General features: G+C 35.2%; 406 protein-coding genes, 8 tRNA genes, 2 rRNA genes, 2 pseudogenes and 1 riboswitch (2 of these 419 only partly in view). Of the genes and pseudogenes, 221 read left to right on the top strand and 197 right to left on the bottom strand.

Features of this window, described 5'->3' with window-relative positions:
* The 6 genes from ACJJVN_RS12070 to ACJJVN_RS12045 form a co-directional block, all read right to left on the bottom strand.
* Window positions 1–2,281 carry the 5' portion of a T9SS type A sorting domain-containing protein gene (locus ACJJVN_RS12070; protein WP_405378338.1) on the bottom strand. 1,070 nt of this gene lie to the left of the window's left edge, so the window shows 2,281 of its 3,351 coding nt (coding positions 1–2,281); its start codon is at window positions 2,279–2,281; its stop codon lies off the left edge, out of view.
* 163 nt (window positions 2,282–2,444) lie between these two features.
* Window positions 2,445–3,278, bottom strand: coding sequence for a hypothetical protein (locus ACJJVN_RS12065; protein WP_405378336.1), 834 nt, complete (start codon window positions 3,276–3,278; stop codon window positions 2,445–2,447).
* A 20-nt stretch (window positions 3,279–3,298) separates the two neighbouring features.
* Window positions 3,299–4,114, bottom strand: a complete 816-nt coding sequence (locus tag ACJJVN_RS12060) for a hypothetical protein (RefSeq protein WP_405378334.1) — start codon at window positions 4,112–4,114, stop codon at window positions 3,299–3,301.
* A 4-nt stretch (window positions 4,115–4,118) separates the two neighbouring features.
* Complete coding sequence (locus tag ACJJVN_RS12055) at window positions 4,119–4,943, bottom strand: hypothetical protein (protein ID WP_405378332.1); 825 nt, start codon at window positions 4,941–4,943, stop codon at window positions 4,119–4,121.
* A 229-nt stretch (window positions 4,944–5,172) separates the two neighbouring features.
* Complete coding sequence (locus ACJJVN_RS12050; RefSeq protein ID WP_405378330.1) at window positions 5,173–8,052, bottom strand: alpha/beta hydrolase family protein; 2,880 nt, start codon at window positions 8,050–8,052, stop codon at window positions 5,173–5,175.
* A gap of 37 nt (window positions 8,053–8,089) precedes the next feature.
* Window positions 8,090–8,581, bottom strand: coding sequence for a nuclear transport factor 2 family protein (locus ACJJVN_RS12045; protein WP_405378328.1), 492 nt, complete (start codon window positions 8,579–8,581; stop codon window positions 8,090–8,092).
* Window positions 8,582–8,857: 276 nt separating this feature from the next.
* On the opposite strand from ACJJVN_RS12045, the gene ACJJVN_RS12040 reads away from it, so the two are divergent.
* Window positions 8,858–9,421: a DNA-3-methyladenine glycosylase I gene (locus ACJJVN_RS12040; RefSeq protein WP_405378327.1), complete on the top strand. Its 564-nt coding sequence runs from the start codon at window positions 8,858–8,860 to the stop codon at window positions 9,419–9,421.
* A 94-nt stretch (window positions 9,422–9,515) separates the two neighbouring features.
* On the opposite strand, the gene aat is transcribed toward ACJJVN_RS12040, so the two are convergent.
* The 7 genes from aat to ACJJVN_RS12005 form a co-directional block, all read right to left on the bottom strand.
* Window positions 9,516–10,163, bottom strand: a complete 648-nt coding sequence (gene aat, locus ACJJVN_RS12035) for a leucyl/phenylalanyl-tRNA--protein transferase (protein WP_405378326.1) — start codon at window positions 10,161–10,163, stop codon at window positions 9,516–9,518.
* A 186-nt stretch (window positions 10,164–10,349) separates the two neighbouring features.
* A complete protein-coding gene (locus tag ACJJVN_RS12030) occupies window positions 10,350–10,799 on the bottom strand; it encodes a GNAT family N-acetyltransferase (protein WP_405378325.1) in 450 nt (149 codons plus the stop codon).
* A gap of 5 nt (window positions 10,800–10,804) precedes the next feature.
* Window positions 10,805–11,368 carry a hypothetical protein gene (locus ACJJVN_RS12025; RefSeq protein WP_405378323.1) on the bottom strand — a complete coding sequence of 188 codons (564 nt, stop codon included), beginning with the start codon at window positions 11,366–11,368 and terminating at the stop codon, window positions 10,805–10,807.
* Between the two features lie 83 nt (window positions 11,369–11,451).
* Window positions 11,452–11,826 (bottom strand): DUF3127 domain-containing protein, encoded by a 375-nt coding sequence (locus ACJJVN_RS12020; RefSeq protein ID WP_104514104.1) that lies wholly within the window; start codon window positions 11,824–11,826, stop codon window positions 11,452–11,454.
* Window positions 11,827–11,833: 7 nt separating this feature from the next.
* Window positions 11,834–12,685 (bottom strand): flavin reductase family protein, encoded by an 852-nt coding sequence (locus ACJJVN_RS12015; RefSeq protein WP_405378321.1) that lies wholly within the window; start codon window positions 12,683–12,685, stop codon window positions 11,834–11,836.
* 145 nt (window positions 12,686–12,830) lie between these two features.
* Window positions 12,831–13,745 carry a hypothetical protein gene (locus tag ACJJVN_RS12010; RefSeq protein ID WP_405378319.1) on the bottom strand — a complete coding sequence of 305 codons (915 nt, stop codon included), beginning with the start codon at window positions 13,743–13,745 and terminating at the stop codon, window positions 12,831–12,833.
* Window positions 13,746–13,837: 92 nt separating this feature from the next.
* Window positions 13,838–14,257, bottom strand: a complete 420-nt coding sequence (locus ACJJVN_RS12005; protein ID WP_405378317.1) for a hypothetical protein — start codon at window positions 14,255–14,257, stop codon at window positions 13,838–13,840.
* A gap of 115 nt (window positions 14,258–14,372) precedes the next feature.
* Between ACJJVN_RS12005 and ACJJVN_RS12000 the strand changes: the two genes are divergently transcribed.
* The 4 genes from ACJJVN_RS12000 to pbpC all read left to right on the top strand — a co-directional run bounded on the left by ACJJVN_RS12000 (window position 14,373) and on the right by pbpC (window position 21,215).
* The gene (locus tag ACJJVN_RS12000) at window positions 14,373–16,775 is read left to right on the top strand and encodes a M28 family peptidase (protein ID WP_405378315.1); all 2,403 of its coding nucleotides are present in this window, start codon (window positions 14,373–14,375) and stop codon (window positions 16,773–16,775) included.
* A 55-nt stretch (window positions 16,776–16,830) separates the two neighbouring features.
* Window positions 16,831–17,442, top strand: coding sequence for a hypothetical protein (locus ACJJVN_RS11995; RefSeq protein ID WP_405378313.1), 612 nt, complete (start codon window positions 16,831–16,833; stop codon window positions 17,440–17,442).
* Window positions 17,443–17,463: 21 nt separating this feature from the next.
* Window positions 17,464–18,234 (top strand): NAD(P)H-binding protein, encoded by a 771-nt coding sequence (locus tag ACJJVN_RS11990; RefSeq protein WP_405378311.1) that lies wholly within the window; start codon window positions 17,464–17,466, stop codon window positions 18,232–18,234.
* 617 nt (window positions 18,235–18,851) lie between these two features.
* Entirely contained in the window at window positions 18,852–21,215 is a 2,364-nt protein-coding gene (pbpC, locus tag ACJJVN_RS11985) for a penicillin-binding protein 1C (RefSeq protein WP_405378310.1), read from the top strand.
* Between the two features lie 18 nt (window positions 21,216–21,233).
* Here the strand turns inward: pbpC and ACJJVN_RS11980 are convergent, their stop codons facing one another.
* Window positions 21,234–21,698 carry a CYTH domain-containing protein gene (locus tag ACJJVN_RS11980; protein WP_405378308.1) on the bottom strand — a complete coding sequence of 155 codons (465 nt, stop codon included), beginning with the start codon at window positions 21,696–21,698 and terminating at the stop codon, window positions 21,234–21,236.
* Between the two features lie 414 nt (window positions 21,699–22,112).
* Window positions 22,113–22,778 (bottom strand): NAD-dependent epimerase/dehydratase family protein, encoded by a 666-nt coding sequence (locus tag ACJJVN_RS11975; RefSeq protein WP_405378306.1) that lies wholly within the window; start codon window positions 22,776–22,778, stop codon window positions 22,113–22,115.
* Between the two features lie 55 nt (window positions 22,779–22,833).
* Here ACJJVN_RS11975 and dinB (ACJJVN_RS11970) point away from each other — a divergent pair, with 55 nt between their 5' ends.
* Both dinB (ACJJVN_RS11970) and ACJJVN_RS11965 read left to right on the top strand, forming a co-directional pair.
* Window positions 22,834–23,937 carry a DNA polymerase IV gene (dinB, locus tag ACJJVN_RS11970; protein WP_405378304.1) on the top strand — a complete coding sequence of 368 codons (1,104 nt, stop codon included), beginning with the start codon at window positions 22,834–22,836 and terminating at the stop codon, window positions 23,935–23,937.
* A gap of 56 nt (window positions 23,938–23,993) precedes the next feature.
* Entirely contained in the window at window positions 23,994–24,497 is a 504-nt protein-coding gene (locus tag ACJJVN_RS11965; RefSeq protein WP_104514095.1) for a PAS domain-containing protein, read from the top strand.
* A gap of 63 nt (window positions 24,498–24,560) precedes the next feature.
* Here the strand turns inward: ACJJVN_RS11965 and pyk are convergent, their stop codons facing one another.
* From pyk to ACJJVN_RS11940, 5 genes are all read right to left on the bottom strand, one after another.
* The gene (gene pyk / locus ACJJVN_RS11960) at window positions 24,561–25,991 is read right to left on the bottom strand and encodes a pyruvate kinase (protein ID WP_104514094.1); all 1,431 of its coding nucleotides are present in this window, start codon (window positions 25,989–25,991) and stop codon (window positions 24,561–24,563) included.
* Window positions 25,991–26,479 (bottom strand): IPExxxVDY family protein, encoded by a 489-nt coding sequence (locus tag ACJJVN_RS11955; RefSeq protein ID WP_104514093.1) that lies wholly within the window; start codon window positions 26,477–26,479, stop codon window positions 25,991–25,993. The genes pyk and ACJJVN_RS11955 overlap by 1 nt, the downstream gene beginning before the upstream one ends.
* Before the next feature lie 183 nt (window positions 26,480–26,662).
* Window positions 26,663–27,397 (bottom strand): ribonuclease III, encoded by a 735-nt coding sequence (rnc, locus tag ACJJVN_RS11950; RefSeq protein WP_104514092.1) that lies wholly within the window; start codon window positions 27,395–27,397, stop codon window positions 26,663–26,665.
* Between the two features lie 18 nt (window positions 27,398–27,415).
* Window positions 27,416–28,663 carry a beta-ketoacyl-ACP synthase II gene (gene fabF, locus ACJJVN_RS11945; protein WP_104514091.1) on the bottom strand — a complete coding sequence of 416 codons (1,248 nt, stop codon included), beginning with the start codon at window positions 28,661–28,663 and terminating at the stop codon, window positions 27,416–27,418.
* A gap of 10 nt (window positions 28,664–28,673) precedes the next feature.
* Complete coding sequence (locus ACJJVN_RS11940; RefSeq protein ID WP_015361896.1) at window positions 28,674–28,910, bottom strand: acyl carrier protein; 237 nt, start codon at window positions 28,908–28,910, stop codon at window positions 28,674–28,676.
* Window positions 28,911–29,064: 154 nt separating this feature from the next.
* On the opposite strand from ACJJVN_RS11940, the gene ACJJVN_RS11935 reads away from it, so the two are divergent.
* Both ACJJVN_RS11935 and rnhA read left to right on the top strand, forming a co-directional pair.
* Window positions 29,065–29,628, top strand: a complete 564-nt coding sequence (locus tag ACJJVN_RS11935) for a phosphoribosylglycinamide formyltransferase (RefSeq protein ID WP_405378302.1) — start codon at window positions 29,065–29,067, stop codon at window positions 29,626–29,628.
* Complete coding sequence (rnhA, locus tag ACJJVN_RS11930; RefSeq protein ID WP_405378300.1) at window positions 29,628–30,095, top strand: ribonuclease HI; 468 nt, start codon at window positions 29,628–29,630, stop codon at window positions 30,093–30,095. The genes ACJJVN_RS11935 and rnhA overlap by 1 nt, the downstream gene beginning before the upstream one ends.
* 3 nt (window positions 30,096–30,098) lie before the next feature.
* Here the strand turns inward: rnhA and ACJJVN_RS11925 are convergent, their stop codons facing one another.
* Together ACJJVN_RS11925 and ACJJVN_RS11920 are read right to left on the bottom strand one after the other, a co-directional pair.
* On the bottom strand, window positions 30,099–30,725 hold the full coding sequence (locus tag ACJJVN_RS11925; protein ID WP_405378299.1) for a hypothetical protein: 627 nt from the start codon (window positions 30,723–30,725) through the stop codon (window positions 30,099–30,101).
* Between the two features lie 134 nt (window positions 30,726–30,859).
* Window positions 30,860–31,071, bottom strand: a pseudogene (locus tag ACJJVN_RS11920) (IS1595 family transposase); the annotation flags it as partial.
* A gap of 288 nt (window positions 31,072–31,359) precedes the next feature.
* On the opposite strand from ACJJVN_RS11920, the gene ACJJVN_RS11915 reads away from it, so the two are divergent.
* The 5 genes from ACJJVN_RS11915 to murI all read left to right on the top strand — a co-directional run bounded on the left by ACJJVN_RS11915 (window position 31,360) and on the right by murI (window position 35,352).
* The gene (locus ACJJVN_RS11915) at window positions 31,360–31,890 is read left to right on the top strand and encodes a hypothetical protein (protein WP_405378297.1); all 531 of its coding nucleotides are present in this window, start codon (window positions 31,360–31,362) and stop codon (window positions 31,888–31,890) included.
* 127 nt (window positions 31,891–32,017) lie between these two features.
* The gene (locus tag ACJJVN_RS11910; RefSeq protein ID WP_104514086.1) at window positions 32,018–32,248 is read left to right on the top strand and encodes a FeoA family protein; all 231 of its coding nucleotides are present in this window, start codon (window positions 32,018–32,020) and stop codon (window positions 32,246–32,248) included.
* Window positions 32,241–34,361 (top strand): ferrous iron transport protein B, encoded by a 2,121-nt coding sequence (gene feoB / locus ACJJVN_RS11905; protein ID WP_405378295.1) that lies wholly within the window; start codon window positions 32,241–32,243, stop codon window positions 34,359–34,361. The genes ACJJVN_RS11910 and feoB overlap by 8 nt, the downstream gene beginning before the upstream one ends.
* Complete coding sequence (locus ACJJVN_RS11900; protein ID WP_405378293.1) at window positions 34,361–34,492, top strand: FeoB-associated Cys-rich membrane protein; 132 nt, start codon at window positions 34,361–34,363, stop codon at window positions 34,490–34,492. The genes feoB and ACJJVN_RS11900 overlap by 1 nt, the downstream gene beginning before the upstream one ends.
* A gap of 74 nt (window positions 34,493–34,566) precedes the next feature.
* Complete coding sequence (murI, locus tag ACJJVN_RS11895) at window positions 34,567–35,352, top strand: glutamate racemase (protein WP_405378291.1); 786 nt, start codon at window positions 34,567–34,569, stop codon at window positions 35,350–35,352.
* Here murI and ACJJVN_RS11890 read toward each other — a convergent pair.
* Genes ACJJVN_RS11890 through ACJJVN_RS11880 form a run of 3 tightly spaced genes read right to left on the bottom strand, consistent with a single transcriptional unit; the run spans window position 35,349 to window position 38,904 of the window.
* Window positions 35,349–36,083, bottom strand: a complete 735-nt coding sequence (locus tag ACJJVN_RS11890) for a LytR/AlgR family response regulator transcription factor (RefSeq protein ID WP_405378289.1) — start codon at window positions 36,081–36,083, stop codon at window positions 35,349–35,351. The genes murI and ACJJVN_RS11890 overlap by 4 nt on opposite strands.
* 10 nt (window positions 36,084–36,093) lie before the next feature.
* Complete coding sequence (locus ACJJVN_RS11885; RefSeq protein WP_405378287.1) at window positions 36,094–36,525, bottom strand: hypothetical protein; 432 nt, start codon at window positions 36,523–36,525, stop codon at window positions 36,094–36,096.
* A gap of 21 nt (window positions 36,526–36,546) precedes the next feature.
* A complete protein-coding gene (locus ACJJVN_RS11880) occupies window positions 36,547–38,904 on the bottom strand; it encodes a histidine kinase (RefSeq protein ID WP_405378285.1) in 2,358 nt (785 codons plus the stop codon).
* 200 nt (window positions 38,905–39,104) lie between these two features.
* On the opposite strand from ACJJVN_RS11880, the gene ACJJVN_RS11875 reads away from it, so the two are divergent.
* From ACJJVN_RS11875 to ACJJVN_RS11850, 6 genes are all read left to right on the top strand, one after another.
* A complete protein-coding gene (locus ACJJVN_RS11875; RefSeq protein ID WP_405378283.1) occupies window positions 39,105–40,136 on the top strand; it encodes a hypothetical protein in 1,032 nt (343 codons plus the stop codon).
* A 119-nt stretch (window positions 40,137–40,255) separates the two neighbouring features.
* Window positions 40,256–42,874, top strand: coding sequence for a DNA mismatch repair protein MutS (mutS, locus tag ACJJVN_RS11870; RefSeq protein WP_405378281.1), 2,619 nt, complete (start codon window positions 40,256–40,258; stop codon window positions 42,872–42,874).
* 81 nt (window positions 42,875–42,955) lie between these two features.
* Window positions 42,956–43,027: transfer RNA gene (locus tag ACJJVN_RS11865), tRNA-Gly, on the top strand.
* A gap of 56 nt (window positions 43,028–43,083) precedes the next feature.
* Window positions 43,084–43,169 (top strand) — tRNA-Leu (locus ACJJVN_RS11860).
* A 394-nt stretch (window positions 43,170–43,563) separates the two neighbouring features.
* Window positions 43,564–44,019, top strand: coding sequence for a hypothetical protein (locus tag ACJJVN_RS11855; protein ID WP_405370257.1), 456 nt, complete (start codon window positions 43,564–43,566; stop codon window positions 44,017–44,019).
* 188 nt (window positions 44,020–44,207) lie between these two features.
* On the top strand, window positions 44,208–45,041 hold the full coding sequence (locus ACJJVN_RS11850) for a universal stress protein (protein ID WP_104514077.1): 834 nt from the start codon (window positions 44,208–44,210) through the stop codon (window positions 45,039–45,041).
* A 38-nt stretch (window positions 45,042–45,079) separates the two neighbouring features.
* On the opposite strand, the gene ACJJVN_RS11845 is transcribed toward ACJJVN_RS11850, so the two are convergent.
* The gene (locus tag ACJJVN_RS11845; protein WP_405378279.1) at window positions 45,080–45,781 is read right to left on the bottom strand and encodes a Crp/Fnr family transcriptional regulator; all 702 of its coding nucleotides are present in this window, start codon (window positions 45,779–45,781) and stop codon (window positions 45,080–45,082) included.
* Between the two features lie 165 nt (window positions 45,782–45,946).
* On the opposite strand from ACJJVN_RS11845, the gene ACJJVN_RS11840 reads away from it, so the two are divergent.
* The 12 genes from ACJJVN_RS11840 to ACJJVN_RS11785 all read left to right on the top strand — a co-directional run bounded on the left by ACJJVN_RS11840 (window position 45,947) and on the right by ACJJVN_RS11785 (window position 55,542).
* A complete protein-coding gene (locus tag ACJJVN_RS11840) occupies window positions 45,947–48,349 on the top strand; it encodes a heavy metal translocating P-type ATPase (protein WP_405378277.1) in 2,403 nt (800 codons plus the stop codon).
* Window position 48,350: 1 nt separating this feature from the next.
* Window positions 48,351–48,590, top strand: a complete 240-nt coding sequence (locus ACJJVN_RS11835; protein WP_104514074.1) for a hypothetical protein — start codon at window positions 48,351–48,353, stop codon at window positions 48,588–48,590.
* Window positions 48,591–48,679: 89 nt separating this feature from the next.
* Window positions 48,680–48,889 (top strand): cbb3-type cytochrome oxidase assembly protein CcoS, encoded by a 210-nt coding sequence (gene ccoS, locus ACJJVN_RS11830; RefSeq protein WP_104514073.1) that lies wholly within the window; start codon window positions 48,680–48,682, stop codon window positions 48,887–48,889.
* 2 nt (window positions 48,890–48,891) lie between these two features.
* Window positions 48,892–51,093: a cytochrome-c oxidase, cbb3-type subunit I gene (gene ccoN, locus ACJJVN_RS11825; RefSeq protein ID WP_405378275.1), complete on the top strand. Its 2,202-nt coding sequence runs from the start codon at window positions 48,892–48,894 to the stop codon at window positions 51,091–51,093.
* 3 nt (window positions 51,094–51,096) lie between these two features.
* A complete protein-coding gene (locus ACJJVN_RS11820; RefSeq protein ID WP_104514071.1) occupies window positions 51,097–51,291 on the top strand; it encodes a CcoQ/FixQ family Cbb3-type cytochrome c oxidase assembly chaperone in 195 nt (64 codons plus the stop codon).
* Window positions 51,291–52,244: a cbb3-type cytochrome c oxidase N-terminal domain-containing protein gene (locus ACJJVN_RS11815; protein ID WP_405370266.1), complete on the top strand. Its 954-nt coding sequence runs from the start codon at window positions 51,291–51,293 to the stop codon at window positions 52,242–52,244. The genes ACJJVN_RS11820 and ACJJVN_RS11815 overlap by 1 nt, the downstream gene beginning before the upstream one ends.
* A 10-nt stretch (window positions 52,245–52,254) precedes the next feature.
* Window positions 52,255–52,578, top strand: a complete 324-nt coding sequence (locus tag ACJJVN_RS11810; protein WP_348114264.1) for a hypothetical protein — start codon at window positions 52,255–52,257, stop codon at window positions 52,576–52,578.
* Between the two features lie 16 nt (window positions 52,579–52,594).
* The gene (ccoG, locus tag ACJJVN_RS11805; RefSeq protein ID WP_405378273.1) at window positions 52,595–54,016 is read left to right on the top strand and encodes a cytochrome c oxidase accessory protein CcoG; all 1,422 of its coding nucleotides are present in this window, start codon (window positions 52,595–52,597) and stop codon (window positions 54,014–54,016) included.
* Between the two features lie 35 nt (window positions 54,017–54,051).
* On the top strand, window positions 54,052–54,192 hold the full coding sequence (locus ACJJVN_RS11800; RefSeq protein WP_405378271.1) for a hypothetical protein: 141 nt from the start codon (window positions 54,052–54,054) through the stop codon (window positions 54,190–54,192).
* A 32-nt stretch (window positions 54,193–54,224) separates the two neighbouring features.
* On the top strand, window positions 54,225–54,671 hold the full coding sequence (locus ACJJVN_RS11795; RefSeq protein ID WP_405378269.1) for a FixH family protein: 447 nt from the start codon (window positions 54,225–54,227) through the stop codon (window positions 54,669–54,671).
* 2 nt (window positions 54,672–54,673) lie between these two features.
* The gene (locus tag ACJJVN_RS11790) at window positions 54,674–55,381 is read left to right on the top strand and encodes a sulfite exporter TauE/SafE family protein (protein WP_104514066.1); all 708 of its coding nucleotides are present in this window, start codon (window positions 54,674–54,676) and stop codon (window positions 55,379–55,381) included.
* 17 nt (window positions 55,382–55,398) lie between these two features.
* Window positions 55,399–55,542, top strand: a complete 144-nt coding sequence (locus ACJJVN_RS11785; protein ID WP_405378268.1) for a hypothetical protein — start codon at window positions 55,399–55,401, stop codon at window positions 55,540–55,542.
* A gap of 82 nt (window positions 55,543–55,624) precedes the next feature.
* On the opposite strand, the gene hemN is transcribed toward ACJJVN_RS11785, so the two are convergent.
* The 7 genes from hemN to ACJJVN_RS11750 form a co-directional block, all read right to left on the bottom strand.
* Window positions 55,625–56,986, bottom strand: coding sequence for an oxygen-independent coproporphyrinogen III oxidase (gene hemN, locus ACJJVN_RS11780; protein ID WP_405378266.1), 1,362 nt, complete (start codon window positions 56,984–56,986; stop codon window positions 55,625–55,627).
* A 91-nt stretch (window positions 56,987–57,077) separates the two neighbouring features.
* Window positions 57,078–58,775 carry an ABC transporter ATP-binding protein gene (locus ACJJVN_RS11775; protein WP_405378264.1) on the bottom strand — a complete coding sequence of 566 codons (1,698 nt, stop codon included), beginning with the start codon at window positions 58,773–58,775 and terminating at the stop codon, window positions 57,078–57,080.
* Window positions 58,753–59,463 (bottom strand): 3'-5' exonuclease, encoded by a 711-nt coding sequence (locus ACJJVN_RS11770; RefSeq protein WP_104514063.1) that lies wholly within the window; start codon window positions 59,461–59,463, stop codon window positions 58,753–58,755. Before ACJJVN_RS11770 ends, ACJJVN_RS11775 begins: the two co-directional genes overlap by 23 nt.
* Before the next feature lie 3 nt (window positions 59,464–59,466).
* Complete coding sequence (locus ACJJVN_RS11765) at window positions 59,467–61,812, bottom strand: transglycosylase domain-containing protein (protein WP_405378262.1); 2,346 nt, start codon at window positions 61,810–61,812, stop codon at window positions 59,467–59,469.
* On the bottom strand, window positions 61,799–62,293 hold the full coding sequence (locus tag ACJJVN_RS11760; RefSeq protein WP_104514061.1) for a gliding motility lipoprotein GldH: 495 nt from the start codon (window positions 62,291–62,293) through the stop codon (window positions 61,799–61,801). The genes ACJJVN_RS11765 and ACJJVN_RS11760 overlap by 14 nt, the downstream gene beginning before the upstream one ends.
* The gene (locus tag ACJJVN_RS11755; protein WP_405378260.1) at window positions 62,293–63,723 is read right to left on the bottom strand and encodes a stage 0 sporulation family protein; all 1,431 of its coding nucleotides are present in this window, start codon (window positions 63,721–63,723) and stop codon (window positions 62,293–62,295) included. Before ACJJVN_RS11755 ends, ACJJVN_RS11760 begins: the two co-directional genes overlap by 1 nt.
* A gap of 543 nt (window positions 63,724–64,266) precedes the next feature.
* Entirely contained in the window at window positions 64,267–65,388 is a 1,122-nt protein-coding gene (locus ACJJVN_RS11750; protein ID WP_405378258.1) for a hypothetical protein, read from the bottom strand.
* Window positions 65,389–65,654: 266 nt separating this feature from the next.
* Between ACJJVN_RS11750 and ACJJVN_RS11745 the strand changes: the two genes are divergently transcribed.
* Window positions 65,655–66,185: a hypothetical protein gene (locus ACJJVN_RS11745; protein WP_405378256.1), complete on the top strand. Its 531-nt coding sequence runs from the start codon at window positions 65,655–65,657 to the stop codon at window positions 66,183–66,185.
* On the opposite strand, the gene ACJJVN_RS11740 is transcribed toward ACJJVN_RS11745, so the two are convergent.
* From ACJJVN_RS11740 to ACJJVN_RS11645, 20 genes are all read right to left on the bottom strand, one after another.
* Window positions 66,186–66,605, bottom strand: a complete 420-nt coding sequence (locus tag ACJJVN_RS11740; RefSeq protein ID WP_405378254.1) for a GIY-YIG nuclease family protein — start codon at window positions 66,603–66,605, stop codon at window positions 66,186–66,188. It abuts the gene before it with no gap.
* A 57-nt stretch (window positions 66,606–66,662) separates the two neighbouring features.
* The gene (locus tag ACJJVN_RS11735; protein ID WP_405378252.1) at window positions 66,663–67,853 is read right to left on the bottom strand and encodes a hypothetical protein; all 1,191 of its coding nucleotides are present in this window, start codon (window positions 67,851–67,853) and stop codon (window positions 66,663–66,665) included.
* Window positions 67,854–67,862: 9 nt separating this feature from the next.
* Window positions 67,863–68,102, bottom strand: coding sequence for a hypothetical protein (locus ACJJVN_RS11730; protein WP_405378250.1), 240 nt, complete (start codon window positions 68,100–68,102; stop codon window positions 67,863–67,865).
* A gap of 104 nt (window positions 68,103–68,206) precedes the next feature.
* Window positions 68,207–69,487 (bottom strand): Shedu anti-phage system protein SduA domain-containing protein, encoded by a 1,281-nt coding sequence (locus ACJJVN_RS11725; protein WP_405378248.1) that lies wholly within the window; start codon window positions 69,485–69,487, stop codon window positions 68,207–68,209.
* A gap of 3 nt (window positions 69,488–69,490) precedes the next feature.
* Complete coding sequence (locus tag ACJJVN_RS11720) at window positions 69,491–72,172, bottom strand: DEAD/DEAH box helicase (protein WP_405378246.1); 2,682 nt, start codon at window positions 72,170–72,172, stop codon at window positions 69,491–69,493.
* A gap of 2 nt (window positions 72,173–72,174) precedes the next feature.
* The gene (locus ACJJVN_RS11715; protein WP_405378244.1) at window positions 72,175–72,471 is read right to left on the bottom strand and encodes a hypothetical protein; all 297 of its coding nucleotides are present in this window, start codon (window positions 72,469–72,471) and stop codon (window positions 72,175–72,177) included.
* Between the two features lie 2 nt (window positions 72,472–72,473).
* Window positions 72,474–74,021: a site-specific DNA-methyltransferase gene (locus tag ACJJVN_RS11710; RefSeq protein WP_405378242.1), complete on the bottom strand. Its 1,548-nt coding sequence runs from the start codon at window positions 74,019–74,021 to the stop codon at window positions 72,474–72,476.
* Between the two features lie 322 nt (window positions 74,022–74,343).
* Window positions 74,344–74,649 carry a hypothetical protein gene (locus ACJJVN_RS11705; RefSeq protein WP_405378240.1) on the bottom strand — a complete coding sequence of 102 codons (306 nt, stop codon included), beginning with the start codon at window positions 74,647–74,649 and terminating at the stop codon, window positions 74,344–74,346.
* A gap of 551 nt (window positions 74,650–75,200) precedes the next feature.
* A complete protein-coding gene (locus ACJJVN_RS11700) occupies window positions 75,201–75,416 on the bottom strand; it encodes a hypothetical protein (RefSeq protein WP_405378238.1) in 216 nt (71 codons plus the stop codon).
* Window positions 75,394–76,170 carry a VapE domain-containing protein gene (locus ACJJVN_RS11695; protein ID WP_405378236.1) on the bottom strand — a complete coding sequence of 259 codons (777 nt, stop codon included), beginning with the start codon at window positions 76,168–76,170 and terminating at the stop codon, window positions 75,394–75,396. Before ACJJVN_RS11695 ends, ACJJVN_RS11700 begins: the two co-directional genes overlap by 23 nt.
* Before the next feature lie 93 nt (window positions 76,171–76,263).
* Complete coding sequence (locus ACJJVN_RS11690) at window positions 76,264–76,533, bottom strand: hypothetical protein (protein ID WP_405378234.1); 270 nt, start codon at window positions 76,531–76,533, stop codon at window positions 76,264–76,266.
* Window positions 76,534–77,098: 565 nt separating this feature from the next.
* Complete coding sequence (locus tag ACJJVN_RS11685) at window positions 77,099–77,344, bottom strand: hypothetical protein (RefSeq protein ID WP_405378233.1); 246 nt, start codon at window positions 77,342–77,344, stop codon at window positions 77,099–77,101.
* A 24-nt stretch (window positions 77,345–77,368) separates the two neighbouring features.
* Window positions 77,369–78,346 (bottom strand): DUF3871 family protein, encoded by a 978-nt coding sequence (locus ACJJVN_RS11680; protein ID WP_405378231.1) that lies wholly within the window; start codon window positions 78,344–78,346, stop codon window positions 77,369–77,371.
* A complete protein-coding gene (locus ACJJVN_RS11675; RefSeq protein WP_405378229.1) occupies window positions 78,343–79,218 on the bottom strand; it encodes an AAA family ATPase in 876 nt (291 codons plus the stop codon). The genes ACJJVN_RS11680 and ACJJVN_RS11675 overlap by 4 nt, the downstream gene beginning before the upstream one ends.
* A 72-nt stretch (window positions 79,219–79,290) precedes the next feature.
* Complete coding sequence (locus tag ACJJVN_RS11670; protein WP_405378227.1) at window positions 79,291–79,635, bottom strand: hypothetical protein; 345 nt, start codon at window positions 79,633–79,635, stop codon at window positions 79,291–79,293.
* A 102-nt stretch (window positions 79,636–79,737) separates the two neighbouring features.
* Window positions 79,738–80,610 (bottom strand): hypothetical protein, encoded by an 873-nt coding sequence (locus ACJJVN_RS11665; RefSeq protein WP_405378226.1) that lies wholly within the window; start codon window positions 80,608–80,610, stop codon window positions 79,738–79,740.
* A gap of 53 nt (window positions 80,611–80,663) precedes the next feature.
* Window positions 80,664–81,854, bottom strand: coding sequence for a tyrosine-type recombinase/integrase (locus ACJJVN_RS11660; RefSeq protein WP_405378224.1), 1,191 nt, complete (start codon window positions 81,852–81,854; stop codon window positions 80,664–80,666).
* 182 nt (window positions 81,855–82,036) lie between these two features.
* A tRNA-Asn gene (locus ACJJVN_RS11655) sits at window positions 82,037–82,110 on the bottom strand.
* Window positions 82,111–82,218: 108 nt separating this feature from the next.
* Complete coding sequence (rseP, locus tag ACJJVN_RS11650; protein WP_405370283.1) at window positions 82,219–83,559, bottom strand: RIP metalloprotease RseP; 1,341 nt, start codon at window positions 83,557–83,559, stop codon at window positions 82,219–82,221.
* A 102-nt stretch (window positions 83,560–83,661) separates the two neighbouring features.
* Window positions 83,662–85,608 (bottom strand): M1 family aminopeptidase, encoded by a 1,947-nt coding sequence (locus ACJJVN_RS11645; RefSeq protein ID WP_405378222.1) that lies wholly within the window; start codon window positions 85,606–85,608, stop codon window positions 83,662–83,664.
* An 84-nt stretch (window positions 85,609–85,692) separates the two neighbouring features.
* On the opposite strand from ACJJVN_RS11645, the gene ACJJVN_RS11640 reads away from it, so the two are divergent.
* Entirely contained in the window at window positions 85,693–86,376 is a 684-nt protein-coding gene (locus tag ACJJVN_RS11640; RefSeq protein ID WP_405378220.1) for an SCO family protein, read from the top strand.
* 109 nt (window positions 86,377–86,485) lie between these two features.
* Window positions 86,486–87,418 carry a DUF3078 domain-containing protein gene (locus ACJJVN_RS11635; protein ID WP_104514057.1) on the top strand — a complete coding sequence of 311 codons (933 nt, stop codon included), beginning with the start codon at window positions 86,486–86,488 and terminating at the stop codon, window positions 87,416–87,418.
* A gap of 78 nt (window positions 87,419–87,496) precedes the next feature.
* On the opposite strand, the gene ACJJVN_RS11630 is transcribed toward ACJJVN_RS11635, so the two are convergent.
* Window positions 87,497–89,908 (bottom strand): outer membrane beta-barrel protein, encoded by a 2,412-nt coding sequence (locus tag ACJJVN_RS11630; RefSeq protein WP_405378218.1) that lies wholly within the window; start codon window positions 89,906–89,908, stop codon window positions 87,497–87,499.
* 91 nt (window positions 89,909–89,999) lie between these two features.
* On the opposite strand from ACJJVN_RS11630, the gene lepA reads away from it, so the two are divergent.
* Window positions 90,000–91,799 (top strand): translation elongation factor 4, encoded by a 1,800-nt coding sequence (gene lepA, locus ACJJVN_RS11625; RefSeq protein ID WP_405378216.1) that lies wholly within the window; start codon window positions 90,000–90,002, stop codon window positions 91,797–91,799.
* A gap of 98 nt (window positions 91,800–91,897) precedes the next feature.
* Here lepA and ACJJVN_RS11620 read toward each other — a convergent pair whose 3' ends face one another.
* The gene (locus ACJJVN_RS11620) at window positions 91,898–93,754 is read right to left on the bottom strand and encodes a cation:proton antiporter (RefSeq protein ID WP_405378214.1); all 1,857 of its coding nucleotides are present in this window, start codon (window positions 93,752–93,754) and stop codon (window positions 91,898–91,900) included.
* Window positions 93,755–93,876: 122 nt separating this feature from the next.
* Between ACJJVN_RS11620 and ACJJVN_RS11615 the strand changes: the two genes are divergently transcribed.
* The 5 genes from ACJJVN_RS11615 to ACJJVN_RS11595 all read left to right on the top strand — a co-directional run bounded on the left by ACJJVN_RS11615 (window position 93,877) and on the right by ACJJVN_RS11595 (window position 100,029).
* Complete coding sequence (locus ACJJVN_RS11615; protein WP_104514053.1) at window positions 93,877–94,725, top strand: universal stress protein; 849 nt, start codon at window positions 93,877–93,879, stop codon at window positions 94,723–94,725.
* Complete coding sequence (locus tag ACJJVN_RS11610; RefSeq protein ID WP_405370293.1) at window positions 94,722–96,938, top strand: SulP family inorganic anion transporter; 2,217 nt, start codon at window positions 94,722–94,724, stop codon at window positions 96,936–96,938. The genes ACJJVN_RS11615 and ACJJVN_RS11610 overlap by 4 nt, the downstream gene beginning before the upstream one ends.
* 63 nt (window positions 96,939–97,001) lie before the next feature.
* Window positions 97,002–97,856: an MBL fold metallo-hydrolase gene (locus ACJJVN_RS11605; protein WP_405378212.1), complete on the top strand. Its 855-nt coding sequence runs from the start codon at window positions 97,002–97,004 to the stop codon at window positions 97,854–97,856.
* Window positions 97,857–97,883: 27 nt separating this feature from the next.
* Window positions 97,884–99,509 carry a S8 family peptidase gene (locus ACJJVN_RS11600; protein ID WP_405370296.1) on the top strand — a complete coding sequence of 542 codons (1,626 nt, stop codon included), beginning with the start codon at window positions 97,884–97,886 and terminating at the stop codon, window positions 99,507–99,509.
* Between the two features lie 355 nt (window positions 99,510–99,864).
* On the top strand, window positions 99,865–100,029 hold the full coding sequence (locus tag ACJJVN_RS11595) for a hypothetical protein (protein WP_405378210.1): 165 nt from the start codon (window positions 99,865–99,867) through the stop codon (window positions 100,027–100,029).
* Here the strand turns inward: ACJJVN_RS11595 and ACJJVN_RS11590 are convergent.
* A complete protein-coding gene (locus ACJJVN_RS11590) occupies window positions 100,026–100,610 on the bottom strand; it encodes a riboflavin synthase (protein ID WP_405378208.1) in 585 nt (194 codons plus the stop codon). The genes ACJJVN_RS11595 and ACJJVN_RS11590 overlap by 4 nt on opposite strands.
* 59 nt (window positions 100,611–100,669) lie before the next feature.
* On the opposite strand from ACJJVN_RS11590, the gene pdxA reads away from it, so the two are divergent.
* The 7 genes from pdxA to ACJJVN_RS11555 all read left to right on the top strand — a co-directional run bounded on the left by pdxA (window position 100,670) and on the right by ACJJVN_RS11555 (window position 109,172).
* Window positions 100,670–101,719, top strand: coding sequence for a 4-hydroxythreonine-4-phosphate dehydrogenase PdxA (gene pdxA / locus ACJJVN_RS11585; RefSeq protein WP_104514047.1), 1,050 nt, complete (start codon window positions 100,670–100,672; stop codon window positions 101,717–101,719).
* Between the two features lie 62 nt (window positions 101,720–101,781).
* Window positions 101,782–102,324 (top strand): YceD family protein, encoded by a 543-nt coding sequence (locus ACJJVN_RS11580; RefSeq protein WP_405370304.1) that lies wholly within the window; start codon window positions 101,782–101,784, stop codon window positions 102,322–102,324.
* 2 nt (window positions 102,325–102,326) lie between these two features.
* Window positions 102,327–102,524: a 50S ribosomal protein L32 gene (rpmF, locus tag ACJJVN_RS11575; RefSeq protein ID WP_041495498.1), complete on the top strand. Its 198-nt coding sequence runs from the start codon at window positions 102,327–102,329 to the stop codon at window positions 102,522–102,524.
* A 150-nt stretch (window positions 102,525–102,674) separates the two neighbouring features.
* Entirely contained in the window at window positions 102,675–103,670 is a 996-nt protein-coding gene (locus ACJJVN_RS11570) for a beta-ketoacyl-ACP synthase III (protein ID WP_104514046.1), read from the top strand.
* Window positions 103,671–103,691: 21 nt separating this feature from the next.
* Complete coding sequence (gene accB, locus ACJJVN_RS11565) at window positions 103,692–104,186, top strand: acetyl-CoA carboxylase biotin carboxyl carrier protein (protein WP_405378206.1); 495 nt, start codon at window positions 103,692–103,694, stop codon at window positions 104,184–104,186.
* A 93-nt stretch (window positions 104,187–104,279) separates the two neighbouring features.
* A complete protein-coding gene (gene accC / locus ACJJVN_RS11560) occupies window positions 104,280–105,626 on the top strand; it encodes an acetyl-CoA carboxylase biotin carboxylase subunit (protein WP_104514044.1) in 1,347 nt (448 codons plus the stop codon).
* A 135-nt stretch (window positions 105,627–105,761) separates the two neighbouring features.
* Window positions 105,762–109,172 (top strand): hypothetical protein, encoded by a 3,411-nt coding sequence (locus ACJJVN_RS11555; RefSeq protein WP_405378204.1) that lies wholly within the window; start codon window positions 105,762–105,764, stop codon window positions 109,170–109,172.
* Here ACJJVN_RS11555 and ACJJVN_RS11550 read toward each other — a convergent pair.
* From ACJJVN_RS11550 to panC, 6 genes are all read right to left on the bottom strand, one after another.
* Window positions 109,169–109,708: a TlpA family protein disulfide reductase gene (locus tag ACJJVN_RS11550; RefSeq protein ID WP_405378202.1), complete on the bottom strand. Its 540-nt coding sequence runs from the start codon at window positions 109,706–109,708 to the stop codon at window positions 109,169–109,171. The two genes, ACJJVN_RS11555 and ACJJVN_RS11550, sit on opposite strands and share 4 nt — an antisense overlap.
* A 41-nt stretch (window positions 109,709–109,749) precedes the next feature.
* Window positions 109,750–111,120, bottom strand: a complete 1,371-nt coding sequence (radA, locus tag ACJJVN_RS11545) for a DNA repair protein RadA (RefSeq protein ID WP_104514041.1) — start codon at window positions 111,118–111,120, stop codon at window positions 109,750–109,752.
* On the bottom strand, window positions 111,121–112,296 hold the full coding sequence (locus tag ACJJVN_RS11540) for an alpha/beta hydrolase (protein ID WP_104514040.1): 1,176 nt from the start codon (window positions 112,294–112,296) through the stop codon (window positions 111,121–111,123).
* Window positions 112,297–112,326: 30 nt separating this feature from the next.
* Window positions 112,327–113,310 carry a YbhN family protein gene (locus tag ACJJVN_RS11535; RefSeq protein ID WP_405378200.1) on the bottom strand — a complete coding sequence of 328 codons (984 nt, stop codon included), beginning with the start codon at window positions 113,308–113,310 and terminating at the stop codon, window positions 112,327–112,329.
* A gap of 3 nt (window positions 113,311–113,313) precedes the next feature.
* Entirely contained in the window at window positions 113,314–113,664 is a 351-nt protein-coding gene (gene panD, locus ACJJVN_RS11530) for an aspartate 1-decarboxylase (RefSeq protein ID WP_104514038.1), read from the bottom strand.
* A gap of 62 nt (window positions 113,665–113,726) precedes the next feature.
* Window positions 113,727–114,584, bottom strand: coding sequence for a pantoate--beta-alanine ligase (panC, locus tag ACJJVN_RS11525; protein ID WP_405378198.1), 858 nt, complete (start codon window positions 114,582–114,584; stop codon window positions 113,727–113,729).
* 109 nt (window positions 114,585–114,693) lie between these two features.
* Between panC and ACJJVN_RS11520 the strand changes: the two genes are divergently transcribed.
* From ACJJVN_RS11520 to ACJJVN_RS11500, 5 genes are all read left to right on the top strand, one after another.
* Window positions 114,694–115,524 (top strand): glycogen/starch synthase, encoded by an 831-nt coding sequence (locus ACJJVN_RS11520; protein WP_104514037.1) that lies wholly within the window; start codon window positions 114,694–114,696, stop codon window positions 115,522–115,524.
* Between the two features lie 4 nt (window positions 115,525–115,528).
* Window positions 115,529–117,160 carry a DUF4270 domain-containing protein gene (locus ACJJVN_RS11515; RefSeq protein ID WP_405378196.1) on the top strand — a complete coding sequence of 544 codons (1,632 nt, stop codon included), beginning with the start codon at window positions 115,529–115,531 and terminating at the stop codon, window positions 117,158–117,160.
* Window positions 117,161–117,170: 10 nt separating this feature from the next.
* Entirely contained in the window at window positions 117,171–119,018 is a 1,848-nt protein-coding gene (gene glmS / locus ACJJVN_RS11510; protein ID WP_405378194.1) for a glutamine--fructose-6-phosphate transaminase (isomerizing), read from the top strand.
* A 268-nt stretch (window positions 119,019–119,286) separates the two neighbouring features.
* The gene (gene atpD / locus ACJJVN_RS11505; RefSeq protein ID WP_104514033.1) at window positions 119,287–120,798 is read left to right on the top strand and encodes a F0F1 ATP synthase subunit beta; all 1,512 of its coding nucleotides are present in this window, start codon (window positions 119,287–119,289) and stop codon (window positions 120,796–120,798) included.
* Window positions 120,799–120,870: 72 nt separating this feature from the next.
* Window positions 120,871–121,146: a F0F1 ATP synthase subunit epsilon gene (locus ACJJVN_RS11500; RefSeq protein WP_104514032.1), complete on the top strand. Its 276-nt coding sequence runs from the start codon at window positions 120,871–120,873 to the stop codon at window positions 121,144–121,146.
* A gap of 322 nt (window positions 121,147–121,468) precedes the next feature.
* On the opposite strand, the gene ACJJVN_RS11495 is transcribed toward ACJJVN_RS11500, so the two are convergent.
* From ACJJVN_RS11495 to ACJJVN_RS11480, 4 genes are all read right to left on the bottom strand, one after another.
* Window positions 121,469–121,894: an ankyrin repeat domain-containing protein gene (locus ACJJVN_RS11495; protein ID WP_405378192.1), complete on the bottom strand. Its 426-nt coding sequence runs from the start codon at window positions 121,892–121,894 to the stop codon at window positions 121,469–121,471.
* 133 nt (window positions 121,895–122,027) lie between these two features.
* Window positions 122,028–122,237 (bottom strand): helix-turn-helix domain-containing protein, encoded by a 210-nt coding sequence (locus tag ACJJVN_RS11490; protein ID WP_405378190.1) that lies wholly within the window; start codon window positions 122,235–122,237, stop codon window positions 122,028–122,030.
* 3 nt (window positions 122,238–122,240) lie between these two features.
* Window positions 122,241–122,741: a hypothetical protein gene (locus ACJJVN_RS11485; RefSeq protein ID WP_405378188.1), complete on the bottom strand. Its 501-nt coding sequence runs from the start codon at window positions 122,739–122,741 to the stop codon at window positions 122,241–122,243.
* 2 nt (window positions 122,742–122,743) lie between these two features.
* Window positions 122,744–123,283, bottom strand: coding sequence for a DUF2975 domain-containing protein (locus ACJJVN_RS11480; protein WP_405378186.1), 540 nt, complete (start codon window positions 123,281–123,283; stop codon window positions 122,744–122,746).
* A 319-nt stretch (window positions 123,284–123,602) separates the two neighbouring features.
* Between ACJJVN_RS11480 and ACJJVN_RS11475 the strand changes: the two genes are divergently transcribed.
* The 7 genes from ACJJVN_RS11475 (at window position 123,603) to ACJJVN_RS11445 (ending at window position 130,361) form a co-directional block, all read left to right on the top strand.
* On the top strand, window positions 123,603–124,724 hold the full coding sequence (locus ACJJVN_RS11475) for an aminotransferase class I/II-fold pyridoxal phosphate-dependent enzyme (RefSeq protein WP_405378184.1): 1,122 nt from the start codon (window positions 123,603–123,605) through the stop codon (window positions 124,722–124,724).
* Complete coding sequence (locus tag ACJJVN_RS11470; protein ID WP_104514027.1) at window positions 124,721–125,134, top strand: DUF2007 domain-containing protein; 414 nt, start codon at window positions 124,721–124,723, stop codon at window positions 125,132–125,134. The genes ACJJVN_RS11475 and ACJJVN_RS11470 overlap by 4 nt, the downstream gene beginning before the upstream one ends.
* A complete protein-coding gene (gene bioD / locus ACJJVN_RS11465) occupies window positions 125,127–125,744 on the top strand; it encodes a dethiobiotin synthase (RefSeq protein WP_405378182.1) in 618 nt (205 codons plus the stop codon). The genes ACJJVN_RS11470 and bioD overlap by 8 nt, the downstream gene beginning before the upstream one ends.
* Window positions 125,741–127,018, top strand: coding sequence for an adenosylmethionine--8-amino-7-oxononanoate transaminase (bioA, locus tag ACJJVN_RS11460; RefSeq protein WP_405378180.1), 1,278 nt, complete (start codon window positions 125,741–125,743; stop codon window positions 127,016–127,018). Before bioD ends, bioA begins: the two co-directional genes overlap by 4 nt.
* 93 nt (window positions 127,019–127,111) lie before the next feature.
* The gene (locus ACJJVN_RS11455) at window positions 127,112–128,233 is read left to right on the top strand and encodes a beta-ketoacyl synthase N-terminal-like domain-containing protein (protein ID WP_405378178.1); all 1,122 of its coding nucleotides are present in this window, start codon (window positions 127,112–127,114) and stop codon (window positions 128,231–128,233) included.
* A 116-nt stretch (window positions 128,234–128,349) separates the two neighbouring features.
* Window positions 128,350–129,438, top strand: a complete 1,089-nt coding sequence (gene bioB, locus ACJJVN_RS11450) for a biotin synthase BioB (protein ID WP_104514023.1) — start codon at window positions 128,350–128,352, stop codon at window positions 129,436–129,438.
* A 50-nt stretch (window positions 129,439–129,488) separates the two neighbouring features.
* Window positions 129,489–130,361: a cupin-like domain-containing protein gene (locus ACJJVN_RS11445; RefSeq protein WP_405378176.1), complete on the top strand. Its 873-nt coding sequence runs from the start codon at window positions 129,489–129,491 to the stop codon at window positions 130,359–130,361.
* Here ACJJVN_RS11445 and ACJJVN_RS11440 read toward each other — a convergent pair.
* Genes ACJJVN_RS11440 through ACJJVN_RS11415 form a run of 6 tightly spaced genes read right to left on the bottom strand, consistent with a single transcriptional unit; the run spans window position 130,351 to window position 135,202 of the window.
* Window positions 130,351–130,824 (bottom strand): regulatory protein RecX, encoded by a 474-nt coding sequence (locus ACJJVN_RS11440; RefSeq protein ID WP_405378174.1) that lies wholly within the window; start codon window positions 130,822–130,824, stop codon window positions 130,351–130,353. The two genes, ACJJVN_RS11445 and ACJJVN_RS11440, sit on opposite strands and share 11 nt — an antisense overlap.
* Window positions 130,825–130,830: 6 nt before the next feature.
* The gene (locus tag ACJJVN_RS11435) at window positions 130,831–131,253 is read right to left on the bottom strand and encodes a hypothetical protein (protein ID WP_405378172.1); all 423 of its coding nucleotides are present in this window, start codon (window positions 131,251–131,253) and stop codon (window positions 130,831–130,833) included.
* Between the two features lie 55 nt (window positions 131,254–131,308).
* On the bottom strand, window positions 131,309–133,027 hold the full coding sequence (locus tag ACJJVN_RS11430; RefSeq protein WP_405378170.1) for a hypothetical protein: 1,719 nt from the start codon (window positions 133,025–133,027) through the stop codon (window positions 131,309–131,311).
* Between the two features lie 9 nt (window positions 133,028–133,036).
* Entirely contained in the window at window positions 133,037–134,011 is a 975-nt protein-coding gene (gene hemB / locus ACJJVN_RS11425; protein ID WP_104514020.1) for a porphobilinogen synthase, read from the bottom strand.
* A gap of 2 nt (window positions 134,012–134,013) precedes the next feature.
* The gene (locus tag ACJJVN_RS11420) at window positions 134,014–134,400 is read right to left on the bottom strand and encodes a hypothetical protein (protein ID WP_405378168.1); all 387 of its coding nucleotides are present in this window, start codon (window positions 134,398–134,400) and stop codon (window positions 134,014–134,016) included.
* Window positions 134,401–134,449: 49 nt separating this feature from the next.
* Window positions 134,450–135,202, bottom strand: coding sequence for an SDR family NAD(P)-dependent oxidoreductase (locus tag ACJJVN_RS11415; protein WP_104514018.1), 753 nt, complete (start codon window positions 135,200–135,202; stop codon window positions 134,450–134,452).
* Between the two features lie 244 nt (window positions 135,203–135,446).
* On the opposite strand from ACJJVN_RS11415, the gene ACJJVN_RS11410 reads away from it, so the two are divergent.
* The 18 genes from ACJJVN_RS11410 to ACJJVN_RS11325 all read left to right on the top strand — a co-directional run bounded on the left by ACJJVN_RS11410 (window position 135,447) and on the right by ACJJVN_RS11325 (window position 154,792).
* A complete protein-coding gene (locus ACJJVN_RS11410; protein ID WP_104514706.1) occupies window positions 135,447–136,451 on the top strand; it encodes a MoxR family ATPase in 1,005 nt (334 codons plus the stop codon).
* Between the two features lie 113 nt (window positions 136,452–136,564).
* Window positions 136,565–137,428, top strand: coding sequence for a DUF58 domain-containing protein (locus ACJJVN_RS11405; RefSeq protein WP_104514017.1), 864 nt, complete (start codon window positions 136,565–136,567; stop codon window positions 137,426–137,428).
* Window positions 137,425–139,074 (top strand): hypothetical protein, encoded by a 1,650-nt coding sequence (locus ACJJVN_RS11400; protein WP_405378166.1) that lies wholly within the window; start codon window positions 137,425–137,427, stop codon window positions 139,072–139,074. Before ACJJVN_RS11405 ends, ACJJVN_RS11400 begins: the two co-directional genes overlap by 4 nt.
* Window positions 139,071–140,084, top strand: a complete 1,014-nt coding sequence (locus ACJJVN_RS11395; RefSeq protein ID WP_405378164.1) for a vWA domain-containing protein — start codon at window positions 139,071–139,073, stop codon at window positions 140,082–140,084. The genes ACJJVN_RS11400 and ACJJVN_RS11395 overlap by 4 nt, the downstream gene beginning before the upstream one ends.
* A gap of 119 nt (window positions 140,085–140,203) precedes the next feature.
* Window positions 140,204–141,235, top strand: coding sequence for a VWA domain-containing protein (locus ACJJVN_RS11390; protein WP_405370348.1), 1,032 nt, complete (start codon window positions 140,204–140,206; stop codon window positions 141,233–141,235).
* A complete protein-coding gene (locus ACJJVN_RS11385) occupies window positions 141,228–142,076 on the top strand; it encodes a tetratricopeptide repeat protein (protein WP_405378162.1) in 849 nt (282 codons plus the stop codon). Before ACJJVN_RS11390 ends, ACJJVN_RS11385 begins: the two co-directional genes overlap by 8 nt.
* Complete coding sequence (locus tag ACJJVN_RS11380; protein ID WP_405378160.1) at window positions 142,076–143,842, top strand: BatD family protein; 1,767 nt, start codon at window positions 142,076–142,078, stop codon at window positions 143,840–143,842. The genes ACJJVN_RS11385 and ACJJVN_RS11380 overlap by 1 nt, the downstream gene beginning before the upstream one ends.
* A gap of 1 nt (window position 143,843) precedes the next feature.
* A complete protein-coding gene (locus ACJJVN_RS11375) occupies window positions 143,844–144,602 on the top strand; it encodes a tetratricopeptide repeat protein (RefSeq protein WP_405378158.1) in 759 nt (252 codons plus the stop codon).
* A 112-nt stretch (window positions 144,603–144,714) separates the two neighbouring features.
* Complete coding sequence (locus ACJJVN_RS11370) at window positions 144,715–146,562, top strand: SulP family inorganic anion transporter (RefSeq protein ID WP_405378156.1); 1,848 nt, start codon at window positions 144,715–144,717, stop codon at window positions 146,560–146,562.
* Window positions 146,563–146,781: 219 nt separating this feature from the next.
* Window positions 146,782–147,777, top strand: a complete 996-nt coding sequence (locus ACJJVN_RS11365) for an NAD(P)H-dependent glycerol-3-phosphate dehydrogenase (RefSeq protein WP_104514009.1) — start codon at window positions 146,782–146,784, stop codon at window positions 147,775–147,777.
* Between the two features lie 14 nt (window positions 147,778–147,791).
* Window positions 147,792–149,348 carry an aldehyde dehydrogenase family protein gene (locus ACJJVN_RS11360; protein WP_104514008.1) on the top strand — a complete coding sequence of 519 codons (1,557 nt, stop codon included), beginning with the start codon at window positions 147,792–147,794 and terminating at the stop codon, window positions 149,346–149,348.
* 335 nt (window positions 149,349–149,683) lie between these two features.
* Entirely contained in the window at window positions 149,684–151,516 is a 1,833-nt protein-coding gene (locus ACJJVN_RS11355) for a hypothetical protein (protein ID WP_405378154.1), read from the top strand.
* A gap of 46 nt (window positions 151,517–151,562) precedes the next feature.
* The gene (locus ACJJVN_RS11350; protein ID WP_405378152.1) at window positions 151,563–152,066 is read left to right on the top strand and encodes a hypothetical protein; all 504 of its coding nucleotides are present in this window, start codon (window positions 151,563–151,565) and stop codon (window positions 152,064–152,066) included.
* A gap of 316 nt (window positions 152,067–152,382) precedes the next feature.
* Window positions 152,383–152,943, top strand: coding sequence for a hypothetical protein (locus ACJJVN_RS11345; protein ID WP_405378150.1), 561 nt, complete (start codon window positions 152,383–152,385; stop codon window positions 152,941–152,943).
* A 30-nt stretch (window positions 152,944–152,973) separates the two neighbouring features.
* Window positions 152,974–153,186: a hypothetical protein gene (locus tag ACJJVN_RS11340; protein ID WP_405378148.1), complete on the top strand. Its 213-nt coding sequence runs from the start codon at window positions 152,974–152,976 to the stop codon at window positions 153,184–153,186.
* Window positions 153,186–153,725, top strand: coding sequence for a hypothetical protein (locus ACJJVN_RS11335; protein ID WP_405378146.1), 540 nt, complete (start codon window positions 153,186–153,188; stop codon window positions 153,723–153,725). The genes ACJJVN_RS11340 and ACJJVN_RS11335 overlap by 1 nt, the downstream gene beginning before the upstream one ends.
* Before the next feature lie 57 nt (window positions 153,726–153,782).
* Window positions 153,783–154,103 (top strand): hypothetical protein, encoded by a 321-nt coding sequence (locus ACJJVN_RS11330; protein WP_405378144.1) that lies wholly within the window; start codon window positions 153,783–153,785, stop codon window positions 154,101–154,103.
* A 2-nt stretch (window positions 154,104–154,105) separates the two neighbouring features.
* A complete protein-coding gene (locus tag ACJJVN_RS11325; RefSeq protein ID WP_405378142.1) occupies window positions 154,106–154,792 on the top strand; it encodes a hypothetical protein in 687 nt (228 codons plus the stop codon).
* A 247-nt stretch (window positions 154,793–155,039) separates the two neighbouring features.
* Here the strand turns inward: ACJJVN_RS11325 and folK are convergent, their stop codons facing one another.
* The gene (gene folK, locus ACJJVN_RS11320) at window positions 155,040–156,140 is read right to left on the bottom strand and encodes a 2-amino-4-hydroxy-6-hydroxymethyldihydropteridine diphosphokinase (RefSeq protein WP_405379252.1); all 1,101 of its coding nucleotides are present in this window, start codon (window positions 156,138–156,140) and stop codon (window positions 155,040–155,042) included.
* Window positions 156,141–156,234: 94 nt separating this feature from the next.
* Here folK and ACJJVN_RS11315 point away from each other — a divergent pair, with 94 nt between their 5' ends.
* Together ACJJVN_RS11315 and ACJJVN_RS11310 are read left to right on the top strand one after the other, a co-directional pair.
* Window positions 156,235–156,933 (top strand): queuosine precursor transporter, encoded by a 699-nt coding sequence (locus tag ACJJVN_RS11315; RefSeq protein WP_405378140.1) that lies wholly within the window; start codon window positions 156,235–156,237, stop codon window positions 156,931–156,933.
* Between the two features lie 9 nt (window positions 156,934–156,942).
* A complete protein-coding gene (locus ACJJVN_RS11310) occupies window positions 156,943–159,678 on the top strand; it encodes an AsmA-like C-terminal region-containing protein (RefSeq protein ID WP_405378139.1) in 2,736 nt (911 codons plus the stop codon).
* 73 nt (window positions 159,679–159,751) lie between these two features.
* Here the strand turns inward: ACJJVN_RS11310 and ACJJVN_RS11305 are convergent, their stop codons facing one another.
* From ACJJVN_RS11305 to ACJJVN_RS11280, 6 genes are all read right to left on the bottom strand, one after another.
* Window positions 159,752–160,555: a TIGR03915 family putative DNA repair protein gene (locus ACJJVN_RS11305; RefSeq protein ID WP_405370366.1), complete on the bottom strand. Its 804-nt coding sequence runs from the start codon at window positions 160,553–160,555 to the stop codon at window positions 159,752–159,754.
* Window positions 160,552–161,814: a putative DNA modification/repair radical SAM protein gene (locus ACJJVN_RS11300; RefSeq protein ID WP_405371251.1), complete on the bottom strand. Its 1,263-nt coding sequence runs from the start codon at window positions 161,812–161,814 to the stop codon at window positions 160,552–160,554. Before ACJJVN_RS11300 ends, ACJJVN_RS11305 begins: the two co-directional genes overlap by 4 nt.
* 122 nt (window positions 161,815–161,936) lie before the next feature.
* Complete coding sequence (locus tag ACJJVN_RS11295; RefSeq protein WP_405378138.1) at window positions 161,937–165,059, bottom strand: DNA polymerase III subunit alpha; 3,123 nt, start codon at window positions 165,057–165,059, stop codon at window positions 161,937–161,939.
* A 28-nt stretch (window positions 165,060–165,087) separates the two neighbouring features.
* Entirely contained in the window at window positions 165,088–166,305 is a 1,218-nt protein-coding gene (gene dinB, locus ACJJVN_RS11290; protein WP_405378137.1) for a DNA polymerase IV, read from the bottom strand.
* A gap of 138 nt (window positions 166,306–166,443) precedes the next feature.
* Complete coding sequence (locus ACJJVN_RS11285; protein WP_405378136.1) at window positions 166,444–166,728, bottom strand: hypothetical protein; 285 nt, start codon at window positions 166,726–166,728, stop codon at window positions 166,444–166,446.
* Window positions 166,729–166,741: 13 nt separating this feature from the next.
* Complete coding sequence (locus tag ACJJVN_RS11280; protein ID WP_104513997.1) at window positions 166,742–167,569, bottom strand: SOS response-associated peptidase; 828 nt, start codon at window positions 167,567–167,569, stop codon at window positions 166,742–166,744.
* A 131-nt stretch (window positions 167,570–167,700) separates the two neighbouring features.
* Here ACJJVN_RS11280 and ACJJVN_RS11275 point away from each other — a divergent pair, with 131 nt between their 5' ends.
* From ACJJVN_RS11275 to ACJJVN_RS11265, 3 genes are read left to right on the top strand one after another with little or no spacing between them, the layout of a single operon-like run.
* On the top strand, window positions 167,701–168,471 hold the full coding sequence (locus ACJJVN_RS11275) for a helix-turn-helix transcriptional regulator (protein ID WP_104513996.1): 771 nt from the start codon (window positions 167,701–167,703) through the stop codon (window positions 168,469–168,471).
* A 58-nt stretch (window positions 168,472–168,529) separates the two neighbouring features.
* Window positions 168,530–169,192, top strand: coding sequence for a DUF2461 domain-containing protein (locus ACJJVN_RS11270; protein WP_405378135.1), 663 nt, complete (start codon window positions 168,530–168,532; stop codon window positions 169,190–169,192).
* On the top strand, window positions 169,192–169,665 hold the full coding sequence (locus tag ACJJVN_RS11265) for a hypothetical protein (RefSeq protein WP_405378134.1): 474 nt from the start codon (window positions 169,192–169,194) through the stop codon (window positions 169,663–169,665). The genes ACJJVN_RS11270 and ACJJVN_RS11265 overlap by 1 nt, the downstream gene beginning before the upstream one ends.
* Before the next feature lie 9 nt (window positions 169,666–169,674).
* On the opposite strand, the gene ACJJVN_RS11260 is transcribed toward ACJJVN_RS11265, so the two are convergent.
* Window positions 169,675–170,652, bottom strand: coding sequence for a carboxypeptidase-like regulatory domain-containing protein (locus ACJJVN_RS11260; protein ID WP_405378133.1), 978 nt, complete (start codon window positions 170,650–170,652; stop codon window positions 169,675–169,677).
* A complete protein-coding gene (locus tag ACJJVN_RS11255; RefSeq protein ID WP_405378132.1) occupies window positions 170,630–171,895 on the bottom strand; it encodes a 3-deoxy-D-manno-octulosonic acid transferase in 1,266 nt (421 codons plus the stop codon). The genes ACJJVN_RS11260 and ACJJVN_RS11255 overlap by 23 nt, the downstream gene beginning before the upstream one ends.
* 243 nt (window positions 171,896–172,138) lie before the next feature.
* Between ACJJVN_RS11255 and ACJJVN_RS11250 the strand changes: the two genes are divergently transcribed.
* Together ACJJVN_RS11250 and ACJJVN_RS11245 are read left to right on the top strand one after the other, a co-directional pair.
* Window positions 172,139–173,272: a DegT/DnrJ/EryC1/StrS family aminotransferase gene (locus ACJJVN_RS11250; RefSeq protein ID WP_405378131.1), complete on the top strand. Its 1,134-nt coding sequence runs from the start codon at window positions 172,139–172,141 to the stop codon at window positions 173,270–173,272.
* 417 nt (window positions 173,273–173,689) lie between these two features.
* The gene (locus ACJJVN_RS11245; RefSeq protein ID WP_405378130.1) at window positions 173,690–174,103 is read left to right on the top strand and encodes an endonuclease domain-containing protein; all 414 of its coding nucleotides are present in this window, start codon (window positions 173,690–173,692) and stop codon (window positions 174,101–174,103) included.
* Between the two features lie 220 nt (window positions 174,104–174,323).
* On the opposite strand, the gene ACJJVN_RS11240 is transcribed toward ACJJVN_RS11245, so the two are convergent.
* From ACJJVN_RS11240 to ACJJVN_RS11225, 4 genes are all read right to left on the bottom strand, one after another.
* Window positions 174,324–175,664 carry an ABC1 kinase family protein gene (locus ACJJVN_RS11240; RefSeq protein WP_405378129.1) on the bottom strand — a complete coding sequence of 447 codons (1,341 nt, stop codon included), beginning with the start codon at window positions 175,662–175,664 and terminating at the stop codon, window positions 174,324–174,326.
* A 186-nt stretch (window positions 175,665–175,850) separates the two neighbouring features.
* On the bottom strand, window positions 175,851–176,534 hold the full coding sequence (locus ACJJVN_RS11235) for a TetR family transcriptional regulator C-terminal domain-containing protein (protein WP_104513986.1): 684 nt from the start codon (window positions 176,532–176,534) through the stop codon (window positions 175,851–175,853).
* Between the two features lie 175 nt (window positions 176,535–176,709).
* Window positions 176,710–177,285, bottom strand: a complete 576-nt coding sequence (locus tag ACJJVN_RS11230; RefSeq protein WP_405378128.1) for a hypothetical protein — start codon at window positions 177,283–177,285, stop codon at window positions 176,710–176,712.
* A 127-nt stretch (window positions 177,286–177,412) separates the two neighbouring features.
* Complete coding sequence (locus tag ACJJVN_RS11225) at window positions 177,413–177,769, bottom strand: toxin-antitoxin system YwqK family antitoxin (RefSeq protein WP_104513984.1); 357 nt, start codon at window positions 177,767–177,769, stop codon at window positions 177,413–177,415.
* A 234-nt stretch (window positions 177,770–178,003) separates the two neighbouring features.
* Between ACJJVN_RS11225 and aspS the strand changes: the two genes are divergently transcribed.
* Together aspS and ACJJVN_RS11215 are read left to right on the top strand one after the other, a co-directional pair.
* Complete coding sequence (aspS, locus tag ACJJVN_RS11220) at window positions 178,004–179,752, top strand: aspartate--tRNA ligase (RefSeq protein WP_405370382.1); 1,749 nt, start codon at window positions 178,004–178,006, stop codon at window positions 179,750–179,752.
* 59 nt (window positions 179,753–179,811) lie between these two features.
* On the top strand, window positions 179,812–180,075 hold the full coding sequence (locus ACJJVN_RS11215; protein WP_104513982.1) for a hypothetical protein: 264 nt from the start codon (window positions 179,812–179,814) through the stop codon (window positions 180,073–180,075).
* Here the strand turns inward: ACJJVN_RS11215 and ACJJVN_RS11210 are convergent.
* Window positions 180,072–180,791 carry a hypothetical protein gene (locus ACJJVN_RS11210; RefSeq protein ID WP_405378127.1) on the bottom strand — a complete coding sequence of 240 codons (720 nt, stop codon included), beginning with the start codon at window positions 180,789–180,791 and terminating at the stop codon, window positions 180,072–180,074. The genes ACJJVN_RS11215 and ACJJVN_RS11210 overlap by 4 nt on opposite strands.
* 112 nt (window positions 180,792–180,903) lie before the next feature.
* Here ACJJVN_RS11210 and hemH point away from each other — a divergent pair, with 112 nt between their 5' ends.
* The 5 genes from hemH to ACJJVN_RS11185 all read left to right on the top strand — a co-directional run bounded on the left by hemH (window position 180,904) and on the right by ACJJVN_RS11185 (window position 185,977).
* The gene (gene hemH / locus ACJJVN_RS11205) at window positions 180,904–181,935 is read left to right on the top strand and encodes a ferrochelatase (protein ID WP_104513980.1); all 1,032 of its coding nucleotides are present in this window, start codon (window positions 180,904–180,906) and stop codon (window positions 181,933–181,935) included.
* Window positions 181,936–182,037: 102 nt separating this feature from the next.
* Window positions 182,038–183,399, top strand: a complete 1,362-nt coding sequence (locus tag ACJJVN_RS11200; protein WP_405378126.1) for an MATE family efflux transporter — start codon at window positions 182,038–182,040, stop codon at window positions 183,397–183,399.
* A gap of 101 nt (window positions 183,400–183,500) precedes the next feature.
* Window positions 183,501–184,823, top strand: coding sequence for a hypothetical protein (locus tag ACJJVN_RS11195; protein ID WP_405378125.1), 1,323 nt, complete (start codon window positions 183,501–183,503; stop codon window positions 184,821–184,823).
* 113 nt (window positions 184,824–184,936) lie between these two features.
* The gene (locus ACJJVN_RS11190; RefSeq protein ID WP_405378124.1) at window positions 184,937–185,413 is read left to right on the top strand and encodes an acyl-CoA thioesterase; all 477 of its coding nucleotides are present in this window, start codon (window positions 184,937–184,939) and stop codon (window positions 185,411–185,413) included.
* A 129-nt stretch (window positions 185,414–185,542) separates the two neighbouring features.
* Window positions 185,543–185,977: a hypothetical protein gene (locus ACJJVN_RS11185; RefSeq protein ID WP_405370394.1), complete on the top strand. Its 435-nt coding sequence runs from the start codon at window positions 185,543–185,545 to the stop codon at window positions 185,975–185,977.
* Here ACJJVN_RS11185 and ACJJVN_RS11180 read toward each other — a convergent pair whose 3' ends face one another.
* Both ACJJVN_RS11180 and ACJJVN_RS11175 read right to left on the bottom strand, forming a co-directional pair.
* Window positions 185,978–186,865 (bottom strand): DMT family transporter, encoded by an 888-nt coding sequence (locus ACJJVN_RS11180; protein ID WP_405378123.1) that lies wholly within the window; start codon window positions 186,863–186,865, stop codon window positions 185,978–185,980.
* Window positions 186,866–187,219: an arsenate reductase family protein gene (locus ACJJVN_RS11175; protein WP_405370398.1), complete on the bottom strand. Its 354-nt coding sequence runs from the start codon at window positions 187,217–187,219 to the stop codon at window positions 186,866–186,868.
* A gap of 121 nt (window positions 187,220–187,340) precedes the next feature.
* On the opposite strand from ACJJVN_RS11175, the gene ACJJVN_RS11170 reads away from it, so the two are divergent.
* The 8 genes from ACJJVN_RS11170 (at window position 187,341) to ACJJVN_RS11135 (ending at window position 193,666) form a co-directional block, all read left to right on the top strand.
* On the top strand, window positions 187,341–187,805 hold the full coding sequence (locus ACJJVN_RS11170) for a DinB family protein (RefSeq protein ID WP_405370400.1): 465 nt from the start codon (window positions 187,341–187,343) through the stop codon (window positions 187,803–187,805).
* A 66-nt stretch (window positions 187,806–187,871) separates the two neighbouring features.
* Complete coding sequence (locus tag ACJJVN_RS11165) at window positions 187,872–189,017, top strand: trans-sulfuration enzyme family protein (protein WP_405378122.1); 1,146 nt, start codon at window positions 187,872–187,874, stop codon at window positions 189,015–189,017.
* Between the two features lie 189 nt (window positions 189,018–189,206).
* Window positions 189,207–189,644, top strand: coding sequence for an ATP-dependent zinc protease (locus tag ACJJVN_RS11160; protein WP_405370402.1), 438 nt, complete (start codon window positions 189,207–189,209; stop codon window positions 189,642–189,644).
* Complete coding sequence (gene rimK / locus ACJJVN_RS11155) at window positions 189,634–190,512, top strand: 30S ribosomal protein S6--L-glutamate ligase (RefSeq protein ID WP_405370403.1); 879 nt, start codon at window positions 189,634–189,636, stop codon at window positions 190,510–190,512. The genes ACJJVN_RS11160 and rimK overlap by 11 nt, the downstream gene beginning before the upstream one ends.
* Entirely contained in the window at window positions 190,505–191,464 is a 960-nt protein-coding gene (locus ACJJVN_RS11150; RefSeq protein ID WP_170034459.1) for a succinylglutamate desuccinylase/aspartoacylase family protein, read from the top strand. The genes rimK and ACJJVN_RS11150 overlap by 8 nt, the downstream gene beginning before the upstream one ends.
* On the top strand, window positions 191,454–192,038 hold the full coding sequence (locus tag ACJJVN_RS11145) for a 5-formyltetrahydrofolate cyclo-ligase (RefSeq protein WP_405378121.1): 585 nt from the start codon (window positions 191,454–191,456) through the stop codon (window positions 192,036–192,038). The genes ACJJVN_RS11150 and ACJJVN_RS11145 overlap by 11 nt, the downstream gene beginning before the upstream one ends.
* Window positions 192,039–192,157: 119 nt before the next feature.
* Window positions 192,158–193,258 carry an ATP-binding protein gene (locus ACJJVN_RS11140; RefSeq protein WP_104513969.1) on the top strand — a complete coding sequence of 367 codons (1,101 nt, stop codon included), beginning with the start codon at window positions 192,158–192,160 and terminating at the stop codon, window positions 193,256–193,258.
* Window positions 193,259–193,270: 12 nt separating this feature from the next.
* Window positions 193,271–193,666, top strand: a complete 396-nt coding sequence (locus ACJJVN_RS11135) for a response regulator (RefSeq protein WP_262497500.1) — start codon at window positions 193,271–193,273, stop codon at window positions 193,664–193,666.
* Here the strand turns inward: ACJJVN_RS11135 and ACJJVN_RS11130 are convergent, their stop codons facing one another.
* From ACJJVN_RS11130 to ACJJVN_RS11110, 5 genes are all read right to left on the bottom strand, one after another.
* Window positions 193,667–194,299, bottom strand: coding sequence for a lipoprotein signal peptidase (locus tag ACJJVN_RS11130; protein WP_104513968.1), 633 nt, complete (start codon window positions 194,297–194,299; stop codon window positions 193,667–193,669).
* A 27-nt stretch (window positions 194,300–194,326) separates the two neighbouring features.
* Entirely contained in the window at window positions 194,327–195,004 is a 678-nt protein-coding gene (locus ACJJVN_RS11125; protein ID WP_405378120.1) for a hypothetical protein, read from the bottom strand.
* 47 nt (window positions 195,005–195,051) lie between these two features.
* Window positions 195,052–195,438: a TraR/DksA family transcriptional regulator gene (locus ACJJVN_RS11120; RefSeq protein ID WP_405370410.1), complete on the bottom strand. Its 387-nt coding sequence runs from the start codon at window positions 195,436–195,438 to the stop codon at window positions 195,052–195,054.
* Between the two features lie 3 nt (window positions 195,439–195,441).
* A complete protein-coding gene (gene ileS / locus ACJJVN_RS11115) occupies window positions 195,442–198,849 on the bottom strand; it encodes an isoleucine--tRNA ligase (protein ID WP_405378119.1) in 3,408 nt (1,135 codons plus the stop codon).
* A 135-nt stretch (window positions 198,850–198,984) separates the two neighbouring features.
* Entirely contained in the window at window positions 198,985–199,779 is a 795-nt protein-coding gene (locus ACJJVN_RS11110; protein ID WP_104513964.1) for a DUF2797 domain-containing protein, read from the bottom strand.
* 67 nt (window positions 199,780–199,846) lie between these two features.
* On the opposite strand from ACJJVN_RS11110, the gene ACJJVN_RS11105 reads away from it, so the two are divergent.
* The 3 genes from ACJJVN_RS11105 (at window position 199,847) to ACJJVN_RS11095 (ending at window position 204,351) form a co-directional block, all read left to right on the top strand.
* On the top strand, window positions 199,847–201,376 hold the full coding sequence (locus tag ACJJVN_RS11105) for a GH3 auxin-responsive promoter family protein (protein ID WP_405378118.1): 1,530 nt from the start codon (window positions 199,847–199,849) through the stop codon (window positions 201,374–201,376).
* 86 nt (window positions 201,377–201,462) lie between these two features.
* Window positions 201,463–202,383, top strand: a complete 921-nt coding sequence (locus tag ACJJVN_RS11100) for a PfkB family carbohydrate kinase (protein ID WP_104513962.1) — start codon at window positions 201,463–201,465, stop codon at window positions 202,381–202,383.
* Window positions 202,384–202,452: 69 nt separating this feature from the next.
* Window positions 202,453–204,351: an amidophosphoribosyltransferase gene (locus tag ACJJVN_RS11095; RefSeq protein WP_405370415.1), complete on the top strand. Its 1,899-nt coding sequence runs from the start codon at window positions 202,453–202,455 to the stop codon at window positions 204,349–204,351.
* Window positions 204,352–204,428: 77 nt separating this feature from the next.
* Here the strand turns inward: ACJJVN_RS11095 and ACJJVN_RS11090 are convergent, their stop codons facing one another.
* Window positions 204,429–205,037: a superoxide dismutase gene (locus ACJJVN_RS11090; RefSeq protein ID WP_405378117.1), complete on the bottom strand. Its 609-nt coding sequence runs from the start codon at window positions 205,035–205,037 to the stop codon at window positions 204,429–204,431.
* 191 nt (window positions 205,038–205,228) lie between these two features.
* Here ACJJVN_RS11090 and ACJJVN_RS11085 point away from each other — a divergent pair, with 191 nt between their 5' ends.
* The 4 genes from ACJJVN_RS11085 (at window position 205,229) to ACJJVN_RS11070 (ending at window position 211,490) form a co-directional block, all read left to right on the top strand.
* Window positions 205,229–208,378, top strand: coding sequence for a UvrD-helicase domain-containing protein (locus ACJJVN_RS11085; RefSeq protein ID WP_405378116.1), 3,150 nt, complete (start codon window positions 205,229–205,231; stop codon window positions 208,376–208,378).
* 46 nt (window positions 208,379–208,424) lie between these two features.
* A complete protein-coding gene (gene kbl / locus ACJJVN_RS11080) occupies window positions 208,425–209,618 on the top strand; it encodes a glycine C-acetyltransferase (protein ID WP_405378115.1) in 1,194 nt (397 codons plus the stop codon).
* 115 nt (window positions 209,619–209,733) lie between these two features.
* Window positions 209,734–211,104, top strand: a complete 1,371-nt coding sequence (locus ACJJVN_RS11075; protein WP_405378114.1) for an OmpA family protein — start codon at window positions 209,734–209,736, stop codon at window positions 211,102–211,104.
* A 221-nt stretch (window positions 211,105–211,325) separates the two neighbouring features.
* The gene (locus ACJJVN_RS11070; RefSeq protein ID WP_405378113.1) at window positions 211,326–211,490 is read left to right on the top strand and encodes a hypothetical protein; all 165 of its coding nucleotides are present in this window, start codon (window positions 211,326–211,328) and stop codon (window positions 211,488–211,490) included.
* Between the two features lie 334 nt (window positions 211,491–211,824).
* Here ACJJVN_RS11070 and ACJJVN_RS11065 read toward each other — a convergent pair whose 3' ends face one another.
* Window positions 211,825–213,285 carry a DUF5689 domain-containing protein gene (locus ACJJVN_RS11065; protein WP_405370423.1) on the bottom strand — a complete coding sequence of 487 codons (1,461 nt, stop codon included), beginning with the start codon at window positions 213,283–213,285 and terminating at the stop codon, window positions 211,825–211,827.
* 9 nt (window positions 213,286–213,294) lie between these two features.
* Window positions 213,295–216,138, bottom strand: a complete 2,844-nt coding sequence (locus ACJJVN_RS11060; protein ID WP_104513955.1) for a TonB-dependent receptor — start codon at window positions 216,136–216,138, stop codon at window positions 213,295–213,297.
* A gap of 135 nt (window positions 216,139–216,273) precedes the next feature.
* On the opposite strand from ACJJVN_RS11060, the gene ACJJVN_RS11055 reads away from it, so the two are divergent.
* Window positions 216,274–217,365: an endonuclease/exonuclease/phosphatase family protein gene (locus ACJJVN_RS11055; RefSeq protein ID WP_405378112.1), complete on the top strand. Its 1,092-nt coding sequence runs from the start codon at window positions 216,274–216,276 to the stop codon at window positions 217,363–217,365.
* 66 nt (window positions 217,366–217,431) lie between these two features.
* Here ACJJVN_RS11055 and ACJJVN_RS11050 read toward each other — a convergent pair whose 3' ends face one another.
* On the bottom strand, window positions 217,432–217,794 hold the full coding sequence (locus tag ACJJVN_RS11050; protein ID WP_405378111.1) for a YraN family protein: 363 nt from the start codon (window positions 217,792–217,794) through the stop codon (window positions 217,432–217,434).
* A 2-nt stretch (window positions 217,795–217,796) separates the two neighbouring features.
* Window positions 217,797–218,699 carry an LD-carboxypeptidase gene (locus tag ACJJVN_RS11045; protein ID WP_405378110.1) on the bottom strand — a complete coding sequence of 301 codons (903 nt, stop codon included), beginning with the start codon at window positions 218,697–218,699 and terminating at the stop codon, window positions 217,797–217,799.
* 165 nt (window positions 218,700–218,864) lie between these two features.
* On the opposite strand from ACJJVN_RS11045, the gene metG reads away from it, so the two are divergent.
* Complete coding sequence (gene metG, locus ACJJVN_RS11040; protein ID WP_104513951.1) at window positions 218,865–220,937, top strand: methionine--tRNA ligase; 2,073 nt, start codon at window positions 218,865–218,867, stop codon at window positions 220,935–220,937.
* A gap of 75 nt (window positions 220,938–221,012) precedes the next feature.
* Here metG and ACJJVN_RS11035 read toward each other — a convergent pair whose 3' ends face one another.
* A complete protein-coding gene (locus ACJJVN_RS11035) occupies window positions 221,013–221,708 on the bottom strand; it encodes a hypothetical protein (RefSeq protein ID WP_405378109.1) in 696 nt (231 codons plus the stop codon).
* Between the two features lie 185 nt (window positions 221,709–221,893).
* Here ACJJVN_RS11035 and ACJJVN_RS11030 point away from each other — a divergent pair, with 185 nt between their 5' ends.
* Both ACJJVN_RS11030 and ACJJVN_RS11025 read left to right on the top strand, forming a co-directional pair.
* Complete coding sequence (locus ACJJVN_RS11030; RefSeq protein ID WP_405378108.1) at window positions 221,894–223,330, top strand: hypothetical protein; 1,437 nt, start codon at window positions 221,894–221,896, stop codon at window positions 223,328–223,330.
* Between the two features lie 311 nt (window positions 223,331–223,641).
* A complete protein-coding gene (locus tag ACJJVN_RS11025; RefSeq protein WP_405378107.1) occupies window positions 223,642–225,831 on the top strand; it encodes a TonB-dependent receptor in 2,190 nt (729 codons plus the stop codon).
* Between the two features lie 91 nt (window positions 225,832–225,922).
* Here the strand turns inward: ACJJVN_RS11025 and ACJJVN_RS11020 are convergent, their stop codons facing one another.
* Window positions 225,923–226,357: a hypothetical protein gene (locus ACJJVN_RS11020; RefSeq protein ID WP_104513947.1), complete on the bottom strand. Its 435-nt coding sequence runs from the start codon at window positions 226,355–226,357 to the stop codon at window positions 225,923–225,925.
* A 188-nt stretch (window positions 226,358–226,545) separates the two neighbouring features.
* On the opposite strand from ACJJVN_RS11020, the gene greA reads away from it, so the two are divergent.
* Both greA and ACJJVN_RS11010 read left to right on the top strand, forming a co-directional pair.
* Window positions 226,546–227,022, top strand: a complete 477-nt coding sequence (gene greA / locus ACJJVN_RS11015) for a transcription elongation factor GreA (RefSeq protein ID WP_104513946.1) — start codon at window positions 226,546–226,548, stop codon at window positions 227,020–227,022.
* Entirely contained in the window at window positions 227,022–227,417 is a 396-nt protein-coding gene (locus tag ACJJVN_RS11010; RefSeq protein WP_211289269.1) for an HIT family protein, read from the top strand. The genes greA and ACJJVN_RS11010 overlap by 1 nt, the downstream gene beginning before the upstream one ends.
* A 404-nt stretch (window positions 227,418–227,821) precedes the next feature.
* Here ACJJVN_RS11010 and ACJJVN_RS11005 read toward each other — a convergent pair whose 3' ends face one another.
* Window positions 227,822–228,271 carry a nucleoside deaminase gene (locus ACJJVN_RS11005; RefSeq protein ID WP_104513944.1) on the bottom strand — a complete coding sequence of 150 codons (450 nt, stop codon included), beginning with the start codon at window positions 228,269–228,271 and terminating at the stop codon, window positions 227,822–227,824.
* Between the two features lie 111 nt (window positions 228,272–228,382).
* On the opposite strand from ACJJVN_RS11005, the gene ACJJVN_RS11000 reads away from it, so the two are divergent.
* From ACJJVN_RS11000 to ACJJVN_RS10990, 3 genes are all read left to right on the top strand, one after another.
* Entirely contained in the window at window positions 228,383–229,231 is an 849-nt protein-coding gene (locus tag ACJJVN_RS11000) for a hypothetical protein (protein WP_405378106.1), read from the top strand.
* Between the two features lie 45 nt (window positions 229,232–229,276).
* Window positions 229,277–229,801, top strand: coding sequence for an energy transducer TonB (locus tag ACJJVN_RS10995; protein WP_405378105.1), 525 nt, complete (start codon window positions 229,277–229,279; stop codon window positions 229,799–229,801).
* Window positions 229,802–229,929: 128 nt separating this feature from the next.
* A complete protein-coding gene (locus tag ACJJVN_RS10990; RefSeq protein ID WP_405378104.1) occupies window positions 229,930–231,693 on the top strand; it encodes a 1-deoxy-D-xylulose-5-phosphate synthase in 1,764 nt (587 codons plus the stop codon).
* On the opposite strand, the gene ACJJVN_RS10985 is transcribed toward ACJJVN_RS10990, so the two are convergent.
* Window positions 231,694–234,510 (bottom strand): T9SS type A sorting domain-containing protein, encoded by a 2,817-nt coding sequence (locus tag ACJJVN_RS10985; RefSeq protein WP_405378103.1) that lies wholly within the window; start codon window positions 234,508–234,510, stop codon window positions 231,694–231,696. It lies immediately after the preceding gene.
* A gap of 49 nt (window positions 234,511–234,559) precedes the next feature.
* Window positions 234,560–235,891 (bottom strand): dGTP triphosphohydrolase, encoded by a 1,332-nt coding sequence (gene dgt, locus ACJJVN_RS10980; RefSeq protein WP_405378102.1) that lies wholly within the window; start codon window positions 235,889–235,891, stop codon window positions 234,560–234,562.
* Between the two features lie 173 nt (window positions 235,892–236,064).
* Here dgt and ACJJVN_RS10975 point away from each other — a divergent pair, with 173 nt between their 5' ends.
* The 3 genes from ACJJVN_RS10975 to ACJJVN_RS10965 all read left to right on the top strand — a co-directional run bounded on the left by ACJJVN_RS10975 (window position 236,065) and on the right by ACJJVN_RS10965 (window position 242,688).
* A complete protein-coding gene (locus ACJJVN_RS10975; protein ID WP_405370443.1) occupies window positions 236,065–237,339 on the top strand; it encodes a hypothetical protein in 1,275 nt (424 codons plus the stop codon).
* 86 nt (window positions 237,340–237,425) lie between these two features.
* Window positions 237,426–240,242 (top strand): TonB-dependent receptor domain-containing protein, encoded by a 2,817-nt coding sequence (locus ACJJVN_RS10970; RefSeq protein ID WP_405378101.1) that lies wholly within the window; start codon window positions 237,426–237,428, stop codon window positions 240,240–240,242.
* 184 nt (window positions 240,243–240,426) lie between these two features.
* Complete coding sequence (locus tag ACJJVN_RS10965; RefSeq protein ID WP_405378100.1) at window positions 240,427–242,688, top strand: inorganic phosphate transporter; 2,262 nt, start codon at window positions 240,427–240,429, stop codon at window positions 242,686–242,688.
* Window positions 242,689–243,040: 352 nt separating this feature from the next.
* Here ACJJVN_RS10965 and ACJJVN_RS10960 read toward each other — a convergent pair whose 3' ends face one another.
* From ACJJVN_RS10960 to ACJJVN_RS10945, 4 genes are read right to left on the bottom strand one after another with little or no spacing between them, the layout of a single operon-like run.
* The gene (locus tag ACJJVN_RS10960) at window positions 243,041–246,580 is read right to left on the bottom strand and encodes an efflux RND transporter permease subunit (protein ID WP_405378099.1); all 3,540 of its coding nucleotides are present in this window, start codon (window positions 246,578–246,580) and stop codon (window positions 243,041–243,043) included.
* Window positions 246,581–246,583: 3 nt separating this feature from the next.
* Window positions 246,584–247,759, bottom strand: a complete 1,176-nt coding sequence (locus ACJJVN_RS10955) for an efflux RND transporter periplasmic adaptor subunit (RefSeq protein ID WP_405378098.1) — start codon at window positions 247,757–247,759, stop codon at window positions 246,584–246,586.
* Between the two features lie 22 nt (window positions 247,760–247,781).
* Window positions 247,782–249,155 (bottom strand): TolC family protein, encoded by a 1,374-nt coding sequence (locus tag ACJJVN_RS10950; RefSeq protein WP_104513936.1) that lies wholly within the window; start codon window positions 249,153–249,155, stop codon window positions 247,782–247,784.
* Window positions 249,156–249,773 (bottom strand): TetR/AcrR family transcriptional regulator, encoded by a 618-nt coding sequence (locus tag ACJJVN_RS10945; protein ID WP_405370455.1) that lies wholly within the window; start codon window positions 249,771–249,773, stop codon window positions 249,156–249,158.
* Window positions 249,774–249,907: 134 nt separating this feature from the next.
* Between ACJJVN_RS10945 and ACJJVN_RS10940 the strand changes: the two genes are divergently transcribed.
* On the top strand, window positions 249,908–250,891 hold the full coding sequence (locus ACJJVN_RS10940; protein WP_405379250.1) for a polyprenyl synthetase family protein: 984 nt from the start codon (window positions 249,908–249,910) through the stop codon (window positions 250,889–250,891).
* A gap of 85 nt (window positions 250,892–250,976) precedes the next feature.
* On the opposite strand, the gene ACJJVN_RS10935 is transcribed toward ACJJVN_RS10940, so the two are convergent.
* The 4 genes from ACJJVN_RS10935 to ACJJVN_RS10920 form a co-directional block, all read right to left on the bottom strand.
* Entirely contained in the window at window positions 250,977–252,587 is a 1,611-nt protein-coding gene (locus ACJJVN_RS10935) for an ATP-dependent DNA ligase (RefSeq protein WP_405378097.1), read from the bottom strand.
* Window positions 252,584–253,681, bottom strand: coding sequence for a ligase-associated DNA damage response exonuclease (locus ACJJVN_RS10930; protein ID WP_405378096.1), 1,098 nt, complete (start codon window positions 253,679–253,681; stop codon window positions 252,584–252,586). The genes ACJJVN_RS10935 and ACJJVN_RS10930 overlap by 4 nt, the downstream gene beginning before the upstream one ends.
* A gap of 56 nt (window positions 253,682–253,737) precedes the next feature.
* On the bottom strand, window positions 253,738–254,247 hold the full coding sequence (locus tag ACJJVN_RS10925) for a hypothetical protein (RefSeq protein ID WP_405378095.1): 510 nt from the start codon (window positions 254,245–254,247) through the stop codon (window positions 253,738–253,740).
* 100 nt (window positions 254,248–254,347) lie between these two features.
* Window positions 254,348–255,040 carry a hypothetical protein gene (locus ACJJVN_RS10920; protein ID WP_405378094.1) on the bottom strand — a complete coding sequence of 231 codons (693 nt, stop codon included), beginning with the start codon at window positions 255,038–255,040 and terminating at the stop codon, window positions 254,348–254,350.
* A gap of 253 nt (window positions 255,041–255,293) precedes the next feature.
* Between ACJJVN_RS10920 and ACJJVN_RS10915 the strand changes: the two genes are divergently transcribed.
* The gene (locus ACJJVN_RS10915) at window positions 255,294–256,232 is read left to right on the top strand and encodes an NAD-dependent epimerase/dehydratase family protein (RefSeq protein WP_405370461.1); all 939 of its coding nucleotides are present in this window, start codon (window positions 255,294–255,296) and stop codon (window positions 256,230–256,232) included.
* A 53-nt stretch (window positions 256,233–256,285) separates the two neighbouring features.
* On the top strand, window positions 256,286–256,711 hold the full coding sequence (locus ACJJVN_RS10910; RefSeq protein ID WP_104513929.1) for a hypothetical protein: 426 nt from the start codon (window positions 256,286–256,288) through the stop codon (window positions 256,709–256,711).
* A gap of 10 nt (window positions 256,712–256,721) precedes the next feature.
* Here ACJJVN_RS10910 and ACJJVN_RS10905 read toward each other — a convergent pair whose 3' ends face one another.
* The 5 genes from ACJJVN_RS10905 to fbp are packed head-to-tail and all read right to left on the bottom strand — an operon-like array spanning window position 256,722 to window position 260,943.
* Window positions 256,722–258,224: a response regulator gene (locus tag ACJJVN_RS10905; protein WP_405378093.1), complete on the bottom strand. Its 1,503-nt coding sequence runs from the start codon at window positions 258,222–258,224 to the stop codon at window positions 256,722–256,724.
* Window positions 258,221–258,703, bottom strand: a complete 483-nt coding sequence (locus ACJJVN_RS10900; protein ID WP_405370463.1) for a Rab family GTPase — start codon at window positions 258,701–258,703, stop codon at window positions 258,221–258,223. Before ACJJVN_RS10900 ends, ACJJVN_RS10905 begins: the two co-directional genes overlap by 4 nt.
* 5 nt (window positions 258,704–258,708) lie before the next feature.
* Window positions 258,709–259,539, bottom strand: coding sequence for a cell envelope biogenesis protein OmpA (locus ACJJVN_RS10895; RefSeq protein WP_405370465.1), 831 nt, complete (start codon window positions 259,537–259,539; stop codon window positions 258,709–258,711).
* Window positions 259,540–259,545: 6 nt separating this feature from the next.
* Window positions 259,546–259,899, bottom strand: coding sequence for a fructose 1,6-bisphosphatase (locus ACJJVN_RS10890; RefSeq protein ID WP_405370467.1), 354 nt, complete (start codon window positions 259,897–259,899; stop codon window positions 259,546–259,548).
* 33 nt (window positions 259,900–259,932) lie between these two features.
* A complete protein-coding gene (gene fbp, locus ACJJVN_RS10885; protein WP_405370468.1) occupies window positions 259,933–260,943 on the bottom strand; it encodes a class 1 fructose-bisphosphatase in 1,011 nt (336 codons plus the stop codon).
* A 115-nt stretch (window positions 260,944–261,058) separates the two neighbouring features.
* On the opposite strand from fbp, the gene ACJJVN_RS10880 reads away from it, so the two are divergent.
* From ACJJVN_RS10880 to ACJJVN_RS10865, 4 genes are read left to right on the top strand one after another with little or no spacing between them, the layout of a single operon-like run.
* On the top strand, window positions 261,059–261,532 hold the full coding sequence (locus ACJJVN_RS10880) for a GNAT family N-acetyltransferase (RefSeq protein WP_405378092.1): 474 nt from the start codon (window positions 261,059–261,061) through the stop codon (window positions 261,530–261,532).
* Entirely contained in the window at window positions 261,533–262,819 is a 1,287-nt protein-coding gene (locus tag ACJJVN_RS10875) for an aspartate kinase (protein ID WP_405378091.1), read from the top strand.
* Between the two features lie 49 nt (window positions 262,820–262,868).
* On the top strand, window positions 262,869–264,704 hold the full coding sequence (locus ACJJVN_RS10870) for a GNAT family N-acyltransferase (protein ID WP_405378090.1): 1,836 nt from the start codon (window positions 262,869–262,871) through the stop codon (window positions 264,702–264,704).
* Window positions 264,705–264,717: 13 nt separating this feature from the next.
* A complete protein-coding gene (locus ACJJVN_RS10865) occupies window positions 264,718–265,749 on the top strand; it encodes a carboxypeptidase-like regulatory domain-containing protein (RefSeq protein ID WP_405378089.1) in 1,032 nt (343 codons plus the stop codon).
* Window position 265,750: 1 nt separating this feature from the next.
* On the opposite strand, the gene ACJJVN_RS10860 is transcribed toward ACJJVN_RS10865, so the two are convergent.
* From ACJJVN_RS10860 to ACJJVN_RS10790, 15 genes are all read right to left on the bottom strand, one after another.
* The gene (locus ACJJVN_RS10860) at window positions 265,751–266,185 is read right to left on the bottom strand and encodes a low molecular weight phosphatase family protein (RefSeq protein ID WP_104513919.1); all 435 of its coding nucleotides are present in this window, start codon (window positions 266,183–266,185) and stop codon (window positions 265,751–265,753) included.
* A 126-nt stretch (window positions 266,186–266,311) separates the two neighbouring features.
* A complete protein-coding gene (locus ACJJVN_RS10855; RefSeq protein ID WP_405370477.1) occupies window positions 266,312–266,722 on the bottom strand; it encodes a TM2 domain-containing protein in 411 nt (136 codons plus the stop codon).
* 36 nt (window positions 266,723–266,758) lie between these two features.
* Entirely contained in the window at window positions 266,759–267,154 is a 396-nt protein-coding gene (locus ACJJVN_RS10850; RefSeq protein ID WP_405378088.1) for a VOC family protein, read from the bottom strand.
* The gene (locus ACJJVN_RS10845; protein ID WP_405378087.1) at window positions 267,151–268,095 is read right to left on the bottom strand and encodes a 2-hydroxyacid dehydrogenase; all 945 of its coding nucleotides are present in this window, start codon (window positions 268,093–268,095) and stop codon (window positions 267,151–267,153) included. The genes ACJJVN_RS10850 and ACJJVN_RS10845 overlap by 4 nt, the downstream gene beginning before the upstream one ends.
* A gap of 68 nt (window positions 268,096–268,163) precedes the next feature.
* A complete protein-coding gene (locus ACJJVN_RS10840; RefSeq protein ID WP_405370482.1) occupies window positions 268,164–268,640 on the bottom strand; it encodes a hypothetical protein in 477 nt (158 codons plus the stop codon).
* 107 nt (window positions 268,641–268,747) lie between these two features.
* Window positions 268,748–270,097 (bottom strand): magnesium transporter, encoded by a 1,350-nt coding sequence (gene mgtE / locus ACJJVN_RS10835; protein ID WP_104513914.1) that lies wholly within the window; start codon window positions 270,095–270,097, stop codon window positions 268,748–268,750.
* A 72-nt stretch (window positions 270,098–270,169) separates the two neighbouring features.
* Window positions 270,170–271,009 (bottom strand): 16S rRNA (adenine(1518)-N(6)/adenine(1519)-N(6))-dimethyltransferase RsmA, encoded by an 840-nt coding sequence (gene rsmA / locus ACJJVN_RS10830; protein WP_104513913.1) that lies wholly within the window; start codon window positions 271,007–271,009, stop codon window positions 270,170–270,172.
* Window positions 271,010–271,055: 46 nt separating this feature from the next.
* Window positions 271,056–271,379, bottom strand: a complete 324-nt coding sequence (locus ACJJVN_RS10825) for a DUF4286 family protein (RefSeq protein WP_104513912.1) — start codon at window positions 271,377–271,379, stop codon at window positions 271,056–271,058.
* A gap of 19 nt (window positions 271,380–271,398) precedes the next feature.
* Entirely contained in the window at window positions 271,399–273,189 is a 1,791-nt protein-coding gene (locus ACJJVN_RS10820; protein ID WP_405378086.1) for a tetratricopeptide repeat protein, read from the bottom strand.
* 12 nt (window positions 273,190–273,201) lie between these two features.
* Window positions 273,202–274,473, bottom strand: coding sequence for a serine--tRNA ligase (gene serS / locus ACJJVN_RS10815; RefSeq protein WP_104513911.1), 1,272 nt, complete (start codon window positions 274,471–274,473; stop codon window positions 273,202–273,204).
* A 67-nt stretch (window positions 274,474–274,540) separates the two neighbouring features.
* Window positions 274,541–275,881 carry an HTTM domain-containing protein gene (locus ACJJVN_RS10810; protein ID WP_405378085.1) on the bottom strand — a complete coding sequence of 447 codons (1,341 nt, stop codon included), beginning with the start codon at window positions 275,879–275,881 and terminating at the stop codon, window positions 274,541–274,543.
* On the bottom strand, window positions 275,862–276,797 hold the full coding sequence (locus ACJJVN_RS10805) for a bifunctional riboflavin kinase/FAD synthetase (protein WP_405378084.1): 936 nt from the start codon (window positions 276,795–276,797) through the stop codon (window positions 275,862–275,864). The genes ACJJVN_RS10810 and ACJJVN_RS10805 overlap by 20 nt, the downstream gene beginning before the upstream one ends.
* A gap of 146 nt (window positions 276,798–276,943) precedes the next feature.
* Window positions 276,944–277,582 carry an aminoacyl-tRNA hydrolase gene (pth, locus tag ACJJVN_RS10800; protein WP_405378083.1) on the bottom strand — a complete coding sequence of 213 codons (639 nt, stop codon included), beginning with the start codon at window positions 277,580–277,582 and terminating at the stop codon, window positions 276,944–276,946.
* Between the two features lie 63 nt (window positions 277,583–277,645).
* The gene (locus ACJJVN_RS10795; protein ID WP_405370493.1) at window positions 277,646–278,275 is read right to left on the bottom strand and encodes a 50S ribosomal protein L25/general stress protein Ctc; all 630 of its coding nucleotides are present in this window, start codon (window positions 278,273–278,275) and stop codon (window positions 277,646–277,648) included.
* Window positions 278,276–278,299: 24 nt separating this feature from the next.
* Window positions 278,300–279,241 carry a ribose-phosphate pyrophosphokinase gene (locus ACJJVN_RS10790; RefSeq protein ID WP_104513906.1) on the bottom strand — a complete coding sequence of 314 codons (942 nt, stop codon included), beginning with the start codon at window positions 279,239–279,241 and terminating at the stop codon, window positions 278,300–278,302.
* Window positions 279,242–279,374: 133 nt separating this feature from the next.
* Between ACJJVN_RS10790 and ACJJVN_RS10785 the strand changes: the two genes are divergently transcribed.
* From ACJJVN_RS10785 to ACJJVN_RS10760, 6 genes are all read left to right on the top strand, one after another.
* Window positions 279,375–279,456: transfer RNA gene (locus ACJJVN_RS10785), tRNA-Leu, on the top strand.
* 275 nt (window positions 279,457–279,731) lie between these two features.
* Window positions 279,732–280,475, top strand: a complete 744-nt coding sequence (locus ACJJVN_RS10780) for a MotA/TolQ/ExbB proton channel family protein (protein ID WP_104513905.1) — start codon at window positions 279,732–279,734, stop codon at window positions 280,473–280,475.
* A gap of 22 nt (window positions 280,476–280,497) precedes the next feature.
* The gene (locus ACJJVN_RS10775; RefSeq protein WP_146080351.1) at window positions 280,498–280,971 is read left to right on the top strand and encodes a hypothetical protein; all 474 of its coding nucleotides are present in this window, start codon (window positions 280,498–280,500) and stop codon (window positions 280,969–280,971) included.
* 3 nt (window positions 280,972–280,974) lie between these two features.
* Complete coding sequence (locus ACJJVN_RS10770; RefSeq protein WP_405378082.1) at window positions 280,975–281,604, top strand: ExbD/TolR family protein; 630 nt, start codon at window positions 280,975–280,977, stop codon at window positions 281,602–281,604.
* Window positions 281,605–281,606: 2 nt separating this feature from the next.
* The gene (locus tag ACJJVN_RS10765; RefSeq protein WP_104513902.1) at window positions 281,607–282,092 is read left to right on the top strand and encodes a biopolymer transporter ExbD; all 486 of its coding nucleotides are present in this window, start codon (window positions 281,607–281,609) and stop codon (window positions 282,090–282,092) included.
* Window positions 282,093–282,180: 88 nt separating this feature from the next.
* The gene (locus tag ACJJVN_RS10760; RefSeq protein WP_405378081.1) at window positions 282,181–282,891 is read left to right on the top strand and encodes a porin family protein; all 711 of its coding nucleotides are present in this window, start codon (window positions 282,181–282,183) and stop codon (window positions 282,889–282,891) included.
* A 16-nt stretch (window positions 282,892–282,907) separates the two neighbouring features.
* On the opposite strand, the gene ACJJVN_RS10755 is transcribed toward ACJJVN_RS10760, so the two are convergent.
* From ACJJVN_RS10755 to pyrH, 7 genes are all read right to left on the bottom strand, one after another.
* The gene (locus ACJJVN_RS10755) at window positions 282,908–283,516 is read right to left on the bottom strand and encodes a hypothetical protein (protein WP_405378080.1); all 609 of its coding nucleotides are present in this window, start codon (window positions 283,514–283,516) and stop codon (window positions 282,908–282,910) included.
* A gap of 6 nt (window positions 283,517–283,522) precedes the next feature.
* On the bottom strand, window positions 283,523–284,980 hold the full coding sequence (gene rpoN, locus ACJJVN_RS10750; RefSeq protein ID WP_104513899.1) for an RNA polymerase factor sigma-54: 1,458 nt from the start codon (window positions 284,978–284,980) through the stop codon (window positions 283,523–283,525).
* Window positions 284,981–285,145: 165 nt separating this feature from the next.
* Window positions 285,146–286,594, bottom strand: coding sequence for an asparagine--tRNA ligase (gene asnS / locus ACJJVN_RS10745; protein WP_104513898.1), 1,449 nt, complete (start codon window positions 286,592–286,594; stop codon window positions 285,146–285,148).
* A 124-nt stretch (window positions 286,595–286,718) separates the two neighbouring features.
* Complete coding sequence (locus ACJJVN_RS10740) at window positions 286,719–289,109, bottom strand: RND family transporter (protein WP_405378079.1); 2,391 nt, start codon at window positions 289,107–289,109, stop codon at window positions 286,719–286,721.
* Between the two features lie 82 nt (window positions 289,110–289,191).
* The gene (locus ACJJVN_RS10735) at window positions 289,192–291,381 is read right to left on the bottom strand and encodes a DUF5686 family protein (protein ID WP_405370505.1); all 2,190 of its coding nucleotides are present in this window, start codon (window positions 291,379–291,381) and stop codon (window positions 289,192–289,194) included.
* Between the two features lie 131 nt (window positions 291,382–291,512).
* Window positions 291,513–292,067, bottom strand: a complete 555-nt coding sequence (gene frr, locus ACJJVN_RS10730; RefSeq protein ID WP_104513895.1) for a ribosome recycling factor — start codon at window positions 292,065–292,067, stop codon at window positions 291,513–291,515.
* A gap of 43 nt (window positions 292,068–292,110) precedes the next feature.
* The gene (pyrH, locus tag ACJJVN_RS10725) at window positions 292,111–292,818 is read right to left on the bottom strand and encodes a UMP kinase (protein WP_104513894.1); all 708 of its coding nucleotides are present in this window, start codon (window positions 292,816–292,818) and stop codon (window positions 292,111–292,113) included.
* A 242-nt stretch (window positions 292,819–293,060) separates the two neighbouring features.
* On the opposite strand from pyrH, the gene ACJJVN_RS10720 reads away from it, so the two are divergent.
* From ACJJVN_RS10720 to ACJJVN_RS10705, 4 genes are all read left to right on the top strand, one after another.
* Window positions 293,061–293,624 carry a DUF3109 family protein gene (locus ACJJVN_RS10720; protein ID WP_405378078.1) on the top strand — a complete coding sequence of 188 codons (564 nt, stop codon included), beginning with the start codon at window positions 293,061–293,063 and terminating at the stop codon, window positions 293,622–293,624.
* 354 nt (window positions 293,625–293,978) lie between these two features.
* On the top strand, window positions 293,979–294,971 hold the full coding sequence (locus ACJJVN_RS10715) for a ribonucleotide-diphosphate reductase subunit beta (protein ID WP_104513892.1): 993 nt from the start codon (window positions 293,979–293,981) through the stop codon (window positions 294,969–294,971).
* A gap of 148 nt (window positions 294,972–295,119) precedes the next feature.
* Window positions 295,120–297,726, top strand: a complete 2,607-nt coding sequence (locus ACJJVN_RS10710; protein WP_405378077.1) for a ribonucleoside-diphosphate reductase subunit alpha — start codon at window positions 295,120–295,122, stop codon at window positions 297,724–297,726.
* Between the two features lie 285 nt (window positions 297,727–298,011).
* Entirely contained in the window at window positions 298,012–298,458 is a 447-nt protein-coding gene (locus tag ACJJVN_RS10705; protein WP_405378076.1) for a PA2169 family four-helix-bundle protein, read from the top strand.
* Between the two features lie 125 nt (window positions 298,459–298,583).
* Here the strand turns inward: ACJJVN_RS10705 and ACJJVN_RS10700 are convergent, their stop codons facing one another.
* Window positions 298,584–299,501: a hypothetical protein gene (locus tag ACJJVN_RS10700; RefSeq protein WP_405378075.1), complete on the bottom strand. Its 918-nt coding sequence runs from the start codon at window positions 299,499–299,501 to the stop codon at window positions 298,584–298,586.
* Window positions 299,502–299,908: 407 nt separating this feature from the next.
* Here ACJJVN_RS10700 and dnaE point away from each other — a divergent pair, with 407 nt between their 5' ends.
* From dnaE to ACJJVN_RS10680, 4 genes are all read left to right on the top strand, one after another.
* On the top strand, window positions 299,909–304,258 hold the full coding sequence (dnaE, locus tag ACJJVN_RS10695) for a DNA polymerase III subunit alpha (protein ID WP_104513888.1): 4,350 nt from the start codon (window positions 299,909–299,911) through the stop codon (window positions 304,256–304,258).
* A gap of 141 nt (window positions 304,259–304,399) precedes the next feature.
* Window positions 304,400–304,720: a thioredoxin gene (gene trxA / locus ACJJVN_RS10690; protein WP_104513887.1), complete on the top strand. Its 321-nt coding sequence runs from the start codon at window positions 304,400–304,402 to the stop codon at window positions 304,718–304,720.
* A 179-nt stretch (window positions 304,721–304,899) separates the two neighbouring features.
* Entirely contained in the window at window positions 304,900–305,898 is a 999-nt protein-coding gene (locus ACJJVN_RS10685; RefSeq protein WP_405378074.1) for an NADP-dependent oxidoreductase, read from the top strand.
* Window positions 305,899–306,022: 124 nt separating this feature from the next.
* Window positions 306,023–306,952, top strand: a complete 930-nt coding sequence (locus ACJJVN_RS10680; protein WP_405378073.1) for a DUF58 domain-containing protein — start codon at window positions 306,023–306,025, stop codon at window positions 306,950–306,952.
* A gap of 63 nt (window positions 306,953–307,015) precedes the next feature.
* Here ACJJVN_RS10680 and ACJJVN_RS10675 read toward each other — a convergent pair whose 3' ends face one another.
* The 5 genes from ACJJVN_RS10675 to ACJJVN_RS10655 form a co-directional block, all read right to left on the bottom strand.
* Entirely contained in the window at window positions 307,016–307,246 is a 231-nt protein-coding gene (locus tag ACJJVN_RS10675; protein WP_405378072.1) for a hypothetical protein, read from the bottom strand.
* Between the two features lie 268 nt (window positions 307,247–307,514).
* Window positions 307,515–310,247 carry an alpha-amylase family glycosyl hydrolase gene (locus ACJJVN_RS10670; protein ID WP_405378071.1) on the bottom strand — a complete coding sequence of 911 codons (2,733 nt, stop codon included), beginning with the start codon at window positions 310,245–310,247 and terminating at the stop codon, window positions 307,515–307,517.
* Between the two features lie 61 nt (window positions 310,248–310,308).
* Entirely contained in the window at window positions 310,309–311,445 is a 1,137-nt protein-coding gene (locus tag ACJJVN_RS10665) for a SusE domain-containing protein (RefSeq protein ID WP_405370523.1), read from the bottom strand.
* A gap of 19 nt (window positions 311,446–311,464) precedes the next feature.
* Entirely contained in the window at window positions 311,465–313,063 is a 1,599-nt protein-coding gene (locus tag ACJJVN_RS10660) for a RagB/SusD family nutrient uptake outer membrane protein (protein WP_405378070.1), read from the bottom strand.
* Window positions 313,064–313,074: 11 nt separating this feature from the next.
* Window positions 313,075–315,957 carry a SusC/RagA family TonB-linked outer membrane protein gene (locus ACJJVN_RS10655; RefSeq protein ID WP_405378069.1) on the bottom strand — a complete coding sequence of 961 codons (2,883 nt, stop codon included), beginning with the start codon at window positions 315,955–315,957 and terminating at the stop codon, window positions 313,075–313,077.
* Window positions 315,958–316,147: 190 nt separating this feature from the next.
* Here ACJJVN_RS10655 and ACJJVN_RS10650 point away from each other — a divergent pair, with 190 nt between their 5' ends.
* The 15 genes from ACJJVN_RS10650 to ACJJVN_RS10580 all read left to right on the top strand — a co-directional run bounded on the left by ACJJVN_RS10650 (window position 316,148) and on the right by ACJJVN_RS10580 (window position 336,207).
* Window positions 316,148–317,167, top strand: coding sequence for a LacI family DNA-binding transcriptional regulator (locus ACJJVN_RS10650; protein WP_405370529.1), 1,020 nt, complete (start codon window positions 316,148–316,150; stop codon window positions 317,165–317,167).
* Window positions 317,168–317,291: 124 nt separating this feature from the next.
* Window positions 317,292–318,677, top strand: coding sequence for an MFS transporter (locus ACJJVN_RS10645; RefSeq protein WP_405378068.1), 1,386 nt, complete (start codon window positions 317,292–317,294; stop codon window positions 318,675–318,677).
* On the top strand, window positions 318,670–319,332 hold the full coding sequence (pgmB, locus tag ACJJVN_RS10640) for a beta-phosphoglucomutase (RefSeq protein WP_405378067.1): 663 nt from the start codon (window positions 318,670–318,672) through the stop codon (window positions 319,330–319,332). The genes ACJJVN_RS10645 and pgmB overlap by 8 nt, the downstream gene beginning before the upstream one ends.
* Window positions 319,329–321,632 (top strand): glycoside hydrolase family 65 protein, encoded by a 2,304-nt coding sequence (locus ACJJVN_RS10635; RefSeq protein WP_405378066.1) that lies wholly within the window; start codon window positions 319,329–319,331, stop codon window positions 321,630–321,632. The genes pgmB and ACJJVN_RS10635 overlap by 4 nt, the downstream gene beginning before the upstream one ends.
* Before the next feature lie 289 nt (window positions 321,633–321,921).
* Complete coding sequence (locus ACJJVN_RS10630) at window positions 321,922–324,321, top strand: alpha-amylase family glycosyl hydrolase (RefSeq protein ID WP_405378065.1); 2,400 nt, start codon at window positions 321,922–321,924, stop codon at window positions 324,319–324,321.
* A gap of 72 nt (window positions 324,322–324,393) precedes the next feature.
* Entirely contained in the window at window positions 324,394–325,821 is a 1,428-nt protein-coding gene (locus ACJJVN_RS10625; RefSeq protein ID WP_405378064.1) for an alpha-amylase family glycosyl hydrolase, read from the top strand.
* A gap of 346 nt (window positions 325,822–326,167) precedes the next feature.
* A complete protein-coding gene (locus ACJJVN_RS10620; protein ID WP_405378063.1) occupies window positions 326,168–326,878 on the top strand; it encodes a DUF2064 domain-containing protein in 711 nt (236 codons plus the stop codon).
* Between the two features lie 74 nt (window positions 326,879–326,952).
* Complete coding sequence (locus ACJJVN_RS10615) at window positions 326,953–329,934, top strand: TonB-dependent receptor domain-containing protein (RefSeq protein ID WP_405378062.1); 2,982 nt, start codon at window positions 326,953–326,955, stop codon at window positions 329,932–329,934.
* A gap of 69 nt (window positions 329,935–330,003) precedes the next feature.
* The gene (locus tag ACJJVN_RS10610) at window positions 330,004–331,224 is read left to right on the top strand and encodes an ABC transporter substrate-binding protein (protein ID WP_405378061.1); all 1,221 of its coding nucleotides are present in this window, start codon (window positions 330,004–330,006) and stop codon (window positions 331,222–331,224) included.
* 126 nt (window positions 331,225–331,350) lie between these two features.
* Window positions 331,351–332,211, top strand: a complete 861-nt coding sequence (locus ACJJVN_RS10605; protein ID WP_405378060.1) for an ABC transporter permease subunit — start codon at window positions 331,351–331,353, stop codon at window positions 332,209–332,211.
* Window positions 332,211–332,978 carry an ABC transporter permease gene (locus tag ACJJVN_RS10600; RefSeq protein WP_104513877.1) on the top strand — a complete coding sequence of 256 codons (768 nt, stop codon included), beginning with the start codon at window positions 332,211–332,213 and terminating at the stop codon, window positions 332,976–332,978. The genes ACJJVN_RS10605 and ACJJVN_RS10600 overlap by 1 nt, the downstream gene beginning before the upstream one ends.
* A 5-nt stretch (window positions 332,979–332,983) precedes the next feature.
* Window positions 332,984–333,709 (top strand): ABC transporter ATP-binding protein, encoded by a 726-nt coding sequence (locus tag ACJJVN_RS10595; protein ID WP_405370546.1) that lies wholly within the window; start codon window positions 332,984–332,986, stop codon window positions 333,707–333,709.
* A gap of 114 nt (window positions 333,710–333,823) precedes the next feature.
* Window positions 333,824–334,780, top strand: a complete 957-nt coding sequence (locus ACJJVN_RS10590; protein WP_405378059.1) for a radical SAM protein — start codon at window positions 333,824–333,826, stop codon at window positions 334,778–334,780.
* 162 nt (window positions 334,781–334,942) lie between these two features.
* Window positions 334,943–335,113: a hypothetical protein gene (locus ACJJVN_RS10585; protein WP_170034452.1), complete on the top strand. Its 171-nt coding sequence runs from the start codon at window positions 334,943–334,945 to the stop codon at window positions 335,111–335,113.
* 65 nt (window positions 335,114–335,178) lie between these two features.
* Window positions 335,179–336,207, top strand: coding sequence for an App1 family protein (locus ACJJVN_RS10580; RefSeq protein WP_405370550.1), 1,029 nt, complete (start codon window positions 335,179–335,181; stop codon window positions 336,205–336,207).
* Between the two features lie 120 nt (window positions 336,208–336,327).
* Here ACJJVN_RS10580 and ACJJVN_RS10575 read toward each other — a convergent pair whose 3' ends face one another.
* From ACJJVN_RS10575 to ACJJVN_RS10565, 3 genes are all read right to left on the bottom strand, one after another.
* Window positions 336,328–337,428, bottom strand: a complete 1,101-nt coding sequence (locus tag ACJJVN_RS10575; protein WP_405378058.1) for a DUF4407 domain-containing protein — start codon at window positions 337,426–337,428, stop codon at window positions 336,328–336,330.
* A gap of 92 nt (window positions 337,429–337,520) precedes the next feature.
* Window positions 337,521–339,578, bottom strand: coding sequence for a M56 family metallopeptidase (locus ACJJVN_RS10570; RefSeq protein ID WP_405378057.1), 2,058 nt, complete (start codon window positions 339,576–339,578; stop codon window positions 337,521–337,523).
* A 2-nt stretch (window positions 339,579–339,580) separates the two neighbouring features.
* Complete coding sequence (locus ACJJVN_RS10565) at window positions 339,581–339,946, bottom strand: BlaI/MecI/CopY family transcriptional regulator (protein WP_104513872.1); 366 nt, start codon at window positions 339,944–339,946, stop codon at window positions 339,581–339,583.
* A gap of 428 nt (window positions 339,947–340,374) precedes the next feature.
* On the opposite strand from ACJJVN_RS10565, the gene ACJJVN_RS10560 reads away from it, so the two are divergent.
* Window positions 340,375–341,847 carry a cell wall anchor protein gene (locus ACJJVN_RS10560; protein ID WP_405378056.1) on the top strand — a complete coding sequence of 491 codons (1,473 nt, stop codon included), beginning with the start codon at window positions 340,375–340,377 and terminating at the stop codon, window positions 341,845–341,847.
* A gap of 88 nt (window positions 341,848–341,935) precedes the next feature.
* Here the strand turns inward: ACJJVN_RS10560 and ACJJVN_RS10555 are convergent, their stop codons facing one another.
* Complete coding sequence (locus tag ACJJVN_RS10555; protein WP_405378055.1) at window positions 341,936–343,321, bottom strand: dipeptidase; 1,386 nt, start codon at window positions 343,319–343,321, stop codon at window positions 341,936–341,938.
* A 110-nt stretch (window positions 343,322–343,431) separates the two neighbouring features.
* Between ACJJVN_RS10555 and ACJJVN_RS10550 the strand changes: the two genes are divergently transcribed.
* Window positions 343,432–343,513: transfer RNA gene (locus ACJJVN_RS10550), tRNA-Leu, on the top strand.
* 185 nt (window positions 343,514–343,698) lie between these two features.
* Here ACJJVN_RS10550 and ACJJVN_RS10545 read toward each other — a convergent pair.
* From ACJJVN_RS10545 to ACJJVN_RS10535, 3 genes are all read right to left on the bottom strand, one after another.
* Window positions 343,699–344,127: a hypothetical protein gene (locus ACJJVN_RS10545; RefSeq protein ID WP_405370559.1), complete on the bottom strand. Its 429-nt coding sequence runs from the start codon at window positions 344,125–344,127 to the stop codon at window positions 343,699–343,701.
* Window positions 344,128–344,263: 136 nt separating this feature from the next.
* A complete protein-coding gene (locus tag ACJJVN_RS10540) occupies window positions 344,264–345,346 on the bottom strand; it encodes a heparan-alpha-glucosaminide N-acetyltransferase domain-containing protein (RefSeq protein ID WP_405378054.1) in 1,083 nt (360 codons plus the stop codon).
* 230 nt (window positions 345,347–345,576) lie between these two features.
* Window positions 345,577–345,650: transfer RNA gene (locus ACJJVN_RS10535), tRNA-Asp, on the bottom strand.
* A 281-nt stretch (window positions 345,651–345,931) separates the two neighbouring features.
* On the opposite strand from ACJJVN_RS10535, the gene ACJJVN_RS10530 reads away from it, so the two are divergent.
* Entirely contained in the window at window positions 345,932–346,735 is an 804-nt protein-coding gene (locus ACJJVN_RS10530) for a Cof-type HAD-IIB family hydrolase (RefSeq protein ID WP_104513867.1), read from the top strand.
* A gap of 54 nt (window positions 346,736–346,789) precedes the next feature.
* On the opposite strand, the gene ACJJVN_RS10525 is transcribed toward ACJJVN_RS10530, so the two are convergent.
* On the bottom strand, window positions 346,790–347,296 hold the full coding sequence (locus tag ACJJVN_RS10525) for a dihydrolipoamide dehydrogenase (protein ID WP_405378053.1): 507 nt from the start codon (window positions 347,294–347,296) through the stop codon (window positions 346,790–346,792).
* A gap of 51 nt (window positions 347,297–347,347) precedes the next feature.
* On the opposite strand from ACJJVN_RS10525, the gene ACJJVN_RS10520 reads away from it, so the two are divergent.
* Window positions 347,348–348,472 (top strand): tetratricopeptide repeat protein, encoded by a 1,125-nt coding sequence (locus tag ACJJVN_RS10520; protein ID WP_405378052.1) that lies wholly within the window; start codon window positions 347,348–347,350, stop codon window positions 348,470–348,472.
* Between the two features lie 20 nt (window positions 348,473–348,492).
* Window positions 348,493–348,981, top strand: a complete 489-nt coding sequence (locus tag ACJJVN_RS10515) for a hypothetical protein (protein WP_405378051.1) — start codon at window positions 348,493–348,495, stop codon at window positions 348,979–348,981.
* Here ACJJVN_RS10515 and ACJJVN_RS10510 read toward each other — a convergent pair.
* Window positions 348,953–350,095 carry a glycosyltransferase gene (locus ACJJVN_RS10510; RefSeq protein ID WP_405378050.1) on the bottom strand — a complete coding sequence of 381 codons (1,143 nt, stop codon included), beginning with the start codon at window positions 350,093–350,095 and terminating at the stop codon, window positions 348,953–348,955. The two genes, ACJJVN_RS10515 and ACJJVN_RS10510, sit on opposite strands and share 29 nt — an antisense overlap.
* Window positions 350,092–351,006 carry a lysylphosphatidylglycerol synthase domain-containing protein gene (locus ACJJVN_RS10505; protein ID WP_405378049.1) on the bottom strand — a complete coding sequence of 305 codons (915 nt, stop codon included), beginning with the start codon at window positions 351,004–351,006 and terminating at the stop codon, window positions 350,092–350,094. Before ACJJVN_RS10505 ends, ACJJVN_RS10510 begins: the two co-directional genes overlap by 4 nt.
* Before the next feature lie 18 nt (window positions 351,007–351,024).
* Between ACJJVN_RS10505 and ruvC the strand changes: the two genes are divergently transcribed.
* Window positions 351,025–351,579 (top strand): crossover junction endodeoxyribonuclease RuvC, encoded by a 555-nt coding sequence (gene ruvC, locus ACJJVN_RS10500; RefSeq protein ID WP_405370572.1) that lies wholly within the window; start codon window positions 351,025–351,027, stop codon window positions 351,577–351,579.
* A gap of 3 nt (window positions 351,580–351,582) precedes the next feature.
* The gene (locus ACJJVN_RS10495) at window positions 351,583–352,095 is read left to right on the top strand and encodes a rhodanese-like domain-containing protein (protein ID WP_405378048.1); all 513 of its coding nucleotides are present in this window, start codon (window positions 351,583–351,585) and stop codon (window positions 352,093–352,095) included.
* 3 nt (window positions 352,096–352,098) lie between these two features.
* Here ACJJVN_RS10495 and ACJJVN_RS10490 read toward each other — a convergent pair whose 3' ends face one another.
* The 5 genes from ACJJVN_RS10490 to rplM all read right to left on the bottom strand — a co-directional run bounded on the left by ACJJVN_RS10490 (window position 352,099) and on the right by rplM (window position 355,984).
* The gene (locus ACJJVN_RS10490; protein ID WP_405378047.1) at window positions 352,099–353,004 is read right to left on the bottom strand and encodes a hypothetical protein; all 906 of its coding nucleotides are present in this window, start codon (window positions 353,002–353,004) and stop codon (window positions 352,099–352,101) included.
* Between the two features lie 147 nt (window positions 353,005–353,151).
* A complete protein-coding gene (tsf, locus tag ACJJVN_RS10485) occupies window positions 353,152–354,117 on the bottom strand; it encodes a translation elongation factor Ts (protein WP_405370578.1) in 966 nt (321 codons plus the stop codon).
* A 38-nt stretch (window positions 354,118–354,155) separates the two neighbouring features.
* Complete coding sequence (rpsB, locus tag ACJJVN_RS10480; RefSeq protein ID WP_104513859.1) at window positions 354,156–354,956, bottom strand: 30S ribosomal protein S2; 801 nt, start codon at window positions 354,954–354,956, stop codon at window positions 354,156–354,158.
* A 184-nt stretch (window positions 354,957–355,140) separates the two neighbouring features.
* A complete protein-coding gene (gene rpsI / locus ACJJVN_RS10475; protein WP_104513858.1) occupies window positions 355,141–355,527 on the bottom strand; it encodes a 30S ribosomal protein S9 in 387 nt (128 codons plus the stop codon).
* 1 nt (window position 355,528) lies between these two features.
* On the bottom strand, window positions 355,529–355,984 hold the full coding sequence (rplM, locus tag ACJJVN_RS10470) for a 50S ribosomal protein L13 (protein ID WP_104513857.1): 456 nt from the start codon (window positions 355,982–355,984) through the stop codon (window positions 355,529–355,531).
* Between the two features lie 302 nt (window positions 355,985–356,286).
* On the opposite strand from rplM, the gene ACJJVN_RS10465 reads away from it, so the two are divergent.
* Window positions 356,287–356,799: a hypothetical protein gene (locus tag ACJJVN_RS10465; protein ID WP_104513856.1), complete on the top strand. Its 513-nt coding sequence runs from the start codon at window positions 356,287–356,289 to the stop codon at window positions 356,797–356,799.
* A gap of 83 nt (window positions 356,800–356,882) precedes the next feature.
* On the opposite strand, the gene ACJJVN_RS10460 is transcribed toward ACJJVN_RS10465, so the two are convergent.
* The 11 genes from ACJJVN_RS10460 to ACJJVN_RS10410 all read right to left on the bottom strand — a co-directional run bounded on the left by ACJJVN_RS10460 (window position 356,883) and on the right by ACJJVN_RS10410 (window position 366,283).
* Window positions 356,883–357,164 (bottom strand): DUF427 domain-containing protein, encoded by a 282-nt coding sequence (locus ACJJVN_RS10460; protein ID WP_104513855.1) that lies wholly within the window; start codon window positions 357,162–357,164, stop codon window positions 356,883–356,885.
* A 1-nt stretch (window position 357,165) separates the two neighbouring features.
* Complete coding sequence (locus tag ACJJVN_RS10455; protein WP_405378046.1) at window positions 357,166–358,128, bottom strand: L-histidine N(alpha)-methyltransferase; 963 nt, start codon at window positions 358,126–358,128, stop codon at window positions 357,166–357,168.
* Window positions 358,125–359,291: an ergothioneine biosynthesis protein EgtB gene (gene egtB / locus ACJJVN_RS10450; RefSeq protein ID WP_405371257.1), complete on the bottom strand. Its 1,167-nt coding sequence runs from the start codon at window positions 359,289–359,291 to the stop codon at window positions 358,125–358,127. Before egtB ends, ACJJVN_RS10455 begins: the two co-directional genes overlap by 4 nt.
* 126 nt (window positions 359,292–359,417) lie before the next feature.
* Window positions 359,418–359,711 (bottom strand): hypothetical protein, encoded by a 294-nt coding sequence (locus ACJJVN_RS10445; RefSeq protein WP_104513852.1) that lies wholly within the window; start codon window positions 359,709–359,711, stop codon window positions 359,418–359,420.
* A gap of 177 nt (window positions 359,712–359,888) precedes the next feature.
* Entirely contained in the window at window positions 359,889–360,548 is a 660-nt protein-coding gene (locus tag ACJJVN_RS10440; protein WP_405378045.1) for a hypothetical protein, read from the bottom strand.
* Between the two features lie 9 nt (window positions 360,549–360,557).
* Window positions 360,558–361,382 carry a thymidylate synthase gene (locus tag ACJJVN_RS10435; protein WP_405378044.1) on the bottom strand — a complete coding sequence of 275 codons (825 nt, stop codon included), beginning with the start codon at window positions 361,380–361,382 and terminating at the stop codon, window positions 360,558–360,560.
* Between the two features lie 108 nt (window positions 361,383–361,490).
* Complete coding sequence (locus ACJJVN_RS10430) at window positions 361,491–361,892, bottom strand: thymidylate synthase (protein ID WP_405378043.1); 402 nt, start codon at window positions 361,890–361,892, stop codon at window positions 361,491–361,493.
* Window positions 361,893–361,973: 81 nt separating this feature from the next.
* Window positions 361,974–363,701: a NupC/NupG family nucleoside CNT transporter gene (locus ACJJVN_RS10425; protein ID WP_405378042.1), complete on the bottom strand. Its 1,728-nt coding sequence runs from the start codon at window positions 363,699–363,701 to the stop codon at window positions 361,974–361,976.
* Between the two features lie 13 nt (window positions 363,702–363,714).
* Window positions 363,715–364,326, bottom strand: coding sequence for a bifunctional nuclease family protein (locus ACJJVN_RS10420; RefSeq protein WP_104513847.1), 612 nt, complete (start codon window positions 364,324–364,326; stop codon window positions 363,715–363,717).
* A 104-nt stretch (window positions 364,327–364,430) separates the two neighbouring features.
* Complete coding sequence (locus ACJJVN_RS10415; RefSeq protein ID WP_405378041.1) at window positions 364,431–365,399, bottom strand: electron transfer flavoprotein subunit alpha/FixB family protein; 969 nt, start codon at window positions 365,397–365,399, stop codon at window positions 364,431–364,433.
* 137 nt (window positions 365,400–365,536) lie between these two features.
* Window positions 365,537–366,283, bottom strand: coding sequence for an electron transfer flavoprotein subunit beta/FixA family protein (locus ACJJVN_RS10410; RefSeq protein ID WP_104513845.1), 747 nt, complete (start codon window positions 366,281–366,283; stop codon window positions 365,537–365,539).
* A 293-nt stretch (window positions 366,284–366,576) separates the two neighbouring features.
* Here ACJJVN_RS10410 and ACJJVN_RS10405 point away from each other — a divergent pair, with 293 nt between their 5' ends.
* Together ACJJVN_RS10405 and ACJJVN_RS10400 are read left to right on the top strand one after the other, a co-directional pair.
* Window positions 366,577–367,557, top strand: coding sequence for a pyruvate dehydrogenase complex E1 component subunit beta (locus ACJJVN_RS10405; protein ID WP_104513844.1), 981 nt, complete (start codon window positions 366,577–366,579; stop codon window positions 367,555–367,557).
* Between the two features lie 137 nt (window positions 367,558–367,694).
* On the top strand, window positions 367,695–370,223 hold the full coding sequence (locus ACJJVN_RS10400) for a DUF5686 family protein (protein WP_405370590.1): 2,529 nt from the start codon (window positions 367,695–367,697) through the stop codon (window positions 370,221–370,223).
* Between the two features lie 214 nt (window positions 370,224–370,437).
* Here ACJJVN_RS10400 and metK read toward each other — a convergent pair whose 3' ends face one another.
* Window positions 370,438–371,694: a methionine adenosyltransferase gene (gene metK / locus ACJJVN_RS10395; RefSeq protein ID WP_405370594.1), complete on the bottom strand. Its 1,257-nt coding sequence runs from the start codon at window positions 371,692–371,694 to the stop codon at window positions 370,438–370,440.
* 541 nt (window positions 371,695–372,235) lie between these two features.
* Between metK and ilvD the strand changes: the two genes are divergently transcribed.
* From ilvD to argH, 14 genes are all read left to right on the top strand, one after another.
* A complete protein-coding gene (gene ilvD / locus ACJJVN_RS10390; RefSeq protein ID WP_405378040.1) occupies window positions 372,236–373,912 on the top strand; it encodes a dihydroxy-acid dehydratase in 1,677 nt (558 codons plus the stop codon).
* Between the two features lie 68 nt (window positions 373,913–373,980).
* The gene (gene ilvB / locus ACJJVN_RS10385; RefSeq protein WP_104513839.1) at window positions 373,981–375,714 is read left to right on the top strand and encodes a biosynthetic-type acetolactate synthase large subunit; all 1,734 of its coding nucleotides are present in this window, start codon (window positions 373,981–373,983) and stop codon (window positions 375,712–375,714) included.
* 211 nt (window positions 375,715–375,925) lie between these two features.
* A complete protein-coding gene (ilvN, locus tag ACJJVN_RS10380; RefSeq protein WP_104513838.1) occupies window positions 375,926–376,456 on the top strand; it encodes an acetolactate synthase small subunit in 531 nt (176 codons plus the stop codon).
* A 10-nt stretch (window positions 376,457–376,466) separates the two neighbouring features.
* Window positions 376,467–377,936 carry a ketol-acid reductoisomerase gene (gene ilvC / locus ACJJVN_RS10375; RefSeq protein WP_405378039.1) on the top strand — a complete coding sequence of 490 codons (1,470 nt, stop codon included), beginning with the start codon at window positions 376,467–376,469 and terminating at the stop codon, window positions 377,934–377,936.
* Between the two features lie 174 nt (window positions 377,937–378,110).
* Entirely contained in the window at window positions 378,111–379,370 is a 1,260-nt protein-coding gene (ilvA, locus tag ACJJVN_RS10370) for a threonine ammonia-lyase IlvA (protein ID WP_405378038.1), read from the top strand.
* 473 nt (window positions 379,371–379,843) lie between these two features.
* A complete protein-coding gene (locus ACJJVN_RS10365) occupies window positions 379,844–380,467 on the top strand; it encodes a GNAT family N-acetyltransferase (protein ID WP_036580426.1) in 624 nt (207 codons plus the stop codon).
* Window positions 380,457–381,653 (top strand): argininosuccinate synthase, encoded by a 1,197-nt coding sequence (locus ACJJVN_RS10360; RefSeq protein ID WP_405378037.1) that lies wholly within the window; start codon window positions 380,457–380,459, stop codon window positions 381,651–381,653. Before ACJJVN_RS10365 ends, ACJJVN_RS10360 begins: the two co-directional genes overlap by 11 nt.
* Window positions 381,650–382,627, top strand: a complete 978-nt coding sequence (argC, locus tag ACJJVN_RS10355; RefSeq protein ID WP_405378036.1) for an N-acetyl-gamma-glutamyl-phosphate reductase — start codon at window positions 381,650–381,652, stop codon at window positions 382,625–382,627. Before ACJJVN_RS10360 ends, argC begins: the two co-directional genes overlap by 4 nt.
* A 10-nt stretch (window positions 382,628–382,637) precedes the next feature.
* Window positions 382,638–383,438, top strand: a complete 801-nt coding sequence (gene proC, locus ACJJVN_RS10350; RefSeq protein ID WP_042247998.1) for a pyrroline-5-carboxylate reductase — start codon at window positions 382,638–382,640, stop codon at window positions 383,436–383,438.
* Complete coding sequence (locus ACJJVN_RS10345) at window positions 383,435–384,559, top strand: aminotransferase class III-fold pyridoxal phosphate-dependent enzyme (RefSeq protein ID WP_348021503.1); 1,125 nt, start codon at window positions 383,435–383,437, stop codon at window positions 384,557–384,559. The genes proC and ACJJVN_RS10345 overlap by 4 nt, the downstream gene beginning before the upstream one ends.
* Window positions 384,556–385,494, top strand: a complete 939-nt coding sequence (locus ACJJVN_RS10340; RefSeq protein WP_405378035.1) for an acetylornithine carbamoyltransferase — start codon at window positions 384,556–384,558, stop codon at window positions 385,492–385,494. Before ACJJVN_RS10345 ends, ACJJVN_RS10340 begins: the two co-directional genes overlap by 4 nt.
* On the top strand, window positions 385,494–386,270 hold the full coding sequence (argB, locus tag ACJJVN_RS10335) for an acetylglutamate kinase (protein WP_405378034.1): 777 nt from the start codon (window positions 385,494–385,496) through the stop codon (window positions 386,268–386,270). Before ACJJVN_RS10340 ends, argB begins: the two co-directional genes overlap by 1 nt.
* Window positions 386,270–387,334: a M20 family metallo-hydrolase gene (locus ACJJVN_RS10330; protein ID WP_405378033.1), complete on the top strand. Its 1,065-nt coding sequence runs from the start codon at window positions 386,270–386,272 to the stop codon at window positions 387,332–387,334. The genes argB and ACJJVN_RS10330 overlap by 1 nt, the downstream gene beginning before the upstream one ends.
* Before the next feature lie 10 nt (window positions 387,335–387,344).
* On the top strand, window positions 387,345–388,619 hold the full coding sequence (gene argH / locus ACJJVN_RS10325; protein ID WP_405378032.1) for an argininosuccinate lyase: 1,275 nt from the start codon (window positions 387,345–387,347) through the stop codon (window positions 388,617–388,619).
* Between the two features lie 50 nt (window positions 388,620–388,669).
* Here the strand turns inward: argH and ACJJVN_RS10320 are convergent, their stop codons facing one another.
* The gene (locus ACJJVN_RS10320) at window positions 388,670–389,728 is read right to left on the bottom strand and encodes an isocitrate/isopropylmalate family dehydrogenase (protein ID WP_405378031.1); all 1,059 of its coding nucleotides are present in this window, start codon (window positions 389,726–389,728) and stop codon (window positions 388,670–388,672) included.
* 225 nt (window positions 389,729–389,953) lie between these two features.
* Between ACJJVN_RS10320 and ACJJVN_RS10315 the strand changes: the two genes are divergently transcribed.
* The 6 genes and pseudogenes from ACJJVN_RS10315 to ACJJVN_RS10290 form a co-directional block, all read left to right on the top strand.
* Complete coding sequence (locus ACJJVN_RS10315) at window positions 389,954–391,501, top strand: hypothetical protein (RefSeq protein WP_405378030.1); 1,548 nt, start codon at window positions 389,954–389,956, stop codon at window positions 391,499–391,501.
* Window positions 391,502–391,601: 100 nt separating this feature from the next.
* A riboswitch (SAM riboswitch) is annotated at window positions 391,602–391,722 on the top strand.
* A 126-nt stretch (window positions 391,723–391,848) separates the two neighbouring features.
* The gene (locus tag ACJJVN_RS10310; protein ID WP_405379248.1) at window positions 391,849–393,141 is read left to right on the top strand and encodes an O-acetylhomoserine aminocarboxypropyltransferase/cysteine synthase family protein; all 1,293 of its coding nucleotides are present in this window, start codon (window positions 391,849–391,851) and stop codon (window positions 393,139–393,141) included.
* Window positions 393,142–394,152 carry an alpha/beta fold hydrolase gene (locus ACJJVN_RS10305; RefSeq protein WP_405378029.1) on the top strand — a complete coding sequence of 337 codons (1,011 nt, stop codon included), beginning with the start codon at window positions 393,142–393,144 and terminating at the stop codon, window positions 394,150–394,152.
* A gap of 21 nt (window positions 394,153–394,173) precedes the next feature.
* Window positions 394,174–395,259 carry an aspartate kinase gene (locus ACJJVN_RS10300; protein ID WP_405378028.1) on the top strand — a complete coding sequence of 362 codons (1,086 nt, stop codon included), beginning with the start codon at window positions 394,174–394,176 and terminating at the stop codon, window positions 395,257–395,259.
* A gap of 87 nt (window positions 395,260–395,346) precedes the next feature.
* Window positions 395,347–398,094, top strand: coding sequence for a T9SS type B sorting domain-containing protein (locus ACJJVN_RS10295; RefSeq protein ID WP_405378027.1), 2,748 nt, complete (start codon window positions 395,347–395,349; stop codon window positions 398,092–398,094).
* A 50-nt stretch (window positions 398,095–398,144) separates the two neighbouring features.
* Window positions 398,145–398,294 (top strand): annotated as a pseudogene (locus ACJJVN_RS10290) (hypothetical protein); the annotation flags it as partial.
* Window positions 398,295–398,354: 60 nt separating this feature from the next.
* Here the strand turns inward: ACJJVN_RS10290 and ACJJVN_RS10285 are convergent.
* A complete protein-coding gene (locus ACJJVN_RS10285) occupies window positions 398,355–399,560 on the bottom strand; it encodes an ATP-binding protein (protein ID WP_405370622.1) in 1,206 nt (401 codons plus the stop codon).
* A gap of 781 nt (window positions 399,561–400,341) precedes the next feature.
* On the opposite strand from ACJJVN_RS10285, the gene ACJJVN_RS10280 reads away from it, so the two are divergent.
* The 7 genes from ACJJVN_RS10280 (at window position 400,342) to ACJJVN_RS10250 (ending at window position 405,718) form a co-directional block, all read left to right on the top strand.
* Window positions 400,342–400,749, top strand: coding sequence for an RrF2 family transcriptional regulator (locus ACJJVN_RS10280; RefSeq protein WP_405379246.1), 408 nt, complete (start codon window positions 400,342–400,344; stop codon window positions 400,747–400,749).
* Between the two features lie 412 nt (window positions 400,750–401,161).
* Window positions 401,162–401,449 (top strand): DUF2061 domain-containing protein, encoded by a 288-nt coding sequence (locus ACJJVN_RS10275; protein WP_405378026.1) that lies wholly within the window; start codon window positions 401,162–401,164, stop codon window positions 401,447–401,449.
* Complete coding sequence (locus tag ACJJVN_RS10270) at window positions 401,412–402,038, top strand: phosphoadenosine phosphosulfate reductase family protein (protein ID WP_405378025.1); 627 nt, start codon at window positions 401,412–401,414, stop codon at window positions 402,036–402,038. Before ACJJVN_RS10275 ends, ACJJVN_RS10270 begins: the two co-directional genes overlap by 38 nt.
* Window positions 401,989–402,933 carry a sulfate adenylyltransferase subunit CysD gene (gene cysD, locus ACJJVN_RS10265; RefSeq protein WP_405378024.1) on the top strand — a complete coding sequence of 315 codons (945 nt, stop codon included), beginning with the start codon at window positions 401,989–401,991 and terminating at the stop codon, window positions 402,931–402,933. The genes ACJJVN_RS10270 and cysD overlap by 50 nt, the downstream gene beginning before the upstream one ends.
* A gap of 11 nt (window positions 402,934–402,944) precedes the next feature.
* Complete coding sequence (locus tag ACJJVN_RS10260) at window positions 402,945–404,180, top strand: sulfate adenylyltransferase subunit 1 (protein WP_405370627.1); 1,236 nt, start codon at window positions 402,945–402,947, stop codon at window positions 404,178–404,180.
* 146 nt (window positions 404,181–404,326) lie between these two features.
* On the top strand, window positions 404,327–405,394 hold the full coding sequence (locus tag ACJJVN_RS10255; protein WP_405379244.1) for an NAD(P)/FAD-dependent oxidoreductase: 1,068 nt from the start codon (window positions 404,327–404,329) through the stop codon (window positions 405,392–405,394).
* The gene (locus tag ACJJVN_RS10250; RefSeq protein ID WP_104513817.1) at window positions 405,395–405,718 is read left to right on the top strand and encodes a 2Fe-2S iron-sulfur cluster-binding protein; all 324 of its coding nucleotides are present in this window, start codon (window positions 405,395–405,397) and stop codon (window positions 405,716–405,718) included.
* Window positions 405,719–405,816: 98 nt separating this feature from the next.
* On the opposite strand, the gene ACJJVN_RS10245 is transcribed toward ACJJVN_RS10250, so the two are convergent.
* The 3 genes from ACJJVN_RS10245 to ACJJVN_RS10235 all read right to left on the bottom strand — a co-directional run bounded on the left by ACJJVN_RS10245 (window position 405,817) and on the right by ACJJVN_RS10235 (window position 408,005).
* Window positions 405,817–406,422 carry a DUF2911 domain-containing protein gene (locus tag ACJJVN_RS10245; RefSeq protein ID WP_405370629.1) on the bottom strand — a complete coding sequence of 202 codons (606 nt, stop codon included), beginning with the start codon at window positions 406,420–406,422 and terminating at the stop codon, window positions 405,817–405,819.
* Between the two features lie 80 nt (window positions 406,423–406,502).
* A complete protein-coding gene (locus ACJJVN_RS10240; protein ID WP_405378023.1) occupies window positions 406,503–407,309 on the bottom strand; it encodes a tRNA pseudouridine(38-40) synthase TruA in 807 nt (268 codons plus the stop codon).
* 42 nt (window positions 407,310–407,351) lie between these two features.
* Entirely contained in the window at window positions 407,352–408,005 is a 654-nt protein-coding gene (locus tag ACJJVN_RS10235) for an HD domain-containing protein (protein ID WP_405370633.1), read from the bottom strand.
* Window positions 408,006–408,142: 137 nt separating this feature from the next.
* On the opposite strand from ACJJVN_RS10235, the gene ACJJVN_RS10230 reads away from it, so the two are divergent.
* Genes ACJJVN_RS10230 through ACJJVN_RS10210 form a run of 5 tightly spaced genes read left to right on the top strand, consistent with a single transcriptional unit; the run spans window position 408,143 to window position 411,748 of the window.
* Window positions 408,143–408,649, top strand: coding sequence for a GbsR/MarR family transcriptional regulator (locus tag ACJJVN_RS10230; protein ID WP_405378022.1), 507 nt, complete (start codon window positions 408,143–408,145; stop codon window positions 408,647–408,649).
* A gap of 56 nt (window positions 408,650–408,705) precedes the next feature.
* Window positions 408,706–409,080, top strand: coding sequence for a hypothetical protein (locus tag ACJJVN_RS10225; RefSeq protein WP_104513809.1), 375 nt, complete (start codon window positions 408,706–408,708; stop codon window positions 409,078–409,080).
* 46 nt (window positions 409,081–409,126) lie between these two features.
* On the top strand, window positions 409,127–410,005 hold the full coding sequence (locus tag ACJJVN_RS10220) for an SAM-dependent methyltransferase (protein ID WP_405378021.1): 879 nt from the start codon (window positions 409,127–409,129) through the stop codon (window positions 410,003–410,005).
* 25 nt (window positions 410,006–410,030) lie between these two features.
* Window positions 410,031–410,858, top strand: a complete 828-nt coding sequence (locus ACJJVN_RS10215) for a hypothetical protein (RefSeq protein WP_405378020.1) — start codon at window positions 410,031–410,033, stop codon at window positions 410,856–410,858.
* The gene (locus ACJJVN_RS10210) at window positions 410,855–411,748 is read left to right on the top strand and encodes a TIGR01777 family oxidoreductase (protein WP_405378019.1); all 894 of its coding nucleotides are present in this window, start codon (window positions 410,855–410,857) and stop codon (window positions 411,746–411,748) included. Before ACJJVN_RS10215 ends, ACJJVN_RS10210 begins: the two co-directional genes overlap by 4 nt.
* On the opposite strand, the gene ACJJVN_RS10205 is transcribed toward ACJJVN_RS10210, so the two are convergent.
* The 3 genes from ACJJVN_RS10205 to ACJJVN_RS10195 are packed head-to-tail and all read right to left on the bottom strand — an operon-like array spanning window position 411,737 to window position 414,824.
* Window positions 411,737–412,123 carry an RDD family protein gene (locus tag ACJJVN_RS10205; RefSeq protein ID WP_405378018.1) on the bottom strand — a complete coding sequence of 129 codons (387 nt, stop codon included), beginning with the start codon at window positions 412,121–412,123 and terminating at the stop codon, window positions 411,737–411,739. The two genes, ACJJVN_RS10210 and ACJJVN_RS10205, sit on opposite strands and share 12 nt — an antisense overlap.
* Window position 412,124: 1 nt before the next feature.
* Window positions 412,125–413,792, bottom strand: coding sequence for a M1 family metallopeptidase (locus ACJJVN_RS10200; protein WP_405378017.1), 1,668 nt, complete (start codon window positions 413,790–413,792; stop codon window positions 412,125–412,127).
* Window positions 413,793–413,819: 27 nt separating this feature from the next.
* Entirely contained in the window at window positions 413,820–414,824 is a 1,005-nt protein-coding gene (locus tag ACJJVN_RS10195; protein WP_104513804.1) for a glycoside hydrolase family 113, read from the bottom strand.
* Between the two features lie 376 nt (window positions 414,825–415,200).
* On the opposite strand from ACJJVN_RS10195, the gene ACJJVN_RS10190 reads away from it, so the two are divergent.
* Together ACJJVN_RS10190 and ACJJVN_RS10185 are read left to right on the top strand one after the other, a co-directional pair.
* Complete coding sequence (locus tag ACJJVN_RS10190; RefSeq protein ID WP_405378016.1) at window positions 415,201–416,541, top strand: NAD(P)/FAD-dependent oxidoreductase; 1,341 nt, start codon at window positions 415,201–415,203, stop codon at window positions 416,539–416,541.
* A gap of 30 nt (window positions 416,542–416,571) precedes the next feature.
* Entirely contained in the window at window positions 416,572–418,200 is a 1,629-nt protein-coding gene (locus ACJJVN_RS10185) for a 4Fe-4S binding protein (RefSeq protein WP_405370650.1), read from the top strand.
* Window positions 418,201–418,357: 157 nt separating this feature from the next.
* On the opposite strand, the gene ACJJVN_RS10180 is transcribed toward ACJJVN_RS10185, so the two are convergent.
* From ACJJVN_RS10180 to ACJJVN_RS10165, 4 genes are all read right to left on the bottom strand, one after another.
* A complete protein-coding gene (locus ACJJVN_RS10180; RefSeq protein WP_405378015.1) occupies window positions 418,358–419,320 on the bottom strand; it encodes a YpdA family putative bacillithiol disulfide reductase in 963 nt (320 codons plus the stop codon).
* 210 nt (window positions 419,321–419,530) lie between these two features.
* Entirely contained in the window at window positions 419,531–420,394 is an 864-nt protein-coding gene (accD, locus tag ACJJVN_RS10175; protein WP_104513800.1) for an acetyl-CoA carboxylase, carboxyltransferase subunit beta, read from the bottom strand.
* Between the two features lie 115 nt (window positions 420,395–420,509).
* Complete coding sequence (gene fbaA, locus ACJJVN_RS10170; protein WP_104513799.1) at window positions 420,510–421,577, bottom strand: class II fructose-bisphosphate aldolase; 1,068 nt, start codon at window positions 421,575–421,577, stop codon at window positions 420,510–420,512.
* A gap of 56 nt (window positions 421,578–421,633) precedes the next feature.
* On the bottom strand, window positions 421,634–424,186 hold the full coding sequence (locus ACJJVN_RS10165; protein ID WP_405378014.1) for a BamA/TamA family outer membrane protein: 2,553 nt from the start codon (window positions 424,184–424,186) through the stop codon (window positions 421,634–421,636).
* Window positions 424,187–424,214: 28 nt separating this feature from the next.
* Between ACJJVN_RS10165 and ACJJVN_RS10160 the strand changes: the two genes are divergently transcribed.
* Entirely contained in the window at window positions 424,215–424,943 is a 729-nt protein-coding gene (locus tag ACJJVN_RS10160; RefSeq protein WP_405378013.1) for a TrmH family RNA methyltransferase, read from the top strand.
* On the opposite strand, the gene ACJJVN_RS10155 is transcribed toward ACJJVN_RS10160, so the two are convergent.
* Complete coding sequence (locus tag ACJJVN_RS10155) at window positions 424,930–425,631, bottom strand: porin family protein (protein WP_104513796.1); 702 nt, start codon at window positions 425,629–425,631, stop codon at window positions 424,930–424,932. The two genes, ACJJVN_RS10160 and ACJJVN_RS10155, sit on opposite strands and share 14 nt — an antisense overlap.
* A gap of 1 nt (window position 425,632) precedes the next feature.
* The gene (gene ubiE, locus ACJJVN_RS10150; RefSeq protein WP_104513795.1) at window positions 425,633–426,367 is read right to left on the bottom strand and encodes a bifunctional demethylmenaquinone methyltransferase/2-methoxy-6-polyprenyl-1,4-benzoquinol methylase UbiE; all 735 of its coding nucleotides are present in this window, start codon (window positions 426,365–426,367) and stop codon (window positions 425,633–425,635) included.
* A gap of 161 nt (window positions 426,368–426,528) precedes the next feature.
* Between ubiE and trkA the strand changes: the two genes are divergently transcribed.
* From trkA to ACJJVN_RS10125, 5 genes are all read left to right on the top strand, one after another.
* Window positions 426,529–427,878, top strand: coding sequence for a Trk system potassium transporter TrkA (gene trkA, locus ACJJVN_RS10145; RefSeq protein ID WP_104513794.1), 1,350 nt, complete (start codon window positions 426,529–426,531; stop codon window positions 427,876–427,878).
* On the top strand, window positions 427,878–429,383 hold the full coding sequence (locus ACJJVN_RS10140; protein WP_405378012.1) for a TrkH family potassium uptake protein: 1,506 nt from the start codon (window positions 427,878–427,880) through the stop codon (window positions 429,381–429,383). Before trkA ends, ACJJVN_RS10140 begins: the two co-directional genes overlap by 1 nt.
* Window positions 429,383–430,555 carry an RHS repeat-associated core domain-containing protein gene (locus ACJJVN_RS10135; RefSeq protein ID WP_405378011.1) on the top strand — a complete coding sequence of 391 codons (1,173 nt, stop codon included), beginning with the start codon at window positions 429,383–429,385 and terminating at the stop codon, window positions 430,553–430,555. Before ACJJVN_RS10140 ends, ACJJVN_RS10135 begins: the two co-directional genes overlap by 1 nt.
* Window positions 430,555–431,487 carry a hypothetical protein gene (locus ACJJVN_RS10130; protein WP_405378010.1) on the top strand — a complete coding sequence of 311 codons (933 nt, stop codon included), beginning with the start codon at window positions 430,555–430,557 and terminating at the stop codon, window positions 431,485–431,487. The genes ACJJVN_RS10135 and ACJJVN_RS10130 overlap by 1 nt, the downstream gene beginning before the upstream one ends.
* An 80-nt stretch (window positions 431,488–431,567) precedes the next feature.
* On the top strand, window positions 431,568–431,852 hold the full coding sequence (locus tag ACJJVN_RS10125; RefSeq protein WP_405379242.1) for an IS3 family transposase: 285 nt from the start codon (window positions 431,568–431,570) through the stop codon (window positions 431,850–431,852).
* Between the two features lie 297 nt (window positions 431,853–432,149).
* Here the strand turns inward: ACJJVN_RS10125 and ACJJVN_RS10120 are convergent, their stop codons facing one another.
* Together ACJJVN_RS10120 and ACJJVN_RS10115 are read right to left on the bottom strand one after the other, a co-directional pair.
* On the bottom strand, window positions 432,150–432,593 hold the full coding sequence (locus ACJJVN_RS10120) for a hypothetical protein (protein ID WP_104516802.1): 444 nt from the start codon (window positions 432,591–432,593) through the stop codon (window positions 432,150–432,152).
* A 225-nt stretch (window positions 432,594–432,818) separates the two neighbouring features.
* Window positions 432,819–434,006, bottom strand: a complete 1,188-nt coding sequence (locus ACJJVN_RS10115) for a pyridoxal phosphate-dependent aminotransferase (protein WP_405378009.1) — start codon at window positions 434,004–434,006, stop codon at window positions 432,819–432,821.
* 96 nt (window positions 434,007–434,102) lie between these two features.
* Here ACJJVN_RS10115 and rsmG point away from each other — a divergent pair, with 96 nt between their 5' ends.
* Window positions 434,103–434,747 carry a 16S rRNA (guanine(527)-N(7))-methyltransferase RsmG gene (gene rsmG / locus ACJJVN_RS10110; protein ID WP_104513791.1) on the top strand — a complete coding sequence of 215 codons (645 nt, stop codon included), beginning with the start codon at window positions 434,103–434,105 and terminating at the stop codon, window positions 434,745–434,747.
* An 82-nt stretch (window positions 434,748–434,829) separates the two neighbouring features.
* Here the strand turns inward: rsmG and pruA are convergent, their stop codons facing one another.
* The 4 genes from pruA to ACJJVN_RS10090 all read right to left on the bottom strand — a co-directional run bounded on the left by pruA (window position 434,830) and on the right by ACJJVN_RS10090 (window position 439,560).
* Window positions 434,830–436,458, bottom strand: coding sequence for an L-glutamate gamma-semialdehyde dehydrogenase (gene pruA, locus ACJJVN_RS10105; protein ID WP_405378008.1), 1,629 nt, complete (start codon window positions 436,456–436,458; stop codon window positions 434,830–434,832).
* A gap of 142 nt (window positions 436,459–436,600) precedes the next feature.
* On the bottom strand, window positions 436,601–436,987 hold the full coding sequence (gene apaG, locus ACJJVN_RS10100; RefSeq protein WP_405370657.1) for a Co2+/Mg2+ efflux protein ApaG: 387 nt from the start codon (window positions 436,985–436,987) through the stop codon (window positions 436,601–436,603).
* Between the two features lie 3 nt (window positions 436,988–436,990).
* The gene (locus ACJJVN_RS10095) at window positions 436,991–438,184 is read right to left on the bottom strand and encodes a DUF3667 domain-containing protein (RefSeq protein ID WP_405378007.1); all 1,194 of its coding nucleotides are present in this window, start codon (window positions 438,182–438,184) and stop codon (window positions 436,991–436,993) included.
* 56 nt (window positions 438,185–438,240) lie between these two features.
* Window positions 438,241–439,560 (bottom strand): hypothetical protein, encoded by a 1,320-nt coding sequence (locus ACJJVN_RS10090; RefSeq protein WP_405378006.1) that lies wholly within the window; start codon window positions 439,558–439,560, stop codon window positions 438,241–438,243.
* Window positions 439,561–440,335: 775 nt separating this feature from the next.
* On the opposite strand from ACJJVN_RS10090, the gene ACJJVN_RS10085 reads away from it, so the two are divergent.
* Both ACJJVN_RS10085 and ACJJVN_RS10080 read left to right on the top strand, forming a co-directional pair.
* Window positions 440,336–440,782, top strand: a complete 447-nt coding sequence (locus tag ACJJVN_RS10085) for a hypothetical protein (RefSeq protein WP_405378005.1) — start codon at window positions 440,336–440,338, stop codon at window positions 440,780–440,782.
* Between the two features lie 60 nt (window positions 440,783–440,842).
* A complete protein-coding gene (locus ACJJVN_RS10080) occupies window positions 440,843–441,751 on the top strand; it encodes a hypothetical protein (protein ID WP_405378004.1) in 909 nt (302 codons plus the stop codon).
* On the opposite strand, the gene ACJJVN_RS10075 is transcribed toward ACJJVN_RS10080, so the two are convergent.
* Window positions 441,748–443,007: a DUF5103 domain-containing protein gene (locus ACJJVN_RS10075; RefSeq protein ID WP_405370660.1), complete on the bottom strand. Its 1,260-nt coding sequence runs from the start codon at window positions 443,005–443,007 to the stop codon at window positions 441,748–441,750. The genes ACJJVN_RS10080 and ACJJVN_RS10075 overlap by 4 nt on opposite strands.
* A 184-nt stretch (window positions 443,008–443,191) precedes the next feature.
* Between ACJJVN_RS10075 and ACJJVN_RS10070 the strand changes: the two genes are divergently transcribed.
* The 6 genes from ACJJVN_RS10070 to nqrF are packed head-to-tail and all read left to right on the top strand — an operon-like array spanning window position 443,192 to window position 449,136.
* Window positions 443,192–444,535: a Na(+)-translocating NADH-quinone reductase subunit A gene (locus tag ACJJVN_RS10070; protein ID WP_405378003.1), complete on the top strand. Its 1,344-nt coding sequence runs from the start codon at window positions 443,192–443,194 to the stop codon at window positions 444,533–444,535.
* 3 nt (window positions 444,536–444,538) lie between these two features.
* A complete protein-coding gene (locus ACJJVN_RS10065; protein WP_405378002.1) occupies window positions 444,539–445,714 on the top strand; it encodes an NADH:ubiquinone reductase (Na(+)-transporting) subunit B in 1,176 nt (391 codons plus the stop codon).
* 2 nt (window positions 445,715–445,716) lie between these two features.
* Entirely contained in the window at window positions 445,717–446,442 is a 726-nt protein-coding gene (locus ACJJVN_RS10060; RefSeq protein ID WP_405378001.1) for a Na(+)-translocating NADH-quinone reductase subunit C, read from the top strand.
* 45 nt (window positions 446,443–446,487) lie between these two features.
* Window positions 446,488–447,189 (top strand): NADH:ubiquinone reductase (Na(+)-transporting) subunit D, encoded by a 702-nt coding sequence (locus ACJJVN_RS10055; RefSeq protein WP_104513781.1) that lies wholly within the window; start codon window positions 446,488–446,490, stop codon window positions 447,187–447,189.
* A gap of 18 nt (window positions 447,190–447,207) precedes the next feature.
* Entirely contained in the window at window positions 447,208–447,822 is a 615-nt protein-coding gene (gene nqrE, locus ACJJVN_RS10050; RefSeq protein WP_104513780.1) for an NADH:ubiquinone reductase (Na(+)-transporting) subunit E, read from the top strand.
* Window positions 447,823–447,849: 27 nt separating this feature from the next.
* Entirely contained in the window at window positions 447,850–449,136 is a 1,287-nt protein-coding gene (nqrF, locus tag ACJJVN_RS10045) for an NADH:ubiquinone reductase (Na(+)-transporting) subunit F (RefSeq protein WP_405370664.1), read from the top strand.
* A gap of 141 nt (window positions 449,137–449,277) precedes the next feature.
* Here the strand turns inward: nqrF and ACJJVN_RS10040 are convergent, their stop codons facing one another.
* The 4 genes from ACJJVN_RS10040 to ACJJVN_RS10025 all read right to left on the bottom strand — a co-directional run bounded on the left by ACJJVN_RS10040 (window position 449,278) and on the right by ACJJVN_RS10025 (window position 453,486).
* Window positions 449,278–449,682: a RidA family protein gene (locus tag ACJJVN_RS10040; protein WP_405378000.1), complete on the bottom strand. Its 405-nt coding sequence runs from the start codon at window positions 449,680–449,682 to the stop codon at window positions 449,278–449,280.
* A gap of 75 nt (window positions 449,683–449,757) precedes the next feature.
* A complete protein-coding gene (locus tag ACJJVN_RS10035; protein ID WP_405377999.1) occupies window positions 449,758–451,152 on the bottom strand; it encodes an FAD-dependent oxidoreductase in 1,395 nt (464 codons plus the stop codon).
* Between the two features lie 370 nt (window positions 451,153–451,522).
* A complete protein-coding gene (gene kynU, locus ACJJVN_RS10030; RefSeq protein ID WP_405377998.1) occupies window positions 451,523–452,785 on the bottom strand; it encodes a kynureninase in 1,263 nt (420 codons plus the stop codon).
* Complete coding sequence (locus ACJJVN_RS10025; RefSeq protein WP_405377997.1) at window positions 452,785–453,486, bottom strand: selenophosphate synthetase; 702 nt, start codon at window positions 453,484–453,486, stop codon at window positions 452,785–452,787. The genes kynU and ACJJVN_RS10025 overlap by 1 nt, the downstream gene beginning before the upstream one ends.
* Before the next feature lie 106 nt (window positions 453,487–453,592).
* Between ACJJVN_RS10025 and ACJJVN_RS10020 the strand changes: the two genes are divergently transcribed.
* Window positions 453,593–454,885, top strand: coding sequence for a multidrug effflux MFS transporter (locus ACJJVN_RS10020; RefSeq protein WP_405370673.1), 1,293 nt, complete (start codon window positions 453,593–453,595; stop codon window positions 454,883–454,885).
* Between the two features lie 136 nt (window positions 454,886–455,021).
* Here ACJJVN_RS10020 and ACJJVN_RS10015 read toward each other — a convergent pair whose 3' ends face one another.
* Entirely contained in the window at window positions 455,022–455,918 is an 897-nt protein-coding gene (locus tag ACJJVN_RS10015) for a hypothetical protein (protein WP_405370674.1), read from the bottom strand.
* A gap of 123 nt (window positions 455,919–456,041) precedes the next feature.
* On the opposite strand from ACJJVN_RS10015, the gene ACJJVN_RS10010 reads away from it, so the two are divergent.
* The 6 genes from ACJJVN_RS10010 to ACJJVN_RS09985 form a co-directional block, all read left to right on the top strand.
* Window positions 456,042–456,737: a response regulator transcription factor gene (locus tag ACJJVN_RS10010; protein WP_104513771.1), complete on the top strand. Its 696-nt coding sequence runs from the start codon at window positions 456,042–456,044 to the stop codon at window positions 456,735–456,737.
* Window positions 456,738–456,739: 2 nt separating this feature from the next.
* The gene (locus tag ACJJVN_RS10005) at window positions 456,740–458,230 is read left to right on the top strand and encodes a sensor histidine kinase (protein ID WP_405377996.1); all 1,491 of its coding nucleotides are present in this window, start codon (window positions 456,740–456,742) and stop codon (window positions 458,228–458,230) included.
* A 555-nt stretch (window positions 458,231–458,785) separates the two neighbouring features.
* Window positions 458,786–460,311, top strand: a 16S ribosomal RNA gene (locus ACJJVN_RS10000).
* 117 nt (window positions 460,312–460,428) lie between these two features.
* Window positions 460,429–460,502, top strand: a tRNA-Ile gene (locus ACJJVN_RS09995).
* Window positions 460,503–460,614: 112 nt separating this feature from the next.
* Window positions 460,615–460,688, top strand: a tRNA-Ala gene (locus ACJJVN_RS09990).
* Between the two features lie 135 nt (window positions 460,689–460,823).
* Window positions 460,824–461,373: ribosomal RNA gene (locus ACJJVN_RS09985) — 23S ribosomal RNA — on the top strand; it runs 2,269 nt beyond the window's last position.
* Together the 16S and 23S rRNA genes with 2 tRNA genes alongside form the textbook arrangement of a ribosomal RNA operon.

The raw sequence follows: 461,373 nt of genomic DNA, 5'->3' as shown, positions 1-461,373 counted from the left end.
GGTCATCTATACCACAAGAAATATCACCTCCATTATTTTGTATTTCTACTAATTGTATGTCAGAATTAGGTGCAGCCTGCTGTACTGAAGACTGCCAGATACCTCTACCATAGGTTGCTGCGGTAAGCGTGTTATCGTTTGTATTGATCTCTAGATCTCTTATGTTTACATTAGGTAAGTTATTTGAATAAATCTCCCATGTGCCTAATGACTCATCATATTTATAAACACCTACTGTGGTCCCTACATATAAAGGCTCATCTATACTAGAGCCTTGATGTGCAAGAGTATTTTTACCTAGGTTGGGTAGATTACCAGTAATATCTATGAAAGTACGACCTTGATTATTACTTTTAAAAACACCACCGTTAGAAAAACTAGTGGCTGCATAAACAATAGAACTGTCGTTTGCATTTACCTCAATAGCAGTAATATTATTGTTAAAACTAGAGACTAAGGTAAAAGTAGCACCTGCAGTGGTACTCAAATATAGATTTTGATCTATACCTACAAAAATGTTATTATCATTATTAGGATCTATCTCTAATACATCAATATTGCTGCCGAATGATGGAGAAACTGCAGTAAAAGCTCCACCTGATACTTTATATAAACTAGAATAGCCAGCATAAATAGTTCCTCTACTATCTGTTTTTAAAGGAGTAATCCAGTTGCCTTGTTCAGGTCCATTTACACTAGTTGTTAAGCTTGCACCACCGTTAGTAGATATGTATAAACCACCACCACGTTGTGTGAACCCATATCGTATTTGAGGATTATTAGGATCTATACCTGCCTCCATACCGTCTGCCCCATAGTAGTTAGTCCACGCATTTGCACTTCTAGTAAAACCACCATTATCTTGTAATCCACCAGCGATGTCAGCACTAGACTGGTTGCCTACTGCGACTCTATAAAACTGTCCTATTTGAGCACCAGACGTTAAATCACTAAAACTACCACCATCATTTGTGCTTCTATAAATACCTCCATCAGATAGTACAAATAGCTCATTGTTAAACTGTCTTATTTGGTGTATGTCTGCATGCGTATAACTTGCTTGAGCGCTATTATTCCAGCTATTTACTTTAAAAAAAGAAGAACCTCCTGAGGTAGATTTCCATACGTTAAGACATCCCGTGTAAATAGTTTCTGCATTAGTAGGAGAAACTTCTAATGCTAGATCGTACCATCCTTGATTGTTTTCTAGAATATCTATATTACTAGTATCTCTTTTAGTAAATGAGCTACCGCTATTACCAGATCTGTAGACACCTACTAGGTCTGCATTATTATCAATTATAAGTAGGTATACATAATTAGGATTTGCCTGTGTTACACCTATAACAGATCTACCTTGATTAAATGGAAGTCCAGAGGTTATTTGTGTCCAGGTATCACCACCGTTGATAGATTTATGAAATGAACTTGTTGTAGAAAGGTAAATGGTATCTGGACTACCAGGTTTAAGTTTAATATCCTTTACATTTTCATTTAAGGTTCTAGTAAAATTTGCTCCAGCATCTGTAGATTTATAGAATCCATTACTAGAAGAGACGTAAATAGTATTACTGTTAGTAGGGTCTATATAAACCTCACTTATATTACCACCTCTGGTAAATACTAAATCCGTTGGATTAAAAGTAGCGCCTGCATCTGTAGATTTAAGAAGTCCTATACTTTCTGTATCACCGCCGTCGTCATCTCCGGTTCCTACATAAACTATATTAGAATTGTTAGGATCTATGGCAATTGCGCTAGCGCCTATTTCAGTTAAAAAGTCTGTAATAGGATTCCAAGTAGCCCCAGCATCTACAGATTTCCAGGCACCACCACCAGGTGAACCGAGATAATAAACGTCTGGATTATTAGGATCTACAGCAACGGTATTTACACGACCCTGACCAGGTGACCACGACCCAGCTTCTGTATATGTAAATGGACCAGCAGGAACCCAATTTGAATTATCTACCAGACTATTTTTAAGTATATTCTTGTTTATCTCGTTCTGTAAATCTATGGGTGATTGTAGTGTCCCATCTGCTTTTACAAAAGCTTCAGATTTATTTAACCAACGCATGAAGGGTTTATAACCACTACCTTTTGCATCTTTATCATGTACGGACCAGTAAGCGTCTCCTGCAGCTTTTATTTCTTGATAGGTAGGTTGTGATCCATTTTTACGCAACATTAAATCTTGCATCCATGGAGCATCTGTTCCTAATTGAGCAGCAGTAAATGAACCGATTGTAAGTACTAATAAGGCAATGAAATATTTCATATAGGTATAATTGGGGATAATGCAATATAATGCCTGAATGTCACGAATTCATAACCTATCAGGTCAAAACCCTTGAATTATAAAGTTTTATAGCCTTTTATGGTCATTATAGTCAACAAAACATGTTTTTTATCGATCTTATTAATAGAAGCTGAGTATTATATTAGTACTGTTGTACAAGGTTAATTGTGAGTTTAGTACGAGAAGCATTGTCGGTTAGTCCTGGATTACGAGCATAAAGTGATGTGTCTAGGCCAAAATAAGTAAAACCACCTACTGCTGGATTTACATTAGACCAATCCCATAACCTACCTATAACATTAAAATTATAATTCTGGCCTGCAATAAGCTCTACATCTTTATGAAATACAGCCTGTCTAGATAAAGCAAAGAAGTTTATAGATCCATTACCTCCAGTAGCTGTATCGTCTACAAATTTTGAAAACGTAGGAATCAGCTTTTCAGCAATAGTTGCACCGTCTATATCTAATCGTATAGAAGCAGTTGCAACATTCTCATCAAATTGATTTGTATTTCGTACTTGGGCAGCGCCAAAATAGGAAGTAACAGAAACTCTATAGATTCCAGATGATGGAACAGTTATATTCTGGTCTAACCCATTAATTGGTATGTCTCCTAACGTATTTACTACATTTTGTGAGGTTTGAGTAAACTGTCTGCTCCATCCTTGTGTAAATATGCGAGTCCATTTAGCACCATCCCAATAATAAAGTCCTGGAGTTACTGATGTATCATTACCGTTTATTGTTACGGTACTGGTATTATATATCATGAGCCCTACAGCAGGATTTGCTATAGTAACTTGGTCTATTGTAGAAGTTAAATTAATACGTGGAATTAATACTCCTTTGTCATTGCTTTCCACCTGAAAAATAGCTCCTGCATCTAACGTGGACGTAGCTATGCCTACTTGCGCCTTAGATATAAATGAGACTAAAATGATAAAAGCACAAGAGTATATATAATTTGATTTCATAATTTAGATTTTTAAGGTGATTACTTTTGTTCTACTAGAGATATGGTTAGTTCTCCATACTGACCTTCAGTAATTCCATTTGAACCTTCATAATTACTCGTGTCTTTTCCAAAATAACTCACATTTGTATTGTGACATAACCACTGACTGCCAGCTACTAAGAATTGATAACTAGTATTTGCTTCTAGATCAATATTATGAATTAAAGTAAATTGATTACCTAGATTATTAAATTCACCAGGTCTTTGAGGAATAAATTTAGATTCTGACATAGAATATGCCATTTCCAAAAAAGTACGGCTATTATCGTCTTCTACTTGGTAGAGTCTAAAATCTCCTTGACACGCTGCGTCAGAATTATTTATAGGATCACCTGCTGTATAATAACATGTAACACTGATTTGATAAGTTCCCTTAAATGGTACTGTAAATCTTCCAGTATCGAGACCAGGAACAGGTAGTGCTTGTGAACTTACTAACCCCATAAGCTCTGCTGTTTGTTTAAATTCTAGAGTAAATCCATTGTTAAAAATACGTTTCCATCTAATACCATTAAAATAATAATAACCTGGTGAGACACTGTTTGAACTAGGTGTGTTAGATGTTGCAGTATTAAAAACAAAAAGTCCCGCTGCAGGATTAGTTATTGGGGTGACAACATTATCTGAGGCGATTAATGCTACTCTGGGTATAAGAATACCTTTATCTGTTGACGTAACTTCTAAGACTGCACTTGGATCTATACTAGTAGTATTCACTCCTACCTGAGCATTTAAGTAGGTGCTATTTATAAGAATTGTGATAAGACAGGAGGTAATAAGTAGTAGTTTATTCATAACTTTAAAATTGTTCTATTAAGGTGATTATTAGAGAGCCTCTGAATGCGTCATTCTGTTGATTGGACCTTGTAAACCCATCAGAATCTCTGCCAAAATAACCTGTTGTAGACGTGTTGTGAGCATTCCATTCCCTACCTTTTGCAGTGAATCGATAACTATCAGAAGTGTTTGCTTCAAAATTAAATGTGTACGAGACTTGCTGCCCTAAAGTGTCAAAACGAGTATTGTTTCCTAAATCAAGTGATACAGCAGATACAAAACGTTCCTTAACTATTGTAGGTGTTCCATTTACCTCCATTTCTAATGCAAGTGAGCCTATGGAAACGCCATCTCCATTACCAGTTTGTGGACCTGCAGAATAATATCCATTACCTGAAATCTTATAAATGCCTGCATAAGGAAATGTAATAGTTCCTGTATCTAGACCTGGTAATGCAATAAAAGTGTTTGGATTATTTTCGGTAAGAACCTCGGCAGTTTGTTTAAATTCTAGACGGTAGCCCTCGTCGTGTAATCGAGCCCATTTTGTACCTTCATAGTAATAAAAACCTGGTGATACCCTGCCTAGACTAGCGCCGGTAGTAGCAGTATTGTATATTAATAAGCCAGTTGCGGGCTTAGTTTCACCTACTTTGAGAGTAATAGTAGTAAGATCTTGAGGGCCAGTGAGAGAAATCCTAGGAATAAGGACACCTTTATTTAAAGAGGTAATATCTAGTATAGAACTTTCGTCTGGGGTATTTGTATTGATACCCACTTGAGCATGGAGTGTGGAAATAGAAGCATAGGAAAGAAACAGAAATAATATAAAATAGATACGCTGCATAAAGTTATGTTTTAGATTCATGTCTATGACATGATCTTGTTTTTCTTCATGACAAGTAGTTTCTTATTAGGTTAATAATATAAACCACCTTAATCATGGCAATTCAAATTGCTGTTAGCGCAATGTAATTACCATGTATCACGATTTCATAACCAAACATTCAAAACACATGACATAAGTATCACGTACACTGATTGTTCAAATGCAATATTTATTTTTAATTGATCTATTAATACCCAGTCTGCTTACCTTTTTTATCTCTAGAAAGGCCTTCTTGCATCCATGTAGGTTGTACCGCGCCTTTAAGATAATGATCAAAGAACTGCATCATTCTTACCGAGAGATCCCTCTTGTTTTTCATCTTACGTAGATTGTGAGCCTCGTTATTATAAACTAGTAACCATGACGGTTTTCCTAACCTGCGCATACCCATAAACATTTCTATACCTTGATAATACGGCACGGCACCGTCTGCATCATTATGCATCATTAATAAAGGTGTTTCTATTTTAGGGATATGAAATAATGGAGAGTTTTCAATATAGAGGTCTAATCCGTCCCAGAGATTTTTTCCTATTCTAGTTTGTGTTTTTTCATATTGAAATGCTCTACTTAAACCGCTTCCCCATCGTATACCTCCATAAGCACTGGTCATATTTGAAACAGGTGCGCCAGCCATAGCAGCAGCATATTTATTAGTTCTAGTAACTAGATATGCGGTTTGATAACCACCCCAACTTTGCCCTTGTAGCGCCATTTTGTTAGAATCTACATAGCCTAATCTCTCCACAGCTTCAGTTCCAGAAACTATACAGTTATAAGCACTTTGTCCTGGGTGTCCATCTTTGTAAACTATGTCTGGCACAAAAACGATGTAATCATTACTCGTTAGATAAGAAAAATTAACGGTGCTTGCACTAGGTAATGGAGATTTATAATCGTGTAATCTTTCAGAATATTTCTCGTAGAAATAAACGATCATAGGATATTTCTTCTTTGGGTCAAAATCTTCTGGCTTATAGATCAAACCTTCTAATGGCACGCCATCATATGCATTCCACTTAAATAATTCTACAGTTCCCCATTTAAAATCATCCTGTTGCGGATTTATATCTGTGAGTGTTTTTTTAACTTGAGTGTTTACGTATTCCACATCTGGATAATCTGTAAAATTACCAGATCTTACTAATAAAGTGTTTGAGTTTTCCGCTTTCGCGAAAGCGGTAACATTACGATCACTTACCTCATAAAGAGGCTCGATACCATTTGCACCTAGTGTCATTATAGAATTTGCTTTTGTGCGATGATCAAATGATGCGAGTAATAATTTGTTATTAAAATAGGTAACAAGATCGCGATGTTCTGGATCTAAATTTTCTGTTCGGTAAGTAATTTTATTTTGACGACCTGTTTTAGTTAGGTTTTCAGGTGGTAAAACACCATTTACATCGAGTCTCCAGATGTCGTATTTATCATAAACCAGCGCAAAACCGTCCTTATCAAAACCTCCAAAGCCATGAGCATTTGCTAGTGCAGGATGGTCGTCATCTTCGTCTGCAAAGCTTACTTCTAAGAATTTGGTTAGATTTTTACCTATTTGTGTTTCTAGATTCATCATGTGCCAGTCCTGGGTATCAAAATTGAAATAAATCACATGCGTGTTTTCTGGATTTCTAATAGGGTAACTACCAGAATTATTGATGATAAATTTTTTGCTACGTGTTTTTAAATTTTCTACGAGGTAGTCAGATCTCCATGGATATTCCCACGATCTAGCTACATCATATTTGTCGTTATTAGCATAAATAATATAAGTGCCATCTAGGTCGTTATCCCAGTCTGTATCACCCATTTCATAATCATTAAGAAATTTTACTGTACCGTTTTCTGTGTCCCATACCACCGTTGCAGATTTATTTTCTAAACTAGAAAAACGTGTTTTTTGCTCTGGTTGTGTCATGCGGTCTTTATAGTTCCATACATCTACCTGTGCTATCTCGTCGTCCATCAATGTGGTGTCAATGGTATATGCTATTTTAGGTTGAACATAAAATAAAAGACGTTTTCCACTTTCTGAGAATATGGCTTTTCTCTTTTCAGTTAATTTCCAGCCTTTTTTAATGTTATCGTCACCATAACCTAACTGTCTGGTATACGATTTAAAGTCTTTATGATAATATAATTCAAATTTTAGTGAGTCTGTAGAGGCGCTATCTAGTGCAACTTTATAAGCCAGTTGCTTTCCATATTTATCTATAGCGAGATCTTTATATCTCCATGCATTTTCTATAAGTGCCGTAGATGTTCTAGTAGAGAGATCATAGTAATAAACTCCATGATCTTTTTTCTTTTTGCCTTGTTCTCTAGAATAGATAAAACCAGTTCCTTCTTGTGGCATTTCATATTCTTTAAAACTATCGATACTATCTTTTGCTTTAGAAAATGGCTGGTATACGATTAGATAATCTTCTTTAGTGAAGTCTGCTTTTTTCTCTTCAGGCTCTTCTTTCTTGAGTTCCTTAAACTTTTTTGATAGCTCTTCTTGTTCCTTTTTTAAGCGGCGTTTTTTCTGCCTTTTAGTTTCTTTTAAAGGTGTTTTTTCTTCTTTTACAGCTGCTGTATCCTTTTTCTTTTCTGGTTTAAGATCTTTAAATTTCTCTAAGATTAAAAAGTCATTACGTTTATCACTTGCCTCAAAACTTTTTACCCTTTGTATAGAGTCTACTATAGTTCCTGTAGCAACCTCATAAACCATAAAAGTGTTTTTTGACTGCTCATTTTTATCAACCTCTTTTTTCTTTTCTTTTCTCAGTTTTTGGTATTCTGGTTTTTGAAGGAAATAAATATATTTCTCATCGGCACTTATTTGTGGATCTATACCGTTAAAAAAAGTATGCTTTGTATTTTTTGCGATGTTGTGTATTTCTAGATAACCATCGCCAGCACCTGTTGCAGTAACTACACTTATAGCAACTAGGTTACCGTCAGGCGAGATTTCAGTTTTAGAAGCGCGTTTCCACAGGTCGTAATCGGCATGAGTAAGGACCTTTTTTTGAGCTATTGCTGTAATAGAAATAAGAAAGGCTAGTAGTAGGAGTAGGTTTTTCATAATATGAGACTAGTGATAGTAAAGAAGAGTAAGTGTTTTATTGAGCGCGCAGTTTTTTCATATGCTCTGCATCCCATTCTTTTTTCATTGCTGTAAGAGAAGATACATTTTCATTAGGCACAGCGATGGAAAGCACGTAGTGAGCAATTTTCCAGTTGCCATCTTCCATTTTCATAACACCGCTACCACGGCATATTCCCATTTGAGTATCTAGTAATTCGTCAAAATAAACGACACCGTTCTCTGAATAAACATGGCGTTCTAATGCTGTAAAGGACCAGGCTTTTCCTTTGTCAAAATAAGGTTTTGAAAACGCCTTGAATTCTGCGATTTGCCAGTTTTCAGTAGCGTCAGTCCCTATAAAAACGCCATCTGTTGTCATTAGGTCAAAATATTTTTTAAAATCGGCTTGTGCTGCAGCCTCATGCCAGGCATCTATAGATGGTTCTACATCATTAGGATTAATGGCTTTTTGAGTTGCACAACTAGAGATTAAAATAACGGATAGAAGTAATAGAAACTGTTTCATAGGTAGTAAAGATAAAGATAGAATCGTTATTCTTAATGCGAACTGTCTAGAATCCCTAAATTTGAATAAATAATATGATGGATCTTCAAAAAGCGTTCTTGTTAGGCTCATTAATCAGTATACTGTCGTTCTATTTTATACTCGGTATTTGCTTTTTAATATTTAAATTCTTGCTGAAAATGAACAATGCAAAGTCATTACTGTTCACACTAATTGTGGGACCTTTATTGTATTTTGGATCTCAACTATTCTTTCAATTATCTCAACTTAATTAAAATGGAAAAACACAAATGTGGCTGGTGCCTGGGCGATGATCTTTATGAATCTTATCATGATAAGGAATGGGGTAAACCAGTCTATGACGACCAGACGCTATTTGAATTCTTGATTCTAGAAACCATGCAGGCAGGTTTAAGTTGGATAACGATTCTTAAAAAGCGAGATAATTATTTTGATGCCCTAGATCAATTTGATATAGAAAAAATAGCTGCTTATGACCAGGCAAAACAGGATGAGTTACTTCAAAATGCTGGAATTATACGAAATAAACTAAAGGTGAAATCTATTATTAATAACGCGCAGCTGTTTATAGAAATCCAAAAAGAGTACGGTAGTTTTTCTAAATACATTTGGGCCTATGTAGATGGTAAACCTATTAAAAATACGATACAAAATTATAAAGAAGCACCTGCTAACACACCGCTGTCAGACCAAATTTCTAAAGATCTCAAAAAACGTGGTTTCAAATTTGTGGGTTCTACCATAATGTACGCATTCATGCAGGCGACTGGTATGGTAAACGATCACGAGATAAATTGTTTCAGGTATGATGAGGTGTAGATACCAATTGGTTTTTATGGTTCTCGCTTTCGCGAAAGCGGAATTTACACAAACATATAATCTATTAAAAATGAAGTGATAATATAGTGAGTAATTACCTCAAATAACTCAAAAACACTTCTCGATCCATCTCTATGCCACCTAGACTATCTAAATGATCGTTATAAACTTGAGCATCAATAAGCTTGTAATTAAGAGTTTGTAGCTTTTCTACGAGATACATGAAAGCAATTTTACTAGCATCGGTAGCTAGTGCAAACATACTCTCGCCACAAAAAACACCTTTTTCTGGCAAGTCCATACCATAGAGTCCGCCCACGAGCTGGTTGTCTTTAAAAACTTCTATGCTTTTTGCATGTCCTAGTTCATGAAGATTTTGATAAGCCTGTAGCATGTCATCGTTAATCCACGTGCCATCTTGGTCATTGCGTTTTACTTTACCACAATGTTGCATGACTTCTTTAAAACATGTGTTTTCTCTTATCTCATAGCCTCGGTTGCGCTTGCTCTGTCGCATAGATTTAGTAATGCGCATAGGTGTGTCAGAGGTCAGATCAAATACCATTCTAGGATCAGGACTCCACCAGCAAATAGGTTCTCCATCATTGTACCATGGAAAAAACCCAGAATGGTAAGCAAGTAGCAATCGTTCTATACTTAAATCACCACCTATAGCAGCAAGTCCATGATCTGGAGCATCACTAGGATCAGGAAAAATTAAAGAATCGTCAAGTAAATGCAAGATAAATAGTAGTTTAAGTTTGGAAAAGCCCTCAAAATTAACAATATTTGAATGGTCTTCAAATTTAAATTTATTTTCATCATTGCTTTTTTTTGAGTTTGTTTGAAGACTAACCTATTAAATTAGGAAATCCCGATCTTGAGAAAGTCGGGATTTTATATTTTTATTGCTTTATGGATCAGCAGGCTATAGGATTTTCTCAAAACACAAACTATTCTCAACATTCAAATACTGTCCATAGCAAGGAATCTGTTGGTAACCGTTTTTCTTATAAAGAGCAATTGCTTCCTGTTGCCTTGTTCCTGTCTCTAGAATACATTTTTTATAACCTAATTCTTTTGTCCATTTTTCCAGTTCTTTTAAAACTTGAGAGGCAATGCCGTTACCGCGACTTTGAGCAGTGGTAAACATCCTTTTTACTTCCATAGTTTGCTCGTCATATTTTCTAATAGCACCACAACCTACAGCCGTATCATCTAGATATGCAATTAGTACATGTTGTAAACCTTTGGTACTGTTGAATTGGTTGTAGAAATCATGCTCATCACCATCAGTTATTGCCAGAAAAGCATCGAGTTGTTTTACTAAAGATTGGAAATCTTTATTTTCTGAAGTGGTGCGTTTGAGGTGGAGCATTTTGTTTAATCTTCAATTATTTTATGAGCTTGATAATAATTAGAAGAATATAAATCATCAAATTTTATTTCACTTAGTCTAATAGTATGAGTTTGATAAATAGCTAAACTATTATTAAGTATTTCAACGTTGATACAATCTTTTCCTAATGATATATCATGACTTGACATAAAGTTTAAATTATCTATAAATTTAATTTCTTTAGAATTTTTAACTATTGTAATAGAGTTATTACATATCAGAACAACAAAGCTGTCAACCTGAATAGCCTTTTGAAACAAACCTTTAAATGCCAAAACTGGTGATTCCACATTTCTATCTATGAGATATGCAGTTTCATTTGTTATTACAATAACCTCTTTGTAATTTGATAATTCAGAAATGAAACTGATCGATTCTTTATCATTGCTAATTTCAAAATTAGCAACCCAAGTGTTACCATTATCTTTAGTGAACTCTACCACTAAACCTTCTGAGAGATTTCTTTTTGGAATAGGAATATACATTTTACCATAAGCTGGTAAATGACTTAGTATTTCAAAAGATGGATTTTTACTCAGGCTTTCCATGGCACAAATTTAGCAGATTTATCAAACAAAAAAAGCAGCAAGTAAACCTGCTGCTTTTTTAAGTATTCTAATATGGTAATTACCTAGAATGGTAAATCATCATGATCTTCATTCTTTGAGTTTTGAACTGGCTCATACTCATCAAATGGTGGTACTTCTGGTGCTCCAGCTGGTGCTTGCGCTCCTACTTTTTCAATTCTCCATCCTGCGATAGAGTTAAAGTACTTAGTCTCTCCTTGTGGAGACTGCCACTCACGACCTCTTAAATTGATACCTACTTTTACTGGTTCACCTACATTAAATGCGTCTAATAAGTTTGTTTTATCCTGTACAAACTCGATCATCAAGTGTTGTGGGTATTGCTCTTCAGTAGTTACTACTAATTCACGTTTCTGGAAACCATTTGCACCGAATGTCTTAGTTTCTCCTATTATTTTAATTTTTCCTTGTACTTCCATGTTCTCTCTATTGTAATAAATATTTCCACGCTGTAAGAATTTCTCCTTTAGCGATAAGCTCTTTTGCTTTGTTATGTTTTTCTGTTGTAGAAAGGTTGAATAGTTGTTCTGCTTTTGCAAAAGCTACCACCTCTTCCTGCTCTGGTATCAATTCAATATTTCCTAGTTTCCCTAGATCGTTTCCTGTTAGAATATCACTATTCCTAGCATGATCAGGTAATGCGTCAACACCTACACCTAATTTAGATAACGGTTTTGCCACCTCAAACATGGCGTCCTTAGAACGGCAGTACCAGTTACCACCCATTCTTGCAACCGTATCGATTTTAAAAGGGTCTATCTTATTATCTCCATCTAGAACCTTGTCATTTACATGCACCATAACCACCTCACATATGATAAGGTTACCAGCGCCACCTTCCTGACCTAGCTCTACGATTTCTTTTACTTTACACTCAAATTGTACCGGACTTTCTGCCACGCGTGGTGGAGCTACCAGATCACTTTTTACCTCAGTAAGACCAGATTTTTCAAACTCATTTACACCTTCAGCATACTCAGTGCTAGATAATGACATTTGTTGTACGATGTCATAATTTACAATGTTAATCACCACCTCGCCAGTAGCTTTTGCATTAAGTAATGTATGTTTTACCGTATTGTTTCTCACACGTCTCGCAGGAGAAAATATCATCACCGGCGGATTTGCACTAAACACATTAAAAAACGAATAGGGTGATAAATTTACCTTTCCATTTTCATCCACAGTACTTGCAAATGCAATAGGTCGTGGTTGTACAGCTCCCAGCATAATGCCATGAAGTTGAGACGTTTCTATATCTTTAGGGTTAAGTTTCAAGTCTTGATTTTGATAAGATACAAAGGTATGATTTTTAATGAGAAGTTGAGAATCGTAAGGACGGAAAACACACGGCGATTATTACGGACTTTATAGATTATTTAAAAGGGACTAATCATTCAATAATCCATTAATTATGTAAATTCTAAAGATTTTTAGAGATTAACGTAGTGTTTTTAAAATAGTAGATGGCATCTTCCATAACATAATATGCAGGTGTCCTAATTATTTCTAAATCATCGTCAGCAGTATTGTAGAGATAAACGGTATCACTATTTTGAAGAATAATATAATTACCATGAACTTCTTTCAAGTTAAAATATTTTTTAGGGAGATGCACCTTTTTTTCTAGTTCACCAGTATTTGAAGAAATAAAAGTCAGATCATTGTTAGAAACAAATACCATTTTATTTTCAAACGGCAAAATTGTTTTAAAATTAGAATAGATTTCATAAGGCTGTTCCCAAAGTATATTTCCATTAAGATCTAAAGAAACTATTTTTGAAATCATCGGTGACCTGCCAGTCACAAATACTATTGAATTTTCATCAATGAATGAAATGGAGCTTACAATTGAATGATCAGAATCATCAATAGGATACGTCCATTCTTTTTGATCTTTATAAGAGTACTTAGAAAGACCTTGTTCACCATTAAACTTTCCTCCTAGAATGTAAAAACCATTCCCATAAAGAATGGGATCTTCACTGATTAAAGTTACTGGATTAGTATCTATATGTTTTAATACTTCTCCGTTTTTTAAAGAAACTTCTAAAACCCCATTTTGGGAGTCAATAACTATATTATTGTCATGATTTTTCAGTGTTGAAACGCCATTGACTCGATTGTCATTAATCTCAATTACTTGCCTACCAGTATTTTTATTTAAACATATAGTATTTGAAAGTGCTGTGAAACATACTTTTTCATCGATTAATAATCGATCTGTGACTATGGAACCTGAGTGTTCATAATTCCAAATGGTTTCTCCACTATCAATGTATTCCTTAGTAATGTCACCATCTAAGTTTGAATAGATAATAACGTTATTTTCAATCAATATGATTTCATCAATTATAGGATCTTGTTGAATACAACCAATTAATATGAAAGAGAATAATTAGATTAAAATGTTTTTAAAATTCATTTGTTTTATTTTTCAATATTAAAATCAACAGAACCTGCATCTAATTCTTTCATCTTTTCTTTAAACTCTAATTTTGTCAAGGGACCGATTGTTAATGTATCTACCCAATGTTCATCCATTTCTTCAAATAAAGGGATGACATAATATTTAAACTTGCCTTTTTCCTCAGAAGCTTCCCAACTATTTATAGCTCTTACCGCAATTACTTTTTCATTAAATCCTAATCTATCTATACCAGAATCTAATACTCCTAAATAACTACCACTTTGCAGCTCGTAACATAAAGAAATATTGTTACTAGTATCAACACCAATTAGATAGTATCCGTGAGTAATTTCTTTTTTGTACACTAAGTCTTGACACGACAGAAAAGAAAGAATGAAAAGTAAAAAAAGAAGTCTATTCTTTTGAAGTAATTTGAACATTTACAGTTTTTAATAAAAGACAAAGATAAACTTTGGTAAGTATCTTCACTTTCAACTTCAATTTCGATTTCAACTACATTTTCCTTAACTTTCCATTTCCCAAAAAACATAAAACATGAGAGCCAAGTCTCACCTTACCTCTGCTGCATCATTTGTTGTCATTATTTTAATGATTTGGTATGCTTTTCACAGTCAGACACCATCTGCGCAGGTAGAAGAAAATTTACCAGCGACTGAATGGTCTACGGCTAGAGCACTAGAACATGTAAAAGCGATTTCTTTAAAACCACATTATGTAGGGAGCAATGGACACAATGAAGTAAGAGATTACATAAAAGATGAGTTTACAAAACTGGGTCTTAATGTTACTACTCAAAAAGGTTATGATATCGATGACAAAGGAAATATGTCGCAACCAGAAAATATCATTGCGCGTATAAAAGGTTCTCAACCAGATAACAAAGCATTGGTTTTACTAACTCATTATGATAGTGATCCACATTCCAGTAAAGGAGCTAGTGATGCCGGTAGTGGAGTAGCCACTATTCTAGAAGGTGTCCGAGCTTTTCTTGCACAAAATAAGCAACCTAAAAACGATATCATTATTTGTATCACAGATGGTGAAGAACTAGGACTTAATGGAGCAAGTCTTTTTGTAAATCAACATCCATGGGCAAAAGATGTAGGTTTTGTACTCAACTTTGAAGCACGCGGTAGTGGTGGGCCTAGTTATATGCTGGTAGAAACTAATGGTGGTAACCGCAAGATCATAGAAGAATTCATGGCTGCAGGTACTGACTATCCGGTAGCTAACTCGCTTGCATACAGCATCTATCAAATGATACCTAACGATACCGATCTTACCATTTTTAGAGAAGACAGAGATATTAATGGTTTAAACTTTGCTTTTATAGGAGATCATTTTGATTACCATACAGAGCTAGATACTTATGAAAGACTAGACCGCAATACACTCGCACATCAGGGTTCTTATTTAATGCCTTTATTATCTCATTTCAGTAACCTAGACATGACAGACCGTGTTATGGTGGATAAAGGAGAAGATCTCGTTTACTTTCCATTGCCATTAATTAAAATGGTCACGTTTCCATTCAGCTGGCTAGCTGCTTTAATAATAAGTAGTGGTATTCTATTGTTACTTTTAATAGTACATGGAATACGTAAAAGACGCATTACTTTAAAACATCTTTTTGGTGGTTTTGTGCCATTTTTGGGTAGTTTAATCATTGGTTATTTATTAAGTAATTACGGATGGGTCGCAGTTAAAACAAACGAGTTTTATGTAGATATGAATCCAGTGTTTCCCTATAACGGTTATTGGATGATTGCCACAGCCGCATTTGCAGCAGTTACTGTTTCATTTTTCTTATACCATAAATTTTACCATCGCGATCGCATCGCTAGTTTAAGTGTCGCGCCACTGGTATTGCTATGGATTATCTCGCTAGCTATTGCATTTCCTGTAGGCGATGGCGGTCTTATCCCTAATATCTATTTAGGTGGTGCAGGTTTCTTTCTAGTACCATTACTCGCAGGATTAGTCATGTTATGGCTCAATATTCACCAAAAACGACCTAGCTATATCTTGTTGTTAATCTTAGCCGTTCCAGCTATTTTTGTCTTCGCACCGTTTATCAAAGCTTTTCCAGTCGCTCTAGGAATGAGTATTCTTTTCGTTGCAGCTGTTTTAAGTGCGCTTTTATTTGGTTTATTGATTCCTATTTTAGGACATTATCGCAAGAAAGGTTTGCTTGCTTTTGGCTCATTGATAGCTACCGTAGTTTGTTTATGTTTCGCTTTCGCGAAAGCGGAATTCTCACAAACACAGCCCAAACCTACCAGCTTAGTTTATGTTCACAATCAAGACAATAATACAGCACAATGGGCAACATACGATAAAGTACTTTCTGACTGGACTAAAGAAAAACTGGGTACAGAACCGCAACGCGCAAAAGAATTAAATGCAAACTCCATAGATTCTAAATATGGGACAGGATTCTCCTATGCTGCAAAAACGGATTATAAAAACTTGCCAAAAATAGAACTAGAAATCACGGCAGACTCTACCGTAAATAATTTACGTACGGTTAAGTTTAAAGTAACGAGTGAAAGTGTTGTACACAGATATGAGGCCTTTGCAGACGCTAAATATTCTTTTGAAAAAGCCACCGTGAATGGTTTAGAGATTAGAAAAAGTGGTGATGATCAACGACCATTCAGCAATCGATGGGGAAATAGATTCTTAAGTTATTATGTAACCGATAATGCAGCACTAGAAATGGAGCTCACTTTTGATGCTAGTACTGAGCCAGAAATTATTGTTTATGCTGCGTCTTTTGATTTATTAGAACAAGAACAATTTAATGTAAGCCAGCGACCGCTAGATCAAATGTCTATGCCGTTTGTTCTTAACGATGCTGTTCTTAGAAAAAGAACCATCACGTTAACAGTACCTAAATCTAAAGTAATTCCTATACCATCAGAAAATGCAGGGTGAAATCGTTGGGATTTTAAACTTCATGTTTTTAAGATTTTCAAATTAAATAGAAAGTATGATGAAGAAACACCTTAAATTTTTATTTTTAATACCATTTCTATTTGCAGTAGTTTGTGAATCTGATGATTTTATATGCGAAATTGTAAAAACAGAACAGTATATTTTAAATGTTGAAAATATAAATGAAACCTACTCGCAAACAGATATAATATGGATAAACTCTCAAATAGGCTCAATTCTTATTGATTCTTGCACAGAATCAAATAGCCCTGAATTAATTACGGATATAGAAATATTTCAAGATGGTTTTTTTATTCTAAGACTTGGCGATTTTGCCAATCTTAATGCTCAAGTAGTTGATGACGCGACCATAATTTATGATATAGGATCAGTATTTAATTCTGATTCTTGTAATGATGTTCAATTTGTTCCAGAACTCACAGCCGACAACCAATTTTATCGATATAGAATAGGAATTAATATTACTGTACCTGGAGATTATTGCATTGTTAATGCTAGAGATAGTTTTTTCAATAGACAAAATGAAAATAACGATCAGATTTTCGCTCCATACGATATTTTGAATAATGAGATAAGATTTCAAGACTGCGGTAATACATTTGTCCGAAATAACATATTAGCTCATTACTTTTTTAGAGTTAACTAATTTTTTATTTAAGGAATTAATTTGAAACAAAAAACAATAGGAATTCTAGGTTGTGGCTGGTTAGGTTATGACCTTGCTTTAAAACTAAAAAGCCAAAAGTATAATGTAAGAGGAACTTCCAGAAACTCTGAAAAGCTTAAAAAACTTACAGAAAAAGGAATTGAATCATTTCATGTAGACCTACAAGAAAATAAAATCTATGGAGATATTCAAGGATTCTTAGAAGGTTTAGATATTTTAGTAATTGATATACCACCAGGATTGCGCAAGAATCCAGAAAGTGATTTTGCTTACAGAATCAAGATGTTTTTAAGATTTGTACAAGTGTATGAAATAGGTAAAGTCATTTTTATATCGGCCACATCAGTCTTTGAAGATCGGGAAGATATACCTAGTTATGATGAGAATTCTCTACCTAATGCAACTGATAACAATGGTATAAAAATCACAGCTGCAGAACAGGTCGTTCAAGAAATGATAGATAAATCTGTCATTATAAGACCATGCGGTTTAATAGGGGAAGATCGCCATCCTATCAAGTATCTCGCAGGTAGAAAAGAGGTTAGAAATCCTGAGGCGCCAGTAAATCTAGTCACTAGAGATCATGTAAATTCTTTAATTTTTAAAGTGATTACAGGAGAACTCAATGTTTCTGTAATTCATGCGGTTAGTGAACCACATGAAAGTCGTGAAGAATATTATCAAAAGGTAGCTAAGGATTTTGGGTTAGAAAGTCCTGGTTTTGAATTGAATAGTAGGAGTTTAGGTAAGAAGATTGTTTCTGGTTTATAATTTTCCCTTGAGGGAAATGTCCGCAGGAAAAAGGGTGTTTGCGATATGGAAAATTTTTTATAAATCATATTTTACAGAAAACACCAGCACGGCTCAACCTTTCCTTGAAATTAAGGAAAGAAGTTTTAGTTGTGTTCATTTTAAAAGATTTGACATGCCAACTATTTGTGTTGGCATTGTTTAAACCTGCTCTCTACGTTTGTATTAACCTTACTCTTTCATAAGGGTAGAATTAATTCCACCCTTATGGTACATCAAGCAAATATTTTCACGTTCTTTAATCTTAAAAAACACTGCTGTTATGTGAACGGCATTGGAAAGTCTGTCGTAAAAAATGAAAAGAATGTAGCGTTAAAAAGAAAAATTGTTGATGTCTATACAAGGTTGACACTTTTTAAATATTCTTTTAAATTTCACAAGAATTTATAATTTCGAAAGAGTTTTATTTTTCTTTAGCGCAATGAATGAAATTTTTAGACAGGTGTTCCACAGCCTAGATCTTTTTGGTTACTTTTTGGAGCAATGCGAAAAAGTAACAGAAACTAGAAGTTGTCAATAAAGACAATTATTATTGCAATCAGCTGTTTTAAACAAACAAAACATCCTTAGAAATCACATTGAAAAAACACCTCTATAAACATAAAATCAAACTTAGTATACTGACGGTATTACTGGTTTGGTATGCATTGTGTTTACCAGATAAATTATTTGATGTTCCTTATTCTACGGTAATAGAAAGTAAAGACAGCAGGTTGCTAGACGCACACATCGCTAGAGATGAGCAGTGGCGATTTCCTGCGGTAGATAGCGTTCCTTATCGGTATAAACAAAGTCTTTTACAATATGAAGATGCGCACTTTTATGACCATCCAGGATTTAATCCAGTTTCTATAGCAAAAGCGATGGTCGATAACATATCGGCAGGTAAAGTAGTCCGAGGTGGTAGTACCATAACCCAACAAGTAATACGATTATCGCGTAAACAAGAACGCAAATATTATGAGAAGTTTATCGAGCTTATCTGGGCAACTCGATTAGAATTGCGCCTTTCTAAAGAGGAGATTATAGAACTCTATGCATCTCATGCGCCTTATGGAGGTAATGTAATCGGTCTAGATATGGCTGCGTGGCGTTATTTTGGAAGAAAACCACACGAACTCAGTTGGGCAGAAAGTGCTACACTGGCAGTTTTACCCAACGCGCCAGGATTAGTCTACCCTGGTAAAAGAGAGAGCTTGCTCAAAGAAAAACGTGATCTGGTATTGCTCAAATTAAAAGAAGAAGAAATTATCTCAGAAACGGATTATGAACTCGCTATTTCAGAAAATGTACCTGTTCACGATTTTAGAGTACCACAACTTGCACCACATTTATTACAACGAGCTAATAAAGAATATGGAACTCAAAAATTGCGCACCAGCATAGATTATGAGATGCAAGAAACGGTAAATCGCATTGTAAAGAATCATCATAATATTTTAAAGCAAAATGGCGTGAATAACCTCGCTATGCTGGTTCTAGATGTAGAAACACAAACCGTAGCGGCCTATGTAGGTAATGCGCCTACCACTCGAGAACACAGTAAAGATGTAGATATTATAACCGCGCCTCGATCTACCGGTAGTGTATTAAAACCTTTTTTATATGCAGCCATGCTCGATGACGGCGAGTTGTTGCCACACAGTCTTGTAAAAGATACCCCTACTATTATCGATGGGTTTTCTACAGAGAATTATGATAAGAGATATACTGGTGCTATACCAGCTTCTCGTGCATTATCACGTTCTTTAAATGTACCTGCTGTACTTATGCTGCGAGAACATACAGTGCCTAGGTTTTATAGTAAACTGCAGCAATTAAAATTATCTCATATGAATCGTGGCGCCGGGACTTATGGGTTAAGCCTTATTATAGGCGGTGGCGAGAGCAGTCTTTGGGACATGAGTCGTGCCTATTTGGGTATGGCCAAAACTCTAGAACTCTTTACAGAAAACAGTAGCCAGTACGATCCTGAGATTATGAATCGATTGAGTTATTTAGATGGTAATTCCGCTTTCGCGAAAGCGGAACAAAAATCAACATCAGAGCAAATAAACTGGTCCTTAGAGCCATCTATCTATGGTGCAGGAAGCATTTACCACACTTTTGAAGCCATGAAAAAGGTAAATAGACCGCAAGGTGAAGAGATCTGGCACTTTTTTAATCCAGATAGAGAGATCGCATGGAAAACAGGAACGAGTTTTGGTAATCGTGATGCCTGGGCGATAGGTGTAACGCCCAAATATGTGATAGGTGTCTGGACAGGTAATGCAGACGGAGAAGGACGTGCCCAAATGACCGGAATAGACAGTGCTGCACCAGTGCTATTTGACTTATTCAATAGATTACCACAACAAGAATGGTTTGCGCCGCCTTATGATGACATGATAGAGGTGCAAACTTGTGAGCAATCTGGTTATCTAGCAACGCCGTTATGTGAGTCGATCAATCAGTACATTCCGGCTGTAGGAGAGAAGTTTGAATCATGTCCATATCACAAAACAGTACATCTAGACGCAACGAGAACCTATCAAGTAAATGCAGATTGTGAACCTGCATCACAAATTGTAACGCAACCTTGGTTCTCATTGCCGCCGGTTATGTCTTATTATTATGCTAGGTCTAACCCTAGCTATAGAACATTGCCAGATTACCGAGAGGATTGTATTCCTGCTAGTAAAGATGTTATGCGTTTCATAATGCCTAAGCATAATACTACAATTACACTAACTAAAAACGTAGATGGCAATTTAAATAGTGCCATTTTTGAAATTGCTCATAAAAAGAATGATGTTGAGGTATTCTGGTACATGGATAATGAGTTTTTAGGAGCTACTAAAAACTTTCATGAAATAGCTATAGAAGGAAAGAAAGGCAAGCGATTAATTACCGCAGTAGATGAAGATGGTAATGATACCAAGATTTATGTGGTGTTTGAATAGCCACATAATTATTCAAATCTACCACTCACAAAAAGGCTTCTCACTTATATAAGAATTATAATAACGTTTATCTCCAGTCACTTCTTTATCGATCCATTCTGGTTTTGAAAAGGATTCTGTTTCAGATTGTAGTTCGATTTCGGCTAGAGTGAGTCCGTTATTTTCTCCGTGAAAGATATCTATTTCCCAAGTATGAGTTTCTATAGGAATTTCATATCTAGTTTTATCAATCACGCCTGGCAAACAAAGAAGTAATAATTGTTGTGCTTCTTCTAGATCTATTTCTTTTTCCCATTCATATCGAGATAGACCACTATCGTTAGATTTCCCTTTTATAGTTAGAAAGGCTTTTTCTCCTTTTATTCTTACACGCACGGTACGTTCTTTATCTGTAGTAAGATAGCCTTGAGTAATGCGTTTTCCAGTTTTTTCTTTTAGAAAATCGGTGTTTTTAAGTAGGAATTTGCGTTCTATTTCGGTCATGATAGCAATATATGATTTGTAAGGATAGTTATCCCAGGAAATTTGGTTATTGATATTTTTAATAATGATAAATGGCTTATTTCAAATTTATCTGGGATTTGTTGATTTTAACGTAAAACAATTTTGATGTATTTCTAGAACTTTTTCAAATCCTTTGCGTTTACAGCAAAGTTGCTCATTTTTTTTCCTTTGATATAATGTTAAGGCTAGATCGCGAATAAAAATAGTTTTTAGTCAAATTCTAGCCTTGTTCAACCTTTCCGACCAAAGCTCGCTATCGCTTACTTTGCCCACCTTTCCTTTTCTAAGGAAAGGAGTTTTTAAATTTTCAAATATCCAGGCCAAGATGACTATCGACTAAAGTTTTAATCTTGCGAAAAACTAATATTGCTCACTGCCTACTTAAAACTGTGACTAAAAACTGCGACTGACTACTGTTTTAAGTTCATCACTCTCTATTCTTACTTTATCATAACCATTTATGGAAACATAAATCATGGAGCTGGCAATCGTTTCTGGTTCTATAGTACGGTATTTTTTAAGAAAACCGAAGAGTAATGGATCAATGAGTTTTTGGATTTTTTTCATAGCACTTTCAAATAGTCTTTTTTCATCTCGTTTACCGCCTATTAATGCAGGTTGTACAAAATAAGATTCTTGAAAACCCAGAGCTTCTATATCTCTTTCCATGTCACCTTTTCCACGATTATAGATAAACTTACTATCTGGACTTGCACCTAGTGCAGATATTGCTACGACTTTAGAAACACCATTTTTTAAAGCCACTTGTGCTACTTGTAGTGGTAAATCATGCTCTATACGGTAGTATTCTTCTTTATCTGGTGTTTTTGATTGCGTGGTGCCTGTGCATATAAATAGATGATCTCCTTTTAATTGCTCTTGATAAGTTTGGGGATCAAATAAATCTGCTATATGATTTTCATGTTTTGGGTGGTTGTTGGTAATTTGCTTTCGCGAAAGCGTAATTATTCTATCATACTTCTCATCTTCTAAAAGCAGAGATACTAATGCAGTTCCGGTTAATCCTGTTGCTCCTATAATAATGCCTGTGTATCCCATGGTGAAGTATGTTAATGTTTAAGGTTATGTATTTTAAAGGTAGTAATTTTGATGCATGCACGAACTGGCAGATAGAAAAATTATTCATGTAGATATGGATGCGTTTTATGCATCTGTAGAGCAACATGATAATCCAGAATTGCGAGGTAAACCTATAGCTGTAGGTGGTGGTAGTGATCGCGGTGTTGTGGCCGCAGCTAGTTATGAAGCGCGTAAATATGGTGTACGCAGTGCTATGCCTAGTGTTACTGCAAAAAGATTGTGCCCAGATCTTATTTTTGTAAAGCATAGATTTGATAGATACCGAGAGGTTTCTACACAAATACGAGAGATTTTTCATGATTATACAGATCTAGTGGAGCCTCTATCTCTTGATGAAGCTTATCTAGATGTAACTGAGAATAAATACAACTTCCCGAGTGCTACTATTATCGCATACGAGATAAGAAGGCGTATTTATGAAGTTACAGGTATTACTGCTAGTGCAGGGATTTCCGTGAATAAATTTATTGCCAAAATAGCCAGCGATTACAACAAACCTAACGGACAGAAAACCATCGTTCCAGAAGAGATTATTCCTTTTCTAGAAGAGCTAGACATTCGTAAGTTTTACGGAATAGGAAAAGTGACGGCAGAGAAGATGTACCAGCATGGAATTTTTACAGGTAATGATCTTAAAAGAAAGTCTCTAGAGTTTCTTGTAGAACATTTTGGTAAAAGTGGTGGTCACTACTATAAAATAGTACGCGGTATACATAAAAGTCCAGTAAAGGCAAACAGAATAAGAAAGTCTCTAGGTGCCGAGCGTACTTTTTCTGAAAACATATCTAGTGAGGTTTTTATGAAAGAACGCCTCGTTCAAATAGCAGAGGAAATAGAAAAACGTATCGCAAAGTCTGATGTTGCCGGAAAAACGATTACTCTTAAAATTAAATACCGCGATTTTAAAACTCAAACTCGTAGTAAAACGATGCCTTACTATATAAGAGATAAAGAAACTATTTTAAGTACGGCAGTTGATCTATTAGAACAAGAAAGTTTTAGAGAGAGCGTTAGATTATTAGGTATTACACTTAGTAACCTCAATACCTCAAAGATAGAAGAAGAGGATGAAGATGAGAACGATATTGTTGAAGTACAATTGGGTTTTGGCTTTTAAAAGATAAACACTATATTGGGAGAAATTAAGATCTTAATTTATAGCTTTGTGACTTTATGAAACTTCAAAGTTCTCAATTTACCGTTTTACATAATGAGTTAAAAAGTACTCCATTACTATCGTGGAGTATTATTAAGAGATTATTGTGGGATCTAGATATAGATGTACTCGAGGCTCTAGATAAAATAGGTGTGGAGCACAACTGGCACTTTAAATATTTTATAGATAGATTCAGTCATTTTAAAGATTATACTATTGTTTTAGTAGATACTCAATCTATTATAAAAGTAGCTTCTAAGAATATATTTGAACTTACAGGATATCAGTCTAAAGAATTAATTAATATTTCTTGTAGATCTCTTTATGGTAAAGACACTAGTGAAGATGTGATTTTCTTAATGGGTGTTGCTGTTGCTGAAGGTATTCCTTATCAAATAAGAATGATTAATTATAGAAAGGATAATACTCCTTATATGTCTGATAAATATGCTTTTCCGATTTATAATGGAGAAGATGAAGTTTCACATTATATAGTATTTCAACAAGAGTACGACGTGTAATTTAATATATTAAAAAAGCCTCATCTAACAGATGAGGCTTTTTATGTAACTATATACTCAGTTTTATTCTACTTCTGATACTCTTAAGGTATTCACCATTCCTTTATCTGTGACAGGCATTGCAGCAAGATTAATTAAGAAATCTCCTTTTTCTACATAGCCATTTTCTTTTGCAAATTTATTTACGTCTTCGATAGTCTCGTCTGTGCTAACAAAACGGTCATAGAAAAATGCTTTAACACCCCAAAGTAGACTTAACTGAGTAAGTATGCGATGGTTGCTAGTAAAGGTAAGTATGTGTGCATCTGGTCTCCAGGCGCTTATCTGGAATGCTGTGTAACCAGAGTTAGTCATGGTAGTAATGGCTTTTGCGTCTATTTCATCGGCCATTTTTGCAGCGTGATAACATACCGATTTAGTAATATATCTTTTAGTCTTAATATGTGGTGCGCTATATGGAACAGATATTAATTCACTGTCTTCAACAGCTCTACATATACTCGCCATTTTTTCAATCACTTGAACAGGATACTGACCTACAGATGTCTCTCCAGATAGCATTACAGCATCTGCTCCATCCATTACAGAGTTTGCAACATCATTCACCTCTGCTCTAGTAGGAGTAAGGCTAGTAATCATCGTTTCCATCATTTGTGTTGCGATAATTACAGGAATACGAGCTTTCTTAGCTTTAAGAACTAGTGTTTTTTGTATCAATGGTACTTCGTGTGCAGGAATTTCTACACCTAGATCACCACGAGCCACCATTAAACCGTCACAGTAAGCGACGATTTTATCAATGTTTTCAACTGCTTCTGGCTTTTCTATTTTTGCAATTATAGGAATCTTCTCCTCTGAGTGCTCACTTATTAATTCTTGCAATTCCATTAAATCACGGCTGTGACGTACAAATGAAAGAGCCATCCAGTCTACTTGTAGTTCACAAGCAAAAATAGCATCTACTACATCCTTTTCTGTTAGAGCAGGAAGAGATATGTCAGTTTGAGGTAAATTAACACCTTTCTTAGATCTTAATGGACCACCTTGAATAACCTTAGTAACAACGTCTTTTACACCATCTGTAGAGATTACTTCAAACATGAGTTTACCGTCATCTAGTAATATGCGTTCTCCTGCTTTTACATCTCTAGGAAAGTGCTCGTAGTTCATATAAACACGCTCTGCAGTACCTTTAAAGGGCTCTCCGGTAGAAATTGTTATTTGATCACCTGGATGAACAACTACTTCTTCTTTCATAACACCTACGCGCAATTTAGGGCCTTGTAGGTCACCTAAAATACCGGTAGCAAATCCATGCTCTTCATTAATATCGCGTATCATTTGCACGCGTTCTCTTACATCTTCATGGTCTGCATGTGAAAAGTTAATTCTAAACACATTTACACCAGCGATCATCATATCTAGTAATACTTGCTTTGAAGCAGTAGCAGGTCCTAGAGTTGCGACGATTTTAGTTTTTTTGTTTTTTGGCATTATTCAAATATTAAATAATCTTGTTGTTTTATTTTAAAAGTATCTACAGGATAGACACTAATAACTTGAGGTATTTCCCCAAGAGTATTTATTAGTTTTTTGAGCGGGAAAAAGTCTTCTTCTTTCTCAATTTTAAGTAAAAAGTCTACCGTCCCATATTCTTTGATCAGTACAGTTTTAACTTGCGTTGCATCTGTTTGATCAAATAAGCTTAACGATACCGATTCTTCATTTGAAATTCCCCAATATTTATTAGGTATCAAATAGAACGGTGCATTCTGTTCTTTGTCAAAATGTTTATACACCGGATAATTTGCGGTATAAGCTGGTTCTATAATATCTTGATCTACCGCAGTTCTTGCAAAATTAATTTGTAAAAACTTATTAAGTAAATAAGCCATTCTATAAGGCTCTATGGTAGAATGTATAGCAATTAATATGAAAGGCTCTTCTTCTAATTCCCAATCTGTTAATTTGTGAACCGCCATATATTTGATATTATTAACCTTGCTAATTTAAGAAGACCATATGCAATTTTACCGCCTATTCACTTTAATTAAACGTAAATAATTACGAAAACGATAGTAGTTATGGTGTTATTTTAAGTATTTGATATTATTCCGCTTTCGCGAAAGCGAGAAGTGCAATTAAGATATGCTCAGATAGAGTCTCTAGAATTTATCTTGTAACGCAAAGAATGCTCTCTTACTTGCTTTTTCTTCCGCTTTTTTCTTAGATGTAGCTCTTGCCTTTGCAATTACACGATTATCTATAGAAAGCTTAACTGAGAAATGTCTTACATCACTAGCACCGGTGTCTTCATAGGTGTCGTAGTCAAATTTCTTCTTATGCTTTTGACACCATTCTATAAATAAACTTTTATAAGAAATAACTTTACCGTCTAGCTTCTCAATATCTACGTAAGGTTCTATAACCTTTTTGAAAATAAATTCTTTACAAACTACATAACCGCGATCTAGATAAACCGCACCTACGAGTGCTTCAAATAAATTACCGTGAATATTTGCGCCAAAGTTGCGAGTAGGAACTTGTGTTTGTGCATGATCTATTAGATTAAAATCTCTACCCAATTCATTTAAATGTTCTCTACTTACGATTTTAGAACGCATTTTTGTGAGATAACCTTCGTCACCGCTAGGTACTTCATTGTAAATATATTCTGCTATGACCGCACCTAGAATAGCGTCTCCTAAAAATTCTAGACGTTCATAACTTTGCGCAAAACCTTTGTCTGTCTTTAATCCCATTGATTTATGGGTAAAAGCAGTTTCGTATAAAGAAATGTCATGGGCCTTGAGGCCTGTCATTTTCTTAATCGCACTAAATAATTTCTCGTTAGTATGAGCTTTACTTCGAGATTTAAATATTTTGCGTATTCTATTCATACGGATTAAAAGATCGGTTTAGATCTTTCTAAAGGCAATACAACAGTTATGTCCACCGAAACCGAAAGTGTTACTCAATGCAACGTTTACCTCTCTTTTTTCAGGTTTGTTCAATACCAGTCGTAATGATGGATCTATATTTTCATCTACAGTGGTATGATTTATCGTCGGTGGGATAATTCCCTCGTTGATAGCCATTACACTTGCAATTGATTCTATAGCACCAGCAGCACCTAGAAGGTGGCCTGTCATAGACTTAGTAGAATTGATACTTATGTTAGGAGCGTGATCACCAAATACGGCTTTTATGGCCTTTAACTCTGCAACGTCACCTAGAGGTGTAGATGTTCCATGAGTGTTAATGTGATCTACGTCTTCAGGATTAATACCTGCATTTTGTAGCGTGTTTTTCATTACAGCTATTACGCCGCGTCCTTCTGGATCTGGAGCTGTAATGTGATATGCGTCACTAGAGAAACCACCACCTATAACCTCAGCATAGATTTTTGCTCCACGAGCTTTTGCATATTCATAGTCTTCTAGAACTAGAGCGCCAGCGCCTTCCCCTAATACAAAACCATCTCTGGTCGCATCAAATGGACGACTTGCAGTCTCAGGGCTTTCATTGCGAGTTGATAATGCATGCATGGCGTTAAAACCGCCCATACCTGCTTGTGCAACTGCAGCTTCAGAGCCACCAGTTACTATAACGTCACAATGTCCTAGTCTAATATAATTAACAGCGTCGAGCATAGCATTTGCACTCGATGCGCATGCAGATACTGTAGTATAGTTAGGTCCCATAAAGCCATATTTTATAGAAATATGAGCGGGAGCTATATCTGCAATCATTTTTGGTATAAAGAAAGGATTAAATCGTGGCGTACCGTTACCGGCAGCAAATGACTTAACTTCTTCCTGAAATGTTTCTAGACCACCTATTCCAGCACCCCAGATAACACCGACTCTATACTTATCTATAGAGTCGATATCTAATCCAGAGTCGGCTATCGCTTCATCGCCTGCTACCAGTGCATACTGTGCAAATCGATCCATACGCCTAGCTTCCTTGCGGTCTATGAAATCAGTCACCGTAAAGTTCTTGATTTCACAAGCGAATTTTGTCTTGAAATGTTCTGTATCAAAGTATGTGATAGGAGCACAACCGCTCTTACCAGCTTTTAACGCCTCCCAATATTCTTCTAGGTTATTCCCTATAGGAGTAAGGGCACCCATTCCTGTAATGACAACTCGCTTTAATTCCATGTAATATAAATTACGCTTTTGCTTCTTCTATGTATGAAACAGCTTGACCTACTGTAGCTATGTTTTCAGCTTGGTCATCTGGGATCTGGATATCAAATTCTTTTTCGAATTCCATGATCAACTCAACTGTATCTAGTGAGTCTGCGCCTAAGTCGTTTGTGAAGCTTGCTTCTGTTACAACTTCGTTTTCGTCAACACCTAATTTGTCTACGATAATCGCTTTTACTCTTGATGCAATGTCTGACATAATAATCTAATTTTAATTTTAAATGAATCGCAAAAATAACAAACTTTGGGTTAATACCATGTTTTAGTCATTTGAGTTAACTTGCAATTTCATTTATTTTAATAATAATAACTAACTCATCACTGGCTTTGCAACAAGCCTGCCAAATAAATTTATGAAAAAAATAATAATCCTTGCTAGTGGTAATGGTACTAATGCTCAGTCTATTATGGATCATTTTAAAGAGGTGGATTCTGTTCAGGTTTCTTTAGTTTTGTCTAATAAACCTCAAGCATTTGTCTTAGAAAGAGCGAGTAAATTTGGTGTTCCTGCGATGAGTTTTAATAGATCTGCTTTCGCGAAAGCGGGAACAGTAGAAACTCTTTTAAAGGCAGAAATGCCTGATTTACTAGTGTTAGCAGGCTTTTTGTGGAAAATCCCAGAAAGTCTCGTAAAATTATTTCCAAATAAAATTATTAACATTCACCCTGCTTTATTACCTAATTACGGCGGTAAAGGCATGTATGGCATGAATGTACACCGTGCAATTATTGAAAATAAAGAGCAAGAAAGTGGGATAACCATCCATTATGTGAATGAAAATTATGACGAAGGCGCCATAATAAAGCAAGCAACTTGTTGTATTTCTCAAAACGATACTGCCGATGATCTTGCAGCAAAAATTCATAAGTTAGAACAAGAACACTTTGCTAAGACTATAGAAGAATTACTTAAATAATGGATCAGGTACATATATATACAGATGGATCTTCTCGTGGTAATCCAGGACCAGGAGGTTATGGAATAGTGATGATAGCCGTAGGAAAGAATTTTAAAAAAGAATTTTCTCAAGGATATCGCAAGACCACTAACAATCGTATGGAATTACTGGCGGTTATAGAAGCACTAGAAAAGATAAAGCCAGATCATAAAGTAACTATCACTGTTTTTACAGACAGTCGTTATGTAAGTGATGCTATCAATAAAAACTGGATGGCAGGCTGGATAAAACGCAAATGGAAAAATGTGAAGAATCCAGACCTATGGAAACGTTTCTTAAAAGTCTACAATCGTACACAACCTAAAATGCAATGGGTAAAAGGGCATAATGACCACCCTATTAATGAACGTTGTGATGCGCTGGCGGTAAATGCAGCCCTTAATAAAAGTGATCACCTTATTGATGAAGAATTTGAGAAGTTATAATTATTAGTTTGCTCGCCATTTTATCCATACGGTTACAACTGGATTGTTTATGGAGTCTGTTCCTGTATTAGATGTTCTTGCAGTAATATGATTACCGATAACGAAGTCTAGATTAATAGTTGTATCTATATACTTTCCAGCGAGGAGATTAAAGTTTATTTCACCACCTGCAACTGTATTGTCTTCTTCTCTAATTCTTATATTAAAGGGAGTTGATAGATTGTTAGTTGTTGTGTTACTACTAACATTAGAATTTGTAGTTATGGCTACTACAGTACCATTATAAGGCATTAATAAACCTGAGTTTACAGAAGTAGCATTACCTGCTAGTCTTAAGTTTTGGGTACCTGTAACATCTCCAGATCTTGAAAAAATTAACGGTATAGCATCTGTAGATAACCATTTGGCTCGAGTAGCATCATACATGTATAATTGATCCCCTATGACTGCTATCTGGCCTGTTGCTGTGCCTGTAGGAGTTGACTGTGGTTCAATATTTAGAGCAGGTAAATTTAGTGCCGATGTGTTAATGTCTAATTCAGCAGTTGGTGTAGTAGTATTTATACCTACCTGACTGTAAATAAATTGATTTGAAAATATCAAGATTAGGAATAGAATTAATTTTTTCATAATAATACTGTTTTCTTCTAACAAATTCAATTTACTATTTTTTTTATAAGTATATGATATAAAATGAAATAAGTTAATATTATAGTAGAATTCGGTAGCTAGTTACGTATTAATTTAGTTAGCTAAATTATATCTTAATTAACCATTTTATTAGCAAGGTTATTAAATACAGTTGACTTAGTTTGTGATCTGTTGATTTTTTTTTTAAATTCATTAAAATATCTATTTAGATTATGTTCACTCACCCATGAATATATAATTCTTATCCATGATTTAATCTGATTAATCTTGTATGTAAAGCTTTGAAATTTAACTCTCTATTACTCTTTATTTGAGTGATGTCGTAAACCTATTGAATATGGGATAGGTATAGAATCTATTAAAGAAGAGAAGTTTAAAGAAGAAATTGAATCTTACTATGAGCGGTCTAAGGCACTTTTATTAAATCGTTGTTGATTCTTCCATGCTTTTCAAAAAATATAAGCTCTTTTACTGTTCTTACGCTATCAATTTTTAAAGGTTGTCAACAGTTTAATGATTAATTCGGCACTGATGGTTAGGCGGTTAATTAGGTTTTCTACTAATAAATTTGGTGATTTACTTTATGGTGTAATTAACTTAAAACTATAAGATTATGAAAAAAATGAAAACTGTTCTCTTTTATCTCTTACTTTTAATTTCAGCATTATCGATAGCTCAAAGCGATACGAGATTTCATGGAGGAATAGGTCTAAGTAGTGACGTATCTTCTTATTATGCGGCAGATTATAGTAATTATTTATTGAAAAAAGAATCTAAATTCAATGTAGGTGCGCAATTAGGTGGTTATTATTATAATTTTAATAACGATAATCTTAGCAAGGATAGTAAGCTTTACGGTTCTTTGGCATTTAGCCTTATATATCAAATCACAGAAAAATTTACTTTACAAATAGATTCTGGTACAAAAATCCCATTAGGAAAACCAGATGTGGCATTTTTAAACAGCATGAATAATGAAATTCCTGATTCTGAGATTGGAGTCCATACATTTTCCATGCCCTTGCTTACTTATAATTTGAATGACGACTTTGGAGTGTTTTTAGGATATCACTTTGTTTTCGAAGATCGATTAGATATGAATACACTAGCATTGGGATTGCGATTTTCTCTATCCGGTAATTAGATTTTTAAAAATTCCGCTTTCGCGAAAGCGATATGAAAGCAACCTTCCCACATCTTTAACAACTTAAATTTTAACAAACCACTGCGTTAGCTTATTTTTGCTTATTCAAATTTATTCTAAATAAGAGTTGGGTATTACTATCGCACATTTAAAAAGAGGAGAGACGGCTATAATCAAACAGTTTGATGAAATAGACGTGCCGTTAAAATTATTAGAAATGGGATGCCTGCCAGGTAATCGTGTTACTATGATGCAGTCTGCACCTTTTAAAGACCCTATATATCTAGATATTAATGGTACTCATCTTGCGATAAGAAGAGAAACAGCGCTTAAAATTAGTGTAGAAATTCATGGGTAAGTCAATTAATGTATCGTTAATAGGTAATCCCAATACTGGGAAAACTTCGCTTTTTAATAGACTTACTGGTCTTAATCAACAGGTAGGAAACTATCCTGGTATAACGGTAGAAAAGAAAGAAGGTATATGTAAACTAGATCGTGGTCTTAAAGCACATATTCTAGATCTTCCAGGAACGTATAGCCTTAATACCACATCTTTAGACGAGAGTATAGTTATAGAAACTTTACTTAATAAAAATTCTAAAGATTTTCCAGATGTCGCCGTAGTGGTGTCTGATATTGAAAACCTAAAACGTAATTTACTAGTCTTTACACAAATTAAAGATTTAGAAATCCCTACCATACTAGTCATTAACATGGCAGACCGTATGAAGCGTAAGGCGATTTCTCTAGATATCGAGCTCATGGAAGAAGAGCTTAATACTAAAGTGGTTCTAGTTAGTGCTCGTAAAAACGAAGGGATAAAAGATCTTAAAGATGCGATAGCAAATTATAAACAACTCACCTCTCAACCTTGCGTAAACGCATCTGTAATAGATGTGCCTTATTTTAATACACTTAAAAAAACATATCCTAACCAGCAGGTTTATAAACTGTGGTTAGTCATTACACAGGATGTCAACTTTGGTAAACTAGACCGTAATAGAGAACTAGACGACCTGAAACAACATAAATTTGATATTAAGTCCGAGGCAGATCTCAAGAAGATGCAACACAAAGAAACCGTGGTGCGTTATCAATTTATTAATGGTTTACTTAAAAAGGTACTTTCCGTTGACGCTGCAAATGCTAAGGATATAAGAACAAGATTAGATCGCATTCTATTACATAAAGTGTGGGGTTACTTAATCTTCTTTGTGATTCTATTTGTCATCTTTCAGGCCATTTATGACTGGAGTACTTATCCTATGGACTGGATAGATGCAGCATTTGCTAGTATGAGCACTTGGGTTAATAACTTGCTTCCAGCAGGACCACTCACAGATTTACTGTCAGAAGGTATCATACCAGGTCTAGGTGGGATAGTCATATTTATACCGCAAATAGCCTTTTTATTTCTCTTTATAGCCATTCTAGAAGAAAGCGGTTATATGAGTCGTGTGGTCTTTCTTATGGATCATATCATGAAACGATTTGGTCTTAGTGGTAAAAGTGTGGTGCCGTTAGTCTCTGGAGTAGCTTGTGCGATACCAGCAGTAATGGCAACTAGAAACATAGAAGACTGGAAAGAGCGTTTAATAACTATACTGGTAGTGCCGTTTACAACCTGCTCTGCTAGATTACCAGTTTATTTAATTATCATATCTCTAGTAATTCCAGATCAACGTATACTGGGTGGCGCTTTTAATATGCAGGGACTCACACTTATGTTGCTGTATTTATTAGGTTTTGCTGCTTCTATATTTTCTGCATGGGTATTAAATAAAATACTGCCTATTAAGCGCAAAACATTTTTTGTTATGGAGATGCCCGCTTATAAGCTACCTATGTTTAAAAACGTAGCTATAACGGTAATTGAAAAAACGAAAAGCTTTGTAGTAGGAGCAGGTAAGATAATCATGGCTATATCTGTTGTGCTATGGATTCTTGCTAGTTATGGTTTAGGAGAACAATTTAATAATGCAGAGGCTATTGTAAAAGAGCAATATGCAGGACAGGACTTAAGTGATCAAGAAATGGATCAAAAGATCGCCTCTCATGAATTAGAGTACAGTTTTATAGGTTACATAGGTAAAGGAATAGAGCCAGCCGTAAGACCTCTAGGGTATGACTGGAAGATAGGAATAGCCATAGTAAGCTCGTTTGCAGCACGTGAAGTTTTTGTAGGTACACTAGCTACTATTTATAGTGTAGAAAGCGATGGAGAAGAAGAGCAAACGATTAAAAACCGCATGGCTGCAGAGACTAATCCTATTCTAGGTGGGCCTTTATTTAACTTTGCCAGTGGTATTTCTTTATTGCTATTTTATGCGTTTGCCATGCAATGTATGAGCACGCTTGCTATAGTAAAACGAGAAACCAATAGCTGGAAATGGCCAGCAATTCAATTTTTCTTCATGACCGCTGCGGCATATTTTGCAGCTTTAGGAGCTTATCAATTTCTCAAGTAATGGAAATATTTCAAACTATATCTGTATTTGTAATAGCTGTTGTTGCTATTCTCTGGTTATTTAGAAAATCTATTTTCCCTAAAAAATTCAACTCATCTGGTTGTGGTGATGGTGATTGTGGCTGCCATTAGATTTTGACGGTTCCGCTTTCGCGAAAGCGAGACTAAAATCAATTATCTAGACTAGAATTTTTTATTTTTACCATATGAATGATCGCCCGATAGGTTTTTTTGATTCTGGAGTAGGCGGCACGAGTGTGTGGAAAGAGGTAATAGAGTTATTGCCACATGAGAATACCATATACCTTGCCGACTCTAAATATGCACCCTATGGACGCAAGTCAAAGCAACAAATCATTGAGCTTTGTATTAAAAACACAGAATATCTATTAAGTCAAAATTGCAAGCTTATAGCTATACCATGCAATACAGCTACTACTAATGCTATATCTTATTTAAGAGCAAATTACGACGTGCCTTTTATAGGTATAGAGCCAGCTATAAAGCCTGCTGCACTTAAAAGTGATACTAAGAAAATAGGAATTCTAGCGACTAGAGGAACACTTTCCAGTGAGTTGTTTAATAAAACTCAAAAAGAATTTACCCAAGATGTAAATACCATAGAGATAGTTGGGACTGGTATTGTAGAACTCATAGAAGCTGGTAAGACAGATAGTGAAGAGATGCATGACCTTCTTATAAGTATTACAGAGCCTTTTATGATCTCAGGTATCGATTATCTAGTCCTAGGCTGTAGTCACTATCCATATATAAAAGAAATGCTGCAAGAGCTGCTTCCTGCTCGTGTGCGTATTATAGACTCCGGTGCGGCGGTAGCAAGACAGACTTTAAATATATTAAAGTCTCAAAACTTAATTAATCTGAATACAACGCCTGGTAAACACTTACTTTACTCTAATTTAAAGACAGATGTGCTAGATGCGTTAACTCAAGAAATAGCAAATCGCAAGGTTCAATCACTGGACTTTTAAGAGAAGTACTCAAATAAAGCTAGTTTTTTACTGGGACTTACAGGTAGTTCTTTATCGCCTAACATCACACTACCACCTTTACCTTTTTTATAAGCTGTTACATGAGATACATTAATCAAGTGCGATTTATGAATGCGTGCAAAACCTTTGTCAGATAACATGTCGTCAAAATGTTTCAAGGTCTTAGAGACTAGTTTCTTGTCGTTTTCTAAGAAGATATGAGTATAATTATCATCTGCAGTGCAATAGATAATATCCTTTATAGGCAATACCTCAAAACCTTCTTGGGTAGGGATAGTAATTTTATCAGTAAGCTGTGAGCTGTTTTCTTCTTTGATACTCAAATCTACATTGACTTCATTTTCACGTTCTTTAATAGCGCTTACTATTTCAGTCGCTTTTATCAATTCATCTATATCAATAGGTTTAGTCAGGTAATAAGCCGCCTGTTGATTAAGCGCATCTTTTGCATACTGATCATAAGCGGTTACAAAAACCGTCTCAAAAGTACGGTTAGGTAATTTATCAAGAAGATCAAACGCAGTTCCATAAGGCATTTCTACATCTAGAAAAACTAAGTCTACCTCTGTTTTTTCAAGTAAAGTAAATGCCTCTTCTACATTAGTGGCCTCATTAAGAACCTCTACTTGCGGACAATATTTTGAAATGTAATTTTTTAAAATGTCTCTAGAGATTTTCTCGTCTTCTACTATTATGGCGGTTAGTTTCATAGGTTTTAGTTTACTTAGATGATTCAATTCTAGCTCTTAAAAAATCAAGATATTTTGGGTCGTCTTCAGAAAAAAGTTCTTCTCCTTCTAGAGCATAAGCACGTATTAATTCGTCGGCCGCCTGGTCTAAGAATTCCATTTCAAATAAGCATTGTCCTAATCTCAAGTGTAAAAAGGGATTTCCTATAGCATCGGGACAGTACATAGCATTGCTCAAATTATCTATTCCTGCCTCGTAATCTTTTCCGAGAAAGTTAGCGTCTCCTATGGCTGCCAAAACCCAGGTAGTAGCTTTCCATTCATTTTTAGGTTCAGGAATTAAATTAAAAGCATTCCAGTATTCTGTAAGTGCTTCATCATATTTCCCTTCCTCGGCTAGCGTATCTCCAGATTGGGATAAGCTTTTGATCTCTTCATGTATTTTGTCTTCCATCTCTTTCATGATCTTTTTTTGAACTGGTGCTTAATTTTTAAAATTCACAACAACGGTAGTCCCAACATCTGGACTCAATCCAGCATCGCTTACTTTTATATCAATCTCACAATCATGTAATTCATTCAATAAAGCGACACGGTTATTGATATTACCCAATCCTTTAGAATCGCGCTTCTTTTGATGTTCGGTTTTAATAGCCTTAGATTGTTCTCTACCTATTCCATTATCGGTTATGGTGACTTTGATTCCTTTTTCTGCTTTCGCGAAAGCAACATTTAAAAAGCCTTTTTCTTTTTTATAACGCAATCCATGCCACACGGCATTTTCAATTATAGGTTGCAACAACATAGGAGGCACTTGCAAATGAGCTTCTTTTATAGCGGGATCTATGGTAAGTTTAAAATCAAATTTATCTTTAAAGCGCTCGTGTTCCAGTTTCAAGTACAACCCTAAAAGGTCGATTTCTTTTTCTAGCGGTATAAAATCTAACTCGCTATTTTCTAAAACACTACGCATCAGTTTTGAGAAATCTGCTAGGTATTTGTTTGCAGCACGCTCGTCATTTTGAGTAATGTAGTTGTTCACAGAGTTCAGTGCATTGAATATAAAATGCGGATTCATCTGACTGCGCAACGACTTTAAGGCTAGCAAGTGGTTGTTAATTTTTTGCTGCTTGTTATTGCGGTACATAAAATAAGCCAGGGTAAGTAATAGCAGGCTTAGAGCCACTAGAGAATAAATAATCCAGCGCTGTCGCTGGTTCATCTCTTGAGTCAGTTCTCGCTCTGTGTTGATCAATGCTATTTTATTCTCAGTTAGCTCGCGATCTTTTTCTAAGGTTAGGATTCTATTCTGTTTTGAAACCAGCTCTTTTGCTTTTCTAGCCGTTTCTTCCAGTTCGTTTTCCTTTTCTAAATAAAGCGCATCTACGGTGTTAATGTATAGTTCATTATAAGAGAGAGCTTTTTTAGTATTCCCAGCTTTTTTATTCAATTCATAAAGACTTTTTGCCGCGTCTTTCTTGATAGCAAGGTCATTATTAACAGTTGCTTCTTCTAGACTAGCTTCAAAAAATGAGATGGCTTCACTAATTTTATTTTGAGATTTTAAAGCCTCAGCTATTTTAAGTTGTTCTTTTTGCTTGGTCAGTCCTAAATTAGTGTTTTCTGTCACAGGAGCAATTGAGGTAGTTTCTACTGGACTATCCATGACTATTTCTTCCATGTCATATTCGCTAGAAACACTTTCTGATTCGGCCATTAATTTAGGGCTGTTTAAAAAACCTTCTTTATTGTCAGTTGCAACACTTTCTGGTTTTCCTTTTACCCTTTTTTTGTTAGCGGCTATTTCGTCTAGAAGTTGTATGTTGTTTTTACGCAGTGCTATTTCTTTGTCAAATTGTGCATTGCTATTGTAGAAATCTGCAGTTTGAGATTGTGTGACCACATTTGCCTTGGGGCTCTCTTTTTTAGATTCTTTAATAGCTGTGTTGTAATAAGACTCTGCGTCGTCTACCTGACCTATCTCATTTAAAAGAGCTGCTATTTTTGAGTTGATAGTGGTAACTTGACTCTTTAAATCACTGGTTTGAGCAATATCTAATGCTATTTTATAGTATTCAATCGCTTTTTTATTATTGTTAGTTTTAGCATAAGTATCTCCTAGACCATTAACTCTAGAGAGTTGATCTTTAATGGAAAGTGGAATAGATTTGACTGCTTTGTTGTTTGAAAAATAAGGTGTGCTGTATGCAGTAATAGCTTCTTGATAATTACCATTTAATCGCAGCGCGTCTGCTTTTTTAATTGTGATTTTAAACGATTTCTCTAGTGCTTCAGCTTGGGTATAATTATCTATAGCAAGATCGTACTGTTTATTAAACGTATAAAGATCACCTAGCTTTTCATAGGCAGCACTTTCTTGTGTTGTAGATAATGATTTAGGGTTGTTAGACAGTGCTGCGATAAGGAAATCGGCAGTTTTTTGAGCGTCTTTCTTTAAATAAAATTGTGCACTATCCATGGCGATTTTGTAAGAAATGGACCTTAGTTTTTGAGTGTCTTGTTCAGGATTTTGAACGCGTATTTCTATATCTTCATCAGATCTAATGCGGTAATAAACAGTTTCAAAATCAAGACCTCTTATCACTATTTCTTCTCCCATATTTGCAGGTAGTTTAAAATAGCCCATTCCATTTGTAGTGGCATAGCGGCCCATTTTACCTTCTACATTTGCTCCAGAAATAGGCGTTCCGTCTTCATTAAGAACACGTCCTTCTAGAGTCATCGTGGTTTCTAGAGTCCTGGATGTTTTAAACCCAGTGTTTTGTGCCATCAGTGTTTGAAGGCTCAATAACACAATTAGTAAAGTAAATAGCTGTCTCATTATGGTGTAAACTTAGTCATTAAAAAATATATGCACCTCGTTAAAATGTTCGTTTTGGGCAGTATAGATGGTGTTTTTACCGCTTTCGCGAAAGATGACTCACCAACTATCTATTTTCCCTCATTCAAACTGCGGTTTCCCTCATTCTAACTATATAAAGGTTTTTTATACCGATAGATTTGAATCAAAATCAAGTCAAAATGAAAAAGATCTTCACTACAGTTTTAATGCTTACTGCTTTAATAATCAGTGCTCAGCATATGGGTAATTTTCAAAATCAGGCAGAAGACCTGTCCATATCAAGAGCAAACATTGCGACCAGTATGGGAAATGGTGCTGTTTATAGAAAAGCATATGCAGAAGCACACACACCATTGCGACCTACTAACGTGTTGAGTATTAATCTAAGATCGCTATATAATGTTGATGCAACAGATTATACGGCTGTGTTTAACATAATACAGGTAGGTAAAACTGCCGAGGAGACGACGCAACTTATGAATGATAAAATTGAGTTGATTAAGAAAGAACTGACGCAAAAAGGTTTTCAAGGAGAGTTTGCACTTGATATGATTTCCTTTGTACCGCAATATGAAATAGAAGTGACTAAAAAACTATTTTCTAAAACCTACACAGAAGTTCCTGTAGGTTTTGAACTCCAGCAAAATTTATTAATCAGCTATAGAAAAGACACTGATTTTCAAAAAATTCTCACTGCCTGTGGTAAAGCTGAGGTTTATAACCTGGTTAAGGTGGATTATTACGTAAAGAATCTAGAGGCAGTTTATGAAGATTTACAAAATAAACTACTTGTTGAGGTGGCTAAGAAGAAAGTATATTATGAGAAATTAGGTTTTGAAATGAAGAATTACAACGTCATGATGGCCGATAAAAAATACTACCATACACCTAAGGATTTTTATAAAAGCTACCTCGCTGCCGAAAATGTAAGTATGGAGTCCTTAAAGAATCAAAAGAGCGTGACTAAGGTGAGAAAACCTACTTCTTATTACTATGATCCTATACCGTATAATGGGTATGATATTGTTGTAAATGCTGCAATTACAAAACCAGTAATACAATTAGGTATGGATTTAAGTCTACAATACACTCTCAAACCTGTTGAAAAGAAACCAGATCCGAAACCTGCTCCTGTTAAAACACCGCATCCTAAGGTATATGTGGTAAGTCCTAATGGACCTATAGATATCAAACAATTACCTAATAATTAAATTATTTCTACTAAAGAACTTTTGTTAGAGTATAATGTACTGTTGAAAAAAGTTCTTTGGTTTGGGATTGATGACAGTGGCTAAATCGTACTTTTGACAATCATAAAAAAGTATCAAATTTGGCCACTAAATCAAAGAAGGTAACACCTTTAATGCAGCAGTATAATAAGATCAAGACTAAATATCCTGATGCCTTATTGTTATTTAGAGTTGGAGATTTTTATGAAACCTTCGGTGAAGATGCTATCAAAACAGCACGCATTGTTAACATCGTACTCACTAGCCGTAATAATGGTGGCGACCAGATAGAGTTAGCTGGTTTTCCACATCACTCGTTAAATACTTATTTGCCTAAACTGGTAAAAGCAGGTGAACGTGTTGCTATTTGTGATCAACTAGAAGACCCTAAACAGACTAAAAGTATTGTAAAACGTGGGGTTACAGAGTTAATAACACCTGGAGTATCACTTAATGATGAGGTTCTTAGCTCAAAAACAAATAACTTTCTCGCGGCTCTTTCGGTAAATAAGAACTTATATGGAGTAGCCTTTCTAGATATTTCTACAGGAGAATTTCTTGTGTCTCAAGGCTCTAAAGAAGAAGTGGATAAGTTATTGCAAAATTTTAACCCTAGCGAGCTTTTAGTCACTCGTAATGATAAAAAAGAACTAGCAATAGAGTTTCCATATGATTTACCATTCTTCCACTTAGACGATTGGGTTTTTCAAATAGATTTTGCAAAAGAATCTTTGCTTAAACATTTTAAGGTAAATTCTTTGAAAGGTTTTGGGGTAGAGAAATTAGATCAAGCATTAATATCTGCTGGGTCTATACTGCATTATCTAGAAGAGACACAACATGATAAACTAGACCATGTATCAAATATCTCTCGTATAGAAGACGATAATTTTGTGTGGATGGATCGCTTTACAGTACGTAATCTAGAACTTTATACACCACTCAGTCAGGGTGCAGTTACTTTAATAGATGTCATAGACCAGACTACAACTGCAATGGGTGGTCGCATGCTCAAAAGATGGATGGCATTTCCATTAAAAGATGCTTCTCAAATTAAGAAACGTCATGAGGTCGTAGAGTTTTTTACTAAATCACAAGAGCAACAAGAAGAGATTAAATCATATCTAAAACGCATGAGCGATTTAGAACGATTGATTTCTAAAGTAGCTGTAGGTAAGATTTGTCCTAGAGAGGTAGTGCAACTCAAAAACAGTTTAGAAGCTATAATACCAGTAAAAGAAAAGGCGCTTAGCTCAAATAATAAAGCTCTTAATATCATAGGAGAGAGTTTAAACCCTTGTGTACATTTAATAGATTTATTTAAGCAAGCTATTGATGAGCAGGCTCCTGTAAATATTTTAAAAGGTAATACGATTGCTCAAGGTTATCATGCAGAGTTAGATGAGTTGCGTGGTCTTGCAACTTCAGGAAAGGATTACCTTGATAATATGCTAGCCAGACATGCTGAAGAAACTGGAATTACTAGCCTAAAAATTTCTAGCAATAATGTTTTTGGTTATTATATAGAAGTAAGAAATACACATAAAGATAAAGTACCAGAAGAATGGACTAGAAAACAGACACTGGTAAATGCAGAGCGCTACATTACAGAAGAACTTAAAGAATATGAGGGTAAAATATTAGGTGCAGAAGAACGCATTAATGCATTACAGCAAGAGCTTTTTGATAAAGTAGTAAGAGAGATACTTCCTTCTATAAAAACTATTCAAACTAACTCTCAATTAATAGGGCAACTAGACTGTCTTATTTCCTTTGCATCTCATGCGGTTAAATCAAATTATGTGCGTCCAGAATTACTGGATAACGATGACTTGATTATAAAAAATGGTCGTCATCCTGTTATAGAAAAAATGCTCCCTGCAGACCAGCCATACATTCCTAATGATGTACAGCTAGATAGAGATAGCCAGCAAATAATAATGATTACAGGACCTAACATGAGTGGTAAAAGTGCCATTCTAAGACAGACGGCATTAATTGTGCTGTTAGCTCAAATAGGTAGCTTTGTTCCTGCCGAAGAGGTGAAGATGGGAATCGTTGACAAGATATTTACAAGAGTAGGCGCGAGTGATAATATATCTCAAGGAGAGTCTACTTTCATGACAGAGATGAATGAGAGTGCAAGTATCCTGAATAACATAAGTGAGAAGAGTCTTGTGTTGCTCGATGAGATAGGTCGTGGGACAAGTACATATGACGGTATATCTATAGCATGGGCTATTACAGAGTATTTACACGAGCATCCTTCTAGTCCTAAAACGCTTTTTGCAACACATTATCACGAGCTTAACGAGATGACCTCGCAATTTGAGCGTATTAAAAACTTTAATGTAGAAGTAAAAGAGCTTAAGGATAAAGTGCTATTCATGCGCAAACTAGTCGCTGGAGGTAGTCATCACAGTTTTGGTATCCATGTTGCAAAAATGGCAGGAATGCCCCAACAAGTGATTTCTAAGGCTAACAAGATCCTTAAAAGACTAGAAAAAACGCGCAAACAAGAAGACTCTAAAGAGGCAATGAAGGATTTACATGAAGAAGAAATGCAATTAAGCTTCTTTAATCTAGACGATCCTCTACTAGAAAATATCAAACAAGAAATCCTTCAAGTGGACATAAACACCTTAACACCAGTAGAAGCACTCATGAAATTGAATGAGATAAAACGCATGCTTGTAAAAAAAGAGAAAGTAAATCAATAATTTTTCGTTTTTTTCTTTGTAGAATAAAGAAAGTTGTTAAATTTGCAACCGCTTTGAAAAGCAACTGAGTTTTTCAATTTTGCGAAAGTAGCTCAGGGGTAGAGCATCACCTTGCCAAGGTGGAGGTCGCGAGTTCAAATCTCGTCTTTCGCTCTAAAATTTGTTCTTAAATAGATTTTAAATACCAATGATGTGTCGCTGACACAATCGCTCGAGTGGTGGAATTGGTAGACACGTTGGACTTAAAATCCAATGGGTAGTAATGCCCGTACGGGTTCAAGTCCCGTCTCGAGTACTTGTAAGCCTCGTAATCAAAAGATTACGAGGCTTTTTTTGTCTTTTAATGACATGTTTCTTATCTTTTCGATTTACTTAAATACTTCTTTTATCTGTTTATAGTAAGCCTCACTTTTATGTTGATTTAGTAAGGCGAGTATTTTTGTAATATTCATTTCACTGATTGATACCGGTGGGTAGTTATCGCATTTTAATACTATATTTAAATTTATTAGTTGCTTTAGCTGGTAGCTAGCATCTATTAGTAGTTTAAAGATAAAATCATTAATAGGTTTATCACTTTGTTGCTACTCGTTAGAGATGAGTACTAGAGCTAGTTGAGAATATTTCCTATTGTTGGGTTAATTTTGCAAATGCGATGTCAGTACAGATGTATTAAATGTCAAACATAGATGAAAATTAAAATTTTAATAGTTCTGTTTTTTCTGAATCTTTGTTTTTCGGCTTGTAATGAAATTGAAGAGTCTAATTTAAATTACAAAATCAATACTTTTTTATCAAATACCGATGATGAAACACTAACTAATGGATATAAATTTAAAATCTATAATGAAGGGGTAGGTAAAGACATTTCTAAACCTATTCCTAATGATACGATCCTTATATTGAAAAACGAATTTTCCAAGAAAATAATATCCTCTAAAATAAACAGAGGGAAGGTTCTTCTATTGGATAGTACTAAGATTTGTGAGTTGTCCTATAAGCATGATCAAAAAGGGGAGGTGATGAGGTCTTTTCTTTTCATTTCACAATGCGATAGAAACAAAGGTTTATCATTAGAAATAAAAAATTGGGTACCACAATATTATGAGCAGTGCTTTAAATGTATTGAAGTGTCTATTAATTAATAATTAAAGTTATTCCCCTGCCAGCAAAAGTGTCCTCGCTCGTTATCCGTTCAACAAGGGCGAAGGGTTGTAATTGAGTAAAGTGAAATTAAAAATCTGCACCTTTTTTTAAACACTGATAAAAGTCACCGTTTGCAAATGGTCTACTGGATTACTTTTGACATATCAAATTTTTAAAAAGTATTCTTATGAAAACCATCCTTATTCCTGTAGATTTCTCTAGTACATCAAATAAAGCTCTTGAAGTAGGAGTAACTATTGCAAAACGTATCAAAGCAAAAATTGTTCTTACCCACATGGCAGGCGTAGAAAATGGTTTAAATAAAGAGCCTAACACTGCAGAGGAGGTTGTTTTCTATAGCAGACTGATAGGTAAAAAATTTGAAGAATTTTTAGACCGTCCATTTCTAGAAAATGTAGAATATGATACGGTTTTAAAACAGCATCTTGATTTTGGTAGTATGAATGACTTTGCCAAAGAGATAGACGCATCGCTTATCGTTATGGGAAGTAACGGTGCAAAGGGCATGACAGAGATCTTAAAAGGTAGTAATGCAGAGAAGGTAGTACGATCTTCAGAAGTGCCGGTTCTAGTGGTTAAGGATAATGATATCAATTTTGCTCCAGAGCGTATTTTGTACGCTAGCGATTTTCATCTAGAAACCGTAGGTGCATACCATAGAATTATAGAAGCAGCTACTATGCTTAACGCGCGTATTGACTTCTTATATATCAATTTACCAGGTAAAAACTTTAAGAGCACATCTCAAATGGACGAGACTTTACTTAATTTCTTTAGTGAGGTAAAACACCCTGATCCTGTTGCGGCTATTAAAACAGTAAACCGATATGCAGACCACACGGTAGAAAAAGGTGTTATGAATTATGCATCATTATCTGCTGCAGACGTGATTGCTATCCCTACACATGGTAGGACTGGACTTTCTCATTTCTTTCAAGGAAGTATAAGTGAAGATATTGCAAATCACTCTGTGGTGCCTGTTCTTACGGTAAAGATGTAAGTAGATTACGCTTTCGCGAAAGCGAAACACACAAAAAACTACAAGCCTTCTACTAACCTGTAGAGGGCTTTTTTATCTTCTAATTTTATACGTTTACCGTCGGTGCTTATCCAACCTTCTTTCTTAAATATGGTGAGAGTTCTTATACAAGCCTCCTTTGCAGTACCTACTACATTTGCGATATCTTCTCTAGTAAGAGTCATGATTATGTAACCGTCAGCATCTGCGCCAAAGTTTTTATCTAGATACATCAAGGTCTCTGCAACACGTTGTTTTACTGTCTTTTGTGCCATGTTTACAATCACATTATCTGCAAATTTGAGATCATTTGCCATGTGGATTAATATAGCCTTAGTAAAATTAGGATTAGAATCTAAACTGTCTGTAAGGTGTTTTTTAGGAATGTAACACACTTCCATATCGTTTAAAGCCACAGCGCTTAGGTTGGTCTTTTCTTCAGTTATGACAGAGCGTTGACCTAGTACCTCACCTTTAGTTGCTATTTTCACTATGGTATCTTTTCCATTATCACTTAACTTAGATAATTTAGAAACACCATTGCGCACACAATAAACACCGTCTAGACGTTCTCCTTCTTCAAAGATAGTAGCCCCCTTTTTAATAGATTTTGAGGTTTTACTATCAGAAATACGTTTAAGCTCTTCTTTATTAAGAGCTTTTAATGAGTTTAACTGTCTTACTATACAGTTTTCACAACGACCTTCTACGTGGCTATTCATAAGTTTGATAAAGTCTTAAAGGTACATAGGTTAAACGGTAGGACAAAGTAAATAGGTTTTTAATCTTATAATTAAGTTAAAAATGGCAGGTGACAAAAGTCATCGTTTTAAAGCGAGAAGTATGAGCAAATTTGCACTAGGTATAATGAGCAAATTTAATAAACTATGGAATCATGTTTCCATTGCGGTGATGACTGTACAACTACGGTTATCGAGCACCAGAACAAGCATTTTTGCTGTCATGGGTGTAAAACCGTTTTTGATATTCTTAATGATAATGATCTCTCGTATTATTACGAGTTAGAGCAATCTCCTGGGACAACACCATCTAGGTTTGAAGGTAAGTTTGATTTCTTAGAGAACGATGTAATTGCAAAAAAGCTACTAGAATTTGACGAGCAAGATGTACAGGTAGTCACTTTTGTTATTCCTTCTATACACTGTAGTTCTTGTATATGGGTTTTAGAAAACCTAAATAAATTGCATCCAGATGTAACTACCTCTCAGGTTAATTTTCCTAAGAAAAGTGTGCGTATTACCTATAATTCTGCTCAATTAAATTTACATCAACTGGTTTTACTGTTGTGTAAAATAGGATATGAGCCTTATATATCTCTAGATGACGCAACAAAGAAAACCTCTACTACAGATCGCAGTCTTATTTATAAGTTAGGTATTGCAGGTTTTGCTTTTGGTAATATTATGTTTTTATCTTTTCCAGAGTACTTTGAGGTGTCAGAGTTTTGGTTAGAGCGTTATAAATATATATTTAGGTGGTTAATGTTTGTGTTTGCGTTACCAGTGGTATTCTATTCTGGTAGTGATTACCTAGTGTCTGCTTATAAAAGTGTGCGTTCTAGAATGCTTAATATAGATGTACCTATTGCGATAGGTATTCTTGTGTTGTTTCTACGTTCTACGGTAGAGATAGTAATGGATTGGGGTACTGGCTTTTTAGACAGTATGGCTGGTCTGGTTTTTTTCTTATTATTAGGTAAGTTTTTTCAGCAAAAAACCTATTCATTTTTATCTTTTGAAAGAGATTATAAATCATATTTCCCGATAGCGGTAACACGATTAAACAAAGCAGATTCTAACAAGGAAGAACAAGCACAGGTTTATGATCTAGTAGCTGGCGACAGGATCGTGATAAGAAACGGAGAACTCATACCAGTAGATGGTATTCTTATTAAAGGTAACGCACTTATAGATTATAGCTTTGTAACTGGCGAGGCAGAGCCTGTTAGTAAAAACTCTGGAGATAAACTATATGCAGGTGGTAGACAACAGGCTGGCGTTATAGAACTGGATGTTTTAAAATCTGTAGAGCAAAGTTATTTAACGCAATTATGGTCTAACGAGATTTTTAATAAAAGCGCCGAGAGTCTTTTTCAAAGTATTACAGACCAGATAAGTAAACGTTTTACCATCAGTATTTTGAGTATAGCGGTACTGGCAACTATGTTCTGGTTGTGGTACCAGCCTTCTCTTGCGCTTAATGTATTTACCGCGGTTCTTATAGTAGCCTGTCCATGTGCCATAGCTCTTGCAGCACCTTTTACTCTAGGTAATTTACTTAGGATTTTTGGTAAGCATAAATTCTATTTAAAAAACAGCAGCATTATAGAACAGCTGGCTTCTATAGATACTGTAGTTTTTGATAAAACAGGTACGCTTACTACCAGTCATAAAAGTGTTATTACTTATGAGGGTATCGCATTAACAGTAGATGAGCAGTCTTTGCTTACCTCTACATTGAGAGCGTCTAACCATCCATTGAGCCGTTCACTTTATGGTATGTTACAAGAAAACAACATCTGCTCACTAGACGATTTTAGTGAAGAGGTAGGTAAAGGAATTACTGGTGTGCTCAATAATAATCGTGTAAAAGTGGGTTCTTATGCATTTGTGTCAGATGGTAGTTCCGCTTTCGCGAAAGCGGATTTAAATCAAACCACGGTGCACATAAGTGCAAATAAAGTGTATAAAGGTTGTTATGTGTTCTATAACGAATACCGTGACGGCATGAAGCATGTGTTTGACACACTTTCTGTGGATTGTGATCTAGCAGTTTTATCTGGAGATAATGAAGGAGAGAAAGAGCATTTAGAAAATATACTGCCTAAGAATACCGCATTAGTGTTTAATCAGAAACCAGGCGATAAACTTAATTACATCAAAGAATTACAGAGTCATGGTAAGAAAGTCCTTATGATAGGCGATGGGCTAAATGATGCTGGTGCACTTGCTCAAAGTAATGTAGGACTGGTCATTTCAGAAAATGTAAATGTTTTTTCACCTGCTTGTGACGGTATAATCGATGCTACACGTTTTAAAGATATTACCACATTTATAGATCTATCTCGTAAAGGGAAAAAGGTCATACAGTATGCCTTTATATTCTCGCTTATTTACAATCTAGTAGGCCTAGGGTTTGCCATTTCTGGACATCTAGCTCCTGTAGTTGCTGCTATTTTAATGCCGCTTAGTTCTATAAGTATAGTTGTATTTACTACTATTTACACCTATTTCTTAGGGAGAAAACTTAACCACAAAACAACAATTTAAGATGAAAAAGGAAGCTCTTCAACTCGATTTAGAATTAAACACTCTCAAGAATTTATACATGCAGAGTAATTGTACTGCGTGTGCAGTGATGCAACAGTATTTTAAAAGAGAATACCATAATGCACAAGCACAATTAAAGTCACTAGAGCAACAGTCTTTTACAAAGGAAGATGTGAAAGGTATCTCTATCAATACATTACAACAGTCTACAGCCCTGTTAGGATTATACATAATGGTGTGATTTTTCACACACAATTAAATTCAAAAGCTGACATATGTCATCGTTTGTAAAAGGTTACCACGGTAATTTTACCACTTTATTAAACAACTATGAATATCATTTATATGCTTCTCGCAATAAGCGTTTGTGTCGCAGTTATCTTCTTTGTAGCCTTTATTCTATCGGTTAAAAAGGGGCAGTATGACGACACATACACACCGTCTGTGCGCATGCTTTTTGACGATGAGCTTATTAAGGAAAAGGGCACGGACAGCGCAAAATCAAATCAACCTATTTTATTGAAAGATCAACTCAAGTAACTATGGAATTACAAAAGTTTTATTACGATAACAAAATCGTACGCAATTTTATCATTGCTACAATGTTCTGGGGCGTTGTAGGAATGAGTGTAGGGCTGCTACTAGCCTTTATGTTTTTATTTCCTAACCTGACAGATGGTATCTCGTGGTTAAGTTTTGGTCGTTTACGTCCTTTACACACTAATGCGGTCATATTTGCATTTGTAGGAAATGCCATTTTTGCTGGAGTTTATTATTCCAGTCAGCGTCTTCTTAAGGCAAGAATGTGGAAAGACTGGTTGAGTAAGTTAAACTTTTGGGGTTGGCAGGCTATCATAGTAGGTGCTGCGATAACACTACCTCTAGGTTATACAACTTCAAAAGAATATGCTGAGTTAGAATGGCCATTTGATATAGCTATCGCTATTATTTGGGTTGCTTTTGGTGCTAACCTTATAGGTACTATTCTTAAAAGAAGACAGCGACATTTATATGTTGCGATATGGTTCTATCTAGGGACATTTGTTACCGTAGCAGTTTTACATATAGTTAATAGTATGGAAGTACCTGTAGGAGCTCTTAAGAGTTATTCTATGTATGCTGGTGTGCAAGATGCGCTGGTGCAATGGTGGTACGGACATAACGCGGTTGCCTTTTTTCTAACCACACCTTTCTTAGGTTTGATGTATTACTTTGTACCTAAAGCAGCAAATAGACCGGTGTATTCTTATAGATTATCTATAGTTCACTTCTGGTCATTGATCTTTATCTATATATGGGCAGGACCGCACCATTTACTATACTCTGCATTACCAGACTGGGCACAAAACCTAGGTGTTGCTTTTTCAATTATGTTGCTTGCTCCATCTTGGGGTGGTATGATTAACGGATTGTTAACCCTACGTGGTGCATGGGATAAAGTACGTACAGATCCTGTTTTAAAATTTATGGTAGTAGCCATTACAGGATATGGTATGGCCACCTTTGAGGGACCTATGTTATCTCTTAAAAATGTAAATGCTATTGCTCACTTTAGTGACTGGGTTATCGCTCACGTGCATGTAGGAGCACTAGCGTGGAATGGTTTCTTAACCTTTGGTATGGTTTACTGGATGGTACCTAGATTATTTAAGACAAAGTTATGGTCTACAAAACTAGCCAATGCGCATTTCTGGATAGGAACATTAGGAATCATATTATACGCATTACCTATGTATGTGGCTGGTTTTCAACAAGCGTTAATGTGGAAAGAATTTAATCCAGATGGTAGATTAACCTATTCTTTCTTAGAAACACTTATAGAAATTATCCCTATGTACTGGATGCGTGCTATAGGAGGAACTATGTTTATTATAGGTGCTTTAACAGGTGTTTGCAACCTTATTATGACAGCTAGAGCTGGTTCTCAAGTAACTGATGAGCTTGCCGAAGCAGCAGCTCTTGAAAAAGTAACTAAGAACCGTACTAATAAAGAAGGATACCATACTTGGTTAGAAAGAAGACCAGTTAAATTAACCTTGTTTGCTACAGTAGCTATTCTTATAGGTGGTATGGTGCAAATTATTCCATCCTTAATGGTAGACGATTATATACCAGTAATCTCAAGTGTAAAACCATATACACCTCTAGAACTAGAAGGTCGTGATATATACATAAGAGAAGGTTGTGTAGGGTGTCACTCTCAAATGGTGCGTCCATTTAGAAGTGAAGTAGAGCGATATGGAGAATATGCTAAGGCAGGAGAATTTGTTTACGACCATCCATTTTTATGGGGTAGTAAACGTACCGGTCCAGATTTATTACGTGTAGGTGGTAAGTACAGTGATAACTGGCACTTAAATCACTTTTACGATCCGCAGAGTACGTCAGAGGGTTCTATAATGCCATCTTATAAATGGCTTATTCAAAATGAGCTGGATAAAAGTTCTACAGAAATTAAGATGGAAGCTATGGTGTCCTTAGGTGTGCCATATACTCAAGAAGAAATAGACCGCGCACAAGAATGGATGCTAGAACAAGGTATAGAGATAGAAAAAAATCTTTATAGCGATCCTGATTTTGCAAAAACCTATGAGGCAGATAAGAAGTATGCTCTAGATAATGGAGAAGAGTTTATAGAAATGCGCAACCGTGAATTGATCGCAATTATCGCATACCTACAACGCTTAGGAACAGATATTAAAGTTACAACTGCAGATGGTACTGCACTAAACATAAATCAATAAGTTATGTTGAAATTTATAAAAGGAAACCTAGAAAACATTGATGGAGTAGAGATCTATCCATTGATATCATTACTTATATTTTTCTTCTTTTTCATGGGATTATTCTGGTGGGTATTTACCGCAAAGAAATCACATATTGTAGAGGTAAGTAATATCCCGCTTAATGATGATACTATTAACCCTAATCAATTAAAATAATGAGAAATACAGCATCATATTTACGTGTATTAGGAGTAGCTATTTTGGGGTACTTATTCCTTGATTGGATAGGGACCACAGGAGAAGAATCTATATTTATAGAGCAACCATTATTATGGGCTATTCTAGGTGTTATTATACTGTTTTATATAGCAGGAGAAGCTTGTGTGACGACTTTACAAAGTATTTTATACCATAGTCTTAAACCAGAAGCTCAAGAAAAGTACGATGAGAATGCCGCTGTCGCAAAGGCAAATCAATTTAAATGGATTAAGGATAAATACAAAGCATCATTAGGAAGTAGAGATATAGAAGATGAGCACGAGATTATTCTAGACCATAACTATGATGGTATTCAAGAATTAGATAACAATTTACCGCCATGGTGGGTTTATGGATTCTATGCATCTATCATATTTGCAGTTATTTATCTGGTAAGATTTGAAGTCTTTAATGACTATAATCAAGAAGAAGAATATGAAACAGCTGTCGCTGCTGCAAAAATAGAAATAGAAGAATGGAAAAAAACCGCAAAAGATCTAGTAGATGTAAATACGGTTGTATTGCTTACCGATGCTGCAGACCTTAAAGCAGGTGAAGCCATTTTTGGAGAGAACTGTATCGCCTGTCACAAGATAGATGGTGGTGGTGGTATCGGTCCTAATCTTACCGATAAACACTGGATTCTAGGTGGCGGTATTAAAAATGTATTTAATACCATATCTGAAGGTGGTAGATCTGGAAAAGGAATGGTTTCTTGGAAAAAAGATTTAAAACCAGCACAAATGGCTCAAGTAGCAAGTTATGTCATCAATTTTCAAGGTACAACTCCTGCAGACCCTAAAGAGCCAGAAGGTGATTTATGGATAGACCCTAATGCGCCTGTAGAAACCCAACCAGAGGTAGAAGAGATCGTTCAGGACTCTATTATAGTAGTAGATATTAATAATTAAAAACAGTAAGATGCTTATTCTTAATGAAATGTCTGAAGCGCTAGCATCGAGTAAAGAACCTCTCATAAAACAGATTTATGAGAAAGCAGGAAAGAAACTGCTAGCGATAGGATTGCGTCGTGGAGTAGAATTACCAGAACATATTGCACAAGTAAAAGCAAAATTAATGGTAGTACAAGGAGAGATAGATTTTAATACGGCAACACACAGTTATCGTTTAGAACGTTTTGACTCTTTTGATATCCCTAAGGATATAAAACATTCTGTAGTAGGCGTTTTTGACGCTGTTTTTTTACTGCTACTAGGCGACTCAAAAGAGTTGACTGTTTTTTAAAAATAAATAAATCATCATGGCAGATCAAGGTCAAGAAAATTTTAGAGATACCATAGGCACGCTTAATGAAGAAGGTAAGCGTGCATGGGTATTCCCTAAAAAGCCCTCAGGTAAATGGTATGAGTATCGCAAGTATGTGAGTTATGCTTTATTACTTATTTTGTTCTCTGCGCCATTCATAAAAATCAATGGCAACCAGTTCATGATGTTCAATATTTTAGAACGTCGTTTTAATATATTCGGTTTTCCGTTTTGGCCTCAGGACTTTTACTTATTTGTAATCATGATGATTATAGGGGTAGTCTTTGTTATCTTTTTTACAGTAGCCTTTGGGCGTTTATTTTGTGGCTGGATATGTCCACAAACCATTTTTATGGAAATGATTTTCAGACGTATCGAGTACTGGATAGATGGAGATAGAGGTAAGCAAATACGTCTTGCAAAAATGCCATGGAATGCTGAAAAAATCAGAAAAAGAGTTCTCAAATGGAGCATCTTTTTTATTATCTCGTTCTTAATTGCAAACATATTCTTAGCTTACTTAATCGGTAGTGATGAGCTTATTAGATACATTACAGACGGGCCGTCGCAACATGGAAGTACGCTCATTTCTTTAATGATTTTTACAGGAGTATTCTACTTCATTTTTGCCTGGTTTAGAGAGCAAGTATGTATTATAGTATGTCCTTATGGACGTTTACAAGGTGCTCTTCTTGATAATAAATCTATAATAGTTGCCTACGACCATAAACGTGGTGAGAAAGAAGAAGGTAGAGCAAAGTTTAAAAAGAAAGAAGATCGTCCAGCATCAGGAAAAGGTGACTGTATAGACTGTTCTGCATGTGTACATGTCTGTCCTACAGGAATAGATATACGTAATGGTACACAACTAGAATGTGTAAATTGTACAGCCTGTATAGATGCGTGTGACCACATGATGGAAGCTGTATATCTACCTAAGGGTCTTATACGTTACACTAGTGAAGACAACATTGAAAAGGGTGAGAAATTTAAACTGACTCCTAGGCTTAAAGGATATATAGTTGTTTTAGGAATTCTTACTGCCGTTTTAATAGGAATGCTATTTCTGCGTAATGATGTAGAGGCAAGTATTTTAAGATTACCAGGTCAGTTATATGAACATAAAGCAGATAATATTATTAGTAATGTCTATACCTATAAACTGGTAAATAAAACGGTAGAACCTATTGATAGTATCACCTTCCGTTTAAAATCTCACAAAGGAACAATTAAGCTGGTTTCTAACACGAGTGTAACTGTGCCAGAGGCAGGACTAACGCAAGGAACTCTTTTTATAGAAATTAATGCTAGTGCTATAAAGACTGATAAGGAGCGACTAGAAATAGAAATTATGAGTGGTGATCAAGTAATAGAAACTACTACTACAGCCTTTTTAGGACCACGTAGTTATAATTAATACCGCTTTCGCGAAAGCGTAACAAACATCTAACTATGAGTGCAGAAAAAAAGAATTGCTGTCAGGGTTGTAAAAAAGGGCAACCAGGTTTAAATCAAAGTTGCCAGGCAAAATTAATGATGGAAAAACTGGCCAATAAACCTATTGCTACAGAAAAGAAAGCAGTAGTTAAATAATTAATAGCCGCCGACTAAATCGGATTAAGGAGATGAAATGGAATTGGGGAACAGGAATAGTAGTAGGTATGTCTTGCTTTATAGGCTTTATACTATACTTTGTAATCACCATGATTACAGACCAGCGATATAGTCATGACCTAGTAACAGAAGAATACTATGAGAAAGAAATGTACTATCAAAATGAGATAGATGCAGAGACAAATGCAAATAACCTCTCTGAGAAAATAGTAAGTAAAAGAACTGAAAACGGATGGATGATTACTTTTCCATCGCAGTTAAACGTAGAGAAAATTAAAGGTAAAATGTTCCTTTATAGACCGTCTAATCAAGTATTAGATTTTGAGACTGAACTTTCACTATCTGATCATAATTTGCTCATACCTGACAATAAAATGATAGGCGGTCGCTGGAATATTACTATAGACTGGACGTATGATGGGCAGTCTTACATGTATAAAGAAGAAATACTTTATTAAGAATGTTGTGGTCTGCACTCATATTTGGTTTACTGGGTAGTTTTCACTGTGTGGGAATGTGCGGTCCTATTGCATTTTTATTGCCATTAGATCGCAAGAGTAAGAGTAAACGCTTTTTCCAGTTATTGGGTTATCATGGAGGTAGGTTGTTTACCTATGGCTTTTTAGGTTTTGTATTTGGTTTTTTAGGTAAAAGCATGCACCTTTTTGGTATACAACAGCAGCTATCTATCATTATAGGTGTCGCGATGATTATAGTGGTTTTGATACCTACTAAGATATTTAATAAATACAACTTTTCTAGACCTATATATGCTCTAGTAGGAAGGGTGAAAAGTGCGATGGGAAAAGAACTTAAAAAGAAAGATCCAGGTACTTTTTTCACTATGGGTTTTCTTAATGGTTTATTGCCTTGTGGTTTAGTCTATATGGCAGTTTTCGGTTCTTTAGCTTCTGGTAGTGCTGGATATGGCGCTTTATACATGGTTCTTTTTGGGCTAGGGACAGTGCCTTTAATGACTACCGCGATATACCTAGGTAATTTTTTAAAGGGACAGGCAAAACAAAAGGTATTAAAACTGATACCTGTTTTTGTAATAATAATAGGATTACTATTTATAGTAAGAGGTCTGGGATTAGGTATTAAATACATATCACCATCAGAATCTGTTGCTATGGAAACGATATCGGCAAACCAGAGTTGTCATTAACTAATAAATTAAATTATATGAAAGCAATTTTTTTACCTCTTGTAAATTGGGGAATGGGTACTATTATAATAGGCGTGTTTGCCGTGGTTTGTGTAGCGCTAGTTCTAGTAGTTTATAGTCTAGCAAACGGTGATAAAAAAAGTAAGGATACAGAGAACTAGTTTTCTCAAATTAGTACGTTCTAAATAACAAAAAAGGAAAGCCGCAGGCTTTCCTTTTTTTAGTTAAAACTTAAATGTCAATCTATACCGTCATAGAAAATAATTGAGTGTCTGGTTTTTTACGTTGCAATCTCATGTCAAAAGGTAAACAAACATTACGCACATAGGCTCTTCCTTTTTCGGTAATTTGAATCTTATGAGCATGAGTAATTACTAGACCATCTTTCTCTAGTTCTAATAGTTTTACAAGTACGTCAGGTAGTTCTTTAAAGAACATAGTATCATCTTGCCATGAGGTCTCAAATTTGCACATAAGATTAAGAATATGCTTTCTTATGATAAGATCTTCCTTATTTAAAATATGACCTCTAAATACTGGTAGCGTTCCTTCTTCTACAAGTGTCTGGTATTCTTCAATGTTTTTTACATTTTGAGCAAAACTGTACCAGCTATCACTAATAGAAGACACGCCTAGACCTATCATTAATTGTGTTTTACTATCACTGTATCCCATGAAGTTTCTGTGTATGGTACCAGTTTCTTGTGCAGTATATAAGCTATCTGTAGGTAATGCAAAATGATCCATTCCTATCTCTATATAGCCAGCGCTAGTAAGCATTTTTTTACCTAACTCGTACTGTTTGCGTTTTTGTACGGCTGTAGGCAAGTCAGAGTCTTTAAAACCTCTCTGCCCGTTTCCTTTTATCCAGGGCACGTGTGCATAACTATAATAAGCAATACGGTCAGGACGCAATTCTATAGTATTATTAATAGTGTGAATAACATGATCTATAGTCTGAAATGGTAAACCATAAATAATATCGTGTCCTACAGATTTAAAACCTGCATCTCTAGCCATTACCGTAGCTTTCTCCACATTTTCAAAAGGCTGTATCCGATTAATTGCTTTTTGTACAGTAGGGTTGTAATCTTGCACGCCGTAGCAAACCCTGGTAAAGTCATTTTGAGCTAGTGTTTCCAGATGTTTCTTAGTCGTGTTGTTAGGATGTCCTTCAAAACTGAATTCGCATTCTTGAGCTTTTACAGCTACTGAAAATATTCCCTTTATCAATTGATCTAAATGCTCTGGTGAGAAGAATGTAGGTGTACCACCACCTAAATGTATTTGTTTTATAACTGGTTGTTCTTCAAAGAGATTTATATAAAGATCAAGTTCTTTTAAAACAGATTTTATATAAGGTATCTCAACGCTATGGTTTTTTGTAATGCGTTTATTGCATCCACAAAATGTACACATGTTCTCGCAAAAAGGTAAATGAATATAAAGACTTATACCTTCTGTGCTATTACTTTCTTTAAAACTCTTTACTAGAGTTTGTTTCCATAAATCTATAGAGAAGTTGCTAGCGTCCCAATATGGAACTGTAGGATAGCTTGTATATCTAGGTCCTGCAACATTGTATTTTGAAGTTAAACTACACATAATCTCAATTTTGAGTCAAAAGTATAATTACTCCTCTTGCACAACGATGACTTTTGTCAGCTTATAAGGCATGATTTCTCAAAAAGGGTATTTATTGTGGTATTGCCGCAATCAATTTTTTAGTATAATCACTTTGCGGATTTTCATAAAGAGCATCTGCCTCGTTTCTTTCTTCTATTTTACCTTTGTTCATTACAATAACCTGATCGCAAAAGTATTTAACTACAGCAAGGTCATGGGAAATGAATAAATAAGAGAATCCAAAATCTTCTTTAAACTCATTTAAAAGATTTAAAACCTGTGCTTGTACAGAAATGTCGAGAGCACTTACACTTTCATCACATACGATTAACTTAGGTTCTAAGGCTACTGTTCTTGCTATACCTATGCGCTGTCTCTGGCCACCACTAAATTCATGTGGATACCTGTTGTAATGCTCTTCGGTTAACCCTACTCGTTTTAATAAAGTAAGTACCTTTTCTTTTCTATGAGCATGATTATCTCCTATACCATGCCATTTCATAGGCTCAATAATAGCTTGCCCTACAGTAAGTCGTGGATTTAATGAAGCAAAAGGATCTTGAAAGATAATCTGAATCTCTTTTCTCAACTCGCGCATTGCTTTGCCTGTAAGATGTGTAATGTCTCTATTGCGATAGATAATTTTACCGCTGGTCACATCTTTCAAACGTAAAATCAGGTTGCCTAGAGTGCTTTTTCCACAACCACTTTCTCCTACTAGTCCTAGACTCTCACCAGGATATAGATTAAGACTGACACCATCTACTGCTCTAAAATAGGTTTGCTTTTTAAAAAGCTTTTTCTTGAGTGGGTAATCTTTTACTATGTCAACTAGCTGTAATAAAGGGTCTTGGTTATAAATATTTTTATGTGTAGCCACTCGTTGCGATGGAGTGATCAAATCTCCGTCTACCGTATGTTGCATAAAATCATTTATGGTCGGTAGTTTTTTAACGCGCTCTGTAGTACTAGGTCTGGATGCGATAAGTGCCTTGGTATATGTTTCTTTAGGAGTTTCAAAAATAGTTTTACTTGTTCCTTGCTCTACTATTTTACCTTGATACATAACCAGTATCCTGTCTGCAATAGCACGTACTAATGATAGATCGTGTGATATAAAGAGAATACTCATCCCGTATTCTTGTTGCAATTCTTTGAGTAATAAAATAATCTCTTTTTGCACGGTTACATCTAGTGCAGTAGTAGGCTCGTCTGCAATTAACAATGCAGGCTTGCACGCAAGTGCCATAGCAATCATAACGCGTTGCATCTGTCCACCACTTATTTCATGTGGGTATTTTGAAAACGTTATTTCTGGAGTAGGTAGTTTTACCTTTTTAAAAAGCTCTAAAACTTCTTTTCTAGCACTCGATGTATCAATTTTTTGATGTTGTTGTAGTATCTCTATGACTTGCTGTCCACAGGTTATAGTAGGATTAAGAGAACTCATAGGTTCTTGAAAGATCATGCTTATCTCGCTTCCGCGAAAGCGAGACCATTCTCCATCATTTAATAGTAATAAATCCTTGCCCAACAAAGAAAGTTCTTGAGCAGTTATTTGTGCTGTGGCATTAGGTAGTAAACCCATAAGTGCCTTGCTAGTGACAGATTTACCACTGCCAGATTCTCCAACTACGGCAAGTATCTCGTTTTTAAATATGTCAAAATTGATATCATGTAGCACCTTAACGTTCTCTTTTCCATTTGAAAAGCTAACGTTAAGATCCTTTATGGATGCTACGGTATTATTTTGAGATGATTTGCTCATCTGTAAGTATAGATTCTTTACGCAATTTGAGAACTATTTGCGCTACTGCAACTACATCCTTCTCACAATAGTTTGCTATGCGTTGCACGTCATTTTCTAAATAGAATACATCCCGTACTTGTGATCCATCTATGTCATCCTTAGGCGATGGAATACCTAGAATGCGCGTTAATAATTTTAAACTAGTGTAGTGTTTATAATCGCCAAATTTCCATAACTCCATGGTGTCTATGTGTGGCACTTCCCAGGGCTTTTTACCGAATAGGTTCAGCTTTTCTGGAATCTCAACACCTGTAATAATCATTCTTCTTGCAATGTAAGGGAAATCAAATTCCTTACCATTGTGCGCACACAGCAGATTGTTTCTACTAGAAAAATGTTCTTTTAAAAGACTGGAGAATTCTTCTAACAGTTCTTTTTCTTCACCGACAAAACTGCGAGTCCTAAATTGTTTTTTATCTCGGTTAACAAAATAACCTACAGATATGCATACTATTTTACCAAATTCGGCCCAAATACCAGCGCGATCATAAAACTCTGCCGGAGAGAATTCTTCTTTGCGCTGGTATTTAGTTTTATCAGCATATAGATGTTGGTCTATAGGATCTAATAAATCAAAACTCTCCTGTTGAGGTACGGTCTCAATATCTAGAAATAAAATATTTTCTAATGAAAGTTTTGCTATCATAATTTACATGTCAAATTCCCTAGAGTCGTCATCTTCACTACCACCTAAAGGAGAGCTGTTCTGAGTCTTTTCATACTCATCACAATCGGTCTCAATAGAGAGGTCTTCTGGTTTTTTGAAAGGCGCTTTAGAAACATCAATGGTCTCGTCTGCATAAAGGCGTTTCATATAACTACCCCATATAGGTAATGCCATGGTAGCACCCTGACCGTATTTAGTAGATTTAAAGTGAATAGATTTACCATCTCCACCTACCCAAACACCAGTTACTAGGTTAGGAACCATTCCCATAAACCATCCATCAGAATTGTTTTGAGTCGTTCCTGTTTTACCAGCAATGTCGTTTTTAAAATCATATGGATAATCTGTGATCACCTCTTTATAGAAACTGTTTTTAGTTGCCCAGCTACCTCTTAATTTTGCCCCACTACCTATTCTAGTTACACCTTCCATAAGATTTACCGTAACATAGGCGGTCTCCGGATTCATTACATCTTTACTCTCTGGCATGTATTGATAAAGAATTGTACCGTTCTTGTCTTCTATGCTCGTTACTAGAACTGGTTTATTATAAATTCCACCATTTGCATAAACACCATAAGCACCTACCATTTCATACAGGTTTACATCTGCAGTACCTAATGCTAGAGAAGGGACAACGTCCATACCGTCTGTATTTATACCTAGTTGTGCTGCGCGATCTAGTACAGCCTGTGGGCCTACTTCATCCATAAGTCTAGCAGAGATTGTATTCTTTGATTTTGCTAGTGCTTCTTTTAACGTCATCATGTTACCATAATCACCGTTAGAATCCTTAGGTGTCCAGTCTTTTGTATTACCATGTTTACCTGCAGGTATGGTGTACTCTCCATCAGATAATGTTTTACATGGACTATAATGTAAAAGATCAATTGCCGTAGAATATAAGAATGGTTTAAAAGTAGAACCAGCCTGGTGTGTACCTTGCTCTACGTTATCATATTTAAAATGTTTGTGATTAATACCACCTACCCACGCTTTTACATGACCTGTTTGTGGTTCTAATGACATAAGACCTGTATGTAAAAACTTCTTGTAGTAACGTATGGAATCCATAGGAGTCATTACAGTATCACGCTCGCGGCCTTTTGCTTTCCAGTCAAAGATGGTCATGTCTGTCTTTTCATTGAAGCTTTTGATAATGTCTTTTTCGGCAATACCTTTTTTCTTCATTTCTCTCCATCTTTCCGACCTTTTCATAGCAGACTGTAATCTGATTTCTATTTGGTTATCTGTAAGATCTGTAAAAGGTGCTGTCTTGTTACGTGTCTGTTGATGGTCAAACTCTGTCTGTAAACGCTCCATGTGTGCATAAACAGCTTCTTCGGCCATTTTTTGCATGCGGTGATCTATGGTCACGTTAATCTTTAATCCGTCGTTGTAGAGGTTAAAAGGCTTGTCAGTTTCTGGATTAATGTTATCCTTTGCCCAGGTTTTTAACCAGTCACGTAAATGTTCACGGAAATAAGTTCCCATACCATCATTATGTCCTTCTGGATTGTAGTCTAAAACGATAGGTAAGGCTGTAAGACTATCTTTTACCTCTTCTGTCATTTTACCATTACGTACCATCTGGAAAAACACCTGATTACGACGGTTAAAAGATTTTTCTTTTGAGATTTCTCTATGCGGATTAAACTGTCTAGGATTTTTAAGCATAGCTACTAAAACCGCACTTTCTGAAACAGTAAGTGAATCAGGTTCTTTACCAAAGTAGATATTAGACGCACTACGTATACCTATAGCTTGCTTTAAGAAATCAAACTCATTAAGGTATTGAGTAATAATTTCTTCTTTAGTATATTGTTTCTCAAGTCTAGAGGTGATTATCCACTCGCGTAATTTTTGGATCAATCGTTCTAGCTTGTTGCTACTAGCTTGTTCTGTAAAATAGAGTTTTGCCAGTTGTTGTGTTATAGTACTTGCACCACCTTTACTACCTAAAAATGCGGCAGCTCTAGCAGTTCCATAACCGTCTATACCACTGTGATCCCAGAAACGCTCGTCTTCTGTTGAGACTAGTGCGTCTATAAGGTTTTGAGGTAAATCGTCAAATTTTACAGGTTTACGGTTATCGTTATAAAAACTACCTAATGTTTTACCATCTACAGTTACTATCTCGGTAGCTAGTTCTGTTTGTGGGTTTTCTAGGGCTGTGTGATCTGGTAAATCACCGAATACTTCCCATGCTGCTAGTAAGAACATAAGGACTACAAGCCCTATTCCTACTGCATAAATTTTCCAGAAAAGAGAAATGTTCTTTTTCTTGTCTGTTTTTTCTTGGGCTATTTGTGCTTTAGTTGCTGCCATCTTGCACTTGTTTTTCTATACTATATCCTACTTCAAGAATCCCTTTTAATTGGGTGTCTCCTTTTACTTCTCCTGTTTTTCTCATTGCGTGTTTAAGTGCTAGTTGGTATGTTCCGCTTTCGCGAAAGCGTACTCCTTCACGTAACCATAATTTATTTTCATAGATGTCATTTGATCCTGTGCCTAAAAAACTACCATCTGGTGCCGCCATTTCATACTGTAATGTATCTGTAACGATTTTTCCATGAGGAAATTTTATCTGTGAGATCAACCAGAGGTTATTATACTCATATTCATGCGTGTTGCGCAGGTTCAAATATAGATTATAGACCGTAGTTGTGTCTTGCGGTGTAATGTTAAAAGTTGCTGTATCATTAATGTCCCATCCAGAAGGTGGTAGACTTTCATAATTTGCATCTACTAACAAGTCGTCACAAGAGACTATCGTTAATGTTATTAAAAGGCATATTAATACTCTCACTAATCTTCTTTTTTAGGCGGTTTACTATCGTTGTTTTTGTTACGATTACGGCTTTTATTACGGTTATTTCTAGGCTTATTAGGCTTTGTTTCACCTGTGGCATTGTTACTTGCCGGTTTTGGTTTATTAGTGTTTCTATTTGCGCTAGCAGGTTTTTTAGTGTTAGGCTTGTTGTTGTTGTTGTTAGTTTTAGCCTTAGGTGTTCGGTTGTTTTGTTTAGGTCTAGGTTTACGAGCAGGCTGTCCTTCTTTAGGTGAAGCAGCAGTTGCTGTCGTTGTTTTATTTTGAGGCTTTGCAGGTCTACGTTTCTTGTTGCGTTTGTTGCGAGATTTTGATTTTGACTTAGGTTGATCAAAACGTGTTAAACTATCCTGACCTACTACGTTTTCAAAACTAACCTCTTCCTCTACTATTAATTCGCTCGCATATTCTTCAATGCTAGCAACTGTTTCTTTAGCCTTGTTTTTTGATACTATTTCATGAACTTGCTCTGTAGTAAGAGTGTGCCAGCTCATCCAGTCACCTTCATAACAATACCACATTAGGCCTTTAAATATGTCTACTTTTTGACATACGGCGGTTCCTTTTTCGGTATAAAGTTTTTGATTTTGTTTAGGAAACGTACTTAGTGCGTCCATGTAAGAATCCAGCTCGTAATTAAGACAGCATTTTAATTTTCCACACTGTCCCGCTAGTTTCTGTGGGTTTAATGATAAGTTTTGATAACGAGCAGCACCTGTAGTTACAGATCTAAAATCTGTTAACCATGTACTACAACACAATTCACGACCACACGATCCTATACCGCCTAAACGAGCAGCTTCCTGACGCAGCCCTATCTGACGCATTTCTATTCTAGTCTTGAATTCTGAAGCGTATTCTCTAATTAATTCTCTGAAATCTACGCGATCATCGGCAGTGTAGTAGAAGGTTGCTTTAGAACCATCACCTTGAAATTCTATGTCAGAGATCTTCATTTTAAGTTGAAGACGTATCGCTATCTGTCTAGCACGCACTTTCATAGGTTCTTCTTTCTCGCGAGCAGTCACCCATTTTTCAACATCTTTTTCATTTGCGATGCGGTAAACTTTTGGAATTTCTCCATTTATTTTAATGCGTTTGCGTTTCATTTGTACACGCACTAACTCACCAGTTATGGTTACTATTCCTATATCGTGACCACTTTGAGTCTCGGTAGCAACTATGTCGCCTATTTTAAGTTGAAGACCTTCTGAATTATGAAAGAATTCTTTTCTGCTATTTTTAAAACGTACTTCCACATATGGGAAAGCTTTTTGACCATCGGGCAGCTCCATGTTTGCTAGCCAGTCAAAAACCGTTAATTTATTACATCCACTTGTACCACAGGTTCCATGATTTTTACATCCACCAGGCGTACCACCACCAGTTCCACAACTATTACAGCTCATTCTTGTATTCTCTATATATTGAAATTGAAACGATTAACTCGCACAATTGATTTCTTTACTCGAATCGTAAATATAACAATTAAAAGTGTGGGATATTGTTAGTAGTCGGGCGTAAAATCTAGAAGAAGAAGGAGAGAAGATTACTACAGGTGTTAAAATGAAAAATCCCAACCATTGCTGATTGGGATTTTTGCTCCTCCTCTTGGGCTCGAACCAAGGACAGGGGTTTGCCGTATTCAGTAGGTTTCTCTTTATTTAAGTAAATAGGGTATCCGTATTGTGTCTTTTTTTAGTTTTATTTCTGAACCTCAAGATAATCATTTTAAACTTTTTTCGTACTAGTTATCCAGTTTTTTTAAACCTAAGTATATAATAGTAATCCCTATAACTAATAGTGAAACAAACATTATAGAGTTTGTGCTTGCAAAAGCAAATGACGCTACTAAAATTATTAATCCAAATATAATAGTTGAATTGTGTGATTTGTTTGCCATGATATCTACTGTAAAAATATTAAATCAATGAGTTTATTTGATTAAATCTTCAATTTGAAAATATTTGTGCTTTTACCTTAGATGATAGCTCATCTAAAATGTAGATAATATCTTCTAATGAGATTTCCATATCATTCTTTTTTGAAACTAAAGCAATCTTTGTAATAGTCGTATGCTGATCAATAATTGATATGATTTTAGAGTTTTCATCTATTTTTCCATCTAATATATTATATCCAGTCTTGTTTTCAATCTCCTCCATTAAAGCAGAATACAAAGCTCGTATAATTTCATTTTTAATATCAAAATCTCCTTCCTTTATTTCTTCTTTAGATGTTTCTTTTTTTTTTTTGCGTCCTTCAAAAAAGTTGGTAAACTCTTGAAAGCTATTACTTGGGATATTCCCTAAATTACTAATAATACCATTTTGATGAACTTCACGAATGGTATAACCATCCGATATAAAGTTTTGTAATACTACATAAATTGATGTTGGCTTATTCAGTTTTACTTGAATGATAAAGTTATTAGGTATACCTATAATCATATCACTCTCTGGTAACTTTAAAAAATCATTTGTAAGAACTTCCAAATAATGATCTTCTTTATTTATTGGAATTCGATTAACTGATAATTCAAATTTGAATGTTTTATATGCTTGATCAGGGTAATTGTCAAAATTAATATCCACGCTGTCATGGCTAGCGTAACCCACAAACAACTTATACAAAATAGAATTTTCTGGGGAAGTTGTATTATTAAGTTTATTTCTAAACATATGAGATTTAAAAGTATCTCCGAGAATTATATTGATCAAACGAGGATCATAACAGAATTGATAGAACAACTTAATTATTTTCTCATAATCTACAGGTTCAATAAAGCCTCGTAATTGCCGTTCATTAGGTTTGCCCTGTGAAGCCTCTGTAGGATAATAGATTTTTAATACTTCTTCACCCATCTGATCAATCTCATGTTTAGTAAGTTGAATTTGATCCATTCGTGTATAAAGAGTATTTTTAAATTTATCAACACAAAAATTTGTAATTTTTTTCAATTGAAACTTCTGTTCAATACTATTTGTAATACTAGTTTGTTTTACTTCCTCTTGACCGTGTAAAATAATACTGTTCAATTCTTTTTTTAGATCTTTAATTAGATTTGCTTTCATTTTTGCTTTCAGTTCTCTTTAGTGATAATAAAATTATTATAATCTGTAATTCTCTAATTTTGAAATTTTCAGCTTAACAAAGAGAAATAAATTTCACTTCAATTGTTTACGGATTTCCGCAATTAGAGTGATTTTAGTTTGAATCTTGCTAGCACCTAAATTTTTGATTTATACAAATAGAAGTAATATAATTGCAGTCTATTTGCAATTCTCAATTAGATATGCCAGTAAACCTCAATGCTTTAATTAGATATAAAACTATAGACTTGTGTTTAAGAAACACTGCTGTACTAGTTGATGTTGACTATTTGATTAAGCAATGCTCGAAGGCTTTATATGATGCTACAGGAAACAAAAGCGGTGTATCTGAAAGAACTATCAGAAATGATATTAGGATTCTAAGAAGTGATATTTTAGGCTTTAATGCTCCAATAATTGTTAAAGATGGAGTTTATATCTATTCTGATAACGAGTATTCCATTTTTGAAACTTCTATCTCTGAAATGGAGTTGCTGATTGAAGTACAGGAGCTGCTTGTAGAGGAGTTTCATAATATATCTAATAAGAACTTGCCTATTCTACTAAAGAAGCTAAGTGGTATTACTAAACAGAATGTTTCACCAGCGTTACTACCTAAACCACGATCTACGTTTGAGAAAAGAGTTGGTGGATATGATAATTATTCTTTCAATCTAGATCAACATTTGAGAGTTCAAAATGTAAAACACTCATTTTGGAGAAAATCAAAAGCTCTAGAATTACAATGGGAGTTTATATTAGATATTATAGGCTCTTAATTATTCTTTTCTTCTCTTTTGAATATTCCAAGATGGTCTATAATGATTAATCAATTCTTCTTCAAGGGTGTTTCTAAAAGACTCTGGATTAACCTTTAAGAATTTGATTTTTATTTCATTCCCTTTAACTATCTCAGCTTTAACGTTAGCTAACTTAGAACCTGTTTTAGGATGCTTCTTAAAAATATGATTTCTAATTCTAGTCTTAAATATATAGCCTTTGGATTTCCCTATATAAACGAGTTTAGTTTCTCTTGTATTCTTATCAAACAAATACATGAAATAAACAATACCAATTCCTTTATAATTGGTAAGAGAAGTATCATTAGTACTTACTGTGTTGGAAATATCATCTGCAAATGTAATAGCTTCATCAATAGTTGTGGTAAATGCTATATTTATAACGTTGGTACGGGACATGTTAAAGCTAATATTTTGTTTGAGACATCAAAATTTATAATAATACCTAGTTGTTGTTTAAAACAAATGTCTAAAGACAAAGAAATAATTCAGAAAGCCCCATATTAGTAAGACTAAAAGCTTCCATTTAATGGTGTCCCACCTAAAATCAAAAGATATTTTTTCAGATGAATTCTCAGAAGGCATTACGATTGAAAGTATCTGATTAATCAATAATATAACTAAAAGTTTACCCCAAAAACCTGTTTGATTCAAGTACTCTTTTAAAAACGTGTCGTCTAAATCTATTAATCCGTGAAAGAAATGAGCTAGAACAATACCTGATATTATTATTATGTAGAGATTTATTAAATACGATAACCTCTTTTGATGTTTAATTTCTTTTTCTTTCTTTTTTTCAATTTTCTTTAGTGAAGGGACGTACGTGAGATTTAGGTTGACTATGTTTTTTGCATTTAAAACAAATATGTCACCAGGAACTTTTATGCGGTTCCTAGATTTGTTAAGGACATCACTTTTATTCTCTAATTTGTTATTAGAATCACCGGCACTAAACTTCTCTTTCTTTTTGTATCTGTGTGTGTCTATTAAGTAAACTTTATCTAACTGTGTTATATCGTCACTTTTTAAATCATAATCAACCACATAACCAGTGTATAATTCCTTTTTATCATTTTGCTCACTAACAGAAACTAAAATATCTGCATAAGTCATCAGTATATCTTGTTCTTCACCTTTATTATTTTTGAAAGAAACCTTATGAGCCTCTTCGAATTTTTTCATATTAAGAACTTCGCCACTAAAAATATAATACCACTGATTCTTGAATCTAAATAGTTTATAGTTTTTATCCCAATTTCTATTTCTAATTAATCGACTAGATGACCATCCAGAAACTGAAGCAAGAATAAAAACGAATAAAGAATAATAAATAAACCTTACAATATCATTATTAATAAAATCTTGCGTAACTACTTTAGCTTCAATCGTCCCATCAGAAGTAATATCTTGAAATATTAAAAAAATATTAAAGAAATCTGTCTTGAATCCAAATAGAAGAAAGTAAATTACAAAAGATAGTAATTGAATTATTATTCCAGGAACTATACTGAAAAATATGGAATGTAAGACTGGATCTTTAGTGTTGAATTGTTTAGAGAATTCTCCAAAGAAAAAAAACCTACGATAAAGAATTCCTGGAATAATTATAGATATAAAAAAGGCTATAAACCCTAAGGTCAGATTCATGTTTGTTTTCTATAAGATAGATTCTAAATCTCCTCTATTCCACTCGCCAGTGTCATGATAATCATCTACAGCTTGTCTCAGTTGTTTAGCTTTTTCAGGATCTTGAATGGCCTTTAAAGCATCATCAGAGATAACGTTAGTCTCTGTAGCATCGTCTATTGATTTTAAGGCGTGAAAAATTAGAGTGATTAGAGTAACCAGTCCTAATACTCCCATAATAGTATCTAAATTACTTTTTGTATTTTCCATTTCTTTAATATGGGTTGATTTAGCGAAAGTATTTGTTTTATTAACGATAAAAAAGTGTTTTAATTTTTATTTCACTTATATAAAAGACAAATTTTATGCCTCAATTAACTCAATGAAGAATAATTTTGGTTGCCCAAATAATTACTAATAAATTCTGAAGAAGGTATATCAAACCAATTCATAGATAAATTTTCCTGATTTATAATATGAAATGCTCTTTCAAACAGTTCATCATAAGTTATTATATCAACTTTCTTACTATCTCTTCTAAAACGCTCAAATGAATCAGTTTTTAAATTATTATCTCTGGTATTTGTATGTGGAAACTCCTTGTTTCTAGAGCCAATTATTAATAAACATTTTGGATCTAGGGTTCTTATCAATTCTCTATCCAATGCGCTACCATCTTTCATTTCAATCCTTTTTTTTCTGTTCTTTTGGAGATCGTCATTTTGTCCTAAAGTCTGGCTATATGCTTCAATGAAATCAATAGAAAAATCCCATGTATTGGCTCTCGATTTATTGCTTTTATTTTCTTTAAAAATCGGAGTGCTTTCAGTTTTCAATTCTATAATAGTTGTAAAATAAGAAGTTCCAAGCAAATCTGTTTTAGAACTTCCAGCGCCTTTTGAATTTTCTTCTCCTAGCTTATGTTCACTATGTAAGTCATATATAAATCTTAGTTCAGTATTTAAACCTAGAATCCATTTATTCTCTTTCAAAAAATGATGCCATATTACTTCACTACCACGCTCTTTAATATCAAATTTTTTACGATATCTATCATGGGCTAATCCATCCTCTGATTCCTCATTTTTAAGTAGTAAATAGAATCCATAAAGATCCTTTTTTCTTTGATTGAAAATTATAGATTTTAGATGTCCTTCATTAAGCTCTTCATTTGAGACTAATTCTAGAAGCGCTGATAATTTATCTGTTGCAACACTTTTGGTATAATAATCTTTTAAACTTTCTCCTGTTATGGCTTGATATCTATTTGAAAAATCTCCAGTATCAATGAGCTCATTAAATTTCTGAAAAAATGATATAAGGGTCCAAAATGAACTTAATTCTTCTGACTCTTTAAATGGCACAATAATGGAACTTCCTCTACTTACTGCACTTTCACCTTCAATATTTTCTTTTCTAAACTCAATACTTAGGACATATTTCTTTTTGGAAGTTGATTTACGGATGAATGTCTTGCAGACTGTCCTTACCTTTTTCTTCTTTGCTACAATAAACGTATCATACATTTGCCCCTTGTTATCTTCTATGTAACAATGATTCTTAGCATTATTCTCTGATATAGTTAATTCCTCAATATTTCTATCGGTCATATCAAATTCTATATATAAATTTGATGGTGTTAATGATCTAGCCATAATCTACAAATTCTTAACCACCTCAATTATACTCCTAGCTGTATAGCAATCTTCAACCTCTTTGGTCTGGAATACCATGAAGTAGCTGAATTGATCTCCAGCTGCTTTATCCCATGCTTTACCTAGTCGGTTCTTGTCACGGCTATCATCATTATCTCTATCATCTCCTTTGGTTTCTATGAGGATCACATTATTCGTTTTCGTGTAAACGATAAAATCAGGATAGTGATTAGAGCTAAATCCATTTAAGTAGAATCCTTTTCCTTTATCTAGATTACGGTGCCAAAACAGAATATTATCTAGAGCTGCAATATCTGTAATCATATCTTGCTCATAGTTGTTCATGTGTCCTTCTCTCTCGTACAAAGACTTTGCAATGGACGTACTTGTTCTGATAGGTGTTATTTGCTCAGGTAAGCTAAATTGAGTTTTAGTGAAAATGCTTTTAGTAGCAAGTCCATGCTTAAACTGTTCTCTGGAATAGGTACTGGTCAATGATTTGATATGATTTTTAATACTTCTAACGTAATTAAAATCATTTGTAATGATATCTTGAATCTGTTGTTTTTCTAAAGAACTGAATATTCTAGAAACATAGGATTGTAGATCTTGCTCTGGAATAGGATACATATCTCCTAGTTTAGAAACTACATGATAGGTAACATCTTTAATTTGTGATTCTTTAGGTTTTGCCAGTATGTTTTCTAGTAAAATACTCTTAGTCCTAGAACGCATTTTAGCCACTTCTACGGCCTTCTTTTCTTCATTAAAGTCTATCGTCCTAATATCTGCTGCTATGTCTTCAAACTTCACGTTTGCGTCTTGTGCAGATAGATTAAAGCCTGATAACAACCGTTCTTTTTGTAATAGCACTTCAAAACTAGCTGCTTCTTCAAATAGCACATTTTGTACCTCAGCATCGTGCTCTTGTTTCAAATAGAATTGTGGTAGTTGAAGAGCTAACCATTGATCTCTATATTTATCTATGATTTTATAGGTAGTTGGCTTTTTTCCCATTACTTGTGTCATTAATACTGTATTATCATCTACAGGTGTATTTTCTACAATAGTATCAAACGCTTTGCTCTCCTCTATAGCTCTATCAGTTATGTTAGTTACAGTACTAGGTTGATGTGCGCTTATATCTTCTAGAGAAACTTCATCTTCTGGATTAAAGTCTATATCCTGTACAGAAAACTCATCATCACTTACTGGCTCATTATCTTTTGGTTTTTCTCCACCAAATAAATCTTTTTGTAATACTTCGTTATCAGTTAACTCTTCTTCTGGAGCTTCCTCTGCATAGTAATCATCACGTGAGAAACCAGACTCTTGTAGTCCTTCAACTATGTTCTCTAGTGTTTCATTGAATTTACTAGAAGCTGTAAGTACAAATGATAGGTTTAATAATGGATTTTGATGCTTTGTAACGTAGGGCTGTCTTAGAACCCTACCTAAAATTTGTTCTACCTCAACTGGACTAGATTTATCTGCTAGAGAAGCTAGTATATAGGCATTAGGACAATCCCAGCCTTCTTTTAAGGCATTAACAGTAATAATATACCTAACAGGACAGTTCTTAGAACTAAGGTCTTCTCCTTTAAGCTCATCAATCCCACTTACTTTTATGCGTATTTGCTCCTCTGGTATCTTGAGTTTTACTAGATTATCTTTAATCTTTTGAAAGGTGGTATTGTTCTTCCCTTTAATATTACTCTGTGCTTGAAATAAGATAATAGGTCTTATGTACTTGCCAGTAATTTGCTCTTCTTCCTGTGCATGTAGTTCTAGCTTGCGTTGTAAATGTAGTGCACTGCTTATTACTTCTTCTTTACGGTTATGGTTATATACTACCACTGGTAGTTTTACCATATTTTCTTTTTTAAGCTCTATAGCATTTACAAAGCTTATAATATTACTGTTAGACTTAGGTGTTGCAGTAAGGTCTAAGACTAGAGAAGGATTAAGGTTGTTCAACATTTCTACACTTAAATCACTTTCTGCATTATGACTTTCATCTACTATGACTACTGGATTCAGACTGCGTATAACGTTAATTAGAGCGGTTTCATCAGTTTCCGGTAGCACGAGGTTTTTATCTATTACGCTTTCGCGAAAGCTTTCATAGGCTCCATTTTCTTGATATACTTTTCTATCATCTTTCTTACGGCTATTGATCCTAAGACTGCTAAAGTTAAATACAAAAATATTAAGCTGTTCTGTTACCGAAGAAGGATTAAAGTTAGCTCCTTGCAGTAAACTATCTTTATCATATACCTCAACTCTACCATTAAACAAAGTATTGAGTTTATCACGATAGGGATGCGATGGATTAGATAGGTTATTATAGGTTTGCTGTAATAGATTAGACCAAGGTACTAACCAGATTACCGCTTTTGGATTACCTTGATTAAAGTGCTTATTGATACTGTGCAATGCATTACAGGCTATAAATGTTTTACCACCAGCCGTAGGTACTTTAATAGCAATATGTGTGGCACCAGGAATATTATCTTTATAAGGTCTCATTCCTGTAAATGAGCCATCTATTTGAGGAGTATAAGGACCTACTTTATCTTCCCAATAGCTATTAAAAGCTGCACTAGATTGCTCCCTCTCTTTAACGTACTCTAGAAATGATTCTAGATCTTTGATTACTTTATGTTGGTATGGTTTTAATTCCAATTTTATTTAGTTTTTTTTATTATGGAATAGGAAAGTGTTGAAAAAATAATGAAAATTAAAATTATTAAAAACTCATCATAATTTATTTTCATTGCAAATCCTTTAGGATAAGTACCACCCATTTGATGATAGCCTAATCTATATATCTCTGTATATTCACCATTTTTAGTTTGATAAAACATTGTTTGACAAGTTATAATGATTGATATAAAGGAAGCTAAACTTCCATAAAATATACTTTTAACAACTTTAGCTTTCTCGTTATCCGCATGGAAAAGCCATTTTTTTAATTTATTCATAATTAAAATCTTGAAATATCTCTGGGTATCTTTTTAAAAATAATATGGTACTTGTCCATGATGTCTTTATCTAGCAAACAATTATCTGCATAGATGATATAACTGCTAGCTTTGGTTTTAATTTGTCTTAAAAAATCCATGTCTAGCGTGGTTACAGAGTTCTTAGTATAATAGAAATAATAAGCTACATCTTCCTTAGTGCCTAGTAAAAACTCTTCGTAAGTAGCTTTATAAGGCGTTTTAGTTTCTGAATACCATACATATTCCAAAATTTTAGTTAGCTCAACATCTTCATTTAGTAAGTTGTCATTATTAAATAAGGGTTTACCTAATTCATAGTAACTGAAATCACCACCTGTTCCTTCTACTGCTTTCTTATCCTTACCATAACCATCTATGACTCGTTTTACACGTTCTGCTGTGATGTCTTGTGCATAATCTTCCATCTCTACAAGAATGAATTTACGATTACCGCCATCTTCTTTATTTAGGTTTAAGACCGCATGAGCAGTTGTTCCTGAGCCAGCAAAGGAGTCTAGAATGATGGAGTTTTTAGATGTAGAGAATGAAAGGATATTTCTTATAAGAGTATAAGGTTTAGGGAAATCAAAAACTCTTTTATTAAACAAATTTGTAATATTTACTGATGCTTGTTGATTTGAACCAACTTCTATACCCCAATTATCGTTTGGTATTTGTCCCTTAGAGTCGTGTAAATATAATTTACCATAAGGAGTTTCCATTTTACCAGATGCCCAATATAACTTATTCTCTTTTTCTAATATTCTAAACTCATTTTCTTTGACCATCCATGGTCCTTTTAAGATATTTCCATTTGGAGTTTTTACATCAAAGTGATTTCTTCCTCGAGTTTTATGAAATAAAATATTTCTTCTAAAATAACCGATACCATCTTGATATCTATATTCCTTTTTTGCCTTTTCGGACAATTCTACTTTACCAAAGTCTAAATCCTTTTTATTTTTTGAAAAACATATGATGTATTCTTTAACATTAGCAATTTGACCTATGTTAGCTTGATTATCTGTTTTTCTCCAACATATAGTTGTAATAAAATTATTACCTCCAAAAATTTCATCTAGTAAAATTTTAAGCAAAGCCTGTTCATTATCATCAATACTAATAAAAATAGCTCCGTTATTAGCCAAAAGTTTGTGCAAAAGCTTAATTCTTGGATACATCATGCATAACCACTTGTCATGACGTGATAAATCCTCTCCTTCTTTACCCACGACATCTCCTAACCATTTTTTTAAGCGTGGATGGCTTACGTTATCATTATAAACCCAGCCTTCATTACCTGTATTGTACGGTGGATCTATATAAATACAATCTATTTTGCCCTCATACTCTGGTAATAGACTTTTAAGAGCTTCTAGGTTATCTCCATGAATGATTTTATTATCACTGCTACCAGTACTGGATTCTTTTCCATCAGTATAGGTGTATTGTTTCTCTAATATTTTATAAGGTACATCTTGATGATGGTTCACTACCTTTTCTTTTCCTATCCAGTTGAGTGTGGGCATGAATTGATTTAGTTTTGATTGATACTTCAGGGGAGAGTTTAAAAGTACTTATTGTAAAGATATATTCCTACTATAAGAGGTTTATTCCATATATAAATTCAATATAGGTAGGTAGGGTAGGTAAAATGTTGGATTTCTTTTAATTTAACTGACCTTATATTATTTTTTCATATAGTCAAAACCCTTGTCATTACTGTAAGCTATTATTTTTTAATATAAATGATAACTAGAAATTTACTTTATATTATTTTTTGATATAGTCTATATCTTTTTCTAATATACCTAGAAATGGGATGTAGGGTAGGTAGAATTTATAAATTAATTAAACTCCTAGTTGATTACCTTCATAGAAAATAGATTCCACAGTCATATTAATTTTATATGGATCACTTATTTGATATTTAGCATTTACCTCTTCATTCCATCTATTGAAAAGTAATAACGCCATGAATGTTAGTTTTTGCTTTCCAGCAAAACTGTATTTTAAAGAATTCATAATGTATTCAAATAAATCTTTTGCACTAGGTTGTGCTCTTTGATCAGCCGAACTTTTCATCAGATGGTTGAATCTTTTTGCAGTTTCTATTTCTTTTCTATAATACTCTATAAACTCTGCTGCTTTTTTCATTGTATAATTGGTTTGGTTAGTTTGATAAAAATAAAAAAGCTCTATTACAGTATGCAATAGAGCTCCTAAAATTTATATTATAGATATTTTCATACATATCCTTGAGTAGATTTTCTTTCTCCTCTACATACACGAGCAATACAGGTCTTGCTAGTTCCGGTTGCTTTACTAGCATCTGCAACTGACTTAAAAGTGTTAATGACTGCACCTTGTTCATCAAGTTGTATAACCTCTTTTCTACGCTTGTCAGATGCGAGAGGTAAAAGATCACTCTTATTATAACTTCATAGATAACCAGCATACAAATTATTAACTCCTAATGCTGCTCTTGATATGTCTTGCTTACTTGCATAACATGCACTAGCTGCACTATTTAAACCTTCAAATTCTCCAACTAATTCTCTAGTAGCAACAGAATATTGATAAACTGTTTTTTTAAATCCACCACCTTCATCTGCATTATAGCCATTTTCTTTAGAGTCATAATATTTAATTCAGTATTTCTCCTTGTCCGCTAACTCATTAATTGTTTCTGCATCATCTATAATTTTTCATATAAAAGCACCAGAGCCAAAGACTCTGAGTGCTTTATAAAGTTTACCATCTTGACCTCTAGAGGCTCTCTCTAGATGATCTTGTTTCCTTTCTTTTAAAGATTTTGTAGTTGCTCCAATGTATCTTTTGCTGTCAATAGTATTACTAACACAATAAATTAGTTTGTCAAAACTACCTACCTTACCTACCTTATTTTCTAAAACAGAACACATACTTTTTAATTCCACCATTTACTTTAGTAGTTTTATGCTTTAGAGAACTCATAGCTTTACCTAGTTGATTTGGATGTATTAAAGGGCAATTTTCTACTCTATCCTTTAATTGCTCTATAATCTCCGTACTAGACATAACCATTGGTTTTATCTTTTTATCACTTTGTTCGACTTTAATGATATGATCATTCAACAAATTCTCTAATGGACTGAATTTCCTGAAATTATTATTCTGCTTTTCAATCTTCACAATATCCTCAGTGTCAAAAAAGTATTTAAAACCAGATTTATACAGGTGTATGGCTTGAGCATAAAATTGATCAAGATTTTCATATACAGTACAATCTATGTCTACCTCAGTTTCGTTGACTAAAAACCTTCTGTTGCCTGAGCTGTCTGTTAATATATCTGTATGATTTGAACTAGCTGCAAATGATGCAATTCTAGAGTAATCGTTAGTGTATTTACCATAAACTCTTCTTTCAGATATTTTCGTTTTAGTAATTAGTTCTTTAAAGTCCTCGATGTTTTTATGGTTCAAACTTGCTAATTCATCCATATTTACAAGTAGGCGTTCCGCTAACAAAAGAGTTGAATCTTTTGAGCTTGGATTAATTTTACCAGAATATAAATAATCCCTCATTTTTGTAGGCATCAAATTTTCAATCCAAGTAGTTTTTCCACAACCTTGAGGACCTGTAATTATAAACACCTGCTGATTAGTAATTCTTTCGTTCAATCCACATGCTACCATACCAACTATTCATTTTTTAAAGCTCCATTGTAAAAACTCTTGATTATTAGACCTTATTTTATTCGCCATTAATTCAATATGATCAACCTCATCTCATGCAGGAAGTTGATTAAAATAGTCCTCCATCGGATTATATTTTTTCACAAAATCAGACCCAAACAATGAGTGAAGCTCGGCCATTGAAATATTTAGTTTTGCCATTCTTAATTTTCTTCGAATTGAATAAAAATCATAATCTCCCATCATTTTAAACTGTTTTCTTGTCATGCTTTTTTCTTTGAACTCTACACGCTCTTTTATGACATTCCTTTGAAAGTCATAGTGTTGATTTAGGAATTTTTCTATTTTTTTAAATTGTTCCATCTATTTATTTTTAAAAGCCTTTAGGCTATTTTCATTAAAGAAGTTATCTCCTCTAATATGTTCAGTAATTAAGTGAGGTTTAAGTCTTAAAATTCTTTCCGTCACATTATGTATAGTTTTAATCATTTTGCTATATAAGAATAGTTGTGCCAGTGCATATAAACGCATGGAATATTATCACAACCATTTTTACAAAAATGATTAACTAGAAATACGGCTCAAACAGATCAATATCTGATTTAGAACGGTATTTACTCCGATAAAATAAAAGGAAATATTCAAAACTGCTCAATGACAGTCCTATTTGAATAAAATTATCAAGTAAGGTTGAAAAACCAAAACTCGCTTAAAATACTAAATAAGAAATAGCAATAATTGTGCCTTTTTTAAAAACATGACAAAACTAGATTCAAAATTTTATAGTATCTAGATATTGCCTTCAAATTAATCATGAAGACAATATCAGAATACTACTCTAGCTAGTCGTTTTCAGGGGTTTTATTGATAAGGCAGAAACCGGCTCAAAAGTTTGCATCAAAATACAGCATAACTGCCATTAACCGAATTATATAATATCAAAATGGAAATAATGATAAGCTAATCCAGATATTATATAAACCGTAATTAGATCTTTGGTAACTTTAACTGAAGATACTGTTAAGATTTGTCCAACCGAGTACAAGCCAATTGCTTGAATAACCTGTACTCTGAATGGACAATTAAGCTCTGCTAACCTGCTAGTAATATTTACTATAAGCATAGTGTTAGGAGAGCTATACTTTAATACTTTAGCTATCTCTTCATCTGTCATAATTGCAGTGAACGCTATGTATTATTAATTAAGGTACCAGCTATTAGCACCTGTTTCTATGCTTTTACCCAGGTGTTTTATCAATTCAAAACAGTTAGCATTACGCTGAAAATTACGATCTATGTAAGAAGACTTGTTTGCTCCTGTCATAAGATTGTATAAAGACCACAAGGAAATATTTCCATTTTGCTCTCTTTTAAAATTCTCATCCTCATGATAATCCTTTACAATTACAGAAGCTTGGCTTTCTGAAAGAGTACAGTTGATGATCTCTGGAAATCTGGATTTATCTTGAAAAGGGAGCATTCTAAGTTTTCCTACCAGAAGTGAAAATTGTTTTTCTGTTAAGCTAAAATTTGTGAGTTGTTCCATTTCTTGTAATTGTTTTTCTGCATTAAAGTTTTGAATAAGTTCTAGAGTTTTGTTTCCAAGTTCATCAAGACTAGAGACTTTTATAGAGTCTAATAAACCGTCTGTACTTATACATAAATTAGTACATACCCAATTCTTAAATCCAATAAACAGCTTGAATTTCTCCATTGATTTAGTGCTGTACAGATTTTCTTGATTATAAGCTCTTACACCACCTATGCTTAAGGAAATTTTATTACCTCCTATAATTTGATAGATTTCTGGAACATCAATTGAGAAAGCACATCTTTCATAATATCTAGTCTTTTCATGATCCATTAAATCCTTTACGGATTTACCTATTGCACTAGGAACTCTACCTTTAATCACATGACTAACTCTTATAGAAGGACTATTGATTTTATGATCTCCTAAAGATTCCTTCATTCTATTATATACTTCATCAATAAATTGGAAGTGACTAATTGTGATTTCATTGTCTTTTGTAAACACTGGCACAATGCAATCATCCCTAAGATGTTCTAGCGTAACTATCTCCGTATTAGCTACGATAAAATCATTGCCTATTGAGGTAGTGTTATCAACCACCATTTCAAGCGGTCTTTCGTTATATTCTATTACTTGGTTCATTTTACTATTTGATTAGGATTAATAACATGGTTTTCAGAATTGGGATTCTTATTTTCATTGAGTATATCTGCTTTTCTTTCACTCAAAATTGGTATGATCTCACTATGGTGATTTTTATAGTTATCATATATAGTTTTAAGATCCGCTTCTGATTCACAGGAATAAATCTCTTCCTTGATTTCATCTAAAGATTTTCCAGTATTGCACCATTCTCTAAGCTTCTTTCCAGTAGCAGAATTGATTATAAACTCTGGTTTATCCATGAATAAACCTGTTCTATCTTTCGATACGCTCACAAGGTGTTTGTCATTTATTAATTCGAAATTCACTGTTAGTTCATATTCAAAACCCTCTCTAGTAATTTCCTTAGTTCCATGTTTGTTAACTTTAGTTCTTCCGTTAGAGCCTACGTCTAAGGAATAATCAATTTTGCGTCTAACAGTAGTAATTACGTGAGCTGTTGAGTTTAAAATCTTATCTATAAATTTTTGATGTCTTGGAGAAACCTTTGACCAATCTTGAAACCTTCCACCTAGTTTTTCATGGATGCTTAGACAACCACCAGCACCTTGCCATTCATGAGTTATAGAGTCAATTATTATCACCTCAATATTTGCCTTTTCACAAGCCTGAATAGCTTCGACATATCTTTCTGGAGAATACGGATCATTAAGAGTGAGGACATTATATGCTCCTAAATGAGAATATAAACTAGCACTATTATTTTCAGTATCTATTACTGCAATTTTATTCCAGTCGTCTGTTATTCCATAAGCTAGTAATAAAGCTGACATTGTTTTACCAAAACCAGATGGTCCTGATAATCCTAAACGTAATTTTACTTGATGCCTTTCGGCTTTCATTAATTTCATACTTTTAAGTTTTAAGCAAAAAAAAAGAGCCTTTCATATGAAAGACTCTAATTTAAATTATGTTATGGTTATTTAGTATATCACTTGCTCTGTAGCAACCTGTTCATTGACTATTGTGCCGCTTTCATCTACATATTGATAACTATGACTTAGGGTAATAATCTCTCCTGTAGATGGTACTGTATACTCATAAGGTTCTGCTGAAACCTTTTTAACACTACCATCAATTTGTTGTCCTATTAATGATTTACACATGTTCTCATCAAACGTACTAGACACTGTAGCAGTTTTTGCAGTGAAATAAGTTTTACCAGTAGTTTTACTCTTTTCAACTTGTAATCCTCCTTGGACTATCAATAAGTTGAATGATTCTCCGTTTTCTTTCTCAATCGTTTTGTAATCTGTAATCGTTACCATAGTTTTAATTATTTAAGATTATTGGTAGGGACTATTCCCAATTCTTAAAAAGCATGGGGGTGATTTGTATGTTACTAAACGCTGATAAATTTTGAAAAAAAATTATAAAATTTTTGAGAACAAAACCTTAGACATTGTTTTAGTTTTTTGATTTTCCTTACCATTTAATGTCTCTTTATGAATTGAATACATATCTACTATCAATGATGGTAAAGTATTAGAATCAGAATTACGATGATAACTTGCTTCAATTCTTAGGCATTGATAAGTATTGAGTCCAAAAAGTTTATTATAGTTAGAATTAAAGCCTATAAAATCAGAGCCTAAATTCATTAGGGAAAATAAATTAAGTGAGGATTCATTTTTCTTGTCATTAAAACCTATTGCCATGTCCTCCAAGGTCTCATATGACTCTTCGTATAGTCTTAGAATATTCTCACGATTTATTATTTCCTTTGATTTTTTATACAGTAATAAAGCCTTGGTTGAATTTAAAATTATTAGAAAATATTCCTGATAATCATTAAAGTCTATAAATCTATAAACCCCCAAGAACTTTTCTAAATCATAATTATATAGTTCGTGTGACATGTTGCCAAGTAGCGTGAAACCAAAGCCATCAGTCTTTCTAACAGGCCTTACTGTTGTACGATATGTTTTACCAGATTCAAAGGCTTCAATAGCATCTTCTTTCTGATCTTCAGACTCCCACTCATCCTCTTTCTTAAGACCAGCCATGTACTTAAGGTTACTTTCATGAATTTGTAACAATAAGTTTTTCTCACCAATCTTAGGGATGTTAACCTTAACAGTTGCAAGGCGATAAGCCTTTTCAACACCAGATTTGTTGGTGAAAAATTGATCTTTAGATCCTAAAGAACCAATAAGCATACCTGCACCAGTAAACTGGATGGTTTTCTCTTCGTCAGCCAGGTTTATACTTGTTTTTTTCTTTAATGGAGGTAGTTGTATCATTGAGGTGTTTTAATAGTTGGTAGGGCACTAAATAATCTTAATCTATTTTAAAGTTAATAAAATTTAGCCATTTGTTCACTTATCTGTTTTTTTAGAATTCTTCCATAACTCTGTTCAGTTACTGTAATACTTGAATGGCCTAATAACTTTTGTACTATTTCCATTGGTACATTGTTGTAAAGTAAAACAGTTGAAGCAAATGTTTTTCTAGCAGTGTGATGGGTTAATCTTTTATCAATATCTAGGATAGCAGCAATTTCCTTTAAGTAGCTATTAAACCTTTGATTGGATAATTTAGGTAACTCGTTATTATTGTAAAATTCTAGTTCATTCAATATAAAATTGGCTTTAGGTAGAAGGGGTATAGCTACTTCTTTATTGGTTTTCATCCTTTTAATATTAATCCAATCCTTACCATCAAAACCCTTTTGAATATGTGATCTGTTTAGAGCTGACATTTCTGCATAAGCTAACCCTGAATAACAGCAGAATACAAATAGTTTTTTTACTAGTTCTAGCCTTTTTTGTTTGAGGACTCTATTTTCAAACACCTCTAACTCTTCTTTAGTTAAGAAAATTACTTGACTTGAAACTGTTTTTGTTTTATAACTCGCAAAAGGATCAAGTTTCAGAACACCTTCGTTTACTGCTATCTTAAAAGGCTTTCTGAAACGTTGTATAGTCTTATTGATAGTTATCTGCTTTTGATTTTTTGTTGTTTTAAGCCAGTACTCAAACTCTTCAAGAAATGAAATGTCTAGCTTGTCTATAGAGGTGTTGTTTATAGTCTTAGTTTTTACAAATTCAGATACGTGGTCATTAATGTATTTGAACTTGTTCCAAGTTGATAGTTTGATATCTTTATCAATAAGCTTTTTAAGCCTGTTTAAATAGTTATCGTAAAACTTGGACACACATATAGACTTTTCTTTGTCTACTCCTTTATATCTATTGTAAATAGCTCTGACGTCAATGTCTCGTGATTGTAATTGTAGTTCTAATTCAATTTTCAATAATTTAGAGCTTATCAATTGAAGCATTCCATTTTTAGTTATGTGGTCAATATCAGTATCAATAACTTCTTGATCATCTTTAGACCAGTTGTTTGGATCTACAAATATTCCAGTTGAGAATTTTATCGAAGATGTGTTAAAAGATATTTTGCAACGTATAGGGCAATAACCTTTTTTGTTTTGTTTGCTTAGTACAGCAAAAAATCTGATGTATAGTTTTGTATGTTTCATGTTTATTTATTTGATTATTAATAAATTAAAACAATACGGAAGGGTAGACCAAAATAATTTTAAGGGTATCCTTATTCTGTACCTAAAAAGGTTGTAAATAAGATGTTCTTAATAACGGAAAAACGTAAATGGTTGATTTTAAGGTATAAAAAAAGCCGCTCATTACTGAACGGCTATTTTTGCTCCTCCTCTTGGGCTCGAACCAAGGACCCTCTGATTAACAGTCAGATGCTCTAACCAACTGAGCTAAGGAGGACTGTGATATACACAAACTCAAGCTATTTGCTTAAGCGATGGCAAATTTAGTATGTTTTTTATATTTGACAAACTTTTAAACTAAAAAATTTGATATTTTTTAAAACTTTTATCCAAACAGTGCCTTAAAGAGGTCATTTCCATTTGCATAGAGCATTAAAGAAAGTAAAATAACGATACCTATAATTTGCGCTTTTTCTAAAAACTTGTCTCCAGGCTTGCGTCCAGTGATAATTTCATACAGTAAAAACATCACGTGACCACCGTCTAAAGCTGGAATAGGTAGTATGTTCATGATAGCGAGAATAAAAGATATAAACGCTGTCGTGCCCCAAAAAGCCGACCAATCAAATGTGTCCGGATATAATTTTGCAATAGTTCCAAAACCACCTAGCTGGCTCGCTCCTTTTTTAGTGAAAACATATTTAAACTGCACAACGTAATCGTGCATGGTCATGTAACCTTTTGAAATACCAGCAGAAATACTTTCACTGAATGAATACTTCTTTCTTGTTACAGATGCATAGTCCTTGTCTGTAGAAGGTTTAGTGAATCCTAGAATTTTAGGTTCTTCAACAGTTTTGGTAAAAAAGATAAAGCTCTTAACTTCTTTAGTTGTGAAGACTACTTCTTTGTCATAAGTTTTACCTTCATATTCCCATACTACATGAAAAGGTTCATGATTCTTTACTTTGTGGTTTATTGCATAGGTATAATCTGTGTTATAATTGATAGGGAATCCTGCAACAGATTTAATAGTTGCTCCAGTTTTTATACCTATACTATCTGCTTTTGTGCCTGCAGCAACTTCACCTACTTTAAATGGGTATCTCGCTTCTAAAGAACTAGGGACTCCTGCTTGGAACATCCTGCTACCTATATCTTCAGGAATAGTAACATCTACTTTTTTACCATCTCTTATTACAGTAACGGTAGAGATGTCTCTAAAAATAAGCATATGGTTAAATGATGGAGCATATTCTATAGTGTCATTGTCTGCAAGAAGTACTTTATCACCTTGTTTAAAACCTATATCTTCTAGTGTTTCTGGAAAACCAAAACCGTATTTATAATCTTCACCTTGTGCTTCATTTGTACCGTTAAAAGCTATTAAACAGATGTAGATCACAAAACCTACCACCACATTTACAAATACACCACCTAACATGATTATTAATCGTTGCCATGCTGGCTTAGATCTAAATTCCCACTCTTTAGGCTCCTGAGCCATTTGCTCCTTGTCCATGCTCTCATCTATCATTCCTGATATTTTCACATAACCACCTAGAGGTAACCAGCCTATCCCATAAACAGTTTCTCCTATTTTCTTTTTAAATAGAGAATATTTGATGTCAAAGAATAGGTAAAATTTTTCTACTCGTGTTTTAAATAGTCTAGCAGGTATAAAGTGTCCCAACTCGTGTAAAACGATAAGAAGGGAAAGACTCATTAAAAAGTTTATAATAAGAACAACCGTAGGGTGCATATAATTTTAATTTTAGACCAGCAAAAATAGGTCATTCATAACAGTCCACATAATGCAGTTATAGATTTAGCGTACAAGTAGTTTCTCTATGGTTGTACCTCTTTCTGTAGTTAGATTTAGAAAATAAATCCCACTGGTTTGTGGCGCTTTAAAAGTTAAAGAAGGGTTGTTAAGTAATTGATTTTTATAATCTATAATCATTCTTCCATGTAAATCATAGATTTTAAGGGCTGTAAAATCATCTTGCATGCCTGTAATTTGAAAGGTGGAAGAAGTTGGGTTGGGGTAGAGTTGGTATTCCGCTTTCGCGAAAGCGGTATCTAAACCTAGTGTAGCAGTATTGTTCTTACTTATGGTATCAACATCTGGATCTATTTCTATAGAACTAACCACAAATGGTACGCGTATTCTCTTATTTTGAGTCAGACTATTGACCAGAATGGTGTCCCATTGTACTTCTCCGGCGGCACCTATTATTTTAATAGGCAACTGCATTTCAAATAGACTTACGGAAGGATGAGTAGGTGTTTGAATGTAATTTATAGAGATACCATTCGGTATATCTATCCAGTTTATGTTGTGCTGTGGGTAGCCCTCGCCATAAATCCAATCGTTGAAAAATTCGTCTAGATTTTGTCCACTAGTTGTTTCTGCTATTGATTTAAATTGTGGGGTTTTGGCATAGTTGTAAGCGAGTTGCGAGTCGTTAAGATAATTTTGGAGTGTTTGTTCAAAATCAGCATCACCTAATTTTTTGCGTAGCATGTGTAAAACCATACCGCCTTTATTATAAGATAAGTTACCATTAAAAACACGGCCTACACTTAAGGTATCTGTCGCTGGTACATAAACACTGCCGTCCAAGTCTGTAGTTGCTCTATTGTTTGCATTAACGCGCCATGATTTAAACGCGTCGTTACCATCTAGATGCTCTACCGTCATTCCTGTAGAGTAAGTGGCAAAACTTTCATTGAGCCATATGTCTTGCCAGCTGCCACAGGTTACTTTATTACCAAACCACTGGTGGGCTAGTTCGTGAGCGATTAAACCGCGACTAAAGTTACCCATAAAACTAATAGTCGTATGCTCCATACCACCACCCCAACCGAATTGTGCATGCCCATATTTTTCATCTCTAAAAGGGTAAGGACCAAAGGTGTTTTCAAAAAAGTTCATAATAGGAACCGTCACTGCGGTGCTCGATTGTGCGCTAGTTAGATTTTCTGGATACACATAGTTATCTATAGGAAAAGCCGTTGCACCGCTGCCTACCATCTCCGTATATTTAGAATAATTTGTTACTGCGATAGCTATTAAATAGGCAGGTATAGGGTGATTGTGTTGCCATTTAAAAGTTTTACCTGTAGGCGTTATACTTTCTGAAGTCATAAGACCATTAGAAATACCAGTGTTGCCGGTCGGTACATTTAAAATTACATCTGTCTGGTCTATTTTATCATTAAGATCTTGCTTACATGGCCACCATGCTTTTGCTCCATAAGGCTCAGAAAGTGTCCAGATAATTCCAGAGTTATTATGTGTGGTCTGTGCAAAACTACCAAAACCACTAGCTATAGGATTACCACTGTAGGTAACACTCAGACTGTCTAATACACTATTGTTTTGAATAGCAGGAAGATCAATTACCAGTTCATCATTTCCATTATTCACAAAATTAAGCGCAGTACCTCGTTGAGTTACCTGACTTACAACCATATTAGACGCTAGATCAAAAACGACTTGATTTATGTCGCCTACTGCAGTAAAATGTGATGTTACTGTACCAGATATGATAGCCACATCTGGATCTACGTCTAGTTCTAGTCGTACATATTTAAGATCGTAATTTGCGGTAAGTCCATTTACTACCCTATTTCCTGAGTTAAATAATGTAGATTTTAAAAGACAAGCATCTACGCCTTCTTGAGATGTAGTGATTTGTGCTTGTGACTGTTCCGCTTTCGCGAAAGCGAGAACTAAAACGATCAAATACATTATTTTAAAATTCTTCATCAAGTTGGAATTTCTAGTAAGGAAAGTTGTTAAACAGTCATCAATAGGATTATTAGGTTGTAATTTTGTAAAAAAGTATCACAAATGCTTCAATTTCTTAGTAAAAATAAATGGCGCATCTTATTTATGGTCATTTTATGTGGTGGGATAATGGCTTCTTTTCAATATGCCTTAACACCAGATAAGACCTTGCCTATATTACAGCCAGATAAATTTGATCCTACTCTGGTAGATGATTCTATGCTTTTTGTAAAGAAGTATCACAAGATAGCTCCTTTTCAATTAGTGAATCAGAATGGTGATACCATTACAGATAAGGATTATGATAATAAAATTTATGTAGCAGATTTTTTCTTTACTACCTGTCCTACTATTTGTCCTGTGATGACTAAGAACATGACGCTAGTACAAGAAGAATTTAAGAACGATCCTGATGTGATGATTCTTTCTCACAGTGTAACTCCAGAAATAGACAGTGTAGAGGTTCTTAAAAAGTATGCTGTTAAAAAAGGAGTGATGGATTCTAAATGGAATCTCGTTACTGGTGATCGCAAGCAAATTTATGATCTAGCACGTAAATCCTACCTCGCTGCAAAGGAGAATAAATACGGTGGTGACTATGCGCTTATCCATACAGAAAACTTTCTTCTAGTAGATAAAGAAGGTAGATTAAGAGGTCGCTCTTATGACGGTACGAGTGAAGAAGATGTATTAAAACTTATTGAGGACATCTATATTTTAAAAAGTACGTATGTTAAAGGTCGTTAATTATCTTTAAAAAGTGCGTTTAATCGTATTTTTAGTTTTCCTACAAAGATGTTTTAAGTGATTAGGTTAGGGTATTGCTATTTTTGCAGTAATTATAACAATAGTTACTATGAAAAAAATATTATTATCTCTAGTGCTTTTATTTACAGTGAGCACTGCAATTGCCCAAACTGAGGCCGAATTAAAGGCGTTGAAAAAGGTAAAACAAGATTCAATTGCTCAAATTCAATCTAGAGTAAATGCTATTCAAGGAAAAATAGATGCTCTTCCAGGATGGAAAAAAGGTGCTTTTGGTACTTTGGGTGTTAACCTATCTAGTTTTGATAACTGGTACTCTCAAGGTAGTGCAAACGTATCTGCTGGAAATATAGGTCTTACTGCAAATGCATTTGCAAACTTAAAGCAACCTAAATACTTCTGGAGAAATTCATTAAACATCAACCTAGGTTGGGTAAAATTTGACGATAAAGATGATCCTACTGATGATGATAGTTTCCAAGAGGCAACAGATGTTTTTAATATCTCTTCTCTTTATGGTTATAAATTAACTGAGAAAATTGCTGTATCAACACTAGCTGAATACCGTACTACTATCTTAAGTAACTTTAATGACCCAGGTTACCTAGACGTAGGTGTAGGTGCAACATGGACTCCTACAGATAATCTTGTAGTAGTAGTGCACCCATTAAACTACAACTTCGTATTTGCTAAGAATGACGCAGTTTTTGAATCTTCTCTAGGTGCAAAAGTAGTTGCAGATTATACTCGTAGTATTGGTAAAGTAAGTTTTAAATCTAATTTATCTGCTTTCTATAGCTATGAAGACAGCGACCTTTCTAATTATACTTGGATCAACTCATTCGGTTACACATTATGGAAAAACATAGGTGTAGGTTTTGAATTTGGTTTAAGAGGTAATAAGCAAGAAGCTTTAAACTTTGCTAACGATAACCTAGCGGTAGGTGCTACTCCATTAGATTTTGATACAGTAGATAACAAGTTACAGTCTTACTACTTAGTAGGTCTTAACTACAAGTTCTAAAACAATATATTTCTTTTACTTAAAAAGGCTTTCCAGAAATGGAAAGCCTTTTTTATTTTGAACAAGATTTATAGTTATTTATAAACCTACTTCTTTTTTAGTTGTACGATTCTGTTCTTCTGGAGTCGTTATTTCATTATTTTCTAGTCTAAAGTTACCAAAGTTATAAGTGAAGCCCACGCTTATGGTTCTAGTTTCTGGTAGTGCTAGGTAATAATTGTCTTGGTTTAAATAACGTGTAGTAAGTCTTTGATTTTGGGTTTTAAAGATGTCGTTAACTGCAAGAGTTAATTGCGCTCTTCTATTCCATAAACTTTTATTAAAGCTGATGCTAGTGGGGAATGAGCCACCCCATTCATAGGTACCGAATAGAAGACTGGAGATATAAGACGCTTCTATGTCCATGGATAAAGTTCTATTATCTGCTAGATTGATTCTATTAAAAGAACTTAAATATAAACCTGTGGTAGACGTTTTCACATCCACATTTCCAGATTGTACTGCTCTAGTTTCATTTTCCATATAGAACAAGCTACTGCTTAGTCCTGTATACCAGCTGTCATTTATGTATCTATAGGTTGCTGCATCTATACTATACTGCAATTCATAATTTAGATTTATACTTTGCGAGTTTAACTGGTTATTACTGTTATTTTGAAAAGGCACCTCACTTAGTACATCTTTTGTATAGAGGAAATAAGCATCTACAAACCACGTGTTTTTATGATTCCAGCTTATCGTGTATTTGTTATTAAAAGCTGGTTGTAGATTTGGGTTTCCTGTACTAAAGTTAAAGTCATTTATAAAAGAACTAAAAGGATTTAAGTCTGCATATCTAGGTCTGTCTATGGTTCTTTTATAACTTAGGGTATAGGAGTTATTCTCATTTGCCTGATTAGTTATGGCTAGATTAGGGAAAAACTCTAGATATTCTTGTGTGTTAACCTGTCCTAGAGATTGAGAGTCGCCTTCTACGTCTGTCTGTTCTGCACGCAATCCAGCTGCGAGAGACCATTTTTCCCAATTACGCTCTATTTGTGCATATGCTGCATAAATGCTCTCGTCATATAAAAACAAATCTGAGAAGGCTGGGTTAAGTGTGCTGCCACTATCAGTGTCAAAAAAGTTCTGTGAACTTGTAGATGTTACATTAGAAAATTTAAGTCCAGTATTTAACTGGTAGTTACCTATACTCGTGTTGTAATCTAATTTTGCGGTGTAGATATCTATTTCTTGAAAAGCATCTGTTAAAAAACTATTAGTACCTGTAGTAGTCTGGCTAGTATCAAAGAAAGTCGAAGTAAGGTTTTGTACCTGATCACTATCGGTAAAGATGTAATTACCTTCTAGGTTTAATGTTGCACCTTTATCATTAAGAACATGTTGCCATTGTGCATTTACAAAACCGTTAGTTCTGTTTTTCTCAAAATCAGAATCGGTATTAAAGCCAGAAAAAGTAGTGGCGCCTTCTTGTAAGATAAAAGTTTCATTTTGATAACTGGCATCATTATTTTCATTACTGCTGTAATTACCAGAAAAGCTCAATGAATTTTTTTCATTTACTGTTATGTCTACGATCGTATTAAAATTATGAGAGGCACTGCGTTCTATTTTTTCTAACTCAGTAAAACGTCTTTCAGACCTACTTCCATCAGGATTAAAGAAACCTATTTGTGAGTCGTCAAATTTAAAATCCTTCCTAGGGTTGTAGTTGTAGTTAGCATAAACATTTAACCAGTTATTCTTATAGAAGTGAGAGGTTCCTATCTGGTATTTAGTAAAAGTACCTTGAGTCCATTTTCCACTTACGTTTCCTTTATAGCCTAGAGAGATACCTTTTGAGGTGTTGATATTAATGACGGCAACACCTTCTGCATCATAACTAGCAGGCGGATTTGTGATAACCTCTACACTCTTGATGTTATCAGCACTATAACCACGTAATAATGCATCTAGCTCTTCATTAGTTAAATACACACGCTTGTTGTTAATATAAATTACAGCAGGAGAGTTTTGAACCATGTAAGTTCCTTCCATCTCAAATATACCAGGTGTCTTTTTTAAAAGGTTTTGAGTATTACCAACGCTTAAAATGGTGTTCTCAACATTAAAAACCAGTCGGTCTGCTTTTTTATCGATGGTAGGTTTTGCAGCTGTTAATACTACTGCGTCTAGCTGTGCTGTGTCTTCTTCTAAGATAAATTCTCCTAACGATTCATTAGTTGTAATGTTTAGCTTTCGCGAAAGCGGTACATATCCAACTGAAGAAAACTGAAATGTATAAGTGCCTTGTTCAAAATTATTAAATTTAAAAACTCCTTTTTCATTTGCCGAGGTGGCTTTATGAAAAACACTATCAGGCATTTTAAATGTAACTACAGTTGCATAAGGTATTCCTGTTTTATTTGTACTGTTTACAGTACCTGTAAGATTAGTTTGTGCAGTCGTACTAAGTACTATAAGAAAGGTGAGAAAAGGTAGGTATTTCATTTTGAGCGGTTAATGGTTAGCTAAAATACCAAAGATCAAGAAAACTTAAGGACATCTTTTAGATTATATTTGCACCCTATTGTAAAGGACTATGAAGAATATACGTAATTTTTGTATCATCGCACATATTGATCACGGTAAAAGTACACTGGCAGACAGGCTTTTAGATGCTACACAAACAGTTACTAAGAGAGAATCTCAGGCGCAACTGTTAGATAATATGGATCTAGAGCGTGAGCGTGGGATAACTATTAAATCACATGCTATACAAATGGATTATACGGCGCCAGACGGTGAGCAGTACATCCTTAACCTAATAGACACGCCTGGTCACGTAGACTTTTCTTATGAAGTGTCTCGTTCTATCGCTGCCTGTGAAGGAGCGTTGTTAATAGTAGATGCAGCACAAAGTATACAAGCACAAACTATTTCTAATCTTTATCTAGCACTAGAAAATGATTTAGAAATTATACCTGTTTTAAATAAAGTAGATCTTCCTAGTGCAAATCCAGAAGAGGTTACAGATGATATCGTAGATCTTTTAGGTTGTGATCCTAGTGAGGTGATACCGGCTAGTGCAAAAACAGGATTAGGTATTCAAGATATTTTAGATGCTATTATAGAAAGAGTCCCTGCACCTGTTGGAGATCCTGATGAGCCATTACAGGCACTTGTTTTTGACTCACAGTACAATCAGTTCCGTGGGGTGGAGACTATTTTTAGAGTTATAAACGGTTCTATTAAAAAAGGGCAACATATTAAATTTGTAGCCACTGGCGAGAGTTATTATGCAGATGAAATAGGAACCTTGAAACTAAATCAAGTTCCTAAAAAAGAAATAAAAGCTGGTGATGTTGGGTATCTAATTACAGGTATTAAAGAAGCCAAAGAAGTAAAAGTAGGTGACACGATCACAGATCATGCTAAACCTACTACAAACCCTATAGGCGGTTTTGAAGATGTAAAGCCTATGGTATTTGCAGGTATTTACCCTGTTGATACGGAGGATTATGAAGACTTGCGTTCTAGTATGGAAAAACTACAACTGAATGATGCTTCATTAGTATTTCAGGCAGAGAGTAGTGCTGCATTAGGTTTTGGTTTCCGTTGTGGGTTCTTAGGAATGTTACACTTAGAGATTATTCAAGAACGTCTAGAACGCGAGTTCGACATGACGGTAATTACTACAGTGCCTAACGTTTCTTACCACGCATATACTCATAAGAATCCAGACGAGATTCTTATTGTAAACAATCCTTCTGACTTACCAGAGCCTTCTAGTCTTAATAGAGTAGAAGAGCCTTATATAAAAGCAACTATTATTACAAAATCTGATTTTGTAGGTAATGTAATGTCACTTTGTATTGAAAAACGTGGTGTGGTAACTAATCAAACTTACCTTACTACAGAGCGTGTAGAAATGACTTTTGACATGCCACTAGCAGAGATTGTTTTTGATTTCTATGACAGACTTAAGACTGTTTCTAAGGGTTATGCATCATTTGATTATGTTCCTTTAGGAATGCGTGAATCTAAATTAGTACGTGTAGATATTTTATTAAATGCACAGACAGTAGATGCCTTAAGTGCCTTAATTCACTTTGATAATGCATATACCATAGGTAAGAAAATGGTAGAAAAATTACGTGAGTTAATACCACGTCAACAATTTGATATTCCTGTACAAGCAGCTATCGGTGCAAAAATCATTGCTCGTGAAACGATTAAAGCATTGCGTAAAGATGTAACTGCAAAATGTTATGGTGGTGATATCTCTCGTAAACGTAAGCTTCTTGAAAAGCAAAAGAAAGGTAAGAAACGTATGCGTCAGGTAGGAAATGTAGAGATACCACAGCAAGCGTTTATGGCTGTTCTTAAATTAAATGATTAACTAGTAAGATTTTAGTCCTGCTTTATAAAAGTGGGCACAAATAAAAAAACCTCATCAGTTATGATGAGGGTTTTTGCTTTATGTAAGAAGAAGAGAAATTAATTTTGCTCTTCTTCCATAGTTACTTCTCCAGAGGCTTGCTCTACTATCTCTTTACCTATATAAGCAAGAATACTGCCTTCTTCTATTTCCATTTTACCTGACATTGATGGTACGATGTCTATGGCGTTATCGTGACGTATAAATAGAGGTACGATGTCTTCGTCAGTTTTTGTAATCTCTATAAGACCTTCAAAATGTTCCTGAGACTTAATTGTAATCTCATGAATTTTACCGTGGTGACGTGTAACCTCCATCATGTTTACATAGTCATCTGTAGCAGAAAATAAGCCAGTGACTGGGTTCTTATTAGGATTGTTAATCTCGTTAGAATGTACCAGTCTATACGCTCCATTTTCTCCAAAACGTTTTTCAAATCGCTCGATAGCATAATCGTTAATTTGAGAATTGCCAGTCAGTGCTAGTAAAAAGCCTATATTGTTAAATTCAATATCGTCTGATATGGAATCAGAGTAAATGTCTGCTGTAACAGCATCCAGTCCGCTTTCTTTGGCGATGCGTATATTGTTTGCATTGGTGTCTACTAATACGACACTGCGGCCGTGTTCCTTAAGGTATTTTGCAATGACTCTAGAGAATTTAGAGGCACCTACTATCATGATACCATTAGATTGTTTAAGGAAAACGCCTACTATTTTTGCAAACATTCTAGCTGTAGTAGCATTAAGTAATACGGTTCCTAACACGATCATGAATACTAGAGGAGTAATGTATTCTGCACCAGGTATTCCTTGAGAGACTAGCTTAGAACCAAAAAGTGATGCGATACCTGCGGCAACGATACCACGAGGTCCTACCCAAGAAATAAATAATTTTTCATTTAATTTAAGTCCACTATTTATTGAGCTAGCAAAAACCCCTAGTGGTCGTATGATAAATGCCATGATTGCAAATAATACGAGAGTTTCCCATCTGTAGATAAGATAAAGATCTTCCATATTTATGTTTGCAGCCAGTAATATAAATAGGATAGAGATTAATAGAACACTTAGAGACTCTTTAAAATAAAGAAGTTCTTTAATGTTAGGTAAGTTAATGTTTCCTAAAACCATTCCCATTACCACTACAGATAATAATCCAGATTCATGAGCAAAACTGTCGCTCAATACAAAGACTCCTAAAACGGCTGCCAGTGTAAAAACATTCAATAAATAATGTGGTATAAGTTTTTTCTTAATAGAAAAAGCAAGAGCATGGGCAAAAGAAAAACCAAAAGAAAAACCGAACAATACGATTTTACCAAATTCTTCTAAAGCCACTAGTGTAAACTCTCCGCCTGCACCAGCACTTATGAATTCAAATACCAATACGGCAAATAATGCACCTATAGGGTCAATAAGAATACCTTCCCATTTAAGGATGGAACTCACATCTTTTTTTAAAGGTATGTTACGTAATATAGGTGTGATAACCGTAGGTCCTGTAACGATTATCAATGCAGAGAATAGCAAAGAAATCTTCCATGTAAGACCAAATATATAATGTGCAGCAACTCCACCACCTACAAATGTAATGATAACAGCAACTGATATTAATTTACCGATAACAGGTCCGGTGTTAAGAATTTCATCTCTCTTTAAAGTTAATCCGCCCTCAAAAAGAATGATACTTATAGCCAGTGACACAAAGTAAAATAAACTGTCACCAGGGAATAGGCCATTTTCCCCATTCCACATAGGTTCGATAATTTTTGAAGCGTCTGCAGTGTAAAGCGACGCTATAGGCCCTACGAGTAGACCTATGATGATTAACGGTAATATAGCAGGGATTTTTAATCTCCATGCCATCCACTGTGCAAGTATTCCAAGTATAATAATTCCTGCTAGTTCTAGCATATTTTTAAATTTTCAGGAAAATTACAACCTTTTTTATCAGTTTTATAGCGGTTACGCTTTCGCGAAAGCGAAATAAGTAATAATTAAGCCTATATTTATGTTTTTTTAACAAATAATAGGCATTGAGTTACACCTCATTTAAAAATATAGCGATAGGAATCGCTTTTTCCCCTACACTAGAAGCAAACGTAAGCGAGGCTGCAAGATTAAGTTGCATGTTCGGTGCAAAGCTGTCTTTAATTCATGTGGGGCAGAGAAGTGATGAAAAAATAAGAACTATAGATCAATACATAGGTAATTGTGGACAGTCACAATTATCTTATGAAATTATCTTTAACGAGGGCGACCCTGTAGAGGTTATTTTAGAAACCGTTAAGGAACATAAAATAGATTTGTTACTTCTGGGAGCATTAAAGCAAGAAAAATTTGTCAAGTTTTATTTAGGCTCTATTGCACGTAAACTTACTAGAAAAGCGACATGTTCTGTTTTAATGATGACTAATCCTAGTGTGATAAGAAAACCATGCAAACACATGGTGGTAAATGGTCTCAAGGATGCGCACACAGAGCATACCATAGAAACTGCTTTTTATGTTGCACATAGTTTAGGAAGCAATCAACTGACCATTGTGGAAGAGATAGAACAAGAAAAGGTTTCTATAAAAATTGACGACGATCAAAGTTTACGTAAAGCAAACTTGCTGAAAGAGAAACTTAAACGACAAGAAGAATTACGTGTTCAAGGTATATTGAACCATATACCTAGCGAAGAAAAGAAAGATATTCAGGTAAGTACGCAACCTATCTTTGGACAGCGTGGTTATTCTATAGGTCATTATGCTCAAATAGTAAGAGCAGATTTACTGGTCATGAATGCGCCTAAAAAGTCTAGTTTTTTAGATCGGTTTTTCCCGCATGATCTAGAGCATATTTTAAATGAACTGCCTACTGATGTACTTATAGTAAGATGACGAAGAAGAAAACAGACATCAAAGGGTTTTTTAAAGCATTACCCAAAAATATTTTTAGTGGTTTTGTGGTTAGTCTTATCGCGCTACCATTAGGGCTAGGTCTGGCTATGGCTAGTGAGGCACCACCTATTGCTGGTGTTATTGCTGCTGTGGTAGGTGGAGTTTTAGTCTCTATTCTAGGTGGTAGTAATGTCACTATCTCTGGTCCTGGTAATGGGCTAGTGGGTGTCATATTAGTCGCGGTTGCGACATTAGGTTTAAATGGTACCTATGCTGCTATTATATGTTCTGGCGTGTTGTTAACCATACTGGGCTTTTTAAGAATGGGAAAACTAGCAGACTTTTTTCCATCTAGTGCTATTCAGGGAATGCTGGCTGCAATAGGACTTATTATTTTAGGGAAGCAATTTCATATCATGATGGGTAATGAGATGAAGTTACCAGGTAGTATAGATTACCTACTTGCTATACCGTCTACTATAATAGGAGTCTTTTCTTATAACCATTCAGGCTTTACTTATGCCGCGATATCTGGGGTTATAGCACTTGCTATTATGGTGTTTTATCCTAAAATTAGAAATAAATACTTTCACTTAGTCCCAGCGCCTATGTGGATAGTTTTGATATCTATAGGAGTTAGTTACTTCTATGAATTAGTATTACAACAGCCGCATCCAGTAGATCCTAGATACATGATCTCAAATATTCCTACAGGCAGCCAGATTGTGTCTGACATACCTACTCCTAATTTTAATCTTGTTAACTCCATAGGTTTCTGGGGTAGTGTTCTTGCGATTACATTAATAGCTAGTATAGAGTCTTTGTTAAGTATTAAGGCAGTAGACCAGTTAGATCCAGAAAAAAGAAGGTCTAACGTAAATAGAGATCTTAAAGCACTGGGTCTTGCAACTATAGGTAGTGGTTTTTTAGGAGGTCTCAATGTCGTTACTGTAATAGCAAGAAGTTCTGTAAATGTGAATAATGGTGGTAGCAATCGATCTTCTAACTTTGCTCACGCTACTTTTCTAGTTGTTTTTATTCTTTTATTCAGTACGCAATTAACACGCATACCGTTGCCAGCTTTAATGGCCATTCTTGTGTATACAGGTTATAAACTGGCGTCTCCTAGTAACGTAGCAAAGATTTTTAAGATAGGAAAAGAGCAGCTTATAATCTTTTTCACCACATTATTAGTAACACTTTTCATTGGGTTAATTTCAGGAATTCTGGCAGGTGTTTTAATGACCTTTGTTATCCATGTAATTTTAAATAAGGATCTGGAGCTTTTCATAAAAAACTGGCGCAAACCTAATGTGTTGATGTTTAAAGAGAAAAAAGGAGATCAGCATTATTATATTAATGTCAAGCATTTCTGTACTTTTTTAAACTTTTACAGACTTAAAGAAAAATTAAATGCCATTCCAGAGACAGAAGACGTTGTGGTAGATTTATCGTTATGTGAATTTGTCGATCACACAGTAATGGAAAATCTAAGTGCTTATCAAGATGTGTTTCATAAACGAGGTGGGCATCTAGAAATTATAGGGCTAGATTTACATGGCACAGATTCACAACATCCATTTGCATTGCGCAGGCTTATACCAGGTATACCTTTTATTACAGGTAACCTTACTAAAAGACAGACTACTTTAAAAGAAATTGCCCAAGACTATTCATTAGAGTATGAGGTCGATGTAAAGGGAAATACAGAGGTTTTAGATAATTTTAGATACTTCAAGACTAAAAAGATTGAAAAAATATACAATAGACTGTTCAATGAAGACAGTTCATTCTCCTTGTTTGATATTCATTATTCTGAGGGTGAATTTATAGCCAAAGAAGATGTGCGTACTACGATGTTACACATTAAACTAGAGCATGCTATTCCAGAATTTACCCTGGATAGAGAAGGTTTTATGGAGCGTCTATATGCTATTGCAGGATATGAAGATATACCTATTGATAACCATTCTGATTTTACAAAACGCTTTTACCTTATAGGGAAAAATCCTTATCAAGTTCAGGAATATTTTAATGACGATTTAGTGAAGTTCTTTGAATGTAATTCATATTATCATGTAGAATCTGACGGTGTTTCCTTATTAATTTTCAGGACACAACGTACTTCTGGGGTTAAAGAAATAAAGAAATTGATCGACTTTGGGAACCGACTTAGAAAAATCGTGGTTAAAGAAGCGCTAGTCGCTTATTAAAATGCTTATTTATTCTTAAAGACATTGTAAGCATGGTGCTACATTTTGTATTTTGCATGCACTATGAAAATACACTCAATAGAATCTGGTAATTTTAAGTTAGATGGTGGTGCTATGTTCGGTGTGGTGCCTAAAAGTCTATGGACACGCACTAACCCTGCAGACTCTAATAACATGATTGATATGGCGGCACGATGCCTGCTTATTGAGAATGGAGATAGACTTACTTTGGTAGATACTGGAATGGGTAATAAGCAGTCAGAAAAGTTTTTTGGCTATTATTATATGGATCATAAATTTGATCTAGATAGTTCGCTAAAAGAAAAAGGATTCTCTCGCGACGACATTACAGACGTTTTTCTGACGCACTTGCACTTTGACCATTGTGGTGGTGTAATTAAGAAGAGTAGTAAAGGAGATTTTTTTGAGCCCGCTTTCGCGAAAGCGGTATGTCATACTAACTCTAGTCACTGGAATTGGGCAATAGAACCTAACGACCGTGAGAAAGCTAGTTTTTTAACAGAAAACATCAAGCCCATAGAAGAAAACGGACAGCTTAATTTTATTTCTCAAAACAGCAATTATGAGAAACAAAATGAAATGGATTTTGACATCCTTTTTGTAGACGGCCATACAGAAAAGATGATGATTCCGCATATACATCTAGATGGTAAAACATTTGTTTACATGGCAGACTTGCTTCCTACAGTAGGACACATTCCATTACCATATGTAATGGGGTATGACACAAGACCATTATTGACCCTAGGTGAGAAAGAGAAATTTCTGAATGAAGCCGCAACTAAGGGGTATTACCTTATTTTAGAACACGATCCATATAATGAGATTATAACTGTAAAGCATACAGACAAAGGAGTGAGGCTAGATCAAACCTTTACTTTCAAAGACTTATTTTAAAACTAAACAAACAATAATTAATAGAAAATGAAATACTCAATTTTAAAATCTACATTTTTAACTGTTGCAGCAGCTGGTTTACTAGCTAGTTGTGGTAGTGGTGGTGCAATAGTATCTCCAGCTATAGGTAATATAGACAGTACGCCTTTAAAAACACAAGCACTTACTGAAGAACAAGCAAAGAACTGGAAAGACATGGACCTTGTGTCTGATACCATTCCAGGGATGAGTGTGAATAAAGCTTATACAGAAATCCTAAAAGGTAAAAAAGGAGAGACAGTTATTGTAGCTGTTATTGATTCTGGTATTGATGTAGAGCATGAAGATCTAGATGGAGTTATCTGGACTAATAAAGACGAGATCGCTGGTAATGGTAAGGATGACGATAACAACGGTTATATAGATGATGTTCATGGATGGAATTTCTTAGGAGATATCGTTGATGAAAATCTAGAATATGAGAGAATAGTAAGAGATAAAGCTATGCTTCCTGCAGATGTTGTTGCAAAAGCACAGAAAGAATATGATGGTAAAGTAAATGATGCCAAAGAAGAAAAAGCTTTTTATGAGCAGCAAATTGCAGCTATAAAAGGTTTTGATGCAAAATTAATTGCTGCTACTGGTAAAGAAGAATATACTCTTGAAGATGTAAAAGCAATTGCAACTAGTGAAGATCAAGAATTAGAGCAAGCAAAAGCTATTGCAAATAGAGTTTTCCCTCAGTATGAGAGCTTTTCTAAACTTGTAACTTTATTAGAAGGTGAAGTAAGTGGTCTTACCGCGCTTTTAAACGGAGATAAATTAAAAATTAACTACCGTAAAGACATCCTTAATGATGATCAGTACGTATGGGATACACCAGTATATGGTAATAATGAATACTCTGGTCCAGATCCAGAAAAAGCAGATGCTTTTCATGGTACGCATGTGGCAGGTATTATCGCTGCAGAGCGTGATAACGGTTTAGGTGTTAATGGTGTTGCAAATAATGTAGAGATCATGGTACTTAGAGCTGTAAGTATGGGTGATGAGTATGACAAGGATATAGCAAAAGCAATACGTTATGCTGCAGATAATGGAGCGAAAGTTATTAACGGTAGTTTTGGTAAATATCACTCTCCTAATGCACAATGGGTTTGGGATGCTATTAAGTATGCAGAAACTAAGGATGTTCTTTTTGTAAATGCAGCTGGTAATGAAGGTACTGATACTGATTTTACACAAGTATATCCTCAAGATCAAGTAATGGCAGGTGCTGAAATATCTGATAATTTCTTAACAGTAGGAGCTTTAAACTTTGAATACGGTTCTGGTTTATTAGCTGGTTTCTCTAACTATGGAAAAAGTACTGTAGATGTATTTGCACCAGGTGCGGCTATTTATTCTACTGCACCACTTAATGAATATCGTAATGCAAGTGGTACTTCTATGGCGTCTCCGGCAACTGCAGGTGTTGCAGCGGTAATTAGGTCACAATATCCTAAATTAACAGCGTCACAAGTAAAGCATGTTATTATGGACAGTGGTTTAACAACTAGCGCTAGAGTAATAGTAGGTGGTAATCCAGAAGATACTAGACCGTTTGCAGAGACTACGGTTTCTGGTAAAATGGTAAATCTTTATAATGCACTTATACTTGCTTCTAAGATTTAATTAGATTCAAGAAAATAAAAAGCGGATATTCTTAGCATAAGAATATCCGCTTTTTTTATTGAAATTTTAATTTAATCTCTGTAAACTAAAGTCTGCTTTATATACGTTAATTAGTATGTTAATATAATAAGTTATTAACATGAAAACATTTTAATTAATGCTATATGTTAGGTTCAAATGCATAGTTTATATTTATTTTAACGGTATAATTAATAAAAAAACCGATGAAATACATAAATTAAAAAGATAACGTATAGATGACGATTCTTTTTTGTTCTAATTCATTTTAATATTTACATTCGCATTCCCTACAATAATCGACATGATGTTAGTTAAGTTTCACATTTTTATTTTGATGCTTGTTCAGCAAGCACCGCCGCCACCTGAGTTTGAGACAAAAATGGCTCCTACCCCTGTAGGAGATGTCGTACCCTTAGATACTAATTTATGGATATTGCTTACGGTTGCTGTAGTCTTAATTGGATATGTAGCTGTTTGCAAATTTAAAAAGGTAGCTTAAAGATTCATTAATCTTTTTACATATTTACCTATCACATCAAATTCTAGATTTACTTTATCGCCTTGAGATAAGGTTTTAAAACCTGTGTGCTCATAAGTATATGGGATAATAGCTACAGAGAAGCTGTTAGTTTTAGAGTCTACGACCGTAAGGCTTACTCCATTTATACAAATACTCCCTTTTTCAATAGTTACATTATTTAGTTCTTGATTATATTCAAAGCTGAATATCCATGAGCCATCTTTGTTTTCTGCTTGCGTGCAAATAGCTGTTTGATCTACATGACCTTGTACGATATGTCCGTCTAGTCGTGCATTCATCTTCATGGCGCGTTCTATATTAACTATAGCACCTTCTTTTAGATCTCCTATATTTGTCTTGTTAAGGGTTTCTTCTATAGCGGTTACGGTATATTGATCGCCGTCTATGGCTACAACTGTGAGACACACTCCATTATGCGCTACACTTTGATCTATTTTTAACTCGGTGGTTAAATCACAACGCAAGCTGAGGTGTAAATTTGTATTTTCTTTTCTTATCTGCATAACTTTTGCAGCACTCTCTATAATTCCTGTAAACATAACTGATTAAAAAACTTTACTTTTATCCTTTCAAAAATAAGGCTTAAAGCGCGCAATACATGAATAAGGAAGAGAATATCAAAGTAGGAATCACTATCGGTGATCCTAACGGAATAGGTGGAGAGGTTATTTTAAAGGCATTTGAAGATTCTAGAATGCTAGAGATGTTTACGCCAGTCGTTTTTGCTAGTACAAAATTACTATCCTATTACGTTAAAACGTTTAACCTTAAAGTCAAAATTCATGGAATAACTTCCTTGAACGATGTGGTTCCAGGTAAACTTAATGTGTTTAGGTTAATTAAGGAGCCGTTTAAAGTAAACTGGGGTGAGGTAAGTCCTGAAGCTGGTGAAATTGCTGTAAGAAGTCTAGAGGCTGCTACTGCAGCGTTAAAGAATAAAGATATAGATGTGTTGGTGACTGCACCTATAAATAAAGAGTCTATACATTCTGATAAGTTTAAGTTTCCAGGTCATACAGATTATTTGAATCAAGAGTTAGAAGGCGAGAGCTTAATGTTTATGGTCTCAAATGAGTTACGTGTAGGTTTACTTACAGATCATGTGCCGGTAAAAGACGTTCCTGCTAGTATTAATGCTAAGGTTATTAAAACTAAAATAGGTACGATAAAAGAATCTTTGAAAAAAGACTTTGGGATCAGTAGACCTAAAATAGCTGTTTTAGGTATCAATCCACATGTAGGAGATAATGGTGTTATAGGGACAGAAGATCAAGATACTTTAATTCCAGCTTTAGAACAATTAAGAGAAGATGGGAACATAATATTCGGCCCATATGCTGCAGATTCCTTTTTTGGGAATAAAAAATATAAAGAATTTGACGCTATTTTAGCTAGTTATCATGACCAGGGATTAATTCCTTTTAAAACTATTGCCTTCGGTAGTGGAGTGAATTTTACTGCTGGACTCAGTCATGTACGAACAAGTCCTGATCATGGGACAGGCTTTGATATTGCTGGAAAAGGAGAGGCAAATCCTGATTCGTTTATAGCTGCGATTAATTACGCGATAGAAATTTATCGCAAGAGAAAAGAGTACGATATTCTTAATAAGAATCCATTAAAAAAACTTTCTCGCAAACGAAGATAATATTAACACTAGATTTTTAATAACTTTTATTATCTTTGCCCGCTCTTTGAAAGAGTAAGATTATGGAACTCAAAGCTTTTATAATATCCTATGCTGGATTAAAAGAAGGGAAACATCAGTTTCAATTCGAGGTCGATAATACGTTTTTTGAAAATTTTGGATTTGAAGAGTTTAATAGTTCATCAATTATTGTTGATGCACAGCTAGATAAGAAAAACACCATTATGGAACTTTCTTTGGAAGCTACTGGATCAGTTAATGTTAATTGTGATGTGACTAACGAGCCTTTTGATTTAGATATAGATACGTCTATGGATCTAGTCATCAAATTTGGAGAAGCTTTTAATGATGATAATGAAGAATTATTGATCCTACCACATGGAGAATATGAATTCAATATCGCGCAATATGTGTATGAAATGCTTGTGCTTTCTATACCGCATAGAAGAGTTCATCCAGGTGTTGAAGACGGTTCTTTAGAATCAGACGTATTAGATAAACTAGACGAATTGAGAGTTTCAAATCCTGAAGAAGAGAATAACACAAAGATTACAGATCCCAGATGGGACGCATTAAAGAAATTAAAAACGGATAATAACTTATAGCCATGGCGCATCCTAAGAGAAAAATCTCGAAAACGAGAAGAGACAAAAGAAGAACACACTACAAAGCGACTGTTCCTCAAATTGCAACAGATTCAACAACTGGTGAAGCTCACCTATACCATAGAGCACACTGGCATGAAGGTAAATTATATTACCGCGGTAATGTACTTATAGACAAGACTGAGGTAGCTGAGGCTTAATCTCAATTATATATTTCTTAGAAAACCTTGGTTTTCAATATGAGATCATAAAAAATGACACGTTTTTATTAAAAATGTGTCATTTTTTGTGGTTTCTAGAGCTTTTTTAGTAGCTTTCGCAGCTCTAATTAAACCACTAGAATCACCAGTATGAGTAAAGTCAAAGCGGCGATAACAGCAGTAGGAGCCTACGCACCAGAGTATAGGCTTACTAACGCCATCTTAGAAACTATAGTCGATACTAACGACGAATGGATCACTTCTCGTACAGGGATTAAGGAAAGGCGCATTCTTAAAGATAAAGATAAGGGTACTTCTTACCTTGCTATAATGGCAGCAAAAAATCTAATTGATAAAAAGAAATTAGATCCTACTACTATAGATTTAGTAATCGTTGCTACGGTAACACCAGACATGCCAGTGGCATCCACGGCTGCTTACGTTGCTTCAGAAATAGGTGCGGTAAATGCATTCTCATATGATTTAATGGCGGCCTGTTCTGGCTTTCTTTATGGTATGAGTACTGCTAGTAGTTATATTGAATCTGGTAGGTATAAAAAAGTTCTACTTATTGGGGCAGATAAGATGTCCTCTATTATAGATTATGAAGATCGCGCGACTTGTATCATTTTTGGTGATGGAGGTGGCGCGGTTCTCTTTGAGCCTAATACAGAAGGTTATGGTTTTGAAGATGAAATACTACGCAGTGACGGTATAGGGCGTAATTTTTTAAAGATAGAAGCAGGTGGTTCATTAATGCCTGCCTCTCATGAATCTGTAGATAATAAACAACATTACGTTTTTCAAGATGGTAAAAATGTTTTTAAACACGCGGTATCAAATATGGCCGATGTTTCTGAACAAATTGTAAAACGCAATAAATTAACTAATGAAGATATAGACTGGTTAGTACCACACCAGGCAAATAAACGCATTATAGATGCAACAGCAAGAAGGGTAGATCTTCCAGAAGAGAAGGTTATGGTAAATATTCATAAATTTGGAAATACTACCAGTGCTACATTACCTTTATGCTTAAATGATTATGAAACTCAGTTAAAAAAAGGAGATCGACTAGTATTTGCTGCCTTTGGTGGTGGATTTACTTGGGGTTCTGTATATTTAACGTGGGCTTACGATAGTTAAACTTAATAACCACCCTAATTTATGGACATTAAAGAAATACAAAATTTAATCAAATTTGTTGCAAAATCTGGAGCAAGTGAGGTAAAATTAGAAATGGATGATATTAAAATCACCATTAGAACTGGTAGTGAAACTGGTGATGTAACTTACGTTTCTCAAGCTGCTCCTATGCAAATGGCTCCTGCTCAACAAGCAGTACCTATGCAACAAGCTGCTTCTGCAGCGGCACCTGCTGCACCTGCACCAGAGGCTGCTCCTGCTGCTAGTAATGATAAGTATATTACTGTAAAATCTCCTATTATTGGAACTTTTTATAGAAAAGCATCTCCAGATAAGCCTGCATTTGTTGAGGTAGGAGATAGTATTAAAGAAGGTGATACATTATGTATCATTGAGGCAATGAAACTTTTCAACGAGATTGAAAGTGAAGTTTCAGGTACTATTGTAAAAGTGCTTATCGACGATTCTTCTCCGGTAGAATTCGATCAGCCATTATTTTTAGTAGATCCGTCTTAAGTAAAAGAAGGATTTTTATGTCTTAGTGTTGGTATTGCTTCCGCTTTCGCGAAAGCGAACCATATACCGATACCTTAACTAAAAAGAAACATCATGTTTAAAAAAATATTGATTGCAAATCGCGGTGAAATAGCTCTAAGAGTTATACGTACTTGTAAGGAGATGGGAATAAAAACAGTAGCTGTTTATTCTACTGCTGATGCAGAAAGTCTTCACGTGAAATTTGCAGACGAAGCTGTGTGTATAGGACCACCTTCTAGTAGTGAGTCTTACTTAAAAATGTCTAACATTATAAGTGCCGCAGAAATTACAAATGCAGATGCAATCCATCCTGGTTATGGATTTTTATCTGAAAACGCAGACTTTTCTCGCATTTGTGATGAACATCAAATTAAATTCATAGGTGCTAGTGCAGACATGATCTCTAAAATGGGAGATAAAGCAACTGCCAAAGAAACTATGAAAGCCGCAGGTGTACCTTGTGTTCCTGGTTCTGAAGGAATCATGGTAGATTTTGCTGACTGTTTAAAAACAGCTAGAGAAACCGGTTACCCTGTAATGCTTAAAGCTACTGCAGGTGGTGGTGGTAAAGGTATGCGTGCTGTGTGGAAAGAAGAAGATCTTCAAGACGCATGGGATAGTGCTCGTTATGAGTCTAAGGCTGCCTTTGGTAATGATGATATGTATATGGAAAAACTTATTGAAGAGCCGCGCCATATTGAAATACAAATCGTAGGAGATAGTTATGGAAAAGCATGTCACTTAAGTGAGCGTGATTGTTCTGTACAAAGACGTCACCAGAAACTAACTGAAGAGGTGCCTTCTCCTTTCATGACTAAAAAATTACGTAAAGAAATGGGTGAAGCGGCTGTGAAAGCTGCTGAGTACATCGCTTATGAAGGTGCAGGAACTGTTGAATTTCTAGTTGATAAGCACCGCAATTTCTACTTTATGGAGATGAATACTCGTATCCAAGTAGAGCACCCTATTACAGAACAAGTAATAGACTTTGATCTTATTAGAGAGCAAATTCTTGTTGCCGCTGGTGTTAAGATTTCAGGAAAGAATTATGAGCCTGCGTTACATTCTATTGAGTGTAGAATAAATGCAGAAGATCCTTATCACGATTTCCGTCCATCTCCAGGAAAAATTACAACATTACATGCGCCTGGTGGTCATGGTGTAAGATTAGACACTCATGTATATGCTGGATATTCTATCCCACCTAATTATGACTCAATGATTGCAAAGTTGATTACAACTGCAAGAACACGTCAGGAAGCAATTGATAAAATGAAGCGTGCTCTAGATGAGTTTGTTATAGAAGGAATTAAAACTACTATTCCTTTCCATAGACAGCTTATGGATGAGCCGGCTTATGTAGAAGGTAATTATACTACAGCTTTCATGGATACATTTGAAATGAAGCCTAAAGCTTAAGTTAGACTTAAATTATATTATAAAAATCCTATCTAGTGCTACTAGGTGGGATTTTTTTATGGAATTAATCTATCTTATACAGTTCTATTATTAGTTATTTAAAATATTTTTGATCCAGATCTGTTTATTGTAAATATGAAATTCAAGTTCTTTCTTATTCTTTTGTTTTACAGCAGTATTGCTGGTGCACAAGAATATGCAGACTTGATAAAAAAACGCATTGCGGTTAAAGATTCTGTTCTTGTGGATTCTATAAGTATTAGTCCAGCTTATTTTAAAGTTATGGATAAAACTGGCATCGTTATAGATAGTTCTAGATATACCATCGATTATTCTAGGTCTTTACTTTTATTTAAAAATAAACTAGAAATAACGACAGACTCTATAGATGTAGTTTATAATCCATTGCCAGATTTTCTTACTAGAACGTATAGAATTTACGATCCTAAGATTATACTTGATAATGATAGCAAGCAAGAACAGCTTATTACCTTGCAAGAGCCTACTGTTACTAACGCATTTGTACCTTTTAACGGTCTTCAAACTTCTGGTAGTATTACACGTGGTGTGAGAGTAGGTAACAACCAGAATAGTGTTGTAGACTCAGAATTAGATTTAAGGATTACTGGGAAATTAAGTGATAAAGTTTCTTTGCGTGCGTCCATACAAGATGCAAATGTACCGCAAACTCAAAATGGATATTCGCAGCGTCTAGACGAGTTTGATCAAATATTCATTGAATTATATAGTGACGACTGGAGTATAAGAGCTGGAGATGTAGATTTAATTCAAGAAGATTACCAGTTCAACAACTTTACAAAGCGTGTTCAAGGAATTTCTGGGCAAGTACAATTTAATGGAGAAGATTCTAGAGGTTATGCAGGTGCTGCAGGTGCTCTAGTTAGAGGAACATTTAATATAAGCAGGTTTACTGGTCAGGAAGGAAATCAGGGACCCTATAAACTTACAGGTCAAAATGGTGAACTTTTCATACTTGTAGTTTCTGGTAGTGAGCGTGTTTTTGTTAATGGAATTCCGTTAACACGAGGTGAGAATAAGGATTATGTGATTGATTACAATGCAGGAGAGTTGCGCTTTACTCCTACGTTTCCTATTACTAGTGAGATGCGTATTTCTATAGAATATCAATACAGTGAGCGTAATTTTACTAGATTCATAGGCTATGGTAAAGGTGGTTATGAATCTCAAAAGCTTAAAATAGACAGTTATATTTATACAGAAACAGATGCAAAAAATCAGCCTTTACAACAAAATTTAAGCGATGAGCAAGTCGCCATATTAGTACAAGCAGGTGATGATCCTGAACTAGCTATTGCACCTAGCGCTATTCCTGATGATTTTTCTGAAAACCAAATTTTATACCGCAGGGAATTCATTAATGGAGCAGAACGATTTATATTTTCTCAAGACCCTAATGATGCTTTATTTAATGTAAGGTTTAGTTTTTTAGGAATTAATCAAGGTAATTACCGTCTTATCAACGATCAGGCGATTGCAAATATTTATGAATATATCGCTCCTATAAACGGTGTGCCGCAAGGTAGTTATGAGCCCGTGATACAGTTGTTTACTCCAGAGATTCTTACTATAGCTGGTCTTAAAGCAAGTTATGAACCTACCGCTGGGACTCAGATTTTTACTGAATTTGCAGCGAGTAATAAAGATTTAAATAAATTTTCTACCATTGATGATGGTGATAATAAGGGGGTTGCCTTAAAAATAGCGGCACAACAACAATTATTAGGTAAGGATAGCTTACAGTCGTTAAGTGTTCACCTTAATACAGATTATATACAAGAAAACTTCAGAAATGTAGAACGTGTCTATAACATAGAATTTAATCGCGATTGGAATTTAGAAACTGTGCAAGGCAGTCAGTTATTTACCACCTTAGGTCTTAATTATGCACGAGACTCAACTATTTCTGGCTCATATACCTATCAACATTTAGAATTTGATAAGTTCTACAAAGGAAATCGTCATGAATTAGTAGCATCTTATCAAGATAGTTTGTGGTTAGCTCGCTTTCGCGGAAGCGTGCTTAACACTAGCTCTATAGAACAAGAATCTCAGTTTAACCGTATCAATGTAGATGTTCTAAGAAAAATAAAAAAGTACTATGCCGGTACTCGAATAGAAAGTGAAGATAACCAGCAGCGACTAGCTGTGACTAACGAGTTGTCTGGTTTATCTCAAAGATTTGCTGGATATGAGTTTTATGCTGGCCATGGAGATACTACTACAACTTATGTGGAAGTAGGATATAGAAACCGCGTCAATGATAGCCTGCGTGATGACGGTAATCTGTCTAGAGTAAATACTTCTAACGATTATTACGTAAAATCTCAACCTATAAAAAATAAGGTAAGCACTCTATTAGTGTATGCAAATTATAGAAAGTTGAAAAGCGAGCTAGAAGACGTAGACGACGAGGTTTCTTTTAATTCTAGAATTCAATACAAGCGTAAGATATATGGAGGTAAAATACTTTTAAATACCACTTATGAGACGAATAGTGCAAGAATAGCAAGACAAGATTTTACTTATGTGTCAGTAAATCCTGGTCAAGGAACTTTTACATGGATAGATTATAATAACGATGGCATTCAAGATCTCAATGAATTTGAAGTAGCGCAATTTCAGGACCAAGCTAGTTTTGTTAGGATATTGCTGCCTAATCAGGTGTTCTTACCTAGTCATCAAAATAAATTTTCACAAACACTCACTTTAAATCCTATCTCGTGGACCAGTGAAAAAGGTTTTAAAAAGTTTCTTTCTAGATTTTATAATCAGACCAGTTATTTAATAGATCGTATGGTTGCTAGAGAAGGTGAGAATTTTGATCTCAATCCATTTAGTACAAGTGATGATCAGTTAGGGTTAAATTTAAGTTTTAGAAACAGTTTGTTTTTTAATCGTGGTAAGCAAAATTACACCACTAACTATACCTATTTAAGCACGGCAAATGAGAACCTGCAAAGTATAGGTAGTATCGCCAGTGATATAGAGAGTCATCAACTACGATTTTCTCATAAAATAAAAGACACTTGGTTGTTTAGTTTCAATGCTCAAAAAGGGAAGAGCGCTAGTAGTAGTGAGAATTTTTCTAATAGAAATTACGAGATCGACGATGTGTTATTGAATCCTCAACTGTCTTATTTGTTTGATAATAGCAACCGTCTAGAAGTGTTTTACGAATTTCAAAATAAGGATAATCAGGTGAATGATGTAGCTGTATTAAACCAGCAAAATATAGGTTTAGGCTGGGCATTCAATAAGGCTCAAAAATATGCTGTAAATGGCGAAATCAAATATGTGAAAAATGATTTTGAAGGTCAGGCATTCTCACCGGTAGGCTTCCAGATGTTAGAGGGATTACAACCAGGAACTAACTTTACTTGGAATTTCTTATTCCAGAAAAACCTGACTAAATTTCTAGATCTTAATCTAAGTTATAATGGGCGTAGTAGTGAAACTGCACAAACTGTCCATACAGGAAGTGTGCAATTGAAGGCATTTTTCTAAATAGCAAGAAACCCATCAATAGTAGTTTCTAGATCTTTTTCTGCTGGTCTTCTTGCATTGTCATCTACCATGCGGCCATTTTTATCAAACAACATATATCTAGGGATAGAACTCACATTGTTATCTTGAAATAATTTTGCTTTAGGATAGTTGCGGGCCAGAAAACTATTTTCTGTCAGGTTAAATTGTTTTGCAGCTCTTTCCCATTTTCCAGGATCTTGGTCTGTAGAAATAAAGATAAAGGTCACGTCTTTACCTTTGTACTTTTCTTGTAGTTTTTCAGAGTAGGGCATCATCGCTTTGCAAGGCCCGCACCAGCTAGCCCATATATCTAGGTATACTACCTTACCTTTATTTTCTGCTAAGATTTGATCTAGGTTAGTGTAATTATCATCAAAATCTGTAAGATGTACAATGTCATTACTAGATATATCAGCGTCTGCAAATTTTACAGCTTGTTTCTTTTCTGTTTTTTCAGCTTGCTCACCACAGCTTGTTATTAGTATTGCTGCTAGAATTATAAATATATTTTTCATTTTCTTGTTTTTGGCTTTGATGTTCTTGAAACTTGTTGTTTCTAACTAAACAAATATCGAACTAAATCTTCAATTTTTGAAAAGGCTTGTACTTCAGTTCCTGTGTTTTTAAATTCTTGTTTGCTAGGCGCGATAAAAACCTTATCAAAACCTAATTTTGCCACCTCATTCACACGTTGCTCCATGCGGCTTACTGGTCGTATCTCACCACCTAATCCTACCTCTGCACTGAAACAGTGCTGTGAGGATAACTCTAGGTCAAAGTTAGAAGATAAAATAGCAGCTACAACAGCAAGGTCTATCGCAGGATCATCTACAGTGATTCCGCCAGTGATATTTAGAAACACATCTTTCTGACCTAGTTTAAAACCAGCTCTTTTTTCGAGAACGGCTAGAATCATGTTAAGTCTTTTGAGATTGTAACCTGTCGCACTACGTTGTGGTGTTCCATAAACCGCTGTGCTTACTAGCGCTTGCACTTCTATCATAAGTGGTCGCATTCCTTCCATGGTGGCAGCTATCGCAGTACCGCTTAGTGTCGCGCCACGTTGTGAAATTAAAATCTCACTAGGGTTAGTTACTTCTCTTAATCCATGACCTAGCATTTCATAAATACCTATCTCATGCGTACTACCGAAACGGTTTTTAAGCGCTCTTAATATTCTGTACGTGTGATTGCGATCTCCTTCAAATTGTAACACCGTATCTACCATGTGCTCTAAGATCTTAGGACCAGCGATATTACCATCTTTAGTAATGTGGCCGATAAGGAGCACAGGAGTGTTCGTTTCTTTGGCAAATTTAATAAGCTCACTAGTACATTCTCTAATTTGAGAAACACTACCAGGAGAGCTCTCTATATGATCTGTTTGAAGTGTTTGTATAGAGTCTATAATCAAAACATCTGGCTCTACTTCAGTTATTTGTCTGAATATGTTTTGCGTTTTAGTCTCTGTGAGGATATAGCAGTTAACAGCCTCTTCTTTAATGCGATTTGCTCGCATTTTAATTTGTTGAGCACTTTCTTCACCAGACACATAAAGTGTTTTAAAAGGTAAATTAAGGCATACTTGAAGTAGTAAAGTTGATTTACCTATACCAGGTTCACCACCTAAAAGAGTAATGGAACCAGGAACTAGTCCACCACCTAGAACTCTATTAAATTCTGCATTAGTGGTGTCCAGTCTAGGACTTTCGGCAGCATTTATTTCAGATATTAATTGTGGTTTTGGGGCACGCTTTCGCGAAAGCGGAACTTCTCCAACAGCACTTTCCCAAGTTTTTTTCTGTTCCTTTTGAACGACCTCTTCAACTAGTGTATTCCATTCTTTACAAGTGGAACACTGCCCTTGCCATTTAGAATGTTGCGAGCCGCAACTTTGACAAAACCAGGTAGTCTTTACTTTAGCCATTTACTCTTTTTCTTTAATTTGTAGCAGTTCTACTTTATCAAGAACATCTTCTTTGCTTATACCTACTGCAGGTTCTAGTCCATAGGCAGCATTAAAGGCTTTTATCGCTCTAGATGGTCTGCCTATTCCTTCATATCCTAGTCCTTCTATATAACGGCCATAAAGAATATCAGGATATACCTCGTTTGCTAGCACACCTATATCTATAAGTTGATCCCAGTCTTGTTTAGATTCAACATAATCGGCTATGGTGACTAGATCTACCAGGCGCAGTTTCATATCTACTCCATAAACCTCTTTTATTAATCGATATTTTTCTTGAATGCGATCAATGATGCGTACCATTCCTTTTTTCTTCTCATCTCCTTCAAATTTAGCTTCTTCGGCAAGGTCTTGTTCTAGTAGTTGCTCTTCGTCTATAAGCTGGTATTCTTGAAAAATGAAATCTAAACCACGAGGTATTGCATGTGCTGCAACCGAGTATTTATTAGTTCCTTCTATTTTATCATGTTTCAGGTTAAGATTTTTCTTAGTTGCAAATAGTGAATCGGTCTCGGTAGTTATTATCTCACTTAGGGAGTTGTCCTTTTCTGGAGTAGCTACATAGAAATAGTTGTATTCCTGCAATTGGCTAATTTTAGGAATCAGATTTTGTTGAATTATAGGAGAGTACTCTGGGTCAATCTGTATCAATGCATCTATTGCTATTTTTTTTCGCATTAGGTAAAAGCTAGCAAGGTTTGCTGTAATATCTTTGGCAACTATAACGGTAAAAGGTGCAACTCTATATTCATTTACCATGGTTTGTTTTATCTCCATGACAAAATCCATGAATTTAAGAGATTGTTGCTCTGGAAAACCAGAATCCTGATTTATTTCAGTGTCGTCATAACGGCTTTGTCTTTGATTTATTCCCACTACAAAGGACTCTGGCATCTGATCCCAATAAGCAAGGTAGTCTGCAGTTCCTGCTACTGGTTCAAATAAAAAATCTCCATCTAATACTATAATAAGAGGATAAGTCTTTTCTGGATTTTTAGAATAATTACGTGGTTTTAAAATTTTCACATTACGGTCTTCACCCAGTACGTCACTTGGAAAAGATCTATATAATGCTTGAGAGAATGCTAGGTGTCCTATGAATAGGAGGGTTGCGAGGGTTGTAAACTTATTCATCAAGAGAAATTTATGATCGGGAATTTACAATTATTTACTTGAAAGACTACCTCTCAAGGATAACAATAGTAAAGATATTAGACCGTATACGAGAACTAACATAGTTTGAGAAAGCCATAATATCCATCCAAATGATGTTCCTAATGTTTCTGAAATACCAAAAACTAACAACACCTGAGCGATAAAATATGGGTAAGCGCCAAAGCCTCCATTTGTGAATGCTACTGCAAAACTACCAGCTACAAAGGCGCATAAAATGGCGCTTATGGGTATGGTCTCAATACCTGGAATAGCATAAATACTTACATAGAACATAACCAAGTACATGCTCCAAATAAATAAAGTATGGAAGAAATAGAGCCACTTTTTTTTCATGGTCCATATGGTCATAAATCCTTCTTTCATTCCTAGAATAAAGCTTTTTACTTTATTGAATAATTGAAGTTTTCTAGAGATAAAAATGATCGATATGATAATTAATAAAAAGATAGCAATGTAGAGAGTTGCTTTTATTGGGTCCGCTTTCGCGAAAGCGGATTCTAAATGATCTTTAAAGAAACCAATAATGGCATCGCCCGCACTAAGTATGGCAGTAGCTGTTATTATTAAAAGAATGATAAGGTCTAGAACACGCTCTGCTATAATGGTTCCTATCGCTTTGTCCATAGGAATGTGGTCAGACCGGTTGATTATGGCTGCTCTAGAGATCTCGCCACTGCGAGGTATGATAAGGTTCATGGCATACCCTGCGCCTATAGCCATAACATTAGTGATGAATTTAGGTTTTTTGCCGAGAGTTTCTAGCATGTAATTCCATCGCCAGGCTCTTGATAAATGACTTAAAAAGGCAAATGTAACTGCAAGTGCTATCCATGCATAGTTAGCATCTAGAAGATAAGAGTATACTTTTTCTCTTTCTTCATCAGTAAACTGGTTGTAAGAAATGTAAATAAGAAAAAAGCCCAATAATAGTGGTAGGGCGATTTTTAATATTTTAAAAATAAGACTCTTCAATGCTTATGAAAGCGTGTTGTCTTCTTCATTAGGAAAAAGAAGCGTCGGTTTAAATTTCTTTGCTTCTTCCATGCTCATTTGCGCATAGCATATGAGGATCAATACATCTCCTTTAGAAACTTTTCTAGCGGCGGCACCGTTAAGTGTTATTTCTCCACTACCACGAGGTCCTGGAATAGCATAGGTTTCTAGGCGATTACCGTTATTATTATTAACGATTTGTACCTTTTCTCCTTCTACGATGTTTGCACCATCCATTAGGTCTTCATCAATTGTGATGCTACCTATGTAGTTAAGATCTGCTCCGGTTACCTTAACGCGGTGAATTTTTGATTTTACAACTGTAATTAACATGTGGCAAATATACGATTTACTGTAAATTATTTAATCATAGCTTTTAATTTCTTGTTTAAGAGCTAGTTTTGGGGTAATGAGATGTTATCTATTAATCGCACTCCTTCTATACGAGCGACTATAAAACCTCTATAATGGTGTTTTTTGTATTTGCGTGTTACTGGGTGCAGGGTCTCTTCACTAGTGATTGTGAAATACTCAAGTGTAAAGTCAGGTTCTTTTTTAAAAAGATCGTGAATTAGTTGTTGGGTTTTTAAAATGCTGTTTTTCTTAAAATAACTTTGAGCTTTAAGTAACGTGGTATGTATAAAAGCTGCTTTTTCTCTTGTAGTTTTAGATAGTTGCTCATTTCTGGAGCTCATGGCTAGACCATGAGGTTCTCTTTTAATAGGACAACCTATAATATTTAAGTCTAGACCTAGTTTTTCAACTAGTTTTTTAACTATTTGTAATTGTTGGAAATCTTTTTCTCCAAAAAAAGCTTTGTCTGGCGTTACTGCTTTAAATAGAAATTCTAAAATGGTACCTACACCATCAAAATGTCCAGGGCGGTTTGCACCTTCCATCACATTTTCTAATCCGTCGTAAGAATAGCTTTTTGCGGCGGTATTATTTCCATAAACATCTTCAACACTGGGTGCATAAACAGTTAGTTTATTAGGGTCTATATGTTCTTTAATAAATAGAACATCCTTTTCTACAGTACGCGGATATTTATCCAGATCATTTCTATTATCAAATTGAGTGGGATTCACAAAGATGGATACTACCAGGTGATCGCATTCTGAAATAGCTTGTTTCATTAAAGATATATGCCCTTCATGAAGAGCGCCCATAGTTGGGACAAATCCTACAGTTTTTTTACTGTGAATATGATTGTTAAGGTATTCTGTAAGTAGTTTGTGTGAATCAAAAATCATAACATTCTTTAACATGATAGTGCCTACAAACATAAGGTTTACAAAGCAAAGTGCAAGAAATTGCTTATTTTTGCAACTTGCTAAAAGTTAGGCAACAATAAAAAGATCTATGAAGGAAAAAAGAGTTCTATACGTATCGTCAGAAGTTATACCATATTTACCAGAGACAGAAGCCTCATCTATGTCTTATTTTGCCCCTAAAATGGTGAACGATCGTGGTGGTCAAATACGTATTTTTATGCCAAGATTTGGTAATATAAATGAGAGAAGACATCAGTTACACGAGGTAATTCGCCTTAGTGGTATGAATTTGATTATCAATGATCTTGATATGCCTCTCATTATAAAAGTTGCGTCTATTCCTAAAGAACGTATGCAGGTTTACTTCATTGATAATGAAGATTACTTTAAAAGAAAGGCAACTCTTACAGATGAAGATGGTGAGTTGTTTCCAGATAATGATGAGCGTGCGATTTTCTTTGCAAAAGGAGTCATTGAAACGGTAAAAAAATTGAATTGGGCACCAGATATTATTCATGTTCATGGATGGTTAGCTAGTTTGCTTCCGTTGTATTTGAAAAATTATTATGGTAATGATCCATTATTTGAGGAAAGTAAAATAGTTACCTCAATATATAATCAATCCTTTGAAGGTGCGTTAGATGATGAGATGATTGAGAAACTTCAATATGATGCATTAGATGACGAGGCTCTTGAAGAATTTGAAGACCCTACTTATGTTAATTTAATGAAGAGCGCAATTAAGTATAGTGATGCTATTATTAAAGGAAGTGAAGAATTAGATTCTGAAATTGATGAGTATATTGACGGACAAGAAGATAAGCCTGTTTTAAAGTACTACTCGCCAGAAGAATTTGCTGATGCTTATGAAGAGTTCTATCTTGATCAAGTTTTAAACGAAAAACAAGAAGAAGCTTAAGAAAATGAAAAAAATGTTATGTAGTGCTGCGATTGCTGTCGTGGCTATGTTAGGAGTGGTGTCCTGTGATAATGATTTAACTCCTTTGGGAGCAAACTTTTTAGGAGAAGATGCCTCTGATGTGATTCAAGAGGCTGTATTTGATGTGAAGACATACAGTGTGCCAGTTAATCCTGTGCAAACTAATAATTTCACTTCTTTTCCTTTTGGTACTTATAATGATCCGGTTTACGGTGTTACTAATTACGGTATAGTAAGCCAGGTTAATTTATCAAATCCTAATGTTGATTTTAGTGGTAATGCTGTTTTGCAAAACGTTTATTTAGATATTCCTTATTATTCAACAGCAATATCTATTGAAGATGAGGTAACTACTTATGAGCTAGATTCTATTTATGGGAACCAGGCTGTTGATTTAAAGATTTATAGAAATGGGTACTTTTTGAGTAGCTTTAATAGTGAAGATGTTACTCAAGGGGCTGTCTATTATTCAGACCTAGAGCAGACTATTGACTTGAATAAAGGAGAGTTGATTTATAGTAATACGGCTTATCTGCCTTCTTCTGCTGAAGAACTGGTAACTGAGGTTGATGATGAGGGGTTAAGTGAGGTTGTAGAACGGTTGGCTCCTAGACTTAGGGTAGGTTTAACTATTGATCAATGGAAAGAATTATTGTTTCAATTAGATACGGATGGTTCTATTATTGATGCCAGGACAGAATTGTCTTCTGCTAGTAATTTCCAAAATTATTTTAGAGGCCTTTATTTTAAGGTAGAAGGAGCTAATGGTGGAGGAAATATGATTCATTTAGATCTGAATTCTGCTTCAATTACTTATGTGGTAGAGTCAGATACTAGTCTTATCGATGAGAACGATAGTGATGGCGATGGAAATGTTACGGAATTTATAAGAGTGGAGTCGGATTATATAATTAATTTTAATGGTAATAAGGCGGTATTGATTGACCATGATTTCTCATCTGCTATTGATGCAGATATAGCTGCTTCAAACGATCCGGTTAATGGTGCTGAGAATTTATATTTAAAAGGAGGATCTGGTTCTTTAGCAGTTGTAGAATTATTCGGTCAGGCTACTAATGATATAGATGGTGAAGCACCTGCGCTTTCTAGTATTATAGCAAACGATTGGCTTATAAATGAAGCTTCTATTGAGTTTTATGTAAATCAATCTATTGTTGAAGGTGGAGAATCAGAACCTGAGCGTATTTTAATATACGATTATGATGATAATACGGTGCTTGCTGATTTTGTTTTTGGAACATCTACTTTAACTGGTGTAGATGCTAATACAAATCACTTAGGTAGATTAGAAAGAGTTGTTGCAGGTGATTTAGATTCCGACGGGACGTTTTATAAGCTTAGAATTACTCAGCATTTAAATAATATTATTCAAGGTAATGTTGAGAATAATAGATTGGCTATTGTTACTAGTCAAAATGTTTCGCTTTTAGGGAATACAGGTGTTTCAGATGCTCCTGTCAATAATCCAGATCTAGAAGCGATCCCTCTTAGTGCAGCTATTTCTCATGAAGGAACAGTTATTTATGGAAACCTTTCCCCTGAGGTGGATAAAAGACCTGTCTTAAAGGTGTATTATTCAGAAACAACCAACTAAAAAAACAAATATGTGTGGAATCGTAGGTTACATAGGGCACCGTAAGGCATACCCTATAGTATTAAATGGTTTAAAAAGACTTGAGTATAGAGGTTATGATAGCGCAGGAATTGCTATTTACGACGATAAAGAATTAAAGTTTTCTAAGACAAAAGGCAAAGTAGCAGACTTAGAAAAAAAACTTGAAGCAGAAATTTCTACTGATGGTACTATCGCTATAGGTCATACGAGGTGGGCAACTCACGGAGTGCCTAACGATGTGAATTCTCATCCTCATTTTTCAAATAATGGTGATTTAGTTATCATTCATAATGGTATTATTGAAAATTATGAGCCTTTAAAACAAGAGTTAAAAAATAGAGGTTATACTTTTCAGTCAGATACGGATACAGAGGTTTTAGTTAACCTTATTGAAGATGTGCAAAAGAAGGAAAAAGTAAAGTTAGGGAAAGCTGTTCAAATCGCACTGAATCAGACTATTGGTGCTTATGCTATTGCAGTCTTTGATCGCAAAAAACCTAATGAGATAGTTGTAGCCCGTTTAGGGTCTCCACTTGCTATAGGTGTTGGTGATAATGAGTATTTTATTGCTAGTGATGCAAGTCCGTTTTTAGAATTTACTAAAAATGCTATTTACTTAGAAGATGGAGAGATGGCTATTGTGCGCACGCACAAGGACATGAAAATAAGAAAAATCAAAAATGATTCTTTAGTAGATCCTTATATACAAGAGTTACAAATGAATCTTGAGCAAATTGAAAAAGGTGGTTACGATCACTTTATGCTTAAGGAGATTTATGAGCAACCGGATGCAATACGAGATACTTTTAGAGGTCGTATGCTAGCCGATCAGGGTCTTATTAAAATGGCTGGTATAGATGATCATATAGATAAATTTATTAACGCAAAACGTATCTTAGTCGTTGCCTGTGGTACTTCATGGCATGCAGGTCTCGTGGCTGAGTATGTTTTTGAGGAGTTAGCACGAGTACCAGTTGAGGTAGAGTATGCTTCTGAATTTAGATATCGAAATCCAGTAATTGATAAAGACGATGTTCTAATTGCTATATCTCAATCAGGAGAAACAGCAGATACTATGGCGGCTATTAAGCTGGCAAAAGAAAGTGGAGCGTTTGTTTTTGGTGTATGTAACGTTGTAGGTAGTTCTATTTCTCGCGAGAGTCATGCAGGAGCTTATACTCATGCAGGTCCAGAAATAGGTGTAGCTTCTACAAAGGCATTTACTACGCAAATAACTGTGCTTACATTGATAGCGCTACAATTAGCTAAGAAAAAAGGTAAAATTTCTACTAGTGATTTCCATACCTATCTTAAAGAGTTAGAGACTATTCCTGAGAAAGTTGCTGAGGCATTAACAACTAACGATCTTGTAGAAAAAATTGCTGCTATATATAAGGACTCAAAAAACTGTCTTTATTTAGGTCGAGGATTTAATTTCCCTGTAGCGCTAGAAGGAGCTTTAAAACTTAAAGAAATAAGTTATATCCATGCAGAAGGTTATCCAGCTGCAGAGATGAAACATGGTCCTATCGCTCTTATTGATGATCAAATGCCTGTTGTCGTGATTGCGACTAAAAAAGGTCACTATGAAAAAGTAGTTAGTAATATTCAAGAGATCAAGGCGCGTAGCGGTAAGATTATAGGTATTGTTACTAAAGGGGATGTAGATGTGAAAAATCTTGCTGACCATGTAATAGAAGTGCCAGAGACTATTGAGTTTATGACACCTTTATTAACTACTATTCCGTTACAATTGCTTTCTTATCACATAGCTGTTATGTTAGATAAAAACGTAGACCAACCTCGCAACCTTGCAAAAAGTGTTACTGTAGAGTAAGTTGATTATATTTAAAAAGTTCAAAAGCCATTTCTTTAAGGAATGGCTTTTTTTATTCCCGCTTTCGCGAAAGCGGAACACGGCTTATTCCTATTGGTCTTATTTACAGATATGTGGGTTGACAAGTCCCTCTTTAAACGGTTAATATTAAAGAGTCCTAAAAAAATTAAAAAACACCTTATTTTTATAGAGATGAAAGCAGTATCTTTGCGCGACGAAAAACAGCCGTTAAAAGCTGTATCTTTTTAAGTTTTAAAACATTATATAAATGTCTCAAATTACAGGTAGCGTTTCACAAATCATCGGACCGGTGGTAGATGTAACATTCGACAGTGCAGAAGGCGCACTTCCTAAAATTTATGATTCACTAGAAATCGCAAAAGAGGACGGTTCTTTACTGGTACTAGAAGTACAATCTCACATAGGTGAGAGCACAGTAAGAACAATATCTATGGATTCTACAGATGGTCTTAGTCGTGGTACAGCGGTTAAAGCAACTGGTAATCCTATTAAAATGCCAGTAGGTGATGACGTTTACGGTCGTCTATTTAATGTAATCGGTGATGCCATTGACGGTTTAGGAGATCTTCCTAAAACTGGAAAAGATGGACTTTCTATTCACAGAGATGCACCAGCATTTGAAGATCTTTCTACTTCTACTGAGGTGCTTTATACAGGTATCAAAGTAATCGACCTTATTGAACCTTATGCAAAAGGTGGTAAAATTGGACTTTTCGGTGGAGCAGGAGTTGGTAAAACAGTATTGATTCAAGAATTGATTAATAACATTGCAAAAGGTCACGGTGGACTTTCAGTATTTGCTGGAGTTGGTGAGCGTACTCGTGAAGGGAATGACCTTCTACGTGAGATGTTAGAATCAGGGATTATCAAGTACGGTGATGACTTCATGCATTCTATGGAAGAAGGCGGTTGGGATCTACAGAAGGTTGATAAAGCCGGAATGAGAGAATCTAAAGCAACTTTCGTATTTGGACAAATGAATGAGCCACCAGGAGCACGTGCTCGTGTAGCGCTTTCTGGTCTTACGATTGCTGAATATTTCCGTGATGGAGCTGGTGATGGACAAGGAAAAGACGTTCTTTTCTTCGTTGATAACATTTTCCGTTTCACACAAGCAGGTTCTGAGGTGTCGGCACTATTAGGTCGTATGCCATCTGCAGTAGGATATCAACCTACACTAGCAACAGAAATGGGTGCGATGCAGGAAAGAATTACTTCTACTAAAAAAGGATCTATTACATCTGTACAAGCGGTTTACGTACCTGCAGATGATTTAACGGATCCAGCACCAGCAACAACGTTTGCTCACCTTGACGCAACTACTGTATTGTCTCGTAAGATTGCAGAATTAGGTATCTACCCAGCGGTAGATCCTCTAGATTCTACATCTCGTATTCTTGCAGCAGATATTTTAGGTGATGAGCACTATGATTGTGCTACTCGTGTAAAAGAATTATTACAGCGTTATAAAGAGCTTCAGGATATCATCGCCATTCTAGGTATGGAAGAATTATCTGAAGAAGATAAAATGGCTGTAAACCGTGCACGTCGTGTACAACGTTTCTTATCTCAGCCTTTCCACGTTGCAGAGCAGTTTACTGGTCTTAAAGGTGTGTTAGTTGATATTAAAGATACTATCAAAGGATTTAATATGATTATGGATGGAGAGTTAGATCACCTTCCAGAAAGTGCATTCAACCTTAAAGGTACTATCGAAGAGGCTATTGAGGCAGGAGAAAAAATGCTTTCTGAAGCATAATATAAGTATACAGTTACCGTCGTCTTGATCTGATTAAGACGACTGGATACTGTGATATAAAATTATACAAATATGATTTTAGAAATAGTTACACCAGAATTAACACTTTTTAAAGGTGAAGTAGAATCTGTGTCTGTACCTGGTATAAATGGACAGTTCCAGATGTTAGATAATCACGCGCCAGTAGTGTCGTTATTATCAAAAGGTGCTGTAAAGATATTTGGTAATGTAGTGTTAGATAAAGCTAACGCTGCTCTTTTTACTAAAGAAGATGGTACTACTAACTTTGCTATAACTGGTGGGGTTCTAGAAATGAAAGATAATAAAGCGATAGTCCTAGCAGACTAATAACGTTCTTATCATAATATATTAAAGCCTCGATCTATGGATCGAGGCTTTTTTATATAGGACATTTGATTTCTTAAGATTCTTTCTATTGCTTCTTTAAGGAGCTTCTTGTGTGTTTTACTAGAGTGTTCTTAGGATTTTAGGTTTAATCAGTTTAATGGCTCTAGATTACTTCTATCAATTTTCAAACTGTTGCTGATTGTGTTTTTAGAAACCTACGGTAGTTTTAATTTTTAATACAACAAAAAACCTGCAAAGTAGGCTTTGCAGGTTTTATATAAATTCCCTCGATACTAAGAATGAGGTATGTTGTTATAATAAATTACTTTAATAATTTAATGGTAGCTTCATTACCATTTGCCATTGCAAGATCTAATGCAGACTTACCATCTACTTTAATAGATTTATCAGCTCCGGCTTCTAATAGAAGAGATACAGTATTATCGCGACCCATTTTTGCTGCCCACATTAATGGAGTGTTGTCTCCACATGTTTGGTTTACATTTACTTTAGCATCATCTAATAAATAAGAAATAACGTCACCGCTATTCATTTGTACGGCTAATTGTAGTAAAGTCGATTGTCTAGTACCAGCTTGGAAACAATTATCTTTATTAGAGTCGGTTACAAAAACTTTAAGGTCAGTAGGACTGTCGTTTTTAAGGGCAATTGTCATGTCTCTAGTTAAATCTTGAGCGCTTACTGTTCCTGCTAGGATTAGAGCGAGAATAAAAAGAACTTTTTTCATCATTGTTAGGTTTTAAGATATGCTAATATAACACTATCGTTTAAAACCTTTTATCTGTTTATCAATAGATTTTAATTTGTAGCGATCTAGCTTTGAGAGAAAACACAGCTGGTGTGCTAGGTGAGTAGTTCTTTTAGGGTTGTTTTCTGTATTCTAGTATATCTCCAGGCTGGCATTCTAGTGCTTCACAAATAGCTTCCAGGGTAGAAAACCGTACAGCCTTTGCCTTACCAGTTTTGAGTATTGATAAGTTAGCTGTAGTAATACCTACTTTCTCAGCGAGTTCATTGCTTTTCATGCCTTTTTGTGCCAGTACGACGTCTAGATTGATGTTTATAGGCATGAGTTATATGGTTAGGTCGTTTTCTTGTTGTATAAGTGCTCCGGCTCTTAGTGATTTAGTAACGTACCAGAAAATTACGCTTAGAATCAGTAGAAAATAACCACTACAGAATTCAAAAGAAAAAAATATTTTCCCTTCATACGGTATTAATATTCTAGAAATAAAACTCCACATAATTATGGAAAAGCCGGTAAGTTGTAACAGCTGACTACCACGATATAGTTTATGAATACAAGCTTTGCTGTAAAAATCACCTTTCATCATTTCTTTACTCATACCATGAAATTGAAGTAGTGTAAAGCAAGATATAATAAAGATGATTCCGTAGCCTAAAAAGTTTATCCATAAATTATTAATTTCCTTTTCATCAGTAAATTCACCAAAATATTGCCAATTTATAATAAAGGGAAGGGTAACCCAGAAGGGTAAAGTGATATAAAAAAGGATTGTAAACCAGACTCCTCTTATACTACTCTCTAGTTTTTTATTTTGCGATGCTTGCATAATTATATCGTTAATTCATTTTCTTCTTGAATAATGATCGATTCATTCATGATTTTGGAGATGATAATCAAGAATATACCAAAAGCCAAAAGTACAAATGCAGAGTCAAAAGAAATACCAAGGTGAACGCTGTTGGAAGAATCTGAAAGATCCATGTCTTTAACTATAGGCATTGTTACATATTTGTAAATGTAAGTAGGTAATTTTGTAATTAATAAACCGATCACACAAAACAATCCTGCCTTATATAAATGTACTTTAATAAGCTCATCAATAAATCTTTGCGGTGAGATACGGTAAGAAGCTTTTCTCAAATGATAAATCATTCCTAGAAAAAACCAATATCCTATCACAGATAAAGCTAGCACTAAATAAAACGTCCAGTGTATGTTATAAATGTCTTCACCAAAGTTGGTAAATTTCGTTGCTAATCCATCGGTAAAAAGGAAGAGTGTAAATGGCGCAAGAACTGCACTTATCCAACTGAAGAAATATACTAGCGTAAGTATTGCTCTTAAGGTACTGAGCCAAGTTATTTTCATAATAATTATTGTTTTTCAATAACAAACTTATCATATTATTATTGATTAACAATAATAAATTATCGAAAAATGATAATAAAATTCGTTAAACAGCTTAATATGTGATGTTTAATTTATTGAAATGTATTAAGGTAAAGTTTGATCTTTGATTTGTTTTCACAACCATAAAGCCCTTTTGCTTGGTCTATCGGCTGTGCCTAGCTCATCACCTACCTGTTTTGCTTTTTTAACAAGAAATTGTTTTTATTTTGATGTAATGGTAACTTGTATTTTTTGAGAACAACAAATAACCGAATACTAAAACACTTATTTTTGCATCATGCTTCCAGAAAAACTACAGACTCTTTTAGGTATGCGTTACTTCTCAGGGAGTTTACGTAAACTTACTGTAAACGATCATCTTATAGATTTCTCTTCAAATGATTATCTAGGTTTTTCTAAGATACATGTGTCACATAAAGCGCAATCTAATGGCGCTACTGGCAGTAGACTTATTTCTGGACATAGCGATTTACATAACCAGATAGAAGATCAAATTGCACAATTTCATAATGCACCAGCTGCTCTGCTATTTAATTCAGGTTATGATGCAAACATAGGTCTCGTACCTGCACTTACAGATCGAGCAGATTTGATACTTTTCGATCAACTCGTTCATGCTAGTATTAGAGATGGGATACAATTATCGCAGGCAAAATCTCTTAAATACCGTCATAATGATTTAAGACATCTAGAAATTTTGCTATCAAAATTTAGTGAGGCCGAGGGTCGACAGGTGTATGTGATCACAGAATCTGTGTTCTCTATGGATGGCGACATGCCAGATCTTAAGAAATTGATAGATTTAGTTAGCAGGTTTGATAACGCACATTTAATACTAGATGAGGCGCACGCACTAGGTGTTATAGGAAAAAATGGCGCCGGACTTGCACAACATCTCGATCTAGAGAATGATGTTTTTGCACGAGTTATGACCTTTGGTAAAGGTTTGGGATGTCATGGGGCAGCTGTTTTAGGTAGTGAAGATCTTAAAGAGTATTTGATTAATTATGCTCGCAGTTTTATTTATACCACAGCATTGCCAGAGCATTCATTGCAGTGTATTTTAAATGGGTACCTTACTTTGAGTCGTAGTGAAGATGTCATCTCTAGATTAACTAGTAACATTGAGTTGTTTAATAAACTGGTATTGCAAGCTGGATTGAGATTACGCTTTCGCGAAAGCGAGACCGCCATTCAAACTTGTATCATACCTAATAACGAGGTGGTAAAAAAAGCCGCATTTACGCTCCAAGAGAATGGGTATGATGTTAGGGCGATACTGTCACCTACGGTTAATAAGGGTGAAGAACGACTGCGTATATGTATTCATAATTTTAATACAGAAAATGAAATGAGTGGCATGCTACAATTACTTGCCAAAACTCTGAAAAACTTATGAGTAAATTTAAAACCATAGCCGTATTTGCTTATCCAGCAGAGGCTGTTGTAGTAAAAGGTAAGCTAGAGAGTGAGCAGGTAGAGGTTTTCTTAAAAGATGAGTTTACCGTTGCAACAGATCCATTTGCTACAAACGCTATAGGTGGTGTTAAAATGCTGGTGTATAAAGAGGATTTTATAAAAGCGATGGGTATTTTAGAACAATCTAATCCTGATTTATTAAAATATCGTGTAGAATATATAAAATGTCCCAATTGTGGAAAAACAGACGCTAGAGAAATACGAGATATTGAAACGGCACCTACCTTTGCAGATAAAATGAAAGCGGTTGTTTTAAACATCTTTCCTTTTTCTAATTCTTACAATTATCAGTGTAAGAGTTGTTATACAAAATTTGACGTGAATGAGTAAAATATTTATTACCGGTATCGGTACAGATGTTGGAAAAACAGTTGTTGCGGCTATAGTTACAGAATCACTTAATGCAGACTACTGGAAACCGATACAAAGTGGTCTAGAAGAAACTGATAAAGCGACTATCTCTACTTTATTATCAAATACAATAACTACTATACATCCAGAAGCTTATAGATTAGTGACACCTATGAGCCCGCACAAGGCTGCTCAAATAGATGGTGTTACTATCGATCTAGATAAAGTAATACGTCCTGATACTGAAAACACTCTGGTTATAGAAGGTGCGGGCGGTCTATTAGTTCCTTTAAATGATAAGGATACTATTGTGGATCTTATAATGCCAGAGGATAAAGTTATTTTAGTTAGTTCTGGTTATTTAGGTAGTATCAATCACACGTTATTGAGTGCGGCGCTTTTAAAATCAAAAGGACTCAATTGTGTAGGCGTTATATACAATCATGTAGATCTTGATGGTACAATTGAGGTTATTGAAAAAATGACTGGACTTAATACTCTAGGTCATATATCTAGAGAAGAAGAAATAAACGCGTCGGTAGTGGAGAAGTACGCTTTAAAATTTCAAAAAGCTTTAAAAGCATTATGATCAAAAAGGATATTCTAAAAAATGATGCCGATTTCATTTGGCATCCACTAACGCAACATAAAACGGCTAGTGAGCCTCTTGCGATTGCTCATGCAAAGGGTAATTATCTGTATGATTTTGATGGTAAAAAATACTTTGACGGTATTTCTAGCTGGTACACCTGTAGTTATGGGCATACAAATCCTGTTCTTACTGGCGCAATTAAGAAACAAGTAGATCAATTGCATCATGTGGTTTTTGCTGGTATGACTCATGAGCCTGTTGCTACATTGGGTGAGAAACTGATCGGTATCTTGCCAGATAACCAGCAAAAACTGTTCTTCTCTGAGAATGGTTCTACTAGTGTAGAGATAGGTCTTAAAATGGCTTTTCAGTATCACTTCAATAAAGGTGAGAAACGAAATATGGTAGTTGCCTTAGAAAATGGTTTTCATGGAGATACCTTTGGTGCCATGAGTGCTAGTGGTTTATCAGTCTATAATGGGCCATTTGAAGATTTTTTTATAGATGTGGTGCGTATTCCTGCTCCAACAAATGAGAATCTTCCTCAAGTTTTAGAATTAGTACACTCTCTTTTAGAAAAACACGAGATTTCTAGTTTTATTTATGAGCCGCTAGTTCAAGGAGCTGCAGCCATGCAACTTAATGATGCTGCTGCGCTGTCCCAAGTGATTAGAAAATTTCAACAACATGGAGTTATCGCCGTGGCAGACGAGGTGATGACAGGTTTTGGTAAAACAGGGACTTATTTTGCTAGTGATCAAATAGAAGCAAAACCAGATGTTATTTGTTTATCAAAGGCGCTCACCGGTGGTATCATGCCTATGGCAATTACTTCTTGTACACAAAAGGTGTACGATGCCTTTTATGATGATAATCTTGCCAAAGGATTATTCCATGGACATACCTATTCTGGTAATCCACTAGGTTGTGCAGTTGCTGCAGCTGCTATCGATTTATTAATCTCTGAGGGTATTCAAAGAGGTATAAAGAATATAGAAGCATCTAACAGAGTGTTTAAATCAAAAATTGAATCACATCATAATGTTTCCGCAGTTAGAACTAGAGGTGTAATACTTGCTATAGACCTTGCCATAGAAATGGAACGTTATGGAAATAAACGTAACGAGATGTTTCAGTGGTTTTGGAAACGTGGTTTGTTTTTAAGGCCATTAGGTAAAACAGTTTACATTGTGCCACCATTTACTACCACGTCAGCAGAATTGGACTTTATTTATCAATTATTAGAAGAGTTTTTAGATCAGATTAGTTAATCTAACAATCTGTGTTGAAACGGTATAAAAGAACTTATTAATAGATTTTTAATCTAAGTTCTTTTCACGATTTTTGCAGTCGTAAATAAGCTTGTGAAAAACCCTATATATATTAACGATGCAGCCATGGTAGCTGCGGTAGACTCTTTTAAAGATCAACAAGAAACTAGTTTTTTTAATAAAAAAGACAGTGCTTGGGTAGGTCCTATTTCTAGCGAAAAAGAATCTCAGTTAAATGCATTTTTAAAAGAAAATGAATCGTATAAATCCTTGGACCGTAGTGTACAACTGGCGTTATTATCCGCTAGATCTTTGAAAAATGTTCCATCACAAACGGGCATTAATATAGGTTCTAGTCGTGGTGCAACTGGTTTATGGGAAGAGTTTTATTCTCGCTTTCGCGAAAGCGGAACCGTACCAACGGCAACATCTCCATTAACTACACTAGGTAATATATCGAGTTGGGTAGCACAAGATCTAGGTCTTAAAGGAACTGCTTTTTCACATAGTATTACCTGCGCAACGGCATCTCATGCGATACTTAATGCTATTGCATGGCTAGAAAGTGGTATGGCGACTAGCTTTATAGCTGGTGGTAGTGAAGCGCCATTAACACCATTTACAGTGAGTCAAATGCAAGCTTTACGCATATATTCACGAGATACCGATCAGTATCCTTGTAAAGCACTGGATCTAGATAAGACTCAAAACTCCATGATATTAGGAGAAGCTGCTGCTGTGTTTTTACTTTCTAAAGAAGATAATAATAGTATAGCGAAAATCACAGGTTACGGAAGCGCTATAGAAAAACTAGCTAGTGCAACATCTGTAACCGCTAGTGGAGACTGTCTTCAAGAATCAATGAGGCAGGCAACACAGCATATGAATCTAGAAGATGTAGATGCAATTATCACTCATGCACCTGGAACAATAAAAGGAGATAAAGCAGAGTTCGTTGCGATTAAGAGCGTTTTTGGAGATCAATATCCGTGTTTATGTAATAATAAATGGCAATTAGGTCATGCGCTAGGTGCAAGTAGTGCGCTTAATCTAGCTATGGGAATAGAAATGTTGCAATCACAGAGTATGTTTACTGTTCCATTTTTAGCAGATTCATTTGTGAATCCGCGTGGAGATGTTAGAATACCTAAACGTATTTTAATCAACGCGACTGGCTTTGGTGGTAATGCGGTAAGTTTACTGATAGAAAAATAATACTAGAATTAAAAACTAATAATTTGATAATAATAAGTGCTTTCCTTTAACATTAATTCATTGTAGCTATTACTTAAGGAAACCTTATTTTTACCTTTTTAACGTAGAATACGATTATGAGACACGACTGGACTAAAGAAGAAATATTAGAAGTTTATAACAGACCTATTATGAATTTGTTATATGATGCGGCGACTATTCATAGAGAATTTCATAACCCTAATCAGGTACAAGTTTCTACGCTTCTTTCTATTAAAACTGGCGGTTGTCCAGAAGATTGTGGGTACTGTCCACAGGCAGCTCGTTATCATACCGACGTAGAAGGAAATGATTTAATGTCTGTGCAACAAGTAAAAGCACAGGCTTTAAGAGCAAAATCTAGTGGTAGTTCTCGTGTATGTATGGGAGCAGCATGGAGAAATGTAAAAGATGGGCCAGAATTTGACCAAGTGTTAGAAATGGTACGTACTATTAATAAATTAGATATGGAAGTGTGTTGTACTCTAGGTATGATCACTGAAAACCAGGCACACCGTCTAGCTGAGGCTGGATTATATGCTTATAATCACAACCTAGACAGTTCTGAAGAGTATTATAAAGAAGTGATTTCTACTCGTGGCTACCAAGACAGACTAGATACTATAGATAACGTACGTAAAACTAATGTTACCGTATGTAGTGGTGGTATTATAGGTATGGGAGAAAATATAGAAGATCGTGCAGGTATGTTAGTTGCACTAGCTAGTTTAAGCCCACAACCAGAAAGTACACCTATCAACGCACTTGTTGCCGTAGAAGGTACACCACTTGAGGAGCAACAACCTGTTTCTATTTGGGAAATGATACGTATGGTTGCTACTACGCGTATAGTAATGCCACAAACACAGGTAAGACTAAGTGCTGGTAGAACAGACATGTCTAGAGAAGGACAGGCGATGTGTTTCTTTGCAGGAGCTAATTCTATATTTGCAGGTGATAAATTACTTACCACACCTAATCCAGATGTGAATGAAGACATGAAAATGTTTGAATTATTAGGACTAGAGCCTATGAAACCATTTGTAAAAAAGGCACAACCAGAAACGGTAGAAGCTCAATATTCTGAATATAAGGATCAAGGTGAAAAGCCTAAATGGTCTCGTCCAGGTCACAAGATCGAGCGTAATGAGGAGGCTAAACAAGCTGGTAAAGCCGTTAAAGCATAGTTAACTACGTAGACTTTCTTTGTTTCATTACTTAAGTTTGTACGCTATTTATGCAACTCAACCTTAAACAAATACCGCGTGTTTCCACGATAAGTAAAGATGATTTTATAAAAAATTATCTCAAGCCACAGCGTCCTGTAGTTATTGAAAAATTAACTCAAGACTGGCCCGCTTATAAAAAATGGAATCTAGAATATATAACGCAAGTTGCTGGAGATAAAACCGTGCCTCTTTATGATGACCGTCCAGTAAAACATGACGAGGGTTTTAATCAAGCACACGCAGAGATGAAGATGTCTGAATATGTAGATCTTCTTAAAAAGAAACCTACTAATTTCAGAATCTTCCTCTATAATATTATGAGTGAGGTGCCGGCACTTCAGACAGATTTTAAATTCCCTAAATTAGGAATGCGATTGATCAAGGGTTTACCGATGATGTTCTTCGGTGGTACGGACTCTAAGGTTTTTATGCATTTTGATATAGATTTCACTAACATTCTTCACTTCCATTTCCATGGTAAAAAGAGATGTGTAATTTTTCCTCCAGATCAGTCGCCTTATTTATATAGAGTGCCACATTCTTTAATTGCTAGAGAAGATATAGATTTCTCAAATCCAGATTTTGAAAAATGGCCAGCTTTAAAACAGGCACAAGGTTTTGTATGTGAGCTTAATCATGGAGAGATGTTATACATGCCCGAGGGATACTGGCATTACATGCATTACCTAACGCCAGGGTTTTCTATAAGTTTGCGTTCTTATCCTAGAAAGATTAAAAATTTAAGTAAAGCGCTTTATAATTTACTGTTTATGCGTCATTATGATAACTTTATGCGCAAACGTAAAGGACAGGAGTGGATAGATTATAAAAATGAAAAAGCGATAATTAGAACCCACGAAAATCTAAATATCAAGGAATAAGCTCTACAGCTTTTGCATAAACTAGGTGGCTTTCCCAGCCTCTATAGAGCAGGTAATCGGCAAGTTTTTTACGCTTTTTATATTTATCATTTTCGGTAGTTATTTGTTGTAACCGCTTTCGCGAAAGCGTATCCAAAGCAATCTCATAATCGACATCAGCTATCTCTTTGAGTCCTATCTTTATAGTACGTTCATTAAGGCCTTTCATTTTAAGTTCGCGCACTATACGCACTCTTCCCCATTGTTTAATACGGAACTTACCTCGTGCAAAAGCCTCGGCATAACGTGTTTCATTCAAGAATTTGTGATGGATCAAGTGGGGTATGATTTCATCTATTGCTAGTTGAATAATACCCATGCTTTTTAATTTATCCTCCACATCTTTATGACAGCGCTCTTGATAGGCACAGTATCGCTCTATGGAACGAGTCGCTTCTTCTACGGTGTAAGAATCTTTGGGCATTTTTATTTATTCATATAATTCTATTCCAGTTTCTATAAGGTCGGTAGTCTTAAAGTCGAAAACTTGAATTAAAATGTTATTAACTACTTGATTGATTTTATTAATACGGTTTTTCATGATGAACATTTGACAAACAGGTGTTTTGGGAGGATGGATAAGGTTTGCGCAATATTCTCCATACATAGAGGACTTAATTTTAGAAACGTAATCATCATTTTCATTTGAAATAATCTTTACAGCAAACTTTGTCATATCTATAGAGCCTATATCCTCGTAATTAATAAGACTTTGTAGTCTGATTATCTCTATTCGAGGTATGTCATTTTGAAAAACTTGGTACGAAAACTCCAATAAAGGTTCTTTTTCTATTCTCATTAACTTTCTTCCTTCTTTTAAATCTCTTCTGAAAGTTCTTAAATATCTAAACATAATTTCTCTTGTTATTGGGTTATTCTTCTCTAACTATGAGCTGTTGTTTTTTAGTCTAATTTTTTCGTTTCTCACCTTTTACATATTTTCTAGAGTCCTCTGGAACTACATATAAATTAGGGTTAATACTTTTTATTTTCTCAATATTTAATTGAGATGTAATTTCATGATCTACTAGAAGATGAGTAAGTGTTTTACGGTTACCTATTTCTTTTGGAATTGATGGGATATTGTTGTTGTGTACCCATAATGTTTGTAATTTTTCTAGATGTAATACTTCATTAGGAAACTCTTTAAACCTATTAAAAGCGAGGCTTAGAAATGTTAAGTTATCTAATTTAGAAAAACTATCAGGTAAAGTTTTTAAATCATTATCTCCTAGTAAAAGGAAATCAAGCCTATTGAGATATCCTATTCCTTCAGGTAGTTCCTTTATTCTGTTAGAACCTAAATTTAATTCTTTCAGTAACTTTAAGTTTTTAATATTGTTAGGGATAGTTTCAATTTTTGAAGCGTTAGCTTTAATAGAGATCAAATTATAACATAAGCTTACTTCGTCCCTGATACGTTTGATTCCGCTTCCAGATATATCGAGAGCATTTAGTTTTTTTAAGTATTTTATTTCGATAGGCAAATCTTGGAGTTTGCTATTATTACTAACGCTTAGATAGCTTATGTTTTTGAGTTGACCTATTTCTTTGGGCAGTGCTCTTATATTTGAGGCTTCAATGGATAACCCTTTTAAATTTTTAAGTTCTTTTATGGAAGGAGGGAATTCTTTTAAATTAGAATAATTGATTGATAAAAATTCTAATTGTGGTAGTTGTGCTAGTTGTTGGAATAATTTATCAAAATCCTTAATTTTATTTTTAGAGAGAGATAATGCTTTTAACTTTTTAAATTTTGATATTGCGTCTGGGATTTTGTCCACTTGAGAAAAGCTTAAGTTTAAAATTTCAATATCCTTGTTTAAAGATTCCAACTCAATAACATTAGATCTTTTTGTTAAAGCTAGCTGTTTTCCATATAATGGTCTCATTAAGTTATCATACTGCAAGCCAATCTTTGTACGAATTTCTTGATTAAAGGAATCAAAATTATAATTTACAACTATCTCGTTGTAATCATTAATGTCTAGCTTACTATTCATTATCCGTTCTAGAAGTTTTTTGTTTTCTTCTAGTCCGTAATTGGGTAAGAATGCAGTGTCCCAAGCAGCACCTTCCTTGTTGTCAGCAAAATATTTTGGATAAATTTTATAATAATAAAATTGTTTAAATTTCTTTGAAGTGTGGTTATAACTTAGCAACTCCTCGTAGTTAAAGGCTGCTTGAGGGTAGTTTTTATTTAAGAATTGTGCGTTTGCTCGTAATTCAAGAGTGGCAGATGATATTCCATAAATATTTTCTAGTTTGTTTACCTCTTCAATAGCTTTGTGGAATTCGTTATTGTCTAGATAATTTAAATATTTTAATAATCTACCTGCACTGGAGGTTTTAAAACTGGTTAAGTATATGTTTAAATGACTCGTGATCTCTTTACTGTTTTTTATAGGGTCTTGTCTTTTTAAACACAGAGCCTTAGAAAAATGTAAGGCTGTGTCTTCAGGTTTTCTTCTTAATCCTTCGTTAACATACTTAAGTGCATCAACCCAGTCTTCATCATCAAGAGCTGTTTGATATTTTTCTATGAGTTCTGATTCTGAAAGATTCTTATTGCAAGAATTTAAAATAAGAAAACTGGCGCATATTATAAAGCAATTGAATATCCTCATAAATGAATATTATGAAATCAACTTCACTACATCTTTTGCAAAATAACTAGCTATTAAATCTGCTCCAGCTCTTTTAATAGCGATAGTTTGTTCCATCATTACGGCATCATGATTTAACCATCCTTTTTCTGCAGCAGCTTTAAGCATGGAATATTCTCCACTTACTTGATACACGCTTACAGGAACATCTACTTCGTTTTTAATATCTCTAACTATGTCTAGGTAGCATAATCCTGGTTTTACCATAACGATATCTGCTCCTTCATCAATATCCATTAAAGTTTCTTTTATGGCTTCATTACGATTTGCAGGATCCATTTGATAGGTTTTTTTATCTCCAAACCCTGGTGCGCTATCCAGTGCGTCTCTAAAGGGGCCGTAAAAAGCACTAGCATACTTTGCAGAATAACTCATAATTCCAGTATCTGTAAACCCTTCTTCCTCCAGTGCTTCTCTTATGTAAAGAATACGACCGTCCATCATGTCGCTAGGTGCGAGCATATCTGCACCAGCTTGTGCATGAGAAATACTCATTTGTGCAAGTACCTCGCAAGTAGCGTCATTAAGAATTTTGTTATTCTCTACTATTCCATCATGACCAAAACTAGAAAAAGGATCTAGAGCCACATCTGTCATTACATACATTCCTGGTGCAACATCCTTAACGGTTTTAATAGCTCGTTGCATCAGTCCATCTTTATTAATAGCCTCGGTCCCTTTGTTGTCTTTTAAATGGTCTGGTACTTTAACAAAGAGTAAGACGCTTTTTAATCCCATGTCCCATAATAATTGTACTTCTTTCTTTAAAAGATCTAGACTGTATCGGTAATAGTCCGGCATAGAGGCTATTTCTTCCTTGATGCCATTTCCTTCTACTACAAATAATGGTACTATAAAATCATTAGGTGAGATCAACGTTTGTTGTACTAAAGATCTTACTGCTGGGCTAGTTCTTAATCTTCTGTTTCTTCTTAATGGGAACATATCTATAGGTCTAATTTGTTAATTAAATTGAGGTAGTCCACCTCATAGTTAGGAATTTTCAAAGTTACCTTCTTTGCCGTATTTAATACAATTATAGAAGGGGTTTCGTTATTGTTACTGTCGTGTTGTTTAAATTTTTCTTGGATAAGTTGGTTAATCAGTAATGCCTCATCAAAGGAGATTGTTTTTCTTACCACACTATCATTTGCTTTGTAAACTAAAATGTCTTCAATAAAACTCATTGATTCTACCCTTGCATCTGTCAGATGATACTCGATAGTAAAATCTTTGCTTTCAAAAATAGAATTCATGTTTTCGATAGTAGGTTCTACTTCTTGTGTGCATGACGCAAGAAGTATAATGCTCAGTAAGAGGATTAATTTTTTCATGATTTGTTTATTTTATCTTCTTTTAAAAGCTTTGATAAGAAAGGTGTTTCTAGTCTTTCTTCAACACTACGCTACTTGCCTGTGCGGTACACATCACAGTTAAGTCTGCAATGTTAACATGCGGTGGTCGCGTTACGGCAAATAGAATAACCTCTGCAACGTCTTGTGGTTGTAACGCCATGTAACCTTGATACACTTTGTCTGCTCGTTCTGTATCTCCTTTAAATCGCACCTCACTAAAGTTAGTCTGTACCAGTCCTGGATTTACAGCACCTACTCTTATATTATATGGGTTTAAATCCAGTCGCATACCTGTAGTGATAGCATCTACAGCGTGCTTAGAACCGCAATATACGTTACCGTTAGGATAGACCTCTTTACCAGCGGTAGAACCTATGTTGATGATATGTCCGTTTTTACGTTCTCTCATTTTAGGTATAATCGCATGACTTACATAAAGCAATCCTTTTACATTTATATCCATCATAGCGTCCCAATCTTCTAGGTTACCTTTATCTATAGGGTCCAGTCCATGAGCGTTACCTGCATTATTTATTAGGATATTGATCTCATTAAAAGGGAATTCTGTAAGACTGTTAATTTGTTCTTCTACTTTTTCTTTATCACGTACATCAAAGCATAAAGTCTCCACAGGAACGAGTTCAGAAAGCTCTTCTTTTAATTCGGCCAGCTTCTCTTCGTTACGTCCACAAAGTACAAGGGCATAATTGTTATCGGCTAGAGTTTGTGCGGTTGCCAGTCCTATTCCACTAGTTGCGCCAGTAATTAAAGCAGTTTTCATATCAGGTTCTTTGTACAAAAGTAGGGAAAAGGTGTTAGCAAGATGTTTATTTTAACCTCGCTTTCGCGAAAGCGGTAACGTTAACAATCGATAACATAAAAGTATACTTCTGTGAAGTTTATCAATTAGACCTTCTTTAAATTTGGTAGTCACAGAGGTAGGGCTAATTTTAACAGCTTTTAAACAGTTCAAAATTTAATGTTTGGACATTTTTGCAATTAATAAGATTAAAGAAAATACTATTATGGATCAACAAAGCACGCAGGTAGATATTGCGAGTATCAATGAAAAGGTAGCACAAGAAAGCCAGTTCGTAGAATTACTTGTTAATGAAATGAACAAGGTAATTGTAGGTCAACAATACATGATAGAACGATTGCTTATAGGTCTTTTAGGTCGCGGGCACATTCTATTAGAAGGTGTACCTGGACTAGCAAAGACACTTGCTATTACGACACTTTCTAAGGCGGTAAGTGGTTCTTTTTCAAGAATACAGTTTACACCAGATTTATTACCGGCAGATGTTGTGGGGACATTAATCTATAACATGAAGGATGGTGAATTCAACATCAAGAAAGGACCTATTTTTGCAAACTTTGTCCTTGCAGATGAGATAAACCGTGCGCCAGCAAAGGTGCAAAGTGCTCTACTAGAAGCCATGCAAGAGAAGCAGGTTACTATAGGTGATGAGACTTTTAAATTACAGAAACCGTTCTTAGTAATGGCAACTCAAAACCCAGTAGATCAAGAAGGTACTTATCCATTACCAGAAGCGCAAATGGACCGTTTTATGTTAAAAACGGTAATAGATTACCCAACTATTGCAGACGAGCAATACATCATGCGAGCAAATCTAAAAAAAGACTTTACAGAGCCTAACGCTGTAGTGTCTGTAGAGCAAATTTTACGCGCTCAAGATGCGGTAGAAATCGTATATATGGACGAGAAGATCGAGAAGTATATTCTAGATATCATATTTGCGACTCGTTATCCGGAAAAATATAATCTGGCAGACTTGAAGCCGTTGATCTCATTTGGAGCATCACCTCGTGGATCTATTAACCTTGCCAAAGCTGCAAAATGTTATGCATTTATTAAGCGACGTGGTTATGTTGTGCCAGAAGATGTGCGTGCAGTAGTACTAGACGTATTGCGTCACAGAATAGGTATTACTTATGAGGCCGAAGCTGAGAACTACACAACTGAAGATATAGTAAACAAGATCGTAAACACGATCGAGGTACCATAGTTCTATTGAAATAAAATCAATAGGTGTTGATTCTTGAAAAAATAGAGTCGTTCATAATCTATTGATGCTGATAAAAAATCAATTTCAATTAACTGATATAGAGTACACGCTGTATGAATACACAAGAACTTCTTAAAAAAGTACGTAAAATCGAGATCAAGACTCGTCGTTTAAGCGACGCAGTATTTGGTGGCGAGTATCATAGTGCTTTTAAAGGTCGTGGAATGACTTTTAGTGAGGTGCGACAGTACCAGTTCGGTGATGACGTACGTAATATAGACTGGAATGTAACTGCTCGTTATAGTGAGCCATATATAAAGGTATTTGAAGAAGAGCGCGAGCTTACCCTCATGCTGGTTGCAGACATAAGTGGGTCGACACTTTTTGGTACACAAGAGCAAATTAAAAAAGAGATCATTACAGAATTGTGTGCAACACTAGCTTTTAGTGCGATGCAGAATAATGATAAGGTAGGTTTGCTTCTATTTTCTGATCAGGTAGAATTGTTCATTCCGCCTAAGAAAGGGAAATTTCATATTCTTAGAATTATACGAGAATTGCTAGAATTTCAACCTAAAGGTAAGGCTACAGATATAGCAGGAGCTTTAAAGTTTCTAGCTGGTGTGCTTAAGAAAAAAGCCATCGTTTTTGTGATGTCAGATTTTATGAGCACCGATTATAAAAAGACATTACAAATAGCAGGTCGCAAACACGACGTCACAGGAATTAGAGTTTATGATGAGCGTGAGACGGTCATGCCTAAAATGGGTCTAGTCCAGTTTAAAGATCAAGAAACAGGGCAATCACAATTGATTAATACCAGTTCTAAATCTGTACGTAATAAATATGCAGCTTATCATAAAGAGAGCGCTGCCTATTTTAAAGAAGCATTTACTAGATCTGACGCAGGCGCTATAGATCTAGAAACTAGAGAGAATTACACAAAGAAATTATTAGGATACTTCAAAGCACGATGATTAAAAAACTAGTATACATATTATTTTTATTATGCGTTGCCATAACTACAGCCCAGACTCAGGATAAAACTGAGGTGTCTACAACTGTAGATCGGGACCTTATTAAAATAGGTGAAGAAGTAAAACTGGGCATAAGTGTCGATGCAGATCTGGGAGATTTGATCATCTTTCCAGAGCAGCAAACCATGGGCGCACTAGAGGTGTTACAAAGTTATCCTGTAGACAGTCTAAGAATAGCAGATAAAATTAGACTCTTTAAACAGTATGGCGTAACACAATTCGATTCTGGTGATTACTGGGTGCCTAGATTAGAAATTCTTAAAAATGACCGTCGTTTAAAATCAGACTCTATACTTATAAGTGTGCGTGAGGTAGAAGTAGATACTACTAAACAAGGTATGTTCCCTATCAAGGGTTATGTAGATATAGAAGATAAATCTACAGCATCTTATGGATGGATGTGGTGGTTGTTACTTTTAATACCAGTTATTATTGCTGTTGTTTTGCTTACGCGAAAACGAGAAGAAAAAACCTATGAAGAGACGTTACAACCTTATGAGTGGACTAAGTATCGTTTAAAATTACTAGACGAAGGCTCTTACTTAGATAACCGCCAGTGGAAAGAATATTATACAGAGCTTACCTATATTATAAGAAGGTATATAGACTCTAAGGTTTATGGTCATACACTAGAAAGTACAACAGGACAGCTAATAAAAGAATTGAAAATAGCCATGTCAGAAAAAGGCATGCATATTACAGATAAAACGCAATCTCGATTAGAAGAAATTCTTCAAAAAGCCGATTTGGTAAAATTTGCAACCGCTAGTGGTGACGCAATAAGTGCCAAAGAAGATAGACAGCGCACCATGGAAATTATCAATAATATCCATCAAGTATTGCCACCGCCTACTGAAGAAGAGCTGATGCAAGATGCGCGTTATAGACGTAAACAAGAAATAAAAAAACGTACTCGCAATATATTGATAGGTGTCGGTATAGGAATCGTTGCACTTGCTATTGCCATGGGAATATGGAGCTATGTCATAGGTTTTGATAATGTAAAAGATAAAGTGTTCGGTAACGCACAACGCGATCTTACAGAGCAAACCTGGTTAACTAGTGACTACGGTATGCCGCCTGTTCAATTAAACTCGCCAGATATTTTAGTACGTCAGGACACGACTTCATTAGGAGATCAATTTAAATTGATGTCTACATCTATAGATCAGTTTGCAACAGGTGATATATCTGATGACTTTTACGTAGGTGTTATCACTTTCACATTAAAAGGAGACGGTTTTAAAGAAGATGACCAGTTGCCACCTGCCGTAGTACGAGATAACATGACCAAAGTTCTTGATGGACTAGGTGCTACAGATATTCTTATGCTAGAAGATGAGGTAGAGATAAATGGTGTAAAAGGTGTCTCTCTAGATGGTACTTATAAACTAGATGATAAGGATTATGAATACGAGATTCTTATGATGGCAAATAAAATAGGTATAGATCAAATTATCATTAGTAACTTAAAAGATGATGAGGAGAATCGCGATCGTGAGTACGGTAGAATATTGAGAGAAAGAGTTAGAAGTTCAATTACGTTCCCATCCTTTGACGATGGTAAAAAGAAAGAAAAGGAATGATGGACTGGTTTACAAATATCAAATTTGCTTCACCAGAGATGTTTTGGTTGTTGCTGCTTTTACCGCTAGCGATAGGTTTTTACATCTGGACTTTTAGAAGGCAAAATGCACAGGTTAAGGTGTCTACTATTAAAGGTTTTCAACCAGGCAGATCTTTATTAGGTAAATTAAGACCTGTATTGTTTTTATTGCGTTTACTTGCATTAGCCTTAATTATTGTGGCGCTAGCAAGACCACAAACTACAGACGTTACCACAAAGACTAAAACTACAAATGGAATCGATATAGTTCTTGCGGTAGATGTAAGTGCAAGTATGCTGGCTCGAGATTTTGAACCTAATAGATTAGAAGCAACTAAGGAAGTCGCTGCAGATTTTATAAACGGTAGGCCTAGCGATAGGATAGGAGTCGTGGTTTATGCAGGAGAAAGCTACACTAAAACACCTATTACTACAGATAAAACCATATCACTTAAGGCAATTAAGGATATTAAATTTGACGGTGTTCTAGAAAATGGTACAGCAATAGGAATGGGGCTCGCCACAGCAGTGAACCGACTTAAAGAAAGTGAGGCGCTAAGTAAAGTGATTATTTTAATGACCGATGGGGTCAATAATAGCGGTTTTTTAGATCCTAAAATAGCAAGTGAGCTGGCTGTAGAATTTGGTATTAAGGTTTATACTGTAGGGATAGGTACTAATGGTAATGCGCCATCTCCATATGCACAATTACCTAACGGCAGATTTCAATTTAAGATGGCGCCAGTAGAAATCGATGAAGAATTAATGAAACAAATTGCTGCAGATACAGGTGGTAAATACTTTAGGGCAGATAATAATAAGAAACTAAAAGAAATCTATGCCGAAATTGATAAGCTAGAAAAAACAGAAATCGAACAATTTGAATTCTACAATGTAGAAGAAAAATACCGCGACCTAGTTTTACTAGCATTGATGTTAATAGGTGTAGAGATGTTATTGAGATATACCATTTTTAAAACGGCGGCTTAATTGATTGCAACTTTAGGTTGATTTAAAAATAAGCATCCGTTTAATCAATTGAAACTTTAAAATAAAAATGCTGCCACTCATTAAAAAAGAGAATAACGGCGACTAATAAATACGAACAAGTGTATATACTAGAAGAAAAAATATATTTCTGGCTTTTGTGTCTTATCCCAGTATTAGTGGTTCTATTTATAGGACTTTCTTTCTGGAGGTATCGCGCACAAAAAAAATATGCCACAAAAAAGATGCTGGGCCATTTAATCCCAGATAGATCTTGGTTTAAACCTGTATTAAAATTAGTAACTGTGTGTATGGGTATAACCTTTTTAATACTTGCACTAGTAAACCTCAAAGCAGGCGAAAAACTAGAAACAGTAAACCGAGAAGGTGTAGATATAGTTTTTGCAGTAGATGTTTCTAAATCTATGTTGGCCGAGGATATCGCGCCTAGTAGATTAGAAAAATCACAAAGACTCGTTACCGAAATTATTAATAACCTAGCTAGTGACCGTATAGGACTAATAGCCTATGCTGGTAGTGCCGTGCCCCAACTACCTATAACCACAGACTACGGTAGTGCACGATTATTTCTTCAATCTCTCAATACCGATTTAATATCCAGTCAAGGAACAGCAATTAATGAAGCAATTCAACTGGCTGAGAGTTATTATAGCGACCAGACAGAAGCAGCAAAAATATTGGTAATCATAAGTGATGGAGAAGATCATGAAGGTGATAGCGCTTCAGTTGCTGAGGCTGCTGCAGAAAAAGGAATACGCATCATAACCATAGGTGTAGGTACAGAAAAAGGTGGTACCATACCTATTAAAGTTAATGGCGTTGTTAGAGAATTTAAAAAAGACAGAGACGGTAAAACTGTAATTACTAAGTTAAATGCAGAAACCCTTAAAGAAATAGCTAGCGCTGGTAACGGTGCTTATATAGACGGTACGGTTACTGCAACAGTAATAGAAGAATTAAAGGAGCAGCTATCAGGTATAGATAAGGTTGCCTTTGATTCCCAACAATATTCAGATTTTGAATCCCAATTCCAGTGGTTTTTAGGCTTTGGATTGTTCTTCTTATTTTTAGATATATTTTATTTAGAGAAGAAAACAGGATGGCTCAAAAAATTAAACTTGTTCAATGAGTAAGATGATGATGAAACAGATAATAGTAGTTTTAGTGTTTTTGGGTGGTTACGCTTTCGCGAAAGCGCAAGAAAAACCATCTATAGATCCAGTTTATGAAAATGAGATTGCCAAAGCTCAAGCATACGCAAAGGAAGGAAATTTTAACCTAGCCGAAGCAGCCTATAAAAAGGCTAAGGCCGTAAATCCTAAAGCGGCAGATGCTGCTTATAATCTAGGGAATCTTTATTACGATCACACAAAAAAATATAATGCGTCTAATAATTATATAGCTGCTGCCGAGGCTGCTACCACTAAAGAAGAGAAGCATAGAATTTACCACAATCAGGGGAATTTATTACTAGAAAATAAGGAGTATAAAAAAGCAGTTGAGGTTTATAAAAAAGCTTTGAGAAATGACCCTACTGATGAAGAGACACGTTACAATCTTGCGCTAGCCAAAAAAGAGGAAGAGAAGCAAGGCGGCGGCGGTGGCGGTGGCGACGATGAGAATGATAAGAAGGACGACAGCGAGAGTGACGACCAGGATAATAAAGAAGGAGATAAGGATAAAAACTCTGACGGTAAAAACGACGGCAAGGAAAACGAGAAAGAAGGTGACGATAAGAAAGGTGATGGAGAAGGAGATAAGGATAAAGACGGTAAACCTAAAGACGGAAAAGATGGAGACGGTGAGCCTAAAAAACAAGATCAAAAAGCACCACAACGTGTAGAAGGTAAAATGACGCCACAACAAATTAGTCAAATACTGGAGGCGATGAATAATGAGGAGCAAAAAATAAGAGATAAAGTAAATGCTAAGAAGGCTCAAGGGCCAGCTAAGAAATCAGAAAAAGATTGGTAATGAAACATTTGATTTATATACTATTTCTTTTGAGCAGCTATTTGACCTTTAGTCAGGTAGAATTTACTGCAAATGCAAGTCGTACTAGAATTGCGGTTAATGAAAGGTTGCGCATTGAATTTAAAATGAATGTAGATGGTGATAATTTTACACCACCTAATTTTGTTGGATTTCAGGTAGTTGCTGGTCCTAGTCAGGCAGTTTCTCAAAGTTGGGTAAATGGTAAAAGCAGTATGACAAAGTCATATACATATGTTTTAAAACCTACTAAAACAGGTAAGTTAACCATACAACAAAGTGTGATGACTTATAACGGTAATGAGTATAAGACTATACCTCAAGTTATTAATGTTACTGGCGCCGTGGCACAACCTAAAGGTCCAGATGATCAATCTATAAGTGTAGAAGATAGTATACACCTAGTTGCCGAAGTGTCAGATGCTAACCCTTACCTTAATGAAGCTATAAGAGTAGTGTACAAGCTTTATGTTTCTAATGAAACTGGTGTTACTGGATGGAATGAGCTGGACAGTCCTAAGTATAGAGATTTCTGGTCGCAAAATATTGATAACCGTAATAGACAGGTGAAAAATGGAACCTATCAGGGACAGCCTTATAGATACCTAGTATTACGAGAAGCTGTTTTGTATCCTCAAAAAACAGGTAAATTAGAGATAGAGCCATTAACACTAGATGTTCAAGTACAAATACCGACTAGTAGAAGAGACTTTTTTGGTAGACCTTATACAACAACAGTAAGTAGAACGGTAAGCGCAGGTAAAAGAGCTATTACAGTTAAAAACTTACCTGCTATAGGTAGGCCAGCAAGTTTTACAGGAGCAGTAGGAGAGTTTGATTTTAAGGTAGAAACAGATAAAGCACAATTAGACGCAGGAGAAAGTCTTACTGCTACGGTAGGTGTTTCTGGTTCTGGAAATTTAAAATTAATGGAACTGCCTAAGTTGAAAGCACCACAAAGCCTAGAGGTTTATGATCCTGAGCGCATTAATAAGGTGACTACAAATATTTATGGTATGCGCGGTAGTATTAAAGATTCTTATATCGTAGTACCTCAATACGGTGGTAAATATGTTATACCACCAGTGGAGTTTTCTTATTTTGATCCTAAAAAAGAACAGTATATTACTAAGTCTAGTGGCGAGATATTATTAATGGTAGAAGGTGATGCTCCTACCACTGCAAGTAATGATACTGCCGTTGCTAGTGAGAGTGAATCTAAAAATTTGATTAAAAGCAATGTGCCATTTGCATTCATTAAAACAGATACACAATTAATAGATAAGACAAAAAGCTACTTCTTTAATACAACTACCTATTGGGCTATTCTAGGAGGCTTATTATTAATCTTACCTGTCGTGCTATTGTACCGTGGGCAAGTAGAAAAACGCAGTGCAGATGTGGATGGTAATCGCATAAGAACCGCAAATAAGTTGAGCAAGAAATATCTTAGTACGGCAAAGAAAAACTTGGGTAATCACGAGTTATTTTACATTTCACTAGAAAAATCTTTACATAATTATTTGAAATCTAAACTTCATATTCAAACGGCAGACATGTCTAAGGATAAGGTAGATGAGTTGTTAGATCAAAGAAATGCTAGTCCGACGACTAGAAAAGAATTTAGTGAGTTGCTAGCTAGTTGTGAATTTGCTCGTTACACTCCATCGTCTGAGGCTAGTATGAAAGAAGATTATGAAAAAGCTGGTAGAGTATTAAATGATATAGATAAACAATTAAAGAAGTAAGATGAAGAAGATGTTATCCATATTGTTGCTGCTTTTTGTGTTTATAGGTAATTCACAAGAGTCTTTTGAGGCAGCTGCGTTCACAAAAGCAAACGAGGCGTACACAGCAGAAAACTTTGACCTTGCTATTGCTGGTTATGAGCAAATACTTAAAACAGGAAAGCACAGTGCTGAGGTTTATTTTAATCTAGCAAATGCTTATTATAAAATTAATGCTGTAGGACCAGCGGTTTATAACTTTGAAAAAGCACTTCAGTTAGATCCAGAAAATGCAGATATACAGAACAATCTCAATTTTGCTAATCAGATGAAAATTGATGCGGTAGAAGATACTCGAGTGGAAAGTATAGGATCTAACTTAGAAAAATATGTTACCTCTTTAAGTGTAGATGAGTGGGCTTACTTTAGTATTCTACTAGTTTTGTTTACCGTTTTGATGGCGGTATTTTATTTCTATGCACATACAGCAGGTAAAAAAAGACTGTTTTTTATTTTTACGTTTGTAGGTATTCTATTTTCTGCATTAGCTATTTATGCGGCTTTTTATTCTAAAGATCATTTGAACAAAGAACAATATGCCATAGTGTACACGGCAGAGTTTATTACGAGAGAAGAACCTAAAGAAACTGCCAAAGAGAGTTTCATTCTTCATGAAGGTACTAAGGTGGAAGTGCAAGAAGAATTTAATGACTGGGCATTAGTTTCTTTGTCTAATGGTAATAAAGCATGGATGCCTCTCGATAAGATTAAAAAATTATAAAATTTAATCTTTTACTAATCTTTAAACACCTTTTCCTATCTTACATTTATTGCAGTAACTTTAATCTATTGCTTGTAGCAATTTGATATGTATATTTTAATAAAGTAGAGATATGTTTAAACATCTTAAAGGAGATTTATTCGGTGGTTTAACCGCAGGAGTAGTAGCATTACCACTGGCACTTGCATTTGGTGTACAGTCCGGTATGGGAGCAGTTGCAGGCCTGTACGGTGCTATTTTTATTGGTTTTTTTGCATCATTATTCGGTGGTACTAGCACACAAATTTCTGGACCTACCGCACCTATGACTGCTGTTAGTATGGTAGTCATCGCAGGAATAGTACAAGTTTATGAAGGTGAACTAGCAAATGCTTTACCAGCTATTCTAGCAGTATTTATTATGGCCGGTATCATGCAAGTCTCTTTAGGGATTTTAAAACTGGGTAAATACATCAAATACATACCTTATCCAGTAGTTTCTGGATTCATGACAGGAATAGGTGCGATTATTCTTATCACACAAATTTTACCAGCTATAGGTTACTACCCTGCCGAGGATGATCAGTTTATAGAAAAGTACAACCCAATCGCAAGAGAAGTAGTATTACAAAATATAATTAAAGATCAAGTAGACGGTAAACTACTCGTAATAGAAAACCTAGAAGCCACAGTTGAAAAAGCAAAAGAAATCACGCCAGATCAAATTCTCGCAGAATCTAAAACACAGGCCAAAAAAGATAGTAGTGGAGTTCTAGGAACATTGAAAACATTACCTACCGCCATTCAAAAAATCAACTGGTTAGAATTAGGGCTTACCTTGTTAACCATATTTATAATTTTTGGCTTTAAACGTATAACTACTACTATACCTTCTACATTAGTAGCCCTTCTAGGTGTCTCTATCGCAGTATATTTTATAGGTCTAGATGTGCGTAAGATAGGAGAAATACCGACAGATTTACCTATGCCTAATTTTGCTATAATAACAGATTTTAATCTCGGTACCGTCGCTCCATACATTTTCACTGCTCTCACACTAGCTTTTCTAGGCGCTATTGATTCTCTACTTACCAGTGTAGTGGCAGATAATATGACTAAAACCAGACACAACCCTAATAAAGAACTCATAGGTCAGGGAATAGGTAATAGTATAGCGGCTTTCTTTGGTGGTATTCCTGGCGCAGGAGCAACCATACGTACGGTAGTAAACATTAATTCTGGCGGTAAGACTAGACTGTCAGGTATGATAGCCGCTGTGATGTTACTTATTATAGTTGTTGCTCTAGGTGGTTTTGCTGAGAATATTCCTAGCGCTGTACTTGCAGGTATATTAATAACCGTAGGTATAGGTGTTATGGATTATAAGGGTCTTAAAGTATTAAAATCTATTCCTAAAAGTGATATTGTCGTCATGTTTGTTGTCTTGATTCTCACCGTTTTTTGGGACTTAGTTTATGCAGTGGGAATAGGGCTAGTCATAGCTAGTTTAATTTTCATGAAAAAAATGGGAGATTCTAATAACCATAAGTCTGCTATTAAGAAACTGTCTGATGTTGAAAATCTAGATCATGCAGACTATTCTCGCATACCGATTAAACTAAGAGAAGAGATTTTCATTAAAGAACTTTTTGGACCTATGTTTTTTGGATATACTAGTGATTTTCAATCCATGTCTAGAGATGTTCCAAAATATGCTACTCATGCTATTATACGTATGAAAAAAGTACCATTCATAGATCAATCAGGACTTTTTGCTTTTGAAGACGTATTGCAAAATCTTATTCAAAAAGGAATCCAGCCGTTGCTAGTATCCGTGCAAGAGCAGCCTTTATATAGATTAGAAACTATAGATATAATTCCTGATTTAATAGGAAAGGAACATGTTTTTGAAGATTATGAGGACTGTCTCAAATGGATAGTGGAGCATGTAGAAGACACGGTGCCAGCTATAGAAGAGTAGATAGAAATTGTTCTCGCTTTCGCGAAAGCGGAAACGTCATAAATATGAATTGTAAATAATAAGATTAAAGAAATCAAAAGTCACTGTGCAAGTCTTTATTTAATAAGAAGCACAAAGTCTTAGAGATTAATAAATTCTTTGTTATCGCGCTGTTTGCATGCGATATTGATAAATTTATTGCTTTAAAAAAATGGTATCTTTGATCTCCAAATAAATTATATGGATCAGACCAAAAAAATTGCTGTAATAGGTGGTGGTAGCTGGGCGACAGCCATAGTAAAAATGCTTTGCGAAAACCTCGATACCGTTTACTGGTACATGCGTAGTGATTATGCTATCGAGCACATAAAACGCAATGATCACAACCCTAACTATTTAAGCTCTGTAGAGTTTAAGGTAGATCAATTGCATCTTTCTAGCGATATTAATGAAATTATAAGCCTGGCAGACCTTTGCATCTTTGCAGTGCCTAGTGCTTTTGTATATAAAGAATTAGAAAATCTAACGGTATCTCTTAAAGATAAAATCATCTTTAGTGCTATTAAAGGAATTGTTCCAGAAACTGGACTTATAGTAGGAGAACATTTTCATGAGCATTATGATATAGAATTTGAGAACATAGGTGTTCTTACAGGACCATGTCATGCAGAAGAAGTTGCCCTAGAAAGACTTTCTTATTTAACTATCGCATGTGCTGACGAGGTAAAGGCAAAATTTCTTGCTGAGAGAATAGAAAGTGACTACATTAAATGTAAAATAAGCGATGATATTATAGGTACGGAATATGCTGCAATGCTTAAAAATATCTATGCTATCGCAGCAGGAATTGCTCACGGTCTAGGTTATGGAGATAATTTCCAAAGCGTATTGATGAGTAATGCCATACGTGAGATGAAACGTTTTATCAAAAAAGTACATAAGATGAAACGTAATATTAACGATAGTGCCTACCTAGGTGATTTACTTGTGACAGGTTATTCTGGTTTTTCGCGCAATCGCTTATTCGGTAATATGCTAGGTAAAGGATATACAGTTAGAAGTGCACAAATGGAAATGAGCATGGTGGCCGAAGGTTATTACGCCACTAAAAGTGCTTTTAAAATTAATGAAGAAAAAGGAGCTAAAACTCCTATCCTAGATGCCGTTTACAGCATCTTATACGACAATAAAAACCCTAAAAAGGTATTTAAAAAACTGGCTGATAAGCTGGACTAAACCAAAACTATACAATGTCAACACTTGCAAAAGATTTTGGGATGGATGTTGCTCTAGAGCAATTGGGTCTCAAAGAAACAAATCACGGTACGTCTACTGGTAACCATCATTTCGGTAATGGAGCTACTATCACTTCTTCATCTCCTGTAGATGGTGCGGTAATAGGTAAGGTAACTACTACAACTCAAGAAGATTATGAGAAAGTAGTGGCTAGTGCCCAAGCCGCTTTTAAAGACTGGAGAATGAAGCCTGCACCATTACGTGGTGAGATCGTACGTCAGTTCGGTGAAGAATTAAGAAGATTAAAAGAACCTCTAGGTAAACTTGTTTCTTATGAAATGGGTAAATCTTATCAAGAAGGTCTTGGAGAAGTACAAGAAATGATAGACATCTGTGATTTTGCAGTAGGTCTTTCTCGTCAGTTGCACGGTTTAACGATGCATTCTGAGCGTCCAGGACATAGAATGTACGAGCAGTACCATCCACTAGGGATAGTAGGTATTATAAGTGCATTTAACTTTCCAGTGGCAGTTTGGGCATGGAATACAGCTCTTGCATGGATAAGTGGAGATGTTTGTATCTGGAAACCGAGTGAGAAAACACCTCTTTGCGGTGTTGCCTGTCAGAATATAATTGCGACAGTTCTTAAAAATAATAACCTGCCAGAAGGAATCTCTTGTCTAGTAAATGGAGATTACAAAGTAGGAGAAATGATGACTACAGATAAGCGTGTGCCACTTATTAGCGCAACTGGTTCTACTCGCATGGGTAGAATAGTAGCTAGTAAAGTAGGTGAGCGTCTAGGTAAATCATTATTAGAATTAGGTGGTAACAATGCAATAATAGTTACTCCAGATGCAGATGTTAAGATGACTGTTATAGGTGCTGTTTTTGGTGCTGTAGGTACTGCAGGACAGCGTTGTACTTCTACACGTCGTTTAATCATTCATGAATCTATGTATGATAAAGTAAAAGACGCAGTAGTTGCTGCTTATGGACAGCTTAAAATAGGTAATCCACTAGATGAGAATAATCACGTAGGGCCTATTATTGATAAAGATGCTGTTGCTGGTTATAATAACGCTCTAGAGCAAGTTGTAAAACAAGGTGGTAAAATACTAGTAGAAGGTGGTGTGCTTTCTGGTGCTGGTTATGAAAGCGGTTGTTATGTAAAACCTGCTATTGCAGAGGCTACTAACGACATGCAAATCGTACAACACGAGACATTTGCTCCAGTGTTATACTTATTAAAATATTCTGGTGATGTAGAAAACGCACTAGATTTACAAAATGGTGTTGCACAAGGATTATCAAGTGCGATCATGACTAATAATTTAAGAGAAGCAGAACACTTCCTTTCTCAAAGAGGATCTGACTGTGGTATCGCAAACGTAAACATAGGTACTAGTGGTGCTGAGATAGGTGGAGCCTTCGGTGGTGAAAAAGATACCGGTGGTGGACGTGAGTCAGGATCTGACGCATGGAAAGTCTACATGAGAAGACAGACCAACACGATCAATTATACTACAGAATTACCTCTTGCTCAAGGGATTAAATTTGATCTAGATTAAGTAGCAAAGAGATGGATTAGTAATTGTCTTTCCAGAAAATTTGGCGAGATAATAATTAATTTAAAGAGAATGGTTGTTCCAAATTTATCTGGAATCTCTTGATGTTATCGCAATCTATAAATTTTAAAAGTATCATGCTTTTATAAAAACCGCCTTAGAAATAAGGCGGTTTTTACTTTTAGATTGTTAGATAAATTAACATTTTATACCCATTAAGGGGTATTGTTTGTTGATTCTATTTGCTTTAGTTTTGAAATAACTAACCTGTTTTTTTAATATGAACACCAAAACACCAAAACACCAAAACACCAAAATGGACTGAATTTGTCTGTTTTTTGCTATTATCACTAAGTCTGTCATTGATAAGCTGTGAAGAAGACTCTGTTAATGTAGAACAACAGGAAGTAACACAAAAAGCGATTTTTGAAACCGCTCAGCTTAATAAAAGAGATATTATAAACCGTATTGGTCTTCAAGATGCTCTATCTAAGGCAAAAGAACAACTTATACCATCTGTACAATTGAAGTCAGCTGTTTATGATAGTTTGAATAATATCTGGATAGACGAAGATCATATAAGTTATGTGTCTAGTGGAGATTATGAGAGTTATACTTTTGGAATCTTAGATAGTGATACTACAAAGCTTAAAAACTTGTTGTTTTCAAAAAAAACGAACTCAACTTATACTTCGTTTCTAATTACTTATGATCTTAATTATATATCGAAGCAAGATATAAGAATGGGTTCAATACCATTTGATTTTTCAGAATATATAAATTATCAAGAAATAACTACTAGTTTTCAACTTAAGACAGGTATTGTGATAGGTGGTTATGGTGGCTGTGTGTCGTCTGTAACACTACAAGAGGCAAGGAATTGTGGAGGAAATGATCATCATGTGCCCGGCGATTCTTCTTGCCCATTAGCTGACGGTCCTCGTGCTGCAGAAGAAGCTGTCATAATTATCATATATGAACCTTGTTCAAGTTCTGGTGGTGGAGGAAGTATAGGGACACCAGTTACTGGCCCACCAGGTAATGATCCGGTAATAGGTTTTCCAGGAGGTAATCCAGGAGGATCTGGTACTCCAGGTAGTGATCAAAACATACCTATCGTTACTCCTAGCCCAGAAGATGATAATCTTGTAGGAGATTTTGATACCACATGTATAAGTTTATCAAACGGAGATTGTAGAATAGTAACTAATCCTGTACTACCTATTTCTTTAAATGAGGTTTCTGATAATACACAGTCTCTATTTGATTCCTTTAATGATCCCAGCTCAGGTAATTATAATCCAGATGTTTATGAGTTTATTCAAAGCTTTGAACAAAATGAATTAAGGAATGATATTAATAATTATATTAGATCAGAACGTAATTCTTTGGAAGCTCAAGGGTTTGCTGTAGAGGCAACCATTGCAAGTGAAGAAGGTGCTGAGGTGGATTTTGAAAATAAATCGATTTATGATGAAACTGTTCCAGAATGTTTGAAAGATATAATTAATGACTTTAAACCTTCTCAAAATGGATATACGTTAGATTTTACAAATCTTGATCAATCATTGTTAAATGCTTTAAATTTGCCCGGAGATATTTTATCTTTATTTGATAATGAGGAAGGATATGCTGTTAAAATAAATGTCGAGCCAAATCTAGTAAATGATAATGGTAATCCAATAAACGCTCAAACAGGAAGAGCTACTTCAGGAGAAATGTCTATAATTACTTTTAATGCTGACTATCTTAATCGTGCAACCGATCTTGCTATAGCTAGAACGGCAATTCATGAGTTAGTACATGCCTATTTACAGTATGTAATCCAACACGTACCCAATAGTGAATTAGGTGAGTCATTAGATACTTTAATTTTACAATCTAATTTAGGTGTTTTAAATGGTGATCCTCAACATGTTTTAATGGCAGAACAGTTTGTTAATGCCATGGCACTATCTTTAGCAAACTCTGATGGATTTCAACATCCTAGTATTGAATATCAAAAAATGGCTTGGTCTGGTGGGATGAGAGATAGTGAGGCTTACATATTTTTAGATCCAGTTTTTAAATCAGATTCGGAAAGAAGAGATCAAGCTGAAAGCGGTATTGTTGCTGGTTTGAACTCTCCATTTCCAACTTTATCAAAAATAGGAACAAATAATTGTAATTAACATGTTGAAATATATAATATTTATAGTTAGTAGCATCCCGTTTTTAATGATCGCACAAGATTGTTGTCTTTCTAACGTTGAAGCTGATATGGTTAAATCACTAATTAGAACTAATTATCATCTGGAACCGCTTTCGGAAAAGCGTAAACAAAAAAAATATGACATTCCTGTAATGATAGAATTTGTACATGATCAAAATTCTATTTTATTCCAAGAATTTTTACTGCATTTAGAAAAACTGTTGAAAGAAAATTTCATTTTTCAAAATGAATGTTGTTCAATTCTTCAAAAGAGTTGCTGGAAACCAATTTTAATTAGTAACTGTGAATCAAAAGAGTTTAAAATTCATAATAATTTAGAACCCAAAAACCCTGATCAAATTGATATAACGATGAATTATATTTTTCCAAATGGTATCATGTATTATGAGTCTTACGGACTCATATTTAACGGTAACAAGGATTATGGTTCTGTCACGATGTATCGAAATACTGATAATGGCTGGAAATTTGTAACTTCATATCGTAAACCAGTATTAGGAGATGAATAATTTTAATTCTCCGATATCTTCAATAATGTTTTTGATTATTTACAAAGTCTAGATTAGATATGATTTATAGCGATCCTCAACATGTTTTAATGGCAGAACAATTTGTTAATGCCATGGCAATATCATAAGCAAACTCTGATGGATTTCAACATACTAGTACTGATTATCAATGACTAGCTTAGTCTGGTGCTATAAGGGAAAGTGATGCTTATGATCAGATCGACCCAAATGAACAATTTGCAATAGAAACTAGGAATCAAATAGAATCGGTAGATCCAAGAAATACTTTACCAGTATCACCTTTAGGAATTAAATCATGCAATTAACAATGAAGTTTTTTTATCTAATAATATTGTTATTAGCTTGTAACTCATGCAAAACACAGATAACTGCTTACGAGGAAAAAGTTTATGTTCTCTTAAACGATGTGTATGCTAGAAACCCTAAAGCGCCTTACGTAAGCGAAGATGCTTATTTTGATATAAATCACTCTTTGGGTAGTTCAGAATTATTTTTAGAATCAGATTTGTTTATTGAGTTAATGGATGATGCAAACGAGAGATATCATTTTAAAAAAGAACCTTCCCTTTTATTTGATAAAAAGAATTGGAAAAGAGAACAACCTTTGGTTTCAAATAATAAATTTGATCCAGATAAAATAATAATCGGTAATATTCATTTTAAAAACCCTGAAAAAGAAGATGTTAGTCAGCATACTTTTTTTAGCAAAATCAATACTATTTTATTTTATGAAGAATTTGCTATAATAGTTAACAAACTAGGCGACTCTCTATTTTTTGCACGTCTATACGTTTTAAAAGATGGAAAATATAAAGATTCTGGATCTGCCTCTTACCCACCTAGTGCAGATGAGTGATAGATCATTCTAAAACAGTTTGTTAATTCCATGGCATTATCTTTAGCAAATTCTGATGGGTTTCAACATCCACCTATTGAATATCAAAGATTAGCATGGTCTGGTGCGATGTTTGCTAGTGATGCATTTGCTCAATTGGACCCTTTAGAACAGCCTAATATAATATCAAGAAACTTTGTTGAAGAAGGCGAATCTAGGCCTAATGTTGAATTTCCTTTATTGGGAACTAAAACCTGTTTATGATGAAATATATATTTATACTAATTTTATTAGCTAATTTGAATTCGTGTCAAAGTCAGGAAACAAGTGCTTATGAAGATAGAGTCTATCAGTTTTTAAATGAAGTTTATAAGCCAAAAAAAAGTAGTAATACAAGTAAGGTAGGGTACATCGATAATATGAATAATCTTGATAATTCTATAGAAAATATAAGTGAAGACTTATTGAAAACAGTATTATCTAGAGCTAAACAATATTATCGGTTTCATATTCCTGATAGTGTATTAAATTATAAAAACTGGAAGGAGTTAAAAGTACATACGTTAACCAAAAAATTTGATCAAAACAAAATTGTTATACCTAATCTACAATTTATAGATTCAAAAGAAGATCATGACGGTATTATCATGTTTCATATTGAGGGTATTTTATTTTATGGAAATTTTGCATTCATTGCAACCAATCATGGTGGAACCATTCCAATTGGTACACTATTCAAAAAAGAAGGTGAAAAATATGATTTTGTAACAATGACTAGTTATCCACCGTTAGGAGATGAGTGATTGTATCTATTATATATTTAATCAAAATATTATTTTTAAAAGTTACAATATGAATTTATGGCAGATAATTACCTTAACTTATTAAGTACTGCAGTTTACAACTGGGCGATCACCCCAACCACATCTGGTGGTGGTTATGATTCTACGGATACAACTTTAAAACCCCATTTAGACAAATTAGCTTGGGCAGGTTTAAGTCAAGGGGATTTCTTAACTCCTCATAGTAATGTTTCTGGTATAGCGTTAACTCCAGCTTGGCAAGATTTAGTAAATAGAGATCAAGTTAGAGCACAAAATATCCTAAATGTTATGTTAGCAGAATTTGAACCAGCTTCAGTATTTACTAACTTAAATTTAATTAAAGGAAACTTACCATAGTGATGATCATAACAAAAAAATATTTTTATTTAATTACATTTATCTTAATCACGTCGTGTAGCTCTAAGAAATCTTATCAATTCGACGCAAACTCTATTTCAAATCAAATTAGAGAAGATTATGAGTGTTCTCTAGAAAGTAAGAGTTATACTAAATACATGAACTTTGGAGATGATTATTTTTTTTGGATTGATTTGTTCATAGATCAAGTTAACCCTGAATTTAAAAAAAGCTCTACCGCTCCTGAAGATTTATTTGACTTTGAATTCATAAAACATAAAGAGTTTTATGAAATGCAATCACAAAAGTTGAAGAAAAATTCTTATTCAGGTACTATTTGTGGTATTGAAGTTATAGATTACAATAGTGTTTTGTTAAAATATCCATCTATAAAAGAAGACGAGGAAAGGAGAGATAGTATTATCAAAAGTAATGGTGAAATAAGAAGTGACGCGTCTAGCATTAAAAATGTTTACAAATATTATCAAGCTTTGATAAATCAAGGAAAAGTTATGGGTGATAAGATAGAAAGGTTATCATTAGTACCTCAGTATTTGATAAGGTATGATGGCTTGAAGGCATTGAGAGTTACCAGAGATCCTAGAGGTGCGGTGTTACATATTTTCATAAAGCAAAATGAAGAATGGATTCAAGAGAGTGAAACTCCTTTAAAGTTTATTAAGTTCTAAAATTCCTTGAACCGCTCTAGAAATAGGGTGGTTTTTTTTTTCAATATATAATTAATACCTATGACTTTTTTTAGATTTGACATGTCAACTATTTGTGTGGGCATTGTCTAAATCAGTTCTCGATGCTAACTAACCGTAAGAAATCAATTTTAAGTAAATTGATAAAATTTTAAAGCTATTCCGTACCTGCAGCAAAATGACCAACTAGAAAGTGAATGTCTTTAAAGAAACAATCATTTAGTAAACGCTAACTCTCCAGAATCAACTCCAGCACCTTTAAATAATCCTCCTGATTATTTACAAAATCTAGGTCACTTACATCGATCACCTTTACTTTTAACTCTTGCTGCGATCTTATAAAATCGGCATAGCCTTGCTGTATTTGAGAGAGGTAGCTGGCTTCTATATTCTTCTCGTAGTCACGACCGCGTTTTTTAATATTCTCTAGTAATCTATCCTCTGTCTGATAGAGATAGATGTATAAATCTGGCTTAACCAGTTCTTTATACATCATATTAAAAAGGCGTTTATATAAAGAGTATTCTTCTTTTTCTAGTGTTATTTTACTAAAAATAAGTGACTTAATTACATAGTAATCTGCAACGGTAAATTCTTTGAAAAGATCTTGTTGCGCAACATCATCGCTTAATTGCTGGTACCTATCGGCTAGAAAAGACATTTCTAGTGGGAAAGAATAACGCTCTTTATCTTCATAGAAAAGAGGTAAAAAAGGATTGTCTGCAAAACGTTCTAGAACTTGTTTTGCATTAAAATCTTCTGATATTTTATGTGTGAGACTGGTTTTTCCACTACCTATATTTCCCTCGATGGCTATAAAGTTAAGGTCTTGGATAGGATACCGCTTTCGCGAAAGCGGAATTTCAACAACCACCTTATTTTCTAATTGCTCTAGACCATTAGAAATTTCTTTCATGGTTTTACCCAAGACAGGATGTTCCATTTTTGCAGCAATATCTACCAGTGGTTGCATTACAAAATTGCGATCTTGCATTTTACTGTGCGGTATCTGTAAATGTGGAGTGTCAATAACCTGATCGTCATAAAGTGCTATATCTAGATCAATTACTCGATCTTCATAAACATCTCCAGTACGTGGTACACGGCCCATGTCACGCTCTATTTGTTGTAAAACCTCTATGGTCTGTGTGGCCGTTTTATTACTGTGGACCAGTATACAAGTATTTAAAAAATCACCACCAGTAAATCCTGCTGCAGGCACTTCATACACGCTAGCGACTTTAATGATAAGGCCTAATTGCATTTCTATACGGCGTACAGCGTTTATAAGGTGCTGCGCTCTGTTACCTAGATTACTACCTAATGCAATGAATATCTTATGGTTATGATTTGTTGAGATACCGTTAAATTTTGCAGCAAATTAAGGAATAATAGCACACTGTTGAAGTACTTTTACCATAATTATGAAGACACTTACTGGTAAAAAACTACGACTCGCTCATCGCATTTATTTAGTGCTCGGTGCATTATTTATTTGCTCGCTAGTAGTTTCTAATCTTATTTTTCAAAAATTCTTCCATTGGAATCCCATGGGGCTCTATAATTTTGAAATTTCAGTAGGGTTGTTGCCATATCCTATTACGTTTCTGGTAACTGATTTAGTTAGTGAGATTTATGGACGTCGTAAAGCAAATGATCTAGTTCTAGCAGGTATATTTGCATCTGTATTTAGTTTAGGAATAGTTGCTGTAGCAGACGTTGCACCGGCTATAGAAGGTAGCCCTATTCAAGATGCCGTTTTTAATAAAGTATTTGGTGCTACGACTATTGCTGTAATAGCGAGTATGACCGCTTATTTATTTGCTCAATTTGTAGATATACAGATTTATCATTTTTGGAAAAAACTTACTGGTGGTAAGATGCTCTGGTTACGTAATAACTTCAGTACCATATTTTCACAGTTTGTTGACACTTTAAGCGTGTTATTATTGTTATGTTACTACGAGGTATTGTTATGGGAACAATTCTGGCCATTATTAACGGCTGGTTTCTTGTTTAAAATGCTGGTTGCATTAATAGATACACCATTGTTATATGGTGGAGTTTACATTTTCAGACGTTTATTTAAACTGGAAATAGGAGAAGAAATTAAAATTGATTAAAAAGAAATCATGAAGAAGTTATTTAAAATATTAGGAGTCACGTTGCTAGCAGTTATCGTTTTGATCGTTGCAGCACCATTTTTCTTTAAGGATCAAATAGCCCAAATTATTAAAGATAAACTCAATGCATCTATGGATGCACAAATTGATTTTGCCGAGGTAGATTTGAGCCTTTTTAGTGCTTTTCCCGATGCACGATTAAACATAGAAGGTGTTTCCATTATCAATAAAGCTCCATTTGCTGGAGATACTTTATTCTATGGTAGAGAGGTGAAACTAGACTTGCCTATAGGTGATTTATTTAATGACGCTAGTGAGCCTATTCATGTTAATGAATTGATAGTTAATGGTGCAGTGAGTCGTCTTACGGTAGATGAAGAAGGTAATTCCAGTTGGGATATTGCAAAGGAAGACACAGCTGCAGTCACTACTGAGGCTCAAACAACAGAAGAAGGTACTGGATTCTCTTTTGATCTGAAACATTACGAGCTTACAGATACAGAACTAACTTATGAAGATAAGAGCACGCAAATGAAGTTTGCGATGTCTCAAATGAATCATTCTGGTAATGGAGATTTTTCTTTGGGACAGAGTACATTAGATACCTATACAGAAGCACTTGTTTTCTATACCATGGATGGTGTTGATTATTTATCTGGACAGCAGGTAAAACTCGATGCAGAGATTCTTATGGATTTAGAAAATCAAAAGTATTCTTTCCAAGAAAACAAAGCATTTATAAACGATCTAGAATTAAAACTTGATGGTTTTGTAGAGCTAGAAGATGCTTATACTATGGTAGATTTAAGTTTTGACACACCATCTTCTGACTTTAAAAACTTCTTTGCAGTAATTCCTGAAACGTATCGTAAAAATCTAGATGGAATAACAACTACTGGAGATTTTACAGTAAACGGTATTATAAAAGGTGAGGTAGATGATACACGTATTCCTAAAATGGATATTAAGATCAGTTCTAATAATGCTTCTTTTAAATATCCAGATTTACCTAAAACGGTAACTAATATAAATATAGATGCACAGCTTAAAAACGATACAGGTAATGTAGATGATACCTATTTTAATGTGGCGCAAACTTCATTTAATATAGGTAGTGATAGAATAAGTGGTAGCGCGATGATTAAAAATCTAACTACTAATATGAATGTAGATGTTAATGCAAAAGGAAATCTAGATTTTCAAAACCTTGCACAAGCATTTCCTCTTCCAGATGGTATTAAACTAGATGGTAAACTGGCGCTGGATATGGCAGCAAAGTTTGACATGGAAAGCATCGAGAAAGAACGATATGAGCGCATCAGTACAAAGGGTACTGCCGGTCTTACAGAATTTAAGTACGAAGGTGACGCTATGACTAAGCCTCTTATTATTAATAAGGCAAATATAGATATGACCACTTCTAGAATTAAACTAGAAGATTTTGACGCGCAAACTGGTAATACAGATTTAAAAGCTAGTGGTACTATTAATAACCTAGTAGGATTCTTGTTGCAGGATCAAGACCTTAAAGGAACATTTAATGTACGATCTAACACACTCGATGCGTCAGATTTTATGACTACTACAGAGGTGGCGCCAGCACAAAAAGCAACTGAGCAAACACAAACTTCTACATCGTCCACTACTACAGAGGCTATTGAAATACCAGCTTTTCTAGATGCAAATCTAGACTTTCAGGCTAATCGTGTTTTGTATGATGGTCTAGAATTGAAAAATGTAAGCGGTATAGCATTAGTGCGTGATGAGACGCTAACTCTTAACGATGTAAAGACCGATATTTTTGATGGTAATATAGATGTAAATGGTTCGGTAAGTACAAAGGGAGATACACCTGTATTTAATATGGCACTAGATATGAAAGATCTAGATATCGCAAAATCTTTTGAAGGCTTTGATATGTTCAAGTCTTTTGTGCCTATTCTCAAATCATTACAAGGTAAAATCAATACAGATATAACTCTATCTGGATCGTTAGATAATGAGTTGTCACCTATTTTAAGCACACTCGCTGGAGATGCTTTTGCACAGTTATTGACTAAGGATATCAACGCGGCTAATAATCCTTTGTTGGGTAAACTAGACGATAAAATAAGTTTTATTGATTTAGATAAATTTGATATATCTGATATTACTACAAAATTAAATTTTAAAGACGGTGCTGTACAAGTGTCTCCATTTGACTTTAACATTAAGGGTATTAAAGCAACCGCTAGTGGTAAACACAGCCTTACTAACGAGATGGATTACACACTAGCGCTAGATGTACCAGCAAAGTATTTAGGTAAAGAAGGAGCGAGCCTACTTTCTAAATTACAAGCTGAAGATGTAGAAAAGATAAATGTGCCTATTCCGGTTAAGTTTTCTGGATCATTTTTAAGTCCTAAAATTGATTTGAATCTAGACCTTGCAGTTAAAAACTTAACTAATCAGATTATAGAAATTCAAAAGGCAAAACTAAAAGACAAAGGTGAAGATGCGGTTAATAACGCTGTCAACGACATTATAAGTGGTAACAATCCTTTAACCGGTATTAAAGATTTAATAAATGGTAACGGTACTAAGGCTAGCGACTCTACTAAAGTCACTACGCCTAAAGATTCTACCGGAACAACTAAGCCAGTTTCTACTAGTACTGAAGACAAAGTAAAAGAGGCCGCTGGTGGTTTAATTAAGAACTTGTTCGGTAAAAAGAAAACAGAAACAGACACTACTAAGACCAAGTAGATTCTGTACAAATACTTAGATTCCCCAAGAATAGAGTTAATTCTATTCTTAGGGAATCTTCTTTTTAATATAATTATACTTTCTCACTTAAATACTTCCAGTATCTTTTTGGAACATGTTGTAGGTGTAGTTTTAAATTTTTTCTAGACTCTATATTGGTACTCTTAAAATATTGATTCCAGAGATCTTTGTAGTTGTTCTCGCTTTCGCGAAAGCTACCTTTTACAGTCATTTCATCATCTTTTCCAGAGACAGTCGTGTTTAAAATACCACGTTGCCCTCGCGCTTTATTAAAATCAATTTGCACTTCTTGAACGGTTTTAAGATCATAACTAATTCCGTAATTGCGTTTTAGGTCATATATGATCCATTTCTGGTCGGCATAGCGATTTTTAAAATGCTTCATTATAAGGGGTAAAACATTAAAATCTGGTTCTATATTAGCATAATAAGTTTCTTCATCGATAAGGTGAAAACGTACAAAGGCCTCCATGCGGTGCTTTTCACGACCTACCATTTTTGCAGCTTGTGATAGTTTAAGAACAGTCGTGTTTGCATAATCACCACTAGGCGCTTTTTGATCGATAAAAGTCATTTTTAAATACTCATAAATAGTATTTTCTATACCTATAATTTCGCTTAAAAAAGCACAGTACACTTGATGAGAATCACGAGAATTACATAAAGATTTAAACCGATTCCATACACGTTGTGCTTTATCAGGGTCTGTAATTACCAGCTCTGTCCCTTCAAAAAGGTCGTTCTGTGTTCGAGAATCTAGAGCTATAATAGGTAGTTTTATCTTACGATCATAAATCGTAAAAATGGCAGTCATTAAACCATTTAAACTACCATCATATAATAAGGTTGTGGTCATGAGAATAAGTTTAATTGATTACTGAAGTTCTTGTGGTACTTGCTGCTAGAATCTAGCATGATTAGGTTCTTAATCTTTGCACTTGTTAGATCTCTAGATTCAAACTCACGAGAGTCACAGGTCATAAAATACTTAGACCTATTCATAGAAATACCTATCGCTTTTAAATGTTCCCAGTTTAATTTCCTGAAACGTCTAGCACTTAAAATCTTCCCTACAGATCGCATTCCTATACCTGGTACACGCGCCAGCATTCTTTTATCTGCCTTATTAATATCTACAGGAAACTGATCTAGGTTGCGCAATGCCCACGATAATTTAGGGTCTATATCCATATCTAGATTTTGATGTGTGTCGTTTAAAATCTCTTTTACATTAAAACCATAAAAGCGTAGTAGCCAGTCCGTTTGATAAAGTCTGTTCTCTCGCATCATAGGGACTTCGGTACCTATGGCAGGTAGTCTAGAATCATTTGCCACAGGTATATAACCAGAGTAATAGACACGTTTCATCTTGAATTTATCATAGAAAAAATTTGCGCTATACATGATATCTCGATCACTCTCTCCGGTAGCACCTACTATCATTTGTGTGCTCTGACCGGCAGGCGCATAAATAGGAGTGCTTTTAATAAGTTTCTTTTCTGATTTATAGATTTGAATAGAATTTTGAACCGCCTTCATCGGTTTGATAAAATCCTTGTGGTCTTTGTCTGGTGCGAGTAATTTTAATCCAGCCTTAGTTGGGATTTCAATGTTTACAGATAATCTGTCTGCATACAATCCTGCTTCTTGCATTAACTCATCACTAGCTCCAGGAATAGATTTTAAATGTATGTAGCCATTAAAGTTTTCTTCTTCCCTTAGTTTCTTAGCTACACGTATGAGTCTTTCCATAGTGGCATCTGGACTTTTAAAAATACCAGAGCTCAAGAACAATCCTTCTATATAGTTGCGGCGGTAAAAATTAATGGTCAGGTCAACAACTTCTTGTACAGTAAAAGCAGCACGTTTTATATCATTAGACTTTCTGGTCACACAATAAGCGCAATCAAAAATGCATACATTAGTCAGTAAAATTTTAAGTAACGATACACAGCGGCCATCTTCTGTATAAGTATGACATATTCCCATACCGCTAGAATCACCTAATCCTTTGTTCTTATTTTGTCGTTTACTACCACTACTGCTACAGCTTACGTCATATTTTGCAGCATCGGCGAGTATTTCTAGTTTCTCTTTTATTCTCTCGTAGTTCATATTAATTGTCCACGCAGGTGGATGTTTTTTTGTCATTCCGCACTTGAAGTGGAATCTGCTTATAACTTTCTCGATCTTATTTTAACACCATCTTCGACAAGCTCAGATTGACATCTTGTTTGTTATCCAGACTTTCTCGATTTTCTAGACCCACCAGGTTGATGAATCTCCATTTTCTCTTGTGGTAATTCCTGTTTGCGGTAGCCATTGCTATTTCCCATTCTTCGGTCACGTAGACTAGATTGTTTATCTAGTCGTTGTATGGTCTGTGGGTTTTCTTCTGCATATCGTGGATCTTGAATGTAGTCTGCTTTTTGCATATCATGGACTTCGATAGAATAGAAATCAAATTCTTCTACGACCTTACCATATATTTTATAAATACCGCTTCCGCGAAAGGTGATTTTTGCAGCCACTGGCGGAAACATAACTGTATCAAAAAACCTACCGTTACAGTCTAAAAATGTACCAAACTGCATGCGTTTGCCCTTTGCTGTATGAGTCGTTTTAATGTTAACTACATAACCATAAATGAGTATCATTTTGTTATGGTGGCTTTTCATGTCTTCTAGACCATAATTATTTGTAGGTTCTTCTACTAACAAATCAAAATGAGAGCACAAGGGAAAACCCAATAGTTCAATCTGTTCATAAGCTAGTTCTAATCTAGTGGTGTGTAATTGCGGTATGGTAGCTGCTCTATGTTCAGGAACAAATAATTTATTCTGAATATATTTTTGAGGTGATTTATCTAGTTTATAATGCGCCTGCCATAACAACTCATATCGATCCATACCGGTAAATCTAAAAGCATCGATACGTATTAAAATAGATAGCTGCTCTATACTTATGAGAACACGATTTATAAAATCTTCTAGAGAAACAAATAAGCCATCTAAATGACGCGCCTCTATAAGACGTATCATCGTTTTCTTTTCTAGTTCTTTAAGATAGCTGTAACCTAGATAGATACTTTTACCTTTAATAATATTTGCTATGTTGCTATGGTTAATACATGGTGCTTCTATAACCGCACCGCACATTCTGGCTTCATGTACATAAAGTTCTGGACTGTAAAAGCCACCACCATTATTTAATGTTGCTACCATGTATTCTAGCGGGAAATAACGTTTTAAATAAAGGCTTTGATAACTTTCTACAGCGTAGGATGCAGAGTGACCTTTCGCGAAAGCGTATCCAGCAAAACTCTTGATCTGATTCCATATTTCTTTAGTCTGTACAGGATCATGCCCTAGATCAAAACAGTTTTTAAAATACTTATTCTCTACTTTTTGAAACTCTTCTCGTGACCTGTATTTACCGCTCATCCCACGACGCAGTACATCAGCTTCGGCTAGGTCTAGTTTTGCATAATAATGCGCGACTTTAATAACATCTTCTTGATAAACCATTATCCCATAAGTTTCAGGCATGATTCCCTGCATGATAGGATGTGCTTCTTTACGTTTTTCTGGATATCGCGTGCGTAAAATAAACTCACGCATCATACCACTTTGAGCAACACCAGGTCGTATCACAGAACTGGCTGCAACTAGTCCTATATAATCATTAGTTGCTAGTTTGCTCAATAGCATTCTCATAGCAGGAGATTCTATATAAAAACAACCTATACATTTTGCTTGCGAGATCATGTTGTTGATCTCAGGATCTTTCATGAATTTTTTTACGTCGGTATGTACGTTTGCTATTTGCGCACCTGGCTGATTGTACTTTACTATTTCTATCGCGTCACGTATTTTACCTAGACCACGTTGCGCGAGAATATCAAATTTGTGTATTCCAGCATCCTCTGCAATGTGCATGTCAAATTGTACGGTGCGGTAACCCTTAGGCGGTAAACTGGTCGCACTGTAATAATGAACAGGTTTTTCAGTAATTAGAATACCACCGGCATGTATGCTGGTATAGTTAGGCATGCCTTTTATTAAATGACTGTACTTAAGGACCAGCTCATGCATTTGATCTAGACGCTCTGGTTTAAAATTACCTGTAGTAAGCATATCAATATCTGCTCGTGGTAGACCAAAAACTTTACCTAGTTCTCTAATAACCGCTCGGTATTGAAAGGTGTTGTATGTCGCTAGTAAAGAGACATTTTTAAATTCGTCAAAAATAAATTTGGTTATATCTTCTCGATCATCCCAGGAAAAATCAATGTCAAAATCTGGTGGACTCGTTCTATAATCATTGATAAAACGTTCAAAATACAGGTCTAATTCTATAGGGTCTACCTCAGTTATTTGTAGCAAATAAGCAAGAATACTATTAGCTCCACTACCACGTCCTACATAGAAATAACCTTTGCTACGTGCATATTCACAAATACGCCAGTTGATTAAAAAATAAGCGACAAAGCCTTTCTTTTTTACGATTCCTATTTCCTTTTCTATGCGTTCAATTACATCGCTTTTATCTTCTTTATCGCCGTACCTGTTTTCAATTCCGTTATAGGCCAGTTGTTTTAATTTCTTATAGTCAGCTTGTTTACTAGTAGAATAAATATGCTGATTTCCATTAAGTTGTGCATTTTCAAATTCAAAACTAATACGACATTGATCTAATAACAGTGTCGTGTTTTCAATAATAAACGGATAGTCTTCAAATGTCTTTTTGATCTCCTGTATAGGGATCATTTGATTTTCAAAATCACCTTGTTGCGATTCTGGTAGCTGACTCAATAAAATATTTAAATCTATACAACGCAGCAATCTATGTGCATTAAAATCTCTTTTGTTTCTAAAACTAACTGTTTGCATTACGACCAGTTTATCCTTCATTTTTACATATTTGGTAAATGGCAGTTTGCGTAATGCGGCGATGGAGATTCCTATGTATTCGCTTTCGCGAAAGCGAGATCCATTCATTTCTACCACTTTGTTAAAAGGGTAAATAATAAAAGCATTATTAAATGCTGGTGCTAGTTCAGGAAAAGGTGTTTTATTTTCTAGATGTAGAGATAGGAATTCGTTTAATTCTTGAAACCCTTCATTGTTGCGTGCTATACCTACGTATAGTTGTTGGTGATCGTTTCTAAAATCGATCCCTACTATTCCCTCTAGTTTATGTTTTGCACATAACCTGATGAAATTAAGACAAGCACTGGTGTTATTAATATCGGTAAGCACAATTTTTTTCAAGCCGTTTTCTAAGGCAAGTTCAATGAGGTTTTCTTCATTAAATGTGCCGTACCGTAGTGAATAATATGTGTGATTGTTAAGGTACAAATGATGCTTTTTTCAATTAGAATTAATACTACTGTTTGCGATGGGCAAGAACAACTGGCGGTAGTCCATTAAAAGGGTTTAACATTCTGCCTATGGTTTTTGCTTCCATGCCGGCGGCTCTCATGACAGTTCTATCGCCATATTTTTCTCTTATTTTATCTAGAGCCGTATACAAGTTTATTGCAGTTTCATTATCATCAAAGAGGTTGATTTGGTAATGCCCATTTACGATATGTGAAAATCTAATTCCTATTAATCGTATTAAGAGTCTACGGTTGTAAAGCTTTTCAAAGAGTTCTAATATGTGTGGTATAAGTATATGGTCTGCACTGCAATAAGGAATGCGCATTTGTTTTGTATAAGTATTAAAGTCCGAATATTTAATCTTCACATTTATACAACCAGTTAATTTATCACCACGTCTAAGTTGGAAAGCCAAATTTTCTGTCATAGCAATAAGGATAGAATTAAGTTTCTTTATATCTATGGTATCTCTATCAAATGTGCGCTCTGTACTTATAGATTTACGCTCGTTAAAAGCAACAACAGGTCGGTTATCTAGACCTTGTGCACGACGCCATATTATGCTGCCGTTTTTACCCAGTACATTAGTTAACATCTCTTCTGGCATTTCTTGAATAGTGTGTATGCGTTTTACACCTAGATGTCTCAATGTTTGATAAGTTTTATCACCTACTTGTGGTATTTTCTTTACAGATAGTGGTGCCATGAAACCTTTTTCTTCTCCATGATTAATCATTAATTGATTATTAGGTTTTGCCTCGCCGGTTGCTATTTTAGAAACGACTTTATTAGTAGATAGACCAAAGGAGATAGGTAATCCTGTTTCTTTTATTACTTTCTTACGCAATTCTGTAGCTAGTTTATAACATCCATAAAAACGATCCATTCCAGAGAGATCTGCATAGAACTCGTCGATGCTCGATTTTTCAAATAATGGAGTTTCTTGTTTGATAATTTCTGTCACTTCATCAGAGTGTTTTGAGTAAGTACCTGCATTACCTCTTATAACTACTGCTTCTGGACATAGTTGTCTAGCAAGTTTCATAGACATACCACTATGCACTCCATAACCTCTAGTCTCATAACTGCATGCGGCTACCACACCACGATCACTCGTGCCACCTACTAGTAATGGTCGGTTTTCTAGTCGTGAATCCATTTTTCTCTCTACCGAAACGTAAAAAGTATCCAGATCTAAATGCATGATTTGTTTATCGCTCATAAGGTGTTATCCCTTTGTGTTAGGAATAGGTTTTTTGATCGTGCTTATATTTTTTAAAACAAGGGGTCAAAAAACCTCACAAGATTTTTCTTGTGAGGTGTATGTTAATCAGTTTATTATTTATGCGTTGCTACTTAATTAATCGATCATGTTTTTAATAACTAGATCATTTACGGTAGGCTCCATAAAATCCACAAAAGTCTCTTTTTCAATTTCGTTTTTAAAATGAATGCCATTTTGTTGTAGTACTTCATGTAGTGTATGATATACCTTATGGATAAGATCTTCGGTTTCAGCAACTTTATCAGACCAGGTTTTTACTTTATGAACTACTTTCATAGTAGCTTTTTTTCCTGTCTTTCTTGTGATTACGAGTTGTTCTACCCTTTGTGCTAACTCTGTTTTAATAAGTTCAATATTCATGTCGGTAATCATTTTAAAATAAAACAAATTGGTCTCCTTCTACTAGACGTTCTTCTCTTATAACATAATCATCTTCTTCGGCATATTTAAGACGTTCATATAAACAGCGATCGTAATCTTTGAAAAGTTTATCTCCTGTAGGTTTTAATAATTCAAGTCCGTTTGCATCAGGACTTTTTATTTTTGAAGATATAGGATAAGCATTAAATCCTTTAGAATCAAAAGGCTCCATCATTCTAGAAAGCTCTGCAACTGACATATCTGGATTAAGCCATTTTTCTTCATCTTCTCTACTTAATATAACTGGTGCTCTATGGTGTTCTATTCTTTGTGTAATTCTATTTGCAGCACTTGTTAATATAGCTACTGTATGGTGCAATTCTCCTGTTAATGGATGTTGCCATGTATCATATATACCTGCTAGAGCAAATGGGCCTCTGTCGCGATTAGGGTAAACTAGATAAGGTTTGTTAAGTTTCTCTTGTTTAGGTCCTTCTATAAAAGCATCTACTAGAACAAGACAACGTTGTGATTTTACAGCATGTTTAAACATAGGCTTATTAAAAATACCCATCGCTCCTTTATACTGAGGATTATTCTCTGGATTCAAATCGCCTTCACTACGCGCATTAATCATATACGTCTGTTTATGTGCCCATTTAGGAGTATATCCTAAGGTAAACATCTGTATGTGGTTGGGTTGCTCGTTTGTAATTACAGGTATTTTATTACCTGCGCTTATGTTCACATTTTCATTAAGTACAGCACCTTTTATAAAAGCAGCATTAAAACGCTTTTCTAAATCTGCCGCTGGTGTAATTATCGTTGCTCTTCCACACATAATTGTAGTATTTTGGAAATATTCCTAGAATAATTCCTATTAACGATTCAAATATATGGAATAATTCCAATATTATGGAATAATTCCACTGTTAAAATTGGAAATATTCCTAAATACCCTATATTTGTTCTATGGCACAAGAGATTTCAACAGAAGCAAAAAGGTTTAAACAAGTTCGTGAAGACCTAGGAAAGACACAAAGTGAGTTTGCAGACTTGCTAGATGCAGGTAGTACAACAGCAGATATTGAACGTGGTAAAAAGAAAATTACTGGTAAGATAGTGACAGAACTTTTACGACAGTTTAATGTTAATCCTTTGTGGTTATATGGTAACAGTTATAATAAGTACCTAGAAACAAGTACGAGTACAGCGCCCAAAATTATTACTATGGACACTAACGATCGTGAAAACATGATCATGGTACCTATAAAAGCAAGTGCTGGATATGCAAGCAATGTACAAGATACAGACTGGTATAACGATTTGCCTGCCTTTAATATACCCTTGCCACAGTATAGAGAAGGTAGTTATCGTGCCTTTCAAGTAAAAGGAGATAGTATGTTACCTGTTTTACAGCCTCATGAATGGGTCATGGGTAAAGCGGTAGAAAGCGTGCGCATGGCAAATGATAATCGCATTCATGTAATTATTACAGCAGATAGCGTTCTTGTGAAGAAACTACGCAAATCAGAATCTCCAGAAGCGGTAAATTTAATTTCTTTAAATAGGGAATATCCAGTTATCGAGCAACCAGTAGTAGAGATTAAAGAGCTTTGGGAAGTGAATTCTAAGCTCAGCTTTGACCTCGATGTGCATGAAGGAGAAGAGGCTATGATTTCTTTAAAACAAGGTTTGGATAGTTTACGTGAAGAAATACAGAGCATTAAAAAAGGGAAGTAATAGGTTGTTTGTTCCGCTTTCGCGAAAGCGGATATTCTAATTATTTAAGTGACATGATATGGGTTTTGAGCATCTTTATGACTTTCTAGAACGATTGCAAGTCAATAACAATAAAGAGTGGATGGAAGTGAACCGCAAAGAATACCAAACGGTGCGTTTATGGTTTATAGACTGGCTTACAGAAATGCAAGAGCGTCTAGTAGAAATCGATCCAGATTATACTGATACTGATGTAAAAAGATCTATCAACCGCATCAATAATAACTTGATGTTTCAGCCTAACAAACCTATTTATAAAGATCATTTTGGAGCAGGACTGGACCTTTCTTATCATGAAAAACAAAATGATTTTTATCTACAAGTAGGCGTGGAGCAATCTTTTATAGCTGGTGGTTTTTATAAACCAGAAGCCAAAGTGCTCAAATCCATAAGAGAAGCGATAGATTATAACGGAGAAGAATTGATAGCAATAATTGAAAAACCCTCCTTTAAAAGGATCTATGGAAAATTATATGAAGATGGTAATTCTTTAAAATCAGCACCAAAGGGTTTTCCTAAAGATCATGAACATATTGATTTACTACGAAAAAAGACATTTGCAGTAGAATACCCATTAACGAGAAAACAAATTCTATCTTCAAACTTTGAAGAATTATATATAGAGTTGTATAAAGAAATGAAGCCTTTTAGAGCTTATTTGAGTGAAGCGGTTACGGTGTGATGATTACTAGAAGATATTTTTTCTTGATGATGCTTTTACCATTTTTCTATTCCTGTCATAGTTCAAGTGACTTTATAGATATAAATAATTTATGTGGTAAATATGAACTTGCTGTCATTAATAAGTCCCACCATCGACAGTACAAGTCAAAGCTTCACACCAATTCTAGAGTTTCATCAGGATTGAAAATGGAACTATTAAAAGATAGTACCTTTCTATATAGTACATGTGGTTTAAATGCAGAAGGGACATGGCAAGTAAGAGATTCAGTTCTTTTATTGCAACCATTAACCCATCATATAAAATCCAAACCAAAAAATATATCTGAGGAAGATTATATTCATAGTTTCAATGTAAAAGGCTTTCTAAAATTTCAGATAGAAAAAGAGCATCTAATCGGAGCTATTAAAAAGACCGATTCTGTTGGGAAAAGTCTTGTAGTGTTTCAAAAGCAAAATAACATTAATCAATAGTGATTATTATTACTTATCCCTATAAAACACTTTAAACTCAGCGCCCATTCCATAGTCATCATTACCAGATCGTACTAATTTACTGTTTGGGTTGTAAGTAAGGTCAAATAATTGCCAGGTTTTATCATTAAAAAAAATGCGTCGTACCCAAGTGTTTTTACCTTCTATTTCTTTAGTAAAAGGTAAAAGTGGCCTGTAAGTAGTTGATACTTTCTCAAAGCCAGATCTTGTTTTAATCTCTCGGTATTTTTTTGCTTTGATTAATTTACCATCAGGCTTTGTGTAACCTAATACTTGTATAGAAGCAAAAATCCCATTATTAGGAATGTTTATTTTAAGTTCTGTAATGTCCAGTTCGTATGTCTCTTCAGTAGTTTGATTGATTACAAATGTTTTTGAAGGATATAAAGATTTTCTCGATGGACTTCCATCTTCTTGCACGTCATAAAAGCTAACTCTAAACATAGTAGAAAATTTACGTAGTTTCCCTTTCTTACTTCGCTGACTTTCTTCTAGAACTACTGGTAATTTTAACTGAGTAATTTGAGTAGGTTCACCATCGTATCGATCGAATTTTACGGCTATTTCACTTTCTACCGTAGGTAACCAGCAGTCAAAATAATTATCATGTCCTATTTCCTTCTGCTTGCGGTCTTTATGTTTACCAGTGAGTGCTGCGCTTATAATTACGGTCTCCAGCTCGTTTGCTTCTAAAGTTAAAAAAACTTCAGATTTTAAATTGACTACAGCTATACCTAAGTCTGCATAACCGATGCTGGAAAAGAATAAGGAATCTACATCTTTATATAGTTCTTTGGTAAACCTAAAACTACCTTCATCGTCTGCAAATGTTCCTTTACCATTACCAAAACTGATGGTAGCAAAAGCAATCGCCTCTTGAGTAGATCCATCCTTTATAACGATGTCCTGACTTTGTACTAGGTTTAAGTTGAGTATTACGAGACTAATCCAGAATAAGTTTTTCATTGATATTTTTTAAATAAGCGACTATCTCGCGAGTTGCGCCAGTATTGCTATTGATCCAGTGTCCACAAATCATTCCAGTTTTATCTCTAAAATGATCGTCTTCAAATAATTTGGTTGCGATAGATTCAAAATCTGTTGAAGTAGCAACAGAAAATAAACCACCTAGGTCTTCTAGCTTACCAGCTTCAGGAAATTTTTCATAATTCTTACCTATAATTACTGGTACACCATAGGTAGCTGCTTCTAGAATATTATGCAATCCCTTTGTTCCCATGGCTCCACCTACATAAGCAACATCTGCATAGCTGTATGCTTTAGTCAGTAATCCTATGGTGTCTATGATTAGGGTAGATGGATTTTTCAAATCATGAATAACACAACCTTGTAGACTGCTCCATTTGGCTGGATAATAACTCAGTGTTTTTTCCAATTCATTTATGTGAGAAACTCCTACTTCATGCGGCGCGATAATGACTTTATAAGCTCCAGTCTTTTCATTTTCATGGAGCCAGTTTTTCATGATCTCAATATCTTCTGGCCAGGAACTGCCTATAACTATGCATTTTTTATCTCCTACAAATTCTTGTAGTTGCTTTACAGTACTGTCACGTTCTATCAATTGGCTTGCACGGTCAAATCTGGTATCACCACTTACACTTGCATTAGTAAAACCTAGCTTTTCTAGATTTTTAAGAGAAGAATTGTTCTGTAAAAAGAAATAATCAAAACTCTCTAGAGATCTAGTCATCCATTTTCCATACCAGCTATTAAATGACATTTTATCTCTAAAAACGCCACTAACTAATATAGTCGTACAGTCTATTTTTTTAAGCGCATTTAAATAATTAGGCCAGAATTCATACTTAACCATAATCGCAACCGTAGGATTTACCGTTGCCATAAATTTATTCACATTGCTTACCGCATCTATAGGTAGATAACAAACAACATCTGCTAGGTGTGTGTTCTTTTTATTCTCATAGCCGCTAGGTGAGAAAAAAGTAAGAATCACTTGAAATTTATCACGGTTAATATTCTCGAGTACTGGTACCACTTGTTCAAATTCTCCTAAACTCGCTGAGTGTACCCATATTTTAGGTAGAGAAGATTTTACTTTCTGGTCTAGAATATCCCATGTTCTCGCACGTCCTTTAACACCTAATTGGAGTTTTTTATTAAAGGCACCGGCTAGTGGTAGGCACGCTTTCGCGAAAGCGGAAAAAATATCATACAACGTCTTCAAAAATCAGTCTTTTTTCAAATGTAGCACAATAGCAGTTACTAGTTAAATTTACTAGGCTAAAACGTAATGGTTTATAATAAAGTAGTTCGATTTAATAGAATCTCAGTGTGTGCTAATACAAATCATTATCTATCAAAACACTTAGTGTAGTAACGTGAAATTAGGTTTAGGCATTCCTCTCAATATTGCTTATTTTTACATGGACTAGCGTGGTTAAACGCGCTGGCTTAATAAAATTTGCAAATGCGTAAAATACAGATGGTTGACCTTCAAGGTCAGTACGAAGGAATAAAAGATAGAGTGAATAATGGGTTGAAAGAAGTCATCGAGTCGGCGGCTTTTATCAATGGACCAGAAGTTCATGCTTTTCAAAAAGAGCTAGAAGACTATCTAGATGTAAAACATGTAATACCATGTGCAAATGGTACTGATGCTTTACAAATCGCAATGATGGGACTGGGTTTAAAACCTGGGGACGAAGTCATCACTGCCGATTTTACATTTGCAGCTACCGTAGAAGTAATTGCTCTTTTAAACCTAACACCGGTTCTAGTAGATGTAAATCCTTATAACTTTAATATCGATACAGACGCGATAAGAAAAGCTATAACGCCTAAAACTAAAGCAATTGTACCGGTTCACTTATTCGGCCAGACGGCAAATATGGACGAGATCATGGCTATTGCCAAAGAGCACGATCTTTTTGTAATAGAGGATAATGCCCAAGGAATAGGTTCTAATTACATGCATGCAGACGGTTCTAAATCTAAGACAGGAACCATAGGTAATGTAGGTACAACATCTTTTTTTCCATCTAAAAATTTAGGTGCTTATGGAGATGGTGGTGCTATTTTTACAAATGATGATGAGCTGGCTCATATCATAAGAGGTGTTGTAAATCATGGTATGTACGAGCGTTATCACCACGACGTAGTAGGTGTTAACTCTAGACTAGACGCGATGCAAGCGGTAGTTTTAAGAGCAAAATTGCCATTTTTAAATGATTATAATAATGCACGTAGAGATGCAGCGAGAAAATATACAGCAGCATTTGACGGAGAAGAAAAAATAATAACACCTATAGTTTGCGATAACTGTGATTGCCACGTTTTCCATCAATACACGCTGGTTATTAAAAATGCAGACCGTGATGGACTCGTAAAACATTTACAAGCAAATAACATTCCTTGCGGAGTCTATTATCCAATTCCTTTACATAAACAAAAAGCATATGTAGACGATAGATATAAAGAAGAAAACTTTACGGTGACTAATCAGTTAGTAAAGGAATGTATTTCTTTACCTATGCACACAGAGCTGGACGACGAGCAAATTAAATTCATTACAGATCATGTAAAAGAGTTTTTGAACAGATAGATTAAGATCTAATAATTGATAAAAGAACCCCTATGAAAACAAGATGTATTTAGTTTTTATAGGGGTTTTTCTATTTCCCGCTTTCGCGAAAGCGGAACACTTACCGTCTTACGGTTTATAATACCATTGAAGGAATAGACTTAAATAAATCGATAGAGCTTAATTGGTAATGTCTGAAGGTGGTAATATTGTAGTTTAAATGCCGAAACCTTTTCCCTAGCCCTAAAGGGTAGGTTTCTAAATAAAAAGATTAATAAATGATAGTCTTTTAATGAGGGCTGTTTTAAAGTTGACTTTGTAATAAAAGACAGACTAAAAAATTCCACCCTTTAGGCTTGGGGAAAGAAGTTTTGGTTAGTAGAAGAGAAACCTTTTCCCTAACCCTAAAGGGTAGGTTTCTATCCTTAAGTTAAAATAATGAAAATGCAAGAGTTGGATTATCTAAAAATCGAAGGGATGTTTGCAGGAGCAACCGCTGATGTAAGAAGATTTGCGATTCAATTGCGTGCTAATACTACTGAATCTGAAGATAAATTATGGGGATATTTAAAGACTAAACCTAAAAATTTCAAATTCAGAAGACAGCATCCGTTTAATCTTTATGTTTTGGACTTTTATTGTCATAAATTACGACTAGCTATAGAGGTTGATGGAGGTTATCATTTTACTAGACAACAACAAGAAAAAGACCGAGACAGAACCTTAGAAATTTCAAAATATAAAGTAGATATTATCCGATTCACTGATCTTGAAGTAATTCAAGACTTTGAAAAGGTTCAAAATGAAATAGAATCTATAATAAAAGACAGGCTAAAAACTTCCACCCTTTAGGGCTGGGGAAAGAAGTTTTGATGTCGATTCTGGCAATTTTCAAATAGGAATTAAGTTTTGGAATGGAATCTAAAAGGTTACATAAGAAAAAGGATTTAGAAACCTTTTCCCCAGCCCTAAAGGGTGAGATTTCTACTTCTTCGATAATATTAAATGAAAAATGGCTTGAAGCAAAGTTTCAAGCCATTTTTCATTTTTCTTTAGTTACTCTTTCAAAAGATTACAAAGCACTATGATTCTTAAAACCTTTCTCTTCTAGATATTTTACATATTCATGGGTGTTAACAGTGGCTTTTAAATCATGTAAAAGATTATAAAGACCAAAGAACGTACGGTTAATGTATAAGAAGTGCTTGCTACCACGGTTACCATTCATCTTACGCAATTCTTTATCATTGCTATATTTCTCACTTAGAGAAGAAATCTCATCCCAAAATCCAGAATCTGCAAAATTAAATGTCTTTTCTTGAAAAGGCTTTGTGAATAAACTCAACATCTCGTGAAATAACGCGCTGAAATAAACAATTTCTTTCTCGCTATCATCTTTGCGTAGAATCTCTAATTCAAATAATTTTTCTCTAAAAATTTCTGGATTATTAATGCTTGCAGGTACCGCCAGCTCAAAATACGGCTGGTAAAATTCGTCCACGATTTCTTTAATACAACCGAAGTCGATGGCAATCAATTCCTCATCCTTAGAAATTAAGAAATTACCAGGATGTGGGTCTGCATGAACGGCTTTTAGACCGTGCATTTGGAACATGTAAAAGTCCCAAAGTGATTGTCCTAGTTTATTACCAGTTTTTTGTGAGAAGTCTGTTGCAGCAAACTCGCTTAAATGCTGCCCTGTCATCCAGTCCATCGTGATGATGCGTTTACTAGATAATTCTGGATAATAGGTAGGGAATTTAAGATTAGGGATGTGAGAACAGGCTTCTGTAATTTCTATGCTTTGCTTTACCTCAAGTGTGTAATCTGTTTCTTCAGTTAATTTATCTTCTACCTCTGCAAAGTATCTTTTTGAGTCTTCACCTTTTAAATTAAACATCTTAATCGCGATAGGTTTTACCATCGCGAGGTCACTACCTATAGACTCTGCCACACCAGGATATTGAATTTTAACCGCTAGTTCCTTACCGTCTTTAGTAGCTTTGTGTACCTGGCCTATACTTGCTGCGTTCACAGAATCCTTTGAGAAAGTATCATAAATCTCTTCTGGAAAAGCACCTTGATATTTCTTAAATGTTTTTCTAACTAACGGAGCCGAAAGTGGTGGCACGCTGAATTGCGCTAGACTGAACTTCTCTACATAAGCACCTGGTAATAGGCTCTTATCCATAGATAGCATTTGCGCTACCTTGAGTGCACTACCTTTAAGACTCTTTAAACCATCATAAATATCTGTCGCATTATCTTCATCAAGAGAAGAGCGATCCATAGAAGGATTTACTGCTTTTTTTGAATAGTACTTGATGTAATTAGCACCGATTTTTGCGCCAGTCTTTACTAGCTCTGTAGTACGGCCTATTTTACTGGTAGGTATTTTGTCTAGTGTTTTCATAGCAATCTAGTTAGGTAATCCACATCGATAAGCTCAGTGTGACACTTTTGAATGTTATTAATGATAAATTGTTCAGTGACTACGCTTTCGCGAAAGCGGAAATAATAGAAACTTGTTAGAAAGCGTCAAAAGTTTTGAGCTTACGGTATTTTTTAAATGTAAGTTTAGATTTCAACTTAAGTTTATTTACGACATGCGCTCTTTCCAAAGGAATTTACCAAAGTCAAGAACAGCGTCTAGTGGTGTGTTATCAAAAACGTCAAAAATGGTGTTTACGGACTTTTCTATAGCCATATCAGTTTTTTCAAAACCAGCACTGTCGTCATCCATCCAGAATTTAAGTAAGAACAACATTTGTATCCAGGCACCTTCACTATAAATAGTTTCAGATCGTTCTAGTAAAATGTTAGTTTTATTCTCATTGCGTTGCATGATTAAGTCTTTAGAAAAGTTTTTTACGTGCTTGCGCAGGTCTTTTAACTGTTCCATCTTGCTCATCATGTGCGGATTTTCCTTAAGAGTATACAGCACATAACTTCTATTAAGAGTCAGGATTTCAAAAAATGTATAGAAAAAAGTAAGCATCTTTTCTCTATTTGAGAAATGTGCATAGTCTTCATTTTTATGAGAGACATCCATAGTCATGGTAAAGAATGTATTCCAGATATCTTTGCGCAAACTATCTAAACTACCGAAGTGATTATAAAAATCTTGCTCGGCCATGTTGTTATCCTTAGCAAATTTGTAAACCGATTTAGGAGTTTTTTCATGTTCTAGAACATAGTCCATATATGCGGTAAGGATATCGTGCTTAGTGATTTCCTTCTTCTTTGCGGTCTTTTTTGCAGGTGCTTTTTTAGTAGTTGCCATAATCTCAATGATTTGATGTAAAGATACAATCTGTTTAACTTATCACACATAATGTTTAAACAAAAGTATGTTAAGATTTAGTCGTGCGTTTTGTATAAAACTTATACTTTAAAGATAAAAAAATCCCTTTCTAAAATTTTAGAAAGGGATTAAATTTTTTTAAAAGATCACGTTGTTATAGACCGTTTATATTTCTTCTTAATTGTGTGAAATTGAATAGAACGAAAGAAAGCTTAATATCCAGAGCTGCAGCTATACCGTTTCTTCCATTATCATCCCATTGATAGCCTATACCGCCTGCTAGTTCAAAGGTGAAGAAATTTGTTATTCTTCTTTTCATACCTATTTTAGGAAAAATGCTTGTAGCTTTACTTATACGGACATTATCATCGCTGGAATAGGTCATCCAGTCTGGTACACGTTGCAATTCTAGGGCTAAATAGTTACCTGTATTCGTAGTTATGGATTTGCCGTTTTCTTTTCTCTTCTGTCTATTATAATAATATCTAGGTTCTAAGCTTAAAGTATTCGTTGCGATGAATTCAGTTTTGGAACTAAAAAGATTTTTATAGAGCCCAAATTCTTGACCAAATTCTAGATGAATCAATAGTTTATCATTAATCGGTTGCTCAAAAGAAGCCCAACCGCCAATGGCCCCTACTTTAATAGATAGGAGGGTTTCTAACTCGTCACTTTGAGAGTAGGAAATTATAGAAAAAAGCAAGGTAAGGGTGAGAATAGTGTGTTTCATGTTGGTTGATTTGGTTTTTGATTACTATCAAACACCATACCTATTAACTTAAATAATGGATAAGCATAAAAAAATCCCTTTCTAAAATTTTAGAAAGGGATTTTTAAGATTATAAAATAATCTTGAACTATGGTTTGTTAGTAGCAACAGGCTCTTTACTTACCCATGTGTTTACTGAAACGATAGCGTTTTCATTATAATCTACTTCAGTAAGCTGGTCACCTTTCCAGAAAAACCATTTACCTGCTTTTCTATCGTTTTTATATTCTGCCTTAGCAGTCTTTTGACCATCAGCATTATAACTGATCCACTCACCGTGTCTTTTATTATCTAGAAAAGTTCCTGTTTGTGCAACTGTTCCATTTTCATGAAAATAGGTTGCTTTTACTGTTCCATCTTCAGTGTTTTCAAAAGTAGGTTTTACCTCTTGTGCCATTGCAACCACACCAAGCATCATTGCCGCAAAAATCATTAATTTCTTCATCGTTCGTTCTTTTTATTACATCCAAAGTTAACATTAAAAACATATTAAAACAACATTTAAGTAACATTAAGTTTACATTAAACTTTTAAAAACCTGTATTTCAGTTAATTGTGTTAATTAAAAAATACCATTTACCTATGTTGATCTTCTACTTTTAATCAAATCTTTACCTTATGGTTATGTATTTATGTGTGAAATCGGTTTATTTTTGCATGCTTATTAGAAGTTTTAAATATGTATAGATCACACGATTGTGGTAGCCTGCGTGCTAGCGATATAAATAAAGAAGTAACACTTGCCGGTTGGGTTCAAAAAAGCCGTGACAAAGGTTTTATGGTTTGGGTAGATTTGAGAGACCGTTATGGTATTACTCAACTTATCTTTGATGAAGAGCGTACAGAAAAAGCTCTTATTGAAAAAGCTCAAAAACTAGGACGCGAGTTTGTAATCCAAGTTAAAGGAACTGTAATTGAGCGTGAGTCTAAAAACAAAAATATACCTACAGGAGAAATTGAGATCCTAGTAAAAGAACTAGAAATTTTAAGTGCTTCTAAGACACCTCCTTTTACCATAGAAGATAAAACTGATGGTGGAGAAGAGTTGCGTATGAAATATCGTTACCTAGATATACGTCGTAATCCAGTACGTGAGAACTTGATTTTCCGTTCTAAGGTCGCGATGGAAGTGCGTAATTTCTTAGCAAACAAAGAATTTATCGAGGTAGAAACGCCTGTACTTATTAAATCTACACCAGAAGGTGCGCGTGACTTTGTTGTGCCATCGCGCATGAATGAAGGGCAGTTCTATGCATTGCCACAATCGCCACAAACTTTTAAGCAATTGCTTATGGTAGGTGGTATGGATAAATATTTCCAGATTGTAAAATGTTTCCGTGATGAGGACTTGCGTGCAGACCGCCAGCCAGAGTTTACACAAATAGACTGCGAGATGTCATTTGTAGAGCAAGAAGATGTGTTGAATATCTTTGAAGAGATGACACGTCACTTATTAAAGAAAGTGAAAAACGTAGACGTTGCTGAGTTTCCTAGAATGACTTACAACGAGGCAATGGAGAAATATGGTAACGATAAACCAGACATTCGCTTTGGGATGGAGTTTGCTGATTTGAACGCTTTCGCGAAAGCGGGAGAATTTAAAATCTTTAACGAGGCAGAGCTAGTAGTAGGAATAGCAGTACCTGGTGGCGAAAGCATGACACGTAAAGAAATCGATAAATTAATTGATTGGGTGCGACGTCCACAAGTAGGAGCCACTGGAATGGTGTATGCAAAATGCAATCTAGATGGGACTTATAAATCTAGTGTAGATAAATTTTACTCTCAAGAAGATCTTGCAAACTGGGCAAAAGCAACTGGTGCAGAGCCAGGTGATTTAATCTGTGTGATGTCAGGACCTGCAAATAAAACTCGTGCACAATTAAGTGCTTTGAGAATGGAAATGGCAGAGCGTCTAGGATTGCGTGATCCAAATAATTTTGCTCCTCTATGGGTAGTAGATTTTCCACTTCTTGAATGGGATGAAGATACAGAGCGTTACCACGCAATGCACCACCCATTTACTTCTCCTAAACCAGAGGATATAGAGAAATTAAAAACAGATCCAGGTAATGTGCGTGCAAATGCTTATGACCTTGTTATGAATGGAAATGAAATAGGTGGTGGATCGGTAAGAATATTTGATAAAGAATTACAGGCTCTTATGTTCGACCATTTAGGATTTACTCCAGAAGAAGCTCGTGCACAATTCGGTTTCTTAATGGACGCTTTTGAATATGGAGCGCCACCACATGCAGGACTTGCTTTTGGTTTTGATAGATTAGTTTCTATTTTAGGTGGTCAGGAAACTATACGTGACTTTATCGCGTTCCCTAAAAACAACAGTGGTCGCGATGTGATGATAGACGCGCCAAGTGCCATTGATAATGAACAACTGACAGAATTGAATCTGAAGGTAACCGTTTAACCTGGAGTATAAATAAAATGTCAGTCTGAGCCTGTCGAAGACGATGTTATATATAAAATATGAATTTTTTAAAATTTCTTGGAATCCTACTACTATGTGCTTTACTGGCCATAGGAGTAGGGTTTTATTTTTTAGACCATGATCAGGTAGCTCTAGGGCATAAAGTGATAGGTCTATCTACCTTATTTATATTCTTTATTGTGATGCCTCTATTTATATGGACGCGTTATAAAAATAAAGATTTGAGTAAATTCAACTTTAATCAGGATAAAAATGATGAAGATGAAGACTGGGATATAGAAGATAAAAGTAGATTGAATTAAGGCATTATAATAGGTCCTAGAAAACGCAACCATAAAATAAAACCGATAAAACTACCTACTATACCTGATATTATAAAGGTAAACCGGTGTTCAATAGGTATTTTATTGAAAGTTGTATAAGTCAAAACTATAATACCTAACAGGCCAAAAATAGCAGCAGGTAATAACAATGGTATTTTTAAATAATAAGCAATGACGACTTCATCTGATTGTAAAGGGATTTGTTCAGTTAATAGACGTGTTATTACTAAGGATAAAAAAATAAATACTTCTCTAGACCAAAAATATGCTAGATAGACTGCGATCCAGTTTTTAAACTTGAATTTATCGCTATTATTAAAAAAAAGTAATAGAAAACCTATGGTTCCAAATAATATGGTTTGTGAAGGTCCTGCTAGCGTGGAATATAGTCCATGTCTTTGAGCTTTCTTTCTGTAAATTTCTAAAGTTTGTATATCCTCTTCATAAACTTGACCATCACTATCGCTATGTTGTGAGTACCATTTATCCATTTCTGGTTGTTGTTTCCATTCTCCATAATTCACATAACCGTAATGTAAGGTCGGTTTTTTGAAATATCGTTGAGCAACAAGATAATGTCCAGCTTCATGAGATACTGTGCCTAGTGGTGTGAAAAGTACAAATGCCAGTAAAAAATAGATACTACTTTTCCAGTTAAAATTTATAGTAATATAATTTTGTATTTTGAAAGACATGCAGTGAATTTAACAATTATAAAGAACATCAATCTTGGTATCAAATCTTTTAAATAAGATTCTAGTAATTAATTAACCATATTGCCGACTTTTGTGTCAGTATAAGATAACTATGAAAAAAGGCGTATTAATGGTGAATCTGGGATCTCCAGATAGTCCAACACCCAAAGATGTAAAGAAATATCTAGATGAGTTTTTAATGGATGAGCGAGTAATAGACTTGCCTTACATTTTAAGAGCTATTCTGGTTAAAGGAATTATTTTAAATACCAGGCCTAAAAAAAGTGCCGAAGCTTATGGCAAAATATGGTGGGAAGAGGGAAGTCCGTTAATAGTTCTTTCAGAGAGGTTACAAGATAAGATAGATTCTTTTACTAGTGTGCCTATTGCTCTAGCGATGCGTTATGGAGCTATGACCATAGAAGACGGTCTTAAGGAATTAAATGATCAAGGTGTAGATGAGGTTTTGTTACTTCCATTATATCCACAGTTTGCTATGGCAACGACAGAGACTATTCAGGTTCTTGCCGAAGAATTGCGTCAGGAGAAGTTTCCACACATGTCATTTACTCAAATGCCTCCTTTTTATAATCACCCTGATTATATACGTGTGCTTTCAGAATCTATTAAAGAGTCGTTAGAAGGTAAAGATTATGAGCATTTATTATTCTCATATCACGGAGTACCAAAAAGACATATAAGAAAAAGTGATATCACAAAGTCACATTGTAGAATGGATGGTAAATGTTGTTCTACACCATCACCTGCTCATGAATTTTGTTATAGCCATCAATGTAAAGAGGTGACTAGATTAGTAGGTGAATACTTAGGTATGGAAGATGGGACATTTTCTACTAGCTTTCAATCACGTCTAGGTTTTGACCCATGGTTAACACCGTATACAGATCGTACCATTGAAAAAATGGGATTAGGTGGGACTAAAAAAATGGCTATTGCTACACCAGCATTTGTTAGTGACTGTCTAGAAACTCTAGAAGAAATAGCGATGGAAGGAGAAGAAATTTTTCATGAAGTAGGAGGTAAAGAATTTCATGTAATACCATGTCTTAACGATCGTGAAGATTGGGTAAAAGTGTTATCCCGCTGGATAGATGAATGGGCTATGAGCGATGTCACTGCTTAATCATAACTTTCAATAGAATTACAAAAAGGCTTTTCATTAATTTGAAAAGCCTTTTTATCGTTAAATAGGTAAAATAGTTAGAGTAGAGTATTTTTACATCTTATGTCTACAAAGCCAGCCAGTAAATCTCAACTTTTAGGAACAGAGACCATAACCAGTCTGTTAATTAAGCAAGCAGTTCCTGCATCGATAGGTATTCTAGTAATGTCTCTTAATATACTGGTAGATAGTATTTTTGTCGGTAACTGGATAAACTCTGATGCTCTCGCAGCAATAGGTGTTGTATTACCTATCTCTTTTTTTGTAGCAGCATTAGGGATGGCTATAGGTATAGGTGGATCTAGTATCATATCTAGAGCTCTAGGTGCAGACCGTATGGATAAAGCACGACGCACCTTTGGAAATATGTTATCGCTTACTGTGGTCATTACTTTGTTAATGACCGTTTTCGGATTGCTATTTGTAGATTCTTTAGTGCCAGCATTCGGTGGTAGAGGTGCTCTTTTTGAACCAGCTAAAGTCTATTACCAAATCGTTTTTTATGGAATACCTATTCTTGCTTTGTGCATGATGGGTAATAATGTGATACGTGCAGAAGGTGCTCCTAAGCATGCCATGATAGCAATGCTTATACCTTCTGTAGGTAATTTGATACTGGATTATATTTTCATCAATAGATTAAATATGGGAATGGCTGGTGCTGCTTGGGCGACTACCGTTAGTTATTTTTTATGTTTTGCTTATGTATTACAGTTTTTTGTATCAGGAAAAAGTGAGTTGATTTGCACTTTTAAAGATTTACTTCCAGATTGGATAATTCTCAAAGAAGTGGGGAGTTTAGGGTTTGTAACACTTGCTAGGCAAGCAACCTCTAGCTTTATCTTCCTAATTATGAATAATATTTTATTTGAATTAAGTGGTGCAGACGGTGTCGCGGTATTCCGTATTATAGGTAGTATGATGGTGTTTGCTTTATTCCCAGTTATGGGTGTTACACAAGGGTTTTTACCTATTGCAGGATATAATTATGGTGCAAAATTGTGGGATAGAGTGCGTGAGGTTACCTATACTTCTATTAAAATATCTTGTGGATTAGGTGTTCTTATATTTTTAGGGCTCTTCTTTTTTACATATCAAATTGCCGATGTTTTTACAGATAATCCTAAAGTGATAGAGCAAGCATCTTTTGCTATGAAACTGGTATTTCTATCGGTTCCTATTATTTCTATTCAATTAATAGGTTCTGCATATTATCAGGCTATCGGTAAAGCGATTCCTGCTTTATTATTAACACTTTTAAGAATGGCTATTATTCTTATTCCATTGCTATTAATTCTCCCTAATTTATATGGTGAATTTGGAGTATGGATTAGTTTCCCTATAGCAGATTTCCTTTCTACTATAATCACAGCTTGGTATTTATGGCTTGCAATGAAAAGGTTGAAAAGCACTCGAAAAGAGTAAAATAGGTTGTTAATCGGTTATTTTATACCGTTAAATAATATTTTGATGAAATAAAATGTTATTCCATTTATTCTTCTCTTTTTTGCAGCAAAATTTAACAAATGCTCAAGTTAATACTTTGTTTTTTAATGATTTCTACAATTGGCTTTGCTCAAGTAGGATTAAATACAGATTTACCACAAGCTTCTTTAGATGTTGCCTCTACTAATCAAGGGATACTAATTCCTAGAGTAGAATTAGTGGACACTTCTGATGTTGTTACAGTTGTTAATCCAAATGGGACTCCTTTAGTTAAATCTACTATGGTTTATAATACCGCTACTAGAAATGATGTGGTACCTGCTTTTTATTATTGGAATGGCGTTGATAAATGGCTTAGAATATTAGTGGCAGATGATAATGAAGATATATGGAAAGCAAATCCTACTAATAATCGTGTAGAGATTGATAAATTAAGTGATGGAGTTACTGATAGACCCAATAACAATGTGTACATTACAGATGAAAGCCAATTAATTATTGACCAAGTAACGACCAATAATGATAACGGTGGCTCTCGTAAAATCCAGGTTTATAACGGTGATATAGCAAACTACTCTAATATACCTAATGGAGCGGCTTTTGGTTTTTTAGGGCACAAATCACGTGGAGATATTGCTACACCATTAAGTGTACAGCCTGATGATCATGTAACGGCTTATTATTCTTTACCTCACAATGGTACAGGTTATGTGCTGTCTTCATTCTTTATGCAAGGTGTAGATCCATCTTGGGATGGAACAAGTTCTGTAATCCCTGGTGATTTTAGATTTAATACCACAACGGTTAATAACACTATCGCAGGTGAAAAAATGAGGATAACGTCTGAGGGTAAAATAGGTATCAATACTCCTTCACCTACCGAAGCTTTAGAAATCCATGGTAATAACGGAAATGGATGGGATGGCGATGTAGATGTGTATAGCCACGGCAGTAATATTACCTCTTTTCATATAAGAAGTTCCACTGGTACAAGAACAGCCCCTAGAAGTATCGGTTTAAAAACAAATGCCAATATCTTTAATATGGAAGCTCAAGGGTATGACGGTACTAATTATATCACAGCAAGTGCGATAAAATTAGGGGTTACAACAACAACTAATACTGGTGTAAATGATATGCCTGGTAGAATAGTTTTTGCTACGACTACCGACGGTACCAGTACATTGAGTGACAGAATGATTATAGATGACAATGGAAATGTGGGAATAGGAAGACTTACTGGGCTCACAGAGAAGTTAGAAGTAAACGGTACCATTAAAGCTACCAGTATTAACTTTACTGGTATTCCAGATTTTGCTAGTGATGCCGACGCGACTGCAAATGCATCTCTGCAAGTAGGTGATATCTATAGAGTAGGAAATGACCTTAAAATTAAATTATAAGAGTAAGAGATGGTTTTGGTTTCCGCTTTCGCGAAAGCGAAATAATTAAATTTTCTCTAAACCTTTTCTTTACTATGCACGCATATAATATCTTTACTTAAAAATAAGATTTTATGTATACCAAAGGATTTGATGTAAGATGGAGTGACCTAGATGCAAATAGACACATGGCAAACAGTGCCTATCAAAATTTTATGAGTCATACACGTATGGCATTTTTAATCGAGAACGACTTTGGTCATAGAGAGATGGCTCAATATGAAACTGGACCGGTCATTTTTAATGAAAACATATTCTATTTTAAAGAAATACATCAAGGTAAACCTATTACAGTAAGTTGTGAAGTAACTGGCATGAGTGAAGACGGTAGCCTATTCAGTTTTGTACATAATTTTTATGACTATAAAGGTCGTAATGTTGCACGAGGTTTAATGACTGGTGCATGGATGAATTTACGAGAACGTAAAATCACAGCTTTACATCCAGAATTACACGATAAAATCAAAAACTTTCCTAGATCTGCAGATTTTAAAATATTACAAAAATCAGATACTAGATCGCATGGACAGTTTGCTAAAGACCTTAGTTAAGTACTTGACCAACGTTAAATCAGGTTGTTATAAAATACTTTTAAAGCGATAAATAAGTATTACATCTATTAAATAATTCAAAATGTCGGCGCTTTTCCATTAAAATTCAGTTACTTTTATATTTATCCTATGATATCTATAAAAAATACTATATTCTATAGTGAAGTTTTAAAGGAATTAAATTACCATTTTGGTGACTTCTATTTCTTTGAAGGATTTGTAGTGTCAGAAATAAAAGAAGGTGTGAATTTTTCTTGGGATTATGCAAAAATTGTCATCCACGAAGTATCGCAATATTATAATACTAAGGGTAAAGAAATCGTATACTTATCTAACCGTATCCATAACTATAATGTTAAACCAGTGGACTGGCTCAAATATACGATGCACGCCTTTAAGTTAAAGGGATATGGTATAGTGGTTAATTCAAATGTAGGACGTAAAAATGCTTTATTTGAATCGATTTTTATACCCACTCGTTTTAAAACTTTTACCAGTACGCTAGATGGTATACAGTGGGCTGCTCAGATTAATGAGGTAGACGAGGTTAAAAAAAAGAAATAATTATTTTCTCTTTATTCCTGTTAAAAATACACCAGTAAATATCAATAACCCAGCAACAAGTTTTTGCCAGGTAATCACATCTTTATCCAGTCCTACTGCTATAAATGTTGCTAGTAAAGGTTGTAAATAAATAAAAACAGCAACTACGCTGGGCTTTAATGTTCTTATAGCTATAATATTGAGCATATAGGTCCCAAACGTAGCAAAAATCACCACATAACCTATATTCAGTAAAGTCTCCGTGCTAGCGGTTGTGATTTCAAATTCTAATCCCTGAGAGATGCCAAAAGGTGTGATAATTAATACACCAAAAAAATACAACCACTTCATAAGCATGAAGACATCATACTTTGCAGTTAACCTTTTAGCCAGTAAAATATAGATGCCATAAGAAATAGCGTTCACTAGAACCAGTATATTACCTAAAAATGGGTCTTTTGCCTCTGCACTTTCTCCAGTAGAAAGTAACGTTAAAAGAGCTGCGCCAGAAAATCCAATTAGAATACCTACTATACGTAAAGAATGCAGCCGTTCTTTTAAAAAAAGAGCGCTCAATACCAGTACAATTATAGGTGTGCTCACCATTAAAACAGATGCGCTTATGGGAGACGTTAATGACAGGCCCCACATAAAGGTAACCATATTAAAACCTACACCACAAAAAGCTGCTAGAGCAATAAGTGGTAATTCTCGATAAGGTATTTTTTCTTTGGACTTAGTAAATAGGGAAATACCCCAGAATATTACACAAGTAGCTACAACTCTATACCATGCCAGACCGAAAGGTCCTACATGCTCTGGAGTAACTTCTTTTGCAGCTGTAAAGTTATAAGCATAAAATAATGCTACTAAAAAGCCACAAATAATAGCAACCGTTCTTTTACTCATTTAAGATAGAGCCTCTTGCGCAGCAGCAACTACTTTCTTAGAGTTACCTATATAAGCTTGGTTATTATATATAAGAATAGGTCTTTTTATGAACGTATAATGATCCAATAAAAGGTTTTTATAATCCTCTTCTGTCAGGTCTTTTTCATGAAGACCGCGACCTCTATATAATTGCGCTCTTCTATTAAAAAGTGCCTCATAAGAGCCAGCTTGTTCTTTTAAAAATTCAACCTGATCCATAGTTACAGGTTCTTCTTTAGTATTTTGTAAAGCGATGTCATCAGTAAGTTCTAACTCACCTTTAATGCGTTGACAAGTATTACAGCTATCTAGATAAATGAATAGATTTTTCATATAGCAAAATTACGATAGCTTTTTTGATAAGGAATATCTTTAGCCTTAATATTAATTAATATGCTGGTTTCGCTTTCGCGAAAGCGGAATAAAATCAATCATAAATTAAATACAACGTTACATGAATCACTTATTTGAACATAATCTAACCACTAGAAAAATATTTTTAAGCCTTATAGATCAGCTTACCGTGGATGAATTAAATCTGATTCCAGAAGGTTTTAGAAACAATATCATTTGGAATATTGTGCACAGTATCACAGCACAACAAGGTCTGGTTTATGGGCTTTCAGGTCTAGAAAAATCTGTAACCAAAGAATTAGCAGATAAATATGGTAACGGTACCATGCCAGATGGTGAGGTAAGCAAAGAACAGATAGAAGAGTATAAAGTCATGCTATTAGATCTTATAGAAAAAACTAAAACAGACTATGAAAGTGGAGTTTTTAAAGAATTTAAGGAGTACACCACTGGTACTGGCTATAAAATGCGCAATGTAGAAGAGGCGCTAAGTATGAATAATATTCATGAAGGTATACACCTAGGTTATGCTCTTGCTATTAGGAAGGCGATTAAGAACAATTAAATAAATTTTAAAAAGCAAGCCGGTTTTAAAACTAGCTTTTACTTTTATACCGAAGAAAAGAAGGATATGAAATTTAATACCAAAACCATTCACGGCGGTCAGGAGAATATAGATCCAGCCTATAATTCTGTAATGCCACCCATTTATCAAACCACTACTTTTAAACAAAGTACACCACATGGACATAAAGGTTTTGAATACTCACGTAGTGGTAATCCTACTCGTAATGCGTTAGAAAAATCTATGGCTAGTCTAGAGAATGGCGTTTATGGAATTGCTTTCGGTTCTGGTCTTGCCGCTATTGATGCGGTGCTTAAATTATTAAAATCTGGTGATGAGGTAATTTCTACTAGCGATTTATATGGTGGTTCTTACCGATTATTCACACAGATTTTTCAAAATTTCGGTATCAAGTTTCATTTTGTAGGAATGGAGAACGCTGCTGACATTGAGAAGCACATCAATGGTAACACAAAACTTATTTGGGTAGAAACGCCTACTAACCCTATGATGAATATTATAGACATAGAAGCTGTTTCAAGAATATCTAAAAAGCACCAATTAATTCTAGCAGTAGATAACACATTTGCAACACCATATTTACAACAGCCCTTAGATTTAGGTGCAGATATTATTATGCATAGCGCTACTAAATATTTAGGTGGTCATAGTGATGTTGTAATGGGTTCTCTGGTCGTAAATGATGAAGCGCTGGCTAAGAGATTGTACTTTATACAAAATGCAAGTGGTGCTGTTCCTGGTCCACAAGACTGCTTTTTAGTATTGCGAGGTATAAAAACACTTCATGTAAGAATGCAACGTCATTGTGAAAATGGTAAAGCTGTTGCTCATGCATTAAAATCAAATCCTAATGTAGATAAAGTGTACTGGCCAGGTTTTGAAGATCATCCTAATCATGAAATTGCTAAAAAGCAAATGAAGGATTACGGCGGTATGGTTTCTTTTAGTACAAAAGCTGGTACATTAGAAAGTGCAGTTAAGGTTGTGGAGAATTTAAAGGTGTTTACTTTAGGAGAATCATTAGGTGGTGTAGAGTCTCTCGCTGGGCATCCTGCGAGCATGACTCATGCTAGTATACCTAAAGAAGATCGCGAGAAAACAGGTATCGTAGATTCATTGATACGACTAAGCGTGGGAATAGAAGATGTAGATGATTTATTAGAAGATCTTGATCAAGCACTGACTTCATAAAGAATATGTGCTGTGTTAATCGCGCTGTTTTTAGTTGTAATGTATTTGCTTTTTTAATAAATAAAGTTTGATGTTTTCTCGCTTTCGCGAAAGCGGAACACATCTCACAAGGTTTCTTATAATTTATGATATGCACGTATTGTATCGTGCAATAATAATGCATCTTTGTTTTAATAATTAAACGCAAAATTGACAACAAAAAAAATAATCATAGGTCGCACAGATCGAGCAGATTTCCCTAGATTACAGATAGAAGGGATTGACATTAAAATTGATACAGGCGCATATACCAGTAGTATTCACTGCAAGGATATAGAAGAGATAGATGGTGTTTTACACGCCACACTTCTAGATGTGGAGCATGAACAGTATCATGGTAAGCGATTAAGTTTTGAAGAATATAAAATTACTAGTGTGCGCAGTAGTAATGGTAGTGTAGACTTGCGATATGAAGTTCAAGGAAATATCAGACTTTTTGAGAAACTCTATAAAATTTCTTTAACTTTAAGCAATCGTGAAGAAATGAGATATCCAGTTTTAATAGGCCGTAAATTTCTTTCCCCTAGATTTATAGTAGATCCTGAATTACAGGACGTTTCATATTTACAATCACAACATGAAGATTAATATCTTATCTCGTAGTACAAGTCTCTACAGTACCAAAAGACTCATAGAAGAAGCTAGAAAAGCTGGGCATATCGCAAAAGCAATTAATGTGCTCCATTGTGATATAAAACTTGAAAAGCAAAAACCTACGGTTTATTATCATGGAGAACGTCTCGTTACACCAGATGCTATCATACCTCGTGTAGGTGCTAGTATTACCTTTTATGGTACTGCAATCGTAAGACAGTTTGAAATGATGGGCTGTTTTACAACTGTTAGTTCTATGGCACTGGTAAGAAGTAGGGATAAATTGCAAAGCCTGCAATTGCTTTCTAGAAGTGGTGTGGACATGCCTAAGACGGTATTTACCAACTTTGGCGAGCATACTGATGATATTTGTAAACGTGTAGACGGACCGCCTGTAGTTATTAAGGTTCTTGAGGGAACACAAGGTATAGGAGTTAATCTAGCAGAAACAATTGAGGCAGCAGATGCTATTATTGATGCTAATAATGAATTGAAAACTCGTGTCATTATACAGGAGTTTATTAAAGAGGCTGGTGGTGCAGATTTGCGCGCCTTTGTAGTTGGAGACAAGGTAGTAGGTGCGATGAAAAGACAGGCGCAAGAAGGTGAGTTTAGGTCTAACCTACATAGAGGTGGTACCGCAAAGAGTATCACGTTATCTAAGCAAGAAGAAGAGACTGCTATAAATGCAGCAAAATCCTTAGGTCTCGGTGTGTGTGGTGTTGATTTATTACAGAGTAGTCGTGGGCCATTAGTACTAGAAGTGAATAGTTCTCCTGGGCTAGAAGGGATAGAAGCAGCTACAAATAAGAATATAGCAGGTGAGATTATTAAATATATTGAAAAAGGTGTAAATGCTTAAAGAAATTAAGATTTTTGATACGGTTATTGAGCCAGGCAAAAGTTATAAGCTCAATTTTAATATGGCAAAACTTTATACGTCTACTAGTATAGAAGTGCCTGTTATTATTAATCGTAGTAAGAAAGCAGGTCCTGTGGTACTAATTACTGGTGGTATTCACGGTGACGAAATTAACGGTATCGAGACGGTACGCCAGATTATTTCTAAGAATTTAAATAAGCCAGCAATAGGTACTATAATCGCCATACCGGTTTTAAATGTTTTTGGCTTTTTAAATGGTCAGAGAGAATTTCCTGACGGTAGAGATTTAAATAGAGTTTTTCCAGGAACTAAATCAGGTGCGCTAGCCAGTAGGTTTGCCTATCAAATTACTAAAGAGATTTTACCCCTTGTGGATTTAGTAATGGATTTTCACACTGGTGGTGCACAACGTTTTAATGCGCCTCATTTACGAGTGTCCCAGCTAGAAGTGCAGTCATGGGATCTAGCCAAAGTGTTTAATGCGCCGTTTTTGATGCATGGTAGCAATATTAAAAAGACATTTAGAGCGACGTGCTCTGGTCTGGATAAGAAATACCTGCTTTTTGAAGGAGGAATGTCTAGTCATAGTGATAAAAAAGTGGTTTCTACAGCAGTAAATGGCGCAATACGAGTGTTGGATCATTTAAAAATGTTAGACCCAAGTGTTGAAGTTCCAGTGGCAGAAAAGGAGTCTGTAATTATTACTAACTCAAAATGGATAAGAGCAAGATATTCTGGTCTATTGCACCCAAAGGTAGATTGTGGTAAAAGAGTAGAAAAGGATGAGTTTATTGCTGTTATAACAGATCCTTATGGAGAATTAAGATACAAGGTAAAAGCACCTCATGCTGGTTATGTAATTAATGTGAATTATAGTCCGCTAGTATACCAGGGAGATGCGATATTTCATATATCCAAAGATGGAGAGTAAAAAAGAACTTAGAAAGAAGTATGCTCAACTCAGGAAAACACTTACTTCAGATCAAGTAGAAGAGTACAGTTTACAAATAGCAAATCAAGCATTGAAACTTGATATTTGGGAGTGTTCTAATTATCATATTTTTCTCCCTATAAAACGTCATAACGAGGTAAATACAGAGTATTTATTACACATACTCCAGGGAAAGGATAAAAACATCGTTATTTCTAAATCAAATTTTGATGATTTTTCAATGTCTCATTACTTATTAACAGATCAGACCAAGATTATAAATAATGAATATGGTATTCCAGAACCAGATGAAAATGGGATACCTATAAATGAGCAACAACTAGATGTTGTATTCATCCCATTGCTAGCAGTAGACAAATTTGGTAATAGAGTAGGTTACGGAAAAGGGTTTTATGACAGGTTTTTAAGGAAATGTAAGCCAGGTATTTTAAAAATAGGCTTATCTTTCTTTAAACCTTTGGATAATAAAATAGATGTGAATGAAGACGATATTAAGCTGGATTACATTTTAACAGGTCAAAATGCGTTTAAAACAGTTGAAAGTCATATTTAATTGATTAAAGTCACATAAATTAAATACAAAATGTTAACATTTATTTATTATTTTCACAAATGTTACCATTTTAGTCTTTTACTAATTGGTGATTTTATGATAACGTTTCCCCTTAAACGATGAAAATCACTCCCGAAAAAAACTTGCAACAAAAACTGCAAGACAAAGATTACTTTTTAAAAGAAGCAGCTCTTCTTACTGCAACTGGTTCTTATAGTGCAAACCTAGAAACAGGTTGTTGTTTTATAGACGATATGGGTAAAAGAGTGTTGAGTTTACCTAATGATTATAGAGTAGATTTTGAAACTGGTTTAAATTTATTTGTCGATTTTAAATCCATATGGATACATTTTCAAAACTGTGTTAAAGGACGTGAATTTGTAGAAGATCTAGAAATGATCGATCACAATGATCAAAAGATATGGATGCGTGCCACTGGTAAGCCATTATATGATGACGTTTCTGGTAAGGTAGTCGGTATAAGAGGTGTTTTTACTAGTATAGATCGATATGTAAGGCAAGGTAAAGAGCTAGAGGAAACGGCAAAAATAATAGAGGTTCAAAACGAGAGGTTAGTCCATTTTGCTCATATAGTTTCTCATAATTTAAGAGTACATTCTAGCAATCTTGAACTGACTTTAGAGACTTTTAACTCTCCACTGGTAGGTACGGATGAAAAGGTTTTTAAAAGCTACCTCTCAGATATATCTAACAACTTAAGTGAGACACTAGAGCATTTAAATGAAGTAGTAACTATTAATACTCATGAGAAGAGTAAAGAGCCTGTGGATATAGAAAGTGTTTTTAAAAGTGTTTTAGAAGATCATAGGTCATTATTAGAAGAGATTGATGTATCTTTAAAATATGATTTTTCAAATCTTAGTCATATTGATTATGTTCCAACATTTTTGAGCAGTATTTTTTCTAACTTATTATCTAACGCTATTAAGTATCGAGATAGTTCTAAGACATTGAAAATTAATGTAAAAACTAAAGCCAAAAGAAATAATAAATTGCTTACGTTTCAAGATAATGGTATCGGTATAGATCTAGATAGAAATGGAACTAAGATTTTTAATATGTATAAAACGTTCCATGATAATGAAGATGCTCGTGGAATAGGCTTATTTTTAACAAAGAATCAAGTAGAATCGCTGGGTGGTAATATCTCAGTGGTAAGTGAAGTAGGGAAAGGCAGTTTGTTTACTGTAAAATTTTAAGATAGAATAGAATTGGTAAAGAAAGCTTGTATAATAGACGATGATAAACTGTATGTCAGTTTGATCAAAATGCTCATCAAAAAAAATAAACTCGCACAAGAGTTAGTTATTTTTGAGAACGGTAAACTGGCTCTTAAATTTTTTGAAGAACAGTTAGGTAAACAAGATCCAGAGCTGCCAGAAGTAGTCTTGCTAGATCTTAATATGCCTGTTATGGACGGTTGGGAGTTTCTAGATGAGATGGAAACTTATGCAGGTAAATTAAAAGAAGAAGGTTTAAAAATAAATGTAGTTAGTTCTACTATTAACCCTGTAGAAGTAGCTAAGGCAAATAGTCACGATATCGTGAATAGCTTCATTACAAAGCCTATCAACAAGCAGGCTATGATAGAAGCGTTTTCTGTTTAATTAGGCTACACTTTTCTTATCGGTATCGGGAAATGCTTTCTTACTGAAAATTACTAATAAAATCACTCCTACAGTAATGGCGCTATCGGCAACGTTGAAAATCGCGTTAAAGAATTTGAAGTGCTCTCCTCCTACAAATGGCATCCATTGTGGCCAGTCTCCTTCAAATAATGGAAAATATAACATATCTACTACATGACCATATCCTAGACCTGCATAACCACCAGCTTCTGGAAATGCTGTAGCTATTGCGCCGTGATAACTACCAGAGAAGATAACACCATAAAACACAGAGTCTATAATATTACCAAATGCACCTGCAAAAATTAACGAAATACATAAGATTAAGATCTTGTGTCCGTGCTTTTTAATACTGCTCACCAACCAATAACCTATCCCAAAAACCGCAAAAATTCTAAAAATAACTAAGATTAACTTACCATAATCACCAGGTATCTCCATTCCCCAAGCTGCACCTGCGTTTTCATAAAAAAGAAGTTTAAATTTACCCCAATCTACTATGGCTGGACTCGTACTATCCGTTAACGTGTAATTTAATTTTATATAAATTTTACTAGCTTGATCAATTATAATGATCAATAGTATAATGAGTATAGCTTTTGTTAATTTCATTTAATCTTTTTCAGAAGTGCTAAAATACTAATTAAAACGCTTGTTTAACGTGCTTATATTGCCAGATACCGTTTCTAGCCTAGCAAAATACTTGATTTGTACAGGTTTTTTAAATTCATGTACTTTTCCCGATCGTGATGCACTAGTTACATCATAGTTTTTCAGGTTAGCATATATACTGGCATAAACAGATATAAAATGTAAATCACCCTTCAGTTGATCTATTTTACAACTGCCAGATAGTTGATTTATGTATACGCTGTCGTAATTTCCACTTATTTTTAAGTCGGCACTTTGTACGTTAATGACTAGTTTCTTATTCTCAGGTAGTACAATAGTCGCCTTACTGTCTATTACTTTATGCGCACTTAGTTTGTCTCCAGGAAAAGAGAACGTAGGATGAATGGGGTCTGTAATTATTAAAGAGTCATTCCTTATAATACTAGATAGAATTACTGCGTTTTTATATTCTCCATTTACAGATGTAATTAATTTTACATCCTGTGAATTGTTGGTTTTTATCTCCAACTGTATATGTTGTTGTAAATGTATATCTATAGTCTTAAAAGTAGCTAGACTATGGCTGGTCTCATTTCTATTAGAAGAAGTTGTTTGAGCATCCGCTTTCGCGAAAGCGAGAAAAACAACAAGACTCATAAAACATAAAAACCTTTGTAAACTAGAACAAGTATAACTGTGATCCATATTTACAAAGGTTTAAATAAATGCTCGTAATGAGCTGAATAATGCAATTATTGCATGTTTTTTGCCTCGATACTTAATGTAGCATGTGGTACTAATTCAAGACGTTTCTTGTTGATTAGTTTTCCAGTTACTCTACAAACACCATAAGATTTATTCTCGATGCGTATCAATCCGTTTTTAAGATCGCGTATAAATTTTTCTTGACGTATCGCTAGTTGAGAGCTGGTTTCTTTGCTCATTACAGCGCTACCTTCGTCAAATGCTTTAAACTGTGGCGCAGTGTCATCAGTTCCATTATTAGCATCATTCATATATGCACTCTTGATCAACTCATACTGTTCCTGTGCTTCTTTAATTTTTGCATTAAGCAAGTCTTTAAAGTAAGCTAGGTCAGCATCGCTGTATCTTAATTTTTCATCTGCACTTGTTCCCATATCCTATAATTTTATAACCTGTATTGAGGTCACAATGTCGTCAAATTCAACAATCGTACCATTATCTACAGTTTGTATTAATGTTAAATCATCTGCAAGGGTTTCATCTTTAATATACTGTTCATTAGACGCAACCGCTTCGTCAATTTCACTATGTGATTGAATAGCTATTTTAATACGATCTGTTACCTCTAGTCCAGAGTCTTTTCTTATGTTTTGAATACGATTCACCAGTTCACGTGAAATCCCTTCCTTTTTAAGCTCGGGCGATATTGTTACATCTAGTGCAACGGTAATTCCAGATTGATTTGCTACTAGCCATCCTTCTATGTCTGAAGATGTAATCTCTACATCTTCAAGGGTCAAGATAATTGCATTTCCATTTACTTCCACCTCTTTCTGACCAGTTTTTTCTAACAAAGCGATATCTTCTTGTTGAAAACTTTTGATCTTACCGGCTATTTGTCCCATCGCTTTACCAAAACGCGGGCCTAAAGCTTTAAAGTTAGGTTTGATTTCTTTTACTAATATTCCGCTAGCATCGTCTATTAACTCTATCTCTTTTACGTTTACTTCGCTCTTTACAAGATCTGCAATTGCTTCTATTTGTGCTTTGTCTTTTACATCTAGAACCGGTATCATAATACGCTGTAAAGGCTGGCGTACTTTGATGCTTTCCTTTTTACGTAATGATAAAGTAAGACTAGATATCACTTGTGCTTTGTGCATTTTTTCTTCTAAAGCTGCGTCTATTAGAGACTCATCTGCTTTAGGGAATAATGCAAGGTGTACACTTTCACTTGCGTCGTTTTCACAAACACTAGTTAAATCGCGGTATAGTTGATCCATAAAGAATGGAGCAATAGGTGCGCCTAATTGTGCAACCGTTTTAAGACAAGTATAAAGCGTCTGGTAGGCAGCAATTTTATCTTGCTCATAAGTTCCTTTCCAGAAACGTCTTCTACATAAACGTACGTACCAGTTACTTAAATTCTCAGTCACAAAAGTGGTGATAGCTCTAGCAGCCTTTGTAGGTTCATAATCTTCATAGAATGCTGTGGTATCTTTTATCAAAGTATTTAACTCAGATAAAACCCAGCGGTCTATTTCTGGACGTTCTTCTAATGGAATGTTAGCTTCACTATACGTAAACCCATCTACGTTTGCATACAGACTAAAGAAAGAATACGTGTTATAAAGTGTACCGAAAAACTTACGTTGCACTTCTGTGATACCGTCTAAGTCAAATTTAAGGTTGTCCCATGGATTAGCATTACTCACCATGTACCAGCGAGTAGCATCTGCTCCATATTTACCTAAAGTCTCAAAAGGATCTGCTGCGTTACCTAGACGTTTAGACATTTTCTGTCCATTTTTATCTAGTACGAGTCCATTAGAAACTACATTTTTATAAGCCACGTCATCACTTATCATGGTAGCGATAGCGTGTAGTGTGTAGAACCATCCACGAGTTTGATCCACACCTTCGGCAATGAAATCTGCTTTTCTAAGTTGGTTTTCTACTTCTTCTTTATTTTCAAAAGGATAGTGCCATTGAGAATATGGCATAGAACCAGAATCGAACCATACATCAATAAGGTCTGATTCACGTGTTAGTTTCTCTCCATTTTTACCTACTAGATAAATGTCGTCTACCACGTTTTTATGAAGATCTACAAGGTTGTAATTCTCTTCACTCATATCGCCAGTTTTAAAACCAGCAAAAGGATTAGAAGTCATAAATCCAGCTGCTACAGATTTCTCTATCTCTGCTGTAAGTTCTTCTATAGAACCTATAATCATTTCTTCAGTCCCAGTTTCATTTCTCCATATAGGTAATGGGATTCCCCAGAAACGAGAACGAGATAAATTCCAGTCGTTTGCATTTGCTAGCCAGTTACCAAATCTTCCTTCTCCGGTAGATTTAGGTTTCCAGTTGATAGATTTGTTCAGTTCGTGCATGCGGTCTTTAAATTCCGTCACTTTTATGAACCAACTGTCTAGTGGATAGTATAAAACAGGCTTGTCAGTTCTCCAGCAATGTGGATAACTGTGGACATATTTTTCTACTTTAAAAGCACGATTCTGTTCTTTTAAAGCAATCGCGATATCTACATCTACAGAGCGTTCTGGTGCTTCTCCATCTGCAAAATATTCGTTCTTTACATATTTACCACCTACCTCTGGCAGTTCATCTCTAAATTTTCCTTGAAGCGTTACTAGCGGTACTGGATTTTGATTTTCATCTAGAACCAACATCGGTGGAATAGGCGGATTTGCTTGTTTAGAAACCAGCGCATCGTCTGCACCAAATGTAGGTGCTGTGTGCACGATTCCTGTACCGTCCTCAGTAGTTACAAAGTCTCCTGCAATTACTCTGTAAGCATCTTGTGCGTTTTCATATGGTTGTGCATATGGCAACAACTGCTCGTATCTTAAATTTACCAGATCAGTTCCTTTACAAGAACCTAATAACTGATAAGGGGTTTTTTTATCTCCTAATTTGTATTCTAGTTTCGCTTTCGCGAAAGCGTCACCTTCTAAAAGCTCATACTTCTTACCAAACTGGTAGCTCACTAATTTTTCAGCAAGAATCACCTGCATAGGTTCTCCAGTATATTGGTTAAAAGTCTCAGCTAGTACATAATCGATTTTAGGACCAACGGTAAGCGCAGTGTTAGATGGCAGTGTCCATGGAGTAGTAGTCCAAGCAAGGAAAAATACATTTCCATTGTTTTCAAATGGTAATTTTGATGGGTCCTCAACTTTAAACTGTGCCGTAACTGTTGTGTCTGTAACATCTTGATAAGTTCCAGGCTGGTTCAACTCGTGCGAGCTCAGTCCAGTTCCTGCAGCTGGAGAATAGGGTTGTATTGTGTATCCTTTATAAAGTAAATCTTTAGAATAGATTTCTTTTAATAACCACCATACAGATTCCATGTATTTAGATTTATAAGTAATATATGGATCTTCCATATCTACCCAATAACCCATGTCATCAGTAAGCTTGCTCCAGATGTCGGTGTATTTTAATACCGCATCTTTACAGGCTTGATTATATTCTTCTACAGATATTTTAGTGCCTATGTCTTCTTTAGTTATGCCTAGTGCTTTTTCTACACCTAGTTCTACAGGTAGTCCATGAGTATCCCATCCTGCTTTACGGTTAACTTGATACCCTTGTTGGGTCTTAAAACGACAGAATAAATCCTTGATCGTACGTCCCATAACGTGGTGAATACCAGGTAAACCATTTGCAGATGGTGGTCCTTCAAAGAAAATAAAAGGTTCATTTCCTTCACGAGTCGTCATGGACTTGTTAAAAATGTCGTTTTCCTTCCAGAAGTTTTTGATGCGTTCATCTACTTCAGGTAGGTTCAATCCTTTGTATTCGTTGAATTTCTTACTCATTACACTGGTGTTTTAAAGCTGGCAAAAGTACGGAATTTTGCGCATTATTTTTTTGGCTTTTAGAAGCAAGTTATCAGGCTTTTAAAAGCGTGTTTATGTGGCGTTTTTAAAGGGAAACTAGATGAGTTGATTTACTTAATCTACCTTAATTTCTAGCACGAGACCTTCATGACTCCTCAAGTTCATTACTTTACCATCTTCAAAGATTAAGTATTGTCCTTTAATACCTTTCAGTTTTCCTGCGTACTCGTTAGTTTTTGCAAGATTGACACTAGTCACTTTTTCAGGATATTGAAGTACAGGAAAATTGATTTCCCATTCTTTCTCGTTATCGAGAATATATTCTTGGGCTTCTTGTGGTATGTATTGTAGTAAGCTTTCGCGAAAGCGTAACAAATCAACATCTTCTATGCTGTTCGTAAGCATCTTGCGCCAGTTGGTTTTATCGGCTACGTGATCTTTAAGTGCGACTTCTGCAATGCCGGCTAGGTAACGGTTAGGTGTTTCAAGAATGGCAACGGCTTCATGTGCACCTTGATCAATCCATCGCGTAGGAACCTGCGTTTTACGAGTCACACCTACTTTAATATTGCTGCTATTTGCTAGGTAAACTATATGTGGTTTAAGTTGTACTTTTTTCTCGTATTCTAGATCTCTATCTTCTTCGTCTAGGTGAGCGCGACTTAATTCTGGACGCATGATCCAGTCGCCAGCTTGTGGTGATGCGGTAAAACAATCATAACAAAAACCCTGGCGCCATATCTTTTTATCAAGACTACAGTTAAGGCATTCATTACCTACATGCTTTAAAGAAATGTTTTTATCCAGCAGCTGATTCATGTGTACAAAGTTATCTGGGAATACCAGATAGTATTGAACTGTTTCCTTCAGTTCAGTTTGCATTTTTCTTATAGTGCCGGTTAGGATCATTTTAGTAACTTTAAAAATTATCGAAGTATCTTTGAATCTGTAAAAATAAGATGATCTCTAATTAATAATGGCAAACGCACTAGTCAATTCTGTAGTATCGTGGTTTCTTAAGAAGCGCATTCATGATATGGAGCTTTTTATGAAGCATCCACAAGAATTGCAGGATAATATATTGCAAGATCTTATTTATTATGCCCGACATACCGAGGTTGGTAAAAAATATGGTTTTGATACTATTAAATCCTATACAGAGTTTGCAAACCGTGTCCCAATGTCTGGTTATACAGAAATGCAGGATTCTATAACGAGATCGATGAATGGAGAAGGCAATATCTTCTGGCCTAGTGATATTAAATGGTTTGCAAAGAGTAGTGGTACGACTAGTGCGCGTAGTAAATATATTCCTGTAAGCCAGCAATCGTTAGAAGATTGCCATTATGCAGCAACTAAGGATTTGTTGTGCATGTATTTAAATAACAATCCTGAATCTAAAATTTTTAAGGGAAAAGGATTGCGACTAGGTGGTAGCAATACCCTAGATAAAAAGTCGGGAACTGTAGCTGGAGATTTGAGTAGTATATTAATAGATAACATGCCTTTCTGGGCAGACTATAGTTCTACACCAGGTAATGATGTAGCTCTTATGGCAAATTGGGAAACTAAAATGCCTGCGATAGTACAAGAAACAATAAAAGAAGATGTGACCAGTCTTGCAGGAGTACCTTCCTGGATGATGGTGTTGCTTAATAATGTTCTAGAGACTACAGGAAAAGATGATATTCTAGAGGTGTGGCCACAGATGGAGGTCTTCTTTCACGGTGGTGTGAGTTTTGACCCTTATGTAGAGCAGTTTAAAAAATTATTGCCAGCAGGACATATAAAGTATTACGAGACTTATAATGCGAGCGAAGGTTTCTTTGCGATACAGGATACTAACGACAGCAAGGAACTATTGCTTATGTTAGATTATGGAATCTTTTATGAGTTTATTTCCATGAAAACTTATGGAAGGCCGCAAGAAAAGGTGATACCTATTAGTGAGGTAGAGTTAGGTGAGAATTATGCTATCATCATCACGACTAATGCCGGTTTATGGCGTTATAAAATAGGTGATACGGTACGTTTTACTAGTAAAAGCCCTTATCGCATTAAAGTAAGCGGTCGTACTAAACATCATATTAATGTATTCGGTGAAGAGCTTATTATAGAAAATGCCGAAGAAGCGCTTAAGAAAACCATTAAAGAAATTCCGTGTGCTATTAAAGACTATACCGTTGCTCCCATTTTTATGGAAGGTAAAGAAAAAGGTGCGCATGAGTGGATGATAGAATTTGCAACGCAGCCAGATAATGTTTCCGCTTTCGCGAAAGCGTTAGACCACAATCTACAACGAGTAAATAGTGATTATGAGGCAAAACGTGCTAATGATATAACTCTAAAACAGTTGATCATACACAATGCAAAGCCAGATGTCTTTTACAAATGGTTAAAGAAAAAAGATAAATTAGGTGGGCAACATAAGATACCTAGATTAAGTAATTCTAGAGAATACATGGATCAATTGCTGGAGATAGATAGAGGTTCTACGTCTTTATAATTAATCTTTAAAATAACTATACTTAAAATCTATAGCGAGCAAGTTATAACTCAAAACGAAACCGTATTTTTGCAAAAATTTTTTACATGAGCAAATTAGTTGTGGTAGGTACAGTAGCATTTGATGCAATTGAAACTCCGTTTGGTAAAACAGATAAGATTTTAGGTGGTGCAGCTACCTTTATAGGACTTAGTGCATCTCACTTTAATACAGAAGTAGGTCTAGTAAGTGTTGTAGGAGGTGATTTTCCTCAAGAATATTTAGACATGCTTACTAACCGCGGCATGAATGTCGAAGGTGTAGAAGTGGTAAAAGACGGGAAGACTTTTTTCTGGTCAGGAAAATACCATAATGATATGAATACGCGTGATACACTAGCAACAGAGCTTAATGTGTTAGCAGATTTTAATCCAGTTGTACCAGAATCATTTAAAGATGCTGAGGTTGTGATGTTAGGAAACTTACATCCAGCTGTACAATTAGGTGTTATAGAACAAACTCCAGCAGCAAAATTAATCGTACTTGATACGATGAATTTCTGGATGGACAGTGCGCTAGATATGTTGCACGAGGTAATTGCTAAGGTAGATGTAATCACTATTAATGATGAAGAGGCTAGACAACTGTCTGGAGAATACTCTCTAGTTGCTGCAGCAAGAAAGATTCATGCTATGGGTCCTAAGTATGTAGTAATTAAAAAAGGGGAGCATGGAGCTTTATTATTCCATAATGAAGAGATTTTCTTTGCACCAGCATTACCACTAGAAGAAGTGTTTGATCCTACTGGAGCAGGAGATACATTTGCAGGTGGATTTGCAGGATTCCTTGCAGCTAGTGGCGACTATAGTTTTGAAAATATGAAGCGTGCTATTATCTATGGATCTAACTTTGCATCCTTTGCAGTAGAGAAATTTGGTACAGAGCGCATGCAAACTATTACAAATGAAGAGATCAAAACGCGTCTAGAGCAATTTAAGGCGTTAACAAAATTTGAAATAAAAAATTAATAATTCTATCAAAAAGCCTCAAGTAATTCTTGGGGCTTTTTTTATTTTTATATCCTTATAATCCCCATCATGAGCGATCAATTAAAACACGAGTGTGGTATAGCACTTATCCGTCTTCTTAAACCATTAGAATTTTACAAGGAGAAATACGGTACTGCCTTTTATGGTATCAATAAAATGTACCTAATGATGGAAAAACAACATAACCGTGGTCAGGATGGTGCTGGGTTTGCAAGTGTAAAACTAGATTTAGATCCAGGGCAACGTTATATTTCTAGAGTACGTAGTAATGCTGCGCAACCTATTCAAGATATTTTTGCGCAAATCAATGACCGTATTAATACTGGGCTTACTGAAAATCCAGAGATTAAAGATGATGTTGCTGCACAGAAAGAACAGCTTCCATATGTAGGAGAGTTGTTAATGGGGCATGTGCGTTATGGAACTTTTGGAAAAAATAGCATAGAATCGGTACACCCTTTCTTAAGACAAAACAATTGGATGCACCGTAACCTGATTATGGCAGGTAACTTTAATATGACTAACGTGCACAAGCTTTTTAATAAGTTAGTATCATTAGGGCAACATCCTAAAGATATGGCAGACACGGTAACTGTCATGGAAAAAGTAGGTCATTTTCAAGATAGACAGGTAAGTAAGTTATACAAGAAATTTAAAGCTAAAGGGCTCTCTAAAAGAGATGCTAGTCCTAAAATAGCAGAAGAGCTAGACGTTGCAAAGATCTTGCGTAAAAGTGCAAGAGACTGGGATGGTGGTTATGCTATGGGTGGACTTATGGGACATGGAGATGCATTCTTATTACGTGATCCTGCAGGAATACGACCAGCTTATTATTTTCAAAATGATGAGGTAGTAGTAGTAGCGAGTGAGCGACCTGTTATACAGACGGCCTTTAACGCACCGTTTGATGAGGTGAAAGAGCTGGATCCTGGTAAAGCAATTATCATAAAGAAAGACGGTACAGTTACTCTAGACCAGATTACAGCACCATTAGAACGCAAAGCGTGTTCTTTTGAACGTATATACTTTTCTCGTGGTAGTGATGCAGAGATCTACAAAGAGCGTAAAATGTTAGGGAAATTATTGTTCCCTAAGATTATGGAAAGTATCGATAACGATATTGATAACACCGTATTCTCTTACATCCCTAACACTGCCGAAACATCATTCTACGGTATGGTAGAAGAGGGTCATGCGGTTCTTAACCAGCAAAAAAGAGATTTTATTATCGCAGGTAATGGACAGTTAACAGCAGAGCAGGTAGAAGAAACGCTGTCACGTAAGCTGAGAACTGAGAAAATAGCTATTAAAGATGCAAAGCTACGTACCTTCATTACAGAAGATTCTTCTCGTGATGATCTTGTAGCTCACGTTTATGATGTGACTTATGGTGTAGTTAAGCCAGAAGATAATCTAGTAATCATAGATGATTCTATCGTAAGAGGAACGACATTAAAAAAGTCTATCCTTAAAATGATGGATAGATTAAACCCTAAGAAAATAGTAGTAGTATCTAGTGCGCCACAAATACGTTACCCAGATTGCTATGGTATAGATATGGCGAGATTAGAAGGTCTTGTTGCTTTTAGAGCGGCACTAGCTTTACATAAAGATCGTGGTACTTACCATGTTATAGAAGATATCTATAAGAAATGTAAATTACAAACAGAGTTAGAAGATGTAGATGTAGTAAATCACGTAGTAGATTTATATGCACCATTTGAAGACCAGGAGATTTCTGATAAAATAGGAGAGTTGTTATCTGATGAAGATATTAACGCAGAAGTGAAGGTGATTTATCAAACAGTAGAAAATCTTCATAAAGCCTGTCCTAAAAACTTAGGAGACTGGTACTTTACAGGTGACTACCCAACTGCTGGTGGTAACCGTGTTGTGAACCGTGCATATATCAATTTCTTTGAAGGAAATGATGAGCGTGCTTATTAAGAGCTAGATTTTATTAAATAAAAAAATCCCCAAATCAACTAGTTGATTTGGGGATTTTAAATTTTAGCTAGTTAGGATTATTTCCCTTCAGCATATCTTTTAGAAACTTCTTCCCAGTTAATTACATTAAAGAAAGCTTCAACATAATCAGGACGTCTGTTTTGATAGTTTAAGTAATAAGCATGTTCCCATACATCAAGACCTAAAATAGGAGTACCACCACAACCTACACCAGGCATTAATGGGTTATCTTGATTAGGAGTACCGCATACATCTAGTTTTCCACCTTCGTGAACACATAGCCATGCCCATCCAGAACCGAATTGTCCCTTTGCAGCAGCGCTAAATTTGTCTTTGAAAGATTCAAAAGAACCAAAAGAAGCATTGATAGCATCTGCAAGGTCACCAGTAGGAAGACCACCGCCATTAGGTGTCATTACTTCCCAGAATAATCTGTGGTTATAAAAACCACCACCATTATTTCTTACAGCTTTGTTTTCTAGGTCTAAGTTTAAAAGAATGTTCTCGATAGTTTTACCTTCTAGATCAGTTCCTTCTACAGCGTTGTTTAATTTAGTTGTGTATCCTTGGTGGTGCTTACCATGGTGTATTTCCATAGTTTTTGCATCGATATGTGGTTCTAGCGCGTCTGTTGCGTAATTTAATTTTGGTAATTCAAAAGCCATTGTATATAGTTTTTAATTTGTTAATTCTTGAGCTATAAAATTAAGTACTTAAAAGTTACTGTTAAAATAATCTGCGTTATATTATACTTAAAGTGTTCAACCTTAAAATGATGAGTAAAATAGTTAAAAGAATAAAGACTTCTTTAAGATTAATTTCAAATTGATGCTGTTTTCTATGCTTATATTTGACTATGTCCCAATCATCTACTACTTTTTATAGCGCCAGCGCAGGTTCTGGTAAGACCTTTACACTAGCTAAGGATTACCTCACATTGCTGTTTAAAAATCCATATTCAAATGGTTATCGTCGCATACTCGCCGTTACTTTTACAAATAAAGCGGTAGGCGAGATGAAAGAACGTATTCTCGATTACTTGCACAAATTTACTCTAGAAGAACTAGAGGACAGTGTTACCGGTATCGCTAACCATATAATGACAGAGACTGGTCTAGATAATGAGCAGTTTAAAAAGAAAGCACGTGCTATTTTTAATCAATTGCTACACGATTACTCGGCTTTTGATATTGTGACTATAGATTCTTTTAACCATCGTATTTTAAGAACATTTGCAAAGGATATTGACCTGCCAGATAATTTTGAAGTAGAGTTAGATAGCAATAGACTTATTTCAAAAGCCATTCATAACCTTATTGCCCGCGCAGGAAAAGATAAAAAGCTTACACAGCTTCTGGTAGATTTTTCTCTTTTGAAGATAGAAGAAGGTAAAAGTTGGGATGTAGAATACGATCTTTTAGATATTGCAAAATTAATACTTAATGAAAATCATTACCCTTATTTAAAGCAATTAAAAGGTAAAGAGGTAGAAGATTTTTTACGCTTTCGCGAAAGCTTATATAAGAAAATTAACCTCTCTCAAAAAGATTTAACCGAAAAAGCAAAAGCTCTTGTTGCAGTTTCAGAAAGCGCACATATTGCTCCCAAAGATTTTAAAGGTGGTTCTAGAAGCATTTTCAATGTAGTTGTTAAAGTATCTCAAGAAGATTTTACTGTAAAACTAGATGCAGCCTCTATAAGAGATTTAATTGCTGGCGACCTGTATCCTAAAAATAAAGCGCAAGAAATTAAAGATGCTATCGATACTATGGCTGTAGATCTTAGAGTATTTGCAGAGTTGTATAAAGAAAACATGGGGACTGTACTTTTTTATAAAAACATAGCAAGCAGCCTCACACCATTGTCATTACTTAATGAGTTGCTTCATGAGATCGATAAAATTAAGGATACAGAACAAATCGTACCTATTTATGAATTTAACGCACTTCTTGCAGAGCAGATAAAAGACCAGCCAGCACCGTTTATTTATGAAAGACTAGGTGAGCGCTACCGTCATTATTTTATAGACGAGTTTCAAGACACCAGCCGCATGCAGTGGGAAAACCTCTCGCCACTTATAGAAAATGAATTGCAACAAGAACGAGAAAATGAAGAAAGAGGTAGTCTCATGCTCGTGGGAGATGCAAAGCAGTCCATATATAGATTCCGTGGTGGCGATGCAGACCAGTTTTTGAGACTACTCGCTACACCAGACCTTTTTATGTTACCTAAAAAAGACGAGACGCTAGAGTTTAACTGGCGCAGCTTTGATGAGGTAATTAAATTCAATAATGATTTCTTTGACTCTTATGGAGATCATTTAAATAGCGACGTCTATCAGACCTTGTACAAAGAGTATTTAGAACAAAAAACTAGGGCAAAAGAAGGTGGTTACATACAAATTGATTTTATAGATAAAGATTTTGAAGCGCCCTATGAAAATGAAGACGACTTTAAAACACCGTATCCTTATCAAGTACATCAACAGGTTTTAAAGGCCCATGAAAATGGTTTTGCCTTAGGTGAGATATGCGTTTTAGTTCGCGCAAATAAAGAAGGTCATGAGATTGCAAAATATCTCGTGTCTCAAGAGATGCGTGTGGTTTCTGGAGATAGTTTGCTGGTTTTTGCATCGCATAAAGTCCAGTTGTTAGTTTCGTTAATGAAGATGATTCAGGTTCCAGACCAGCAACAGCCACGTTTTGAGTTTTTGATTGCCTATACAAGAGTTTTTAATATTGAAGATATTCATTCTTTTGTGACATCCCATTTACAGGAGAGTTTGCTAGATTTAGGTAAAAAGTTAGTAGGTGTAGAAGAAGATGATTTAGGTTCCGCTTTCGCGAAAGCGGCATTATTTCAAGCAACAGAACACGTAGCAGAGTCTCTAGGATTATTTAAGGAACAAGATACCAGGTTGCAATCCTTTATGGAATTCTTATTTGAATACTCCACAGGTTATGAAGTCTCACTTTCTGGTTTTATTGAGCACTGGGAATTGAAAAAAGAAAAATTAAGCGTACCAGCTGCTGCAGATGCTGATGCGGTTCAAATAATGACTATTCATAAATCTAAGGGATTAGAGTTTCCTGTGGTGATAGTGCCGCATTGCGATAAGAAACTAGATGATGCTAGAAATCCGACTGGTTGGGTTGCTGTAGATGAAAAAGAATACGATGGTTTTGATCAAGTTTATATCAATCTGAAAAAAGAGAATGAATTCTATCCTGGTCTCGCTCCAGAAGTATATCAAAATAATCTTGCCAAAGCGCAGATGGATCAAATAAATACGCTCTATGTTGCATTTACAAGAGCTAGAGAGCAATTGTACATAAGTGGTATAGATAGTAAAACGACTAATTATTCTTTTTTATTAAAAGATTTTGTCGATAAGAAGGGGCTTGATTTAAATGCAGAAGAAGGTTTTAAAAGTGCTCAAATAGGCGATGTTCAACGCAGGTCAGATAAAGTCAAAACAGAAGAGAGCGAGATGCTCGAAGAATATAAGGTAAACCTAGATGCAGATAGATTAAGTATTTCTACTAGAAAAGGATTGCTATGGGCTAGTGGTGTGAGTGATGCTATTCAAAAGGGTAATGTACTGCATGAGTACCTTTCTCAAATAGTGTTTGCTGATGATCTAGTCAAAGTGAAGAAGAAAATAGATCGTGATTTTTCTTTGTCAAAAAAGGAACAAGAAGAGATGAAAGTGATGATTACAAATGTGATACATCATCCAGATCTTATCTCTTATTATAAGGAAGGGTTAGAGGTGCGCAATGAGCAGCCTATTTTACTTCCTATAGGAACGCGATTAATACCAGATAGATTAGTGATTAAAAAGGAAGGTGTTGTAATCATGGATTATAAATCTGGAGCGGTTATGGATAAACACCGATCTCAACTTAATGATTATGAGGCCTTGTTAATTTCTATGGATATGGAGGTTTTAGAAAAAATACTGGTGTATACAGATTCTCTAGAAATAGTGAAATGGCAAGGATAAGCCTCGTTAGACTTATTATCTTTGTAAAACTTAAAAATAAATAAATATGTACGGATCAATTAAGGAACACCTACAAAAAGAGCTAGCTGAAATTAAGGAAGCTGGACTATATAAGAAAGAAAGAATCATTACATCACCACAAGATGCGGTTATTACATTAGACGACGGATCTGAGGTAATTAATTTTTGTGCCAATAATTATTTAGGGTTGTCTTCTCATCCAGAAGTAATACAGGCTGCAAAGGATACTTTGGATTCTCATGGTTTTGGTATGAGTTCTGTAAGGTTTATTTGCGGTACTCAAGATATTCATAAAGAGCTAGAACAAAAACTAGCTGACTTTTATGGTTGCGAGGATACTATCTTATATGCAGCATGTTTTGATGCAAATGGTGGTGTTTTTGAACCATTGCTTACTAAAGAAGATGCAATTATTTCAGATTCTTTGAACCATGCGTCTATAATAGATGGTGTGCGCTTGTGTAAAGCTGGGCGTTATCGTTATGCTACTGGAAACATGGCAGATCTAGAAAAACAACTGCAACAAGCAAGTGAAGATGGTGCTAGGTACAAGTTGATAGTAACAGATGGTGTATTCTCTATGGATGGATTACTCGCGCCTCTAGATGAGATTTGTGATCTAGCAGATAAGTATGACGCGCTAGTAATGGTAGATGAATGTCACGCAGCAGGTTTCTTAGGTGACACAGGACGTGGTACTCTAGAGGCAAAAGGTGTTTTAGGTAGAGTAGATATTATTACTGGTACCCTAGGGAAAGCATTAGGTGGAGCAATGGGTGGTTATACTTGTGCAAATAAAGAAGTAATAGAAATCTTAAGACAGCGTTCTAGACCATACCTTTTTAGTAATTCACTAGCACCTTCTATAGTAGGAGCATCTTTAAAAGCGTTAGACTTAATAGATAGAAGTACAGAGCTTATTGATAAGGTACAATCTAATACAGCATTTTTCAAAAAAGGAATGCAGGATTTAGGATTTGATATCGTAGATGGTGACAGTGCAATTGTGCCAGTTATGTTATACGATGCAAAGCTGTCTCAACAAATGGCAGATATGCTTTTAGAAGAAGGGATTTATGTAATTGGGTTCTTTTATCCGGTTGTTCCTAAGGAAAAAGCAAGAATTAGAGTGCAATTAAGTGCTGCGCATGAGCAAATTCATCTAGAAAAAGCGATCTCAGCATTTGAAAAAATTGGGAAAAAGCTAGGTGTTATCTAAAATTAACAAGTTAAAAGCAATAAAAAACGCATTTTTAGACAAATTTATTAGTTTAAGTCTTGTAATAGAGGCGGAACGGTTTAATTTTGCAATGTTGATTAATAAAAACCCCAACATGAAAAATATTTACAAATTATTAGTTGCTGGAGCAATTTTACTTTCTGCCAGCATGAGTTACGCGCAAGATGAAAGCAATCGCTGGAGTATCGCAATAGGAATTAATGCTATCGATCTTTATCCTGTAGGAGAGAAAGATGCTGGCCTAGGTGATTACTTTGATGAATTCTTTAATGTAGATCATTATAACATACTTACTGCACCTAGTCGTGTCGAAGTAGGATACTACGTAGGTGATGGTATCGTTGCAACTGGTGCTTTTTCTGTGAATTCAATAGATACTGTAGGTGATAGTACAATTGATGATATTGCTTACTATTCTTTAGGTGGTGGATTAAGATATAATCTTGCAGAATTATGGAGTGGTGGAGAAATTTTCAACCCTTATTTAGGAGCTGGTGGTTCTTACCAATTGTTAGATGATGAAGGTTTTGGTACTTTTAACGGTACTTTTGGTTTTGACGTTAAGATAGTGGATAACGTTTATGCAAACGTTCAAACTTCTTACAAGCATGCTTTTGAAGATAACTTACCTAAGCACTGGCAGCACACTGCTGGTCTTAAGTTTACTTGGGGTGCAGTAGATACTGACGGTGATGGTATCGTTGATTCTAAAGATGCGTGTCCTACAGTAGCTGGATTAGAGAAGTTTATGGGTTGTCCAGATTCTGATAATGATGGTATAGAAGACTCTAAAGATGGTTGTCCTAACGATTTCGGTCCTGCTGAAACTAACGGTTGTCCAGATAGAGATGGTGATAAAGTTCTTGATAAAGACGATAAATGTCCTGATACTCCTGGTGTTGTAGCTCTTATGGGTTGTCCAGATGCTGATGGCGATGGTGTTGCTGATGCTGATGATAAGTGTCCTAATGAGGCAGGTCCTGTTGCAAGACAAGGTTGTCCTGTAAAAGATAGAGATAATGATGGTGTTGAAGACGCTATGGATAAATGTCCAGACGTTAAGGGTATCGCAGAATTACAAGGTTGTCCAAGACCAGTTATGCCTACTAAAGAAGTTCAAGCTCAATTAAACGAGTATGCTAAAACTATCTTATTTGATACAGCTAAAGCTTCTATCAAAGCGCAGTCTGCTGCAACGTTAGCTGACATTACTGCTATCTTAAAGAAATACCCAGAAGCTAAATTTACAATTGAAGGTCATACTGATAGTGTAGGTAGTGCTAAATACAACGAAAGACTTTCTGACGATCGTGCACTTTCTGTAAAGGAATACTTAGTAAAGAATGGTATCGATGAATTCCGTTTAAGTTCTAAAGGATATGGTGAAGCTAATCCTGTAACTAGTAACAGTACTAAAGCTGGTAGAGCTCAAAACAGACGTGTAGAGATTAACTTAGTAAAATAAGTTATTACTAACATTTCAAAATAATAGAAAGCCACTCTGAAAAGAGTGGCTTTTTTTATGCCTTAAACTGAAAGTGTACTTAATGAATTAGATTTTGTTTAATGCTATTTCCTATACTATTTAAATGTTTTAACACAAGTTGAATGTACTTCTTTCATTCTTGTAACGTGACCGTGTTGTTCCAAAAAAAAATATTTTGGATTTAACTAAGATCGAATTAGGTGTCTGAATGTGTTACCCTTATTAGTATTTTAAGTATAAGTATAAGTATAAGTATAAGAAGAAGAAGAAGAAGAAGAAGAAGAAGAAGAAGAAGAAGAAGAAGAAGAAGAAGAAGAAGAAGAAGAAGAAGAAGAAGAAGAAGAAGAAGAAGAAGGCAGTTTTAATTCATGTACAGTAAATGAGCAAACGATGATGTCATATCTACTTGATATAATTTTATTAATAAAGTCGTTATGATTGTTTTTCGTATTAATTTAATAAGTGAGTTGCCACAAAATGTTGTCTTAGCGCTTATTGAGCCTCAAATTAGCCTTCTCAATCAACTTAGTGTTGTTTTATGAATACTATCAGGTAAAAAGTATTTACGTGTGTTAGATAGTTTTCAATTTATTATTTAAAAAAGCCCCTAGAATCATTTGATCCTAGGGGCTTTTTTAAAATTGCGCTTTCGCGAAAGCTATATACTTATAACTTTTATGAATAAGATGTACTCTTATCTTAGTTACCAGTAACTGATATATTATCGATGTGGTAACGTGTAGTAGTTCCTTGTGGGTCAGATGCAGTGTATTTGAATGCAATACGTACATCTGTTCCATCTACACATGAGATGTTGATAGCAGGTACACTTGAAAAGCTTGATGCAAATCCATTTGCAGGACCTGCAGGTATTGATGCGTCTAATTGAGACCATGTAGTTGTAGTCACGTCACCAGTAAAGTTATTACTTATGAATACTTCTAATAGACCACCAGCATCAAAATTAGCTTGTATATCGAACTCTAAAGCCTCGTCTGTTGTAGCATCTAGATCCATTCCTGGAAGTACTAACCATGCAATCATTGGGTCATCTGACTGTCCGAATGCATTTACACTTAAATAACTGTTGTTGCTGAAGCTTCCGAATTCATAACGCTCAGAACCACCTGAAACATTTTCATTAACAAAGCCTTGCGCATCTAGATCACTTTGATTAGTTACAGTAGTATCAAAATCAACGTCAAAAACGACAGTAGACCCACCTGCACCTGGAGTGGTACACTCTAAGAAACTTGGGTCACATCTATTAGAGTCAGTTAAAACAATGTTATCTGGAGTATTTACAGAAAGTGTATAGTTCTCACCAAAGAAATCTGTTGCAACTACTGCATTTATGAAACCACGACCATCAGGAATGTTAAGTGATTTAAAATCTGCAAAAGTAGAAGTCTGGAATAAACCAGTTGCGTTAGAAGAACAGCTTATTAGTGTTCTATCTCCATCAAAACTATCAGAAGCTTCTCCTGCAAAAGTTAAATCTAATTGTCTACGGTCAAATTGTACATCTGCTAGTTTTACAGCAGTATAGATATTTGCTGCAGTCAAGTCAGTAAATTCTAATTCATTGTAAACTATTGTTGCAACTTCATCAGCGCGAACAAATACGTTTTCTTCTTGAAAAGCACCTATCTGGTCTATTCTACCTACCGTAGTACCTTTACCGATATTCATTCCTAAAAGACCACTATTTTGTATGTTTCCAAAGTTATCAAACTCAGGCTCTGTGTTTGTAGTAACAGAAAGACCAGCTAGTTTGATATATACTTTTCTACCTACATTATATTTAGTGAATAAAGGACTTGCGTCTATACTTACACGAGCACCTCTTGTAGGGTTTTCAGGACTATCTTGAACTAGTAGTTCTTCAAAGAAGTTACCACCTTCATCACTAGATACTACATATCCTACTGTATAAGCATCAGATGTAGAATCAAAAGTTGTAATGTAATCATCCTGTACCATACCGCTATAAAGAGCGTTAAGGGTAATGAATGTTCCTTCTATCTGCACATCTTGTGGTGCAGTTTCTGGAATGTTAAAGTCGTCGTCCTCGACACAAGAGAAAGTAATTACTGATAGCACAGCAATTGCAAAAATTTTATTGAAATTTCTCATATTCTTATTATTAAATAAATTCATTATTGCTTATTAAAATCTTAAATATACGTTTAGGTAATAGGTAGTTCCGTTACCAAAGAAGTAACGTGGTGCAAATACTTCTTGTGGGTTATTTTGATCATCTCTTGTAGATCTATAGTTAGAATTACGAGATTGTTCAAAACCACCAGTTTTGTATTCTTGATCAAATACGTTGTTAATAGTTGCAAAGAAGCCTACATACTTATCATCAATTCTCCATGATTTACCACCTATTACATTCCATAACATGTAGTTGTCAAATTGCTCTTGTTTTAAAAGTTCATTAGCAACTTCTTCATCATAGTCATTGTACTCAATACCATCAAAGTCTTGACTAAAGTTAGCAGATCTTCTTAAGTTACTAATGTCAGCATAACCGTTTGCAAAATAGTTTGCAGTTACACCTACATTCCAGTACTCAGGATCTCTGTATTCAAAACCTACTTGTAAAGCAGTTTCTGGTCCACCAGCAACGTGGTAATCTTTTAAACTAGTTGTACCGTCACCAAATGTAAGTTGACCATCAAAGTCATCACTTGTAAGATAAAGATTAGGGTTGTTAGTGTAAACGTTTTGTCCTACCGCTGCAGCACCTTTAAGTTTAATAGTAGGAGTAACTTGTACTTCTAGACCTAATTCTATACCAGCATTACGTCTTTCTACGTTAGTTAATACCTCTTGCACAAAAGCACTACCATCATCAAGTGGAAGTCCTGTAAGATCTTCTGTAAAATAGAAACCTAAGTCAGTTCCATTAGTGAATTGTGTGTAATAACCAGTTATTCTAGCCTTTACTATAGGAGTAGTATAAACATAACTTATGTCACCACTGTAAGATTTTTGAGATTCTAGCCCTACTACAGTTTCATTATTTTGTCTCGCATTACTGAAAGAGTTTCTGATAGTTGGCGCTTGTGTTATATAAGCTGCATTTGCAGTAATGAATTTCTGTCCAGAAATTTTATAAGTAACACCACCTTTAAAACCGTAATCTGTAAAGTCTAGCTCTTCACTTTCACCAAAAGAAAGATTCCCTAAGTAGTTACCGTTCTCAAATTTACCATCTCTTTGATATGTAGTTCTAGAGACATTACCGGCTACAAAGAAGTCTACGTTTTTAGTCTTGAACTGCGTCTGAGCAAATGCAGCAGCAACTTCTGCATTAATGTCATAGTTGTATTTATAACGGTCACCTACACCTACTATTCTGTTAGGAGTGCGCACGTTAGATTGTGCAGCTTGGTCTAGGTTAATATCACTTGTTTCTTCTGCAAAGAAATCTACATCTAAGAAACCAGTACCACCTAATAGATCATTAATTTGAGCGTAGTTTTCACTATTTAATCTTCTATATCTAACACCACCGTTAAAAAGGATGTTGTCAGTAAGGTCTGCAGTAAGGATAGTGTTTACAGATAATTGCTTATCATCGATACGGTCTTCTTGGATAGCATAAATTGAATTACCACCGTTTTCTCTCACGATGCGGTTACCTTCATATAGCGCATCCCAGTTTAACTGTCCATCATTGATAAAAGCTTGTTGTGCTTCATATGCATATTGAAAATCGATAGCATCTTGACCATTTCTTAAGAAATAACTAGGTAAGTTTTGATAATAATCAGGGTTTGGGTTTCTCGCTCCACCTATGTATGAGCTTTGACCATCTGTTTCAACGAGTCTAGTACCACCGTTATCGATACGAGTGTTTCCTATTTTTCCAAATTGATACCCTACGTTAGTATTCAATTTAACTTTATCATTGATCGTCCAGTAGTGATTCAACATAAAGATAGGTTCTTCTATCTCTCTTATTCTACTGTTGCGTTGTACATTGTCCTGTAGTCCCCAGAAAGGATTGTATTTTCTACCCTTTAAATCTCTTATCTCTTGAGTAAGTGCCGTCTGGCGTCCGCGTCTATTAGGTGTGTAAAGACCAGTAAAGTTAATAGAGTGCGCATCGTTTATCTTTTTCTCTACAGAAAGACCTAAAGCATTTGCATCATATAAGGTACCATCTATATAACCTTCGTCTCCAGCTCTTCTAGAAGCGTTGATAGCATAAGACCATCCATTGTTAAGAAGTCCAGAACGGTGAGAGACCATAAAACGACCTCTATAACTTCTGTTAGAACTTGCATAAGAAATTTGAGTTCCTGCACGTTGTTGTGAAGCTCTCATGTCTATATTCTGTACACCTGCATAACCACCAAAACTTTGGTCGGCAGCAGTTAATCCCATGGTAAATGTCTGGTTACGTTGTAAATCATTTACTCCACCCCAGTTGCTCCATTGTGGTCTACCAGAAAATTGTTTGTTCATCTCGATACCATTAATAAGCACCTTACCATCTTCACTATTTAAACCTCTAGGTCTGAAGAATGTAGCACTAAAATCAAATGCAGCAGCTCTTAAGAATTGATCTTTAGAAGATTGTAGTAATCCAGAGAAGTTATTTGCAGCATTCTCATCTTCGGCAAGTTCATTTTCTGTTAAAGAAATAATACCTTGAGATTGAGTAATGTCAGAATTATCTAACTGTAAATAAAGAGGATCGATGTTTACTATGTTAGTTAAGTCTATAACAACAGGAATCGTTTTTGAATAATAACTGTTAAAACTAACAAGAATTTTTTGATCACCTACAGGAATAGCTCCTGTAACGATAAAGTAACCATTTGCATCAGTAGTAGCTTTAAAGCTGGTACCGATTACAGAAATGTTTACGCCAGGGATAGCTTCTTCAGTTGCGTCATCTATTACACGACCTTTAAGTAATTCTTGTGCCATACCTAGACTAGATACCAGCATAAAAACACCTAGAAAAAGCTTCTTAAAATGTTGATTTGTCATTTATTAATATTAATTATACGTTATGAAATGCGGGCAAAATTACAATTTTATAATCAGTTGCGTACCTTTGGCCCATAGTTTGTAATGAAGTTTACAATAACATAACTTAACATATCTTAACATATCTTTAATAAAATGTTTAAAAATCTAATATTGAGTGCTTTATGTGTTTTCGCTTTCGCGGAAGCGGTAACGGCACAAAACACTGTAAAAGCAAAAAAGTATAAAGTTAGAACAGTAGGGTTCTACAACTTAGAGAATTTATTTGACACAGAAGACGATATAACGATCAATGATGAGGCTAGTCCGATCATGGAAATGTCTGAAGGTGTAAGAGCTGAAGTTTATAAGAAAAAACTTACTTCTATGGCGCGTGTAATTCGCAAAATAGGTGCTGAAAAATCACAATCTGCTCCATCGATTTTAGGAATTTGTGAAGTGGAAAATAGAAAGGTTTTAGAAGACTTAGTAAATCACCCTTTGCTTATAGAATTTGATTATGGAATTGAGCATTACGATTCTCCAGACCGTCGTGGTATCGATACAGGATTACTTTATAAAAAGAGTGATTTTAGAGTATTAAATAGTCAGAGCAATGAGCTAGTTATTTATGATAAAAGCTCTGGAAAACGTAGATATACACGTGACCAATTAGTCGTTACAGGAGAATTAGATGGTGATAAAATGAGTTTTATCGTTAATCACTGGCCATCACGTAGTGGTGGAGAACAAAAAAGTCGCGCGTCTCGTGTGTCAGCAGCAGCTTTAAATCAAAAAGCGATAGACTCTTTACATAGTATAGACGCGATGTCTAAGATTTTTGTAATGGGAGATTTAAATGACGATCCTACAAATAAGAGTGTACTAGTAACTCTTAATGCGCAAAAAGATAGACAAGACGTAAAGCCACAAATGATATATAATCCATATATACAGATGTTAAAGGATGGTTTTAATACACTAGCATATCGTGATTCTGGAAATATTTTTGACCAGATCATGTTTACCTATCCATTGTTAAATGAAGCAAATCAAGGTGGCTACCGTTATTACCAGGCTAATATCTATAACCCAAGTTTTATGACTAATAAAACAGGTAGGTATAAAGGATACCCTATGCGTAGTTTTTCTGACGGTACATTTACAGGTGGTTTCAGTGATCACTTTCCAGTGTTTGTGTACTTAGTAAAAGAAATCGAGGACAGCGGTAAAGCACAAGAAAAATAATAAGATATCTATACTCTAGTATAATGATATTAAAAAAAGCGCCTCTATTGAGGCGCTTTTTTTAGCTCAAAAATGATAAAAAGCATCTTCTATATGCTCTAGTTTTGTGCCTGCTTTATTCTTAATAATGGCAACTATGTCAAAACGCACTTCTACATCCTCATCTATTAGATTTTCTACAAAATGATTTGCCGTAGCAACCAGTCTTTGAATTTGTCCAGGTTTTAAAAAATCTTGTGGATCGCCAAAATCAGGAGTAGACCTCGTTTTAACCTCCACGACAACTATTACATCTTTTTTGCGGGCTATAATATCGATCTCGCCCTTCAAATAAGTGTAGTTTCTTACTAGAATATCGTATCCGTTTTTAATCAAATGTGTGGCAGCAAGATCTTCACCTTCATTACCTAATTCATTATGCTCTGCCATGATTATTGATTAAAGTTAATAGACGCTGGTGTAATACTTATTGTTATTTCTCTGCCTAAAATTAAAGAGCGATTATCTGTAATATGCCCTGCAGGAAAATTAAAAATAACCGGAAAATCATAACTCTCTGTAAGGGATAGAATAATCTCTTGGGCATTTTTGCCAAAAGGGATTTCATGATCATTCATATCTGTCATGCCGCCTACTAGTAACGCCTTTATATTTTTAAGTTTGCCTGCTCGTTTTAAAGAATACATCATACGTTCTATATGGTATAGGTATTCATCAATATCCTCGATAAATAAAATATGATCGTCTGTTTCTGGAAAGGTGTCACTACCTAACATACTGTATAAAATGGAAAGGTTTCCACCTGTTACAGGAGCTTTTATCACCTGACTAGATAGAGAAAAATTATTTTTGATAGTTATAGTTTGGCTTTCGCCGAAGAGAGCTCTCCTCAGACTTTCTATACTAGAATCTGGTTTTTTAGATAGTTCTAGCGGCATAAAACTATGCAAACTGGCAAAACCTTGAGACTGTAATTTCCCATGAAGCAGTGTCACGTCAGAGTAGCCTATAATGACAGTAGATTTTACTTTCATACTGTCAGAAAAATCAATCGCATCTATTAATTGTACCGTTCCATAACCACCACGTGCTATCCATACGGCGTCCACATCAGTATTGTTTATGCTGTCTTGTAAATCGGCTAGGCGTTCTTCTTTTGTACCACCTAATTGGTGCTCTATTTTCCCTATCGTATTTCCATAACTTACCCTAAGTCCCCATGATTCTAATAGGTTTTTAGCAGGTGCTAGTTGGCTTTTTTGAGCACTTCTTGCGGTGCATAAAATCCTTACGTGGTCGGCTTCTTTAAGTTTGGGAATGGAGTGGTAGTTCAATTTTTCAAGAGATTTGGTTTAAAAATACGGCAATCGATTAAATATGTTTGCGGTTTGTTGGAATTCCGCTTTCGCGAAAGCGAGATCAACACCAATTTATAGAATACTAAAAGCATCTTTTAAAAGCGTGCAATGTCGTAAATTTGCAGCTTTCAAAAGAATTTCATGAGCGATCAAAAACGTTTTACGATTACGGCAGCATTGCCTTATACTAATGGACCAGTACACATAGGTCACCTAGCTGGTGTATATGTACCGGCAGATATTTATGCACGTTACCAGCGTATGAAGGGTAGCGACGTAGCATTTATTTGTGGTAGTGATGAGCATGGTGTACCTATTACCATTAAGGCAAAGAAAGAAGGTATTACACCTCAAGAGTTGGTAAATCGTTATCACAAGATCATAGGAGATTCTTTTAAGGAATTCGGTATTTCTTTTGATAATTATAGTCGTACCAGTGCGCCAGTTCATCATGAAACGGCTAGCGCATTTTTTACCAAATTATACAATGACGGTAAATTTATTGAGCAAGTTACAGAACAATTATACGATCCAGAAGCAGACCAGTTTCTAGCAGATCGTTTTGTAGTAGGTACCTGTCCTAAATGTGGGAATACAGAATCTTACGGAGATCAATGTGAGAAATGTGGTACGTCGCATAATGGTACAGATTTAATAGATCCTAAAAGTGCCATAACAGGAAATACACCAGAATTAAAAGAGACTAAACACTGGTTTTTACCACTAGATGAATACAGTGACTGGTTAAATGAGTGGATCGTAGAGGGACATTCTAAGGACTGGAAAGCAAACGTATTAGGTCAGGTTAAAAGCTGGATTACAGACGGGCTGCACCCACGTGCAGTGACTCGTGATCTGGATTGGGGTATCCCAGTTCCAGTAAATGGTGCAGATGGAAAGGTACTTTATGTATGGTTCGACGCACCGATAGGATATATCTCTGCAACTAAAGAATGGGCTGCTAGAGAAGGTAAGAATTGGGAAGATTATTGGAAAAATGATGATACTTCTTTACTTCACTTTATAGGTAAGGATAACATTGTTTTTCACTGTATTATTTTTCCTGCGATGTTAAAAGCACATGGTGATTTTATATTGCCAGAAAATGTGCCAGCAAACGAATTCCTAAATCTAGAAGACGATAAAATATCTACTTCTAGAAACTGGGCGGTATGGTTGCATGAATACTTAGCAGATTTCCCTGGGCAACAAGATGTGTTGCGTTATGTATTAACGGCCAATGCTCCAGAAACAAAGGATAATAATTTTACTTGGAAAGATTTTCAAGCTAGAAATAATAATGAACTGGTAGCTAACTTAGGAAACTTTGTAAACCGTGTTATTGTACTTACTAATAAGTATTACGATGGTATAGTTCCAGAAACGGCAAATCTTACAGAGCGTGATCAAAAAGTTCTAGATCAGATTAAGACATTCCCTAAATCTATAGGTGATAGTCTAGATCGTTACCGTTTTAGAGAGGCATTACAAGAATTGATGAACTTATCTAGTATAGGTAATAAATACATTGCCGAAGAAGGTCTTGAGCCATGGAAACTAGCAAAGACAGATCCAGAACAGGTAAAGAACATCATGTATGTATGTATACAAATAACGACGGCGCTTGCTGTATTAAGCGAGCCGTTTTTACCACATACATCTGAGAAATTAAAAAACATTTTATGTTTTTCCGCACTTGATGCGGAAACTGCTGGATGGAGTCGAGTTGCTGGAGACGAAGCTCTTCTCCCATCAGGGCATAAAATCAACAAGTCGGAATTGCTCTTTTCTAAAATAGAAGACGAGCAAATACAAGCGCAACTAGACAAACTAGAAGCTACAAAAACAGCAAATGCTGCAGAAAAATTAACTCTCATGCCACAAAAAGACGAAACTAATTACGACGACTTCATGAAAATGGACCTGCGAGTAGGAGAGATTCTTACTGCAGAAAAAATGCCTAAAGCAGACAAGCTTATGGTCATGACAGTAGATACAGGAATCGATAAAAGAACCATCGTTTCTGGAATCGCACAACACTATACTGCCGAAGAATTAGTAGGTCGCAAAGTAACCGTTTTAGTAAACCTTGCACCAAGAAAACTTAGAGGTGTAGAATCTCAAGGAATGATTTTACTTGCTGAAGATCCTGATGGGAAATTAGTTTTTGTAAATCCAGATGATGCGAGTGTGAATGGTGCGGTGATAGCTTAGAAATTAAAATACATTATATCAAAAAAGGGGCAGAATTAATTCTGCCCCTTTTTTGATATCTAAGATTTGAAATGGTTACTCAGGGTATTCTACTTCCCAAATAGTTCCATCAACTTCGTCAAATCGAATTATTCCAAAGTCTTGATCATAGTAAAGGATATTAACATTTTGATCCAACAAGCCAAATTCTCTACTTGAAACAACATCTGTTGAGTTAGATTCTATTTTTATTACTTTGTTAAAGGTATGGTTAAGAATGTTCATTGTACCAATAGAATTGATTTCGTCATTGTTGGTTATAAAAATGTTTGCAGGGTCTTGTTCTTCTAGATTAGCGTAGCCAGCATTTCTAACATTCCAAAGTGGAAAATTGAAAGCATTTCTAAATCTATTTCCTTGGGAAGTTAGAAAATATTGAACTTTAGTTCTATAACTGTATTTGGCAGTGTCATTTTCGATAATTTGTAGCCTTATAATTTGACTGTCATAAGTGTGTTTTAAAGAAGTTCCAAAAAATCCTGATTCATAAGAACCTCTAGGACAATTTCTCACCTCGTAAACCTCAAAATTTAATACTTCATTATCGTTACTACGATATTTAATAATCTGTCCTTCAAAATATTCAAATGAGATTCTTTTTTGCTCTTGCTCTGTTGTAAATTGATAAGTGGGATCAGTGAATTGACATTTTTCTACAACTTCATCTTCTTCACAGCTGCTAAGAATTATGAGCGCGCAAATAATTGAGAACGGTTTTATTAAATAATTCATTTTAAATCAGGTGTTTAAAAATTGGATTTCTAATTAAATATAACGATTTAATATTTGATTAATTATTTTTAACGGCTATTACATCACAAATCTACTTTTCGTAAGAGCACTTATCATTATTAATAGGAATAATTTCTACATATCATTAATCTTTATATATTTAGCCTAACCAAACCTACTGTCCAATGAAAACAACCATCCAACTATTGTTAGCTTTTGTCATTTTAACCAGTTTTATAAAGCCAGATCGCAATACGGCAAATGGTTTTAAAATAGACCAGAAATATAAAGTACAAGGAACTTTTTCTGGAAATACTCAAGGTGAGGACAGCTTTCATTTTATAATAGCAAAAAATAAAAAAGAGAAAAACTACGATATCTTACCTTTTCAATTTAAGAATGAAGAGGTTGTGAAAATGGATCCTATTACTTTTGAAGAGCAGCCTAATGTGTTGTCATTTCATAATAATGGAGATCAATTATCTGTAATTACTTCTTATAATGAAGGTAAGTCTAGAAAGTTTCAGGTGGTAGATGTAAACCTTAAAGATCACACTGTTAAAAAATCTGAGGCTCTAGATGGGGAGAATTATAAAACCACGGTTAGAGAAAAAGATCAAAATTTCTTGGTCTTTTCAGATAAAGAGTCGCTTAAAATAGTGGCTGTAAAAAATGCTAGCGATGTAAAAGATATCACTATAGAAGCTACGGCTGCTAATAAAGATTTTTTAAAAGCGCTTTCTAAAAATAATCTTGATGCAATAAGTAGTCAAGATTTTGTAGAAAATGGTTCCATAAACGATTTTAGAATCTATAGTGATCAAGGCACGATTACCATTACACAAGAAGACACTAAAGGAGGTACTACAAATGTGGCGCAAATAGACACCAGTGATTCTTCAAATACAGAATTAAAGGTGGCTAACTTTAAAAGTAATGACAGTGGAGAAGGTAAGTTGAAGAAAAGTACTTCTTACGTTTCAGATAATAAGTTGTTCCAGATGAATCTTAAAAAAGATGCTGCTACTCTAGATGTTCATAATCTAGATGATAAAAGTAACAAGCAACTTAACCTATTGAGTAGTGATGTGGTAAGTGCAGCTTCTAGTAAAACAGCTGCAAATAGCTTTCTTAAAAATGCTACCAAAGGTAAGAACCAACCTACCGTTACGGTTAATGAGGCGCAAGATGGAGCGTTAAAACTGAGGATAGATTATGTAAATAAGAAGTTATATAGTTACAATTATAACTGGTGGTGGCACCATCACTGGATGATGCAACAGCAAATGTGGATGATGCAACAACAGCAAAACAGAATGATGTTACAAAACAGCCTACCACGTTTCGGACCAGATGTGTCTGACGCATACCCTATTTATACGGTAAAAGAAAAGGAAGATTCATTTTTTGAAATAGGCCTTAATACTAATGGATCTATCATGCCGGCTAGCGATGTGACTACTATTCATAAAAACATAGATAAGAAATCTTACATCGATGATATAGATAATAACAAGAAATTGAAACACTCGTCTACCGTTTTTACTACAACTACATTTAGATACATTTCTTACAACAAGAAAACAAAAAGCTTTCTTATAAATAGTAAGTCATTGAAATAAAGTAGATTAAAATAATTTTGAACAAGGGTTAAAATTATTTTTGATTTTGATTTTGGTTTTGAATTTCAGTCGTACTTTTGCCGCCTGTCTCAAGGGGTGCTAATGGAAACAAAGGCTGAGATAATACCCAAGGAACCTGGGCGAGTAATGTCGCTAAGGGAATAGATTTAGATTAGTTTTGATGTGTGTTGTTATATCGCTTTCGCGAAAGCGTGCATCTCAATTATTTATTTCAAGAGAATCCTTCAAACATTTAATTTTAATTCAAACCGAATAAATGCCCCTTTTATTTGAACTTAAACAAAGTTCATATGAAACATTTATCTCGCGTTGTAATTGCTATGGCATTAACTGTAACAGGCCTAGCAACAGCGCAAAATTCACAAGAACAAGATTCTACTAAAGCAAAAAAACTGGACGAAGTACTGGTAAAAGCCGTGCGTGTAAATGCAAAATCACCTATTACACACAGCAATTTATCAAAGGAAGAGATCGCAAAACGTAATATAGGACAGGATTTACCTATGTTGCTTAACTTTTTGCCATCTGTAGTAACTAGCTCTGACGCTGGTGCTGGTATAGGTTATACGGCTTTAAGAGTACGTGGTGTGAGCTCACAATCTACTAACGTGACTATTAACGGTATTCCATATACTGATGCAGAATCACTGGGTGCATTCTGGGTAAACCTAGGTGATTTTTCTTCTTCTATAGAAAATCTACAGGTGCAACGTGGTGTTGGTACGAGTACAAACGGTAGTGGAGCATTCGGTGCGAGTATAAATATCTTAACAGATGCTGCATCTCAAGAAGCGAGCGGTGAGATTTCTAACTCTTTCGGTAGTTTTAATAGTAGAAAACATACGGTAAAGTTCTCTACCGGATTGATGAATGAGCATTTTGAAATCGCAGGTAGATTATCAAATATCGCGTCTGACGGTTATGTAGATCGCGCCTCTACAGATTTAAAATCTTATTTCTTACAAGGTACTTATGTGGACGATAACACGCTTATTAAAGCGATCACCTTTGGTGGTAGTGAGGTAACATACCAGTCGTGGAATGGTATTGACGAAGACATGCTAAGAGATGATAGAACGTATAACACGGCTGGAGAGTATGAAGATGAAAATGGAAATGTGCAGTTCTATGATAATGAAGTAGATGATTATAAGCAAGATCATTATCAACTGCACTGGAACCAGCGTTTTAATAACAACTGGTCTACTAACATAGGTTTAAACTATACTTATGGTCGTGGTTTCTTTGAGCAATTTAAAGAAGACGAAGATTTTGCTACTTATGGTCTAGATCCACTAGTAGTAGATGGACAGCCACTAGAAGAAACAGATCTTATACGTCGTAGATGGCTGGATAATGATTTTTATGTGCTTAACGCAAGTGTAAATTATAAGAATAATGAGATAGATGTTACCTCTGGAATATCTGCTAGTCATTATGATGGAGATCACTTCGGTGAAGTGATTTGGGCGCGTTTTGCTAGTCAGAGTAATATTAGAGATCGTTATTATGACGGTAATGCTTTAAAAAATGATCTATCTGTGTTTTCAAAAGCTACCTATAAATTAAACGATCGTTTTCAATTGTACGGTGATGTGCAGGTAAGAAATGTAAACTATAAAACATCTGGGATAAATTCTGATTTAAGTGAATTTCTAGTAGATGAGAACTTTACTTTCTTTAATCCTAAAGCTGGTGTTACTTATAAGTATGATGATACTAATGATTTGTACTTTTCTTATGCCAGAGCAAATAGAGAGCCTAATAGAAATGATTTTGAAAGCAATCCAGATGTGAAGCCAGAACAACTTAATGACTTTGAATTAGGGTGGAGACATAAAAAAGGTAACTTTACTTTTAATGCAAATACATACTTCATGCTTTATAATGAGCAACTAGTTTTAAGCGGAGAACTTAATGATGTAGGAGCGCCATTGAGAACTAATAGTGGTAAAAGTTACCGTTTAGGAATAGAGCTAGAGGCAATTGTGCCAGTTACTGAGCAACTTACTCTACAGCCTAATATAGCATTGAGTAGTAATAAGAATGACGAGACGGTGCGCTCTTTTGATGGAGAATTACAGAATCTAGGTTCTACAGACATTGCTTTTTCACCTAGTGTAGTGGCTGCAAATGCTATCGTGTATCAACCTATAAAAAACTTTCAGGTTTCTCTATTGAGTAAATTTGTAGGTGATCAATTTATGAGTAATACAGAGGCCGATGCTTCTAAGCTAGATAGTTTTTTTACTAACGATATCAACCTAGTCTACACTATAAAGCCGAAGTCTATATTTAAGACTGTTGTGTTTACCGGTTTAGTGAATAATATATTCAATGAAAAATATGAAAATAATGGGTACTACTTTACTTATGACGACGATTTTTCTAATCCAGGAACCATCTCTACGGTAGAAGGTAATGGATTCTATCCACAAGCAGGGACTAATTTCTTATTAGGCGCAACGCTTATTTTTTAAAACATAAAATCAACCAGCACCATTAAGAATAAATAACTGTTTATATTTATTCTTAATGGTTTGGCTTGGTAAATTATACTTTATTAATACACTAATTAGATATTCTAATTGTGGCGCCGTTTCTTTCTACACGGTAGGCTTTTAAACCATACTGTCCGTCACCTTCTATAGGCTGTCCGGTTAGGATATTATATTTATTAATGTCATCAGTACAAGGGCAGGTCGCTTCTATACCGCTTATTTCGAGTGTAGAGCAACTGTTAGGCGAGTGATTAGGATCGCTTAATTCATAAGCCACATATTGCGAGTTATTAAAATTATAAACCACCGCACCGCGCAAACCTACGTTAGGTACGATCACAAAATTACCAGGGAAATTAAGATTGCTATATTGTGGTAAATTAGTATTAAGGTCCATCTGGAATCCTAGATCTACTAGAAATGGGTTGTTATTACGGCTGTCATCGCTTGTGCAAGCAAAAACGGTAAGCAATAAAGCGAGTATATAAGCGTTACGTATTTTCATAAGAAATCAATTGGCTTCAAAAGTATAACGAACTGATTGATATTTATTATATTTGTTTGATAATCCCGCAGCAATGATGGGATTTTGTTATTTATAGCCTCTTAGTCATGATGTAAGCAGTGAGACTGGTGGTTATATCGCTTTCGCGAAAGCGGAACACAAACAACAACACTTAAAATTGAAAAGACATGAGTAACGTATCATATTATACAGAAGAAGGATTAAAAAAATTAAAGGACGAGTTAAAGCAACTTAAAGATGTGGAACGTCCTGCGGCATCCCAAGCCATTGCAGAGGCTCGTGATAAAGGTGATTTAAGTGAAAATGCAGAGTATGACGCAGCAAAGGAAGCTCAAGGAATGCTAGAAATGCGCATCTCACAATTAGATGCTATAGTTAGTAATGCGCGTATTATTGATGAGGACACGCTAGATCTTTCTAAGGTTTTAATTCATAGTACGGTTAAAATTAAAAACTTAAATAATAAAATGACTATGAATTACAAGCTAGTCGCACAGAGTGAGGCAGACGTAACTAAAGGTCACATATCTGTAGAGTCTCCTATAGGTAAGGCATTATTAGGTAAAGAAGTAGGTGAGGTGGCAGAGGCTGTTGTACCAGTAGGCACGATTAAGTTAGAAATCATGGAAATTACAAGAGACTAATTATGAGTGTTTTTACAAAAATTATTACTGGAGAAATACCTAGCTATAAAGTAGCAGAGAATGAAGATTTTATCGCTTTTTTAGACATCAACCCTAATGCACCAGGGCATACCTTATGTGTTCCTAAAAAAGAAGTGAATAAAATCTTTGATCTAGATAGCGAGACTTATTTTGATCTTATGGATTTTTCTAGAGAGGTAGCTCTTGCATTAAGAGAAGAGGTTACTTGCGAGCGTATAGGCATGTCGGTAATAGGACTAGAAGTGCCGCATGTACACGTGCATTTAATACCATTACGTGATATGGAAGATATGCGTTTTAGTAACAAAGTGAGCCTAAGTAAAGAAGAAATGCAGGATATCGCGACTCGTGTTAAAGCGCGTTTTGATTCATAATTGTATTGATAATGTGGTATTCATAGGTGCGGACTGAAGTCGGCACCTATGAATACCACATTTGTGATCAGGCTTTTCATTTCGCATACATTATACTCACGCCCATTTTCCAACATGACAATATCATAGTTCAAATTGCAATTTGAATCCTTGTCTAAAACAACAATGTCAACAACCAACTCTAATCTTCCACTTCGACATAACTCAGCGCATCGCCTCCAAAGAAAGACGGTAGTTTCTCTATTTCGTAACCTTATTGTCACAGCTCAAAATTTGGGTTTTCCCTCTGAGGGAAATGTCCGCAGGACAAAGGGTGTAGCGCGTGAGTGATCCATAACAGGTGATTTTTACTTCAGAAAAGGGATTCGTTAATCTGCCTTTTAGAAATACAATAAGAACTGTCTTTATTTAAGCCCTCTTTTCCTCACAAAAAACTCTTTCATCAACGTAGCACAAGGTTCTTCTAGAATTCCAGAAATCACTTTAGTCTTAGGATGTAACTGTGTTCCCATAGCTAGGTAACCACGTTGCACATCACTTGCAGCAAAAACTACAGTTCCTATTTGTGACCAGTATAAAGCACCGGCACACATCTGGCAAGGTTCTAAGGTTACATAGAGCGTACAATCTTTTAAATATTTACCACCTATAAAGCTAGATGCTGCGGTTATGGCTTGCATCTCTGCATGAGCAGTCACGTCTGTAAGTGTTTCTGTGAGGTTGTGACCTTTGGCTATGATTCTATTTTGCGCTACAATAACTGCGCCTACAGGAATTTCATTACGGTCAAAAGCAGCCTCAGCCTCCTGTAGCGCTTTTCTCATAAAATATTCATGGTCGTATGGTTCTATCATCGAGTAAAAATAAAGCTAAAAATAAAAGTAAAGGAATGGTTAGTTCTAAAAAGCTAGCAAAAAAAGGCAAGGCTTTTGATAAGGTTAAGAATCTAACTTAATACACTAATCATGAAAGAATATTATTCCTTCAAAATACCAGAGCCTTGTCACGAGGAATGGAATCAAATGACACCTTCTGCAAAAGGTAGATTTTGTTCTTCTTGTTCAACAACTGTTGTAGATTTTACTGATAAAACTCCACAAGAAATCAGTGATTACATGAAATTGCAAAATGGTAATCGAGTTTGTGGTAGAATGCAACAGCACAGACAAGACAAGATTATCATAAAAATACCATTAAGTGCTTTAAATAAGAAGACTACATTTTATCGCTCTTTTACCTGCGCATTATTACTAGTCATGGGAACTACCTTAATAAGTTGTAATAATAGTAACGGAAATAAACAAAAAATAGATGCCGTTGAAGTTATCGATCAAGAAGATGATTATTCAGAAGATATTGTGCCTATTATAGGGATGCTTGGACCGCCACCAGTCAGTCCAGTAGAGAATGAAGAAATTCCTGTGGTTCAAGGTATAATGATTACAAATGATGATTTAAACGAAGTGCCATTTGCGATAGTGGATAAAGTTCCAAAATATAAAGATACACCAGGACAACTATCTGAAAAGGAGTTGAAATCGTATTTTACAAAAAGGTTGACCCAAGAGATACGAAGGAATTTTAATACTAAAGTTATTGATTCTACATTAAAAGATCGCCATAAAATTGCGGTTCAATTTAAAATAGACACTACAGGAACAGTGGTTGATATTAAAGCTAAAGCGAGATATAAAGAATTGGAAAAAGAAACAGTTCGTGTATTGAATATGTTACCCCAGATTATACCAGGTGAACATAGAGGTGAAAAAACTACTGTGATTTATGTGTTACCTATCATTTTTGAGAATAGGTAGAACGGATCGAATAATTTCATTTAATTTTAAAATTAAATTGTTTTAATGATATCACTTTTTAGTAATTCTTTATTTTTTGTAATTGTAATAATGTTATCTAGCTGTTCTTCAGTAAGAACTAATGATTTTGATCAAAATAATGATCACAATACAATCGCAAAAAAATTAGATAGTGTTGATCAGTCTCAAGGTTATAAGCAGAACGTATTCCCTGAATTAATTGCAGATATTCCTTTTCTTTTTGTAAACAAAACACCTCGATTTAATGATGTTCCAGAAAGTATTTCAGAAAGAGATAATAGAAAATATTTTCAAGAAAAAGTAAAGGAACATTTAAAGAGTAACTTTAATAAAGATGTTACTGATCGGGACTTATTAATAAGAGATAAGGTAAAAGCTCAATTTATTATAGATGAATCAGGGGAAATCACAGAGATTCTTATAGTTGCAGAGAATTTAGCATTAGAAAAAGAATTCATTCGTGTCTTAAATATGTTGCCTAGGTTTGTTCCTGGTAAGCATAATGGTTGTAAAGTTAGAGTTCTGTATGCGGTAAGAGTTGATTTGTGATCAATAGATAAATGTTGAAGTGGAATCATAGTTAATATTGTTTAAAATTAGTGTTAGCTCAGTTGATTTTGTTTTTCAAAATTCATTTTCGAGTTCAGATTCAAGTTCATACGTCTTACCTTTGAAACATGGCTCAAAAACTACTTTCTAATATTAATTCTCCTGCTCATTTAAAGCAACTTCCTGAAGAGGATCTGGCTAGAGTCGCACAAGAATTAAGAGCTTTTATTATAGATGTAGTAGCTGCTAAAGAAGGACATCTAGGTGCAAGTCTAGGTGTGGTAGAACTGACTATAGCGTTGCATTATGTATTTAATACTCCAGACGATCAACTGGTTTGGGATGTTGGGCACCAGGCTTATGGACACAAGATTTTAACTGGTCGGAGAGATGTTTTTCATACCAATAGAGATCTAGGTGGTATATCTGGTTTTCCTAAAAGATCGGAGAGTGTTTACGATACCTTTGGGACAGGACATAGTTCTACTTCTATAAGTGCCGCTCTAGGAATGGCTATGGCTAGTGCTTTAAAGAAAGAAGATAGAAAACACATTGCTATAGTAGGTGATGCGAGTATTGCTAGCGGTATGGCTTTTGAAGCTTTAAACCATGCTGGCGTTAGTGGAGCTGATGTCCTAGTTATTCTCAATGACAACGCAATAGGAATAGACCCTAGTGTAGGTGCGCTTAAAGAATACCTGACCAAAACTAAATCTGGTAAAGAAACTGGTAGTGATAATATCTTTGAATCACTACACCTAGATTATTCTGGACCTATAGATGGACATGATTTACCGCTGTTAATTAAAGAGCTAAAAAGACAAAAAAGCTTAAAAGGACCTAGACTTTTACATGTGAGAACGGTAAAAGGTAAAGGACTTAAACAGGCAGAAATAGACCAAGTGCGTTACCACGCGCCAGGGAAGTTTGATAAAATCACAGGCGAAATTACACCTAGTGATACCAGTAAATTGCCTCCTAAATTTCAAGACGTTTTTGGACTTACCATAGTAGAACTTGCAAAGCAAAATGATCGCATTGTAGGTATTACTCCAGCGATGCCTACCGGTAGTTCCATGAAAATTATGATGGAAGAATTGCCAGATCGTGCCTTTGACGTAGGTATTGCAGAGCAGCATGCGGTAACGCTAGCCGCAGGAATGGCAACACAAGGATTAGTACCTTTTTGTAATGTGTATTCCACCTTTTTACAGCGAGCTTATGATCAGGTGATTCATGATGTAGCGTTGCAAAAACTGCCGGTGGTTTTCTGTCTAGATAGAGCAGGTATAGTAGGTAAAGATGGTGCGACACATCACGGTGTTTTTGACCTGGCTTATTTAAACTGTATACCAGACATGATTATCGCAGCACCTATGGATGCTGTAGAAATGAGAAATATGATGTTTACCGCTTCTCAAGGACTAGAGTTACCTATCGCAATCAGATACCCTCGTGGTCGTGGTAATATTGTGGACTGGCAGCAGCCTTTTACACTTATGGAAGTAGGTTCTTCTAGATTACTCCATGAAGGAAAAAAAATTGCGGTAATAAGCATAGGACCTATAGGGACTATAATTCAGGATGTAATAAAGGAAGAGCAGTTAAATATTACTCATTTAGATATTAGATTTTTAAAGCCTATAGATACTAGAGCTTTAGAATTAATTTTTAAAAATCACGATCACATTATTACCATTGAGGACGGTACGGTAGTCGGTGGATTAGGAAGTGTTGTTGGTGATCTCGCTTTCGCGAAAGCGTACCAAGGAAAAGTTCATAAACTAGGTATTCCAGATTCATTCATGGAACACGGCCCCACTGCCGATTTGCATAAAATTGCAGGAATCGATAAAGGGACCGTGTTGAAATTGATTAAAGAACTTCTTTAATTATTCAATTATAATTTTCTCTGTTTGCGTTTTGCCGTTTGAGCTAATTTTTACCAGGTAAAAGCCGCTTTTTAAATCGAGTTGTAACGCAGTTTCTGTAGTGCTTAAATTGCTTTTACTAATAAAAACTTTTTGCCCGCTTAAGTTATAGATCTCAATATTTGTGTTTACAAGATCTTCACTTGAAGTGATGTAAATGTTACCATTAGAAACGGTAGGGTAGATGTTAATACCTAAATCTGTTTTATCAACTCCGCTTATACTAAGAGTGTCAAATTTTCCTGTAAACATACCGCGTCCATGAGTAGTTGCTAGTATGGTGTTATCGCTAGTTCTTAAATCTAGGTCTACTACTTTTACGTTAGTCATACCGTTTATAAGCGGTTGCCATGTAGGGCTAGCGCTGTTAAAATTACTGGTGGCATAGATTCCCACCTCAGTACCTATAATAACCTCTCCTGGTAATAATGGATTAGGTAAAATAGTTTTTACAGGCATATCAGGTAGGTTACCTTCTTTGGCAGTCCATGTTGCACCAGCATCATTTGTGTACCATATATTCTCCACACCATAATTGTGCATGGTTACATAAATTTCTGACTCTGTTGCACCGAATTCTATATCAGACACACTACCTAAAAAGTTAGGTCCGGTTATACTAGTCCATATAGGATTTGCAGTATTTGCGCCTGTAACTTTTAATAATAATGAAAATTCTGTTCCTACCATTAAAGTAGAAGAACCTGATGTGTAAGGTGAGACCTTCATAGCGGTAGGTCTATTAGTAGAAATTAAACTATTAGTAATAGTCGTACAAACAGATGTGTTATTTAATAACTCACAAGTATCGATACCATTAGTACCATTAAAGTTTCTTGAGTTGGAGAATAAGTAATTAAGATTGCGATCTAGCTCTGCTACGTTAATAAAATCACCATCTGCGTTTGCGCCACCATCTGCACAACTTGCGGTAGCGATGCAATAAGCAAAATTATAACTAGGATAGCTGACTAGTCTATGGTTATTAAATTGAGATGTGATAACAGCATAGTTATCGTCACTATCTATTGCTACATGAGCACCATCGCCACCTAGAGCTTCTGTAAAATCATTTGCTCCTGGAGTGGCATTATTAATAGCTAGTGTTCCATTATCTTGTGCGCCACCTACTAGATTATCTCCATTAGAAAAATCAGAATCTATACTACCGTAGTAAAACTGAGTCACGTTATAACCATTATTTCTAGTTGATATAGATCCATTGTTGAAAGAAGCAGTATTAAGGCTGGATGCCCATGAGACACCGCCATCGCTACCTATAAGTGCCTGGTTAGAATCTGTAGGATGAAAACTCAATGTGTGAATGTCTGCATGTACAAATGGTGTGTTAATTGATTGCAGTCCGTTTGCGTTGATCCATTTTGATATTTGAGACCAAGAATTTCCTCCATCTGTAGATCTAAAACTGTCTATTCCTGCCGCATAAACGATTTGATCGTTAGTAGGATCTACTTCTATAACAAGATTATAAAATGCTTGTCCTCTAGCAAAATCAGTAGCAGATATAGAGTTGTCAGCGTCATCAGGTTCATTAATCGCAACGGTAGTTAATAAACCGTCATTACTAACTAATAGGTCTACAGCGCTGCCTTGTTGCAAGGCTACGTATAATAAATTAGGATTAGTTTTTGAGGCTGCGATTTCTACACGATCACCACCTCTAATCGTGCTTTGTACAGTCCAGTTGATTCCATCTGTAGATTTATAAAATCTACCGCCACCAGCATTTGTGCCAGGTACCGAGATGGTACCCATGTAAAGACTGTTGTCTGCGCCTATTTCAAAATCATTAGGAGCCACATAAAAAGTTTGCCCGCCAAAGAAATAGCCCATAGACGGATTCTCAATTCTCGACCAGTTTGCACCGCTATCAATACTGCGATAAAGTCCAGCGTTTTGTGCTCCTAAAACATTTACTGGATTTGAAATATTGAAGTTAGGCGATACGTAGTTGGTAGATCCTACGCCTACATACACTTCACTAATACCATTGTTGTTTCTAACGATTATATCATTAATAAAGAATATCCCAGCTGTAAATAAATCTGCCTGTCCACTACCTAGAGTTCCTTGTCCTGCAGGTGTGATGTTTACATTAGTCCATGTGGCACCACCGTCTGTAGTTTTATACAGTCCATTCCCTACCGCAGCACCTGCAGCATATTGCTCACCGGTACCTATGTAGAATGTCATAGAATCGTTAGGGTCTATAGCGTGTGCGCTCACGTTTAAGTTGGCAGCCAGTCCAGGCATGATGTTCCATGTGGAGGTAGGAGAGGTAATATCATCATTAACCCATAAACCACCACCTACACCACCGGCAAAAACACGGTTGTAATCTATGCCATCACCATTATTAACACCTACATCGTTAGGGTCATAAAATACTACTCGAGTTCTACCGCCTATATTAGATGGTCCTCTTTCTTCCCATGCTCTACCTGAAGATCCAGGTGCGCTTTTAGTAAAATTAGTAGCAATAGTCTCTACCTTATAAGGTGTAGGAATCCCAATGGTAGGATTCATACTTAATTCCCATACACGCTCATTATATGCATTAGGAGGCAGAGAAAGTGCTTTGCGCTCACTTCTAGAAAGTTTTATAGTCTCTTTATAAGGACTGTTTTCTACATATTGTTTGTGTAAATCCCTCGCTTTTTGAATAGAAGTGATATGCTCTGTTTTACTTAAAAAGTAATATGAACTAGCTGCTATAAAGCATAGAAGTATACTAGTTAAAAGTATTTTTTTATTCATGGTAAAGCAATTAAAGATTTAAAGGTAAGATAATTAAAAGTGGTTGCTTCTAGATCTTACCATTGATAATGTTGAAAAGAGCGATGGACTTACTGTCAGTTAATGATGCTACATAACCGCAAACATCTAGTATACGTTCATAATTTGTGGTACCACTTAACCTTAGCCCTTTACAAGATTTTAAAATAAGTTTGTCATAAGAGTCTTCTGTGTTATTAAGGCTATTTATACTAGCATTTACGGCAGCATCTAGTATGTCTTGTAAAATTTTATAACCAGCGACTTCTTTTTGAATGACCTCTTCGTTGTTATAAACCTTATCAATAGTAATAGCTAGTATGTCGTCTATTTGTGCTTTGTATGTGGATTTATCAGTAAGCGCATGTGGAAAAGTACCACTGAGTATCGCTTCTTCATTTTCCATAAATATAGAAATGCAGTCAGTAATTAAGTTGTTAATAGCTAGAGATCTTAGATAAGAAAGTCTTTCTGAAGTCGTAGAGAGCTGAGTGTAAATATCTGTTCTTATAGTATCTCTTACTAGTTTTATTAATTGCTCTAGCGCATGGTCTTCACTTATCCAGCCCAGATTGATACCGTCTTCAAAATCGATTATCGTATAACAAATATCATCTGCAGCTTCTACTAGGTAAGTAAGTGGGTGGCGGTAATGAGACTCTTCACTATCGGTATTGTTAAGGAGGCCTAGCTCGTTAACTACATCATTAAAATGATCTACATCTGCCTGAAAGATGCCGTATTTTTTCTGAGAAATATGCTTAGTAGGCCTGTGTGGTAAGGACTCTTTAGGGTATTTAATAAAAGCACCTAAGGTTGCATATGATAATCTCAATCCGCCAGAAGTTCCAGGACTATCGAGATTTAATAAACGATATCCATTTGCATTTCCCTCGTAGGAAAGTAGGTCTTGTTGTTGCTTTCGCGAAAGCGTACTTATCATCTTTGCTCCTCGCTCAGTTTTAAAATAACTGCCTATAGCCTTCTCACCACTATGTCCGAAAGGTGGGTTACCTATATCGTGAGCTAGGGCGGCTGCGGCTACTATCGCTCCAAAATCTTGTTGTTTATAACCGGACGCTACTAAGTCTGGATGCTTTTCTAGAATAAGTTTTCCTGCCATTCTACCTAGAGAGCGGCCTACAACGCTTACTTCTAAGCTGTGTGTGAGTCTAGTGTGTACAAAACCAGTCTGGCTTAAAGGGATGACCTGGGTTTTATCCTGTAGCGACCTGAAATGCTGTGAGAATATAACACGGTCATAATCTACTTCAAAGCCTAGTCTTAACTCATCTTGTTTTGCTCGAGGTCTAGGATGTGAATCGCCATATCTCTTTAATGATAATAATTGCTGCCAGTTCATTTAAAAGGAAATTTTGTGCAAGATAAATCAATAATTAAAACTCGATTTAACCTTTGGATAACACACTTAACAATAACTTAAACACTATTGGATTTTTGATAATCTGTTATTAACTTCTTTAACTAGTAATCTCGTTTTCTTTGCACCAGCAAACTCAAACAAAAAAACAAAAGATGAAAAAATTATTTATTTCAATGTTAGCTATAGCGGCATTTACTATTACTAGTTGTGATAGTGATGATGATACAGTAGTGTCAGGTCCAGATCTAAGCGATAATGTGATTACTGGAGTTATTTCTAGTGATAAGACATTAACAAACGATCGTATGTGGGAATTACAAGGTAGAACTACTGTTGAAAGTGGTGCAGTTCTTACTATTGAGCCAGGTACAATAATTAAAGGTTTGCAAGGGCAGGGTGCAAATGCATCTGTTCTTATTATAGCTAGAGGAGCGTCTATACAAGCAAATGGTACGGCTGCTAGCCCTATTGTTTTTACTAGTGTTGCAGATGATATTACTTTAGGTCAAACTGCAGGTTCTAATCTTACAGAAAATGATAGAGGATTATGGGGTGGTCTTATAGTTTTAGGTAATGCACCTAGTTCATTAAGAGGTGATGTAGATGCTGTACAAATAGAAGGTATACCTGCTAGTGATACTAACGGTTTATACGGTGGTACTAATGCGACTGATAATTCTGGTGTTTTAAATTATGTTTCTATACGTCACGGTGGTACAAATATCGGTGAAGGAAATGAAATCAACGGTTTAACATTAGGTGGTGTAGGTTCTGGAACTGTAATCTCTAATATTGAAGTTGTAGCAAATGTTGATGATGGTGTTGAGTTCTTTGGTGGAACTGTTAATGCAAGTAATATCTTTGTATGGGCTGTAGGTGATGATTCAATAGATATTGATCAAGCTTATTCTGGTACTATTACTAATACAGGTATCGTATTAGGAGATATATCTGACCACGCATTTGAAATAGATGGTCCTGAAGGATCTGCAACAGGTTCTTTTACTATAAATGATGCAACTATTTTTGGAAATACAAACACACCTAATGGTGAGTATGCTGACTATAGAAGTAGAGCGCAAGGTGCTACTAATAATGTATATGCAACTGGTTTTAAAGCATCAAGTGATGTTGAATTAGATAACAATGCTGTAGCTCAAAACTACCTAGATGGTAACTTAACTTTTTCTAACTGGGTGATTGATCTACCAACTGGTGTTGCAGCTGCAAACGAAGTATTTGTTGAAAAAGTAGGTTGTGCACAAAACTGTGATGATGAGGATGATTCTAACGATATAGCTGAATTAACTTTAACTTCTTTTACTAGTGATGCTGCTGCGTGGGCAACTTCAGGAACAACAGGAGGAGCTAACTTATCTGCATTCTCTTGGACATATGCAAATACTAAAGCTAACTTAGGTTTCTAGTTAAATAAAAAACCAATTATTAATGCTCATCATGATATAAAATCATGATGAGCATTTTTTCAATTTAAAGAAATAAATTTTCAATAATGCAAAATTCTAAAATTTTAGTGCTTGCCATGTTCCTTTTAGGTTCATTATTCTCATTTGGTCAAAATGGTACTTTGTCTGGTAAAATTATCGATGGAGATTTTAATGATGTGCTGGCCTTTGCAAACGTTGCGGTAAAAAATAGTAATTACGGGACTGCGACAGACTTTGACGGAAAGTATTCAATGGAAATGGCTCCAGGTACGTATACAGTTGTTTTTACTTTTGTTGGGTATAGTACTAAGGAGATAACTGATGTAATAATTAAGTCAGGTCAGGTGACAAATTTAGAGGTAACATTAACATCTGCTGCAGATGCTTTAGACAGCGTGGTAATTACTGTAACAAAAAGACAAAATTCTGAAAAAGCAGTTTTAGATGTTCAGAAAAATGCAACTGTAGTATTAGATGGTTTATCCTCTGAGTCTATTAAGAAATCTGGATCTTCTTCTGTAGCTAGTGCTGTAAAAGCTGTTCCTGGTGTATCAGTTCAAGATGGGAAATTTGTTTATGTAAGAGGTCTGGGAGATCGTTATACTAAAACACTTTTAAATGGTATGGAGGTACCAGGTCTTGATCCTGATAGAAATGCATTGCAATTAGATATTTTTCCTACAGGTGTTATTGAAAACTTGCAAGTGAAAAAATCTGCAACGGCAGATCTAACGGCAGATTTCACAGGTGGAATAGTTGATATTTTAACTAAAGATATCCCTTCTAGTGAGGAGTATGCCATAAGTTTAAGTTTGGGTTATAATCCAGACATGCACTTTAATGATGACTATTTAAGTTACAATGGAAGTAGTACTGATTTTTTAGGTTTTGATAATGGAGATAGAGACTCACCTATCGCTATTGGAACACCTATTCCTTTATTACAACAAGATGGAACATTTGTTAGAGCTTTAACTCAAAGTTTCAATCCAGAGCTTGCTGCGATGAAAGAGAAAAGTTTTATGGATTACGGTTTTAGTTTTGCTGCAGGTAATAAATTTAAGTTTGAAAACGGTAATGCCTTAGGATTTACAGCATCCTTAGCTTACAAAAATGATACAGAATTTTATGACAACTATATCGACGGTCAGATTTTTAGAAAGAGCGCAGACTCAAGTAATAATAATCCTGTAGTAGGTAGGACACAGCAAGGTGCACTAGGAACAAATAATGTGTTGCTTAATGGGTTATTAGGTTTAACTTATAAAACGGAATTGTCTAAATATAGATTTAATGTACTCCATATTCAGAATGGTGAGTCTAATGCAGCATTAATATTTCAGGAAAACTCAGAACGTTCATCTAATCAAATAAAGAAAGATGTACTTACTTATACAGAAAGGTCTTTAACAAATGTGTTGTTCTCTGGAGAGCATAATAATAAGGATGGGTCTTGGAAAACTGAATGGAAACTATCTCCTACTTTGTCTCGTGTAGACGATAAAGACTTTAGAACTACACCGTTTAGAATCGATGGAGGAGTGCCTACAATAGAACCATCTGAAGCAGGTGATCCAACAAGATTGTTTAGAGAATTAGAAGAGATAAATTTAGCTTCTAGAATTGATGTTACAAAAAGGCATACTTTATTTGGAGAACCAGCAAAACTTACTTTTGGTGGTGGGTACACTTACAAGAACAGAGATTTTGCCGTAGATCAATATTCTTTTATCTTACAAAACTTCCAAAGTTCTGAATTTAATGGTGATCCAAATGAAATTTTAAATCCTGATAATATTTACAATCCTTCTACTGGTTCAGGAGTTGCGGTTAGATCAGATTTTAACATTACAAACAACTTTGATTCTAAAATATCTATAGCAAGTGCTTATGTGTCAGATGAATTTCAATTAACCGATCGTCTTAAATCCATCATCGGTGTTAGATTTGAGAAATTTGATCTAAGTTATTCTGGTCAAAATCAACAAGGAGTCGTGTCAGTAGATACTAAGTTTATTGATAAAGCAGATTTCTTCCCTAGTTTAAACCTTATTTATGATCTAGATGATACTAGGAGCTTTAAATTAAGGGGTTCTTATTCTAGAACTACTGCAAGACCATCGTTTAAAGAAGCGTCAGATGCTGAAATTTTTGATCCTGTTTCTAACTTTTTCTTTATAGGTAACAGGGATATTCAACCTACTTATATTGATAACATGGATTTAAGAATTGAAAAGTATGGTAATGGGAGTGACTTCTACGCAATAAGTGGTTTCTACAAAGACTTTACTGATCCTATCGAGTTGAGTTTTATCCGTGAGGCAGAAGGTCAATTTACACCATTGAATTTAGGTAACGCAACTGTTTTTGGTGCAGAATTTGAGGTGAGAAAGAACTTAGGTTTCTTGACAAGTGTTTTAAATAATTTTAATGCTTCTGTGAATGTTTCTATCATTGAGTCTAGACAAAATTATAGTGAAGATGAAGAGGCAAATAGAACAGCTACATTGCGTGATGGACAGACCTTAGATGATACAAGGCCTTTACAAGGTCAGTCTCCTTATTTAGTAAATGCAGGTTTAGTTTATGAAACTGAAAATAGTCTTAGAGTAGGTGCTTTCTTTAACGTTCAAGGTAGAACACTTGAGATTGTAGGATCTGGTGATATTCCAGATGTTTATACTTTACCATTTAATTCTCTTAATATTACTGCTAGTAAAACTTTTGGAGATAAAATAAAGCAAACGATAGGCTTTAAAATAGAAAACATATTAGGAGATGATAAGGAAAGTGAATACGATTTCTTTGGATCTGATAATCGTACGTTCTCTTTACGTAGTCCAGAGACATCATTCTCTCTTAATTATGGAATTAAATTCTAAACTATAATTAGAAATATTTTTTTAAAAGGCTGCTCTATCGAGTAGCCTTTTTTGCGTTTATAAGATAGTGTTTGTTTCGCTTTCGCGAAAGCGGTGTTGATAAACTAGGGGAATATTAATAACAGTAGCATAACATTTGAAATACTTATATAGCCGACTTTTGCAAGTTGAATAAAACAACGTAATGTCTGATATTTATATATACATGCTTATCATCCTTGCTGGACTGGCTATTACCGACCTGGTAGTAGGAGTAAGCAACGATGCTGTTAACTTTTTAAATAGTGCGATAGGTTCTAAAGCGATTAACTTTAAAACCATTATGATTATCGCAAGTATAGGTATAGCCTTTGGGGCGATGTCTTCTAGTGGTATGATGGAGGTTGCTCGCAAAGGTATCTTTGTCCCTGGAGAATTCTTTTTTGATGAGGTCATGATCATCTTTATGGCTGTGATGATTACCGATATTCTACTGCTCGATTTCTTTAATAGTATAGGTTTGCCTACCTCTACTACGGTTTCTATCGTATTTGAATTACTAGGTGCAGCCGTATGTATGTCTGTAATAAAAATCAATGGAAATGAGGCAGAATCACTTCTTGATCTAGGTAAATATATCGCTACAGATACTGCTATAGAGATTATATTAGGGATATTACTATCTGTAGTAGTAGCCTTTATTATAGGTGGACTGGTACAGTTCTTTTCTAGATTGCTACTTACTTTTGATTATGAAGGAAGACCTCCTTTTCTTGCCGCACTTTTTGGTGGTGTGTCACTTACTAGCTTGTTTTACTTTATCATTTTTAAAGGACTTAAAGGAGCAGATCTAGGAGTGGTGACTGAGTTTATAGGCAGTACAGATGTCTATACTTTTATAGGAGTTACCTTTTTATTCTGGACGGCATTTAGTTTTGTTTATGTATTCTTAATTAAATGGGATGTTTATAAACTGATTATTATCCTGGGAACATTTGGTCTAGCAATGGCATTTGCAGGTAATGATCTAGTAAACTTTATAGGTGTGCCTATCGGTGCATATCAGGCATGGGAATTTGCTGAGGGAACTGGTCTTAAAGCTAGTGAGATTAACATGAGCTTTTTGAGTGGTAAGCTACCTTCTAATAAATTGTTACTAGTAGCAGCAGGTTTAATAATGGTGGCAACACTATGGTTTTCTTCAAAGGCGCAAGCGGTTGTAAAAACATCTGTAGACCTAGCGAGACAAGATTCTGGTACAGAGCGTTTTCAATCTAATTTTTTATCTAGAATTTTAGTAAGATATTCTATCGTGGCTGCAGACGGTGTACAACGTATTTTACCAGACACTGCATCTAATTTTATATCTTCTAGATTTGAAAAACTACCGGTGCCTACGGTGGTGCCTAAACATGCAGATAAACCAGCGTTTGATTATGTGCGAGCATCTGTAAATTTAATGGTAGCTAGTGTATTGATCTCGATTGCGACATCTTATAAATTACCACTTTCTACTACTTATGTAACTTTTATGGTAGCGATGGGAACATCTCTAGCAGATAGAGCTTGGGGTACAGAAAGTGCTGTGTATAGAATAGCTGGTGTACTTAATGTAATAGGTGGATGGTTCTTTACAGCCTTCAGTGCATTTACGGCTGCGGCTGTATTTGCTTACCTTATTTATTTAGGTGGCATGTATGCAGTGGTTGCTCTAGTAACAATTGCAGTTTTGTTAATTATACGTAGTTTTATAGGGCATAAAAAATCCCAACAAGAACAAAAGGTAACAGATCAATTACAAAAAGCTGAAAGCAAAACGATACAGGGTATTATTGATGAGAGCTCTGATAATGTTGCTACTGTGTTTAAACGTTCTAAGCGTATTTATAAAAACACACTAGATGGACTTATTGCACAAGATCTAGCTATTTTAAAAACGTCTAAGAAAGAGAGTAAGAAATTAAGCGGTGAGATAGATGATCTACGTAATAACATTTTCTTTTTTATCAAAAACCTTGATGAACACAACCTAGGAGCAAGTAAATTTTACATTGATGTTTTAGGTAATCTTCAAGATGTATCTCAATCACTCGATTACATTTCTAAGGCGAGTAACACGCACATAAGCAATAATCACAAGAGTCTTAAATTTAATCAGATAAAAGACTTAAAGGAAATTATATTGCGTATTCACGAAATATTTAATGATGCACAAGAGACCTTTACTACAAAGGATTTCAGTAATCTAGGGGCTATTATCGTAGAGCAAAGAGAGCTGATTACTCTAGTAGATGAAAAAATAAACAAGCAGGTAAAACGTACTAAGGATGACGAAGAATCTCCTAAGAACACCACGCTTTACTTCAGTCTGTTGTTAGAAACTAGAGATCTAATGAATGAAACTATTCAAATAGCAGAGCAGTATTATCTAGAGTATGATGCTTCTAAATTTGAACCTGAGAATTAATAACACAATTTTCCAAGTATAAAAAACCGACTCTAATCAGTCGGTTTTTTTATGTCCGATACTTAGACTCTTTTGGAGCATATTTAATAGGGTTGTTGTTGTTGTTGTTGTTGTTGTTGTTGTTGTTGTTGTTGTTGTTGTTGTTGTTGTCCCGCTTTCGCGAAAGCGGAATAGACATATGGCCTTATCCTTTAAATAAAGTCCTGTCCTTACATGAAACCTATAATGTAGTTACCTAGTTGTAGCGTCGTCTATATATGCTTAATAAAGGTAAGATTTGAGCATTAAAAAAGGTGCTTACTTTGTAGTAAACACCTTTTCATTTGTAAATAATAAGAGTTATCTCTGTTGTTTATTCTTCTTCGTTAGTTGTGCTAGAAGACTCAGATTTGTCCATTTCAACAAGTTCAGGATTCTTGTATCTTAAAATTCTTAATTTTAATCTATGTACTAAGTACAATAAGATAGGGACAATAATTAAGGTTAAGAATGTAGCAAATAATAATCCGAAGATTACGGTCCATGCAAGTGGTCCCCAGAAGATTACATTATCTCCACCCATATAGATTTTTGCGTCTGCCTCGCTAAAAAGACTGAAGAAATCTATGTTGAAACCTATCGCTAGTGGTATAAGACCTAGTACGGTAGTGATAGCTGTAAGTAGTACAGGACGTAAACGTGCTTTACCTGCTTGTACAATCGCTTTATAAGAGTCTTCTTTGCTTATAAGGTGCTTATCGTCATCGATACCTAGTTCTTCTCTTCTACGTAGTTTTAAGATGTCTACATAATCAATAAGTACCACACTGTTATTTACCACAATACCTGCTAGAGATATAATCCCCATCATGGTCATCATAATGACAAATGGCCATCCTGTTACCATAAGTCCTAAGAATACACCTATGAAACTCAAGAATATAGAAACCATGATAATAGTAGGTTTTGAAATACCACCGAATTGGAATATCAAAATAAAGAAGATCAATGCTAGACCTACCATAAGCGCGGTCATCAAGAACGCTTGTTGCTTATTTTGTTCTTCTAATTGTCCTGTGTAATCTATTTTAATAGTATCTGATAAACCTTCAAAATCTAACATCTCGTTTTGAATTTGAGCAACTGCAGCACCTGCATCACTGAATCCTGGTTTTAAAGCACTGTAAACGGTAACAACTCGCTTGTTATTTTTATGTTTAATGGCACTAAATCCAGATACATTTTCTTGAGTAGTAACAGCATTTACCGGTATTTCTAGAACCTGACCAGTAGCCATGTCTCTATAGGTAATGCGCTGATTAAATAATGAACTGCGGTCATAACGATTCTCTTCATTAAAACGCACGTAGATGTCATAATCCTCACCGTCCTTTTTATAAACACCTGCTTTCTCTCCAAAAATAGATCTACGTAGTTGCATACCTACCTGACTAGCGCTTATGCCTAATTCTCCGGCTTTTTCACGATCTACTTTTACTTGTACTGCAGGCTTGCTTTTATTTACATCTATCTTAAGTTCGTCTACAGGGGCGATGTTTTTTTCATTTAAGAATTTCACCATACGCTCTGCAGTAACAATTAGTTCTTCATAATCATCACCTTGTAATTCTACGTTTATAGGATATCCTGCTGGTGGCCCAGCAGCATCTTTTTCTACACTTATGGCAATACCAGGGAATTTACCTTGTATAGCTTCTTGTATCTTTTTACGTAAAATCTCACTATCGGCACCATTACGGTACTTGTATTCTCGCATGGATGCAGTGATTTTACCTTTGTTAGGCATCTCTGCACTACTACCACCATCAGTTTGAGGGTTTCCAGCACCTTCACCTACTTGCGATACAGCACTTTCTACTAAGAAGTTCTCACCATCTTCTATATACATCTCTTCATTAATCACATCATAAACGATGTTCTCAATATCTTGGGTTGTTCTATTGGTTTTGGCAATAGATGTTCCTTGTGGGTACTCTATGTAAACCATGATCTGGTTAGGTTTGTTCTCTGGGAAGAACTCTACTTTAGTACGACCAGTACCTACAGACCAACCGAAATACATGAATAGAACGCCAAAAAACATAACTACCATTCCAGCAGTAAAGAAATATGGTTTCTTACCTCTTAAGGCAAATTTTAAGAAACGTTCATAAATATTATCTAACCATCTCAGTATTCTACGTTGAAAGAATAGTGTCGATTTTTTAATGAAATATTTATATAACCACAGTAGAATAACGGTTACTACCATTACAGACCCTAGTCCTCTTATGGCACCACCAAAAAGTAAAATCAGTAAACCTATTCCACCCATTACAGCTGTGATAAGTAACAGTTTCTTTACCGGTATCACCTTCTCGTCTATACTCATATATTTTGAAACTAACATAGAGTTAAAGAGAATAGCAACTACTAGTGAACTACCTAATACCACAGATAGCGTGATAGGGAAGTACTTCATAAATTCTCCCATTACACCAGGCCATAAACCTATAGGTACAAAGGCTGCTACAGTGGTAAGAGTAGAAATGATAATAGGTACAGCGATCTCACCGATTCCTATTTTTGCCGCTTTAATGCGTGACATACCTTCTTCGTCCATTAAACGATAGACATTTTCTACCACCACAATACCGTTGTCAACGAGCATTCCCAGTCCCATAATCATGGCAAAAAGAATCATCGTGTTTAATGTATAACCTAATAAATTAAGGATTATAAAACTCATTAACATAGACATAGGAATAGCAAACCCAACAAAAAGGGCGTTTCTAAAACCTAAGAAAAACATCAATACAGTTACCACTAGAATCACACCAAAAATGATGTTATTTACCAGATCATCTACCTTATTAAGGGTGCGATTTGCACCATCATTTGTGATAGTAATTTCTATATTTTCAGGAATTCTTCCGTCTTCTTGAGATGCTTTTACTATCTCTCTAATACTTTCTGAAGCAGTAATCATGTTCTTACCAGATGACTTCTTGATATCTATCATCACGACAGCATCTCCAGATTCTCTAGCATAGGTAGTTTTATCTTCTTCTTTAAAGCTTACCTCAGCAATATCTTTTAAATATATAGGACCGTTTTCATTTTTAACTACAAAACGTTCTAATTGATTAGGTTGTGTAATTTCACCTAAAATTCTAATAGTACGTCTTTGATTTTCTGTTTTAATGTTACCAGCACTCATTGTAGCATTTCCACCACGTACTGCATTAATAACGTTATCAAAACTCACCTTTGCAGCAGTCATTTTATAAATGTCTACTGCTACTTCTACCTCTAGCTCTTGTGCACCTCTTATACTTGCTTCCTTAATTTCTTGTAGACTTTCTATCTCGTCTTCTAGATATTCAGCAAATACTTTAAGTTCTCTAACCGTATAATCACCACGCAGGTTAATATTCATGATAGGTACCTCTTCACTCATTTTGAGGTCAAAGACGTTAGGTTCAATTTTAGCACCGTTAAAAGTAGGCCAGTCCTCATTAGATGTTTCTACATCTAACTCATCCTTAACTTTCTGTTTTGCCGCCTCTACAGTAATACTGCTACCTAATAGAGATCCTTCTTCAAATTCTACTGTTATGATAGAATAGTCTTCTTGAGATGTAGAAAGAACCTCTGCAACACCAGATATGTTCTTTAATCTATCCTCTAGTGGATCTGTTATTAATCTTTCAATATCCTCGGCAGTGTTACCAGGGTAAACACTAGAGATATAAATTTTTGTTTCTTTAACCTCTGGAAAATCCTCTCGAGGCATAGAAAAATAACCCTGAACTCCTAGAACAAGTACAAGACCTATAAGAATCCATATTACCGTGGGGTTATTGATCGCCCATGAGGAAAATCCAAACTCTTTTTCACTTTTCTTTCCCATGACTTAGGCTTTTTTTATTCTAATTTGTTGGTCTTCTTTTACACTACGAGCACCTTCAATTATAATGTTATCTCCTTTTTCCAGACCGCTAGTAATTTCTATCATATTTGCACTAGGTTTACCAGTTGTAATAAGTCTTCTTTTTGCGACAGCCGTTTTGTATTGGTCACCATCTTTTAAGTCTGCAGCTATCATGATGTATTGATCACCATTTTGATTTTCACTTATAACCGCAAGAGGTATTAAGATAGCCTCTTCACTTGTGTAGTCGTTAATCTTTAATCTAGCAGTTAGATTAGGTTTGATATTTCCTTCTTTATTATCTACAGGAATTTCAATTTTAAAAGATCGGTTTGCAGGGTTGATAAAAGAACTAGTCTGACGTACTTTGCTATTAACAGACTTACCTAACATAGGGAACTCTACCATTACTTCAGTTCCTTTTTGAATAGAAGAGATATAGTTTTCTGGTACTTCTACATCGATATACATGTCTTTAAGGTTCACAATTCTAATAAGCGGTGTCATTCCTGGAGATACTGTGTTACCTTGTTCTGTAATCACATCGTCAATTACACCAGAGAACGGAGCTGTTACTATTGTTTTAGCCAGTTGTTGTTGCATGGATCTAATAGCATTTTGTTGAGATTCATATCCAGCCTTTGCTTGTAAATACTGAATTTCAGAACCTATTTTTTGATTCCATAGTCTTTCCTGACGTTCATAAGTAGTTTTAGCAAGTTGTGCTTGTACTTTCATTTGCTCAATATTTTGAGCGATACCACCATCGTCTATTCTTGCAAGACGCTGTCCTTTAGAAACACGCTGTCCTTCCTTAACATAAACGTTAGTTAATATACCACCCATTTCTGGCATTAAAGTGATATTCTGTTTAGTGTCTACGTTACCTTGTAACTCTATATAGTGGTTGTACACGGTGTCGTTAACAGTTTCTATACTAACTAGAGCACCATCTTTTTTAATTGTGTTCTTATCTAGATATTTTTCAATGGCTTTTATCTCTGTTTCCAGTTCTTTCTTTTCATTAAGTAACTCTGTTTTCTTTTGAGAGATAACCTTTGTGTCTCCAGTAGCGATTAACTCGTCTATGGTTGGTTCTTTATCACCACATGAGGTGAGAATAAAAAGGCCTATAAATAGTATGCTTAATTTTTTCATGATATATAATTCTGTGGTGGTTTTATTTTTGTGTAGTAAATTCTGGGGTATTGAGAATAGTCTCAAGATTTGCTTTTTCATTGATCACGTCATACATACTTTGCAAGTAAGTAGATTGTGTACTGTACAGTTGTGTTTGCGCCTGCCTTAAGTCAAAGCTAGTGGCAAGACCTTCTCTAAATTTGATTTGGTTCTTATTCTCAATGCGCTCTGCCAGTTGTAAATTATCCCTACTCGTACTATAATTATCTATAGCAATTTGATAATTATTAAGAGCGGTTTGATAATTTAATCTTATTTCTTCCTTTGTACGGTCTAGGTCTGTAATCGATTGATCCCAAGCTATTTTTGCACGATCTGTTCTAGCCTGTCTACCTAGTGAACTAAAAATAGGAACTGATAAACTAATCCCAGCAACAGACTGCCCGAACCATTTATTATCTCCATCTAAAAATGTAAAATCATCATTAAATGAATTCACTCCATAGTTAACAAATCCAGATAGAGTAGGAAGAGCCTTTGCTCTTTCTAGTTTGTATTCTAGACGTCTTTGTTCTGTAAAATTAGATGCGATATTATAATCTGCATTTTTTTCTAATTCTAAGGTATTTGTGGTCATACTTGGGTCCATATTCTTAAGAGCCAGAGATGCTAGATTTTCTTTAAGACTAACAGACTTTTGTAAATCGATACCTAGAGCTAGTTTCAACATGTCTGTGGCAATATCTTCCTGACGTCTAGCGCTGTTCAATTGATTTTCTAGTTGAGATTTTGTGATTTTTAATTGCTCTACATCTTCTTCTTCGGCGAGACCATTTTCATAAATCTTTGTAGTTTCATTTAGATTTTTAGTCAGTGTCTCTAGATTGCGCTCAATAATAGATATGTTTTCTTGCGTAAGAAGCACACCACCATAAGCATTTATAATCCCTTTTCTTACTTCAAGCTTTGTCTTATTATTGGCGTTTTCTGAAAAGTCCAAAAAGGTTTTTGAAGCTTCTAACGCAACTATATAAGAACCGTCAAAGATTAATTGCCTTAACGTCGCTGTTAAAGTTGCACTCTGTTTAGGTGAAAATGTTACCGGTACAAACGTCCCTGGCGCACCGCCTACTAACTCTGCAGGTAATGGTGTGATAGGTTGTTTTATCTGGTAATTATAATTTGCACTACCATCTATTTGTGGCAATCCTGTAGCAGTAGTTTCCCATTTTTGTTTCAGTGCTTTTGCGATATCTCTTTTTGCATTTATCGCTTGGTAATTATTCTCTAGACCATAGGTTACAGCCTCTTCTAGTGTAAAGCTGTATGAATCTTGATTTGTAGCTTGTTGTGAGTACGCTTTCGCGAAAGCGAGAACACAAAAAACCCAAATGTATAATGATTTATAATTCATTTAATCGTGGTTTGTATTGGTTATTTTATTTAAAATTTTACGTCCCAAAGGAGTTACAATTCCTCTAAGATGGTATTCTAAGTACTGGTCGTGTAATGCAGCAGTAGGGTGTTTACTAGGTGGGAAAAGGTTTAAGTTTTTGATTCCTTGAATACCTACATAGTAAATACGGGCAATGAAATCTACATCTATATTGTCTCGATATAATCCTTTTTCTATACCTCTGGTAACGTTCTTTTTGATACAGTTTTCCATGTGGTCAAATTGCACCGCGGTAATTTTTTTATGTACCTCTGGATAGTATTTGTGGAGTTGATAGATAGGAGAACTCTCGTCACCCTTTAAATGTTCCATGACATAACGCTTAATGGTGTACAGTTCTTCAATAGCATTTTCTGTCTCACCTTCTATGATATGATCCACACCACTACATATATGATTGCACAAGTGTACAGAAGACTCTTCTACTAGCTGCCCTTTATTTTTAAAATGCGCATACAGGGTTTTCTTACTCATCCCTAATCTAGATGCGATCTCATCCATAGTCACACTTTTAAAGCCTAAGGTCAGGAATAGATCCAGAGAGGTTTCTAATATGTTTATTTTTGCTTCGCTCATTTATTTATTAAAGGGCGCAAAGATACGTCTAGGAAACTAACGAAACTCTAGAAGTTTCCTAAGTTTTACAATTTTTTAACAAGACAGTTCATATTTCTTATAAAATAGAACTGTTCATGGATTATTTTTACCGCATGAATGCATTAGAACACTTACGAATTACGTTTTTGGATCATCTTAAAAATAGAATCACAGAAAATGAGCCCGCAGGTCTTTATGATCCAGTTCATTACATACTTAGTTTAGGAGGTAAAAGAATAAGACCTTTATTAACTATGATGAGTGCAAAAATGTATGGCGCACCAGTTAATGACAGTCTTGACGCTGCAGTAGCGGTAGAGGTGTTTCATAACTTCACTCTTTTACATGATGATATTATGGATGCTGCAGACCTGAGAAGAGGTCAAGAAACGGTACATAAAAAATGGGATCTTAATACAGGTATTCTTTCTGGTGACGCGATGTTAATAATGGCTTATCGTTTATTTGAAGGGTATAATAAGGAGCAATTTTTTCAACTGCATAAAGTGTTTTCTAAAACAGCACTAGAGGTGTGTGAAGGACAACAGTATGATGTAGATTTTGAAACTCGTGACGATGTTACAGTTCCAGAATATTTGAACATGATTAAATTAAAGACATCTGTTCTTGTAGGTTGTGCATTACAAATGGGTGCTATTATAGCTGGTGTTAAAGAAGAAGAGCAACAGCTTATTTATAATTACGGTATTCATTTAGGTCTTGCGTTCCAGTTAATGGATGATTATCTAGACGCATTTGGTGATCCAGCAACCTTTGGTAAAGAGGTAGGTGGTGATATACGAGAGAATAAAAAGACATACTTATACCTAAGAAGTATAGAAAATGAAGATTGCGCAACAGAATTAAAAGAATGGTTTGCTATCGATCAAGAAAAATTAAATGAAGATCAAATTGAAGAAAAGAAAGAAATAGTAAAAATCTTTTTTGAAGCAAGTGGTGGGGCAGCAGCAACCCTAGATGCTATTAAATTTTATACGGACGAGGCGCTTTCTATTATAGAAACTCTTTCTATAAGTGATGACAGTAAAAATGAATTAAAGAAATTTTCACTGGATTTGATGAGTCGTGTGAGTTAGAAAAAAAATTTTGCTCTATATGGAGAGTTTTATATCAAAAAAGGGTGGATTTATTCCACCCTTTTTTAATGTCAGTTTATTCATTTTAGGGTATCAAAGCTTTTAAATCATCTAATGTATTTGCCTCTTCCATGGGTTTATCTGTACGCCATCTTACTATTCTAGGGAAACGTGTTGCAACACCGGATTTATGCCTTTTACTAGGTGCAATACCTTCAAAAGCTATTTCAAAAACATGATGCGGTGTTACAGATCTTACTGGGCCAAAACGTTCTAACGTATTTTTCTTAATCCAGGCATCTATTTTTCTAAACTCGGCATCAGTTAAACCGCTGTATGCTTTTGCAAACGTGACTAGCTCTCCATCCTGCCATAAACCAAAGGTGTAATCTGTAAATAAATTTGCTCTTCTACCATGACCTCGCATAGCATAAGTAAGCACTGCGTCTATAGAAAAGGGATCTGTTTTCCATTTCCACCAGTCGCCTTTTTTACGACCTACTAGATAAGGACTGTCTTTTCTTTTAATCATTAACCCTTCAGATCTTTTTTCTCTTGCGAGATGGCGCTCTGCAGCCATGTCTTTCCAAGAAGTAAAATTCATAGTTTCTGATAGAAGTAAAGGTGTCTTATCTTCTTGTGGCAATGTTTCTTCTTTTTTGTTGAGGTCCAAAACTAGCTTGTCGAGTATTGCTCTTCTTTCTATGAAAGGCATTTCTCTTAAATCTTTTCCTTTCCACTCTAGTAAATCATAAGCTACGATTACTACAGGAACATCTTTTAATAGTTTTTTACCAACGGTTTTACGACCTATTCTTGTTTGTAGATCGTTAAAATTCATAATAACACCATCTTTAAACGGTAGTATCTCTCCATCGATCACAGTACCATTGGGAATTACATCTAGAAATCTTTGAAACTCTGGGTATTTGTCGGTTACTAATTCTTCACCTCGCGACCATACAAATAGCTCATTTGCACGTATAATAGTTTGCGATCTTATTCCATCCCATTTATGCTCTGCGCTCCATTCATGAACATCGCCTAGATCGTTTACTTCACCTTCAATAGCATAAGCAAGATAAAACGGATAAGGTTTACCACGCATAGCAACTTCATTATCTTCAAAAACAAGCTCTTGAAATGTTGTGTTTTCTCCTGTCCAGCTACCCATAAGTTTATGGGCAAGAATGTCTTTGTCTATACCAGTAGCACTAGCCAGCGCTCTAGTCATTAATTTTTGAGAAACGCCAATTCTAAAACCACCAGTGAGAATTTTATTGAACACAAAACGCTCATAATAATTAAGTTGTAGCCAGTTGCTTTGAAGGTATTCTCTTTTCTCTTGTTCGTCCTTAGATTTTAAGTCTATGATCTCCTTAATTATTTGTGATAGACTTTTATCGCTAGACTCGTTTGTGGTAGGCAGTATAAGCGCAATAGTTTCTGCTAGATCGCCTACTATATGGTAGCTTTCTTCAAATAACCACATAGGTACACCGCTTATTTGAGTAGCCCATTCTCTCATTAAGGTAGTGTTCACAGGTCGTTTAGGTCTTCTATGTGATAGAATGGCAATAGTCCATAATTTATCCTCGTCGCTGGCTATTTTAAAATACTCGGTAAGCGCTGCGACTTTAAGATTAGTTTTATTAGTACCATCTATGGTTCTTATAAGTTCTGCAAATTGCTTCATGACTCTGTATTTGAATTAGAAGATAATGTAGAGTCTGTAATTTCTTTTTCAACTAGATCCAGTTTAGCATCTGTAGATGTGTCTTCTTCACTTGCATTTGATTCACCGTTTTCTCCTTCATATTGAGTGCGCTCACTAATTGCATTTAATCCTTTTTCTTCTCTTAAGAAACGAGCAAAAATATCTTGATATCCATGTGTTGTTATTACGTTTTCACAACCAGTTGCTTCTATGCTATTGAGTAAACCATCCCAATCACAGTGATCAGAAAGAACAAAACCTTTATCTATAGCTTTTCTACGGCGTGCACCTCTAAAGGTCATCCATCCACTAGCACTTGCGGTAACATAAGGGACCATTTTTCTCATCCATGCACTTCCATGAGCACTAGGTGGTGCGATAACTATGTTACCTGCAATTTCTTCTTTTGTAGTTTCTCTAGTTATTAAATGCGTAGGAGGAAAATTAATTTGCTCTCTTAGTACCTCAGTCATTTTAAAAACCGCACCATGACAGTAGATTTTCATTTGTGAAGTGTCTAGATGTTTAATTATGCGTTGTGCTTTACCTAGTGAGTAGGCAAAGAGAATAGAAGTCTTCTTTTCTGCATGATTTTGTGCACACCATAGATTTATATCTTCCATAACCTGTTGCTGTGGTCTCCATTTAAAAGCAGGTAAACCAAAGGTGCATTCTGTTATAAATGTATCACACTTTATAGGTTCATAAACGGTAGAAATACCGTCGTCTTCTGTTTTATAATCTCCAGTAAATAACCAGACTTCTCCTTTATGTTCTACTCTTATTTGAGAAGATCCTGGAATATGGCCGGCAGGATGAAAAGAGAACTTTACATTATTAATTGAAAAACTATCGTTGTAATTTACTCCTGACACATCTATGTCGCCCAGTCGGTGACTTATTATAGGAACATTATCATTTTGAGTAATGTACTTTTTATGACCCCATCTAGAATGGTCTGCATGGCCGTGTGTGATTAGCGCCTTTTCTACCGGCTGCCATGGGTCTAGATAAATTCCTGCAGGTTTGCAATAGATACCTTTATTGGTAAACTGTAATAATGCTTTACTCATGTCATAAAGTTAAATGACATAAGCCTTAATATCGATGGATTAAGAGAAGTTTATAATTAAACCTTATCAGGATCTAAATCTGCTTTTAAATCTTCTAAAGTTTCTCTATTGCTTGATTCAAATTCGTTTTTAAACCAATTCATTTGATCGGTAAGCTGGTCTAGTGCCGTTATGATATCGTTGTATTTTCTTTGTGAATCTTCAGGAGTTTTAATGCGGTAACCTAGGTAAGATTTATAAATACTTAACCTCGTTTTTAAAACCAGCATGCGAGATAATATAGTCTGGTCATTAAACGCACTGTCCTCTAGCTTTAACATTTTATCTACGTGATCTATAAGTTCGTTAGTCATACCTATAGAATGATCGTAATTTTCTAATCCAGTGATTAAATTCTGGTAGTCCACCCATTTAAGAGCTTCTTTTTGTGCTTCACCTACTAGTGCCATTTTAGTCACACTTAAATTCATAGTTGAATAATCAATTTGATTTGATTTTGTAGATACATCTGCCGGTGCAGGTCTACAGGCTACTATTAAAAAAAGAAATAAAATTGATAAACGCATAGATAGATAACGATGAAATGCAAATATGATTATAATATAAACAAAAAAAAAGTGCTGTAACGCGTACAGCACTTTTAATAAATAATAGTTCAGGGAAGTATTATTTGTCTTTCATTTCTTCATTGTACTCTTCAGTAGCGTCTAGATACCTCTCTGTAGTAGTTTGATTTCTACTGCTGTTTATTTCTTCCATGTATTCTTCCATCGCGTCTTTTTTATTATCTATAAATTTTTCACGTGCTTGTACCATTTCTTTTTCTAGATCGTCAAAGGCTTCTTGAATTTTCTCTATGTTCTTTTTGTTATTCTTTTCAGATGCTTTTTTACCTACCATCTCTTCTTCATATTCTTTGATCTCTTTTTCTACGTCTTCTATAGCGTCATTCACATCATCTACATGTAAATATTCAGGGATGCTAGTCTTAAAACTGTTGAAAGAAGCTCTTAATGACTCACTTTTCATTTTTACGTTATCAGCACTAGATTCTTTAAGGTCTGTAAAGCTTGTTCTTAAATTATTATAAGCATCGTATCCTTTAATAGATACTATTTTGCCATCTTTTACCTCTACATTGCTCTCAAAATCGTTTGCCATTTGTGTAGCTTGCTCTTCTGTATAAGAAACAGTTTTGTCCATTGCATTTTCGGTATTGTTCATCATGTCTTCTGTAGAATTTTCTACTTCGTTCATCACGTCATCAGAAATGTCGGCCATTTTTTCTTTTTCACTCTCTTTACATGCAGTTAATACTGATGCTGCTGCAAATACAGCGGCTATTATCGTCTTTTTCATAATTGTTTGATTTGTTGGTACAAAATTACAATGCCTTACCAGCTCTAGAATCAGTTTTATAGGTAATTGATTGTTAATTAATCAGTGGTATTCATAATTTATTTAACAATAAACATATTTTATGTGTAAATTTTATTAAAATGATTGATTTATGTGTATTCCGCTTTCGCGAAAGCGAGATATTTATAACAATTAGAATAAATCTAAGAATTGCATGTTTAATGTCTTCTTATCTTTGTGAAAAAATATACAAATGCCGACTAAAGTATTAGTAATAGGTGCCTGCGGGCAAATAGGTACAGAGCTTACCATGCGATTGAGAGAGATTTATGGAGGTGAGCAGGTGGTTGCTAGTGATATACGTGAGGGAAATGAAGAGTTAATGTCTTCTGGTCCTTTTGAGACGCTAGATGCTATGAATAAAAGCCAGATAGAAGATATATGTCTTCATTATGAAATTAATGAAGTGTATTTAATGGCTGCCATGTTAAGTGCTACTGGAGAAAAATTCCCTAAAAAAGCATGGAGTCTTAACATGGATTCTTTAATGCACGTGCTGGATATAGCAAAAGAAGGTAAGGTAGATAAGGTTTTCTGGCCGTCTAGTATAGCTGTTTTTGGACCTACTACACCTAGAGAAAATACAGGACAACATACGGTTATGGAACCTACCACGGTTTATGGTATAAGTAAGCAAACTGGTGAAAGATGGTGTGAGTACTATTCTAATAAGTATGGAGTGGACGTTAGGTCTATTAGATACCCTGGTCTTATTTCTTGGAAAACATTACCTGGTGGTGGTACTACAGACTATGCGGTAGATATTTTTCATAAAGCTGTTGCAGAGGGTTCTTATGATTGTTTTCTTAAAGAAGACACTGCTTTACCTATGATGTATATGGAAGATGCGGTAAGAGCAACTATAGAAATTATGCGTGCGCCTTTAAAAGAGATTAAGGAGCGTTCTTCTTATAATTTATCTGGTATGAGTTTTACTCCTACTGCTATTGCTGAGGAGATTAAAAAGCATATTCCAGAATTTACTATAGAATATAATCCAGATTTTAGACAAGAAATTGCAGACAGCTGGCCTAGTTCTATTGATGACAGCGCAGCAAGAGAGGACTGGAACTGGAAACATGAGTATGACCTTGATAATATGGTTACAGAAATGCTATCTCACCTTAAATAATTAGAAAGTTCTACAAGAGCTATCCTTATATTTGCAATAATTAAATAAAGATTATGTCGTTTTCAAGTTTATTTGAATCTGGAGAAAGTGCCAGAAATAAAAGTCATTTTGCAACTTTGGTAAATCTAGCCCAAGTGTCTGGAATGCATGAAGAAGAAAAAGTAGTGTTGAGTCGTTTTAAAGCGATCTTAGATATCTCTGATGCTGACTATGATAAGATAGTAGAAAATCCTAAAGCTTATCCTGTAACGCCTCCTAATACATCAGAAGAACGCATCCAGTGGTTGCATGATCTTTTCAAAGTAGTATTTGCAGACCACCATATGGAAGAGGCAGAGCATATTCTGTTGAAAAAATATGCTACTGCATTAGGTTATAATGATGAAGATGCTGAATACCTAGTAGAGCGTTCTATTCAAATATTTAATGGACATCTTAATCTTGAGGATTATAGACACTTATTAAACAAAGACAGATAAATTCCTGTTCTTAAAGGAATTTTTTAAGATTGAGCCTTTTATAGATGGTGTTTAATAACTCGTCATCTGTATAAGGCTTTTTTACTACATCTTTAAATCCTGCCTTGCGGTAAGTTGCAATGTCTTCTTTACTTGTGCGCACGGTTAATGCGATAATAGGAATACTCTTATTCTTATCGTTTGCAAACTCTTTAATAATACCTATTAATTCTACGGCATCTATCTGAGAGATGCTAGAAGATATTAGAATAAGGTCATATTCATGCTTTTCTACAGCTTCTAATAATTCTCTAGGGTCTTTATATACTACGGTGTCAAAGTTACCTGTACTCACAAGTACCTTTAAGGCGGTAAATTGTGTAGTGCTATTTTGGTCTGCAATAAGAACTCTTACTTTATCTGTAAAGTTATATTGTTGTGCTGTTTTAGTTTCTTTAACCGGTATTTCTACGTTGTGTAATGGAAAAGAGACTCTTATGTTTATAATTTGCTCAGTACTATTGTTGTCTATTTTTTTAATAGAAATACTACCGTCCATTAGATCTACTAACTCTCTAACTATAGAAAAAGATAGTCCTTCTGGTTCTATTTTTTCTATATCTTTAACTAGGTGTCGGTTTTCTAGATCTTCTGGAACAAGTCCTTGATGGTGTACGACAAATCTTAAACTAGATTTACCAGCTCTTCTGTTGTTTTCTGAAATTTCTAATTTAATCTTATTACCGCTATTGTACAATAAAGCGTTTTCAATAAGATTACTTATAATTTGTTCTATTCTCCTTTTATCTCCTATTAAAAATTCAGGAACATCTTGTGAGACACTCATCTCAAAAATATTACTGGAGATACTTATTTTTGAACTGAAATTAAGGTGAATGCTTTCTATTAATTCTAGAAAAGAAAAAGGAGTGTTTATAATCTCTGGTTTTCCTTTTTTAAGTTGAGAAAGCTCTATAATATCGTCCATTAATTTTCTAAGCTTATCGCTTTGTTCATTAACAGCCTCGACTAATTTAGTTTGATCTAGATTTAATTCTCCTTTAAGTAATAGAGAGGAAAAGGCACTTATTAAAGTGAGTGGACTTCTCACCTCGTGTGCAAAATTCTGTATAAATTTAGTTTTAAACGCTTCTTTTTCATGAAGCATGTTGTTCTTTAATTCAAGAACTTCATTAAATATAAGGGACTCGTTACGCTTTTGTGCGATCTTTTGAATACGATCATAAAAGTCTGTGCGATCTCTTAAAATAATTACTCCTGTATTATCCTTATGAGTGATTACCTCTATATCATAAGAATGGTCGAACATGTTGACACAATCTAATTTTATGTGATCAGATTTGTGATCGAAATAAGTAATAAGAGATTCAAAAAAAGGATGAACATCTACTATTTGTGTTCCTTCAGTAAACTTTATTAAATTTTGGTCTGACTTTTTGATCCTACCTTGATCATCAATTGCTATAAATTGTACTTTTACTATAAAGTCTTTGTTGCTTTTATCTGGTATCATGCGATAAGCATTTTTGCCATTCTTTCAAATAAGCGTTGCACGTTGTTTCCTTCTTTTGCACTTATAAGTAAGTCTAAGAAGTCCATTTCTTCTTTCATTTGCGCTATGCTACCTTTGGCAAGTAAATCTGTTTTGTTTCCTACTGCTATTATAGGCACATTGCCGAATTGTTCGTTCAGGTATGTTTTATGAGCCGCTAGATTCTCATATGTTTTAGGTCTAGTAATATCTGTAACGTAGATAAAACCATGAGTTCCTAGTAAATAGGCTTTTCTTATTTCTTCTATATCGTCAGTACCTTCTGTATCCCAGATGATAAGGTTTACTATGTTTTCCTGTATTTCTACAGTCTTCTTTAGTATATGTACACCTATAGTAACTTTGTAATCTTCAGAAAAAGTCTCGTCCACAAAACGACGTATAAGCGACGTTTTACCTACTCCAAAACTTCCTACTATAACTATTTTTTTTGATGTCATCTTATTTATTCCTCTGTGAATTTGTATGTTTTAAATCTGTCTAGTAATAAAGCTTCTAGAGCATCTCTATCGTGTAAGATACTTTTTTTGCTTATATCTTCACTAATTTCAAAATTAAAATTTTCTAATTCGTTTTCTAATCTTTCTGTAAATGTCCCACTTACTGCAGATGCAATGTAGTATTTGTGAAAACTATGTAGGTGTATTTCATAGAGATCGTATTCAATAGACTGAAGATCGTGATGGGTTTCTTTAAAAGCATCTTCTACAAATGCTTTTATGGCTGTAAGCATACCGCTTATCATGTCCTCATCTACAGTTTCTTTAGTCTGGTAGCTGCCTAAGAGTATTCCAGAACCTTTTTCTATAACAAATATTTGTTCTACATGTGCTTTGGCCAGGGCACTTATGATCATGTCATTTTCTTTAACGCCACTAAATAGCGCCATGAATTTTCTTTTGATTCCTTTACTAGAAAAAGCTTCTTTGGTAGACTTATCTATGCTTTCTGATAGCATCTTGATCTCATTAGAGATGTATTTTTTTATCATTTTACCCAGTATAGGGTATAAAGCTTCTACCACTTCGTCTTTTGACTCTTCTATTTGAACTTTAAGACTCTTTGTGATTACGGGACCTAGTGTTTTCGGAATGTTCAGGGTGTACTTTTCCAGCTCTTCTTGTATGATGGGTGTCACTTTTGCAGAAAGTTTTTCTCTCTCTCTAATAGTTTCTTCTAGAATAGAAATTTTATTAGAGATACTCTCAGTAAGCTGTCTGTCATCAGTAAGTAAAAGAGTGCGTAATAAGTCTAGCTTATCATCCTGATTAATCATTCACTTTTAGGCTTTTATCTTTTTACCTAACTCAATTAATGCTTCACCTAACATAGAGCGACTAGTTTTATCGTCTTCTATGCTCTCTAGTCTATCTTCCATTTTAGATTCTAAATCTGTAATACGGATGTTTAAATCTGTAGATAGGCTATCTATGCTTTTATTCAATTCTTCACGAGTATCATCGATCATCTCGTTCAGCTCCTGACGTTTAGCTAAAAGGTCTTTCTTTAAAAGATCAAATTCAGAGTCATACTGTTGTATGTTTTCTCCAAAGATGAGGTTCTTTATCGCTTCAAGTTTAGAACTGCTATCTATAGATATTGCTGGTTCTTCTGCCTGTGATTTGTTATGGGCCATAAGGTTAATATTAATAGGCTAATTTAAGTAAAATTATCGAGGATATTTAGTCATGAATTCCTCTGCTTTTGAAACCATGTTTTTACTACCACAAAAGAAAGGTACTCTCTGGTGTAATTCAGTAGGTTTAAGGTCTAGAATTCTTTCATGTCCATCACTAGCACTACCGCCAGCTTGCTCTGCTATAAAAGCCATAGGATTACATTCATAAAGCAATCTCAGTTTTCCTTCCTTTGCTTTGGAACTCCTAGGGTACATATAAATACCACCCTTGATCATATTACGGTGTATGTCACTAACTAGACTACCTATATACCTGCTTGTATAAGGTCTGTCGCCTTCTTCGGTCTGACAGTATTTGATGTAATCTTTAACGCCTTGAGGGAAATGACTGTAGTTACCTTCATTTACACTATAGATATTTCCATCATCTGGAAAAGTCATGTTAGGGTGAGATAAGTAATAAGTACCTAGCGATGGGTTAAGTGTAAAACCATTAACACCGTTACCAGTAGTATATACTAACATGGTAGAAGTACCGTAAATTATGTAACCAGCCGCAACCTGCATATTACCAGGTTGTAAAAAATCCTCTAGTTGTACAGGTGTTCCTACCGGTGTAATTCTTCTATAAATAGAAAAAATAGTACCTACAGATACGTTTACATCGATGTTAGAACTACCATCCAGTGGGTCCATAGCAACCACGTATTTGTTACCGTGATCATTGCGCTGCCCTTCTATGGTGATAAAATCATCATTTTCTTCACTAGCGATACCACAAACTATTTGCCTGTTAGTTAGTGTTCTTATAAATGTGTCGTTTGCAAATACATCTAGCTTCTGCTGGTCTTCACCTTGAGTGTTAATTTCACCAGCACTACCAGTTATATCTACTAGGCCAGCTTTGTTAACTTCGTGGTTGACCATCTTTGCAGCAAGCCTGATAGAGTTGATCAGTCTAGAGAGTTCTCCACTACTGTATTGAAAGTCATTTTGGTTTTCAATAATAAATTCTCCTAAGGATTGATTCTTTGTAGCCATAATTTGATAAGTTGTGCAAATATCTTAATAAAAACGCTGCCCCTACAACGTTGTATAGGATAGTTTTTAGATTTCTTTAAAATTGGTCAATTATATTTACATCAAAATTCACCTTATGATAGAAGTTAGAGAGGCCGTTAAAGAAGATTTCCCTAGAGTTATTGAGCTTATTACAGAGCTTGCTGTTTTTGAAAACGAGCCCGATGCTGTAGATATTACTGTAAAAGATCTAGAAGAACACGGGCTAGGTGAGTCCAGTTTATTTAAATGTTTTGTAGGTTTACATGAAGGTCAGATAGAAGGAATAAGTTTGTGTTATCCACGTTTTTCTACATGGAAAGGTAAAACCATTCATCTAGAAGATCTAATAGTTACAGAAAAAATGAGAGGTAAAGGCCTAGGTAAAGCGCTTTATGATAAGGTAATGCACTATGCTTATGATCAAAATGTGGGTCGTGTAGAATGGGTAGTTTTAGACTGGAATACTAACGCTATAGAATTTTATAAAAAGTCTGGAGCTACTATTGATAAAGAATGGTACCTAGCTCAAATGGATAAAAAATCATTAAAAGCTTACATTAACAAATAGATGAGGATATTTAAATTTGGTGGTGCGTCAGTAAAAGATGCCTCAGCAGTGCGCAACGTTTTAAATGTATTGCAAACTACAGGTATAGAAGATTTAGGTATAGTGGTTTCTGCAATGGGAAAAACTACTAATGCTCTAGAAGTTATTATCGCTACCTATCAAGATAATAATGCCAGTTATCTCTCGCTTATTGACGATTTGTATAACCAACATTTAAAAATTATTGAAGATCTAGAGGTGCCAGTACCTGGTATGGAAGATTTATGGTTGTCTCGCTTTCGCGAAAGCGGAATTAAAAAAGACATAAAAGCAATAATAGAGTCTCTCAAAGGTGAAATGCTGCGCAATCAGAGTAAAAATTATAGTTTTCTATACGATCAAGTCGTGTGTCATGGAGAGTTGCTTTCTACAAAGATAGTTGCTGCTTTTATGAATGCTTGTGGTATTCCTACGGTGTGGAAAGACGCCAGACAATTGATAAAAACAGATCATAAATATCGTGATGCTGGTGTGGACTGGAAAAAAAGCGGAAAACTCATATCTCAATCCTGTCAGGGACAATTGTTCATTACACAAGGTTTTATAGGGTCTGATGATAATGGTTTTACCACAACACTAGGTAGAGAAGGTAGTGATTACACTGCAGCTATTCTTGCCTACTGTCTTAATGCAAAAAACGTGACTATATGGAAAGATGTTCCTGGTGTTCTCAATGCAGATCCTAGAGTTTTTAAAAACACCGTTTTACTTAATAAAATGCCTTATAACGAGGCGATAGAATTAGCATTTTACGGTGCGTCTGTGATACATCCTAAAACATTACAACCATTACAAGGTAAGAAGATACCTCTTTATGTAAAATCTTTTATTAATCCTACAAAAGAGGGTACGGTCATTACGTCTGTAGAGACTATAGAGCCTTTGATACCTTGTTATATTGTGAGAAAAGAAATGGTTTTTCTCAAGATTTCTTCTAGGGATTTTAGTTTTATAGGAGAGAATAATATATCTGATATTTTTCAAGAACTAAGCGTTCATAAAATGCAAGTAGGGCTGTTGCAAAACAGTGCAATTAGTTTTTCAATTTGTGTAGAAGATAAATATCATAAAATTAATGAGCTAGTTAACGATCTAGAATCGCGTTATAAAGTGAGTTATGTAGAAGATGTATCACTCTATACAGTAAGACATTATGATGGAGATTCTGTAGAAATGATAGAGTCAGATAAAAAAGTTTTATTGAAGCAACGTGCACAAGAAACACTTCAGTTGATCGTTAAGGAATAGTCGGTTTACAATTATCTTATATTTGTAAACTTATTACTAACCAACTTTTATGGGAATTGTTAATGCAAAAGAGGTAGCCAAAGCTATCAATATAGATAAGTACGGTTTTCTAGGTACCCTAGGAGGCTGGTCACTTATGAAGTTATTGCGCATCTCTACTCTTAATAAGTTATACAATAGACACAAGGATAAAAGTTCTACAGTATTTTTAAATGCACTTCTAGAAGATTTAAAAATTGAGTTTGAAATTCCTGAAGAAGATTTAAGACGTATTCCTAAAACAGGTGCGTTTATAACTATTTCTAATCATCCACTAGGTGGAGTAGATGGTATTCTTCTTTTAAAACTTCTTTTAGAACGCAGGCCTGATTATAAGATAATAGCAAATTTTTTACTGCACCGTATAGAGCCGTTAAAGCCTTATATAATGCCTGTAAATCCATTTGAAGATCATAAAGATGCAAAGTCTAGTACGGCTGGTTTTATGCAGGCTATTAGGCATTTAAAAAGTGATTTGCCTCTAGGTATCTTTCCTGCTGGAGAGGTGTCAACCTATAAGGACGGTACACTTATGGTAGATAAAAAATGGGAAGAAAGCGCTATGAAATTAGTTCAAAGAGCTGAGGTGCCTGTTATTCCTATTTACTTTCATGCAAAAAATAGTCAGTTATTTTACAGACTTGCAAAATTATCGTCCGTTTTTAGAACTGCAAAATTACCGTCAGAAGTTTTATCACAAAAACGACGTGTGATTAAAGTGAGGATAGGAAACCCTATTTCTGTTAAAGCACAAAAAGAACACAACAGGCTAGAAGACTTTACAGACTTCTTACGCAAGAAAACGTATATGCTCTCTAAGGCATATGATAAGGAAGCTAAGAAGTTAAGCGACATTCCTAAAACTATTAAATTACCTAAAACGCCTAAAAAAATTATCGATACAGTAGATCAAAACGCGATGATTAAAGAGGTGGAAAAGCTTCGTAAAAAAGGTGATAAACGATTATTAGAATCTAAGAACTACGAGGTTTTCTTAGCTAGAAAAAATGATATCCCTAATATTCTTAAGGAATTAGGTAGGTTAAGAGAGATTACCTTTAGAGCGATAGGAGAAGGGACTAATAACGCTACAGATCTAGATCATTATGACGAGTACTACCATCAAATGTTTTTATGGGATCGCGATGCAAACCGTATTGCAGGAGCATACCGTATGGGTATGGGTAGTGAGATAAGTAAAGCTTATGGGTTAGAAGGTTTCTATCTTAATGAGTTATTTAAATTTGAGCCAGAGCTGCATAAAATGATGAGCGAGTCCATAGAAATGGGGCGCGCTTTTATTATAAAAGAATACCAGTTAAAGCCTATGCCTTTATTCCTTTTATGGAAAGGTATCGTGCATTGTACTCTTAGATTTCCCGAGCATAAATATCTAATAGGTGGTGTGAGTATCAGTAATAAGTTTTCTAATTTCTCTAAGTCATTGATGATAGAGTTTATGAAGAGTAATTACTACGATCCTTATGTGGCGCAGTACATTACACCAAAACAAGAGTTTAAAGTAAAGCTAGAAGATGCCGACAAGGATTTTATATTTGACGAGAGCGAGGCAGATCTTAATAAATTTGACAAAATCATTGACGAGTTAGAGCCTAACGAGTTAAGATTACCGGTATTAATAAAGAAGTACGTAAAGCAAAACGCAAAAGTGGTAGCTTTTAATGTAGATCCTTTATTTAATAATGCAGTAGATGGATTGATGTATATACGTATAGCAGATTTACCAGAAAGTACTGTAAAGCCAGTCTTAGAAGAATTTCAGGCAGAGATGGAATCTAAATATTTTTCTAAGCAGGATGATGATAAAGTAGAAGATAAATCTTAAACAGAATTATACTTTGAATTTTAAATTTTTATTACTCTTAATTCTCCCACTTTCTCTAAGTGCACAGCAAATAAAAGGAACCGTTTACGACGCTGTGACTAATGAAACACTTGCATCTGTAAATGTCTATTTTTCTGGAACATCAAAAGGTACTATCACTGATTTTGATGGGAATTTTGAAGTTCCTTATTATGATAATAGTCAAAGTGTTTTTACAATTAGCTTATTAGGTTATGTCTCTCAATCTTTTAATGACCCTTTACATACAGATTTTTCTAACATAAGATTACAACCTAAAGTAGGAGAATTGCCAGCTGTATTTCTTAATCCAGATCCATGGAGTAGAGAGAAGAAAGAACAATATTTTATCAAACAGTTCTTAGGAACTACTTTAATTGCAAAGCAGTGTACCATTCTTAATCTAGATAAAATTAAGATGAGGTTTAATCCATCTACCGGTAAGATGATAGCCTTTGCTCAAGAACCAGTATTGATAGAAAACAGAGATTTAAATTACCTTGTAACTTATGATTTAACCGATTTTGAGATTACGTTTGAAAGTATAAGCTTAGATAATATGCGTATTACTGGTGATTTTGAAACTCCTACTCATAGAATGGTGTCTTCTTTCTTTGTAGGTAGAGCTTTTTTTAAAGAGTTAGATGAGAGTAAAGCTAATAAAGGTTGGGTAAAACGCCACCGCAAGCGAGCTTATAAAGTGTCAGAGGTGCGTTTATTTAAATTAATGGCTTTAGGAGAGTTTGAAAAAGAGGGTTATAAGTTGTTCTTCAAAAGAAAAAAGGTCTCTTTTGATAAACATGTGAGGAGTAGAAAGCGAGGTGATAAGTATCTATTAGATTTTAGAGAGACTCAATATGATATTATGGATTCTAAGAATTTCCAGTCTGCGATATATTTAGAAGACCCTACATTAATAGTTTCTGGATCTGGTAATGTGATTAATTACCATGTACTCAAAACAGGTGGTTTTGTATCTTATTTAAAAGTGTCTGGTATGCTGCCTCTAGATTATGAATTAAAGTAATCTAGTCTTTCTTTATTTTCTTTTGCAAGTGATTTTCTGCGAATTCAATACAGTAATTTTGTAATTCCTTACGACTCGCTTTAAATGCTTGTTTAACTTCTTTGTTAGTACCGTTTACTTCATCAAGGTTATCCATGTCCAGATGGAATATTTGAGCTCTTTTAGCAGTTTTAACAGCTAGGTCATTTGCTTTTCTAGAAAAAGTAAATATATAGTCAAAGGTGATTTCTTCTATATCTTCAAAACTCTTTCTTGATTGTTCTACTGGTATACCTAAAGAGTCCATAACCTTAAGAGTCATCTCGTTTATAGGTAAAGGTTTTAAACCGGCACTAATTACCTTCGTTTTCTTGGAACTGTAATAGTCTAAAAACCCTTGAGCCATAGGCCCTAATGTAGAGTTAGTGGTACTGAGAACTAATATTTTTAAAGCCATGTGTTGAACATTCTAACCTCTGGTAGTTGTAATGTTAAGGCAAAGTTAAGACCATTAATTCGTGCATACAAAAAAAGGCCTTAAACTTAACATTTAAGACCTTATTTATCTGTTAATCAGCAAGTGCTAAAACCATGCTTTCTTACCTACTTGATACGTTTGATAAAATTCTTCATCTGATTTTGTAAGGTAAATGATACCTTCTATAAGTCCTATAACTCCTGGAATCCAAACAAATAACATACCTACAGCAAAACATGAAGTTATGATACCTACCAGTGTGATAGCAGCTAGTATGATACCTTCATTAGTGTAACCTAAAATAAATTTATGAACACCAAATGCACCAGCAACGATTGCTAATATTCCAGCAAGCATTTTCTTGTTCTCCTGATTGTTCATTGTTTGGTTAAAACCTTGTTGAAAGTCCTTTGCACTTTCTTTTGCTCCTTGAGATGCTTGATTAAAAGTTTCCTTTGCAGACTCTGCTGCGTTATCAAAACTGTTTTTTGAACTATCGTATCCCTCTGTACTCATGTTTGTTATTTTTGATTAGTTTTTTGTAAATGTATGTTATTTTTCAAATAGATGCTCATTGATCGGTTCCCAAAGTTCTACTTTACGGCCATCACAGTCTATAATCCAGCCAAATTTACCGTAATCAAACTCTTGAATGTCTCCTGCTATTTCAACATCGTTTTCTCTCAGTTCGTTTATTAATCCATGTAGATCATGTACTCTGTAATTGATCATGAATTCTTGTTCTCCTGGCTCAAAGTAATTACTATCTTTCTTAAAAGGACTCCATTGCTGGCTCGCTTTTTTATCTAGCGTCACACTATCTGCTTGCCAGAAGGTGCAGCCATAATCATCTACCGGTAGGCCTAAGTGCTTTTCATACCACGCCTTAGTCACTGCGGTATCTTTACATTTAAAAAATATACCGCCTATTCCTGTTACTTTTTTCATGCCGTCTTGTGATTTGCAATTATTTTATCTGCTATAACTTCTGCTAGTTTATACTTAGATTCTACGGTCCATCCAGCTACATGAGGACTTAAAAGAACATTTTCCATTTCTAGCAGTTCTTTAAATGCTTGAGGTATTTCACTGTCGCGAAAAAGAGATTCAAAAGAACCCTTCTCATACTCTAACACATCTAACCCTGCAGCTAGAATTTTACTTGTTTTTAATCCAGCTACTAGATCTTCCGTAACCACAGATTTACCTCTAGCGGTATTAATTAAATAAAAAGGCTTTTTGAAAGCAGCAATAAAAGCTGCGTCTATCATCTTTACAGTTAGCGGTGTTTGAGGTGTATGTAAACTTAACACGTCAGACTGTTCTTGTAGTTCTTTGAGAGAAACCTGCTTGCAATTCTTATCTCCTACATTTTGCTTAATGTCATAGCAAATTACCTTACAGTCAAAGCCAGAGAGCTTTTTTGCAAATGCTTTTCCCATATTACCATAACCTATAAGACCTACCGTTTTACCATCTAACTCTACACCGCGATTTTCTTCTCTATGCCATAAACCAGAGCGTACTTCTTTATCTCCTTTGTTTAAGTGATTAAATAAAGAGAGTAGCATACCTAGAGCGTGTTCTCCTACGGCATTTCTATTTCCCTCTGGTGCGTTATAACAAGCGATGTTATTAGCAGCTGTGTAATCTAGATCTATGTTTTCTAGTCCAGCACCTACACGACCTATGCATTTTAAATGAGTTGCTGCACTTAAAAATTCACGATCTATAGGAAAGCGACTGCGTACTACAATGCCATCATAGGTATCGATAACTTTCATGATTTCTTCCTTTGAAGAAGTAAAGTCAAAGTAATTTTCAAAACCAGCCTCTTCTAGCTTTTTTGCTAGAATATCATGGTTGCTATCTAGGTGGAGTATTTTCATAAAGAGTCATTAATTAAGATGGAGAGAGATAAAATTAGATTTGGCATCAATTGCGCAATAACAGTTCATCAAACTTCCACCATGTTCAGTTCAGTTTCAAAATCATATTGAAGATCTTCATGCAAGGTAGAGATACGAGTTCTTATCAATATAATTTGTCTTGCCATTAAATCTCTCATAGTTTTACTGCGCATCACCTGTGGATGTGTCTCGCGCATTAAACGACAGAAATGAATAAGCACAGCCACCTCTGTCTCTTTACTTCCAGAGTAGCGCACATATTTTTTTGCCTCACGCAGTATTTTGCGCACTCCTTTTTGTAAACGATAATTATTAGAAGTGTTAAGTGCTAGAAACATAGTATCCATTAAGGTCTTTACATTTACTACATAATCATCTTCATCATTAGACTCAAAAAGCAAGTAGGTAAGTAGTTCTTTGTTTTCTTTTTTAAATCTAGAAAGGCGCAAGATTATCTTCATCAAGTCCTCTTCAGACCTGAATTTAAGTTCTTCCTTTAGTTCTTTTACGGTTGCCGTTTTCATAAAGTGAAGATAAGTAATGGATGCTACTTTTTACTTAATCTTATGCTAGAAATACTTTGTGATCTTTTTGATCTCGCTTTCGCGAAAGCGGAATAAAAATCTATAATCTAGATACCTATTATAGCCTTTGCAATCATGAAATAGATGAGGATCCCAAATATATCGTTACTGGTGGTAATAAATGGGCCAGTTGCTAGCGCTGGGTCTATCCCTCTTTTATGCAATGCAAGCGGTACAAATGTACCTACGAGTCCAGCAACTATGATCACAACAAAAAGTGATGTAGAGATCGCGATAGATGTGAATATCTCGCCTTTGGTAGCAAATGTATAAGCAAATAAAAGTATAGCGAGTATGACACCGTTTAACATCGCGAGAAGTATTTCTTTAATTAATCGATTTCCTATACTTCCTTTGAGGTCGTCGTTTGCAATACCTTGTACTATAATAGCGCTAGATTGGACACCTACGTTACCAGCCATAGCGGCTATAAGTGGTGTAAAGAAAAAGAGTACGGCGTGTTTTTCAAATATTTCTTCAAAACCGCCCATAATAGCTGCAGCACCTATACCACCTAGAAGTCCTAGAACGAGCCATGGTAGTCGTGCTTTAGTCAGTTCCCAGATGCTATCGTTAGCCTCTACGTCTTGTGATATACCACTGGCTAGTTGGTAATCTTTTTCTGCCTCTTCTGTAATAAAATCTACAATGTCATCTATGGTAATGCGACCTACTAGTCGGTCTAACTCATCAACTACAGGTATGGCTTCTAGGTCATACTTACGCATGATACGAGATACTTCTTCACCTGGTGTGTTTACGGTTACAAAATCTACTTTGGGAATATAAACGTCTTTTATAGGTGTGTCTTCCTTACTAGTTAGTAGATCTTTTAAGGAGAGTCTTCCTTTCAGTTTATTATTGTTATCTACTACATAGATAGAGTGTACACGTGTTACATTTTCTGCTTGTGCACGCATCTCGCTCACGCAACCGGTAACGCTCCAGTTCTCGTTAACTCTCACGAGTTCTTTGGCCATAAGTCCACCGGCACTGTTTTCTTCATAGCGCAATAGATCTACTATGTCCTCAGCATGTTGCTCATCTACGAGCTCATTGATTACAGATTGTGCTACGTCTTCAGATAATTCATTAAGAATATCTGCCGCATCATCGGTATCCATTTCTTCTAGCTCTCCAGCTATTTCTTTAGGAGATAATGCGTTAAGAATGCGGTCTCTTTGTGCCTCGTCTAGCTCCATGAGAGCTTCAGACGTTTTTTCAGAATCTAGTAACTTTACTATAAAGACGGCATCTTCTAGATTAAGTTCGTCTATAATCTCTGCAATGTCTGCAAAGTGTAGTTCTTCTAGAATATGTTCTAGCTTTTTAGTATCACTGACTTCAATAAGTGATTTTACTTCTTCAAGAAAGTCTTTGGTGATATTAAATTGCATGATTCTTACTTAAGCTAGCAAAGATAATTTTTTGAATAGGAGTAGGTGTGGTTTTTTACAAATTTGTAGGAATTATGACTCTAGTGCCTCAATTTCTTGAACTAATTCTACAAACATGGCGACACTTATTTGTTCTGGACGTAGATTAAAGAGTTCTTTTTCTCGCATCTCGTCAGGTAAATTCATTGTTTTTAATGAATTTCTTAAAGTCTTGCGACGTTGTTGAAAAGCTAGTTTTACTACCTGGCGCAATTTTGCATAAGAACAAGGCAGTTGATCATAATCTTCTTTACGTGTTAAAAGCAATACACCACTGTCCACTCTAGGTGGCGGATTAAAAACCTCTGGACCAACAGTGAAAATATACTCTGCATGATAGTAGGCCTGTGCAAGAACAGATAGAATACCATAGGTTTTTGAACCGTGTGGTGCGCAAATGCGCTGTGCTACCTCTTTTTGAAACATACCACCGAATTCTGGAATCTGGTCTCTGTTCTCTATAGTCTTAAATACAATTTGTGTACTAATGTTGTAAGGGAAGTTACCTATAATGGCAAATGAGCGATCTCCATAAATATCTGACAGATCTTTCTTAAGGAAATCTGCTTCTATTACGGCAAATGTTTTATCGTTTACCAGGCCAGCATGTTCTATCGGGAAACTGGTGGTTAAATATTCTACAGACTCGCTGTCTAGTTCTAGTGCAGTTACTTTAATATCTTTTCTCAAAACATGTTTAGTAAGGACACCTGTTCCTGGACCTATTTCTAGAACTTGATCATAGCCTTTATAAGTTAAACAGTCGGCAATGCGCACAGCAACAGTGTCATCCTTAAGGAAGTGCTGTCCTAAGTGTTTCTTTGCAGTAACACCTTTGTCTTGCGATGTGTATTTAGGTTTATATTTTGCCAATTTTCTTCTGTTTGAATATGTTTTTAATGGAAATCAATGATTATATCTAACCTCTACGCACGTTATATTCGTCGATTAATTCTAGCTCTGTTCTAAAGGAGAGAACCTGTTCTCCAAATTTACTGATGCCTTCTTTTCTCAATTCTGCAGCATGATTTTCATAGTAATCCAATAATGCTTCTTTACTGTTTGCCTTATACTGGATAGAAAAAGTACTGTGTCCGTCTTTATCCTCTACAAGAACTCTTGTAAATCTAGCGTCCATAAAAAGTCCTGTTCCTAGTACTTTGGCAATATGTTCTCTAATCCATGGTACCCATTCTGGTTCTAATGAAGAATGCATGTTACAAGTGACATTATATATGATCATAAATCTGTTGATTTTATACTTAAAAAGCTTTGTCGTTTTCATCACCACGCAACCTGCGATAGCGCCTGCGAGCATCTACAAAGTGAATACTGTCTGCGTGTGAAAATATTATTTTTTCAAAAAGCTCCTTGGCTTTTAATGGGTTTTCTAGGTGTTCTTGATACAATAGGCCTAGTCTGTAAATAGCGTCATCTGCAAGAATACCATCGCTGTAATTATCAATAATAAGCTGGTAATTATCTCTAGCTTTTTCAAATTTGCCATCTATTTCATAAAGCTGTGCTTGTTTTAATAAGGCTTCATCTTCGATAGGGTCTCCTTTGTGATCTAACAGTAATTGATCGTAAAGAGTTATGGCCTCAGATCTTTTATTCTGGTATTGTTTTAATTCCGCTTTCGCGAAAGCTTTTAACGCAACAAACGTCGTGTCTTCTACAGAGTGGTCTGCAATAGTCAGGCTTAACTCCATGGCATCATTTGCGATTAACTTACTGGCAGCGCTGCGCAATACTTTTAATTGAGTCAGACTCCAAGGGAAATCACCCTGATAATAGCTGGTACGTGCTACTTTAAATTGAGATTCTTGAGCACGCAGGTCGTTAGGTAAGTCGTTTTGTACCTGACTGTAAAATATAAGTGCTCTGTTAAATTGCTCCTGTAGAACGAGTATGTCGGCAAGAAGTATTTTTACATCTGCTTTTTGAAATTTACTTAAATTAGTTTTTTCTAGAGCTATCAATAAATCGCTAGCCGTTTGAGGTTCGTTAGTTTTAAAAGCTAGAAAATCTGCATAGTCCAGTTGCAGTCTAAAAGTTTCTTTGTCCCTACCATAAGTAGTAAGTAGATTTTCATAATCTAATTTAATAGATTCAAACTCTTGAGCAGTAGCTGCGTTTGCACGCAATTTAATTTTTAAACTTTGTGCGATGTATTTAGTACTTAAAGATTGTGTTTCTTCAATCATGTAATCAAGAATGTCCTTTGCAGCTTCTAGATCATTTTCATCTATAGCAGTTATTACAAGGTCTCTAAGGTTATCCATATTAGATTCCTCACGTTTATAGATCGCTTTTTCTTGTATAAATGCTTTTTTAAAATCCTTTTGTTGCACAAATAACCAAGATAGCAATTGATTGTAAATAGGGTCTGGATTTTCACGCAAGCGCAATAAAAGTACCTTTCTTAATAATTTATTTCCCTCATTATCTGCATCGTCAGTGACGTATTGTGCAAATATAGCTTGTGCTCGAGAGCGGTAAACAGCATTTTGCTCTATCAAGGTCACGTTAGTGTCGAACATCTTTTCCAGATCTCCTTGCTCACCGTATAATTTAGCTAGTTGATAATTGTAGTTAAGTTTATCGTTGAGAGCCATTCCTTTTTCATAGGACAGTATAGCTTCTTCTAGCTCATTACGCTTTTCAAATCTATAGGCTATTTGATAGGTAAGTTGTGGTAAGGAATCTATAACATTAATCGCTTTTTGATAATAGTTAGTTGCGATACTGTCTTTACCTTGTAGCGTTGCGTTATAACCACTCTCAATGTAAAATTGCTCTTTGCGAGGGGTGCTTTTTTGTGCAATATCGATAATAGAATCTACACTAGAATAACGTTCTAACTGTTGATATACTTCAATAAGCGCAAACACCGCTCTGGGATTGCGCTTATTTTTATCGTATATTTTTTGATAGATTTTTAATGCCTTATTGTACTCACCTTGATCCATGTAATTTTCAGCAAGTTTAGAATCTTGAGCAAAACTAAAGGTGCAAAAAAGTGCCGTAAAAACTACAAAAAGGTAACGCATAAGGTTTTAAAGTTAATCTATAGTATCAAAACCACAATAAGGAATCAATACTTTAGGAATTTTAATACCACTCTCTACTTGAAAGTTTTCTAGAATACTAGCAAGAATACGTGGTAATGCTAGTGAGCTACCATTCAAAGTATGTGCCAGTTCTGTTCCTTTTTCTCCACTTCTATAACGCAATTTTAAACGATTTGCCTGAAAAGCTTTAAAGTTAGAAACACTACTTACTTCTAGCCATTTCTCTTGTGCCGTACTGTACACTTCAAAATCATAAGTTAGAGTAGAGGTAAAACCTAGGTCACCACCACAAAGGCGTAAAATACGGTAAGGTAATTCTAGTTCTTCTAGAATTTCCTGTACATGTGATACCATGTTATCTAGTGCTGCATCACTATTTTCTGGATGCTCGATACGTAAAATCTCTACTTTATCAAACTGGTGTAAACGATTAAGACCTCTTACATCGCTACCATAACTACCAGCCTCACGACGGAAACATGGTGTGTAACCAGTCATTTTAATAGGGAAATCTTTATTATCTAAAATACTGTCTCTATAAATGTTAGTTATAGGTACTTCTCCAGTTGGGATTAAATAAAGGTCGTCCACACCTACGTGGTACATCTGTCCTTCTTTATCTGGTAACTGTCCAGTTCCATAACCACTAGCTTCATTTACAAGATGCGGTACTTGCATTTCTTCATATCCAGCAGCGGTGTTTTTATCTAGAAAGTAATTGATTAACGCACGTTGTAAACGAGCACCTTTCTTCTTATAAACAGGGAATCCAGCACCAGTAATTTTATTACCTAGTTCAAAGTCTATGATATCATAATCTTTTACCAGTTCCCAGTGTGGTTTTGCACCGTCATGTAAAGTAGGTATTTCTCCATGTTGAGATATTACCTCGTTATCTTCATCACTGTTCCCAGCTGGAACGCTGTCTTGTGGTATGTTAGGAATCGTGTATAAAATGTTTTGTAACTCTTCTACGGCAGCGTTTAATTGCTCACCTATTTCTTTTGAAGATTCTTTTAAACCAGAAGTTTGTGACTTTAGTTCATTTGCTTCAGCACCTTTTCCAGATTTAAATAAATCTCCTATTTCTTTAGATAGTTTATTGCTTTTTGCAAGAATTTCATCTAGTTGACCTTGTAGGTTACGTCGATTTTCATCTACAGCAATAGCGCTCTCTAATAAAGGAAGTGCATCGATGTTTCTCTTTTGCAATGCGATTGCAAACGCGTCTTTGTTTTCACGTATTTCTGCTATTTGTAGCATGTGATCTGATTTAAAGTATGATGGTAAAATTAGGGATAATCGTTAACATAACGATAGGAACAGCTGCTTAGTTTTTAAGCGTGGGAATTTCTTCATAAAGTGAAGAAGGCATAATCCAAGAATGGTGTTTAAAGTGGCTCCATTCTTCTTGTGTAAGATCTACCGTGGGATCAGTAAGTTGTTTTCTAGGTCTTCCATTTATAGAAACCTTTATGTCAGCATAGACCTCTATTTCTTTACCTTCTTCGGCATAGATTTCTTCTAGCTTTTGTGCAAATTGCCAGATGAAGTCAGGTTTAGACTGTACAGAGCGTTGTTGTTTTTTACTCAAATACTGGTTTAAATGTACAGGCATTTTTTTACCAGTTTCTTTATCTACTACATAGAAAATGCCATATCCAGACCTGCTGCGCAACATCATGCGCCAGCTTAATCTATGTCCTTCTTCTGTCCATAATACATCGTCTTCTATAACCCAGTGTCTTAAGGGTAGTAAAAACATGGTGATTAAAAACGTGATGGTACAAAATAGAATAACAGGTTTTGTTTTAGGTACAATAACCTCTGCTGCTGCATAATAGGCTTTTTTCCAAATCAATCTTTTGTGTAATACCTCGGTGGAGAAAAAGAACAGTAAAAAGGATAGTGCGAGATAAGGGAAAATACCTATTTGAAATACGATACTATTAAATATATGGAAGAAGATAGAAGCGATAATGGCTATCCATCTTGTTTTTTTCCATAATAGGAATGGTACAATCAACAAATCAAAAAATAAACCAAAATATAATATCGCCTGATGTGACCAGTCGTGTTGTAAAATATCAAACGACTTACCTCTTGTGCTCATCAAGTATTTTGCAAAACTACCGTCTAACCAGTCTGGGTAGAACTTTGCGATACTTGCATAGGCATAAACGATCCATATAAAAGCGATAATAAATGCATAAATCCATCGGGACATATGCTCTTTTCTATAGCTAGCGTCTAGCCTCGCATCTATGGATGCCGATCGGTTTGCAGGTAAAAAGATCATGATAAAGTTAAGCAACATAAGTAGGTAACAATGGTTGTTATAACTACTCTTTTGCAATAAATAAACATAAGCCCAGCTTATAGCATAAAATATTATCGCCATGCGGTATTTGTAGCCTACCATAACTAGTATACCAGCGATTCCCATAATCGAGTACAGTACATACATCCAGTTACCAGGCAATGGTTCTAGAAATTCAAAACCTATAAAAGTAAATGTGAAATCTGGCTCTATAAATAATCTTCTCACGGCACCTAAGGCAATGGAACCAAATGCTTCGCAGGCTATAAGTAATCCAAAAATCATCCTGAAAAGGACTAGAGCAGTATTATCTACCTGTGTAAAAAGCCATTTATCCCACTTGCTGTACATAGGCTCTTGTTTTATGCTCGTCTAGTTGCATAGCTTTTACTAGATCTTCGAGATGATTAAATTTTTCTTCTTGTCTCAATCTTTTATGAAAGAATAATTCTAAATTCTTACCATAAAGATCTTCATTAAAGTCTAGGTAATAGGTCTCTATAGTTTGAATAGCTTCGTTAGAGACGGTAGGATTTACACCTATATTAGTCATTCCATACACACGTGTGTCGTTGATAATAGAACTCGTGATGTAGACACCTGGCGCAGGAATAAGTTTATAAGATTCTTTAATCATTAAATTTGCAGTAGGATAGCCTATAGTTCGGCCCACTTGTTTTCCAGTAACTACAGTGCCGTGTATACTGAAATTGCAGTTTAAATATTTATTGGTTATTTCTATTGCCCCTTTTTCTAAGGCATGTCTAACCTTGGTACTGCTTACAGCAACTTCTTCTACTTCTTTTTTTGAAATTTCTATAACCTCAAAGTCATATTCTTTAGAATATTCTATTAGTTGTTCAATACTAGCAGATCTATTGATTCCAAAACGGTGGTCATAACCTATAACTATTACCTTGGCTTTCAGTTTATCTACTAGAATGTCCTTAACATAATCTATCGCAGTTGTTCTAGAAAATTCTTTAGAAAAGGGGTGTATGACGATATTCTCGATACCTTGATTTGCAACTAGATCGACACGCTCTGCAATAGAATTGATTAATTTCAGATCATGATCTGGCTGTAATACCATTCTAGGGTGTGGGAAAAAGGTTAGAAGAAGGCTCGTTAGATTGTCTTCATCAGCTTTCTTAACTACACGTTGCAAGATTTTCTGATGTCCTTGATGCACGCCATCAAAGGTTCCTATAGTTACCACTGCGCCTTTTACAGCTTTATATTTATCAATATTATCGTAGGTATTCAATTCAGAGTTTTCTTTTGAGAACTTGCAAATTAAAATAATCTGCGCATATTTTTATGTTTTTAAGAGCCTTTTAATGAGTGTGATGGTGGTTGCTGTTTCGCTTTCGCGAAAGCGAGATCTATATACACCCATTATTAAATGTCCAGCTACTTGCCATTGTATTGATTCATGGTGTTAGCTAGTCCTGCGTGAGTGAAGGATAGCGCCATGTCTGCAGTAGTGCTGAGGCGTTCTGGAAGGTCTTTTTGTTCTTCTTTATTCCATTCTCCAAGTACATAATCTACCTGTCTGCCGCTGGAAAAAGTATTGGAAATACCGAAACGTAAACGTGGATATTTAGGTGTGTTAAGTGTGATTTGAGTGTCTTTTAAACCATTGTGGCCGCCATCGGTTCCTTTTGCCTTCATGCGTAGCGTACCGAATGGTAGGTTCAAGTCATCGGTGATAACAAGTATATTCTCTATATCGATACCTTCTTGTTTCATGTAGTATTTAATCGCTTTACCGCTTAAATTCATGAAAGTATTAGGTTTAAGCAGGATAACGCTTTTACCCTTGTGTTTAATAGATGCAACGTCGCCTAGTTTTAGGGTTTCAAAACTAGCCTCTTTTAATGAGGCGATCTCGTCTAGTACTTTAAAGCCTATATTGTGTCTGGTCTCTGTGTATTTTGCGCCTGGATTACCCAAGCCTATGATCAAGAATTTCTTCATGGGGTCTTCTTCCTTTAAGATAATAGTGGTTTGAGGTTCACTATTCCATATGTTTTTTAACCATTTAAACATGCTGTGAAAATAAAAAAGCTGCAAGAAATAAATCTTGCAGCTTGTAAAAGTATGGAAAAGCGATTAATCTTGTTTAACCGCAGCTTCGTCACTTGTTTCAGTAGAAGGAACATCTCCTTCTTCATCTTCATCCTCATCTGCAACAGCAGTACGAGACGTTTTGATCATACAAACTACTACAGAGTCTTGGTGCATGATTTCATATTCATCTACTCTTAAGTCACGTACGTACTTCTTAGCACCAATTTTCATTGGAGAGATGTCGATTGTGATATAATCTGGTAAGTTAGCTGGTAAAGCTTTTACTTTTAATTTACGGTTGTTACGACGTAAAACACCACCATTAAGTACACCTCTTGCAGAACCTTCAAGAATAACAGGTACTTCCATAGTTACAGCTTTATCATCAAATATTTGATAAAAATCTGCGTGTAAAAGTAATTCTTTTACTGGGTGCCATTGCATATCTTGAGCGATTGCGTTGAACTGTCCGTCTTTTCCTAAATCGATAACTACAGTGTGTGCATCTGGAGTGTAGATAAGTTTTTTGAACGCTTTTTCTTCTGCTGAGAAATGTATTGCTTCGTCTCCTCCGTAAATTACGCAAGGTACCAATCCAGCATTACGTAGGGCTTTAGTTGCCTTTTTGCCCACGCTTTCTCTTTTAGATCCTAAGATCGTGATTGATTTCATGTTATATATATTTAGTTAATGAAATTACATTATAAAGTTGTCACTGATAGATTCATTGTTTTGCACGCTTTGCATAACGCCTGCAAATAATTCGGCGCAAGATAACACTCTTATCTTATTACTTTGCTGCTTTAAAGGAATCGAGTCTGTAACGATTAATTCTAATAATTGTGAGTCTTCTATGCGTTCATATGCTTTGCCAGATAGAATAGCGTGTGTACAAATTGCTCTTACACTTTTTGCGCCTCTTTCCATCATCACATCTGCCGCTTTAGTAAGTGTGCCTGCTGTATCTACCATGTCATCTACTAAGACTACGTTTTTACCAGTTACATCACCTATAAGCTCCATGTGAGATATCACATTTGCTTTCTGACGTTGTTTGTAGCATACTACTACATCACTTTCTAATACTTTAGCATATGCATAAGCACGTTTTGATCCACCCATGTCTGGAGATGCTATAGTAAGGTCGCTTAAATTAAGACTCTTTAAATAAGGTATGAATAAAGAACTTGCAAAAAGATGATCTACAGGCTTTTCAAAGAAGCCTTGTATCTGGTCTGCATGTAGGTCCATCGTTATAATACGAGTTGCTCCAGCAGATTCTAGAATTTTTGCGATCATCTTTGCACCTATTGGTACACGAGGCTTGTCTTTGCGATCTTGTCTAGCCCAACCGAAATATGGTATTACTGCTGTGATGTGTCTCGCGCTTGCGCGTTTTGCAGCATCCATCATTAATAGCATTTCCATTAAATGGTCACTACTAGGTTGTGTAGACCCTATAATAAAGACACGGCGGCCTCTTATAGATTCTTCAAAAGAAGGTTGGAATTCTCCATCACTAAATGTAGAAAAATTTACCTTACCTAAAGTTGCGCCGTACTTGTCTGCTATAGCAATAGCAAGGTCCATACTTTGGCGACAGCCGAATAACTTAGCGTTGTTTAAAGGGTAGTTCATATTAAAATCCTTTAGGTCTTGATTTTAAGGCTGCAAATGTACTTATAATTTTAGAGAAGGCTCTCTAAATAAGAGTCAAATTGTATTTAAAAATAATTTTAATGTATTACTTTTGCCGCTCCAATTGATTAATGCCTCAGTGGTGGAATTGGTAGACACGTTGGATTCAAAATCCAATGCTTCACGGCGTGCCGGTTCGATTCCGGCCTGAGGTACAAAAGGGGTATTCTTTATAATAAGGATGCTCCTTTTTTTATTTAAAAGCAGATTTTTAAATATTAACATTTACATAACATCACATCTGTTGATTAGGTCTAAACTTCTGAAAGTCTTACGGTTTCTAGCAGTTTTTCTTACCGTTGAAATGGCTATTCCTATACGTTTACTAGAATATTTAATTATAGATTAACATTAGTTGTGCTATTTTAGCTCAAGAAATTATATATTTACCTCCTTTAATCTGAAAATTCAAATAAATCAAATAAGTCAAATGAAACGATCACTTTCAATTTTATTCACGGCAGCCATGACATTAGGTGTTACTGGTGTTGCTTCAGCATCTGCATTAATTCAAGAAGCTCCAGAGGTAATTAAGACAGAGTCTTTCCACCAAGTTTTAAAGAAAAACTTTATTGATGGAGGACCTGGATTCATGGCCATCGTATTAGTATGTCTTATATTAGGACTTGCAGTTGCTATAGAAAGAATTATTTATTTAAATCTTTCTACAACAAATTCTAAGAAACTTGCTGCTGATGTAGAGCAAGCTCTAAAAAGTGGTGGTATAGAAGCTGCTAAAGATGTGTGTCGTAACACAAAAGGACCTGTAGCATCTATCTACTATCAAGGACTTGATAGAGCAGATGAGAGCATTGAAGCTGCTGAAAAAGCTGTCGTAGCTTATGGTGGTGTTCAAATGGGTCAATTAGAAAAGAATGTATCTTGGGTATCTTTATTTATCGCTCTTGCACCTATGTTAGGTTTCATGGGTACGGTAATAGGTATGATTGGATCATTTAACAGTATTGAAGAAGCAGGTACTATGGAGCCTTCTCTTGTAGCTGGTGGTATTAAAGTAGCACTTCTTACAACGGTATTTGGTCTTATCGTAGCGATTATCCTTCAAATCTTTTATAATTATATCGTTTCTAAAATCGATAGTATTGTAAACGATATGGAAGACGCTTCTATTACTCTTATCGATATTCTTGTAGACTATAAGAACGGTAAGTAATTAACCATTACAAAAACAAATCATGGTTTTACATAAAGTATTAAAATACCTAGTTCTTCTTTTGAGCCTTATAGCGATGGGATTCTTTTTCTATACGCTAGCTTTAGGTGATGAAGCAATTGAACTAAATACGGAAGGCAGCCAGGCTGTTACCGTATCGCCATTAATCTATTTGGCTTATATTTCGTTAGCTCTTATCGCTGTTATAGTGATAATCTTTGTTTTCAAAGGACTTTTTTCTAGTGCTGAGGTTTTAAAGAAATCTTTGATTTCTGTTGGACTTCTTGCAGTTGTTGCATTGGTGTCTTATTTCGTTCTTGCAGATGATAGCGTTTTAGATGCGTCTGGCAAGGTTATTGAGTTAGAAGATGGAGAGCTGTTAACTGCTGGAACTTCTAAATGGATAGGTGCTTCTTTATATATGTTCTACATATTAGGAGTAGTTGCTGTTGGAACAATAGTATGGGCAGGAGTAAGTAAACTTATAAAAAAATAAATTATGGCTAGAAGATCTGCACCAGAAGTAAACGCGGGATCGATGGCAGACATCGCATTCCTACTATTGATCTTCTTCCTGGTTACTACCACGATTGAAGTGGATAGTGGTATCGCAAGTAAATTGCCACCACCTCTTCCTGATGAGGTTCAGCCGCCATTAATTAAGGAGAAGAATATTTTCCAAGTAATTGTGAACGCTGAGAATCGTCTACTTGTAGAAGATGCTGACATGGATATCAAGGATTTGACTGCAGCTGCTGTTAAGTTTTTAGATAACGGTGGAGGTACAGAAGCAAGAAATGCTTGTACGTACTGTAGAGGTGCTAAGGATCCAGAATCTTCTGATAATCCTAAGAAAGCAATTATTTCTTTAGTTAATGATAGACAAGCATCTTATAAGATGTATCTAGCGGTGACTAATGAGCTGGTAAGAGCTTATGCTACTCTTAGAGATAGAGAAGGGCAGCGTCTTTATAATGAGACTTATGGTTCTATGACAAAAAGATTGTCGGATTGGCCTGCAACAGAAGTTGAGTCTCCAGAATATGAAGAGCTAAAGGGTAAAATTGATAAAGTGAGAGAATTGTTTCCTAGAAACCTTTCTGAAGCTGAACCTCAAAACAGAGAATAATTATGTCTAAGTTTAAGAAAAAAAAGAGTGGTGAATTGCCAGCTGTTTCTACAGCATCTCTTCCAGATATTGTTTTCATGTTACTATTCTTCTTTATGGTTGCGACTGTAATGAGAGATGATGAACTACAAATTGAAAACAAATTACCACAAGCTAATCAAGTTGAAAAGCTAGCGGAAAAGAAGAAGGTAGTTACTATTTACATAGGTAAGCCTAGTCCTAACTTCCAAAAGACTTATGGTCTTACTGAAGTTGTTCAATTAGGAGATAAAATTGCCCCAGTCAGTGATGTTCAAACCTTCGTTAATACTAAGAGAAATCTTATGGACGAAGATGATAAGGATGCGATGACTGTTTCTTTAAAAGTAGATCAGAATTCACAGGTTGGTATTCTAACTGATGTTAAACAAGAATTAAGAGATGCATATGCTCTTAAAATTAGTTATACTTCAGTAGAAGGTGATCCTTTAAAAAACTTAAAGAATTAATAATAAGTTCTTTAATTTAATATTAATAGCCGTTCTTTTTTAGAGCGGCTATTTTTTTGCTTTAACTTTACGGCCTTATCTTTTCATTATGAGATTATTTTTGCTTGTTTTATTGTTTTTAACCGCTTTTACAGTTGTAAAAGCTCAAGATGTTAAACGTTCTGAAAATGCTATTCCTACGGTAGTTGATTCGCTTTATAGAGAAGATCAATTTTATGTAGCTTTATCTTTTAACCTTATTAATAACGAGCCTGATTCTTTTTCTCAAAATGGATTTTCTGGTGGTTTAAGTCTCGGTTTTATTAGAGATATGCCGGTAAATAAACGTCGTAATATGGCTATAGGTGTTGGTCTTGGTTTTTCTACAAATTCCTATAACTCTAATTTGTTCATAGGAGAAGATGCCTCAGGAGCAACAGTTTTTAGTATTGTTGAAGATGAGGACAGTGTAGATAGAAATCGTTTTTACACGAATTTAATAGAGGTGCCTATACAATTTAGATGGCGTACTTCTACAGCTACCAATACTACATTTTGGCGTATATATAGCGGTGTGAAATTATCTTACATGTTCACTCATAGAGCAAGCTTTAAAGATGACGTTTCTTCGGTTAAGAAAACTTCTATTCCAGAGTTGAATAGATTTAGATATGCTGCGACATTGACCTTAGGTCATGGTAGTTTTAACGCATTTGTTCAATACGATCTAAATACTTTATTTGACGATAACGCAGTAATAGGGACAGAGCGTGTTAATCTACAGCCGATAAAATTCGGAATAGAATTCTACTTATTATAGCTTTAGTATTCTTTGGTTATGTCGTCGTCATATAACTAAATGCTAATACCTGACTTAAAAGTCCTAATAGAAACCCAAATATAAGTTGATGGCTATTGTGTGCCTTCATGCTTAATCGAGATGTAGCTGTAAGACCAGAAATAATGCCTAGCGCTGCAATTTCTAAGAGTAGATTAATACCTAAAGTATAAGATAGCATTATTAAAAAGCCTAATGTGCCACCTGTAGCCATTAAATGAAGGCTTATTTTGTACCTAATAGATGTGAGTATTGTGGCTACTATTGTGGCAATTAAAGTGCCTAAAAAGAAGTTGTATAAAGATAGGTGTAAACCGTTGACAAAAGTGGTTCTCAGTAGCATGATCAGTAAAATGGCATACACAATTAAAGGTGTTATTCTCTCACCAGTAGTAGATAGATGTACACTTTTTACAATTCCTAAGACCTTCAATATGCTATAGATAAATAACGGTATAGCAGCGGTAAGAATTACAATTAAATACAATTGTAATTTTACACTATCAGCATCACTGTAATAACTGAAGTTAAAATACCATAACGATACTAAGGAAGGAATGAATATAGGATTTACTATATAGCTCCATAGTGTGAGAAACCACTTCATAAGATTCTAGATCTCTTTTCTTAACCTTGCTACTGGTATGTCTAATTGTTCTCTGTATTTTGCAACAGTTCTACGTGCAATAGGGTACCCTTTTTCTTTTAGCAATTCAGCTAGTTTTTGATCAGTAAGGGGTTTTTTCTTACTTTCTTCTCCTATAACCGTTTCTAGAATTTTCTTTATCTCTCTTGTAGAAACCTCTTCACCATCAGAATTAGTCATTGATTCTGAGAAAAATTCTTTAATCAATTTAGTACCATATGGTGTGTCTACATATTTAGAATTTGCAACTCTTGAAACTGTAGATACATCCATGTTGATCTTATCTGCGATATCTTTTAAGATCATTGGTTTTAAATTACGTTCATCACCTGTAAGGAAATATTCCTCTTGATAATGCATAATCGTAGACATGGTTACAAAAAGTGTTTCCTGACGTTGTTTTATCGCGTCTATAAACCACTTTGCACCATCTAATTTCTGTTTAATAAACATAACCGCATCTTTTTGAGATTTGGTCTTTTCTTTGGCTTCTTTATAACCTCGTAACATGTTAGAGTAATCTCTAGAAACATGTAATTCTGGAGCATTACGACCATTAAGAGTTAATTCTAGGACGCCATCTTTAATTCTAATATTAAAATCTGGTACTACTTGTTCTACTATTCTTGTACTTCCACCAGTGTAAGATCCTCCTGGTTTTGGATTTAAATGCTCAATGTCATCGATAGCGTCACGTAATTCTTCTTCATTGATATCGTATTTAGTCATTATTTTAGAATAATGCTTTTTACTAAATGCGTCAAAGTAATCTCTAATCAACTTTATGGCTAGTTCATTACTCTCTGATTTTGTTTTGCGTTTTAATTGCAGTAGTAAACATTCTTGCAGGCTTCTAGCTCCTACACCTGCAGGATCTAGATCATGAACTACTTCTAGAACTTTTTCTACCTCTTCAACATCGGTATATATGTTCATAGTAAAAGCAAGATCGTCTGCAATGTCTTCAATAGATCTTCTTATGTAACCACTACCGTCTATACTACCTACTAGAAACTCCGCTATTGCTCGATGTTGTTCACTTAGTCTTCTAGTGTTTAATTGCTCTACTAGGGTTTGTGTAAAGGACTTACCAGCTGCATATGGAACGCTTTTATCGTCGTCGTCAGCACTGTAGTTATTTACTTTTGTACGGTATTCGGGAACATCGTCATCACTTAAATAATCATCAACATTGATGTCGGTTTCTATAGTTTCATTACCGTCGTCATAGTCATCTTGATTAGAATACTCGTCGTACTCGTCTTCAGACTTTTCCTTTCCGCTGTCTAGAGCAGGGTTTTCTTCTAGTTCAGATTTTACACGTTGTTCAAAAGCCTGTGTAGGCAATTGTATCAACTTCATCAACTGTATTTGTTGAGGAGATAACTTCTGAGATAATTTAAAATTTAAAGACTGTTTAAGCATGTTTGTTTTCTAACTATGTAAAAATACTAAAAGCCTATTTGATAAGTGCTAAAGTTGTTAAAATTATAAGTAATCATAGATCATGTTGCTTTTAAATACTCGCTTTAATTAAAAAGTCCCGATTTCTAATTTAGAAATCGGGACTTTTATTAATCTTTATGCTCTTTAAAATTCAGCATTTCCAGGAGTACGTGGATAAGGAATTACATCTCTTATGTTACCCATACCGGTTACAAACATAACTAGACGTTCAAATCCTAGTCCGAAACCACTATGCACCACGCTACCGAATTTGCGCATCTCTAGATACCATCCTAGTTCTTCTTCAGAGATTTCCATGTCGGTCATTTTCTGTTTTAAGACATCATAACGCTCTTCACGTTGTGATCCACCTACCATCTCACCTATTCCAGGGAAAAGGATGTCCATGGCTCTTACCGTTTCATTTCCGTTTGCATCCTTATCATTAAGGCGCATGTAGAATGCTTTAATTTTTGCAGGATAATCAAAAAGAATTACAGGGCATTCAAAGTGCTTTTCTACTAAGTAACGCTCGTGTTCTGACTGTAAGTCTGCACCCCATTCATTAATAGGATATTTGAATTTCTTCTTTTTGTTAGGCTTAGAATTTCTAAGAATATCAATAGCTTCTGTATAAGAAACACGTTTAAAGTTATTCTTACCTATAAATTCTAATTTTTCACGTAGTGGCATTGGACTACGTTCTGCAGCTGGTTTTTGTTTGTCTTCGTCGGCTTGTCTTTTTTCTAAAAATGCAATATCATCTGCACAATTTTCTAATGCATAATCAATAACAGATTTTAAGAAACCTTCTGCTAGGTCCATGTTAGCATCTAGATCGTTAAATGCAACCTCAGGCTCTATCATCCAGAATTCTGCAAGGTGACGAGATGTATTAGAATTTTCTGCTCTAAAAGTCGGGCCAAAGGTGTATACCTGACCTAATCCCATAGCATACGTTTCGGCTTCTAACTGACCAGAAACAGTAAGGTTTGATTCCTTCTCAAAGAAGTCTTGTTTGTAATCTATATTTCCTTCTTCATCCAGCGGCGGATTCTTAGGGTCTAACGTAGAAATGCGGAACATTTCTCCAGCACCTTCTGCGTCACTACCTGTAATTATAGGTGTATGCGCCTGATAAAATCCTTGTTCTTGAAAATATTTGTGTACCGCAAAAGATAGTGCTGCTCTCACACGCATCACTGCGCCGAAGGTGTTAGTACGCACACGTAAATGCGCTTGTTCTCTTAAGGTTTCTAGATTATGCTTCTTAGGCGATAATATAGTTTTCTTCACCTCTTCAGGGTCTGCAGTGGCAAGTATTTCTATTTTAGTAGCCTGTAATTCTATGCGCTGTCCAGAACCTGCACTCTCTGTAAGTGTACCTGTTACAGCAACTGCTGCGGCAACATTAATTTGATCTAAAAGATCGCGATCATAATTTTCTGGCTCTATTACTGCCTGTAAGTTATGTATGGTAGATCCATCGTTTAATGCTATAAATCTATCGTTTCTAAAACTACGTACCCATCCTTTTACGGTTATCTCGATCATACTAGGATCAGACTGGAGTATTGCTGCTATTCTTTTCATTGGTTTACTTGATGAATTCAGTACGGCAAATATAATTTTTATGGGCCGTAAGCACAATTAATAATGATTGTAAATGTGATGGTGTTGGTGTTTATCTCGCTTTCGCGAAAGCGGAACTAAAATCCTACTCTTCTATACCATCTGTATCTTGTGCGATTAATGGAATCGCTGGTTTTTTAAAGGTGCGCTCATTTGCAATACTTTTTTCTAATGAAAGCAACATACTAGGTAATAATAACAAGTTTGCTGCCATAGCAAAAAGTAAGGTAGCACTAACCAAAGCGCCTAACGCTACGGTACCACCAAAGCTGGATGCGGTAAAGGTCAAGAAGCCAAAGAACAAAACGATAGATGTGTAAAACATACTCACACCGGTTTCTTTTAAGGCGCCATAAACTGACTTTTTAATCTTCCAGTCGTTTGCGATGAGTTCCTGACGGTATTTTGCCAGAAAGTGTATCGTGTCGTCCACTGATATTCCAAATGCGATGGAGAATACAAGTATAGTAGATGGTTTAATAGGTACGCCTAGGTAGCCCATAAGTCCTGCGGTTATTAATAACGGCAGTAAATTAGGAACGAGTGACACAAAAATCATGCGTAGAGACTTGAACATCCATGCCATGAATACGGCTATAAGTACGATAGCAAGTGATAGGGATAGGATAAGATTGTTGATAAGGTAGTTGGTCCCTTTTTGGAAAACGAGGGCTTTACCGGTTAGGGTTACTTCATAACGTTCTTCTGGAAATATGGTTTTTATTTTTTCTCTTAGGTTTTCTTCTACACGTTCCATGCGATCGGTTCCCATATCTTTCATGAATGTGGTGATGCGAGCATTTTGTCCGGTGCTGTCTACAAAGCTTTTCATTAAAGAAATGTCGTTAGAACTTTTCTTTACCAGCTTAGACATAGTGACTGCATCATAAGTAGATGGTAGGTCAAAGTACTCTGGATCGCCACCATAATGTGCCTGTTTACTAAATTTTACAGCAGATACGATGGACATAGGTCTAGACAGTTCTGGAGTCTCAATAATGTGTTCTTCTAGTTTATTAAGTCTTTTAAGTGTCTTTAGGGAAGTTACTTTTTCATTTTTACTCTCGACTAGTATTTCTAATGGCATGATACCGTCAAAGCTTTCTTCAAAAAACTTAATGTCTTTATAGAATTGCATGCTTTTAGGCATGTCTTCAATGAGACTACCAGAAACTTTGATCTGATATATACCTATAAAGCTTAAAATAAGAACTACTACGCTAGTAATGTAAATAGGAATGCGCTGTTTTTTTACCATGCGTTCATTCCAGTCTACAAATTTGTTGATCCATGTTTTACCTAAGTGTTTTAAGTGACGCTCTTTAGGAATAGAGAGGTAACTATAAATGATGGGTATGATCATTAAACTAAGTAAGAATATGGCGATAATACATATACTTGCTACTACACCGAATTCTACTAACAATTTACTTTGTGTAAAGATGAATGTAGCAAATCCACTGGCAGTGGTTAGGTTGGTCATTAAAGTGGCGTTACCGACTTTAGTAATTACGCGCTGTAAAGATTTTGCCTGGTTACCGTGTTTCTTGATTTCTTGCTGGTACTTATTAATTAAGAATATACAGTTAGGAATCCCGATTACGATAATAAGCGGTGGTATTAATGCGGTAAGCACGGTAATTTCATAACCTATCCAGCCTAAGATACCAAAAGCCCACATTACACCTATAACCACGGTTACTATGGAGATAAAAGTAGCGCGCCAGGATCTAAAGAAAAAGAAGAAAATACCAGAAGTAATAGCTAGAGCGGCCAGTAAAAACATTCCTATCTCGTCTACTATGTTTTGAGAGTTAAGAGTTCTTATGTACGGCATACCAGACACTTTAATGTCCAGCTGATTATCGCTAACATATTGATCTAGAACAGGTTGAAATTTATCGATTATAAAATCCTTGCGCAGGATAGTATTTACGATATCCTTTTTTATATAAACAGCGGTACGTATAACGCTATCATTTTCTGAATAGATTAGGTTTTTATAAAAAGGTAACTCGTTAAAAAGTTTCTTTTTAAATGCATCTAATTCTTGATCGTTTTTAAGAGGTTCTTGAAGAACAGGTTCTACTATAAATTTTGTGTTATCGCTGTTTTTAGTAAGATTAGGAAGGTTAGAGGTGGATAATACCAGCTCTACTTCTTCAAATGTTGCGAGAGAGTCTGCTAGTGCGTTCCAGGCATTGAACCTTTGGTAGTTGTCAAGATTATTATTTTCTACCCCTAGAATAATTAGATTTCCTTCTTCACCAAATTTGTTTAGAAACTTATTGTATTCTTCATTAACAGGATGGTCATCAGGCAGTAAGTTAGCCTCTGTATGAGTAAACTGCATGTATTTCCATTGTGAGGCTAGTGCAATAGTTGCGATAACTATTAAGGCTAGAATCACTTCTCTATTGCGCAGTATAAGTCTAGCGATACTATTCCAAAATCTAAAACTAAATAACTTTTGCATGGCTCAATTTAAGGCGCGCAAAGGTACTTTTAAAAGACGTAATTAAATAAGGAATGAAGACTTAATTATGCTTAAAACACTGTTATAGCTCTAGGTAGAATGTAAACTTGAGGGCGAGGTTGTCTGCAAAATCAGGTAAATGATAGGCTCCATAGCGGTAACTAGCACTTAAACCGAATCCAAAGATGAGTTTATTTAATTCAAAACCGCTCTCTAAATAACCTTTTTCTAAGGTGTTAAAGCTTATGTTTTCATGACGTTGCTCGTTATCTAGATCGCCCCATGCGGCTTTTGATATCAATACCAGTTCTGGTTGCAAAAACGAGAAGATCTTAAATGGAGCAAACCTATGTTTTACCTGTCCTATTAAAAGTTTATCAGAGAAAAACTCATTAAAATACATGGTTTCAAAACTGCGTCTACCAGCTACAGAAAAACGTTGTAGGATCTCATCTTTATTAGGCGCGTTAGGGTAGGCGTGATACAAATGTGTTAAAGGTACTTCTCCAGCGCTGTAATGACCTTCTATCATAAAATCGGTACTAGTTTTATTGGGTCTATTTATGGTGTATTCTGCTTTTCCAGAAACTTTAAGATAATTAAAGTTACTCTCTGCGAGGCCTTTTATTCCTTGTGTGATTTGCCCACTTAAAATAGGGTAACCTCTTGTTATTTCTTGATAACCTTGTGGTGTGCGCATAAACTCACTGACAGGACTCCATCTCGCGCCTAGAGAAATTTCTGATAATACATATTCAGAAAAAGGATCTCCAGTTGGGTTAAACTGGTAATTTGTTGTTTGGGTAACTCGCTTTCGCGAAAGCGAGACCTCACTAATCACAGATGGAAATAATCGCTGTTGTAAAGACATACCATACTGTTTATACAAATAAAAAGTAGGTATGTTAATTAATCTAGGTTCAAATAGAGAGTAGACTCTTGCGTCGGTTAGAAAACTTTCTGCAGCAAACTCGTTGATATCATCTTGTTTATAAATGTTTAACCAGGTGTTTTTTTCTTTATTAATACGGTAGCCTATTCCTATTTTATGTTTAAAAACAGCATCGTTAGTACCGTAGGCCAGGTATCCATTAATCCTAAAGTTTTCACTTAACTTCTCATTAGTTTGCCCGCCTATACCTATTCTAAAAGCTTCATAATCATTGAATTTAACTAAGTATTTTAAATCTACATCAAAGAAGCTGACAGGAAAATAACCTACCTTAAATTTATCTAGAGTTTCTAGCTTGCGAGTGATTTTGGACGCTGCGACTATACTGTCTAGATCCATAAATCGAGCAAGCTCTGTGGTAGAAAAGGCGTCATCTCCACGGTATTTATCCCAGTACTGTTCTTGTTGTGTTATAGCGCTGTCCTGTACTTCTATTTTAAGACCTTTTCTACCGTAATTAATTTCTTTATTGGTTTTAAAATTGGAGTTTAAGGCTTCTATTATAAGGTAGAGTTCTTCAGAAGCATTTTGATCATCACCTACTTTTTTTTCTATACCTACTTCTAGTCTTGCACCTAGTATTTCTAATTCTTTTCTAGTTTTCTCTTTTCTTACATAGAGTTTTCTAGAGCTGTTGAACCATAGTGATGTGGTAGGGTCATAAATAAAATCATGATATGCGATAATGTTAAGATCGCCTGTTTTTTTAAAAACAGCCTTTGCTACGCCATTAGTTTGATGATCTATATATAAGGAGCCGTAGAATAATTGTGCTTCTTTTTTATATCTAGGAGTAAAGATGATTTTAGAAACAGGCCTGTCATTAATTATCGTGTCTTTCTCTATTTTAAAATCATATAAAGAAGGAGCCTTTTCATTAAGTGGGCTTATAAACTCTTGGTCAAATATTATGTAGGTGTTGTCATATATATTTTCTGATTGAAAATCTATATTGTAAATAGGGTAGACTGGTTTTTCAAATCCAGGCATGTTTGCCCCAGTGATAACCTCTTTGTAGCCTTCTATGTCATCATAAATGTGTTGTGATGTTTTTTCGGCAAAGAAGACTCCGGTTTTCTTAAGCGTTTTCCTTAATTCTGTTTTTTTATATCCTGGTCCGGTAAGTGCTTCTGGATCTCCAGAAACCTTAAGATTCTCGTAAGCATCGTACTTATAGGAATTCAGTTTATGAGTAGGGTCATTTTTTTTTGAAGAGATAAGTACCTTGGTCATTAACATCTCGGCCTCTCTGGTACTTTGCTGTTGTGCAAACATACCTATAGATAAAAGCAAAATAAAAATACCAAAAACTAACTTCATAAAATGATTTGCTTAGAAAGGTTAAAAATAGAATAAGCACAGTTATAAAACTACGGTACTTAGGAGAATATTGTGAGCGTAAAAAAACGCCAGTGGTGACACTGGCGTTTTGTTAAATAGATAGCAATCTATTATACTTTCATAATCTCTTGTTCCTTAACAACTAGATGCTCGTCTATTTTAGCAACATATTTGTTAGTTAAGTTTTGCACATCGTCTTCAGCATTTTTAAGTAAATCTTCAGAAATATCAAGTTTCTTAAGATCATTCATAGCCACCTTACGGTCGTTACGGACACCTATTTTTGCTTCCTCACCTTCAGCTTTTGCTTGTTTTGCAAGATCCTTACGTCTTTCTTCTGTAAGAGCAGGTACGTTTATGATAACGCTCTCGCCGTTATTCATAGGGTTTAAACCTAGGTTAGCATACATGATTCCCTTCTCAATTTCCGTAATCATACCTTTTTCCCACGGCTGTATAGTTAACGTACGAGCGTCTGGAGTAGAAACGTTTGCTACTTGTGATAATGGTGTCTGGCTACCGTAGTAGTCTACCATTACAGTGCTTAACATGGCAGGAGATGCTTTTCCTGCACGTATACTTAAAAGTTCTTTTTCTAAGTGTGTGATAGCGTTATCCATGTTTTCCTTGGCGCTATCTAGTATAAAATTAATTTCTTCAGTCATCACTAGTATTTTTATAATATGCTATGCAAATATATTGCCGTTTTTACATTTGTACTTTAGTACCTATGTTTTCACCACTCAATAGCTTAATTAAGTTGCCATTTGTGTTCATGTCAAAAACAATAATAGGTAATTCATTTTCTTGACTTAAAGTAAATGCTGTAGTGTCCATTACTTTAAGGCCTTTGCTCAATACATCGTCAAAGGATATAAAATCAAATTTAGTTGCCGACGCATCTTTCTCTGGGTCTGCAGTGTAAATACCATCTACACGAGTACCTTTAAGAATAACATCTGCCTCTATTTCTATAGCTCTAAGAACAGCGGCGCTGTCTGTAGTAAAGTATGGGTTACCTGTTCCACCACCGAAAATTACTACGCGTCCCTTCTGTAGGTGTCTCATCGCCTTGCGACGTATAAAAGGCTCTGCTACTTCATTAATTTTAATCGCAGTCTGTAATCTAGTCGGTACATCAGCATCTTCTAGAGCGCTCTGTAAAGCAAGACCATTAATTACAGTTGCTAGCATTCCCATGTGGTCACCTTGTACGCGATCCATACCATTACTAGCTCCAGCAACACCTCTAAAAATGTTACCACCACCTATAACTATGGCTACCTCTATACCTAGATCGGTAACTTCTTTTATTTCCTGAGCATATTCTGCCAGGCGTTTAGGGTCGATACCGTACTGTCGTTCACCCATTAAGGCTTCTCCAGATAGTTTTAATAAAATGCGATTGTATTTCATAACATAGATGTGTGTGCTGCAAATATAAATGAATTAGAAATCCTATTAAATATTTATTTAGGTATCGCTTTCGCGAAAGCGATATAAGAACAATCATCTCTACATATTAAAGAAACAGTCCTAAATAATAGCAGTCGTTTCATATGTATCTGCGATTTATTTAAATGCTTGGTATTTAGAGTCTGAGATTAAATCTCAAATTCAGGTTCAAAAGCTATCTTTGCAATCTAACTATTTACCTTATGTTCCAGCTGGGAAAAACCATTGTGTCAGACGATCTTCTTGAAAAAGACTTTGTATGTAATCTTACTGCATGTAAAGGAATTTGTTGTGTAGCAGGAGAGGCAGGCGCGCCTCTAGAGCAAAAAGAATTAGATATACTAGATCGTGAGTATGAGAAGATAAAACCTTATTTACGTCCAGAAGGTATTGCGGTTATAGAGGAGCAAGGTACATGGGTAGAACGTGAGAATGGAGAGTTAGAAACTCCACTCGTTAATAATGAAGAGTGTGTTTATGCTACTTTTAAAGAAGATGGTACAGCGTTGTGTGGTATAGAGTCTGCTTATAGAGATGGTAAAACGACTTTTTATAAACCTATATCTTGTCATTTATACCCAGTACGTATTCAAGAATATACCGATTTTAAAGCGGTGAATTATCACAAATGGCAAATTTGTGACGACGCCTGTGCGCTAGGTGAAGAATTAGGCGTGCCAGTTTATAAATTTTTGAAAGAACCACTGACCAGAAAATTTGGTCAGGAATGGTATTCAGAATTAGAAGAAATTGCAAAGGATTTTTAGAGCGTTAATTCAAAATCTGCGTTTTCAAAGAGCGTTTTTTATAGTTCTCCTTTTGTGAAACCGTGAATAACTTCTTGTAAAAAATATGCTAACTAGACGTAGGAAAAGTCTTCAAATCGTGGCTCAGTAGTGATGAAATAAGTGATTTAACATTTCGAAATTGAGTAAAAAACCATTCATCGAAACAATATGTTAAATGGCTGTCAGTTAGTTTTTTGTGGTAAATAATTCACAAAAGTTCTATGTTGAAAACTTGTGAAAAAGGCAAATGTTAAAACCTCCATATCGCCTCAAACTTTAGCCATCTTTGTTACTCTTAAGTTTTAAGAAATTAACGAGATAATTAAAGGCCACATGCAGACGACTCCAGAACCTATTTTACAAGAGAATCCAGATAGATTTGTTATTTTTCCTATTCAACATGATGATTTATGGGAATGGTATAAGAAGCAACAGGCATGTATATGGACGGCAGAAGAAATCGATTTGCAAGTTGATATTACAGACTGGGAACAATCTCTTAATTCTGACGAGCGTTATTTCATAAAACACATTCTTGCATTTTTTGCAGCGAGTGATGGTATTGTAAATGAGAATCTAGCAGAGAACTTTGTAAATGAAGTTCAATATTCTGAAGCTAAGTTCTTCTATGGTTTCCAGATCATGATGGAAAACATACACTCAGAGACTTACTCTCTTCTTATTGATACTTATGTAAAAGATGATAAAGAAAAAGATCAACTTTTTAGAGCTATAGAAAATTTCCCTGCGATTAAATTAAAGGCAGACTGGGCAATGAAATGGATCGATAGTCCATCATTTGCAGAGCGTCTTATTGCATTTGCAGCAGTAGAAGGTATTTTCTTCTCAGGTGCTTTTTGTTCTATTTACTGGTTAAAGAAGCGTGGTTTAATGCCAGGACTTACTTTTTCTAATGAATTGATTTCTCGCGATGAGGGTATGCACTGTGATTTTGCAGTACACCTACATAATCACCACCTAGTTAATAAAGTGCCTAAAGAACGTATCACAGAAATTATTGTGGACGCCTTAAATATAGAGCGCGAGTTCATTACAGAGTCATTACCTGCTAGTTTAATAGGTATGAATGCAAAATTAATGACTCAATACCTAGAGTTTGTAACAGACCGTTTACTAGTAGAATTAGAATGCGAGCCTGTTTATAACGTGACTAATCCGTTTGATTTTATGGATTTAATAGGTATGGAAGGTAAGACCAACTTCTTTGAAAAAAGAGTAGGTGAGTACCAGAAAGCTGGTGTTATGAACAGTACTAAAGAAGATAAAGATTCTATGGATTCTTTTTCTTTAGATGCTGATTTCTAGAGCAAAGCTTATTTAGACCTTACAACTGCAACAGTTGTTCCATTATAGATTGCCGAGAATATGTCAAGATATTTTCACTTATGTTAACCCAATTACAAGAGAAAGGGAGTAGAATCCTTATCTCTTAACCCAAATAAAACAGTTCAATATGTTTGTAGTAAAAAGAGACGGCCACAAGGAGCCAGTGATGTTTGATAAAATCACAGCGAGAGTACGTAAATTATGTTACGGTTTAAGTAATCATGTAGACCCAGTAAAAGTAGCTATGCGTGTAATCGATGGGTTATATGACGGTGTTACTACTAGTGAACTTGATAACCTAGCTGCAGAGACTGCTGCAACCATGACTACTGCACATCCAGATTATGCACGTCTTGCGGCACGTATCTCGGTTTCTAACCTGCATAAGAACACAAAAAAGACCTTCACTGACGTAGTAACAGATCTTTATCAATACGTAAATCCGCGTACGGAGAAAGCTGCACCTATGATCTCTGACGAGGTGTATAAAGTAATACAGGATAATGCAGACCGCTTGAACTCGGCCATTATCTATAATCGTGATTTTGGGTACGATTACTTTGGGTTTAAAACATTAGAACGTAGTTATTTATTAAAAATTAACGGTCAGATTGCAGAGCGTCCACAACACATGTTAATGCGTGTGTCTGTAGGTATTCATATAGACGATTTAGACGCAGCTATAGAGACCTATGAGTTGATGTCTAAAAAGTTCTTCACTCATGCAACACCTACATTATTTAATGCAGGTACACCTAAGCCTCAAATGTCTTCTTGTTTCTTATTAACGATGCAAGATGATAGTATAGAAGGTATTTACGATACATTAAAACAAACAGCAAAAATCTCACAAAGCGCTGGTGGTATAGGACTATCTATTCACAATATACGTGCGAGAGGTTCTTACATAGGTGGTACTAACGGTACTTCTAACGGTATTGTGCCTATGCTTAAAGTATATAACGACACCGCACGTTATGTAGATCAAGGTGGAGGAAAACGTAAAGGTTCCTTTGCTATTTATATGGAACCATGGCATGCAGATATATTTGATTTCCTCGATCTTAAAAAGAATCACGGTAAAGAAGAAATGCGTGCACGCGATTTATTCTATGCGATGTGGATCTCAGACCTTTTCATGAAAAGAGTAGAGACTAACTCTACATGGACATTAATGTGTCCACACGAGTGTCCAGATCTTTATAACCTTCATGGAGATGAGTTTGAAGCATTGTATACTAAATATGAGCAAGAAGGAAAAGGTCGCAAGACTATCCAGGCTCGTGAGTTATGGGATAAGATACTAGAATCTCAAATCGAGACAGGTACACCATACATGTTATATAAAGATGCAGCAAATAATAAGTCTAACCAGAAGAATTTAGGTACCATCAGGTCTTCAAACCTATGTACAGAGATCATGGAGTATACATCTCCAGACGAGGTTGCAGTATGTAACCTAGCCTCTATTGCATTACCTATGTTTATTAAAGATGGTGCATTTGATCACAAAGCATTATATAAAGTAACAAAAAGAGTAACTCGCAACCTTAACAAAGTTATCGATCGCAACTATTACCCAGTAATTGAGGCGAGAAATTCTAACATGCGTCACAGACCAGTAGGATTAGGTATTCAAGGTCTAGCAGATGCTTTTATCATGTTACGTCTTCCATTTACAAGTGATGAGGCAAAGAAATTAAACTCAGAGATTTTTGAGACCTTATACTTTGCAGCATGTGAGGCTTCTATGGAAATGGCTATTGAAGAAGGACCTTATTCTACATTTGCAGGTTCACCTATGTCAAAAGGAGAATTCCAGTACAACATGTGGAATGTAAATGATACAGATTTAAGCGGTCGCTGGAACTGGGCAGACCTAAGAACTAAGGTAATGGAACACGGTGTGAGAAACTCACTATTAGTTGCGCCTATGCCTACAGCCAGTACTTCTCAAATCCTTGGTAACAATGAGGCGTTTGAGCCGTATACTTCTAACATCTATACACGTAGAACACTCTCTGGAGAATTTATCGTAGTAAACAAGCATTTATTAAAAGATCTTGTAGATTTAGGACTTTGGGATGATAGTTTGAAGAACGCTATTATGAGAAATAACGGTTCTATACAAGCGATAGAAGGAATTCCAGCAGATATTAAAGAGCTTTATAAAACAGTGTGGGAATTAAAGATGAAGGACATTATCGATATGTCTCGCGAGAGAGGTTTCTTTATCGACCAGTCGCAATCCTTAAACCTATTCATGGAAAACGTGACTACTTCTAAGCTTACCTCTATGCACTTCTATGCGTGGAAAAGTGGTTTAAAAACTGGAATGTATTACCTAAGAACAAAGGCAGCAGTAGATGCAATTAAATTTACAGTAACAAAGGAAAAGAAAGCAGCACCTATCGCAGCACCTGCAGCAGTAGAAGTTCCTGTTCTTAATACTACAGCGCCAGCACAAGCAGCAAGTACATTAAGAGCACAACAGCATGTGTCACAGCCTGCTCCTGTTCAGGCTCAAGCAGCAGCTCCAGTACAGTCTCAGTCTCTATTTGTAGAAGATAGTGCACCAGCAGCGGCAAACGTTATGAATCAAACGCAGCCAGTTGTGAATACTAACGTGATCACAGAAAACGAAGAAATGACTGCCGAAGAATATAAATTAATCTTGCAACGTGCAAAAGACGCTGCCAGTAATGGTGACGACTGTGAGATGTGTGGTTCATAATTTTTATTACATTTATTACTAAAACGTATCAAAGCCCAATCCTGTGATTGGGCTTTTTTATGTTCTATAGTTTCGCTTTCGCGAAAGCGGAATGATAAACTACTTTAAGAAGTTGTTTTGAAAGACATAAAAACCTTAAATCTCTTAACATAAAAGCGGGATAAAGTAAGCTAATCTTAAATCTCTACTAAGCTTTTTTTAAACCTGTCTTAATCGGTCGTTTGTAACTACTTCATTGTTATATGTTTGTGGTGTAATTAATTATTAACCATACAAACAAATATTATGAACTACACAAAAGAAGTATCCCAAAAATTAAATGATTTACTAACTAAAAACTATGATGCAGAGGCTGGATATAAACTAGCAACAGAGCAAGTGAATAGCAGTAGATTAAAAGATTTTTTCTCAAAACAGCAAGAAGAACGTTATAATTTTGGACATGAATTAAAGGAAGAGATTAAAAGTTATGGAGAGAGTCCAGAAAAAGGGACAAGTTTAAAAGGAGATGCGCATCGCACCTGGATGAACATAAAGTCTACTTTTACCTCAGATAATGAAGAAGCAATTCTAGAAGAGGCCGTAAGAGGTGAAAAAAGCGCAGTAGAAGAATACAATGAGATTATTGAAGAAACTACCTTGCCGCCATCAACAAAAAACGTGTTGATAAAGCATAGAGATACTATTCAAAATGCATTAACTAGAGTAAATGCCATGGAAGAAATAGCCTAATAGAATAGGTGTATAATAGTAAAAGCTCGATTTGTTAAGATCGAGCTTTTTTATGTCCTATCTTTTAGAGTTTATAGAAGCGATTTTCATGTAAGAGTTCTCTTCTATAAAATAGAACTAACTAATTATTTTGCTTTCTTAGAACCGACTGAAAGCGAATAGGTCACTCCTAGATTAAAATAATTAGAATCTCCTACATTGCGTCCGTCGACTAGTGTTCCATATCCAGCACTTAATCCTAATGATGGAAGTACAGGTACATAAGCAGTAACACCTATACGTGTGTAATCTACTTCTGTCTCTGGAAATCTACCGCCAAAATCTGCGTCAGAAATATCTCTACCGTCTGAAGAAGACTGGTAATCCATCCATGCTTCTACATAAAAAAGTGCGTTAGAATATCCTATTTTACCCATGAATAATAAGGCATCTGGTACATCTAGATCGTTACCACCATTCGCACCTATGTTGTCGTCAGCATCACCACGCAGACTGTATCCAGCAACTGCAGTAGCAAATAAACCAGAGTCTGCTTGTAAGTGAGCACCTAGATGTAAGTTAGTCGTTACCGCTCCAGAACCTAGAGATAATATCCCATTAGGCTCATAACCGCCAGGTAGTGTTACACCTACAGCACCTAGACCGTCTAGTCTTGCTTTACCTAGTTTTGTACTGAAGGCTCTGTATTTACCATATAAACTAATATCTTGAAAATCAGATTGCTCTGTCGTCCCATTTACTGGGTCTGCAGCGCCATTTCCTTGAGCACTTATATAAGGTGCGTTTGCGATAACAGTAAAGTTATCTGTTATAGAATATTTTGCATAGAGATTATATATGTCTTGATCTATTTCATTGTGAGCAGGTATAGGGTCTACTTTATCTTTTCCTATATAAAATGCGTCAAAGGTGCTGCGTGTATAACTAGCCGTAACAGATAAATCGCCTTTAGGATTAAAAAAACCATCTACTAGTCCTTGAGAAAATACAGTAGATGTAAATACTACTGATAGTAATAGGGTGAATAAAAAATTTGTTTTCATGATAAAATTTTAAAATTGAATATTAAGTTCGAGTTGTTATATGAAACAGTAAGAGTTTTTAATCCTATAGAGGCTTACTGTTTTTGAACACAACAAATAGCGATTTTTTAATTCACGATTGCCTCTCGATTTCATTTCATTTATATCACATGTTATTGCAAGATTGTGATAATTGTGTCGGGATAAGTAAGAAATATTTTGTTTTTCAATTGTCTTTAGTCTTTACAAGAGCTGTAATTTTAACTAAGATTGTTCATAACTCTACTTTCAAAAAGCAACTCAAAGACCTATATTTAAAATCCGAAAAATAATTAGATTACAGATTTCATGCTATTGATAATCAGATTTATGTAAATATTTTTCAATTCCTTTTATAGAAGTAATTTCATCTTTTAGAACACGCGCTTATGTACTTAATTTTTGACACAGAAACTACTGGATTACCTAAACGCTGGGATGCACCTTTTACAGATGTAGATAACTGGCCTAGGGTTATACAGATAGCGTGGCAGTTACATGACGAGATGGGTAACCTTATAGAGGCTCAAGATTATTTGATACAACCAGACGGTTTTGACATCCCTTATGATGCAGAGCGTATACATGGTATCTCTACAGCACTTGCTCAAAAAGACGGTATTCCTCTAGTGGAGATGTTAGAGAAATTTAACATAGCACTTAGTAAAACAAAATTTATTGTAGGTCAGAATTTAAAATTTGACCTTAATGTTACTGGAGCAGAATTTGAACGTACCCAAATAGGTAACGATTTACAAGAGCTACCTGTTCTAGATACCTGTACAGAGCACACGGCAAATTTATGTCAGATTCCCGGTGGACGATATGGTAAATTTAAATTACCGACACTTACAGAGCTGCACCAGTTTCTGTTTAATCAGCCCTTTGGAGAAGCGCACAACGCGACTGCAGATGTGGAGGCAACCACGCGTTGTTTCTTAGAATTACTTAGAAAAGAGCAGTACTCGCTAGAACAACTAGGTTTTGAAGATGGATATTTTTTACGCTTTCGCGAAAGCAACCCTACAACCATCGCACCGGTAGGAATAAAGCATGTCAATCTTAAAAAAGCATCAGAAAGATTAAAGTCCAACGATAGTCCAGAGATTTCTAAGGCAGAAATTAAAGAGAACTTAAATGAATTAAGAGATGCGAGTTTTGCACACTTACACAGTCATAGTCAGTTTTCCATATTACAATGTACAGCTAGTGTAAAAGATCTAGTTACAGCTGCTGCGGCAAATAATATGAATGCCGTTACCATGACAGACCATGCAAACATGATGGGAGCATTCCATTTTGTACGTGCGGTAAAAGCACATAATGCGAGTCTGGCAGATGCAGAAGAAGGAGAAGAAAAAGAACCTATAAAACCTATTATAGGTTGTGAATTCCAGGTGTGTGAAGACATGTACGATCGTACACACAAGGATAACGGATACCAGATAGTGATTCTAGCCAAAAACAAGAATGGATATCATAATCTAGCAAAAATGGCAAGTAAAGCCTACACAGATGGGTTTTACTACATGCCGCGTATAGATAAAAAACTGGTAGAAGAATATAAGGAAGACCTAATTGTCCTAACAGGAAACATGTATGGTGAGGTGCCTTCTAAGATTTTGAACTTAGGAGAAAATCAGGCCGAAGAAGCACTATTGTGGTGGAAAAAGCACTTTGGTGACGATCTTTATGTTGAGGTAATGCGCCATGGTCAAGAAGATGAAAATCGCGCAAATGAGGTGTTAGTCAGCTTTGCTCGCAAACACGATGTAAAAATAGTAGCGACTAATAATACGTATTACATACATAAAGAAGATGCAAATGCACATGATATTTTACTTTGTGTAAAAGATAATGAGAAGCAAGCAACGCCTATAGGTCGTGGTCGTGGTTATCGTTATGGATTGCCTAATCAGGAGTATTATTACAAGTCTGCTCCAGAGATGAAAGAACTCTTTAAAGACCTGCCCGAGGCGATACTTAATGTACAAGAAGTAGTAGATAAAGTAGAGGCATATGAGCTTGCGAGAGATGTACTGTTACCTGCCTTTGACATTCCAACAGAGTTTGTAGATGAAAATGACGCAGTTAATAATACTAAGAATGGTGAGAATAGCTATTTGAGACACCTTACTTATGAAGGTGCAAAAATACGTTATGGTGAGATCACTCCAGAAATAGAAGAACGACTAGAATTTGAATTAGAGACAATTAAAAAGACCGGTTATCCTGGTTATTTCTTGATTACTTGGGATTTTATAAAAGCAGCCAGAGACATGGATGTGGCTGTAGGACCTGGTCGTGGTAGTGCCGCAGGTAGTGTGGTAGCCTATTGTTTATGGATTACAAATGTAGATCCTATACATTACGACCTGCTTTTTGAGCGTTTCCTAAATCCAGATCGTGTATCCATGCCCGATATTGATATAGATTTTGATGATGAGAACCGTTACAAAGTAATGGACTACGTTATTGAGAAATATGGAGCGTCACAAGTAGCACAAATTATTACGTATGGTACGATGGCGGCAAAGTCGTCTATTAGAGATACGGCTCGAGCACTAGATTTACCATTACAAGACGCAGACCGTGTGGCAAAATTAATTCCTGATTTTGCTAAGTTGAAGAAAATGTTTGCTCTAGAAGATAATGAAATCGCAGGAAAATTCCGTGGTGATGATGCAGACATGGTGCGAGAATTAAGAAGCCTAGCTGAGGGAAATGATCTTATCGCAGAAACTATACAGAAAGCTAGAATTCTAGAAGGATGTGTGAGAAATACCGGTGTACACGCCTGTGGTGTGATAATTACACCAGATGACCTTACTAATTTTGTACCTGTAGCAACAGCAAAAAATTCAGATCTTTATGTGACTCAGTTTGATAACGAGGTCGTAGAAAGTGCTGGACTGCTTAAGATGGATTTCTTGGGATTAAAAACCTTGAGCCAGATTAAGGATACTGTTGCGATTATAAAAGAACGTCATGGAATAGAGCTGGATATAGAATCTATACCGCTAGACGACGAGAAGACCTATGAGCTTTTCCAGCGTGGAGAGACTACTGCCATTTTTCAGTATGAAAGTTTGGGGATGCAAAAATACATGAGAGAACTCAAACCTACCCAGTTTGCCGATCTTATTGCCATGAATGCCTTGTACAGACCTGGTCCACTAGAATATATTCCAGAATTTATTGATCGTAAACACGGTCGTAAAGAGATCGTTTATGATCTAGATGCGATGGAAGAATACCTAAAGGAAACGTATGGTATTACTGTTTACCAAGAGCAAGTAATGCTACTCTCTCAAAAGCTGGCAAACTTCTCAAAAGGTGATGCCGATGTTTTGAGAAAAGCTATGGGTAAAAAGCAAATGGCAACGCTACAAAAAATGAAGCCTAAATTTCTAGATGCTGGAGAAGGAAATGGGCACGACCGTACGGTATTAGAAAAAGTATGGAAAGACTGGGAAGCCTTTGCATCTTATGCCTTCAATAAATCTCACTCTACTTGTTATGCATGGATAGCCTATCAAACAGCTTATTTAAAAGCAAACTATGGAGCAGAGTTTATGGCAGCAACCTTGTCTAACAATATGAACCAGATCAAGGATGTGACTAAATTTATGGATGAGTGTCGCCGCATGGGACTCGATGTATTAGGTCCAGATGTAAATGAATCTAACTATAAATTTACGGTAAACCCTAAAGGTGCTATACGTTTTGGTATGGGAGCTGTAAAAGGTTTAGGCCATGGTGCGGTAATGACTATTATTGAAAATAGAAAAGATGGTCATTATAAGAGCATCTTTGATATGGCAAAGCGCATAGACTTGCGTGCTGCAAATAAAAAATCTTTTGAAGCATTAGCTTTAAGCGGTGGTTTTGACGGATTAGGAGGAGAAAATCGTGCGCAATTTTTCCATGAATTTGATAACGGACAGATATTCTTAGAACAAGTAGTTAAGTATGCACAGAAGTTTCAAGAAAATGAGAACAGTGCTCAAGTAAGCCTTTTTGGTGAGGCCAGCGATGTGCAAATTCCAGAGCCACAATTACCTGTTTGTGAAGATTGGGGAACGATGGAGAAATTGAAAAGAGAACGAGAAGTAGTAGGTATTTACATATCTGGTCATCCACTAGACGATTATAAACGAGAGATGAAATTCTTTTGTAATGCAAACCTCGCTGCTATGAAAGATCTCACACCTCTGGTAAATAGAGAGCTTACATTTTGTGGGGTGATATCTGAGGCACGACACATGATGAGTAAAGCAAATAAACCTTGGGGTATTTTTACCATGGAGGATTATGACGAGTCCTTTGAATTCAGAATGTTCGGTGAGGATTATTTAAAATTCAGACACTTTTTAGTGCCTAATAGTTTCTTACATGCCAAGGTTAAAATACAACAAGGCTGGATAGATAAGAATACTGGTAAGCCGCGAGATCCACGTATTTTATTTGTTCAGATGGCACAGTTACAAGATGTCATGGCGCAAGCTGCAAAGAAACTTACTATAGAATTTCATGTAAGTGAAATACTAGAAGAACGCATTGCTCTATTAAAAGACGCACTAGATAAACATCAAGGAGATCATAGACTGCTCTTTAATTTAAAAGATCATGAAGAAAAGATCTCTATAGATATGTCTGCTAGATTACAAAAGGTAAACGTCAGTGCAGAGCTGTTGCAACTGCTAGATGATAACGACATAACCTATGGGGTGAATTGATTTATTCCTGATATGATATTTCACCTATTATATAGTCAGCATTAATAAGTGAAATATCAATATAAGTAACTACAATACCAGACTAGTGTGTATGGCGTTAGTTTTGTTTAAATTTGTATATAATTATTAAAGAAAAATATCATGGCACTAGAAATAACAGATGCAAATTTTGAAGAAACAGTATTAAAAAGTGAAAAGCCAGTATTGGTTGACTTTTGGGCAGCGTGGTGTGGACCATGTCGTATGGTAGGACCTATCATCGACGAGGTTTCTACTGAGTATGCTGATAAAGCTGTAGTAGGTAAAATGGACGTAGATGCAAATCAAGAATTTGCTGCTAAATATGGTGTACGTAACATCCCTACAGTATTAGTTTTTCAAAACGGTGAAGTAGTAGGTCGTCAGGTAGGAGTTGCTCCTAAAGATGCTTATACAGACGCTTTAGACTCTCTTTTGAACTAGTATTCAAAATATAAAATAGATAAGCCTGCTCATTTTGAGCAGGCTTTTTTTTGCTCTTTTCTTAATAAAATAGATGATCATGATCTTGTTTAAAGTTTAACCATTTTAGGTTCAATTTTAATATAACCCTAATACTTTTCTAGAGTATTTCGGCTAACTTGAAAATAAAATTAATTATTATGAGCAAGACTATATTGTTGAAAAACAGACCGCAAGGAACACCACAAAACAGTAATTTTGAATTCATAGAAGAAGAAAAGCCATCGCCTAAAGATGGTGAGGTATTATTGAGAACTAAATACGTGTCGGTAGATCCTTATCTACGTGGACGTATGCGAGATGAAAAATCTTATATAGAGCCTTTTGAAATAGGTGCTCCCATAGCATCTGCAATTGTGGCTGAGGTTGTAGAAAGTAACAATGACCGATTTGAAAAAGGAGATTTTCTAACAGGATCATTAGAATGGAAAGAATATCAAACTAGTACTGCAGAGAATTTACGTAAAGTAAGCAATGATGAAAGTTCGTTAAGTGCAAACCTAGGTATTTTAGGTATGACAGGACTTACCGCATACTTTGGACTAGATAGAATAGGAGAGCCTAAAGAAGGAGAGACTTTACTAGTCTCTGGTGCAGCAGGTGCCGTAGGATCTGTAGTAGGGCAAATAGGTAAAATAAAAGGACTTAAAGTCATAGGTATCGCTGGGTCTGATGAAAAAGTGGAGTTACTTAAGAGTAAATTCGGTTTTGATGCAGCTATTAATTATAATAAAACAGAAGACCTAGCTGCTGCGATTAAAGAGCACGCGCCAGATGGTATAGATATTTATTTTGATAACGTGGGTAGCTACACGCTAGATGCAGCTATGAAAAACATAAACCGCCTAGGTCGTGTTATAAACTGTGGTGCGATCTCGTTATATAATGAGACTGAAAAGCCTACTGGGCCTAGATTAGAAACTACTATTGTAAAACAAAGCGTGAAAATGCAAGGTTTTATAGTTAGTAATTATCAAGAGCATTTTCCAGAAGGTGTAAAGCAATTATCGCAATGGTTAAATGATGGGAAACTGGTAAAGGAAGAGACCGTTGTAGAAGGTTTTGACTCCATTCCACAGGCATTTATTGATTTATTTGAAGGGAAGAATAAAGGTAAAATGGTGGTTAAAATCTATTAATAACGTTTTTAGCACGATACTTTTTTAAGATTCGCTTTCGCGAAAGCGGAACAAATTTAAACCCCATAAATAAAACAAGCATGATCGTCAATTAAGATGGTCATGCTTTTCTTATCTTCACACTATGGATGTACAAAAGGAACTCAATAAAACTACTGGCTTTAAAAACCTGCAATTACTGGCTAGTCAGGTAGTAGAAGGTTATATAAGTGGTATGCATAAATCTCCTTTTCATGGTTTTAGTGCAGAGTTTGCAGAACATAAAATTTACAATCCTGGTGAGAGTACACGTCATATAGACTGGAAGTTGTTTGCAAAAACAGATAAGCTTTACACAAAACGTTATGACGAAGAGACTAATTTGCGCTGTCATCTTATCGTCGATAACAGCCCTTCCATGCATTATCCGCCGACTAAAAAACAAGAGATAGGCTCGCTTAATAAAATAGGTTTTACGGCGCTGGCAGCAGCAAGTGTTATGAACCTGCTTAAGAAGCAAAGAGATGCGGTAGGAATGAGTATTTATGCAAATGAGTATGAATATTATGCGCCAGAAAAAGGTAGCGAGAGACATCACAATATGCTTCTAGATCAACTGACTAGAATAAGTAGTGAGAAACCTAGCGGGCAAACTACAGATACTTACAAATATCTGCACGAGATAGCAGAGAATATAAAACGCAGATCGCTTATTTTTCTCTTTACTGACATGTTTCAAAGCGATAGACATGAAAACGAACTCTTTGAAGCGCTTAGGCATTTAAAATATAACAAACATGATGTGGTACTTTTTCATACCTATGATAGTGCTACAGAGGTCAACTTTGATTTTTCTAACAAGCCTACACGATATACAGATGTAGAAACAGGAGAGCATATCAACCTGTATGCAGATAATGTTAGAGAAGATTATCAAAAAGCGATAAAAGAATATTTTGAAAAACTAAGAGTACGTTGTGGACAAAATAGAATCAAATACATGCCGGTAGATATTCAACAAAACTTTGATGTGGTTATGACTACCTTTTTATTAGAACGACAACTTTTTAAATAAAATTAACGCCTGACTTTTTTTAAAATCAGGCGTTATTATTTATGCTTATTTTAATAATGAATACTAGTTATCATCTGTCTTTACTTTTTCTATTTCACCGTTCTCATCATATTTGATTTTAGCTTCAGAACCGTCTTCATTTTCGATTTTTACTTTATCATCTTTTACTTCTACCTTATCACCGTTTTCGATCATCTCGTTAGCGGTTTCTTCCATAGTTTTTTCTTCTCTACAGCTGGTAAGTGCCACTGTAGTCATTAATAAAAGCGCTGATATTTTAAGGATGTTTTTCATGATGAATTATTTCTAGTTAAGATACTATAATCTTAAGGTCCACATCATAAAATCCTTATAAAATAAAAGCCTGTCAGGGACAGGCTTTACGTAACCAATTGAATTATGAAAAGAGTAAAGGGTTACTGCAAAGTAATTATTTAAAAGATTTAGGGAATCTAATAAACATCTCTCTTTGGTAACGCAAATTTAAACTTCACTTTAATAATAACTTAAACCTCTTTTTACAAATACCATTAATCTTTAAAAAGTAGAAAAACAGGTTGAATTACATTTTTATTAATTTTTCTACTTGTGTTTGATCTGCGGTTGTAATTTTTATAAAGTAAATACCTTGCTTTAAATCACTGACATTATAGATGTTTCCAGCACCTTTAAAAGTAGTAGTAAGCTGACCAGAGGTATTATAGACTTGTACTAATTGCGCTTCTTGAGACAGTTTAAAAGTACTTGCTGCTGGGTTAGGGTATAACCTTATAAGATCTTGAGAAAGAAATGAATCTTCATTACTTAATGGATCTTGTAATAGCTGTGTTGTAAAAAGTTTGTATTCTCCAGGTTGTAAATTAATCATCGCTGTAGTATTAGTAATGTTTACTGCTGTATTATTACTGAAGTAATCGTACCATGTGCCAGTTTGAGAGAAATTAGGATTTACGTTTTGAGCTGTTATACCAAAGTTAGCTACAACAACAGCATCAAATTGAGTGCCGTTAAGATTGATTCTCTTTACTACTCCAGATACATCCAGATCGTTATTAACAGAGTTAAATGTATCTGGATAAAGTGTCTTAAAGTTAATCATAGTGGCGGTTACATTATAAAGAGCCATACGGTTTGCGTCTGTATCATAACCTAGTGTCCATGGAATAGGCTTACGTCCTGTACGCCCATTAAGGTCTATGTCTTGTTCATAACCTAGTTCTCCAAATTGCCATAACATCTTAGGGCCTGGGATACTATATAACATGGCTGCGATAGCTTCTTGTCTTTCTAGAGCAATAGGTAATGTTCTTACGTCGTGGGATGAGTTTGCATTATTACCGAATTGTAGGTTTTTGTACATTAAGCGCTGTTCGTCATGACTTTCTGCATAAGCAACTAGATGCTGATCATTGAAATTACGAGAGCCAAAATAAGAACCACTAATATCTGCATTACTACCATAACCCATAGAATTCTGGTTGTACTGATCTGTCATTTTTCCCCATAGCATGAATCCAGCATTTGCAAGAGCAGTTTCTTCACTATTATCTGCTAGGTGTTCTAGTATCATGTAAACATCGTTACCGTTTGCATTCCATATGGTATTGCGGTAATCATTGAGAATGTCTACCCTAGACTGATCATAAGCGTTCCATGCACCTACATTTCCTAAAGTATTATTTTGAGTAAAACCTTTTGATAAGTCAAATCTGAAACCATCTATTTTATACTCGTCTATAAGAAACTGAAGAGTTTGCTTTACATAATCACGAGTAAAAGTACTCTCGTGATTCATGTCATAACCTACATTAAAATCATGACGCGCCGTAGGATTCATGTAAGGATTATTTACCGCTGGTCTAAAGTTAGCATCATCCCACCACATTTGACATAACGGACTTTGACTAAAAGCATGGTTATACACTACATCTATTATGATAGCAATTCCTTTTGAATGACATAAATCTACCAGTTCTTTAAACTTATCTGTAGTACCATATGTTTTATCTAGAGCACCATGAAATTTAGGATTATAACCCCAGCTGTCTGCTCCTTCAAACTCATTGATAGGCATTAATTCTATAGCATTAATTCCCAGTGTTTCTAGATAATCTATACGATCAATTACTTGCTGGTAACTGTCCTGCTCAGAAAAATCTCTTACTAGTAACTCATAGATAACTAAATTCTTTTTATCTGGTTTTGAGAAGTTAGTTACATTCCAATTATAAGGTGTTTTTTGATAGGTGTAAAGAGTAATATCTCCTGTAGTGTGGTTAGTAGGATAAGCTGGTAGGTTAGGATAATTTCCTGCCACGATAAATTGATCGCTTCCAGGGTCTAGAATAAGCTGGCTGTATGGGTCTGCTATTTTAATATCAAAATCTACCAGATATTGATACATAAACGCTGTGTTTGCGGTAAAAGCTGTAGCTGGTATGGTAACCCAAAAATAATCACCATCCTTATTCATTTGGTATGTCGTATCTAGATTCCAGTTGCTGAAACTACCTAATAGTATCACATCGTCTTTAAGTGGTGCGGCAAGTAAGAAGGTAACGCTACCATCGGCATTTTCATTAACTCCATTTTTTAAACCAGCTGGACGTGTTAGATTTTGTGTCGTACCAGGTACAAAAACACTAACAGTATCACTAGAAGAGTCTGTACCGCTAGATGCAGTTATAGTAATGTCATAAGAACCAGAGGCGCTAAATGTGAATGGATTACTTATAGTACTAGCTGTAGTAGTTGCTATACTAGTTGAGTTGACACTTAAATCTAAAGTTGCATTTTGAGAGCTATCACCTGTTATGGTGATGGTCTGGTTGAGGTTAAATACAGCACCATCTTGTGGAAAGGTGATCGATGTATTTAATCCTGGAGGAAAAACATTTAGATATATATCTGGAGAGGTTTGTGCTGTTGCCGCTGCATTTCTAACGACTAGCGATATTTCTGAAACGACATCTCCTGGCGCTACACTATAAAACTGATTTATACTCGTACCTAAATCTAGTGTGTAGATATCACCAGTACCGCTGTAGGTAAACTGTGGTGCACCATTATTATCGTTAAAAGTAGGTACTATAATATTTTGCCATCGTTGTCCATTTATAGTTACACCTGTATAGGCATATAGAGTTCCGGTTTCGTTTTCTAATGCTGTACCAGTAGCATCAAAGGTTAATATGACTTGATCTGTTTGAGTAGGTGTTGATGGAGTTGTTGTTACTTGCGCTTTCGCGAAAGCGAAACAAATAAAGGCCATCAAAGCCAGAGTATAGTTTTTCATAGCTTGAGTTTTAAGCAAAAAAAAGGCTGCGAACAGCCTTTTAATTTAAGATGAGTTTTATTTATTCTTGTGGGATAAGAAGGAAACTACCGTCTAGATCATTAAAGAAAATGTCATAAGTACCACCTTTTGCAACGATATTAGGATCGTTATTGTTAGTACCTTGTCCAGCATATGGAGATACATTATCACCCCAACTATCTGTCCAGTCATCGTTTGCTCTTATCTTTAATTCTCCAGCGATTAATACAATATCGCGACCTACCCACTGGTGTGGATCAAAAGAAGATTGTGTTAAATCTAGATCTGGTCCATTCCATCCATTAGGAGTAGACGGGCCTATAAGACCTATACTTGTGTATATAGTTGCTGTTGCAGCAGTAGTATTAGCTACCATACTGAAACTAGAAGTACCTTCTGAAGCATTAGTAACACCAGTAATGTCTATGGTAAAGTCGTAATATCCTGCAGTAGGAGCAACAAATGAAGCAGGATCGCTACCAGCGCCATCATTAACACCTACAGCACCATTTCTCTCACCATATTGTGGTTGCCACATTCCTAGAGTAGAAAGAATTTTAAATTCATCAGCATTAAAGAAACCTGTGTAATAATGCTTGTTTACATCTGTTACATCTACAAAAAGAGCAGGATTAGTCGCTCCATTACCATCTCCATTATTCCATCCAGGCTCTGTCGCAGCACCTACAAAATATAAGGGGCTAAAAGGGTAAGCTTCAAAAGCAGTGATTACTGCAGTTACTTCATTAGAAAAAATAGGATCTACCGCAGTTGCTGCTGTAGTTGCTTTTACTCTTAATTTAAAGTTAGTTGCTACACCAGGTTCTGCGCCTAAAGAAAGAGCGGCATCGTTAAGTGCATTATAAGTTACTGCCGTATTAGTTCCATTATTAGATCCTAATACTGCTGGTGCACTATAATCGCCAGTGTCTAGATCCATTTCTAATTGGTAATCTATCTGTACAGGTGTTTCTAATGAAACTCTGTTCCAAGAAAAGCGTTCTGCAAGATCTGGTCCATTAGTTTCGGTAACTTCAAAAGTATTTACGTCTGGTGATAAGGTAATCTCTCCAGATGTATTGGTATTAAGTGAAAATTCTTCACTGTCTGTATCATCACAAGAATTAAAACCTGCAATAGCTAAAAACGACAGCATTAATATAGAAAACTTTTTCATTTTTAAATTATTTATAAGATTAGTAACCAGTGTTTTGTGGTTGTAGGTTAGGATTTAAATTTAATTCTTGTGCAGGAATAGGAAGTATATTTCTAAATGCAGGTGTGGTCGTACCAGCTCTTACATTTCCTTTCCATGCCCAAACTTTTGAAGTAGTGAACTGTCCGAATCTTACTAGATCCTGACGTCTATGTGCTTCCCAGTGTAATTCTCTAGCTCTCTCGTCTAGTAAGTAATCAAGATCTATTTCACCAACAGTAATGTTTCCGCTAGTGTTTCCATAAGCTCTTTCTCTTATTTGATTCAAATAACCTTGAGCTGTTGTTAAATCACCACCAGATCCACCTCTTACTACAGCTTCTGCATACATAAGATAAGCATCTGATATACGGAAAATAGGGAAATCTATATCTACAAAGTCACCTACTGTATCACTACCTGCACTACCATCAACATTTACATTCTTGAATTTTTGAATGGCAAAACCATCTTTAAACTGACCTACATCATTGATTTCTTTTGTTTGCTCGTCAGTAAAGAATGTTTCTCTTGAATCTGCAGAGTTTTCTTCTCCTGGGAAAAGCTCTACAAACTGTCCTGTAGTTCTTATTCCACCCCAACCACCGTTGATACCGAATTCTGATGGATCCATGTTACCACCTACTGGAGCATGAGTTAAGTAAGTAGTACCACCAAATGTTTGCGTATTTAAACCATCAAAGTTAATCGTCCATATAAAACCATCTTCAGCTCCATTGCGATCGTTATCTGCCTGAAAACTGTATGCATATGGTACATTAGGAATGGTATAACCAGCACTGATTACTTTGTTTAATTGAGTGATAGCATCTGTATATCTAGATGTTCCTGTGTAAACCTCAGCGTTCATATAAATTTTTGAAAGTACCATCCATAGTGCTCCTTTATCAGCACGACCGTATTCATTCATACGAGCTTCTACCATATCGTCCTCGATAGCTAGTAATTCAGATTCTATAAATTCAAATAGCTCTGTTCTAGATTTTGCAAGTGGTAAAACTGCTGGATCTGAATTCTCATCGGTAAAAGGCATTTTACCAAAAAGGTCCATACCGTGATAATAAGAATAAGCTCTTAAGAATCTAGCTTCCGCACGATACTCTGCAACATCAGCTCTTACATCTGCAGGGATGTTGTATTCGTCTAGTTTTGCATCAGTACTTAAAGATAAGAATTCATTACATACTGCTATTTGATAATTAACACGAGAGAACATGGCATTTATAAATTCATTACCGTCTGTCCATACATGACCGTGTAAATCTTTTATAGTACCGTCATTCCAGGCTATAATAGCCTCGTCAGTGGTAAGTTCTTGCATGTTCCAGTATAATCTCAGGTAGTTAGAAAAACCACCGTCTATACCAGAGATGTCTGCATCTCCATCTCCACCAGACTGTCCACCTAGAGCAAGACCAGCATATGCCTTTGCAATAATACCACGATAGGTCGCAGGGTCTTGAAATAACTCAGCTTCTGTAACTCGGTTATCTCTTGGTTCTACAGTAAGGGCATCCTCACATGCAGTAAAAACAAGCATTCCAAGGAACAAAAAGATAATTGATTTGTACATTTTCATAGTGTTGCTTTTTAAAATTTAAATCCTAATCCAAAGATTAGACCTCTATTACGAGGGAATAGGTTATTATCGATACCACCAAATACTTCTGGATCAGTACCATCATAATCAGTGATAGTTAATAAGTTAGTTCCTGTAATAGAAGCTCTTATATCTACGTTTTCACCTGGGAAATTATATCCTAAGGAGACGTTATCTAATTTGACAAAGTCAGCTTTTTGTATATAATAGTCAGACTGTAGTCTTTGTTGAGAAAAATTAGTATTTAAAATATCTACAGTTGAATTTACATATATAGGAGTTTGCGTGTTAGTAGGGAAGATACTTCCATAACTAGCAGAATTAGAGTCTACGTTATTATAGTTGTAACCACCAGCAGCACCTCTAAATGTGAAGCTAAAATCAAGATTCTTATAATTAAAATTAGAAGTTAAACCGAAGTAAACATCGTGATTTGCTTTTTTGTACCTTACTCTATCTGCGTCATTAATAATGTTATCACCATTAGTATCTACGTACACACCATCTAATGGATTACCATCCTGATCATATACCTGACGGAAAACATGAAAAGAGGTAGGGTCAGATCCTACAGCCCATTCTTGAATCGTATTTCCTGTACCACCAGATATTCCTCCTACAGGAACAGGTGCGTTATCTGCACCAGCTAGGTCTGTAATTTCTATTTCTTGAACAGTCGCATTTGCAGACAGTGTCCAGTTCATATTTTCTGTTTGAATTATTTTTCCTGAAATACTAGTTTCAATACCTCTACTCAAAGTAGAACCTGCATTTTGAAAACTACCATTTTCTAATCCACCTGCTGGAAGTGGACCGAATAATAATAAATCTTTAGTCTCTCTATAAAAACCATCTACACTACCAGTAATACGGTCATCAAAGAATCCTATGTCGATACCAGCATTCCATTGGTCTGTAGTTTCCCATTTAAGATCTATGGATCCTTCTGGACGTATAGTGGTTACAAATTGATCACCGAATTGTACAGCAGCTTGTGGCTGTCCAGGAGTGAAAACAGATAAGTATGCAAATGATGCGTCTATATCTTGCTGTCCTGTCTGACCGAAACCACCACGTAGTTTTAACTGTGATAAGAATCCACTGTTTTGTACAAAGTCAGTGTTGGTAAGTTTTAAAGCAGCACTTGCTCCATAGAAGTTAGCCCATCTATTTTCTTCAGAAAATCTTGAACTACCATTACGAGATGCACTAGCAGATAAAACCACTAAATCTTTAATATCAAAAGAAGCTCTTGCAAATGCAGTTACTAATGCAGAGTCATCTATAGCAATAGGATTTTCTTGAAGTTCGTTGTTTACTGTAGAACGACTTGTGCTTTGACGTGTGAAATCTTGAAAACTACCTCCTAGAGTAAGATCCATGTCAGTGTCTAGAGATTCTAAAGTTCTTTTGTATTCAAAACGACCATCTAATAGTTGGTTTCTTCTGAATCCTTCACCAAAGCTTCTGTTGTTTCCACGAGCCCCAGCACCAGAGTTAAAATCTCTAATCGTGTACTCATCAAACTCATTATAATCGATACCAGCGTTACCAGTAAATTTTAAACCAGGCACTTGTCTTATATTATAGGCAGCGTTAAGATTTAATCTCGCTTGCTTGTTATCGAGTTGAGAATCTAAACTATTTAACAATCCTAGTGGGTTGCGAGGTGCATTACCTTCTGGTCCAGTCGAGTTAGTGTACTCGAAGAAACCGCCGAATTCTCCTGTATTATTAAATATAGATTGTGTAGGATCAAAAACAACTGCTGCCCCTACAGCACCTTCATCTGCTCTTCTTAATTCTTCTTGAGCTAGTTGAGAAGTAAAGTTTAATTTTAAATCTCCTTTTAAGAAGTTTTGTCTTACGTTAAGACCTAAAGTAGCTCTTTCATAACCAGATCTTAATAAGGTACCATTCTCGTTAGTGTACCCTAGAGATGCTCTAATAGAAGTTGCTTCATATCCTTTTTCTACGGTAAGATTGTGAATAGCTCTTGTTCCGTTTTGATAAATTTCATTTTGCCAGTCTGTATTAGCATCTCCTAATACTGCAGGGTCTCTACCTTGATCAACAACTAGTTGTCTAAATTCATCTGCATTTAATACATGAGCATAATCTTGAACTTGATTTACAGCAAACTGTACATCATACCCTATTTTGAGATCACTATTAAGTTTAGCTTTTTTAGTCGTAATTAAAACAACACCGTTAGATGCACGGTTACCATAAATAGCAGTAGCACTGGCATCTTTAAGAATAGTAAAGGATTCAATGTCTGCTGGGTTAATAGTATTTAGACTAGCGTTGCGTTGATCTAGGGGTACACCATCTACTACATAAAGAGCATCTTGATTACCACCTAGTGTAGAACCTGGACGTACTCTAATAACAGGTCCATCACCTGGACGACCAGAAGCTGCTGTAACTTGTACACCGGCTACTTTACCAGATATTAACTGACCTGGTGAGGTGATCGCACCTTTGTTAAATTCTTCTGCTTTTACAGTAGTTTGTGCTGCGGTAACGTTTGCTTTTTTAGTGCTACCATATCCTATAAGAACGATGGTGTCTAATTCTGATGGGTTCTCTGCTAGCGTTATGTTGATAGAAGTCTGTCCATTTAAAGGAATCTCTTGTGTCATATAACCTATAAAAGAAAATACGATTACGGCATCACTAGGTACATTATTTAAAGTGTACTTTCCATCAAAGTCTGTCGATGTACCATTTGATGTGCCTTTTACAGATACAGTTGCTCCTAAGGCTGGTAGGCCGTTAGATTCCAGTACTGTACCAGTAATGACACTTTGCGCAAATGCAAAAAATGGTAGTAAAATTAACAGTAAAACTGTTTGTAATTTCTGATTCATTTTTCTGATTTAGTTAAAAATTAATGATGTCTTCTTCTCACACGACGGCTAAATTATGTAAACTAAATGTTATGAAAACGTTTTCGTAACAACATTCTACGAAAACGTTTTCGGTAATCGTTATTATATATTTATAGTATCTTCACTTTCGCGAAAGCGAAACGGATAATAACTCCTAATCTAAGTTATAATGGCTCAAAAAATCACATTAAAAAAAATTTCTAAAGACTTAAATGTATCTGTATCAACAGTTTCAAAAGCTCTAAGAGATTCCCATGAGATAAGTGCAGAGACTAGGGATAGGATTAAAGATTATGCTAAGAAATTTAACTACAAACCTAACAGTATCGCGCTAAGCCTAAAGAATCAAAAAACTAAAAAAATAGGAATTATCATTCCAGAAATAGTGCATCATTTCTTTGCAACTGTCATTTCGGGAGTAGAGCGTGTGGCAAATCAAAAAGGTTATCAGGTCATCATTACCTTATCTGGTGAGAGCTTTGATAAAGAAGTAGTGAATATGGAAATGCTCGCTAATGGCAGTATAGACGGCTTTATTATGAGCCTTTCTAAAGAAACGATGGAGAAACAAGATTTTCACCATTTACGAGAAGTGACTAATCAGGGTATGCCTATTGTTATGTTCGACCGTGTGTGTAATGATATACCATGTGATAAGGTAATTATAGACGACGTTGCTGCAGGACATGAAGCTACTGAGTTTTTACTTAGAAAAGGAAGAAATAAGCTAGGTATTATAAGTACGGTAGACTATGTAAATGTAGGTAGATTACGTTCTCAAGGTTTTAAAGAAGCGTTGCAACAGCGCGGTTTTGAAGTAGAAGACCATCAGTTTTTAAAGATAGAAGATATTGATAAATGCGAGGGTGCGATAGAAGATTTTATATTAAAAAATGATTTTGACTCGCTAGTCGCGGTAAATGAATTGTTTGCAGTTACAGCTAGTAAAGCGTTACAAAAAGCAGGTAAGAAAATCCCTGAAGATGTTGCTATTGTAGCATTTACAGATGGTATGTTGTCTAAATATGCCAGTCCTACATTAACTACTATTGGACAAAAAGGTGAAGAAATGGGAGGTATTGCTGCTGCAAAATTGATAGAAAAATTAGAATCAAAGCATCATGAGAACGAAAGTTACGAAACCGTTATCGTAAAAACTTCTCTGGTAGAGAGAGAATCTACACCTTAATTATATAAATTTACAACCATGTTGAGAGGTAGACTTTTAACATAGAATCGAAACTTATCTTCTTCACACACAATAAGTTTTGATAAGTCATAAGGCTTGTCGTCATTAAAAAAAAGATAACGATATGCAAAAACCTAAGTTAGGTTTCTGGGATATTTGGAACATGAGTTTTGGATTTCTCGGTATTCAGTTTGGTTTCGCCCTTCAAGGCGGATTCATGTCACGTATTTTTCAAACACTAGGAGCAGTAAAGGATGAAATCCCACTACTGTGGATAGCCGCACCATTAACAGGGCTGCTAGTACAACCCATTATAGGTTTCTTGAGTGATAAAACCTGGTCTTCTAGATTAGGTAGAAGAAGACCTTATTTTCTAGTAGGTGCTATTCTTAGCTCTATTGCTTTATTTTTTGTCCCATACTCATCTGCATTATGGATGGCAGCAGGTTTTTTATGGATACTAGATGCGTCCATTAATATTTCTATGGAACCATTTAGAGCGCTGGTTGCAGATAAGTTGCCAGATTCTCAACGATCCTATGGTTTTGTAATGCAAACTCTTATAATAGGTATCGGTACATTTATCGCTAGTTCACTACCTGCATTAGTATCGATGTTAGGTGTCTCTGACGAGGCTCCTGCTGGAGTAATACCGCCATCTGTTAAAGTTGCATTTGCAATAGGAGCTTTTGTTTTTTTAATAACGATTTTATGGACGGTTTTTAAAACAAAAGAATACTCGCCACAAGAGATGGAAAAGTACAATGGTGAGATAGAAGATGATGACACAGGGATGATGGAAAGTATTTCAAAATCTTATTCTCTCATACCACCTACCATGATTAAACTAGGTGTGGTACAGTTCTTCTCATGGTTTGCCTTTTTTACTATGTGGAGCCTAGCAACACCAGCATTAACAGAGTCCGTTTTTGAAGCGCCAGCACCTATTGCTAGTATGTTTGATATGTCAGACGCCATGCAGTCGGCTGCATTTGACACACAAAATACCGCATATCAAAAAGCGGCAAATAGCGTGGGTGGTTATATGGGGGTTTATGGACTTTCTTCTATGGTATTTGCTTTACTACTTACCTTATATACTTCTCGTAGAAGAATTAATAGAAAATACGTTCACATGACATGTCTTATCGCTGGTGGATTAGGATTTTTAATGATGAATTATATCACAGACCCTGCAATGTTAATTTTATCGTTCACATTAATAGGTGTCGCATGGGGTAGTATTTTATCCATGCCCTATGCGATGTTGTCTAGTAGTGTTAATCCTAAACAGATGGGATTAATGATGGGTATCTTTAATATGTTTATTGTAATTCCTCAAATCATAGCCGCTTTAGGAGGTGTTAATTGGACCTCTAGTTTATTAGGAGATGGCGCCATACATGCTATGACAGTTGCTGGTATAGCACTAGTTCTAGCAGGTCTTAGTAATTTCTTAATAACCGATAAAAAAGCTATCACCTACCAAATTCAAGAATCAGATGATTAAAAAAGCATTCATATTTGACCTAGATGGTGTAATTGTAGACACTGCAAAGTTTCACTTTATCGCATGGCAACGTCTTGCGGCATCTCTAGATATCAATTTTACAGAAGAAGAAAACGAACAACTCAAAGGGGTTTCTAGAGTAAACTCCTTAAAGAAAATTCTAGAATGGGGAAATAAAGAAATCTCTCCAGATGTTTTTCAAGCAAAAATGGATCAGAAAAACACGGAATATCTAGACCTTATAAGAACCTTAGATACTTCAGACATAATGCCTGGTGTGCATGATTTTCTTTTAGAATTAAAGAAACAAGATCAGCCCATAGCTTTAGGTAGTGCGAGTAAAAATGCCCGACCTATCTTAAAGAAACTAGGTATCCATGACCTATTTGAGGTAATAGTAGACGGAACAAATGTTACTAAGGCAAAACCAGATCCAGAGGTCTTTTTAAGCGCTTGCAATCAATTAGGCTATGCAGCACAAGAAAGTATCGTTTTTGAGGACAGTGTTGCAGGAGTACAGGCAGCAAATACAGCAGGAATGATTTCTATAGGATTAGGAGAGCCATCCATATTAAACGAGGCAGACGAAGTCTTTGCACACTTTACCGACATGCCACAAGATTATATCAACACATTATTAAGTAAGAAAAAATGAATCAAGAATATATCATACCAAATGCGTGGTCTATAATTGAAGAAGGATGGAAGCCGTCTCAAGTAGAATCTAGTGAAAGCCTTTTTTCCATCGGTAACGGTGCAATGGGGCAACGAGCAAATTTTGAAGAAAAATATACAGGCGCTACTTTTCAAGGTAGTTATGTCGCAGGAGTTTATTATCCAGATAAAACCAGAGTAGGTTGGTGGAAAAATGGCTATCCAGAATATTTTGCAAAAGTACTTAACGCTCCTAATTTTATAGGGATTGATGTCTTTATAGATGGAGAAGAATTAGACCTAGCTACAGTTCAAGAAGTGACAGATTACCGTCGCGAATTGAACATGAAAGAAGGATGGTACGAACGTTCCTTTACAGCACACCTGTCTCAAGAAAAAGCGATAAATGTAGTTGCAAGAAGGTTCATGAGTCTAGAAATAGATGAGCTAGCCGTTATTAACTATCAAGTAACTGCTGTAAAAGGAGCTATTAGAATCTCTTTCCAGCCTTATATAGATGCGGGAATAACTAATGAAGATACTAATTGGGACGACGCATTCTGGGAAGTAGAAGAACTAGTTTCAGAAGAGCATCAGGCACTCGTGTTAAGTCGTACTAATAAGACTAATTTCTATGTAGGTACCTTCATGCAGTCAGAGTTGATTAAGAATGGAGAGCATGTCCAGTATGCAGAGCATTTTGATAAAAATGATACCATCATACGTCATAAGGCAGCTTGTGATATCGCTCAAGGCGAAAGCGTAACTCTAAGAAAGTATGCCGGTTATACTTCTAGCCTTAATCATGAGCATTTTGAACTTTTTCCTGCTGCAAAATCAGTTTTACAGAAAGCAACAGAGCTAGGTTATGAAAGTTTGCTTAAATTGCAGGCAGATTCATGGGCGCAAATTTGGGCCATGGCAGATATTACTATAGACGGTGATCTCAAAGCACAGCAAGGGATACGTTTTAATATCTTCCAGTTGAATCAAACATACTTAGGTAAGGATTCTCGTCTTAACATAGGTCCTAAAGGATTTACAGGAGAGAAATATGGAGGTTCTACCTATTGGGATACAGAAGCTTATTGTATTCCATTCTACATGGCTACCAAAGATCAACAGGTAGCACGTAATTTATTAAGATATAGATATGAGCAGCTAGACAAGGCCGTTGAAAATGCTGGGAAACTCGGATTTTCTTCTGGAGCTGCTCTATATCCTATGGTTACCATGAATGGAGAAGAATCTCACAACGAGTGGGAAATCACCTTTGAAGAAATACACCGCAACGGTGCGATGGTTTTTGCCATTTATAACTACGTTAGATATACAGGAGATTACAGCTACATTCCAGAAATGGGACTTGAAGTGATGATTGCTATCGCAAAATTCTGGCATCAACGTGCAACTTATTCTCATCGAGCAAATAAATACATGATTCTAGGTGTAACTGGTCCTAACGAGTATGAGAATAACGTTAATAACAATTGGTATACGAACTACCTAGCAAAATGGTGTATCAACTATACTGTTGATAATATCAATAAAGTAAAAGATGGTCATAAGTCAGATTACGATAGAATTATTGCAAAAACTAATCTTACAGATAGCGAGATCACCGCATGGCTGGACGTTGCAAATAATATGTACGAGCCATTTGATGAAGAACTAGGCATTTATTTACAACAAGATGGATTCTTAGATAAGGAAATCATTCCAGTAAATGATCTCTCTCCAATTCACAGACCTATCAACCAGAAATGGTCTTGGGACCGTATTCTAAGAAGTTGTTACATTAAACAAGCAGACGTACTTCAAGGTTTCTATTTTTTTGAAGATCATTTTACAAAAGAACAATTAGAAAAGCATTTTGACTTTTACGAGCCGTTAACGGTTCATGAAAGCTCACTTTCTCCATGTGTTCACAGTATACAGGCAGCAAAGTTAGATCGCATGGATCAGGCTTATGAGTTTTATTTAAGAACATCAAGACTAGATCTAGACGACTATAATAAAGAAGTTGAAGAAGGTTGCCACATTACGAGTATGGCAGGAACATGGATGAGTATTGTAGAAGGTTTCGGTGGTCTTCAAATCATTGCAAACAAGCCTAGTTTTACAACCAAACTTCCCGAACAATGGAATGGTTTCAGTTTTAAAATCAACTTTAGAAATCAGATTCTCGACGTACAAGTAACTAAAACTGGTGCACAAGTAACTCTAGAAGGCAAACATGCCCAAGATATTATACTTAATGGCGAGCACATTACTTTACAGCCTCAAATGGTAAATGCCTAGGCTATGAAGCTCGTATGCTAATAAAAAAACCATCAAATCTCACAGGTTTTCAAAACCTGTGAGGTAAGTTATATCGAGTTATTAGTTTTAAGTTTCCCCTTGAGGGAAATGATCGCAGGACAAAGGGTGTTTGCGCATGAGTGAAAACATATTGATAAATTACCGCCAAACCTTTAGGATTTGAATAAGATAATAATCTCGAGCAAAGCGATTCCATGAAAACTTTCCCCTTTGGGGAAATGCCGCAGGCAATGGGGCTAGCGATGCAATAAATAATAAATAAAGTGAAATGAAAAAACTACTAATCCTACTCATCGCAATTCTTATTATAAGTTGCGATAATAACGATAAAGAAAATACTACTCTAGATACTAGAACTAGTGTTATTGAGGTGATGACAACGCCTATTTATAAAAATGTAGGAAGTAATAAATTTTTAATTTCCGATTACGTTTTAGATGTTGAATCTATTGATAGTATCACTTTAGGAAAAGGATGTTATAAAAAAGATTTAGGTAGTAACAATGATATTAAAATTCCTGGAAAACTAGACGACTCCTATTATTTTGGACTGAATGACAAAGCTCCTTTCGTTACTAATATTACTTTATGGATCGATGGGATTAGGAACGATATTCCAGTTTATAAAACTCCACAAGGTCAGTTTTCATTGCCTTACGTTAATAGAACTAAGAATAAACCTAAGAAAGTTCAAATTAAAGGAAGCTTTACAAATTGGGCAACCATAGATTTAGAAGATAACAATGGTGTCTGGATACATACGGCTGCACTTCCAGCTGGGAAACATCAATATATTTTTGTTTTGGATGGTGTCGAAGAAAAGTTGACTGAAAACGACGAGATGTTCATTAGTAATAATCAAGGAGGCTTTAATCGTTATATTGATAATTCTTTGTCAACAAATACAAAGCTATCCTACGATAAAATCCTCGACAAAGGATTCACCTTTAAAACATCGGGAAGTTTAGAAAACGTAGTTGTTCTTTATGAAAACCAACTTGTAGAAGCTGTAAAAAGCAAAAATGATAATACCTACACGGTAAACCTACCAGAAAAAGATTTTTCAAATCGCATTTCAAAAACACAACTCGTTAGAGTTTTTGCTAGTGATAAAAATGGTCGTACTAACGATTTATTGATTCCGGTACAAAATGGTCAGGTGGTAGAAGACCCATCGCAACTTGCTAGAAATGATTTTCATAATCAGGTGTTGTACTTTATGATGGTAGATCGTTTTCTTGATGGAGATAAAAGCAATACAAAACCTGTGAACGATCCAGAAATTTTACCTAAAGCCAATTATATGGGTGGTGATCTAGCAGGTGTTTTGGCAAAGTTAAAAGACGGTTATTTTGAAGAATTAGGAATCAACACGGTATGGTTGTCGCCTATTACTCAAAATCCAGAAGGTGCTTATGGCTTGTGGCCAGAGCCTAAAACTAAATTTAGCGGTTATCATGGTTACTGGCCTATTTCTAATACTAAAGTAGATTACAGATTTGGCGATGAGAAGGTCTTAAAAGAAATCATTGAAGAGGCTCATAATCGCGATATGAACGTGATTCTAGATTATGTAGCAAACCACGTTCATGAAGAGCACCCTTTATATAAAGAACATCCAGAATGGACAACAGATTTGTATCTAGAAGACGGTAGTTTAAATACAGAGCGATGGGACGACCACAGGTTAACCACTTGGTTTGACACATTTTTGCCTACTCTAGATTTTTCAAAGCCAGAAGTAGTAGAAAAAATGACCGATAGCGCATTGTATTGGGTTACCGAGTACAAACTAGACGGTTTCCGTCATGACGCGACTAAGCATGTGCCAGAAGAATACTGGAGGACACTGACTCAAAAAGTACGCAATAATACGGACAGACCTATTTACCAGATAGGAGAAACTTATGGTTCTTATGACCTGATAAGAAGCTATGTGAGTACAGGAATGTTAGACGCACAGTTTGATTTTAATCAGTATGATGCTGCTGTTTCCGCTTTTGCAGTAGCGGATGGAAGCTACTCAAACCTCACCGAAACCCTTAAAAAAGGTCTAGAATACTACGGTCACCATCACTTAATGGGTAATATATCAGGAAACCAAGATCGTGCAAGATTTATAAGCTATGCAAGTGGCGATGTGAAATTTGATGAAGACGCAAAGAAAGCCGGTTGGACTCGTGAAATAGTTATGAGTGATTCTACCGCATTTGATAGACTAGGTATGTTGCAGGCGTTTAACATGACCATGCCAGGTGTGCCGGTTATATACTATGGTGATGAGTACGGTTCTATAGGGGCAAACGACCCTGATAATCGCAGGATGATGAAGTTTAATGGCCTTTCTAGTAGGGAGCAAAACTTACGTAAATTAGTTCAGGAATTAGTTCATCTACGTCGCAACTCTATGTCGTTACTTTATGGTACTACACAGGTTGTTATGGAAGAAAATGGCCTGTTGGGTATAGAACGTCATTACTTTAACGAGAGTACAAAGGTGTTTTTTAATGAGAATTCTTTGATACTTAATGTGGGTTTAAATAATGCACGCTTTCGCGAAAGCGGAACAGCAATAAATGCCATTGTAACAGATAAGAATATTCAGATACCACCAGGTAACTTTGTGATTTTACAAATGAAAAATGATCAAAATAAAGATTTTAAATAAGATATAGAACTCCTACATTTGATACCTGAGCATAATATTAGGAAAACCAACTATTAATAAAGTACTAGCTTAATGAAAAAATATATTTTAGGATTACTTGCCATCACGGCATTATTTGCCTGTAAGGAAGAAGTGAAAGAAGAAACAGTTGTAGAAGAAGTTGAGGTTAAAAAATACTCACCTATACAGGATAAAGACTTAGAAAATGCAGTGATATATGAAGCAAACATAAGACAGTATTCTCCAGAAGGGACTTTTAATGAATTTACTAAAGATATTCCAGAACTTAAGGAACTAGGTGTTAAGGTAATCTGGTTGATGCCTGTTTTTCCTATTTCAGAAAAGAATAGAAAAGCAAAAGCTGACTTAATGGTAGAGGATATTAAGGACCCTAAAGAAAGAGAGAAGTATTTAGGTAGTTACTATGCGGTAGCAGACTATGAAGAAGTAAATCCAGATTTAGGAACGCCTGATGATTTAAAGAATCTTATAAAAACAGCACATGATAATGGTATGTATGTGATCCTGGACTGGGTTGCAAACCATACAGGATGGGATAATAGATGGATTAAAGAATATCCAGACTTTTTCACCAAGGATAAAAATGGTAAAATGATGCATCCAGAAGGTACCGACTGGACAGACACTGCAGATCTTAATTATAGTAATAAAGATATGTGGACGTATATGACACAAGCTATGGAGTCATGGATAGAAAGATATGACGTAGATGGTTTTAGATGTGATGTGGCTCATGAAGTGCCTACTGAATTTTGGAATTATGCGACTAAAGAATTAGAAGACCGCAAACCCTTATTTATGCTAGCAGAAAGTGAAAAGAAAGATCTTTTTAAAGAAGCATTTGATATGGGGTATAATTGGGAAGGGCATCATTTAATGAATGAACTGACTAAGGGTGACTTTGATGTTAAGGAATGGGATAATTACATGGAACGTAATGAGAAAAATTATGAGAAGGATGATATCTTAATGAATTTCATAACAAATCATGATGAGAATTCATGGAATGGATCTGTAAAAGAAAGAATGGGATCAAAGGCAAATACCATGCTTACATTTAGTTACATGATACCTGGTATGCCATTAATTTATTCTGGTCAGGAGTATGGTATGGATTACAGATTAAAGTTTTTTGAAAAAGATACTATCCCTAAAACTAAAGGGGAGACTTGGGATCTTATGAAAAAACTAGGTGAGTTAAAAAACAACAATGCCGCACTTAATGGTGGTAAAAACCCTGCTAGTTATACCAGACTAGAAACAAGTAATGATAATAGTATTTATGCTATTAAGAGAGAAAAAAATGGAGATGTTATTTATTACATTGTAAATTTATCTACAGAGAGAGAAAAAGTAAAAGTAAAAGGCTTGTCAGGTAGAATAACTGATGCGATACGTGGTGGTAGTGTTGATTTTAATGAAGGTGACTTTCTTGATTTTCCACCGTATGGATATCGTATTTTTACTGTAGAAAAATAATACGGTTTTCAACAAAAATGTAAAAAAGGCTTCTCATTAGGGAAGCCTTTTTTTATGATATCTGGTGTCAGTTATAGAATTAAGAGTAGTATGCCATGAAGTTACTTATGTGATTATTCACTTTGCTTTTTATCTGAATTTTTAGAATTCATGTATGCTAATATGTATCAAAAAGTAAAAAGTGAAACTTTCGTGACAATTTTATTGTAATTATGCAAATATCATAGAGTAATTGTCATTTTGTAAAACCTGAAGAGGGAAGCTTTACGTATGTAATGCCGTAGTTTCTATTCCATGAATGCGAGCTTATTTTGAATGATAAAAATGTAACGGTTAAAATTAAAAATTGATTTTTAAGAAATCTTCTCATACTGCTATTCTAGTCTTTGCCGCTTCTGGTAAGAAAGATGCGTGGCGTAAAGGTATTAAAGGCGGTGATGTGCTTTTTGATACACTTACAGATCAAACGGTTGCTCTAGCGAGTAAAACTGGTTTACCATATTTTGTACATACAGAAAAGCAACAAAAGGGATCTGATTTTGGTTCTAGGCTAAGTAATTCTATTCAGGCAGTTTTTGAGCAAGGATATGATAATGTAATAGCCATAGGTAATGACACGCCGCATTTAAAATTATCACATTTTAAACAGGCTATTGGTAACCTAGAACAAGGGGTTGCTACAATAGGTCCTTCCCAAGATGGTGGTTTTTATCTTCTAGGAATTAATAAAGCTACTTTTTTAAAGGTAGAAAATAAAGAAAATAAAGAATCTAGCTTTTCTAAGTTACCTTGGAAAACGTCTCGATTAACTAATTCTCTTACAGATAGTTTTAGTAACGGTCTAGTTTTATATAAAATGCTAGATAAGTTAATAGATCTGGATGCAAGTGTAGATTTAAGGGCGATTTTAGATTACTCATTATCTTTAAATGAAATAATACTTCAACTCATTTTATTATTAGTTGAGAGCGATAAAAGTATAGCGTCTAATAGTAGTGTCCTTTACTTAATTAAGGATGCTGATGTTTATTATAACAAGGGATCTCCTTGTTGTTAATGTCTATATGTATTTATAAGCGCGTGATTTAGAAAATAAATTTGCGTGCATTTTTATCACTTTACTTTTATTAAATGAAACAATTATCCTTTTGGGTAATGCTACTTATGTGCATTACCGCATTCTCTCAAGATCTAACAGTTACCGTAACTGATTTCTCTACTTTTCAAGGTTTACCTGAAATTAAGGTTACTTTAATTAATAGCTCTAGAAATATTTCTATGGAGCAAACGACTGATGCCTCAGGAAAAATAACTTTTAAATCTTTACCTACCATCAATGGTTATGTGGTAAAATTTGAAGGTAACGACCAGTATGAATCTGCAGAAAGTTCTGTTATTAACATACGTTCTAATGAGAACCCATCTGTTGTATTAAGCATTCTCTCAAAAAACGATGATAATACTCTAGATATTGTTGTTATTAACTCGCAGACTAGTAACCGTATTAACCGTCGTGATGCTGAGGTTTCCTTTGAACTAGAAGCTGCCGAAATTCAAGAAATACCTGTAGAAGGTCGTGATATCACTAGAGTTCTATACCGTCTACCTAACGTTACACAAGCAACAGGTTTCTTTCCAGAAGCGCCTAATGTAAGTGTAAATGGAGCAAACCCATTATTCACATCATATACTATTGATGGTATGGATAATAATGAACGATTTTTAGGAGGACAGAGATTTGCGATTCCTTCTGGTTTTGTAAATGACATTACTGTTTTTACTAATAATTATAGTGCAGAGCAAGGTCTAACAGAAAATGGTGTTATAGACGTTACTACAAAGTCAGGTACCAATAAATTAACAGGAGAAGCCTTTTTTATCACACGACCAGGTCCTAGTATAGATGGTACTAGTCAGTTTGCACAAAGAGATTTATCTGGTAATCAGGTTAAAGATGGATTTGCTAGATATCAAGCAGGTGTAGGAGTAGGTGGTGCTTTAGTAAAAGATAAAACCTTTTATTATTTGAACATAGAACATACTACAGATGTAAAAGATAATTTATTAACGTCTCCACAATTAGGTGTTGCAGAAACTGTTGAAGGAACAAATACCTTTAATTATCTATCTGCAAAAATTGATCATAAATGGTCAGATAACTTCCGTAGTTCATTGAGAGCAAATGTAGGTTTTGTGGATATAGAACGTCAGGGTGGTGGACTAGATGGTGGTGCGTTATTTCCTAGTGCAGGAGATACGCAAGAAAGAAACTCTATCAACATCGCTTTAAAGAACAGTTATAATATAGGAGATGTATTTGCCGAATCTAACATTCAGTACTCTCGTTTTAGATGGAATTATTCTCAAGCAAATAACTTTGGTAGTCCTCAAGTAACGGTAAGAAATCCAGCAGATGAAACCATAGCTATTATTGGTAACCCAGGTTATATTTTTGACGCTTTAGAAAACACAGTTCAATTTCAACAGAAATTTAAATACTACTTAGATAACCACTCTCTTAAAGCAGGATTAAACTACATACGTGGAGATCATGAATTATTAGGTGGTGGTAATCCATCAGGTAATTATACGGTAGATTTAACTCAAGCTCAATTAGATGCATTAAGAGCAAGAAATCTAGGTGGCGCTCTTAATATTAACGACCTACCATCTGACGTAGAAGTGACTAACTATGGTGTAGAATTAAGACCAGCACAGTACGGTACCGACCAGTCTATTTATTCTGTTTATGCAGAAGATCTTTGGTCAGTTTCAGATCGTTTAAACGTGACACTAGGTTTGCGTTATGATTATGATAACCTTTCTAAAGGTGGTAGTGACGAAGGTGATAAAAACAACTTTGCACCTCGATTAAATTTAAACTATAAACTGACAGAGAAAAGTAGTCTACGTGGTGGATATGCTGTTTCTTATGGTAAAATACCATATGCAGTATATAGTGATGCTTTACAACAAAACACAACTAGTGAAGATTATCAAGCGCAAATTCAGGAATTTGTAGATTTAGGAATACTTCCTTCAGACACTAACATTGATAGAGTAACCTTTGATGGTAACCTTACTGCAAATGTAGCAGGAGTATCTTACCTTAATGGACCTACTGCAGCATCTTTACAAGATCAACGTGAAGGTGTTTTCTCAAATGAGAGACGTATTCTTAATCCTAATGGGTATGATAATCCATACTCACACCAGTTTGCTATTGGATATCAAGTACAGGTAGAAGAAGATAAACTGTTCTTTGTAGATTTAATTCACAATAGAGGTGAAGATCTTTTAAGATTAAGAAACTTAAATGCCGCTGCAGAATATACGGTGGATCCTGATAACGTAGTAGTAAGAACACAAGCAGAGGCTGATGCTACACGACCTATTCCTATTTCTAATAACAGTGCCGTAATAGACGGGCAGACTAGAACTGGTGTTGCTAGAAGTGTTGTTATTACAGAAAATGGTGGTAAATCTCGCTATTATGCTGCTAGTTTTAATCTTCAAAAATCTAGAGGTGACGATAATTATTCTTACCGTGTTAACTATACACTAGCTAGTTTAAAAAACGATACAGAAGATATTAACTTCCGTGCACAAGATGGTAATAACTATGGAGATGAATATGGAGCATCTATCAATGATAGAAGACATAACATAAACAGTATCTTCAATTATTATCCACTAGAAGGAACGACTATTACAGTTGCAAACATCCTGCAAAGTGGACAGCCTATTAACCGTATTCCAGATGCTTTGCTATATGGAACAACAGATTTAAATGGTGATGGTAGCGGTTTTGGAGACGCATACCAGGGTAACAGTGATCGTTCTCCAGGAGAAGCACGTAATAGTGACCGACTTCCATGGTCGGTTAACTTTGACTTAGGTATACAGCACCAGTTTAAAATTAATGGGGATAAAAAACTAGAACTAAGAGCAGATATCTTTAATGTTTTTAACGTAGAGAATTTGAGTGGATATAGTAACAACGCAACACAGTCTAATCAAATTCAGGCAGGTCCTGCTTCTAGTGGCCGTTTTGTCCAGCGCAACGCAGGTCCACCTAGACAGTTTCAATTTGGTGTTAGATATTTGTTTTAGATATTTGAAAAGTTCCGCTTTCGCGAAAGGGGAACTTTTATCAAGCTTAATATAAGATGTAAAGAATCTATGAAAAAAGTACATATTTACCTTATCCTAATCACAGCGGTTTTAATAACCGCTTGTGGTGGTAAGGAAAAGGAAGAAAATTCTATAGATCTAACTAGTGCTAGCTGGGAAGAAATAGAAAAAGAAGCGCATGGTAAAACTGTAAACATGATGATGTGGAGCGGTGACCCTAAGATTAATTCTTACATGAAAAACTATGTCGCACCAGCTATGAAAGAACGTTATAATATAGATGTAGAATTATCTAACGGTCAGGGAAATGCAGTTGTGCAATTAATCATGACAGAAAAACAAGCTGGTAAAAAGAGTAACATAGACATGATGTGGATTAATGGAGAGACATTCTACCAGTTAAGACAGGTTAAAGGTCTATACGGTCCATTTGTAGATCAATTACCTAATGCGCAATACATAGATCTAGATAACCCATTTATAGGAACAGATTTTCAAGAACCTATTAATGGCATGGAAACACCTTGGGGAAATGTGCAAATGACCCTTATTTACAACAGTGATAAGGTGACTGATTTACCTCAATCACGTGAGGATTTACTTGATTTTGTAAAAGCAAACCCAGGTAAATTCACCTTTGATAATCACTTTACAGGACTGACTTTTTTAAAGGCTTTATTAATCGATATCGCTGGTGGTAAAGATGCACTAGCAGGAGATTTTAATGAAGAAAAGTATAATAAGTACAGCGCTCAATTATGGAGTTATGTTAAAGAATTACAACCTTATCTATGGAAAAATGGCGAGGCATTCCCACAAAACGTGGCGCAAATGCACCAGCTATTTGCTAGCGGAGAGTTGCTGTTTACCATGAGTAATAATGATGCTGAGGTAGATAACAAAATTAATGAAGGTGTTTTTGCAGCGTCTTCTAGAGCTTATGTCCCAGAATTCGGTACGATACAGAATAGTCATTATTTAGGTATAGCAAGTGACGCAGTAGATAAAGCTGCGGCTATGGTCATGATTAATTTTATGATCTCGCCAGAGGCACAATTAGAAAAGCAAAATCCAGATGTGTGGGGTGACGGTACGGTTTTAAAATTGGATAGATTATCACAAGAATTCCAAGAGAAATTTCAAAACATACCTTCTAGAAAACAAGCTCCTAACAGAAAAGATATTCAAGAAAAAGCACTTCAAGAGTTAGCACCTGAGTACATGATAAGACTAGCCGAAGATTTTAGAACAGAAATTATAAATAGTTAGATAGAAGAATACAATTTAAGAATAAGTTAAATAGGTGTATATTATTTACCAGTTCATTTATTCTTGTTCAAAATTAATAGCATTTTTTATTTATCATATTAAACAATAATAACGCAACATAAAATATTGAAATTTAAGTCAAAACATATCTCCATTACGATTTTTATCCTATTTGCAGCAGTGCCTGTTCTCTTAGGGTTTGGATATGCTTTGTTGTATAGTTTTGGGCTTACAGGTATTTTAAGTGAAGGTTTTACAACAGAGTATTGGGAGAAAACACTACTAGCTACAGAGTTCTGGAAGTCCTTAGGTTTCAGTCTTTTTATAGCTGCAGTAGTAATGACTATTTCGTTGTTCTTTTCTTTATGGATAGTAATCTCGTGGACTAAGAATTTATATAAAGGACTGCTGTCTTATGTGACCTATTTGCCACTAGCATTTCCTGCTATTGTAATGGCATTTTTTAGCTTTCAGTTGCTTTCTAAAAGTGGTTTTATAAGTCGTGTCATTTTTAATTTAGGATGGATAGATGACCTAAGTCAGTTTCCAGACTGGACTAATGATGCTTATGGAGTTGCAATTATATTCAGCTTGTGCCTACTGATCACGCCGTTTTTTATCATTTTATATTCTAATTTATATCAAAACGAGCGCATTCCAGAACTTAAAGCACTTGCTCAAACCTTAGGAGCAAAGAAAAATCAAATCACTACCAGAATAATAGTACCTATCTTATTAAAAAAGAGTGCTTTTACAATTATGTTGTTTCTCATATTTGTGATGGGAACTTATGAAATACCGCTATTGTTAGGTAGACAAGATCCATCTATGTTATCGGTTTTTATAATTCAAAAACTTCAAAAATTTAATCTGGCAGACATACCACAGGCATATGCGGTGTCAGTTATTTATATACTTTTAATAGCAACCTTAATAGCGGTAGTTTATAAAACGAGACCAGCATTCTTTAATCCAGAAAAAAACTGATGAAGAAAGCCCTCCAAATATTATTTATTCTATCGATCTTTTTCCCGATCGCATTCTTACTATTACTTAGTCTAGGACGCAACTGGCCGTATCCAGAATTGTTACCGCAATCACTGTCCCTAGAAAACTGGGAGTTTTTACAAAAGTCAGATAGTAAACTATTGCAAACATTTTTCTTGTCTCTAGGTATTTCTATTCTAGTGGCAACGGTAACTACTGCGCTTGCTTTTATAACGAGTAAACATATCGCATTGAGTAAATACCGCAATAAATTAATGCTGCTGGCATACATTCCTTATGTGTTATCGCCAGTTATACTGGCAGCGACACTACATTTCTTTTTTATATACGCTGGTATATCAGGTAACGTGAGTGGTGTGTTGCTAGCGCAGTTTTTTATAGCATATCCCTTTGGAGTTATTATTCTCAATAACTTTTGGAATCATAAAACTAGAGCGATAGAAGAGCTATCTAAAACATTAGGCAGCAGCAGCTGGCAAACGTTTAAAAATGTTTTATTACCCATTTCAAAAAACGCATTGTTACTATGTTTTTTTCAAACATTTCTAGTATCGTGGTTTGAATTTGGGCTCACTAACTTAATAGGAGTAGGAAGTGTGCAAACCTTAACGGTGCGCGTTTTCAGCTTTGTAAATGAGGCAAATATATTTTATGCAGCACTAGCGAGTTGTTTATTAATACTACCGCCCATGATTCTTATATGGATCAATAAGAGATACATATTTGCCACAGAAACCGTAATTTAAGACCATTGGAACCACTTTTACACATAGATAATATTACCAAAAGCTTCGGCAGTGAGACCGTTTTACACAACGTTAGTTTTACGCTGCAAGAACATGAGGTGCTCAGTGTTTTAGGAAAATCAGGTAGTGGTAAAACGACTTTATTAAAAATATTAGCTGGATTAGAAAAAGAAGATGATGGTACTATTTCGCTTTCGCGAAAGCGGATGAACGACACGCCACCTAATAAAAGAAACATAGTTTATCTATACCAAGAACCCTTGCTATTTCCTCACCTTAATGTTTCAGAGAACATAGCATTTGGTTTAAAGATACGTAAGCAATCACCAGATGTGATTAAAACTAAGGTGGAGCACATGCTTGCAGAAATAGGTCTAGAAGAACATGCAGAGAAAATGCCTCACCAGCTTTCTGGTGGACAAAGACAGCGTGTGTCATTTGCAAGAGCATTAATCATTGAGCCCAAAGTGTTGTTGTTAGACGAGCCATTTGGAGCGCTAGATGCTGAGACTCGTGTGCAAATGCAAGAACTATTTAAAAAGCTCTCTAAGAAAATGAAGCTTACTTCTATATTCATTACTCATGATTTAAAAGAAGCACTGACTATGGGAGATCACATAGGTAAAATAGAATTAGGTCATTTTAAAAGGTATGAATCTAAGCAAGATTTTTATGATGACGTAGATAGCGGTGCGCAACAAGAAGCTGCTTTCTGGAAACAGTTTAATTGATCGTGATTTAAATAATTAAAATAAAGAAAGACCGTGGCACTTCTTTCTTATAGATAGAGTACCTCGACATGAGGAAAATGGATTGCTAGCAACAGTCTATAAAAAGATAAAATGATGACAGAAATTAAAAAAGATTTTAACCACTTGCAATCCTTATACTGGGTGTTTACACAGCTGTGTAATGACGATTGTGACCACTGTTACAATGATTCAAGTCCATTTGGGAAACGTATATCTCAAGAAGACTGTATGGCGATAATCGATAATATGCCAGACCATATAGAGCGTATTATCTTAAGTGGTGGTGAGCCTCTAGCCGATATTAAACTGCTACATGCTATTCTTGATAAAATCCAAGACAAGTATAAAGGTAAGACTCAAGTAATGATCCAGACTAACGGTGATTTATTAAACCCTGCAAAGTTACAAGTCCTTATAGATAAGGGTGTTTCTAGATTTGACATCGCATCTATAGATAGATACCATAAAAAAGCTGGTGGTAGATTAATGGAGCTAGCAGATATTTTTGATACTTGTGGTGTGGTCGGTACAGAAAAAGATCCGCTTATAGAAGGTGGTCATTATCTAGCCGAAAATCCTTTAAGTTGGGGTTATTGGGGTGCAAGTGAAGAAATGTGGTTAGGTGGTAACTGGGCCAGAGGTAAAGCGATGAAGCACGATATATGGATGAAGGATCCTGAGCATAACTTTTGTACCATTTTAAGTGGTGCAAGAAACTTCTTAGGTGGTCATGAAGATATACCTAACGAGATAAGCATACAGTTATGGCGCATTAATCCATGTTGTCCAGGTACACATTTCCCTATGGGAGACGCACGTAAACAAAAGGTGAGTGAGGTACTGGATAGAGCAAGTAAGAACTTTGTTTTTAAAATGCTTAATGAAGGTGACCCACTTAAAATGGGATTAAAACTAGGTGTCTCTGAAGCAGATGCAAAAATTAAGAATGAAGAACTTAAAAATATCTGTCTATACTGTGATCATTTCTTAAAATGTAATAAAGATAAAATTTTCAATAAAGATGGCGTCATGGCAGACGTTGTTGAATAACACAATAATGTAATAAAAACTTTAAAAGCAAGGTGTTAGATATGTTATTACCTTGCTTTTAAATTTTCATATAGAGTGCTATTTATCATAAGTAATAAGATAAGCTAGTTTTCCTTACTAGGCTTTATTTCTTAATTTTGTCATTTCTCTTAAAATCAAAATATGATTCCAGACTGGTTTTACAAATTACTTATCGTCATGTGTGTCATAAGTTTGTGCATCTTAGGTTATAAAATCGCCGACGGTGAACAAAACCGAAGTTTTATCTGGTTCGGCTTTTTATTCTTAATGGCTATCTGGTATGCATTAAGGCAATTAAGAAGTAATAAATAAGCTTTTAAACTTTTATTAACCAGCATTCTATAAGACAGTTGGTATAAAACGATTATTTTCACAACATGGCAATTTTTAAACGTGATCCTTGGATTCTCGACATTTATCGTACGTATAGTGGTGCAAACCATTTGTATATACGTGGTCGCGCGCTAGAAGACCAGCCATTAAAACATTATGAGCAACAGACCTTGTATCAGACGCTGCGTAATACCTGGCGTACTTTTGCTACAGACGAGATAAGAAATGCTCAGGTAAAATTAACTTTGCCTAACGGTAAGTTTTTTGAAGTAAAAGCAGACCATGAAGGCTATTTTCTCTTTAATATAAAAACTGATATAGACCTTGATGCATTAACAGATAAAGAAGGATACTTATCCTTTACGGTTAGTTTTGATGAAGATAATTCCGCTTTCGCGAAAGCGAAACGACAAAAACGTCTCAAAATAAATAAATTCTCTGGAGAGTCATTAATACCTCTAGAAACTGCGGCTTATGGAGTTATAAGTGATATAGACGACACTATAATGCATACTGGTGTGACTAGTTTTCTTAAAATACGTGTGGCTTTTAATACCTTTTTTAAGAATTATGACCGTCGTTTACCCTTAAAAGGTGCTGCTAGTTTTTATCAATTATTACATAGAGGCTCGTCAAGTAACGATCAAAACCCAATGTTCTATTTGAGTAATAGCCCATGGAATTTATACAAATATCTAGAGAAATTTCTTGACTTTCATGGGTTTCCTAAAGGACCTATTTTATTGCGAGATTTTCCGACTCCATGGGATAGAACGCCTAAATTAAAACGACCTCATAAAGAGCACGAACTTATCAATATCTTAAAACACTATCCACATATGAAGTTTATTCTTATAGGTGATAGTGGAGAGCACGATGCAGATTATTATAAAGACGTCGCACAGCAATTTCCTGATCGTATAATGGCTATTTATTTAAGATCTGTAGATCACAAAAAGAAAATGTTGAGAGTAAAATCCATTGCCGACGGTTTTACCATATGTCCTATGTTATTAGTAAAAGAATCTAAAGAAGCCGTTACTCATGCTCGTGAGAATGGATGGATTGTGTAAGAAGCTGAATTCCAAAGAAGATTCAAGAAATTAGATTCAGGAATCGAGATTTATTTATAGCGATTCTGCTCTGCATCGGAATGACAAATCAAAAATCAGATATCGTTAATCTCCAATATTTTACCCTAAAATCCCATTCTGTTTTTTATAGAAAGCATCGGCTTGTTTTTGCATGAGTTCTCTTGCTATTTTCTTTTTGTAAGCATAGAGTTCGTCTTCATTTGCGATGTCTTTATAGACTCTGTTATTTAATTCTTTATCAGTTTGTGTAAGTACGGTTTGCTGTTGCTTTTGTTGTGTTACCCATGATATAACGAGATCTTCTCGCTCTGCATATTTGTAATCATATTCTCCTCTAGGCGATAATAACTTAGCAATTATTGGAGATGTTTCTATGGCTAGAAACAGTAAGAAGATGAAAAATGATGTGATAAAAGGCAATTTATTTAAGGCTTCAATACGCGCCATAAGTCCGTCAAAATTTTCTATAATGGGTTGCGATGCGGCCAGCTGTAAAGTTTCTTTAGTGTTTAAGTCGGCTAGTTGTAATTCTATGGCCGCTATTTTATCGGCATTTAAAGCTTTTAGTTCTTTAAGTTCTGCTAGTGCGGCGTCGTGTTTTTCTCGTTTCTCCTTGTAAACTGGTCCTTTTCCTAGTTTGTTAGTTCCAGATGTTCCTTCGGCTTCTGTAATATACGTGGAGTACAAGGCTTCTACTTCGGCTTCTTTTGTGGTGATTTCAGATTTTAATTCTTGTATCGCTTTCGCGAAAGCGGACTCCTCAACAGCAAATAAACTAGCAACCTGCTCTTGATTATTTAAGGTCATCGCGTTTTTCTCTTCCAGAAGAACCTGATCGATTTCTTTCTCAAATATTTTTAATTCAAGAGGTTTTGAAATCACAACAGCAATAATAAGTGCTAAAACAATACGAGGTGCCGCCTGCCATAATTCATTGATTTTGCGATCACTTTTCTTAAGTGTAGAAACAATGTAACGATCCAGATTAAAGATCAATAAGCCCCAAACCAATCCAAAAGCACCGGCTATCCAGTAACTATCAAAAACGGTAAATAGCGCATAACTGGCTGCAAAAAATGCCATAAGTGCGGTAAAGAAAACCGTTGCGCCTATACCGGCATACTTATTACGCTCGCCAGCGCTGCACTGGTCCAGTAACTCAGCATCAGCACCACTACAAAAGATGAAAAAAGATTGCATAAAAAAACGTTTATAAAAGGGTTGTCTTTTATAAACGCTTGAAATTGTGGATTGTTACAGTTTAGAAACGAAAACTTTAACTGAAATTAAGTTTATTCGCTAGGTTGGGAAATGATAAACTGCTTAGAATTTTTATCAGGATCAATGGTTTCAAATAATAACGAATACATATTATTCAAAGTCTCTTCTGACATTTCAATATGATTATTAGTTGAATAACTAAATGTATGCTCATTACCGTTTTGGGTAGAGATACTAAAAGGAACGTTGTTATATTTCTTAATTAACGATTTTACTTCTTGTAAATCTGCTTTTTTACCATCTATTTCAAATTTCACAGGCTCTTGTTGACGTGATGCAGACAATAGAAAAGTCTTTCTTGTAGAATAATCTTTTGATAGCTGTGCTGGTTTTTCTGGACTATCTACAATCCCTGCTTTCAAATGCTTCTCTACGTCTTTCCAAGAATTACTCTTTGCACCAACTCTTTGATCCTTAGAAAACATCTTCAAACTATTCACTCCATTGACTGGCATGATTTGCACGCCTTTATTACCATTTTTTTTGATAAACTCTTTGGCTTTTTCTGCTGTAACCTTTTGATCGTCTATGTAATAGTTCATATTATCACCAGAGTTTTTTATATAATCCATAGGATTTGCAGGTGGCGGTGGCGGCGGTAAATCTTTTTGATCTAGATATTCTACGGTTTTATCCTTCACATCTATCTTATTTCCCCAGCGATCATAAAAAGCCTTGTCATTATCTTTAATGGTGTAATAATGAATTCTACCATCTACTTTTATATATCCGTGATCTTCAGACGGAGAAGCTGGCGGCGGCGGTGGAGGAATATCTCCTGGAGTCATATCATTATCCCAATATAAATAAGGCCATGGTTCATTTTCTGCTTTTTGCTGGTCACTCATAGAATTAAAAATAAGTTGCATGCGTTTTGTGTCTTCTTTAAACACTACTACGTGGCCTTTTTCTTCTATAAATTTTTGATGCTTTTTTGCTTGAAAATTATATTCCTCAATATCTTTAGAAGTTACATTTTCAAGAACTTCAATGATCTCTATCTCTTCATCTGTTCTTCTTATTTCATAACCTTGACTTTCAAAATCTTGAAGCTCATCCAAGGAGTTATAAATATCTATTTGATCACCATTGATCTTATAGTAATGAGGTTCTCCGTTTATGACGATTTTACCTTCAGGATCGTTAGGATCTACTATAATGTACTTTTTGTTTGAATCGTCTTCTACGATTACAATTTCTTCGATTTCTTGAAATTCGGTTTCTTCCTTACCACAACTTATAATAAGTAAGGCAAGAATAGGTATAAGCGCTAGACCTCTTAAGACTAGACTCGTATTTGATGTATGTGTTTTCATGATGTTAAATCTTTTTTTGATGATAGGAAATGTAAACGTGTTTGCCATCGCCTGTTGGTAGCTAGTGGTAGCATGTTTTAATAAAACCTCTTGATAGGATACCGTAGAGATTCCTTGGTTTAAAACAGCGCTGTCTGCAAGGAATTCATGATTCAGCTTTATGGAATACCTGATGATGTATAACAATGGGTTGAACCATAGAACGACTAAAAGCAACTCAATAAATAGTATGTCTAGTGAGTGCTTTTGATCTAAATGCGCTTTTTCATGTTCTAGAATAACCGTGGGTAAGTTGTTGGATTCATGGTCTTTCTTTGAAATAAAAATGCGCTTGAGAAATGAATGCGGTATAGTCAGTTGATTGCGCAAAATTAGCTGATAGGCTTTGTAAGAACTGATCTCATCTTCTTGTTGGATTCTAAAAGAGCTCAAATTCTTGCCAAAACGCCACAGCATAATTGCAACACCTATAATGTAAATACCACTGAATACATAAAACCAATTGATCTCAAAACTAGGCTGATCTACCATAGTTTCTGTTAGTACTAGAGGACTATAATTTACAAATGGAATTTCTTCCATAGGTATAATTACAGTTTTGACAACTATAAAAGGTATGATCAACGATATGATAAGTGCACCTATCAAATAGAACCTTTTAAAAGTATTCCATGAAGTATTTTCTATTAAAAGCTTGTAAGCTAACCATAAAGTAAACAAGCAAGCTGTAGAGTTGATTAAGAAATGTTCCATAACTACTTATCTTTTATTTGTTGATCGATAATTTTTCTAAGTTCTTCTAACTCGTTTTTAGTCAAGTCAGTTTCCTTAGTAAAGAACGAGGCAAATTGTGAAGCGCTATCATTAAAGAAATTCTTGATCAACCCATTTACATGTTTAGAGAAATAGTCACTTTTCTTAACCAGTGGTTTATACTGACGGCTTTTACCAAATAGTTCATAGCCTACAAAGCCTTTGTCTGTCATACGTTTTAAAAGAGTAGCAATAGTTGTGGTTGCTGGTTTAGGCTCTTCATATTCTTCTAACAGTTCTTTCATAAAAGCTTTTTCTAGCTTCCATAAATGACTCATAAGATCTTCTTCGGTTTTTGATAATTTCATTTTCTCAATAATTTATTAGAATCCAACTCTACAAATGTAGAACAATATTTTAATTCTACAAGTGTAGAGTATTTAATTTTATATTGATTGCAGTTTTAGTATGGTAAAAATGGCTTAGCTTTTTATTAAATGTATTTCTTTTTAATCGGTCTGAGAGCCATAGATGTAGGGTGTTTGTTAGAATCTTGTACCTATTTATGATCACATATGTGAATTAAAAAGTTCCGCTTTCGCGAAAGCGGAATTATTAAAACAGCTTTTAGCCGTATTATTTGTGTATTAAATCGACAAAGTGAGTTAAAAACATGAGTAAAAACGTTAAAATTCTAAAATTTATTTTAAAATAAAGGTGAATATTAACTACTGTTAATTTATTTGAAGAGTTGTTTTTTATTATCTCTCTAATTTTGTAACACAAAGACGACTATATGAAATCAGCTATTACATTTATCATATTATTTGCTACCGGAATAGTTTTCTCACAGGTAGGGATTAATACTAATTTACCAGACCCTAGTGCTATGTTAGATATCTCATCTGACGATAAAGGACTTTTAGTGCCTAGAATGACCACGGCCGAAAGATTATTAATAACCGCGCCGGCAGATGGTTTAATGGTGTACGATACAGACTTACAGGATTTTAAATACTATCGTAGTGGCGAGTGGAATTATATAGGCAGGTCGCAAATAAGAGAAAACTATAAACTAGTAAAAGATATTTCAGATTTATCTGACGAGTTGATCGCAGGGTCTGGCTCTCAGTATTTATTAAATACAGATTTCTTATATGAAATTAATGGAAGTGTGACATTTGACTTTCCGATTAATTTAAACGGTGCGTATGTGGAAGGTGTAGATTCTGGAGAAGATGTTATTATAAACGCTAGTGGTGCGGCTTTTTTTCAGGGAACGTCTGGTGGTAGTTTAAGGAATTTAACTGTTTCTGGTAATGGGAATCCTGTTTTTGATCTTACTGGTTCAGGGTCAGAGCTATTAGTTAGTAACAATACCATTTACGTAGGAGCGAGTTCTATAGGTACCCTAGATTCTTTAGGTACTGTGTTTTTTAGTATTGCGCAATTTGTAGGTAATACAGATGGTCTTGTAGTTTCTAATATGACAACTTTTTTAATGAGTAATGTATTTTGGACAGCATCAAATACAGGGACGTTTATTACTTTTTCTGGTACGTTCAATAATTTACAAATGAGTAGTGGTAGAATAGAGTCAGATGCTGGTGAGATAGGTGTGGATGTAAGTGCAAATCCTACTATTAATAACGATGCAACACTGTCTCAATTAAGTTTTGTTGGCACAGGTATGCACGTGAATCCTTATACAGTTGGTACTTATACAGGTTTTAATTTTACAAAACACTGGAATGTTAATTGTTCTGGACTTCCTGTAGAAACAGATCAAGTTTCTGTAGCCGATATTAATTTTAATTTTACTGCTGGTGGTGGTGCTGGGACCACCTTTGGTAGTGTGAGTAATGGTACTCCTATAAAATTAGCCGGTGCAACGACATCTAATAATTTATTTAGATTCTCTAGTTCTGGTAATAATAGGGTAGTTTATGAAGGGAAGAAAAAACGTTTTTTTAATGTTTCTTCTAGTGTCTCCTTTGAAGGAAGTACGCCAGGAGATCGTTATATCTTTTATATAGCTCGTGGACGTGCTGGAGATCCAACACCTACGGTTATAGACGCTACAGGTGTGTGGAAAGTAGTAAATAATGCTGCTTCTGTGCCTCCTTCTACAACGGTGCGCGATATTAGTGCCGTCCCTATTGTGGGTGTATTTGATCTCGAGCCTAACGATTATATTGAGGTATGGGTAGAGCGTTTTAGTGGTACTGGGCAAATATTTACCGTGGCGTTAAATCTAGCAATCAATTAAATTATATATCGCTTTCGCGAAAGCGTAAAATGAAAAAATCCCATTCTATAGAGAATGGGATTTTTTGTTTACCAGTAAGTAACTATATCTATTTACTCATCTCAGTAAAGTGTTTATAGAAATGAGGTATGGTTTCTATACCTTTAAGATAGTTCCATACACCAAAATGCTCATTAGGTGAGTGAATTGCATCGCTGTCTAGTCCAAAGCCCATTAAAATAGATTTAGAGTTTAGCTCTTTCTCAAATAAGGCAACAATTGGTATAGAGCCACCACTACGTTGTGGTATAGGTGTTTTACCGAATGTATCTTCATATGCTGCACTTGCTGCTTTATATCCTAAAGAGTCAATAGGTGTTACATAAGCAGTACCACCGTGATGTGGGTTTACTTTAACCTTTACACCAGCTGGTGCAATGCTCTCAAAATGTTTTTTGAAAAGGTCAGTAATTTCATGCCAGTCTTGATCTGGTACTAAACGCATAGAGATTTTTGCATAGGCTTTGCTAGCAATAACAGTTTTTGCTCCTTCACCAGTATATCCACCCCAAATACCGTTTACATCTAGTGTAGGTCGTATGCTGTTGCGCTCATTAGTGGTATATCCTTTCTCACCATGTTCTTGTGCGATGTCTAAGGCTTTATTGTAAGCTTCTTGAGAGAATGGAGCTTTAGCCATTTCAGCACGCTCTTCGGCGCTTAATTCTTCTACTTTGTCATAGAATCCAGGAATGGTGATGTGGTTATCCTCATCTTGTAATTGTGAGATCATATCACAAAGAATGTTGATAGGGTTTGCAACGGCACCTCCATAAAGTCCAGAGTGTAGATCGCGATTGGGACCTGTAACCTCTACTTCTACATAACTTAAACCACGAAGTCCAGTGGTTATACTAGGTACGTCTTTTGCTATCATACCAGTATCAGATATAAGGATTACATCGTTAGCTAGTTTTTCACGATTGCGTTCTAAGAACCATCCTAGTGACTCACTACCTACTTCTTCTTCACCTTCTATCATGAATTTCACATTACAAGGTAAGTCGTTATTTGCGGTCATGTATTCCATGGCCTTAACGTGCATGTACATTTGTCCTTTATCATCGCATGCTCCACGAGCAAAAATAGCACCTTCTGGGTGTAGGTCTGTTTTTTTAATTATAGGCTCAAATGGTGGGCTGTCCCATAGATTGATAGGATCTGGCGGTTGCACGTCGTAATGACCGTAGACTAATACCGTAGGAAGGTTAGGATCTATGATTTTTTCTCCATAAACGATAGGGTAACCAGGGGTTTCACAAATTTCTACTTTGTCACAACCTGCTTCTAGAAGAGAGTTTTTTATAACCTCACTAGTCTTAATTACATCATCTTTATAAGCTGGGTCTGCACTGATAGATGGGATTTTGAGTAATTCTACAAGCTCGTTTATAAAACGATCTTTGTTTTTCTCAACGTATGATTTAGTGTTCATTTCAATTGTGTTTGATGTAAAGATAAGAAAGGTTGAAAATTTTTCTAATAAAGAATTTGTAATTGTCGAAAAGAGTGTATATTTGCCGTCCCAAATAGGGACACCAGTAAGCGGATGTGATGGAACTGGTAGACATGCTAGACTTAGGATCTAGTGCTTCACGGCGTGCAGGTTCGATTCCTGTCATCCGCACAAAGGAAAAGCTCTTCATTTATGAAGAGCTTTTTTGATTTATAGTTATTTGTAAAATATTTAATTAGTGTTGTTGTGTTTTGAATTTCAATAATTTATCGGTAGCGTGTGTTTTACTTTGATTTAAAAATTGGGCATAAAAAAAACCGCTATAAAGCGGTTTTTAAAATATGAATGACCAGTTTTTAGTTACCGTTCATTTTATCTTTTAAGCTGTTAGTAGCTTTGTCAGTTGCGTCTTTAGCCTTAGCAGCAGCATCGTCTACCGCTTTTCCAGCTTTGTCCATACCTTCTTGTGCAGCTCCTTTTACAGTTTCTCCAGCTTCATTAACACCTTCTTTTACTGCTTCCATTCCGTTGTTAGCTCCTTCTTTAACAGCATCGATACCGTCATTTGCAGCTCCTTTTACAGATTCTCCAGCTTCGTTTACGCCTTCTTTTACTGAATCTAATCCGTCAGCGGCAGCATCTTTCATGTCTCCTGCAGCGTCTTTCATAGAATCACCAGCTTCTTCCATTCCAGCTTTTGCGTCATCCATTCCTTTTTCTACTTCTCTACAGCTTACTGTGAAGATTAATCCTAAAGCTACTGCTCCTAAAAATACTTTTTTCATGGTTATGTTGTTTTAATTGTACGCAAATTTACATATTTATAGAACTTCTAAAATTTTGTTTTTATAATTATACAAATAGTCGTTTAAAAGCTGTTTTAACAGTTTAAATGCGTTATAATTACTTGTTTATGGTCGGTTAATTACGTCCTAGCAGTTTTCTTAATCGTATATAGATAAACTGGTTGGTCTTAACTCTATAAAGAGATAGTGCGCAAACAGTGGCAACAAATATGATTGCACCGGCGCCAGCCTGGTATGGATTGAGGTTTTTACCTATGATTTGATGTAGGCCTACACCTGTTAGGCTTCCATAAATAATTACAAAGTGTATGACGTATATGGATAGTGTTTTTTGACCTATTTTAAGTATCAACGATTGTTTGATGTATTTTTCAAAACAGTAAAATATTCCCAATAGAATAAGTACGTTACCTAGCCTAGTGAAGAGATAGTTATAATAAGCGACTTTTTCAAATAGATTTATATCGGACTGAAGGTAGATCCAATTAAAAAATTTAGAAGAATACCATATAAGAGTTGTTCCTATTATTAATAAGCTTGTGACTAATATGGTTTTAAATTTATTTTTTTCTAAAAAGCCGTAGAATAAAGTAGCAATGAAAGCGCCATATGTCATATAGCCAAACCATGGAATGATTGTGAATACAGAGCCATTTGTTTTAGTAAAATAATTTGCAATAAATAATGGTAGGTGTGAGGTGTCTAGAGATCTGTACAAGGGCTCGCAAAGAAATACCGTTGTCCCGATACTAATCATGACTAGTGAGAATACTGCAGACTTTTTAAAAGTAGCTAGATATATAAGTATGGTGAGTAGTATAGAAAGTCCTATACATTGTAGTACGTCTACAATTAAAAAGTAATCTTTAAACACACCTTGTATCCAGTCAAAAACAGGAGCTCTTAATGCGTAGCCTATTGCTATAAGCATCGCGCCTCTTATAGCGCCTTTTTTAATACGGATGTTACTGGTTCCATTCTTCTTTGACTTCATCAATAAGTATGTAAAGATGATTCCAGAGATGGTGAAAAAAGTAGGTGCTGTAATGCCTCTGAAATATTTCCAGATTTGAAAAGCTAGATTATCCTCGTCTCTGTATTCTACAGCAAGTAATGTATCTACAAAGTGACCTTGTAGCATCATTATGATAGCAAAGGCTCTAACGGCATCAATGAAAAATAAACGATTGGCTTTCAAGGGAGGTTGATTGGTATTACAAAACTACGGTATTATTTCGATTGGAGGTGTTTGTAGGAAAAAGGAAAGGATTTAAATATTGAATAGAATGCTTAAAATCTTAAACTTCTATAAAACAAAAAAGCCTCTCCGTTTGGAAAAGCTTCTCAAAAAGTAATCTATGATTACCTTCAAAGTCCTCAATTGTATCTGAGGACACACAACTTGAATTGCATACTAAAAAAGTATTGCGGTCTGGACGGGATTCGAACCCGCGACCCCATGCGTGACAGGCATGTATTCTAACCAGCTGAACTACCAGACCGTGTTCTAAAGAACGTTGCTAACTCGTTTCCTGCGTTAGCGGTTGCAAATATACGACTGTTTTGTAAACTGGCAACACTTTTTTAAAAATAATTTCAAATTAATTTAATTGTAGCGATAGTTTTGAGAGGTTAATTAGGTTTATATTAGTTTAACTGTCTTGTATTCAGTGTTTAAAAAGTATGTAGCCATAAAGAAAAAAATAATTTAATTATTCTAAAAAAATATATATTGATCGCTGTATTGATATTAAAGAATGATGTAAATAATTATCTTTGAATTATGATAAAACTTTTTGCAACAGACATAGATGGTACTTTATTAAATGATAAAAGATATCTATCAGATAGAACAATTGCTTCTCTTGAGAAACTAGACATGCCCAAAATCCTTATTTCGGCAAGAATGCCACAGGCTATGGTTTACCTTCAAGAGGCTTTGGGTATAGTGAAATCTCCTATGATATGTTATAACGGTGCCCTTGTGTTACATGAAGAAGAGGTGTTATATGAGTTGAGTATTCCTTTTAATGAAATAAAAGCGTTGTCTGAAATAGCTCAAGAGAACGGACTTCATGTATCTCTTTATAGAAAAGAGGAGTGGTTTGTGCCTTCTATGGATAAATGGTCTGAGAGAGAAATTCATAATACTAGAGTGCAGCCTACTGTGCAGGATGTTTCTGTTACTTTGGATTATTTAGAAAAGACCCAAGATAAAGGTGGTGCGCACAAGATTATGTTTATGGGTGATAGAGATGCTATTGATTCCGCTTTCGCGAAAGCGGAACAGAAAATAGGTCCTAGTGTACGACTTTATAGATCTAAAAGTACTTATATCGAAATCACGCCTAGTGGAACATCTAAAGAAGTAGCTCTAAGAAAGCTGTTGGATTTTAGATTTTCTGATATAGGAATGGAAAATGTTGTTGCTTTTGGTGATAATTACAACGACGAAGATATGCTAGGTGCTGTAGGTTATGGTGTAGCAGTAGAGAATGCAAGAGATGTGGTTAAAAAGGCGGCAAAATATTCTACAGTACATCATGCAGAGGATGGTGTTGCTCTTTGGTTAGAACAAAACGCATAAAAAAAAGGCAGCCCTAATAATTAGGAACTGCCTTCTTTATGAGTGATTAGGTTATTATTCTATAACCATAATGTCTTGTGTATCTAATCCTACAGCGTTCATAACTGCGTCATAGTTGTTTATATCTAAGTCTGAGCTAAAAAGTCCGACAGGAATTCTGACGATTCTAAATATTTGATTAGAGAGGTGTTCAGTACTTAGTTGGTTTAAATCTGTTGAGGCTGGAGAATTAATAAAAATTCTTGTATCAGTAGTTGTAGCATCGTAATTATATTGAAATTCACCAAAGTCAGTATAAAGTACTTGTGGTAATAATTCCCATACATCTCCAGCGTTTTCATCTACTTCAAAAAGCCTATATACTAATGTCATATCGTTTTCAAACTGGTCAATATTATTAGGTGTTTGGATCACTACTTCATAATCAGGAGCAGTAAAGTTAACTGGTCGTGTTTCAAAAGACTGTGCGATAGTATCAGTGTCTGTGTCAATAAAATCGTCGTTACTGTTGCACGATGTTAATGTAATAGCGAGAGCAAAAAGAATAGTGATGTATTTCATAATAAGTAGTTTATATTTTTAGTTTTCAATAAGTGTGCCTAAATTTAGAACATGAAAAACTATTTACTTATTTTGTTATTATTAATCTTTGTTAAAATGCATGGACAGCTTGCTGCTGCAGATAGCTTACTATCGATAGGAGATTATAAGAATGCTATCGAGATTTATAAAACTACCGATGATAGTTATTTTAAACTTGCGAGAGCTTACAGCCAGTTAGGTGACGTGCATAGCGCTCTATCTAGTTATCAAGAAGGTTTTAAGAAGGATAGTTTAAGTGTACAGCCTAGATTTGAGTACGCTCGTCTTGCTTTAGGAAATAATGATCCTGCTACTGCTTTTGATGTTCTAGATAAATTAATAGTTGAATTTCCTGAGAATGCTACATACCGTTATTATATGGGTAAGACTTATGTAGGTTTGGGCAGGGAAGATGATGCTGTGTCTTCTTTCGCGAAAGCGGTATCATTAAATATTTCTTACAGAGCGGCTAGAATAGAGTTAGTAAAAATTCTTATTAAAAAAAGGATGTTTAATAATGCTATTCTTAATGCAAAAAAGGGTCTTGCTTTATATGAGAACGATTTGAAACTAAATAGTCTTATTGCTCAAGCTTATCTAGGTGCAAAAAGATATGATATGGCGATTAAGCATTTTGAGTTGCTTTTTAAATTAGGATATGATACCGATTATAACCGTAAGAATCTTGCGTGGTCTTATCTTAATGACAGTCAGTGGCAGAGAGCTGTGGATAATTATAAAATATATAACGAGGTTTATGAAGATGGTAATTCTCTTATATACTTTAATATGTCTAGAGCTTATTTAAAACTAGGTGAATTAGATCTAGCACAGCAATGTATAGAAAGTTCTATTGCTTTTAAAACACCAGAATTACATCAAGAATTCTTGCAACTTGCAACTATTTATGTGAAGAAAGGAGATTATAAAAATGCGTTTTATGCTACTAAAACAGCTAAGAAAGAGAAGCCTGAAAATGATTTTATAGGTTATCAATATGTTCTAGCTGCTGATCAATTCTATGCAGATAAAGCTAAGAAGTTAGAGTTTTATGAGGAATTTATAAGTCAGTATCCTAATAGTTCTTTTATGGAATATGTAGAGGCGCGTAGTAAGGATTTACGTAAAGAGATCTTTCTAGCTGCCAAAAAATAGAAAGGTTGTAAATTAGCTCTATGAATAAAGGGTGTTTTGTTTTAATGATACTTTTCTTAAGTGTTGGTGTTTCTTGTTTATCTGAGGAGGACAAAGAGGAGCGAGCGCTGGATATGGCTAGAAAAGAAATGCAAAATATCGATATGGATTATGTAGATCGTTACCCTGTATTTGATGATTGTGATGAGATGCTTACTACGTCAGATTGTTTTTATGAGACATTATGTAATGTTATAGATCAAAAATTGAGAGAAGATTACATCGCTATACAACTGGAACAAAGAGATAGTGTCTATGCCTCTATAAGCGTTGATAATAAGGGTGTGATAGAGTATGATAGTATTTTTAAATGCGCTCGGTCTATTAATAAGGAGCGACTCGATTCTATACTAAAAGATCGATTAACTGATTTTCCAATTATAAAGAGCGCTGTAAAACGATCGATACCAGTATCTACTACTTATAGATTACCTATTGTTTTTATTCCTGTGGATTCTCTAGGGAATTAACTTTCCTGCCTTGCCATTTTGGTTTTAATAGGCTTTTTAACGCAATTAAAATTACTATAAATGGATATATGGTAAAGTTAATTATGGCAACTTTCCATTTTACATTTTTAAATATTTGATCTCCTATCGATAGAGTAATGAAATCCGTAAACGCCTTTGTAAGAACTAGAGCTAGAAATGTCTTGCTTGAAATTAATGAAAAATGCCATAATATAGGGCTAGAAATAAATAATAAGCTCATGGTTAAAACCTGAAAGCTTACTAGTTTATTGAGCAGGCTTTTAGTTTCACTGCCCTTTTGAGCCCAGCGTGCACGTTGGGCTATCATGTCTGCTATGTTGTTTTTAGGTTGTGTATTTACAGTTGCGTTTTTAGATTTAAGGTAATGGCATTTTGTAACATCTTTACTAGCTAGTTTTTCTAATAAGAAAATATCGTCACCACTAGATATATGATCATTGCCGTGATATCCATTTACGTCATTAAAGGCCTTTTTAGTAAAACTCATATTTGCGCCGTTGCACATAAAGGGTTTATCAAAAGCAAAACCACCTATAGTGACTAATTGCAAGGCTATCATTTCTTGATGTTGGAGGCTAGAAAGTAAGTTGTGCCCTTCTTGTATTTGAACCGGTGCTGCGATAAAATGAGCGTTTTTATGCTGTTGATATTTTGCGTTATAGCTAGAAATCCATCTAGAACGTAAAATACAATCAGCGTCAGTTGTAATAATATGTTTGTTTTTAGCTTGTTTTATGGCTTGAGTAATTCCATCTTTTTTTGCGCTGGCAGACTTTGGTATTCTTTCTAGTAATAAAATAGTTAGTTTAGGATGGTTGTTTTTAAAAGAGTTTAAAATATGAATGCTTTGATCTGTAGAGCTATCGTTAATAAAAATCCACTGTAATAGACTGTAGTCATATTCTTGATTTCGTATTGATTCAAGTAATGCTGGTAGGTTGTTTTCTTCATTGCGGTAATTAATGATCACGGTGAATGGTAGTGGGGTACCGTCTGTAATAGCTTTTGTTTCTGGGTAGGTTAAGCCTTCTTTAGAAAGCAATAGAATAATCAGAACGTAGCCTATCATGACTGTAGAGAATAGCCAGATCATTCTTCAACAGTTTTTAGTTTTTGAAAAGGTAATAACAAGCAGCCTAGAACTGTAGGTACGATGGAGTTAGTAAACCAGATAAGGGTTGTAATTATAATTGTAGTTTCTGAGTTATGGAAAGTTTCGGTAAAAACGTATGCGGCGACGGTCCATTTTACAGCTATATCAAACAATTGAAATACGGGAATGATAGAAACGGCTAGGTAAAAGATAGTAATGTTTCTAATTATTATTAAAAGGGAAGAGTCGTTATCTAGAAGCGCTAGTATTATTAACCAATTGCTTGAAAAAATAAGATATCTTAATAAAGAATAAGATAATATAGACCACCACTTTGTGTTATCCATAGATCCTGAATCCCATTTTTTAAGTATCCATAGAGTTAGTATAACTGCAAGCAAGCAAAGTAGTGTAACTGTAAATAAAAGTAAGAATACCGATTCTATGATTAGGTTTTTTTGCAGATAGAATAGTATCCCTGTAATCCCTAAAATGGTAGTGATTATCATTTGCGACGTGTTGCCAGCTAGTATTCTTGATAATATGCTTTTGCGTAGAGACTTGTTGAAATATAAGGACTTGACAGCAAACTCTCCTGTTCTAAAAGGAGTTATAAAGCTGGCTGCTTGCGCGGTGAGGTTTTGAGTTACGCTTTCGCGAAAGCGTAACAAATAAAGGTCATTTATTAAGTATTGCCATTTTTTACTTTCTACCATCCAGCTAAGTATGCTTATTGCGATCATTAATGGTAATGTGTAAAACGGTAAATTTTTAATGGTAGACCAAATAATGTCTGTGTTTATAGAGCGATCTTGCCATTGTGAATAAAGTGCATATGTGCAAATTACAACAATGATGAATTTGATCAATGGAGCGAGGAATTGCTTAGATTTGTGAAGCGCGAGAAACATGTGCGAAAAATACAACAATTGGCAACAGAAAAAATTATTCTAGGTGTAGATCCTGGTACTGCAATCATGGGTTTTGGTATCATAAAGGTAAAAGGCAATTCCATGAGTTTTATCCAGATGAATGAACTGGATATGAGGAAAATAAAAGATCCGTACGTGAAGTTGCGTCGTATATTTGAGCGTACTATTGAGTTAATAGACACTTATAATCCAGATGAAATGGCTCTAGAGGCACCGTTTTTTGGTAAAAATGTACAGTCTATGCTCAAGTTAGGTCGCGCTCAAGGTGTGGCGATGGCAGCAGGATTATCTAGAGATATACCAGTTTTTGAGTATGCGCCACTTAAAATTAAACAAGCGATTACTGGAAAAGGAAGCGCTAGTAAAGAACAAGTGGCAAAGATGTTGCAGAGTCTTTTAGGGATTAAAGAATTGCCTAAAAATCTCGATATGACCGACGGACTTGCTGCTGCTGTATGTCATTTTTATAACAGTGGCCGTATCGAAGTAGGTAAGAACTACAGCGGTTGGGCATCGTTTGTAAAACAAAATGAAAAGAGAATTAAAAAATAAGTTATGAGACGTGTTTTAAGTTTAGTGATATTCACCTTTTTCGTTACCTATTCTACTATTGCTACTGGGCAAGAAAAGGAAGTTGTGCAAAAAGATATTCCTGAATTATTAGAGACTTATAATAAAATGACTGTCCCATATTTAAGTGTGCAAAATCTGAAAACAGATTATGATCAGTATGTAATTTTAGATACTCGTAAAAAGAAAGAGTATGAGGTCAGTCACCTGCCAGGAGCCATATGGGTAGGTGAGAAGTACTCCAGTAAAAGGATGCCAGAGTTAGCCAAAGATGTGAAAATAGTAGTTTATTGTAGCGTGGGAATACGCTCTGAAGGCTTTGGAGAGAAGATGCTTAAAGATGGTTATACAGATGTTAATAATCTTTACGGCAGTATATTCTCGTGGAAAGACGCCGGTTATGAAGTTCTAGATTTAAATAATACTCCTACAGATAATGTACATGTATATAGCAAAGTGTGGGGTAGATTTTTAAAATCAGGAGTTAAGGTTTTTTGATCATTATTTCAGCCACTTTACTTTGTATAGTTGACTAGTAGTAAGCGCTTCGTCTTCTCCTAGTTTTATGTTAGTTGCTTCAGAAGATAGGTAGTACGTTTCTTTATTACTATCACTGTGGATTGATATAATTCCTTCTATCTGTGCGCCACCTTCTATTAAAAGCTCTTCTTTTTTTGCGAACTCAAATTTGCCGTTTTGATAATTTATTCTGTACACAAATGGAATTAAGTTGCTATTATAGCCGCATACGGTTACGGTATTAGATCCATTATAAGTAGCTCCAGTAACTAGACCTTTAATATTGTAGGATGTAATGTTTTGAGCAGTTTGACGTTGTTTATTTTTATCTATTTTATAGATAATTGTCGTTTGATCCTTCCAGTCTTTGGAGAACACATAAAGATTTTCTTCTACCGCGACTATTGATTCAGCGTCATAAGGGTGATTTTGCTCGCCTCTCTCAAATGATTTTTGATCAGGGTAATTGATGTTTAACCGAGTTACTGTAGCGTTTTCATTTTGTAAATCAGTTAATGCAATTTTAAATATCGTTAAGTCTTTGCGGTCGCCATAGTTATTTCCTAAATCTGCTATGTAGAGGTACTCGTCATCCTTTGTTACATCTTCCCAATCGATAGCTGTCATGTGCTTGTATGTTTTATGATAGAGAAGGTTTCCTAGAGTGTCTAAAAAGTATAATGTGGGCGTGTCACCGCTATCGTTATGAGTAATGATCTGATTTTGATAATATTCTAGACCAGATGTTTCTGTGATTATTTGCGCTAAGTCTGTTACATGGTTGGTGGTTATTCTTTGAGGCTTATCGTGTGGGTTTGACTCTTGTTGTACTGTTTTGCAAGAGTGTATTGATAGTGCTATTAAAATAATCAGGACCAGTTGTTTCATTCTATAAAGTTCGTAAAAGTTAATTGAAGCAACGATTAATAAAAGTATTTTAACTGTTTCGCTTTCGCGAAAGCGGAATTTAAAACAAAAAAAATCCGATTCAGTTTAAAACCAAATCGGATTAATTATTATAGTAATAAAGCTTAATTAAGCGATAGATACTCTTTTGAAACCTACAACATCAGCACCTTTAGACTCTACAAACTTAGCAACAGTTTGCTTATCGTCCATGATGAAGTCTTGGTCTAATAACGCTTGCTCTTTATCAAGAGAAGTGTTGTCAGCAACAAAACGCTCTAATTTTCCAGGTATGATTCTATCCCATATAGCTTCTGGCTTTCCTTCAGCTTTAAGTTCAGCTTCATAAGTAGCTTTTGCAGTTGCAAGAGCTTCGTCGGTTAACTGAGATCTAGAGATAAATAATGGAATGTTTAAAAGGTTTTTACCTAAACGTCCACGCTCGATATTATCTTTTTCGATAGCAGCGATACGAGAAGCAGTTTCTGCTTGTACATATTCTGCGTCAAAATCTTTGTAAGATAAAGTAGTAGCACCCATAGAAGCTACTTGCATAGAAACAGATTTTGCAACCTCTGCTGCGTGATCACTACCAGTAGAAAGACCAGTTAAAGCACCGATTTTATTACCATGTACATAACCACCTACAAATGGAGCTTCAAAAGCTTCAAAACCACCTATTTCAATTTTCTCACCGATAACACCAGTTTGCTCAATAAGTTTTTCTTCTACAGTCATGCTGTCATCAAATTTAGAAGCAAGAACTTCTTCTTTTGAGTTACAGTTATGAGCTACAGCAGCAATCTTATTTGCTAACTCTACGTAAGTGTCGTTTTTTGCAACAAAGTCAGTCTCACAGTTAAGAGATAAAAGAATACCTCTAGTGTTACCTTCATTAATATTTGCAACAACAACTCCTTCAGAAGAATCACGGTCAGCACGCTTTGCAGCTACTTTTTGACCTTTTTTTCTAAGGATCTCAATTGCTTGATCAAAATCACCTTCAGCTTCAACAAGGGCCTTTTTACAGTCCATCATTCCAGCTCCGGTTGTTTTTCTTAGTTTTCCTACTTCAGCAGCAGATATTTTAGCCATTTTGATAAGTTTTATACTAGTTAACTAGCGTTATAAGTTTATTCTTCTTCGTCTTTTGCAGGAGCAGCAACTTTAGCTTCTTCAGCTTTTGGAGCTTTCTTTTCTGCTTTTGCAGCTTCTTTAGCTTTATCTTCAGCGTTCTTTTCAGACTTGCGATCTTCAAGACCAGCTTTGATAGCACCAGTAACTTCTTTAATGATAATGTCAATAGATTTTGAAGCATCATCGTTAGAAGGAATTACGTAATCGATATCACGTGGGTTTGCGTTAGTATCAACCATTGCAAAAATAGGAATACCTAATTTTAAAGCTTCTTTAACTGCGATGTGCTCACGTACAGTATCTACAACAAAAAGTGCAGCTGGCATACGAGTCATGTCAGTAATAGAACCTAAGTTCTTTTCTAGCTTTGCACGCATACGGTCTACTTGAAGACGTTCTTTTTTAGAAAGAGTTTCATAACGACCATCTTTCTTCATACGGTCTACAAGAGCCATTTTCTTAACAGCTTTACGGATAGTTACAAAGTTTGTAAGCATTCCACCAGGCCATCTTTCAGTGATGTACGGCATGTTAGCTTCACCAGCATATTGTGCAACGATATCTTTTGCTTGCTTCTTAGTAGCAACAAAAAGAACCTTACGACCAGATGCAGCTATCTTACGTAGCGCTTCTGTAGCTTCGTTTAACTTTGCAGTAGTTTTATAAAGATTGATAATATGGATCCCGTTACGTTCCATATAAATGTATGGAGCCATGTTAGGGTCCCATTTACGAGTAAGGTGACCGAAGTGGACACCTGCGTCAAGTAATGACTTGACATCTGAAGTATTTGCCATAATAAATAGTTTACGTTCTGTCGATAGCAATAAAAAAGTGGTCATAAGCAATGCTTAATCGCCTTCATTATTTAGATGCTAAACTGAGCTCTGGCGGCAACCAGGCGTGACAGCAAATTAATATAAATAAAAAAAGAACAAATCCCGTTTAATTGTGAAATTAAACGGGAGTAATAATAATGTATTAACGCTTTGAGAATTGGAATTTCTTTCTCGCTTTCTTTTGACCGAATTTCTTACGTTCAACCATTCTAGGATCACGTGTCATAAGACCTTCTGGTTTCAATGCTAGACGATTTTCTTCATCTATCTCTACAAGAGCTCTTGAAATTGCAAGACGAATTGCCTCAGCTTGTCCAGTGATACCACCACCTGTTACAGTAGCTTTTACATCGTATGTGTCAGTTGTTTCAGTTAAAGTAAAAGGTTGTTTTACTTTGTATTGTAACATTCCTGTTGTGAAATAGTCAGAAAGTTCTTTTCTGTTAATTGTTACGTCACCTTTACCTTCTGAAAGGTAAACACGAGCAACGGCAGTTTTTCTTCTACCAATTTTGTGTAATGTTTCCATATTACTTTACCTCGTTAAGATTAATGGTTTTAGGTTGTTGTGCTTCATGTCCATGCTCAGAACCAGAATACACTTTTAGGTTGCGATAAATAGCGCTTCCTAATTTGTTTTTAGGTAACATACCTTTTACTGCGTGCTCTACAACACGTGCTGGATCTTTTTCAAAAAGCTCAGTTGCAGTAAGACTACGCTGTCCACCTGGGTAGCCAGTGTGTCTGATATATGTTTTCTCGCTCCACTTGTTACCGCTTAGCGATACCTTGTCGGCGTTTATTATGATTACGTTATCACCACAGTCTACGTGTGGAGTAAAATTAGTCTTGTATTTTCCTCTCAAAAACTTTGCAGCTATTGAAGACATACGACCTAGTGGCTGTTCAGCAGCGTCTATCAGTACCCATTCTTTGTTTACTGTTGCGCTGTTTGCTGAAACCGTTTTGTAACTTAAAGTATTCACCTTGAAATAGTTTTAATTCTGTGTATGATTTTACTAACTAAAATCGGGCTGCAAATGTAATCTTTTAATTCCGATTACCAAGCGCCTTTTTTTAATTTTATTATAAAATTCTAAACTAAGAATATTTTTTGCAATAATATGACTTTGTTTTAGTTATGCGTCGTTTTTAATTCGATTCTTTTTTAATTTTTTACTTTTTAACAAAGATGTTGATTTATGCTTGATTTGTGATTGTATCTAATAACTACTTGATTCATAGTTATTAGGTAACTTTGCTTTATATTTAGATAAATTTTGATATTATGAAAAATGTTTTCTTTTTATGTATACTTATCTTATCGTTAAGTGGTTGTGAAAGTGATGACGCTGCTAGGTCTTCTTTAAACTCTACTGTCGCTGGTGATTACATTCTTACTTCCCTTATTTCTAATATCCCTGTAGATTTTAATGGAGATGGTGTCAGTAATGTAGAGCTGTTACTAGAGGCGTCTTGTTTTTCTTCTATGGATGTGTCATTCTTAATAAATGGTGACTTTACAAGTACTGTTGCTGAGCCGTCTTTTGATAGTAATAATAATTTGAGTTGTCCACTAAGTTTACAGTCTGGTAATTACTCGTTAGATACAAATAGTGTCCTTACTGTAATAGCAAATGTAAATGGTGGTACTATTACAGACAGTAAACAAGTGATTTTTACGCCTACTACTTTTGAATTTACAGTTACTGGTGCTGAAATGGATCGTTATATCAGTGGTCGTAATTCTACACCTGCTGCTGGTGTTACTAGTTTAGTGGCGGTTTATACAAAGAATTAATAGTGATAACAGTATATTTTAAAAGCCACAATTTCAAGTTTATATGAAATTGTGGCTTTTTAAATGTTGGTATATAGTGTGAACTATTCTTGTACTGTCACGCCTTTCCAGAAAGCTACGTAACCTTCTATTTCTTTTGCTGCATGTTTTGCTTCAGGATAATACCATGCGGCATCTTTGTTCTCACTGCCATTTACTTCTAAGGTGTGATAACTTGCTATACCTTTCCATGGGCAATTAGATTGTGTATTACTAGGTTTAAAGAATTCTTTCTTTATACTGTTTGCAGGAAAGTAATGGTTGTTCTCAATTACTTTTGTTTCATTACTTTCTGCAATGATTTGATTGTTCCAAATGGCTTTCATATTAGTTTTTTTTAAATAAGTAGTTTTTGAACAGTTTTTTATTGTCTTCAAATATCTGAGTTATTTTAAGTCCAGATTGATTTGCTAACCATTCTACTATTTGGTCGTCATATTTTTGAGAAATTTCAGTATGAATGGTTTCCCATTTATTGAAACTTACTTTTAGATCTAATTTTTTAATATGAACGTCACATGCTTCGGTGGCTAAAAGATAGCTCTTAGCTGTTCCTGTTTCTGGGTCATACGCTTCCCAATGTTCGAATTGGTCTACGTTAAAATCTGCTTGCATTTCTTTATTTAATCGGTGTAATAAATTGCGATTAAATTCTTGTGTAACGCCAGTAGTATCAGCATAGGCATTTTGAATGGTTAGCGGATCTTTTTTCTGATCAAACCCCATAAATAAAACATCTTCTGGAGACATTATTTCCTGAATTTGTTTTAAGAAATTGATTGCCTCGTCATGAGATAGGTTACCTATGTTGGATCCTAAAACTATAATGGCTTTAGGTCTCTGATTGTATTTTGCTAACTCTTTAAGAACGTTGAAGTAAGTTCCTTGTTCTCCTTGCACGTCCATATTAGGCCATGTGCCTTTAATACTACTTGCTAGATCGTCTATAGCATGTTGGCTTATGTCTATCGGTATGTAAGTGAAGTTAGTGCCGTTTTCATGCAGCTCTTTAAGGAGTACTTTGGTTTTTTTACCGTCTCCAGCACCTAATTCTATGAGGTCAAATCCTTTGTTGTTTTCAAAAAGCATTCTTAAGTCTGCTTTATACTGATCAACTATATTGTACTCTGCATTAGTTAAATAATATTCTGGTAAGGCCATGATTTGCTGAAACAGCTCATCTCCTCGATCGTCATAAATATATTTTGAACTCAAAAACTTAGGGAAAGTTTTTAGTCCTTCTGTTACGTGTTGTTCAAATTCCAGTTGGAATGATTCTTTTTTTGTCATAATGATTTTGCAAGACGCAAGCTTGTAAATTGCCATCTAAGTGGCGCGTGAAAAAAGTTTCTATAAGTAGGTCTAGCATGGTTTGCTGGTGTAGCGATAGAGCTACCTCGCAATACCTTTTGGTTGACCATAAATTTACCATTGTACTCTCCTAGAGCGCCATCTGGTTTTTTATAATTAGGGTAGGGTAGGTAGGCACTTTCTGTCCATTCCCATCTATTACCATGATTAAAGTGTGATTGTGCAGCTTCCCATTCAAATTCTGTCGGTAGTCTCATGCCTTTCCATTGAGCAAAGGCAAATGCTTCGTAATAAGAAATGTGAGTTACAGCTGCGTCTGGATTTATAGTAGTGTTACCTTCTAATAAATAATTATTCCATTGTCCATTATTGTTATGCCAGTACATAGGTGCTGTAATTGAGTTTTTCTTTACCCAATCCCATCCTTCAGTATGCCAAAGCATAACTTCAGAATAGCCGCCGCTATTAATAAATTCTATCCATTCTCTATTTGTTACCAAAGTAGTGCAAATTGAAAACGGCTCTAAAAACACTCGGTGTCTAGGTAATTCATTGTCATAGCAAAACTCCTCAGAGTCGTGTCCTATGTTGTAAATACCTGATTCGATTTTGATAAATTCTTTCTTCTCAGTCTCAATTAATTGCTCATTTGAGAAATCTTTATATTTAGGTTGTAATGGATTGTTACCTAGTATATATTTAATATCTGTAAGTAGTAGTTCTTGATGCTGTTTTTCATGATGTATACCTATCTCGAGAATAGGAGCAAACTCTTCATTAAAATGATTTTCAATTAGCTCTATCATGTTAGACGTCACATGATGTCTGTACTCATAAATTTCTCTGACACTAGGTCTAGAAAGATTACCGCGATCCGTACGTACGACTCTTTTTCCTATACTCTCATAATAGCTGTTAAACACATAGGCATAGCTATCGTGATACCTTTTGTAATTAGGTAAGTAAGGATCTAATAAAAATTCTTCAAAAAACCAGGTAGTATGACCTAGGTGCCATTTAGGTGGCGATACATCAACAATAGGTTGCACAACATAATCTTCCGTTTGTAACGGTTCACATATGTGTTCAGAATCTGATCTCGTTTCTTTAAAAAGAGAAAGAATTTTGTTTTTAGGAATCATCTTCTCAAATTTATGGTGTTTTTTCTTTAAGTCTATTGTTCTCATAGACTTTTATGAAATTGTTGTGTTTTTTTATTGTTCGCTTTCGCGAAAGCGTTAACAAAAGTTAAACAACTAGCAGGTTTTCTATTCTACCTTAAGTATACTGTTGATGGGTATAGTGACTCCTTTTTTAAGAATAATTGATTTTTGGGTAAGTCCCCATATGGTTGTGTTGATCATTAAAAGATTGTTTAAAGAGTCTTTGAACGTGATGAATACCTTGTTTTTGTACAAGTTGCCTAATTGCATGCCGCGATAAAGCTCATGAAATCTTAATTTCTGTTCATTTTTATCTTCTAAGACATCTGCAGTGTCAAATTTTACTAAGTAAAGAAGTTCTTTTTGTGTGCGGTAAACTTGAGATGGATATTTATGCATAGTCTATTTTTTTTATAGTGAGATAATAGTATAGGTGTGTGGTCCTATCGCTTATCGCTAATTAAAAAATAAGATATCACAAAAAGAAAACGTAAAGATCAATTTTAGATATCATTTGAGTTTATGACATACATTTTATAAAAAGACATCGTGTTAATAAGGGCAGTCGCAAATACTTTAATTCCAGCCTTGGTTATTCTTGCGGTAATTAATTTGAGGGGTTTTGTCTTTAGTAAGATAGCCTACCAGCCATATGATCAATACTATTAACACGGCTAGAAATAGTACTATGATAACTAGAATAACTACTTTAGGAGTGATGCGGTTTGCGCGTTCATCTGCTGCCTGTAGACGTAACTGTTCATAACGATATTCTTGTTCTATTCGTTTTTTATCGCGTTGTTTTGCCTGTTCTTCTTTCTCAACTGCGCGATAGTAACTTTTAGGACTTACAGGAGCGTAGTTTCTAGCTTTGGCATCTGCCAGGTTTATTGAAATGGGTTCTCCTTTTTGTTTATAGTATAATGGGTATATAGTGAATAATCCGTTTTCAGGAAACTCTGCTATGTTAGTATAGTGTTTCTGTCTATAAATAATTTTATGAGTATCTGGATCGCGCATCTCTATCATGTGATAGGTAATGTTCTTTTGGTTTTTCCATTCTAAAATTACTTTGCCAGTGTTATGAGATTCTTTTATGGTAAGGTCGTATAGGTATAATGCATCAGTAGGTTTATACTGCGTGGTGTCTATAGCGTGATAGTTTGCATATGGATCTTCAATGGCAGTGGAAACACCGCAAGAGATTATGAATAAAAATGCAATAATTAATCTCATAAGTGTAATTTAAACCGCTACTATTCCCTTGATTGCAGGATGTGGGTCGTAGTTCTCTAGTGTAAAATCTTCATATTTAAAGTCAAATATGTTTTTCACATCTGGATTTAATTTCATTTGGGGTAATTCTCTAGGTTCTCTAGTTAATTGTAAATCTACCTGTTCTCTTAAGTTATTGTATATGTGAACATCTCCAAAACTGTGTATGAAATCTCCATACTCTAGATCGCATACTTGTGCAACCATCATAGTTAATAGTGCATAGCTCGCTATGTTAAAAGGTACGCCCAGAAATACGTCTGCACTGCGCTGATATAATTGGCAACTTAATTTATTGTTAGACACATAGAATTGAAAAAAGGCGTGACATGGTGGTAAGGCTGCTTTTCCATTAGCAACGTTTTCAGAAAAACTCTTGCTAGTATCTGGCATTACACTTGGATTCCATGCGGTTACCATCATCCTGCGGCTGTTAGGATTAGTCTTAAGTGTGTCAATAACCTCTTTGATTTGGTCTATTCCCTGACTATCCCAGTTGCGCCATTGGTGACCATAAACAGGTCCTAGATCTCCATTTTCGTCGGCCCATTCATTCCATATTCTGACATTATTATCTTTTAAATATTGAATGTTAGTATCGCCTGATAAAAGCCATAGCAGTTCATGTATGATAGACTTAAGGTGTACTTTTTTAGTAGTTACTAGAGGGAAACCTTTTTGTAAATCAAAACGCATTTGATGACCAAAAAGGCTGCGTGTACCAGTGCCGGTACGGTCACCTTTATCAGTTCCGTTATCAATTATATCTTGTAATAGGTCTAAGTATTGTTTCATAAGAGTCTAGTAAATGATGATTCCGCTTTCGCGAAAGCGAATACAATATACAAAGAACTTGAAATTTTAGTTCAAATGATAATAAAACAAACTAAGATTACAGATTTATTAATTTAAAAGAGAGTCTGGGTTTTCTGAAACAAATGAACTTGCCCACTCTACAGCGCTTTCTACGTTATTAAAGTATCCAAATGAGCCACTGTATAACGACTGTTCACTTGCGGCTTGCATTTTTTGTTCTTTAGAAGTGCCTATTATGGCAATCCCTACGATCATTTTGGAATCAACTAATTTGTACACCTTAGGATCTACAGCATGTCCGAACTCACGATTTGATATAAAAACGATTTTATTTTTACCGTAAAATTCATTAATATCATTGAGAATCTTAGTGGCTATCTCATTATTTACGACAACATCTGTATGTAGTTGACCAACTACATAGTTATCATAGCAATAGATTTTGCCAAAGCTATAATTGAAAAGGTTTTTGTAGTCTTTAAAGTCCAATGCTTATCAGTTGTTATAATTTATAACAAATTTACAACATTTCTTTAACATAAAATTAGGTTAAAGAAAAAGCAATTAAATTTATCCAAAAAGCATTCCAGCTATAGTTGCAGTAAGTAACGCGGCACATGTACCGCCTATTAATGCTTTTACACCAAAGGCCGCTAGGGTTTTACGCTGACCAGGTGCTAGTACGCCTATACCTCCTATTTGAATACCGATAGAGGCAAAGTTTGCAAAACCGCAAAGTGCGTAGGTTGCGATAATGATAGATTTAGGATGGAGTATTTTACCTGCTTCTTTTAATTCTTTTAGAGATCCATAGGCTATGAATTCATTAAGAATTGTTTTTTCACCTAGCAACTGTCCTACTAGAATTATATCTTCAGAATGTACACCTATAATCCATGCAATAGGTGCAAATAGATTACCTAGTATATATTGCATAGAAAGGCCATCGTACCTACCATCGCTAGAAGATGCGATAATGGAATTAAGTCCAGAATATTCTCCTATAAGGTCTTTAAGTCCAAAGTTCACTACTGCTATTAAGGCTGTAAATACTAGTAACATAGCACCTACGTTAACAGCTAGTTTTAAACCATCTGTCGTACCTCTAGAAATGGCATCTAGTATGTTTGTACCTATTTTATCCTTTGATACTTTGAGGGAGCGGTCTATCTTGTTATTTTGATCTTCTGGGTAAATCATTTTTGCAATTACAATAGCTGCAGGAGCACTCATTATAGATGCGGTAAGCAGGTGTTTTGTAAATAATATTTGTTGCGCTTCACTTTCTCCACCTAAGAAACCGATAAATGCCGCTAGTACACCACCGGCTATGGTGGCCATACCACCTACCATAAGACAAAGCATTTCTGATTTGGTCATTTTTTCTAAGTAAGGCTTTACTACTAATGGCGCTTCAGTCTGCCCTATAAAAATATTTGCTGCTGCTGCAAGAGATTCAGCACCACTTAATCTCATTGTTTTGCTCATAACCCATGCGAGTACATAAACGACTTTTTGAAGTATGCCTAGATAATAAAGTAAAGATGTAAATGCAGAGAAAAATACAATCGTAGGAAGAACCTTAAATGCAAATACATAGCCCCAGTTACCACTAGCGTCAATGAAGTTACCGAATACAAACTCAGCACCAGCCTCACTAACAGCTAGGAATTTTACTACTCCTGTAGATATTCCATCAAAGATGTATGCGACACTTTCAAATTTAAGTACAGATATAGCAAACACCACTTGTAATGTTACACCTACTATTACTAGTCTCCAGTCTATTTTCTTCCTGTTATTACTTAATAGATAACAAAATCCAAGGATAAAAAACATACCTATTAAACCACGATAGAAACTTTCAAAGCTAAAGCCAAGGTCATTTGATATTTGAACATTATTAGAGGTTGTTGCGACAGTTGTTTCTTCTTTTTTAATTAAGAAATGATAAGTAATATCTTTATTTTTAATTGATAAGCTATCGTTATTTACCTTTTTTAAATCAAACTGCTTTAATTGTGTATTATTTGAGTTAGGGTATAGGGCGATAAAATCATTTTGGATTATAAATCTACCGGTAGAATTAAGGCTGTCTACTCCTGTGTAAAATTTGTAATTTTGTTGTGAAAAGGAGATACTGTCTAGATCTTGAGCGTTTCCTTGTGTGTTATCAACTATTGTTGCAGTATCAAATATCCAAGTTCCTTCTATTGGTGTGTTCTCTTGTGCATTTCCTATAAATGAAAAGCAAAGTAATGCTAAAGCAGTAAAAAATCTGGCTATAAAGGATTTCATAGAATGGTAATGATTATCGTTTAGATATTTCGTCTCTAATTTGCGCTGCCAGTTCGTAGTCTTCGTTAGAAACTGCTTCGTCGAGCATTTTGTTAAGTTCTGATATGGAGAATTTGCTGTAGTCATCCACTTCTTGCGCTGCAGCGTTGATTAATTCTTCTATCATTTCTTCTCCGTCTAGCTCTTCCATTTCCAGTTCTTTGTCTGGTTTAATGTGCTGTTGTATACCTGCTTCTTCAAGAATGTTTTCATAAGTAAAAACAGGGGCTTTAAATCTTACAGCTAGTGCTATGGCATCGCTAGTGCGAGCATCTATAATTTCTTCAATTTTATCTCTTTCACAAATAAGACTGCTGTAAAAAACACCATCTACTAGTTTGTGAATGATTACTTGTTTCACCACAATAGAAAATCGTTGGGCAAATGTTTTAAACAAATCATGGGTGAGAGGTCGCGGCGGACTCAATTCTTTCTCTAGTGCAATAGCTATACTTTGAGCTTCAAAAGCTCCTATTACAATAGGTAGTTGTCTTGATCCGTCTACTTCTTTAAGCACAAGGGCGTATGCGCCATTTTGTGTTTGGCTGTAAGAGATGCCTCGTATGTTAAGTCGTTTTAGACTCATTATGTTTAATTGCTAGAAATAAAAAAAAAGCTGTGCAAAAATGAGGTTTTTCTCCTATTGCACAGCCTTAAATCTAATAAATTCTTAACTAATTATTAAGAATCTTAAGCATTTGCAGCTTTAAAAGCCTTTAATTTCTCGATTAGAGCAGGTACTACCTCAAAAGCATCACCTACAACACCATAGTCTGCAGCCTTAAAGAAAGGTGCTTCTGGGTCTGTATTAATAACAACTTTAACCTTTGAAGAGTTAATTCCTGCAAGGTGTTGTATCGCTCCAGATATACCGATAGCGATATATAAGTTAGATGCAACTGGCTTACCAGTTTGCCCTACGTGTTCACTGTGTGGTCTCCATCCAAGATCACTTACCGGTTTAGAACATGCTGTTGCAGCGCCTAGAACGTCTGCTAGTTCTTCTACCATACCCCAGTTTTCTGGACCTTTTAATCCACGACCTGCGCTTACTACTATTTCAGCATCTGCGATAGTTACTTTGTCGGTAGCTTTATCCACAGATTGTACAGTTACATTAAAATCTGCATCGTTTAAAGTAGGTGCAAATTCTTGTACGGCACAATCGGTTGCGTTCTCTTTAAGACCGTAAGCATTTTTAGAAAGTCCTACTAGTTTTACATTAGTAGTAATAGCAGTGTTAGAAAAAGCTTTGTTAGTAAACACAGTTCTCTTAACTGTAAATGGCTCTGTAGAAGAAGGTAGCGCTGTAACGTTAGATACATAACCTGCTTCTAGTTGTACGCTTACTAGAGAGCCTAAATACTTAGAGTCTGCACTAGAACTGATAACGACTATTGTTGCTCCTTCAGCTTTGGCAGCTTGTGCAATAGCGCTAGCATAGGCAGCAGCATTAAATTTTTCTAGTTTTGAATTTGCTACGTTGTGTAATTTATTTACACCATATGTACCTAGTTCTCCAGCGTCATTTGCATTAAAAGATATAGCGGTAACAGTTGTTCCCATCATATCTGCAACACCTTTTGCATAACTAGCTACTTCATAAGCAGTCTTTTTAAAACCACCGTTTTCTGATTCTGTATATACGAGTACTGACATATATTTTATTTTTATATAAACATCCTAGTTATAAGGACGATTACTTGATTTGTTGTGGGTCTCGCTTTCGCGAAAGCGAAACTCTTAATAATTTTAACCTACAAGATTTAGAACCTTGAACTTTTAACCTTTAAAGATTAAATCGCTTTTGCCTCGTTGTGAAGTAAGTCGATTAATTTATCAAGATCTCCAGCGTCTACAAGAGTTACCTGGCCTTTAGGCTCTGGCTTTTCAAAAGAAACGCTATTAGTCTCTGTACTAGCGTCTGTTGCTGGTACAACATTAAGAGGTTTTTTACGAGCCATCATAATTCCACGCATGTTAGGAATTCTTAGGTCACTTTCCTCTACGAGACCCTTTTGTCCACCTATTACTAGGGGTAGGCTAGCGGTAACAGTTTCTTTACCACCATCGATTTCACGTACAGCAGTTGCGTTAGTTCCTTCTATTTCTAGAGATATACATGTATTTACAAAACTAGCTCCAGTCATAGCGGCTACCATACCTGGTACCATACCACCATTATAATCGATAGATTCACGACCTGCGATAACTAGATCATAACCACCGTCTTTTATAACTGCAGTTAGTTGTTTTGACACCTGGTAACCGTCAGTTGCTGGCGTGTCTACTCTTATTGCTGTGTCTGCGCCTATTGCTAGAGCTTTTCTTAAAGTCGGTTCAACTTCTGCACCACCTACAGTAACTACATCTACACTAGCGCCTTGTTTTTCTTTAAACCACATAGCTCGTGTAAGACCAAATTCATCATTTGGGTTGATGACAAATTGTACACCGTTAGTGTCAAATTGAGTATCGTTATCTGTAAAATTGATTTTGGAAGTGGTATCTGGCACGTGGCTGATACATACTAATATCTTCATATTTTATAGTCTTTAAAGTCTTTTTCAATCGTTTGCGAAGTTAGGAAAAAAACAAGTAATAAACTATGCATGCATAATAAATTTTTGTTTAATATTTCCTCAAGTATTGATTTTCAATATTTTTCATTCTAGGGTGTAACTCTTGTCTGTCTTGATGTTTAGACGGTTTCGGAATGTTTTGTATGATAATAGTATGTAAAAGAGATATTTTTTAGCCTAAAAATCTAGCATACTAAGTTCATGTAAGTTATTTTTGTTTTCTTGAAAAACTGAATAACATCATATCCTAATATATGAAGACAATACAATTCCGCGAGGCAATTTGCGAAGCGATGAGTGAAGAAATGAGACGCGACGAGTCTATTTACCTTATGGGTGAAGAAGTTGCAGAATATAATGGAGCTTATAAGGCTTCTAAAGGTATGCTGGACGAGTTTGGTGCAAAGCGTGTGATTGATACACCTATTGCCGAGTTAGGTTTTGCTGGTATAGCCATAGGTTCTACCATGACTGGTAATAGACCTATCGTGGAGTATATGACGTTTAACTTTTCTCTTGTTGGTATCGATCAGATAATTAACAATGCGGCAAAAATACGCCAGATGTCTGGTGGACAGTTTAAGTGTCCTATCGTTTTTAGAGGTCCTACTGCAAGTGCAGGACAGCTAGCAGCTACTCACTCACAAGCTTTTGAAAACTGGTTTGCAAACACACCAGGTCTTAAAGTAATCGTACCATCTAACCCTTATGATGCAAAAGGTCTTCTCAAGGCAGCGATACGTGATGACGATCCAGTAATTTTTATGGAGTCTGAGCAAATGTATGGTGATAAAGGTGAGGTGCCAGAAGGTGAGTATGTTTTACCTATAGGTGTTGCAGAGTTAAAAAGAGAAGGTAATGATGTGACCATCGTTTCTTTTGGTAAAATTATCAAAGAAGCTTATAAAGCTGCAGACGAGTTAGAGAAAGAAGGTATCTCTTGTGAGATTATCGACTTAAGAACTGTGCGTCCTTATGATAAAGAAGCGATTTTAAAATCGGTAAAGAAAACAAATCGTTTAGTGATTCTTGAAGAAGCGTGGCCATTTGGTAACGTCTCTACAGAGATTTCTCACATGATACAGGCTGAAGCTTTTGATTACCTAGACGCTCCTGTTTATAAAATAAATACACAAGATACACCAGCGCCATATTCTCCAGGTTTACTTGCAGAGTGGTTACCAGATTATACTGATGTGGTAGAAGGTGTTAAAAAAGTAATGTATAGAAAGTAATTTCTGACAACATTTTTGATCAAAGCCCATCTCGTTAGAGGTGGGTTTTTTTGATTTATAGCTAGATATAATTTTTTTTGTCTTAAGTTACTATCGTTTACGTCAGTAGCCCTACTTTTGACTTTTGCCCTTTGCTTATGAAAACTCTTTATAAAAGTTACGCTTTCGCGAAAGCGATAACAGAATCAGTCCTGTATATAGGTATATTACTTTTCACCTTAACAAGTGTTGCACAGACTAAAGTTGGTGGTGTGATTTATGATGATTTTGGTGATACGGTGCCTTTTGCAAACGTTGTATTTCCTGGTTCTAGTGAAGGAACAATCACTAACGATAATGGTCGATTTTATTTACAATCAGAGAATACGTATGATAAAGTTGAGTTTTCTTTTGTAGGGTATAAAACGCAAACCATAAAATTAGATAATAGAGTGAATCTAAATATGAAGGTTACACTTGAAACTGATACGGCAGAGTTAGATGCGGTGGTAGTATATGCTGGTAAAACGTCTAAAAAGAATAACCCTGCTATCGATATACTACGTAAAGTATGGGAAAATAGACGTAAAAATGGTCTTTCCCAATTTAAGCAATACCAGTACGATAAATATGAGAAGTTAGAATTTGACATGAATACCATAGATAGTTCTTTGATCAACTCAAAGCTTTTCCGTGGTATGGAGTTCGTATTTGACTATGCAGACACGAGTAGAATAACAGGTAAAACCTATTTACCTATTTTTATTAATGAATCGCTTTCTACTGTTTATGGAGATAACGAGATCAATAAAGAACTAGATGATGTTAAGGCAAACAAGAACTCTGGTTTCTCAAACAACCAGACTTTAATAGCATTTGTAAAAGATTTATATAATGACATAGATGTCTATGACCGTTATTTAAAATTCTTTGATAAAAGTTTTACGAGTCCAGTGGGTAAAAGTGGTATTGACACCTATAACTATGTGTTGAGAGATACGGCTATAGTGGATGGGGTAGAGGCGTATAATATAGTTTACTATCCGCGTCGTAAAGGTGAGCTTACTTTTAAAGGTGATTTTTGGGTAGCTACAGAGTCGTATGCGATCAAGGAGATCAATATGCAAGCGACTAAAAGCGCTAACATAAACTGGGTAAAAGAAATCTATATAGAACAGGAATATGACGTACTTAATGATAGTCTGTTCTTAATTACACGTGATTATTTCTTAAGTGATTTTGCGCTTAACAAAAAAGAGAAGTCCAAAGGTATTTATGGAAAACGTACCACCTTATTCAATGACTATAAGTTTGATATAGCAAAAGAGCCAGATTTTTATAGACGTAGAGTTAATGATTATGATCCAGAAATTTATAATCGCGATGAGGCTTATTGGGATGAAAATCGATTAGAAAAACTTAATAAAGATGAGAAACAAGTGTACACCATGCTGGATACACTTAAAAAGAACAAGAAGTTTAAACGTCTTTATAATATAGGTACTGTACTAGCGTCTGGTTATTATGAATTTGATGGTTTTGATTTTGGACCTATATTTTCCACATTTGGATTTAACGATGTAGAAGGTTTGAGATTGCGTGCTGGTGGTAGGACATACTTTGGCGCTAATGACCCATGGAGAATAGAAGGTTATGGAGCTTATGGTTTTGATGATAAAAAATTTAAATTCGGTATAGGTGGTAAATGGTTGTTAGATAAACAAAGCCGTTTGATACTAAGTGGTGGTTATAGAAAAGATGTAGAGCAACTAGCTGCCAGTCTTACTAAAACTAATGATGTTTTGGGGCGTAGTCTTGCTTCTAGTGCGATAGTAAGTGCAGGTAATAATGGTAGGTTATCTAATATTAAACTAGGTCTTGCTGCCATTAGTTTTGAGCCGTTATATAACTTAGAATTTAGATTAGGTACTAGTTATAGAAAGATAACGACGGCTAATCCTGGATTCTTTAGTCTGGATTATTTTGATGCAGACTCTCCAGGCGGCATACAGTCAGAAACTAACCAGGCTGAAGTGGACTTTTCTATGACTTATAAACCAGGACGTAAAACGACTAATTATGGTGTAGATCGTACGGTTATAAATGAAGGAGCTTATCCTATATTATTCCTAAATTATTCTAAAGGTTTTAAAGATCTCTTTAGTAGCGATTTTGATTATGATAAGTTTCAATTTTATTATAGTCATCCTATCCAGATAGGTGCTTTTGGTAGATTAACGGCGCGTATAGAAGCTGGTAAAACCTTTGGAGAAGTGCCACTAGCATTACTAGATGTGATACCTGGTAACCAGACTTATTTCAATGTGTCAGGATCATTTAATACGATGGATTTTTATGAATTTGTAAGTGATGAGTATTTGATGGTGAATCTTGATCATAATTTTAACGGTCGTATTTTTTCTCGCATTCCTGGTTTGAGAGATTTGAATCTACGTGAGTTAGTAGGTATAAAAGCTGCTTATGGTAGAATTAGTGATGAAAACGTAGCCTTAAATGCAAGCGGTCTTAATTATCTAGCTCCAGAAGATATTTACTGGGAATATAGTGCTGGTGTAGGTAACATCTTTAAAGTACTGCGTATAGATGTAAGTTTTAGAGGTGGTTATAATTACTTACCAGACGCTAGACAGGTAGCTGTTACTGGTAGTTTTGGTTTCTTCTTTTAGAAAATTTATGATTAAGCCATGCTGCTGAAGAGCTGCATCGGTCAGATTCTTAATTTTGTATCTTATAATTTTATTTTAGACCCATTTACTTAATCGTAAATGGTTTTTCTTCTTTTAAAGCTGCAGAGCAATCATACTGCAATAAATAACAAAAAAAACCTCCGATTCAACTAGTTGAATCGGAGGTTTTTAAAATATATAAACTTTCTAATATTTACAATTCAAAAGCTTTCTTAACTTCTTCTACAAAGTCTAATTTTTCCCAAGTAAATAACTCTACTTCTCTTTCTACTTTTCCATTGTATGGAGATTCAAAAACAAGTTTTTCAATACGTGGTGTTCTACCCATGTGACCATAAGCAGCCGTTTCAGAATAGATAGGGTTTCTTAATTTTAATCTAGATTCTATTGCAGCAGGACGCATGTCAAATATCTCTGCAACCTTTTTAGAAATCTCACCGTCAGTTAAGTTTAATGTAGAGGTACCATAAGTTTCTACATTAATAGAAGTAGGTTCTACCACACCTATGGCATAGGAAACCTGTACAAGAACCTCGCTAGCAAGACCTGCAGCTACTAGATTCTTTGCAACGTGACGTGCAGCATATGCAGCACTTCTATCCACCTTAGAAGGGTCTTTACCAGAAAAAGCACCACCACCGTGAGCACCTTTACCACCATAAGTATCTACTATAATCTTTCTACCAGTTAATCCAGTATCACCATGTGGTCCACCTATAACAAATTTACCAGTAGGGTTAATGTGATAGGTAATGTCATCATTAAATAAATCCTGAGCATAAGCAGGTAATAATGCAGTAACACGAGGAATCAATATTTCAACAAGATCTTTTTTGATCTGAGCTAGCATTGCAGCATCATCTTCATTAAATGGATCGTGTTGTGTAGAGATTACGATAGCATCGATACGTTGTGGCACGTTATCATCACTATACTCTATAGTTACTTGTGACTTTGCATCTGGTCTTAAATAAGTAATTTCCTTATTCTCACGACGCAATGCAGCAAGCTCCACTAGTAATTTATGTGATATGTCTAGGGCAAGAGGCATGTAATTCTCTGTCTCGTTAGTTGCATAACCGAACATCATACCTTGGTCTCCAGCACCTTGCTCTTCTTTAGTAGCACGATCTACACCTTGGTTAATGTCTTGCGACTGCTCATGGATTAAAGATATTACACCACAAGAATCACCAGAAAACTGGTAAGCACCTTCCGTATAACCTATTTTATTGATCACATTACGTGCAATTTGAGCTGCATCGATGTAAGTGTTTGATTTTACCTCTCCGGCAAGAACCACCTGTCCAGTAGTTACAAGCGTTTCACAAGCAACCTTTGATTCTGGATCAAAAGCAAGAAAATTATCTAATAAAGCATCACTGATCTGGTCAGCAACTTTGTCTGGATGTCCTTCACTAACGGACTCTGATGTAAATAAGTAGGGCATTTTATATGTGCGCTTTCGCGAAAGCGTAATAAATACAAATCTCGCGTGATTAATAATATAAGAAAATAAAAGTGGCTGTATTGTTTTGCGCAGTACACTGTTTTAGCGTTTATGTTTTCTTTTTTGAAAACGAGGTCGCAAGCAGCCAAATCTTTCCCCTTAATTGAATTGCAAATTTAATGAATGTAATTATTTATTGGCACATCACTTATAAGATTATTAACATGTACTATAATAAGACTTTATAGATATTTTTAATTCCCTACAGATTAAGTAGGGTAAATAATGTATACGTTCATATATGATAAATTTAAAATAGAGATAAATAACATTGGATATCATATTTCGATCATTGTTTAATTTTTGATATACAGATGGTTAAGTGTAATTAATGCTGTTTGGATAACAATGGCAATATGAATTGTCTAGTGAGGGACCTAATTGCAAACTTTAATTTTGAATCGATATTCTATCATCTAAAATAATAGAAGAATTATAAGGAAGTAAGTTAACGCTTGCCCTTAAGATTTAAAAATTAAATATGTCGCTCACTAAATATAGTAAAACAGTAACCCAGGATCCTACACAACCAGCTGCACAAGCTATGTTGCATGCTATAGGTCTTTCTAAGGAGGATCTGCTCAAACCATTTGTAGGTATTGCGAGTACTGGTTATGAAGGTAACCCATGTAACATGCATCTTAATGATCTTGCAAAATTGGTTAAAGAAGGAACTTTAGATGCTAACCTAGTTGGATTAATCTTTAATACGATAGGAGTAAGTGATGGTATTTCTATGGGAACACCTGGTATGCGATATTCTCTACCGTCACGAGATATTATAGCAGACTCTATGGAGACTGTGGTGCAAGCGATGAGTTATGACGCACTAGTAACAGTTGTAGGTTGTGATAAAAACATGCCAGGTGCATTAATGGCAATGATAAGACTGGACCGTCCTTCTATACTAGTTTATGGAGGTACGATAGATTCTGGCTGCCATAAGGGTAAGAAGTTAGATGTAGTTTCTGCTTTTGAAGCTTGGGGTAGTAAAGTTGCAGGTACTATGGAAGAAGAAGAATATCAGAATATAGTAGAAAAAGCGTGTCCTGGTGCTGGTGCTTGCGGTGGTATGTATACCGCAAATACCATGGCAAGTGCGATAGAAGCATTAGGAATGTCTTTACCGTTTAATTCTTCTAACCCTGCATTAAGTGATGATAAGAAAGAAGAATCTGTCAGAGCAGGACAAGTAATGTTAGAATTACTAGAAAAAGACATCAAACCGTCTGATATTATAACACGTAAATCGTTAGAGAACGCAGTACGATTAGTCACAATTCTTGGCGGTTCTACAAATGCGGTTTTACACTTTCTAGCGATAGCAAGAGCAGCACAAATAGATTTTACACTTAAAGATTTTCAAGATATAAGTGATAACACACCTTTTCTAGCAGATTTAAAACCTAGTGGTAAGTATCTTATGGAAGATATTCATCGCATAGGTGGCATTCCTGCAGTTATGAAGTACTTACTTTCTAAAGGGTTAATTCATGGAGACTGTCTTACGGTAACTGGTAAAACAGTAGCTGAGAATCTAGCAAGCGTAAAAGATCTTTCTGAAGAACAAGATGTGATTAGAACTGTAGAGAACCCTATTAAGATTTCTGGACACTTGAGAATGCTTTATGGTAATCTTGCTAGTGAAGGTAGTGTTGCAAAAATCACAGGTAAAGAAGGGTTGCAGTTCTCAGGAAAAGCTAAGGTTTTTAATGGTGAGTATGAAGCAAATGATGGCATACGTGATGGACTGGTAGAAAGAGGTGATGTAGTAGTCATAAGATATGAAGGACCTAAAGGAGGACCAGGAATGCCAGAAATGTTGAAACCTACAGCGGCTATTATGGGTGCAGGACTAGGTAAAGATGTGGCGCTTATTACAGATGGTCGTTTTTCTGGCGGTACGCATGGCTTTGTTGTAGGACATATAACACCAGAAGCTCAAGAAGGTGGTGTGATTGCTCTAGTTAAAGATGGTGATGTCATTACTATCGATGCAGAAGCTAATACAATACAATTAGAAATCTCAGATAAAGAATTAATTAAACGTAAAGAACAATGGCAGGCACCAGAGTTGAAGTTTAAAAGAGGTGTTCTTTATAAATATGCAAGAACGGTTTCTAATGCTTCAAAAGGTTGTGTTACAGACGAGTTTTAATAGCTTATCCCTGTAAATACCTACTTAACAAATAGAATAAAAAATTACAATAATCAAAATCGATGATTATGAAAGAACATGCGCTAATAAATTCCCCTACTTCAAGCATAGTAACTGAAAAGATATCTGGTGCAGAGGCTATCATAAAATGTTTCCTTGCCGAAGGTGTAGATACAGCATTTGGTTATCCAGGTGGTGCGATTATGCCGTTATATGATAAACTTTATGGCTATCAAAAAGAGTTGAAACATGTACTCACCAGACATGAGCAAGGAGCAACACATGCAGCACAAGGTTATGCACGTATATCAAATAAAGTTGGAGTTTGTATAGCCACTTCTGGTCCTGGAGCAACAAATCTTATCACTGGACTGGCAGACGCGATGATAGATTCTACACCTATGGTATGTATCACTGGTCAGGTAGCTTCTCATTTATTGGGGACAGATGCTTTTCAAGAAACAGATATTATAGGTATTTCTACACCAGTAACTAAGTGGAATGCTCAAGTAACTAAAGCAGCAGATATTCCTAAGGTTCTAGCCAAAGCTTTTTACATCGCTCAAAGCGGTCGTCCAGGTCCTGTGTTAATTGATATAACAAAAGATGCACAGTTTGAAGAGTTTGATTTTGCATATGAAAAATGTAAATCGATAAGAAGTTATGTGCCAGTTCCTGATACAGATTTACAAACGGTAAAGGACGCTGCTCTCTTAATTAATAACGCTCAGAAGCCTATGATTATTTGGGGTCAAGGAGTCGTATTGAGCGAGGCCGAAAAAGAATTGCAATCGGTTATTGAAAAAGCAGGAATCCCATCTGCATGGACCATTCTAGGTGCAAGTGCTATTCCTACTTCTCATTCACTTAATGTCGGTATGGTAGGTATGCATGGTAATTATGCACCTAATTTATTAACTAATGAATGTGATGTTTTAATAGCGATAGGAATGCGTTTTGATGACCGTGTTACTGGTGATTTATCTCGATATGCAAAGCAAGCCAAAGTGATACATTTTGAAATAGACCCATCTGAGGTGAATAAGAATGTAAAAGCAGATATTGCTGTTCTTGGTGATGCAAGAAACACTTTAGAACTATTACTTCCTTATTTAGAACAAAGAGAGCACCCTAAATGGTTAGCGAGATTTAAGGAACTTTATGAAGTAGAAGTAGATAAAGTTATAAGAGAAGATATGGAACCATCTGTAGATGGACTTACTATGGCTGAGGTTATACAGCAAATTAATGTACACTCAAAAAGTGAAGCAGCTATAGTAAGTGATGTGGGCCAGCACCAGATGATAGCATGTCGTTATGCTAGTTATAATCAGACACGTAGTAATATAACATCAGGTGGATTAGGTACTATGGGATTTGCACTTCCGGCAGCTATAGGAGCACAAGTAGGTGCGCCAGATAGAGATGTTGTTGCAGTAATAGGTGATGGTGGCTACCAGATGACTATTCAAGAATTGGGAACCATTTTTCAGACTAAAGTGCCTGTAAAAATTGTTGTGCTTAATAACGAGTTTTTAGGAATGGTACGTCAGTGGCAACAGCTGTTTTTTGATAAGCGCTATGCCAGTACAGAAATGACAAATCCTGATTTTATAAAAATAGCCGAAGGATATCACATCAAAGCAAAACAAGTAACAGATCGTAAAGATCTTGCTGGTGCCGTAGAAGAAATGATGAAGAGTGACGAAGCATATTTTCTTGAAGTGAGAGTGCAAAAAGAAGGAAACGTTTTCCCAATGATCCCAACAGGAGCATCAGTTTCAGAGGTGCGCCTCCAGTAGAAACGCATCGCATGCGTTCAAGCAGTGACGCACGGCATGCGTTTCTTGCAGTGACGCATCGCATGCGTCCGAAAACAAGGCGTTCAAGCAGTGACGCATCGCATGTGTCTAAAACAATGCGCATCGCATGCGTCTGGAACTTGTCGAAGACGACGATATCGAGAAAAGTAAAGCAAAGCTGTTCATTAACAGCTGAACGAAATAAAAAATTATGGAAAACCAAGAACAACTTTTTACCATATCCATTTATACAGAAAACAATATAGGGTTGCTGAATAGGATTTCGGCAATATTCCAGCGACGTCATGTGAATATAGAAAGCATAAACGGTTCTGCATCAGAAATAGAAGAGGTTTCAAAATGGACCATTCTAGTAAACATGACCGAAGAAAACATGAAGAAAATCATCGGTCAGATAGAGAAACAAGTAGAGGTTATAAAAGCCTACTATCACTCTGACGAAGAGACCATTTATCAAGAGTCCTGTCTGTTTAAAATTAAATCTGACCTTCTTTTTGAAGAACCTCAGATTCAAAATATAATTAAAGAAAGTAACGCACGCATAGTAACGGTAAATAAAGAGTTTTTTGTTTTAGAAAAATCTGGAAGAAGAAGCGAGGTCGATTTATTATACCGTGAATTAAGTGCCCACGGCATATTACAGTTCAATAGATCTGGACGTATAGCTGTAACTAAAGAACCAATGGAAATTTCAAAAATGCTAGAAGCATTAAACTCATAAAATAAGTACCATGTCAAATTATTTTAATACCCTATCACTTTCACAAAAATTAGAACAATTATCTAAATGCAGATTCATGCAACAAGCAGAATTTGAAGATGGTGTTAACGCTTTAAAAGGAAAGAAAATCACGATAGTAGGTTGTGGTGCACAAGGATTAAATCAAGGTCTTAACATGAGAGATTCTGGATTAGATATTTCTTATGCATTAAGACAGGCTGCTATTGATCAAAAAAGGCAGTCGTTTAAAAACGCTAGTGAAAATGGTTTTACTGTTGGGACTTATGAAGATTTAATTCCTAATTCAGATCTAGTTTTAAACCTAACACCAGATAAACAACACGCAGCTGTGGTAAAGGCGATTATGCCACACATGAAAAAAGGGGCAACACTTTCTTACTCTCATGGATTTAATATAGTAGAAGAAGGACAGAAGATAAGAGAAGATATTACCGTGATTATGGTGGCTCCTAAATGTCCGGGCTCTGAGGTAAGAGAAGAATATAAAAGAGGTTTTGGAGTCCCTACTTTAATAGCTGTACATCCAGAAAATGATCCTGAGAATAAAGGATGGGAGCAGGCCAAAGCATATGCCGTAGCAACAGGTGGACATAAAGCAGGAGTTCTTGAATCTTCTTTTGTTGCAGAGGTGAAGAGTGATTTAATGGGAGAACAGACCATTTTATGTGGTGTTTTACAAACGGCTTCTATACTATTGTTTGATAAAATGATCGCACAGGGCGCAGACTCAGAATACGCATCTAATCTTATTCAATACGGTTGGGAACGTACCACAGAGGCTTTAAAACATGGTGGTATTACTAATATGATGGACAGGCTAGATAATGCGTCAAAGATTAAAGCGCACCAACTGTCTGAAGAGTTAAAAGTTATTTTAAAACCACTTTTTGAAAAACACATGGACGATATTATGTCTGGTCATTTCTCACAAACCATGATGGAAGACTGGGCAAACGACGATGTAAATCTATTAAAATGGAGAGCCGAAACGGAGAACACGGCATTTGAAAAATCTACAGCCTCTACAGAAAAGATAGAAGATCAAGAATATTTTGATCATGGTGTAGCGATGGTTGCCTTTATTAAATCTGGTGTAGAACTCGCATTTGAGACTATGGTAGCATCAGGTATTGTAGAAGAAAGTGCTTATTACGAGTCTCTTCACGAGTTGCCATTAATTGCAAACACGGTAGCTAGAAAGAAATTATTTGAAATGAATCGCATTATTTCTGACACGGCAGAGTATGGTTGTTACCTATTTGACCATGCATGTAAGCCTTTAGTTTCTTCATTTGTAGATGGTCTCGATGCGGCTGTTATTGGTAACGCTTTCGCGAAAGCGGAATACAAAACAGACAACCTAGAACTAATAGCAGTCAATAAAGCTATAAGAAATCATCCTATAGAAAAAGTAGGAGCAGTGTTGAGAGATTCTATGATTGCAATGAAAACCATCTAGATAATAAGTTAGGATAGATGCTGGTGATGCTAGAAATTTTGAACAACAAAATTCTGTCTATATAGTACGCAGTCGAGAATCATTACTAAGTGAAAAAAGATTAAAGTGTGAGTCTATAGGACTTCTCTTTAATGAAAAGCAAAGCTGTTATGCGACGGCTGGACCATAAAAGATATGAAAACAGTGACTTATTATCCAAGATTACAAGATGTAAAACAGGCTGCAAATCGTTTACGCGACGTGGCCTGTTTAACACCTCTAGAGTTAAATGCACTTTACTCTGACAGGTATCAAAGTTCTATCTATTTTAAGAGAGAAGACTTGCAGCCCGTGCGTTCTTATAAAATACGTGGTGCATATAATAAGATCTCTACGTTGAGTAAAGAAGATTTATCAAACGGAATAGTTTGTGCCAGCGCAGGTAACCATGCCCAAGGAGTTGCGATGTCTTGTAAGTTACTCAAGATACATGGTACGATTTACATGCCTACACCTACACCGGTGCAAAAGATCCAACAGGTGAAAATGTTCGGTGGTACGTATGTAACCATAGTCATGCATGGTGATACCTATGATGACTCTTACTATGCTGCTATGGAGGAGAATAAAAAACTAGGGAAAACATTTATCCATCCTTTTGATGATGAAAAGGTGATAGAAGGTCAGGCTACTGTAGGACTAGAGATCATGGAACAGTCTAAAGTCCCTATAGATTATGTAATCATGCCTGTAGGTGGTGGCGGTTTAAGCGCTGGTGTTTCCAGTGTGTTAAAGTACTTATCTCCTCATACTAAAATTATAGGAGTAGAGCCTAAAGGAGCTACCTCTATGGCGACTTCTATTTTTAATAGGGAAAACACTACACTGGATAAGATAGATAGTTTTGTAGATGGTGCTGCTGTTAAAAGAGTAGGAGAACGCAATTTTGAAATATGTAAACAGAATCTTACAGAAACTATTAATGTAAGTGAAGGTGCCATATGTCAGACTATTCTAGATTTATATAATAGTCAGGCGATAGTGGTAGAACCTGCAGGAGCCATGTCTATTACAGCATTAGAAACTATTAGTGAAAAGATAAAGGGAAAGAATGTGGTATGTGTCATAAGTGGTAGTAACAATGACATTACTAGAACAGCAGAGATTAAAGAACGCGCCTTATTAGAGTCGCAACTAAAACATTACTTTATAGTTAGGTTTCCGCAACGAGCAGGTGCGCTGAAAGAATTTGTAGAGAAGGTTATAGGACCTAATGACGATATTACTCATTTTGAATACACTAAGAAAACAAATAGAATAAACGGATCTGCGGTAGTGGGAATAGAATTGAAAAACACATCAGATTTTGATTCTCTAGTACAACGTATGAAGTCACTTAATTTTTATGGAGATTATATAAATGATAATCCTACACTTTTTGAGTTTCTAGTGTGATCTACACACTTATCGATTTAATAGTAAATTGTTATTTGTTTCCTTTTAAGAGTTCGTGATATATGTTTACTTATAGTTTGTATTTAATAATTCTTATAACAGATTATTATCAAAACACTAAATTTTAGAAGTTTGTGTAGGTTATTGATGACTAGTCCAAATAAATACTTACATTTACCGCATGAATTTATCTAGAAATAAAAATATATCCTTACCGGTGCGCTTTACGTTGCGACGCCGCTGTGCTTAATCTCACTTAGCATTTAGATATAATTTTTATTTTTTTACATTGAATTCACTTCCATTATTATTTACTACTTTTTTAACTGCTCCTTCTAGGAACGGTTTTTCTGTGCGTCCTACTTTACGACGCCGACGCCCGTAAGGGGTCTTTCTTTTTGGGAATTTAGGTGCGTCCGGTTCTTCTTTTCACAACTACACTTTACACTTTTTAATTTATAAAATCAATCACAATGGAAATTGTCATTGCTCATAAATCGCATTCAAAATATGCGCAAATCATTTGTGATACCATAGCCGACGCTGCCAAAGTGCGCGGTACAGGAATCGCAAAACGTACACCAGAATATGTCACTACCAAAATGGAAAATGGCAACGCGGTTATCGCACTGGATAACGGGAAATTTGCAGGTTTTTGTTACATAGAGAAATGGGGACACGGCAAGTTTGTCGCAAACTCAGGCCTTATTGTACATCCAGATTATAGAAATCTAGGACTGGCCAAACAAATTAAAGAACGCATCTTTTTACTATCTAAAGAAAAGTTTCCTGATGCAAAGATATTCAGCATCACCACTGGACTTGCTGTTATGAAAATGAATAGCGACCTAGGTTATAAGCCTGTTACTTTTTCTGAATTAACAGACGACCAGCAATTCTGGAACGGTTGCCAGACTTGTAAGAACTATGACATCTTACAACGCACAGAACAAAAAATGTGTTTGTGTACAGGAATGATCTATGATCCTTCTAAGAAAACAACCGAAGAAAAGAAACCTATTAAAAAGTCTGTTTTCAACAGATTAAAACAAATTAAGCAAACGCTTATCCTCAAAAAAGATCAAAATGAACAATAATAAAAAATTAGTAATAGCCTATAGTGGTGGACTTGATACATCATATTGTGCCGTATATCTTTCACAAGATTTAGGTTATGAAGTGCATGCTGTGTGTGTGAACACAGGTGGTTTTACTCAAGAAGACCTTAAAACTATAGAATCTAATGCTTATAAAATGGGCGTGAGCACTTTTAAAGCCATAGACGCTGTCAGTACTTTTTATGATAAAGTCGTTAAGTATTTGATTTATGGAAACGTGTTGAAGAACAATACGTATCCGCTATCGGTAAGTGCAGAGCGTATTGTACAAGCCATTGAGATTATTGAGTATGCAAAAACCATAGACGCACAATTTATTGCTCATGGAAGTACTGGCGCCGGAAATGATCAAGTACGTTTTGATATGATTTTTCAAACTCTAGCACTACATATAGAAATTATTACACCTATAAGAGATGGTAAACTATCACGTAAACAAGAGATAGATTATCTCATAGAAAATGGAATAGCCATGTCTTGGGAAAAGTCTCAATATTCTGTGAATAAAGGACTGTGGGGAACTAGTGTCGGTGGAGCAGAAACTCTGACCTCGCTCAAGGCTTTACCAGAAGAAGCTTATCCATCACAACTTCAAAAAGAAGGAAAGGAACAAGTAAAATTGACCTTTAAAAAAGGAGAGTTAATTGCTGTAAATGGGAAAGAGCAATCTTCAGAACTGGCTATACAACAACTCAATGATCTTGCTTCTTCATATGCTATAGGTAGAGATATCCATGTAGGCGATACCATAGTAGGTATGAAAGGTAGAGTAGGTTTTGAAGCGGCAGCAGCGTTGATTACTATCAAAGCACATCATTTATTAGAAAAGCATACACTTACTAAATGGCAGTTACAGCACAAAGATTATCTGTCTAGTTTTTACGGTATGCACCTGCATGAAGGTCAGTACCTCGATCCTGTAATGCGTGACATGGAGGCTTTCTTAGAAAGTAGTCAGGCCAAAGTTACTGGAGATGTTTATGTCACTTTACAACCTTATCACTTTACTCTGGACGGTATAGAATCGGCAAACGATTTAATGAATGCAAAATTCGGTACTTATGGAGAAGAGAATAAAGCATGGACAGCAAGTGAGGCCAAAGGTTTTATCAAGATCATAGGAAACAGCAATAAGATTTATAACCAGATACATCAAGAATCATGATTAAAGCAGGAATAATAGGTGGTGCAGGTTACACAGCAGGAGAATTAATAAGACTTTTAATTCACCATGATGAGGTAGCCATAGATTTTATATACTCGACTTCAAACGCTGGTAATGCGGTGAGTGATGTGCATCAAGACCTTTTAGGTACTACAGATTTGGTGTTTACAAGCCAGTTAAATAACAATGTAGATGTTTTGTTTTTATGTCTAGGCCATGGCAATTCAAAATCTTTTTTAGAGAAGCATCAATTTTCAAAAAGCACAAAAATCATCGATTTAAGTAATGATTTTAGGTTGATAGAATATGCACGCTTTCGCGAAAGCGAGTTCACATATGGACTGTGCGAGTATCAAAAAGAAGAGATTAAAAAAGCTACTCATGTGGCAAATCCAGGATGTTTTGCAACAGCGATACAACTTGCCATTTTACCACTAGCAGCACAACAATTGATAAAAGAAGATGTGCATGTAAATGCGGTTACTGGTGCAACTGGTGCAGGCACAAGTCTGTCACCTACGACACATTTCACTTGGCGAGATAATAATTTCTCACACTATAAAGCTTTTACGCATCAGCATCTAGGAGAAATAAATCAGACTTTAAAAAAGTCGCAACAAGATTTTAATTCTAATGTGTTATTTGTGCCTAATCGTGGTGATTTCAGCAGAGGAATTTTTGCGACAGCTTATACTAAAATAGACCTATCACTAGAAAAAATAAAAGACTTTTATAAGGACTACTATAAAGACTCGCCATTTGTATTTGTGTCCGATAAAGAAGTGCATTTAAAGCAAGTAGTTAATACTAATAAGTGTCTTATTCATCTACATAAGCATAATGACATTTTATTGATAACGAGTGTCATCGATAACTTATTAAAAGGTGCGTCTGGACAGGCAGTACAGAATATGAATTTGATGTTCGGTTTTCTAGAAGATCAAGGTTTACAACTTAAAGCCAACTTTTTTTAAACTCAAAATCATGAAAATAGCCATTATAGGAACTGGTAATTTAGGCCGCTCCATCGCAAAGGGATTGATTCATAATAATGCAATCACCACATTGTATTTAACTAAAAGAAATCTAGAAGATCTAGAGTTTTTTCAAGATTATTCTGGCGTGTTTTTAACTGCAGATAATGAAGAAGCAATCAAGAAATCTGACATTATCATTTTTGCGGTACAGCCAGCACATTTTACTGATATTCTAGAAACAACTAAAGATTTATTTAATGAGAACCATGTGTTGATATCGACGATAACTGGTTTTACCGTTGATAAAATAGAGGCAATTGTAGGTTCAGATCAGCATGTGATTAGAGCAATGCCCAATACAGCGATCGCGGTTGGTAAATCGATGACCTGTCTGTGTCATAATGAAAAAGGGACTCGTAGAATAAAAGTAGCTCAGGCTATTTTTAATCGTTTGGGAACCACACTAGTTATTCCAGAAACACAAATGCAAGCTGCAACCGTGGTATGTGCTAGTGGAATAGCTTTCTGGATGCGATTAATAAGAGCGAGTACACAAGCCGCGATTCAGTTAGGTTTTGACGCTAGCGAGGCACAATTATTAGCAATGCATACTGCCGAAGGTGCAGCAAGTTTATTGATAACAACAGGCAATCACCCAGAACAAGAGATCGATAAAGTTACCACGCCCAAAGGTTGCACCATAGAAGGTTTAAACGAGATGGAACATAAAGGATTGAGCAGTTCGCTTATTCAAGGAATGATAGCTTCTTTTCAAAAAATTAATACGATTAAAGAAAAACAGATATGAGTTTATTTGATGTTTATCCACTTTTTGATGTGACGCCAGTGCGTGCACAAGATGTTTATGTTTATGATCATAATGATGTCGAGTATCTAGATTTATATGGTGGTCATGCTGTTATTTCTATAGGTCATTCTCATCCAGAATATGTAAATAATATAAGTGAACAGGTTTCTGAAATAGGCTTTTACAGTAATGCGGTTCAAAACCCATTGCAAGAAGCGCTTGCTCATAAATTAGTTGACTTTTCTGGTTGTAAAGACTACCAACTATTCATGTGTAATTCTGGCGCAGAGGCAAATGAAAACGCATTAAAACTAGCTTCTTTTCATAATGGAAAGCATAAAGTAATCGCTTTTAAAAATGGTTTTCATGGTCGTACATCTGCAGCGGTGGCGGCTACAGATAATGCAAAAATTATCGCACCATTAAATGCACAACAAGAAGTAGAAATTATTGAATTAGGAGATCTGGAAGCTGTACAAAAAGCACTAGATAAGAATAATGTTTGCGCGGTAATTGTAGAATGTATTCAAGGAGTAGGTGGTCTAGATGAAGATACTACTGTATTTTATCAAGGTTTACAAGCTTTATGTCGTCAGTACAATACTTCTTTTATTGCAGATGAGGTGCAATCTGGTTTTGGTAGAACTGGTGATTTTTTTGCATTTCAAAAACATGGACTAGAACCAGATATTATTTCAATGGCAAAAGGAATGGGAAATGGGTTTCCTGTAGGTGGTATTTTGATCCATCCACAAATTAAGGCTTCTTATGGATTGCTGGGTACGACTTTTGGCGGTAATCACCTAGCATGTACCGCAGTTTCTACGGTGCTAGATGTTATAGAAAAGGAGCAATTAATGGATAATGCAAAAGCAGTATTTGCTCACTTTTTAAAAAGAGCTAAAGAATTGCCGCAGGTTAAAAATGTAAAAGGACGCGGATTAATGTTAGGACTAGAATTTGATTTTCCTATTGCGACAATAAGAAAGAACATTCTTTTTAATCATCACATTTTTACTGGTAGTGCAAAGAATCCTAACGTGATAAGAATTTTGCCGCCATTAACGATTAAAGAATCTCATATCGATTTATTCTTTGACGCTTTAAAAGCTGAATTATGAAGAAATACACTGAACTTAAAGATATAAAAGACCTCTCTCAACTAGTAGATGAGGCAATTGCAATAAAACAAACACCATATGATTTTCAACATCTAGGTAAAAATAAAACTCTAGTGATGTTGTTTTTTAATGCGAGTTTAAGAACGCGATTAAGCACAGAAAAAGCAGCAAGGAATCTAGGGTTAGAAGTGCAAATATTAAATGTGAATGATTCTTGGAAACTAGAATTTGATGATGGAACGGTGATGAATGCAGGCACTTCTGAACATGTAAAAGAAGCTGCTCAGGTCATTTCTCAATATGCAGATGTGATTGCGGTAAGAGCTTTTCCTTCTTTAGTTGATAAAGAAAAGGACGCTCAAGAAGTAGTCCTGAATAGTTTTATAAAATATGCATCAGTACCTGTGGTAAATATGGAAAGTGCAACAGCTCATCCTCTACAGGCCCTTGCAGATGTTATTACTCTGGAAGAATTGAAAACCAAGAAAAAACCCAAAGTCGTTATTTCTTGGGCGCCACATCCCAAAGCATTGCCGCAAGCGGTGACAAACTCATTTATTGAAGTCATGCAAATGGCAAACGTAGATCTTACGATTACGCATCCGCAGGGATATGAATTATCTGATGCGATTGTAAAAGATACACCGGTGATTTATGATCAGGAAAAAGCTTTGAAAGAAGCCGACTTTGTCTATGTGAAAAACTGGAGCAGTTATACTGATTATGGTAAGGTTTTAAGTCAAGACGCGAGCTGGATGATGACTCAGGGAAAACTAGGTAAAGCAAAATTTATGCACTGTCTTCCTGTAAGAAGAAATGTTGTGGTAGAAGATGCTGTGCTAGATAGTGAGAATTCTATCGTCATCCACCAGGCTAATAATAGAACCTATGCAGCTCAAGTAGTTTTAAAAAATATTTTAGAAAACATAGAATAATGGAACAGCTTAAAGTTATAAAAATAGGTGGACACATTATCAATGACCAGCAAGCACTAGATGATTTCTTAACCACATTTAGTGCAATAAAAGGGCTGAAAGTTCTTATTCATGGAGGTGGAAAAGTAGCTACAGAATTAGCTCATAAAATGAATCTTGAGGTAAAAATGATCGATGGTCGTCGCATCACCGATTCAGAAACACTGGACATTGCCACTATGGTTTATGCTGGTAAAGTAAATAAAACCATTGTAGCAAAGTTACAAGCTAAGAAGTGTAATACTATAGGATTTACAGGAGCTGATGGGAATACTATTTTGTCTAAAAAACGAGATGTAGAAGAGGTAGATTTTGGTTATGTAGGAGATGTTGTAAAAGTAGATACAGAGATTGTTGAGGTGTTGCTTTCGCGAAAGCGTACTCCAGTATTTTGCGCCATAACGCACGACGGACATGGTCAATTATTAAATACAAATGCAGATACTCTAGCGGCTGAACTTGCTATTGCACTAGCCAAAAACTATGAAACAGAACTGTATTACTGTTTTGAGAAAAAAGGAGTTTTACAAAATATTACAGATGAAGATTCTGTAATTAAGAATATCAATTTAGAAAATTATCAAGATTTAAAATCTCAAGGAGTCATAGCCGACGGAATGCTGCCTAAAATGCAAAATTGTTTTCATGCTATTCAAAATGGTGTAAAAAAAGTATGTGTAGGATTGCCAGATATGCTTCAAAATTCAAACAGTTTATTCACTACAATATCGAACTAATGAAACATCAAGATTTAAAAAAAGAGGCTCTAGAATTGTTGAAAAAAATGATTGAAACACAATCGTTTTCTAGTGAAGAAGAAGGAACTGCTCTACTGATAGAATCATGGTTTAATAATCATGAAATTCCATTTAAAAGAGACCATCATAATATATGGGCGACTAATAAATATTTTGAAAAAGGGAAACCTACGTTATTATTAAACTCACATCACGATACGGTACAACCTAATAAAGCCTACACAAAAGATCCATTTAAGGCAGTAGTTGAAGATGGTAAATTATACGGTCTAGGCAGTAATGACGCAGGTGGTTGTCTGGTTTCTTTAATCGCTACGTTTACTCATTTTTATAACCAAAAAGATTTAAAATATAACCTAGTCATAGTCGCTAGCGCCGAAGAGGAAAGTAGCGGCCCAAATGGTTTAAATAGTATGCTAGATATCATACCACATATAGATGTTGCTATTGTAGGCGAGCCTACTTTAATGAATCTAGCAGTCGCAGAAAAAGGATTGGTCGTTTTTGATGCCAAAGTAAAAGGGACGCCAGGACACGCGGCTCACCCCAATGATAATAATTCGATTTATAATTCTATAGAGGTTTTAAAATGGTTTCAAGATTTTAAGTTTGACAAATCATCTGAGGCATTAGGTGATGTAAAAATGACGGTAACGCAAATTAAAGCTGGCGTGCAACATAATGCTGTGCCGTCAGAGGTAGAACTGGTCATTGATGTAAGAGTCAATGATAAATACAGCAATCAAGAGATCGCAGAAATGCTGAAAGAACAGTCGCCTTGTGATGAAATTATTGCACGAGGTTTGCGATTAAATTCTTCTTCTATTCCTGTAGAACATGAGTTGGTGCAAGCAGGAATAGCGATGGGAAGAGCCACTTATGGATCACCTACTTTATCAGATCAGGCGTGTTTAAGTTGTCCTTCTTTAAAATTAGGACCTGGCGATAGTACGAGATCTCACAGCGCAGATGAATTTATATATCTAGAAGAGATTGAAGAAGGCATCGATATATACATCAATTTATTAACGAGTATTTTTTAAAGATAGAATTATGAAACTTTGGGATAAAGGAATTGCAATAGATAAAAAAATGGAACAATTTACAGTAGGTAATGATCGCGAGATTGATCTACATATAGCTCCTTATGATGTAATAGCATCTCGTGCACATGCTAGAATGCTCGCAAAGATTAATATCATTTCTAGCGAAGAATTAAAACAATTAGAATCTGGACTGGATGCCATTGCTCTACAAATAGAAGAAGGTACTTTTATTATTGATGATCAGTTTGAAGATGTACATTCTAAAATTGAGCACGAACTGACCCTACAACTGGGAGAAGTAGGGAAGAAGATTCACACCGCAAGATCTAGAAATGATCAAGTTCTAGTGGCGTTACAATTGTATTATAAAGAGGCACTGGGACAAACGAGAACTAGTATAAAGACATTGTTTGATACATTATTAGATTTAGCCGACACACATAAAAATCAATTGTTGCCAGGTTACACTCATTTACAGGTGGCGATGCCATCATCATTTGGTTTGTGGTTCTCTTCTTATGCAGAGTTGCTAGTGGATGATGTGTATGTTCTAGACGCTACGATGCGTATTGTAGATCAAAATCCGTTAGGAAGTGCTGCAGGTTATGGAAGTTCTTTTCCTATCGATAGAGAATTCACTACCCAAGAAATGGGTTTTGCAGCGTTAAAGTATAATGTAGTTGCTGCACAACTCACTAGAGGTAAAAATGAACGAAGTATAGCTGCTTCTTTATCAAACGTGGCTAATACACTTTCTAGATTTGCGATGGACATCTGTTTGTATATGAGTCAGAATTTTGGGTTTATAAGTTTTCCAGATGAGTTAACGACAGGTAGTAGCATCATGCCGCATAAAAAGAATCCAGATGTCTTTGAATTGATACGTGGTAAGTGCAATAAAATACAAGCTTTACAAACAGAAATGCTATTGATAACAAACAATTTACCTAGTGGTTATCACAGAGATTTTCAATTGCTCAAAGAGAATGTGATCGCTTCTTTTATAGAATTAAATGATATTCTAGAAATCTTTAATTACTCTATAGAGAAGATTATAGTAAAGGAAGTTGACCTTAATGATGAGAAATATCAATATCTATTTACTGTAGATAATATCAATAACCTAGTGGTAGATGGAACATCTTTCAGAGAAGCGTATAAAACGATAGGTGAGCAGGTGGAGAATGGAACGTATGTTCCAGATACATCAAAACACCATACTCATATAGGTAGTATTCATAATCTAGGATTAGATCAAATAAGAAATAAATTTCCTGATTAATTCTTAAAGACAAAGAGGTATAGCATTTCTCTACACCTCTTTGTTTTATTTTATATAATCGTGCTTTGGCCTAAATGTATATTTTTAAAGTTTGCATTAGAATCATGCGGATTCATAATGAAATCTGCAATGAAGTCTCCTACTTTATTAGTTGTAATGTTGTTATAAGTAGAGTTTAAATCTGGAGTAGTAATGTTAAGTTCTAGAGAACGATTTACAGCAGTTTTAATCATTTCTGATTCACTGTATAATCCAAAGTGCTCTAATAACATTGCGGCACTAAGTATAGAAGCTAATGGGTTAGGGTTCTTATAATCAGCAACATCTACATGATTATGAATTGTTGGGGTAAAAAAAGATTGCTTGTGCCCTATGTAACTAGTGGATTGTAAGCTGGTGGAGCCAGTCAAAACACTAGACTGTTGAATCAATACATTACTGATTATACGTTCTGTTAAAACGACATCAAATAAGTTAGGAGTTAATAGGAGTTGAGTAACAGCGTTTTCTAAATTAGTGATGTTAAATTCTATTTCAGGATACTGTAAAGATAAATTGCCAGCTACTTCACTCCATAAAGCAGATACTTGTGATGTACTAGATTTATTTATAAGTGTTACTTTTTTACCTCTAGTTTGCGCGGCTTTAAATGCTTTTTCTGCAACAAGTTCTATCTCTTGGCGAGTATTTTCATTTGAGTCAAAGGCATAGTTGTTATTCTTAGAAGCATGTTTTTCACTTAACTGATTGCTTAAATTCAATTCGTTAAAAAATAAAATGTTTGTTCCCGATATAACTTCCTTCTTAAGAGGAGAATTTACTGTCAAAGAATGGTAGCTCTTCACAATGGTGGAGCTTGCGTATACGTTTAATTGTGCACTAAGCGTGTTACTTTGTAAAAACGAATCATTACTAGCTAAAATAGCATCACTACTTTTACATAAATCAATGACTTCATTTGAAGAAGAATTTTTACTATTTAAGTCTGCAATTTTGATTATAAATTGATGATCAAATTCTAATGCAATAGCTTTTAATACTTTGATCGATTGGGTAGTTATTTCTGGACCGATTCCATTCTTGGGTATAACTGCTATATTTAATCTCATTTTCTCTACTTATTTATATGAAATCAATAGATTATTACCCCTATTAAAATATTGATTTCAGGACTTGCTTTTATTTTAAAGCTGATATTATTTCTTTATTGTATTACTAAGTTATATTTTGGACTATTCTAACTAATCGTTTAATTGAATATTTTACGATGTTCAACAATTTTTTTAGTTGTTTAAAACATTGAATTAAAGTTAGTTAGTTTAATAAATTAGTTGATGACAAAGGATCAAAAAGATGGACTATTTACACTGGTTAAGTCATTAACTAAGTCAGAAAAGCGTCAGTTTAAATTATATGTAGGGAGACTAGATGTAAATGCCGATTCAAAATTTTTGAATCTGTTTATGCATCTAGATAAAGCTGCTAGTTACAATGAAAAGCAAATCTTAAAATCTACTGACATTCAAAAAAGACAATTAGCTAATGTAAAAACACATCTTTACAAGCAAATTTTAATAAGTCTTAAGACAAATCCTGCCCATCAAAATATAAGGTCTCAAATAAGAGAACAATTAGATTTTGCCTCTATTCTATACCATAAAGGATTATATAAACAAAGCTTAAAAATACTAGACAAAGCAAAAGAACTAGCGGTTGCTCACGAAGAGAAGAATCTCGCTTATGAAATAGTAGAGTTAGAAAAGATTATAGAATCACAATACATTACTAGAAGTATAAGTACTCGTACAGCGCAACTTACTACTCAAGCTAGAGAACTGAGTAATTCTAATATAATAGCAAGCCAGCTTTCTAACCTTTCTTTACAAATGTATACCGAGTTTATCAAAACAGGTTGTGTAAAGGACAAAGAAGAAAGTGAGAAGGTAACCGCTTATTTTCACGATCATTTACCTACGTATGAGTTTGAGGAATTAGGATTTAGAGAAAAACTATGGTTGTATAAAGCCTATTTGTGGTATAGTTTTTTAATGCAAGACTTTTTGAATTGTTATAAATATTCATCAAAATGGGTCGATTTATTCTATCAGGATAAAAAGATGATAGTTCTTAATCCTGTGTTTTTCATTAAAGGAAATCACTATTTACTAGAATCACTTTTTTTCTTAAAAGAAAAAGAAAAATATCAATCTACTTTAGATCAATTAGAGAAAACTTTAATAGGCAAGAGTTTTCCTAAAAATGAGAATCTAGAAGCGCTCAGTTTTTTATATATCAATCTCAATAAAATTAGTCAGTACTTCATAGACGGTAGTTTTAAAGATGGATTACCATTAATATCAAACGTAGAACAAGACCTATTAGGATTTAAAGACCGTCTCGATGAGCATCACCAAATGGTGTTTTACTACAAATTTGCTAGTATGCATTTTGGGGCTGGAAATTATTCAGAAACTATTTTTTACCTAGATAAAATTATCAATAATAAAACACTTACCATGCGAGAAGACTTATTGTGTTTTTCTCGTATTTTAAGTCTTATTGCTCATTATGAAGCAGGACAAGATGAGCATCTTGAAACTTATTTAAGAAGTGTATATAAATTCTTAATTAAGATGAACGATCTGTATGAAGTTCAAAAAGAAATGATCAAATTTATACGTGGTTTACAAGATATTTACCCTCATGATTTGAAAAAAGCCTTCCAGGATTTGCTTCTTAAACTTAAAAATTATGAAAATCACCCTTATGAGAGGCGTGCCTTTTTATATTTAGATGTTATTTCTTGGTTAGAAAGTAAGGTTTTGAATATTCCTATAGATCAGGTTGTTAGAGGTAAATATCTAGCTAAAAACAATATTTAAACCCATTACCCTACTAGTTCAATAGGATAATAATTTGTTAAAAATTTGGAATTAACAGATAGTTTTATGAATCTTTACACTCACGTTCATAACCATACTGAAATTATCAAGAAAGGACGAGGGAACAGACCCATCGACTCCTTAGCAACCCTTTATTTATGTCGACAATAAATAGAGAAGGTGCTACATTCTGCTCACAACTTTGTGAGACGAGATGATCAAACACATAGTAGGTTATACTACCACAAGTTTCTTTTTTGATTTTACTTTTTGATTCAGTTCAAAGAGCAAATCTATATTTCTAATTGGTTTTGAGCATAACTCAATTTTTAATTTTTAAAGAAACAATTATGTCTCAAAAATTTTCAACAAACGCACTTCATGCAGGTCATGATTTTAAAAACAACGGTGGTACAAGAGCAGTGCCTTTGTATCAATCTACTAGTTATGTCTTTAACAACAGTGATCATGCAGCAAACCTTTTTTCACTAGCAGAGCCAGGTTTTATTTACACTAGAATTAATAACCCTACAGTAGATGTTCTAGAACAACGTCTAGCAGCACTAGAAGGTGGAATAGCAGCCGTTGCAACGGCTTCTGGAACTAGCGCTATTTCTACAACATTGCTTACCTTATTGAGAGCAGGAGATCACATTGTAGCTAGTAACTCGCTTTATGGAGGTACTTATAACTTGCTTTCTGTGACCTTGCCTCGTTTAGGCATAACAACCACGTTTGTGAACCCTAATGATAAAGATGCTTTTACTAATTCAGTACAAGAAAATACTCGTGCCATATTTGTAGAATCGCTAGGAAATCCTAAATTAGATGTACTAGATCTTAAAAAAATAAGCGCGCAATCAAGAGAGGCTCGTGTACCGCTTATCGTAGATAATACGGTAGCTACCCCATATTTACTCAACCCTATTGAACATGGAGCTAACATTGTGATCCACTCGCTTACTAAATACATAAACGGTAATGGTACTGCTCTAGGTGGTATTATAGTAGACGCAGGTACCTTCGACTGGACTAACGGTAAATTTCCAGAATTTACAGAGCCTAGTGCTGGTTATCACGGTCTAGTTTATAGCGAGGCGCTAGAAGCAGCAGCCTTTATTGCCAAAGTACGTATAGAAGGTTTAAGAGATCTAGGTGGCGCTATCTCACCTTTTAATGCATGGCAAATTATTCAAGGACTAGAAACATTACCACTTAGAATAGAAAAGCACTCTAAAAATGCGCTAGAATTAGCAACCTGGTTACAAAGTAGAGAAGAAGTAGAATGGGTTAATTATCCAGGTCTAGAAACTAGTAACTACCATAATCTAGCAAAAGAATATTTACCAAAAGGTCAAAGTGGTGTAGTTACATTCGGTCTTAAAGGCGGTTATGAAAGCGCTAAGAATGTAGTGGATAACACAAAACTTTTCTCATTGCTAGCAAACATAGGTGATAGTAAATCCCTTATAATTCATCCTGCAAGTACAACACACCAACAGTTAAGTGATGAGGAGCAAATAAGTAGTGGTGCTACTAAAGATCTAATTAGACTTTCTGTAGGTCTAGAAGATGTCTCTGATTTAACTGCAGATCTTGAAGAGGTCTTTGCTACTATAGATAAAAAAGTTCTTGCATAAATGGCTCACAAGCTAAAATATATCGAGCTTCCTGATTTTCAATTAAGATCAGGAAAGGTGCAAGATATTAGTGTTTCCTATCAGATTTTTGGGCGTGCTTTACATACCGCGCCCATCATTCTGATTAACCATGCACTTACAGGAAATTCTTCTGTAACGCAATGGTGGAAAGAGCTGGTAGGTGATGGTAGAGTCATAGATACGACTCAATTTACCATTATCGCCTTTGACATACCTGGTAATGGTTATGACGGTAACATCGATCATTTAATTTTTAATTATCAGGACTGGACATTGTATGATGTGGGTTCCGCTTTCGCGAAAGCGTTACACATATTAGACATTTCCTTTATAGATTTAGGAATAGGTGGTAGTATAGGTGGTACAATATTATGGGAAATGCTAGCGCAACAACCAGAATTATTCGGTACCATAGTACCTATCGCTGCAGACTGGAAAGCGACAGACTGGATTATAGCATGTTGCCACATACAAGAAAATATACTCGCGACTTCTACAAAGCCAGTAGAGCTAGCAAGACAACATGCGATGACATTCTATAGAACGCCAATAGGTTTAAATTCTAAATTTGGAAATGTAAAAGAAGAAAATTCTTTTAAGGTTCAAAAATGGTTGGACTACCATGGAGTAGAATTAAAAAAGAGGTTTTCCTTACCGGCCTATAGGCTGCTCAATAGATTATTATCTAGTGCACAAGCCAGTAAAGATAACCAGATAGCGCCTACGATTGCAGCTTCTCAAACAGCCATAGAGCTAGTTGCAATAGATAGCGATGGACTATTTATAGCCCATGAAGATAGAAAGACGTACCATTTATTAAAGCGAGATCGAGATATTAATTATCACGAGATCACTTCCATTCATGGGCACGATGCTTTTTTAATAGAACATGATCAGGTACAAGAAATTCTATGTCAGATTATAGAAAGTCGTTTACCTAAAACATCAAAATCGATTTGTAATAAAATCAGATTGCTTGAAACAATTTAGTGATCTATCCAAAACTCACAAATGAAACAAATACATTTATATATATTCGGAATAGGGAATGTAGGCAGTACGTTGATTAATCAAGTACTGCAATCACATTCCTTTTTTAAAAACAAACATAATTTAGACCTTAAAATTATAGGTCTTGCAAATTCAAAGAGAGTACTAATTGACCCAAATGGGATAACACAAAAATGGAAAGAAGATTTCAGCTCTATCTCTATAGTTAGAGAAAGTGATAGTTTTTATAAAGTTGCAAACCTTTATGACGTTACTAAAATAGCAATAGATGCCACCGCAAGTAAAGAGGTGTCTCAGCATTATCCTGAATTATTAGATCATAATTTTAATATTATAACAGCAAATAAAATTGCAAACACCTTATCGCAGTCTTTTTATGATGTCATACGCACAGCTCTTAAAAATAAGGGATTGCAGTTTGAGTACGAGACTAATGTAGGAGCAGGTTTACCTATCATTAATGCGGTAAGAGATCTCTATAATAGCGGTGAGCAATTGTTTGCTATTAATGGTGTTTTTTCAGGATCATTAAGTTACATTTTTAACCGTTTCAGTGAAGAAAACAAACCGTTTTCTGAAATAGTAATCGATGCATTAAAAGATGGTTATACAGAGCCCGACCCTAGAGAAGATCTATCAGGTAATGATGTGGCTAGAAAACTATTAGTACTTGCTCGAGAAGCAGGATTAAAACTAGAATTTGACGATATAGAAATCGATAATTTAGTTATTCCTTCTTTGAGAACAGCGTCACTTAATCAGTTTCTAGACCAAGTGACTTTATTAGATGAGGTGTTGCAGGAGAAGAAAGATGCCCTCGCTAGCGATCAAGTATTGCGACATCTAGGCGAGTTAGATGTGGTTAATGGAGTACTTAAAGTATCGCTTAAAGCTGTACCTAAAAGTAGTCCAGCTGGGCAGTTAAAAGGTAGTGATGGCTTCTTTGAAATTTATTCAGAAAGCTATGCGTCACATCCGCTGGTGATAAAAGGTGCTGGTGCTGGTAGAGAGGTAACAGCTAGAGGTTTACTGTCAGATATTATAAAGGTGAGTAAAACGTGTAAAGAGGTTTTAGTGGCTGGATAAGTAAGAATAAGAAAGTTGTTTTATCTCAAAAAATTAACAAACTAACATGTATATTTATATCTTTATTAGTTAAAACTATAAGGTAAAATGAAACTATATCTTTTTTTATGTATTAGTATTATTTCATTTTGGAGTTATTCACAAGGATATCCAGATCAATGGCCAACATCAGTTGGCACGATGGATTTTAGTCGAGGTGAGGGAGAGTTTCTCCCTCATATTAGTCCACCTGCGATTGCTACAGTTGATGCAATGGCAAATGGTAGATCATTGCTTACTGGTACAACTTCTACCTATACTGTTAATTCCAATCCTTATTTGATAGACCCATTTAAGGAACGTAATATTGTAAATTTATTTACAGAGGGAATTGCTACTTCTATTCCTACCCACAATACGCAGAGTCTTTTAATTGTTCCTCATCCTGAGTCCATTTATAAGTATTACCTAATCGGTAATAATTATGGAACTTATCCAATATATGATTTGATCATTTGTGAATTTGATTTCAGGTTAAATTCTGGAGCTGGTGGAATAGTAAATGGTAGTATAAGAAGAATTGAACAAGAAGTTTTCCCGAGAAATATGATGGGTTACTTCAACAAAGAAGATGGTTCTTATTGGATAATAATCCAGCGTAATGATTCAACTGATTTTCTAAGTTATAAAATTGATTCTAATGGTTTTAATCCAACACCAGTGGTCAGTTCAGTAGCGTATAACTCCTTTTCAACAGTTTATTCTGTTAATGTTAATTTAAACTCTGGAACAGGTAAAGCTGTTGTATCGCCAGATGGAAGTAAGATAGCTATTGTTAATGCTATTAATAAAGGGATATTGCATCTGTATGATTTTGATTCAACCACAGGTGTAATTTCAAATAATCAAAATATAGGTAGAGAATTAGTTGATGAAGAACGATACACAAATGCTGCTTTTTCTGGAGATTCTTCTAAGTTATATGTTCTTACCCAGGATCGGTCTCAACCAGGTTATAACGCAGGACATGGTATACAATTTTCTAATTTAAGGAGTAAAGTATTTCAATATGATTTATCACTTTCTAATATTAGTCAGATAATAGCTAGTGAAACTCAAATATCTAATGATGTTGGGCCAGATAATTACTTCGCACGCTATAACAGTTTATTTCTAGCAGTTGATGGTCGTATTTATGTACCTGGTGGTACATGGCTAGCTAGAGTTGATAATCCTAATCTATTAGGTTTAACTTCTAACTTTATTGATAACTATCAAAATAATACTTCTGATTTTAATTATGGCCAACCTATTCGCGCTAATTTTATAACAAATACTATAGTAGAATATATAGAAGTAGGTGATCAGTGTCTAGGGAGTCTGACAAATTTTAGTCTTACTGAAAATGTTACTCAAGTGTCATGGGACTTTAATGACCCAGCAAGTGGTGTAAATAATACAAGTACTTCCTTAACACCTAATCATCAATTTACAGCTGCTGGAAAGTACAGGGTAGTGGCAACAGCTATCGTAAATGGATTACAAAAAGAATTTGTACGTTACATAAGAATATTTGATCCACCATTACTTAGTAGTCCTATAGATCCTTTTACGGGATGTGATTATGATGGTAATGGAATAGCATCATTTGATTTAAATAGATTGACACCACTGGTCTCTAGATTATATAAAGGTGAGAAACTTTCATTTTACGCTACGCAAACAGATGCTTTGAACCGTACTAATGAAATTGATACTAATATTTCTTTTGTTAATCAAACCCCATATTCACAAAGTCTATTTTTAGTTGTAGATAATCGATATGGATGTAGTAGTACTATTGAGTTATCATTAATAACAAAAGAATACAGTCCTATTCCTAATGATTTCATTTTAGACATTACCGTATGTGTTGATCAAGGAAGTAATGGCTCTGTTGTTGACTTAACGGTAATCGAGTCTGAGGTAGCTAATTATTATGCGAATACAAATAACTTTATTTTTAATTATTATGAAAATAGACAAGATGCCATTTTACAAAGAAATTCAATTAATTTACCATCGGCTTATGAGTTCAATTCTACTAATAGTCAATCCATTATTGTCTCTATTATTCACCCAGATACTTATTGTGATTTAATAGCGGTACCTCTCATAGGATTAAATACTATAGAAGTAACGGTAGAAGAATTATCTGATGTTTACGAGTTGTGCAGTGGTGATACTTTAAACTTAGAAGTAGATGACTCTTATCTTTCTTATTCTTGGTCTAATGGTTCAACAACTTATCAATCACAATTTAGTTCTTATGGCATGCACAGTCTAACAGTAGAAAAATTAATTAGTGGAGCAATTTGTTCTTCTACTTTTAATTTTGAAATAGTTCCTACTTCACCGCCAGTGATAGATGATATTATTATAGATTCAGTAAATAAATCTGTTACTGTGCAGATGGCTTCTATTGGTGATTTTGTTTATACCATACCTAACGTGGCCAGTCAGTCTTCAAATGTTTTTCAAAACTTAGAATATGGGGAGTATGAGATTTCAGTTCATGAAATACCAGACTGCGGTACAGTTACTAAGACTTTTAACCTAATAGGTTACCCTAGATTTTTTACTCCTAATCAGGATGGTTTTAATGATACTTGGAATATTTTAGGAAGCAAGTCTAATGAGGTTTACATAACATCGATATTTGATAGGTATGGTAAACTTTTAAGCCAAGTTGAAAGTGATGAGATAGGTTGGGATGGTACGTTTAATGGTAGTCCTATGCCTGGTAGTGATTACTGGTTTAAAACGGTAAAAAACAACGTCGTTGTTTTTCAAGGTCATTTTGCATTAAAGAGATAGGGATTAGATTTTTTTATTTAGAGAATTGAATATGGTTCAATTAATTTATAAGTTTCTTTGAAATTTATTCAGAAAGCTATGCGTCACATCCGCTGGTGATAAAAGGTGCTGGTGCTGGAAGAGAAGTAACAGCTAGAGGTTTACTGTCAGATATTATAAAGGTGAGTAAAACGTGTAAAGAGGTTTTAGTGGCTGGATAAGTACTTATGATTTTTTGGATACATGTTCCGCTTTCGCGAAAGCGGAACATGTATCATAATTTATTGAGCAATACTAAATGTAAAGGTGGTGTTTTTACCTAGTACGGAGTCTACTGAAATTTCTCCTCCTAATTTTTCTACGAGCTGCTTTACGGTGGAAAGCCCTATTCCATGTCCTTTCTGTCCCTCACGATCGTATTCTCCTACAGTAGAAAATAAATCAAAAATGGTTTCTAATTTATCCTCAGGTATGCCACGACCGTTATCCTTAATTTTGAAAATATAATGACTATCATCTAGAGTGATGCTTAAATCTATAACGGTTTCTTCTTTGTCGTTATACTTAATACTATTACCTATTAAATTCAGGAATATTTGTTCAAGTGCCACACGATTGCAGTGAATAGTATGATTCACTTCTGGCAGGTGAATGTCGCAATGGTGTTTGATGTTAATTAATTCAATTATGTTTTCTAATAAGTCATTTACATCAAAGCTTTTACGGTCATCTACATTGTAAGAAGAGCTCTCGTAATGAGCAAGAATATTTGTAATATAATCGCTTAGTGATAAAGAAGATTTTTTGAGATAACTAAGGTATTCTCTACCTGAATCATCTAAAATACTTGAGTATTTTTTATTTAAAATATCAGAAGTCACAATAAGATTTGCCAGTGGCATTTTCATATCATGCGATACGGTACCTGCAAAATCTTTTAAAAGATCATTGTGTTTTTTTAAATGAGATCTAGATACTTTAAGTTCTGTGTTAAGTACATGTAGTTTTAGAAGTTCTTGAACCTGTTGAGCTAGGTTAAGTAAGCCTTTTCTTTGTTTATTACTCAGTTTTTTAGGCTTGTTATCTAGTACACAAAGAGTTCCTAACGCAAATCCTGTCTGGTCCAGTATAGGTACACCTGCATAAAATATTACAGGATTATCCTTATCATGCACAAGTGGATTATTTTTAAATCTAGGGTCTTCTAGAGCATTAGGGATTTCCATCAACTCACTAGGGTTATGGATAGCATGTGCACAAAAACTGACCTCTCGTGGTGTTTCACAAACAGCCATGCCTAAATTAGATTTAAACCACTGTCTATTCTCGTCTACCAGAGAAATTACCGCGTTACGAGTGCCACATATATAGGACGCTAGTTCAGTGATGTTATCATATTGTTGTTCTGGTAAAGAATCTAAAATGTTAAGGCTTTCTAATGCTTTTATTCTAGCTTTTTCATTAAGTGGCAAGGGTGCTGCAATCATAAAGTGAAATTCGTGGTTTTTGCAGTTCTATGTTTGATGTAAAACTCATTCAAAGTTAAGGGTTAAGATTGGTGTTTAGGTTAAGTAGATCGGTATTTTCGATAACATGATGTTTTGGAAATTATTTATATTCAGTTGTTTACATGAGTATTGGTGATTTTTTTCTTGTAAGAAAAAAATATAATTTGTTTTATTTTCAGTTCTAATTAAGTCATTAACTAAAACAATGTTTTAAGAATCAGTGGTTTTTCAATAATTTATAAAATTTAATTTGTAGGAAAAAATATACAATACACTAATTTATTACATCTGTTTTTACATGAGTAACTAGTCATATGATCAATAATCATTCATGCCGTTTATCGATTAATTTTAATTGATTTGAGTGTGTTACTTTAACTTTTGTTCTTTTTATTGGTTTTATTGCTTGTCTTTTTTGAGCTGTTTTAATTTAATTAGCAACAATCTACCGGTAGTTAATAGCTATGAGTTTATCTTATTCTTGATCTTTTATTTAAGATAAGAGCTATAAGTATTTTGGCTATGAAACAGTTAGAGCTTGTGTAATCTATTGTTTCAAAGAATTTTATATTGATTTAATTACTTGTTTCATGATGATGAATGAAAATCTAATACCTCTTACTATATAATTACTGGTTAGAACTACTATATGTAGTTGTTAGATGATTAGATAATACTATTGTATTAATGTAGATCGGTTTTGATAAAAGAAACGTTTCTATCTGTTAACGTAGAATCTAAGAATGTATTAAATTTGAGAATGCTATCTAGAAAAACAAAATACGGTATAAAAGCGCTCACTTATCTTGCTAGACAAGAAGATCAGGTGCCTACTTCTATTGCTACTATTGCAGAGTCAGAAAAAATCCCACACAAGTTTCTTGAGGCTATTCTTTTAGAACTGCGTAAGAACAGTATACTGGGTAGTCGCAAAGGAAAAGGTGGTGGTTATTATCTCATGCAATTACCAGAGAAAATAAGAATGTCAACGGTACATCGCATTTTAGAAGGTCCTATTGCTATGTTACCATGTGTAAGCCTTAATTTTTATGAAAAATGTGATGACTGTGTGGATGAAGATGCCTGTTCAGTTAATAAATTAATGATTCAGGTAAGAGATAATACGCTTGCTATTTTAGAAAATCAAACACTCAATGATTTGATCTAGATAGCCTATAATCATTGAAATAATCAGTTTTGTGTGACAGGATTATCATATCCTCAAAATTTAATTAGCAAAATATTAATACGATATTATCCTATAAGGCTTGTAGGGTTTAAAAATTGTTATATATTTGCAGTGTTAAGTTTTAACAATAGTTTTGGATAGGTCACACAACGCGAGTAGCTTACAATATTAAGATGGGCTGTTTTCTTATTATAACTGCTCGCGGCTGGCCGTTCAAAAACAATTACTCTCCATCTTCTTAGATGGATTTTTTGTTTCTACTAGTTTCTAATTTTCTACACTATATCAAAAGATTGAAAATCACTACAAATATTTATTTAAATAAATACTCTACTAACCCCATAGGGTAAATATTTTATTCTTTAATTTTGCATTTTAAATAGAAGTTCCTTTGATTTTAGATAGAATTTATAAACCTGATTTTTTTGATAATGAAAAATCTAGTGATCCCAACTGGAAAATTGCATTATGGAAAACAATAAGTTGGCGTGTCATAGGTACATTAGATACCATAATGATATCGTGGTTACTTACTTCTAAAATAGATATAGCACTTACTATAGGAGGTATAGAGGTTTTTAGTAAAATGGTTTTATACTTTATTCATGAACGTCTATGGGATAAAATCACAAATCCAAATAATGAAAAAAATAAACAAACAGTCCGTACAAAAGTATAATGAGGCTCTCAAAAATGAGCAGCCTTTGTATAGAGTTAGCCAGGTACTAGAAGAAGCGGTGAACCCTATTATAACAACTAATTTCAGACCTTATGAAGTGGCTATTCTTCATTTGGTAACACAAGTGAAAAAAGATATACCAGTCATTTGGTGCGATACAGGTTATAATACCATTCAGACTTATAAGCATGTAGAGTATGTAAGAGAGTTACTTGATTTAAATCTCAAAATATATGTACCTAAGCAATCTGTAGCATATAGAAATGTAATTATGGGTATTCCTGAATTGGATAATCCGTCTCATGCTCTTTTTAGTGAACAAGTAAAGTTAGAACCTTTTAAACGTGCTATGAAGGAATGGAGTCCTGACGTGTGGTTTACAAATCTGAGAAAAGGACAGACTGCATTTAGAGATTCTATAGATGTGCTTTCTTATGGTGCAAATGATGTTCTTAAGGTATCTCCTTTTTATGATTATGATGATAACCAACTGGACGAATACCTAGAACAAAATAATTTAAAAAACGAATTCAAATATTATGACCCCACAAAAGTTATCGAAAATAGAGAATGTGGAATCCACAATTAACAAGCTTCTAGAACCTAATATTTTAGAGTCAGAAGCTATCTATATCATAAGAGAAGTAGTTGGTCAGTTTGAAAAGCCAGTTTTATTATTCTCTGGAGGTAAGGATAGTATCACATTAGTACATCTTGCTCATAAAGCTTTTTATCCGGCGCCTATTCCTTTTCCGTTATTGCATATTGATACAGGTCATAATTTCCCTGAGACCATTTCTTTTAGAGATGAGTTGGTAGAAAAACTAGGCCTGAAATTAATTGTTGCTCACGTACAAGATGATATAGATGCAGGTATTTCAAAAGAAGAATCTGGACGTTATGCCAGTAGGAATTTATTACAAACGGCTACTTTACTTAATGCGATTGAAAAACATGGGTTTGATGTATGTATAGGTGGTGCTCGTAGAGATGAAGAAAAAGCAAGAGCAAAAGAGCGTGTGTTTTCTGTACGCAATGAATTTGGTGAATGGGACGAGAAAAATCAAAGGCCAGAAGTTTTTGAATTACTTAATGGCACCATAGATCATGGACAGAATGTACGCGCATTTCCATTATCTAACTGGACAGAACTAGATGTGTGGAATTACATAAGATCTGAAAAAATAGGAATTCCTAGTATTTATTTTGCTCATGAACGCGAGGTTTTTATTAGAGATAGTATGATCTGGTCCGTGTCTCCACATGTTTATAAAGATGAAGATGAGGAGACTCAAAAAAGTTGGGTGCGATTTAGAACGGTAGGAGACATGAGTTGTACCGCAGCGGTATTCAGTCATGCGACAGAAATTGATGCGGTTATTAATGAAATTACAGATAGTACAATTTCAGAACGTGGCGCAAGAATAGATGATAAACGTAGTGAAGGTGCGATGGAAAAACGCAAGCAACAAGGCTATTTTTAAAAGAAAGAATTATGAAGAATGTGCTTAAAATAGCAACAGCAGGAAGTGTCGATGATGGTAAAAGTACTTTAATAGGTAGACTGCTGTATGAAACTAAATCCCTAGAAGAAGATAAATTAAAAGCGATAGAGACCAGTAGTAGAAATAAAGGTTATGATTACTTGGACTTTTCTCTGGCAACAGATGGTTTAATAGCCGAAAGAGAACAAGGTATTACTATAGATGTAGCGCATATTTATTTTTCTACAAATTTGCGTAGTTACATTATTGCAGACACTCCTGGTCACGAAGAGTACACTAGAAATATGATTACAGGAGCTAGTAATAGCGATGTTGCCATCATATTAGTAGACGCTAGAAAAGGTAAGTTGCCACAAACAGAAAGACACTTTTTAATCAATCATTTGTTACTTACTAACCATATTATTGTTGCGGTAAATAAAATGGATCTAGTTGATTATAGTGAAGAAATATTCCTAGATATAAAGAAAACCATTGAAGAACTTGCAATAGAATACCCTGATGCAAATAGAACGATACATTTTGTTCCTATATCTGCACTTAAGGGAGATAATATTATAGAGCCTTCATTAAATACCTCCTGGTATACACAGCAGTCTGTTTTAAATATATTAGAAAGTATAGAAGTTAATAATACCTTTAATACAGTTTCTTTAAATATTCAAAACGTTATCAGGCCTAAAACAGAACAGTACCATGATTTTAGAGGTTATGCCGCTACAGTGCGAGGTGGAGACCTTTCTGTAGGTGATGCAGTAGAAGTAGTCGCGTCCAGTCAGAAATCAACAATAAAAAGTATTTATCTAGCAGGAGAATCTTTTCAAACAGCTAGAGAAGAGTCGGCTGTGATAGTAGAATTAGAAAATGATATTAATGTAACTAGAGGTGATTTCTTAATAGTAGGAAGTGATAAATATGTAAAGCAAAAAAACATAGAAGCACAATTGTGCTGGATGGATCATACTGCTCTATCAGAAAGATCTACCTACCTTCTACAACAAGGTACTTCTAGAGTACGATGTAAATTAAAGATAAGTGGTGAAAAATTAATGAAGAATCACCATAATGAAACCGATACTTTAGCAATAAACGATATAGGTACAGTCACGGTAAAAACTAGTAAGGAGATTATAGGAACCTCTTATGCAACAGATAAAAACCTAGGTAGATTTATAATTATAGATGAAAAAACTAATAACACAGCGGGCGTAGGTTTCATCTTATAAATTCAATATCCGTTAATATAATCCAATTAAGAAAAATCTAAACGATTCCATGTTTAGATTTTTCTTAATCATTTGCTTAACAAGTTATTGATCACGACCTTTGCAATAGCCACATTATAGGCATACAAGTTGCTATGGAACAAGACATGATCACTACAGATATTTTAATAATAGGTGCAGGGCCTACAGGTTTATTTACCGTTTTTGAAGCAGGTTTATTAAAACTTAAATGCCATCTTATTGATGCACTAGCACAACCAGGTGGGCAGTGTTCAGAGCTGTATCCTAAAAAACCTATCTACGACATACCTGGTTTTCCAGAGGTTCTCGCTGGCGATCTTGTAGATAATTTAATGAAACAAATAGAGCCTTTTCAACCTGGTTTTACCCTAGGAGAAAGAGCTGAAGATATAGAAAAACTAGAAGACGGCACATTTATAGTCACTACTAGTAAAGGCACAAAACACCACACAAAAGTAGTTGCCATAGCCGGTGGATTAGGTTCTTTTGAACCGCGCAAACCTGCTATAGATGGAATTGAAAAGTATGAAGACAACGGTCTAGCATACATGATTAAAGATCCAGAAGTTTATAGAGATAAAAAAGTTGTTATCGCTGGTGGAGGAGACTCAGCACTAGACTGGTCTATTTTTCTAGCAGACGTAGCCTCTGAAGTGACTTTAGTACATAGAAGAGAAGAATTCCGTGGGGCGCTGGATAGTGTAGAAAAAGTTCAAGATCTCGTAGATGCTAAAAAAATAAGACTTATTACTCCTGCACAAATTCTTGATGTAAAAGGTGAGGATAAAGTAGAGTCTGTTTTATTACAACATAATGATGAGGCAAAGCGTATGGAAGTTATCGAGTGCGATGCTTTTATACCATTATTCGGTCTTGCACCTAAATTAGGACCTATCGCAAACTGGGGATTAGAGATAGAAAAAAATGCTATCAAAGTAGATAACACACTAGATTATCAAACTAATATACCTGGTATTTATGCCATAGGAGATGTAAATACATATCCAGGAAAATTAAAGCTGATTCTTTGTGGTTTTCACGAGGCTACATTAATGTGTCAAAGTGCCTACCAGCGCATCTTTCCAGATAAACGGTATGTAATGAAATACACGACTGTAGGTGGTGTAGACGGATTTGATGGTACTCGTAAAGAGGCAGAAAAAGCGGTAGTAAAAAAAATAGGTAATAAATAAATGCAAGACGTAAACATTACCATTATAGATAGAGAAGGCGTGGAGCATAAAGTTCTTGCACCTACAGACATGAACATGAATCTCATGGAAGTATGTAAATCTTATGACTTGCCAGTACAGGCGGTTTGTGGTGGTATGGCCATGTGTGCGACCTGTCAGTGTTATGTGATAAGCGATCATGATCTAGGAGAACGTAATGATGACGAGCAAGCCATGCTTTGGGAGGCTGAGAACGTAAAAGAAAACTCTCGATTAGGTTGTCAGGTACCTATTACTGAGGCTCTAGACGGATTAGTTGTAGAACTAGCTCCAGAAGCAGATTAGATTTTTGTTAATTATTCCGCTTTCGCGAAAGCGGAAACTAAAAAAGCAGTTTAACTATTTAAAGTTAAACTGCTTTTTATAAATTATTAGAGCGCTAATTACTTTAAAACAATAGGAAGCTCAGCTCTGTAAGTTCCCCATCCAGCTTTTAAATGTACTGTGTTATCCTTTTTTGGAGAATAAAGTGCGATACTTAATTGCTCTAGACTTTTACCATCGTTAGTAACAGGAACAGAAACTGTTACTACATCTAGATTTGCTTTATGAGAATAGTTACCCCATCCATCATTTTCAGTATTGATGTGGAATGTCCATTCTTTTTCAGTAGGCGTTACTACTATAGAGTAACGACCAGCCTTAACTAGTTTACCACCTATCATAGCGTCTGTCATTAAAAGTAGCTCTGTACTTTCATTTGCTCCTAGTCTCCATGATTTACCATATTGAGTAATACCATCTTTTTTGTTCTCAGTAGTTCTAAAAACGTTACGGCCATTAAGAGCTGGACGTCCATAAAGAACTCTAATTTTAGGCTCTGCAGCCATTTTAGCTTCGTCAGTTTTTGCAAACGCACGGTGTGCCGCTCCAGAAGGAAAGAACGCAGCATCCATAGGACTCTTGTCTAATTTTAATTTTGTAAGATCTTGTGCAAATAGAGCACTACTAGAAAGTACTACTGCAAGTAATAAAATGTATTTTTTCATGATTGTGTTTTTATGAACTCTAAAAATAGAGACTACTTATCACGAAAACATCACTTTAACACTTCTATAAGAATTAAGATTTATTTGAGCTCTGTTTTATAGAGCATTAAACCACTAGGCGGTGCTATGTGAGATAAATGTATTTTTTTACTGCCCTCTAGAGTTTCCTTAAACTCATCTAGCGTGAGTTTGTGCATACCTAGGTCAAATAGCATTCCTACCATTAAACGTACTTGATGACGCTTAAAACCTTCTCCTTTTACTCTAAAAACAAAGCTCTCCTCGGGAAAGAAATTTGCGGTAAAAAGCTCATTCTTTTCTATAAAACAACTTTCTATAGTAGAAGTAGTAATGGTAGTCTCTGTAGGTTTATAAGTGTAAGACCAGAAATCATGAGTGCCTTCAAAAAGTCTAGCCGCTTGCATCATTACATCGATGTCTAGCGATTCTTTCATGTACACCATCATAGAAGCACAAAACGGATGGAATTTCTGCCCATGAGAGAAAAGGTAGATGTACTCCTTTACTTTAGGAGCCTGTATCACATTAAAATGCTTATCAGTTTTTTGAACCGCTAGCGCTCTTATGTCACTGGGTAAATTCTGATTAAAATCTATTAGAAACTGCTCCATTTCTAGTTCTTCACTAGCATCTAGAAAAAGTTCTATCCATGCTTCATTAACAGACACCTTTGCATCTGTTCTTCCAGCAGCGAGAATTTTAAAATTAGAATGATCTAGAACATATCGCAAGGTTCTAGTTACCATGTGCTCTACAGTAGGTATGTTGTTGGGTTGTTTCTGCCAGCCGTGAAATCTAAATCCCAGATACTGCATTTTTATCAGAAAAAACTGTCTTCTATGTTGTGCAAAAGGTCCTGGATTCATGTAATAGATTAAGAAGGTAAAAGTACAAAGTTAAAAGACCATTTATAGTTCTCCGTTCCACTCTGCATGAAATTGATCTAAAAAGCCTTGCATGTAATCATGACGTTTTTGTGCTATTTCTTTACCAGAATCTGTATTCATTAAATCTTTTAAAAGAAGTAATTTTTCATAAAAATGATTGATAGTAGGTGCCGTGCTTTTTTTATACTGTTCCTTAGTCATGTTTAAGTCTGGAGCAATATTGGGGTCATAAATGGCTCTATTTTTAAAACCTCCGTAATTTAAACTACGTGCTATTCCTATCGCACCTAGTGCGTCCAGTCTGTCTGCATCTTGTACTATATCTAGTTCTTTACTAGTAAAATCTTTACTCTGGTGACCACCTTTATAAGATATGTATTTGATTATATTTTCTACATGGACTATGACCTCTTCTGGTAATTCTAGAGATGTAAGAAACTCTCTTGCAACGCGCGGCCCAACGGTTTCATCTCCATCGTGAAATTTTGAGTCGGCTATGTCGTGTAAAAGGGCACCTAATTCTACTATGCCTTTATCGCAATCTTCATTTTGAGCAATCAACTTTGCATTTTTCCACACACGTTCTATGTGGAACCAGTCATGTCCACCTTCGGCTCCTTGTAATTGTGTTTTTACAAATTGTACCGTACTCTCTATAACTTGTTGTTGTGTCATTGGGTTGTTTTATTTCGCTTTCGCGAAAGCAAAATTAGAACAAACATTTTTACTCTTAATAACATTAGATTAATCTTATCACAAATTAAACTTTCAGAAATTATTGAAAGTTTAAAAAGTAGTTGTATATTTGGCGTATGAAATTAGAAGAAGGAAGATCAAAATTTATTCAGGCATGGGGTTCTTTAGGAAGCTCTTGGGGAATATCTAAGTCCATGGCACAAATCCATGCACTATTGCTTTCTTATCCTGAAGGATTAAGTGCAGACGAGATCATGGAGCAAGTACAGTTGAGTAGAGGGAATGTCAATACTAATGTACGTGAATTAATCAACTGGAGACTGGTGCGCAAAGAAACAGTTCTAGGAGAGCGCAAAGAGTTTTTTGTAGCGCTGCACGATGTGCATTCCATTGCACAAAATATAATGGAAGAGCGCAAAAGAAGAGAGCTAGAGCCAGTAAGACGTTTGCTTAACGAACTTAAAGCTGCAAAACTAGAAGGGAAAAAAGAGGAAATTGAACATTTTCAAAGTTTACTTTCTGACCTAGCTGACTTTGTAAGCCAGATGGAAAATTTAACCAACTTAATGACTAAAATTAATAACAATAACTACATGAAAAAGCTGATCAAAGCGATCTCTTAACTTTTTTATTTAAATCAAACTTTCAGTTTTTATTGAAAGTTCTAAAACTATAAATTATGAGACTTTTGTTTAAAATTAATAAGTATGTTTTAATTACTAACCTAGTATTATTTCTAATTCCTCCATTTGGTATGTTATTTATGATGCTTCTTGGACTATTTCAAGTCGTATCTAGTGTCTATTTATTAACTCGTTATAACAAAATCTCTAAAACAGTACGTTGGATGACTATTTCTCATTTACTTCTATCCTTATTTATAGTAACATTCTTTTTTATGTTATTTAATGATATGCTTGAATTTAACCACCATCAAGACATGAATGCTTTTTCAATAGGTATGATATTATCTGGTTTGACAGCTTTTTACTTCATATTCATTTCATACAATAGTAGTGTCGGTCGTAAACAAATTTTTCTTACTCAAGGTTAGATAATAGAACCAAAAATTCTTTTTCAATTTATCAAAATTTAAAAATATGGAATCAATCAACCTATCAACTCAGTTGGAATCAAATGAAAAGGAAATCACTACCGTAGATTTATACGATGAGGCTACTCAGGATTATGAATTTTGGAGTAAGGATTTTAATATGCATTTTGGTTACTATAGCTTTAATAGCACTTCTTTGTTAAAAAGAGATACCATGCTCAATGAAATGAATAACCAAGTGCTAAAAAGATTACATGTCTTAAAAGGTGACAAAACGATGATCGATTTAGGATGTGGTGTCGGGAACTCCATGCGCTATGCACTTTCTCGCAATTCTGATTTAAAAGCTACCGGTGTAACCTTATCAAAATATCAAGTTGACCTAGGGAATCAACTACTAGAGCCTTATAATACTTCAATTGAATTACAAAACTATAATAACACCTCTTTTGATTCTAATAGTTTTGATGCGGCTCTCGCGATAGAAAGCTTTTGTCATGGTGGACATTCTATTACTTCATTAAGAGAAGCGCATAGAATTCTTAAACCAGGTGGACGACTTGTTATTGCAGATGCATTTTTAAAGAAAAATCATCAACAATTATGCTCAGGTGGGCGATTTGCATACAATAAACTATGTAATCACTGGGATTTAGATCAATTAGAAAACATCAATAATTATAAATTCAATCTTGAACAAGTAGGTTTTAAGAATGTAAAAGTAGAAGATGTATCATTTAGAGTAGCACCATCAGTACTACACGTGCCATTTGCTATTGCTGGTTTTGTAATTAAAGAGTTATTCAACAAAAGAACATTTAAAAAAGAAAGTTTACATAACCTAAAAGGTTCTTTCTATGCACTTTTATCTGGCTTACATATGAAAAGCTTTGGATATTACTTGATTACGGCTACTAAAGGGTAATTCAGCTCAATTTAAATTAACTACAATGATCTCAAACCACAAATTACTCATCGATAAAAACTGTCCTATGTGCAATATATACGGCAGTACGTTTAAAAAGTTAAACATGGTAGATCAGGACACTATAAGTCCTTATCAATTAGTAGGTCAGGATCTTACCGCAACCATCGATATGCATCGTGCACAAAATGAAGTAGCGCTGCACGATACAGTTACGGGCACAACCATCTATGGACTGGATTCTATGATTGAGCTTTTCTCGCAAGGGAAAAGCTGGATCAAGAAACCTTTGAAGTTTCCTTTCATCTACTTTCCACTAAAACAGTTGTATAAATTCATTACCTACAATAGAAAAGTCATTGCTGGAAATAAAAAGAGCCCTGTAGAAGATAGAACCTGCGAGCCAGACTTTAACTACTTCTACCGTACATTATTCATCTTTTTTACGGCGATATTTACTGGATTAGTGCTCAACTCTTATACGTATCAAATTACTGATTATTTCGGATTTCAAACTCCTTGGTATGTAGAATATATGATCTGCTTCGGTCAGGTAGTATGGCAAGGTGTGATGATTACCTTATGGTCACGCAAGAACAGTTGGGATTATCTTGGTAACATGAGTGCCGTGTCTACACTAGGTGGAATTTTATTGTTGCCCATATTACTACTACAGCAATTTATAGAATTGCACCCTTTCCTTTATATAGGCTACTTTATGCTCGTAGTAGGGGGCATGTTATTTGAACATATAAGAAGATGTAGAAACATGCATTTAGGATGGATTCCAACTGTATCTTGGCTTACTTTTAGAAATGTCGTTTTAGGAATTATAATACTTTTATTCTCATGAAAAAAATAATCATCGCTGGTGGTACTGGCTTTTTAGGAATGGCTCTCAAGAATTATTTTGAAGAGAAAGGGTTTGTTGTAGTTACGCTTTCGCGAAAGCGAGATCAACAAACAACTTACTGGAATGGTAGAGATCTAGGAGAGTGGACCGAGCATCTAGAAGGTGCAACGGCGCTCATTAATCTAGCAGGAAAATCGGTAGACTGTCGTTATACGGATAAAAATAAAGCGGCGATTTTAAGTTCTCGTATAGACAGTACACGAGTATTAAATCTTGCGATGGAGAAAGCAGTAAATAAGCCTAAAGTGTTTATAAATTCTAGTACGGCGACCATTTATGTACATTCTGAAACGACTATAAATACAGAAGAAACTGGTGTGATAGGAGATGATTTCTCGATGAATATTGCCAAATCATGGGAGAAGGAATTCTACTCAACGACCATAGATAATGTGCGTAAAATAGCCATACGTAGTTCTATAGTCATGGGTAAAGATGGGGGCGCTTTTCCTAAGTTGAAAACCATCACTAGATTAGGAATGGGTGGCAAGCAAGGAAATGGAAACCAATTTATAAGTTGGATTCATATTAATGATTTTTGTAAAGCAATCGACATTTTAATCTCATCTCAATTATCAGGATCTGTAAATGTCACTGCTCCAATGCCTAGTACAAATAAAGAATTCATGGGCATTTTAAGGAAAGAGTTGTCTGTTCCTTTTGGCATATCACAATCTAAATGGCTCGTAGAATTGGGCAGCGCGATTATAGGATCAGAATCTGAATTGTTGATGAAAAGTAGATATGTATATCCGCAACGATTATTAGACGCTGGTTTTAAGTTTGATTATGAGACTGTAGAGGATTGTTTAAAAGAATTAGTTTCTTAGCACTATAGATTTTACTATGGAATCATGAATAGCTTGTTTCTTTGGGCTACTACTTATAGTTAATAGAGAGATCCAACCTAGAGAATATTTTAGTAAGGTTCTTATAATAGCTAGAAAAAAGTTGACTGCTGTTCCTTGATCGTTATCCTTTTCTACTTTAATATTTATATACTGCTGTCCTATGGTTCCTTTAAAAAAGGATATACATATAGGTTCATACAAAAAGAAGAAGGATATAAATAATAGCATCCTTAGTGACGTAGGTACATTTTCAAAATTAGAAAGTAATTCTGAGGTAATAAACATAGTGACTATGAGTAGTATTTGATCAATTGTAAAAGCTTTGATTCTATCGGAAAGGCTGGCATAATTCATATTAGCTCAATTTACTCCTTTTCTTATACTTCACATAATAATCTTCAACCACTTCAAAATCTGATTTTTTAGACGGTAACTTCATTTTTTGAATCTTTGAAGTAGGAGTGATCCAAGTTTTTTCTCCATCGATCAATACTTGAATAGGCATTTCAAAACCTTCTACTACATCTACCCAGCGGTAGTGCAGGTTTCTTTTTTTGATAGAATATTCTAATTTAGGAATGCGAGTATCACGCAAGTATTGATTAAACACAGGATTTAAATCCATTTCCATTTGATCAGAAATATAATTTTCTATTTGTGCGGTGGTTACTGTTTTATGATAGAATTCAAAATTAAGACCACGCAAGATCTGTCTCCATTTTTCGTCATCATTAGTAATCTGTCTCAGAGTATGTAAAAAGTTGGCGCCTTTATAATACATGTCTCCAGAGCCTTCATTATTAACATCATATTTACCTATCAAAGGCTTGTCATTCATCACTTTGCGACGCGTGCCTATTACATAAGCTGCGCTTGCTTCTTTACCATAATAATAGTCGACAAATAGGTTTTCTGAATACGAGGTGAAGCTTTCATGAATCCACATGTCTGCAATATCCTTATTTGTAATGTTATTTGCAAACCATTCATGACCAGATTCATGTATGATGATAAAGTCAAATTTCATTCCCCAACCGCTACCAGAAAGATCACTACCTAGATAGCCATTTACATATCTGTTACCATAGGTTACAGAGCTTTGATGTTCCATACCTAAATAGGGTACTTCTACAAGTTTATAGCTGTCTTCATAAAATGGGTACGGCCCGAACCAGTGTTCAAAGGCTTTCATCATTTTAGGAGCGTCCTTGAATTGCTTTTTAGCTTTCTCCAGATTATCACGTAAAACATAATAATTCATATCCAGTGGACCGGCTTCTCCTTGATATACTTCAGAAAAGTTTACATAATCACCTATGTTTATATTTACACCATAATTGTTGATAGGATTTCTTACTTCCCATGTGTAGGTAGAACTACCGTCTGGTTTTAATTCTGTACCGGTTAAACGTCCATTAGATACATTCATCAATCCGGCTGGAGCGTTTACAGAGATAGTCATGCCATCTACTTCTTGATACATATGATCTTTACATGGCCACCACACACTAGCACCTAGACCTTGATTAGAAGTAGCAATAAAATCTTTTCCATTGCTATCTTTTCTCCAAGAAAAACCACCATCCCATGGCGCATTTCTAGCCTCACGTGGATGCCCTTCAAAATCTATTTTTATTTGATTCTTAGAACCAGTAGTTTGGTTTTCTTGTAGGGTGATAAAATGAGCATTTCCTTCATGTTTTACTTCTAGTTCTTTACCATTTTGTGTCACCATAGTAATGTACATAGGCTCTTGCAGGTCTATTTGCATAACCTGATATGGTTCTAGCACTTTATAAGTTATGGTATTAGAACCGTAAATGAATTTATCTTCTGGTAGTACAGTTACATCTAGATTATAATAGGTAATATCCCACCAGGCACGTTCTGGAGTAATAGAACCACGTAAAGAATCTTGTCTTGTAAATTGATCTTTGTCGTGTAGTAATTGCGCTGTACTCAAAGAACTTGCACTGAACAGAATAAATAGAAATACTATAAATGGATACTTGTTAAAACTCATAAAGAAGATGTTGAAATGCACTAACTATTAATACTGTTTGCTGTAAGCGGCATGCACGGTTTTTTGTGCTTTTTTATCTTGCGTAGTAAATCTTTTTTCAAGACTACGTCTGCCTTTTACAGGATGGTGTTTCCATAAAAAGCCGCCAGCCATCCAGTTTTCATGCCATACATTATTATATAGACCTTCTAGTAGTATATGTTGTGCTTCTTGATTCACAGCTTTGTCTTCACCAGCATTTGCCCACGGCTCTTTACCAGCATAATCGGCACTTATATAACCGTATTCAGTAAAAAGAATTTGTTTGTTGTATTTATCTGAAACATCTTTAAGTTCTTTTTTCCATTTTTTCCAACTGTTAGTGATGGTATTATGGTCAGGTGTTTTTTCTTCACTCATAGGGAAATAAGCATCTACTCCTATATAGTCTAACTGATCCCAAAAAGAAACATATTTATAACTATCCCAGTTACCAGCATAAGTAAGTTTACCCTTGTAGATTTTACGTATTTCTTTAATTAGTTTTTGCCAGTAATCTGGTCTTGCTTTTACAAAAGAGTCTAATTCAGTACCTATACAAAACATACTTATATTTTCTTGAGCAGCAACCTGGGCAAACCTCATGATATATGCTGTGTAACTATCTTCTAGAATCTTCCATTCGGCATCGGTCTTTAAATTTATATGACCTGTGTACTGTCCGCGACCTATCCATAATTGAGGTTTTAAAAGAACCTTTAAATCTTGGTTTTTCATGTGCTTAGACGTTACAGAAACACCATGTGATTTTTCACCCCACCAGCCTTCTCTTTCATTAAAAACAACTAGAGGTTCTTCTAGACTTCTCATCCAGGCATATGGGATTACCGCAGCATAATTTGCATGATACTTTTTTAACGGTGTTATAGAAGATTCTTTAACGGTGTCTCGAGTTGCGACAAATGATATACCGTTAATCTTTGTTTTACTAGTGTTTTGAGATAGGCAAGAAAACGTGCTGATCAATAGAAATAGGGGCAAATAAAATTTCATAAATAGAAGTGTTGAGAAGCTACCGTAAAAGAATTAATATATAGTTGTAGCTACAATAATCTTCTTTTTTTTGGTAAAAACAATTTAATTAATACAATTTTAGCTTTGAGTTTGAATATGTAGGAAATATCAATTTTCTTTCCAGCTTGTTTTAAGAGTGTATAAGATTGTTTTTAACTCGCTTTCGCGAAAGCGGAACTTTTAAACATACCCTTGTTATTAAAATGTGATATGTATTACGGATTATTGTGTAAATTAGAAACGTCAATATTTTCTTAATATAATGTTTAGGGAATAATGTACTATGCGAAGTGTGGTATGTGATTATTTCTAATATAAAGAAAATAGTTGATTTGTCATTTTTAATAATCAAGCCATGGAACATATAGTTATAATAGGAAACGGTGTCGCAGGAGTCACGGTAGCAAGGCATATCAGGAAAAATTCTGATAAGCGCATCACAATCATTTCTGGAGAGACAGATTACTTTTTTTCTCGCACAGCATTAATGTATGTCTACATGGGGCATATGAAATTTGAGCATACACAACCGTATGAGAGTTGGTTTTGGAAAAAGAACCGCATCGAGTTAAAAAGCGCTTGGGTAGAAAGTGTTTCTGGTGCAAATAAAAGTATACAATTTACTGATGGTCAGTCTATGAGCTTTGATAAGTTGATTATAGCTACCGGTAGTATTCCTAATAAATTTGGCTGGCCAGGTCAGGATTTAGACGGCGTGCAAGGTATGTATCACAAGCAAGATCTAGAAAAATTAGAAAAAAATGCGCCTAATAACAAGGTGTGTAAACGTGCTGTAATAGTAGGTGGTGGTTTAATAGGTATAGAGATGGCAGAGATGCTTCACTCACGTCATATACCAGTCACCTTTTTAGTAAGAGAAAGCAGTTTCTGGAACGGTGTTTTACCTGCAGGAGAAAGTGCGCTTGTTAATGAAGAAATTCTTGCAAATGGTATTGATTTAAGATTAGAACAAAATCTAGAAGAAATTATAGACGACGGAAACGGGAAGTGTAAAGCAATTAAAATCCAAGAAACAGGTGAAATTATAGAGTGTGATGTAGTTGGTCTAACGGCTGGCGTGTCGCCTAATGTAAGTTTCTTAAAAAATTCTGATATAGAATTAGGTCGTGGTGTCATGGTAAATAGATTGCTCGAGACTAGTGTTAAAGATGTTTATGCCATAGGTGATTGTGCAGAGCAACGCGAGGGAATAGGTAGACGTAGACCTATTGAGGCCGTATGGTATACAGGCCGTATGATGGGTGAGGCGCTAGCACAAACTATTTGTGGTAATGCTACAGAGTATAATCCTGGACACTGGTTTAATAGTGCTAAGTTTATGGATGTAGAGTATCAGACTTATGGATGGGTAAGTGGTTCTAGAAAACCAGAATTTGAAGATCAATTTCACTGGAGACATCCTGTAGAGAATATATGTGTAACAGTAGCTTATCATAAAGATACAGACGAGTTTTTAGGTATCAACACCTTTGGTATAAGAATGCGTCACGAGATATTTGATCGCTGGTTAACTGAAAACCGTAAAGTAGATGATGTAATGGCTTATCTTAAAGATGCCAATTTTGATCCTGAATTTTATTCTAAGCATGAAGATGCGATCATCACACATTATAATCAAGAAAGGGGAAAACAAATTAAACCGGTTAAAAAAAGCTGGAAACGCATTTTTGCTTAATTAAACACAATCTCAAATAATCACAGCTTTATGAAAGCAATACACCATATAGGATTAGTCATTTTTTTAATAGGACTAACCATTTTTACAGGATCTATTTTTGCAGGTTCTTTTGATCTTCAAAAAGAGCAACTTAACTCATTTCTGGAGTCTAAAGGAATAGCAAATGAGTTTATAATTAAAGAATTAAATGAAGACGTGGTCTCTAAAGGGCCTATGGGGATTTTTGAATTCTCCAGCAGTGTGCGAGGTGCATTAGAAAAAAACAATGTGCATTATGATGCGCTTATTGCAAAGTATGATGCCGCAAAGGACTGGGATAATAAAGGAAAACAGTATCAGTATAGAATAAACGAGAAGGATTTCCGTGCGATGAGTTTTTCTCTAGCTAAAAAGTCTGCAATAGGCTTTGTGGTAGAGAACAAAGGTTTAATGTGGTTCCTAACTTTTGGGTTAGGTATTCTAGGTGCGCTTATGTTTATAGCACCGCAATTACAACTATTAGGTAGAAAAGGAATTAAGAATAACGGTATTTATCACAGTGCTGCGACTAATCGTGGTTGGATAGCCTGGTTGGTACTTGTGTATCTAGTAACATTTTATATTGTACTCTACTTCATGGCAGACTATGTGGTAAACTGGACTTTTATAGTAGATCCTATTAGTTTATTCCTTAGTGGTAATGAAGCGAGCCAGTGGTTTGTTTACGGTTTCCTTTACTGTGTTCTTATGTCTGTAATGGCTGTGAGAATGTATATCAAATACCGTCATAATAAATATCAAGTATTAAGGACGACATCTGTATTGTTTTTTCAGATTGTGCTAGCATTCTTAATTCCTGAAATAATGACCAGCTTGCAAATGCCAGCTTATGATTTTAAAAATGCATTTCCGCTAGATTATGATTTCTTCTTCTCATGGAATCTGGATAGTTTACTAGATAGTGGTGCGATAGGTTTATTTATACTAGTATGGGGTATCGTTCTAACAGTAATTATTGTACCGGTTATGGTATACTTCTTTGGTAAAAGATGGTACTGTAGTTGGGTATGTGGATGTGGTGGACTAGCAGAAACACTAGGAGATCCATATAGACAGAATTCTAGTAAGAAATTAATTTCATGGAAACTAGAACGCTGGTTAATTCACTCGGTTTTAGTATTCTCTCTAGTAATGACCATAGTAACACTTTATGCTTATTTTACAGGTGCAAATTCTTTACTAGGTATTCCAGCAGACTGGATTAAAGATGCTTATAGTGTATTGATAGGAGCATGGTTTGCAGGAGTTATCGGTACTGGTTTCTATCCTATTTTTGGTAACCGTGTATGGTGTCGTTTCGGTTGTCCACTAGCTGCTTATTTAGGGCTTGTACAACGTTTTAAATCTCGTTTTAGAATTACTACTAACGGTGGTCAGTGTATCTCATGTGGTAACTGTTCTACCTATTGTGAGCAAGGTATCGATGTAAGAGCTTATGCACAAAAAGGAGAAAACATTGTAAGAGCTAGTTGTGTAGGTTGTGGTGTGTGTAGTGCGGTATGTCCTCGTGGTGTATTGAAACTAGAAAATGGTCCTGAAGATGGACGTATCAATCCTACAGAAGTATTACTGGGTAATGATGTTGATTTAATGGACTTACTTAATAAAGGAAAATAATAGTTAGTGGTGTGTTCCGCTTTCGCGAAAGCGGAACACATATCCTTTTTCAAATAAAGAAAAAGACTATAATAGATTTGCTTTCAATTGAAAACACCTTATCCAGCCGTGATGGTTAGACAAGGTGTTTTTGCTTTTAATAATAATGGGACGGTTGTTATGGCGCGATAGTGTTCATGATTTGAGAAGCATGTACTCGACTATTTTCTATAAACCATTTATGAGTTTCTAGGCCACCGCAAATTACACCTGCTAGATAAAGTCCCTTTACATTAGTCTCCATAGTTGTATCATTATACGTAGGGATTTGTTTTTCTCCGACTAGTTCTACTCCCATAGATTTTAAGAAACTGAAATCAGGTCGGTAACCAGTGAGTGCCACCACAAAATTATTGGCGATTTTAATGATTTTACCTCCGTGATTAATAACAATATTATCTTCTAGTATTTCTTTTACTTCACTGTTGTAATAAGCCTTTATAGAGCCTTCTTTAATGCGATTTTCTATATCGGGCTTTACCCAGTATTTAACTCGGTCTCCTATAGAGTCTCCGCGTATAATCATAGTTACATGACCTCCTTTTCTATATATTTCTAAAGCAGCATCTACAGCACTATTACTTGCCCCTATAACAGCTACATTTTGAAATGCATATAAGTGTGGGTCGTTATAATAGTGAGTTAGTTTAGGGAGTTCTTCTCCCTTTACGTTCATTTTATTAGGTAGGTCATAAAACCCTGTAGAGACGATAATGTTCTTTGCGTGATAAGAGCATGTGTCTGTTGTGACTTTAAAGTTTTTAATTTGATCTACAGAAAGTACTTTTTCAAACAAATTAATGTTTAAGCCGTTAGATACAGCAATGCGTCTATAGTATTCTAGAGCTTCTTGCTTACTAGGTTTAGGGTCTTTAGAAATAAATGGAATGTTGTCCAGTTCTAGTTTTTCACTTGTAGAAAAGAACTGCATGTTTGCAGGATAATTATATAGTGAGTTTACTAGTGGTCCTTTTTCTATGACTAGATAAGATAATTTTTTCTTCTTTGCTTCTAGTGCACAATTAATACCTATAGGTCCAGCACCTATGATGATAACGTCAAATAACTTTCCATTTTTCATAAGCTTCAAAGTTAATTTTACTGTAGAATAATGCTCTTAAGAAAAGATTAATGATTGTTAATTATTGTGTTTAAATGGGATATGAGAAATAGAATCCAGCAGAATTGTTGGAGTCAACTTGAGAATTTTATTTTTAATGCATAAAAAAATCGTCTTGAGAATAAGTTAGTTTCTCAAGACGATTTATCTTTTAAAAAAGAAGACACTGTATTATGCGCTTATCTCTACTTTTCTATTTAATATCAAATTAAGGTAAAGGTTTACTTTGTCCTTTAATTCATGTCTAGGACAGATAAAGTCTAAGAAACCTTTTTCAAGAAGAAACTCTGCGGTTTGAAAACCTTCTGGTAATTCTTTTCCTGTTGTATCTCTTACTACACGTGGACCTGCAAAAGCAATTAATGCACCTGGTTCTCCAATGTTAATGTCTCCTAACATAGCAAATGATGCTGTTGTACCACCAGTAGTTGGATCTGTACATAAAGAAACATAAGGAATACCAGCGTCACTTAATTGAGCAAGTTTTGCACTAGTTTTTGCAAGTTGCATTAATGATAATGCAGCTTCCATCATACGGGCACCACCAGATTTTGAAATAATCATGAATGGAATATTGTTCTTAAGAGAGTAGTCTGCAGCGCGAGCAATTTTTTCTCCTACTACACTACCCATAGAACCACCTATGAAGGCAAAATCCATACAGGCTACAACTAGGTCGTTTCCTTTTGATTTACCTACAGCAGTGCGCACAGCGTCTTTAAGACCTGTTTTCTTTTGAGCTGCCTCTACACGGTCTGTGTATTTCTTAGTGTCCTCAAATTTTAATGGATCTTTTGAAACAATGTTAGGGTTCAATTCTTTGAACTCATTGTTGTCAAATAAAATTTCAAAGTATTCATTACTTCCTATTCTTACGTGGTAACCATCTTCTGGACTAACGTAAAAATTATTTTTAAGTTGATCTGTGTCTACTACTTTACCAGTAGGTGACTTATACCACAAACCTCTAGGAGTGTCCTTCTTTGCCTCTGTAGGTGTGGTAATACCTTTTTTATCTCTTTTAAACCAAGCCATATTCTAGTTCTAAATTAAGTGTTGAAGTAAGGAATATTACCTAAATCACTTATTGTTTTTAATGTTTCTACCAGTATAATTACAAAATACTTATCGTAAAAAGTTGAAACAGTTATTATAATGTATTGATATTATTTAAATCTTCAAAAGCTTGTTTTAGTCTAGCTTTAAAAGACTCTTCTCCATGACGCAACCATTTACGTGGGTCATAATATTTTTTATTAGGAAGGTCTGCTCCATTAGGGTTTCCTATTTGAGAAAGTAGGAAATCGTTGTTAGCATCCATGTATTTCTTTACACCGTCAGAAAATGCCCATTGAAGATCTGTGTCAATATTCATTTTTACAACACCGTAACCTATAGCTTCTCTTATTTCCTCTAGTGTAGAACCAGAACCACCGTGGAATACAAAATCGATGTGATTATGCTCTACGTTATATTTCTTAGAGATAAATTCTTGAGAATTCTTAAGAATTTTAGGAGTAAGTTTTACATTACCAGGCTTGTATACACCATGAACGTTACCAAATGCTGCGGCGATAGTAAATTTATCGCTCACCTTCATAAGCTCTTCATAAGCATAGGCTACCTCTTCTGGTTGTGTGTATAATTTAGACTCATCTACATCGCTATTATCAACACCATCTTCTTCACCACCAGTAATACCTAATTCTATTTCTAGAGTCATGTCCATTTTAGACATTCTTTCTAGATATCTTTTACATATTTCTATGTTTTCTTCTAGAGGTTCTTCACTCAAGTCTATCATGTGTGAAGAGTATAAACTTTTTCCGCTTTCGCGAAAGCGTGCCTCACTAGCATCTAATAAACCATCTATCCAAGGAAGTAATTTCTTTGCACAGTGGTCGGTATGAAGAATTACACTAGCTCCATATGCTTCAGCTAGTCTGTGAACATGCTCGGCACCTGCAATACCACCTAAAATAGCAGCTCTATGGTTGTCATTATTTAAACCTTTACCAGCATTAAATACACTACCTCCATTAGAGAACTGAATAATTACTGGAGAGTTTAACTCTGCAGCGGTCTCCATCACAGAGTTTACCGTGTTAGATCCTACAACATTAACAGCAGGAAGTGCATATCCATTTGCTTTTGCATGATTAAAAATCTCTTGTACTTGGTCGCCAGTGGCAACACCTGGTTTTATATTGTGACTCATAATTTTTATTCTTGGAATAGCAAAAATAAGCAAAAATAAACGCCTATTTTCAGATTCTAGAACGGATAATTAATACCTACGTTAAGAACAGATTTTGAAATTTTAAATTCTTTAAACCATCTTCTATCTTCTTCTAGTGCAGGGTTGTAGGTTTTAAAGCCCATGTCAAATCTCAACACAAAAAAACCGAAGTCATATCGTAATCCAGCACCTGTACCTAGTGCTAGGTATTCTAGGTCGCTTATATCATTAAAAATGGCGTCAGGATCTTCTTCACTATCTAGAACGTTATAGATGTTACCTATGTCTGCAAATACGGCACCTTTAAAGGCTCCAGAAATAGGGAATCGATATTCTGCATTGAGGGCTATTTTCATATTAGCCTCATTAAAATCATTTAATCCGCCTGTTTTACCTGGTCCTAATTCATAGGCTTGCCACGCTCTATTATCATTAGGTCCACCTGCAAAGAAAGATCTTATGAATGGTATGTTATCAGAATTACCATATGGAATGGCAATACCACCGAAGGCTCTTATGGCAAAAACATGATTGTTTACATATTGCCAGTGTTTAATGTAGTCAATCTCAGTCTTTACATACTGACTGTATTCTACACCAAAAACACGCCTTCTATTGTTTTCATTTTTATCTATTCCAGCAAGACTAGAAATACCAGAAAGTACATTACCGGCGCCTTCTATTCTAAAGTTGAATCTCGAGAAGTCGTCATCATAAATTCCCTCTCTATTGTTACGAGTCCAGCTATAACTGGTAGATACGATCAGGTTATTTTGTGATAACCTGTCTCTACGTTCTCTTACGTTTCTTATTTGTTCTCTTTGATCATCACTTACAGATAGGCTTCCATTTAGGGAATTGTTAATGAAGGCCGTAGTACCATCTGGTATGGTAAGATTACCAGAGTCATTAACATAAATAGGATCGGTAAGGTTAAGGTCGCTAGCTATATCATTAATACTGCTGTAACTACTTTGATATACATTAAAAAAGTTACCAGGATCTAGGTTGCGCACATACTGAGCATTGATTAAATCTAATCTAGTACTTTTTATCTCAGTCTGTCTCCAGTTATAAGTAAGTGCTCCATTTAAGCTCTGTTTATCGAGTCCTATATTAGTCTGACTGAAATATCCTAGAGAAAAATTAGTAGATGGTGACATGTACTTAGGTATCAAGTTATCTACATTAAAGGGTAAAAATAATCTAGGGAAACTAAGCTTAGCATCTGCTCCTAATTCTTGTAAGTCAAAAAATCTTGAATCGCCATTTGCAGCATTGGTACTCGCACCTATATTACCTCTAAAAGAAATGTCTAAAAGCTCACTACCTCTAAATAAATTTCTAATTAAAAGAGATGTGTTAAGACCTACACCTATAGCCTGTATATTACTATGTGTTGCTTCTACTCCATAAGTGAATTCAAACTTTTTCTTTGATGTAAGTAACACATTTGCTATAAGATCAGTACCTGTTGAGTCTCTAGGATCTTCAATATATCTTATGGTAGGATATTGAAAACTTTGTAGCTCTGTGATTCTCCTATATGTTCTATCTCTATCTATGTCTTTATAAAGATCGCCTTTGTGAATAAATATGGCATCTGTCAGAGTAGATTTTTTGTACTTGCGCTCTCCAAAACGTAATATGTTGTAATCTTCATAAGCCAGTGTATCTGCCTCTTTGTTACTTATCGCGTTTTGATAATCTGGTATAATGTTAACTTCACTTATTTTGTGCACTTTATAGGGTACGCTTATCGTGGAGTCTGCATCTTGTATCTCTCTATCTTTGATGATAAGAGTGATGTTTGCTTTATTTTTAGTGTTTACCGTATCTCCCTCAAATCTTATATTATCTTTTTCCATATAATAGACTCCATTATTACGGAAATATGTATTCAATCGGTCCTTCTCGGCATTTATATCTGGAGTGTAATATTGCTCATCTTTTTTAAGAATACTTTCAGAATCGACCAGTTGGTATAAAGAGTCAATAACAGGTGTTGCGATTTGAGTATTGAGACTATCGATAAGATAAGGGGTGTGCCTATTTACATAATATTCAATACGAGCCTTTTTATCATCTTTAGAATCTATGATTTTATGATCTACCTCTGTATTGAACCATCCTTGATTCCAGTACCATGCTCTTAATCTTTCTTTTGATTTCTCAATAGCTGTTTTATCAATTAAGCTAGGCGCTTCTCCAGTTCTTTTAAGCCAGTTATTAAAATCAACAAGACTTTGACCTAATTCCATGGTTTGCTTTTCAGAAAGAATAGCATTACGTCTTTTTAAGCCTTTAGGATTATCCTGCATCCATTTTAAGTAAATAGAATCTCTGTGAGGTCGTGCAAGGTTGTAAATATGGAGCCTTAATGGATAATTAAGAAGTTTTTGATTGGGCTGTAGTGTAGGTAGAGTAAGTACTCTTGGGTCTTTAGGTGACAGACTATCAACTAGAATCGTGTTTTTAGTAAGCAGTTGCTTACCATCAGGTACTCGTTTAATTGCATTGCAAGAAACCAATAAAATAATAAGCAATATAAATAAGCCTATTTTTGCATGAAGTCCCGATTTTCCCATAGTACAATATTCAAAAATACGATTATAAATGATTACCAAAAGTAAGTTAAAGCTTATCAAATCTCTCAGCAGAAAAAAAACTCGAGAAGAGCATCAGCTTTTTATTGTTGAAGGATACAAATCTATAAGAGAACTAGTTAATTCTGGTCTTATTGTAGAAGATATTCTCATAACTGCAGGAAATAATCATTTAGATGCATTAGAGCCCACAGTTATTAGTGAAAAAGATATGAATTCTATCTCTAATTTAAAGACTCCACCAGGTTATCTGGCCGTTTTTAAAATGAATAAGAAGTTAGAATTACCACAAGTAGGTAAGATAATAGCGCTAGATGATATTAAAGATCCAGGTAATTTAGGTACTATTATTAGACTAGCAGACTGGTTTGGGATTTCAGATATCGTGTGCAGTAAAGAAACGGTAGACGTTTATAATTCTAAATGTGTGCAAGCAAGCATGGCTTCTCTTGCTAGAGTACAAGTTCATTATACTGACTTGCATGACTATTTAAAACAGTCTTTGCTACCTATATATCCTACGGCCATGAATGGGGAAAATATTTATACCAGTACATTACCAGAAGAAGGTATTATAGTCATGGGAAATGAGTCTGCTGGTGTAAGTGATGCTATTCTTAAAATAGGAAACTCTATCAGTATACCACAATATGGAAAAGTTCAAGAAACTGAAAGTCTCAATGTAGCCATGGCAACATCTCTTATACTAGGCGAGTGGTTGCGTACTACTGGAATGTAAAGTTGATAAAAATACCTCTAGTCTGCATGCTGTCTATGTTTCCAGTCCACGGACTGTTAGGATCTGCGTCGCGTACTAGTTCGTCTTCAATAGCAAATACACCTCTTATCGATGGTGAAAACTTAAAGTAATATAAGTATAGATCAAATCCTATACCTAGTTCATAGTTAAGAACACTAGACGTCTGTCTAAACTGTCCAGAACTATTGTCATCTGGATTATCAAAATTACTTGATAAGTTATTGGACCATGATGCTCCAGCAACAACAAAGGGTTTCCAGTTATTTAATCTTTTAGTAGAAAACTTAACTAATAATGGTATGTGTATGTATGTAGAAGTAACCTCACGCTCCATTTGTGCAGCAGTAGTAAGTGATGCGTCTGGAAAGGTTAGATTTCTAGTAGCAAACACGATACCTGGTTCCAGTCTTAAGTTGATGTATTCATTAATGCGCATGTCACCTATAAGACCTACATTAAAACCGGCACTAGATTCTGTAACGATCTCTTCGGTAATCTCGTTATAATCAAATTTATAATCATAAGAGTTAAAACCTAAATAGTAACCCCAAGTAAGAAATTGCTTGTCAAAGTTTTCTAGGTTTTTAATTTTTTCTTTTGAAAATAATTGGGCACTAGCGGTTTGAAAACCTAGTGCTAAAATAATGATGACTATAACTTGTCTCATATTATGCTTTTACTGCTTTATAAATGGTAGATGCACCATGAAATTGTAACTCGTTTTCTACCTCTTTAAACCCTACTTTCTTTAAAATATTGTTGAAACGCTCTCCATATGGAAATTTAGAAGCGCTTTCTGATAAATATCCATAAGCGATTTTATCCTTAGAAAACAATTTACCTAAGGTAGGTACGATAATGCCTGAGTAAAAATAATACCCTTGTTTAAATGGAAACTTTGTAGGGACACTAGTTTCTAGCACCACTAGAATACCACCAGGTTTTAAAACTCTTAATATTTCACCCAGTCCTTTTTCCAGGTCTTCAAAATTACGTACTCCATAAGAAACGGTAACGGCATCTATAGAATTATCTTCAAACTGTAGGTTTTCAGAATCTCCTAATACCATTTCTATGCGGCTATCTAGATTTTCTTCTTTTACCTTAACCTTTCCTACTTCTAACATACCGCTAGAAATATCGAGTCCTATTAATCTTTTTGCATCGGTTTGTTGCGCCATTTTAATGACTAGGTCGCCAGTGCCGGTAGCGATGTCCATAATCACTTGTGGCTTATGAGCAGCTATCATTTTAACAACGTTATCTCTCCATTTTTGATCCAGGCCTAAAGATATCATTCTATTTAGTCCATCATATTCACCACTAATGGTGTCAAACATTTTGGTAACCTGTTCTTTTTTTCCAGAATCTTCTCCGTTATATGGCTTTACTTCTTCAGACACGAGCTTTAATTTAGATAGCAAAGATAATGCAGCGCGTTGAGGTTATTGCTATTCCGCTTTCGCGAAAGCGAGATAAACATCCATAAAACCGTTAAAAATCAAGCTTTTTTTAAATTATAGATCACATAACAGTATCTTTGGGACACTACAGAAACGATTGTATGAAAATCATTATTGCAGGTGCTGGTGAGGTAGGTTTTCACCTAGCCAAGCTGTTATCCTACGAGTCACAGAATATTACATTAATAGATCCAGAACAGGATAATTTACATTATGCTGATACTCACCTAGATATTAGGGTGGTACGAGGCGATTCTACCTCTATAAAAATTCTTCAAGATTCCAGAGTAGACGAGGCAGATCTGGTAATAGCTGTTACTAGTAGCGAGACGACTAATATTACTATTTGTGTACTGGCCAAACAATTAGGTGCAAAACGCACCGTTGCTCGTATTACAAATACAGAGTTTCTAGAGCATCAAGATGCTATAGGTTTTTCTGGTTTTGGTATTGATGAGTTGATATCTCCAGAGGCACTGGCGAGTAAAGAGATAGAATTACTGCTCAATCAAAGTGCGTTTAATGATAGTTATGAATTTGAAGACGGCGCTCTAACTATGGTAGGTGTTAACCTGCAACGTACGGCGCAATTTGTAGGTAAAACAGTGCAACAAGCTGGTGAGATTTTTCCAGAGATTCATTTTATGCCTATTGCTATACAAAGATTTGGTACCCAATACACGTTAATACCTCGAGGTGATACACAGTTTAAAGAAGGAGATCAAGTGTATTTTATTACCACAGCAGGTGGTGTAGAAGAACTATATAAGTTAACTGGTAAGACTAAACATGCCATGCGCAATGTGATGATTTTAGGCGGTAGTAATATAGGTAAGCAAACGGCACAACAACTTTCTAAAGCAGGGATTAACGTAAAGTTGATAGAGAACGATGCAAAAAAGGCATTTGACCTAGCAGACGCTCTACCTGAAGTTCTTGTTTTAAATGGCGACGGACGTAACGTAGAGTTGCTTCAAGAAGAAAACATTCATGAAATGGATGCATTTATAGCCGTGACAGGAAATAGTGAGACTAATATTATCTCTTGTCTTATGGCAAAGAGTAAAAGTGTGAAGAAAACTATTTCTCTAGTAGAGAACATGGATTATTTTCAATTATCTCACAGTATAGGAATAGATACACTGATTAATAAAAAATTACTTGCAGCAAATAACATTTTTAGATACGTACGTAAAGGTGAGGTAGTTGCAATGACTAAGCTCAACAACATGAATGCAGAGCTACTAGAATTTATCGTACAGCCAGAAAGTGCTGTTTGTGGTAAAACTATTGCCAATGCAGGTGTGCCTAGAAGTGCTATTATAGGTGGTGTAATAAGACAGGGAATAGGTAATATAGTTTTAGGTAGTTTTAAGATAGAGGCTGGTGATAGAGTGGTAGTTTGTTGTTTGCCACGTTCTATTACCAAGGTAGAAAAACTGTTTTTATAATGACTAGAATTACTAAACTTAATTATAAAATTATAGTCTTTATCATGGGACTACTACTGGTTTTTAACGGTGGTTTCATGTCTGTGTCTGCTCTAGTTAGTGCTATTTATAGAGAGAGTGAAGGATTTGATATTCTAGCAGCATCTGGTGTTGCAGTTTCTATAGGAGCTATCTTGATGTACTTAACTCGCAATCATGTAAAGGAATTGCGTAAAAAAGAAGGGTATTTAATTGTGACACTTGGTTGGTTGATCATGGCTTTTGCCGGTACGATGCCTTATATGTTTACAGGTTCAATACCTAATTATACTGACGCATTTTTTGAAACCATGAGTGGTTTTACAACGACTGGTGCTAGTGTGGTTAATGATATAGAGATTTTACCTAAAGGAATATTATTTTGGCGCAGTATGACGCACTGGATAGGTGGTATGGGAATTATAGTTCTAGCAGTTGCCATATTGCCATTATTAGGAATAGGCGGTATGCAGCTATTTGCTGCCGAAGCTCCTGGACCTAGCGCAGATAAATTGCATCCACGTATAACAGATACTGCAAAAAGACTATGGCTTATTTATGTAGGTTTTACAGCTATAGAAACCGTACTTCTTAAAATAGCAGGTATGGGCTGGTTTGACGCCGTTAACCATGCATTGAGTACGCTGTCTACAGGAGGTTTCTCTACAAAAAATGCGAGTACAGCTTACTGGAATGATAATCCAGCCATACAGTGGATTATCATAATCTTTATGTTTATAGCTGGAGCTAACTTTGTACTAAGTTACTTTGCTTTTAAAGGTAAATTCAGCAAAGTGTGGAGAGATACCGAGTTTAAATGGTATACCAGTTTTGTAGTTGGCTTTTCTGTTTTAGGAGGTACATTAATCTATTTATATGCAGACCCTTCCATATCTTCCATAGATCATCCTATGGTATTGGGTGAGATGGAGAGTGCTTTTAGACACAGTACATTTCAGGTGCTTGCAGTAATGACCACGACAGGTTTTGTTACGGCAGACTATACTTTGTGGACTCCATTTCTTACCATTATGTTTTTTGGTTTGTTCTTTTTAGGTGGTAGTGCAGGATCTACGTCTGGTGGTGTTAAAGTAGTGCGACACATTATATTAATACGTAATGGTATTATGGAATTTAAAAGAACATTACATCCTAATGCAATATTACCTGTGCGTTACAACGGTAGAGCATTACAAAGTGGGATTGTTTTTAATGTACTAGGATTCTTTATTCTTTATATGCTTTCCTTTATAGTCGGTGCGATTGTGCTTGCTGCTCTCGGACTAGATTTTGATACCGCTATAGGTGGTGCGTTAAGTACGCTAGGTAATGTAGGTCCAGCATTTGGAGACCTCTCTCCAGTAGATAACTTTGCCGGATTGCCACAACTGGGTAAATGGTGGTGTAGTTTCTTGATGCTTATCGGTAGGCTAGAATTATTTACGGTATTGATCTTATTGACGCCTTTCTTTTGGAGGAATAGGTAATGCAGCGTTTAAAAGTGTTTGTTGATAATGATTACTATCCGTATGGGATGCTCCTAAATAATAGACATGGAAGTGTGGATTCTGATGCGTATCGCTATGGGTTCCAAGGACAGGAGCGCGATGATGAAGTGAAAGGTGAAGGGAATTCTTATAACTACAAGTTTAGGATGCATGATCCTCGATTAGGACGATTTCTATCAAAAGATCCCTTGGCGAAAGATTATCCTCATAATAGTGTTTACGTTTTCAGTGAAAATAGAGTAATAGATGGTATAGAGCTAGAAGGAGCAGAGTATTATTACACAGCTGACGGAAGATATATTGGTTTAATAGATGGAAGTACCCAAGTGAGAGTTGTTAATGACCAGTACACTTATGAAGATTTACAATGGATTATTTCTGATGCTGCCAATCCAGATTATGGAGGTGTTGAATTGACAGCAGCAATTTTAAATAATCATTCGCAAGATGTAGGTTTGAATCATAATGACTTTACTTATGTAGCAAACATTATTAGACACGAAAGTTCTAATAATGCAAATGAAAATTTGTTTATCGCTCATACTGCTCATAACAGAGCAAACGCTTTAAACACTTCTATGCGAGGATTACTTGCAACTACTTATTCTTCCGTTCCAAATGCTCAAAAGACGAATCTTGTCGACACTAACAATAACAGAAATAATCAAGCAAGAGCTGGAGTCATTGGGGCTTTGACAGATGCAGTTGACCCTACTTCGGGGGCTCAATTTTGGGATGGTGTTGATATATTGGCTTGGGGAGACGACAGTTCTCCTTTTACAGTTGGAGGTTCTAATGCTCATGCTAAGTTAAGAGACAATGGCATTAGAATACCCGAGCCTATTTATACGGAATTTAAAAATAACAGCGTAGATGCTTATGGAAGCACGATAAATTATAGCGGATATAATCTTTATAATTTAGGGTTGCCACACACCGTATTTGAAAATAATGAAAATTGGACTTTTTGTTCAGATAATATATCTTTTCCTTTTTCTAGAGATAATTTTGAATTTCCGGCATTAATTGGTCCAAATCAAGGAAATATCACTTATGAAGCAACGGTTACTGCTGGACATTCTATCTTTTGGACTCCCGTGGAACCTGAAGAAGAGCCTGCGGCAACATGGAACCCACCAAATAACGAATAATGAATAAGACTTTTTTTTACCTAATTCTGGCTGTATTAATATTAACTTCTTGCAAAAAGCCTAATCAATCAAGATCGCATCATCAGAAACAAATAGAAATTGGTCTCGAAAAATTTTTAATCCAAAATAAATTGTTTCTCATAAGTAAATTTGAAGATTCTCTATATTTTGAGTACAATAATAATTTCGAGAAATTTATCAACATACATAATACGGATAAGTCAGAAAGCTATGTCTCTATAGATAATAAAAAAGATACTTTACGATTATTAACTTCGTGTATTAGTGAAAATAGACTCTATATTGATGATATTACATTTTTTAAATCAAAAAAAATACATAGAAAAACGAGTGTTTTATTTGAAAATGACTTTCATAATGAATTCGATAATATAGTAGATCTACATTCTAATTACGACTACTATACCCCACTTAGAGAAAAAAGGTTGTTATCTAACTTATTGAATCGCAAAGAAATTCCAATAAGGAATTCCCTTTTTCCTAAAATTATAATTGATAGTATTTTTGAAATTACAAAAAAAGATACAGCATTAATTAATTTTCAAAATGTTAATTTTAAATTTAATAATAAAAATGAGTTGGTGGAGATAAGCAAAGTTGGCAATCCAATTTCTTCAATAAAATCTTTCAATTTTGGAGATGAGATTATTAAATTTTCTTCAGTGAGTAAACAATCTATTGACTTAAAAGTAGATTTATGGAGTGGCTATGATAATAATTTAGGTGTAACTTATTTATTATATAGAAAAATTGACGGAACTGGTGATTCTTTAATTATAAAAAGTCAAAATAATCACGTTATTGCGGATATGAGTTATTTATATGATAAGAATACTCTTTTAGAGGTAAAAGATAATAAAAAGAATATTAAAGTATTTGAATTCATATCAGATACTATTATTCGTAAATAACCTGCATTGCAACGTACGAGGGTATTATAAAATAGGGTGTCCCATAAATGGGATGTAACTCAAATAGAGGTAGTTATTAAATAGCTATTGTAGGCTTACATATTTATAAATCGGAATTCATGGTAGGAAAACTATCCGAAGATATAACCTCACATTTAAAGAGTCTTGATAAGTTCATGAGCTACTACAATCATCATCGATATCCTTGCCGACTATATGGTAAAACGCCTATGCAAATTGTAAACGGCGATATAATTGATAAACATTTATACACGCAAAAAATAAAAGAGGCTCAGGTAGCTAGAGTGAAGACTAATCAAAATTTCAATGCTTGTATACCAAACCTAGGATGTAACTCATTCTAGCGCTCTTAAATCAAGAAAAGCACTTTCACTAATTCAATTTCATATAAAAAAAATAAAGGCATACCTAACACAGAAAATTAGTATCTCCATATTTTAATGTCTTGGTAAATTATAAGCAGTATAATTTACCAAGACATTCTTTAATATGAGAATCAGATTACAATCCCTTTAATCATGCGACTTGTTCCAAAGTTGGAACAAGTCCTATAGGTAAAGGGTTGTAATTATATTTTCTTGTTTTAACAATCTAAATTGAAGTCTAGCCTTTTCAAACCTTAAGGGGTGCAAACCGAAAGATTATATATTTCCCCCATATTTATAAACATTGCTTTTTTCAACACTTTTTTCAAACTTAAAATTATATTCATCAGTAAGTCTATTATAATAAAATCCTCCTAAATAGTTTTCAGGTAAATCAGAACCCCATTTATGATTATCATTTCTCTGTATCTCTCCTGTTTTCTTTATGATAAAATAACTTTTTCCATCGCAATCAATAAGATTATAAAACTCAATTTCATCAAACAAATATGAATTACAATCACCGTCTACATTATCTCTTAATTTATTAGAGTCAATTTCTGAATATTCACTATTCGTTATAATTAGCTTTTTGCCAAGCTCTCTAGAAAAAAACAAGCTTGTGGACTCTACAGTAATTGAGTCTACATCAATTGCTTCATTTTTATCATCACATGATAAAAATAAACAGAAAAATAAAAATGTGTAGTAATTATTCATTGTGACTGTTATTATTATTCTTTTACACTATCTCTCCACGTCGCGCGCATCTTTTGATGCGAGTGTTCTAGAGTCGCATTTGCAATGCGAATAGTATTTCACGTCGCGCGCATTTTGAATGCGTGAGTTTTAGAGTTGCATTTGCAATGCGAATAGTATTATAATAGAAAAGGAAAGGAAAGCTCATTAAAGCTTTCCTTTTTTAATAATATATGTGTTATGTACTTAAGAAAGCACCTCTTTAATTCTTCTCATCGCTTCAACGATTTGTTCTTCACTTGCTGCATAAGAAATACGTATGCAATTAGGTGCACCAAAGGCATCTCCAGAAACCGTAGCAACATTTGCTTCTTCTAGAATCATAAGGGAGAAATCTGTTGAGGTTTCTATTTTATGGCCTTTTACCGTTTTACCAAACCACTCAGAAACATCTGGGAATATATAGAAAGCACCTTCTGGACTGTCTGTTGTAAAACCTTTTATTTCTGACGCTAGTCCTAGTATCAAGTCACGACGCTTTGCAAAAGCATCGATCATGTATTGAATCTTAGAAATCGGTGCTTCTAATGCTGTAATAACCGCACGTTGTGCAATACAGTTAGTACCACTAGTAATCTGTCCTTGCATCTTGTTACACGCTCTTGCTATCCATGTAGGTGCGCCTATGTAACCTACTCTCCAGCCAGTCATGGCAAATGCTTTACTGACTCCATTAATAGTAACCGTACGGTCATACATACTAGGTATAGCAGCTATACTCGCATGTTTGCCAGTATAATTAATGTGCTCATAGATTTCATCACTTACTACCACGATATCTGGATAGTCTGCAAGTACGTCTGCAAATGCTTGTAACTCTTCTTCACTAAATAAACTACCACTAGGGTTGTTAGGAGAAGAGAATAACATCATCTTAGTCTTAGGCGTGATGGCAGCTCTCAGTTGCTCTGCAGTTATTTTAAAGTTTTGTTCTACACCAGCTCTTACTTCTACAGGAACACCTTCTGCTAGTTCTACTATAGCGGCATAACTTACCCAGTAAGGAGCAGGAAGAATACATTCATCACCTTTGTTAAGTAGAACCATGGCTACATTTGCAATAGATTGCTTTGCTCCAGTAGATACTACTATCTGACTGCGGTCATAAGTAAGGTTATTATCTCTTTTAAATTTATTGATAATAGCATCCTTTAATTCTGGATAACCATCTACAGGAGTGTAGCTATTATAGTTCTCGTTAATAGCATTTATAGCTGCTTCTTTAACAAAGTCTGGTGTGTTAAAATCAGGCTCACCTAGACTTAAACCTATAATGTCTTTTCCTTGTTCTTTTAATTCACGAGCTTTTGCGGCCATAGCCAGCGTTGCACTAACAGGTAAATTATTGATGCGATCAGATAATTGCGATTTCATAACGATATAATTGAATTACAAAAATATCATAACACTTGAATTAACAATCGCATTGAACGAGAATTATTATTTTATTTTTGCACAAACTTATAAATAGTGCATCAAATCATAAAAGAACATTTTCCGCATATTACAGACCATCAATTAGAACAGTTTTCTAGACTAGGTGATTTGTATGCAGAATGGAACGCTCAGATTAATGTTATCTCAAGAAAAGACATTGATCAACTGTATACTCGACATGTCTTACACTCTCTAGGAATTGTGTCTGTAGTCCGCTTTCGCGAAAGCTTACCTAATAAAACAGGTGGTACGAGAGTACTGGACGTAGGGACTGGTGGTGGATTTCCTGGAATTCCACTCGCTATTATGTTTCCTAAAACTAGTTTTCATCTTATCGATGCGATAGGTAAGAAGATCAAAGTAGTAGATGCTGTAGTTGAAGCGTTGGGACTTACTAACGTAACTACAGAGCATGGAAGAGCAGAAAAAGTTAAGGGACGTTTTGATTTTGTAGTCTCTAGAGCAGTGACTAATATGCCAGATTTTGTAAGTTGGGTAAGAAATAAAATCAGAAAAGAAAGTTGTCACAACTTAAAAAATGGAATTTTGTATCTTAAAGGTGGTGATCTTACAGAAGAATTAAAAGATTTCCCCAAGGCACAAATCTATGAACTAGAAGATGTTTTTGAAGATCCATTCTTTGAAACTAAAAAAGTGGTTCATTTACCGTTAAAGTAAGTGAAATCAGTACAACCATGAATACAGAAAAGCCGTTATCAAATTAATGATAACGGCTTTTATTATTTTATAGAGAGATAAATTACTCTCCTAAGAAAGGATATCTGTAATCTACTGGAGTTACAAATGTTTCTTTAATCATACGTGGAGAAACCCATCTAAGTAAGTTCAATTTAGAACCTGCCTTATCATTAGTTCCAGAAGCACGAGCACCACCAAAAGGTTGTTGACCAACCACAGCACCTGTACATTTGTCGTTGATATAGAAGTTACCAGCACAGTTCTCTAAAGCTGTAGTTGCTTGAGATACGGCATAGCGATCTTGACCTAAAATAGCGCCAGTTAATGCATATTCACTAGTTTCATCAACTAACTTCAACATTTCAGCATATTGATCATCTTCATACACATAAATAGTAATCACAGGACCGAATAATTCAGTCTCCATAGTTACATACTTAGGGTCTGTAGTAACGATAACAGTTGGGTCTACAAACCATCCTTTAGATTTGTCATAGTTACCACCTATAACCACCTCTGCATTTGAGTCGCTTTTTGCACCGTCTATATACTTAGCAAGTTTATCAAAAGAACCTTCGTGAATCACAGCAGTAATAAAATTGCTCATGTCTTCTGGAGATCCCATTTTAAAGCTCTCTACATCTGTTCTAATTAACTTTTCTACCTCTGTCCACATACTTTTAGGTATGTAAGCACGAGAAGCAGCACTACATTTCTGACCTTGGAATTCAAAGGCACCTCTAACTATAGCAGTTGCAACCTGTGCAGGTACAGCGCTACTGTGAGCTACTATAAAGTCTTTACCACCAGTTTCTCCTACTATTTTAGGATAGGTTTTATAAGTATTAATGTTCTCACCTACTTTAGTCCATAGACTTTTAAATACAGCTGTAGAACCAGTAAAGTGAACACCAGCAAAATCTGGGTGTGTCATTACCTCGTCAGTCATCATAACAGGATCTGCATTAACCATGTTGATAACACCATCAGGTACACCAGCTTCTCTAAATACTTCTACAATTACTTGAGCACTTAACATCTGGTGGTCACTAGGTTTCCATACACAAACGTTACCCATTAAGGCAGCACTAGCAGGTAGGTTACCAGCAATAGCAGTAAAGTTAAATGGAGAGATACAGTATACAAAACCTTCTAGAGGTCTGTATTCTAGTCTATTCCATGCTCCAGAAGTGGATTCTGGTTGTTCTGCATAGATCTCTGTCATATACTGTACGTTAAATCTTAAGAAGTCTATAAGTTCACAAGCGGCATCTATTTCTGCTTGGAAAATAGTTTTAGACTGGTTAATCATAGTAGCCGCATTGATACGTGCTCTATAGGGACCAGCAATAAGCTCTGCAGCTTTTAAGAAAATACCAGCTCTTTGTTCCCATGGTAATTGTGACCATGATTTACGAGCTTCTATAGCAGTTTCTATAGCTTCTTGAACCTCTTTCTTACCACCTCTGTGGTAGTTACCTACTACATTTTGGTGATCATGTGGCGGTCTTATAGCTGCGGTATCACCGGTTTTAACCTCTTTACCATTAATATATAGCGGTACTTCTGTGTTAGCATTCCACAATTCTTTGTAAGCTGCTAGCACTTGATCTCTTTCTACAGTTCCTGGAGCATAAGTCTTAATAGGCTCATTTACAGCAACTGGGACTTTGAAAAATCCTTTTCCCATGATATAATTTTGTTTATTAATTTGAGCGTGAAATTACGAAGAATCTATCGCATCAGGAAGTGGTGAGGTGGTAAAGTAGTCTTAATGTCGTTGAGAAGATGGATGTGGGTTCCGCTTTCGCGAAAGCGAGATCTACAACTATCTAATTTAAAGCAAATGGAGCACTTAGTTTAAATGCAGGTATAATGACGCTGAATTGTTTACTGTTAGAAAAGTTAACCATATTATAGAATCCACTCATATTACCAAAAGGCGATGCAAGAAGGCAGCCACTTTGATAGGTGTGAGATTCTCCAGGTTTCAATACAGGCTTTTTCCCAATAACGCCCTCGCCATCTACATGTTCTGTGCGGCTTAGGCTATCTTTAATTCTCCAGTGACGTGTGTGCAATTGCACAGAGTCTTTGCTTTGATTTTCTATAGTTATGATATAGGCAAAGGCAAAGTGCATCTTATAATTTTTATAAAATGTACCCTCAAAACTCGTTTGAACCGAGATCTTAATTCCTCTGGTAACCTGTTGTATCATAATTTAATAAAGCGCTATTCCTACCAAAAGTAGTAAACTTACTCCTGTAATGAGTCCGATTACAAATATAAAACTTACTAAAAGAAATTTTAGTATAGTTTTTATGCGTCGCTGCCCATAAAAATTGCGCATGGATTTGTAAAAATAGAAAGGTCCAATAAACCAGAAAAAGAATTGAGCAAGATTAATATACCCAAAGGTGATCCATTTTACTAAGAATAGCAATATCATACTTAGAAATACAAAGGTAAACACGTTAAATGCAAATACCAGATGTTCCATGTAAGTGAAATCTCTACGTGCGTATAATAGCCAAAGAAACAGAGTTAAAACTGGAGTAAATAGAAATAAGAATATAGGTAGTTTAGGTAATATAATATCAACTAGAATAGTAGGGTCTCGACTTATACTTTCCATTAATACCATTTTCTCATATAACGACTGATTCCATTTGGTGTTATTGTGCCCCATTTTTCTTAAGGCTGTTTCTGGGTCTGCTATTTTATGTTTCTCAGTATAAGACTCATAATAACTAATTTGTTTAAAAAATCTCTCAGTAGAACTTAGACTGTCTAGTTGTGCTTGGGTAACAGGTGTAAGCTCGGTTTCTTTGTGATCTTTTGTAGCTTCAGAAACTATGCTGTCGGTTTGTGCTTGTATGTTTTGTTGTTCTCTTATTTGCTCAGCAACCATCTTACCTACATAGGGCTGGCTCTCTATCTCTTTAAGTTGTTCTTCGGTTAAGGGTTCGTTATTATTAGTGTCATCTAGTTTTACTGAGAATAAGCCATTACCCACATCTATATCTGCTTCTTGATTTTTAGCTTTTGTATTTTCTACTACGCTATCGGTAAATAACTCAAAAAACTCTTGTGCTTGTATCATTAAGAAAAAGACAATACAGACACTAAGGAAGAAACGAAATGGATTTGCATAGCTCAGTCGTTTTCCTTTGATAAACTCCTTACTTACAAAACCAGGTTTAAACAGTAATTGTTTAATCGTGCGCCATATTCTACTATCATAAGAAAACAAATTAGAAAAGAACTCACCAAAGAAATCTTGTAATGCCAGTTGCTTAGTAGAATTAAGCTGTCCACATTGATGGCAGTACTTATCTTCTGCATCTAACGGAGTACCGCAATTGAGGCATTCTTCTCCTCTATATCTAATAAGCGATCTTGTAGTAGGTTTCATGGGCGGTGGTTAGTCGCTGGTAAAAATAGGGAAACTTAACCTTTATAACGCTCAGTTTACTCTACTCTTAATTTAACAGGTAGAGCAAAAAGTACTCTCACTAATTCACCGTCTGAGTTTAGAGCAGGAGTTAGAGAAGGTACTTCGTTAATTACTCTTATAGCTTCTTCAGCAAATTTTACATTCTTGAAGCCATGAGCAGATATAACTGTTATTTCACCTTTTTTATCAATGAAAAATTGAAAACTCATATTTTCATTAATAGATTGATTGTTTTGTTTATTAATGATATAATTTTTACTTATAAATATATTTAATTCTCTGCTCAAGCACTTTTTAGCTTCTTTGATATCAGAAAATTCATCGCAATGAGGATGTTTAGGATAACGACTCATTTTATGATTATCCACTGGTTTGGTAGTTATTTGATAACTGTAATAATCATGCTTAAATTCAATGGGTAAATTTGTGAGAATAGGTTTTTCTTGATCATCAAAACTTAATTTGTAAAAAATATTTATGGTAGAACTGTAGTAATCTAGATTAGATGGGATTGTTTTAAATAATGGTTTAAATGTCATTAGATGCAATGCGTCTTCAATAGAATCCAAAGGATCATTTGAATTAAGAATGCTTGCTCTAGTTAATGTTTTGTCTAATCCGTCTACTTTATGCATGTATAGATTAAGTTGAAGGTTGATAACATCATTTATAGCACTGGTATTTAGGCGATCGTTGCCTAATTCAATAATTGCTGAAGATAACTCTTCTTGTAAATGATTGTAAAATGCTACTTCTGGATTGTTATCGTTTTTAGAACTCGTGGTTACTAAGTTAATTCTATCGATATTATTTTTAATTAAGTTTCTTCGTGGTATATCGTATACTGTTTCAAATGGAATAGGTTCTAAATTTCCGCTTTCCTTCAACACGTAGAGGAGATCATAATTGATATAATTATAGTCAGTAAATTTTCTTTTAACTCTTTTATTCGGTTTAAACTTTTCTAAAGTTATTCCTTCTACAGCTATAGGTGTTGAAAATAAATTTTTATAAAATGCGTCAGTTAAGAATGCTTTTCTAGCATTACCTTTTTTATTAATTTGAATAGAAAGTGCAACAACTACAGTGTCTCGTATTGTTTTTTCTCTTAGTTGTTCAATTTGTTCTACAGATAAATATTTAATTACCTTAGATTGAAAGTTTTCATACATAATTCTATTGAAATCGTCATCCTTTTCTAAGCCTTTTGCAATAGCATCTTGGTTTTTATCGCTGTTTTTTATAGTACGGCTAGTTCTTCTTTGATACGATTGAGCAATGGAAAGTTGACAGGTCATGATGATGACCAGCAGTGTAGAGATTTTCTGAAACATTAAAATTTGATTGATTGGTTTTAAAGCTATTGCAAAAGTAATTAATTCGCGAGTTAGCTTCGACTGAATATTTTATGGAATCGATAGGTTGTTCTGCTTTAAATGTAACTTTAGTTGGTGGTCTTGCTTGTTACGGAATTATAACTGCACTATATTTAGCAGAAATAGATGATTGTGATATACAATTACAAAGATGTAATAGGTAATGCAACCTAAATATATTTAATTATGGTTATAGATAAAAGAAATCAACATGTAATCGCATATTTTTTGATTCTAGCAATAGGAACATCATTTTTTAAACTTTCTTATTTTGAAGATAGTTTTTTAAATAGGATGATTTTTTATGGGATGTTATTGATTTTAGGAATAGCAATGTTAATCTATCACCGCAAATCATTAAATAAAAATGTCCTTGTAGTTCAATTTTCATTTGTGATTTTAATGATAACCTTTATGTTAGTTACCTATCTTTAAAAAGGTAAATTTCAAAAATACTTAGAACATCCTTCTAAGCATTTTTTTAATTCGAAGTGTCTTTGCAAGGATGTTTGATTAATTTTTAAAACCAATTTTATGAAATTTTTGAATTATATTATATTTACACTGCATAGGAATCTTAACGTTTAGTTCTTGCTCAACTGATAGGGATCTAACAGAATCTAGTGATCTTTCTATTTTTAAGTCTGTTGAAGAGTCGAGTGGTATATCCGTAAATGATTATTTAGAGGGTGAATATGGACAAGCACTAGTTATTATTAAATCCGATAGTTATTTGAGTGAAGGTGATTCAGAATTAATTATCACTAGTTTTGTACATCCAACGAATTCTAACATAGAAGTATTTACAACAAGTAATGTAAATACCGGAGATATTGTTGACTTTATTGAGATCGATTGGGATTTAAATGAAGCTCAAATAACAAATGTTTATTGGGAAGAAAAAGAAGTCTCAGATTTGAGCGTTGAAGGAATTGAGTTTTCGCAAGGAGAAGACTTTATTGATATTGCCTTAGCTCAAGCTGAGGAACAACAATCTTATCAAATTAACTCTAGAGTAAGAGGTTTTGGTTGGACTTGTGGTCCAGTTGTAGAATCGCCAGGTGGAAATTTTAGAACTTGTTGTCACAGAATTTTCTGGAGACGCACTCAACCATGTAATCAATACGGAGCGGGTCATTTACCTGGGAAAAATCCTAGAATTGTCAGTATAAGTCAGTAAATTAAATTTTAACTAAATAGGCGTAATATGCATTATTACGCCTATTTTATATAAATCAAAATGAAAATTACCTTTACTTTTTTTTGCTTATTATTTTTAAGTTCGATGGGAGCTCAAAACGTTGTTGTAATAGATGCTGATTCACAAGAGGTGATACCTTTTGCTAATATTTATTATAAGAACAATTTTTCTTACAGTAATGAAATGGGTAAGGTAGATCTTTCAAAATTTGAAAACACTGATTCTCTAAATGTTAATTCGATAGGTTATAAAAAATTGATAATTCAAAAGAAAATTATTTCAGATACTATATATCTTAGTAAAGAGGTGCAACTTTTGAATTTGATCACAATAAATGCGTTTAAAGGAACAGTTGGGTCAACTAAAAAACTCAAAAGCTCAAGAATTTTAGGTAATCAAATATTGCCTTGTCATTTTAATATTTTTTCAAAGGTTACCTCAAATCCATCCTTAGAAGGAAATGTAATATCATCAATTGAAATACCATTTGATAAACATAGGGGTTTGAGAAATACATTGAAGGATAGATATAAAAAAATGAAATTATTAGTTAGGTTAAACATTTATAAATCAAGTGATAGTGGTTTTGGAGAGTTGCTGTTTACATCAAAACCTCAGAATATAATTACAGGTAAAAATGATTTGATAGTTTTTTCTCTCTCAGATGTTAATCTCAAGTTTTCAAAAGATGGTTTCTATTTACAATTAGAACATTTAGGGGCGGTAAATGATTTAGGTGAGTTTGTTGATTGTAATGATCTGTTTTTTGCAAGAATTGATATATCAGACAAGCTATCCAAACAATACAATATTACCTCATTTAAAGTAAATGCCAATGGTAATGTAGATAGCAGTGAACCTTTAAATTATAAACAGGTTTTTGGAGAAAACGGTAAAGATGGAAATTACTTTCTTAACTATAGATTTACTTACTATGATAATAATTAATTCGTAATGTTCTGCGAGTTAGCCTCACCTATTCCTATTAATCGGTCATAGCGACCACCTAGTTCTCGGTAATAAGCAAGTACAGAATATTGATTTTCTGTTTGCCATTTGTTACCACTTATAAATCCTGGGTCTTGAGAACCGTCATTGTAGACTATCGTGTATCGGTAATTGTAAAACCCTTGTTTAAGTAAAATAATAGCCTCGTATTTTCCTGTTTTTGGATTTAAAACAGCCTCGTTCTCTGGTTGTAATTGGTAAGCGTTATAGTTACCTAATATATAAATCTTTGCATCTGGCGGCACCTCGATACCTTGAGCGTCTAGAGCAAAATGAATATTCACATATTCTGCTTGTATGTCGTTATCTTCATTATCTAGTGTTGTTACTAGGTAGTTACCATTGATGTCAGGATTGTAAGTGTATTCAATATCTCTGCGTGCACCATCTATAAAAAGGTAAGCGTTGTATAGGTCTTTCTTACGCACAAAATCAATGTTGATGTTAGGAGATCTAAAATCTTTATTCTCAAAATTAAGAAACTCATTTCCTGCCCAGAAAGAAGTCTCTTCATCATACTTGTATACCTGTTTATTGCCTAGATTAAATTGAGGTTTTACATTAGTAATAGCAGTCTTTAAATCACTATTTTGTAGAATCACCGTTTTTAATTGCTGGTCTGGATTGATAAAATTGATCTCTTGAGAGTCGATAAAGAACTGTACCCTTTGCTGGTGTAAAACATAATTTAAATCTCTAGCACGTTTAATTTCTACACCTACAGACGCTTTTTCATCTAAGACCATAAATTTTCTAGAAAAAATAAGTTCATGAGCGTCATTATAGAAATGAATCATGTAATTACCACTTACTTTAAAACCTTTGGTAAACTGATTAGGTACCGTTAAGTCATAATGAGAATAAGGTTGTATGGTAGTAAAAGAGTTGCGATAGTTAAAAATGCGCATGTCATCGATACCTTCTAGAAACTCATTTTTAAATAATTTACTAGGTTTCCAGTCATAATCGTAGTGCTCAAATTGATAATAATAATCTGCCTCGTCACCTATCACATCGTCAAAACTGATCTGAAAAGTGTCTCCTAGATTGAAAATAGGGAGCATGTTTTCAGGCGGTTTGTTAAAAGTTACCGACTTAATGTAGTCAGGGTCAATAACTAGTTCTTTTTCACTTTGAGAATTGCCTTGAAAAAAGAAAAGAAAAACTGTAATAAAAAGTAAAATATACGACTTCATAAATGGTTTACACTAAGTGATAAATATAATATAATTGTTAGTTATAGTTACGCTTTCGCGAAAGCGATGCCAAAACAGGCTATTTTGTTTATTTAGATTATTTCTAAATAGTTATATCTACCGGTTTTAAAGGCTTTATTGCGTAAATTTGCGAACTTTAAAAAAAGACTAAATATAACATCCTATGTCAAAGGACATTAGAGTAAGAAAAGGGCTTGATCTAAAGCTCAAAGGTGAGGCTGACAAGAAAATTGTCAATGCGCCGCAGTCTTCCATTTATGCAATAAAACCTGCCGATTTTCACGCTGTAGTACCTAAGTTAGTACTTAAGGAAGGAGCGTCTGTAAAGGCTGGGGAAACCGTATTTTATTCCAAGTATGATGAAAAAGTAAAGTTTGCTGCTCCTGTGAGTGGAACTATTACTGAGATTCTACGTGGTGCTAAAAGAAGGATTCTTGAGGTTAAAATTACTGCAAATGGAACTAACGACGCTATAAATCGTGGTAAGGTGAATCCTGCTTCTGCTAGTGCAGACCAGGTACGTAACTTACTTCTAGAAAGCGGTTGCTGGCCATTTATTATACAACGACCGTACAGTATCGTTGCAAATTCTGAAGATACACCTAAATCTATCTTTATATCTGCTTACACAACAGCGCCTCTAGCAGGTGATGCTGAGGTAATTCTAGCAGATAAAAAAGAAGCTTTTCAGGCTGGAGTTACCGCTCTTAGTAAACTTACTACAGGTGCAGTGCACTTGTGTGTAGGAAAAGGGTCGGATCTTAAGAATATTAAAGATGCTGAGGTACATACGGTAAAAGGACCGCATCCTGCTGGAAATGTAGGTGTGCAAATTCATAAACTAGATCCTGTGAATATGGGAGATAGAGTGTGGACTGTAGGTGCTGAAGATGTTGCTACCATAGGTAATCTATTCTTAACTGGTGAGTTTAAACCAGAAAGGACTATTGCTCTAGTAGGTACTGATGCAAAAGAGTCTGATCGTAAGTATTACCGTACTGTAGTAGGTGCAAATGTGAATAGCATAGCAGGTACTGTAGATACTAATGATACACGTATTATTTCTGGTGATGTTTTAACTGGAGATAAGTTATCAAATGATCAGTTTCTTAACTTCTACAACAATACATTAACTCTTATTCCAGAAGGTAATGAATATGCATTACTAGGCTGGTTGCCATTTACACGTAATAAAGTACCGTCTAATGCTGGTACATCTTTCTCTAGATTATTAGGAGGAAAACGTAAGGTAGATACTAACTTAAATGGTGAAGAAAGAGCTCTAGTAGTAACTGGTGAAATGGAAGAAGTTTTACCGATGGATATTTATCCTTTACAGCTTATCAAAGCCTGTATGAGTGGTGATATTGAAAAAATGGAAAATCTAGGTATCTATGAAGTAGCGCCAGAAGATTTTGCTCTTATTGATTTTACAAATACGTCTAAACTAGAAGCACAAGAAGTGATACGTCTAGGATTAGATTTAATGATAACAGAAGTAGGATAGACTATGAAATGGGTTAGAAACAAATTAGACCAAGCTAGAAAGCCATTTGAACCTGGACAAAAATTAGAAAAATTTGCTCCAGCGATCAATGCTTTTGATACTTTTTTATATACTCCTAATCACACGACTAAAAAAGGAGCGCATATACGCGACGTTGTAGATTTAAAGCGTACAATGATTACCGTTGTATTTGCTTTGATACCAGCACTTCTTTTTGGAATGTGGAATACAGGTGCTCAGTACTTGTATCAAGATATGGGATTAGAAAATGTAACTGACGTTCCTTTTTGGGATGCTTTTATAGAAGGAGCGCTTTTAGTAACTCCTCTTATTTTAGTGAGTTATATAGTAGGACTTACAATTGAATTTATTTTTGCGATCTATAGAGGTCATGAGGTTAATGAAGGTTACTTAGTAACTGGTATGTTAATTCCTATGATTTTCCCTGTAGACATTCCATTATGGATGCTTGCTATCTCTGTAGCTTTTGCTGTTTTGATAGGTAAAGAAGCTTTCGGTGGTACAGGAATGAATATCTTAAATCCTGCTCTTACAGCACGTGCATTTGCATTCTTTGCATATCCATTGTACATGTCTGGTAATGCGATATGGGTACATGAAGGTGCTACAGACGGTATTTCTGGAGAGACTATTTTAGGTACTCTTGCACAAGGTAAATCGGTTGCATATAGCTTCTTTGATGCTGCTGCTGGATTTATTCCAGGTTCAGTTTCAGAAACGTCTACTATAGCCGTTCTTATAGGTGCAGCAATTCTTATACTTACTAAAGTGGGTAGTTGGAGAATTATTCTTAGTGGTTTTGCTGGTGCAGCGATCATGGGATTAATTTTCAATGCTTTTGGATTAAATGCTCTAATGGATTTTAAATGGTACATGCACTTAGTAGTAGGTGGGTTATCTTTTGGTATTGTCTTTATGGCTACCGATCCTGTAAGTGCAGCACAAACCTTAAAAGGTAAGTGGATATATGGATTCCTTTGTGGTTTCTTTGGTGTTATGATACGTGTATTTAACCCAGCATATCCAGAAGGTATCATGCTTGCTATTTTATTGATGAACGTATTTGCTCCAACTATTGATCATTATGTAGTACAGGCAAACGTGAATAAACGTAAAAAACGCCTTTCTAAAGCAAAGGCAAAACTTCAAACAGCTTAGAAATGGATAGAAATTCAAATGCTTATACATTCATATTTGCAGTGATTCTTGTAGCTGTTGTAGCAAGTGCTCTTGCATTTGCAGCAACACAATTACAACCAGCACAAGCAGAGAATGTAAAGAACGAAAAAATGCAAAACATTCTTGGTACCGTAGGTATCGAGGTGTCTAGAGATAGCGCAGCTGTACCTTTTGATAAATACATCGTAGAGCGTATTGCTCTAGATAGTAAAGGTCAGGAAAAAACAGAAGTGAATGCCTTTGAAGTAGATCTTAAGAAAGAACTTAAGAAAGATGTAGAAGAGCAGTCTTTTCCACTATACGTTGCAAACGTAGAAGGAGCAAAATACTATATCGTACCATTAAGAGGTAAAGGTCTTTGGGATGCTATATGGGGTTATATCGCTCTTAAAGACGATGTGAACACTATTAAAGGTGCTGTTTTTGACCACAAAGGAGAAACTCCTGGTTTAGGTGGAGAGATTACACAAGTATGGTTCAAGAAAAGATTTGATGATGAAAAAGTCTTTGATGAATCAGGAAACTTTATAGGTGTGTCTGTTGCTAAGGGTTACCAAGGTGGAGATAATAAGGATGATAATGCAGTAGATGCTATTTCTGGTGCTACTATTACAGGTGATGGTGTTACTGACATGATCTCTGAGCGTCTTAAGAGATACCTTCCTTACTTTAAAAATAAAACTAACGTAAAAGTGGCAGCTAACTAGTAGTTAGTTAAGCTTTCGCGAAAGCGATATAAAAAAACAACGGCAATGGCTGAAAATAAAGAATTAACTAAAAAAGAAGATCTTATTCTTTTCTTATCAGATACTGATGAGAGAGAAGGGCTTCTAGGTAAGAAAAATAGAAAGTTACTTTCTGATCCACTTACAGACAATAACCCAATTACAGTACAGGTATTAGGTATTTGTAGTGCACTTGCAATTACAGTTCAATTAGAGCCGGCGATTGTAATGTCTCTTGCGGTTATGGCGGTAATGGCTTTTAGTAACATGATCATATCGATGTTACGTAATTTAATACCTTCTCGTATTCGTATTATCGTACAACTAGTAATTGTTGCAGCGTTAGTAATTCTTGTTGATCAAGTATTAAGAGCTTATGCATACGATGTGTCTAAACAACTGTCGGTATTTGTAGGTCTTATTATTACTAACTGTATCGTAATGGGTCGACTAGAGGCATTTGCTTTAGGTAACGGTGTTTATAAATCATTCTTAGATGGAATAGGTAATGCAGCAGGTTATGCATTTATTCTTATTCTAGTAGCTTTCTTTAGAGAGTTATTAGGAGCAGGTAAATTATTTGGTGCTCAAATCATTCCAGATTCATGGTATGAAGCTGGTTATTCTAATAACGGTTTAATGCTATTATCACCTATGGCATTGATTACAGTAGGTATCATTATATGGGTACAGCGTAGTCGCAATAGATCTTTAATAGAACAAAATTAATTTAAGAAATAGAACAAAATGGATTTAATCAATCTTTTCGTAAGAAGTGTTTTTATAGAGAACATGATATTTGCCTATTTCTTAGGTATGTGTTCTTACTTAGCCGTTTCAAAATCGGTTAAGACTGCGGTAGGTCTAGGAGCTGCTGTTGTATTTGTACTAGGTATTACAGTACCTATTAACTGGTTACTTGATACTTATTTGTTAAAGCCTGGTGCTTTAGAATGGTTAGGTACTGAGTATGCTGATGTTGATTTATCATTCTTAAGTTTTATCATGTTTATCGCTGTTATCGCGAGTATGGTACAACTAGTAGAAATGGTGGTAGAGCGTTTTGCTCCGTCACTTTATAGTGCGTTAGGTATTTTCCTTCCTTTAATTGCTGTAAACTGTGCCATTTTAGGTGGTTCTTTATTTATGCAACAAAAAGATTTTTCAGGAATATCAGAATCACTTACTTACGGTGTAGGTAGTGGTGTAGGTTTTTTCCTTGCAATATTAGCCATTGCTGCTATACGTGAGAAAATATCTTACTCTAACGTGCCAGCACCTTTAAGAGGTCTAGGTATTACGTTTATTATAACTGGACTTATGGCGATAGGCTTCATGAGTTTTATGGGAATAGAAATTTAAAAAGGAAACATAGATATGGATTCTAATATGATAACGATTTTAGCGAGTGTAGTGATTTTTCTTACACTTATCTTATTACTGGTTTCTCTTTTACTAGGAGCAAAGTCTAAGCTACTTCCTTCTGGACCGGTTACTATTAATGTAAATGGAGAGAAAGATATTACTACAGGTTCTGGTGGGACACTACTAGGTACTTTGGGTGATAATAAATTATTCTTACCATCTGCCTGTGGTGGTGGTGGTACCTGTGTACAATGTAAATGTATCGTATCTGACGGTGGTGGATCTATTCTACCTACTGAGGTGCCTCACTTTACAAGAAAAGAAATTGCCGAAGGATGGAGATTAGGATGTCAGGTTAAAGTAAAGCAAGACATGAAAATCGAGATTCCAGAAGAAGTTTTTGGTATCAAGAAGTGGGAAGCAGAGGTTGTACGTAATTATAACGTAGCATCTTTTATTAAGGAATTTGTTGTTCTTCTTCCAGAAGATATGCATTATGAAGCTGGTGGTTATATCCAAATCGAAATTCCTAAGTGTGAAGTACGCTTTGAAGATATGGACATCACGGCTCACCCAGAAGAACATGAAACGCCAGATAAATTTCAAGCAGAATGGGATAAGTTCAACTTATGGCCACTTGTAATGAAAAATAACGAAACGGTAGAAAGAGCTTATTCTATGGCTTCTTTCCCTGCAGAAGGTCGTGAAATCATGCTTAACGTGCGTATTGCTACGCCGCCATGGGATAGAGCAAAGAATGGATGGATGGATGTAAATCCTGGTGTAGCTAGTTCTTATATCTTTAACCAAAAGAAAGGAGACAAAGTAGTAGTTTCTGGACCTTATGGAGAATTCTTTATCAACCACTCTGAGGCAGAAATGCTTTACGTAGGTGGTGGAGCAGGAATGGCACCTATGCGTTCTCACTTGTATGAGCTTTTCAAAACATTGAAAACTAACCGTAAAGTGACTTACTGGTATGGTGGTCGTTCTAAAAGAGAATTATTTTACATCGAGCACTTCCGTTCACTAGAACGTGAGTTCCCTAACTTTAAATTCTACCTAGCCCTTTCTGAGCCAGCTGAAGAAGATAACTGGAAAGTAAAAGATGATATTCATGCAGAAGGAGATGGATTTGTAGGATTCATTCACCAGGTAGTAATTGATCAATATTTAACTAAACATGATGCTCCAGAAGATCTAGAAGTTTATTTCTGTGGACCACCATTAATGAATAACGCGGTAGGTAAAATGGCCGAAGACTTTGGAGTTGATCCTGAGAATATTCGTTTTGATGATTTCGGAGGATAGTAAATATTCACCTAACTCTATTAAAAAGCCTGATCTTATTAAGATCAGGCTTTTTTGTGTCTATTAATCAATTGAATTATTTAGACCTTCATTGATTATTATAATTATTTATATCACTTCTTGAGGCTTAAATCTTCTTTTTTAAAGAGCTTTATAAGCCATTGCTTTGATCTCTATCAGTAAGTGTGGATGTGGTAGTTGATGTACCGCTACAGTTGTTCGAGTAGGTCCATCATAATCAAAGAAAGTACCATAAGTATCATTATAACCACCAAAGTCATTCATGTTTACTAGGAAGGTAGTCACATCTACCACATCTTTTATAGAAGCGCCTTCGGTTTTGAGAATAGCGTCTATATTTTTTAATACTGCCGCGGTTTGGGCTTTTATATCAAGATTAGTGGTTCCCATTTCATCTACTTCGACGCCTGCAAAAGTGTTGTCTTTTCGACGACTACTAGTTCCTGATACGAAAAGAAAATCACCTACACGTTTAATGTGTGGATATTTACCTCTAGGTGTCGCTTTGTCTTTTAATACTGCCATGTTTATTTTTTTTCTATTTCACACCCCAAAGGTTTTCAAAACCTTTGGGGTATAGTTTAATATCTTTATTTTAAATTATCCACGCAACCAAAGAACTTCTTCCGTCTTTACCTTAATCTTGCTCAACAATGAATCTAATTCATCATTAACGGTTATGTCTCCATTTTCTAGTAACCACAAAATTCCTTTGTCTTGGGCACGTCCTTTAAGCATGGCCTCTTCATAGCCTATTCCTTTTTCAGGGAAAGTAACTAGTGAGTATTTGGATTGGTATTCCGCTTTCGCGAAAGCGGATTCTAAACGCATCTCAATCTGGCGTTTTAATTGAAAGTTAGGGTTTGCAACGCTATCTCTCATCTCTACAAAGTTGTCTAGAGCAAGATCTGCGATAGCATCTGCATCTGGTTTTCTAGTGGTAGAGAATGATTTGAATGCATCTGCCCAAGTTTCATTTGCATCAATCATTTTATCAAGGACAACCACATCTTCAAAACTAGCATTCATTCCCTGTCCATAGAAAGGTACAATCGCGTGTGCAGCATCTCCTAAAATAAGACTTGTACCATTTGCAGTCCATGGAGAACAACGCACAGTGCCTAATGGTGGTGATGGGTTGGTTTTATATTGCTCAACAAGATCTGGAATATATTCTATGATATCTTTAAAGTAAGTGTTGAAAAAGTCTTTTATTTCTTGATCTGTATTTATATTATTAAACGCTGGTCCATCTCCATCATATTGCATGAACAGAGTTAGTGTAAAACTACCATCTAGATTAGGTAAGGCGATTAACATAAAACCACCACGTGGCCAGATGTGCAAGAAATTTTTCTCGATGCGCCATTTTCCACCTGCTGTAGGTGGTATGCTCAATTCTTTATATCCATGAGGCAACCAATTCATACTGTGTGAAAAAAGAAAATCACGCTGTTTCATCATCGCTTTACGGACTACAGAGCCTGCACCATCTGTTCCTAAAAGTATATCAGCCTTCCATTCTTTATCAGTACTAGTTTCAGAATCATGATAAGTAACCGATGCGTTTTTTAAATCAACTGCTGTAACTTTATCATCAAAGTCTATTTGAACATCTTCATATTTATCGGCCTCGTCGAGTAGTAGTTTGTTGAGCTCTTCTCTAGAGATGGAATTGATATATTCTCCATCACGACCACTGTAATTAGAAGAGAAGGTATTACCTTCTACATCATGAATTAATCTACCATTCATAGGTATGCATAACTCGCGTACTTTTTCTTCTAACCCTACCAATTTTAATGCAGCTAGACCACGATCAGAAAGTGCGAGGTTAATAGAACGACCACCATCTACAACTGCTTTGCGCATATCAGGTCTTTTCTCAAGTATATCTACATGATAACCCTTTTGCGCTAGTCGTAATCCTAAAAGCGAACCGCATAGCCCAGCGCCAGTGATTAATATTTTGGTTTTTTTATTGTTGGTTTTCATGTAGTATAAATTTCGGGCTTAATGGTAATAACTTTGTAAATCAAATATGAAGAATACGATACTAGTATCGTAGATATACACAGTACTAAAACATGTGTAAAGTCTATTAAGTCTAATGATCCTTTATATAGTAAGAAAGAATAAACAAATATTTGAGAAATGAAAATTGGCAAAATCGGAAGATTTACAATTAGGCTAGTGAATTTAAAAAGCGTCAGATTATATTTTTTCTTAAACATTATAAAAGTGAAAATATTAAATATGAATGTTGGCACTAAAACGATGGCGAAAAGAATGTAGATGTAATTGAAAGTTCCTAGTGAAGTCAAACCTAAAATAATCAACCAAACTTTTAATTGACAATCTAATTTCATAACTCACTCTTCAACACATCCACAAATCTCCAGCAATCCTCAAAATTGTTATATAAAGGAACTGGTGCGATGCGTATTACGTCTGGTTCTCTCCAGTCTGCAATAACGCCTTTTGCTGTGATGGCGTCAAAGAGAGATTTATCTGCATTTTTAACAGCTAGTGATAATTGACAACCGCGATCTTTAGAATCGCTAGGGGTAATAATAGAAATGCGATCACCATCCAGTTCTTGTAATAAAAATTCTAGATAATTAGTCATTTTAATTGACTTCTCTCTTAGGTTTTCAAAACCTGCTTGGGCAAAAAGATCTAGACTTGCTCTTATAGCTACCATACTCAATATAGGAGGATTTGATAATTGCCAACCTTCGGCACCGCGTATAGGTTCAAAATCGTCGCGCATTTTAAAACGTGTGTCTTTATTATGTCCCCACCAGCCAGTAAAACGTGGTAAGTCGGCATTATCTGCATGGCGCTCATGTACAAAACAACCACCCAAACTACCAGGGCCAGCATTCATGTATTTGTATGTACACCATACGGCAAAGTCTGCTCCAGAATCGTGCAGCTGTAAGTCTACATTACCGGCACCGTGCGCACAATCATAACCGACCATGATGCCGTGAGAATGACATAAATCGGCTATTTTTTTAAGTTCAAAAAGTTGTCCTGTATAGTAATTTACCGCACCTATCATAACTAGTGCAATCTCGTCACCTTGATTCTTTAAAATAACTTCTAAGTCTTCAAATGATGGTGTATGATCGCCAGGTCTAGGTTGCCAGGTGATTAAATCGGTTTCTGGATCGCCACCATGAAATTTAATTTGTGATGCAACTGCATATCGATCACTTGGGAAAGCATCTCCTTCTATAAGAATTTTAGTGCGATTACCTTTAGGCTGATAAAAACTAACCATCATTAAATGCAAGTTAGTAGTCAGTGTATTCATAATGACTACTTCATGAGGTTTTGCACCTACTATCTGAGCGGTAGTTTCTGTTAGAAATTCATGATACGGCATCCATGGATGCTTTGCATGAAAATGTCCTTCTACACCTAGATTTGCCCAGTCTTCTAGCTCTTTATTTAAAAAGTCTTTAGTCTGTCTCGGTTGCAAGCCTAGAGAATTACCACATAAATAGATAGAGTCTGTTCCATCTTTATGCTTTGGAATATGGAAGCTTTCGCGAAAGCGAGATAATGAATCTTCTTGATCTAATTGTAATGCAAAGTTATGGTCAGTCTTGTAAGTCATTATTTCTTTTTAATAATTTCTATATCGGTAAAGTTAATACGAGTAAAACCGTCTGGTGTGAGATGGTCCGTTGCGATAGTTATTCCCTCAATGGTTTTATATTCTTTAAATGTGGTAGCCATAGTGATCACACTATCATTCTTACTGCGGTATGCCCATTCTTTAAATTTATGATCTTTATCATAATAAATGTCATAAGCGTCACCTGGAGTATAACCGCCTTCATTATTGTAAAGAATAGTAATCATATCTAGCTTTTCCTTTGATATAGGTGCTATTTGTGATTTTTTTTCTGTTATCTCGGTACCTTCATCCCATACTAATTTAAACTCTGGAATTAACCAGTAAACGTCGTTTATAAAACCACGATCAGTACTGGCTTGTATGCTGTCTAATTTTGAATTGCGGTTGTAATTAATGGTGTCTCCTAATGCGATAAGTTGTACGCTATCAGTATTAGGATTCCATTTCCAGTTTCTAGTTAAAACGGTACGTCCATCCTTACCTACGTTAAAAGAAAATTTGATTTCTTCTACATTATCCCAGTTAGATATCCCTGCGTTTTCTGCTAGATGTTGAGCAATGGTAAGTGCTGCGGTTTCTTTTTCTATCTCGTTATCTAGAGAGTTTTGAGATTTAGAATCGTTTTTACAGCTAGTTATTAAAGCAATTATAGATAATAGTAAAAAAGCTTTTTTCATTTTGATGTTTTATTTGGTTTAAAAGTACGAATTATCGGTCGTTATGAAATGGTAAAGCTTTGTGAATAATCCATCTTAAGAAAACGCTAAAACGTAATTTTGTAAAATGAAAGTGAAGCTGGTAGAAAAGAATAAAATGAGCAAAGGACGTAGAGCAAGTGTGATACTTGTTCTAGGGACGTTGATAGCAGTAGGACCTTTTTCTATAGATGCATACTTGCCTGCTTTTAAACAAATAGCGGGCGATTTTAAAGTAGATACTAGTGCTATAGGTATCACGCTAACTACTTATTTTATAGGAATAGGGTTGGGGCAGCTGGCATACGGTCCTTTAATGGATAGATATGGAAGGAGAAAACCATTAATTTTTGGACTAGTACTATACATACTCACTAGTATTTTAAGTGCTTATGCATGGGATGTAACTTCTCTTGCTACGTTGAGATTTTTTACATCTTTAGGAGCTTGTGCCGGCATGGTGGCTAGTAAAGCGATAGTTAGAGATCTATTTGACGAAGAAAAAGTGGCAGACGTTCTCTCTACGCTCATGTTAATAATGGGTATTGCACCTATCATTGCGCCTACCATAGGTGGCTTTGTAATCCAGCATTATCATTGGGAAATGATATTTTATGGATTAGCTGGTTTCGCAACCTTAATGTTGTTTAATGTTATTTTTATATTACCTGAAAGTACTAGGCCTAATAAAGCGACTAGTTTACATCCGGTACCTGTTTTACGAGAGTATATAGGGATTTATAAAAACAGAGACTTCTTTGTATTTTCAACCACTCGTGGTTTCGTTGTAGGTTTATTATTAGGATATGTAGCAGCGGCTCCCTTTATTTTTATGGAATACTTTGGGATGAGTCAGGATAGCTTCGGTTATATATTCGGTAGTAACGCAGCTGGATTAATAACAGGTAGTCAGTTAAATCGTTTGTTTTTAAAACGTTATACAACATTTCAAATTACCTACGTAGTAAGTACATTGCTCGTTTTAGTTACTGGTTTTGGATTTATTTATGTGTGGAATTTTATACCAACATTTTGGGTGGTTTATCCAACTTTGTTTTTTATGATGCTGTTGATAGGTTTTCAAAATCCTAATGCAACAGCTCTAGCTTTAAATCCATTTACACAACGTGCAGGTAGTGCTAGCGCTTTTGTCGGTGCGGTAAGTATGATTTTTGGTTCTATAGCGAGTTGGTATGTATCTCGATTTGTCACGGTTTCTTTGTTTCCTTTATTTGCTATGTTAGCAACTAGTGCAACGATGGCTCATATTGCAGTAGAATATTTTAGAATAAATTATGCTCGTGGTTACGCTTTCGCGAAAACGTATCTAAAACATCCCTATAAGTTTAAGAAGAGAGAAGAGCATATGTCAGATAACTAAGATAGATTAGTTCTGATTTAGTTTCTTGCAGATGGACTTCTAGTAAAGAACGAGAAAAGCTCAAAATTTTATAAAAGAAAACGCCCTATGAACTTTAACATAGAGCGCTTTCAAACTAACTAACCAACCAAAAAGTTTATCTAGTAACTGTCCCTGTAGGGAAAGTGTCAGATATGTTATCAAATGTTTGTGAACTTGGAGCTGTGTCTGCTGTTGCTATTTTTGCAAGAGGTTTTAATGTAAATGGTGCTGGAGAGTTATCTGGAACTGGCTCTACTGTTATAACTACATTACGGCCTACTACACTAAAAGGAAGTGATTCACCAGCTGGTAAATTGTTAAAGAAGTCTTCTCCAGGTACAGGAGGTCCTGCGTTGTTTTCAGTTCCCGAGAATCCGTTTCCTGAATCTACTGCAGAGAAATCTGTAAAAGTACCAGTAGATAATGGTCCTGCGTCTCCTATAACCCATCCTTCATATACCCATCCTGCTGGTAGTGTAGGTAAAGTCGCGTCTGCAGTAGGAGGCATTCCAGGAAGACCTAGCCATACACCATTTGTGTCATTACCGTTATTTGCAGTTCCTGCAGGCTCGTCTGTAGGTGTTCTTAAGAAAAAAGAACCAGTCGCTGTAGAGAAATCTCCAGGTGCTGGACCGAAGTTAGTCGATATACTAGCGTCATTATTATTAAATTCTCCAGCTAGATATTTTGAGTCTGCTGGTGCAGGATCGTTGTCTGGACTAGGTTCTATGGTTAAGATAAATGCTGTCGCAGCATCTAGTGCTTCAGTCGCTACAGGAAATGTAGTTTGACTTAAGTTTCCAGAACTATCTACCGTAAATACACCTGTTGTTACTGGTACATCATTTACTAGTACCCATCCTTCATATGCAAATCCAGGGCCTAAATCTTCAAGTCCATTGATGTTTAATGTAAGATCTTTGTTTAAATTAGTTGTGCCTGCATCATCGTCGTTTGAGCAACCGGTTAGTGCTAAAACAGCAAGAGCTGCTATTGATAAGTAAGTTTTCATGTATATTGTTTTAATTTTACAGTACAAACTAACCCTTATCTTATCTCAATTATATAACGATAGATTCAACTTTTGAAAATAATTCGTGAATGTTTTGTGATATGCTTTAACTTGTTTTGAATTATGGAAAATCGCATACTTATTGTTGAAGATGATTTAGAAATCGTCGGACTACTAGAAATACATATGAAAGATCTTAACGCTACAGTAGATAGTGTTAATGATGGACGCTCAGCACTTGAAAAAGCTCTTGCAATAGACTACGATTTGATTTTGCTAGATCTTTCTATACCTATAATAAATGGTGTAGAAGTATGTAGAGAACTTAGAAAGACTAAAGATACACCGGTTATAATGGTAACTGCAAAAAGTGAAGAGATAGATAAAGTTTTGGGGCTAGAAATAGGTGCAGATGATTATATCACTAAACCTTTTTCAATACGAGAGTTAAAGGCTCGAGCAAAAGCGGTTATGAGAAGAAGTGAGAAATCTGCTGTGAATTCTGCAGGAGAATCAGATATGGATTTTGGAGACTTAAAGATTAATGTTGAAATGAGACGTGTGACTCTAGACGGTCATAAGGTAGAATTGTCTCCAAAAGAATTTGAACTTTTAGTTCTCCTAGCAGGTCATCCTGGTAGAAGTTATAGCAGGTCAGAATTGTTAGATGTTATTTGGGGTTATAATTTTTCAGGTTATGAGCATACAGTAAATTCTCATGTAAATAGATTGAGGGCCAAAATAGAGCCAGATATGTCTCACCCTATTTATATATTGACTACTTGGGGTATAGGTTATCGTTTTAATGAAGAGATATAATAATGAATAAGCAATCTACTTTAACGCCCAAATTAGTATTCAAACTATGGTTTGCACTTAGTGTTTTAATAGTTGGTATGGCGATTTGCTATATTCTAATTACTAATTATTATTCTAATCAACATCACTTAGCGACTCAACAAGAGATTAATTCTCCATTAGCTCAACACTTGATCAACGAGAAGTTCACTGAAGATACTCCGCCTTTTCTAGAGGACGGTAGTGTTAATAAGGCTGTATTCGGTGATTTAATGCATGATATGATGGCTGTTAATCGCAGTATCGAAGTGTATATGCTTGGAGAAGATGGAGAGGTTCTTTATTCTGTAGTATTAGAACATGATCCAGGAGTGCCTTCTCAATATGTAGATGTAAAACCCATCGAAGATCTTTTGGCAAGTGGAGGTAAAGGATTTTGTTTAGGAGATGACCCTAGAGATCCTGATGAAAGGAAAATATTTTCTGTTGCTCATTTTGAAAACAAAATTAAGAATGGTTACATATATATCATACTTTCTGGTGAAGCTTATCAAACTGCGAGTGCTAACATATTCAGTAAGTATATTAAAAGCTTTGGGTTAGGGGCAATTGGGTTGACTACAATTTTCACCTTGTTATTTGGTTTAGGGGTTATTTGGTTTTTAACTAAGAACTTGAGAAAGATTACACAAGTAGCACGACGCTTCAAAGAAGGTGATCTAGATGCTCGAATTGATAATCCTGAAAATACTGATATATCTGTTTTTGCTCATACTTTTAATGAAATGGCAGATACAATTAATGAGAACCTAGAAGAAATAAAAAATGTAGATGAATTAAGAAGACAATTGATTGCAAATGTTTCCCATGATCTACGTACTCCATTAGCAATTTTGAAAGGTTATGCAGAGACATTGCAAGAAAAAAGTGAAGTTCTAGGTAAAGAAGAAACGCAAAGATATCTAGGTGTGATAAGTTCTAATAGTGATAAATTGACCAATCTAGTAGAGCAATTGTTTGAATACAGTAAATTAGAAGCCAAACAGATTGAGCCTTTAATGGAGCAGTTTTCAATTACAGACCTTTGTTTAGATCTTGTATCAAAGTATCAGCTAGTTGCAAAGGAAAAGAATATAGAGTTGTCTTTAGATGTGGATCAAAATAAAAATATTATGGTCTATGCAGATATTAGTCTTATAGAAAGAGCGTTACAAAATCTTTTAGATAATGCGTTTAAGTTTACGCCTGAGAATGGAGTCATTAAATTAAAACTAGATGATAGTAGTGGAAGTTGTAAGGTAGCTGTAAATGATTCAGGTATAGGAATAGCTCCAGAGCTTCAGAGCTCGGTTTTTGATAGGTTTAAACAAACTAGTGAAGGTTTCAGTAAAGATGGTGCCGGTTTAGGATTGGCTATCGTTAAAAAAATAATTGAATTACATAATTCAACAATTGAGGTATACAGCAAGCATCACAAAGGAAGTGAATTTACTTTTGTATTACCTAAAATCTAGTTTTGCTTTAAGTTAAATTGATCCGAATAAAGTATTTATCAATAAATCTAATTTTTATTTTAAATAAATAAATGTTTAGATGTTTTATTATAAGGTAGTTGCGTTTTTATTTTACAATTATTTAATATTTTGGACATAAAGATTAGGTTGATAGAAGAAGTTCTCTGTATATTTGCAGCCGCTTAGGAAAACAGCTAAATGTTTAACGAGGCAAATGTTCTTCAGATAGGTTAAAAGATCAGTTAGTGAGTCGTGAAGATTTGCAGTAAGATTTTAACTAAGGTATTTGAAGGAGTTCATTGAGATATTGACAGCACAAAAAAGATTTATTGTTTTAATAACAATAGGTTAAAAAAAATAAGATAGACACAAAGCTAATTGAGTGGTTTCGATAAAGTCATATAATTAAATGATCTTTAAAAGATTCGACGATGAAGAGTTTGATCCTGGCTCAGGATGAACGCTAGCGGCAGGCCTAACACATGCAAGTCGAGGGGCAGCATTTCTAAGTGGTTTCGATAAAGTCATATAATTAAATGATCTTTAAAAGATTCGACGATGAAGAGTTTGATCCTGGCTCAGGATGAACGCTAGCGGCAGGCCTAACACATGCAAGTCGAGGGGCAGCATTTCTAGCTTGCTAGAAGATGGCGACCGGCGCACGGGTGCGTAACGCGTATACAATCTACCTATTACTGAGGGATAGCCCGAAGAAATTTGGATTAAGACCTCATAGTATTATTAAGCTGCATGGTTTGATAATTAAAGGTTACGGTAATAGATGAGTATGCGTCCTATTAGCTAGATGGTGAGGTAACGGCTTACCATGGCTACGATAGGTAGGGGTCCTGAGAGGGAGATCCCCCACACTGGTACTGAGACACGGACCAGACTCCTACGGGAGGCAGCAGTGAGGAATATTGGACAATGGGCGGAAGCCTGATCCAGCCATGCCGCGTGTAGGAAGACGGCCCTATGGGTTGTAAACTACTTTTGTACGGGAAGAAATATATCTACGTGTAGATATTTGACGGTACCGTAAGAATAAGCACCGGCTAACTCCGTGCCAGCAGCCGCGGTAATACGGAGGGTGCAAGCGTTATCCGGAATCATTGGGTTTAAAGGGTCCGTAGGCGGGCTAATAAGTCAGTGGTGAAATGCAGGGGCTTAACTCCGGCACTGCCATTGATACTGTTAGTCTTGAATTATTGTGAAGTGGTTAGAATATGTAGTGTAGCGGTGAAATGCTTAGATATTACATAGAATACCAATTGCGAAGGCAGATCACTAACAATATATTGACGCTGATGGACGAAAGCGTGGGTAGCGAACAGGATTAGATACCCTGGTAGTCCACGCCGTAAACGATGGTTACTAGCTGTTTGGTACGATTGAGTACTGAGTGGCCAAGCGAAAGTGATAAGTAACCCACCTGGGGAGTACGTTCGCAAGAATGAAACTCAAAGGAATTGACGGGGGCCCGCACAAGCGGTGGAGCATGTGGTTTAATTCGATGATACGCGAGGAACCTTACCAGGGCTTAAATGCATATTGACAGGTTTAGAAATAGACTTTTCTTCGGACAATTTGCAAGGTGCTGCATGGTTGTCGTCAGCTCGTGCCGTGAGGTGTCAGGTTAAGTCCTATAACGAGCGCAACCCCTATTACTAGTTGCCAGCGAGTCAAGTCGGGGACTCTAGTGAGACTGCCGGTGCAAACCGTGAGGAAGGTGGGGATGACGTCAAATCATCACGGCCCTTACGTCCTGGGCCACACACGTGCTACAATGGTAGGGACAGAGAGCAGCCACTTCGTGAGAAGGAGCGAATCTTCAAACCCTATCTCAGTTCGGATCGTAGTCTGCAACTCGACTACGTGAAGCTGGAATCGCTAGTAATCGCATATCAGCCATGATGCGGTGAATACGTTCCCGGGCCTTGTACACACCGCCCGTCAAGCCATGGAAGCTGGGGGTGCCTGAAGTCGGTGACCGCAAGGAGCTGCCTAGGGTAAAACCGGTAACTGGGGCTAAGTCGTAACAAGGTAGCCGTACCGGAAGGTGCGGCTGGAACACCTCCTTTCTGGAGTTCTTGAAATAACAGAACTACAAAAGTGATTTATGAAAGATTGCTTAATTAGCGTGTTTATTTATAAAGTTGTCAATAAAAGAAGTCGCAAGACCTACTCTTCGGAGTTATAGTCTCATAGCTCAGCTGGTTAGAGCGCTACACTGATAATGTAGAGGTCGGCAGTTCGAGTCTGCCTGAGACTACAATAATGATTTATCATAATTGTTCATTTAAATTATATAGGAAATTTTAGACGTTGAGAATTCAAAACGCCTTATTAGATATTTTGAATTGACATTCTGAATTTCAAATTATGGGGGATTAGCTCAGCTGGCTAGAGCGCCTGCCTTGCACGCAGGAGGTCATCGGTTCGACTCCGATATTCTCCACTATTGACTACGGTCAAAAACGTTCATTGACATATTGAAAAGATTAAACGAGTAACATAGATACGTAAGTATCTATATTATTATAGTAAAATAATTAGGCTCTTATATCTGTATCGTTGCAGAATAAGAAAGAATATCATAAGCAAATTAAGGGCGTATGGGGAATGCCTAGGCTCTCAGAGGCGATGAAGGACGTGATAAGCTGCGATAAGTTGCGGGGATCAGCACATATGAATTGATCCGCAAATTTCCGAATGGGGCAACCTGTTATATTGAAGATATATCATCCGAAAGGAAGCGAACCTGGTGAACTGAAACATCTAAGTAGCCAGAGGAAGAGAAAACAAAAGTGATTCCGCTAGTAGTGGCGAGCGAACGCGGAATAGCCCAAACCAATTATGTTACGGCATAATTGGGGTTGTAGGACCGTAATGTTTAATGTGTAATGAATAGGAATTTTCTGGAAAGAAAAACCAAAGAGGGTGATAGTCCTGTACTGGTAAGTTACATTATTAATAACGGTATCCTGAGTAGTGCGGGGCACGTGAAACCCTGTATGAATCAAGCGGGACCATCCGCTAAGGCTAAATACTCCTGAGAGACCGATAGTGAACTAGTACCGTGAGGGAAAGGTGAAAAGAACCCTGAATAAGGGAGTGAAATAGATCCTGAAACCATACGCTTA

Origin of the sequence: Nonlabens sp. Asnod3-A02 (assembly GCF_045063755.1) — a bacterium.
In the GTDB taxonomy this organism is placed as follows: Bacteria; Bacteroidota; Bacteroidia; order Flavobacteriales; family Flavobacteriaceae; genus Nonlabens; species Nonlabens xylanidelens.
Note: the sequence above shows the minus strand (reverse complement) of the source record. Positions and strands in the feature narration are given on the sequence as shown.

What these genes read in the sequence shown, in the direction of transcription:
- ACJJVN_RS11710 (WP_405378242.1), bottom strand. Translation starts at nt 74,021, where the DNA reads ATGCCCACACTCAACTGGATAGGAAAAGAAAAGGTAGTGAACCATCAT.
- ACJJVN_RS11670 (WP_405378227.1), bottom strand. Translation starts at nt 79,635, where the DNA reads ATGGTAACGATTACAGATTACAAAACGATTGAGAAAGAAAACGGAGAA.
- ACJJVN_RS11610 (WP_405370293.1), top strand. Translation starts at nt 94,722, where the DNA reads ATGACGAAGAAGAAAACAGACATCAAAGGGTTTTTTAAAGCATTACCC.
- ACJJVN_RS10405 (WP_104513844.1), top strand. Translation starts at nt 366,577, where the DNA reads ATGAAGACAATACAATTCCGCGAGGCAATTTGCGAAGCGATGAGTGAA.
- accC (WP_104514044.1), top strand. Translation starts at nt 104,280, where the DNA reads ATGTTTAAAAAAATATTGATTGCAAATCGCGGTGAAATAGCTCTAAGA.
- ACJJVN_RS10990 (WP_405378104.1), top strand. Translation starts at nt 229,930, where the DNA reads ATGGCTCAAAAACTACTTTCTAATATTAATTCTCCTGCTCATTTAAAG.
- ilvN (WP_104513838.1), top strand. Translation starts at nt 375,926, where the DNA reads ATGGAAAACCAAGAACAACTTTTTACCATATCCATTTATACAGAAAAC.
- ACJJVN_RS10705 (WP_405378076.1), top strand. Translation starts at nt 298,012, where the DNA reads ATGAACTACACAAAAGAAGTATCCCAAAAATTAAATGATTTACTAACT.
- ACJJVN_RS10820 (WP_405378086.1), bottom strand. Translation starts at nt 273,189, where the DNA reads ATGCGTTACCTTTTTGTAGTTTTTACGGCACTTTTTTGCACCTTTAGT.
- ACJJVN_RS11165 (WP_405378122.1), top strand. Translation starts at nt 187,872, where the DNA reads ATGAAATTTAATACCAAAACCATTCACGGCGGTCAGGAGAATATAGAT.
- ACJJVN_RS10680 (WP_405378073.1), top strand. Translation starts at nt 306,023, where the DNA reads ATGGATGTACAAAAGGAACTCAATAAAACTACTGGCTTTAAAAACCTG.
- ACJJVN_RS10740 (WP_405378079.1), bottom strand. Translation starts at nt 289,109, where the DNA reads ATGCAAAAGTTATTTAGTTTTAGATTTTGGAATAGTATCGCTAGACTT.
- ACJJVN_RS11005 (WP_104513944.1), bottom strand. Translation starts at nt 228,271, where the DNA reads ATGATAGAACCATACGACCATGAATATTTTATGAGAAAAGCGCTACAG.
- bioB (WP_104514023.1), top strand. Translation starts at nt 128,350, where the DNA reads ATGAGACACGACTGGACTAAAGAAGAAATATTAGAAGTTTATAACAGA.
- rimK (WP_405370403.1), top strand. Translation starts at nt 189,634, where the DNA reads ATGAAGATTAATATCTTATCTCGTAGTACAAGTCTCTACAGTACCAAA.
- ACJJVN_RS11260 (WP_405378133.1), bottom strand. Translation starts at nt 170,652, where the DNA reads ATGAAAAACTTATTCTGGATTAGTCTCGTAATACTCAACTTAAACCTA.
- ACJJVN_RS11980 (WP_405378308.1), bottom strand. Translation starts at nt 21,698, where the DNA reads ATGACCGAAATAGAACGCAAATTCCTACTTAAAAACACCGATTTTCTA.
- ACJJVN_RS11435 (WP_405378172.1), bottom strand. Translation starts at nt 131,253, where the DNA reads ATGTTTAGATATTTAAGAACTTTCAGAAGAGATTTAAAAGAAGGAAGA.
- ACJJVN_RS10645 (WP_405378068.1), top strand. Translation starts at nt 317,292, where the DNA reads ATGCAAAAACCTAAGTTAGGTTTCTGGGATATTTGGAACATGAGTTTT.
- panC (WP_405378198.1), bottom strand. Translation starts at nt 114,584, where the DNA reads ATGATTTTTGATTCACACAAACTACTTACAGAATACCTTAACAATCAT.
- aspS (WP_405370382.1), top strand. Translation starts at nt 178,004, where the DNA reads ATGTATAGATCACACGATTGTGGTAGCCTGCGTGCTAGCGATATAAAT.
- ACJJVN_RS11380 (WP_405378160.1), top strand. Translation starts at nt 142,076, where the DNA reads ATGAAACATTTGATTTATATACTATTTCTTTTGAGCAGCTATTTGACC.
- ACJJVN_RS11810 (WP_348114264.1), top strand. Translation starts at nt 52,255, where the DNA reads ATGCTTATTCTTAATGAAATGTCTGAAGCGCTAGCATCGAGTAAAGAA.
- ACJJVN_RS11060 (WP_104513955.1), bottom strand. Translation starts at nt 216,138, where the DNA reads ATGACAAATCAACATTTTAAGAAGCTTTTTCTAGGTGTTTTTATGCTG.
- ACJJVN_RS10305 (WP_405378029.1), top strand. Translation starts at nt 393,142, where the DNA reads ATGGCTCACAAGCTAAAATATATCGAGCTTCCTGATTTTCAATTAAGA.
- ACJJVN_RS12055 (WP_405378332.1), bottom strand. Translation starts at nt 4,943, where the DNA reads ATGCAGCGTATCTATTTTATATTATTTCTGTTTCTTTCCTATGCTTCT.
- ACJJVN_RS10520 (WP_405378052.1), top strand. Translation starts at nt 347,348, where the DNA reads ATGAAAAACTATTTACTTATTTTGTTATTATTAATCTTTGTTAAAATG.
- ACJJVN_RS10515 (WP_405378051.1), top strand. Translation starts at nt 348,493, where the DNA reads ATGAATAAAGGGTGTTTTGTTTTAATGATACTTTTCTTAAGTGTTGGT.
- ACJJVN_RS10920 (WP_405378094.1), bottom strand. Translation starts at nt 255,040, where the DNA reads ATGAAAAAGACGATAATAGCCGCTGTATTTGCAGCAGCATCAGTATTA.
- ACJJVN_RS10360 (WP_405378037.1), top strand. Translation starts at nt 380,457, where the DNA reads ATGAACAATAATAAAAAATTAGTAATAGCCTATAGTGGTGGACTTGAT.
- ACJJVN_RS10300 (WP_405378028.1), top strand. Translation starts at nt 394,174, where the DNA reads ATGAAACAAATACATTTATATATATTCGGAATAGGGAATGTAGGCAGT.
- ACJJVN_RS11630 (WP_405378218.1), bottom strand. Translation starts at nt 89,908, where the DNA reads ATGAAATACCTACCTTTTCTCACCTTTCTTATAGTACTTAGTACGACT.
- ACJJVN_RS10315 (WP_405378030.1), top strand. Translation starts at nt 389,954, where the DNA reads ATGACAAAGGATCAAAAAGATGGACTATTTACACTGGTTAAGTCATTA.
- ACJJVN_RS10935 (WP_405378097.1), bottom strand. Translation starts at nt 252,587, where the DNA reads ATGAAGCAATTTGCAGAACTTATAAGAACCATAGATGGTACTAATAAA.
- ACJJVN_RS12030 (WP_405378325.1), bottom strand. Translation starts at nt 10,799, where the DNA reads ATGCTCCACCTCAAACGCACCACTTCAGAAAATAAAGATTTCCAATCT.
- ACJJVN_RS10400 (WP_405370590.1), top strand. Translation starts at nt 367,695, where the DNA reads ATGAAAACTCTTTATAAAAGTTACGCTTTCGCGAAAGCGATAACAGAA.
- ACJJVN_RS10600 (WP_104513877.1), top strand. Translation starts at nt 332,211, where the DNA reads ATGAAGAAAGCCCTCCAAATATTATTTATTCTATCGATCTTTTTCCCG.
- ACJJVN_RS10200 (WP_405378017.1), bottom strand. Translation starts at nt 413,792, where the DNA reads ATGAGTTTTAACAAGTATCCATTTATAGTATTTCTATTTATTCTGTTC.
- ACJJVN_RS10530 (WP_104513867.1), top strand. Translation starts at nt 345,932, where the DNA reads ATGATAAAACTTTTTGCAACAGACATAGATGGTACTTTATTAAATGAT.
- ACJJVN_RS10340 (WP_405378035.1), top strand. Translation starts at nt 384,556, where the DNA reads ATGAAGAAATACACTGAACTTAAAGATATAAAAGACCTCTCTCAACTA.
- ACJJVN_RS10905 (WP_405378093.1), bottom strand. Translation starts at nt 258,224, where the DNA reads ATGATACCAGATAAAAGCAACAAAGACTTTATAGTAAAAGTACAATTT.
- ACJJVN_RS11300 (WP_405371251.1), bottom strand. Translation starts at nt 161,814, where the DNA reads ATGAACTACGAGAGAATAAAAGAGAAACTAGAAATACTCGCCGATGCT.
- trxA (WP_104513887.1), top strand. Translation starts at nt 304,400, where the DNA reads ATGGCACTAGAAATAACAGATGCAAATTTTGAAGAAACAGTATTAAAA.
- ACJJVN_RS10675 (WP_405378072.1), bottom strand. Translation starts at nt 307,246, where the DNA reads ATGAAAAACATCCTTAAAATATCAGCGCTTTTATTAATGACTACAGTG.
- ACJJVN_RS11605 (WP_405378212.1), top strand. Translation starts at nt 97,002, where the DNA reads ATGAAAATACACTCAATAGAATCTGGTAATTTTAAGTTAGATGGTGGT.
- ACJJVN_RS10845 (WP_405378087.1), bottom strand. Translation starts at nt 268,095, where the DNA reads ATGAAAATACTCCACCTAGATAGCAACCATGATATTCTAGCAAAAAAG.
- ACJJVN_RS11665 (WP_405378226.1), bottom strand. Translation starts at nt 80,610, where the DNA reads ATGATACAACTACCTCCATTAAAGAAAAAAACAAGTATAAACCTGGCT.
- ACJJVN_RS10015 (WP_405370674.1), bottom strand. Translation starts at nt 455,918, where the DNA reads ATGAAAACTTACTTATCAATAGCAGCTCTTGCTGTTTTAGCACTAACC.
- ACJJVN_RS10850 (WP_405378088.1), bottom strand. Translation starts at nt 267,154, where the DNA reads ATGAAAAAAGTAACAGGAATAGGCGGTATATTTTTTAAATGTAAAGAT.
- ACJJVN_RS11975 (WP_405378306.1), bottom strand. Translation starts at nt 22,778, where the DNA reads ATGGGATACACAGGCATTATTATAGGAGCAACAGGATTAACCGGAACT.
- metG (WP_104513951.1), top strand. Translation starts at nt 218,865, where the DNA reads ATGAGCGATCAAAAACGTTTTACGATTACGGCAGCATTGCCTTATACT.
- ACJJVN_RS10630 (WP_405378065.1), top strand. Translation starts at nt 321,922, where the DNA reads ATGAAAAAACTACTAATCCTACTCATCGCAATTCTTATTATAAGTTGC.
- ACJJVN_RS11815 (WP_405370266.1), top strand. Translation starts at nt 51,291, where the DNA reads ATGAGAAATACAGCATCATATTTACGTGTATTAGGAGTAGCTATTTTG.
- ACJJVN_RS10565 (WP_104513872.1), bottom strand. Translation starts at nt 339,946, where the DNA reads ATGAAATTATCAAAAACCGAAGAAGATCTTATGAGTCATTTATGGAAG.
- ACJJVN_RS10285 (WP_405370622.1), bottom strand. Translation starts at nt 399,560, where the DNA reads ATGATTGCAGCACCCTTGCCACTTAATGAAAAAGCTAGAATAAAAGCA.
- ACJJVN_RS11765 (WP_405378262.1), bottom strand. Translation starts at nt 61,812, where the DNA reads ATGGCAGCAACTAAAGCACAAATAGCCCAAGAAAAAACAGACAAGAAA.
- frr (WP_104513895.1), bottom strand. Translation starts at nt 292,067, where the DNA reads ATGACTGAAGAAATTAATTTTATACTAGATAGCGCCAAGGAAAACATG.
- ACJJVN_RS11310 (WP_405378139.1), top strand. Translation starts at nt 156,943, where the DNA reads ATGAAGAAGTTATTTAAAATATTAGGAGTCACGTTGCTAGCAGTTATC.
- ACJJVN_RS11580 (WP_405370304.1), top strand. Translation starts at nt 101,782, where the DNA reads ATGGAACTCAAAGCTTTTATAATATCCTATGCTGGATTAAAAGAAGGG.
- ACJJVN_RS11520 (WP_104514037.1), top strand. Translation starts at nt 114,694, where the DNA reads ATGAAGGAAAAAAGAGTTCTATACGTATCGTCAGAAGTTATACCATAT.
- ACJJVN_RS11725 (WP_405378248.1), bottom strand. Translation starts at nt 69,487, where the DNA reads ATGGCTAGATCATTAACACCATCAAATTTATATATAGAATTTGATATG.
- ACJJVN_RS10080 (WP_405378004.1), top strand. Translation starts at nt 440,843, where the DNA reads ATGAAAATTACCTTTACTTTTTTTTGCTTATTATTTTTAAGTTCGATG.
- ACJJVN_RS11325 (WP_405378142.1), top strand. Translation starts at nt 154,106, where the DNA reads ATGATCATAACAAAAAAATATTTTTATTTAATTACATTTATCTTAATC.
- ACJJVN_RS11675 (WP_405378229.1), bottom strand. Translation starts at nt 79,218, where the DNA reads ATGAAATTAATGAAAGCCGAAAGGCATCAAGTAAAATTACGTTTAGGA.
- ACJJVN_RS10260 (WP_405370627.1), top strand. Translation starts at nt 402,945, where the DNA reads ATGAAGAATGTGCTTAAAATAGCAACAGCAGGAAGTGTCGATGATGGT.
- accB (WP_405378206.1), top strand. Translation starts at nt 103,692, where the DNA reads ATGGACATTAAAGAAATACAAAATTTAATCAAATTTGTTGCAAAATCT.
- ACJJVN_RS11790 (WP_104514066.1), top strand. Translation starts at nt 54,674, where the DNA reads ATGTTGTGGTCTGCACTCATATTTGGTTTACTGGGTAGTTTTCACTGT.
- ACJJVN_RS10555 (WP_405378055.1), bottom strand. Translation starts at nt 343,321, where the DNA reads ATGAACACTAAATCATACGTTGAGAAAAACAAAGATCGTTTTATAAAC.
- ACJJVN_RS10625 (WP_405378064.1), top strand. Translation starts at nt 324,394, where the DNA reads ATGAAAAAATATATTTTAGGATTACTTGCCATCACGGCATTATTTGCC.
- ACJJVN_RS11110 (WP_104513964.1), bottom strand. Translation starts at nt 199,779, where the DNA reads ATGATCCTAACCGGCACTATAAGAAAAATGCAAACTGAACTGAAGGAA.
- murI (WP_405378291.1), top strand. Translation starts at nt 34,567, where the DNA reads ATGAATGATCGCCCGATAGGTTTTTTTGATTCTGGAGTAGGCGGCACG.
- ACJJVN_RS10055 (WP_104513781.1), top strand. Translation starts at nt 446,488, where the DNA reads ATGGCTGAAAATAAAGAATTAACTAAAAAAGAAGATCTTATTCTTTTC.
- ccoG (WP_405378273.1), top strand. Translation starts at nt 52,595, where the DNA reads ATGGCAGATCAAGGTCAAGAAAATTTTAGAGATACCATAGGCACGCTT.
- dinB (WP_405378137.1), bottom strand. Translation starts at nt 166,305, where the DNA reads ATGAGCGATAAACAAATCATGCATTTAGATCTGGATACTTTTTACGTT.
- ccoS (WP_104514073.1), top strand. Translation starts at nt 48,680, where the DNA reads ATGAATATCATTTATATGCTTCTCGCAATAAGCGTTTGTGTCGCAGTT.
- ACJJVN_RS10655 (WP_405378069.1), bottom strand. Translation starts at nt 315,957, where the DNA reads ATGAATCAGAAATTACAAACAGTTTTACTGTTAATTTTACTACCATTT.
- ACJJVN_RS11230 (WP_405378128.1), bottom strand. Translation starts at nt 177,285, where the DNA reads ATGAAACACACTATTCTCACCCTTACCTTGCTTTTTTCTATAATTTCC.
- ACJJVN_RS11335 (WP_405378146.1), top strand. Translation starts at nt 153,186, where the DNA reads ATGAAATATATATTTATACTAATTTTATTAGCTAATTTGAATTCGTGT.
- ACJJVN_RS11050 (WP_405378111.1), bottom strand. Translation starts at nt 217,794, where the DNA reads ATGGCAGAGCATAATGAATTAGGTAATGAAGGTGAAGATCTTGCTGCC.
- ACJJVN_RS10715 (WP_104513892.1), top strand. Translation starts at nt 293,979, where the DNA reads ATGCAGACGACTCCAGAACCTATTTTACAAGAGAATCCAGATAGATTT.
- ACJJVN_RS10685 (WP_405378074.1), top strand. Translation starts at nt 304,900, where the DNA reads ATGAGCAAGACTATATTGTTGAAAAACAGACCGCAAGGAACACCACAA.
- ACJJVN_RS11645 (WP_405378222.1), bottom strand. Translation starts at nt 85,608, where the DNA reads ATGAAGAATTTTAAAATAATGTATTTGATCGTTTTAGTTCTCGCTTTC.
- nqrE (WP_104513780.1), top strand. Translation starts at nt 447,208, where the DNA reads ATGGATTTAATCAATCTTTTCGTAAGAAGTGTTTTTATAGAGAACATG.
- ACJJVN_RS11180 (WP_405378123.1), bottom strand. Translation starts at nt 186,865, where the DNA reads ATGAGTAAAAGAACGGTTGCTATTATTTGTGGCTTTTTAGTAGCATTA.
- ACJJVN_RS11280 (WP_104513997.1), bottom strand. Translation starts at nt 167,569, where the DNA reads ATGTGTGGAAGAGCAACGATAATTACACCAGCGGCAGATTTAGAAAAG.
- ACJJVN_RS10180 (WP_405378015.1), bottom strand. Translation starts at nt 419,320, where the DNA reads ATGAAAAATGGAAAGTTATTTGACGTTATCATCATAGGTGCTGGACCT.
- ACJJVN_RS10770 (WP_405378082.1), top strand. Translation starts at nt 280,975, where the DNA reads ATGGCTAGAAGATCTGCACCAGAAGTAAACGCGGGATCGATGGCAGAC.
- ACJJVN_RS11240 (WP_405378129.1), bottom strand. Translation starts at nt 175,664, where the DNA reads ATGAAAACACTAGACAAAATACCTACCAGTAAAATAGGCCGTACTACA.
- ACJJVN_RS12025 (WP_405378323.1), bottom strand. Translation starts at nt 11,368, where the DNA reads ATGGAAAGCCTGAGTAAAAATCCATCTTTTGAAATACTAAGTCATTTA.
- ACJJVN_RS11405 (WP_104514017.1), top strand. Translation starts at nt 136,565, where the DNA reads ATGAATACACAAGAACTTCTTAAAAAAGTACGTAAAATCGAGATCAAG.
- ACJJVN_RS10255 (WP_405379244.1), top strand. Translation starts at nt 404,327, where the DNA reads ATGATCACTACAGATATTTTAATAATAGGTGCAGGGCCTACAGGTTTA.
- ACJJVN_RS10070 (WP_405378003.1), top strand. Translation starts at nt 443,192, where the DNA reads ATGTCAAAGGACATTAGAGTAAGAAAAGGGCTTGATCTAAAGCTCAAA.
- pdxA (WP_104514047.1), top strand. Translation starts at nt 100,670, where the DNA reads ATGAATAAGGAAGAGAATATCAAAGTAGGAATCACTATCGGTGATCCT.
- glmS (WP_405378194.1), top strand. Translation starts at nt 117,171, where the DNA reads ATGTGTGGAATCGTAGGTTACATAGGGCACCGTAAGGCATACCCTATA.
- ACJJVN_RS11125 (WP_405378120.1), bottom strand. Translation starts at nt 195,004, where the DNA reads ATGGATCACAGTTATACTTGTTCTAGTTTACAAAGGTTTTTATGTTTT.
- ACJJVN_RS11395 (WP_405378164.1), top strand. Translation starts at nt 139,071, where the DNA reads ATGATGGACTGGTTTACAAATATCAAATTTGCTTCACCAGAGATGTTT.
- ACJJVN_RS10875 (WP_405378091.1), top strand. Translation starts at nt 261,533, where the DNA reads ATGAGGATATTTAAATTTGGTGGTGCGTCAGTAAAAGATGCCTCAGCA.
- ACJJVN_RS10005 (WP_405377996.1), top strand. Translation starts at nt 456,740, where the DNA reads ATGAATAAGCAATCTACTTTAACGCCCAAATTAGTATTCAAACTATGG.
- ACJJVN_RS10040 (WP_405378000.1), bottom strand. Translation starts at nt 449,682, where the DNA reads ATGGCAGTATTAAAAGACAAAGCGACACCTAGAGGTAAATATCCACAC.
- ACJJVN_RS11735 (WP_405378252.1), bottom strand. Translation starts at nt 67,853, where the DNA reads ATGAATCTGACCTTAGGGTTTATAGCCTTTTTTATATCTATAATTATT.
- ACJJVN_RS10635 (WP_405378066.1), top strand. Translation starts at nt 319,329, where the DNA reads ATGAATCAAGAATATATCATACCAAATGCGTGGTCTATAATTGAAGAA.
- ACJJVN_RS11845 (WP_405378279.1), bottom strand. Translation starts at nt 45,781, where the DNA reads ATGAATAGCCACGTAGAAGGTCGTTGTGAAAACTGTATAGTAAGACAG.
- serS (WP_104513911.1), bottom strand. Translation starts at nt 274,473, where the DNA reads ATGCTACAAATAGCAGAAATACGTGAAAACAAAGACGCGTTTGCAATC.
- ACJJVN_RS10975 (WP_405370443.1), top strand. Translation starts at nt 236,065, where the DNA reads ATGAAAAAATTATTTATTTCAATGTTAGCTATAGCGGCATTTACTATT.
- ACJJVN_RS10970 (WP_405378101.1), top strand. Translation starts at nt 237,426, where the DNA reads ATGCAAAATTCTAAAATTTTAGTGCTTGCCATGTTCCTTTTAGGTTCA.
- ccoN (WP_405378275.1), top strand. Translation starts at nt 48,892, where the DNA reads ATGGAATTACAAAAGTTTTATTACGATAACAAAATCGTACGCAATTTT.
- ACJJVN_RS10270 (WP_405378025.1), top strand. Translation starts at nt 401,412, where the DNA reads ATGAAAAAAATAAACAAACAGTCCGTACAAAAGTATAATGAGGCTCTC.
- pruA (WP_405378008.1), bottom strand. Translation starts at nt 436,458, where the DNA reads ATGGGAAAAGGATTTTTCAAAGTCCCAGTTGCTGTAAATGAGCCTATT.
- ACJJVN_RS10890 (WP_405370467.1), bottom strand. Translation starts at nt 259,899, where the DNA reads ATGGCCCATAACAAATCACAGGCAGAAGAACCAGCAATATCTATAGAT.
- ACJJVN_RS11370 (WP_405378156.1), top strand. Translation starts at nt 144,715, where the DNA reads ATGTTTAAACATCTTAAAGGAGATTTATTCGGTGGTTTAACCGCAGGA.
- ACJJVN_RS11360 (WP_104514008.1), top strand. Translation starts at nt 147,792, where the DNA reads ATGTCAACACTTGCAAAAGATTTTGGGATGGATGTTGCTCTAGAGCAA.
- ACJJVN_RS10870 (WP_405378090.1), top strand. Translation starts at nt 262,869, where the DNA reads ATGGGAATTGTTAATGCAAAAGAGGTAGCCAAAGCTATCAATATAGAT.
- ACJJVN_RS11225 (WP_104513984.1), bottom strand. Translation starts at nt 177,769, where the DNA reads ATGAAGAAATTAATGATTTTTGCGGCAATGATGCTTGGTGTGGTTGCA.
- ACJJVN_RS11430 (WP_405378170.1), bottom strand. Translation starts at nt 133,027, where the DNA reads ATGAGGATATTCAATTGCTTTATAATATGCGCCAGTTTTCTTATTTTA.
- ACJJVN_RS11550 (WP_405378202.1), bottom strand. Translation starts at nt 109,708, where the DNA reads ATGAAAAATATATTTATAATTCTAGCAGCAATACTAATAACAAGCTGT.
- ACJJVN_RS10765 (WP_104513902.1), top strand. Translation starts at nt 281,607, where the DNA reads ATGTCTAAGTTTAAGAAAAAAAAGAGTGGTGAATTGCCAGCTGTTTCT.
- ACJJVN_RS10330 (WP_405378033.1), top strand. Translation starts at nt 386,270, where the DNA reads ATGAAACATCAAGATTTAAAAAAAGAGGCTCTAGAATTGTTGAAAAAA.
- accD (WP_104513800.1), bottom strand. Translation starts at nt 420,394, where the DNA reads ATGGCTTGGTTTAAAAGAGATAAAAAAGGTATTACCACACCTACAGAG.
- ACJJVN_RS11820 (WP_104514071.1), top strand. Translation starts at nt 51,097, where the DNA reads ATGTTGAAATTTATAAAAGGAAACCTAGAAAACATTGATGGAGTAGAG.
- ACJJVN_RS10075 (WP_405370660.1), bottom strand. Translation starts at nt 443,007, where the DNA reads ATGAAGTCGTATATTTTACTTTTTATTACAGTTTTTCTTTTCTTTTTT.
- ACJJVN_RS11940 (WP_015361896.1), bottom strand. Translation starts at nt 28,910, where the DNA reads ATGTCAGACATTGCATCAAGAGTAAAAGCGATTATCGTAGACAAATTA.
- ACJJVN_RS11130 (WP_104513968.1), bottom strand. Translation starts at nt 194,299, where the DNA reads ATGAAATTAACAAAAGCTATACTCATTATACTATTGATCATTATAATT.
- ACJJVN_RS11490 (WP_405378190.1), bottom strand. Translation starts at nt 122,237, where the DNA reads ATGCCTATAAACATCAATCTAGACGTCGTACTGGCACAAAAAGGCATG.
- ileS (WP_405378119.1), bottom strand. Translation starts at nt 198,849, where the DNA reads ATGAGTAAGAAATTCAACGAATACAAAGGATTGAACCTACCTGAAGTA.
- ACJJVN_RS10465 (WP_104513856.1), top strand. Translation starts at nt 356,287, where the DNA reads ATGAAAAATGTTTTCTTTTTATGTATACTTATCTTATCGTTAAGTGGT.
- ACJJVN_RS11200 (WP_405378126.1), top strand. Translation starts at nt 182,038, where the DNA reads ATGTCTACAAAGCCAGCCAGTAAATCTCAACTTTTAGGAACAGAGACC.
- feoB (WP_405378295.1), top strand. Translation starts at nt 32,241, where the DNA reads ATGGGTAAGTCAATTAATGTATCGTTAATAGGTAATCCCAATACTGGG.
- ACJJVN_RS11085 (WP_405378116.1), top strand. Translation starts at nt 205,229, where the DNA reads ATGTCCCAATCATCTACTACTTTTTATAGCGCCAGCGCAGGTTCTGGT.
- ACJJVN_RS10665 (WP_405370523.1), bottom strand. Translation starts at nt 311,445, where the DNA reads ATGAAAAAGTTTTCTATATTAATGCTGTCGTTTTTAGCTATTGCAGGT.
- ACJJVN_RS11775 (WP_405378264.1), bottom strand. Translation starts at nt 58,775, where the DNA reads ATGAGCAAATCATCTCAAAATAATACCGTAGCATCCATAAAGGATCTT.
- ACJJVN_RS11795 (WP_405378269.1), top strand. Translation starts at nt 54,225, where the DNA reads ATGAAATGGAATTGGGGAACAGGAATAGTAGTAGGTATGTCTTGCTTT.
- ACJJVN_RS10950 (WP_104513936.1), bottom strand. Translation starts at nt 249,155, where the DNA reads ATGAATTATAAATCATTATACATTTGGGTTTTTTGTGTTCTCGCTTTC.
- rpsI (WP_104513858.1), bottom strand. Translation starts at nt 355,527, where the DNA reads ATGGAAACATTACACAAAATTGGTAGAAGAAAAACTGCCGTTGCTCGT.
- ACJJVN_RS10895 (WP_405370465.1), bottom strand. Translation starts at nt 259,539, where the DNA reads ATGATTAATCAGGATGATAAGCTAGACTTATTACGCACTCTTTTACTT.
- ACJJVN_RS11340 (WP_405378148.1), top strand. Translation starts at nt 152,974, where the DNA reads ATGGCATTATCTTTAGCAAATTCTGATGGGTTTCAACATCCACCTATT.
- ACJJVN_RS11900 (WP_405378293.1), top strand. Translation starts at nt 34,361, where the DNA reads ATGGAAATATTTCAAACTATATCTGTATTTGTAATAGCTGTTGTTGCT.
- ACJJVN_RS10585 (WP_170034452.1), top strand. Translation starts at nt 334,943, where the DNA reads ATGATTCCAGACTGGTTTTACAAATTACTTATCGTCATGTGTGTCATA.
- ACJJVN_RS11410 (WP_104514706.1), top strand. Translation starts at nt 135,447, where the DNA reads ATGGATCAACAAAGCACGCAGGTAGATATTGCGAGTATCAATGAAAAG.
- ACJJVN_RS10130 (WP_405378010.1), top strand. Translation starts at nt 430,555, where the DNA reads ATGAATAAGACTTTTTTTTACCTAATTCTGGCTGTATTAATATTAACT.
- tsf (WP_405370578.1), bottom strand. Translation starts at nt 354,117, where the DNA reads ATGGCTAAAATATCTGCTGCTGAAGTAGGAAAACTAAGAAAAACAACC.
- ACJJVN_RS11025 (WP_405378107.1), top strand. Translation starts at nt 223,642, where the DNA reads ATGAAACATTTATCTCGCGTTGTAATTGCTATGGCATTAACTGTAACA.
- ACJJVN_RS10735 (WP_405370505.1), bottom strand. Translation starts at nt 291,381, where the DNA reads ATGAAGTTAGTTTTTGGTATTTTTATTTTGCTTTTATCTATAGGTATG.
- radA (WP_104514041.1), bottom strand. Translation starts at nt 111,120, where the DNA reads ATGGCTAAAGTAAAGACTACCTGGTTTTGTCAAAGTTGCGGCTCGCAA.
- dgt (WP_405378102.1), bottom strand. Translation starts at nt 235,891, where the DNA reads ATGAACTGGCAGCAATTATTATCATTAAAGAGATATGGCGATTCACAT.
- ACJJVN_RS11480 (WP_405378186.1), bottom strand. Translation starts at nt 123,283, where the DNA reads ATGAAAATAACTTGGCTCAGTACCTTAAGAGCAATACTTACGCTAGTA.
- hemH (WP_104513980.1), top strand. Translation starts at nt 180,904, where the DNA reads ATGAAAAAAGGCGTATTAATGGTGAATCTGGGATCTCCAGATAGTCCA.
- ACJJVN_RS11305 (WP_405370366.1), bottom strand. Translation starts at nt 160,555, where the DNA reads ATGACCACAACCTTATTATATGATGGTAGTTTAAATGGTTTAATGACT.
- ACJJVN_RS10065 (WP_405378002.1), top strand. Translation starts at nt 444,539, where the DNA reads ATGAAATGGGTTAGAAACAAATTAGACCAAGCTAGAAAGCCATTTGAA.
- ACJJVN_RS11965 (WP_104514095.1), top strand. Translation starts at nt 23,994, where the DNA reads ATGAAACTTCAAAGTTCTCAATTTACCGTTTTACATAATGAGTTAAAA.
- ACJJVN_RS11660 (WP_405378224.1), bottom strand. Translation starts at nt 81,854, where the DNA reads ATGAAACATACAAAACTATACATCAGATTTTTTGCTGTACTAAGCAAA.
- ACJJVN_RS11270 (WP_405378135.1), top strand. Translation starts at nt 168,530, where the DNA reads ATGGGTTTTGAGCATCTTTATGACTTTCTAGAACGATTGCAAGTCAAT.
- ACJJVN_RS10810 (WP_405378085.1), bottom strand. Translation starts at nt 275,881, where the DNA reads ATGTACAGCAAGTGGGATAAATGGCTTTTTACACAGGTAGATAATACT.
- mgtE (WP_104513914.1), bottom strand. Translation starts at nt 270,097, where the DNA reads ATGCAATTTAATATCACCAAAGACTTTCTTGAAGAAGTAAAATCACTT.
- argH (WP_405378032.1), top strand. Translation starts at nt 387,345, where the DNA reads ATGAAACTTTGGGATAAAGGAATTGCAATAGATAAAAAAATGGAACAA.
- ACJJVN_RS11555 (WP_405378204.1), top strand. Translation starts at nt 105,762, where the DNA reads ATGAAATTCAAGTTCTTTCTTATTCTTTTGTTTTACAGCAGTATTGCT.
- kbl (WP_405378115.1), top strand. Translation starts at nt 208,425, where the DNA reads ATGTACGGATCAATTAAGGAACACCTACAAAAAGAGCTAGCTGAAATT.
- ilvC (WP_405378039.1), top strand. Translation starts at nt 376,467, where the DNA reads ATGTCAAATTATTTTAATACCCTATCACTTTCACAAAAATTAGAACAA.
- ACJJVN_RS11385 (WP_405378162.1), top strand. Translation starts at nt 141,228, where the DNA reads ATGAGTAAGATGATGATGAAACAGATAATAGTAGTTTTAGTGTTTTTG.
- ACJJVN_RS10020 (WP_405370673.1), top strand. Translation starts at nt 453,593, where the DNA reads ATGAAAGTGAAGCTGGTAGAAAAGAATAAAATGAGCAAAGGACGTAGA.
- ACJJVN_RS10545 (WP_405370559.1), bottom strand. Translation starts at nt 344,127, where the DNA reads ATGAAAAAAGTATTTTTAGGAGCAGTAGCTTTAGGATTAATCTTCACA.
- ACJJVN_RS11030 (WP_405378108.1), top strand. Translation starts at nt 221,894, where the DNA reads ATGAAAACAACCATCCAACTATTGTTAGCTTTTGTCATTTTAACCAGT.
- ACJJVN_RS11020 (WP_104513947.1), bottom strand. Translation starts at nt 226,357, where the DNA reads ATGAAAATACGTAACGCTTATATACTCGCTTTATTGCTTACCGTTTTT.
- ACJJVN_RS10320 (WP_405378031.1), bottom strand. Translation starts at nt 389,728, where the DNA reads ATGAGATTAAATATAGCAGTTATACCCAAGAATGGAATCGGTCCAGAA.
- ACJJVN_RS11150 (WP_170034459.1), top strand. Translation starts at nt 190,505, where the DNA reads ATGCTTAAAGAAATTAAGATTTTTGATACGGTTATTGAGCCAGGCAAA.
- ACJJVN_RS11245 (WP_405378130.1), top strand. Translation starts at nt 173,690, where the DNA reads ATGAAAATGCAAGAGTTGGATTATCTAAAAATCGAAGGGATGTTTGCA.
- ACJJVN_RS11685 (WP_405378233.1), bottom strand. Translation starts at nt 77,344, where the DNA reads ATGACAGATGAAGAGATAGCTAAAGTATTAAAGTATAGCTCTCCTAAC.
- ACJJVN_RS11190 (WP_405378124.1), top strand. Translation starts at nt 184,937, where the DNA reads ATGTATACCAAAGGATTTGATGTAAGATGGAGTGACCTAGATGCAAAT.
- ACJJVN_RS10010 (WP_104513771.1), top strand. Translation starts at nt 456,042, where the DNA reads ATGGAAAATCGCATACTTATTGTTGAAGATGATTTAGAAATCGTCGGA.
- hemB (WP_104514020.1), bottom strand. Translation starts at nt 134,011, where the DNA reads ATGTTCCCATTAAGAAGAAACAGAAGATTAAGAACTAGCCCAGCAGTA.
- ACJJVN_RS10795 (WP_405370493.1), bottom strand. Translation starts at nt 278,275, where the DNA reads ATGAAATCAATCACGATCTTAGGATCTAAAAGAGAAAGCGTGGGCAAA.
- ACJJVN_RS10445 (WP_104513852.1), bottom strand. Translation starts at nt 359,711, where the DNA reads ATGCATAAATATCCATCTCAAGTTTACCGCACACAAAAAGAACTTCTT.
- ACJJVN_RS10760 (WP_405378081.1), top strand. Translation starts at nt 282,181, where the DNA reads ATGAGATTATTTTTGCTTGTTTTATTGTTTTTAACCGCTTTTACAGTT.
- ACJJVN_RS10435 (WP_405378044.1), bottom strand. Translation starts at nt 361,382, where the DNA reads ATGAAACAATACTTAGACCTATTACAAGATATAATTGATAACGGAACT.
- ACJJVN_RS10570 (WP_405378057.1), bottom strand. Translation starts at nt 339,578, where the DNA reads ATGGAACATTTCTTAATCAACTCTACAGCTTGCTTGTTTACTTTATGG.
- ACJJVN_RS10910 (WP_104513929.1), top strand. Translation starts at nt 256,286, where the DNA reads ATGTCGTTTTCAAGTTTATTTGAATCTGGAGAAAGTGCCAGAAATAAA.
- greA (WP_104513946.1), top strand. Translation starts at nt 226,546, where the DNA reads ATGAGTAACGTATCATATTATACAGAAGAAGGATTAAAAAAATTAAAG.
- ACJJVN_RS11495 (WP_405378192.1), bottom strand. Translation starts at nt 121,894, where the DNA reads ATGAAAAAAGTTCTTTTTATTCTCGCTCTAATCCTAGCAGGAACAGTA.
- ACJJVN_RS10095 (WP_405378007.1), bottom strand. Translation starts at nt 438,184, where the DNA reads ATGAAACCTACTACAAGATCGCTTATTAGATATAGAGGAGAAGAATGC.
- pgmB (WP_405378067.1), top strand. Translation starts at nt 318,670, where the DNA reads ATGATTAAAAAAGCATTCATATTTGACCTAGATGGTGTAATTGTAGAC.
- ACJJVN_RS10280 (WP_405379246.1), top strand. Translation starts at nt 400,342, where the DNA reads ATGCTATCTAGAAAAACAAAATACGGTATAAAAGCGCTCACTTATCTT.
- ACJJVN_RS12020 (WP_104514104.1), bottom strand. Translation starts at nt 11,826, where the DNA reads ATGGAAGTACAAGGAAAAATTAAAATAATAGGAGAAACTAAGACATTC.
- cysD (WP_405378024.1), top strand. Translation starts at nt 401,989, where the DNA reads ATGACCCCACAAAAGTTATCGAAAATAGAGAATGTGGAATCCACAATT.
- ACJJVN_RS10840 (WP_405370482.1), bottom strand. Translation starts at nt 268,640, where the DNA reads ATGAAAACGGCAACCGTAAAAGAACTAAAGGAAGAACTTAAATTCAGG.
- ACJJVN_RS11195 (WP_405378125.1), top strand. Translation starts at nt 183,501, where the DNA reads ATGCTCAAGTTAATACTTTGTTTTTTAATGATTTCTACAATTGGCTTT.
- ACJJVN_RS10560 (WP_405378056.1), top strand. Translation starts at nt 340,375, where the DNA reads ATGAAATCAGCTATTACATTTATCATATTATTTGCTACCGGAATAGTT.
- dnaE (WP_104513888.1), top strand. Translation starts at nt 299,909, where the DNA reads ATGTACTTAATTTTTGACACAGAAACTACTGGATTACCTAAACGCTGG.
- ACJJVN_RS11620 (WP_405378214.1), bottom strand. Translation starts at nt 93,754, where the DNA reads ATGCTAGAACTAGCAGGAATTATTATACTTGGAATACTTGCACAGTGG.
- ACJJVN_RS11595 (WP_405378210.1), top strand. Translation starts at nt 99,865, where the DNA reads ATGCTTGTTCAGCAAGCACCGCCGCCACCTGAGTTTGAGACAAAAATG.
- ACJJVN_RS10670 (WP_405378071.1), bottom strand. Translation starts at nt 310,247, where the DNA reads ATGAAAAACTATACTCTGGCTTTGATGGCCTTTATTTGTTTCGCTTTC.
- rpoN (WP_104513899.1), bottom strand. Translation starts at nt 284,980, where the DNA reads ATGCTTAAACAGTCTTTAAATTTTAAATTATCTCAGAAGTTATCTCCT.
- ACJJVN_RS10945 (WP_405370455.1), bottom strand. Translation starts at nt 249,773, where the DNA reads ATGAGCGAAGCAAAAATAAACATATTAGAAACCTCTCTGGATCTATTC.
- lepA (WP_405378216.1), top strand. Translation starts at nt 90,000, where the DNA reads ATGAAGAATATACGTAATTTTTGTATCATCGCACATATTGATCACGGT.
- ACJJVN_RS10650 (WP_405370529.1), top strand. Translation starts at nt 316,148, where the DNA reads ATGGCTCAAAAAATCACATTAAAAAAAATTTCTAAAGACTTAAATGTA.
- ACJJVN_RS11590 (WP_405378208.1), bottom strand. Translation starts at nt 100,610, where the DNA reads ATGTTTACAGGAATTATAGAGAGTGCTGCAAAAGTTATGCAGATAAGA.
- argC (WP_405378036.1), top strand. Translation starts at nt 381,650, where the DNA reads ATGATTAAAGCAGGAATAATAGGTGGTGCAGGTTACACAGCAGGAGAA.
- ACJJVN_RS11515 (WP_405378196.1), top strand. Translation starts at nt 115,529, where the DNA reads ATGAAAAAAATGTTATGTAGTGCTGCGATTGCTGTCGTGGCTATGTTA.
- apaG (WP_405370657.1), bottom strand. Translation starts at nt 436,987, where the DNA reads ATGATACAACAGGTTACCAGAGGAATTAAGATCTCGGTTCAAACGAGT.
- ACJJVN_RS10060 (WP_405378001.1), top strand. Translation starts at nt 445,717, where the DNA reads ATGGATAGAAATTCAAATGCTTATACATTCATATTTGCAGTGATTCTT.
- ACJJVN_RS11925 (WP_405378299.1), bottom strand. Translation starts at nt 30,725, where the DNA reads ATGAAAAAATTAATTCTATTCCTAATCTTGATATTTTCAAATCAATTT.
- ACJJVN_RS11415 (WP_104514018.1), bottom strand. Translation starts at nt 135,202, where the DNA reads ATGAAAACTGCTTTAATTACTGGCGCAACTAGTGGAATAGGACTGGCA.
- ACJJVN_RS10410 (WP_104513845.1), bottom strand. Translation starts at nt 366,283, where the DNA reads ATGAAGATATTAGTATGTATCAGCCACGTGCCAGATACCACTTCCAAA.
- ACJJVN_RS10215 (WP_405378020.1), top strand. Translation starts at nt 410,031, where the DNA reads ATGATCTCAAACCACAAATTACTCATCGATAAAAACTGTCCTATGTGC.
- ACJJVN_RS11730 (WP_405378250.1), bottom strand. Translation starts at nt 68,102, where the DNA reads ATGGAAAATACAAAAAGTAATTTAGATACTATTATGGGAGTATTAGGA.
- ACJJVN_RS10710 (WP_405378077.1), top strand. Translation starts at nt 295,120, where the DNA reads ATGTTTGTAGTAAAAAGAGACGGCCACAAGGAGCCAGTGATGTTTGAT.
- ACJJVN_RS11715 (WP_405378244.1), bottom strand. Translation starts at nt 72,471, where the DNA reads ATGAATAAATTAAAAAAATGGCTTTTCCATGCGGATAACGAGAAAGCT.
- ACJJVN_RS10235 (WP_405370633.1), bottom strand. Translation starts at nt 408,005, where the DNA reads ATGACACAACAACAAGTTATAGAGAGTACGGTACAATTTGTAAAAACA.
- ACJJVN_RS11840 (WP_405378277.1), top strand. Translation starts at nt 45,947, where the DNA reads ATGGAATCATGTTTCCATTGCGGTGATGACTGTACAACTACGGTTATC.
- ACJJVN_RS11105 (WP_405378118.1), top strand. Translation starts at nt 199,847, where the DNA reads ATGGCAAACGCACTAGTCAATTCTGTAGTATCGTGGTTTCTTAAGAAG.
- ACJJVN_RS10440 (WP_405378045.1), bottom strand. Translation starts at nt 360,548, where the DNA reads ATGAGATTAATTATTGCATTTTTATTCATAATCTCTTGCGGTGTTTCC.
- ACJJVN_RS10880 (WP_405378092.1), top strand. Translation starts at nt 261,059, where the DNA reads ATGATAGAAGTTAGAGAGGCCGTTAAAGAAGATTTCCCTAGAGTTATT.
- ACJJVN_RS10525 (WP_405378053.1), bottom strand. Translation starts at nt 347,296, where the DNA reads ATGAAATACATCACTATTCTTTTTGCTCTCGCTATTACATTAACATCG.
- ACJJVN_RS11100 (WP_104513962.1), top strand. Translation starts at nt 201,463, where the DNA reads ATGAGCAAATTAGTTGTGGTAGGTACAGTAGCATTTGATGCAATTGAA.
- ACJJVN_RS11075 (WP_405378114.1), top strand. Translation starts at nt 209,734, where the DNA reads ATGAAAAATATTTACAAATTATTAGTTGCTGGAGCAATTTTACTTTCT.
- atpD (WP_104514033.1), top strand. Translation starts at nt 119,287, where the DNA reads ATGTCTCAAATTACAGGTAGCGTTTCACAAATCATCGGACCGGTGGTA.
- ACJJVN_RS11330 (WP_405378144.1), top strand. Translation starts at nt 153,783, where the DNA reads ATGGCAGATAATTACCTTAACTTATTAAGTACTGCAGTTTACAACTGG.
- ACJJVN_RS11345 (WP_405378150.1), top strand. Translation starts at nt 152,383, where the DNA reads ATGCAATTAACAATGAAGTTTTTTTATCTAATAATATTGTTATTAGCT.
- ACJJVN_RS10120 (WP_104516802.1), bottom strand. Translation starts at nt 432,593, where the DNA reads ATGAATAATTACTACACATTTTTATTTTTCTGTTTATTTTTATCATGT.
- ACJJVN_RS10995 (WP_405378105.1), top strand. Translation starts at nt 229,277, where the DNA reads ATGATATCACTTTTTAGTAATTCTTTATTTTTTGTAATTGTAATAATG.
- ACJJVN_RS10780 (WP_104513905.1), top strand. Translation starts at nt 279,732, where the DNA reads ATGAAACGATCACTTTCAATTTTATTCACGGCAGCCATGACATTAGGT.
- ACJJVN_RS11095 (WP_405370415.1), top strand. Translation starts at nt 202,453, where the DNA reads ATGAGCGATCAATTAAAACACGAGTGTGGTATAGCACTTATCCGTCTT.
- ACJJVN_RS11690 (WP_405378234.1), bottom strand. Translation starts at nt 76,533, where the DNA reads ATGGAACAATTTAAAAAAATAGAAAAATTCCTAAATCAACACTATGAC.
- ACJJVN_RS11420 (WP_405378168.1), bottom strand. Translation starts at nt 134,400, where the DNA reads ATGAAAAAATTAATCCTCTTACTGAGCATTATACTTCTTGCGTCATGC.
- ACJJVN_RS12050 (WP_405378330.1), bottom strand. Translation starts at nt 8,052, where the DNA reads ATGAAAAACCTACTCCTACTACTAGCCTTTCTTATTTCTATTACAGCA.
- ACJJVN_RS10660 (WP_405378070.1), bottom strand. Translation starts at nt 313,063, where the DNA reads ATGAAAATGTACAAATCAATTATCTTTTTGTTCCTTGGAATGCTTGTT.
- fbp (WP_405370468.1), bottom strand. Translation starts at nt 260,943, where the DNA reads ATGGCTACAAAGAATCAATCCTTAGGAGAATTTATTATTGAAAACCAA.
- ACJJVN_RS11090 (WP_405378117.1), bottom strand. Translation starts at nt 205,037, where the DNA reads ATGGCTTTTGAATTACCAAAATTAAATTACGCAACAGACGCGCTAGAA.
- ACJJVN_RS11700 (WP_405378238.1), bottom strand. Translation starts at nt 75,416, where the DNA reads ATGTGTTCTGTTTTAGAAAATAAGGTAGGTAAGGTAGGTAGTTTTGAC.
- bioD (WP_405378182.1), top strand. Translation starts at nt 125,127, where the DNA reads ATGAGTAAAATATTTATTACCGGTATCGGTACAGATGTTGGAAAAACA.
- ACJJVN_RS10230 (WP_405378022.1), top strand. Translation starts at nt 408,143, where the DNA reads ATGAAATTAGAAGAAGGAAGATCAAAATTTATTCAGGCATGGGGTTCT.
- pyrH (WP_104513894.1), bottom strand. Translation starts at nt 292,818, where the DNA reads ATGAAATACAATCGCATTTTATTAAAACTATCTGGAGAAGCCTTAATG.
- ACJJVN_RS12060 (WP_405378334.1), bottom strand. Translation starts at nt 4,114, where the DNA reads ATGAATAAACTACTACTTATTACCTCCTGTCTTATCACAATTCTTATA.
- rnc (WP_104514092.1), bottom strand. Translation starts at nt 27,397, where the DNA reads ATGAATAGAATACGCAAAATATTTAAATCTCGAAGTAAAGCTCATACT.
- ACJJVN_RS11175 (WP_405370398.1), bottom strand. Translation starts at nt 187,219, where the DNA reads ATGAAAAATCTATTCATTTATCTAGATAGCTGTAATACTTGTCAACGC.
- ACJJVN_RS11400 (WP_405378166.1), top strand. Translation starts at nt 137,425, where the DNA reads ATGATTAAAAAACTAGTATACATATTATTTTTATTATGCGTTGCCATA.
- ACJJVN_RS11250 (WP_405378131.1), top strand. Translation starts at nt 172,139, where the DNA reads ATGCGTAAAATACAGATGGTTGACCTTCAAGGTCAGTACGAAGGAATA.
- ACJJVN_RS11470 (WP_104514027.1), top strand. Translation starts at nt 124,721, where the DNA reads ATGAGTAAATTTAAAACCATAGCCGTATTTGCTTATCCAGCAGAGGCT.
- ACJJVN_RS11265 (WP_405378134.1), top strand. Translation starts at nt 169,192, where the DNA reads ATGATTACTAGAAGATATTTTTTCTTGATGATGCTTTTACCATTTTTC.
- ACJJVN_RS10160 (WP_405378013.1), top strand. Translation starts at nt 424,215, where the DNA reads ATGATTACCAAAAGTAAGTTAAAGCTTATCAAATCTCTCAGCAGAAAA.
- pyk (WP_104514094.1), bottom strand. Translation starts at nt 25,991, where the DNA reads ATGCCAAAAAACAAAAAAACTAAAATCGTCGCAACTCTAGGACCTGCT.
- ACJJVN_RS11035 (WP_405378109.1), bottom strand. Translation starts at nt 221,708, where the DNA reads ATGAATTATTTAATAAAACCGTTCTCAATTATTTGCGCGCTCATAATT.
- ACJJVN_RS10755 (WP_405378080.1), bottom strand. Translation starts at nt 283,516, where the DNA reads ATGAAGTGGTTTCTCACACTATGGAGCTATATAGTAAATCCTATATTC.
- proC (WP_042247998.1), top strand. Translation starts at nt 382,638, where the DNA reads ATGAAAATAGCCATTATAGGAACTGGTAATTTAGGCCGCTCCATCGCA.
- ACJJVN_RS11915 (WP_405378297.1), top strand. Translation starts at nt 31,360, where the DNA reads ATGAAAAAAATGAAAACTGTTCTCTTTTATCTCTTACTTTTAATTTCA.
- ACJJVN_RS11880 (WP_405378285.1), bottom strand. Translation starts at nt 38,904, where the DNA reads ATGAGACAGCTATTTACTTTACTAATTGTGTTATTGAGCCTTCAAACA.
- ACJJVN_RS11570 (WP_104514046.1), top strand. Translation starts at nt 102,675, where the DNA reads ATGAGTAAAGTCAAAGCGGCGATAACAGCAGTAGGAGCCTACGCACCA.
- ACJJVN_RS10790 (WP_104513906.1), bottom strand. Translation starts at nt 279,241, where the DNA reads ATGAACTACCCTTTAAACAACGCTAAGTTATTCGGCTGTCGCCAAAGT.
- ACJJVN_RS10455 (WP_405378046.1), bottom strand. Translation starts at nt 358,128, where the DNA reads ATGACAAAAAAAGAATCATTCCAACTGGAATTTGAACAACACGTAACA.
- ACJJVN_RS11785 (WP_405378268.1), top strand. Translation starts at nt 55,399, where the DNA reads ATGAAAGCAATTTTTTTACCTCTTGTAAATTGGGGAATGGGTACTATT.
- metK (WP_405370594.1), bottom strand. Translation starts at nt 371,694, where the DNA reads ATGCCCTACTTATTTACATCAGAGTCCGTTAGTGAAGGACATCCAGAC.
- ACJJVN_RS10225 (WP_104513809.1), top strand. Translation starts at nt 408,706, where the DNA reads ATGAGACTTTTGTTTAAAATTAATAAGTATGTTTTAATTACTAACCTA.
- hemN (WP_405378266.1), bottom strand. Translation starts at nt 56,986, where the DNA reads ATGTGTAGTTTAACTTCAAAATACAATGTTGCAGGACCTAGATATACA.
- ACJJVN_RS11705 (WP_405378240.1), bottom strand. Translation starts at nt 74,649, where the DNA reads ATGAAAAAAGCAGCAGAGTTTATAGAGTATTATAGAAAAGAAATAGAA.
- rpmF (WP_041495498.1), top strand. Translation starts at nt 102,327, where the DNA reads ATGGCGCATCCTAAGAGAAAAATCTCGAAAACGAGAAGAGACAAAAGA.
- ACJJVN_RS12045 (WP_405378328.1), bottom strand. Translation starts at nt 8,581, where the DNA reads ATGAAACAGTTTCTATTACTTCTATCCGTTATTTTAATCTCTAGTTGT.
- ACJJVN_RS11875 (WP_405378283.1), top strand. Translation starts at nt 39,105, where the DNA reads ATGAAAAAGATCTTCACTACAGTTTTAATGCTTACTGCTTTAATAATC.
- ACJJVN_RS12005 (WP_405378317.1), bottom strand. Translation starts at nt 14,257, where the DNA reads ATGTTCAAATTACTTCAAAAGAATAGACTTCTTTTTTTACTTTTCATT.
- ACJJVN_RS10195 (WP_104513804.1), bottom strand. Translation starts at nt 414,824, where the DNA reads ATGAAATTTTATTTGCCCCTATTTCTATTGATCAGCACGTTTTCTTGC.
- ACJJVN_RS10090 (WP_405378006.1), bottom strand. Translation starts at nt 439,560, where the DNA reads ATGTTTCAGAAAATCTCTACACTGCTGGTCATCATCATGACCTGTCAA.
- ACJJVN_RS11955 (WP_104514093.1), bottom strand. Translation starts at nt 26,479, where the DNA reads ATGGCGGTTCACAAATTAACAGATTGGGAATTAGAAGAAGAGCCTTTC.
- ACJJVN_RS11440 (WP_405378174.1), bottom strand. Translation starts at nt 130,824, where the DNA reads ATGCCCAAAGATTCTTACACCGTAGAAGAAGCGACTCGTTCCATAGAG.
- ACJJVN_RS10940 (WP_405379250.1), top strand. Translation starts at nt 249,908, where the DNA reads ATGAATGCATTAGAACACTTACGAATTACGTTTTTGGATCATCTTAAA.
- ACJJVN_RS11800 (WP_405378271.1), top strand. Translation starts at nt 54,052, where the DNA reads ATGAGTGCAGAAAAAAAGAATTGCTGTCAGGGTTGTAAAAAAGGGCAA.
- ACJJVN_RS10025 (WP_405377997.1), bottom strand. Translation starts at nt 453,486, where the DNA reads ATGAAAAAAGCTTTTTTACTATTATCTATAATTGCTTTAATAACTAGC.
- ACJJVN_RS11285 (WP_405378136.1), bottom strand. Translation starts at nt 166,728, where the DNA reads ATGAATATTGAACTTATTAAAACAGAGTTAGCACAAAGGGTAGAACAA.
- ACJJVN_RS11485 (WP_405378188.1), bottom strand. Translation starts at nt 122,741, where the DNA reads ATGCAAGCATCGCAAAATAAAAAACTAGAGAGTAGTATAAGAGGAGTC.
- ACJJVN_RS11000 (WP_405378106.1), top strand. Translation starts at nt 228,383, where the DNA reads ATGAAAGAATATTATTCCTTCAAAATACCAGAGCCTTGTCACGAGGAA.
- ACJJVN_RS10185 (WP_405370650.1), top strand. Translation starts at nt 416,572, where the DNA reads ATGAAAGCAATACACCATATAGGATTAGTCATTTTTTTAATAGGACTA.
- ACJJVN_RS10425 (WP_405378042.1), bottom strand. Translation starts at nt 363,701, where the DNA reads ATGAAATCCTTTATAGCCAGATTTTTTACTGCTTTAGCATTACTTTGC.
- ilvB (WP_104513839.1), top strand. Translation starts at nt 373,981, where the DNA reads ATGAAAGAACATGCGCTAATAAATTCCCCTACTTCAAGCATAGTAACT.
- ACJJVN_RS10460 (WP_104513855.1), bottom strand. Translation starts at nt 357,164, where the DNA reads ATGAAAGCCATTTGGAACAATCAAATCATTGCAGAAAGTAATGAAACA.
- bioA (WP_405378180.1), top strand. Translation starts at nt 125,741, where the DNA reads ATGATCAAAAAGGATATTCTAAAAAATGATGCCGATTTCATTTGGCAT.
- ACJJVN_RS10245 (WP_405370629.1), bottom strand. Translation starts at nt 406,422, where the DNA reads ATGAAAAAATACATTTTATTACTTGCAGTAGTACTTTCTAGTAGTGCT.
- ACJJVN_RS10985 (WP_405378103.1), bottom strand. Translation starts at nt 234,510, where the DNA reads ATGAATAAAAAAATACTTTTAACTAGTATACTTCTATGCTTTATAGCA.
- ACJJVN_RS10365 (WP_036580426.1), top strand. Translation starts at nt 379,844, where the DNA reads ATGGAAATTGTCATTGCTCATAAATCGCATTCAAAATATGCGCAAATC.
- ACJJVN_RS11835 (WP_104514074.1), top strand. Translation starts at nt 48,351, where the DNA reads ATGAAAAAGGAAGCTCTTCAACTCGATTTAGAATTAAACACTCTCAAG.
- ACJJVN_RS10155 (WP_104513796.1), bottom strand. Translation starts at nt 425,631, where the DNA reads ATGAGACAAGTTATAGTCATCATTATTTTAGCACTAGGTTTTCAAACC.
- ACJJVN_RS10490 (WP_405378047.1), bottom strand. Translation starts at nt 353,004, where the DNA reads ATGAAACAACTGGTCCTGATTATTTTAATAGCACTATCAATACACTCT.
- ACJJVN_RS11365 (WP_104514009.1), top strand. Translation starts at nt 146,782, where the DNA reads ATGGATCAGACCAAAAAAATTGCTGTAATAGGTGGTGGTAGCTGGGCG.
- ACJJVN_RS10495 (WP_405378048.1), top strand. Translation starts at nt 351,583, where the DNA reads ATGAGACGTGTTTTAAGTTTAGTGATATTCACCTTTTTCGTTACCTAT.
- ACJJVN_RS11540 (WP_104514040.1), bottom strand. Translation starts at nt 112,296, where the DNA reads ATGAATAAGTTTACAACCCTCGCAACCCTCCTATTCATAGGACACCTA.
- ACJJVN_RS10965 (WP_405378100.1), top strand. Translation starts at nt 240,427, where the DNA reads ATGTCTGATATTTATATATACATGCTTATCATCCTTGCTGGACTGGCT.
- ACJJVN_RS12065 (WP_405378336.1), bottom strand. Translation starts at nt 3,278, where the DNA reads ATGAAATCAAATTATATATACTCTTGTGCTTTTATCATTTTAGTCTCA.
- trkA (WP_104513794.1), top strand. Translation starts at nt 426,529, where the DNA reads ATGAAAATCATTATTGCAGGTGCTGGTGAGGTAGGTTTTCACCTAGCC.
- ACJJVN_RS11315 (WP_405378140.1), top strand. Translation starts at nt 156,235, where the DNA reads ATGAAGACACTTACTGGTAAAAAACTACGACTCGCTCATCGCATTTAT.
- ACJJVN_RS11680 (WP_405378231.1), bottom strand. Translation starts at nt 78,346, where the DNA reads ATGAACCAAGTAATAGAATATAACGAAAGACCGCTTGAAATGGTGGTT.
- egtB (WP_405371257.1), bottom strand. Translation starts at nt 359,291, where the DNA reads ATGATTCCTAAAAACAAAATTCTTTCTCTTTTTAAAGAAACGAGATCA.
- ACJJVN_RS11065 (WP_405370423.1), bottom strand. Translation starts at nt 213,285, where the DNA reads ATGAATTTATTTAATAATAAGAATATGAGAAATTTCAATAAAATTTTT.
- ACJJVN_RS10240 (WP_405378023.1), bottom strand. Translation starts at nt 407,309, where the DNA reads ATGAATCCAGGACCTTTTGCACAACATAGAAGACAGTTTTTTCTGATA.
- ACJJVN_RS10955 (WP_405378098.1), bottom strand. Translation starts at nt 247,759, where the DNA reads ATGAAAAAATTAAGCATACTATTTATAGGCCTTTTTATTCTCACCTCA.
- dinB (WP_405378304.1), top strand. Translation starts at nt 22,834, where the DNA reads ATGCACGAACTGGCAGATAGAAAAATTATTCATGTAGATATGGATGCG.
- ACJJVN_RS10415 (WP_405378041.1), bottom strand. Translation starts at nt 365,399, where the DNA reads ATGTCAGTACTCGTATATACAGAATCAGAAAACGGTGGTTTTAAAAAG.
- ACJJVN_RS10295 (WP_405378027.1), top strand. Translation starts at nt 395,347, where the DNA reads ATGAAACTATATCTTTTTTTATGTATTAGTATTATTTCATTTTGGAGT.
- ACJJVN_RS10610 (WP_405378061.1), top strand. Translation starts at nt 330,004, where the DNA reads ATGAAAAAAGTACATATTTACCTTATCCTAATCACAGCGGTTTTAATA.
- ACJJVN_RS11995 (WP_405378313.1), top strand. Translation starts at nt 16,831, where the DNA reads ATGATGAAGAAACACCTTAAATTTTTATTTTTAATACCATTTCTATTT.
- ACJJVN_RS11600 (WP_405370296.1), top strand. Translation starts at nt 97,884, where the DNA reads ATGAAATACTCAATTTTAAAATCTACATTTTTAACTGTTGCAGCAGCT.
- ACJJVN_RS11210 (WP_405378127.1), bottom strand. Translation starts at nt 180,791, where the DNA reads ATGTCTTTCAAAATACAAAATTATATTACTATAAATTTTAACTGGAAA.
- rnhA (WP_405378300.1), top strand. Translation starts at nt 29,628, where the DNA reads ATGGATCAGGTACATATATATACAGATGGATCTTCTCGTGGTAATCCA.
- ACJJVN_RS11475 (WP_405378184.1), top strand. Translation starts at nt 123,603, where the DNA reads ATGCTTCCAGAAAAACTACAGACTCTTTTAGGTATGCGTTACTTCTCA.
- ACJJVN_RS10615 (WP_405378062.1), top strand. Translation starts at nt 326,953, where the DNA reads ATGAAACAATTATCCTTTTGGGTAATGCTACTTATGTGCATTACCGCA.
- ACJJVN_RS10345 (WP_348021503.1), top strand. Translation starts at nt 383,435, where the DNA reads ATGAGTTTATTTGATGTTTATCCACTTTTTGATGTGACGCCAGTGCGT.
- ACJJVN_RS11695 (WP_405378236.1), bottom strand. Translation starts at nt 76,170, where the DNA reads ATGGTAGCATGTGGATTGAACGAAAGAATTACTAATCAGCAGGTGTTT.
- ACJJVN_RS10510 (WP_405378050.1), bottom strand. Translation starts at nt 350,095, where the DNA reads ATGATCTGGCTATTCTCTACAGTCATGATAGGCTACGTTCTGATTATT.
- ilvD (WP_405378040.1), top strand. Translation starts at nt 372,236, where the DNA reads ATGTCGCTCACTAAATATAGTAAAACAGTAACCCAGGATCCTACACAA.
- pth (WP_405378083.1), bottom strand. Translation starts at nt 277,582, where the DNA reads ATGTTTAAATGGTTAAAAAACATATGGAATAGTGAACCTCAAACCACT.
- ACJJVN_RS11935 (WP_405378302.1), top strand. Translation starts at nt 29,065, where the DNA reads ATGAAAAAAATAATAATCCTTGCTAGTGGTAATGGTACTAATGCTCAG.
- ACJJVN_RS11375 (WP_405378158.1), top strand. Translation starts at nt 143,844, where the DNA reads ATGAAGAAGATGTTATCCATATTGTTGCTGCTTTTTGTGTTTATAGGT.
- ACJJVN_RS10115 (WP_405378009.1), bottom strand. Translation starts at nt 434,006, where the DNA reads ATGAAATCGCAATTATCTGATCGCATCAATAATTTACCTGTTAGTGCA.
- ACJJVN_RS11350 (WP_405378152.1), top strand. Translation starts at nt 151,563, where the DNA reads ATGATCGCACAAGATTGTTGTCTTTCTAACGTTGAAGCTGATATGGTT.
- panD (WP_104514038.1), bottom strand. Translation starts at nt 113,664, where the DNA reads ATGTTAATTACAGTTGTAAAATCAAAAATTCACCGCGTTAAGGTAACC.
- ACJJVN_RS11055 (WP_405378112.1), top strand. Translation starts at nt 216,274, where the DNA reads ATGTTTAAAAATCTAATATTGAGTGCTTTATGTGTTTTCGCTTTCGCG.
- ACJJVN_RS11235 (WP_104513986.1), bottom strand. Translation starts at nt 176,534, where the DNA reads ATGGCAACTACTAAAAAAGCACCTGCAAAAAAGACCGCAAAGAAGAAG.
- ACJJVN_RS10900 (WP_405370463.1), bottom strand. Translation starts at nt 258,703, where the DNA reads ATGACATCAAAAAAAATAGTTATAGTAGGAAGTTTTGGAGTAGGTAAA.
- fbaA (WP_104513799.1), bottom strand. Translation starts at nt 421,577, where the DNA reads ATGAGTCACAATATAAAACCAGGTGTTGCCACTGGCGACCAAGTACAA.
- asnS (WP_104513898.1), bottom strand. Translation starts at nt 286,594, where the DNA reads ATGAAAAGAATAGCAGCAATACTCCAGTCTGATCCTAGTATGATCGAG.
- kynU (WP_405377998.1), bottom strand. Translation starts at nt 452,785, where the DNA reads ATGACTTACAAGACTGACCATAACTTTGCATTACAATTAGATCAAGAA.
- ACJJVN_RS11890 (WP_405378289.1), bottom strand. Translation starts at nt 36,083, where the DNA reads ATGAAACTAACCGCCATAATAGTAGAAGACGAGAAAATCTCTAGAGAC.
- ACJJVN_RS10700 (WP_405378075.1), bottom strand. Translation starts at nt 299,501, where the DNA reads ATGAAAACAAATTTTTTATTCACCCTATTACTATCAGTAGTATTTACA.
- ACJJVN_RS10860 (WP_104513919.1), bottom strand. Translation starts at nt 266,185, where the DNA reads ATGGCTTTAAAAATATTAGTTCTCAGTACCACTAACTCTACATTAGGG.
- ACJJVN_RS11140 (WP_104513969.1), top strand. Translation starts at nt 192,158, where the DNA reads ATGAAAATCACTCCCGAAAAAAACTTGCAACAAAAACTGCAAGACAAA.
- ACJJVN_RS10915 (WP_405370461.1), top strand. Translation starts at nt 255,294, where the DNA reads ATGCCGACTAAAGTATTAGTAATAGGTGCCTGCGGGCAAATAGGTACA.
- ACJJVN_RS10165 (WP_405378014.1), bottom strand. Translation starts at nt 424,186, where the DNA reads ATGGGAAAATCGGGACTTCATGCAAAAATAGGCTTATTTATATTGCTT.
- ACJJVN_RS10925 (WP_405378095.1), bottom strand. Translation starts at nt 254,247, where the DNA reads ATGCGTTTATCAATTTTATTTCTTTTTTTAATAGTAGCCTGTAGACCT.
- ACJJVN_RS12040 (WP_405378327.1), top strand. Translation starts at nt 8,858, where the DNA reads ATGGAAAAACACAAATGTGGCTGGTGCCTGGGCGATGATCTTTATGAA.
- ACJJVN_RS11500 (WP_104514032.1), top strand. Translation starts at nt 120,871, where the DNA reads ATGATTTTAGAAATAGTTACACCAGAATTAACACTTTTTAAAGGTGAA.
- rpsB (WP_104513859.1), bottom strand. Translation starts at nt 354,956, where the DNA reads ATGGCAAATACTTCAGATGTCAAGTCATTACTTGACGCAGGTGTCCAC.
- ACJJVN_RS10775 (WP_146080351.1), top strand. Translation starts at nt 280,498, where the DNA reads ATGGTTTTACATAAAGTATTAAAATACCTAGTTCTTCTTTTGAGCCTT.
- ACJJVN_RS11185 (WP_405370394.1), top strand. Translation starts at nt 185,543, where the DNA reads ATGATATCTATAAAAAATACTATATTCTATAGTGAAGTTTTAAAGGAA.
- ACJJVN_RS12000 (WP_405378315.1), top strand. Translation starts at nt 14,373, where the DNA reads ATGAGAGCCAAGTCTCACCTTACCTCTGCTGCATCATTTGTTGTCATT.
- ACJJVN_RS11750 (WP_405378258.1), bottom strand. Translation starts at nt 65,388, where the DNA reads ATGAAAGCAAATCTAATTAAAGATCTAAAAAAAGAATTGAACAGTATT.
- ACJJVN_RS10590 (WP_405378059.1), top strand. Translation starts at nt 333,824, where the DNA reads ATGACAGAAATTAAAAAAGATTTTAACCACTTGCAATCCTTATACTGG.
- ACJJVN_RS10505 (WP_405378049.1), bottom strand. Translation starts at nt 351,006, where the DNA reads ATGTTTCTCGCGCTTCACAAATCTAAGCAATTCCTCGCTCCATTGATC.
- ACJJVN_RS11635 (WP_104514057.1), top strand. Translation starts at nt 86,486, where the DNA reads ATGAAAAAAATATTATTATCTCTAGTGCTTTTATTTACAGTGAGCACT.
- ACJJVN_RS10855 (WP_405370477.1), bottom strand. Translation starts at nt 266,722, where the DNA reads ATGAGTACAGAGGGATACGATAGTTCAAAAAACAGTTTTGATAACGCA.
- ACJJVN_RS11770 (WP_104514063.1), bottom strand. Translation starts at nt 59,463, where the DNA reads ATGATAGCAAAACTTTCATTAGAAAATATTTTATTTCTAGATATTGAG.
- ACJJVN_RS10210 (WP_405378019.1), top strand. Translation starts at nt 410,855, where the DNA reads ATGAAAAAAATAATCATCGCTGGTGGTACTGGCTTTTTAGGAATGGCT.
- ACJJVN_RS10220 (WP_405378021.1), top strand. Translation starts at nt 409,127, where the DNA reads ATGGAATCAATCAACCTATCAACTCAGTTGGAATCAAATGAAAAGGAA.
- ACJJVN_RS10035 (WP_405377999.1), bottom strand. Translation starts at nt 451,152, where the DNA reads ATGAAAACCAACAATAAAAAAACCAAAATATTAATCACTGGCGCTGGG.
- ACJJVN_RS10140 (WP_405378012.1), top strand. Translation starts at nt 427,878, where the DNA reads ATGACTAGAATTACTAAACTTAATTATAAAATTATAGTCTTTATCATG.
- ACJJVN_RS10575 (WP_405378058.1), bottom strand. Translation starts at nt 337,428, where the DNA reads ATGCAATCTTTTTTCATCTTTTGTAGTGGTGCTGATGCTGAGTTACTG.
- ACJJVN_RS11740 (WP_405378254.1), bottom strand. Translation starts at nt 66,605, where the DNA reads ATGTCCCGTACCAACGTTATAAATATAGCATTTACCACAACTATTGAT.
- ACJJVN_RS10250 (WP_104513817.1), top strand. Translation starts at nt 405,395, where the DNA reads ATGCAAGACGTAAACATTACCATTATAGATAGAGAAGGCGTGGAGCAT.
- ACJJVN_RS10205 (WP_405378018.1), bottom strand. Translation starts at nt 412,123, where the DNA reads ATGAATTATGCCAGCCTTTCCGATAGAATCAAAGCTTTTACAATTGAT.
- ACJJVN_RS11445 (WP_405378176.1), top strand. Translation starts at nt 129,489, where the DNA reads ATGCAACTCAACCTTAAACAAATACCGCGTGTTTCCACGATAAGTAAA.
- ACJJVN_RS11170 (WP_405370400.1), top strand. Translation starts at nt 187,341, where the DNA reads ATGAATCACTTATTTGAACATAATCTAACCACTAGAAAAATATTTTTA.
- ACJJVN_RS10580 (WP_405370550.1), top strand. Translation starts at nt 335,179, where the DNA reads ATGGCAATTTTTAAACGTGATCCTTGGATTCTCGACATTTATCGTACG.
- ACJJVN_RS10825 (WP_104513912.1), bottom strand. Translation starts at nt 271,379, where the DNA reads ATGATCATATATAATGTCACTTGTAACATGCATTCTTCATTAGAACCA.
- ACJJVN_RS11855 (WP_405370257.1), top strand. Translation starts at nt 43,564, where the DNA reads ATGAAAATTAAAATTTTAATAGTTCTGTTTTTTCTGAATCTTTGTTTT.
- nqrF (WP_405370664.1), top strand. Translation starts at nt 447,850, where the DNA reads ATGATAACGATTTTAGCGAGTGTAGTGATTTTTCTTACACTTATCTTA.
- ACJJVN_RS11755 (WP_405378260.1), bottom strand. Translation starts at nt 63,723, where the DNA reads ATGAGCTGTAATAGTTGTGGAACTGGTGGTGGTACGCCTGGTGGATGT.
- ACJJVN_RS10190 (WP_405378016.1), top strand. Translation starts at nt 415,201, where the DNA reads ATGGAACATATAGTTATAATAGGAAACGGTGTCGCAGGAGTCACGGTA.
- ACJJVN_RS11145 (WP_405378121.1), top strand. Translation starts at nt 191,454, where the DNA reads ATGGAGAGTAAAAAAGAACTTAGAAAGAAGTATGCTCAACTCAGGAAA.
- ACJJVN_RS11120 (WP_405370410.1), bottom strand. Translation starts at nt 195,438, where the DNA reads ATGGGAACAAGTGCAGATGAAAAATTAAGATACAGCGATGCTGACCTA.
- rseP (WP_405370283.1), bottom strand. Translation starts at nt 83,559, where the DNA reads ATGAGTCTTTCCCTTCTTATCGTTTTACACGAGTTGGGACACTTTATA.
- ACJJVN_RS11885 (WP_405378287.1), bottom strand. Translation starts at nt 36,525, where the DNA reads ATGAAAGAGATGGAAGACAAAATACATGAAGAGATCAAAAGCTTATCC.
- ACJJVN_RS10420 (WP_104513847.1), bottom strand. Translation starts at nt 364,326, where the DNA reads ATGAGTCTAAAACGACTTAACATACGAGGCATCTCTTACAGCCAAACA.
- ACJJVN_RS10135 (WP_405378011.1), top strand. Translation starts at nt 429,383, where the DNA reads ATGCAGCGTTTAAAAGTGTTTGTTGATAATGATTACTATCCGTATGGG.
- ACJJVN_RS11640 (WP_405378220.1), top strand. Translation starts at nt 85,693, where the DNA reads ATGCTTCAATTTCTTAGTAAAAATAAATGGCGCATCTTATTTATGGTC.
- ACJJVN_RS11850 (WP_104514077.1), top strand. Translation starts at nt 44,208, where the DNA reads ATGAAAACCATCCTTATTCCTGTAGATTTCTCTAGTACATCAAATAAA.
- ACJJVN_RS10960 (WP_405378099.1), bottom strand. Translation starts at nt 246,580, where the DNA reads ATGGGAAAGAAAAGTGAAAAAGAGTTTGGATTTTCCTCATGGGCGATC.
- ACJJVN_RS10720 (WP_405378078.1), top strand. Translation starts at nt 293,061, where the DNA reads ATGTTCCAGCTGGGAAAAACCATTGTGTCAGACGATCTTCTTGAAAAA.
- ACJJVN_RS10930 (WP_405378096.1), bottom strand. Translation starts at nt 253,681, where the DNA reads ATGAGTAAAGCATTATTACAGTTTACCAATAAAGGTATCTATTGCAAA.
- argB (WP_405378034.1), top strand. Translation starts at nt 385,494, where the DNA reads ATGGAACAGCTTAAAGTTATAAAAATAGGTGGACACATTATCAATGAC.
- ACJJVN_RS11215 (WP_104513982.1), top strand. Translation starts at nt 179,812, where the DNA reads ATGAATTTTTTAAAATTTCTTGGAATCCTACTACTATGTGCTTTACTG.
- fabF (WP_104514091.1), bottom strand. Translation starts at nt 28,663, where the DNA reads ATGGAATTAAAGCGAGTTGTCATTACAGGAATGGGTGCCCTTACTCCT.
- ACJJVN_RS11275 (WP_104513996.1), top strand. Translation starts at nt 167,701, where the DNA reads ATGGCACAAGAGATTTCAACAGAAGCAAAAAGGTTTAAACAAGTTCGT.
- ilvA (WP_405378038.1), top strand. Translation starts at nt 378,111, where the DNA reads ATGAAAACAGTGACTTATTATCCAAGATTACAAGATGTAAAACAGGCT.